This window comes from Escherichia sp. E4742, from assembly GCF_005843885.1.
In the GTDB taxonomy this organism is placed as follows: domain Bacteria; phylum Pseudomonadota; class Gammaproteobacteria; order Enterobacterales; family Enterobacteriaceae; genus Escherichia.
The window spans coordinates 4027019-4488391 of record NZ_CP040443.1; the positions used below are offsets into that span (position 1 = coordinate 4027019).

479 protein-coding genes, 8 tRNA genes, 3 other RNA genes, 18 pseudogenes and 1 other annotated feature (2 of these 509 only partly in view) are annotated in these 461373 nt (G+C 50.2%); of the genes and pseudogenes, 320 read left to right on the top strand and 188 right to left on the bottom strand.

Going from position 1 to position 461373, the window contains the following annotated elements; all coding sequences use genetic code 11:
- From FEM44_RS19275 to zapC, 7 genes are all read left to right on the top strand, one after another.
- Positions 1–2405 carry the 3' portion of a fimbrial biogenesis usher protein gene (locus FEM44_RS19275; protein WP_135522897.1) on the top strand. The gene continues 196 nt to the left of window position 1, outside the view, so the window shows 2405 of its 2601 coding nt (coding positions 197–2601); its start codon lies off the left edge, out of view; it ends in the stop codon at positions 2403–2405.
- A complete protein-coding gene (locus tag FEM44_RS19280) occupies positions 2396–3454 on the top strand; it encodes a fimbrial protein (protein WP_135522896.1) in 1059 nt (352 codons plus the stop codon). Before FEM44_RS19275 ends, FEM44_RS19280 begins: the two co-directional genes overlap by 10 nt.
- 11 nt (positions 3455–3465) lie before the next feature.
- Positions 3466–4008, top strand: a complete 543-nt coding sequence (locus FEM44_RS19285; protein ID WP_135522895.1) for a fimbrial protein — start codon at positions 3466–3468, stop codon at positions 4006–4008.
- A 7-nt stretch (positions 4009–4015) separates the two neighbouring features.
- Positions 4016–4531, top strand: a complete 516-nt coding sequence (locus FEM44_RS19290; RefSeq protein ID WP_135522894.1) for a fimbrial protein — start codon at positions 4016–4018, stop codon at positions 4529–4531.
- Positions 4524–5234, top strand: coding sequence for a fimbrial chaperone (locus FEM44_RS19295; protein ID WP_135522893.1), 711 nt, complete (start codon positions 4524–4526; stop codon positions 5232–5234). Before FEM44_RS19290 ends, FEM44_RS19295 begins: the two co-directional genes overlap by 8 nt.
- 110 nt (positions 5235–5344) lie before the next feature.
- On the top strand, positions 5345–6355 hold the full coding sequence (gene pyrD / locus FEM44_RS19300; RefSeq protein WP_135522892.1) for a quinone-dependent dihydroorotate dehydrogenase: 1011 nt from the start codon (positions 5345–5347) through the stop codon (positions 6353–6355).
- A gap of 173 nt (positions 6356–6528) precedes the next feature.
- Positions 6529–7071, top strand: a complete 543-nt coding sequence (zapC, locus tag FEM44_RS19305; RefSeq protein WP_135522891.1) for a cell division protein ZapC — start codon at positions 6529–6531, stop codon at positions 7069–7071.
- Here the strand turns inward: zapC and ycbX are convergent.
- Positions 7068–8177: a 6-N-hydroxylaminopurine resistance protein YcbX gene (gene ycbX / locus FEM44_RS19310; RefSeq protein ID WP_135522890.1), complete on the bottom strand. Its 1110-nt coding sequence runs from the start codon at positions 8175–8177 to the stop codon at positions 7068–7070. The genes zapC and ycbX overlap by 4 nt on opposite strands.
- A gap of 243 nt (positions 8178–8420) precedes the next feature.
- Between ycbX and rlmKL the strand changes: the two genes are divergently transcribed.
- From rlmKL to rmf, 6 genes are all read left to right on the top strand, one after another.
- Positions 8421–10529 carry a bifunctional 23S rRNA (guanine(2069)-N(7))-methyltransferase RlmK/23S rRNA (guanine(2445)-N(2))-methyltransferase RlmL gene (rlmKL, locus tag FEM44_RS19315; RefSeq protein ID WP_135522889.1) on the top strand — a complete coding sequence of 703 codons (2109 nt, stop codon included), beginning with the start codon at positions 8421–8423 and terminating at the stop codon, positions 10527–10529.
- Positions 10530–10540: 11 nt separating this feature from the next.
- Positions 10541–12448, top strand: a complete 1908-nt coding sequence (locus tag FEM44_RS19320; protein ID WP_135522888.1) for an ABC transporter ATP-binding protein — start codon at positions 10541–10543, stop codon at positions 12446–12448.
- Between the two features lie 192 nt (positions 12449–12640).
- A complete protein-coding gene (gene pqiA / locus FEM44_RS19325) occupies positions 12641–13894 on the top strand; it encodes a membrane integrity-associated transporter subunit PqiA (RefSeq protein ID WP_135522887.1) in 1254 nt (417 codons plus the stop codon).
- A gap of 4 nt (positions 13895–13898) precedes the next feature.
- Entirely contained in the window at positions 13899–15539 is a 1641-nt protein-coding gene (gene pqiB, locus FEM44_RS19330; protein ID WP_130205377.1) for an intermembrane transport protein PqiB, read from the top strand.
- Entirely contained in the window at positions 15536–16099 is a 564-nt protein-coding gene (gene pqiC, locus FEM44_RS19335; protein WP_064528397.1) for a membrane integrity-associated transporter subunit PqiC, read from the top strand. Before pqiB ends, pqiC begins: the two co-directional genes overlap by 4 nt.
- A 255-nt stretch (positions 16100–16354) precedes the next feature.
- A complete protein-coding gene (rmf, locus tag FEM44_RS19340; protein WP_000828648.1) occupies positions 16355–16522 on the top strand; it encodes a ribosome modulation factor in 168 nt (55 codons plus the stop codon).
- A 69-nt stretch (positions 16523–16591) separates the two neighbouring features.
- Here the strand turns inward: rmf and fabA are convergent, their stop codons facing one another.
- Both fabA and FEM44_RS19350 read right to left on the bottom strand, forming a co-directional pair.
- A complete protein-coding gene (fabA, locus tag FEM44_RS19345; RefSeq protein WP_000227927.1) occupies positions 16592–17110 on the bottom strand; it encodes a bifunctional 3-hydroxydecanoyl-ACP dehydratase/trans-2-decenoyl-ACP isomerase in 519 nt (172 codons plus the stop codon).
- 68 nt (positions 17111–17178) lie between these two features.
- Entirely contained in the window at positions 17179–18939 is a 1761-nt protein-coding gene (locus tag FEM44_RS19350; RefSeq protein ID WP_135522886.1) for an AAA family ATPase, read from the bottom strand.
- Positions 18940–19124: 185 nt separating this feature from the next.
- Between FEM44_RS19350 and matP the strand changes: the two genes are divergently transcribed.
- Entirely contained in the window at positions 19125–19577 is a 453-nt protein-coding gene (gene matP, locus FEM44_RS19355; protein ID WP_064528401.1) for a macrodomain Ter protein MatP, read from the top strand.
- 74 nt (positions 19578–19651) lie between these two features.
- Here matP and ompA read toward each other — a convergent pair whose 3' ends face one another.
- Together ompA and sulA are read right to left on the bottom strand one after the other, a co-directional pair.
- Entirely contained in the window at positions 19652–20704 is a 1053-nt protein-coding gene (gene ompA, locus FEM44_RS19360) for a porin OmpA (protein WP_064528817.1), read from the bottom strand.
- A 355-nt stretch (positions 20705–21059) separates the two neighbouring features.
- Positions 21060–21569: an SOS-induced cell division inhibitor SulA gene (gene sulA, locus FEM44_RS19365; RefSeq protein ID WP_064528402.1), complete on the bottom strand. Its 510-nt coding sequence runs from the start codon at positions 21567–21569 to the stop codon at positions 21060–21062.
- Positions 21570–21786: 217 nt separating this feature from the next.
- Here sulA and sxy point away from each other — a divergent pair, with 217 nt between their 5' ends.
- Positions 21787–22416 carry a CRP-S regulon transcriptional coactivator Sxy gene (gene sxy / locus FEM44_RS19370; protein WP_135522885.1) on the top strand — a complete coding sequence of 210 codons (630 nt, stop codon included), beginning with the start codon at positions 21787–21789 and terminating at the stop codon, positions 22414–22416.
- On the opposite strand, the gene yccS is transcribed toward sxy, so the two are convergent.
- Both yccS and FEM44_RS19380 read right to left on the bottom strand, forming a co-directional pair.
- A complete protein-coding gene (yccS, locus tag FEM44_RS19375) occupies positions 22379–24541 on the bottom strand; it encodes a YccS family putative transporter (protein ID WP_135522884.1) in 2163 nt (720 codons plus the stop codon). The genes sxy and yccS overlap by 38 nt on opposite strands.
- Positions 24542–24550: 9 nt before the next feature.
- Positions 24551–24997, bottom strand: coding sequence for a YccF domain-containing protein (locus tag FEM44_RS19380; RefSeq protein WP_064528407.1), 447 nt, complete (start codon positions 24995–24997; stop codon positions 24551–24553).
- Positions 24998–25119: 122 nt separating this feature from the next.
- Here FEM44_RS19380 and helD point away from each other — a divergent pair, with 122 nt between their 5' ends.
- Positions 25120–27174: a DNA helicase IV gene (gene helD, locus FEM44_RS19385; RefSeq protein ID WP_135522925.1), complete on the top strand. Its 2055-nt coding sequence runs from the start codon at positions 25120–25122 to the stop codon at positions 27172–27174.
- 31 nt (positions 27175–27205) lie between these two features.
- Here helD and mgsA read toward each other — a convergent pair whose 3' ends face one another.
- Positions 27206–27664, bottom strand: a complete 459-nt coding sequence (mgsA, locus tag FEM44_RS19390) for a methylglyoxal synthase (RefSeq protein WP_064528411.1) — start codon at positions 27662–27664, stop codon at positions 27206–27208.
- 95 nt (positions 27665–27759) lie between these two features.
- Positions 27760–28422: a DUF2057 family protein gene (locus tag FEM44_RS19395; RefSeq protein ID WP_130205387.1), complete on the bottom strand. Its 663-nt coding sequence runs from the start codon at positions 28420–28422 to the stop codon at positions 27760–27762.
- Positions 28423–28594: 172 nt separating this feature from the next.
- Here FEM44_RS19395 and FEM44_RS19400 point away from each other — a divergent pair, with 172 nt between their 5' ends.
- Positions 28595–29008, top strand: coding sequence for a CoA-binding protein (locus tag FEM44_RS19400; RefSeq protein ID WP_064528416.1), 414 nt, complete (start codon positions 28595–28597; stop codon positions 29006–29008).
- A 44-nt stretch (positions 29009–29052) separates the two neighbouring features.
- On the opposite strand, the gene hspQ is transcribed toward FEM44_RS19400, so the two are convergent.
- A complete protein-coding gene (gene hspQ, locus FEM44_RS19405; RefSeq protein ID WP_001295356.1) occupies positions 29053–29370 on the bottom strand; it encodes a heat shock protein HspQ in 318 nt (105 codons plus the stop codon).
- 57 nt (positions 29371–29427) lie between these two features.
- Positions 29428–30618, bottom strand: coding sequence for a 23S rRNA (cytosine(1962)-C(5))-methyltransferase RlmI (gene rlmI / locus FEM44_RS19410; protein ID WP_064528417.1), 1191 nt, complete (start codon positions 30616–30618; stop codon positions 29428–29430).
- 94 nt (positions 30619–30712) lie between these two features.
- Here rlmI and yccX point away from each other — a divergent pair, with 94 nt between their 5' ends.
- A complete protein-coding gene (yccX, locus tag FEM44_RS19415) occupies positions 30713–30991 on the top strand; it encodes an acylphosphatase (protein WP_135522883.1) in 279 nt (92 codons plus the stop codon).
- Here the strand turns inward: yccX and tusE are convergent.
- The 7 genes from tusE to dicB (FEM44_RS19450) all read right to left on the bottom strand — a co-directional run bounded on the left by tusE (position 30988) and on the right by dicB (FEM44_RS19450) (position 36792).
- Positions 30988–31317: a sulfurtransferase TusE gene (gene tusE / locus FEM44_RS19420; protein ID WP_000904443.1), complete on the bottom strand. Its 330-nt coding sequence runs from the start codon at positions 31315–31317 to the stop codon at positions 30988–30990. The two genes, yccX and tusE, sit on opposite strands and share 4 nt — an antisense overlap.
- A 91-nt stretch (positions 31318–31408) precedes the next feature.
- The gene (gene yccA, locus FEM44_RS19425) at positions 31409–32068 is read right to left on the bottom strand and encodes an FtsH protease modulator YccA (RefSeq protein ID WP_000375136.1); all 660 of its coding nucleotides are present in this window, start codon (positions 32066–32068) and stop codon (positions 31409–31411) included.
- 398 nt (positions 32069–32466) lie between these two features.
- Positions 32467–33486 (bottom strand): tyrosine-type recombinase/integrase, encoded by a 1020-nt coding sequence (locus tag FEM44_RS19430; protein ID WP_001346425.1) that lies wholly within the window; start codon positions 33484–33486, stop codon positions 32467–32469.
- Positions 33455–33706 (bottom strand): DUF4224 domain-containing protein, encoded by a 252-nt coding sequence (locus FEM44_RS19435; protein ID WP_135522268.1) that lies wholly within the window; start codon positions 33704–33706, stop codon positions 33455–33457. The genes FEM44_RS19430 and FEM44_RS19435 overlap by 32 nt, the downstream gene beginning before the upstream one ends.
- A 66-nt stretch (positions 33707–33772) precedes the next feature.
- The gene (locus tag FEM44_RS19440; RefSeq protein WP_135522269.1) at positions 33773–36250 is read right to left on the bottom strand and encodes an exonuclease; all 2478 of its coding nucleotides are present in this window, start codon (positions 36248–36250) and stop codon (positions 33773–33775) included.
- 93 nt (positions 36251–36343) lie between these two features.
- Entirely contained in the window at positions 36344–36535 is a 192-nt protein-coding gene (locus FEM44_RS19445; protein ID WP_129541791.1) for a DUF1482 family protein, read from the bottom strand.
- Positions 36532–36792, bottom strand: coding sequence for a cell division inhibition protein DicB (gene dicB / locus FEM44_RS19450; protein ID WP_240726805.1), 261 nt, complete (start codon positions 36790–36792; stop codon positions 36532–36534). Before dicB (FEM44_RS19450) ends, FEM44_RS19445 begins: the two co-directional genes overlap by 4 nt.
- Before the next feature lie 382 nt (positions 36793–37174).
- On the opposite strand from dicB (FEM44_RS19450), the gene FEM44_RS19455 reads away from it, so the two are divergent.
- A complete protein-coding gene (locus FEM44_RS19455; RefSeq protein WP_033813301.1) occupies positions 37175–37384 on the top strand; it encodes a hypothetical protein in 210 nt (69 codons plus the stop codon).
- On the opposite strand, the pseudogene FEM44_RS19460 reads toward FEM44_RS19455, so the two are convergent.
- From FEM44_RS19460 to FEM44_RS19470, 4 genes and pseudogenes are all read right to left on the bottom strand, one after another.
- Positions 37385–37900: pseudogene (locus tag FEM44_RS19460) on the bottom strand (hypothetical protein); the annotation flags it as partial.
- 134 nt (positions 37901–38034) lie between these two features.
- Positions 38035–38163, bottom strand: a complete 129-nt coding sequence (locus tag FEM44_RS25795) for a hypothetical protein (protein ID WP_276606466.1) — start codon at positions 38161–38163, stop codon at positions 38035–38037.
- 1 nt (position 38164) lies between these two features.
- Complete coding sequence (locus FEM44_RS19465; RefSeq protein WP_000379554.1) at positions 38165–38320, bottom strand: DUF1391 family protein; 156 nt, start codon at positions 38318–38320, stop codon at positions 38165–38167.
- Positions 38321–38593: 273 nt separating this feature from the next.
- Entirely contained in the window at positions 38594–39238 is a 645-nt protein-coding gene (locus FEM44_RS19470) for a helix-turn-helix domain-containing protein (protein ID WP_000444613.1), read from the bottom strand.
- Between the two features lie 99 nt (positions 39239–39337).
- On the opposite strand from FEM44_RS19470, the gene FEM44_RS19475 reads away from it, so the two are divergent.
- The 54 genes and pseudogenes from FEM44_RS19475 to FEM44_RS19730 all read left to right on the top strand — a co-directional run bounded on the left by FEM44_RS19475 (position 39338) and on the right by FEM44_RS19730 (position 78660).
- Positions 39338–39565, top strand: a complete 228-nt coding sequence (locus FEM44_RS19475; RefSeq protein WP_135522272.1) for a Cro/CI family transcriptional regulator — start codon at positions 39338–39340, stop codon at positions 39563–39565.
- The gene (locus FEM44_RS19480; RefSeq protein WP_135522273.1) at positions 39562–39987 is read left to right on the top strand and encodes a toxin YdaT family protein; all 426 of its coding nucleotides are present in this window, start codon (positions 39562–39564) and stop codon (positions 39985–39987) included. Before FEM44_RS19475 ends, FEM44_RS19480 begins: the two co-directional genes overlap by 4 nt.
- Positions 39988–40010: 23 nt before the next feature.
- Positions 40011–40958, top strand: coding sequence for a helix-turn-helix domain-containing protein (locus FEM44_RS19485; RefSeq protein WP_135522274.1), 948 nt, complete (start codon positions 40011–40013; stop codon positions 40956–40958).
- A 40-nt stretch (positions 40959–40998) separates the two neighbouring features.
- Positions 40999–41415 carry a DUF977 family protein gene (locus tag FEM44_RS19490; protein WP_135522275.1) on the top strand — a complete coding sequence of 139 codons (417 nt, stop codon included), beginning with the start codon at positions 40999–41001 and terminating at the stop codon, positions 41413–41415.
- A complete protein-coding gene (locus FEM44_RS19495) occupies positions 41412–41990 on the top strand; it encodes an ead/Ea22-like family protein (protein WP_135522276.1) in 579 nt (192 codons plus the stop codon). Before FEM44_RS19490 ends, FEM44_RS19495 begins: the two co-directional genes overlap by 4 nt.
- A 97-nt stretch (positions 41991–42087) precedes the next feature.
- Positions 42088–42351: pseudogene (locus FEM44_RS25885) on the top strand (hypothetical protein); the annotation flags it as partial.
- A 620-nt stretch (positions 42352–42971) separates the two neighbouring features.
- Complete coding sequence (locus FEM44_RS19510) at positions 42972–43190, top strand: DUF4014 family protein (RefSeq protein WP_135522240.1); 219 nt, start codon at positions 42972–42974, stop codon at positions 43188–43190.
- A 1-nt stretch (position 43191) separates the two neighbouring features.
- Positions 43192–43722 (top strand): DUF551 domain-containing protein, encoded by a 531-nt coding sequence (locus FEM44_RS25630; protein WP_240726801.1) that lies wholly within the window; start codon positions 43192–43194, stop codon positions 43720–43722.
- Between the two features lie 353 nt (positions 43723–44075).
- Positions 44076–44633 carry an ORF6N domain-containing protein gene (locus FEM44_RS26065; protein ID WP_441316606.1) on the top strand — a complete coding sequence of 186 codons (558 nt, stop codon included), beginning with the start codon at positions 44076–44078 and terminating at the stop codon, positions 44631–44633.
- Positions 44634–44897: 264 nt separating this feature from the next.
- Positions 44898–45053: a type I toxin-antitoxin system toxin HokD gene (hokD, locus tag FEM44_RS19525; protein WP_000813254.1), complete on the top strand. Its 156-nt coding sequence runs from the start codon at positions 44898–44900 to the stop codon at positions 45051–45053.
- Positions 45054–45222: 169 nt separating this feature from the next.
- On the top strand, positions 45223–45501 hold the full coding sequence (locus tag FEM44_RS19530; protein WP_135522241.1) for a hypothetical protein: 279 nt from the start codon (positions 45223–45225) through the stop codon (positions 45499–45501).
- A 1-nt stretch (position 45502) separates the two neighbouring features.
- Positions 45503–46492 (top strand): DUF968 domain-containing protein, encoded by a 990-nt coding sequence (locus FEM44_RS19535; RefSeq protein WP_138159152.1) that lies wholly within the window; start codon positions 45503–45505, stop codon positions 46490–46492.
- Positions 46493–46504: 12 nt separating this feature from the next.
- Entirely contained in the window at positions 46505–46864 is a 360-nt protein-coding gene (locus FEM44_RS19540; RefSeq protein ID WP_135522242.1) for a RusA family crossover junction endodeoxyribonuclease, read from the top strand.
- Positions 46861–47550: a bacteriophage antitermination protein Q gene (locus tag FEM44_RS19545; RefSeq protein WP_135522243.1), complete on the top strand. Its 690-nt coding sequence runs from the start codon at positions 46861–46863 to the stop codon at positions 47548–47550. The genes FEM44_RS19540 and FEM44_RS19545 overlap by 4 nt, the downstream gene beginning before the upstream one ends.
- A 324-nt stretch (positions 47551–47874) precedes the next feature.
- Positions 47875–47950, top strand: a tRNA-Thr gene (locus tag FEM44_RS19550).
- A 3-nt stretch (positions 47951–47953) separates the two neighbouring features.
- Positions 47954–48028 (top strand) — tRNA-Gly (locus tag FEM44_RS19555).
- Between the two features lie 624 nt (positions 48029–48652).
- Positions 48653–49078, top strand: a complete 426-nt coding sequence (locus tag FEM44_RS19560) for a tellurite resistance TerB family protein (protein WP_135522244.1) — start codon at positions 48653–48655, stop codon at positions 49076–49078.
- Positions 49075–49227: a DUF3927 family protein gene (locus FEM44_RS19565; protein WP_097292789.1), complete on the top strand. Its 153-nt coding sequence runs from the start codon at positions 49075–49077 to the stop codon at positions 49225–49227. Before FEM44_RS19560 ends, FEM44_RS19565 begins: the two co-directional genes overlap by 4 nt.
- Before the next feature lie 89 nt (positions 49228–49316).
- Positions 49317–49712 carry a putative holin gene (locus tag FEM44_RS19570; protein WP_138159154.1) on the top strand — a complete coding sequence of 132 codons (396 nt, stop codon included), beginning with the start codon at positions 49317–49319 and terminating at the stop codon, positions 49710–49712.
- A complete protein-coding gene (locus FEM44_RS19575) occupies positions 49702–49977 on the top strand; it encodes a phage holin family protein (RefSeq protein ID WP_135522246.1) in 276 nt (91 codons plus the stop codon). Before FEM44_RS19570 ends, FEM44_RS19575 begins: the two co-directional genes overlap by 11 nt.
- 2 nt (positions 49978–49979) lie before the next feature.
- Positions 49980–50357 (top strand): M15 family metallopeptidase, encoded by a 378-nt coding sequence (locus tag FEM44_RS19580; RefSeq protein WP_135522247.1) that lies wholly within the window; start codon positions 49980–49982, stop codon positions 50355–50357.
- A gap of 70 nt (positions 50358–50427) precedes the next feature.
- Positions 50428–50709: a hypothetical protein gene (locus tag FEM44_RS19585; RefSeq protein ID WP_135522248.1), complete on the top strand. Its 282-nt coding sequence runs from the start codon at positions 50428–50430 to the stop codon at positions 50707–50709.
- A gap of 174 nt (positions 50710–50883) precedes the next feature.
- Positions 50884–51579, top strand: coding sequence for a phage antirepressor KilAC domain-containing protein (locus FEM44_RS19590; RefSeq protein WP_135522249.1), 696 nt, complete (start codon positions 50884–50886; stop codon positions 51577–51579).
- A 93-nt stretch (positions 51580–51672) separates the two neighbouring features.
- Complete coding sequence (locus tag FEM44_RS25800; RefSeq protein WP_276606465.1) at positions 51673–51807, top strand: hypothetical protein; 135 nt, start codon at positions 51673–51675, stop codon at positions 51805–51807.
- Positions 51808–52918: 1111 nt separating this feature from the next.
- Positions 52919–53164 carry a hypothetical protein gene (locus FEM44_RS19600; RefSeq protein WP_000122987.1) on the top strand — a complete coding sequence of 82 codons (246 nt, stop codon included), beginning with the start codon at positions 52919–52921 and terminating at the stop codon, positions 53162–53164.
- 265 nt (positions 53165–53429) lie between these two features.
- Positions 53430–53975, top strand: a complete 546-nt coding sequence (locus tag FEM44_RS19605; RefSeq protein WP_135522251.1) for a DNA-packaging protein — start codon at positions 53430–53432, stop codon at positions 53973–53975.
- The gene (locus tag FEM44_RS19610; RefSeq protein WP_135522252.1) at positions 53950–55875 is read left to right on the top strand and encodes a phage terminase large subunit family protein; all 1926 of its coding nucleotides are present in this window, start codon (positions 53950–53952) and stop codon (positions 55873–55875) included. Before FEM44_RS19605 ends, FEM44_RS19610 begins: the two co-directional genes overlap by 26 nt.
- Positions 55872–56078, top strand: a complete 207-nt coding sequence (locus FEM44_RS19615; RefSeq protein ID WP_000198148.1) for a phage head-tail joining protein — start codon at positions 55872–55874, stop codon at positions 56076–56078. The genes FEM44_RS19610 and FEM44_RS19615 overlap by 4 nt, the downstream gene beginning before the upstream one ends.
- Positions 56075–57676: a phage portal protein gene (locus tag FEM44_RS19620; RefSeq protein WP_135522253.1), complete on the top strand. Its 1602-nt coding sequence runs from the start codon at positions 56075–56077 to the stop codon at positions 57674–57676. Before FEM44_RS19615 ends, FEM44_RS19620 begins: the two co-directional genes overlap by 4 nt.
- Entirely contained in the window at positions 57657–58976 is a 1320-nt protein-coding gene (locus FEM44_RS19625) for a S49 family peptidase (protein ID WP_135522254.1), read from the top strand. Before FEM44_RS19620 ends, FEM44_RS19625 begins: the two co-directional genes overlap by 20 nt.
- A 9-nt stretch (positions 58977–58985) precedes the next feature.
- Positions 58986–59318, top strand: a complete 333-nt coding sequence (locus FEM44_RS19630; RefSeq protein WP_001345004.1) for a head decoration protein — start codon at positions 58986–58988, stop codon at positions 59316–59318.
- A 55-nt stretch (positions 59319–59373) separates the two neighbouring features.
- A complete protein-coding gene (locus FEM44_RS19635; RefSeq protein ID WP_135522255.1) occupies positions 59374–60399 on the top strand; it encodes a major capsid protein in 1026 nt (341 codons plus the stop codon).
- Positions 60400–60440: 41 nt separating this feature from the next.
- Positions 60441–60836, top strand: a complete 396-nt coding sequence (locus FEM44_RS19640; RefSeq protein WP_135522256.1) for a DNA-packaging protein FI — start codon at positions 60441–60443, stop codon at positions 60834–60836.
- An 11-nt stretch (positions 60837–60847) separates the two neighbouring features.
- Positions 60848–61201, top strand: a complete 354-nt coding sequence (locus FEM44_RS19645; protein WP_135522257.1) for a head-tail joining protein — start codon at positions 60848–60850, stop codon at positions 61199–61201.
- Positions 61202–61212: 11 nt separating this feature from the next.
- On the top strand, positions 61213–61791 hold the full coding sequence (locus FEM44_RS19650) for a phage tail protein (RefSeq protein ID WP_135522258.1): 579 nt from the start codon (positions 61213–61215) through the stop codon (positions 61789–61791).
- Entirely contained in the window at positions 61788–62183 is a 396-nt protein-coding gene (locus FEM44_RS19655; protein ID WP_000683145.1) for a phage minor tail U family protein, read from the top strand. The genes FEM44_RS19650 and FEM44_RS19655 overlap by 4 nt, the downstream gene beginning before the upstream one ends.
- Before the next feature lie 7 nt (positions 62184–62190).
- Positions 62191–62931: a phage tail protein gene (locus FEM44_RS19660; protein ID WP_001467857.1), complete on the top strand. Its 741-nt coding sequence runs from the start codon at positions 62191–62193 to the stop codon at positions 62929–62931.
- Positions 62932–62946: 15 nt separating this feature from the next.
- Complete coding sequence (gene gpG / locus FEM44_RS19665; RefSeq protein WP_021533779.1) at positions 62947–63369, top strand: phage tail assembly chaperone G; 423 nt, start codon at positions 62947–62949, stop codon at positions 63367–63369.
- On the top strand, positions 63351–63785 hold the full coding sequence (locus FEM44_RS19670) for a phage tail assembly protein T (RefSeq protein ID WP_001605279.1): 435 nt from the start codon (positions 63351–63353) through the stop codon (positions 63783–63785). Before gpG ends, FEM44_RS19670 begins: the two co-directional genes overlap by 19 nt.
- The gene (locus FEM44_RS19675; protein WP_138159156.1) at positions 63778–66339 is read left to right on the top strand and encodes a phage tail tape measure protein; all 2562 of its coding nucleotides are present in this window, start codon (positions 63778–63780) and stop codon (positions 66337–66339) included. Before FEM44_RS19670 ends, FEM44_RS19675 begins: the two co-directional genes overlap by 8 nt.
- Positions 66336–66665, top strand: a complete 330-nt coding sequence (locus FEM44_RS19680; protein ID WP_061091766.1) for a phage tail protein — start codon at positions 66336–66338, stop codon at positions 66663–66665. The genes FEM44_RS19675 and FEM44_RS19680 overlap by 4 nt, the downstream gene beginning before the upstream one ends.
- A complete protein-coding gene (locus FEM44_RS19685) occupies positions 66665–67363 on the top strand; it encodes a phage minor tail protein L (RefSeq protein WP_001152538.1) in 699 nt (232 codons plus the stop codon). The genes FEM44_RS19680 and FEM44_RS19685 overlap by 1 nt, the downstream gene beginning before the upstream one ends.
- Positions 67364–67368: 5 nt before the next feature.
- Positions 67369–68112: a C40 family peptidase gene (locus FEM44_RS19690; RefSeq protein ID WP_135522259.1), complete on the top strand. Its 744-nt coding sequence runs from the start codon at positions 67369–67371 to the stop codon at positions 68110–68112.
- A complete protein-coding gene (locus FEM44_RS19695; RefSeq protein ID WP_240726803.1) occupies positions 68109–68681 on the top strand; it encodes a tail assembly protein in 573 nt (190 codons plus the stop codon). The genes FEM44_RS19690 and FEM44_RS19695 overlap by 4 nt, the downstream gene beginning before the upstream one ends.
- Positions 68682–68741: 60 nt before the next feature.
- Positions 68742–72155, top strand: coding sequence for a phage attachment tail tip protein J (gpJ, locus tag FEM44_RS19700; RefSeq protein WP_135522261.1), 3414 nt, complete (start codon positions 68742–68744; stop codon positions 72153–72155).
- A gap of 69 nt (positions 72156–72224) precedes the next feature.
- On the top strand, positions 72225–72824 hold the full coding sequence (locus FEM44_RS19705) for an Ail/Lom family outer membrane beta-barrel protein (protein WP_135522262.1): 600 nt from the start codon (positions 72225–72227) through the stop codon (positions 72822–72824).
- A gap of 64 nt (positions 72825–72888) precedes the next feature.
- A pseudogene (locus FEM44_RS26070) lies at positions 72889–73255 on the top strand (prophage tail fiber N-terminal domain-containing protein); the annotation flags it as partial.
- Positions 73256–73687: 432 nt separating this feature from the next.
- Positions 73688–74017, top strand: a complete 330-nt coding sequence (locus FEM44_RS26075) for a phage tail protein (RefSeq protein WP_441316621.1) — start codon at positions 73688–73690, stop codon at positions 74015–74017.
- A 233-nt stretch (positions 74018–74250) separates the two neighbouring features.
- Positions 74251–75288, top strand: a pseudogene (locus FEM44_RS26080) (prophage tail fiber N-terminal domain-containing protein); the annotation flags it as partial.
- Positions 75285–75566 carry a hypothetical protein gene (locus FEM44_RS19715; protein WP_135522264.1) on the top strand — a complete coding sequence of 94 codons (282 nt, stop codon included), beginning with the start codon at positions 75285–75287 and terminating at the stop codon, positions 75564–75566. The pseudogene FEM44_RS26080 and the gene FEM44_RS19715, both read left to right, overlap by 4 nt.
- Positions 75567–75575: 9 nt before the next feature.
- Positions 75576–76616 carry a tail fiber domain-containing protein gene (locus FEM44_RS19720; RefSeq protein ID WP_135522265.1) on the top strand — a complete coding sequence of 347 codons (1041 nt, stop codon included), beginning with the start codon at positions 75576–75578 and terminating at the stop codon, positions 76614–76616.
- Between the two features lie 44 nt (positions 76617–76660).
- A pseudogene (locus tag FEM44_RS26085) lies at positions 76661–77044 on the top strand (prophage tail fiber N-terminal domain-containing protein); the annotation flags it as partial.
- Positions 77045–77494: 450 nt separating this feature from the next.
- Positions 77495–78058, top strand: a pseudogene (locus FEM44_RS26090) (phage tail protein); the annotation flags it as partial.
- Positions 78055–78660, top strand: a complete 606-nt coding sequence (locus FEM44_RS19730) for a tail fiber assembly protein (RefSeq protein WP_135522267.1) — start codon at positions 78055–78057, stop codon at positions 78658–78660. The pseudogene FEM44_RS26090 and the gene FEM44_RS19730, both read left to right, overlap by 4 nt.
- 116 nt (positions 78661–78776) lie before the next feature.
- On the opposite strand, the gene FEM44_RS19735 is transcribed toward FEM44_RS19730, so the two are convergent.
- Positions 78777–78864: transfer RNA gene (locus tag FEM44_RS19735), tRNA-Ser, on the bottom strand.
- A gap of 404 nt (positions 78865–79268) precedes the next feature.
- Between FEM44_RS19735 and hyaA the strand changes: the two genes are divergently transcribed.
- From hyaA to FEM44_RS19790, 10 genes are all read left to right on the top strand, one after another.
- A complete protein-coding gene (hyaA, locus tag FEM44_RS19745; RefSeq protein ID WP_135522881.1) occupies positions 79269–80387 on the top strand; it encodes a hydrogenase 1 small subunit in 1119 nt (372 codons plus the stop codon).
- The gene (hyaB, locus tag FEM44_RS19750; protein ID WP_135522880.1) at positions 80384–82177 is read left to right on the top strand and encodes a Ni/Fe-hydrogenase large subunit; all 1794 of its coding nucleotides are present in this window, start codon (positions 80384–80386) and stop codon (positions 82175–82177) included. Before hyaA ends, hyaB begins: the two co-directional genes overlap by 4 nt.
- An 18-nt stretch (positions 82178–82195) precedes the next feature.
- On the top strand, positions 82196–82906 hold the full coding sequence (gene hyaC / locus FEM44_RS19755; RefSeq protein WP_001186409.1) for a Ni/Fe-hydrogenase b-type cytochrome subunit: 711 nt from the start codon (positions 82196–82198) through the stop codon (positions 82904–82906).
- Entirely contained in the window at positions 82903–83490 is a 588-nt protein-coding gene (gene hyaD / locus FEM44_RS19760; protein ID WP_135522879.1) for a hydrogenase 1 maturation protease, read from the top strand. The genes hyaC and hyaD overlap by 4 nt, the downstream gene beginning before the upstream one ends.
- Entirely contained in the window at positions 83487–83885 is a 399-nt protein-coding gene (gene hyaE / locus FEM44_RS19765) for a hydrogenase-1 operon protein HyaE (protein WP_135522878.1), read from the top strand. Before hyaD ends, hyaE begins: the two co-directional genes overlap by 4 nt.
- The gene (locus FEM44_RS19770) at positions 83882–84739 is read left to right on the top strand and encodes a hydrogenase expression/formation protein (RefSeq protein WP_135522877.1); all 858 of its coding nucleotides are present in this window, start codon (positions 83882–83884) and stop codon (positions 84737–84739) included. The genes hyaE and FEM44_RS19770 overlap by 4 nt, the downstream gene beginning before the upstream one ends.
- A 134-nt stretch (positions 84740–84873) precedes the next feature.
- A complete protein-coding gene (gene appC, locus FEM44_RS19775; protein WP_135522876.1) occupies positions 84874–86418 on the top strand; it encodes a cytochrome bd-II oxidase subunit 1 in 1545 nt (514 codons plus the stop codon).
- An 11-nt stretch (positions 86419–86429) separates the two neighbouring features.
- The gene (gene appB, locus FEM44_RS19780) at positions 86430–87566 is read left to right on the top strand and encodes a cytochrome d ubiquinol oxidase subunit II (protein ID WP_135522875.1); all 1137 of its coding nucleotides are present in this window, start codon (positions 86430–86432) and stop codon (positions 87564–87566) included.
- A gap of 12 nt (positions 87567–87578) precedes the next feature.
- Positions 87579–87671, top strand: a complete 93-nt coding sequence (gene cbdX / locus FEM44_RS19785) for a cytochrome bd-II oxidase subunit CbdX (RefSeq protein ID WP_032161491.1) — start codon at positions 87579–87581, stop codon at positions 87669–87671.
- A gap of 80 nt (positions 87672–87751) precedes the next feature.
- The gene (locus tag FEM44_RS19790) at positions 87752–89062 is read left to right on the top strand and encodes an AppA family phytase/histidine-type acid phosphatase (RefSeq protein WP_135522874.1); all 1311 of its coding nucleotides are present in this window, start codon (positions 87752–87754) and stop codon (positions 89060–89062) included.
- Here FEM44_RS19790 and cspH read toward each other — a convergent pair.
- Positions 89050–89262 (bottom strand): cold shock-like protein CspH, encoded by a 213-nt coding sequence (gene cspH, locus FEM44_RS19795; protein WP_130205408.1) that lies wholly within the window; start codon positions 89260–89262, stop codon positions 89050–89052. The two genes, FEM44_RS19790 and cspH, sit on opposite strands and share 13 nt — an antisense overlap.
- Before the next feature lie 285 nt (positions 89263–89547).
- On the opposite strand from cspH, the gene cspG reads away from it, so the two are divergent.
- The 4 genes and pseudogenes from cspG (at position 89548) to FEM44_RS19820 (ending at position 90324) form a co-directional block, all read left to right on the top strand.
- Entirely contained in the window at positions 89548–89760 is a 213-nt protein-coding gene (gene cspG / locus FEM44_RS19800; protein WP_000066493.1) for a cold shock protein CspG, read from the top strand.
- 10 nt (positions 89761–89770) lie between these two features.
- Positions 89771–89959, top strand: a complete 189-nt coding sequence (ymcF, locus tag FEM44_RS19805; protein ID WP_071524879.1) for a cold shock small protein YmcF — start codon at positions 89771–89773, stop codon at positions 89957–89959.
- Positions 89934–90161 (top strand): annotated as a pseudogene (locus tag FEM44_RS25320) (protein YmcE). The gene ymcF and the pseudogene FEM44_RS25320 overlap by 26 nt, the downstream one beginning before the upstream one ends.
- A complete protein-coding gene (locus FEM44_RS19820; protein WP_135522873.1) occupies positions 90151–90324 on the top strand; it encodes a GnsA/GnsB family addiction module toxin in 174 nt (57 codons plus the stop codon). Before FEM44_RS25320 ends, FEM44_RS19820 begins: the two are co-directional and overlap by 11 nt.
- 48 nt (positions 90325–90372) lie before the next feature.
- Here the strand turns inward: FEM44_RS19820 and FEM44_RS19825 are convergent, their stop codons facing one another.
- On the bottom strand, positions 90373–91446 hold the full coding sequence (locus FEM44_RS19825) for a 4Fe-4S binding protein (RefSeq protein ID WP_138159160.1): 1074 nt from the start codon (positions 91444–91446) through the stop codon (positions 90373–90375).
- A gap of 71 nt (positions 91447–91517) precedes the next feature.
- Positions 91518–94262, bottom strand: a complete 2745-nt coding sequence (torS, locus tag FEM44_RS19830; RefSeq protein ID WP_135522871.1) for a TMAO reductase system sensor histidine kinase/response regulator TorS — start codon at positions 94260–94262, stop codon at positions 91518–91520.
- A gap of 82 nt (positions 94263–94344) precedes the next feature.
- On the opposite strand from torS, the gene torT reads away from it, so the two are divergent.
- Positions 94345–95373 (top strand): TMAO reductase system periplasmic protein TorT, encoded by a 1029-nt coding sequence (gene torT, locus FEM44_RS19835; protein ID WP_135522870.1) that lies wholly within the window; start codon positions 94345–94347, stop codon positions 95371–95373.
- Here the strand turns inward: torT and torR are convergent.
- A complete protein-coding gene (gene torR / locus FEM44_RS19840) occupies positions 95346–96038 on the bottom strand; it encodes a two-component system response regulator TorR (RefSeq protein WP_135522869.1) in 693 nt (230 codons plus the stop codon). The genes torT and torR overlap by 28 nt on opposite strands.
- 129 nt (positions 96039–96167) lie before the next feature.
- Between torR and torC the strand changes: the two genes are divergently transcribed.
- From torC to torD, 3 genes are read left to right on the top strand one after another with little or no spacing between them, the layout of a single operon-like run.
- Positions 96168–97340 (top strand): pentaheme c-type cytochrome TorC, encoded by a 1173-nt coding sequence (gene torC / locus FEM44_RS19845; RefSeq protein WP_135522868.1) that lies wholly within the window; start codon positions 96168–96170, stop codon positions 97338–97340.
- Positions 97340–99886 carry a trimethylamine-N-oxide reductase TorA gene (torA, locus tag FEM44_RS19850; protein WP_135522867.1) on the top strand — a complete coding sequence of 849 codons (2547 nt, stop codon included), beginning with the start codon at positions 97340–97342 and terminating at the stop codon, positions 99884–99886. The genes torC and torA overlap by 1 nt, the downstream gene beginning before the upstream one ends.
- Complete coding sequence (torD, locus tag FEM44_RS19855; RefSeq protein ID WP_135522866.1) at positions 99883–100482, top strand: molecular chaperone TorD; 600 nt, start codon at positions 99883–99885, stop codon at positions 100480–100482. The genes torA and torD overlap by 4 nt, the downstream gene beginning before the upstream one ends.
- A gap of 554 nt (positions 100483–101036) precedes the next feature.
- On the opposite strand, the gene cbpM is transcribed toward torD, so the two are convergent.
- From cbpM to FEM44_RS19880, 5 genes are all read right to left on the bottom strand, one after another.
- Positions 101037–101342, bottom strand: a complete 306-nt coding sequence (cbpM, locus tag FEM44_RS19860; RefSeq protein WP_130205424.1) for a chaperone modulator CbpM — start codon at positions 101340–101342, stop codon at positions 101037–101039.
- The gene (gene cbpA / locus FEM44_RS19865) at positions 101342–102262 is read right to left on the bottom strand and encodes a curved DNA-binding protein (RefSeq protein ID WP_130205426.1); all 921 of its coding nucleotides are present in this window, start codon (positions 102260–102262) and stop codon (positions 101342–101344) included. Before cbpA ends, cbpM begins: the two co-directional genes overlap by 1 nt.
- Before the next feature lie 213 nt (positions 102263–102475).
- The gene (locus FEM44_RS19870; RefSeq protein WP_135522865.1) at positions 102476–102832 is read right to left on the bottom strand and encodes a RidA family protein; all 357 of its coding nucleotides are present in this window, start codon (positions 102830–102832) and stop codon (positions 102476–102478) included.
- Positions 102829–104082: a D-amino acid dehydrogenase gene (locus FEM44_RS19875; protein WP_135522864.1), complete on the bottom strand. Its 1254-nt coding sequence runs from the start codon at positions 104080–104082 to the stop codon at positions 102829–102831. The genes FEM44_RS19870 and FEM44_RS19875 overlap by 4 nt, the downstream gene beginning before the upstream one ends.
- Positions 104083–104132: 50 nt before the next feature.
- Positions 104133–105047, bottom strand: a complete 915-nt coding sequence (locus FEM44_RS19880; protein WP_135522863.1) for a LysR family transcriptional regulator — start codon at positions 105045–105047, stop codon at positions 104133–104135.
- A 272-nt stretch (positions 105048–105319) separates the two neighbouring features.
- Here FEM44_RS19880 and FEM44_RS19885 point away from each other — a divergent pair, with 272 nt between their 5' ends.
- Both FEM44_RS19885 and agp read left to right on the top strand, forming a co-directional pair.
- Positions 105320–106753, top strand: coding sequence for a gluconate:proton symporter (locus tag FEM44_RS19885; RefSeq protein WP_135522862.1), 1434 nt, complete (start codon positions 105320–105322; stop codon positions 106751–106753).
- Between the two features lie 149 nt (positions 106754–106902).
- Positions 106903–108144 (top strand): bifunctional glucose-1-phosphatase/inositol phosphatase, encoded by a 1242-nt coding sequence (gene agp, locus FEM44_RS19890; RefSeq protein ID WP_135522861.1) that lies wholly within the window; start codon positions 106903–106905, stop codon positions 108142–108144.
- 583 nt (positions 108145–108727) lie between these two features.
- Here the strand turns inward: agp and FEM44_RS19895 are convergent.
- Together FEM44_RS19895 and wrbA are read right to left on the bottom strand one after the other, a co-directional pair.
- Complete coding sequence (locus FEM44_RS19895) at positions 108728–108955, bottom strand: YccJ family protein (RefSeq protein WP_135522855.1); 228 nt, start codon at positions 108953–108955, stop codon at positions 108728–108730.
- A gap of 20 nt (positions 108956–108975) precedes the next feature.
- Positions 108976–109572, bottom strand: coding sequence for an NAD(P)H:quinone oxidoreductase (gene wrbA / locus FEM44_RS19900; protein ID WP_001151442.1), 597 nt, complete (start codon positions 109570–109572; stop codon positions 108976–108978).
- Between the two features lie 376 nt (positions 109573–109948).
- On the opposite strand from wrbA, the gene FEM44_RS19905 reads away from it, so the two are divergent.
- Positions 109949–110122: a general stress protein gene (locus FEM44_RS19905; RefSeq protein ID WP_001273658.1), complete on the top strand. Its 174-nt coding sequence runs from the start codon at positions 109949–109951 to the stop codon at positions 110120–110122.
- Between the two features lie 89 nt (positions 110123–110211).
- On the opposite strand, the gene rutG is transcribed toward FEM44_RS19905, so the two are convergent.
- The 7 genes and pseudogenes from rutG to rutA all read right to left on the bottom strand — a co-directional run bounded on the left by rutG (position 110212) and on the right by rutA (position 115612).
- The gene (gene rutG, locus FEM44_RS19910; RefSeq protein ID WP_135522854.1) at positions 110212–111540 is read right to left on the bottom strand and encodes a pyrimidine utilization transport protein G; all 1329 of its coding nucleotides are present in this window, start codon (positions 111538–111540) and stop codon (positions 110212–110214) included.
- 20 nt (positions 111541–111560) lie between these two features.
- Complete coding sequence (rutF, locus tag FEM44_RS19915) at positions 111561–112055, bottom strand: NADH-dependent FMN reductase RutF (RefSeq protein WP_021580649.1); 495 nt, start codon at positions 112053–112055, stop codon at positions 111561–111563.
- Between the two features lie 10 nt (positions 112056–112065).
- Positions 112066–112613 (bottom strand): annotated as a pseudogene (locus FEM44_RS19920) (malonic semialdehyde reductase).
- Positions 112614–112622: 9 nt separating this feature from the next.
- Positions 112623–113423 (bottom strand): pyrimidine utilization protein D, encoded by an 801-nt coding sequence (rutD, locus tag FEM44_RS19925; protein ID WP_135522853.1) that lies wholly within the window; start codon positions 113421–113423, stop codon positions 112623–112625.
- Between the two features lie 7 nt (positions 113424–113430).
- Positions 113431–113817 (bottom strand): 3-aminoacrylate deaminase, encoded by a 387-nt coding sequence (gene rutC, locus FEM44_RS19930; protein WP_001126780.1) that lies wholly within the window; start codon positions 113815–113817, stop codon positions 113431–113433.
- An 11-nt stretch (positions 113818–113828) separates the two neighbouring features.
- The gene (gene rutB, locus FEM44_RS19935; protein WP_001307708.1) at positions 113829–114521 is read right to left on the bottom strand and encodes a peroxyureidoacrylate/ureidoacrylate amidohydrolase RutB; all 693 of its coding nucleotides are present in this window, start codon (positions 114519–114521) and stop codon (positions 113829–113831) included.
- On the bottom strand, positions 114521–115612 hold the full coding sequence (gene rutA, locus FEM44_RS19940; protein WP_135522860.1) for a pyrimidine utilization protein A: 1092 nt from the start codon (positions 115610–115612) through the stop codon (positions 114521–114523). The genes rutB and rutA overlap by 1 nt, the downstream gene beginning before the upstream one ends.
- 287 nt (positions 115613–115899) lie before the next feature.
- On the opposite strand from rutA, the gene rutR reads away from it, so the two are divergent.
- A complete protein-coding gene (gene rutR, locus FEM44_RS19945) occupies positions 115900–116538 on the top strand; it encodes an HTH-type transcriptional regulator RutR (RefSeq protein ID WP_000191701.1) in 639 nt (212 codons plus the stop codon).
- Positions 116539–116577: 39 nt separating this feature from the next.
- Here rutR and putA read toward each other — a convergent pair whose 3' ends face one another.
- A complete protein-coding gene (gene putA / locus FEM44_RS19950; RefSeq protein ID WP_138159162.1) occupies positions 116578–120540 on the bottom strand; it encodes a trifunctional transcriptional regulator/proline dehydrogenase/L-glutamate gamma-semialdehyde dehydrogenase in 3963 nt (1320 codons plus the stop codon).
- A gap of 421 nt (positions 120541–120961) precedes the next feature.
- Between putA and putP the strand changes: the two genes are divergently transcribed.
- Positions 120962–122470: a sodium/proline symporter PutP gene (putP, locus tag FEM44_RS19955; protein ID WP_001018479.1), complete on the top strand. Its 1509-nt coding sequence runs from the start codon at positions 120962–120964 to the stop codon at positions 122468–122470.
- Between the two features lie 329 nt (positions 122471–122799).
- On the opposite strand, the gene FEM44_RS19960 is transcribed toward putP, so the two are convergent.
- Positions 122800–123138, bottom strand: a complete 339-nt coding sequence (locus FEM44_RS19960) for a hypothetical protein (protein WP_135522852.1) — start codon at positions 123136–123138, stop codon at positions 122800–122802.
- Between FEM44_RS19960 and efeU the strand changes: the two genes are divergently transcribed.
- The 4 genes from efeU (at position 123137) to phoH (ending at position 127887) form a co-directional block, all read left to right on the top strand.
- Positions 123137–123967, top strand: a complete 831-nt coding sequence (gene efeU / locus FEM44_RS19965; RefSeq protein ID WP_138159164.1) for an iron uptake transporter permease EfeU — start codon at positions 123137–123139, stop codon at positions 123965–123967. The genes FEM44_RS19960 and efeU overlap by 2 nt on opposite strands.
- 57 nt (positions 123968–124024) lie before the next feature.
- On the top strand, positions 124025–125152 hold the full coding sequence (gene efeO / locus FEM44_RS19970) for an iron uptake system protein EfeO (protein ID WP_135522851.1): 1128 nt from the start codon (positions 124025–124027) through the stop codon (positions 125150–125152).
- A 5-nt stretch (positions 125153–125157) separates the two neighbouring features.
- The gene (gene efeB, locus FEM44_RS19975) at positions 125158–126429 is read left to right on the top strand and encodes an iron uptake transporter deferrochelatase/peroxidase subunit (protein ID WP_135522850.1); all 1272 of its coding nucleotides are present in this window, start codon (positions 125158–125160) and stop codon (positions 126427–126429) included.
- A 669-nt stretch (positions 126430–127098) separates the two neighbouring features.
- A complete protein-coding gene (gene phoH, locus FEM44_RS19980; protein WP_167850467.1) occupies positions 127099–127887 on the top strand; it encodes a phosphate starvation-inducible protein PhoH in 789 nt (262 codons plus the stop codon).
- Between the two features lie 113 nt (positions 127888–128000).
- Here the strand turns inward: phoH and FEM44_RS19985 are convergent, their stop codons facing one another.
- The 3 genes from FEM44_RS19985 to FEM44_RS19995 form a co-directional block, all read right to left on the bottom strand.
- Positions 128001–128861, bottom strand: coding sequence for a hypothetical protein (locus FEM44_RS19985; protein WP_138159166.1), 861 nt, complete (start codon positions 128859–128861; stop codon positions 128001–128003).
- 209 nt (positions 128862–129070) lie between these two features.
- A complete protein-coding gene (locus FEM44_RS19990) occupies positions 129071–129448 on the bottom strand; it encodes a DUF1878 family protein (protein WP_130215847.1) in 378 nt (125 codons plus the stop codon).
- Positions 129449–130417: 969 nt separating this feature from the next.
- Positions 130418–130505 (bottom strand) — tRNA-Ser (locus FEM44_RS19995).
- Positions 130506–130738: 233 nt separating this feature from the next.
- Between FEM44_RS19995 and ghrA the strand changes: the two genes are divergently transcribed.
- The 4 genes from ghrA (at position 130739) to FEM44_RS20015 (ending at position 133639) form a co-directional block, all read left to right on the top strand.
- On the top strand, positions 130739–131677 hold the full coding sequence (ghrA, locus tag FEM44_RS20000) for a glyoxylate/hydroxypyruvate reductase GhrA (RefSeq protein ID WP_135522848.1): 939 nt from the start codon (positions 130739–130741) through the stop codon (positions 131675–131677).
- A gap of 54 nt (positions 131678–131731) precedes the next feature.
- Positions 131732–132469 (top strand): zinc-binding phosphatase, encoded by a 738-nt coding sequence (gene ycdX / locus FEM44_RS20005; protein WP_130205456.1) that lies wholly within the window; start codon positions 131732–131734, stop codon positions 132467–132469.
- 22 nt (positions 132470–132491) lie between these two features.
- Positions 132492–133046, top strand: a complete 555-nt coding sequence (gene ycdY, locus FEM44_RS20010; protein WP_130205458.1) for a molecular chaperone YcdY — start codon at positions 132492–132494, stop codon at positions 133044–133046.
- 101 nt (positions 133047–133147) lie between these two features.
- Positions 133148–133639, top strand: a complete 492-nt coding sequence (locus FEM44_RS20015) for a DUF1097 domain-containing protein (protein ID WP_130205460.1) — start codon at positions 133148–133150, stop codon at positions 133637–133639.
- 61 nt (positions 133640–133700) lie between these two features.
- Here the strand turns inward: FEM44_RS20015 and csgG are convergent, their stop codons facing one another.
- Genes csgG through csgD form a run of 4 tightly spaced genes read right to left on the bottom strand, consistent with a single transcriptional unit; the run spans position 133701 to position 136043 of the window.
- A complete protein-coding gene (gene csgG / locus FEM44_RS20020) occupies positions 133701–134534 on the bottom strand; it encodes a curli production assembly/transport protein CsgG (protein WP_064528486.1) in 834 nt (277 codons plus the stop codon).
- A 25-nt stretch (positions 134535–134559) separates the two neighbouring features.
- Positions 134560–134976, bottom strand: coding sequence for a curli production assembly/transport protein CsgF (gene csgF, locus FEM44_RS20025; protein WP_135522847.1), 417 nt, complete (start codon positions 134974–134976; stop codon positions 134560–134562).
- A gap of 22 nt (positions 134977–134998) precedes the next feature.
- The gene (gene csgE, locus FEM44_RS20030; protein WP_130205465.1) at positions 134999–135388 is read right to left on the bottom strand and encodes a curli production assembly/transport protein CsgE; all 390 of its coding nucleotides are present in this window, start codon (positions 135386–135388) and stop codon (positions 134999–135001) included.
- Between the two features lie 4 nt (positions 135389–135392).
- Positions 135393–136043, bottom strand: coding sequence for a biofilm master transcriptional regulator CsgD (gene csgD, locus FEM44_RS20035; RefSeq protein ID WP_064528493.1), 651 nt, complete (start codon positions 136041–136043; stop codon positions 135393–135395).
- A gap of 757 nt (positions 136044–136800) precedes the next feature.
- Here csgD and csgB point away from each other — a divergent pair.
- From csgB to clsC, 6 genes are all read left to right on the top strand, one after another.
- Positions 136801–137256, top strand: coding sequence for a curli minor subunit CsgB (gene csgB / locus FEM44_RS20040; RefSeq protein ID WP_135522846.1), 456 nt, complete (start codon positions 136801–136803; stop codon positions 137254–137256).
- A 40-nt stretch (positions 137257–137296) separates the two neighbouring features.
- Complete coding sequence (csgA, locus tag FEM44_RS20045) at positions 137297–137758, top strand: curli major subunit CsgA (protein WP_135522845.1); 462 nt, start codon at positions 137297–137299, stop codon at positions 137756–137758.
- 58 nt (positions 137759–137816) lie between these two features.
- On the top strand, positions 137817–138149 hold the full coding sequence (gene csgC / locus FEM44_RS20050; RefSeq protein ID WP_000992819.1) for a curli assembly chaperone CsgC: 333 nt from the start codon (positions 137817–137819) through the stop codon (positions 138147–138149).
- A 117-nt stretch (positions 138150–138266) separates the two neighbouring features.
- Positions 138267–138578, top strand: coding sequence for a type 1 fimbrial protein (locus FEM44_RS20055; RefSeq protein ID WP_130205471.1), 312 nt, complete (start codon positions 138267–138269; stop codon positions 138576–138578).
- A gap of 94 nt (positions 138579–138672) precedes the next feature.
- Positions 138673–139206 (top strand): O-acetyl-ADP-ribose deacetylase, encoded by a 534-nt coding sequence (gene ymdB / locus FEM44_RS20060; RefSeq protein ID WP_135522844.1) that lies wholly within the window; start codon positions 138673–138675, stop codon positions 139204–139206.
- Complete coding sequence (gene clsC / locus FEM44_RS20065) at positions 139148–140629, top strand: cardiolipin synthase ClsC (RefSeq protein WP_135522843.1); 1482 nt, start codon at positions 139148–139150, stop codon at positions 140627–140629. The genes ymdB and clsC overlap by 59 nt, the downstream gene beginning before the upstream one ends.
- A 7-nt stretch (positions 140630–140636) precedes the next feature.
- Here clsC and mdoC read toward each other — a convergent pair whose 3' ends face one another.
- Entirely contained in the window at positions 140637–141794 is a 1158-nt protein-coding gene (mdoC, locus tag FEM44_RS20070) for a glucans biosynthesis protein MdoC (protein WP_138159168.1), read from the bottom strand.
- A gap of 392 nt (positions 141795–142186) precedes the next feature.
- On the opposite strand from mdoC, the gene mdoG reads away from it, so the two are divergent.
- The 3 genes from mdoG to FEM44_RS20085 all read left to right on the top strand — a co-directional run bounded on the left by mdoG (position 142187) and on the right by FEM44_RS20085 (position 146658).
- Positions 142187–143722 carry a glucans biosynthesis protein MdoG gene (gene mdoG / locus FEM44_RS20075; RefSeq protein WP_130222255.1) on the top strand — a complete coding sequence of 512 codons (1536 nt, stop codon included), beginning with the start codon at positions 142187–142189 and terminating at the stop codon, positions 143720–143722.
- A complete protein-coding gene (gene mdoH / locus FEM44_RS20080) occupies positions 143715–146258 on the top strand; it encodes a glucans biosynthesis glucosyltransferase MdoH (protein ID WP_130222068.1) in 2544 nt (847 codons plus the stop codon). The genes mdoG and mdoH overlap by 8 nt, the downstream gene beginning before the upstream one ends.
- A gap of 172 nt (positions 146259–146430) precedes the next feature.
- Entirely contained in the window at positions 146431–146658 is a 228-nt protein-coding gene (locus FEM44_RS20085) for a YceK/YidQ family lipoprotein (RefSeq protein WP_130205481.1), read from the top strand.
- Here FEM44_RS20085 and FEM44_RS20090 read toward each other — a convergent pair whose 3' ends face one another.
- From FEM44_RS20090 to lpxL, 3 genes are all read right to left on the bottom strand, one after another.
- Positions 146659–147033, bottom strand: coding sequence for a MysB family protein (locus tag FEM44_RS20090; protein ID WP_135522842.1), 375 nt, complete (start codon positions 147031–147033; stop codon positions 146659–146661).
- An 82-nt stretch (positions 147034–147115) separates the two neighbouring features.
- Positions 147116–148342, bottom strand: coding sequence for a multidrug efflux MFS transporter MdtG (mdtG, locus tag FEM44_RS20095; protein WP_130215860.1), 1227 nt, complete (start codon positions 148340–148342; stop codon positions 147116–147118).
- A gap of 171 nt (positions 148343–148513) precedes the next feature.
- Complete coding sequence (gene lpxL / locus FEM44_RS20100) at positions 148514–149434, bottom strand: kdo(2)-lipid IV(A) lauroyltransferase (RefSeq protein WP_130258286.1); 921 nt, start codon at positions 149432–149434, stop codon at positions 148514–148516.
- 223 nt (positions 149435–149657) lie between these two features.
- On the opposite strand from lpxL, the gene trhO reads away from it, so the two are divergent.
- The gene (trhO, locus tag FEM44_RS20105) at positions 149658–150710 is read left to right on the top strand and encodes an oxygen-dependent tRNA uridine(34) hydroxylase TrhO (protein WP_135522841.1); all 1053 of its coding nucleotides are present in this window, start codon (positions 149658–149660) and stop codon (positions 150708–150710) included.
- Positions 150711–150751: 41 nt separating this feature from the next.
- Here the strand turns inward: trhO and FEM44_RS20110 are convergent, their stop codons facing one another.
- From FEM44_RS20110 to mdtH, 10 genes are all read right to left on the bottom strand, one after another.
- Positions 150752–151327 (bottom strand): YceI family protein, encoded by a 576-nt coding sequence (locus FEM44_RS20110; protein ID WP_135522840.1) that lies wholly within the window; start codon positions 151325–151327, stop codon positions 150752–150754.
- A gap of 3 nt (positions 151328–151330) precedes the next feature.
- On the bottom strand, positions 151331–151897 hold the full coding sequence (locus FEM44_RS20115) for a cytochrome b (RefSeq protein WP_135522839.1): 567 nt from the start codon (positions 151895–151897) through the stop codon (positions 151331–151333).
- Positions 151898–152158: 261 nt separating this feature from the next.
- On the bottom strand, positions 152159–152272 hold the full coding sequence (locus FEM44_RS20120) for a YceO family protein (protein WP_138159170.1): 114 nt from the start codon (positions 152270–152272) through the stop codon (positions 152159–152161).
- A 47-nt stretch (positions 152273–152319) separates the two neighbouring features.
- On the bottom strand, positions 152320–153438 hold the full coding sequence (gene solA / locus FEM44_RS20125) for an N-methyl-L-tryptophan oxidase (RefSeq protein ID WP_135522838.1): 1119 nt from the start codon (positions 153436–153438) through the stop codon (positions 152320–152322).
- A 114-nt stretch (positions 153439–153552) separates the two neighbouring features.
- Positions 153553–153807, bottom strand: coding sequence for a biofilm formation regulator BssS (gene bssS, locus FEM44_RS20130; protein WP_000414435.1), 255 nt, complete (start codon positions 153805–153807; stop codon positions 153553–153555).
- Positions 153808–154091: 284 nt separating this feature from the next.
- A complete protein-coding gene (gene dinI / locus FEM44_RS20135; protein ID WP_001217771.1) occupies positions 154092–154337 on the bottom strand; it encodes a DNA damage-inducible protein I in 246 nt (81 codons plus the stop codon).
- A gap of 73 nt (positions 154338–154410) precedes the next feature.
- Positions 154411–155457 (bottom strand): dihydroorotase, encoded by a 1047-nt coding sequence (gene pyrC, locus FEM44_RS20140; protein WP_135522837.1) that lies wholly within the window; start codon positions 155455–155457, stop codon positions 154411–154413.
- A gap of 105 nt (positions 155458–155562) precedes the next feature.
- Positions 155563–156123 carry a lipoprotein gene (locus FEM44_RS20145; protein ID WP_064528527.1) on the bottom strand — a complete coding sequence of 187 codons (561 nt, stop codon included), beginning with the start codon at positions 156121–156123 and terminating at the stop codon, positions 155563–155565.
- Between the two features lie 133 nt (positions 156124–156256).
- On the bottom strand, positions 156257–156904 hold the full coding sequence (gene grxB, locus FEM44_RS20150; RefSeq protein WP_064670262.1) for a glutaredoxin 2: 648 nt from the start codon (positions 156902–156904) through the stop codon (positions 156257–156259).
- Positions 156905–156967: 63 nt separating this feature from the next.
- Positions 156968–158176, bottom strand: coding sequence for a multidrug efflux MFS transporter MdtH (gene mdtH / locus FEM44_RS20155; RefSeq protein WP_135522836.1), 1209 nt, complete (start codon positions 158174–158176; stop codon positions 156968–156970).
- Between the two features lie 235 nt (positions 158177–158411).
- Between mdtH and rimJ the strand changes: the two genes are divergently transcribed.
- The 4 genes from rimJ (at position 158412) to murJ (ending at position 162224) form a co-directional block, all read left to right on the top strand.
- Entirely contained in the window at positions 158412–158996 is a 585-nt protein-coding gene (gene rimJ, locus FEM44_RS20160) for a ribosomal protein S5-alanine N-acetyltransferase (protein WP_135522835.1), read from the top strand.
- Positions 158997–159006: 10 nt separating this feature from the next.
- Entirely contained in the window at positions 159007–159654 is a 648-nt protein-coding gene (locus tag FEM44_RS20165) for a YceH family protein (protein WP_064528533.1), read from the top strand.
- Between the two features lies 1 nt (position 159655).
- Positions 159656–160579, top strand: coding sequence for a Gfo/Idh/MocA family protein (locus tag FEM44_RS20170; RefSeq protein WP_135522834.1), 924 nt, complete (start codon positions 159656–159658; stop codon positions 160577–160579).
- A gap of 109 nt (positions 160580–160688) precedes the next feature.
- The gene (murJ, locus tag FEM44_RS20175; protein ID WP_064528537.1) at positions 160689–162224 is read left to right on the top strand and encodes a murein biosynthesis integral membrane protein MurJ; all 1536 of its coding nucleotides are present in this window, start codon (positions 160689–160691) and stop codon (positions 162222–162224) included.
- Positions 162225–162263: 39 nt separating this feature from the next.
- On the opposite strand, the gene flgN is transcribed toward murJ, so the two are convergent.
- From flgN to flgA, 3 genes are all read right to left on the bottom strand, one after another.
- On the bottom strand, positions 162264–162680 hold the full coding sequence (flgN, locus tag FEM44_RS20180) for a flagella biosynthesis chaperone FlgN (protein ID WP_135522833.1): 417 nt from the start codon (positions 162678–162680) through the stop codon (positions 162264–162266).
- Positions 162681–162684: 4 nt separating this feature from the next.
- Positions 162685–162978: a flagellar biosynthesis anti-sigma factor FlgM gene (gene flgM / locus FEM44_RS20185; protein ID WP_130205511.1), complete on the bottom strand. Its 294-nt coding sequence runs from the start codon at positions 162976–162978 to the stop codon at positions 162685–162687.
- Between the two features lie 74 nt (positions 162979–163052).
- Positions 163053–163712: a flagellar basal body P-ring formation chaperone FlgA gene (gene flgA, locus FEM44_RS20190; protein WP_135486303.1), complete on the bottom strand. Its 660-nt coding sequence runs from the start codon at positions 163710–163712 to the stop codon at positions 163053–163055.
- A 153-nt stretch (positions 163713–163865) separates the two neighbouring features.
- Here flgA and flgB point away from each other — a divergent pair, with 153 nt between their 5' ends.
- The 11 genes from flgB to flgL all read left to right on the top strand — a co-directional run bounded on the left by flgB (position 163866) and on the right by flgL (position 173818).
- The gene (gene flgB / locus FEM44_RS20195; RefSeq protein ID WP_130216143.1) at positions 163866–164282 is read left to right on the top strand and encodes a flagellar basal body rod protein FlgB; all 417 of its coding nucleotides are present in this window, start codon (positions 163866–163868) and stop codon (positions 164280–164282) included.
- Between the two features lie 3 nt (positions 164283–164285).
- Positions 164286–164690, top strand: a complete 405-nt coding sequence (flgC, locus tag FEM44_RS20200; RefSeq protein ID WP_001196460.1) for a flagellar basal body rod protein FlgC — start codon at positions 164286–164288, stop codon at positions 164688–164690.
- An 11-nt stretch (positions 164691–164701) separates the two neighbouring features.
- Entirely contained in the window at positions 164702–165397 is a 696-nt protein-coding gene (gene flgD / locus FEM44_RS20205) for a flagellar hook assembly protein FlgD (RefSeq protein WP_135522832.1), read from the top strand.
- Between the two features lie 24 nt (positions 165398–165421).
- Positions 165422–166627, top strand: a complete 1206-nt coding sequence (gene flgE / locus FEM44_RS20210; protein ID WP_135522831.1) for a flagellar hook protein FlgE — start codon at positions 165422–165424, stop codon at positions 166625–166627.
- A gap of 19 nt (positions 166628–166646) precedes the next feature.
- The gene (gene flgF, locus FEM44_RS20215; protein WP_135522830.1) at positions 166647–167402 is read left to right on the top strand and encodes a flagellar basal-body rod protein FlgF; all 756 of its coding nucleotides are present in this window, start codon (positions 166647–166649) and stop codon (positions 167400–167402) included.
- 158 nt (positions 167403–167560) lie between these two features.
- The gene (gene flgG / locus FEM44_RS20220) at positions 167561–168343 is read left to right on the top strand and encodes a flagellar basal-body rod protein FlgG (RefSeq protein WP_000625837.1); all 783 of its coding nucleotides are present in this window, start codon (positions 167561–167563) and stop codon (positions 168341–168343) included.
- 52 nt (positions 168344–168395) lie between these two features.
- On the top strand, positions 168396–169094 hold the full coding sequence (gene flgH / locus FEM44_RS20225; RefSeq protein WP_064528551.1) for a flagellar basal body L-ring protein FlgH: 699 nt from the start codon (positions 168396–168398) through the stop codon (positions 169092–169094).
- Positions 169095–169105: 11 nt separating this feature from the next.
- A complete protein-coding gene (flgI, locus tag FEM44_RS20230; RefSeq protein ID WP_130215886.1) occupies positions 169106–170203 on the top strand; it encodes a flagellar basal body P-ring protein FlgI in 1098 nt (365 codons plus the stop codon).
- Positions 170203–171144 (top strand): flagellar assembly peptidoglycan hydrolase FlgJ, encoded by a 942-nt coding sequence (gene flgJ / locus FEM44_RS20235; RefSeq protein WP_135522829.1) that lies wholly within the window; start codon positions 170203–170205, stop codon positions 171142–171144. Before flgI ends, flgJ begins: the two co-directional genes overlap by 1 nt.
- 65 nt (positions 171145–171209) lie before the next feature.
- Complete coding sequence (gene flgK, locus FEM44_RS20240; protein ID WP_135522828.1) at positions 171210–172853, top strand: flagellar hook-associated protein FlgK; 1644 nt, start codon at positions 171210–171212, stop codon at positions 172851–172853.
- An 11-nt stretch (positions 172854–172864) separates the two neighbouring features.
- Positions 172865–173818, top strand: a complete 954-nt coding sequence (flgL, locus tag FEM44_RS20245) for a flagellar hook-associated protein FlgL (protein ID WP_135522827.1) — start codon at positions 172865–172867, stop codon at positions 173816–173818.
- Between the two features lie 195 nt (positions 173819–174013).
- On the opposite strand, the gene rne is transcribed toward flgL, so the two are convergent.
- Positions 174014–177199 (bottom strand): ribonuclease E, encoded by a 3186-nt coding sequence (rne, locus tag FEM44_RS20250; RefSeq protein ID WP_135522826.1) that lies wholly within the window; start codon positions 177197–177199, stop codon positions 174014–174016.
- Between the two features lie 572 nt (positions 177200–177771).
- Here rne and rluC point away from each other — a divergent pair.
- Positions 177772–178731, top strand: a complete 960-nt coding sequence (gene rluC, locus FEM44_RS20255; protein ID WP_130258298.1) for a 23S rRNA pseudouridine(955/2504/2580) synthase RluC — start codon at positions 177772–177774, stop codon at positions 178729–178731.
- Positions 178732–178842: 111 nt separating this feature from the next.
- Here the strand turns inward: rluC and yceF are convergent, their stop codons facing one another.
- Positions 178843–179427, bottom strand: coding sequence for a 7-methyl-GTP pyrophosphatase (gene yceF / locus FEM44_RS20260; RefSeq protein WP_064528833.1), 585 nt, complete (start codon positions 179425–179427; stop codon positions 178843–178845).
- Positions 179428–179625: 198 nt separating this feature from the next.
- Between yceF and yceD the strand changes: the two genes are divergently transcribed.
- The 22 genes from yceD to FEM44_RS20370 all read left to right on the top strand — a co-directional run bounded on the left by yceD (position 179626) and on the right by FEM44_RS20370 (position 198882).
- The gene (gene yceD / locus FEM44_RS20265) at positions 179626–180147 is read left to right on the top strand and encodes a 23S rRNA accumulation protein YceD (protein WP_001174481.1); all 522 of its coding nucleotides are present in this window, start codon (positions 179626–179628) and stop codon (positions 180145–180147) included.
- A 51-nt stretch (positions 180148–180198) separates the two neighbouring features.
- Entirely contained in the window at positions 180199–180372 is a 174-nt protein-coding gene (rpmF, locus tag FEM44_RS20270; RefSeq protein ID WP_000290727.1) for a 50S ribosomal protein L32, read from the top strand.
- An 80-nt stretch (positions 180373–180452) separates the two neighbouring features.
- On the top strand, positions 180453–181523 hold the full coding sequence (gene plsX, locus FEM44_RS20275) for a phosphate acyltransferase PlsX (protein ID WP_135522825.1): 1071 nt from the start codon (positions 180453–180455) through the stop codon (positions 181521–181523).
- Between the two features lie 67 nt (positions 181524–181590).
- Positions 181591–182544 carry a beta-ketoacyl-ACP synthase III gene (gene fabH, locus FEM44_RS20280; protein WP_130205541.1) on the top strand — a complete coding sequence of 318 codons (954 nt, stop codon included), beginning with the start codon at positions 181591–181593 and terminating at the stop codon, positions 182542–182544.
- A 15-nt stretch (positions 182545–182559) separates the two neighbouring features.
- Positions 182560–183489 carry an ACP S-malonyltransferase gene (gene fabD / locus FEM44_RS20285; protein WP_135522824.1) on the top strand — a complete coding sequence of 310 codons (930 nt, stop codon included), beginning with the start codon at positions 182560–182562 and terminating at the stop codon, positions 183487–183489.
- A 12-nt stretch (positions 183490–183501) separates the two neighbouring features.
- Positions 183502–184236, top strand: a complete 735-nt coding sequence (gene fabG, locus FEM44_RS20290; RefSeq protein ID WP_001008542.1) for a 3-oxoacyl-ACP reductase FabG — start codon at positions 183502–183504, stop codon at positions 184234–184236.
- Between the two features lie 210 nt (positions 184237–184446).
- The gene (acpP, locus tag FEM44_RS20295) at positions 184447–184683 is read left to right on the top strand and encodes an acyl carrier protein (protein WP_000103754.1); all 237 of its coding nucleotides are present in this window, start codon (positions 184447–184449) and stop codon (positions 184681–184683) included.
- Positions 184684–184771: 88 nt separating this feature from the next.
- Positions 184772–186013: a beta-ketoacyl-ACP synthase II gene (gene fabF, locus FEM44_RS20300; protein ID WP_130205545.1), complete on the top strand. Its 1242-nt coding sequence runs from the start codon at positions 184772–184774 to the stop codon at positions 186011–186013.
- A 119-nt stretch (positions 186014–186132) separates the two neighbouring features.
- The gene (pabC, locus tag FEM44_RS20305) at positions 186133–186942 is read left to right on the top strand and encodes an aminodeoxychorismate lyase (protein WP_135522823.1); all 810 of its coding nucleotides are present in this window, start codon (positions 186133–186135) and stop codon (positions 186940–186942) included.
- A 2-nt stretch (positions 186943–186944) separates the two neighbouring features.
- Positions 186945–187967 carry a cell division protein YceG gene (yceG, locus tag FEM44_RS20310; RefSeq protein WP_064528577.1) on the top strand — a complete coding sequence of 341 codons (1023 nt, stop codon included), beginning with the start codon at positions 186945–186947 and terminating at the stop codon, positions 187965–187967.
- Positions 187957–188598, top strand: a complete 642-nt coding sequence (gene tmk / locus FEM44_RS20315; RefSeq protein WP_130205551.1) for a dTMP kinase — start codon at positions 187957–187959, stop codon at positions 188596–188598. The genes yceG and tmk overlap by 11 nt, the downstream gene beginning before the upstream one ends.
- A complete protein-coding gene (gene holB, locus FEM44_RS20320; RefSeq protein ID WP_135522822.1) occupies positions 188595–189599 on the top strand; it encodes a DNA polymerase III subunit delta' in 1005 nt (334 codons plus the stop codon). The genes tmk and holB overlap by 4 nt, the downstream gene beginning before the upstream one ends.
- Before the next feature lie 10 nt (positions 189600–189609).
- On the top strand, positions 189610–190407 hold the full coding sequence (locus FEM44_RS20325; protein WP_130205555.1) for a metal-dependent hydrolase: 798 nt from the start codon (positions 189610–189612) through the stop codon (positions 190405–190407).
- 294 nt (positions 190408–190701) lie between these two features.
- A complete protein-coding gene (gene ptsG / locus FEM44_RS20330) occupies positions 190702–192135 on the top strand; it encodes a PTS glucose transporter subunit IIBC (protein ID WP_000475698.1) in 1434 nt (477 codons plus the stop codon).
- A 498-nt stretch (positions 192136–192633) separates the two neighbouring features.
- Complete coding sequence (gene hinT / locus FEM44_RS20335; RefSeq protein WP_054445830.1) at positions 192634–192993, top strand: purine nucleoside phosphoramidase; 360 nt, start codon at positions 192634–192636, stop codon at positions 192991–192993.
- A 2-nt stretch (positions 192994–192995) separates the two neighbouring features.
- A complete protein-coding gene (locus tag FEM44_RS20340) occupies positions 192996–193373 on the top strand; it encodes a YcfL family protein (RefSeq protein ID WP_135522821.1) in 378 nt (125 codons plus the stop codon).
- 13 nt (positions 193374–193386) lie between these two features.
- The gene (gene lpoB / locus FEM44_RS20345) at positions 193387–194028 is read left to right on the top strand and encodes a penicillin-binding protein activator LpoB (RefSeq protein ID WP_130205559.1); all 642 of its coding nucleotides are present in this window, start codon (positions 193387–193389) and stop codon (positions 194026–194028) included.
- On the top strand, positions 194009–194833 hold the full coding sequence (thiK, locus tag FEM44_RS20350; protein ID WP_135522820.1) for a thiamine kinase: 825 nt from the start codon (positions 194009–194011) through the stop codon (positions 194831–194833). Before lpoB ends, thiK begins: the two co-directional genes overlap by 20 nt.
- Positions 194834–194843: 10 nt before the next feature.
- Complete coding sequence (nagZ, locus tag FEM44_RS20355; RefSeq protein ID WP_135522819.1) at positions 194844–195869, top strand: beta-N-acetylhexosaminidase; 1026 nt, start codon at positions 194844–194846, stop codon at positions 195867–195869.
- Between the two features lie 22 nt (positions 195870–195891).
- Positions 195892–196434 (top strand): alpha/beta hydrolase YcfP, encoded by a 543-nt coding sequence (gene ycfP / locus FEM44_RS20360; protein WP_135522818.1) that lies wholly within the window; start codon positions 195892–195894, stop codon positions 196432–196434.
- Between the two features lie 394 nt (positions 196435–196828).
- Complete coding sequence (gene ndh, locus FEM44_RS20365; RefSeq protein WP_064528597.1) at positions 196829–198133, top strand: NADH-quinone dehydrogenase; 1305 nt, start codon at positions 196829–196831, stop codon at positions 198131–198133.
- 209 nt (positions 198134–198342) lie between these two features.
- Positions 198343–198882, top strand: a complete 540-nt coding sequence (locus tag FEM44_RS20370) for a glycine zipper 2TM domain-containing protein (RefSeq protein WP_135522817.1) — start codon at positions 198343–198345, stop codon at positions 198880–198882.
- 62 nt (positions 198883–198944) lie between these two features.
- On the opposite strand, the gene comR is transcribed toward FEM44_RS20370, so the two are convergent.
- Entirely contained in the window at positions 198945–199577 is a 633-nt protein-coding gene (gene comR / locus FEM44_RS20375) for a TetR family copper-responsive transcriptional repressor ComR (RefSeq protein WP_138159172.1), read from the bottom strand.
- 240 nt (positions 199578–199817) lie between these two features.
- Between comR and bhsA the strand changes: the two genes are divergently transcribed.
- Positions 199818–200075, top strand: coding sequence for a multiple stress resistance protein BhsA (gene bhsA, locus FEM44_RS20380; RefSeq protein ID WP_000800147.1), 258 nt, complete (start codon positions 199818–199820; stop codon positions 200073–200075).
- Positions 200076–200155: 80 nt separating this feature from the next.
- Here bhsA and ldtC read toward each other — a convergent pair whose 3' ends face one another.
- The 3 genes from ldtC to FEM44_RS20395 form a co-directional block, all read right to left on the bottom strand.
- The gene (gene ldtC / locus FEM44_RS20385; protein ID WP_167850667.1) at positions 200156–201118 is read right to left on the bottom strand and encodes a L,D-transpeptidase LdtC; all 963 of its coding nucleotides are present in this window, start codon (positions 201116–201118) and stop codon (positions 200156–200158) included.
- 144 nt (positions 201119–201262) lie between these two features.
- A complete protein-coding gene (gene mfd / locus FEM44_RS20390; protein WP_135522816.1) occupies positions 201263–204709 on the bottom strand; it encodes a transcription-repair coupling factor in 3447 nt (1148 codons plus the stop codon).
- A gap of 127 nt (positions 204710–204836) precedes the next feature.
- Positions 204837–205907, bottom strand: coding sequence for an acyltransferase family protein (locus FEM44_RS20395; protein ID WP_135522815.1), 1071 nt, complete (start codon positions 205905–205907; stop codon positions 204837–204839).
- 261 nt (positions 205908–206168) lie between these two features.
- Between FEM44_RS20395 and lolC the strand changes: the two genes are divergently transcribed.
- Genes lolC through cobB form a run of 5 tightly spaced genes read left to right on the top strand, consistent with a single transcriptional unit; the run spans position 206169 to position 211083 of the window.
- Complete coding sequence (gene lolC, locus FEM44_RS20400) at positions 206169–207368, top strand: lipoprotein-releasing ABC transporter permease subunit LolC (protein WP_135522814.1); 1200 nt, start codon at positions 206169–206171, stop codon at positions 207366–207368.
- Positions 207361–208062, top strand: coding sequence for a lipoprotein-releasing ABC transporter ATP-binding protein LolD (gene lolD, locus FEM44_RS20405; protein ID WP_001033695.1), 702 nt, complete (start codon positions 207361–207363; stop codon positions 208060–208062). The genes lolC and lolD overlap by 8 nt, the downstream gene beginning before the upstream one ends.
- The gene (gene lolE / locus FEM44_RS20410) at positions 208062–209306 is read left to right on the top strand and encodes a lipoprotein-releasing ABC transporter permease subunit LolE (protein WP_135522813.1); all 1245 of its coding nucleotides are present in this window, start codon (positions 208062–208064) and stop codon (positions 209304–209306) included. The genes lolD and lolE overlap by 1 nt, the downstream gene beginning before the upstream one ends.
- 28 nt (positions 209307–209334) lie before the next feature.
- On the top strand, positions 209335–210246 hold the full coding sequence (gene nagK, locus FEM44_RS20415) for an N-acetylglucosamine kinase (RefSeq protein ID WP_135522812.1): 912 nt from the start codon (positions 209335–209337) through the stop codon (positions 210244–210246).
- A gap of 15 nt (positions 210247–210261) precedes the next feature.
- Complete coding sequence (gene cobB / locus FEM44_RS20420) at positions 210262–211083, top strand: Sir2 family NAD+-dependent deacetylase (protein WP_135522811.1); 822 nt, start codon at positions 210262–210264, stop codon at positions 211081–211083.
- A 56-nt stretch (positions 211084–211139) separates the two neighbouring features.
- On the opposite strand, the pseudogene FEM44_RS20425 reads toward cobB, so the two are convergent.
- The 3 genes and pseudogenes from FEM44_RS20425 to potC form a co-directional block, all read right to left on the bottom strand.
- Positions 211140–211319, bottom strand: a pseudogene (locus FEM44_RS20425) (DUF3592 domain-containing protein); the annotation flags it as partial.
- A gap of 57 nt (positions 211320–211376) precedes the next feature.
- A complete protein-coding gene (gene potD / locus FEM44_RS20430) occupies positions 211377–212423 on the bottom strand; it encodes a spermidine/putrescine ABC transporter substrate-binding protein PotD (RefSeq protein ID WP_130205579.1) in 1047 nt (348 codons plus the stop codon).
- Complete coding sequence (gene potC / locus FEM44_RS20435) at positions 212420–213214, bottom strand: spermidine/putrescine ABC transporter permease PotC (protein WP_000580316.1); 795 nt, start codon at positions 213212–213214, stop codon at positions 212420–212422. The genes potD and potC overlap by 4 nt, the downstream gene beginning before the upstream one ends.
- A 308-nt stretch (positions 213215–213522) precedes the next feature.
- On the opposite strand from potC, the gene FEM44_RS20440 reads away from it, so the two are divergent.
- The gene (locus tag FEM44_RS20440; RefSeq protein WP_135486286.1) at positions 213523–213726 is read left to right on the top strand and encodes a hypothetical protein; all 204 of its coding nucleotides are present in this window, start codon (positions 213523–213525) and stop codon (positions 213724–213726) included.
- On the top strand, positions 213704–214171 hold the full coding sequence (locus tag FEM44_RS20445) for a DUF2335 domain-containing protein (RefSeq protein WP_135522810.1): 468 nt from the start codon (positions 213704–213706) through the stop codon (positions 214169–214171). Before FEM44_RS20440 ends, FEM44_RS20445 begins: the two co-directional genes overlap by 23 nt.
- A gap of 76 nt (positions 214172–214247) precedes the next feature.
- Here FEM44_RS20445 and FEM44_RS20450 read toward each other — a convergent pair whose 3' ends face one another.
- The 5 genes from FEM44_RS20450 to dicB (FEM44_RS25635) all read right to left on the bottom strand — a co-directional run bounded on the left by FEM44_RS20450 (position 214248) and on the right by dicB (FEM44_RS25635) (position 218712).
- On the bottom strand, positions 214248–215366 hold the full coding sequence (locus FEM44_RS20450; RefSeq protein WP_135522809.1) for a phage integrase Arm DNA-binding domain-containing protein: 1119 nt from the start codon (positions 215364–215366) through the stop codon (positions 214248–214250).
- Positions 215335–215604 carry an excisionase gene (locus FEM44_RS20455; RefSeq protein ID WP_000003742.1) on the bottom strand — a complete coding sequence of 90 codons (270 nt, stop codon included), beginning with the start codon at positions 215602–215604 and terminating at the stop codon, positions 215335–215337. The genes FEM44_RS20450 and FEM44_RS20455 overlap by 32 nt, the downstream gene beginning before the upstream one ends.
- Positions 215605–215665: 61 nt before the next feature.
- Complete coding sequence (locus FEM44_RS20460) at positions 215666–218137, bottom strand: exonuclease (protein WP_135522808.1); 2472 nt, start codon at positions 218135–218137, stop codon at positions 215666–215668.
- Positions 218138–218230: 93 nt separating this feature from the next.
- Positions 218231–218422, bottom strand: a complete 192-nt coding sequence (locus tag FEM44_RS20465; protein WP_129541791.1) for a DUF1482 family protein — start codon at positions 218420–218422, stop codon at positions 218231–218233.
- Complete coding sequence (gene dicB, locus FEM44_RS25635; RefSeq protein ID WP_240726863.1) at positions 218419–218712, bottom strand: cell division inhibition protein DicB; 294 nt, start codon at positions 218710–218712, stop codon at positions 218419–218421. Before dicB (FEM44_RS25635) ends, FEM44_RS20465 begins: the two co-directional genes overlap by 4 nt.
- Positions 218713–219164: 452 nt before the next feature.
- Between dicB (FEM44_RS25635) and FEM44_RS20480 the strand changes: the two genes are divergently transcribed.
- Complete coding sequence (locus FEM44_RS20480; RefSeq protein WP_089616200.1) at positions 219165–219374, top strand: hypothetical protein; 210 nt, start codon at positions 219165–219167, stop codon at positions 219372–219374.
- Here the strand turns inward: FEM44_RS20480 and FEM44_RS20485 are convergent, their stop codons facing one another.
- The 3 genes from FEM44_RS20485 to FEM44_RS20495 all read right to left on the bottom strand — a co-directional run bounded on the left by FEM44_RS20485 (position 219375) and on the right by FEM44_RS20495 (position 220751).
- Positions 219375–220013 (bottom strand): hypothetical protein, encoded by a 639-nt coding sequence (locus FEM44_RS20485; protein ID WP_135522807.1) that lies wholly within the window; start codon positions 220011–220013, stop codon positions 219375–219377.
- Between the two features lie 11 nt (positions 220014–220024).
- Positions 220025–220177 (bottom strand): DUF1391 family protein, encoded by a 153-nt coding sequence (locus FEM44_RS20490; protein WP_040090506.1) that lies wholly within the window; start codon positions 220175–220177, stop codon positions 220025–220027.
- Positions 220178–220343: 166 nt separating this feature from the next.
- Positions 220344–220751 (bottom strand): helix-turn-helix domain-containing protein, encoded by a 408-nt coding sequence (locus FEM44_RS20495; RefSeq protein WP_135522806.1) that lies wholly within the window; start codon positions 220749–220751, stop codon positions 220344–220346.
- An 82-nt stretch (positions 220752–220833) separates the two neighbouring features.
- Between FEM44_RS20495 and dicC the strand changes: the two genes are divergently transcribed.
- The 56 genes and pseudogenes from dicC (at position 220834) to FEM44_RS20770 (ending at position 259043) form a co-directional block, all read left to right on the top strand.
- Complete coding sequence (dicC, locus tag FEM44_RS20500) at positions 220834–221064, top strand: dicB transcriptional regulator DicC (protein WP_135522805.1); 231 nt, start codon at positions 220834–220836, stop codon at positions 221062–221064.
- Entirely contained in the window at positions 221048–221569 is a 522-nt protein-coding gene (locus FEM44_RS20505) for a toxin YdaT family protein (RefSeq protein ID WP_135486281.1), read from the top strand. The genes dicC and FEM44_RS20505 overlap by 17 nt, the downstream gene beginning before the upstream one ends.
- The gene (locus FEM44_RS20510) at positions 221550–222515 is read left to right on the top strand and encodes a hypothetical protein (protein ID WP_135522804.1); all 966 of its coding nucleotides are present in this window, start codon (positions 221550–221552) and stop codon (positions 222513–222515) included. Before FEM44_RS20505 ends, FEM44_RS20510 begins: the two co-directional genes overlap by 20 nt.
- 40 nt (positions 222516–222555) lie before the next feature.
- On the top strand, positions 222556–222978 hold the full coding sequence (locus FEM44_RS20515; RefSeq protein ID WP_135522803.1) for a DUF977 family protein: 423 nt from the start codon (positions 222556–222558) through the stop codon (positions 222976–222978).
- A complete protein-coding gene (locus tag FEM44_RS20520; protein WP_135522669.1) occupies positions 222975–223238 on the top strand; it encodes a hypothetical protein in 264 nt (87 codons plus the stop codon). Before FEM44_RS20515 ends, FEM44_RS20520 begins: the two co-directional genes overlap by 4 nt.
- Complete coding sequence (locus tag FEM44_RS20525; RefSeq protein WP_240726832.1) at positions 223231–223695, top strand: hypothetical protein; 465 nt, start codon at positions 223231–223233, stop codon at positions 223693–223695. The genes FEM44_RS20520 and FEM44_RS20525 overlap by 8 nt, the downstream gene beginning before the upstream one ends.
- Positions 223673–224029 carry a hypothetical protein gene (locus tag FEM44_RS20530; protein ID WP_167850662.1) on the top strand — a complete coding sequence of 119 codons (357 nt, stop codon included), beginning with the start codon at positions 223673–223675 and terminating at the stop codon, positions 224027–224029. The genes FEM44_RS20525 and FEM44_RS20530 overlap by 23 nt, the downstream gene beginning before the upstream one ends.
- A gap of 50 nt (positions 224030–224079) precedes the next feature.
- Complete coding sequence (locus tag FEM44_RS20535; protein ID WP_135522667.1) at positions 224080–224292, top strand: hypothetical protein; 213 nt, start codon at positions 224080–224082, stop codon at positions 224290–224292.
- Between the two features lie 117 nt (positions 224293–224409).
- Entirely contained in the window at positions 224410–224574 is a 165-nt protein-coding gene (locus FEM44_RS25210) for a hypothetical protein (protein WP_167850659.1), read from the top strand.
- Positions 224575–224760: 186 nt separating this feature from the next.
- A complete protein-coding gene (locus FEM44_RS20545; protein WP_135486157.1) occupies positions 224761–224979 on the top strand; it encodes a DUF4014 family protein in 219 nt (72 codons plus the stop codon).
- A 1-nt stretch (position 224980) separates the two neighbouring features.
- Positions 224981–225469, top strand: coding sequence for a hypothetical protein (locus tag FEM44_RS20550; RefSeq protein WP_135522665.1), 489 nt, complete (start codon positions 224981–224983; stop codon positions 225467–225469).
- A gap of 291 nt (positions 225470–225760) precedes the next feature.
- Positions 225761–225916, top strand: a complete 156-nt coding sequence (hokD, locus tag FEM44_RS20555; protein ID WP_000813255.1) for a type I toxin-antitoxin system toxin HokD — start codon at positions 225761–225763, stop codon at positions 225914–225916.
- Positions 225917–226253: 337 nt separating this feature from the next.
- Positions 226254–226514 carry a hypothetical protein gene (locus tag FEM44_RS20560; protein WP_135486275.1) on the top strand — a complete coding sequence of 87 codons (261 nt, stop codon included), beginning with the start codon at positions 226254–226256 and terminating at the stop codon, positions 226512–226514.
- Between the two features lie 66 nt (positions 226515–226580).
- Positions 226581–226859, top strand: coding sequence for a hypothetical protein (locus tag FEM44_RS20565; protein WP_135522664.1), 279 nt, complete (start codon positions 226581–226583; stop codon positions 226857–226859).
- 1 nt (position 226860) lies between these two features.
- The gene (locus tag FEM44_RS20570) at positions 226861–227910 is read left to right on the top strand and encodes a DUF968 domain-containing protein (RefSeq protein ID WP_135522663.1); all 1050 of its coding nucleotides are present in this window, start codon (positions 226861–226863) and stop codon (positions 227908–227910) included.
- A gap of 12 nt (positions 227911–227922) precedes the next feature.
- Positions 227923–228297, top strand: a complete 375-nt coding sequence (locus FEM44_RS20575; RefSeq protein WP_135522662.1) for a RusA family crossover junction endodeoxyribonuclease — start codon at positions 227923–227925, stop codon at positions 228295–228297.
- On the top strand, positions 228294–229115 hold the full coding sequence (locus FEM44_RS20580) for an antitermination protein (RefSeq protein WP_135522661.1): 822 nt from the start codon (positions 228294–228296) through the stop codon (positions 229113–229115). Before FEM44_RS20575 ends, FEM44_RS20580 begins: the two co-directional genes overlap by 4 nt.
- Positions 229116–229507: 392 nt before the next feature.
- On the top strand, positions 229508–230092 hold the full coding sequence (locus FEM44_RS20585; protein ID WP_135522660.1) for a hypothetical protein: 585 nt from the start codon (positions 229508–229510) through the stop codon (positions 230090–230092).
- 121 nt (positions 230093–230213) lie between these two features.
- Positions 230214–230411 carry a TrmB family transcriptional regulator gene (locus FEM44_RS20590; RefSeq protein ID WP_135522659.1) on the top strand — a complete coding sequence of 66 codons (198 nt, stop codon included), beginning with the start codon at positions 230214–230216 and terminating at the stop codon, positions 230409–230411.
- A 150-nt stretch (positions 230412–230561) separates the two neighbouring features.
- Positions 230562–231608 carry a DNA-methyltransferase gene (locus tag FEM44_RS20595; protein WP_135522658.1) on the top strand — a complete coding sequence of 349 codons (1047 nt, stop codon included), beginning with the start codon at positions 230562–230564 and terminating at the stop codon, positions 231606–231608.
- Between the two features lie 168 nt (positions 231609–231776).
- Positions 231777–231852 (top strand) — tRNA-Thr (locus tag FEM44_RS20600).
- A gap of 3 nt (positions 231853–231855) precedes the next feature.
- Positions 231856–231935: transfer RNA gene (locus FEM44_RS20605), tRNA-Leu, on the top strand.
- 567 nt (positions 231936–232502) lie between these two features.
- Positions 232503–232928: a tellurite resistance TerB family protein gene (locus FEM44_RS20610; RefSeq protein WP_135486269.1), complete on the top strand. Its 426-nt coding sequence runs from the start codon at positions 232503–232505 to the stop codon at positions 232926–232928.
- The gene (locus tag FEM44_RS20615; protein ID WP_135522657.1) at positions 232925–233077 is read left to right on the top strand and encodes a DUF3927 family protein; all 153 of its coding nucleotides are present in this window, start codon (positions 232925–232927) and stop codon (positions 233075–233077) included. Before FEM44_RS20610 ends, FEM44_RS20615 begins: the two co-directional genes overlap by 4 nt.
- Positions 233078–233169: 92 nt before the next feature.
- Complete coding sequence (locus FEM44_RS20620) at positions 233170–233559, top strand: putative holin (protein WP_135522656.1); 390 nt, start codon at positions 233170–233172, stop codon at positions 233557–233559.
- On the top strand, positions 233553–233828 hold the full coding sequence (locus FEM44_RS20625) for a phage holin family protein (protein ID WP_135486267.1): 276 nt from the start codon (positions 233553–233555) through the stop codon (positions 233826–233828). The genes FEM44_RS20620 and FEM44_RS20625 overlap by 7 nt, the downstream gene beginning before the upstream one ends.
- Positions 233829–233830: 2 nt before the next feature.
- Positions 233831–234208: a M15 family metallopeptidase gene (locus tag FEM44_RS20630; protein WP_135486266.1), complete on the top strand. Its 378-nt coding sequence runs from the start codon at positions 233831–233833 to the stop codon at positions 234206–234208.
- Positions 234209–234374: 166 nt separating this feature from the next.
- A complete protein-coding gene (locus tag FEM44_RS20635; protein WP_135486342.1) occupies positions 234375–234488 on the top strand; it encodes a hypothetical protein in 114 nt (37 codons plus the stop codon).
- Between the two features lie 28 nt (positions 234489–234516).
- Positions 234517–234672 carry a hypothetical protein gene (locus FEM44_RS25215; RefSeq protein WP_167850661.1) on the top strand — a complete coding sequence of 52 codons (156 nt, stop codon included), beginning with the start codon at positions 234517–234519 and terminating at the stop codon, positions 234670–234672.
- Positions 234673–234846: 174 nt separating this feature from the next.
- A pseudogene (locus FEM44_RS20640) lies at positions 234847–235144 on the top strand (hypothetical protein).
- Between the two features lie 301 nt (positions 235145–235445).
- Positions 235446–235994: a terminase small subunit gene (locus FEM44_RS20645; RefSeq protein WP_135522655.1), complete on the top strand. Its 549-nt coding sequence runs from the start codon at positions 235446–235448 to the stop codon at positions 235992–235994.
- The gene (locus tag FEM44_RS20650) at positions 235966–237882 is read left to right on the top strand and encodes a phage terminase large subunit family protein (protein ID WP_135522654.1); all 1917 of its coding nucleotides are present in this window, start codon (positions 235966–235968) and stop codon (positions 237880–237882) included. Before FEM44_RS20645 ends, FEM44_RS20650 begins: the two co-directional genes overlap by 29 nt.
- A 3-nt stretch (positions 237883–237885) precedes the next feature.
- Positions 237886–238095 (top strand): phage head-tail joining protein, encoded by a 210-nt coding sequence (locus FEM44_RS20655; protein ID WP_135522653.1) that lies wholly within the window; start codon positions 237886–237888, stop codon positions 238093–238095.
- A 44-nt stretch (positions 238096–238139) separates the two neighbouring features.
- Positions 238140–239663, top strand: a complete 1524-nt coding sequence (locus tag FEM44_RS20660) for a phage portal protein (protein ID WP_135522755.1) — start codon at positions 238140–238142, stop codon at positions 239661–239663.
- Entirely contained in the window at positions 239653–241269 is a 1617-nt protein-coding gene (locus FEM44_RS20665; RefSeq protein WP_135522756.1) for a S49 family peptidase, read from the top strand. Before FEM44_RS20660 ends, FEM44_RS20665 begins: the two co-directional genes overlap by 11 nt.
- A gap of 39 nt (positions 241270–241308) precedes the next feature.
- On the top strand, positions 241309–241644 hold the full coding sequence (locus tag FEM44_RS20670) for a head decoration protein (protein WP_064578930.1): 336 nt from the start codon (positions 241309–241311) through the stop codon (positions 241642–241644).
- A gap of 69 nt (positions 241645–241713) precedes the next feature.
- On the top strand, positions 241714–242742 hold the full coding sequence (locus FEM44_RS20675; RefSeq protein WP_135522652.1) for a major capsid protein: 1029 nt from the start codon (positions 241714–241716) through the stop codon (positions 242740–242742).
- A gap of 50 nt (positions 242743–242792) precedes the next feature.
- Positions 242793–243158, top strand: a complete 366-nt coding sequence (gene gpFI / locus FEM44_RS20680) for a DNA-packaging protein FI (protein WP_129541813.1) — start codon at positions 242793–242795, stop codon at positions 243156–243158.
- Positions 243158–243562: a head-tail joining protein gene (locus FEM44_RS20685; protein ID WP_240726830.1), complete on the top strand. Its 405-nt coding sequence runs from the start codon at positions 243158–243160 to the stop codon at positions 243560–243562. The genes gpFI and FEM44_RS20685 overlap by 1 nt, the downstream gene beginning before the upstream one ends.
- Complete coding sequence (locus tag FEM44_RS20690; protein WP_135522651.1) at positions 243543–244265, top strand: hypothetical protein; 723 nt, start codon at positions 243543–243545, stop codon at positions 244263–244265. Before FEM44_RS20685 ends, FEM44_RS20690 begins: the two co-directional genes overlap by 20 nt.
- Positions 244266–244276: 11 nt before the next feature.
- Positions 244277–244828, top strand: coding sequence for a hypothetical protein (locus FEM44_RS20695; protein WP_135522753.1), 552 nt, complete (start codon positions 244277–244279; stop codon positions 244826–244828).
- On the top strand, positions 244812–245435 hold the full coding sequence (locus FEM44_RS20700; protein ID WP_135522650.1) for a phage baseplate assembly protein V: 624 nt from the start codon (positions 244812–244814) through the stop codon (positions 245433–245435). The genes FEM44_RS20695 and FEM44_RS20700 overlap by 17 nt, the downstream gene beginning before the upstream one ends.
- Positions 245436–245468: 33 nt before the next feature.
- Positions 245469–245825: a GPW/gp25 family protein gene (locus tag FEM44_RS20705; protein WP_135522649.1), complete on the top strand. Its 357-nt coding sequence runs from the start codon at positions 245469–245471 to the stop codon at positions 245823–245825.
- Positions 245800–246714: a baseplate assembly protein gene (locus FEM44_RS20710; protein WP_135486259.1), complete on the top strand. Its 915-nt coding sequence runs from the start codon at positions 245800–245802 to the stop codon at positions 246712–246714. Before FEM44_RS20705 ends, FEM44_RS20710 begins: the two co-directional genes overlap by 26 nt.
- A complete protein-coding gene (locus FEM44_RS20715; RefSeq protein WP_138159174.1) occupies positions 246707–249118 on the top strand; it encodes a phage tail protein I in 2412 nt (803 codons plus the stop codon). Before FEM44_RS20710 ends, FEM44_RS20715 begins: the two co-directional genes overlap by 8 nt.
- A gap of 12 nt (positions 249119–249130) precedes the next feature.
- The gene (locus FEM44_RS20720) at positions 249131–250519 is read left to right on the top strand and encodes a phage tail-collar fiber domain-containing protein (protein WP_129541819.1); all 1389 of its coding nucleotides are present in this window, start codon (positions 249131–249133) and stop codon (positions 250517–250519) included.
- A gap of 2 nt (positions 250520–250521) precedes the next feature.
- Positions 250522–251067 (top strand): tail fiber assembly protein, encoded by a 546-nt coding sequence (locus FEM44_RS20725; protein ID WP_135522647.1) that lies wholly within the window; start codon positions 250522–250524, stop codon positions 251065–251067.
- A gap of 55 nt (positions 251068–251122) precedes the next feature.
- Entirely contained in the window at positions 251123–252598 is a 1476-nt protein-coding gene (locus tag FEM44_RS20730; RefSeq protein WP_135522646.1) for a phage tail sheath C-terminal domain-containing protein, read from the top strand.
- On the top strand, positions 252595–253113 hold the full coding sequence (locus FEM44_RS20735; RefSeq protein WP_000627737.1) for a phage major tail tube protein: 519 nt from the start codon (positions 252595–252597) through the stop codon (positions 253111–253113). The genes FEM44_RS20730 and FEM44_RS20735 overlap by 4 nt, the downstream gene beginning before the upstream one ends.
- A gap of 61 nt (positions 253114–253174) precedes the next feature.
- A complete protein-coding gene (locus tag FEM44_RS20740) occupies positions 253175–253477 on the top strand; it encodes a phage tail assembly protein (RefSeq protein WP_135522645.1) in 303 nt (100 codons plus the stop codon).
- Positions 253478–253594: 117 nt separating this feature from the next.
- Positions 253595–255247 carry a hypothetical protein gene (locus FEM44_RS20745; protein ID WP_135522644.1) on the top strand — a complete coding sequence of 551 codons (1653 nt, stop codon included), beginning with the start codon at positions 253595–253597 and terminating at the stop codon, positions 255245–255247.
- 2 nt (positions 255248–255249) lie between these two features.
- On the top strand, positions 255250–255738 hold the full coding sequence (locus tag FEM44_RS20750; RefSeq protein ID WP_000228001.1) for a phage tail protein: 489 nt from the start codon (positions 255250–255252) through the stop codon (positions 255736–255738).
- A complete protein-coding gene (locus tag FEM44_RS20755; protein WP_129541824.1) occupies positions 255713–255931 on the top strand; it encodes a tail protein X in 219 nt (72 codons plus the stop codon). Before FEM44_RS20750 ends, FEM44_RS20755 begins: the two co-directional genes overlap by 26 nt.
- The gene (locus tag FEM44_RS20760) at positions 255922–257022 is read left to right on the top strand and encodes a contractile injection system protein, VgrG/Pvc8 family (RefSeq protein ID WP_135522642.1); all 1101 of its coding nucleotides are present in this window, start codon (positions 255922–255924) and stop codon (positions 257020–257022) included. The genes FEM44_RS20755 and FEM44_RS20760 overlap by 10 nt, the downstream gene beginning before the upstream one ends.
- Before the next feature lie 24 nt (positions 257023–257046).
- Positions 257047–258444: a prophage tail fiber N-terminal domain-containing protein gene (locus FEM44_RS20765; RefSeq protein WP_135522641.1), complete on the top strand. Its 1398-nt coding sequence runs from the start codon at positions 257047–257049 to the stop codon at positions 258442–258444.
- Positions 258441–259043 carry a tail fiber assembly protein gene (locus tag FEM44_RS20770; RefSeq protein WP_135522640.1) on the top strand — a complete coding sequence of 201 codons (603 nt, stop codon included), beginning with the start codon at positions 258441–258443 and terminating at the stop codon, positions 259041–259043. The genes FEM44_RS20765 and FEM44_RS20770 overlap by 4 nt, the downstream gene beginning before the upstream one ends.
- Positions 259044–259238: 195 nt before the next feature.
- Here the strand turns inward: FEM44_RS20770 and potB are convergent, their stop codons facing one another.
- A complete protein-coding gene (potB, locus tag FEM44_RS20775; RefSeq protein WP_135522639.1) occupies positions 259239–260102 on the bottom strand; it encodes a spermidine/putrescine ABC transporter permease PotB in 864 nt (287 codons plus the stop codon).
- The gene (potA, locus tag FEM44_RS20780; protein ID WP_130205581.1) at positions 260086–261222 is read right to left on the bottom strand and encodes a spermidine/putrescine ABC transporter ATP-binding protein PotA; all 1137 of its coding nucleotides are present in this window, start codon (positions 261220–261222) and stop codon (positions 260086–260088) included. Before potA ends, potB begins: the two co-directional genes overlap by 17 nt.
- Positions 261223–261471: 249 nt before the next feature.
- Here potA and pepT point away from each other — a divergent pair, with 249 nt between their 5' ends.
- Entirely contained in the window at positions 261472–262698 is a 1227-nt protein-coding gene (gene pepT, locus FEM44_RS20785) for a peptidase T (RefSeq protein ID WP_130205583.1), read from the top strand.
- A gap of 48 nt (positions 262699–262746) precedes the next feature.
- On the opposite strand, the gene roxA is transcribed toward pepT, so the two are convergent.
- The 8 genes from roxA to rluE all read right to left on the bottom strand — a co-directional run bounded on the left by roxA (position 262747) and on the right by rluE (position 270573).
- Positions 262747–263868: a [50S ribosomal protein L16]-arginine 3-hydroxylase gene (roxA, locus tag FEM44_RS20790; RefSeq protein ID WP_130215935.1), complete on the bottom strand. Its 1122-nt coding sequence runs from the start codon at positions 263866–263868 to the stop codon at positions 262747–262749.
- A gap of 75 nt (positions 263869–263943) precedes the next feature.
- Positions 263944–265404 (bottom strand): two-component system sensor histidine kinase PhoQ, encoded by a 1461-nt coding sequence (gene phoQ, locus FEM44_RS20795; RefSeq protein WP_135522638.1) that lies wholly within the window; start codon positions 265402–265404, stop codon positions 263944–263946.
- Positions 265404–266075, bottom strand: coding sequence for a two-component system response regulator PhoP (gene phoP, locus FEM44_RS20800; RefSeq protein ID WP_130205589.1), 672 nt, complete (start codon positions 266073–266075; stop codon positions 265404–265406). The genes phoQ and phoP overlap by 1 nt, the downstream gene beginning before the upstream one ends.
- A gap of 162 nt (positions 266076–266237) precedes the next feature.
- The gene (purB, locus tag FEM44_RS20805; RefSeq protein ID WP_135522637.1) at positions 266238–267608 is read right to left on the bottom strand and encodes an adenylosuccinate lyase; all 1371 of its coding nucleotides are present in this window, start codon (positions 267606–267608) and stop codon (positions 266238–266240) included.
- Between the two features lie 3 nt (positions 267609–267611).
- On the bottom strand, positions 267612–268253 hold the full coding sequence (hflD, locus tag FEM44_RS20810; RefSeq protein ID WP_001297479.1) for a high frequency lysogenization protein HflD: 642 nt from the start codon (positions 268251–268253) through the stop codon (positions 267612–267614).
- Positions 268254–268288: 35 nt separating this feature from the next.
- Entirely contained in the window at positions 268289–269395 is a 1107-nt protein-coding gene (gene mnmA, locus FEM44_RS20815) for a tRNA 2-thiouridine(34) synthase MnmA (RefSeq protein WP_135522636.1), read from the bottom strand.
- Positions 269396–269448: 53 nt separating this feature from the next.
- A complete protein-coding gene (nudJ, locus tag FEM44_RS20820; protein ID WP_135522635.1) occupies positions 269449–269910 on the bottom strand; it encodes a phosphatase NudJ in 462 nt (153 codons plus the stop codon).
- A 9-nt stretch (positions 269911–269919) separates the two neighbouring features.
- Positions 269920–270573: a 23S rRNA pseudouridine(2457) synthase RluE gene (rluE, locus tag FEM44_RS20825; RefSeq protein WP_135522634.1), complete on the bottom strand. Its 654-nt coding sequence runs from the start codon at positions 270571–270573 to the stop codon at positions 269920–269922.
- A 171-nt stretch (positions 270574–270744) separates the two neighbouring features.
- Between rluE and icd the strand changes: the two genes are divergently transcribed.
- Positions 270745–271995, top strand: a complete 1251-nt coding sequence (gene icd / locus FEM44_RS20830) for an NADP-dependent isocitrate dehydrogenase (RefSeq protein WP_000444487.1) — start codon at positions 270745–270747, stop codon at positions 271993–271995.
- Positions 271996–272194: 199 nt separating this feature from the next.
- On the opposite strand, the gene FEM44_RS20835 is transcribed toward icd, so the two are convergent.
- The gene (locus FEM44_RS20835) at positions 272195–272536 is read right to left on the bottom strand and encodes a DHCW motif cupin fold protein (protein ID WP_135522633.1); all 342 of its coding nucleotides are present in this window, start codon (positions 272534–272536) and stop codon (positions 272195–272197) included.
- Positions 272537–273215: 679 nt separating this feature from the next.
- On the opposite strand from FEM44_RS20835, the gene FEM44_RS20840 reads away from it, so the two are divergent.
- Positions 273216–273932 carry a YebC/PmpR family DNA-binding transcriptional regulator gene (locus FEM44_RS20840; RefSeq protein WP_135522632.1) on the top strand — a complete coding sequence of 239 codons (717 nt, stop codon included), beginning with the start codon at positions 273216–273218 and terminating at the stop codon, positions 273930–273932.
- Positions 273933–274336: 404 nt separating this feature from the next.
- Here the strand turns inward: FEM44_RS20840 and FEM44_RS20845 are convergent, their stop codons facing one another.
- The gene (locus FEM44_RS20845) at positions 274337–274666 is read right to left on the bottom strand and encodes a YkgJ family cysteine cluster protein (RefSeq protein WP_135522631.1); all 330 of its coding nucleotides are present in this window, start codon (positions 274664–274666) and stop codon (positions 274337–274339) included.
- Positions 274667–275119: 453 nt separating this feature from the next.
- Here FEM44_RS20845 and FEM44_RS20850 point away from each other — a divergent pair, with 453 nt between their 5' ends.
- The 4 genes and pseudogenes from FEM44_RS20850 to FEM44_RS20865 form a co-directional block, all read left to right on the top strand.
- The gene (locus FEM44_RS20850) at positions 275120–275521 is read left to right on the top strand and encodes a DUF302 domain-containing protein (protein WP_135522630.1); all 402 of its coding nucleotides are present in this window, start codon (positions 275120–275122) and stop codon (positions 275519–275521) included.
- A 253-nt stretch (positions 275522–275774) separates the two neighbouring features.
- Complete coding sequence (locus FEM44_RS20855) at positions 275775–277298, top strand: cyclic diguanylate phosphodiesterase (RefSeq protein ID WP_135522629.1); 1524 nt, start codon at positions 275775–275777, stop codon at positions 277296–277298.
- A gap of 130 nt (positions 277299–277428) precedes the next feature.
- Entirely contained in the window at positions 277429–277647 is a 219-nt protein-coding gene (gene ymgF, locus FEM44_RS20860) for a cell division-associated protein YmgF (protein WP_135522628.1), read from the top strand.
- 47 nt (positions 277648–277694) lie between these two features.
- Positions 277695–277838 (top strand): annotated as a pseudogene (locus FEM44_RS20865) (autotransporter outer membrane beta-barrel domain-containing protein); the annotation flags it as partial.
- 57 nt (positions 277839–277895) lie between these two features.
- Here FEM44_RS20865 and FEM44_RS20870 read toward each other — a convergent pair.
- From FEM44_RS20870 to minC, 6 genes and pseudogenes are all read right to left on the bottom strand, one after another.
- Positions 277896–278231 carry a YmgD family protein gene (locus FEM44_RS20870; protein ID WP_074399524.1) on the bottom strand — a complete coding sequence of 112 codons (336 nt, stop codon included), beginning with the start codon at positions 278229–278231 and terminating at the stop codon, positions 277896–277898.
- 3 nt (positions 278232–278234) lie between these two features.
- The gene (locus FEM44_RS20875) at positions 278235–278579 is read right to left on the bottom strand and encodes a YMGG-like glycine zipper-containing protein (protein ID WP_064528662.1); all 345 of its coding nucleotides are present in this window, start codon (positions 278577–278579) and stop codon (positions 278235–278237) included.
- 61 nt (positions 278580–278640) lie between these two features.
- Positions 278641–278712: pseudogene (locus tag FEM44_RS26095) on the bottom strand (hypothetical protein); the annotation flags it as partial.
- 321 nt (positions 278713–279033) lie between these two features.
- On the bottom strand, positions 279034–279300 hold the full coding sequence (gene minE / locus FEM44_RS20880) for a cell division topological specificity factor MinE (RefSeq protein ID WP_001185664.1): 267 nt from the start codon (positions 279298–279300) through the stop codon (positions 279034–279036).
- Positions 279301–279303: 3 nt separating this feature from the next.
- On the bottom strand, positions 279304–280116 hold the full coding sequence (minD, locus tag FEM44_RS20885) for a septum site-determining protein MinD (RefSeq protein WP_064528664.1): 813 nt from the start codon (positions 280114–280116) through the stop codon (positions 279304–279306).
- A gap of 23 nt (positions 280117–280139) precedes the next feature.
- Positions 280140–280835: a septum site-determining protein MinC gene (gene minC, locus FEM44_RS20890; RefSeq protein ID WP_130215951.1), complete on the bottom strand. Its 696-nt coding sequence runs from the start codon at positions 280833–280835 to the stop codon at positions 280140–280142.
- A gap of 125 nt (positions 280836–280960) precedes the next feature.
- On the opposite strand from minC, the gene FEM44_RS20895 reads away from it, so the two are divergent.
- From FEM44_RS20895 to FEM44_RS20905, 3 genes are all read left to right on the top strand, one after another.
- A complete protein-coding gene (locus FEM44_RS20895; RefSeq protein ID WP_130205736.1) occupies positions 280961–281254 on the top strand; it encodes a YcgL domain-containing protein in 294 nt (97 codons plus the stop codon).
- Between the two features lie 71 nt (positions 281255–281325).
- A complete protein-coding gene (locus FEM44_RS20900; RefSeq protein WP_130205613.1) occupies positions 281326–281985 on the top strand; it encodes a fumarylacetoacetate hydrolase family protein in 660 nt (219 codons plus the stop codon).
- A 90-nt stretch (positions 281986–282075) separates the two neighbouring features.
- Positions 282076–282522 carry a YcgN family cysteine cluster protein gene (locus FEM44_RS20905; RefSeq protein WP_205712811.1) on the top strand — a complete coding sequence of 149 codons (447 nt, stop codon included), beginning with the start codon at positions 282076–282078 and terminating at the stop codon, positions 282520–282522.
- A gap of 667 nt (positions 282523–283189) precedes the next feature.
- On the opposite strand, the gene FEM44_RS20910 is transcribed toward FEM44_RS20905, so the two are convergent.
- The gene (locus FEM44_RS20910; protein WP_135522752.1) at positions 283190–283429 is read right to left on the bottom strand and encodes a hypothetical protein; all 240 of its coding nucleotides are present in this window, start codon (positions 283427–283429) and stop codon (positions 283190–283192) included.
- A gap of 813 nt (positions 283430–284242) precedes the next feature.
- On the opposite strand from FEM44_RS20910, the gene FEM44_RS20915 reads away from it, so the two are divergent.
- Both FEM44_RS20915 and umuC read left to right on the top strand, forming a co-directional pair.
- Positions 284243–284662, top strand: coding sequence for a translesion error-prone DNA polymerase V autoproteolytic subunit (locus FEM44_RS20915; RefSeq protein ID WP_135522751.1), 420 nt, complete (start codon positions 284243–284245; stop codon positions 284660–284662).
- Positions 284662–285930 (top strand): DNA polymerase V catalytic protein, encoded by a 1269-nt coding sequence (umuC, locus tag FEM44_RS20920; protein WP_135522750.1) that lies wholly within the window; start codon positions 284662–284664, stop codon positions 285928–285930. The genes FEM44_RS20915 and umuC overlap by 1 nt, the downstream gene beginning before the upstream one ends.
- 45 nt (positions 285931–285975) lie before the next feature.
- Here umuC and dsbB read toward each other — a convergent pair whose 3' ends face one another.
- Positions 285976–286506 carry a disulfide bond formation protein DsbB gene (gene dsbB / locus FEM44_RS20925; RefSeq protein WP_135522749.1) on the bottom strand — a complete coding sequence of 177 codons (531 nt, stop codon included), beginning with the start codon at positions 286504–286506 and terminating at the stop codon, positions 285976–285978.
- Positions 286507–286651: 145 nt separating this feature from the next.
- Entirely contained in the window at positions 286652–288193 is a 1542-nt protein-coding gene (gene nhaB / locus FEM44_RS20930) for a Na(+)/H(+) antiporter NhaB (RefSeq protein WP_135522748.1), read from the bottom strand.
- A gap of 220 nt (positions 288194–288413) precedes the next feature.
- Here nhaB and fadR point away from each other — a divergent pair, with 220 nt between their 5' ends.
- Positions 288414–289133, top strand: a complete 720-nt coding sequence (gene fadR, locus FEM44_RS20935; RefSeq protein ID WP_130215962.1) for a fatty acid metabolism transcriptional regulator FadR — start codon at positions 288414–288416, stop codon at positions 289131–289133.
- 162 nt (positions 289134–289295) lie between these two features.
- On the opposite strand, the gene FEM44_RS20940 is transcribed toward fadR, so the two are convergent.
- Complete coding sequence (locus tag FEM44_RS20940; protein ID WP_135522747.1) at positions 289296–290828, bottom strand: SpoVR family protein; 1533 nt, start codon at positions 290826–290828, stop codon at positions 289296–289298.
- A gap of 329 nt (positions 290829–291157) precedes the next feature.
- Between FEM44_RS20940 and dadA the strand changes: the two genes are divergently transcribed.
- From dadA to FEM44_RS26100, 3 genes are read left to right on the top strand one after another with little or no spacing between them, the layout of a single operon-like run.
- Positions 291158–292456, top strand: a complete 1299-nt coding sequence (gene dadA / locus FEM44_RS20945; protein ID WP_130205629.1) for a D-amino acid dehydrogenase — start codon at positions 291158–291160, stop codon at positions 292454–292456.
- A gap of 9 nt (positions 292457–292465) precedes the next feature.
- Positions 292466–293536, top strand: a complete 1071-nt coding sequence (gene dadX, locus FEM44_RS20950) for a catabolic alanine racemase DadX (RefSeq protein ID WP_135522746.1) — start codon at positions 292466–292468, stop codon at positions 293534–293536.
- Positions 293537–293549: 13 nt separating this feature from the next.
- Positions 293550–293720 carry a hypothetical protein gene (locus FEM44_RS26100; RefSeq protein ID WP_441316607.1) on the top strand — a complete coding sequence of 57 codons (171 nt, stop codon included), beginning with the start codon at positions 293550–293552 and terminating at the stop codon, positions 293718–293720.
- Here the strand turns inward: FEM44_RS26100 and FEM44_RS20955 are convergent.
- Together FEM44_RS20955 and ldcA are read right to left on the bottom strand one after the other, a co-directional pair.
- A pseudogene (locus tag FEM44_RS20955) lies at positions 293658–295328 on the bottom strand (potassium/proton antiporter); the annotation flags it as partial. The gene FEM44_RS26100 and the pseudogene FEM44_RS20955 sit on opposite strands and share 63 nt — an antisense overlap.
- Positions 295329–295422: 94 nt before the next feature.
- Positions 295423–296337 (bottom strand): muramoyltetrapeptide carboxypeptidase, encoded by a 915-nt coding sequence (gene ldcA / locus FEM44_RS20960; RefSeq protein WP_135522744.1) that lies wholly within the window; start codon positions 296335–296337, stop codon positions 295423–295425.
- 99 nt (positions 296338–296436) lie between these two features.
- Between ldcA and emtA the strand changes: the two genes are divergently transcribed.
- A complete protein-coding gene (emtA, locus tag FEM44_RS20965) occupies positions 296437–297048 on the top strand; it encodes a membrane-bound lytic murein transglycosylase EmtA (RefSeq protein WP_130205637.1) in 612 nt (203 codons plus the stop codon).
- Position 297049: 1 nt separating this feature from the next.
- On the opposite strand, the gene ycgR is transcribed toward emtA, so the two are convergent.
- The gene (gene ycgR, locus FEM44_RS20970; RefSeq protein WP_135522743.1) at positions 297050–297784 is read right to left on the bottom strand and encodes a flagellar brake protein YcgR; all 735 of its coding nucleotides are present in this window, start codon (positions 297782–297784) and stop codon (positions 297050–297052) included.
- 198 nt (positions 297785–297982) lie between these two features.
- Here ycgR and FEM44_RS20975 point away from each other — a divergent pair, with 198 nt between their 5' ends.
- Complete coding sequence (locus tag FEM44_RS20975) at positions 297983–298237, top strand: GlsB/YeaQ/YmgE family stress response membrane protein (RefSeq protein WP_000511315.1); 255 nt, start codon at positions 297983–297985, stop codon at positions 298235–298237.
- A gap of 111 nt (positions 298238–298348) precedes the next feature.
- Here FEM44_RS20975 and FEM44_RS20980 read toward each other — a convergent pair whose 3' ends face one another.
- The 4 genes from FEM44_RS20980 to dhaK form a co-directional block, all read right to left on the bottom strand.
- Positions 298349–300043 carry an alpha,alpha-trehalase gene (locus FEM44_RS20980; protein ID WP_135522742.1) on the bottom strand — a complete coding sequence of 565 codons (1695 nt, stop codon included), beginning with the start codon at positions 300041–300043 and terminating at the stop codon, positions 298349–298351.
- 121 nt (positions 300044–300164) lie between these two features.
- A complete protein-coding gene (gene dhaM, locus FEM44_RS20985; protein WP_135522741.1) occupies positions 300165–301583 on the bottom strand; it encodes a dihydroxyacetone kinase phosphoryl donor subunit DhaM in 1419 nt (472 codons plus the stop codon).
- Positions 301584–301593: 10 nt separating this feature from the next.
- Positions 301594–302226, bottom strand: coding sequence for a dihydroxyacetone kinase subunit DhaL (gene dhaL, locus FEM44_RS20990; RefSeq protein WP_135522740.1), 633 nt, complete (start codon positions 302224–302226; stop codon positions 301594–301596).
- Between the two features lie 10 nt (positions 302227–302236).
- Positions 302237–303307: a dihydroxyacetone kinase subunit DhaK gene (gene dhaK / locus FEM44_RS20995; RefSeq protein WP_135522739.1), complete on the bottom strand. Its 1071-nt coding sequence runs from the start codon at positions 303305–303307 to the stop codon at positions 302237–302239.
- A 227-nt stretch (positions 303308–303534) separates the two neighbouring features.
- Between dhaK and dhaR the strand changes: the two genes are divergently transcribed.
- Entirely contained in the window at positions 303535–305454 is a 1920-nt protein-coding gene (gene dhaR / locus FEM44_RS21000) for a dihydroxyacetone kinase operon transcriptional regulator DhaR (RefSeq protein WP_135522738.1), read from the top strand.
- 37 nt (positions 305455–305491) lie between these two features.
- On the opposite strand, the gene FEM44_RS21005 is transcribed toward dhaR, so the two are convergent.
- The 3 genes from FEM44_RS21005 to pth form a co-directional block, all read right to left on the bottom strand.
- Positions 305492–305668 carry a hypothetical protein gene (locus tag FEM44_RS21005; RefSeq protein WP_171022609.1) on the bottom strand — a complete coding sequence of 59 codons (177 nt, stop codon included), beginning with the start codon at positions 305666–305668 and terminating at the stop codon, positions 305492–305494.
- A gap of 189 nt (positions 305669–305857) precedes the next feature.
- Positions 305858–306949 (bottom strand): redox-regulated ATPase YchF, encoded by a 1092-nt coding sequence (gene ychF, locus FEM44_RS21010; protein ID WP_064528709.1) that lies wholly within the window; start codon positions 306947–306949, stop codon positions 305858–305860.
- Between the two features lie 116 nt (positions 306950–307065).
- Positions 307066–307650, bottom strand: a complete 585-nt coding sequence (gene pth / locus FEM44_RS21015; protein WP_000152933.1) for an aminoacyl-tRNA hydrolase — start codon at positions 307648–307650, stop codon at positions 307066–307068.
- A gap of 277 nt (positions 307651–307927) precedes the next feature.
- On the opposite strand from pth, the gene ychH reads away from it, so the two are divergent.
- On the top strand, positions 307928–308206 hold the full coding sequence (gene ychH, locus FEM44_RS21020; RefSeq protein ID WP_064528711.1) for a stress-induced protein YchH: 279 nt from the start codon (positions 307928–307930) through the stop codon (positions 308204–308206).
- Between the two features lie 59 nt (positions 308207–308265).
- Here the strand turns inward: ychH and dauA are convergent, their stop codons facing one another.
- The 4 genes from dauA to lolB form a co-directional block, all read right to left on the bottom strand.
- Complete coding sequence (gene dauA / locus FEM44_RS21025) at positions 308266–309945, bottom strand: C4-dicarboxylic acid transporter DauA (RefSeq protein WP_135522736.1); 1680 nt, start codon at positions 309943–309945, stop codon at positions 308266–308268.
- Between the two features lie 124 nt (positions 309946–310069).
- Positions 310070–311017 (bottom strand): ribose-phosphate diphosphokinase, encoded by a 948-nt coding sequence (gene prs, locus FEM44_RS21030; RefSeq protein WP_001298109.1) that lies wholly within the window; start codon positions 311015–311017, stop codon positions 310070–310072.
- Between the two features lie 150 nt (positions 311018–311167).
- A complete protein-coding gene (gene ispE / locus FEM44_RS21035) occupies positions 311168–312019 on the bottom strand; it encodes a 4-(cytidine 5'-diphospho)-2-C-methyl-D-erythritol kinase (RefSeq protein ID WP_135522735.1) in 852 nt (283 codons plus the stop codon).
- Positions 312019–312642, bottom strand: a complete 624-nt coding sequence (gene lolB, locus FEM44_RS21040; RefSeq protein ID WP_130205669.1) for a lipoprotein insertase outer membrane protein LolB — start codon at positions 312640–312642, stop codon at positions 312019–312021. The genes ispE and lolB overlap by 1 nt, the downstream gene beginning before the upstream one ends.
- A 213-nt stretch (positions 312643–312855) precedes the next feature.
- Here lolB and hemA point away from each other — a divergent pair, with 213 nt between their 5' ends.
- Genes hemA through kdsA form a run of 6 tightly spaced genes read left to right on the top strand, consistent with a single transcriptional unit; the run spans position 312856 to position 318160 of the window.
- Positions 312856–314112: a glutamyl-tRNA reductase gene (gene hemA, locus FEM44_RS21045; protein WP_130205671.1), complete on the top strand. Its 1257-nt coding sequence runs from the start codon at positions 312856–312858 to the stop codon at positions 314110–314112.
- A 40-nt stretch (positions 314113–314152) separates the two neighbouring features.
- Entirely contained in the window at positions 314153–315235 is a 1083-nt protein-coding gene (prfA, locus tag FEM44_RS21050; RefSeq protein WP_130205673.1) for a peptide chain release factor 1, read from the top strand.
- A complete protein-coding gene (prmC, locus tag FEM44_RS21055; RefSeq protein ID WP_135522734.1) occupies positions 315235–316068 on the top strand; it encodes a peptide chain release factor N(5)-glutamine methyltransferase in 834 nt (277 codons plus the stop codon). Before prfA ends, prmC begins: the two co-directional genes overlap by 1 nt.
- Positions 316065–316457, top strand: coding sequence for an invasion regulator SirB2 (gene sirB2 / locus FEM44_RS21060; RefSeq protein ID WP_021580704.1), 393 nt, complete (start codon positions 316065–316067; stop codon positions 316455–316457). The genes prmC and sirB2 overlap by 4 nt, the downstream gene beginning before the upstream one ends.
- Before the next feature lie 3 nt (positions 316458–316460).
- On the top strand, positions 316461–317270 hold the full coding sequence (gene sirB1 / locus FEM44_RS21065) for an invasion regulator SirB1 (RefSeq protein WP_001764444.1): 810 nt from the start codon (positions 316461–316463) through the stop codon (positions 317268–317270).
- 35 nt (positions 317271–317305) lie between these two features.
- Positions 317306–318160, top strand: coding sequence for a 3-deoxy-8-phosphooctulonate synthase (kdsA, locus tag FEM44_RS21070; RefSeq protein ID WP_000811058.1), 855 nt, complete (start codon positions 317306–317308; stop codon positions 318158–318160).
- 149 nt (positions 318161–318309) lie between these two features.
- Here the strand turns inward: kdsA and FEM44_RS21075 are convergent, their stop codons facing one another.
- The 3 genes from FEM44_RS21075 to chaA form a co-directional block, all read right to left on the bottom strand.
- Positions 318310–318417 carry a type I toxin-antitoxin system toxin Ldr family protein gene (locus tag FEM44_RS21075; protein WP_130216147.1) on the bottom strand — a complete coding sequence of 36 codons (108 nt, stop codon included), beginning with the start codon at positions 318415–318417 and terminating at the stop codon, positions 318310–318312.
- A gap of 427 nt (positions 318418–318844) precedes the next feature.
- Positions 318845–318952, bottom strand: coding sequence for a type I toxin-antitoxin system toxin Ldr family protein (locus FEM44_RS21085; RefSeq protein WP_016265910.1), 108 nt, complete (start codon positions 318950–318952; stop codon positions 318845–318847).
- Positions 318953–319360: 408 nt separating this feature from the next.
- On the bottom strand, positions 319361–320461 hold the full coding sequence (chaA, locus tag FEM44_RS21095; RefSeq protein WP_064528732.1) for a sodium-potassium/proton antiporter ChaA: 1101 nt from the start codon (positions 320459–320461) through the stop codon (positions 319361–319363).
- Positions 320462–320729: 268 nt separating this feature from the next.
- Here chaA and chaB point away from each other — a divergent pair, with 268 nt between their 5' ends.
- A complete protein-coding gene (gene chaB / locus FEM44_RS21100) occupies positions 320730–320960 on the top strand; it encodes a putative cation transport regulator ChaB (protein WP_130216000.1) in 231 nt (76 codons plus the stop codon).
- A gap of 157 nt (positions 320961–321117) precedes the next feature.
- Positions 321118–321816 (top strand): glutathione-specific gamma-glutamylcyclotransferase, encoded by a 699-nt coding sequence (gene chaC / locus FEM44_RS21105; protein ID WP_130216001.1) that lies wholly within the window; start codon positions 321118–321120, stop codon positions 321814–321816.
- A gap of 51 nt (positions 321817–321867) precedes the next feature.
- Here the strand turns inward: chaC and ychN are convergent, their stop codons facing one another.
- Positions 321868–322221 (bottom strand): DsrE/F sulfur relay family protein YchN, encoded by a 354-nt coding sequence (ychN, locus tag FEM44_RS21110; protein WP_064528737.1) that lies wholly within the window; start codon positions 322219–322221, stop codon positions 321868–321870.
- A 184-nt stretch (positions 322222–322405) separates the two neighbouring features.
- Between ychN and FEM44_RS21115 the strand changes: the two genes are divergently transcribed.
- Complete coding sequence (locus FEM44_RS21115; protein ID WP_135522733.1) at positions 322406–323800, top strand: YchO/YchP family invasin; 1395 nt, start codon at positions 322406–322408, stop codon at positions 323798–323800.
- Here FEM44_RS21115 and narL read toward each other — a convergent pair whose 3' ends face one another.
- Positions 323801–324451, bottom strand: coding sequence for a two-component system response regulator NarL (gene narL / locus FEM44_RS21120; protein ID WP_000070491.1), 651 nt, complete (start codon positions 324449–324451; stop codon positions 323801–323803).
- Positions 324444–326240: a nitrate/nitrite two-component system sensor histidine kinase NarX gene (narX, locus tag FEM44_RS21125; protein WP_135522732.1), complete on the bottom strand. Its 1797-nt coding sequence runs from the start codon at positions 326238–326240 to the stop codon at positions 324444–324446. Before narX ends, narL begins: the two co-directional genes overlap by 8 nt.
- 338 nt (positions 326241–326578) lie before the next feature.
- Between narX and narK the strand changes: the two genes are divergently transcribed.
- The 12 genes from narK (at position 326579) to FEM44_RS21185 (ending at position 342143) form a co-directional block, all read left to right on the top strand.
- A complete protein-coding gene (gene narK, locus FEM44_RS21130) occupies positions 326579–327970 on the top strand; it encodes a nitrate transporter NarK (protein WP_135522731.1) in 1392 nt (463 codons plus the stop codon).
- A gap of 393 nt (positions 327971–328363) precedes the next feature.
- A complete protein-coding gene (locus FEM44_RS21135; RefSeq protein WP_135522730.1) occupies positions 328364–332107 on the top strand; it encodes a nitrate reductase subunit alpha in 3744 nt (1247 codons plus the stop codon).
- The gene (narH, locus tag FEM44_RS21140) at positions 332104–333642 is read left to right on the top strand and encodes a nitrate reductase subunit beta (RefSeq protein WP_046082940.1); all 1539 of its coding nucleotides are present in this window, start codon (positions 332104–332106) and stop codon (positions 333640–333642) included. Before FEM44_RS21135 ends, narH begins: the two co-directional genes overlap by 4 nt.
- Complete coding sequence (narJ, locus tag FEM44_RS21145; protein ID WP_000571676.1) at positions 333639–334349, top strand: nitrate reductase molybdenum cofactor assembly chaperone; 711 nt, start codon at positions 333639–333641, stop codon at positions 334347–334349. Before narH ends, narJ begins: the two co-directional genes overlap by 4 nt.
- On the top strand, positions 334349–335026 hold the full coding sequence (gene narI / locus FEM44_RS21150) for a respiratory nitrate reductase subunit gamma (RefSeq protein ID WP_001160110.1): 678 nt from the start codon (positions 334349–334351) through the stop codon (positions 335024–335026). The genes narJ and narI overlap by 1 nt, the downstream gene beginning before the upstream one ends.
- A 235-nt stretch (positions 335027–335261) precedes the next feature.
- Positions 335262–336269, top strand: coding sequence for a 3-oxoacyl-[acyl-carrier-protein] synthase III C-terminal domain-containing protein (locus tag FEM44_RS21155; RefSeq protein WP_135522729.1), 1008 nt, complete (start codon positions 335262–335264; stop codon positions 336267–336269).
- Entirely contained in the window at positions 336266–337282 is a 1017-nt protein-coding gene (locus tag FEM44_RS21160) for an NAD-dependent epimerase/dehydratase family protein (protein WP_135522728.1), read from the top strand. The genes FEM44_RS21155 and FEM44_RS21160 overlap by 4 nt, the downstream gene beginning before the upstream one ends.
- Complete coding sequence (locus tag FEM44_RS21165; RefSeq protein WP_135522727.1) at positions 337260–338066, top strand: MBL fold metallo-hydrolase; 807 nt, start codon at positions 337260–337262, stop codon at positions 338064–338066. The genes FEM44_RS21160 and FEM44_RS21165 overlap by 23 nt, the downstream gene beginning before the upstream one ends.
- The gene (locus FEM44_RS21170) at positions 338063–339349 is read left to right on the top strand and encodes a F390 synthetase-related protein (RefSeq protein WP_135522726.1); all 1287 of its coding nucleotides are present in this window, start codon (positions 338063–338065) and stop codon (positions 339347–339349) included. Before FEM44_RS21165 ends, FEM44_RS21170 begins: the two co-directional genes overlap by 4 nt.
- Complete coding sequence (locus FEM44_RS21175; protein ID WP_135522725.1) at positions 339346–339948, top strand: phosphatase PAP2 family protein; 603 nt, start codon at positions 339346–339348, stop codon at positions 339946–339948. Before FEM44_RS21170 ends, FEM44_RS21175 begins: the two co-directional genes overlap by 4 nt.
- On the top strand, positions 339941–341065 hold the full coding sequence (locus FEM44_RS21180) for a sterol desaturase family protein (protein ID WP_135522724.1): 1125 nt from the start codon (positions 339941–339943) through the stop codon (positions 341063–341065). The genes FEM44_RS21175 and FEM44_RS21180 overlap by 8 nt, the downstream gene beginning before the upstream one ends.
- Positions 341052–342143 (top strand): fatty acid desaturase family protein, encoded by a 1092-nt coding sequence (locus FEM44_RS21185; RefSeq protein ID WP_135522723.1) that lies wholly within the window; start codon positions 341052–341054, stop codon positions 342141–342143. Before FEM44_RS21180 ends, FEM44_RS21185 begins: the two co-directional genes overlap by 14 nt.
- 16 nt (positions 342144–342159) lie before the next feature.
- Here the strand turns inward: FEM44_RS21185 and FEM44_RS21190 are convergent.
- The 7 genes from FEM44_RS21190 to FEM44_RS21220 form a co-directional block, all read right to left on the bottom strand.
- A non-coding RNA gene (locus tag FEM44_RS21190) (RtT sRNA) lies at positions 342160–342291 on the bottom strand.
- Positions 342292–342337: 46 nt separating this feature from the next.
- A tRNA-Tyr gene (locus FEM44_RS21195) sits at positions 342338–342422 on the bottom strand.
- A 33-nt stretch (positions 342423–342455) separates the two neighbouring features.
- Positions 342456–342587, bottom strand: a non-coding RNA gene (locus FEM44_RS21200) — RtT sRNA.
- Positions 342588–342630: 43 nt separating this feature from the next.
- A non-coding RNA gene (locus FEM44_RS21205) (RtT sRNA) lies at positions 342631–342762 on the bottom strand.
- 43 nt (positions 342763–342805) lie between these two features.
- Positions 342806–342890 (bottom strand) — tRNA-Tyr (locus FEM44_RS21210).
- 160 nt (positions 342891–343050) lie between these two features.
- The gene (gene purU / locus FEM44_RS21215) at positions 343051–343893 is read right to left on the bottom strand and encodes a formyltetrahydrofolate deformylase (protein WP_130208904.1); all 843 of its coding nucleotides are present in this window, start codon (positions 343891–343893) and stop codon (positions 343051–343053) included.
- A 49-nt stretch (positions 343894–343942) separates the two neighbouring features.
- Complete coding sequence (locus tag FEM44_RS21220; protein WP_135522722.1) at positions 343943–344401, bottom strand: YchJ family protein; 459 nt, start codon at positions 344399–344401, stop codon at positions 343943–343945.
- Positions 344402–344513: 112 nt separating this feature from the next.
- On the opposite strand from FEM44_RS21220, the gene rssA reads away from it, so the two are divergent.
- From rssA to galU, 3 genes are all read left to right on the top strand, one after another.
- Positions 344514–345425, top strand: coding sequence for a patatin-like phospholipase RssA (rssA, locus tag FEM44_RS21225; protein WP_135518110.1), 912 nt, complete (start codon positions 344514–344516; stop codon positions 345423–345425).
- Between the two features lie 87 nt (positions 345426–345512).
- Positions 345513–346526: a two-component system response regulator RssB gene (rssB, locus tag FEM44_RS21230; RefSeq protein WP_130216020.1), complete on the top strand. Its 1014-nt coding sequence runs from the start codon at positions 345513–345515 to the stop codon at positions 346524–346526.
- A gap of 201 nt (positions 346527–346727) precedes the next feature.
- Complete coding sequence (gene galU, locus FEM44_RS21235) at positions 346728–347636, top strand: UTP--glucose-1-phosphate uridylyltransferase GalU (protein WP_130208896.1); 909 nt, start codon at positions 346728–346730, stop codon at positions 347634–347636.
- Positions 347637–347779: 143 nt separating this feature from the next.
- Here galU and hns read toward each other — a convergent pair whose 3' ends face one another.
- Positions 347780–348193: a histone-like nucleoid-structuring protein H-NS gene (gene hns / locus FEM44_RS21240; RefSeq protein ID WP_105289150.1), complete on the bottom strand. Its 414-nt coding sequence runs from the start codon at positions 348191–348193 to the stop codon at positions 347780–347782.
- Between the two features lie 600 nt (positions 348194–348793).
- On the opposite strand from hns, the gene tdk reads away from it, so the two are divergent.
- Positions 348794–349411 (top strand): thymidine kinase, encoded by a 618-nt coding sequence (gene tdk, locus FEM44_RS21245; protein ID WP_130208894.1) that lies wholly within the window; start codon positions 348794–348796, stop codon positions 349409–349411.
- A gap of 318 nt (positions 349412–349729) precedes the next feature.
- On the opposite strand, the gene adhE is transcribed toward tdk, so the two are convergent.
- A complete protein-coding gene (gene adhE / locus FEM44_RS21250) occupies positions 349730–352402 on the bottom strand; it encodes a bifunctional acetaldehyde-CoA/alcohol dehydrogenase (RefSeq protein WP_138159176.1) in 2673 nt (890 codons plus the stop codon).
- Between the two features lie 478 nt (positions 352403–352880).
- On the opposite strand from adhE, the gene ychE reads away from it, so the two are divergent.
- From ychE to oppF, 6 genes are all read left to right on the top strand, one after another.
- Entirely contained in the window at positions 352881–353528 is a 648-nt protein-coding gene (gene ychE, locus FEM44_RS21255; RefSeq protein ID WP_000616766.1) for an NAAT family transporter YchE, read from the top strand.
- 727 nt (positions 353529–354255) lie between these two features.
- A complete protein-coding gene (gene oppA / locus FEM44_RS21260; protein ID WP_135522720.1) occupies positions 354256–355887 on the top strand; it encodes an oligopeptide ABC transporter substrate-binding protein OppA in 1632 nt (543 codons plus the stop codon).
- 85 nt (positions 355888–355972) lie between these two features.
- The gene (gene oppB / locus FEM44_RS21265; RefSeq protein WP_021550880.1) at positions 355973–356893 is read left to right on the top strand and encodes an oligopeptide ABC transporter permease OppB; all 921 of its coding nucleotides are present in this window, start codon (positions 355973–355975) and stop codon (positions 356891–356893) included.
- A 14-nt stretch (positions 356894–356907) separates the two neighbouring features.
- Positions 356908–357816, top strand: a complete 909-nt coding sequence (gene oppC, locus FEM44_RS21270; RefSeq protein ID WP_000979659.1) for an oligopeptide ABC transporter permease OppC — start codon at positions 356908–356910, stop codon at positions 357814–357816.
- Positions 357817–357827: 11 nt separating this feature from the next.
- On the top strand, positions 357828–358841 hold the full coding sequence (oppD, locus tag FEM44_RS21275; RefSeq protein ID WP_130208888.1) for a murein tripeptide/oligopeptide ABC transporter ATP-binding protein OppD: 1014 nt from the start codon (positions 357828–357830) through the stop codon (positions 358839–358841).
- Positions 358838–359842 carry a murein tripeptide/oligopeptide ABC transporter ATP-binding protein OppF gene (gene oppF / locus FEM44_RS21280; protein ID WP_130216026.1) on the top strand — a complete coding sequence of 335 codons (1005 nt, stop codon included), beginning with the start codon at positions 358838–358840 and terminating at the stop codon, positions 359840–359842. The genes oppD and oppF overlap by 4 nt, the downstream gene beginning before the upstream one ends.
- 52 nt (positions 359843–359894) lie before the next feature.
- Here oppF and FEM44_RS21285 read toward each other — a convergent pair whose 3' ends face one another.
- Both FEM44_RS21285 and cls read right to left on the bottom strand, forming a co-directional pair.
- Positions 359895–360224 (bottom strand): HI1450 family dsDNA-mimic protein, encoded by a 330-nt coding sequence (locus FEM44_RS21285; RefSeq protein ID WP_000366958.1) that lies wholly within the window; start codon positions 360222–360224, stop codon positions 359895–359897.
- Positions 360225–360258: 34 nt separating this feature from the next.
- Positions 360259–361719, bottom strand: coding sequence for a cardiolipin synthase (gene cls, locus FEM44_RS21290; protein WP_130208884.1), 1461 nt, complete (start codon positions 361717–361719; stop codon positions 360259–360261).
- 142 nt (positions 361720–361861) lie between these two features.
- On the opposite strand from cls, the gene FEM44_RS21295 reads away from it, so the two are divergent.
- Positions 361862–362035, top strand: a complete 174-nt coding sequence (locus FEM44_RS21295; RefSeq protein ID WP_122983112.1) for a YciY family protein — start codon at positions 361862–361864, stop codon at positions 362033–362035.
- 54 nt (positions 362036–362089) lie between these two features.
- Here FEM44_RS21295 and kch read toward each other — a convergent pair whose 3' ends face one another.
- A complete protein-coding gene (gene kch / locus FEM44_RS21300) occupies positions 362090–363343 on the bottom strand; it encodes a voltage-gated potassium channel protein (protein WP_135522719.1) in 1254 nt (417 codons plus the stop codon).
- 302 nt (positions 363344–363645) lie between these two features.
- A complete protein-coding gene (locus tag FEM44_RS21305; RefSeq protein ID WP_000967596.1) occupies positions 363646–363942 on the bottom strand; it encodes a YciI family protein in 297 nt (98 codons plus the stop codon).
- Between the two features lie 223 nt (positions 363943–364165).
- On the opposite strand from FEM44_RS21305, the gene tonB reads away from it, so the two are divergent.
- Positions 364166–364885 (top strand): TonB system transport protein TonB, encoded by a 720-nt coding sequence (tonB, locus tag FEM44_RS21310; RefSeq protein WP_064528843.1) that lies wholly within the window; start codon positions 364166–364168, stop codon positions 364883–364885.
- A 39-nt stretch (positions 364886–364924) separates the two neighbouring features.
- Here the strand turns inward: tonB and yciA are convergent, their stop codons facing one another.
- The 4 genes and pseudogenes from yciA to FEM44_RS25640 all read right to left on the bottom strand — a co-directional run.
- Positions 364925–365323 carry an acyl-CoA thioester hydrolase YciA gene (gene yciA / locus FEM44_RS21315; RefSeq protein ID WP_000108165.1) on the bottom strand — a complete coding sequence of 133 codons (399 nt, stop codon included), beginning with the start codon at positions 365321–365323 and terminating at the stop codon, positions 364925–364927.
- A 104-nt stretch (positions 365324–365427) separates the two neighbouring features.
- A complete protein-coding gene (locus tag FEM44_RS21320; RefSeq protein WP_089536745.1) occupies positions 365428–365967 on the bottom strand; it encodes a septation protein A in 540 nt (179 codons plus the stop codon).
- A gap of 29 nt (positions 365968–365996) precedes the next feature.
- Positions 365997–366740 carry a YciC family protein gene (locus tag FEM44_RS21325; RefSeq protein ID WP_135522718.1) on the bottom strand — a complete coding sequence of 248 codons (744 nt, stop codon included), beginning with the start codon at positions 366738–366740 and terminating at the stop codon, positions 365997–365999.
- A gap of 27 nt (positions 366741–366767) precedes the next feature.
- Positions 366768–366959, bottom strand: a pseudogene (locus FEM44_RS25640) (YkgJ family cysteine cluster protein); the annotation flags it as partial.
- 224 nt (positions 366960–367183) lie between these two features.
- On the opposite strand from FEM44_RS25640, the gene ompW reads away from it, so the two are divergent.
- The gene (ompW, locus tag FEM44_RS21330; protein WP_130259719.1) at positions 367184–367837 is read left to right on the top strand and encodes an outer membrane protein OmpW; all 654 of its coding nucleotides are present in this window, start codon (positions 367184–367186) and stop codon (positions 367835–367837) included.
- 50 nt (positions 367838–367887) lie between these two features.
- Here ompW and trpA read toward each other — a convergent pair whose 3' ends face one another.
- The 6 genes from trpA to trpL all read right to left on the bottom strand — a co-directional run bounded on the left by trpA (position 367888) and on the right by trpL (position 374554).
- Positions 367888–368694, bottom strand: a complete 807-nt coding sequence (gene trpA / locus FEM44_RS21335; RefSeq protein ID WP_135522717.1) for a tryptophan synthase subunit alpha — start codon at positions 368692–368694, stop codon at positions 367888–367890.
- Positions 368694–369887, bottom strand: a complete 1194-nt coding sequence (gene trpB, locus FEM44_RS21340) for a tryptophan synthase subunit beta (protein ID WP_135522716.1) — start codon at positions 369885–369887, stop codon at positions 368694–368696. Before trpB ends, trpA begins: the two co-directional genes overlap by 1 nt.
- A gap of 11 nt (positions 369888–369898) precedes the next feature.
- Positions 369899–371260: a bifunctional indole-3-glycerol-phosphate synthase TrpC/phosphoribosylanthranilate isomerase TrpF gene (trpCF, locus tag FEM44_RS21345; protein WP_171022610.1), complete on the bottom strand. Its 1362-nt coding sequence runs from the start codon at positions 371258–371260 to the stop codon at positions 369899–369901.
- A complete protein-coding gene (gene trpD, locus FEM44_RS21350) occupies positions 371261–372856 on the bottom strand; it encodes a bifunctional anthranilate synthase glutamate amidotransferase component TrpG/anthranilate phosphoribosyltransferase TrpD (protein ID WP_135522715.1) in 1596 nt (531 codons plus the stop codon).
- Positions 372856–374418: an anthranilate synthase component I gene (gene trpE / locus FEM44_RS21355; RefSeq protein WP_135522714.1), complete on the bottom strand. Its 1563-nt coding sequence runs from the start codon at positions 374416–374418 to the stop codon at positions 372856–372858. The genes trpD and trpE overlap by 1 nt, the downstream gene beginning before the upstream one ends.
- 21 nt (positions 374419–374439) lie before the next feature.
- Positions 374440–374533: a sequence feature (Trp leader region), on the bottom strand.
- Positions 374510–374554, bottom strand: coding sequence for a trp operon leader peptide (trpL, locus tag FEM44_RS21360; protein WP_001700591.1), 45 nt, complete (start codon positions 374552–374554; stop codon positions 374510–374512). (Overlaps the previous feature by 24 nt.)
- 137 nt (positions 374555–374691) lie before the next feature.
- Here trpL and rnm point away from each other — a divergent pair, with 137 nt between their 5' ends.
- The 6 genes and pseudogenes from rnm (at position 374692) to FEM44_RS21390 (ending at position 380690) form a co-directional block, all read left to right on the top strand.
- Positions 374692–375573, top strand: a complete 882-nt coding sequence (gene rnm, locus FEM44_RS21365) for an RNase RNM (protein WP_135522713.1) — start codon at positions 374692–374694, stop codon at positions 375571–375573.
- A complete protein-coding gene (locus FEM44_RS21370) occupies positions 375570–376190 on the top strand; it encodes an L-threonylcarbamoyladenylate synthase (RefSeq protein WP_135522712.1) in 621 nt (206 codons plus the stop codon). Before rnm ends, FEM44_RS21370 begins: the two co-directional genes overlap by 4 nt.
- Positions 376191–376217: 27 nt before the next feature.
- Entirely contained in the window at positions 376218–378113 is a 1896-nt protein-coding gene (locus FEM44_RS21375) for a DUF2207 domain-containing protein (RefSeq protein ID WP_135522711.1), read from the top strand.
- A gap of 212 nt (positions 378114–378325) precedes the next feature.
- Positions 378326–379201, top strand: coding sequence for a 23S rRNA pseudouridine(2605) synthase RluB (rluB, locus tag FEM44_RS21380; RefSeq protein WP_001291217.1), 876 nt, complete (start codon positions 378326–378328; stop codon positions 379199–379201).
- A gap of 169 nt (positions 379202–379370) precedes the next feature.
- A pseudogene (locus FEM44_RS21385) lies at positions 379371–380371 on the top strand (hypothetical protein).
- Between the two features lie 10 nt (positions 380372–380381).
- Complete coding sequence (locus FEM44_RS21390; protein WP_135522709.1) at positions 380382–380690, top strand: hypothetical protein; 309 nt, start codon at positions 380382–380384, stop codon at positions 380688–380690.
- Positions 380691–380741: 51 nt separating this feature from the next.
- Here FEM44_RS21390 and cobO read toward each other — a convergent pair whose 3' ends face one another.
- Together cobO and FEM44_RS21400 are read right to left on the bottom strand one after the other, a co-directional pair.
- The gene (gene cobO / locus FEM44_RS21395; RefSeq protein ID WP_135522708.1) at positions 380742–381332 is read right to left on the bottom strand and encodes a cob(I)yrinic acid a,c-diamide adenosyltransferase; all 591 of its coding nucleotides are present in this window, start codon (positions 381330–381332) and stop codon (positions 380742–380744) included.
- Positions 381329–382087, bottom strand: a complete 759-nt coding sequence (locus tag FEM44_RS21400) for a YciK family oxidoreductase (RefSeq protein WP_135522707.1) — start codon at positions 382085–382087, stop codon at positions 381329–381331. The genes cobO and FEM44_RS21400 overlap by 4 nt, the downstream gene beginning before the upstream one ends.
- Positions 382088–382305: 218 nt before the next feature.
- On the opposite strand from FEM44_RS21400, the gene sohB reads away from it, so the two are divergent.
- Positions 382306–383355 (top strand): protease SohB, encoded by a 1050-nt coding sequence (gene sohB / locus FEM44_RS21405; protein ID WP_130259729.1) that lies wholly within the window; start codon positions 382306–382308, stop codon positions 383353–383355.
- Positions 383356–383389: 34 nt separating this feature from the next.
- Here the strand turns inward: sohB and FEM44_RS21410 are convergent, their stop codons facing one another.
- Entirely contained in the window at positions 383390–383641 is a 252-nt protein-coding gene (locus FEM44_RS21410; RefSeq protein WP_130208857.1) for a YciN family protein, read from the bottom strand.
- A 379-nt stretch (positions 383642–384020) separates the two neighbouring features.
- Between FEM44_RS21410 and topA the strand changes: the two genes are divergently transcribed.
- The 6 genes from topA (at position 384021) to acnA (ending at position 391485) form a co-directional block, all read left to right on the top strand.
- The gene (topA, locus tag FEM44_RS21415; RefSeq protein WP_130208855.1) at positions 384021–386618 is read left to right on the top strand and encodes a type I DNA topoisomerase; all 2598 of its coding nucleotides are present in this window, start codon (positions 384021–384023) and stop codon (positions 386616–386618) included.
- A 209-nt stretch (positions 386619–386827) separates the two neighbouring features.
- Positions 386828–387802, top strand: coding sequence for an HTH-type transcriptional regulator CysB (gene cysB / locus FEM44_RS21420; RefSeq protein ID WP_064527218.1), 975 nt, complete (start codon positions 386828–386830; stop codon positions 387800–387802).
- A 319-nt stretch (positions 387803–388121) separates the two neighbouring features.
- The gene (locus tag FEM44_RS21425; RefSeq protein ID WP_214251104.1) at positions 388122–388262 is read left to right on the top strand and encodes a YmiA family putative membrane protein; all 141 of its coding nucleotides are present in this window, start codon (positions 388122–388124) and stop codon (positions 388260–388262) included.
- Between the two features lie 2 nt (positions 388263–388264).
- The gene (locus tag FEM44_RS21430; protein ID WP_130208853.1) at positions 388265–388435 is read left to right on the top strand and encodes a hypothetical protein; all 171 of its coding nucleotides are present in this window, start codon (positions 388265–388267) and stop codon (positions 388433–388435) included.
- Between the two features lie 115 nt (positions 388436–388550).
- Complete coding sequence (ymiC, locus tag FEM44_RS21435; RefSeq protein ID WP_130216048.1) at positions 388551–388646, top strand: small membrane protein YmiC; 96 nt, start codon at positions 388551–388553, stop codon at positions 388644–388646.
- Positions 388647–388809: 163 nt separating this feature from the next.
- Positions 388810–391485, top strand: coding sequence for an aconitate hydratase AcnA (gene acnA / locus FEM44_RS21440; protein ID WP_135522706.1), 2676 nt, complete (start codon positions 388810–388812; stop codon positions 391483–391485).
- A 62-nt stretch (positions 391486–391547) separates the two neighbouring features.
- Here acnA and ribA read toward each other — a convergent pair whose 3' ends face one another.
- A complete protein-coding gene (ribA, locus tag FEM44_RS21445) occupies positions 391548–392138 on the bottom strand; it encodes a GTP cyclohydrolase II (RefSeq protein ID WP_064527224.1) in 591 nt (196 codons plus the stop codon).
- A 168-nt stretch (positions 392139–392306) separates the two neighbouring features.
- Here ribA and pgpB point away from each other — a divergent pair, with 168 nt between their 5' ends.
- The 5 genes from pgpB to yciH all read left to right on the top strand — a co-directional run bounded on the left by pgpB (position 392307) and on the right by yciH (position 395960).
- Positions 392307–393071 carry a phosphatidylglycerophosphatase B gene (pgpB, locus tag FEM44_RS21450; protein WP_130222773.1) on the top strand — a complete coding sequence of 255 codons (765 nt, stop codon included), beginning with the start codon at positions 392307–392309 and terminating at the stop codon, positions 393069–393071.
- Between the two features lie 148 nt (positions 393072–393219).
- Positions 393220–393528 (top strand): lipopolysaccharide assembly protein LapA, encoded by a 309-nt coding sequence (gene lapA / locus FEM44_RS21455; protein WP_130208843.1) that lies wholly within the window; start codon positions 393220–393222, stop codon positions 393526–393528.
- Positions 393529–393534: 6 nt separating this feature from the next.
- Complete coding sequence (gene lapB, locus FEM44_RS21460) at positions 393535–394704, top strand: lipopolysaccharide assembly protein LapB (RefSeq protein ID WP_130236459.1); 1170 nt, start codon at positions 393535–393537, stop codon at positions 394702–394704.
- A gap of 192 nt (positions 394705–394896) precedes the next feature.
- Positions 394897–395634, top strand: a complete 738-nt coding sequence (gene pyrF, locus FEM44_RS21465; protein ID WP_130208839.1) for an orotidine-5'-phosphate decarboxylase — start codon at positions 394897–394899, stop codon at positions 395632–395634.
- Positions 395634–395960, top strand: a complete 327-nt coding sequence (gene yciH, locus FEM44_RS21470) for a stress response translation initiation inhibitor YciH (RefSeq protein WP_064527234.1) — start codon at positions 395634–395636, stop codon at positions 395958–395960. The genes pyrF and yciH overlap by 1 nt, the downstream gene beginning before the upstream one ends.
- Before the next feature lie 126 nt (positions 395961–396086).
- Here yciH and osmB read toward each other — a convergent pair whose 3' ends face one another.
- From osmB to FEM44_RS21485, 3 genes are all read right to left on the bottom strand, one after another.
- On the bottom strand, positions 396087–396305 hold the full coding sequence (osmB, locus tag FEM44_RS21475; RefSeq protein ID WP_000498252.1) for an osmotically-inducible lipoprotein OsmB: 219 nt from the start codon (positions 396303–396305) through the stop codon (positions 396087–396089).
- A 266-nt stretch (positions 396306–396571) separates the two neighbouring features.
- Positions 396572–397321: a DNA-binding transcriptional regulator YciT gene (gene yciT / locus FEM44_RS21480; protein ID WP_135522705.1), complete on the bottom strand. Its 750-nt coding sequence runs from the start codon at positions 397319–397321 to the stop codon at positions 396572–396574.
- Positions 397322–397414: 93 nt separating this feature from the next.
- Entirely contained in the window at positions 397415–397588 is a 174-nt protein-coding gene (locus tag FEM44_RS21485) for a YciZ family protein (protein WP_135522704.1), read from the bottom strand.
- Positions 397589–397626: 38 nt separating this feature from the next.
- Between FEM44_RS21485 and FEM44_RS26105 the strand changes: the two genes are divergently transcribed.
- Positions 397627–397695 (top strand): hypothetical protein, encoded by a 69-nt coding sequence (locus FEM44_RS26105; protein WP_441316622.1) that lies wholly within the window; start codon positions 397627–397629, stop codon positions 397693–397695.
- Positions 397696–397736: 41 nt separating this feature from the next.
- Here FEM44_RS26105 and pdeR read toward each other — a convergent pair whose 3' ends face one another.
- Positions 397737–399722: a cyclic di-GMP phosphodiesterase gene (pdeR, locus tag FEM44_RS21490; RefSeq protein ID WP_130222767.1), complete on the bottom strand. Its 1986-nt coding sequence runs from the start codon at positions 399720–399722 to the stop codon at positions 397737–397739.
- A gap of 53 nt (positions 399723–399775) precedes the next feature.
- Between pdeR and FEM44_RS21495 the strand changes: the two genes are divergently transcribed.
- Entirely contained in the window at positions 399776–399898 is a 123-nt protein-coding gene (locus FEM44_RS21495; protein ID WP_130208829.1) for a hypothetical protein, read from the top strand.
- A 63-nt stretch (positions 399899–399961) separates the two neighbouring features.
- Here the strand turns inward: FEM44_RS21495 and FEM44_RS21500 are convergent, their stop codons facing one another.
- From FEM44_RS21500 to fabI, 3 genes are all read right to left on the bottom strand, one after another.
- A complete protein-coding gene (locus FEM44_RS21500) occupies positions 399962–401896 on the bottom strand; it encodes an exoribonuclease II (RefSeq protein ID WP_135522703.1) in 1935 nt (644 codons plus the stop codon).
- 67 nt (positions 401897–401963) lie between these two features.
- Positions 401964–403091: a carboxymuconolactone decarboxylase family protein gene (locus tag FEM44_RS21505; RefSeq protein WP_135522702.1), complete on the bottom strand. Its 1128-nt coding sequence runs from the start codon at positions 403089–403091 to the stop codon at positions 401964–401966.
- 143 nt (positions 403092–403234) lie between these two features.
- Positions 403235–404023, bottom strand: coding sequence for an enoyl-ACP reductase FabI (fabI, locus tag FEM44_RS21510; protein ID WP_000506490.1), 789 nt, complete (start codon positions 404021–404023; stop codon positions 403235–403237).
- A 513-nt stretch (positions 404024–404536) separates the two neighbouring features.
- Between fabI and FEM44_RS21520 the strand changes: the two genes are divergently transcribed.
- The 5 genes from FEM44_RS21520 (at position 404537) to FEM44_RS21540 (ending at position 412029) form a co-directional block, all read left to right on the top strand.
- Positions 404537–405103, top strand: coding sequence for a TetR/AcrR family transcriptional regulator (locus tag FEM44_RS21520; protein ID WP_135522700.1), 567 nt, complete (start codon positions 404537–404539; stop codon positions 405101–405103).
- Positions 405104–405251: 148 nt separating this feature from the next.
- Positions 405252–406373: an efflux RND transporter periplasmic adaptor subunit gene (locus tag FEM44_RS21525; protein WP_135522699.1), complete on the top strand. Its 1122-nt coding sequence runs from the start codon at positions 405252–405254 to the stop codon at positions 406371–406373.
- A complete protein-coding gene (locus FEM44_RS21530) occupies positions 406373–409480 on the top strand; it encodes an efflux RND transporter permease subunit (protein WP_167850664.1) in 3108 nt (1035 codons plus the stop codon). Before FEM44_RS21525 ends, FEM44_RS21530 begins: the two co-directional genes overlap by 1 nt.
- 3 nt (positions 409481–409483) lie before the next feature.
- A complete protein-coding gene (locus FEM44_RS21535; protein WP_135522698.1) occupies positions 409484–410857 on the top strand; it encodes an efflux transporter outer membrane subunit in 1374 nt (457 codons plus the stop codon).
- 8 nt (positions 410858–410865) lie between these two features.
- Positions 410866–412029: a multidrug effflux MFS transporter gene (locus tag FEM44_RS21540; protein WP_135522697.1), complete on the top strand. Its 1164-nt coding sequence runs from the start codon at positions 410866–410868 to the stop codon at positions 412027–412029.
- A 60-nt stretch (positions 412030–412089) separates the two neighbouring features.
- Here FEM44_RS21540 and sapF read toward each other — a convergent pair whose 3' ends face one another.
- The 9 genes from sapF to puuA all read right to left on the bottom strand — a co-directional run bounded on the left by sapF (position 412090) and on the right by puuA (position 421165).
- On the bottom strand, positions 412090–412896 hold the full coding sequence (gene sapF, locus FEM44_RS21545) for a peptide ABC transporter ATP-binding protein SapF (RefSeq protein ID WP_000573415.1): 807 nt from the start codon (positions 412894–412896) through the stop codon (positions 412090–412092).
- A gap of 1 nt (position 412897) precedes the next feature.
- Complete coding sequence (gene sapD / locus FEM44_RS21550) at positions 412898–413890, bottom strand: peptide ABC transporter ATP-binding protein SapD (RefSeq protein WP_135522696.1); 993 nt, start codon at positions 413888–413890, stop codon at positions 412898–412900.
- Positions 413890–414780: a peptide ABC transporter permease SapC gene (sapC, locus tag FEM44_RS21555; RefSeq protein WP_135522695.1), complete on the bottom strand. Its 891-nt coding sequence runs from the start codon at positions 414778–414780 to the stop codon at positions 413890–413892. The genes sapD and sapC overlap by 1 nt, the downstream gene beginning before the upstream one ends.
- Positions 414767–415732, bottom strand: a complete 966-nt coding sequence (sapB, locus tag FEM44_RS21560) for a putrescine export ABC transporter permease SapB (protein ID WP_064527260.1) — start codon at positions 415730–415732, stop codon at positions 414767–414769. Before sapB ends, sapC begins: the two co-directional genes overlap by 14 nt.
- Positions 415729–417372 (bottom strand): ABC transporter substrate-binding protein SapA, encoded by a 1644-nt coding sequence (sapA, locus tag FEM44_RS21565; RefSeq protein WP_130208811.1) that lies wholly within the window; start codon positions 417370–417372, stop codon positions 415729–415731. Before sapA ends, sapB begins: the two co-directional genes overlap by 4 nt.
- A 307-nt stretch (positions 417373–417679) precedes the next feature.
- Entirely contained in the window at positions 417680–417925 is a 246-nt protein-coding gene (locus FEM44_RS21570; RefSeq protein ID WP_135522694.1) for a YmjA family protein, read from the bottom strand.
- Between the two features lie 133 nt (positions 417926–418058).
- Positions 418059–419444: a putrescine/proton symporter PuuP gene (puuP, locus tag FEM44_RS21575; protein WP_135522693.1), complete on the bottom strand. Its 1386-nt coding sequence runs from the start codon at positions 419442–419444 to the stop codon at positions 418059–418061.
- Positions 419434–419598 (bottom strand): YmjE family protein, encoded by a 165-nt coding sequence (locus FEM44_RS21580; RefSeq protein WP_135522758.1) that lies wholly within the window; start codon positions 419596–419598, stop codon positions 419434–419436. Before FEM44_RS21580 ends, puuP begins: the two co-directional genes overlap by 11 nt.
- Positions 419599–419746: 148 nt before the next feature.
- Positions 419747–421165 (bottom strand): glutamate-putrescine ligase, encoded by a 1419-nt coding sequence (gene puuA, locus FEM44_RS21585; RefSeq protein WP_130216076.1) that lies wholly within the window; start codon positions 421163–421165, stop codon positions 419747–419749.
- A gap of 211 nt (positions 421166–421376) precedes the next feature.
- Between puuA and puuD the strand changes: the two genes are divergently transcribed.
- The 5 genes from puuD to puuE all read left to right on the top strand — a co-directional run bounded on the left by puuD (position 421377) and on the right by puuE (position 426955).
- Positions 421377–422141 (top strand): gamma-glutamyl-gamma-aminobutyrate hydrolase, encoded by a 765-nt coding sequence (gene puuD / locus FEM44_RS21590; RefSeq protein ID WP_064527272.1) that lies wholly within the window; start codon positions 421377–421379, stop codon positions 422139–422141.
- Between the two features lie 25 nt (positions 422142–422166).
- A complete protein-coding gene (gene puuR, locus FEM44_RS21595) occupies positions 422167–422724 on the top strand; it encodes an HTH-type transcriptional regulator PuuR (protein WP_001278727.1) in 558 nt (185 codons plus the stop codon).
- 164 nt (positions 422725–422888) lie between these two features.
- Positions 422889–424370, top strand: a complete 1482-nt coding sequence (gene puuC / locus FEM44_RS21600) for an aldehyde dehydrogenase PuuC (RefSeq protein WP_135522692.1) — start codon at positions 422889–422891, stop codon at positions 424368–424370.
- Position 424371: 1 nt separating this feature from the next.
- The gene (gene puuB, locus FEM44_RS21605) at positions 424372–425652 is read left to right on the top strand and encodes a gamma-glutamylputrescine oxidase (protein WP_135522691.1); all 1281 of its coding nucleotides are present in this window, start codon (positions 424372–424374) and stop codon (positions 425650–425652) included.
- A gap of 37 nt (positions 425653–425689) precedes the next feature.
- Positions 425690–426955, top strand: coding sequence for a 4-aminobutyrate transaminase (puuE, locus tag FEM44_RS21610; protein WP_135522690.1), 1266 nt, complete (start codon positions 425690–425692; stop codon positions 426953–426955).
- Between the two features lie 119 nt (positions 426956–427074).
- Here the strand turns inward: puuE and pspF are convergent, their stop codons facing one another.
- Entirely contained in the window at positions 427075–428052 is a 978-nt protein-coding gene (gene pspF, locus FEM44_RS21615; protein WP_135522689.1) for a phage shock protein operon transcriptional activator, read from the bottom strand.
- 166 nt (positions 428053–428218) lie between these two features.
- On the opposite strand from pspF, the gene pspA reads away from it, so the two are divergent.
- From pspA to tyrR, 8 genes are all read left to right on the top strand, one after another.
- Positions 428219–428887 (top strand): phage shock protein PspA, encoded by a 669-nt coding sequence (pspA, locus tag FEM44_RS21620; protein ID WP_135522688.1) that lies wholly within the window; start codon positions 428219–428221, stop codon positions 428885–428887.
- A 53-nt stretch (positions 428888–428940) separates the two neighbouring features.
- The gene (gene pspB / locus FEM44_RS21625) at positions 428941–429165 is read left to right on the top strand and encodes an envelope stress response membrane protein PspB (protein WP_001274965.1); all 225 of its coding nucleotides are present in this window, start codon (positions 428941–428943) and stop codon (positions 429163–429165) included.
- Positions 429165–429524: an envelope stress response membrane protein PspC gene (gene pspC / locus FEM44_RS21630; protein WP_130208793.1), complete on the top strand. Its 360-nt coding sequence runs from the start codon at positions 429165–429167 to the stop codon at positions 429522–429524. The genes pspB and pspC overlap by 1 nt, the downstream gene beginning before the upstream one ends.
- Before the next feature lie 8 nt (positions 429525–429532).
- Positions 429533–429754 (top strand): phage shock protein PspD, encoded by a 222-nt coding sequence (pspD, locus tag FEM44_RS21635; protein WP_064527286.1) that lies wholly within the window; start codon positions 429533–429535, stop codon positions 429752–429754.
- A gap of 74 nt (positions 429755–429828) precedes the next feature.
- Positions 429829–430143, top strand: a complete 315-nt coding sequence (gene pspE, locus FEM44_RS21640; RefSeq protein ID WP_064527288.1) for a thiosulfate sulfurtransferase PspE — start codon at positions 429829–429831, stop codon at positions 430141–430143.
- Between the two features lie 118 nt (positions 430144–430261).
- Positions 430262–431659 carry a YcjX family protein gene (locus FEM44_RS21645; protein WP_130208791.1) on the top strand — a complete coding sequence of 466 codons (1398 nt, stop codon included), beginning with the start codon at positions 430262–430264 and terminating at the stop codon, positions 431657–431659.
- Positions 431656–432717 carry a YcjF family protein gene (locus FEM44_RS21650; RefSeq protein ID WP_135522687.1) on the top strand — a complete coding sequence of 354 codons (1062 nt, stop codon included), beginning with the start codon at positions 431656–431658 and terminating at the stop codon, positions 432715–432717. The genes FEM44_RS21645 and FEM44_RS21650 overlap by 4 nt, the downstream gene beginning before the upstream one ends.
- A gap of 146 nt (positions 432718–432863) precedes the next feature.
- The gene (tyrR, locus tag FEM44_RS21655; RefSeq protein ID WP_135522686.1) at positions 432864–434405 is read left to right on the top strand and encodes a transcriptional regulator TyrR; all 1542 of its coding nucleotides are present in this window, start codon (positions 432864–432866) and stop codon (positions 434403–434405) included.
- Positions 434406–434449: 44 nt separating this feature from the next.
- Here tyrR and tpx read toward each other — a convergent pair whose 3' ends face one another.
- The gene (gene tpx, locus FEM44_RS21660; RefSeq protein ID WP_135522685.1) at positions 434450–434956 is read right to left on the bottom strand and encodes a thiol peroxidase; all 507 of its coding nucleotides are present in this window, start codon (positions 434954–434956) and stop codon (positions 434450–434452) included.
- Between the two features lie 118 nt (positions 434957–435074).
- On the opposite strand from tpx, the gene ycjG reads away from it, so the two are divergent.
- Entirely contained in the window at positions 435075–436040 is a 966-nt protein-coding gene (gene ycjG / locus FEM44_RS21665) for an L-Ala-D/L-Glu epimerase (protein ID WP_130216096.1), read from the top strand.
- Here the strand turns inward: ycjG and mpaA are convergent.
- The 4 genes and pseudogenes from mpaA to FEM44_RS21685 all read right to left on the bottom strand — a co-directional run bounded on the left by mpaA (position 436015) and on the right by FEM44_RS21685 (position 439558).
- A pseudogene (gene mpaA, locus FEM44_RS21670) lies at positions 436015–436741 on the bottom strand (murein tripeptide amidase MpaA). The gene ycjG and the pseudogene mpaA overlap by 26 nt on opposite strands.
- Positions 436742–437049: 308 nt before the next feature.
- Complete coding sequence (locus tag FEM44_RS21675) at positions 437050–437688, bottom strand: SDR family oxidoreductase (RefSeq protein WP_135522683.1); 639 nt, start codon at positions 437686–437688, stop codon at positions 437050–437052.
- A gap of 17 nt (positions 437689–437705) precedes the next feature.
- Entirely contained in the window at positions 437706–438638 is a 933-nt protein-coding gene (locus FEM44_RS21680) for an alpha/beta hydrolase (RefSeq protein ID WP_135522682.1), read from the bottom strand.
- Positions 438638–439558 (bottom strand): alpha/beta hydrolase, encoded by a 921-nt coding sequence (locus FEM44_RS21685; protein ID WP_000981715.1) that lies wholly within the window; start codon positions 439556–439558, stop codon positions 438638–438640. Before FEM44_RS21685 ends, FEM44_RS21680 begins: the two co-directional genes overlap by 1 nt.
- 137 nt (positions 439559–439695) lie before the next feature.
- On the opposite strand from FEM44_RS21685, the gene pgrR reads away from it, so the two are divergent.
- From pgrR to FEM44_RS21710, 5 genes and pseudogenes are all read left to right on the top strand, one after another.
- Positions 439696–440595, top strand: a complete 900-nt coding sequence (gene pgrR, locus FEM44_RS21690) for a DNA-binding transcriptional regulator PgrR (RefSeq protein ID WP_138159178.1) — start codon at positions 439696–439698, stop codon at positions 440593–440595.
- A gap of 336 nt (positions 440596–440931) precedes the next feature.
- Positions 440932–442544: pseudogene (gene mppA, locus FEM44_RS21700) on the top strand (murein tripeptide ABC transporter substrate-binding protein MppA).
- Between the two features lie 280 nt (positions 442545–442824).
- Positions 442825–443811, top strand: a complete 987-nt coding sequence (locus FEM44_RS21705; RefSeq protein WP_135522680.1) for a glycoside hydrolase family 25 protein — start codon at positions 442825–442827, stop codon at positions 443809–443811.
- Positions 443812–443814: 3 nt separating this feature from the next.
- The gene (locus tag FEM44_RS25645; protein WP_240726844.1) at positions 443815–444444 is read left to right on the top strand and encodes a caspase family protein; all 630 of its coding nucleotides are present in this window, start codon (positions 443815–443817) and stop codon (positions 444442–444444) included.
- Positions 444445–444482: 38 nt separating this feature from the next.
- Positions 444483–445739, top strand: coding sequence for a glycoside hydrolase family 25 protein (locus FEM44_RS21710; protein WP_240726843.1), 1257 nt, complete (start codon positions 444483–444485; stop codon positions 445737–445739).
- 57 nt (positions 445740–445796) lie between these two features.
- Here FEM44_RS21710 and ynaI read toward each other — a convergent pair whose 3' ends face one another.
- Complete coding sequence (gene ynaI, locus FEM44_RS21715) at positions 445797–446828, bottom strand: low conductance mechanosensitive channel YnaI (RefSeq protein WP_135522679.1); 1032 nt, start codon at positions 446826–446828, stop codon at positions 445797–445799.
- 243 nt (positions 446829–447071) lie between these two features.
- Between ynaI and FEM44_RS21720 the strand changes: the two genes are divergently transcribed.
- Positions 447072–447329: a DUF2534 family protein gene (locus tag FEM44_RS21720; RefSeq protein ID WP_130222728.1), complete on the top strand. Its 258-nt coding sequence runs from the start codon at positions 447072–447074 to the stop codon at positions 447327–447329.
- A 50-nt stretch (positions 447330–447379) separates the two neighbouring features.
- On the opposite strand, the gene uspE is transcribed toward FEM44_RS21720, so the two are convergent.
- The 4 genes and pseudogenes from uspE to FEM44_RS25220 form a co-directional block, all read right to left on the bottom strand.
- Positions 447380–448330: a universal stress protein UspE gene (uspE, locus tag FEM44_RS21725; RefSeq protein ID WP_130208771.1), complete on the bottom strand. Its 951-nt coding sequence runs from the start codon at positions 448328–448330 to the stop codon at positions 447380–447382.
- A gap of 150 nt (positions 448331–448480) precedes the next feature.
- A complete protein-coding gene (gene fnr / locus FEM44_RS21730; protein WP_000611911.1) occupies positions 448481–449233 on the bottom strand; it encodes a fumarate/nitrate reduction transcriptional regulator Fnr in 753 nt (250 codons plus the stop codon).
- Between the two features lie 194 nt (positions 449234–449427).
- Positions 449428–449943: a methylated-DNA--[protein]-cysteine S-methyltransferase gene (ogt, locus tag FEM44_RS21735; RefSeq protein WP_135486337.1), complete on the bottom strand. Its 516-nt coding sequence runs from the start codon at positions 449941–449943 to the stop codon at positions 449428–449430.
- 10 nt (positions 449944–449953) lie between these two features.
- Positions 449954–450087: pseudogene (locus FEM44_RS25220) on the bottom strand (AbgT family transporter); the annotation flags it as partial.
- A 662-nt stretch (positions 450088–450749) separates the two neighbouring features.
- On the opposite strand from FEM44_RS25220, the gene smrA reads away from it, so the two are divergent.
- The gene (gene smrA / locus FEM44_RS21740; RefSeq protein ID WP_130208769.1) at positions 450750–451313 is read left to right on the top strand and encodes a DNA endonuclease SmrA; all 564 of its coding nucleotides are present in this window, start codon (positions 450750–450752) and stop codon (positions 451311–451313) included.
- 30 nt (positions 451314–451343) lie between these two features.
- Here the strand turns inward: smrA and FEM44_RS21745 are convergent, their stop codons facing one another.
- On the bottom strand, positions 451344–452576 hold the full coding sequence (locus FEM44_RS21745) for a sensor domain-containing diguanylate cyclase (protein ID WP_130216110.1): 1233 nt from the start codon (positions 452574–452576) through the stop codon (positions 451344–451346).
- A 256-nt stretch (positions 452577–452832) separates the two neighbouring features.
- On the opposite strand from FEM44_RS21745, the gene zntB reads away from it, so the two are divergent.
- The 3 genes from zntB to dbpA all read left to right on the top strand — a co-directional run bounded on the left by zntB (position 452833) and on the right by dbpA (position 455667).
- Entirely contained in the window at positions 452833–453816 is a 984-nt protein-coding gene (zntB, locus tag FEM44_RS21750) for a zinc transporter ZntB (RefSeq protein WP_135522678.1), read from the top strand.
- Positions 453817–454090: 274 nt separating this feature from the next.
- Positions 454091–454264, top strand: coding sequence for a proline-rich small protein YnaL (ynaL, locus tag FEM44_RS25805; RefSeq protein ID WP_276319618.1), 174 nt, complete (start codon positions 454091–454093; stop codon positions 454262–454264).
- A gap of 29 nt (positions 454265–454293) precedes the next feature.
- Positions 454294–455667: an ATP-dependent RNA helicase DbpA gene (dbpA, locus tag FEM44_RS21755; RefSeq protein ID WP_130216112.1), complete on the top strand. Its 1374-nt coding sequence runs from the start codon at positions 454294–454296 to the stop codon at positions 455665–455667.
- Between the two features lie 126 nt (positions 455668–455793).
- On the opposite strand, the gene ttcA is transcribed toward dbpA, so the two are convergent.
- The 7 genes from ttcA to recE form a co-directional block, all read right to left on the bottom strand.
- On the bottom strand, positions 455794–456729 hold the full coding sequence (ttcA, locus tag FEM44_RS21760; protein ID WP_135486172.1) for a tRNA 2-thiocytidine(32) synthetase TtcA: 936 nt from the start codon (positions 456727–456729) through the stop codon (positions 455794–455796).
- A gap of 51 nt (positions 456730–456780) precedes the next feature.
- On the bottom strand, positions 456781–458016 hold the full coding sequence (locus tag FEM44_RS21765) for a tyrosine-type recombinase/integrase (RefSeq protein ID WP_135522677.1): 1236 nt from the start codon (positions 458014–458016) through the stop codon (positions 456781–456783).
- A gap of 1 nt (position 458017) precedes the next feature.
- Positions 458018–458233, bottom strand: a complete 216-nt coding sequence (xisR, locus tag FEM44_RS21770; protein WP_000079604.1) for an excisionase XisR — start codon at positions 458231–458233, stop codon at positions 458018–458020.
- Between the two features lie 99 nt (positions 458234–458332).
- Entirely contained in the window at positions 458333–458521 is a 189-nt protein-coding gene (locus FEM44_RS21775) for a DUF1187 family protein (RefSeq protein ID WP_001302840.1), read from the bottom strand.
- A complete protein-coding gene (gene ralR, locus FEM44_RS21780; RefSeq protein ID WP_001317028.1) occupies positions 458514–458708 on the bottom strand; it encodes a type I toxin-antitoxin system endodeoxyribonuclease toxin RalR in 195 nt (64 codons plus the stop codon). The genes FEM44_RS21775 and ralR overlap by 8 nt, the downstream gene beginning before the upstream one ends.
- A gap of 56 nt (positions 458709–458764) precedes the next feature.
- Positions 458765–459574, bottom strand: coding sequence for a recombination protein RecT (gene recT / locus FEM44_RS21785; protein ID WP_032317649.1), 810 nt, complete (start codon positions 459572–459574; stop codon positions 458765–458767).
- Positions 459567–461373, bottom strand: partial view of an exodeoxyribonuclease VIII gene (recE, locus tag FEM44_RS21790; RefSeq protein WP_135522676.1) — the 3' portion only. It continues 875 nt past the right edge of the window; 1807 of the gene's 2682 nt are visible here — the last part of the coding sequence; its start codon lies beyond the right edge, outside the window; it ends in the stop codon at positions 459567–459569. The genes recT and recE overlap by 8 nt, the downstream gene beginning before the upstream one ends.

Below are 461373 nucleotides of genomic sequence, written 5' to 3' on the forward strand. Positions count from 1 at the left end.
GGGTTTATCGTGTAGATATTGTTCTGAATCAATCGATTGTTGATACGCGAAACGTTGATTTTGTTGAGATAACGCCAGAGAAGGGCGTTGTTGCCTGTTTGACTACCGATAGTCTGGACGCAATGGGCGTTAACATTGCTGCGTTCCCGGCCTTTAAACAACTGGATAAACAAGCGTGCGCGCCGTTGACGGAGGTTATTCCCGATGCCAGCGTGACCTTTGATGTAAATAAACTCCGTCTGGAAATTTCAGTACCACAAATTGCCATCAAAAGTAACGCTCGTGGCTACGTTCCCCCTGAACGCTGGGATGAAGGGATCAACGCGCTATTACTGGGATATTCATTTAGCGGTGCTAACAGTATTCACAGCAGTACAAGCAGTGATTCTGGCGCCAACTATTTTCTGAATTTAAACAGTGGCGTGAATTTAGGCTCGTGGAGATTGCGCAACAATTCAACATGGAGTCGTAGTAGCGGGCAACCCGCAGAATGGAAGAATCTCAGCAGCTACCTGCAGCGGGCAGTTATTCCATTAAAAGGTGAACTGACCGTGGGTGATGATTATACAGCAGGTGATTTTTTCGATAGCGTCAGCTTTCGTGGCGTGCAACTGGCGTCAGATGACAACATGCTGCCAGACAGTTTGAAAGGCTTTGCGCCAGTGGTGCGTGGTATCGCGAAAAGCAATGCTCAGATAACAATTAAACAAAACGGCTATACCATCTACCAAACTTATGTTTCGCCTGGTGCTTTTGAAATTAGTGATCTCTATTCCACGTCATCGAGTGGTGATTTGCTGGTTGAAATAAAAGAAGCTGACGGCAGCGTCAATAGTTACAGCGTACCCTTTTCCAGTGTGCCATTGCTCCAGCGCCGGGGACGAATCAAATACGCGTTGACACTGGCGAAATACCGAACCAATAGCAATGACCAACAAGAAAACAAATTTGCTCAGGCCACACTTCAATGGGGGGGGCCGTGGGGAATGACCTGGTACGGCGGTGGGCAATATGCTGAGTATTACCGTGCTGCGATGTTTGGCATGGGGTTTAACCTGGGCGATTTCGGGGCAATTTCGTTCGATGCGACCCAGGCGAAGAGTACACTGGCAGATCAAAGTGAACATAAAGGTCAGTCGTATCGTTTTCTGTATGCCAAAACGCTTAACCAGCTTGGCACTAACTTTCAGTTGATGGGCTATCGCTATTCTACTTCCGGTTTCTACACACTTTCCGACACCATGTATAAACACATGGATGGTTATGAATTTAATGACGATGATGACGAGGATACGCCGATGTGGTCGCGTTATTACAATTTGTATTACACCAAACGCGGCAAACTTCAGCTCAATATCTCCCAGCAATTAGGCGAGTACGGTTCGTTTTATTTAAGCGGCAGTCAGCAGACATACTGGCATACGAATCAACAGGATCGGTTATTACAGTTTGGTTATAACACGCAAATTAAAGATGTTTCACTGGGACTATCGTGGAACTACAGTAAATCACGTGGCCAACCTGATGCCGACCAGGTATTTGCGCTGAATTTTTCCTTACCGTTCAGTTTATTGCTTCCAAAGACTAATGATAGCTATACCGCGAAAAAGAATTACGCCTGGATGACCTCAAATACCAGTGTCGATAACGAGGGACATATAACGCAAAACCTGGGTTTAACGGAGACATTGCTCGACGACGGGAACCTGAGTTATAGCGTGCAACAGGGGTATAACAGCGAAGGAAAAACCGCCAACGGCAGCGCCAGCATGGATTACAAAGGTGCGTTTGGCGATGCCCGAGTGGGATATAACTACAGCGATAACGCCCGACAGCAACAACTTAATTATGCACTTTCAGGCGGTTTAGTTGCCCATTCGCACGGTATTACGTTGGGTCAATCATTGGGCGAAACAAATGTTCTGATAGCTGCTCCGGGCGCAGAAAATACCCGAGTGGCAAACAGCACTGGCCTGAAAACCGACTGGCGCGGCTATACCGTTGTCCCTTATGCCACTTCTTACCGGGAAAATCGCATTGCGCTCGATGCCGCGTCGTTGAAACGTAATGTGGATATTGAAAATGCAGTGGTAAATGTGGTTCCCACCAAAGGGGCGCTGGTCCTGGCGCAATTCAGCGCCCGTACAGGGGCCAGAGTATTAATGAAAACATCAAAGCAGGGTATACCGCTGCGCTTTGGCGCGATGGCGACGCTGGATGGCGTGCAGACAAATAGCGGCATTATTGATGATGATGGTTCGCTCTATATGTCAGGTTTACCGGCGAAGGGATCGATAACCGTACGCTGGGGCGACGCCTCCGATCAGGCTTGCCGTATAAGTTATCAACTTACCGAACAGCAAGTTAACTCTGCGATTACGCGTATGGAGGCCATATGCAGATAAATTCCATGTCACTATTACGACTGATTTTTGTCACCGTGTTAATGCTTTGGGGAGCTCAAGCCGCTGCTTATACCGGGCAGTGCCATGTTACGCAGGGGAACCCTTATATTGGCGTCAATTTTGGCGTTAAAACGCTGGAGGAAGAAGAAAACTCAGCAGGAGTCGTCAAAGATAAATTTTATCAATGGAACGAATCGAATGATTATTATGTTTCTTGTGATTGCGATAAAAACAATGTGAGTAGTGGACGGTGGGCATTTGCTGCTGATTCACCGTTAGTCTATCTGGGCGACAACTGGTACAAAATCAATGACTACCTTGCCGCAAAGGTTTTATTACAGGTTAAAGGCAATTCTCCAAATGCGGTGCCGTTTGAAAATATTGGTACAGGGTCTGACAACCGATGGCATATTTGCGATCCCGGAGGTCAACGTTTAGGCGGTCAGGGGGCTAGCGGTAATAGTGGGAGTTTTTCCCTGAAAATTTTACAGCCATTCGTTGGTTCGGTAACCATTCCGCCGATGGCGCTGGCGCGATTATTTGAGTGTTACAACATACCGGCAGGTAATTCCTGCACGACCACAGGTACGCCGGTTCTGGTGTATTACCTGTCAGGTACTATTAATTCTTTGGAATCATGCTCTGTCAACGCCGGAGAGAGCATCGAAGTGGATTTGGGAGATGTCTTTGCCGCTAACTTTCGGGTAGTTGGTCATAAACCTCTGGGAGCCAATACCGCAGAGTTATCGATTCCTGTCAGGTGCAATACCGGAAACTCCGGGCTGGTTAATGTTAATTTAAGTCTGACGGCAACCAGCGACCCCGATTATCCTCAGGCGATTAAGACTTCACGCCCCGGCGTCGGTGTTGTAGTCACTGACAGCCAGAACAACATTATTTCGCCTGCTGGTGGCACACTTCCGTTATCCATCCCTGACGACGCGGATAGTATCGCGCGAATGAATGTTTATCCGGTCAGCACGACGGGCGTACCACCGGAAACCGGGCGCTTTGAAGCCACGGCGACGGTGAGAATAAACTTTGACTGACGCGTGAACACATGAAGAAGAATACAATATTTCAGTGTGTTGTCTTGTTGTTGACACTGCTTAATGCACATGTCGGGACGGCTGGACCTGAGCAGGTCAGTATGCATATTTACGGCAATGTTATCGATCAGGGCTGTGATGTCACCACCAAAAGCGCATTACAAAATATCCATATTGGTGATTTTAATATCAGCGATTTTCAGACCGCGAATACCGTAAGCACTGCTGCTGATTTGAATATTGATATTACCGGCTGTGCCGCTGGTATTACTGGCGCGGATGTCCTTTTTAGCGGCGAAGCTGATTCCCTTGCGCCGACATTACTCAAATTAACCGACACAGGCGGAAGCGGTGGGATGGCAACGGGAATTGCTGTGCAAATTCTCGATGCACAAACCCAGCAAGAAATTCCGCTCAACCAGGTACAGCCGCTCACTCCCCTAAAAGCAGGAGATAACACACTCAAGTATCAACTGCGATACAAGTCTACAAAGGTGGGAGCAACGGGCGGTAATGCGACAGCTGTCCTGTATTTTGATCTGGTTTACCAGTGAAGGAGTGATGTTGAAACGAATAATCTGGATTCTGTGCTTGCCGGGATTAACGGGAGGCGGCACGGCGTTTGCTCATGATGGCACGGTAAACATCAGTGGATCGTTTCGCCGTAACACGTGCGTACTGGCACAGGATAGCAGGCAAATTAATGTGCCGTTAGGTGATGTTTCGCTGGCGCGTTTTTCTCATGGGAATTATGGCCCGGAGAAATCTTTCATTATTAATTTGCAGGATTGCGGAACAGATGTCAGCACGGTAGACGTCACATTCTCTGGCACTCCCGACGGTACGCAGAGCGAAATGTTGTCCATCGACAGTGGCACTGACGCTGCCAGTGGTCTGGCTATTGCGATTCTGGATGATGCGAAGATATTGATACCGCTTAATCAGGCGAGCAAAGACTATAGTTTGCGTAGCGGTAATGTGCCATTAACTTTTTATGCCCAGCTGAGACCTGTCGGTGGTGGGGTACAGTCGGGCAATGTAAGTGCCAGCGCCACATTTGTACTTCATTATGACTAATACGTGGAATAGATTTACGTTGGCTATTTTTGCCGTCTTACTCCCGCTGGTAGTGGAAGAGTCAGTGGCGGGGATTGTGGTTGGGGGAACGCGATTTGTCTTTCCTGCTGACAGAGAATCGATTTCGATTTCACTGACCAATACCAGCCAGGAATCCTGGCTTATCAACAGTAAAATTAATCGCCCTGTGCGCTGGGCGGGGGCAGAAGCACCTGACAGACCTGCGCCATTACTGGCAGCTCCGCCGCTTTTTCTGCTGAAGCCGGGGACCACAGGAACGTTGCGCTTGCTGAAAACGGAAAGCAATTTATTACCTGCAGATCGTGAAACGCTATTCGAATTAAGCATTGCCAGCGTGCCTTCTGGCAAAGTGGAAAATCAAAGCGTGAAAGTGGCGATGCGTTCAGTATTTAAACTTTTCTGGCGACCCGAAGGTTTGCAAGGCGATCCGTTAGAGGCTTATCAACAATTACGCTGGTCACGGACTTCGCAGGGAGTGCAATTAACTAATCCTACGCCTTATTACATCAATTTGATGCAGGTTATGGTAAATGGTAAACCGCTAAGCAACGCGGGGGTTGTAGCTCCCAAAAGTCAGCGTCAGACAAGTTGGTGCCAGTCAGTGGCACAGTGCCATGTCTCCTGGCGGACGATAAATGATTATGGCGGTTTGAGTGAAAAGAAGGAGCAAAATCTGCCCTAAAACAGGCTCAGAAAACGTTTGCGCTTTTTTTGCCACAGGTCAATTCCCTTTTGATCCGAACTCGCACATAATACGCACCCGGTTTGCACACCGGGAATCCAGGAGAGTTCATGTACTACCCCTTCGTTCGTAAAGCCCTTTTCCAGCTCGATCCTGAGCGCGCTCATGAGTTTACTTTTCAGCAATTACGTCGCATTACCGGAACGCCGTTTGAAGCACTTGTTCGACAGAACGTTCCAGCGAAACCGGTTAACTGCATGGGACTGACCTTTAAAAATCCACTTGGTTTGGCAGCCGGTCTTGATAAGGACGGGGAGTGTATTGACGCTTTAGGCGCAATGGGTTTTGGATCGATCGAGATCGGCACTGTCACCCCTCGTCCACAGCCAGGAAATGACAAGCCACGTCTCTTCCGTCTGGTGGATGCTGAAGGTTTGATCAACCGTATGGGCTTTAATAACCTCGGCGTTGATAACCTCGTTGAGAACGTTAAAAAAGCACATTATGACGGCGTTCTGGGAATTAATATCGGTAAAAATAAAGATACACCGGTTGAGCAAGGCAAAGATGACTATCTGATTTGTATGGAGAAAATCTACGCCTATGCAGGATATATCGCCATCAATATTTCATCACCGAATACCCCAGGACTACGTACTCTGCAATATGGCGAAGCACTGGATGATTTATTAACGGCAATTAAAAATAAGCAAAATGAGTTGCAGGCAATCCACCATAAATATGTGCCAATTGCCGTGAAGATCGCGCCGGATCTTTCTGAAGATGAGTTGATCCAGGTGGCCGATAGTTTAGTTCGCCATAATATTGATGGCGTCATTGCAACTAATACCACCCTCGATCGTTCTTTAGTTCAGGGAATGAAAAATTGCGATCAAACCGGTGGTTTAAGTGGTCGTCCGTTACAATTAAAAAGCACAGAAATTATTCGCCGCTTGTCACAGGAATTAAACGGTCGTTTACCGATCATCGGTGTTGGTGGTATTGACTCGGTTATTGCTGCCCGTGAGAAGATAGCTGCAGGGGCCTCACTGGTGCAAATTTATTCTGGTTTTATTTTTAAAGGGCCGCCGCTGATTAAAGAAATCGTTACTCATATCTAATTATTTCTTTCACTTTCTCTTTATAAGATAATCAGGGCTTTATTTTCAGCCCTGGTTGTTTTATATTCATTCCTGTTACTTATTTAGACATTTTGTACTTTTCTTGTTGAGGTTATTAAGCGAAGCGACAATGGAATGTGTTGCAGTGAATTTATAGGGTAGAGGAGAGGCATATGCGAATTAAACCAGACGATAACTGGCGTTGGTATTACGATGAAGAGCATGATCGAATGATGCTTGATTTAGCCAATGGTATGCTGTTTCGCTCACGTTTTGCGCGTAAAATGTTGACGCCGGATGCTTTTTCTCCTGCGGGATTTTGCGTTGATGACGCCGCGCTCTATTTCACGTTTGAAGAAAAATGCCGCGACCTTAACTTATCAAAAGAACAAAAAGCTGAACTGGTGCTTAATGCACTGGTAGCGATTCGTTATCTCAAACCGCAAATGCCGAAAAGCTGGCATTTTGTTTCTCATGGTGAAATGTGGGCTCCAGCGTCGGGTGATGCAGCCTGTGTCTGGTTAAGCGACACCAATGAGCAAGTCAATTTGCTGGTTATTGAATCTGGCGAAAATGCCGCACTGTGCCTGCTGGCACAACCTTACGTCGTCATCGCCGGGCGCGCCATGCAGCTGGGTGACGCCATCAAAATTATGAATGACAGGCTGAGACCGCATGTAAGTTATGACAGCGTCAGCCTTGAACAAGCCGTTTAACTTTTCAGTTTCAATGCAGTCTTCGGCACGCAACTACAGCAAAGAATTGTCCCATCGTCGCTCATAGCTGATTTTTTCAGCGGGGTGACTTCGCCTTCCAGAAGCTGAACACGACAACTTCCGCATATGCCGGCACGGCAAGAATAGGGAATACGAATCCCTTGATTTTCTAATTGTTCCAGTAGTACCTGTTGGTTATTACCGCGAAATGCCAGCCCTTGCCAGTTGATATCAACATTCGCGTTCGGTTGTTGTGTCTCAGGAAAAGTATCGTCCGCTGCGGCCGCGCCGTAGACTTTCGCCGGTGCTGTCGCCAGAATTTCCACCTCATCGCCAACACGAATAACACCACTATTACGGGCAATTAAGTTCTGACCGAAATCGACATCGCCGTTATCCTGGGCTGTACGGAAAGATTGCAGCGTTTTTAATGGTTCGCCCGCCGGATGTTTTTGCCCTTTTTCCGGGCTAACGGTGGTGAAAATACAACGGCTACATGGCTTCACCACATCGAACACCACATCGCCAATGCGAATCACTTTCCAGGTGTCTTCTTCCCACGCAGCTACGCCAGAAACAACCAGATTGGGGCGAAATTGTTCCATTTTGACGCTTGCCGGACAGCGTTGTTGTACATCACGTAATGAGGATTCATTCGCGAGCAGATACGGATAGCCATCAGCGAATGACAGGGGTACAGTATTATGGCGTTTTACGCGCCGCGTCATCTGCGGCCCCACCCAACGCAATTGCACGTCGCGGGAGAAAAATCCGCTTAACCATTTGTTGATCTCATCTGGCGCAATGCGCGCAGTAAAATGATTACCCCACACTTCCGTTGGTGCGTCCTGTCCGGCGAAATCGGCAAAGCGTACCCACGCGCTGCTACTATCGGGTGCGGTGAGATGTAAGCCGTCATGCACGGGCGAAGGGGTAAACCGCACCATCTGCGGAAACTGGCGGGCAGTAATAAACGTACCGTCTGGTTCTGTTAGCATAAAAATGCGATCGAAGGCCAACCCGCTGATATCTGCAAGAGCGTGTGTCAGACCGATGCCGCGCATGGATTTAACAGGATGAATAAAAAGCCGGGTTAATGTCGCCACGGTGCGGTCCTCAAATGAAAATAAGCCCTCAACTTTATGACATGACGGACTTATTAGCTATAATGCGCAACAATTTTCTTAGAGCCTATACCATTAGGCTATTTTATTTGTCAGTTTGGCTCAGTGCTGTGCTCGAGATCATACGTACTACGTGTACGCTCCGGTTTCTCCGCGCTGCCCATGTCCAGAGTGACTGCAACAATTACGCCTACTGCGGTAGGCTCTTAGAGTAAAAGTGACGATATGAATTCTCTGTTTGCCAGTACGGCCCGTGGGCTGGAAGAGCTGTTAAAAACTGAACTGGAAAACCTGGGGGCCGTTGAATGCCAGGTGGTTCAGGGTGGGGTCCATTTCAAGGGCGACACGCGGCTTGTATACCAGAGCCTGATGTGGAGCCGCCTGGCCTCGCGTATTATGTTGCCGCTGGGCGAGTGCAAGGTTTACAGCGATTTAGACCTTTATCTCGGCGTTCAGGCGATCAACTGGACAGAGATGTTTAATCCTGGCGCGACATTTGCTGTCCACTTTAGTGGTCTGAATGACACTATCCGCAATAGCCAGTACGGCGCGATGAAAGTTAAAGACGCAATTGTTGATGCTTTCACGCGTAAAAATCTGCCGCGACCAAATGTTGATCGCGATGCGCCAGATATCCGCGTTAATGTCTGGCTGCATAAAGAAACCGCCAGTATCGCCCTTGATCTCAGTGGAGATGGTTTACATCTGCGTGGCTATCGTGACCGTGCAGGTATTGCGCCAATCAAAGAAACACTGGCGGCTGCCATTGTAATGCGTTCCGGCTGGCAGCCAGGAACACCACTGCTTGACCCGATGTGTGGTTCCGGTACGTTGCTGATTGAAGCAGCGATGCTGGCGACCGACCGCGCGCCGGGCTTGCACCGTGGGCGTTGGGGTTTTAGTGGCTGGGCGCAGCACGACGAAGCCATCTGGCAGGAAGTGAAAGCAGAAGCGCAAACTCGTGCTCGTAAAGGTCTGGCGGAATACAGCTCTCATTTCTACGGTTCCGACAGTGATGCGCGGGTGATTCAACGTGCGCGCACCAATGCCCGTCTGGCGGGAATTGGTGAACTGATCACTTTTGACGTGAAAGATGTCGCGCAGCTGACCAATCCGCTGCCAAAAGGACCGTATGGTACGGTACTGAGCAACCCGCCATACGGTGAGCGTCTGGACAGCGAGCCTGCGTTGATTGCACTGCATAGTCTGCTGGGCCGAATCATGAAAAACCAGTTCGGTGGCTGGAACCTCTCTTTATTCAGTGCTTCGCCGGGTCTGCTAAGCTGTCTGCAACTGCGTGCAGACAAACAGTACAAGGCGAAAAATGGCCCACTGGATTGCGTGCAGAAAAATTATCACGTTGCTGAAAGTACTCCGGACAGCAAACCGGCGATGGTGGCGGAAGATTACGCCAATCGCTTGCGTAAGAACCTGAAGAAATTCGAAAAATGGGCGCGTCAGGAAGGGATTGAATGCTACCGTCTGTATGACGCCGATTTGCCGGAATACAACGTTGCCGTTGACCGCTACGCCGACTGGGTAGTCGTGCAGGAGTATGCGCCACCGAAAACCATCGATGCGCATAAAGCGCGTCAACGTCTGTTCGATATTATCGCTGCGACCATTTCGGTACTGGGGATTGCGCCAAACAAACTGGTGTTGAAAACCCGTGAACGCCAGAAGGGCAAAAATCAGTATCAGAAACTGGGCGAGAAGGGCGAGTTTCTCGAAGTCACTGAATATAACGCGCACCTGTGGGTGAACCTGACGGATTACCTCGATACGGGCTTGTTCCTCGATCATCGTATCGCCCGTCGTATGCTCGGTCAGATGAGTAAAGGCAAAGATTTCCTCAACCTGTTCTCCTATACCGGTAGCGCCACCGTGCACGCGGGATTAGGCGGCGCGCGCAGCACCACCACGGTGGATATGTCGCGTACCTATCTGGAGTGGGCAGAACGGAACCTGCGCCTTAACGGCTTAACCGGTCGTGCGCATCGCCTGATTCAAGCCGATTGCCTGGCATGGTTGCGTGAAGCGAATGAACAGTTCGATCTGATCTTTATCGATCCACCAACCTTCTCTAACTCAAAACGAATGGAAGATGCGTTTGATGTTCAGCGCGATCATCTGGCGCTGATGAAAGATCTGAAGCGTCTGCTGCGTGCTGGCGGGACGATCATGTTCTCGAACAACAAACGCGGTTTCCGTATGGATCTCGACGGTCTGGCGAAACTGGGGCTGAAAGCACAAGAAATTACGCAAAAAACGCTTTCCCAGGATTTTGCCCGTAATCGCCAGATCCACAACTGCTGGCTGATTACCGCAGCCTGAAAGGAATAGTAATGTCATTAATCAGTATGCATGGCGCATGGCTGTCGTTCAGCGACGCGCCGCTTCTCGATAACGCAGAATTGCACATCGAAGATAACGAACGTGTTTGTCTGGTGGGCCGTAACGGTGCAGGCAAATCGACGTTAATGAAAATCCTCAACCGTGAACAGGGGCTGGATGACGGCCGGATAATCTATGAGCAAGATTTGATCGTTGCGCGTTTGCAACAAGATCCGCCGCGTAACGTCGAGGGCAGCGTTTATGATTTCGTTGCCGAAGGCATCGAAGAACAGGCGGAATATCTGAAACGCTACCACGATATTTCGCGGCTGGTGATGAATGACCCAAGCGAGAAAAATCTCAATGAACTGGCGAAAGTCCAGGAGCAGCTCGATCATCATAACCTGTGGCAACTGGAAAACCGCATCAACGAAGTGCTGGCGCAACTGGGATTAGATCCCAATGCTGCGCTGTCGTCGCTTTCCGGCGGTTGGTTGCGTAAAGCAGCATTAGGACGCGCACTGGTGAGCAATCCGCGCGTGTTGCTGCTTGACGAACCGACAAACCACCTTGATATCGAAACCATCGACTGGCTGGAAGGCTTCCTGAAAACCTTCAATGGGACGATTATTTTTATCTCCCACGACCGTTCGTTTATTCGCAATATGGCGACGCGTATTGTCGATCTCGATCGCGGTAAGCTGGTGACCTATCCAGGGAATTACGACCAGTATTTACTGGAAAAAGAAGAAGCTTTGCGCGTGGAAGAGCTACAAAACGCCGAGTTTGACCGCAAACTGGCGCAAGAAGAAGTGTGGATACGCCAGGGAATCAAAGCGCGTCGTACCCGTAACGAAGGTCGCGTGCGTGCATTGAAAGCGATGCGTCGTGAACGTAGCCAACGCCGCGAGGTAATGGGTACGGCGAAGATGCAGGTCGAAGAAGCCAGCCGCTCCGGTAAAATCGTCTTTGAAATAGAAGATGTTTGCTATCAGGTTGAGGGCAAACAACTGGTGAAAGATTTTTCCGCTCAGGTACAACGTGGCGACAAAATTGCGCTGATTGGCCCGAATGGCTGCGGTAAAACCACGTTGTTAAAACTGATGCTGGGGCAACTTCAGCCAGACAGCGGACGCATCCATGTCGGGACGAAACTGGAAGTGGCTTATTTCGACCAACACCGTGCGGAACTCGATCCCGATAAAACGGTAATGGATAACCTGGCAGAAGGTAAGCAAGAGGTGATGGTTAACGGTAAACCACGCCACGTGCTGGGCTATTTGCAGGACTTCCTGTTCCATCCGAAACGGGCGATGACGCCGGTGCGTGCGCTTTCTGGCGGGGAACGTAACCGTCTGCTGCTGGCGCGTTTGTTCCTTAAGCCAAGCAACTTACTGATCCTCGACGAACCGACCAACGACCTTGACGTCGAAACGCTAGAGCTGCTTGAAGAGCTAATCGACAGCTACCAGGGGACGGTGTTGTTAGTAAGTCACGATCGTCAGTTTGTCGATAACACCGTTACAGAATGCTGGATCTTCGAAGGCAGCGGCAAAATTGGTCGTTATGTTGGCGGTTACCATGATGCCCGTGGTCAGCAAGAACAGCATGTGGCGCTTAAACAGCCCGTGGTGAAAAAAAACGAAGAAGCGGCAGCGCCAAAAGCAGAAACTGTAAAACGCAACACTAGCAAACTAAGCTATAAATTGCAGCGCGAACTGGAACAGCTTCCGCAATTGCTTGAAGAGCTGGAAGCGAAGCTGGAAGCCCTACAGGCGCAGGTGGCGGATGCCTCCTTCTTCAGCCAGTCTCATGAACATACGCAAAAAGTGCTCGCTGATCTGGCTGCTGCAGAGCAGGAACTGGAGCAGGCTTTTGAGCGTTGGGAGTATCTTGAAGCGTTGAAAAATGGTGGCTGATCGCAAAACAGTTGATTGATATAGAGGCTGATGACAAAGGTAAAATTGCCTGATGCGCTACGCTTATCAGGCATGGGGGAAATCTCAATTTATATTCTCTCAGGCCGGTAAAGGCACCTACGCCGCACCAGGCATATAAAAACGGACGCTTTGTCAGCAATCTGTAGAATAGCGCATCATTAAGGAGTACCAATGTGCGAACATCATCATGCCGCGAAGCATATCTTGTGCTCGCAGTGTGACATGCTGGTGGCATTACCCCACCTTGAGCATGGTCAGAAAGCGGCATGTCCTCGGTGTGGCACAACGTTAACCGTTGCGTGGGACGCGCCCCGACAGCGTCCTACCGCTTATGCGTTGGCCGCACTGTTCATGCTGCTGCTGTCCAACCTGTTCCCTTTTGTCAATATGAACGTTGCGGGGGTAACCAGTGAAATTACGTTGCTGGAAATCCCGGGCGTACTGTTTTCCGAGGACTATGCCAGCCTCGGTACTTTTTTCCTGTTGTTTGTGCAACTGGTCCCCGCGTTTTGCCTGATCACTATTTTACTGTTGGTTAATCGCGCGGAAATACCGGTTCGTTTAAAAGAACAACTGGGGCGGGTACTTTTTCAGCTTAAAACCTGGGGAATGGCGGAGATTTTCCTTGCCGGTGTGTTGGTCAGTTTTGTCAAACTGATGGCTTACGGCAGCATTGGCGTGGGCAGTAGTTTCATTCCCTGGTGTTTATTTTGTGTGCTGCAATTACGCGCCTTTCAGTGCGTTGATCGCCGCTGGTTATGGGATGATATTGCCCCGATGCCAGAGCTTCACCAGACGCTGAAACCGGGCATAACGGGAATACGCCAGGGGCTGCGCTCTTGCTCATGCTGTACGGCAATTCTTCCTGCCGATGATCCAGTGTGTCCGCGCTGTGGCACCAAAGGATATGTTCGACGCAAAAACAGCCTGCAATGGACGTTGGCACTGCTTTTTACGTCGATCATGTTATATCTCCCGGCGAACATCTTACCCATTATGGTGACCGATTTTTTAGGCTCTAAGATGCCGTCGACCATTCTCGCCGGGGTCATCTTATTATGGAGCGAAGGCTCTTATCCGGTTGCCGCCGTCATCTTTTTAGCCAGTATCATGGTGCCAACTTTAAAGATGATCGCAATAGCCTGGCTGTGCTGGGATGCGAAAGGGCACGGCAAGCGTGATAGTGAAAGAATGCATTTGATTTACGAAGTTGTTGAGTTTGTAGGCCGCTGGTCAATGATTGACGTTTTCGTGATAGCGGTGCTCTCGGCGCTGGTGCGTATGGGAGGCTTAATGAGTATTTATCCGGCAATGGGTGCATTAATGTTTGCTTTAGTCGTCATTATGACAATGTTTTCTGCGATGACGTTTGATCCACGTTTGTCGTGGGATCGTCAACCTGAACCAGAGCATGAGGAGTCCTGACAGTATGGAATCTAATAGTGGGGAAGCCAAAATCCAGAAAGTGAAGAACTGGTCCCCTGTGTGGATATTTCCCATCGTTACGGCACTCATCGGGGCCTGGGTACTTTTTTATCATTACAGTCATCAAGGGCCGGAAGTTACTCTGATCACTGCTAATGCGGAAGGAATAGAAGGCGGCAAGACGACCATTAAAAGTCGTAGCGTGGACGTCGGTGTGGTCGAAAGTGCCACGCTGGCTGATGATTTAACGCATGTTGAAATCAAAGCGCGTCTGAACGCCGGTATGGAGAAGCTGCTGCATAAAGATACCGTCTTCTGGGTGGTAAAACCGCAGATCGGTCGAGAAGGCATTAGCGGCCTGGGCACACTGCTTTCTGGTGTGTATATCGAACTGCAACCGGGGGCTGCAGGCAGCAAGCAAACAAAATATGATTTGCTTGATTCTCCACCGTTGGCCCCACCAGATGCCAAAGGAATCCGAGTCATTCTTGACAGCAACAAAGCTGGGCAGCTCACGGCGGGAGATCCCGTCCTGTTTCGTGGCTATCGCGTAGGGTCGGTTGAAACCAGCACCTTCGATACCCAGAAGCGTAATATCAGCTATCAACTGTTCATCAATGCGCCTTATGACCGCCTGGTAACGAGCAACGTTCGCTTCTGGAAAGATAGCGGCATAGCGGTGGATCTGACCTCGGCGGGGATGCGCGTAGAGATGGGGTCATTGACGACGTTGCTAAGTGGTGGTGTCAGCTTTGACGTGCCTGAAGGGCTGGATTTGGGACAGCCGGTTGCGCCAAAAACGTCATTCGTTTTGTATGATGATCAGAAGAGTATCCAGGATTCACTGTACACAGATCACATTGATTATCTGATGTTCTTTAAAGATTCGGTACGTGGTCTGCAACCTGGCGCGCCAGTGGAATTCCGCGGTATTCGTCTCGGTACGGTAAGCAAAGTGCCATTCTTTGCGCCGAATATGCGTCAGGTCTTTAACGATGATTATCGCATTCCAGTCATGGTGCGTATTGAACCAGAACGACTGAAAATGCAGCTAGGTGAAAATGCTGATGTGGTAGAACACCTGGCCGAATTGCTGAAGCGCGGTTTACGCGGTTCACTGAAAACCGGGAATCTGGTCACGGGGGCGCTGTACGTCGATCTGGACTTCTACCCAAATGCGCCGGCAATTACCGGTGTGCGTGAGTTTAATGGCTATCAAATAATCCCGACCGTTAGCGGTGGTCTGGCGCAAATCCAGCAACGTCTGATGGAAGCGTTGGATAAGATTAACAAACTGCCGTTGAACCCGATGATTGAACAGGCGACCAGTACGCTGTCGGAAAGTCAGCGCACGATGAAAAACCTGCAGACTACGCTGGATAGTATGAACAAGATCCTTGCCAGCCAGTCGATGCAACAGTTGCCGACGGATATGCAGTCGACACTGCGCGAATTGAACCGCAGCATGCAGGGCTTCCAGCCGGGTTCCGCAGCTTATAACAAGATGGTGGCGGATATGCAGCGTCTTGATCAGGTATTGCGTGAACTGCAACCGGTTCTGAAAACGCTCAACGAGAAGAGCAACGCGCTGGTATTTGAAGCGAAGGATAAAAAAGATCCAGAGCCGAAGAGGGCGAAACAATGAAAAAGTGGCTAGTGACGATAGCGGCACTGTGGCTGGCCGGATGCAGCTCCGGTGAAATTAACAAAAACTATTACCAATTACCTGTGGTGCAGAGCGGTACGCAAAGTACCGCCAGCCAGGGTAACCGCCTGCTATGGGTCGAGCAGGTTTCCGTACCTGATTATCTGGCAGGGAATGGCGTGGTATACCAGACCAGTGATGTGAAGTATGTGATTGCCAATAACAACCTGTGGGCCAGCCCGCTGGATCAACAGTTGCGCAATACCCTGGTCGCTAACCTGAGTGCGCAACTGCCCGGTTGGGTCGTAGCCTCCCAGCCTTTGGGAAGTACCCAGGACACGCTTAATGTGACTGTGACGGAGTTTAACGGCCGTTACGATGGTAAGGTGATTGTGAGTGGCGAGTGGCTACTAAACCATCAGGGACAACTGATAAAACGTCCGTTCCGTGTGGAAGGGGTGCAGAATCAGGATGGCTACGATGAAATGGTGAAAGTACTGGCCAGTGTCTGGAGTCAGGAAGCCGCTACTATTGCGCAAGAGATAAAGCGTCTACCTTAATTATAAAGATTTGTAAATATAACCGTCTCCGGCATGTAGCCTGAGGCGGTTTTTTTGTTTATAAGCCATGGGAAAACTTGTTCCGCTTCACATTTTTTGTACAACCGACATGCCCGTGTAGCTCACAAATATGGCAGTGGCGTGAATTTTGCGCATTGACGGCAGTTATGATTCGCGGTATTGCTTAACTGTGATTGCACATTTAGTAATCACTGTTTTCTTTTCCACCAGAAACCAGTATGAGGGAAACGAGGCATGAAGAGACAAAAACGAGATCGCCTGGAACGGGCACATCAACGTGGTTATCAGGCCGGCATCGCCGGACGCTCAAAAGAAATGTGTCCCTATCAGACGCTGAATCAAAGGTCACAATGGCTGGGAGGCTGGCGAGAAGCCATGGCGGACAGGGTAGTAATGGCCTGATTCTGTCTCTTTAAAAAGAAACCTCCGCATTGCGGAGGTTTCGCCTTTTTATACTCTTTCTGATTAAAATCAGAATGCAGACGTATCCTGGAACAGACCCACTTTCAGGTCGCTGGCGGTATAGATCAAACGACCATCAACCAGCACTTCGCCATCCGCCAGGCCCATAATCAGACGACGGTTAACAATGCGTTTAAAGTGAATACGATAGGTCACTTTTTTCGCCGTCGGCAGCACCTGGCCCGTGAATTTCACTTCGCCAACGCCCAGGGCGCGGCCTTTACCTTCGCCGCCCAGCCAGCCGAGGTAGAATCCTACCAGCTGCCACATCGCGTCCAGGCCCAGGCAGCCCGGCATTACCGGATCGCCGATGAAGTGGCAACCGAAGAACCACAGGTCCGGATTAATATCCAGCTCTGCTTCTACATACCCTTTGTCGAAGTTACCGCCCGTTTCAGTCATTTTGACCACACGGTCCATCATCAGCATGTTCGGTGCTGGCAATTGTGGGCCTTTAGCACCAAACAGTTCACCGCGACCAGAGGCAAGAAGGTCTTCTTTTGTATAGGATTCGCGTTTATCTACCATGTTCTCTGTAAGCCTTATTTTATTGAAGCACGCAGGATAGCTAACACGTGTACGCTGAACAAGTCCGATCAGTTCGGAATAAACCAGTTCAGCCAACGTAGTGGCCACGGAAAACGGTGACGCCCTTCCTGTTGCGATGCTTGCGCGATACGTTCCTGGATAGTTTGCATCAGCGTCGTCTGGCCTTCGCCATCCCACACCAGATTTAATAATAACGGCAGTGCATCAGTCACATCGTCCACTGCCCAGATGGTGAATTTGCCTTCCTCTACCGCCTTCACCAGTTCACTGTGAAGACTTAAATGGCGAACGTTAGCGCTGGGGATAATCACACCTTGCTTCCCACTTAACTCACGCTGCTGGCAGATAGCAAAGAAGCCTTCGATTTTCTCATTCAGACCGCCCACAGGCTGGGCGCGACCAAACTGATCCACTGAACCTGTAATAGCGATACTCTGATTCACCGGGACATCAGCAAGGGCGCTGATCAGAGCGCAGAGCTCGGCCATTGATGCGCTGTCACCATCCACTTCACTGTAAGATTGCTCAAAGGTCAGTGACGCCGAGAAAGGGATCTGCTGCTCAAGCTGAAGTTCCGACATCAAAAACGCCTGCATGATCATCATCCCTTTAGCGTGAATGTTGCCGCCAAGCTCCGCTTTCCGTTCGATGTCGGTAAATTCACCATCGCCAATATGCACAACGCAGCTAATGCGAGAAGGTTCGCCAAATGCGCGTGGATGGCCTGGAAATTCAATGACCGAAAGGGCGTTAATTTGCCCGATGCGTTCACCTTCGGTTTCAATCAGGATCTGCTCTTGAAGGATTTCATCCTGCATGCGCTCGGCGAGGAAACCTTCGCGCCATTCCCGCTGCTGTAGCATTAAGTTTAGCTGCTCGCCGGAGAAGGTATCACCTTCGCACAATGAAGCGACCTCTTTACACTGGCGGAGGATCCACTGCGGACTAAGTGGTAGCGTTTCTTGCTCACCGGTATAGCGTACTGCTTCGCGGATAAGTACCGGCCAGGCGTCGGCGTCTGGCGCTGGCAAGTGGTTAAATCTGGCGATAAAAGTCACCCAGCGACACCACTGGCGTACGGATTCGGCATCGACTATCTGCAGAGTATCTTCAAATTCGCTATAGATAGCTTGTTCAGACAGTTCTGGCTCCATCTCCTGGAAATCGGCCAATGAATCGCGCTCGCCTACCAGAATGACTTTCAGCTTCAATGGCATCGAAGGTACAGAGACGGGGAGAGGGCGCGACTCATCAAATGCTACCCAATCGAAGCGTTCGCGGTTGACGATGTTCTTCAGACGCATCCACAGCAATGGCTGGGCCAGCAGTGTACGCAAGGAGATAATCAAAATGCCGCCATTGGCCTGATGTACCAGTCCTGGCTGCAAGGTAATGTCGCCATTAAACTGGCGCAAACAGCCAAAAAGCTGTTCGGCTTCAGCCCAGTCAGCAGTAACAACCTGGGTTAAGGTCGCAAAATTATCGTCAGTGCTAACTGCATTCCGTAAGCGTATGGTGTGGCCGGAAATCTCATAGTGAGCGCCCATCAGTTGGCCTGCATCGCTTTGTAGCGTGCGTGCAGCATCGGCTATAAGATTCAGATAATCGGATTCTTCCGGCGCTTTTGCCAGTATAAAAGAGGATGATGCCCGCGCGTGCAGCAACTGCTCAAGCGCAAATTGCAGTCGCGGTTGAGTGTCACTGAATAAAGGATCGTTTTCGTCAATCAAATGTGGCTGTGCGAATACTTCCTGATAGCTTTCGGTATCAGGAATCAGGTCACGCCATGCAAGTTTCGTAATGGTCAAAGTCGATGTTTTTTAGTCTGTTGTCAAAGGCGCGATTATACCGTAACCGGCACTGCAGCACACGTAGAAAGCACCGACAAAAGTCCCGGCATGCGCGTTAAAGCTCACAGGACAGAGATTCTTTTCATCACGCAGGTAAAAAGCTGATATTCTGTAAAGAGTTACACGGTAACATTGAGATCGCTATGAAATATCAACAACTTGAAAATCTTGAAAGTGGTTGGAAATGGAAATATCTGGTGAAGAAGCACCGTGAAGGTGAGTTGATCACCCGTTACATAGAGGCCAGTGCCGCCCAGGAAGCCGTCGATGTGTTGCTATCGCTGGAGAACGAACCTGTACTCGTAAACGGCTGGATTGAAAAACATATGAATCCAGAGCTGCTTAATCGCATGAAACAGACGATTCGGGCCAGACGAAAACGGCACTTTAATGCGGAGCATCAGCATACGCGCAAGAAATCTATCGATCTGGAATTTATTGTCTGGCAAAGGTTAGCAGGGCTTGCGCAACGTCGTGGTAAAACGCTATCCGAAACGATTGTCCAGCTGATTGAAGATGCGGAAAACAAAGAGAAGTATGCGAATAAAATGTCTTCTTTGAAGCAGGATTTGCAGGCATTACTTGGTAAGGAATAACTGGCGAAGGTCATTTACTTTACTACAGATGAAAAAAAACCCCGCAGTAGCGGGGTTTTTTATTAGACGAGAACTTAAGCCTGCGGCTGAGTTACAACGTCTTTGATGCCTTTAACTTCGATCTCTACGCGACGATCCGGAGCCAGGCAGTCGATCAGTGCAGCGCGCTGTTTCACGTTGTCACAGGTGTTGCCAGTAACCGGGTTGGATTCGCCCATACCACGTGCGGAGATCTTGTCAGACGGGATACCTTTGGAGATCAGGTAATCAACGACGGACTGAGCACGACGCTCGGACAGACCCTGGTTGTAAGCGTCAGAACCGATGCGGTCAGTGTAACCCAGAACAACTACGGAACCGTCTTTCGGATCCAGGTTGCTCAGCTGGCTGTACAGCTGATCCAGAGCAGCCTGACCTTCCGGTTTCAGGGTTGCTTTGTTGAAGTTGAACAGAACGTCAGACTTCAGAGTGAAGTGCTTGGTCTGTACTTCCGGTGCCGGAGCTGGAGCCGGAGCAACTACTGGAGCTGCTTCGCCCTGACCGAAACGGTAGGAAACACCCAGGCTCAGCAGACCGTTGTCCGGACGAGTACCGATGGTGTTAGCGTCACCGATGTTGTTGGTCCACTGATATTCCAGACGGGTAGCGATTTCTGGAGTGATCGCGTACTCAACACCACCTGCGAATACCGGAGAAACGCCGGTGTCGTGGTCTTTAAAGGATGGGCCACCAGGTACGTTAGCCTTGGTGTCTGCGCGCCATACCATACCACCCAGACGAGTGTAGATGTCCAGATCGTCAGTGATTGGGTAACCCAGTTTAGCGGTCAGCTGAACGCCCTGAGCTTTGTATGCGCCGTTGATGTTGTCGCCTTTGTACGGCATACGACCTAACCAGTCGTAACCCATTTCAAAGCCAACATACGGGTTAACCTGGTAACCACCAAAAGCACCTGCACCCAGTTGGTTTTCGTGGGTCGGACCATTGTTAGGAATGAAACCAGTGTCATGGTACTGGGACCAGCCCAGTTTAGCACCAGTGTACCAGGTGTTATCTTTCGGAGCGGCCTGCGCTACGGTAGCGAAACCAGCCAGTGCCACTGCAATCGCGATAGCTGTCTTTTTCATTTTTTGCGCCTCGTTATCATCCAAAATACGCCATGAATATCTCCAACGAGATAACACGGTTAAATCCTTCACCGGGGATCTGCTCAATTGTAACTCTGCCGATAAATTCGGCTTATGCCGAGCACCCCTGGCGATGTAAAGTCTACAACGTAGTTGAAAACTTACAAGTGTGAACTCCGTCAGGCATATGAAAAAAAAGACTTGTATAAGGTACGTTTAACCTTTTTTGTTAACGATACTTTACAGGATAAAATCGCGGAAACCGCTTCAGACAAGCCTCCACAAGTAAAATTAGTGACAAGTGAAAGCGTCTACGGGTTAACAAAAAAAGTTCCAGGATTAATCCTAAATTTACTTAATGATACAAATTTGAGTGAATTTTTAGCCCAGAAAGTTGTCTCGTGGCGTGAGAGTGTGTGCTTACTGGACGCATAATAAACCCCATTGCGTTACCTTCATTGGCGGCATCGACAAGATCAGCATGCTCTTCTTCTGTCAGATCGTCTGCCAACCAACCGATCACTACGCTGTAATTTCCCGTACGCAAAGCACGAACCATTGATTCCACGGTGTGACAAGGGGAAAGCTGGCTTATCTGCATCACCTTAGTTAAGGGTAGTCCCGCTGCCTGAACCCATTCACGACTTAGTTTTTGTTGCGGCGTTAACCAAAGTTGCCAACGCGATTGTTGGCCGAGTTGCTGTAATAATGGCAAAAGCAGGAGTTGCGTCATCATGGGCTGATCTTCGCGATAGACAACTTCACTAATTAGCCCGGCTGTAGTGTTTTCCGTAGAGACACGCGCAATTTTGCTTGCTGTGGAGGAGAACATCGAAGAACGATTTGCGTAGCCTGAAGTGTACATAATCAATCCAGCCCTGTGAGTTACTGTATGAATATACAGTACATCCAGTGACAACAAAGATCAACACAAATTTCGGAAAGAGCCTCGCAATTTTTGTCGTTGGTGACCTGAAAACTTAAATTAATCTTGCCCCTTGAGAATAAGTTGCCTATTTTCGTATTTAACGGATCCGTTAATGTGAATCATTCTTTTATATTATGATTTTAAAAGGAATTTTATGAAAAGCCTCTCCTACAAGCGGATCTATAAGTCACAAGAATATCTGTCGACGTTAGGCACTATTGAATATCGATCGTTGTTTGGCAGTTACAGTCTGACCGTTGACGATACAGTGTTTGCGATGGTTTCTGATGGTGAGTTGTACCTTCGGGCTTGTGAGCAAAGCGCACAGTACTGTGTAAAACATCCGCCAGTCTGGCTGACATACAAAAAGTGTGGCCGCCCCGTTACTCTCAATTACTACCGGGTTGATGAAAGCTTATGGCGGAATCAACAGAAGTTGGTGCGGCTGTCGAAGTATTCGCTGGATGCTGCGCTTAAAGAGAAAAGTACGCGCGACACCCAGCAACGGCTGAAAGATTTGCCCAATATGTCTTATCACCTGGAAGCGATTCTCGGGGAAGTGGGGATTAAGGATGTTCGGGCGCTACGTATACTTGGGGCGAAAATGTGCTGGTTGCGACTACGGCAGCATAACAGTCTGGTGACAGAAAAGATTCTGTTCATGCTTGAAGGCGCAATTATCGGTATTCATGAAGCTGCGCTCCCGGTGGCACGCCGCCGGGAGCTTGCAGAATGGGCAGATTCTATTACACCGAAACAGGAGTTTCCTGAGGAGCTTGAGTAATCCGACGTTGCAGACGGCCAATTTCTGGCAGTAATGCAATCAGTAACCCGATTTGCTGTACAACCAGAGGTTCTTTGCTGTCTGCCCGCGGTTCAAGTTGTTGCATCCGCTGTTTCAGGCCAGCTAATGCCTGATTGACGCGTTCTTCATCGGCAGGTTGATGATGTAGCGCGTCATCAACATAGCAAACTGCGTCATCAAGAAACGCCAGAATTTCAGGGTTGGTTAACTGCTCGCGGTGTGCGCCGAGGGCAGAAATATAGCTGGTAAACGTATGATTAAGGCACAGTAAACGGAATGCGTCATCGCGAATTTGCGGTGTGACGTTCGGTTCACTGGACATATTCGACACCACCGACGCCAGTTCAGCATCACGGTTGTGAGCATCGCGACGGGCAATACGATACGCCAGACGGTTGTCACGCCCCTGATGATATTGCTCAAGAATGGCATCGAGATAACGGCAGTTAGCATCCGTCGCGCGTTCAAGCATTCGCGGCAGATTGCGAAACCGCCAGTCGGGCCAGATGTAGCTCACCGCCGCCCATGCTATTGCACAGCCGATCAGTGTATCGATTACGCGAGGCAGCGCGACTTCAAAACCTTCACCCAGCAAGTTGAAGCACAGTAACACCAGAAGCGTAATGAACATCGTTGCATGAGCGTATTGCACGTTACGGAAGGCAAAAAAGAGCACGCCGGTAATCACCAGCAGTACCAGTTGTCCTTCCAGTGACGGAACAAACCACAGTACAGGAATACCAATCGCAATACCCACTAACGTACCAATAATCCTTAACTTCAGACGGTGGCGCGTGGCGTTATAGTTTGGCTGGCAGACAAACAGACTTGTCAGCAGGATCCAATACCCGTGATGCATTCCGGTTATCTGAATGATGGCGTAACCAACACACAATACCAGCGACATTCTCACTGCATGGCGGAAGAGTGCAGACTCCGGCGTTAAGTTACGTTTAAGACGCAGCCAGATATCGCTAAACCCGCGAGGGCTGTCGTCGGCGAGTTCATTTTCGTCTGCATTGTGGGGCAGCGCCTGGGCTTGTTCTGATTCAATAGTCGCCAGTTGGGCATCTATGGCACGTAAATTGTTCAGCAGGAATCCCAGTATTTTTAGCAGATCGGCGGACGCACCGTTTTCGCGCATTCGCTCAAGTGCAGCGTCAATATGCGTAAAAGCGCGTTCAAAATGTGGATCGTGCTGATAAGGCTGGCGCAGTAAAATACAGCGTGACAATTGTTGGCAAGCCTGGCCCTGCATCGACATCAGGCGCTGGAAGCGGAACAGCACGTCGCTGTGGCGAAAATGTTCTCGCAGCGTTTGATACTGAATATGTGAAGAGCTTGCCCGCTCGTGGATATCCTGCGCTACAAAATAGTAATGTAGTGTACGACGCGTTCCCCGCTGACCGCGGTCGCCGCGTAAGCGGGTCAGCAACGAGATTTTCGTCTGGTTCAGCGTCACCATAAGTTGCCCGTTGGCGAGCGCCAAATCATACAGCGGAGCCTGGCTTTCATCCTCAATATCAGGATCAAACATACGTGACTTGAGTTCCAGATACCGCGCCAGTTGTTCATAAGAACGTGCCAGGTTGTCCTGCAACGGGCGGACAGGGAACAGCAAATGACCAATAAGCGTCAGGATGTTGTACCAAACCGCACCAGCAAGCAGATAGATAGGCTGCTGATACCAGTGTTCATACAGGGAGGTTCCCAGCATCGTGTAAATGGCAATCAGCAATGCACCGAAAGCGATGGTCGCATAGCGTTGACCCAGACCGCCGAGCAAAATGAAGCCGCTGGTGGAGAGCGTTAAACCAATGGCGAACAGCCAGGGCCACGGAAATAACAGCTCTACTGAAGCCGAGGCAATAAAAAAACAGAACAGCGTAATAATGAGATTACGCAGACGTCCCGCCAGTCGGTCGTCGAGATCGGTCAGTGCTGCCGCCACCATACCGAGAGTCAGCGGAATCGTAAGTTTTACATCACCCAGCCACCACGGAAACGCAGTAGTGCCGCAAAGTGCGATAAAAATGCGCGCGTAATACAGCCAGGTGCTGTTCCAGGTATAGCGTTTGAGCAAAGGACTTAGCATAAAGGCCATAATGTTGGATTATTGGAAACGGCGACGTGCATTGGCTTCACGCGCAGCTTGAGCTGTTTCTACCGATACCACGCGGCGTCCGACCGGCCACAGTGCAATAGCGGCAATTTTAAAGTTCGCAATACCAACCGGAATACCAATGATGGAAATGCATTGCGCGATACCTGTTGCGATATGCATCAGGCATAGCCACCAGCCGAAGAAAATCAGCCAGAAAATATTCAGTACAGTACCGCCAGTGTTAAGCAGCACATTTTTGCCTGCCGGGTTTAGTTCATCGACATGAATAGCTTCATTGCCATAAGGCAGCAGAGACAGTTTGGTTATCTCCCAGCAGGACCGTGTCAGCGGTAAGGTAAAAATCAGCACAATACTGACCAGGGTCGCTAACAGCCAGCCAAGAGTGGTGGCGAATCCGCCAAGCACAAAGTTCAGAATGTTCAAAACGGTACGCATAAAACCTCGCTTTACTGTGGTTTTCAGTAATGGGCGGCAATTGTAACGTTTTTTTGGGCTGGAGCACGTTTTCTCTGGCGGTTACACTGATAAGAAATGACATCGTGTGGATCTACAGAGACATGGAACTGAAAGCGACAACTCTTGGCAAACGTCTGGCACAGCACCCTTACGATCGGGCGGTGATCCTCAATGCCGGGATAAAAGTTTCCGGCGATCGCCACGAATACCTTATTCCTTTCAATCAATTACTGGCTATTCACTGCAAACGTGGTTTGGTATGGGGTGAGCTGGAATTTGTATTGCCTGATGAAAAAGTCGTGCGTCTGCATGGCACTGAATGGGCAGAGACGCAGCGTTTTCACCATCATCTTGATGCTCACTGGCGGCGCTGGAGCGAGGAAATGAGCGAAATTGCCGCTGGCGTATTGCAGCAACAACTGGATCTTATTGCTGCCCGCACTGGAGAAAATAAATGGCTGACGCGGGAGCAAACCACTGGAGTACAGCAACAAATTCATCAGGCTTTGTCTGCGTTGCCATTACCGGTTAATCGCCTGGAGGAATTTGATAACTGTCGTGAGCCGTGGCGCAAATGTCAGGCCTGGCTGAAAGATATTGAAGGCAGTCGGTTGCAGCATAATCAGGCGTATACCGAAACAATGCTTAACGAATATGCGGATTTTTTCCGTCAGGTTGAGTCTTCACCGCTTAATCCGGCGCAGGCCCGGGCGGTGGTTAATGGTGAGCATTCCCTGTTAGTGCTGGCTGGCGCAGGAAGCGGAAAAACGTCTGTACTGGTGGCGCGCGCTGGCTGGTTATTGGCGCGTGGTGAAGCATCACCCGAGCAAATTTTATTGCTGGCGTTTGGTCGAAAAGCGGCGGAAGAGATGGACGAGCGGATCCGCGAACGGCTGCATACCGAAGAGATTACCGCGCGCACGTTTCATTCTCTGGCCCTGCATATTATTCAGCAAGGCAGCAAAAAAGTACCGACAGTCAGTAACCTGGAAAATGACACCGCAGCCCGCCATGAACTCTTTATTGCTGAGTGGCGCAAGCAGTGTAGTGAAAAGAAAGCACAGGCGAAGGGCTGGCGACAATGGTTGATGGAAGAACTGCAGTGGTCAGTGCCAGAAGGCAACTTCTGGGATGATGAAAAATTGCAGCGTCGTCTCGCATCTCGCCTCGATCGCTGGGTCAGTCTGATGCGGATGCACGGCGGCGCGCAGGCTGAAATGATTGCCAGTGCGCCAGAAGAGATTCGGGATCTGTTCAGTAAACGAATCAAATTGATGGCACCGTTGCTGAAAGCCTGGAAAGGTGCGCTGAAAGCGGAAAACGCCGTCGATTTTTCAGGTCTGATTCATCAGGCGATTGCTATCCTTGAGAAAGGGCGGTTTATCAGCCCGTGGAAACATATTCTGGTTGATGAATTCCAGGATATCTCCCCACAGCGAGCGGCCTTGCTGGCAGCATTGCGTAAACAAAATAGTCAGACAACGTTGTTTGCCGTTGGCGATGACTGGCAGGCTATTTACCGCTTCAGCGGTGCGCAAATGTCGCTCACCACGGCCTTCCATGAAAACTTCGGTGAAGGCGATCGCTGTAATTTAGACACGACTTACCGTTTTAATAGCCGTATCGGAGAGGTGGCAAACCGTTTTATTCAGCAGAACCCTAATCAGTTGAAAAAACCGCTGAATAGCTTAACGAATGGTGACAAAAAAGCCGTCACCTTGTTGGATGAGAGTCAGCTTGACGCTTTACTGGACAAGCTATCTGGTTATGTCAAACCCGAAGAGCGCATTCTGGTTCTGGCTCGTTACCACCATCTGAAGCCCGTTACTCTGGATAAAGCCACGACGCGTTGGCCGAAGCTGCAAATCGACTTTATGACCATTCATGCCAGCAAAGGGCAACAGGCCGACTACGTCATCATCGTTGGTTTGCAGGAGGGGGGTGATGGCTTCCCGGCTGTGGCGCGTGAGTCCATTATGGAAGAGGCGCTACTGCCGCCTGTAGAGGAATATCCGGACGCCGAAGAACGGCGATTGATGTACGTTGCGCTCACTCGCGCACGGCATCGGGTTTGGGTACTGTTCAGCAAAGAGAATCCTTCTCCCTTTGTAGACGACCTGAAAAAACTGGATGTACCGGTAGCAAGGAAACCGTAAGAAACAGGCGGCGAGTGCCGCCTGTGCGAACTTACTTCAGGCGTTCTGCGAGATAACGCTGATAATCCGGGATCAGAATATCTACAGCGTCGTTGAAATGTGGTGACTGGATGATGAAATCAGCCGTTGCTACGTTGGTGGCGACCGGAATGTTCCACACCGTCGCCAGACGCAGCAACGCTTTCACGTCGGGGTCGTGTGGTACAGCATTCAGCGGGTCCCAGAAGAAAATCAGCACATCAATTTTCCCTTCTGAGATCAATGCGCCAACCTGCTGATCGCCGCCCATCGGGCCACTCAGCATCGCGTTGACGTTCATTCCTGTCGCGCGGGAAATTAAGTTACCCGTGGTGCCCGTTGCATAAAGTTCGTGCTGCTCCAGAAGCGGCTGATGCCGTTCCACCCAGCTCATGAGCATTTGCTTGCAGTGATCATGTGCCACCAGCGCAATATGTTTACGCGCCGCCATTGTGCGAGTTGTCAGTTCCATAATTTACATCCGTAGTTAACTTTCCTACAGACTACTGTAAGCACTTATCGCTGCAAGATAAAGACTGAAAAAGCCTGCGCACAGGCACAAAAATCTCAGGAAGAAGGTTGTTTTTCCGCCCATTGCAGAAAGTTATTACGCGTTTGTGGGTCAGCCAGTTTAAACCAATACTTCAGCCGTTGTTCAGTGAGCACTTGTGACTGCGGAGGAATCGCATCCAGTTCCGAAACGCCGGAAAGCAGTGTACTGTCGTCCGCCATCATAGTGGCAAACTGCGGTAGCGAAGCGCGTTTTGCGGATTTGTTATAGCGTTCGACTTCCAGCTCATAATCGATTGTTTTCCCGGCAGAGGTAATGGCGAGAATATCCAGCTTCACCGGAATCGGCGTCGCATCGCCATCTAACAATTCAAGGTTCGGCGCTGCGTCAAAATGGTTCGCTTCTCGTTCATTCTCCAGGCGAGGGAGACGAAAATTTACCTGACTAATGAGCTGGGTATTAAAGCTAACGACCAGCGGCGGGGAGATATAAAGTCGTTCTTCGTTACTGGAAAGATGGATTGTCTTTTCAACGCGAAACACTAACTGATGTGGTCCATTATCCAGTTCGATGCTATCAGCACCGCGAAGCAGAGAACTGGAAACCTTTTTACCGTCGAGTATCAGGAGATCAACATCGCTGGATAGCCGCAGTGTGGTGGCAAAAACGGATACCGGCAAACACAGTGCAATCAAGGTGGTCATAATGCCGGTTTTCATAGGTAGCTCCTGTCCAAAGACCGCCCGACTAATAATGTATCAAAATTTTTCTTTAATCATACTTACTAACATATAGACATGTTTTCTGCTTTTGCTCTCATACATTCGTAGTAGCTACATGGTTGGCATGTCGGGATTGTCGTACACTTTGGTAAATAGTCTGGAGGAAATGATGAAAGAAACCGATATTGCAGGCATTTTAACGTCCACCCGCACCATTGCGCTGGTGGGAGCAAGTGACAAGCCCGATCGTCCAAGTTATCGCGTAATGAAGTATCTGCTCGATCAGGGCTATCACGTTATTCCCGTCTCCCCAAAGGTCGCCGGTAAAACGCTGTTAGGCCAGCAAGGTTACGGCACGCTGGCGGAGGTTCCGGAAAAAGTGGATATGGTCGATGTTTTCCGTAATTCAGAAGCAGCATGGGGCGTGGCGCAGGAGGCGATCGCTATTGGGGCGAAAACCTTATGGATGCAGCTGGGTGTTATAAATGAACAGGCGGCAGTGCTGGCGCGTGATGCTGGGCTAAACGTGGTGATGGATCGCTGCCCGGCGATTGAGATCCCTCGTCTGGGGCTGGCGAAATAAAAAATACCCGGAAGGCGAAAACCTTCCGGGCATGTTTATGAGGATTAGTTACGCAGACGCGGCGCCTGGAGTTGTTTGCGGATAGTCTGCGCTAGCTCATCCATTGACGGTTGCTCTGGATGTTCATCCTGCAATTCGCTACTTAGCTGGGCTTCAGCCAGGTAGGTATGAACCGGTAGGCCGTTGTCATCCTCCATCACCACGTGATACCACGGAGCGGCGCGAAGCTCGTCATTCACCGCCAGCTCATCAGGCGACGGTTCAGAGAGCGAGTAAACCGGGTCGATATCCACGACCACTCCGAGATAACCTAACAGGGAATGGCGGACCTGCTGGCCGATACCGAATTTGCTGGCAATCATAGTCACCTCCCGGGAAATCTTTACCTTTGATATATGGGCAAAATTTCACTTTTCAAGTTACATGACGCGACAGGCAAACCCTTTCAGATATAGCCCTTCCGGGTAGGTAGCGATCACCGGGTGATCGGCGGCCTGACGGAACTGCTCTATAAATTGTACATCACGACCGGCATCAATTGCGGCGTCAGCGATGATTTTCTGAAATAAATCGCTGGTCATCAGGCCAGAACATGAGAAAGTCAGGAGAACTCCGCCTTCATTCAACAGCTGAATGGCCAGCATGTTGATGTCTTTATAGCCACGGCATGCGCCCATCAACTGGCTTTTATTCTCAACAAACTTCGGCGGGTCCATCACGATAACGTCAAATTTTTCACCGCGATCGCGATAGGTACGCAGCAATTTAAAGACGTCATCACGGACAAACTCAGCCTTGCTCAGATCCAGCTTATTCAGCTCAACGTTCTGCCGCGCGATATCCAGGGCTTCCTGCGAAGTATCGACGCTGACAACCTGGCTGCATCCACCCATTAATGCCGAGACGGCGAAACCACCGGTATAGGAGAAACAGTTGAGTACGCGTTTATTTTCAACGTAGCGGCGGGTAGCCAGGCGGCTGTCACGCTGGTCCAGGTAGTAGCCCGTTTTGTGGCCGTGTTGAATGTCCACCAGCAGCTTCATACCGTGTTCTTCAATCGGCAGCAGGGCAGGCGGCAGCTCGCCGGTAACGGGCCCCTGGGTCAGCTCCATACCTTCTTTTTTACGTACAGCGACGTCGCTGCGGTCGTAAATTGCGCACTCCGGATAGAGCGTTTGCAGGGCGCTAATTAATGCCGCGCGCTGATACTCTGCGCCAGCACTCAGCAGTTGCAGCACCAGAAAATTGCCGAAGCGGTCGATAGTAATGCCAGGCAGGCCATCAGATTCGCCAGCGATTAAACGATAGCTGTCGAGGCCATCTTTTTTCGCCAGCCAGTCGCGCCACTTTTGCGCTTGTTGTAAACGGCGAGTAAAAAAGGCAATGTCGATGGATTCTGACGGGTCAAACGTCCAGACGCGCGCACGGATTTGCGATGCTGGCGAATAAGCGCCGCGTGCTAACCATTTTCCCTGATGATCAACAATATCGATGGTTTCTCCGAGGCTGGCTTTACCTTCCATCCGGGCAACGGCGCCGGAAAAGACCCACGGATGGCGACGAAGTAATGATTTTTCGCGCCCTTTGGCTAACACTAAACGTACACTCATAATTAACTATTCTGTCGATGCAAAGAAATGGGCGCCATTGTCCGGAGTTTTCCATGGATTTGCAACGCGTCCATTAAGGATAAGGGGAGCAGTCATGTCGAAAGTCAGCATAATTGCCTGGGTATACGGCCGGGTTCAGGGGGTAGGGTTTCGCTATACCACCCAGTACGAAGCGAAAAAACTGGGATTAACTGGTTACGCCAAAAATCTTGACGATGGCAGCGTGGAAGTCGTTGCCTGCGGTGAAGAAGGGCAGGTGGAAAAATTAATGCAGTGGTTAAAAAGCGGCGGCCCGCGTTCAGCGCGTGTGGAACGGGTGCTTAGCGAGCCGCATCATCCCTCGGGGGAATTAACCGATTTTCGTATTCGTTAAATGCATTTCACCGGTTTAGGCAGGCCAGCAATTTTGGTGGCTTGCTTTGCCGGGCCTTTCGGGAACAGTCGGTACAGATAGCGGCTATTGCCTTTCTCTTCACCAAATTTATTCGCCATCGCTTTAACCAGCATACGAATTGCCGGAGAGGTATTAAATTCCAGGTAGAAGTCACGCACAAAACGCACCACCTCCCAGTGTTCTGGCGACAGTGTAATACCTTCGTTCTCTGCAATGACCACCGCCAGTGGTTCGCTCCACTGGCTACTCTCTTTGAGATAGCCTTCGGTATCGGTTTCTATCTCTTTACCTTCGAAGATCAGCATAATTATTTACTACCTTAGTCAGACTGGCGGCAGTGTAACAAAAAACAAAGCCCCGCATAAAGCGAGGCTCAGAAAGAGATAGCGGGCGAGATTAATCGCGGCTGGCGAAGCCCAGAATGCTCAACAGGCTAACGAAGATGTTATACAGCGACACATACAGGCTCACAGTGGCACGAATGTAGTTCGTTTCACCGCCGTGGATGATGTTGCTGGTTTCAAACAGAATTGCGCCAGAGGAGATCAGAATGAACACCGCGCTGATCGCCAGATGCAGAGCAGGCAGTTGCAGGAAGATATTCGCTACCATCCCGATCAGGACAACAACAATACCCGCCATCAGCATACCGCCGAGGAACGACATATCTTTGCGAGTGGTCAGCACATACGCAGAGCAGCAGAAGAACACTAATGCCGTACCGCCCAACGCCATGGCAATTACGTCACCCATTCCGGCTGACAGATAGGTGTTCAGAATTGGCCCGAGGATATAACCCAGAAAACCGGTAAACGCGAACGCGGAGATAATCCCGGTCGGCTTATTCGCCGTTTTATAGGTCAGGAACATCAAACCATACATACCCACCAGCGTCAGAATCAGCCCCGGAGATGGCAGCATCAGAACCGTACTGGCCGTCGCGGTAATCGCCGAAAAGGCCAGTGTCAGGCTCAGGAGAAAATAGGTATTACGCAGCACCTTATGGGTGCTAAGCAGCGATGTACGGTCATGTGAAGAACTAACAATACGATCCATTGAGTCACTCTCTATGACAGGTGTAATTAATGAAGCAGCATAATGATAATGCCGAAAGCTACCCAGAGGTTTTACCCATCTTTACGCATTTGATCTGGAACAGGTTTAGCAGAGGATGGTTAAGCCACTGAGTGTGGTATAGCATTTTGACAGGCAAAAGAAAAAGGGGTTAGCATTTAGCTAACCCCTTATCTTATTTGGCGGAAGCGCAGAGATTCGAACTCTGGAACCCTTTCGGGTCGCCGGTTTTCAAGACCGAAGAAAAACAAAGGAAAATCAATATAATACGGAAAAGTGATTAAAAGATAATCAACTTTAACCTCTAGAAAAATCAGGCTATTAGGTGGTTTTCTGAGTTTTTATACCAAGTATTTTTGCGAAAAGATTTTCTGAATTGTCTATTTACTAACCACAAGTGGCAAGTCCAGTGTTGGTGTGACTTTTGTTTTTCGATCATAAATCAACACCTGATTTTCTGTTTTATGCCCACTGAAAATTTGTTTGTCGCGACTGCTGCCTTCGTAATCTGAAATCCCTTTGGCTTTTATGTCATGGAAGTTGCACCCAAACGGAACACCGGCTTTTTGCTCCGCTGCGCGTTTAGCCTGATTCCACCAGTTGTTCAGCGTTTTGGCTATAACTTTCCCACCTTTGGTTGTATTGATCACATACTCGCATGTGCCGGAAGTTACATTTCGGGCTAACTGGATCGCGGTACGTAATCGCGGAGACCATTCCTTAATTTGTTTAGCACCAGTCTTGTTTTGCTCAATGTAAATTCCTTTATCCATAATATCCTGCCATTTTAGCTCGAGCACATCACCGAGCCTTGCCGCACAAAGATAGGATATCTCCATTGCAATACGTAACTGCGGAATTGCTTCCGCATATATCGCAGCATATTGTTCATCAGTGATGTAAACAGTACGAGCTTTAAGCGTGAATTTTCTGACTCCTTTGCATGGATTATTTTTCACATACCCACGCTCATACCCCCATCCGTATACGCGACTCAGACTTGCCAGTTCATGGTTTGCCTGGGTTTTGCTCTCTAGTCCTCGTTTATCCATGAAAATTCTTACCTGTTCAATTTTTACATTATCAGCAAGCACTTTACCGAATACCGCCAGCAACGCTCTTTGATGTTGCCGATAATCTTTTTGGGTTCGGGGGGCCAGTTCTGTAAATGCAGGGGAGTCCATAAACATGTGCCATAATTTAGCGACGGTCATTATGTTGTGGAGTTTTGCTTTTTCCAGTTCATAATTTTGCCAGACTTTAGCTACGCTGGTTTCCCGCACTCTTCCGAGCCCTATAGTTCTTGTGCTTCCTTCGGGTTTCCATACATAACTGTAACCATTCGACCTGACACGTGGTGGCAGTGCATTATCTTTTTTGTTTTTTCTTGGTCTTCCCATTGTTCAGCGCCTCAAAATCGGGTTCAGCAGAAACCAGTTCAGATACTTTCGGCATCGCGGTCGTTCCACGTGGAACATCACTGCGAAGAACTATTGGTTCGTTTTTAGGACCGGTTACAAATGGGATGCCGTGCAACCTTAACTGGTGTTGCTGTTTTGTGTATCGTTCGTATCTCGTAAGCTCTCTAATCTCTGCTGGCGATAGAGTTAATTCGTACATGTGGTCACGTGCCTTACAGCATGACCGCCGCCACTATAGCTGGTGGACGGCGATCAGGGTTGAACATTAAAAATCAGTCTGATTAGGGATCAGTTTTTGCCAGATTGCTGAAACGTATTTCGCCTGGTGGCGGGCGTCATCCAGTGCATTGTGGGGTACACCCTCGAACGGAATAGCCGCTCTGGCATCAAATTCCAGGGCTTTTCCCAGCTCAACGATTGTGCGCACATCGCGATCGTTGTAGTAACGCCACGGACAGGGGATCCCCTGTCGTTCATGTGAACGGCGTAAAATCACGTTGTCGAAGTTAGCCCCATTTCCCCAGACCCGAACAAAAAATTCACCGGAGTTTTCGTCTATAAATTCACGCAACTGCAGCAGTGCATCATCCAACGGGATTTCATCGACCAGAATGGCGGATTGCGCTTCGCGTGATTGTTTCAGCCACCATTTTATGGCGTCCCGATCAATGATTCCGCCTGCAGTTTCCAGATCAATAGTCTTAATAAATTCCGGCCCCATATCTCCGGTCTGCGGATCGAAAAATATTGCACCTATTGAGATAATCGGGGCATCAGGATTTTTTCCCATCGTTTCAAGGTCGATCATCAGATGGTGCCACACCCTGCTGGTGGATGTGGTTTCATGATGACCGTTCACCTTAACTAAGGGATCAGTCGCCTCGCCAGTTTCATTATCGCTGACGTGGTCCTGATCGCCGCCAGTGTTCTCCTTGTGCGGATGTTCAGTGCCTTCCATTTCCTCTGGAGCTTCTTCCCGAGATTCATCCTGATTTTCTCCATCGAATGTTTCCTGGTATGTTGCGTCGCCCATCACTGCACCACAATCAGGGCAGTTGCCACTGCCTGTCTGCCCGCAGGCGGTGCAAACTTTTTCCACTTCTTGTTGCACTACTGGTTCAGGCTGTTTCGTTTCTGGCTCGTTTTGTAACGCATTTTGGCTGTTTTGTTCCGCTTTCTGGTCGTTTTGTTCCGTTTCTGTTTCTTGCAGGTTCTGGTTCACAGAATCGCGAGTCTGGATCCCCTTAACCCATTTTGGATCATTCGGGTCGCTAATCCCGTCAACAAATTCACCACGTGATACAGCAAGCAACTTATCGGCGTCAGTCTGCTTGATATTGGCTGCCTGCATAATTTGGTTTACTTCGTCAGCGGTAACTTTTACCAGTTCCGGTTGTGCGATCGTGTCAGATGCACCAGTATTTTGTTGTGAACCTGAGTATGTGCCGTTTTTGCGGGCAAAATATTCTTCTTTCGTGATTTCAGTAGCCCCGGCAGCCAGCGCCTTATCCAGACCTGAAAGTTTGTTTGCACGACCGTATTTTTCGCCATCCTTATCGGTGAATAGGAAGTAGAACGGCCCCTCACGCTCTACAGATGGTTCTGCTTCCACTTCGCATTCGGTTTTTTCGTTGTCCGGCATTGCCGTTTCCACTGCATTAGTTTCTGGTACTGGCGACGGGAGAGTATTAGTTGTGCTCTGATTTGTACCTTCATCTTCAAACACGCCCTTTGTAGTCAGGTATTCAGTGATGTATTTGTTCAGTGCCACGGGATCCTTGTGAATGTCGATCGGACGCTCACGGACAAGGCCAAAAATAGTCTGACGGTCATAGCGAATGGCATCAGGCTGTTTGCGCATTGATGCGGAAATACGCTTCCAGTCTTCGCGATCGTTCTCGATAACTTCATTTTTTGCCCAGCGATGGATGCTGCCGTCAATGTTTCCGGCATCAATGTCACCAGGCCACAGAGCGTAGGCCAGCTCATCATCCAGTGTTTTCCATGTCTGCTTGTATTCGCGACGAATGACAGCAGTGACAGGGGGGATTTTTTCTGCTGAGTTTTCAGTGTGCTGTCGGTTGACTCTGGCGCGGGCGAGATCAACAACAGAAGTATATTTCCCGGTTTCTTTTCGTTCGGCTTCGCGACGTTTTTTCCAGGCGCGTAATTCAGTCTGGATCTCAGGCCATTTTGCCCCCGGCTTACATTTATGTTTAACCCACCCGATGGCGAACAGCTTAAGCTCCGGATACATGATGTTAACTTCAGGCATTTTCATTAATGCTTCAACGATATGCCCGTCGAATGTTGCCATGTCTTCCTGCAGTAACTCCTGTGCGCTAATCACCATATCAACGGTGATGTTTTCACATGTACCGAACTTAACCAGGACCGCGTTCTGTACTTCAAGGGACAGTTTGTCAAAATTGACGTTCATCGGATCGGATTCTGGTTCGACCAGGACAAAAGAAGCTGAGTTTTCATCCCAGCGATTTTCCTGCATATATTCGGTATCCCAGGAATCGAGGGCAGGGCGTGGCATGCCGGGCTTATCCTCACAGACAATAATTTTATAAGCGCAGTCCTGAGCTGCCGGATATTGCTCCAGGAATAACCAGCCAAATTTAGCTCTTGCGCGGCGTTCGTCGCCGGCTTCAATGGCAGTGGCTACAGCAACAGCACCTTCTTCCTTTATTGCCTGTTCGTCCGGCATGGCGGCGCAAATAAAGACTTTACTCATTTTGTTTTAACCTCATTGCAGATTTAAGGATGAACAAATCCCTGCCATTGCTGGCATATAAAAATGGAACCGGATATTTACTGCAGGTCTGTTTTAAAGCCCTGCCGGGATTTCGCTATTATCTGTGTGAATAACTTTATCGACCGGATAACAGTTACCGGGAATTTTCTGTTCGTCTGCGGCGGTCGTGCATTCTTTCATTGAGCCGTATACGCCTGTGACCAGGTCAACAGGCTCTCCGGTATTAAGGAAAACTGTCAGAACAAGTGCAAATGCAGTATTCATTGCAAGCATCCTTTTTTCATCAGGTTTAAGCGAGCCATCTTTGAAGCAATGCATACTTTATTTAATAAATCCGGCATGCGCTTTATCTGATTAATGGCATCCTCAATAAAAGTTTTATCACCAGTTATAACGCCAATTTCAAAACGGGTTTCAGGCGTAGTGGAATTGAGTAATAACGTTTCCATTATCGCGTCCTCAACAATGAATTTTGTGATGCGGTGCCTGGTGCCTCCAGGTGACGTTAACCAGTTAACAATTAACGCCGGAGTATTTCACCCATAAGGTCGCTTGTTTTAACTGTTCCGCGTGCGCTTAGCCGCATTCACCGCATCACAAAATTCACTTTAAAAAGGGCGGGTATCACAAGGGAAAACAAAAAACGGATACCCGCCAAAAGGTAATCAACATGGGTTGTTGTAGCTGATTGCCACAACCGGAAGCGCACGGACGAAGATGCCGGCGGCACGCAACAGAGGGAGAAATAACTTCGCCGTGCGCTTTCGTGTTGTGCCCTGACTTTTCAGGGATATATCCTTTCAGTAAACTGTCAGTGCCGGATTCTTATCCGTGTCCGGCGCACGACAACACGCTGTCACGTGTGGTCTCCATTCTCAACCAGTAACCTCAATGGAGGATAAAATGCCAAACAAACCAATACATCCGCTTATTGAAAAACAGATTGAATGTCTGGTTAATCAACTCAGGCAATCAGGGTTATTAAAAACTCATTCAGAGCTAGGGCTCACAGAATCGGCATTCGACGATAAATTAAACAATGCGCTTTATAATGGCATCATTGATTACAATCGTGGTGCTGGTCGCCGTGGCCCTGCTGGTACAGCTTTGTAATTACCAGTTAATCCAGAGCGGATAGTGTTCAGCATAAATATAGCTATACACATCCAGGTTGTATTTGCGGTCTGTCCTTAGCAGGTCGCAAATACAGGCCGCAGCTTCCAGGGCAGCAGCTTTGTTGCTGAATAACCATGTAGCAACATTCCAGCGATTATCTGTATCCCACTCTTTTGCGAGAGTTGACACCACGAAGGAGCCGTTGGTGTTGCCATCAAATACTTCCGTTTCCAGATTTTTAAGTAATGCCTGGTGAATTCTTGCCAGGTATTCAGTCGGAATTTCGCCACGAATTCTGATAAGGTTGTCATAAACAAACATATTCCCCGTATATGGCGATTTTTCTTTCCTGCATTTTAAGCCAGCATCACGGGTAAACTGGTCAATTTCTTCTTCGGTTTGTTTCGTATTGATGTTTTGCGTTATCGTTTCTGCAATGGGCTTTGCTTTATTTTCTACACAATGATTGTTTGTGAACGAATCTGAATACAGTCCGGTAAAAGAATTGCGGACATGATTTGATAAATTTCTGATGAACACTTTATCTACTAATATCATTGGGTTCCGCGCCAGTTGCGAGCGAATCACATCAGCGGCCATTTCCTGTATTGATATTGGTAAATCTTTAAATTCCATCTTTAACCCCGTTAGTCGATAGATTTTGTCGAACTGGAAAGCGCCTGTTTAAACTCACTGAAGCTGAGAGTTTCTTCGCCTTCGGCAAGGCCTTCGAAGTATTCTTCGTAAGCCTTTTCCATGATTGCGTCGAAATCCATATCACTCACCTGAGTTTCTTTCCAGCCAGCGACGTGCGCCAGCTTCGGTTTTAAACGTTTTGCTTTTGGTATACGTCATCGCGGTGAACGTACCGTCCTGGTTGGGGAACACGCCGCATACCAGAGATTCGTTGTTGCCAAGATCGATAGTATCCATGTTGACCTCATTTCCCCTTAACGCCGGGGTAGCGGAACAAAAACCTGCTGCATAGTTAAAGTTGAACCCTGCCGTCATGTTCTTACGCCTCGGGCTGGCTACTTACCCCCTGACCACTGCCTGGTAACTCGAAGTATTGCCCTGCGTTCTGTGGGGCGGGGTGGGTTGGTATGCAATAAATCTAAAAGTATTTAGTTTTATAGTCAAGGGGAATCTAAATTAATTTAAAAAAAGGTCGGCATAACCGACCTTAAGTTCAAGGACATGGCAGTGTTATAGGTTGAACTGTACACCTTTTGCTACGGCAACAATTTTACACTCTGGCGTAAGCAAGGATGATTGATAGCGCGGATTGAGAGGGCTTAAATACACAAGTTTTCCATCAATAACTAATTTTTTTATAGTCATAGACGGTTCATTTGTAAGTGGATCTGGAACTATTACAGCGACAATACTGCCATTTTTATAACTTTCTCCTGGTCTTAGGATCACAGTGGCACCAACCGGGATACTCGGCGACCCTGAGGGGTTATGCATAGTGTCATCAGGCATTGAAACGGCAAAATCACCTTCCACTACATCAAAGAATGTGGTGATCCTATCGACATTTCCCATTGTTTTCTCTCCTTCTAAGATTAGGAAAGAAATCGCGTCACCCCACGAAAAGTAGGGGATCTTGGTGCCTGGATTGCTCTGCACAAAAGATAGTTCAGGAGACGATACTCCATACAGGAGATAGGACTCAGTAGTTCCTAATGCTTGGGCTAACTTACTTAGAGCTTTGCTGCCGGGTTCGTTTAGATCTTTCTCCCAGTACCCTATAGTAACCCCAGTCACGCCTGAAAGCTTACCCAGTTCTACCTGGGTGAGTCCCTTATCTTTTCTGAGTTTCTTAAGCCTGATGCCAAGGCTTTCCATCATTTTCTCCCGCGAGTTGAATATAAATTATTTTAGATTGCATTGACCTAAAAAAAATTATCCTGTAATCTAAAAATACTTAGATTTTAGGAGAGTGAAATGCGAGTTGATGAACTTGTTCAGTTTTTTGGCTCTGTTCAGAGGGTCGCTGATTTTTATGGGATAACCCGCGAAGCTATTTACATGTGGCGTAAGCGCCCCGGTGAAATAGTTCCGAAAGGGAGAGCTGCGGAAGCTGCTGCATACTCCAAGGGAAAATTATCTTTGAACCCAGAACTTTACAAAAAGAATGATACCACCCGGGACGAAAGGAAGAGTGATTCATGAAAATCAAGCATGAACACATCCGCATGGCGATGAAAGCCTGGGCGCATCCGGATGGCGAGAAAGTACCAACTGCGAAGATTACCAAAGCATATTTTGAACTGGGAATGACGTTTCCGGAGCTGTACGACGATTCACATCCGGAAGGCCTGGCTCGTAATACCCAGAAAATTTTCCGCTGGGTGGAGAAAGACACCCCTGATGCGGTTAAAAAAATTCAGGCGCTTTTACCAGCGATCGAAAAGGCAATGCCACCTCTGCTGGTGGCCCGAATGCGCAGCCACAGTTCAGCCTATTTTCGGGAGCTGGTGGAGACGCGGGAACGACTGGTGAGAGACGCTGATGATTTTGTCGCAGTGGCAATCACTGGTTTCAATCAGATGAATCGTGGTGGTCCGGCGGGAAATGCCGTGGTGATGCACTAAAAGCACGGTGTTCGGAGTTTTATATGAGCAGCAAGCTTCATGGTCTTGTCTGGGAAGGGTGTGCCTTCACCGGCATGATCTTATCCCGGGTAGCAGTAATGGCTCGCCTTGCAGACTACAGCAATGACGAAGGTGTGTCATGGCCTGCAGTGGAGACTATTCGTCGTCAGATTGGGGCAAAGAGTGAATCAACGGTTAAAGCTGCGATAGCGGAACTGGAAAAGAACGGCTGGCTGACGAAGGAGGAACGTAAGGTCGGTGGGCGTAATGTAAGCAATATTTACCGCCTTAATGTGGAAAAACTTGAAGCAGCAGCGGCGGCGGCGCGTGAGGCATATAAACCGAAAAGAAAAATTAACCCGGTAAAAAATGACCCGTCAAATATTGACCCCTCAACGGTTGACCCGTCAAATTTTGATGGATCAACAGTTGATAAAAAACAGCCGGTTAGGGGGGCGATGGTTGGCCCCGATCCGTCAGTATTAAAACCTGATCCGTCAGATAAAAGATCTTCTTGTCCGGACGCTTCGCAACCGGACCCGCAGACGGCTGAACAGGATTTTTTAACCCGACACCCTGACGCTGTTGTGTTCAGTGCGAAAAAACGCCAGTGGGGCAGCCAGGAAGATTTGGCGTGTGCGCAGTGGATCTGGGGGCGAATCGTGAGTCTTTACGAGCAGGCCGCCAGCGATGATGGCGAGCTCATGCGACCGAAAGAACCCAACTGGGCTGCATGGGCCAATGATGTGCGCACAATGCGGATGCTGGATGGCAGAACTCACAGACAAATTTGTGAAATGTTTGGTCGGGTACAGCGGGATCCATTCTGGGTAAAAAACATCATGAGCCCGTCAAAGCTCCGCGAAAAATGGGACGAACTGGTCATTCGCCTGGGGCGTTCGCCTGTACAGCGTTGTGTGAATCACATTTCTGAACCGGATACCGAAATTCCGCAGGGCTTCAGGGGGTGAGTGTTTATTTCAGATCATGAGGTAATTTTCAGGAGGGTTTGTGGCAAAAGTATTTACACAAGAAGAGCGGGAAAAAATTAAGGGGCAGGTTGTTGAACTCGTGCGCCAGAGCGGGCGCGAGACGCTACGACAACTGGAAGCTAAGACGGGTGCGACAAGATATCTGATGAGTGTTCTCGCCAGAGAGCTGGTTGCCAGTGGCGATGTATACAATTCTGGCTACGGATTATTTCCGTCTGAACAGGCTCGTAAGGACTGGATAAAGGCCCGCAAAAAGATGTCGAAAGCAGCAGTGAAAAAAAAGAGCGACCCGGACCTGGTTTATTCATTACCAGACGGAGAAATACGCCGCTACGACAGGCGTCTGAACATAATCTGTCGCGAGTGTCGGAAAAGCGAAGCTATGCAGCGTGTACTGGCGTTCTATCAGGGTAATTTTCAGGAGGTGCTTTTGTGAGCAAAATTAACTATCAGGCACTGCGTGATGCGGCACAGAACGCGAGAGATTTAGGTGGGATTAAGAATTACAAGCGAGGTGAGCAAGCTGTTGCCGAATTTGAGTCCTTGATAACGCCACACCTTGTGCTTGCGTTACTGGATGAGCTGGAAATTAAAAGCAAACGAATTAACGAGTTAATCAAGGGCGGTGAAAACGCCAAATACGTGACGGAAATTTTCCGACTTGAGAAAGAACGCATGGCTCTGGCGGCGGAGAATGCTGGGCTGAAGGCGATATGTGATGACCGTCGCAGGTTCATCATGAATGCGGTGCAACTTGGGCATATCAAAGCGCCAGCAATGAAAACAAAATCGGGGCTTGAAACAATTCGTATTGCTATATCACCACAAAAGCCCACTCCGGCCACCGATGTTTTTCTGGCTGAAGTACGGGCGTGGGCGTTTAACGACCTTTGCGCGGCGTTTGTCAGGCACGCAAAAGTTGCAGGGCTGGATGATGCCGATACCGTAACGCTTAATGAAGCAACGGATGCGCTGCTGCATTGTGTGGAACAGCTTCGCGCTCCAGAATAATTAAATTTAGTACTGTAAATAAAATTTAATCCTTAACCGGAGGGATTCCTGCAACCTCAATACATCAGGAGTCCGTCCGAAAGGGCGGTAATGAAAAATGACAGAATTAACCAAAGAGCAATTAATCGAAGAAGCCAAATTAAAAATAGCGATTGCGAAATGCCACCCCAATTCAGGGATGGCGCGGGTAGAGGGCGAGTTATTCAAAATTGCACTGACATCGCTGGAAGTAGAACCGATAGCGTGGGAATGCGGCGAAAACATAATCCTGTTTAATCCTGACACAGTTGAAGCATATGCAAAACGTGCGGAGATATCACCTAAACCACTATTCGCCGCCCCGCCAGTGCTGCCTGATAGACCGGTAGTATCGCTGGAAGCAGAGCCAGTTGTAGTAAACGACGACATGGCTTACGCATTTCACCATGCGCTTTCTGACTCATCGCTTGGCTCTGATGAAATCGAAGAAATTAAAACCGGGTTGCGTGCTGCCTTTGCCAATGCCACCGTCCAGCCAGCACTGATAGTGCCGGATGAAATCGAGCCAGACGATAGCAATACGTTTGATTATGTTGATGGCTGGAATGCCTGCCGCGAGGCCATGCTTCAGGATAATAGGGGGAAGTAATGCTGATGTCGCCTTATCTGGTCTGGTTTCATGGGGCAGCCTTAACAGTTATGCCGCATGTCATGATGGCTGACAATATTATTCCGGCACCAAAGCGCCATACCGGTATTGCAGCGGCACGCCGTGCAGCAAAGAAACGCAGGAGAGCAAAGCGATGAAAAACCGTAAAGCAAAACTGCTTACAGCAAAGCCCGGGCAGCTTATCCGCATCTCAAATCGACTTGTTGTTCGTTATGCGCCTTCTGGCCTTGCCAGGTGGTTACCAACGCATTTTTACGGTGTCAGGCGACGTAGAAGTGCGGCACAAAACCGCTGGAGAAATCACGGTTCTAGGCAAATTAAATGGGAGTGATATGACTACACTATTCAGGAAAAATTATCCGCGAAAGAGCAGAGCAACAGAATTCCTGTTTCTCATTCTGTTTATCGTGTTGATGATACCGATATCCCCGTTAATTCTGGTATGGGGAATCGGGAAAATAATTGAGCCAGTTATTGAATTGTATAACGACGTGGTATGGGCGTCGTTCAACGCACTACACAATAAAATTAATCCGTATAAGGAAAACTGATATGACCACTATTACGAGAGAAAGCGCGGAGATTAAATCATTCATCACTGGCTTCCTGAGCGACGCGGCGCACGATAACCAATCGTCAAACAGTCTGCTTGCTAATGTGTTTCGTATCGCACTGGCATCGCTGGAAGCAGAGCCGGTGGCGTGGAAGGCAACCTTCACGCAAATTGACAATGAATATAATACGTTCACTGCTCTGTATTCTGACAAAGCAGAAGTCGAACGGTGGGTGCGACTGCATGAAATAGGTGACTTTCGGGCAGAAATAACACCGCTTTATACAGCCCAACCAGCGCCGGTAGCTCCAGATGGTTGGATAAGCTGTAGTGATGCAGTTCCTGCGGAATACTGCGATGTGATTCTTCGCGATGATCTCGGGAATGTATTCCCCGGTTCCTGGGATAAGGTTTTTTGCCCCATTCGTGGCGGGAATAAGATGGCTTTTGTGGACAAAGACGGCATCGAAGTAGAGAGCTCAACTCACTGGATGCCGCTACCGGAACCACCGCAGGAGGTGAATCGATGACCTGGCCTGAAGCATTCACAACGGTAGGAATTGCAATGGCGGTGGCGCTGGTGGTGTATTCGATTTGCCGCTGGGGTTGACGTAATTACTAATCCGGGGCTATATTTCCGACGCGCCAGCAAAATCTGGCGTCGGGATTAGCACCCCGGATGTTTACGGAGCGATATGAGACGCGCCCGCGTCTTTTTTCATATCGTTTGCACAGTCACATTCGCGATTTATGGCGGGCTGTGTGGGGGAGCCGAAAGGCTCGCCGGTTTCCGTACCCGGTAGTGCTAACCCCGCACAGTTCGCCACCACGATGATTAGCACCTGACGGTGGCGATAATGTCCAAATGTACGGAGTAATCGTTATGACCACTCAGATTTCTGTCGAAACTCTTTCCCCAATTACACACAACCAAATTCCCGTTATCACTACCGAGTTACTGGCACAGCTTTACTGTACCGAGATCAACAACATCAAAGTAAATTACACCCGTAATTCCGAGCGTTTTGTTGAGGGTAAACACTTTTTCAAGATTGTTGGTGATGAGTTGAAAAATTTGCGGGTTACTTTAAGTAACTCACAAACGCCTGTTTCCCCCAAAACCCGCTCCCTCATCCTCTGGACAGAACGCGGAGCAGCCCGCCACGCAAAAATGCTGGAAACCGAGCAGGCGTGGGAAGTGTTCGAAAAACTGGAAGACTGTTATTTCAGTCAGAAACGCCCGGAAGAAAAAGCACCGGATTTTATGCCACGCCGCTTTCTTCTCACTCTGGTCAATAACCAGTGGTATGTTGAGCCTGTGTCTGCTGATGCGTTTGTGGCAACGCCGGACTCACTGGTGGCCAGGCTTCAGGCCGAGAGATATCTGTTCGATCAGCAGAGCATAAAGGAGATCATCCAGACCTGCCTGAAGATGATTTAAAAATTCATTCCGATATGGGAATCCCCATATCGGGAGAATATTACCACCGGGGATAAAATGATTTGCGGTGAAAGGGAAGTTAAGTAGAATTGCTGCGGGTGCTTGAGGCTATCTGCCTCGGGCATGAATACCAACGGCAGATAGAGAAAAGCCCCAGTTAACATTACGCGTCCTGCAAGACGCTTAACATTAATCTGAGGCCATATCTATGCGACACATAGAGATTAGCCTCTTACGGACCGAAAGGTCAAGGAGAAGCAGGCTATGAAGCAGCAAAAGGCGATGTTAATCGCCCTGATCGTCATCTGTTTAACCGTCATAGTGACGGCACTGGTAACGAGGAAAGACCTCTGCGAGGTACGAATCCGAACCGGCCAGACGGAGGTCGCTGTCTTCACAGCTTACGAACCTGAGGAGTAAGAGTGACCAGGCGAGGGAGAAATCCCTCGCCGCCTCTGACGTGTCAGGCATTCTCAAAGCACCCGCACTTAACCCGCTTCGGCGGGTTTTGTTTTTTTCTGGCATTCTGGTTTACAATCCACTCGTCAGCCTGAACAACTGACACCTGCTGCGCCAGCAGAGAAAACCGATGGCGCAAAATTCCAGACCACACAATTCTGATAATTCAGCCGTCTTTGCCAGCAGGCACGGGCGGCGTTCCCGCACATTCAAATCTGACTGGTTCCAGCACGACCCATGCACTGAAGAACAAGCCGAATGGCTAATTCAGAACTACCGCAGACGTGGGTATGAGTTTCAGAAAGACCTCAGTCTTGACTTCCGACACTGGATAATCTCAGTCAGGCTGCCGTACTCCGAGCGCCCACCGCGTCCATCCCGCACATTCCAGCAACGGATCTGGAGGTAATGTGAGAGCATTACTGACACCTGAAATTGCCCCGCGTATGGGGATCGTACTGTTCAGGCCAGGTTCAGAGCTGATGCCATTGTTTATGCAGGGGCGTGTCTTGCTGGAGCCTGAGCCGGAACGTTATTCATCTTTTGCCAGTGGTGTCGTTCCGGCGGCATCGCAACCGCTGGCGGATGATCCTGTCGTTCGGGCCGTATTCCGCAATGAGGCAGTGATCCGTCGTGCAGGTGGCGTGGAATGCCTTGAAAGCTGGTTACTTCGTGAAAAAGGCTGTCAGTGGCCTCATTCTGACTGGCACAGCGAGAACATGACCACAATGCGTCACGCGCCGGGAGCAATCCGTTTGTGCTGGCACTGCGATAATCAACTGCGCGATCAGTTCACAGAACGGTTGGAATCAATGGCAACGGATAACTGCGTCCGTTGGGTGTTGTCTGTTGTCCGTCGGGATCTCGGTTTTGATGAAAGTCACGTTGTGACAATGCCGGAACTGTGTTGGTGGCTGGTTCGTAATGACCTGGCGGATGCCTTACCTGAAAGCGCAGCCCGTAGGGCTCTGAGATTACCGAAGCCTGCTGTGCAGTCTGTCACTCGGGAAAGTGACCTCGTACCTTCAGTTCCGGCCACCAGCATCATCCAGGATAAAGCGAAAAAGGTGCTGGCGCTGAAAGTGGATCCGGAATCGCCGGAGTCTTTTATGTTACGCCCCAAACGTCGCCGCTGGGTTAACGAAAAGTACACGCGCTGGGTTAAGACACAGCCGTGTGCATGTTGTGGTAAGCCAGCCGACGATCCCCATCACCTGATTGGTCACGGTCAGGGAGGGATGGGGACAAAAGCCCACGATATTTTCACGCTACCGCTGTGCCGGGAGCATCACAACGAACTTCATGCTGATCCGCTGGCATTTGAAGAAAAGCATGGTTCCCAGATTGATTTAATTTTTCGTTTTCTTGATCACGCCTTTGCAACCGGCGTGCTTGGGTAAAAGAGGTTACTGATGCGTATAGAGTTTGTTTTGCCTTACCCGCCGACGGTGAACACCTACTGGCGACGTCGTGGCAGCATATATTTTGTATCAAAAGCCGGTGAGCGTTATCGCCGTGATGTGGCGCTTATTGTTCGTCAGCAGCGGCTGAAATTAAACCTGTCCGGAAGGCTGGCGATAAAGATTATTGCAGAGCCACCGGATAAGCGCCGTCGTGACCTGGACAATATTCTGAAAGCTCCACTGGATGCGCTGACGCATGCCGGACTACTCATAGACGACGAGCAGTTTGATGAAATCAATATTGTGCGCGGTCAGCTCGTTCCTGGTGGGCGGCTGGGGATAAAAATCACAGAACTGGAGTGCGCATGAATAACCAGTATTTACAGTTTGTTCGTGAGCAACTCATGATTGCCACCGCCGATTTGAGTGGAGCAACAAAAGGACAGCTTGAGGCCTGGCAGGAGAATGCCATGCTTGAAACAGGGCGTTACAGGCGTAAAAAAATCCGGTACCGCGATGAAGTGACCGGAAAAATGATAACGCGGGATAATCCACCAATCCCGGGAAAACAATCGCTTGCGAAAGGTTCGTCAATTCCTCTGGTAAGTCAGGTTGAGTTTTCGACATCATCATGGCGACGGGCAGTTCTGTCTCTTGAAGAACATCATAAAGCCTGGTTGTTGTGGTGTTACAGCGGCAGCATTTGCTGGGAACACCAGATCGCGATAACGCAGTGGGTGTGGAATGAATTTAACGCACAATCCGGTACCAGAAAAATTGCAGGGAAAACGCTGGAGCGCCTGAAAAAATTAATCTGGCTGGCGGCACAGGATGTCAGAGGATGGATTACCGGGCGTGAGGTCTACCAGCGACAGGAACTTGCCAGGCTGTGTGGAATTAAACCTGACAACTGGAGCCATAATTATGCGAACTACTGGCGTGAGATGTGCGACATTTTTAAGAATCTTGATACAGAATCCTTGATTTGCACAGTGAAAATGAGAACGCAACAAAAAGCGACCTTTTCGCGACGAGATGTTGCAAAAATCAATTAAATCGCGTACATTTCGTGTAAATTTGATATTTTGCCGATTTTATACGCGATGGCAAAGCAAGCAAAACCCGCCGCCGAGCGGGTTTTTTTATGTCCGCAAAATGGCGTGGAAGAAAAAATTAATCAGATTGTAACTGAGATAAAAAACAATCGTTAAATATGCATTTAATAATTTCTTTATTTCATAAAAAATAAAAACATATACGTATATTTACAAATCTTGATATGATTTTCCATTGAAAAGAGAGCTGGTATTATTAATATCGGTCCCCGGTTCCGAAGGGGATGTAAGCGCGGTCATTTTTATTTCTCTTGAGGAACCAATGCCGACTTAGCTCAGTAGGTAGAGCAACTGACTTGTAATCAGTCGGTCACCAGTTCGATTCCGGTAGTCGGCACCATATGCGGGTATCGTATAATGGCTATTACCTCAGCCTTCCAAGCTGATGATGCGGGTTCGATTCCCGCTACCCGCTCCATAGTAGTAAGGCGAGATTGTGTTATGCACTGACACATTATATATGTGGGGATGGTTTTTGGCCTCTTTATCCACGTCCCGTTCTGTAATGAGTGATACCAATTGCAGTCCAGTGCTATTTTTTTACACCATCGGAATGGTGCATCATCCCGATGTTGTAAACATCGCTAAACGTGACATTGAGATTAATCATATATTAATCAAAATCTGGTAATACATCCTTAACCGCCGAACCAGGCGGTTTTTTTATTTCTTCTCCGGACAAAAAAAGACACGAGCATCCTGGAATACTCGTGGGACAAGGTACTTGGTTAGCAATTTGCGAGAGGGTGAAAAAAATGGCGCGGCTGTCGGATTAAAGCCGCGGGACAAAGTCCATGAAGAATAATAAGTATCAGTCTCCTACAGGAGACGAGTTGATATTACTAAGCTTTAAAAATGGTTTAAATCCTCAGATTAACCTTAATTTCAGGTAAGTCTTATTTCATTTCTTCGCGCCGCGCCCGGCGCACATCAAAAACCACAGAGCCTTTCAGGGGTGAGCTTACGGGATGGTCAGTGTGACTTTCTCTGTGGGCTGGTCACTCCTGGGGCGCAGGCTCACCCACTAAAAGGAAAAGTCACGATGTTTGGTATTTTCAAAAAGAAAACCCGCAAGGCCATTACCGAAGTGAAGAAGATGGAGAACCGCGACGCAGTGGAGGCGACCGTCTGGGGTGCGTATTCCATTGCATACGCTGACGGCACCTGTGACGCGAAAGAAATCGCGGTACTGGAGAAAACCATTGCAGCACTTCCTGCCTTTGCGCCGTTCTCCGGTGAGATTGCACAAATGAGCGCAAATATCCGCGCCCGTTATGAAGCGTCACCGCGTAGCGCGAATGCTCAGGCATTGCGTGAACTGGCTGATGTGGCAGGAACAGACGACGCGGTGAATGTGCTGTGCCTGTGTCTGGATATCGCTGACCAGGATGGAATTGGTCCGGAGGAAGAAGCACAACTCAAGAAAATTGCTCAGGCGCTTCAGCTACCGCTGGAGCAGTACCTGTGAAAAGTGCGCGCCTTGTGCTGGCTGCCATCCTGCTGTTTCTGGTAGTGGCGGTGGATTTCACCGGACGGCTGATGTCGGTGCTGGCAGATGGTGTGCTGGTGGCGATGGTGCTGGTCGTGCTCCGGCCTTTACTGCGCAAATCTGAATAACACCACACAAAAGGCATCTGCGGGTGCCTTTGACGGGGTGTTGTTTTTTACGGGCCGCTGGTGGCCCTTTTTTATTTGCAGGAGAAGTTATGGCAGCAGAACCCTTGTCTGGTGGCGGGGCGGTGGGGCTGACGATAGGTGGAGCCAGTGTATTCGGGATTCTGACCAACACCGATTTCGGCGTGGTTATTGGCGCGTTTGCAGGGGCGCTTTTTGTTGTCACACAGCAAAAGGAAGTGCCTGTCTGGCGGATGTGTATCCACCTGCTGGTTGCTTTCGTGGTTGGCGTACTTGGTGCGGGTGTGGCTGCGTCTTTCATGCAGTGGTTAACGCACTACGACGACAAGCCACTGGACGCTCTGTGTGCGGTTGGTGTTTCAGCCCTGTCAATTAAGGCGCTGACGTTCCTGTATCAGCAGGAGATTACATCGCTGTTCGGTTTTCTGACGAAGCTGCGCGGCGGAGGAGGAGGAAATGGTAAGTGATGTTGCCGGGCAGGTGAATGTATTCGTCTGTGTGGCTGTTGTGCTGGGATTGCTCGTGTTCCGGTGGAGGGATGCGGCCCACAAACCCGTCATGGCCTGGCTGACTTATCTGCTGATGCTGGGATACGCAATTATTCCGCTGCGCTGGCTTTACGGTACCTACATGCAGTCGAGCTGGCTGGTCGTGGTGCTGAATCTTGTTTTCTGCGCACTGATAGTCTGGTCGCGTGGAAACGTATCAAAAATTATTTCATTACGGAGGTGAGTATGCCGGGGAAATTCAGATTCAGTCGTCGTAGCGAAAAAAATCTGGAGGGCGTCAAACCACAGCTGGTTGCCGTTGTTCGCCGTGCGCTGGAACTGACGGATGTTGATTTCGGTATTACGGAAGGTCTGCGCACGAAAGAACGCCAGAAACAGCTGGTTGCTGAAGGAAAAAGCCAGACCATGAACAGCCGCCACCTGACCGGTGATGCGGTGGATGTTGTGGCCTACATTGGCAGCCAGGTGTCATGGGACTGGCCTCTGTACGAGAAAATCGCGCATGCATTTAAGCAGGCTGCCGCAGAGCTGGGAACTGCCATCGAATGGGGTGGGGACTGGCGGACGCTTAAAGACGGCCCACATTTTCAATTGAAACGATAGCTTGCAAAACATACAGGGCCGCCATGAGCGGCTTTTTTATTGCTCAAAAAACGAAAGAACGGAGGTACGTATGTACGCACTGAAAAAAATTACGGTAACTGAAGATGGTCGCCAGGTTGAGGAAGTGCATGTCCTGGGGGATATGTATCGTCTGGAATTTTACCCGCGTAATACCCATCTTGCAGCGCAGGTTGAGTATTGTCGGGACGGGAATATTCCATGCATTTCTGTAGAAAAAACGGATGAGGCTTATATCACTACGCTGAATGGCGATACGGTGCGTTGCATTTGTCGCGGTGACAGCAAAGCCCGGAATGAAATAGCCAGATGTCGCGCCCATACAGATAAATAAAAAGCAAAATACAAGGCTGCAACGAGTGGCCTTGTTTATCTCAGCACTTCGCACGGTGCGCATAAAACAGAGAATCTTTCAGGATGAGCCTTGAGGAAAACCGGTAGTGGTCTGGTTAACCCTCTCTGGCTGGTTATTCCTGTGCGCAAGGTTCATCACTAAAAGGAATAAACCATGAACGAGATGATTTCTGTCGATCATGAAATATCCATGAGCAGTCTGGACTTCCTGAATAACATTATTAATCCAGCTCGTATAGAGGCTGGAGAAGTCCCTCACGAACCGCGTAAGTTTCTTGCAAAAATTGAAGACGAGCTTGAGCTTGATGGAACCGGAAAAAAATTCCGGTTAAACAATAACCAGACAAGAACAGCATATTACGATCTGGACTTCGACCAAATGATGCTCGTTGGCATGAGAGAGTCTAAGGCTGTTCGGCGTTCTGTGCTGGCAAGACTTAAAGCGATGCACGGTATACAAATTCCTCAGACCTTACCTGATGCATTGCGATTTGCGGCAAAATTGGCAGAGCAAAAAGCAGAGCTGGAAAATAAACTGGCAATAGCGGCACCGAAAGCTGAATTTGTTGATAATTATGTTGAGGCATCCGGCCTGATGGGGTTCAGGGAGGTTGCTAAATTGCTCGGTATTAGAGAAACCGATTTCCGGCTGTTTTTGCTGGAGAACGGCATAATGTATCGTCTTGCCGGAAAAATGACGCCTTACTCACATCACCTGGATGCTGGTCGTTTTAGCGTGAAAACCGGAGAAGCAGGCAATGGTCATGCTTTTACACAGGTTAAGTTCACTCCAAAAGGCATTCAGTGGGTTGCTGGCTTGATCGCTGCTTGGAGAGCCACCGCAGCATGAACACGAAACAAACATACTGGAAGTTTTTACTCATATGGATAATTCCATTCTTGTGGGTGCGGCCCAATTGATTACAGCCATTAAGGGATAAACATGTCGGATAAAATGGTAAAGCTGGCACAGATCCTCTGTGTGATAACTGGTCTTTCATTTTCGGTAATGCTGGTGGCTATTTTCATTTCCACAGCCTGGATGGCGTTGAGTTCATCCGGATTGATTGGTGGATAGCGAGATGAAGCGGAAGCACTGGACACACAGAATGCCTCGAGCGGCGGCAAAATGGGCACTGGTAGCGATACCGGTGCCTTTTTTATTGGCGGGATGCGTCAGCCTAGATAAGGCGCGTCAGCTTTTCGATACGGCTTCTCAGGTTTGCCAGCTTATTGATGGCGTTCGGCGGTGCACACAGAATTGATCGCTTGTAAGAGTAGAATATTTTGCTGAAAAATGAAGGGTGCGCCAGCGTCCGGAAAGCATGAAATTCTGTGTTTGTGGCTACTCAATAAAATAAATTCTTTCTGTCGCCGCGAATACTCAAATGTTGATCAGTGCCCGGTGCGGCGACGGGCTTCGATATCAGGAGACGATGATGGAAGCAACAGAAGATGATCGTCATCCTGGTTGTCCGGTATTTGCCTGCATGAAATTACCGGAAGGCGCAGTCGTTACTAAGTAACAGGCATTACAGCAGCCCTTCTGTGAGGGGCTGCGATAATGCAACACAGGAATAAAAACCGGCCAGGGAGAATCCGTTAAAGGTCTGCCGGTGGCGAAAGATAGCCAAGGCGTCAACTTACGCTATTGCTCATGGTGATGCAATGCATCGCCCTAATGAAGTTAATAGATCTCTGATTTATCTCTGCGCGTCGTATCGTCGCCGTATTCCCGCATTAACAGAGACCGCAGCCCGATGGGAAGCTCTTCTGCGCGAGTGTGCAGGAATAATCAAAAACGATGCACACCGGGTTTTTACCGCGCTATTGATTCGCGGGTTTGTCCCTCATGCTCGCCAGTCCTGTGCGAGGTTGGAAGAAACAGGGCATGTATTCAGGAGCGTGCGACCGTGGTCGCACGGTATCTTTGTCAGGAGGTTGTGATGAAAGAGTCGCAGAAATTTAATTCAAAAATGGAACGATTCAGTTCTCCTGAGCGAGAGGCTTACAACATGCATTCATTGAGTGCCTGTTGTAATATCGCCAAACATTAATCAGGTGCACGAGATGTCGGCTAATACTGACCCTGACGAAATGTGGCGCTGCTTTAATCTGAAAGATGGTGCAGACGACCTGTAGTTCGCATCCATTCCTGATTACCCTATTCAAGTTGATGAGACAGAAACATGACAGCTGCTAAAGAGCAGATTGAATATGAGCTAAATGTATTCTTCGCGTCCGCCCTTGGTGATGTGTTTAAAAGTTGCCGACTGGCTGAAAGCGTATTGGATTACCAGATTTCTACTGTTAGTTTTCCAACGGAAAAAAACGCCTGGCTGGAGCTAGGTGAATTACCCGTGATTATCGAGTTGTCTAACGGACGTCGCTTTGAGATTAGTGCGTCTGAATGGTTGCAAATCACACCGCTTTAAATTAAGCCCGCTGCCCACCTTGGCTACAGGCATACGCTTAGTGGCTGGGTCCTTTCCGGCGATCCGGCAGGCTACGGGGCGTCAGGCGCGCGGGTTTTCGCTATTTATGAAAAATTTCCGGTTTAAGGCGTTTCCGTTCTTCTTCGTCGTAACTTAATGTTTTTATTTAAAACACCCCCTGAAAAGAAAGGAAACGACAGGTGCTGAAAACGGGCTTTTTGGCCTCTGTCGTTTCCTTTCTCTGTTTTTGTCCGTGGAATGAACAATGGAAGTCAACAAAAAGCAGCTGGCTGACATTTTCGGCGCGAGTATCCGTACCATTCAGAACTGGCAGGAGCAGGGAATGCCCGTTCTGCGAGGCGGTGGGAAGGGTAATGAGGTGCTTTATGACTCTGCCGCCGTCATAAAATGGTATGCCGAAAGGGATGCTGAAATTGAGAACGAAAAGCTGCGCCGGGAGGTTGAAGAACTGCGACAGGCCAGCGAGACAGATCTCCAGCCAGGGACTATTGAGTACGAACGCCATCGACTTACGCGTGCGCAGGCCGACGCACAGGAGCTGAAAAATGCCAGAGACTCCGCTGAAGTGGTGGAAACTGCATTCTGTACTTTCGTGCTGTCGCGGATCGCAGGTGAAATTGCCAGTATTCTCGACGGGATCCCCCTGTCGGTGCAGCGGCGTTTTCCGGAACTGGAAAACCGACATGTTGATTTCCTGAAACGAGATATCATCAAAGCCATGAACAAAGCATCCGCGCTGGATGAACTGATACCGGGGTTGCTGAGTGAATATATCGAACAGTCAGGTTAACAGGCTGCGGCATTTTGTCCGCGCCGGGCTGCGAGCCCTGTTCAGGCCGGAGCCACAGACCGCCGTTGAATGGGCGGATGCCAATTACTATCTCCCGAAAGAATCCGCATACCAGGAAGGGCGCTGGGAAACACTGCCCTTTCAGCGGGCCATCATGAATGCGATGGGCAGCGACTACATCCGCGAGGTGAATGTGGTGAAGTCTGCCCGTGTTGGTTATTCCAAAATGCTGTTGGGTGTTTATGCCTACTTCATAGAGCATAAGCAGCGCAACACACTTATCTGGTTGCCGACGGATGGTGATGCCGAGAACTTTATGAAAACCCACGTTGAGCCGACCATCCGTGATATTCCGTCGCTGCTGGCGCTGGCCCCGTGGTATGGCAAAAAGCACCGGGATAACACGCTCACTATGAAGCGTTTCACCAATGGTCGTGGCTTCTGGTGCCTGGGCGGTAAAGCGGCAAAAAACTACCGTGAAAAGTCGGTGGATGTGGCGGGTTATGATGAACTTGCTGCCTTTGATGATGATATTGAACAGGAAGGCTCTCCGACGTTCCTGGGTGACAAGCGTATTGAAGGCTCGGTCTGGCCAAAGTCCATCCGTGGCTCCACGCCCAAAGTGAGAGGCACCTGTCAGATTGAGCGTGCAGCCAGTGAATCCCCGCATTTTATGCGTTTTCATGTTGCCTGCCCGCACTGCGGGGAGGAGCAGTACCTTAAATTTGGCGATAAAGAGACGCCGTTTGGCCTCAAATGGACGCCGGATGATCCCTCCGGCGTGTTTTATCTCTGCGAACATAATGCCTGCGTCATCCGCCAGCAGGAGCTGGACTTCACTGATGCCCGTTATATCTGCGAAAAGACCGGGATCTGGACCCGTGATGGCATTCTCTGGTTTTCGTCATCCGGTGAAGAGATTGAGCCGCCGGACAGCGTGACCTTTCACATCTGGACGGCGTACAGCCCGTTCACCACCTGGGTGCAGATTGTCAAAGACTGGATGAAGACGAAAGGGGATACGGGAAAACGTAAAACCTTCGTGAACACCACGCTCGGTGAGACATGGGAAGCGAAAATCGGTGAACGTCCGGATGCCGAGCTGATGGCAGAGCGGAAAGAGCATTATTCAGCGCCCGTTCCTGACCGTGTGGCTTACCTGACCGCCGGTATCGACTCCCAGCTGGACCGCTACGAAATGCGCGTATGGGGATGGGGGCCGGGTGAGGAAAGCTGGCTGATTGACCGGCAGATTATTATGGGCCGCCACGACGATGAACAGACGCTGCTGCGTGTGGATGAGGCCATCAATAAAACCTATACCCGCCGGAATGGTGCAGAAATGTCGATATCCCGTATCTGCTGGGATATTGGCGGGATTGACCCGACCATTGTGTATGAACGCTCGAAAAAACATGGGCTGTTCCGGGTGATCCCCATTAAAGGGGCATCCGTCTACGGCAAGCCGGTGGCCAGCATGCCACGTAAGCGAAACAAAAACGGGGTTTACCTTACCGAAATCGGTACGGATACCGCGAAAGAGCAGATTTATAACCGCTTCACACTGACGCCGGAAGGGGATGAACCGCTTCCCGGTGCCGTTCACTTCCCGAATAACCCGGATATTTTTGATCTGACCGAAGCGCAGCAGCTGACTGCTGAAGAGCAGGTCGAAAAATGGGTGGATGGCAGGAAAAAAATACTGTGGGACAGCAAAAAGCGACGCAATGAGGCACTCGACTGCTTCGTTTATGCGCTGGCGGCGCTGCGCATCAGTATTTCCCGCTGGCAGCTGGATCTCAGTGCACTGCTGGCTAGCCTGCAGGAAGAAGATGGTGCAGCAACCAACAAGAAAACACTGGCAGATTACGCCCGTGCCTTATCCGGAGAGGATGAATGACGCGACAGGAAGAACTTGCCGCTGCCCGTGCGGCACTGCATGACCTGATGACAGGTAAACGGGTGGCAACAGTACAGAAAGACGGACGGCGAGTGGAGTTTACGGCCACTTCCGTGTCTGACCTGAAAAAATATATTGCAGAGCTGGAAGTGCAGACCGGCATGACACTGCGACGCAGGGGACCTGCAGGATTTTATGTATGAAAACGCCCACCATTCCCACCCTTCTTGGGCCGGACGGCATGACATCGCTGCGCGAATATGCCGGTTATCACGGCGGTGGCAGCGGATTTGGAGGGCAGTTGCGGGTGTGGAACCCACCGAGTGAAAGTGTGGATGCAGCCCTGCTGCCCAACTTTACCCGTGGCAATGCCCGCGCAGACGATCTGGTACGCAATAACGGCTATGCCGCCAACGCCATCCAGCTGCATCAGGATCATATCGTCGGGTCTTTTTTCCGGCTCAGTCATCGCCCAAGCTGGCGCTATCTTGGCATCGGGGAGGAAGAAGCCCGTGCCTTTTCCCGCGAGGTTGAAGCGGCATGGAAAGAGTTTGCCGAGGATGACTGCTGCTGCATTGACGTTGAGCGAAAACGCACGTTTACCATGATGATTCGGGAAGGTGTGGCCATGCACGCCTTTAACGGTGAACTGTTCGTTCAGGCCACCTGGGATACCAGTTCGTCGCGGCTTTTCCGGACACAGTTCCGGATGGTCAGCCCGAAGCGCATCAGCAACCCGAACAATACCGGCGACAGCCGGAACTGCCGTGCCGGTGTGCAGATTAATGATAGCGGTGCTGCGCTGGGATATTACGTCAGCGAGGACGGGTATCCTGGCTGGATGCCGCAAAAATGGACATGGATACCCCGCGAGTTACCCGGCGGGCGCGCCTCGTTCATTCACGTTTTTGAACCCGTGGAGGACGGGCAGACTCGCGGTGCAAATGTGTTTTACAGCGTGATGGAGCAGATGAAGATGCTCGACACGCTGCAGAACACGCAGCTGCAGAGCGCCATTGTGAAGGCGATGTATGCCGCCACCATTGAGAGTGAGCTGGATACGCAGTCAGCGATGGATTTTATTCTGGGCGCGAACAGTCAGGAGCAGCGGGAAAGGCTGACGGGCTGGATTGGTGAAATTGCCGCGTATTACGCCGCTGCGCCGGTCCGGCTGGGAGGCGCAAAAGTGCCACACCTGATGCCAGGTGACTCACTGAACCTGCAGACGGCTCAGGACACGGATAACGGCTACTCCGTGTTTGAGCAGTCACTGCTGCGGTATATCGCTGCCGGGCTGGGTGTCTCGTATGAGCAGCTTTCCCGGAATTACGCCCAGATGAGCTACTCCACGGCACGGGCCAGCGCGAACGAGTCGTGGGCGCACTTTATGGGGCGGCGAAAATTCGTCGCATCCCGTCAGGCGAGCCAGATGTTTCTGTGCTGGCTGGAAGAGGCCATCGCCCGCCGCGTGGTGACGTTACCTTCAAAAGCGCGCTTCAGCTTTCAGGAAGCCCGAAGTGCCTGGGGGAACTGTGACTGGATAGGCTCCGGTCGTATGGCCATCGATGGTCTGAAAGAAGTACAGGAAGCGGTGATGCTGATAGAAGCCGGACTGAGCACCTACGAGAAAGAGTGCGCAAAACGCGGCGACGACTATCAGGAAATTTTTGCCCAGCAGGTCCGTGAAACGATGGAGCGCCGCGCGGCTGGTCTTAAACCGCCCGCCTGGGCGGCTGCGGCATTTGAATCCGGGCTGCGACAATCAACAGAGGAGGAGAAGAGTGACAGCAGAGCTGCGTAATCTCCCGCATATTGCCAGTATGGCCTTTAATGAGCCGCTGATGCTTGAACCCGCCTATGCGCGGGTTTTCTTTTGTGCGCTTGCAGGCCAGCTTGGGATCAGCCGCCTGACGGATGCGGTGTCCGGCGACAGCCTGACTGCCGGAGAGGCACCCGCGACGCTGGCGTTATCCGGTGATGATGGCGGGCCACGACAGGCCCGCAGTTATCAGGTCATGAACGGCATCGCCGTGCTGCCGGTGTCCGGCACGCTGGTCAGCCGGACGCGGGCGCTGCAGCCGTATTCGGGGATGACCGGTTACAACGGCATTATCGCCCGTCTGCAACAGGCTGCCAGTGACCCGATGGTGGACGGCATTCTGCTCGATATGGATACGCCAGGCGGAATGGTGGCGGGGGCATTTGACTGCGCTGACATCATCGCCCGTGTGCGTGACATAAAGCCGGTATGGGCGCTGGCCAACGACATGAACTGCAGTGCAGGTCAGCTGCTTGCCAGTGCCGCCTCCCGGCGTCTGGTCACGCAGACCGCACGGACAGGCTCCATCGGCGTCATGATGGCTCACAGTAATTACGGTGCTGCGCTGGAGAAACAGGGCGTGGAAATCACGCTAATTTACAGCGGCAGCCATAAGGTGGATGGCAACCCCTACAGCCATCTTCCGGATGACGTCCGGGAGACACTGCAGTCCCGGATGGATGCAACCCGCCAGATGTTTGCGCAGAAGGTGTCGGCATATACCGGCCTGTCCGTGCAGGCTGTGCTGGATACCGAGGCTGCAGTGTACAGCGGTCAGGAGGCCATTGATGCCGGACTGGCTGATGAACTTGTTAACAGCACCGATGCGATCACCGTCATGCGTGATGCACTGGATGCACGTAAATCCCGTCTCTCAGGAGGGCGAATGACCAAAGAGACTCAATCAACAACTGTTTCAGCCACTGCTTCGCAGGCTGACATCACCACCGTGGTGCAAGCGACGGAGGGCGAAAACGCCAGCGCGGCGCAGCCGGACGTGAACGCGCAGATCACCGCAGCGGTTGCGGCAGAAAACAGCCGCATTATGGGGATCCTCAACTGTGAGGAGGCCCACGGACGCGAAGAACAGGCACGCGTGCTGGCAGAAACCCCCGGAATGACCGTGGAAACGGCCCGCCGCATTCTGACCGCAGCACCACAGAGTGCACAGGCGCGCAGTGACACTGCGCTGGATCGTCTGATGCAGGGGGCACCGGCACCGCTGGCTGCAGGTAACCCGGCATCTGATGCCGTTAACGATTTGCTGAACACACCAGTGTAAGGGATGTTTATGACGAGCAAAGAAACCTTTACCCATTACCAGCCGCTGGGCAACAGTGACCCGGCTCATACCGCAACCGCGCCCGGCGGATTGAGTGCGAAAGCGCCTGCAATGACCCCGCTGATGCTGGACACCGCCACCCGTAAGCTGGTTGCGTGGGATGGCACCACCGACGGTGCTGCCGTTGGCATTCTGGCGGTCGCTGCTGACCAGACCAGCACCACGCTGACGTTCTACAAGTCCGGCACGTTCCGTTATGAGGATGTGCTCTGGCCGGAGGCTGCCAGCGACGAGACGAAAAAACGGACCGCGTTTGCCGGAACGGCAATCAGCATCGTTTAACTTTACCCTTCATCACTAAAGGCCGCCTGTGCGGCTTTTTTTACGGGATTTTTTTATGTCGATGTACACAACCGCCCAGCTGCTGGCGGCAAATGAGCAGAAATTTAAGTTTGATCCGCTGTTTCTGCGTCTCTTTTTCCGTGAGAGCTATCCCTTCACCACGGAGAAAGTCTATCTCTCACAAATTCCGGGACTGGTAAACATGGCGCTGTACGTTTCGCCGATTGTTTCCGGTGAGGTTATCCGCTCCCGTGGCGGCTCCACCTCTGAATTTACGCCGGGATATGTCAAACCCAAGCATGAAGTGAATCCGCAGATGACCCTGCGTCGCCTGCCGGATGAAGATCCGCAGAATCTGGCGGACCCGGCTTACCGTCGCCGTCGCATCATCATGCAGAACATGCGTGACGAAGAGCTGGCCATTGCCCAGGTCGAAGAGATGCAGGCAGTTTCTGCCGTGCTTAAGGGCAAATACACCATGACCGGTGAAGCCTTCGATCCGGTTGAGGTGGATATGGGCCGCAGTGCGGCGAATAACATCACGCAGTCCGGCGGCACGGAGTGGAGCAAGCGTGACAAGTCCACGTATGACCCGACCGACGATATCGAAACTTACGCGCTGAACGCCAGCGGTGTGGTGAATATCATCGTGTTTGACCCGAAAGGCTGGGCGCTGTTCCGTTCCTTCAAGGCCGTCAGGGAGAAGCTGGATACCCGTCGCGGCTCTCATTCCGAGCTGGAGACAGCGGTGAAAGACCTGGGTAAAGCGGTGTCCTATAAGGGGATGTATGGCGATGTGGCCATCGTCGTGTATTCCGGACAGTACGTGGAAAACGGTGTCAAAAAGAACTTCCTGCCGGACAACACGATGGTGCTTGGGAACACTCAGGCACGCGGTCTGCGCACCTATGGCTGTATTCAGGATGCGGATGCATTGAGTGAGGGTATTAATGCGTCTCCTCGTTATCCGAAAAACTGGAAGACATCCGGCGATCCGGCGCGTGAGTTCACCATGATTCAGTCAGCACCGCTGATGCTGCTGGCTGATCCTGATGAGTTCGTGTCCGTACAACTGGCGTAATCATGGCCCTTCGGGGCCATTTTCTCTCTGTGGAGGAGTCCATGACGAAAGATGAACTGATTGCCCGTCTCCGCTCGCTGGGTGAACAACTGAACCGTGATGTCAGCCTGACGGGGACGAAAGAAGAACTGGCGCTCCGTGTGGCAGAGCTGGAAGAGGAGCTTGATGACACGGATGACACTGCCGGTCAGGACACCCCTCTCAGCCCGGAAAATGTGCTGACCGGGCATGAAAATGAGGTGGTATCAGCGCAGCCGGATACCGTGATTGATACGGCTGAACTGGTCACGGTCGTGGCACTGGTGACGCTGCATACCGATGCACTTCACGCCACGCGGGATGAACCTGTGGCATTTGTGCTGCCGGGAACGGCGTTTCGTGTCTCTGCCGGTGTGGCAGCCGAAATGACAGCGCGTAGCCTGGCCAGAATGCAATAACGGGAGGCGCTGTGGCTGATTTCGATAACCTGTTCGATGCTGCCATTACCCGCGCCGATGAAACGATACGCGGGTACATGGGAATGTCAGCCATCATTACATCCGGTGAGCAGTCAGGTGTTGTGATACGTGGTGTTTTTGATGACCCTGAAAATATCAGCTATGCCGGACAGGGCGTGCGCGTTGAAGGCTCCAGCCCGTCCCTGTTTGTCCGGACTGATGAGGTGCGGCAGCTGCGGCGTGGAGACACGCTGACCATCGGTGAGGAAAACTTCTGGGTAGACCGGGTTTCGCCGGATGATGGCGGAAGCTGTCATCTCTGGCTTGGGCGTGGCGTGCCGCCTGCCGTTAACCGTCGCCGCTGAAGGGAGGATGTATGGCCATAAAAGGTCTTGAGCAGGCCGTTGAAAACCTCAGCCGTATCAGCAGAACGGCGGTGCCCGGTGCCGCCGCAATGGCCATTAACCGCGTTGCTTCATCCGCGATATCGCAGTCGGCGTCACAGGTTGCCCGTGAGACAAAGGTACGCCGGAAACTGGTAAAGGAAAGGGCCAGGCTGAAAAGGGCCACGGTCAAAAATCCGCAGGCCAGAATCAAAGTTAACCGGGGGGATTTGCCCGTAATCAAGCTGGGTAATGCGCGGGTTGTCCTGTCCCGCCGCAGGCGTCGTAAAAAGGGGCAGCGTTCATCCCTGAAAGGTGGCGGTAGCGTGCTTGTGGTGGGAAACCGTCGTATTTCTGGCGCGTTTATTCAGCAACTGAAAAATGGCCGGTGGCATGTTATGCAGCGTGTGGCCGGGAAAAACCGTTACCCCATTGATGTGGTGAAAATCCCGATGGCGGTGCCACTGACCACGGCGTTTAAACAGAATATTGAGCGGATACGGCGTGAGCGTCTTCCGAAAGAGCTGGGCTATGCGCTGCAGCATCAACTGAGAATGGTAATAAAGCGATGAAACATACTGAACTCCGTGCAGCCGTACTGGATGCACTGGAGAAGCATGACACAGGGGCGACGCTTTTTGATGGTCGCCCCGCTGTTTTTGATGAGGAAGATTTTCCGGCAATTGCCGTTTATCTCACCGGCGCTGAATACACGGGCGAAGAGCTGGACAGCGATACCTGGCAGGCGGAGCTGCATATTGAAGTTTTCCTGCCTGCTCAGGTGCCGGATTCAGAGCTGGATTCGTGGATGGAGTCCCGGATTTATCCGGTGATGAGCGATATCCCGGCACTGTCAGATTTGATCACCAGTATGGTGGCCAGTGGCTATGACTACCGACGCGACGATGATGCGGGCCTGTGGAGTTCAGCCGATCTGACGTATGTCATTACCTATGAAATGTGAGGACGCTATGCCTGTACCAAATCCAACAATGCCGGTGAAAGGTGCCGGGACCACACTGTGGGTTTATAAGGGGAACGGTGACCCTTATGCGAACCCGCTTTCAGACGTTGACTGGTCGCGTCTGGCAAAAGTTAAAGACCTGACGCCCGGCGAACTGACCGCTGAGTCCTATGACGACAGCTATCTCGATGATGAAGATGCGGACTGGACTGCGACCGGGCAGGGGCAGAAATCTGCCGGAGATACCAGCTTCACGCTGGCGTGGATGCCCGGAGAGCAGGGGCAGCAGGCGCTGCTGGCGTGGTTTAATGAAGGTGATACCCGTGCCTATAAAATCCGCTTTCCGAACGGCACGGTCGATGTGTTCCGTGGCTGGGTCAGCAGTATCGGTAAGGCGGTGACGGCGAAGGAAGTGATCACCCGCACGGTGAAGGTCACCAATGTGGGACGCCCGTCGATGGCAGAAGATCGCAGCACGGTAACAGCGGCCACCGGCATGACGGTAACGCCAGCCAGTGCTTCCGTAGTGAAAGGGCAGAGCACCACGCTGACCGTGGCATTCCAGCCGGAGGGCGCAACCGACAAGAGCTTCCGTGCGGTGTCAGCGGATAAAACAAAAGCCACCGTGTCGGTCAGTGGTATGACCATCACCGTGAACGGCGTTGCTGCAGGCAAGGTCAACATTCCGGTTGTATCCGGTAATGGTGAGTTTGCTGCGGTTGCAGAAATCACCGTCACCGCCAGTTAATCCGGAGAGTCAGCGATGTTCCTGAAAACCGAATCATTTGAATATAACGGCGTGACCGTCACGCTTTCTGAACTGTCAGCCCTGCAGCGTATTGAGCATCTTGCCTGGTTGAAAGAGCAGGAAAAAAAGGCTGAATCCAGTGGCAACCTGCAGGTGTCTGTAGAGGATCTTATCAGAGGCGGGGCGTTTCTGGTGGCGATGTCTCTGTGGCATAACCATCCGCAGAAGACAAAGCTGCTGTCCATGAATGAAGCCATTACGCAGATTGAGCAGGAAGTGCTTACCACCTGGCCCACGGAGGCAATTGCTCAGGCTGAAAACGTGGTGCTACGTCTGTCCGGAATGTCTGAGTTTGTGGTGAATAATGCCCCTGAACAGGCAGAGGACGCCGGGCCTGCAGAGCCTGTTTCTGCGGGAAAGTGTTCGACGGTGAGCTGAGTTTTGCCCTGAAACTGGCGCGTGAGATGGGGCGACCCGACTGGCGCGCCATGCTTGCCGGGATGTCATCCACGGAGTATGCCGACTGGCACCGTTTTTACAGTACCCATTATTTTCATGATGTTCTGCTGGATATGCACTTTTCCGGGCTGACGTACACCGTGCTCAGCCTGTTTTTCAGCGATCCGGAGATGCATCCGCTGGATTTCAGTCTGCTGAATCGGTGTGAGGCTGACGAAGAGCCTGAAGATGATGTGCTGATGCAGAAAGCGGCAGGGCTTGCCGGAGGCGTCCGCTTTGGTCCGGACGGGAATAAAGTTATCCCCGCTTCCCCGGATGTGGCGGACATGACGGAGGATGACGTAATGCTGATGACAGTATCAGAAGGGATCGCAGGAGGAGTCCGGTATGGCTGAACCGGTAGGCGATCTGGTCGTTGATTTAAGTCTGGATGCGGCCAGATTTGACGAGCAGATGGCCAGAGTCAGGCGTCATTTTTCCGGTACGGAAAGTGATGCGAAAAAAACAGCGGCAGTCGTTGAACAGTCGCTGAGCCGACAGGCGCTGGCTGCACAGAAAGCGGGGATTTCCGTCGGGCAGTATAAAGCCGCCATGCGAATGCTGCCTGCACAGTTCACCGACGTGGCCACGCAGCTTGCAGGCGGGCAAAGCCCGTGGCTGATCCTGCTGCAACAGGGTGGTCAGGTTAAGGACTCCTTCGGCGGGATGATCCCCATGTTCCGGGGGCTTGCCGGTGCGATCACCCTGCCGATGGTCGGGGCCACCTCGCTGGCGGTGGCGACCGGTGCGCTGGCGTATGCCTGGTATCAGGGTAACTCAACCCTGTCCGATTTCAACAAAACGCTGGTCCTTTCCGGTCATCAGTCAGGTCTGACGGCAGATCGTATGCTGGTCCTGTCCAGAGCCGGACAGGCGGCAGGGCTGACGTTTAACCAGACCAGCGAGTCACTCAGCGCACTGGTTAAGGCGGGGGTAAGCGGTGAGGCTCAGATTGCGTCCATCAGCCAGAGTGTGGCGCGTTTCTCCTCTGCATCCGGTGTGGAGGTGAACAAGGTCGCTGAAGCCTTCGGGAAGCTGACCACAGACCCGACGTCGGGGCTGACGGCGATGGCACGCCAGTTCCATAACGTGACGGCGGAACAGATTGCGTATGTTGCTCAGTTGCAGCGTTCCGGCGATGAAGCCGGGGCATTGCAGGCGGCGAACGAGGCCGCAACGAAAGGGTTTGATGACCAGACCCGACGCCTGAAAGAGAACATGGGCACGCTGGAAACCTGGGCAGACAGGACAGCACGGGCATTCAAATCCATGTGGGATGCGGTGCTGGATATTGGTCGTCCTGATACCGCTCAGGAGATGCTGATTAAGGCAGAGGCTGCGTTTAAGAAAGCGGACGACATCTGGAATCTGCGCAAGGATGATTATTTTGTTAACGATGAAGCGCGGGCGCGTTACTGGGATGATCGTGAAAAGGCCCGTCTTGCGCTTGAAGCCGCCCGAAAGAAGGCTGAACAGCAGAGTCAACAGGACAAAAATGCGCAGCAGCAGAGCGATACCGAAGCGTCACGGCTGAAATATACCGAAGAGGCGCAGAAGGCTTACGAACGACTGCAGACGCCGCTGGAGAAATATACCGCCCGTCAGGAAGAACTGAATAAGGCACTGAAAGACGGGAAAATCCTGCAGGCAGATTACAACACGCTGATGGCGGCGGCGAAAAAGGATTATGAAGCGACGCTGAAAAAGCCGAAACAGTCCGGCGTGAAGGTGTCTGCGGGCGATCGTCAGGAAGACAGTGCTCATGTTGCCCTGCTGACGCTTCAGGCAGAACTCCGGACGCTGGAGAAACATGCCGGAGCGAATGAGAAAATCAGCCAGCAGCGCCGGGATTTGTGGAAGGCAGAAAGTCAGTTCGCGGTACTGGAGGAGGCGGCACAACGTCGCCAGCTGTCCGCACAGGAGAAATCCCTGCTGGCGCATAAAGATGAGACGCTGGAGTACAAACGCCAGCTGGCTGCACTTGGTGACAAGGTTACGTATCAGGAGCGCCTGAACGCGCTGGCGCAGCAGGCGGATAAATTCGCACAGCAGCAACGGGCAAAACGGGCAGCCATTGAGGCGAAAAACCGGGGGCTGACTGACCGGCAGGCAGCGCGGGACGCCACGGAACAGCGCCTGAAGGAACAGTATGGCGATAATCCTCTGGCGCTGAATAACGTCATGTCAGAGCAGAAAAAGACCTGGGCGGCTGAAGACCAGCTTCGCGGGAGCTGGATGGCAGGCCTCAAGTCTGGCTGGAGTGAGTGGGAAGAGAGCGCCACGGACAGTATGTCGCAGGTTAAAAGTGCTGCCACGCAGACCTTTGATGGTATTGCACAGAATATGGCGGCGATGCTGACCGGCAGTGAGCAGAACTGGCGCAGCTTCACCCGTTCCGTGCTGTCCATGATGACAGAAATTCTGCTTAAGCAGGCAATGGTGGGGATTGTCGGGAGTATCGGCAGCGCCATTGGCGGTGCTGCCAGTAGTGGCGCATCAGCGTCTGGTGGTACAGCCATTCAGGCAGCTGCGGCGAAATTCCATTTTGCGACCGGGGGATTTACGGGAACCGGCGGCAAATATGAGCCTGCGGGGATTGTTCACCGTGGTGAATTTGTCTTCACGAAGGAGGCAACCAGCCGGATTGGCGTGGGGAATCTCTACCGGCTGATGCGCGGCTATGCCACCGGTGGTTATGTCGGTACACCGGGCAGCCTGGCGGACAGCCGGTCGCAGGCGTCCGGGAAGTTTGAGCAGAATAACCATGTGGTGATTAATAACGACGGCACGAACGGTCAGATAGGTCCGGCTGCTCTGAAGGCGGTGTATGACATGGCCCGCAAGGGTGCCCGTGATGAAATTCAGACACAGATGCGTGATGGTGGCCTGTTCTCCGGAGGTGGACGATGAAAACCTTCCGCTGGAAAGTGAAACCCGGTATGGATGTGGCTTCGGCCCCTTCCGTCAGGAAGGTGCGCTTTGGTGATGGTTACTCCCAGCGCGCGCCTGCCGGGCTGAATGCCAACCTGAAAACGTACAGCGTGACGATTTCTGTCCCCCGTTGGGAGGCCACGGCGCTGGAATCGTTTCTGGCAGAGCACGGAGGCTGGAAAGCCTTTCTGTGGACGCCGCCTTATGACTGGCGGCAGATAAAGGTGATCTGCGCAAAATGGTCGTCGCGGGTCAGTATGCTGCGTGTTGAGTTCAGCGCAGAGTTTGAACAGGTGGTGAACTGATGCAGGATATCCGACAGGAAACACTGAATGAATGCACCCGTGCGGAGCAGTCTGCCAGCGTGGTGCTCTGGGAAATCGATCTGACAGAGGTTGGTGGAGAACGTTATTTTTTCTGTAATGAGCAGAACGAAAAAGGTGAGCCGGTCACCTGGCAGGGGCGACAGTATCAGGCGTATCCCATTCAGGGGAGTGGTTTCGAACTGAATGGCAAAGGCACCAGTACGCGCCCCACGCTGACGGTTTCTAACCTGTACGGTATGGTCACTGGGATGGCGGAAGACCTGCAGAGTCTGGTCGGCGGAACGGTGGTCAGGCGTAAGGTTTATGCCCGTTTTCTGGATGCGGTGAACTTCGTCAACGGAAACAGCGACGCCGATCCGGAGCAGGAGGTGATTAGCCGCTGGCGCATCGAGCAGTGCAGCGAACTGAGCGCGGTCAGTGCCTCTTTTGTACTGTCCACGCCGACGGAAACGGATGGTGCCGTTTTTCCGGGACGTATCATGCTGGCCAACACCTGCACCTGGACCTATCGCGGTGATGAGTGCGGTTATAACGGTCCGGCTGTCGCTGATGAATATGACCAGCCGACGTCCGATATCACGAAGGATAAATGCAGCAAATGCCTGAGTGGCTGTAAGTTTCGCAATAATGTCGGCAACTTTGGCGGCTTCCTTTCCATTAACAAACTTTCGCAGTAAATCCCATGACAGAGACAGAATCAGCGATTCTGGCGCACGCCCGACGATGTGCGCCAGCGGAGTCGTGCGGCTTCGTAGTGAGAACGCCGGAGGGGGAAAGATATTTTCCCTGCGTGAATATCTCCGGTGAGCCGGAGGATTATTTCCGGATGTCGCCGGAGGACTGGCTGCGGGCAGAAATGCAGGGTGAGATTGTGGCGCTGGTCCACAGCCACCCCGGTGGTCTGCCCTGGCTGAGTGAGGCCGACCGGCGGCTGCAGGTGCAGAGTGATTTGCCGTGGTGGCTGGTCTGCCGGGGGGCGATTCACAAGTTCCGCTGTGTGCCACATCTTACCGGGCGGCGCTTTGAGCACGGGGTGACGGACTGTTACACGCTGTTCCGGGACGCTTACCATCTGGCGGGGATTGAGATGCCGGATTTTCATCGCGGGGATGACTGGTGGCGTAACGGTCAGAATCTCTATCTGGATAATCTGGAGGCCACAGGGCTGTATCAGGTGCCGTTGTCATCAGCACAACCGGGCGATGTGCTGCTGTGCTGTTTTGGTTCATCGGTGCCGAATCATGCCGCCATTTACTGTGGTGATGGCGAGCTGCTGCACCATATTCCTGAACAACTGAGCAAACGAGAGAGGTATACCGACAAATGGCAGCGACGCACACACTCCCTCTGGCGTCACCGGGCATGGCACGCATCTGCCTTTACGGGGATTTACAACGATTTGGCCGCCGCATCGACCTTCGTGTGAAAACGGGGGCTGAAGCCATCCGCGCACTGGCCACACAGCTCCCGGCGTTTCGTCAGAAACTGAGCGACGGCTGGTATCAGGTACGGATTGCCGGGCGGGACGTCAGCACGTCCGGGTTAACGGCGCAGTTACATGAGACTCTGCCTGATGGCGCTGTGATTCATATTGTTCCCAGAGTCGCCGGGGCCAAGTCAGGTGGCGTATTCCAGATTGTCCTGGGAGCAGCCGCCATTGCCGGATCATTCTTTACTGCCGGAGCCACCCTTGCAGCGTGGGGGGCAGCCATTGGGGCCGGTGGTATGACCGGCATCCTGTTTTCTCTCGGTGCCAGTATGGTGCTCGGTGGTGTGGCCCAGATGCTGGCACCGAAAGCCAGAACTCCCCGTACACAGACAACGGATAACGGTAAGCAGAACACCTATTTCTCCTCACTGGATAACATGGTTGCCCAGGGCAATGTTATGCCTGTTCTGTATGGTGAAATGCGCGTGGGGTCACGTGTGGCATCTCAGGAGATCAGCACGGCAGACGAAGGGGACGGTGGTCAGGTTGTGGTGATTGGTCGCTGATGCAAAATGTTTTATGTGAAACCGCCTCCGGGCGGTTTTGTCGTTTATGGAGCATGACGAATGGGTAAAGGCAGCAGTAAGGGGCATACCCCGCGCGAAGCAAAGGACAACCTGAAGTCCACGCAGTTGCTGAGTGTGATCGATGCCATCAGCGAAGGGCCGATAGAAGGTCCGGTGGATGGATTAAAAAGCGTGCTGCTGAACAGTACACCGGTGCTGGACAGTGAGGGAAATACCAACATCTCCGGCGTCACGGTGGTGTTCCGGGCAGGTGAGCAGGAACAGACACCGCCGGAGGGTTTTGAATCCTCCGGATCCGAGACGGTGCTGGGTACGGAAGTGAAATACGACACGCCGATCACCCGGACCATCACGTCGGCAAACATCGACCGTCTGCGCTTTACCTTCGGTGTGCAGGCACTGGTGGAAACCACCTCAAAGGGGGACCGGAATCCGTCGGAAGTCCGCCTGCTGATTCAGATACAACGTAACGGTGGCTGGGTGACGGAAAAAGACATCACCATTAAGGGCAAAACCACCTCGCAGTATCTGGCCTCGGTGGTGGTGGGTAACCTGCCGCCGCGCCCGTTCAACATCCGGATGCGCAGGATGACACCGGACAGCACCACAGACCAGCTGCAGAACAAAACGCTCTGGTCGTCATACACCGAAATCATCGATGTGAAACAGTGCTACCCGAACACGGCACTGGTCGGCGTGCAGGTGGATTCGGAGCAGTTCGGCAGCCAGCAGGTGAGCCGTAATTATCATCTTCGCGGGCGCATTCTGCAGGTGCCGTCGAACTATAACCCGCAGACGCGGCAATACAGCGGTATCTGGGACGGAACGTTTAAGCCAGCATACAGCGACAATATGGCCTGGTGTCTGTGGGATATGCTGACCCACCCGCGCTACGGCATGGGGAAACGTCTTGGTGCGGCGGATGTGGATAAATGGGCGCTGTATGTCATCGGCCAGTACTGCGACCAGTCTGTACCGAATGGTTTTGGTGGCACGGAGCCGCGTATCACCTGTAATGCCTACCTGACCACACAGCGTAAGGCGTGGGATGTGCTCAGTGATTTCTGCTCGGCGATGCGCTGTATGCCGGTATGGAACGGGCAGACGCTGACGTTCGTGCAGGACCGACCGTCGGATAAGGTGTGGACCTATAACCGCAGTAATGTGGTGACGCCGGATGATGGCGCGCCGTTCCGCTACAGCTTCAGCGCCCTGAAGGACCGCCATAATGCCGTTGAGGTGAACTGGATTGACCCGAATAACGGCTGGGAGACAGCGACAGAGCTTGTGGAGGACACGCAGGCCATTGCCCGTTACGGTCGTAACGTCACGAAGATGGATGCCTTTGGCTGTACCAGTCGGGGGCAGGCGCACCGCGCCGGGCTGTGGCTGATTAAAACGGAGCTGCTGGAAACGCAGACCGTGGACTTCAGCGTGGGCGCAGAAGGGCTTCGCCATGTACCGGGCGATGTCATTGAAATCTGTGATGATGACTATGCGGGGATCAGCATCGGCGGGCGTGTGCTGGCGGTGAACAGCCAGACCCGGACGCTGACGCTCGACCGTGAAATCACGCTGCCATCCTCCGGCACCACGCTGATAAGCCTGGTTGACGGGCAGGGGAATCCGGTCAGCGTGGAGGTCCAGTCCGTCACCGACGGCGTGAAGGTGAAAGTGAGCCGGGTTCCTGACGGCGTTGCCGAGTACAGCGTGTGGGGGCTGAAGCTGCCGACGCTGCGCCAGCGCCTGTTCCGCTGCGTGAGTATCCGTGAGAATGACGACGGCACGTATGCCATCACCGCTGTGCAGCATGTGCCGGAGAAAGAGGCCATCGTGGATAACGGGGCGCACTTTGACGGCGACCAGAGCGGCACGGTGAATGGTGTCACGCCGCCAGCGGTGCAGCACCTGACCGCAGAAGTCACCGCAGACAGCGGGGAATACCAGGTGCTGGCGCGCTGGGATACGCCGAAGGTGGTGAGGGGGGTGAGCTTTATGCTTCGCCTGACCGTGGCAGCGGATGACGGCAGTGAGCGGCTGGTCAGCACGGCCAGGACGACGGAAACCACATACCGCTTCACGCAACTGGCGCTGGGAAATTACAGGCTGACAGTCCGGGCGGTAAATGCGTGGGGACAGCAGGGCGATCCGGCATCGGTATCGTTCCGGATTGCCGCACCGGCAGCACCGTCGCGGATTGAGCTGACGCCGGGCTATTTTCAGATAACCGCCACGCCGCATCTTGCGGTTTATGACCCGACGGTACAGTTTGAGTTCTGGTTCTCGGAAAAGCGGATTGCGGATATCAGGCAGGTTGAAACCACAGCACGCTATCTTGGTACGGCGCTGTACTGGATAGCCGCCAGTATCAATATTAAGCCGGGCCATGATTATTATTTTTATATCCGCAGTGTGAATACTGTTGGTAAATCGGCATTCGTGGAGGCTGTCGGTCGGGCGAGCGATGATGCGGAAGGTTACCTGGATTTTTTCAAAGGCCAGATAACCGAATCCCATCTCGGCAAGGAGCTGCTGGAAAAAGTCGAGCTGACGGAGGATAACGCCAGCAAACTGGAGGAGTTTTCGAAAGAGTGGAAGGACGCCAACGATAAATGGAATGCCATGTGGGGCGTCAAAATTGAGCAGACCGAAGACGGCAAACATTATGTCGCGGGGCTTGGCCTCAGCATGGAGGATACAGAGGAAGGCAAACTGAGCCAGTTCCTGGTTGCCGCTAACCGTATCGCGTTTATTGATCCGTCCAGTGGCAACACGAAACCGATGTTTGTGGCGCAGGGCAACCAGATATTCATGAACGAAGTGTTTCTGAAATATCTGACGGCTCCCACCATTACCAGCGGCGGTAATCCTCCGTCATTTTCCCTTACACCGGACGGGCGGCTGACGGCGAGAAATGCCGATATCAGCGGTAACGTGAATGCGAACTCCGGGACGCTCAATAATGTCACGGTAAATGAAAACTGTACGATTAAGGGCATGCTGGAGGCGAACCAGGTCAGAGGTGACTTCGTTAAAACTGTATCCAAATCATTCCCGAAACAGGCTGGTACGTGGGGTAACACGGAAACACCAGGCGGGACGGTTACAGTCACCATTTACGATGATCATAACTTTGACCGCCAGATTATTATTCCGCCCATTATTTTTAACGGTGTGGCGTATGACGATCCGGGGAGCGGTAATAAACCGGGAGGTACGCGATACACGGGTTATGGTTTTGAAGTTCGCAAAAACGGCGTATTAATCGCATCCAGAGAAACTAAAGGAGCCATTCCCGGTAGTTACAGTGCGGTTATTGATATGCCGAGTGGTGGTGGTAGCGTCACTCTGGAGTTTAAGATTTTCCAGAAAGGCAATCGGGGCGCAGGTAACATCACAGACTGTACGGTGATTGTGACCAAAAAAGCTGCTTCCGGTATCAGTATCCGTTGAAATATTTATAACCCAAATACGGGCGCCAGAAATGGCGCCTTTTTTATTGCAGAAAAGCGAGAGGTAATTATGCGTAAATTATGTGCTGTTATTCTGTCTGCAGTAGTCTGGCTGGTCGCCGCTGGTACGCCAGCGAGTGCAGCAGAGCATCAGTCCACACTAAGCGGAGGGTATCTTCAGTCCCATACTGATATGCCCGGCAACGATGACCTGAAGGGCATTAACGTGAAATACCGTTATGAATTTACGGACACGCTGGGGCTGGTGACGTCATTCAGCTATGCAGGAGACAAGAATCGCCAGATTACCCGTTACAGCGATACCCGCTGGCATGAAGATTCAGTGCGTAACCGCTGGTTCAGCGTGATGGCGGGGCCGTCTGTACGCGTGAATGAATGGTTCAGTGCTTATGCGATGGCGGGTGTGGCTTACAGCCGTGTTTCGACCTTCTCCGGAGATTATCTCCGCGTAACTGATAACAAGGGGAAAACGCACGATGTGCTGACCGGAAGTGATGACGGTCGCCACAGCAACACGTCTCTGGCGTGGGGGGCTGGCGTGCAGTTTAACCCGACCGAATCCGTGGCCATTGATATTGCTTATGAAGGTTCCGGCAGTGGCGACTGGCGTACTGACGGTTTCATCGTGGGTGTCGGTTATAAATTCTGATTAGCCAGGTAACACAGTGTTATGACAGCCCGCCGGTTCAGGCGGGCTTTTTTGTGGAGTGGATATGGCAGCGGTAAAAATCTCAGGTGTACTGAAAGATGGTGCGGGAAAACCAATACAGAACTGCACTATTCAACTGAAGGCAAAGCGTAACAGCACCACGGTACTGGTGAACACGGTGGCCTCTGAAAATCCGGATGAAGCCGGGCGTTACAGCATGGATGTTGAGCATGGCCAGTACAGCGTCACCCTGCTGGTTGAAGGTTTTCCGCCTTCACATGCCGGGACCATTACCGTCTATGAAGGTTCCAGACCAGGTACGCTGAATGATTTTCTCGGTGCCATGACGGAAGATGATGTCATGCCGGAGGCATTGCGTCGTTTTGAGGAAATGGTGGAAGAAGCGGCACGCAACGCTGAAGCCGCCTCTCAGAGCGCAGCGGCGGCAAAGAAATCCGAAACTGCAGCGGCATCATCGAAGAACGCGGCGAAAACCTCAGAAACGAATGCAGCTAACAGCGCACAGGCGGCAGCGTCCTCGCAGACTGCATCGGCAAACTCCGCGACAGCAGCCAAAAAATCAGAAACCAACGCGAAAAACAGCGAGACAGCCGCAAAAACGAGTGAAACCAACGCAAAGTCCAGCCAGACGGCAGCGAAAACCAGCGAAACGAATGCCAAAGCCAGTGAAACTGCGGCGAAAAGCAGTCAGGATGCAGCAGCTGAAAGCGAGAGTGCGGCGGCCGGTTCTGCGACTTCAGCAGCCGGATCAGCAACTGCTGCGGCTAACAGTCAGAAAGCAGCGAAGACGAGTGAAACTAACGCAAAGTCCAGCCAGACGGCAGCGAAGACCAGCGAAACGAATGCCAAAGCCAGCGAAACTGCGGCGAAAAATAGCCAGAACGCAGCAGCCGAAAGCGAAAGTGCCGCAGCCGGTTCTGCAAGTGCGGCGGCTACTTCTGCCACTGCATCAGCCAACAGCCAAAAAGCAGCAAAAACCTGTGAAACCAACGCAAAGGCGAGCGAAACAGCGGCTGCGAACTCGGCGAAAGCATCGGCAGCAAGCCAGACGGCAGCTAAAGCAAGTGAAGACGCCGCCAGAGAGTATGCAAGCCAGGCAGCAGAGCCGTATAAATATGTCTTACAGCCGCTGCCTGATGTGTGGATACCGTTTAACGATTCGCTGGATATGATTACGGGTTTTTCGCCATCATATAAAAAGATTGTTATTGGTGATGATGAAATAACGATGCCTGGCGATAAGGTTGTAAAGTTTAAACGCGCATCGAAAGCAACCTATATTAATAAATCTGGTGTGCTGACAGAGGCTGCCATTGACGAGCCACGATTTGAACGTGATGGCCTGCTTATTGAGGGGCAAAGAACAAACTACATGCTCAATTCGGAAAACCCTGCCAGTTGGGGGCGATCGTCAAATATGGATGTTCCCGAAACCGGGAAGGACAGTTTTGGTTTTACCTATGGAAAGTTCGTCTGTAACGATTCTCTGATTGGGCAAACCTCAGCCATTAATATGGCATCAATTGCTGCAACAAAGTCAGTTGATGTATCAGGCGATAATAAATACGTGACAACCTCATGTCGTTTTAAAACAGAACTGCAGGTAAGGTTGCGTATCCGGTTTGATAAATATGACGGTAGCGCAACAACTTTTCTTGGTGATGCGTATATTGATACACAAACGCTTGAAATTAATATGACAGGCGGTGCTGCCTCAAGGATTACAGCGAGAGTCAGAAAGGACGAAGCTACCGGATGGATTTTTGCAGAGGCAACAATTCAGGCAATTGATGGGGAGTTAAAAATAGGTTCTCAGATACAGTATTCTCCTAAGCAGGGCGGGGCAACCGTATCTGGTGACTATATTTATCTGGCCACCCCACAAGTAGAAAATGGGCCTTGTGTATCATCTTTTATTATATCAGGAACGACGGCGGCGACTCGTGCGAGTGATATGGTTACGATCCCGACCGAAAACAACATTTATAACAGACCGCTTACTTGTTTGGTCGAGGTTAACAGGAATTGGGGCGATATTCCCCCTAATGTAGCACCGCGTATTTTTGATTTTTCTGGTGTGCCGCCTATTGAGTCAATCACATACGCTTTTAACACAACCGAGAAATATTACGGTCAGCTTTATATGCAAACTTATAAAGCGTCGACAAGTAGTTACGTTTCTAGTTTGTTTACTGGTCGAACTGATGTTCGAAAATTCGTTGGTGGTTTTAATATTTATTCTGATGGTACTAAACGAGTAGTTTCTAACGGTGAGGCTACTAAAACTATGAAAACGGAGTGGACGGGCGTAAAAACACGGACCTTTATTCGAATTGGATGTCAAGCCACATCTGGAACTCGTCATCTATTCGGCCATTTGAGAAATCTTCGTCTCTGGCATAAAGAATTAACTGATGCGCAAATGGGGGAGAGTATTAAATGAAAGATTTAACACTTAAATTTTCTGACAGGGCCGACTTTTCGGCCTTTATGGATAGCACTGGCTATTATGATGACGAGTCGATGCAGGATGATATTCTTATTGACGTGGTAGGTAACGTGTACAAAGAAACCGGAGAACTGACTGAAGATGGCGAACCGGTATGTGTTAAGGAAGACGGATATTTTGTAAACGTGCGCATCATTAATGATGTGAAAACACCGTCAATATTCGATGAATACGTGGTTGCTGTTGAGCATCAACTTCGTGGCTGGATGTGAGGAAGAATAATGGCTACATCGACAGTAATTCCTGATGACATCAAAACGCTAAAATCCGATGTTAGCAAATTAAAAAACGAACAAGGAAGCTACGCAACAAAATCATATGTAGACAGCAAAAATGAAACCGTTGGTGACTGGTCTGCTGCATGGTATCAGCAGGTATTGCCAACTAGCGGGGCTATATTTGGGCGAAAACTTCGCTCAACTCACAGGACGGCAGGTGTTGAGGATGCGTATTGCGAACTATACCTTAAAAAATGGATAGACAGCCCAGGGAACGCAATGGCGCGCCTTAACCTGAACGATAACGGGACAAACATTTGCTGGGACTTTACCAACCTTTATGGCGGTACGATGATTTTTCCCGGTGATAGCGGATACCTCAAAATGGGTAACTGCCTTATGTCATACGGCAGGCGTGGAAGTAACGCGCTTATTAAATTTGATTACACCGACACATTACAGATCAAATATGCCAATCATGGGTCAACCATGACATTAAACACACAGGGGACCGCTCATTCTGGCGCTACTACTAGTTTGTGGGGTAACTCTACCCGTCCGGTTGTATATGAAGTTGGTGCTGATGGTGGCGCGTATATGTTCTATGCGCAGAAAAATACCGATAACACCTATATGTTAAGCGTTAATGGTGCATGTCATGCCACCGCATTTAACCAGCATTCCGACCGGGATCTGAAAGACAACATTCAGGTGATCGATAATGCAACCGACCGCATCCGTAAAATGAACGGCTATACATACACGCTTAAAGAAAACGGCATACCCTATGCTGGTGTCATTGCACAGGAAGCACTGGAAGCAATCCCAGAAGTTGTAGGTTCCGCAATGAAATATCAGGACGGTGCAAGCGGATCGGAAGGTGAAGAAGGTGAACGTTATTACACAGTAGATTATTCTGGTGTTACTGGCTTGCTTGTTCAGGTAGCCAGAGAGTCAGACGACAGAATAACAGCACTGGAAGAAGAAAACATAGAATTAAAACAAAGATTATCTGCAATTGAGGCGGCGCTTGCGTCTAAATAATATTAAGGGGCCGTGTGTCCCGCTATAGTATTCTGGAGTATAAAGTGTCAGTTTTAATATCTGGTGAATTATTGGATGGTTCCGGTAGTCCAATGTCTGATTTTCGGATAATTATAAAGGCGAAAGTAAATACGTATGCGGTGCTACAGAAAACCACATTTGATATCTTAACTAATGAAGCTGGTGAATATTCGTTTAATATTCAAACCGGAAAGTACAGCGTTTATTTAAAGCAGGGCTGGCATGATCAGTATTACGTCGGTGACATTGTTGTATTTGATGATTCAAAGCCTGGCACGCTGAACGACTTCCTGACCGCTCTCGATGAAGGCGACCTGAAACCGGATGTAGTGAAACGTTTTGAGGAAATTGCGGATACGGTCAACCGTCTCTCTGAACAGGTGAGCAGTGACAGGGAGAAAGCAGAAGCGGCCGCTGATGCTGCAAAAAACGCAGCAACCACAGCTCTGGACAATAAAAATAAGGCGGAGGAATTTAAAGAACAATCACGGAAGAATGCCGAAATCGCTGCGGGATGCGCGCAAAGTGCCGGACAGCACGCTTCGGATGCTGCACAAACTGAAAAGCAGGTGGGAATCCTGGCGACAGATATTCGACAGAATGCAGGCGATGTTTATCAGAACGTACAGCATGTTGAGCGTCTGGCATCAGAAGTTGCGCAGAATGCCAGCCAGGTGCATCAGAATACCCTGACAGTAACGGATGCAGCGCAGTCTGTGGAGCGGAATGCACAGCTGACAACGCAGTTAAGAAACGAAGCCGGTCGCTTTGCCGACGATTCCAGGAAAAGTTCAGAGGATGCAAAAGAGTACAGTGACAGTGCCAGAAAATTGGTCGATGAAATGAAATCTGTCAGTACTCATCCGGCAGGGATAGTTTTTGCATGGCCAGCGGATATTCCCCCGGAAGGATTTGCATTAATGCGGGGTCAGCCATTCGATAAATCTGCGTATCCACAACTGGCAACTGCATTTCCGTCAGGTGTAATACCTGATATGCGAGGGTGGATAATAAAAGGCAAACCCGACGGGCGAGCTGTTCTGTCCCTTGAAGAGGACGGTGTTAAGCGGCACGAGCATACAGCAAAGGTGATACCGACGGATTTGGGTTCAAGGGAGACAAGTTCCTTTGATTATGGCTCTAAAAGCACAGAGTCAGGTGGAGAGCATAATCATATTGTTAATGGTGTGTGGGCTGGAACAACAACAAGGAACGGTGGAACAAAATGGGATACGCCAGGATATATAGCGGATATAACAACCAGCAGTGGCGGTACACATGCACATCGTACCAATATAGGCCCACACGCCCATACCGTGGTGCTGGGTGAACATGGTCATGATGTTATGGTTGATGAGACGGGTAATGCAGAAAATACAGTTAAAAATATCGCGTTTAACTTCATTGTGAGGCTGGCATGACAAATTTCAAAATGAGTCCGGAATCCCGGACACTGAAAATTTATAACTTACGGGCTGATACAAAAGAGTATATAGGCGCGGGAGATGTTTATATTCCACCGTATACAGGATTACCGGCGAACTGCACGCTTATCGAACCGCCAGAGGCTGGCCCCGGCCAGGTTGCCGTTTTCAACGATGCACAGCAACAGTGGGAAGTTGTTGAAGATCACCGTGGGAAAACGGTATATGACACAGCCACCGGGAAGACATTGTGCATTTCCCGTCCGGGGGCTTTGCCGGATGATATCACCACTTTACCGCCAGAGGGGGAATTCCATCGATGGGATGGTGCGAAATGGATAAAAGACGACGAGGCCGAAAGGGCGGCGAAAATTCGTGACGCTGAACGGGAGAAGCAAAAATTACTTCAGGAGATAATGGAAAAAACACAGCTGTGGCAAACGTGGCTGTCACTTGGGATTATCAGCGAAGCTGATAAAAAATCACTCAGGGAGTGGATGTTGTATGCCCAAAAAGTTGAAGCGACGGACACATCTGAATTACCTGTGAGATTTCCCGACAAACCGCTTATTGCGGGTGAGCTATCCGGCACGGCGTAAAAAACCAAAAGATAATCGCAGGTTTTAAAGGCTGAAAATATACCAATTGGTATACCAAGTTTATACCAAGAGCCCAAAAGGCAAAGGGGCTACCATTTGGTAACCCCTTGATTATTTGGCGGAAGCGCAGAGATTCGAACTCTGGAACCCTTTCGGGTCGCCGGTTTTCAAGACCGGTGCCTTCAACCGCTCGGCCACACTTCCGGAATGACGCGAACTATAAACATCCCGATGCGTCGTGTAAACCCCCAATTTGTTTGTTTGCTTGAAAAACAGACAAATGCGTGTCGATAGCGTGAAATAACAGCAATTTGGACATTCTATCGCCATAAAAATGGGCTCGTAATTCTTCTGCGCCAAACCTTAAGGAAAATAAGGTCCATTTTTATCGCTAAAAGACAAATCCACACTGTTTGTATTGTTTTGTGCAAAAGTTTCACTACGCTTTATTAACAATACTTTCTGGCGACGTGCGCCAGTGCAGAAGGATGAGCTTTCGTTTTCAGCATCTCACGTAAAACGATGGTTTGCCTTGCTACAGGGACGTCGCTTGCCGACCATAAGCGCCCGGCGTCCTGCTGGTGTCGCAAGGAGAAGAGACGTGCGATATGAATAACGAGGAGACATTTTACCAGGCCATGCGGCGTCAGGGGGTCACCCGGCGCAGCTTTCTCAAATATTGCAGTCTGGCTGCAACCTCGCTGGGGTTAGGTGCGGGGATGGCACCAAAGATTGCCTGGGCGCTGGAAAATAAACCGCGCATTCCGGTGGTGTGGATCCACGGTCTGGAATGCACCTGCTGTACCGAATCTTTTATCCGCTCCGCTCACCCACTGGCGAAGGATGTCATTCTTTCCCTTATTTCTCTCGACTACGACGATACTCTGATGGCTGCCGCAGGCACCCAGGCAGAGGAAGTCTTTGAAGACATCATCACGCAATACAACGGCAAATATATCCTCGCAGTAGAAGGTAACCCGCCGCTGGGCGAGCAGGGGATGTTCTGTATCAGTAGCGGCCGACCGTTTATTGAGAAACTCAAACGTGCAGCTGCCGGAGCCAGTGCAATTATTGCCTGGGGCACCTGTGCGTCCTGGGGCTGTGTGCAGGCCGCGCGGCCCAATCCGACGCAGGCAACGCCTATCGACAAAGTCATCACCGACAAACCCATTATCAAAGTACCTGGTTGCCCGCCGATCCCGGATGTGATGAGCGCCATTATTACTTACATGGTGACGTTCGATCGCCTGCCGGATGTCGACAGAATGGGGCGTCCGCTGATGTTCTATGGTCAGCGAATCCACGATAAATGCTATCGCCGCGCCCACTTCGACGCCGGAGAGTTTGTGCAGAGTTGGGATGATGACGCGGCGCGTAAAGGTTACTGCCTGTACAAAATGGGCTGCAAAGGGCCAACTACGTATAACGCCTGTTCCTCTACCCGCTGGAACGATGGCGTTTCCTTCCCGATCCAGTCTGGTCACGGCTGCCTGGGCTGTTCTGAAAATGGTTTCTGGGATCGCGGTTCGTTCTACAGCCGCGTGGTCGATATTCCGCAGATGGGAACGCACTCTACCGCCGATACCGTGGGCTTAACCGCGCTTGGTGTCGTGGCTGCGGCTGTTAGTGTACATGCAGTCGCCAGCGCCGTTGACCAGCGCAGACGTCATAACCAGCAACTTGCAGAAGCCGAACAACAGCCGGGCAACGAGGATAAACAGGCATGAGCACTCAGTACGAAACTCAGGGATACACCATCAACAATGCCGGACGCCGCCTGGTGGTCGACCCGATCACGCGCATCGAAGGCCATATGCGCTGCGAAGTAAATATCAACGATCAGAATGTGATAACCAATGCCGTCTCCTGCGGCACGATGTTTCGCGGGCTGGAGATCATCCTGCAAGGGCGCGATCCGCGCGATGCGTGGGCGTTCGTTGAACGTATTTGCGGCGTTTGCACCGGCGTACACGCCCTGGCTTCGGTTTACGCCATCGAAGATGCCATCGGTATTAAAGTGCCGGACAACGCCAATATCATCCGCAATATTATGCTGGCAACGCTCTGGTGCCACGATCACCTGGTGCACTTCTATCAGCTCGCCGGGATGGACTGGATAGATGTGTTAGATGCGCTGAAAGCCGATCCACGGAAAACGTCAGAACTGGCGCAAAGCCTCTCCTCGTGGCCAAAATCATCCCCTGGCTATTTCTTCGACGTACAAAACCGACTGAAGAAATTTGTTGAAGGCGGGCAGTTAGGGATTTTCCGCAACGGCTACTGGGGACACCCGCAGTACAAACTGCCGCCAGAGGCCAACCTGATGGGCTTTGCCCACTATCTCGAAGCCCTCGATTTCCAGCGGGAGATCGTCAAAATTCACGCAGTTTTTGGTGGTAAAAACCCACATCCGAACTGGATTGTCGGCGGGATGCCGTGCGCCATTAACATTGACGAAAGCGGCGCGGTCGGGGCGGTTAATATGGAACGCCTGAACCTGGTGCAGTCGATTATCACCCGCACGGCGGACTTCATTAATAACGTGATGATCCCCGACGCCTTAGCCATAGGTCAGTTCAACAAACCGTGGAGCGAAATCGGCACGGGCCTTTCGGATCAATGCGTCCTCAGCTACGGTGCGTTCCCCGATATCGCCAACGACTTTGGTGAGAAAAGTTTGTTGATGCCTGGCGGCGCAGTAATTAACGGCGACTTCAAAAACGTGTTGCCAGTAGATTTAGTGGATCCGCAGCAGGTGCAGGAGTTTGTCGATCACGCCTGGTATCGGTATCCCAACGATCAGGTTGGGCGTCATCCTTTTGATGGTATTACCGACCCGTGGTACAACCCGGGCGATGTTAAAGGTAGCGACACCAACATTCAGCAGCTGAATGAACAGGAACGCTACTCGTGGATCAAAGCGCCACGCTGGCGCGGTCATGCGATGGAAGTGGGGCCACTGGCGCGCACGTTAATCGCCTACCACAAAGGCGATGCGGCAACCGTTGAGTCGGTCGATCGCATGATGTCGGCACTGAACCTGCCGCTTTCTGGCATCCAGTCAACGTTGGGCCGCATTTTGTGCCGCGCGCACGAAGCGCAGTGGGCCGCAGGTAAGTTGCAGTATTTCTTCGACAAGCTGATGACCAACCTGAAAAACGGCAATCTCGCCACTGCCTCTACCGAAAAATGGGAGCCTGCGACCTGGCCGAAAGAGTGCCGTGGCGTTGGCTTTACCGAAGCGCCGCGCGGGGCGTTAGGCCACTGGGCCGCCATTCGCGATGGCAAAATCGATCTCTACCAGTGCGTGGTGCCGACCACCTGGAACGCCAGCCCGCGCGATCCCAAAGGGCAAATTGGTGCGTATGAAGCGGCGCTGATGAACACCCAAATGGCCATTCCTGAACAGCCGCTGGAAATCCTGCGTACTTTGCACAGCTTCGACCCGTGCCTCGCCTGTTCAACTCACGTGCTGGGCAACGACGGTAGCGAGCTGATCTCCGTGCAGGTGCGTTAACAGCGAAGGAGAATCATCATGCAACAGAAAAGCGACAACGTTGTCAGCCACTATGTCTTTGAAGCGCCTGTGCGGATCTGGCACTGGCTGACGGTGCTGTGCATGGCAGTGTTGATGGTTACTGGCTACTTTATTGGCAAACCGCTGCCTTCGGTCAGCGGCGAGGCGACTTATCTGTTCTACATGGGGTACATCCGGTTAATTCACTTCAGTGCCGGGATGATTTTTACCGTGATATTACTGATGCGGATCTACTGGGCGTTCGTGGGTAATCGCTACTCACGGGAGCTGTTCATCGTGCCAGTGTGGCGTAAAAGCTGGTGGCTGGGCGTGTGGTATGAAATCCGCTGGTATCTGTTTCTGGCAAAACGCCCGAGTGCTGATATTGGTCATAATCCCATTGCCCAGGCCGCGATGTTCGGCTATTTCCTGATGTCCGTTTTTATGATCGTCACCGGTTTTGCGCTGTTCAGCGAACACAGTCAGTATGCCATCTTCACACCGTTCCGTTACGTGGTGGAATTTTTCTACTGGACGGGCGGCAACTCAATGGACATTCACAGCTGGCATCGGCTGGGGATGTGGCTGATTGGCGCGTTTGTGATCGGTCATGTGTACATGGCGCTGCGTGAAGACATCATGTCTGATGACACGGTGATCTCCACCATGGTGAACGGCTACCGTAGCCACAAATTTTTTAAAGTCAAAAGCAACAAGGAGCGTTCATGAGCGAGCAACGCGTGGTGGTAATGGGGCTGGGCAACCTCCTGTGGGCCGATGAAGGCTTCGGCGTGCGGGTGGCAGAACGGCTGTATGCCCATTATCACTGGCCCGAGGAAGTGGAGATTGTCGATGGCGGTACTCAGGGGCTGAACTTGCTGGGCTATGTCGAAAGCGCCAGCCACTTGTTGATTCTCGATGCCATTGATTATGGGCTGGAGCCAGGAACGCTACGAACCTATGCCGGAGAACGTATTCCGGCCTATCTCAGCGCGAAGAAAATGAGCCTGCACCAGAACAGTTTCTCCGAAGTGCTGGCGCTGGCGGATATTCGAGGTCATTTGCCTGAACAAATCGCCCTGGTCGGGCTGCAACCGGCAATGCTCGACGACTACGGCGGCAGCCTGAGCGAACTGGCGCGAGAGCAACTGCCCGCTGCGGAACAGGCTGCGCTGGTACAGCTGGCTGAGTGGGGAGTTGTACCGCAACCGACTGAGGAGTCTCGTTGTCTCAATTATGACTGTCTGTCGATGGAAAATTACGAAGGCGTTCGCTTGCGCCAGTACCGGATGACGCTGGAGGAGCAGGGATGAGCAACGACACGCTATTTGATGCGTTGTGGCAACGAATGCTGGCGCGTGGCTGGACGCCGGTCAGTGAATCCCATCTTGATGACTGGCTTACGCAAACGCCAGACAGTGTGGTGTTGTTAAGCTGTGACCCAAAACGGACGCCTGAAGTCAGCGACAATCCGGTAATGATCGGCGAGCTACTGCGCGAGTTTCCAGACTATGCGTGGAAGGTGGCGATTGCCGATCTTGAGCAAAGCGAAGCCATTGGCGATCGCTTTGGTGTTTTTCGCTTTCCCGCCACCCTGGTGTTTACCGGCGGTAGCTATCGCGGCGTGTTGAACGGCATCCACCCGTGGGCGGAGCTGATAAACCTGATGCGTGGGATTGTCGAATCGCAACAGGAGCGAGCCTCATGAGCGACACTTTCTTCCATCTGCTGGGACCGGGAACACAACCTGGCGACGACAGTTTCAGTATGAATCCACTGCCGATTACCTGTCAGGTGAATGATGAACCAAGTATGGCGGCACTGGAGCAATGTGTGCATAGCCCGCAGGTGATTGCGCTGTTAAACGAGTTACAACATCAACTAAGCGAACGCCAGCCGCCGCTGGGTGAGGTGCTGGCAGTCGATCTGTTAAATCTCAACGCCGACGATCGTCATTTCATCAATACGCTGCTTGGGGAAGGGGAAGTGTCAGTGCGTATCCAGCATGCTGACGGCAGTGAAAGTGAAATTCAGGAGGCTACCTTCTGTGGATTATGGCGTGTACGCAGACGTCGCGGCGAACAGTTGCTGGAGGACACACTGGAGGCTGGCTGCGCGCCGCTGGCGTTGTGGCAGGCGGCAACGCAAAACGCGCTGCCGACAGATTCGCTATTACCGCCCCCCATCGGTGGCCTGATGAATGGCTTACCGCTGGCCCATGAGTTGCTGGCGCATGTGCGAAACCCCGACGCGCAGCCGCACAGTATTAACCTGACGCAGTTACCCATCAGCGAAGCTGACCGGCTTTTTCTGTCGCGTCTTTGCGGACCGGGCAATATTCAGATTCGGACCATTGGCTATGGCGAGAGCTATATCAACGCTACGGGATTACGCCATGTCTGGCATTTACGCTGTATGGACACCTTAAAAGGCCCTCTGCTTGAGAGTTATGAAATCTGCCCGATACCCGAAGTTGTGCTGGCTGCGCCGGAAGATCTGGCGGACTCTGCGCAGCGTCTCGGCGAGGTTTGTCAGTGGCTGGCGGAAAGCGCACAACAGTAAAAACGGTGGCAAATATCGCTTTCGGTCCTGTGAATATCGCAATTAGCGAATACAACTACCTACAAACTGTAAGGATAAAAAGAGGGATCTACTATTAAAGGGTTATTACCCTCTCTTCGCCTACAGGAGTTAGCATGTGGGATGTTATTGACTTATCGCGCTGGCAGTTTGCGCTGACCGCGCTGTATCACTTTTTATTTGTGCCCCTTACCCTGGGGCTGATTTTTTTGCTGGCCATCATGGAAACTATTTACGTGGTTACCGGCAAAACAATCTACCGCGATATGACGCGTTTCTGGGGTAAGCTCTTCGGTATCAACTTTGCTCTCGGCGTGGCCACTGGCCTGACGATGGAGTTTCAGTTTGGTACTAACTGGTCATTCTATTCCAACTATGTAGGCGACATTTTCGGCGCACCGTTGGCGATGGAAGCATTAATGGCCTTCTTCCTCGAATCCACTTTTGTCGGTCTGTTCTTCTTCGGCTGGCAACGCCTGAATAAATACCAACACCTGTTGGTCACCTGGCTGGTGGCATTCGGTTCAAATATCTCTGCATTGTGGATCTTGAATGCCAATGGCTGGATGCAGTTCCCGACCGGGGCGCATTTCGATATCGATACCCTGCGTATGGAGATGACCAGCTTCAGCGATCTGGTCTTTAACCCTGTCAGCCAGGTGAAATTTGTGCACACGGTGATGGCAGGTTATGTGACCGGGGCGATGTTCATTATGGCGATCAGCGCGTGGTATTTGCTACGTGGGCGGGAGCGCGACGTTGCACTCCGCTCGTTTGCCATCGGTTCTGTCTTCGGGACCCTGGCGATAATCGGCGCGCTGCAACTCGGAGACAGCTCTGCATATGAAGTCGCACGAGTACAGCCGGTAAAACTGGCGGCGATGGAAGGGGAGTGGCAAACCGAACCGGCACCCGCGCCGTTCCATCTCGTTGCCTGGCCGGAACAAGAGCAAGAACGCAACGCTTTTGCCATTAAAATCCCGGCCCTGTTAGGCATCCTCGCCACTCATTCATTGGATAAACCTGTTCCCGGGCTGAAAAATTTGATGGCCGAAACCTACCCACGACTGCAACGGGGACGCATAGCCTGGCTGTTAATGCAGGAGATATCGCAGGGCAACCGTGAGCCCCATGTATTACAGGCGTTTCGCGAGTTAGAAGGCGATCTCGGTTACGGCATGCTGCTCTCCCGCTATGCACCGGATATGAATCATGTCACTGCTGCGCAGTATCAGGCGGCGATGCGTGGCGCAATCCCGCAAGTTGCGCCGGTATTCTGGAGTTTCCGCATCATGGTTGGCTGCGGTTCGCTGCTGTTACTGGTGATGCTGATTGCGCTCGTCCAGACGCTGCGCGGCAAAATCGAACAACATCGCTGGGTGCTGAAAATGGCGCTCTGGAGTTTGCCGCTGCCGTGGATTGCCATTGAAGCCGGGTGGTTTATGACCGAGTTTGGTCGTCAGCCATGGGCGATTCAGGACATCTTACCGACATACTCCGCGCACTCTGCATTAACCACGGGCCAACTGGCCTTCTCTCTGATCATGATCGTAGGGCTTTACACCCTGTTCTTAATCGCCGAAGTCTACCTGATGCAGAAATATGCCCGTCTGGGGCCGAGTGCGATGCAGAGTGAACAACCAGCGCAGCAACAGGGGTAAAGGAGAGAATCATGTTTGATTATGAAACATTACGGTTCATCTGGTGGCTGCTGATGGGCGTCATTCTGGTGGTCTTTATGGTCACCGACGGATTTGATATGGGGATCGGTTGTCTGCTGCCACTGGTGGCGCGTGACGATGATGAACGCCGGATAGTGATCAACAGCGTTGGCGCTCACTGGGAGGGTAACCAGGTCTGGCTGATCCTCGCAGGGGGGGCATTATTTGCCGCCTGGCCCAGAGTCTATGCAGCGGCGTTTTCTGGCTTTTACGTGGCGATGATTCTGGTGCTGTGCTCGCTGTTCTTTCGCCCGCTGGCTTTTGATTATCGCGGCAAAATAGCGGATGCCCGCTGGCGCAAAATGTGGGATGCCAGTCTGGTCATCGGTAGTCTGGTGCCGCCGGTGGTCTTCGGTATCGCGTTCGGCAATTTGTTACTTGGCGTGCCGTTTGTCTTCACGCCGCAATTACGCGTGGAGTACCTCGGTTCTTTCTGGCAATTGCTGACACCGTTCCCATTACTGTGTGGCTTGCTCAGTCTGGGCATGGTGATTTTGCAAGGGGGCGTCTGGTTGCAGCTGAAAACCGTTGGCGCTATTCATCTGCGTTCACAACTGGCGACCAAACGCGCCGCGCTGCTGGTGATGCTTTGCTTCCTGCTGGCGGGTTACTGGCTGTGGGTCGGTATTGATGGCTTTGTGTTACTCGCTCAGGATGTCAACGGTCCGTCCAATCCACTGATGAAAATGGTGACGGTACTGCCAGGCGCCTGGATGAATAACTTCGTCGAATCGCCAGCCTTGTGGATTTTCCCACTGCTCGGTTTCTTCTGCCCGTTACTGACGGCGATGGCAATTTATCGTGGTCGCCCCGGTTGGGCATTTCTGATGGCGTCATTGATGCAATTTGGTGTGATTTTCACTGCTGGTGTTACGTTATTTCCCTTTGTTATGCCTTCGAGTATCAGTCCGATATCCAGCCTGACCGTGTGGGACAGTACCTCCAGCCAACTGACACTTAGCATTATGTTAGTAATTGTACTGATATTTTTGCCAATAGTGTTGCTCTACACTCTATGGAGCTACTACAAAATGTGGGGTCGTATGACGACTGAAACTCTGCGCCGTCACGATCATGAGCTGTACTAAGGAGCATGAACAATGTGGTATCTATTGTGGTTCGTCGGCATTTTGTTGATGTGTTCGCTTTCTACCGTCGTGTTGGTATGGCTGGATCCGCGTCTGAAGGGATGACTGGCGTACAACGAACTTAGGCCTGATACGACGCGTCGCATCAGGCAGTCATGTCGGATATGAAAAACGGAAACATATCGATGAAAGCGATTTTGATCCCATTTTTATCTCTTCTGATTCCGTTAACCTCGTCACCTGCATTCGCTCAGAGTGAGCCGGAACTGAAGCTGGAGCGGGTGGTGATTGTCAGCCGTCATGGCGTGCGTGCGCCCACCAAAGCCACGTCACTCATGCAGGATGTCACTCCAGACACATGGCCTGAGTGGCCGGTGAAATTGGGCTGGTTGACCCCGCGTGGCGGCGAACTGGTCACTTATCTTGGGCATTATCAACGCCAACGCCTGGTCGCTGACGGTTTACTGGCAAAAAATGGCTGCCCGAAACCTGATCAGGTTGCGATTATTGCGGATGTCGATGAACGTACGCGTAAAACAGGTGAAGCCTTTGCTGCCGGGCTGGCACCCAACTGCATGATTACAGTACATACCCAGCCAGATACTTCCCGGCCCGATCCCCTGTTTAATCCCCTTAAAACTGGCGTTTGCCAACTGGATAAGACGAACGTTACCGCGACTATTCTCAGTAGAGCAGGGGGATCGATAGCGGAGTTTACCGAGCATCGGCAAACCGCATTTCACGAACTGGAGCGGGTACTCAATTTTCCGCAATCAAGTCTGTGCCTCAAACGAGAGAAACAAGACGAAAACTGTTCGTTCACGCAGGCATTACCCTCTGAACTCAAGGTGAGTGCTGATAACGTCTCATTAACGGGTGCAGTAAGCCTCGCATCCATGCTGACGGAAATATTTCTCCTGCAACAGGCACAGGGAATGCCGGAGCCTGGCTGGGGGCGAATTACTGATTCACACCAGTGGAACACCTTGCTAAGTCTGCATAACGCGCAGTTTTATTTGCTGCAACGGACACCAGATGTTGCCCGTAGTCGCGCCACGCCGTTGCTGGATTTAGTGCTGACGGCGCTGACGCCAAACAATCCGCAAAAATCGAACTATGGAATTACGCTGCCGACTTCACTGTTGTTTATTGCCGGGCACGATACCAACCTGGCGAATCTGGGGGGCGCGTTAGAGCTTAACTGGACGCTACCGGGCCAGCCGGATAATACTCCACCGGGGGGCGAACTGGTTTTTGAACGCTGGCGGCGACTTAGTGATAACAGCCAGTGGATTCAGGTATCGCTGGTATTCCAGACCCTACAGCAGATGCGTGACAAAACTCCGTTGTCGCTAAAAACGCCGCCTGGAGAGGTAAAACTGACACTGGCAGAATGTGAGGAGAGAAACGCGCAGGGCATGTGTTCACTGGCGGATTTTACGCAAATAGTGAATGAAGCGCGCATTCCGGCATGCAGTTTACATCAGGACAAATAAACATTTGCCGCTGAGGGGCCACGCAGGCCATTGACGCGGCAAAATTCCACGCGTAACCCTGGGGTGAGCACTTCTGCGTCGCGGGGGGTGAATGCGGAAATATGGACCTGGACTTCTTTACGACCGTCGGAGGGGATGATGAATCCTTTGCCGCTTTTGCGATCAAAGGTTTTGACAATTCCTGTCATTTTACGGGACAAACAAATTCCTTACTGATAAATCTGCGCTGCACTATACGGTCTAAATAAAATAAAGCCAGTTTTATTTAAGACCGCTGGACGGCCAAAATAAAGTTTGCTTAATCTTATTTATCATGCGTTAATAGCTGCGTCGGTTTGAAAGACAGACAGCATACAAAGTAATTTACTAAAGCAGTTCTCATTATCAGGCATTATCCCCTTCTTTTGAGTCTCTCTCCTGAACACTAAGTAGTTTCTGTATTAAAGCCCTGTTTGCCGAAAGGCCCAAAATGAAGGAAGTAAAATATGTCTAATAAAATGACTGGTTTAGTAAAATGGTTTAACGCAGATAAAGGTTTTGGCTTTATCACTCCTGATGATGGCAGCAAGGACGTTTTCGTCCATTTCACCGCTATCCAGAGCAATGAATTCCGCACGCTGAACGAAAATCAGAAAGTCGAATTTTCTATTGAGCAGGGGCAACGTGGTCCTTCGGCAGCGAACGTTGTTACGCTCTAAGGTTGCCGCTATTACTCAGCATCTCCATTTCCGCTGTCCATGTTGCCATGGTTCACAGTACCGCACATCGGCATTCGATGTGACGGAGCGAAACCCTTTGGGCGCTAAGTGTATTTTCTGTAAATCGACGATGATCACCTTTGATAACGTTGCCTTGCAAATACGCACTGACCATGCGCCACTGGATTTCACAAAATAGTATCAGGCTCCCTCGCGGAGCCTTTTTTATATCTTCTGTTTGCACTTATCCCTGTACGCATATTGAGCGATAACCTACTGATTATTGAATCTTTCATGCAGATGGCTTATAACATTTCTAACCTGACCAGGGGATCGGAACCAACACCTTGCTGGCGTGTTGCTGTCTTTTAAGACCAGAAGAGGTTAACAGTGAATATTGAAGAGCTAAAAAAACAAGCCGAAACGGAAATCTCCGACTTTATTGCGCAAAAAATCACCGAGTTGAATAAGAATACAGGGAAAGAAGTCTCTGAAATTCGCTTTACTGCGCGGGAGAAAATGACCGGGCTTGAAGGTTATGACGTCAAAATCAAAATAATGTGATTTTGTGAACATCACCCCGCGCGAGGTGATGTTCCGCTTGTCGCTTTGTTAATGACCAATCATTGCCGCTTGCGGAATTAAGCGCCGATACAATTCTTCTGGCACCGGGCTTTGCCATACGCCCGCATACATCGCATAACCAATCACCGCAAACATAATCCCCAGAACCAGTAGCGTCATTAACCAGCCAGACAATGCAAAGGTTTTTTTATTTGCCGCAGGTTTTTGCAGCGAAAAAGTTAATGTTGAAGCGACCGGACATGACTCCACGCAGGTCATACAACCGGTACATTCCACCGTTCTAACCTGAATTAATTTATCGACCGGGATCCGCGATGGGCAATTTTTCGCACATTTACCGCAGTCGATACAGCTTTCGGCATTGCGACGAATCTTAAACGGCGATAATAGCGAAACCAGTCCCATCAGCGCGCCATATGGGCAGAGATAACGACACCAGACATGGCGAATAAATAGGCTGGCAATCAGCAAAGCCGTCACGCTGATTAATGTCGCTTTCCCCATATGGCGAAAGAAATCGAGCATTTTAACGTCCATTACCACGCTATAAGGCGATAGCATAAAATAGTGAATCGCCTGAGCGGGCATCAATAACGCGATATAGAGAAAAAAACTCAACAGCAAATATTTCACTGCGCGCAGAGGAATATCCAGCCAGCGGGGAAGGGCAAATTGCCGACCAAACAGTTTTTTCCCGAGATCGCCGATTAATTCAGAAAGCGTCCCAACCGGGCATAGCCACGAACAAAAGGCTTTTTTCAGCAGTAAGCTGATAATGATAAAAGCGACCAGCAACAGCATCGCGGCGGCGTGCACGGAAGGTAACTGGCTTGTTTCAAAGCTATATTTCAGATTCATCAGACCAGCAATCGGCAGCCAACCTTCAATGCCACTCGGTCTGGCGACAAATGCCGTATTACCTGCCGTTTCGTAATAGCGCACCCAGTACCAAAAGGTGACGGCAATATAAATATTGATTGCCAACAGTAATAATTGCGTCGCTTTACGCCAGGTCGTGGCATTGCGCCAGTCATTCCACGGTAATTTACCGCCCGTCGTGCCTGGCCGTCGTTGCCAGCGGATTCTTTTTTTCTCTGTCATAATTTTGCCCGCCCGTTAAGTTGCATACCAAATGCCACTATTCTAAGTTTTCTTAACGGGATGATATTGATTCACATCGGGTTCGGGGCTTTCTTATTCAGCCACTGTTCCAGGGCAGCGATGCTACGCGTAATTTCTTCACGCGGCAGGACCGCGGTTAATGGTTCCAGCTCAAGTTGTTCGCACAACTGACTGGCACTGCGCATGCCCAGACTGGCACAGCTGCTTTTCAACTGATGCGCGGCACGTTTGATTTTGTCGCTGTCGTGTCTGGCGCGTGCAGTGTCCATTTCATCGAGAAGGGGCAGGGCATGTTGTTTAAATAATGTCAGCCATTCGTGGATTTTCTCCACCCCCATTAACTGCGCATCTTCATTGAGCTGCGATACATCCAGTGGTTGATGGTTATGTGTTTGCAGGTGCAGATAGTGCGCCAGTAACTGACCAAGCACTTCACGCGACACCGGTTTAGGGATAATTCCGCGAAATAGCGAACTGGTACGCTGGCGCAGCGTTTCGTCGATGACATGGGCGCTAAAGCCAATCAAAACCAGCGACGGATATTGCAGCGAAAGTTGCCGGGCAAGTGTAATGCCGTCGATATCTGGCAGATCAAAATCCACCAGCGCGGCAGCAAACGGTTCACTATTTTGCAGCGTCTCTAAAGCCTGCGCGGCATTTCCTACGGCTGCGACCTGAGCGCCACTGGTGTTAAGTATCTCGATGGTAATACGCTGCGTTAGCGGGTTATCTTCAATCAACAGTAATCGTAAACCGTCCAGACGCACCGCCTGATTGACTATTTTTGGTGCAGGCGCAGTGGCAACACGTAACGGTAACCGTAAGCCAAAACAGCTTCCTGCTCCCGGCCTGCTGGTGGCGGTCAGTTCGCCGCCCATCGCCTGAGCCAGACTGGTACTGATAGTCAGCCCCAGTCCACTGCCGCCGCGCTTGCCGCTCACCTGAACAAATGGCTGAAAGATATCAGCCAGTTTCGCGGGATCAATACCACAGCCGCTGTCTTCCACTTCGACAAGCCATTGCTCGCCATCAATGCGGCTGCGCAGGATAATCTGCCCCTCATCGGTGAAACGCAGGGCATTACTCAACAAATTGGTAATAACCTGGCGAATACGGCGCGGATCGCCCATTAACGCGGTTGGGACATCGTTGGCAATTTCCGTTACCAGTCGAATCGGACGACCTTTAACCCGTCCGCTCATTAATTGCAGGGTACTTTCCAGCAGTGGGCGCGGTTCAAAGGGCTCATCACTGACCGAAACATTCTTGCCACCTGCTTCGATAGCCGAATAATCGAGAATATCATTGAGGATGGTCAGCAATGATTCGCCAGAGTCGGTAATCGCCCGCAAATCATCACGCTGGGCGTTAAACGCAGGGTTATCTGCCAGCAACTGCGCGGTGCCGAGAATTCCGTACAGCGGAGTGCGGATCTCATGGCTCATTGCTGCCAGAAACGCCGATTTTGCCTGACTGGCTTTTTCTGCTTCCGCCCGTGCCAGGCGGTGTTCTACCACCAGTTCCTGCAATTCGGCAGTGCGCGCTTTGACCTGCGCCGCCAGTTGTTCGCGGTGGCGGTTAAGCGCATGAACACTGCTGCGAAAAGCATCCATCAGCCGCCCGATGGTATCCAGTTCCCGCACGCCAGCGGTTTCCGGGAAAGGGGAGTCGATATCACCATCCAGCAAGCGTTGCAGCGCCTGCGTTTGTTCGGCAAGAGGGCGCGTGACTGAGCGATAAACCACGCGCCAGAGGATTAGAATCAATGCACAAAGTGAAACCATCCCCAGCAATAACAGGCTGTATTGCCCGCGTGTACTGGCTTTTTCCAGATGTGCCAGTCCGTGCTGATTGCGCAGCTCGATGGTGTCGACCAGTTGGCTGACTTCGCTACTAAACTGCGCGAACTGGGCGATGTTATTTTGGGCGAGAGTTTGCAGGTGATTGCTGATTTCACTGTCCTGCTGATACAGCGCCAGCAAATCGCTATATTGGCTAACGGTAGTTAACGTTGTTGCGACCTGAGCACGAATTCCTGGATCTTCAATGCGTATTTGCCGACGTTGCAGAATTTTTACCGCATTATTGAGCTGCTTTTCCAGCGTTGGTGCATTTTTCTGGATCTGCTCCAGCCCCAGATTCATCACCATTTGCTGCACCCGCAGGGCGCTAAGGCGCAGTTCATTCATCTGGTTAACATACTCAAGATCGATATCAATCAGCCGATCGAGTGCACTTTCTGCGGCCTGACGCTGATGTTGTTCGATCAAATCGTAAATCCCGGCCTGGGTCGCTCCGGCGGAGGTTGCCGCATTATTCGCCTGACCTTGCGCCAGGCGTGCGATCTCATCGGCGGCGGCGACTATCTGCTGACTGAGTCGCTGTTGTTGCTGGCGCAGTTGCAAACGCTGTCCCACCAGTTCCCCTTGCTGACGTAACGAACGGGAGATCTCCTGCTCCTGTTGTTCAATAGCGGTGGTATCAAAACCTTGTTCCCGTAACGCTTGCAGCAACACATTAATCTTCAGGCTTTGTGCGGTGAGCATTCGCCCCTGCGCCTGCCACATCTTTTCGTTATCGGCACTGGTCAGGTTTTGCGCGGCGAAAAGTTCCCAGGCGCTGGCTTCGCTCAACTGGCGCGCCATATTCATGGTAGGAATCAATGCTTGAGTGTTATCTTTTTCCACCTGGCTGATAAAGCGCAGGTTGTACCATCCCACCAGGGTACTGGTCAGGGTTAACAGCGCCATCAGGGCAAAGCCCATCCAGAGTCTTCGGGTCAGGGTTAAATTCACGGTCAGTGTACTTAAGGTGAAAAAGGTTGAGTCGCAAAGTGGAATGCATCTAGCATAAAGCCTTATTATTGATGAGGCTATCATGCGCGTACTGCTATTGTTACTTCTTTCCCTTTTCATGTTGCCGGCATTTTCGGCTGATAACCTGTTGCGCTGGCATGATGCGCAGCATTTCACGGTGCAAGCCTCTACGCCGCTTAAAGCCAAACGCGCATGGAAACTGTGCGCGCTTTATCCCAGCCTGAAAGATTCATACTGGTTATCGTTGAACTATGGTATGCAGGAGGCTGCTCGCCGCTACGGTGTGGATTTAAAAGTGTTGGAGGCTGGCGGCTACAGCCAGTTGGCTACCCAGCAAGCACAAATCGACCAGTGTAAACAGTGGGGCGCAGAGGCTATTTTGCTCGGTAGTAGCACGACGTCATTTCCCGACCTGCAAAAGCAGGTAGCAAGTCTGCCGGTGATCGAACTGGTAAATGCTATTGATGATCCCCAGGTGAAAAGCCGCGTTGGTGTGCCCTGGTTTCAGATGGGCTATCAACCAGGACGATATCTGGTGCAATGGAGCCACGGCAAACCACTCAACGTGCTGTTGATGCCCGGCCCCGATAACGCCGGGGGCAGTAAGGAGATGGTAGAGGGTTTTCGCGCAGCTATTGCCGGAAGCCCGGTGCGTATTGTCGATATTGCGCTTGGCGATAACGATATTGAAATCCAGCGTAACCTGTTGCAGGAAATGCTGGAGCGCCATCCAGAAATCGACGTCGTTGCTGGAACGGCCATTGCGGCAGAGGCGGCAATGGGTGAAGGGCGTAACCTGAAAACACCGCTGACCGTTGTGTCGTTTTATCTTTCACATCAGGTGTATCGCGGACTAAAGCGGGGAAGAGTGATTATGGCTGCCAGCGATCAAATGGTCTGGCAGGGGGAACTGGCGGTTGAGCAGGCCATCAGGCAATTACAGGGGCAATCGGTGTCTGATAATGTTAGCCCACCGATTTTAGTTCTGACGCCGAAAAATGCCGACCGCGAACATATCCGCCGCTCGTTGTCACCAGGGGGATTTCGTCCGGTCTATTTTTATCAGCACACATCAGCGGCTAAGAAATAACCTTCGCCATGTTGTGTCACCAGTAAATCCGCACTGAGTTTATGGCGTAAACGACGAATTAACACATCGACGGTGCGCAGGTCAGGGTTTTCCACCCGACGCGCAGAAAGCATACGCAGCAGACGCTCGCGGCTGAGAATTTCGCCGGGATTGGTCACAAACGCCACCAGCATTTCATACTCTGCGCGGGTCAGTTTAATCGGCTCGCCATCCCGCTCCAGCGTATGGCGCGACACATTCAGGCAATAACCGGCAAAGCGATAGCAGTTATCCTGAGTGTGCGGTTGAGCTTGTCGCGCGAGGTCGATTCGCCAGAGCAGATTTTTTACCCGTACTACCAGTTCGCGCAGTTCCAGCGGTTTGGTGACGTAATCGTCTGCGCCCATTTCCAGCCCAACAATACGGTCAATCCGATCGCTGCGTCCGGTAACCAGAATAATCCCCACCGTTGAGCGTTCTCGCAGGGCGCGGGTTAACATCAGGCCATTTTCATCGGGCAAGTTGATATCCAGCAGAATTAAATCCACCGGCTGATTCTGCATAATTTCCCGCAGCCCGGCACCGCTCTCCGTAACGGAAACGGTATACCCCTCCTGAGTGAAGTAGGATTGTAATCGCGCCTGGGTAACCGGTTCATCTTCAACAATAACAATGTGATGTGGCATCAGAGGGTTTTACTCATTCTGTTCATATCTGTTCATATTCTGCCGTAAGCCGTTCATCCTGACCAGTGCCGCTGTTCATATTTGCTCATTAAGATCGCTTCACTAAACCATAATTTTACAGGGGCTATTATGCGGAAACTCTGGAGCGCGCTACGCCGACCCAGTGCTCGTTGGTCGGTACTGGCGCTGGTCGCTATTGGGATTGTCATTGGCATTGCGCTGATTGTATTGCCACACGTTGGGATCAAAGTCACCAGCACAACCGAATTTTGTGTCAGTTGCCACAGTATGCAACCGGTGTATGAAGAATATAAACAGTCGGTGCATTTCCAGAACGCCTCCGGCGTGCGAGCTGAATGCCATGACTGTCATATCCCGCCGGATATTCCAGGCATGGTGAAGCGTAAACTGGAAGCGAGCAACGACATCTACCAGACCTTTATTGCCCACTCCATTGATACACCTGAAAAATTCGAAGCCAAACGCGCGGAACTTGCCGAGCGTGAATGGGCGCGAATGAAAGAAAACAACTCGGCAACCTGCCGCTCCTGCCATAACTACGACGCGATGGATCATGCAAAGCAGCATCCGGAAGCGGCGCGTCAGATGAAGGTGGCAGCGAAAGATAATCAATCCTGCATCGACTGTCATAAAGGTATTGCCCACCAGTTACCGGATATGAGTAGCGGCTTCCGTAAGCAGTTCGATGAGCTGCGTGCCAGTGCTAATGACAGTGGCGACACACTGTACTCCATTGATATCAAGCCGATTTATGCGGCGAAAGGCGATAAAGAAGCGTCTGGTTCACTGCTGCCTGCTTCGGAAGTGAAAGTCCTTAAACGTGACGGCGACTGGCTGCAAATTGAAATTACCGGCTGGACGGAAAGCGCCGGACGTCAGCGTGTACTCACCCAGTTCCCAGGCAAACGCATCTTTGTTGCCTCGATTCGTGGTGATGTGCAGCAGCAGGTGAAAACGCTGGAGAAAATCACCGTTGCCGACACTAATACCGAGTGGAGCAAGTTACAGGCCACCGCGTGGATGAAGAAAGGCGACATGGTGAACGATATCAAACCGATCTGGGCTTATGCGGATTCGTTGTACAACGGCACCTGTAACCAGTGCCACGGCGCACCGGAAATCTCTCACTTTGACGCTAACGGCTGGATTGGCACGCTCAACGGCATGATTGGCTTTACCAGCCTCGATAAACGTGAAGAACGCACCTTGCTGAAATATCTGCAAATGAATGCGTCTGATACCGCAGGTAAGGCTCACGGCGATAAGAAGGAAGAAAAATAATGAACAATAACGATCTCTTTCAGGCATCACGTCGACGTTTTCTGGCACAACTCGGCGGCTTAACTGTCGCCGGGATGCTGGGTCCGTCACTGTTAACGCCGCGCCGTGCGACTGCGGCGCAAGCGGCGACTGAGGCTGTCATCTCAAAAGAGGGCATTCTTACCGGGTCGCACTGGGGGGCTATCCGCGCGACGGTGAAGGATGGTCGCTTTGTGGCGGCAAAACCGTTCGAACTGGATAAACATCCGTCGAAAATGATCGCCGGATTGCCGGATCACGTACACAACGCGGCGCGTATTCGTTATCCAATGGTACGCGTGGACTGGCTGCGTAAGCGCCATCTGAGCGACACCTCCCAGCGCGGTGATAACCGTTTTGTGCGCGTGAGCTGGGATGAAGCCCTCGACATGTTCTATGAAGAACTGGAACGCGTACAGAAAACTCACGGGCCGAGTGCCTTGCTGACCGCCAGTGGTTGGCAATCGACGGGGATGTTCCATAACGCTTCGGGGATGCTGGCGAAAGCTATTGCTTTGCATGGTAATAGCGTGGGTACGGGCGGAGATTACTCTACCGGTGCTGCGCAGGTGATCTTGCCGCGCGTAGTTGGCTCAATGGAAGTGTATGAACAGCAAACCTCCTGGCCGCTGGTATTGCAGAACAGCAAAACCATTGTGCTGTGGGGCTCCGATTTGCTGAAAAACCAGCAAGCGAACTGGTGGTGCCCGGATCACGATGTTTATGAATATTATGAGCAGTTGAAAGCGAAAGTCGCCGCTGGTGAAATTGAGGTCATCAGCATCGATCCGGTTGTCACGTCCACCCATGAGTATCTGGGACGCGAGCATGTGAAGCACATTGCGGTTAACCCGCAAACTGATGTGCCGCTGCAACTGGCGCTGGCGCATACGCTGTACAGCGAAAACCTGTACGACAAAAACTTCCTCACTAACTACTGTGTGGGTTTTGAGCAGTTCCTGCCGTATCTGCTGGGCGAGAAAGATGGTCAGCCGAAAGATGCCGCATGGGCTGAAAAACTGACCGGCATTGATGCCGAAACTATTCGTGGGCTGGCGCGGCAGATGGCGGCGAACAGAACGCAGATTATTGCTGGCTGGTGCGTACAGCGTATGCAGCACGGTGAACAGTGGGCGTGGATGATTGTCGTTCTGGCGGCGATGCTGGGGCAAATTGGCCTGCCAGGTGGTGGCTTTGGTTTTGGCTGGCACTATAACGGTGCAGGCACGCCGGGGCGTAAAGGCGTTATTCTGAGTGGTTTCTCCGGCTCTACGTCGATTCCGCCTGTTCACGACAACAGTGACTACAAAGGTTACAGCAGCACCATTCCGATTGCCCGTTTTGTCGATGCGATCCTCGAACCGGGGAAAGTGATCAACTGGAACGGTAAATCGGTAAAACTGCCGCCGCTGAAAATGTGTATTTTTGCCGGAACTAACCCGTTCCATCGCCATCAGCAGATCAACCGCATTATTGAAGGCTGGCGCAAGCTGGAAACGGTTATCGCCATAGATAACCAGTGGACCTCAACCTGCCGCTTTGCTGATATCGTGCTGCCTGCGACTACGCAGTTTGAGCGTAACGATCTCGACCAGTACGGCAACCACTCCAACCGTGGCATTATCGCCATGAAACAGGTCGTGCCGCCGCAGTTCGAGGCGCGCAACGACTTTGATATCTTCCGCGAGCTGTGCCGTCGCTTTAATCGCGAAGAAGCCTTTACCGAAGGGCTGGACGAAATGGGCTGGCTGAAACGCATCTGGCAGGAAGGTGTACAACAGGGCAAAGGACGCGGCGTTCATCTGCCAGCTTTTGATGATTTCTGGAATAACAAAGAGTACGTCGAGTTTGACCATCCGCAGATGTTTGTTCGCCACCAGGCATTCCGCGAAGATCCGGATCTCGAACCGCTGGGCACGCCGAGTGGCCTGATTGAGATCTACTCGAAAACCATCGCCGATATGAACTACGACGATTGTCAGGGGCATCCGATGTGGTTTGAGAAAATCGAACGCTCCCACGGTGGGCCAGGCTCGCAGAAGTATCCGTTGCATCTGCAATCTGTGCATCCCGATTTCCGACTTCACTCGCAGTTATGTGAGTCAGAAACGCTGCGTCAGCAATATACGGTAGCGGGTAAAGAGCCAGTATTTATTAGCCCGCAGGATGCCAGCGCGCGCGGTATTCGTAACGGTGATGTGGTACGCGTCTTTAACGCTCGTGGTCAGGTGTTGGCTGGAGCAGTGGTTTCTGACCGTTATGCACCCGGCGTGGCGCGAATTCACGAAGGGGCATGGTACGATCCAGATAAAGGCGGTGAGCCTGGTGCGCTGTGCAAATACGGTAACCCCAACGTGTTGACCATCGACATCGGTACTTCGCAGCTGGCGCAGGCGACCAGTGCGCACACTACGCTGGTGGAAATTGAGAAGTACAACGGAACAGTGGAGCAGGTGACGGCGTTTAGCGGCCCCATCGAAATGGTGGCGCAGTGCGAATATGTTCCGGCGTCGCAGGTGAAATCATGACCACGCTAACAGCACAACAGATTGCCTGTGTCTACGCCTGGCTGGCGCAGTTGTCCTCCCGTGAACTGGACGATGAACAACTGACGCAGATCGCCAGTGCGCAGATGGCTGAATGGTTTTCGTTGCTGAAAAGCGAACCGCCGCTCACTGCGGCGGTGAATGAGCTGGAAAATCGTATTGCCACTCTGACAGTACGTGACGATGCTCGTCTGGAACTGGCCGCTGACTTTTGCGGCCTGTTTCTGATGACCGACAAACAAGCGGCGCTGCCTTATGCTTCGGCCTACAAACAGGACGAGCAGGAGATTAAACGCTTGTTAGTTGAGGCGGGGATGGAAACCAGCGGCAATTTCAACGAACCGGCAGATCATCTGGCGATCTATCTCGATTTGTTGAGTCACCTGCATTTTTCACTGGGAGAGGGGACTGTTCCTGCGCGAAGAATCGACAGTTTGCGGCAAAAAACACTGACGGCGCTGCGGGAATGGTTACCAGAGTTTGCTGCACGTTGCCATCAGTATGACAGCTTTGGTTTTTACGCGGCACTAAGCCAGTTATTGCTGGTGTTAGTGGAGTGCGACCACCAAAACAGATAACGTCGTTTGTAGGCCTGATAAGACGCGTTAAGCGTCGCATCAGGCATTATGGCAGAGCCGCCGGATGCGGCGTGAACGCCTTATCCGGCCTACGGGAACAGTGATCTTTGTAGGCCTGATAAGACGCGTTAAGCGTCGCATCAGGCATTATGGCAGAGCCGCCGAATGCGGCGTGAACGCCTTATCAGGCCTACGGGAACAGTGCCCTTTGTAGGCCTGATAAGACGCGTTAAGCATCGCATCAGGCAATATGGCAGAGTCGCCGGATGCGGCGTGAACGCCTTATCGGCCTACGGGAACGGTGATCTTTGTAGGCCTGATAAGACGCGTTAAGCGTCGCATCAGGCATTATTGCAGAGTCGCCGGATGCGGCGTGAACGCCTTATCGGCCTACGGGAACAGTGCCCTTTGTAGGCCTGATAAGACGTGTTAAGCGTCGCATCAGGCAATATGGCAGAGTCGCCGGATGCGGCGTGAACGCCTTATCGGCCTACGGGAACAGTGCTTTTTGTAGGCCTGATAAGACGCGTTAAGCGTCGCATCAGGCAACAAACTCACGGGTGAGCCACAAACCGGGAAAGCCGCTGGCGTAACAGACGGTTTTCCTGTTTCAGATGTGCAATATCATCCATTAACGTTAGCGCCACCGCGATTCCCGGCCAGTCCAGCGCCAGTTCCTGACGCAGACGTACCGCGCGTTGCACCACAATGGCGGCATGGTCGTCAAATACCCAGGTTGTTTCCTGGATCTCTCTCGGTTCAACCACCCCCAAACCGACAATTTCATTCAACTCCTCTTCAGAAATGCCGGTATGCAGGCAAAATTCGGTAATGGTAAAAGTCACCGTAACATGAGCCATTATGCTTTCCCCCAATCTTTACGTGGATCAAAAGACGACTGGGCGTCTGCCAGTTGTTGCCACAGTGCGGCAGTATTTTCATCCGGTTTCGGCGGCATGACGATTTTCAGTACCGCATACAAGTCACCAGTCTGTTTTTTGCTTACCAGACCTTTGCCTTTAATGCGTAATCGTTGCCCGGCCTGACTGCCTGGCGGAATGGTCAACAAAATGCTTTCTTTCAGCGTTGGTACAGTGACTTTGCTACCCAGAGCCGCTTCCCACGGGCTAACCGGCACCACAATTTCCAGATCCTGACCGACAATATCAAACAACGGATGCGGGGCTATATGAATCACCAGCCACAGGTCGCCATTTGGACCACCGTTTTCGCCTGGCGTCCCCTGGCCTTTCAGGCGAATACGTTGACCATTGCCGACGCCCGCCGGGATCTTCACATTCAGCGTTTTTGGTATTTCCTGTTCGATCATGCCAAAGGCGTTATAAACCGGCAGGTTATAGCTGATGGTACGTTTGTGCTCAGTAAGCGTTTCTTCCAGGAATACCGCAACTTCAATTTCAATATCGTGGCCACGTGTGGCGGGGCGTTGACGGCTCTGGCGGGCATGTTGACCGAAAATTGACGAGAAGATATCGTCAAAATCTTCGGCATTGAAACTCTGACCGTCGCCATGCTGGAACTGGCGGTTGAATTGCGGATCGTTGCGATGCTGCCACATCTGATCATATTCAGCGCGACGCTGTTCATCACTTAACACTTCCCAGGCTTCAGCGACCTCTTTGAAGCGGGCTTCGGCATCGGGCTCTTTGCTGACATCAGGATGGTATTTGCGGGCCAGTCGACGATAGGCGGTCTTGATTGTCTTGAGATCGTCCGTCGGTTTCACGCCCATGATGGCGTAATAATCCTTTAATTCCATAGCGTTATCTCGCGTAAATCAATACAGACAAAGGGAAACCCCTGACAAGGTATCAGAGTTAAGTGTAGGGGAAATCAGAAAAAATCGTAGGCCAGTGATAAAAACATAACTAAAAATGATATTTTCAGCCTGAATTTTGGCAGGTAAAAGAGGGGACGCTTAACCTTCATAGATGCCCCATGACGACGTTGTCAGGGGGCTGAAAATGGTGAATTATCCTGCTTTTACCGCAGTGACCATCACTTCAACCAGAATCTCCGGGCGGGCCATCTCAGCCTGCACGGCAGCACGTGCCGGGCTATATCCTTCTGGCAGCCAGTTAACCCATACGTCGTTGAAATCGGCAAAATCGCGGCTGATATCTTTCAGCCATACCTGAGCTGATAAGAGATGAAATTTATCACTGCCAGCTTCAGCAAGTAATGCGTCGATTTTCTCCAGCACTTCGCACGTTTGTTGCGCGATGTCAGGAGTATTGCTCTTCGGTGTCTGACCGGAGAGAAATACAAGATTGCCATATTCCACACTGGCGGCAAGACGAGGTTGTGGGTTATTACGTTTGATATTCAAGCTGATTGGCTCCATGTCAGTCCATCAAGGGAAATTGCGGGATCTTCGCCCGATAGCAGCGCGCCTAACACCACGGCACTACCCGCCGCCAGCGTAAAGCCCAGACTGCCCTGACCAAGATTCATCCACAGATTTTGATACTTCGCCCGTCCTAATAGTGGCGGACCCGCAGGGGTGGATGGACGCATACCTGTCCATAATTCGGCATCATCGATGCCTTGCAGTTGCGGAAAACTGTTAGCTACGATCTGTTTTAAGGCATTGATTCGTTCAGGGCGCAGTTCATTACCGTCATAGCCAATATCGACCATGGCGGCGATACGCAACCGCTCACCGAGTCGGGCATAGACAATTTTATGACCATAGTCGGTGACACTGATTTGCGGTGCGATCCCCATTTCTTGTGGGAAGGGGAGCGTCAGACTGTAACCTTTCAGACCGCAGATCGGTACGTGAGTCCCGGTTTCGGCAAGTAAATGCTTACTGCCATTACCCGCGGCAACGACATAATCATCTGCAACCAGTGTTCCTGTGCTGGTGGTAAGGGAATCAATGCGCTCGCCTTTTTTATTCAACTGCAAAACTTCACAATCGGTTTGTAGCGAAAAATTTGCGCTGGCATTAAGTTTGGCAAGTAATGCCTGGCAGAACTTATAGCAGTCCGCCGTTTCATCGCCGGGGGAGTAAATACCGCCACACAATGAATGACCAATATGTTTTAGTGCTGGTTCAAGATGAACGCACTCTTCGCGTGATAAAGCCTGTTGAAATTGCGGATTAATACCTTTTGCTGCTTTGGCTAAATCTTGTGGGCGGCGATGAATAATCAGTTTGCCAGAGCGGCGCCAGTGAAAATCATCAAGATTATCTTCCAGCAGCCACTCTTCCATGACCTGACGGCTTAACAGTGATAAGCGTAAAATATGGTCGCCATTGAGTTTATTTGTCCGGCTATTGCAGGCCAGTAAAAATTCCAGCAACCAGCGCCACTGGCTAAATGACATGCGCAAACGCATATTCAGGGGAGAGTTGCTTTTCCCCATCCATTTAATTCCCTGCATCGGTACGCCTTTATCCGCCAGAGGAGCAACGTAGCGATAACTGAGTTGCCCACCATTAGCAAAACTGGTGGCGACGCCTGCCTGGCTGTTGCGTTCTAACAATTGCACCTGATGGCCCTGTTTTACCAGCACCCATGCTGTTGCCAGACCAATTACCCCGCCGCCAATAACTACAATGCGTTTTTTCATCACCTGAGATATCCACCGCTAATAAATGCGTTGGGGTTATGTCAAAGCATTTAGGCCTGAGGAGCAATTGACTTTTTATTTTCAGGGTATAACTCAAGGTTAATGGCTCGCAGTTGCTGACGTAATTGCTGACAGAGGAAATCGACAAATTTTTGTGTAATGGGGCTAAGTGAAACGTCGGCGCGACGTAGCAAGCAAAGATCAATTTTCATTGGCGGGGCGATGGGGTGAATCGTCTCTGCCGGGAGGTTATGACGGGCAGAGAAAATATCGGTAATACTGCATCCCATTCCGCGTTTTACAAATTCCGTGGCCATGTAATAGGTCTGGACATTCAGGCGCGTCGTCAAAAAATCACGTCGTTTAGCTATTGCATCGGAAAGGGAATGAGGGCCGGGAGAAATCCAGCGTTGTTGGTCAATCTTGTCTATTTCTACTGCGCCCTGGCGATAGTCACGGTCGATATAAACCAGTGGAACTTCGGCTATCAGCGTCGTCATAATCTCCCCCTGTTGAATCGGCTGTAGCGTCAGGGCCAGATCAATCTCACGAAGATCAAGTTTTTTAACCAGCGTCTCAGTGTGCTCTGTCGTCAGTGTCATGACCAGATTCGCATTCTGCTGGTAAAACGCAGTGACTATTTCCGGCACCAGACTTAATCCCAGGCTTGGCAGGCATCCCAGGGCGATTCTGGCTCGCGGATCTCGCGTCAGGTTATCGGCCAGCAGTCGCAGGTTATCGAGTTCGTGATAAATCGACTGCGCTTTTTCAAAAAGTGTGATCGCTTCGCTGGTTGGAAGAAGCTTGCCACGAACTCGCTGAAAGAGCTGAAAACCGAGTTTTTGCTCAGCGTTTTTTAACGCTTTACTGGCGGCCGGCTGGGAAATATTCAGCGATTCCGCTGCCCGTGAAAGTGTCCCGCATGTCATCACAGCATAGAAGATTTCCAGGTGGCGCAGTTTCATTAAGAGTTAACCCAGAGTTATAGACGATAGATAAAAAGTCATTTCATGGTAACACTAAGTTAACATAAATTTAATGCGTAACGCCTGTTCTGGTAACAATGCGTTATTTGCCCACCTAAAGGGGTTAATTACGAACTCAGAATAATACCTGTAGTACCCGGACAAACCCTCAGTGCATTTTGCTAACAATAATAACGAGGGGGGATATTTTCTGAGCTTTCCAAATACATCGGCTGATATTGAAAGTCGATTCGATGGGGTTAAGGAGTTATATGAGTGACTCAATGCTCGCTGGTGGTTTACTAACCAGACAAAATATCACCAAAAAGAATGTCATTATTGGCTTGTTGTTGATTGCATTTTTACTGACAGCGTTCTGGTGCCAGGGGCGTCCAGGTAATGAACTCGGACTGCTTGGTTTTACACCACTGGTGGCGTTAGCGGTGCTCTCGTTGATAGGCGTCGATATTGTTCTGGCGGTTATTTCATCAATTATTATTGCGATGATAATGACTTCCACCGGCTTACCTGAAATGGGCGCCATGCTGGCAAAATCGACGGGATCGTTTATCGCCACTGTTGGTTTGATCATTATGCTTGGCGCAGGCGTAGGTGAAGTGGCAACACGTACCGGAGCCGCCGTTGAACTGGTCAAATTTGTGGTGCATCGTATCGGGCTTTCCAGCCAGACACGGGGCAAATTTGGCATCGTCGTCTCATCCATTCTCATCTGTGGCGCGCTGGGCACAATGGCAGGCGGCAACGCCATTATTGTTGCGGTGATTATTCCCGTGGCGGCGGCAGTACGGCTGACACCGCCTACAGTGGCTGCACTGATGATGACGGCGGGGTCAGTGGGATTGTTTACCGGGCCATTTACTCCCAGCACCGTGACGATTTTACAACTCGGCGGCCTGACTTATCCGCAATACCTGATGTACGTCGGGCTGCCAATGAGCGCCGTAACGTTATTTGCTGGCTGGATAATGGCCGGGCGAATTCAGAAGATGACGGAAGGAAAATTACACTACGAAGTGGATCTCTCAGAGAAAACTCAGGATGAAGAAGATCCTGCCCGCGATCGTCGTCGCAAACTCAGCGCCCTGGCATTTGCTGCAACCATTATTGTGATGGCGGTTATTGGCGTAGTGATAAAAGCAGGTTTTAGTTTTGCCATTATCGTTATGCTGTTGGTGGCGTTGATCACCGGGCTGGTGGGCGGATTAAGCCCAACCGGGATCCTGCAAGCCCTGTATAAAGGCTGTGGCAGACTGGTGTGGATGTTTCTGCTCTACTGGCTGTATAACCCGATTCTGGAACTTATGGATAGCCTGCAGGCGTATCAGGGGTTGCTCGAATACACACAACCACTGTTAACCGGGATATCTCCGGCATGGCTTTGCTTCTGTATTTTTGCCTTTAACATTATCGGTCATGTGCCAGGTGCTGCTGTTGCTCAGATGACCTTCACGCATAAAATATTTGGTCCGATGTTGATGGCTGCGGGAGTGCCGCCACAGGGTACAACGGCAGTATTATTAGCCTCATCGCAAGTGGACTGGTTTGGGCCTTTCCCTTCATCGGATATGTTCGGTCAAATGGGGCTGGCACAATCTACTCACCTGAAATATATGCTTTATAACGGTTGGGCCATTGTCATTGCCAATATCATTCTTTTTGCCGTGCTGTTTCAGATATTAGTTTAACGATACAAACCAGGCGATAGCGCGACGACTGTCCGTTATCGCCTGACGGTTTCCCGCCTCGTCATCTGCTAAATTGCGAACCTGTTCCCGGAAAAATGCCATATTTCTGTCACACTCTTAATTGATTGATAACTAAAGAGGTGATGGGAATGAAAAAAACGCTAATCGCTGCGGCCGTGGCTGGGATGGTTTTACTCTCTTCGAATGCTCAGGCACAGACCGTGCCGGAAGGCTATCAACTACAGCAAGTGCTACTCATGAGCCGTCATAACTTACGTGCGCCTCTGGCAAATAATGGCAGTGTGCTTGAGCAGTCGACGCCGAATAAATGGCCGGAGTGGGATGTTCCCGGTGGACAACTCACGACCAAAGGCGGTGTGCTGGAAGTGTATATGGGCCATTACATGCGTGAGTGGCTGGCAGAGCAGGGAATAGTGAAAACGGGTGAATGCCCGCCAGCAGATACTGTTTACGCTTACGCCAACAGCTTGCAACGTACCGTCGCTACTGCACAATTTTTTATCACAGGCGCATTTCCGGGGTGTGACATTCCTGTTCATCACCAGGAAAAAATGGGCACTATGGACCCAACCTTTAACCCGGTGATCACCGATGATTCCGCCGCATTCAGTGAGCAGGCGGTGGCGGCAATGGAAAAAGAGCTCGGCAAACTTCAGCTTACCGACAGCTACCAGTTACTGGAAAAAATCGTTAACTATAAAGATTCACCAGCCTGCAAAGAGAAACAGCAGTGTTCGCTGGTGGACGGTAAAAATACCTTTAGCGCGAAGTATCAACAAGAACCAGGCGTTTCCGGGCCGCTAAAAGTGGGCAACTCGCTGGTGGACGCGTTCACCCTGCAATACTACGAAGGTTTCCCGATGGATCAGGTGGCCTGGGGGGAAATCAAATCAGATCAACAATGGAAAGTGTTGTCGAAACTGAAAAACGGTTACCAGGATAGCCTGTTTACTTCACCGGAAGTGGCGCGTAATGTCGCGAAACCGCTGGTTAGTTATATCGACAAAGCGCTGGTTACCGATCGTGCCAGTGCGCCGAAAATCACAGTGCTGGTTGGGCACGACTCAAACATTGCCTCTCTGTTAACGGCGCTGGATTTCAAACCGTATCAGTTGCATGACCAGAACGAACGCACGCCGATTGGCGGCAAAATCGTTTTCCAGCGTTGGCATGACAGCAAAGCTAATCGCGATTTGATGAAAATTGAATATGTGTACCAGAGTTCGGAACAGTTGCGTAATGCCGATGCGTTAACGTTGCTGGCACCTGCGCAGCGTGTGACGCTGGAATTAACCGGCTGCCCGATAGATGCCAACGGTTTTTGCCCAATGGATAAGTTTGATAGCGTGTTGAATGAAGCGGTGAAATAACAGAAAGCTCCCCCGCGAGAAGCGGGGGAATATGAGACTGATGACAAACGTGAGATTGCCTGATGCGCTACGCTTATCAGGCCTACCCGAGAATTGCACTATATCGAATTTGCACCATCATGTAGGTCGGATAAGGCGTTCACGCCGCATCCGGCATGAACAAAGCGCACTTTGTCAACAATTTGAAAGCTCCCCCGCGTGAAGCGGGGGAATATGAGACTGATGACAAACGTGAGATTGCCTGATGCGCTACGCTTATCAGGCCTACCCGAGAATTGCACTATATCGAATTTGCACCATCATGTAGGTCGGATAAGGCGTTCACGCCGCATCCGGCATGAGCAAAGCGCACTTTGTCAACAATTTGAAACTTCCCCCGCGAGAAGCGGGGGAATATGAGACTGATGACAAACGTGAGATTGCCTGATGCGCTACACGTATCAGGCCTACCCGAGTATTGCACTATATCGAATTTGCACGATCATGTAGGTCGGATAAGGCGTTCACGCCGCATCCGACATGAACAAAGCGCACTTTGTCAACAATTTGAAAGCTCCCCCGCGAGAAGCGGGGGAATTGCTGATTAAACGTTTTTACGTTCGATGGTCTGTTCGCCCCAAAAAAGCGAATCTTTATCGGTTTTAGCAAAGGCTTTGACTAACACTTCATCGCTACCTTCTTCCCAAATCTTTTCCGCCATTTTTTCGTCGTACCCGGCGACTTCGAAAATGACCTCGGCTATTTCCGGCGACGTATTGCGCAGAGATGCCCATTCACCCACGTGATGAGCTTTCGCTTCTTGAGTTGGCATGCGTATCCTCCTGTTGAAGATTAGCCGTTAAGTTTAACTGCCAGACCAGCGACATATTCCCCCTGATAACGTGCGATAGACAACTCTTCCTGGCTGGGTTGGCGTGAACCGTCACCGCCTGCAATGGTGGTTGCGCCGTACGGCGTTCCGCCGCGAACCTGCGAGACGTCAAAAAGTTCCTGCGCTGCGTAGCCAATAGGGACAATTACCATGCCGTGGTGCGCAAGTGTCGTCCAGGTGGATGTGATGGTTTGTTCCTGACCGCCGCCGGTGCCAGTAGAGCTAAAGACGCTCGCCAGTTTTCCGTACAATGCGCCAGAAGCCCACAGGCCGCCAGTCTGGTCGAGGAAGGTACGCATTTGCCCGGACATATTGCCGAAGCGGGTTGGCGTACCAAAAATAATGGCGTCGTAATCGGCCAGTTCTTGCGGAGTTGCAACGGGTGCAGTTTGCGTTTTACCGCCTGCTTTCTCGAATAATTGCGGCTGCATGGTTTCCGGTACACGCTTAACAACAACTTCTGCGCCATCGACTTTGCTTGCGCCTTCAGCGACTGCGCGCGCCATCGTTTCGATATGTCCGTACATGGAATAATAAAGCACCAGAACTTTAGCCATTTCTAACCACTCCTCGTGTTATCTCTATTCCGTAGCGATTCGCTACCACTCTTTTAAAGATAAGACGTCCTTTTCAGAGTGCAAATTTCACAACCACTTATTTGATTTATAACAACTTTCACAAGCGCGTAAATTTGTCGCAAAATGATACATTTTTATCCCATAGCGTTTTTTTAATCATAAGAGAGGCTTATGGATAATTATTGGAAATGATATCTATTCTCGCTCAGAACCTGTTGCAGGATGTTACCAAACGCGGGTTCACCCGCGTCAGTTCACTAAGCTTAGTCCCACGTAGCGAAAATATGGCACCGCCATACGCCGCGTTAATCCTATGCAATGCAATATGATGTCTACATCAAGACGGAGGTCAGTAATGGCAAACCATCGAGGCGGTTCCGGCAATTTTGCAGAAGACCGCGAAAGAGCATCAGAAGCAGGTAAAAAAGGTGGACAGCACAGCGGGGGAAATTTCAAAAATGACCCGCAGCGCGCATCTGAAGCAGGAAAAAAAGGTGGCAAAAGCAGCCACGGCAAAAGCGACAACTAGCCGGGCTAATCAATGACGAATGGACGAATGCATTTTTGTCTGAAGCTCGTCAAAAAGCCATCACCGCCGGTTACCCGGCGGTTTTCTGTTCATGGCTCCTGATGAACAACTTCTGGCGGAGGAACGTCGACCAACTTTCTGCTTAACAACGCATTGAGTAAAATCGCGCCAAAAGTTGCTGTACCGATCCCTCCCAACGTAAAACCGCCCAGCGTCAGAGCAAAATCACCCGCGCCCAGCACTAACGTTACCGCGACCATTATCAAATTGCCGTTCTGGCTTAAATCCACATGATTTTGTACCCAGATCCGTGCGCCTGCGACGGCAATTAGCCCGAACACAACAATTGATGCACCACCAATCACCGCTGCAGGAATGGTATGAATCAGCGCGCCAAATTTCGGTGAAAAGCCCAACAGCATGGCGATAACGGCAGCAGCAACAAACACCAGCGTCGAGTAGACTTTTGTCACGGCCATCACACCGATATTTTCAGCATAGGTGGTCACGCCGCTACCGCCGACAGAGCCGGAAAGCATCGTCGCCAGCCCATCACCGACGAATGCTCGTCCCATATACGGATCCATATTGCGTCCGGTCATCCCGGCGACCGCCTTGAGATGACCTAAGTTTTCCGCCACCAGAATCACCGCCACGGGCGCAATCAGCATCATCGCCTGACCATTAAAACCAGGAGTGGAAAAATGCGGCAGACCGAACCAGGCAGCATGGCTGACGAGAGTAAAATCGACGGCTTTTCCCAGCCCAAAAACGTTGGTCATCAACCCATACAGCAGACAGGCGACAATTAACCCTACGAGAATCAACAACCGCTGGATCATGCCACGGGTAAACACGGCCACCAGCCCAATACACAGCACCGTCATTACCGCCATCCAGCTATCAAAGCCTGAAGCCGATACACTTTTTACCGCGATAGGCGCTAAATTCAGACCAATCGCCATCACCACCGCGCCCGTCACTACTGGCGGCATCAGACGTTCAATCCAGCGCGTACCGATCTTCATCACCACCAGGCCAATGACGGTATAAACCAGCCCACAGGCGATAATCCCGCCCAGCGCGATGCTGATATTCGGGTTAATCCCCTGACCGTTAAAGCCCGTCGCGGCGATCACCACGCCAACAAAAGCCGCGCTGGAACCGAGATAACTGGGGACGCGCCCGCCGGTAATAAAGAAAAACAGTAACGTGCCGATCCCCGACATCAAAATGGAAAGATTGGGATCCAGCCCCATCAGAATCGGCATTAACACCGTCGCGCCAAACATCGCCACCGCGTGTTGAACGCCCATTACTGCCGTCTGAGCAAACGGCAATCGTTCATCCGGCGCGACCACGCCGCTCTCTGTAGAGGTCGATTTCAACTGCCAGTGAGGAAAATCGAACATTGCCATCAGCTGTCTCCTTAAGGAGGTTAACAAGCAGGGCGCATCAGCGCGTGATAACTGCGATCGAACCACACCAGCCCGTAGGGGGTGGCGTGACGATGAATCGCTTCGATGGCGCAAAACAGAATGTCGTGGGTGCCGACGCTCACCACCTGGCTGATACGGCAGTCAAACGAAACCAGCGCCTCTTCCAGTTGCGGGCATCCGGTCACACCCGTCTGCCAGCGGGCGGCGGCAAAGCGGTGTTCCATGGGCGTTTTGCCGCCAAAAAGGTTTGAAAGCGGCTCCTGCCCGGCGCTAAGTGTATTTACACACAGCGTTCGGTTTTCATTGAATATCGGCCAGACGGACGCCCCGCGATTCAGGCACACCAGTAATGTAGGCGGCGTGTCGGTCACGCTGCAGACCGCGCTGGCGGTGAACCCGGCGCGCCCGGCTGGACCGTCCGTGGTAATGATATTGACCGCCGCGCCCATACAGGACATCGCATCGCGAAAGGTTTGTTGATCGACAATATTCATAGTTTGCTCCTTATAACAGCCCGCAGGCCTCTTCAAAGGACAGACGCGGCAGGCGCGGATAAAGTTTGCTGCTATCGCCATAGCCGATGTTAATCAGCAAGTTGCTTTTCAGCGTGCTACCCGCAAAAAAGGCGTCGTCCACGTGTTGACGGTCGAAACCAGACATCGGGCCGGTATCCAGCCCCAGCGCACGGCAGGCAACGATCAGATAGGCCGCCTGCATGGAACTATTGCGAAACGCTGTTTCTTCGGCAAGTTGTGGGCTGGAGGTAAACCAACTACGGGCATCGCCGTGGGGAAACAGTTGTGGTAACCGTTCATAAAATTCACTGTCCCAGGCGACGATAGCGGTGACGGGCGCAGACGTTCTTTTCCTTCTGCAGTGCGGATAAACACGATCCGTGCCGGAGAACAGTTAGCTGATGTCGGCCCCCATTTCATCAGCGCATAAATCTCCCGTAGCGTCTCATCGCTGACGGGTGTCTCCCGCCAGCCGTTGTGAGTGCGGGCATCGGTGAACAGGGTGCTAAGCGCACCTGGGCTAACGGCTTCGTTCATAGCAATTCCTTACAGGGCGGCTTCACGGTGATGTAACAGGCTGGCAAGCCCGTTGAGTAACAGAGCATTAAACGTTTCGGGATCGGTCACGTTGCAGGCGTGTCCGCCATAGCGCATCACCATTTTCTGGCTATCGGGCAGGGCGGCATGAAGTTCACTGGAACATACTGATGGCACCAGCAGATCATCACTGGCGCAGATGATTTGCACCGGGCAGTGGATGCGAGCCGCATGGTGACTAAAGTCAGCGCGTTTGAGGGCGTTAAGTCGACGAAGTAAATTATTTTTGCCCTGAAAATGCGCCAGTGCCAGCGCGTCTTCTGCTTCCAGGCGAGGTGCGCGGGCCGCCATCCAGTCGGCGGGATAGAGGAACAGCGGCTGCGCTTCCACCCATGCCTGTGCGCCGCCGCTATACAGTAATCGTTCGCGAACCTGAAAACAGCGGCGCGTATGGGCGTTTATTCGTAGCCAGCCGTTAACGCTGATCAGCACAGTTACCGACGCGGGATAATCCAGCGCCAGCTGCATTCCCACCAGCGCACCGAGCGCATGGCCGACCACCGCGTAACGCTCAATCCCTGCGGCTACCAGTGCCTGATGCAATTCTGCTGCCATCTGGGCGATACTGCAATCTTCCGTCAGCGTATCGGGATTATTGCCGGTGCCGCGCTGGTCGTAACAGACTACCTGATACTCCTGCTCCAGCACCGCCAGTTGTGGTAACCAGTAACTGCCGCTACCGCCAAGACCCGAAATCAACACCACTACGGGCGCATCAGCATAAGGGGGAGGTGAGAGTGAAAGTTTCATCGCGGCCTCACTTGGCGATATGCGCAATCGTGGCGATTTCCACCAGCGCGTCAGGTTTTACCAGTCCGCACTGAATGCAGAATCGCGCCGGTTTGTCACCCGGAAAAAACTCGGCGTAGATTTCGTTAATCGCGGCGTAATTTTTCCAGTCGGTAATAAAGATGCTGTTGAAGGTCACATCCGCCATCGTGCCACCCGCCGTTTCGATCACCTTGCGGATGGTTTCCAGAACGTGGCGGGTTTGCGCCTTTGGGTCATCGGCAAACAGCACGTTATTATGTTGATCAAAAGCCAGCGTACCGGAGACGTACACCACGCCATCAGCCAGCGTGCCGGGAACGAAGGGGGCCAGCGGTGCGCTGCTGCCAGCGGGAATAATTACAGATTTCGGCATCGTTAAACTCCTTAAGCGATACGAGCAAAGGACGTGGGAGAAAGCGCGTCGCAGAACGTTTCGACGTCGCTGACCCAGCCAAAAAAGGTTTCGATATTGAACAATGCGGCTTTCTGCGCAAATTCAGGCCCTGCCTGGTGAGTTGCGTCTTCCAGCACCACGCCGAAATACTCCAGAAAAAAGCCGTCGCGTAGCGTCGATTCGACGCAGACGTTGGTAGCGATACCAGTGAAAACCAGATGGCGTATTCCGCGGCTGCGCAAAATGCTGTCCAGCGGTGTATTGAAGAAACCGCTGTAGCGCGGCTTCGGCAGCACAATATCGCCAGGCTGCGGCACCAGTTCATCCACCAGTTGATAATCCCAGGAGCCTTTCGCCAGCAATTTCCCTTGCAGCTGCGGCTGCTTACGCATGGTTTTCAGGGCGTTCGATTTATGAAAATTCGGTGAGCCGGGGCCGCCAGCCTCGACATACTGTTCATCCCAGCCATTTTGAAACCAGATGATCAACATCCCTGCCGCTCGCGCTGCGGTCACGGCGGTTTGAATGTTGGCAATGACCGGGCGAGTGGTTGAGACATCAAACCCGGCGAGATCTAAGTAGCCGCCTGGCGTGGCATAGGCGTTTTGCATATCCACCACGATCAGTGCACTTTGCTGCGGATCGAAGGTAATGGCTTCCGGTCGAGCGGTTAAGGTTGTCATCATGCCACCTCCTGTGTAAGCGCAGGGAGATGGGGGCGGCACAGCATCAGTGGTTGAATGCGCTCGCCGAAGGTTTCGATTCCCGACAGAAAATCATCGAAGGTCAACAGCACGCCTTCGGCACCAGGCACGCTTGCGACTTCATCTAACATGCGCGCGACACTGGCGTAAGAACCGACTAACGTCCCCATATTGATGTTTACCGCCGAAGTGGGATCGCCCATTTGACGGACGTTGGTGTCAGTACCGGAGCGGGTATCTTTCTGACTTTGTTCGGTTAGCCAGCTTAACGCCTCTTCATCCGCGCCTGCTTTGTAGTGTTCCCATTTGGCGCGAGCGGCATCGTCGGTTTCGTCGGCAATCACCATGAACAACACATAAGAGCCAACGTTACGCCCGGTTTGCTCTGCGGCCTGTTTCATCCGCGCAGCGGTTGGGGCGAAAGCCGTGGGCGTATTTACCCCTTTGCCGAAACAGAAGTTGAAATCGGCATACTGGGCGGAGAACGCCATGCCAGCGTCGCTTTGCCCGGCGCAGATCACTTTCATGGGTACACTCGGTTGCGGACTGACGCGACAATCATTCATGGTGAAAAAATCGCCTTTAAAATCGCTTTTCCCCGTGCCCCACAGGTCGCGCAGCACCTGAACATATTCGGTGAGATAGTCGTAACGACGGGAGAAATAGTCATCACCAGGCCAGATACCCATCTGCTCATACTCGGGCTTTTGCCAGCCAGTCACGAGGTTGACGCCAAAACGCCCGCCAGAGATGGAGTCAATGGTTGCGGCCATACGGGCGACTATTGCCGGAGGTAACGTTAAGGTGGCAGCTGTCGCGTAAATCTGAATGCGCGAGGTCACGGCTGCCAGCCCCGCCATCAAGGTGAACGACTCAAGGTTGTGATCCCAGAACTCAGTTTTGCCGCCAAAGCCACGCAGTTTGATCATCGACAGGGCGAAATCGAAATGGTAGTGCTCCGCTTTTTGCACAATGGCTTTATTCAGTTCAAAGGTCGGCATGTACTGCGGCGCGTGGGTCGAAATGAGCCAGCCGTTGTTGCCAATAGGTACGAATACGCCAATTTTCATCATCAACCTCTCTTCGTCTCGTAAAGTGAAAGTCTGACGGGGCGCTGCATCCTGCATATCCTTTTCAGCCGCGTAATGGCTTGTTTGCAAAGCGGATGCCAGTTTTTAAAAATTCAATGTTATTAATGTGTTAACATTGCGTTATCTAAAATGTCTGGAAAAAAGTGGACTAAACGGTCAAAACAGTTGCACATAAAACATGCATCCGTGCGCGATGAGAGTGCAGAAGGTCGAGGCCGGGCGGGGGTTTTGCTATCCTGTTGCTAATCTACAAGAGGGGAGAGCGCATGACGCAAGGCGCAGTGAAAACAACGGGTAAACGTTCGCGCGCAGTGAGCGCGAAGAAAAAAGCGATTCTTAGCGCGGCACTGGACACTTTTTCGCAATTCGGTTTTCACGGCACAAGGCTGGAGCAGATCGCAGAGTTGGCGGGCGTTTCTAAAACCAATCTGCTGTATTACTTCCCGTCGAAAGAGGCACTATATATTGCCGTGCTGCGGCAAATTCTCGATATCTGGTTGGCGCCGTTAAAGGCGTTTCGTGAAGATTTCGCCCCGCTGGCGGCGATAAAAGAGTACATCCGTCTGAAGCTGGAAGTCTCCCGCGATTATCCGCAGGCTTCACGTCTGTTTTGTATGGAGATGCTGGCAGGCGCGCCGTTGTTAATGGATGAACTGACGGGCGATTTGAAGGCGTTAATTGATGAGAAATCAGCGCTGATTGCGGGCTGGGTCAAAAGCGGCAAACTCGCGCCGATTGACCCGCAGCATTTGATTTTTATGATTTGGGCTTCCACTCAACATTACGCCGATTTCGCCCCTCAGGTGGAGGCGGTGACAGGCGCAACGTTGCGCGATGAGGTATTTTTCAATCAAACGGTTGAAAACGTGCAGCGGATTATTATTGAAGGGATTCGACCACGTTAAAGATGCCGGAGGAGGTAGTAACATCCTCCGGCTACCTGTTTAACCGATCGTCATTAAACTGGCGTTACCGCCAGCGGCAGCGGTATTCACACTCAGCGAACGTTCGATATACAGCCGTTCCAGAAGGATATTGCTTTCGCCACGGGCAAAACCCTGCACCGAAACAATTGCGCCATCCCGCGCGGCAACCGCTTCACACAATGCGCGAAGCTGATCCGAATCACCGTGGAAGATCACCGCATCAAACGGTTGAGCGGTTATATTTTCCGCTTTCGCCAGTTGAATACGTTCGCTGACTGCCGATGGCAATGCCTTCACTAACTGACGATGCAGCGCGTCATCTGGCCACAGTACCTGGCTGCCCACCGCCAGCACGGCGGCGAGCTGAGTCAGCGCATCCTGTTCATCATCCGCGATACACAATACGCGCTCACGCGGCAGCAGCGTCCAGGTGTTGCGTTCACCCGTCGGCCCTGGCAGCAATCGTTGTGTTCCTGCCTGCGCCAGCTCGCCAAATTGCGTACATAACGCCAGCAATTCTGGACGATTTGCTGCCCATTGCCGCAGTGCATTTAGCGGCTGAGTCAATGCGGCTTTCAACTGCGCATCGACCGGATACTCCGCATCCTGACGCGCGAGCGTCACCGCCAGCGCACTTTCCGGGCGATTCGCCAGCAGACGGTAGAGATAGAGCGGACCGCCTGCTTTCGGCCCGGTACCGGACAATCCTTCGCCGCCGAATGGTTGCACCCCAACCACTGCGCCCACCATATTACGGTTAACATACAAATTACCGACATGGGCCGAGCCAGTGACCTGGGCAATGGTTTCATCAATACGCGTATGGACGCCAAGCGTCAGGCCATAACCGGAAGCGTTAATCTGCTCGATCAGCTCCGGCAGCTGGTTACGGTTGTAACGCACCACATGCAGCACCGGACCAAAGACCTCTTTTTGCAATTCGGCAAAGTCATCCAGTTCGATCAGCGTCGGCGCGACAAAAGTGCCGCTTTGCCATTCACGGGCATCTTCGCTGTTTTCCCGCACTGCCTGGAACACCGGACGGCCTTTGCTACGCATGGTCTGAATATGACGCTCGATATTGGCTTTCGCTTCGCTATCAATCACCGGACCGATATCGGTGGTCAGGCGACCCGGATTACCCATCCGGCATTCGGCCATTGCGCCGCGCAGCATTTTTAATGTGTGGTCAGCAATCTCATCTTGCAGACACAGCACTCGCAGTGCCGAACAACGCTGACCTGCACTGTCGAACGCCGAGGCCAGTACATCTATGACTACTTGTTCGGTCAGAGCGGAGGAATCGACAATCATCGCGTTCATACCGCCGGTTTCAGCAATAAGCGGAATAGGGCGCCCCTGAGCGTCCAGGCGACTGGCGATATTGCGTTGTAGTAACGTAGCGACTTCGGTTGAACCGGTAAACATCACCCCGCGCACGCGATCATCCCCCGTCAGTTGCGCACCTACGGTTTCACCCTGACCTGGCAGCAATTGCACTACGCCCGGCGGTACACCCGCTTCCAGCAAAATGGCGCTCCCTTGCGCGGCAATCAGCGGCGTTTGTTCTGCCGGTTTTGCCAGTACGCTGTTACCTGCCGCCAGTGCGGCAGCAATCTGCCCGGTGAAAATCGCCAGCGGGAAGTTCCACGGGCTGATACACACCACAGGCCCTAATGGACGATGGGTTTCGTTAGCGAAATCATCCCGCACCTGTCCGGCGTAGTAGTGGAGAAAATCGACCGCTTCGCGCACTTCGGCAATGGCGTTACTGAAGGTTTTTCCGGCTTCACGCACCAGAATACCAATCAGTTGCTGCATCTGGCTTTCCATCAGCACGGCAGCGCGGTGCAAAATCGCTGCGCGTTCAGCCGGAGGAGTGGCAAACCAGATTGGCGCGTTATTAACCGCACTTTCCAGCGCCTGTTCTACTTCACGCGGTGTGGCTTCACGCACATAGCCCACAATATCTTTCGGTTCCGCAGGGTTAATAACGGGCGACATCTCACCAGCCGCTACCGGTTGTTCCAGCATTGGCAAGGCCTGCCATTTTTGCAGTGCACTATTGAGCAGAGCTGAGGAGAGCGAGGCCAGACGGTGTTCGTTAGCGAGATCTAATCCTGCCGAGTTGTCGCGCCCCTGACCGTAAAGATCGCGCGGCAGGGGAATTTTCGGATGCGGTAATCCAGTTTGCCCTTCCTGTTGTGCCAATTTTTCTACAGCAGTGACCGGATCGGCGACCAGTTCATCCAGTGGCAAAGAGGTATCGGCAATACGGTTAACAAACGAGGTGTTAGCACCATTTTCCAGCAGGCGACGCACCAGATACGCCAGCAGCGTTTCATGTGTGCCGACCGGAGCATAAATACGACACGGGCGGTTAAGTTTGCCGTCGGCAACTTTCCCGGTGACCTGCTCATACAGTGGCTCGCCCATACCATGCAGGCACTGGAACTCGTACTGACCCGGGTAGTAGTTCTGCCCCGCCAGTTGATAAATTGCCGCCAGCGTATGGGCGTTGTGCGTTGCGAACTGCGGGTAGATTAGATTTGGCACCGCCAGCAGTTTTTTCGCACAGGCGAGATAAGAAACGTCGGTATACACCTTGCGGGTATAAACCGGATAACCTTCAAGACCGTCCATCTGCGCACGCTTGATTTCACTATCCCAGTAAGCGCCTTTCACCAGGCGAATCATCAGACGGCGGCGGCTGCGGGTGGCGAGATCAATCAGGTAATCGATCACCAACGGGCAGCGTTTTTGATAAGCCTGAATAACAAAACCGATGCCGTTCCAGCCTGCCAGTTCAGGTTCGAAACAGAGTTTTTCCAGCAGATCGAGGGAAATCTCCAGGCGATCGGCCTCTTCAGCGTCAATGTTGATACCAATATCGTACTGACGCGCCAGCAGGGTGAGTGATTTCAGACGTGGGTAAAGCTCTTCCATTACCCGGTCATACTGGGCGCGGCTGTAACGCGGATGCAGCGCCGACAGCTTGATTGAAATGCCCGGACCTTCATAGATGCCACGACCATTGGATGCTTTACCAATGGCGTGAATCGCCTGCTGATAGGAAACCATATACGCTTGTGCATCTGCGGCGGTCAGCGCGGCTTCGCCCAGCATATCGTAAGAGTAACGGAAGCCTTTCTCTTCCAGCTTGCGGGCATTGGCTAACGCTTCCGCGATGGTTTCGCCCGTGACGAACTGCTCGCCCATCAGGCGCATCGCCATATCCACACCTTTGCGGATCAGCGGTTCACCGCTTTTACCGATAATGCGATTCAGCGAGCGGGAGAGGCTGGCTTCATTATGGGTAGAAACCAGTTTGCCGGTAAACAGCAGCCCCCAGGTGGCGGCATTAACAAACAAAGACGGGCTACGACCAATGTGTGACTGCCAGTTACCGTTGCTGATTTTGTCGCGAATTAACGCATCCCGGGTGGCTTTGTCGGGAATACGCAACAACGCTTCTGCCAGACACATCAGCGCCACGCCTTCCTGCGATGACAGCGAAAACTCCTGCAATAATCCCTGAACCATACCTGCGCGACCACTGGCGTTTTTTTGATTACGCAGTTTATCGGCCAGTTGATATGCCAGTTTGTGCGCCTGTTCGGCAACTGGCTGCGGCAGGCGAGCTTGTTCCAGCAGCATAGAAACCGTTTCGGTTTCTGGGCGGCGATAGGCCGCGGTGATCGCGGCGCGGGAAACCGATTGAGGCAAAATTTGCTCGGCAAAGTCGAGGAATGGCTGGTGTGGTTCCTCTGCCGGATTCGGTACTTCATCGCTCTCATTGGCCGCGCCAGAAAGCAGCGCAGGTAGCTCCGGCAAGGTATCGCTATTTTCCAGTTGTTCAAGATAAGAAAAAATCGCCTGCTTAATTAACCAGTGTGGTGTGCGATCGATACGTGTCGCGGCTGACTTAATACGCTCACGCGTCGCGTCGTCCAGCTTAACCCCCATGGTGGTGGTTCCCATGCCATTACTCCTGTTGTTCTGAAAAGTGCAACTTAACGTTATCGTGAAATATCTATTATGTTGCAACTTTGTGCAACCTCGTTAAATGTGACTTACGTAGCAAGCTTAAAAATGAATGAAATGTTAATAAAAGAAATCGATATGACAGGGATTAAAAAAGTAATGCAGACTTTTTCTCTGCGGCAGTTAACATTTTTGAAAGGTGCAACCGTAAAAAATGTGAGGAAGTGCAACCTGATGAAAAATAGTATCGCTGGGCAATAAAATTTGATGTAAATGATGTGTTAAATCGATTGTGAATAACCAGCACTTCCGGCAGGATACGGTCGCCCTGGTAAAACATAAACTCTGCTACCCCGTTCCGGTGGCAGATATAACGGCAAGTTTCGACATTGCCGATAATAATTTTTGGAGACTTTAGATGGCTATTAGCACACCGATGTTGGTGACATTTTGTGTCTATATCTTTGGCATGATATTGATTGGGTTTATCGCCTGGCGATCAACTAAAAACTTTGACGATTATATTCTGGGCGGTCGTAGCCTTGGGCCATTCGTGACGGCATTATCGGCGGGTGCGTCGGATATGAGCGGTTGGCTGTTAATGGGGTTGCCAGGCGCGGTTTTTCTTTCCGGGATTTCCGAAAGCTGGATTGCCATTGGCCTGACATTAGGCGCGTGGATTAACTGGAAACTGGTGGCCGGGCGGTTGCGTGTTCATACCGAATACAATAATAACGCCTTAACTCTGCCGGATTATTTCACCGGGCGCTTTGAAGATAAAAGCCGCATTTTGCGCATTATCTCCGCGCTGGTTATTTTGCTGTTCTTCACCATTTATTGCGCTTCGGGCATTGTGGCAGGCGCGCGTCTGTTTGAAAGTACCTTTGGCATGAGCTACGAAACGGCTCTGTGGGCGGGAGCTGCGGCGACCATCCTTTATACCTTTATTGGCGGTTTCCTCGCGGTGAGCTGGACTGACACTGTACAGGCCAGCCTGATGATTTTTGCCCTGATCCTGACACCGGTTATTGTCATTATCAGTGTCGGTGGGTTTGGCGACTCGCTGGAAGTGATCAAACAAAAGAGCATTGAAAACGTTGATATGCTCAAAGGGCTGAACTTTGTCGCCATTATCTCGCTGATGGGCTGGGGATTGGGTTACTTCGGGCAGCCACATATTCTGGCACGTTTTATGGCGGCGGATTCTCACCATAGTATTGTCCATGCGCGTCGTATCAGTATGACCTGGATGATCCTCTGTCTGGCAGGGGCGGTGGCTGTCGGCTTCTTTGGGATTGCTTACTTTAACGATCATCCGGCGTTGGCTGGTGCGGTAAATCAGAACGCCGAGCGCGTGTTTATCGAACTGGCGCAAATTCTGTTTAACCCGTGGATTGCCGGGATTCTGCTGTCGGCGATTCTGGCGGCGGTGATGTCAACCTTAAGCTGCCAGCTGCTGGTATGTTCCAGTGCGATTACTGAAGATTTGTACAAAGCGTTTCTGCGTAAACATGCCAGCCAGAAAGAACTGGTGTGGGTAGGGCGTGTGATGGTGCTGGTGGTGGCGCTGGTGGCGATTGCGCTGGCGGCAAACCCGGAAAACCGCGTGCTGGGCTTAGTGAGCTACGCGTGGGCAGGCTTTGGCGCGGCGTTTGGTCCGGTGGTGCTGTTCTCGGTGATGTGGTCACGCATGACGCGCAACGGTGCGCTTGCGGGGATGATCATTGGCGCGCTGACGGTTATCGTCTGGAAACAGTTCGGCTGGCTGGGACTGTACGAAATTATTCCGGGCTTTATCTTCGGCAGTATCGGGATTGTGGTGTTCAGTTTGCTGGGTAAAGCGCCATCAGCGGCGATGCAAAAACGCTTTGCCGAAGCAGATGCGCACTATCATTCGGCGCCGCCGTCACGGTTGCAGGAAAGCTAAGGGACTTAGCCTGCGGCGGTTTTGTTTGGCCTCAGCAGCGGGTTGCGCTCCCTTAATGTGCCTCGCCATATAAATTGAATGGTGCAGGGAGCGCGCAGGGGGCGGCCAATCGCCGCCGCCCCCTGCACCCCCGGGCTCTGGCGAACAAAATCGCCGCTGCGCGGTACCTTCAGCTTATCCCCTTCGGCTACCGGGTCGGGCGCGAGGTAACGTCCCTGTAAGACGCGCCCTCAGCCTACATCCATGTGGGCTACCCCGGCCTTCGGGGAACGCTTCAGCGATTTTGACGCCACCAACACCCGAGCTGTTCTTATGTTCCGGGCAAAAAGTTAGATTTGATAATCGCGGATGGACGAAATTGCTTGATACACCCGCTTATCAGTTTTACATGGAAGTTCTGATGCATTGAGTCTGGACAGTTTTGTCGGCTTGATAAGGCGTTTACGCGGCATCTGGCAAGAACACATGGCTCGTTGTAAACAATCCCATCTTTCTACCCTGGAATAATCGTTTATATCCCCTGGTATTACCTCTCTTTGTTTACATTCCAACATCATTTTATAAACATTCCGCTTGTATTTTTCTTCACCGTAATGATAATCGATATCACTGCGATTTACTTTTCTTTGCATAGATTGACTCAGAAAAACGTTTAAGGGTGGTGGCATGTTTGTTCCGTTTCTCATTATGTTGCGCGAAGGACTTGAAGCCGCGCTGATTGTCAGTTTGATTGCCAGCTATCTTAAGCGTACCCAGCGAGGCCGATGGATTGGTGTGATGTGGATTGGCGTGTTGCTTGCCGCTGCGTTGTGCCTGGGCTTGGGTATCTTCATTAACGAAACCACCGGCGAATTTCCGCAAAAAGAACAGGAACTGTTTGAAGGTATCGTGGCAGTGATCGCTGTGGTGATCCTCACCTGGATGGTTTTCTGGATGCGCAAAGTGTCGCGCAACGTCAAAGTGCAACTGGAGCAGGCAGTCGATAGCGCATTGCAGCGTGGAAATCATCATGGCTGGGCGCTGGTGATGATGGTTTTTTTTGCCGTTGCAAGGGAAGGGCTGGAGTCGGTCTTTTTCCTGCTGGCAGCATTTCAACAAGATGTCGGGATCTGGCCTCCGCTCGGTGCAATGCTCGGTCTTGCTACAGCCGTAGTGCTCGGCTTCTTGCTCTACTGGGGCGGTATTCGCCTCAATCTTGGTGCATTTTTTAAATGGACCAGCCTGTTTATTCTCTTCGTCGCCGCAGGGCTGGCGGCTGGTGCCATTCGCGCATTTCATGAAGCTGGCCTGTGGAACCACTTTCAGGAAATCGCCTTCGATATGAGCGCGGTGCTCACAACTCACTCGCTGTTTGGCACGCTGATGGAAGGAATTTTTGGCTATCAGGAAGCGCCAAGTGTCAGCGAAGTCGCCGTCTGGTTTATTTATCTCATCCCGGCGCTGGTGGCATTTGCGCTGCCGCCACGTGCAGGGGCGACAGCGTCTCGCTCTGCGTAACAAATACGACGCAAATTCTTGCTTAGTTACAACATACTTTAAAGGGATAGTCTCGTCATGACCATTAACTTCCGCCGTAACGCATTGCAGTTGAGCGTGGCTGCGCTGTTTTCTTCTGCTTTTATGGCTAACGCCGCTGCTGTGCCGCAGGTCAAAGTCACTGTGACAGATAAACAGTGCGAACCGATGACCATTACGGTTAACGCAGGGAAAACGCAATTTATCATTCAGAACCACAGCCAGAAGGCGCTGGAGTGGGAGATCCTTAAAGGCGTGATGGTAGTGGAAGAGCGGGAAAATATCGCCCCTGGCTTTAGCCAGAAAATGACGGCGAATTTACAGCCTGGCGAATACGATATGACCTGCGGTCTGCTCACTAACCCGAAAGGGAAGTTGATCGTCAAAGGCGAGGCAACGGCGGATGCGGCGCAAAGTGATGCGCTGTTAAGTCTTGGTGGTGCAATTACTGCATATAAAGCGTATGTCATGGCGGAAACCACACAGTTGGTGACTGACACCAAAGCATTTACCGACGCGATTAAAGCAGGCGATATCGAAAAAGCGAAAGCACTGTATGCGCCAACGCGCCAGCACTATGAGCGCATCGAACCGATTGCTGAACTGTTCTCCGATCTGGATGGCAGCATTGACGCCCGTGAAGATGATTACGAGCAAAAAGCCGCCGATCCGAAATTCACCGGTTTCCACCGTCTGGAAAAAGCATTGTTTGGCGACAACACCACCAAAGGAATGGATCAGTACACTGACCAGCTTTATACCGATGTGGTCGATTTGCAAAAACGCATCAGTGAACTGGCTTTCCCACCTTCAAAAGTGGTCGGCGGCGCAGCCGGACTGATTGAGGAAGTGGCAGCCAGCAAAATCAGCGGTGAAGAAGATCGTTACAGCCACACCGATCTGTGGGATTTCCAGGCTAACGTTGAAGGCTCGCAGAAAATTGTCGATCTGCTGCGTCCACAACTACAAAAAGCCAACCCGGAGCTGCTGGCAAAAGTCGATGCTAACTTCAAAAAGGTCGATACCATTCTGGCGAAATACCGTACCAAAGACGGTTTTGAAACCTACGACAAACTGACCGATGCCGACCGGAATGCACTGAAAGGGCCGATTACTGCGCTGGCGGAAGATCTGGCGCAACTTCGCGGTGTGCTGGGGCTGGACTAAGCGTTATGCAGTATGAAGATGAAAACGGCGTGAATGAACCGTCACGCCGACGTTTACTGAAAGGGATTGGTGCACTGGCGCTGGCGGGAAGTTGTCCGGTCGCTCATGCACAAAAAACGCTAAGTGCGCCGGGTACGCTTTCGCCAGAAGCACGCAATGAGAAACAGCCGTTTTATGGTGAGCATCAGGCAGGGATCCTGACGCCGCAGCAGGCCGCAATGATGCTGGTGGCATTTGATGTGCTTGCCAGTGATAAAGCCGATCTTGAGCGATTGTTTCGCTTGTTGACTCAGCGTTTTGCTTTTCTGACTCAGGGCGGAGCGGCACCAGAAACGCCAAATCCGCGCCTGCCACCACTCGATTCCGGCATTCTTGGCGACTACATTGCGCCAGATAATCTCACCATCACGTTATCGGTGGGCCACTCATTGTTTGATGAACGGTTTGGGCTTGCGACGCAGATGCCGAAAAAGTTGCAGAAGATGACGCGTTTCCCCAACGACTCGCTGGATGCAGCGTTATGTCATGGTGATGTGTTGCTACAAATTTGCGCCAACACCCAGGACACGGTGATCCATGCGCTGCGCGATATCATCAAACACACGCCGGATTTGCTCAGCGTGCGCTGGAAGCGGGAAGGGTTTATTTCCGATCACGCGGCGCGTAGTAAAGGCAAAGAGACGCCGATAAATTTGCTGGGCTTTAAAGACGGCACCGCCAATCCCGATAGCCAGGATGATAAGTTGATGCAAAAAGTGGTGTGGGTCACGGCAGATCAGCAGGAACCTGCGTGGACTATCGGCGGCAGCTACCAGGCGGTGCGCTTGATTCAGTTTCGGGTGGAATTTTGGGACAGAACGCCGCTGAAAGAACAGCAGACGATTTTTGGGCGTGATAAGCAAACCGGTGCGCCGCTGGGGATGAAGCATGAGCACGATGTGCCGGATTACGCCAGCGATCCGGAAGGGAAGGTGATTGCGCTGGACAGCCATATTCGTCTGGCGAATCCCCGCACGCCAGAGAGTGAGTCCAGCCTGATGCTGCGTCGTGGCTACAGTTATTCGTTGGGCGTCACCAATTCCGGGCAACTGGATATGGGACTACTGTTTGTCTGCTACCAACACGATCTGGAAAAAGGCTTCCTGACAGTACAAAAAAGGTTGAACGGCGAGGCGCTGGAGGAATATGTCAAACCTATCGGTGGCGGCTATTTCTTTGCGCTGCCGGGTGTGAAGGACGCGAACGATTATCTCGGAAGCGCTTTATTGCGGGTTTAATGTTTTTAGGCGGATAAGGCGTTCGGCGCACCATGCCTGATGCGACGCTTGCGCGTCTTATCATGCCTACAATCGGTGCGGGTTCGGTAGGCTGGATAAGGCGTTTACGCCGCATCCGGCATTCGTGCGCTGGTGCCTGATGCGACGCTTGCGCGTCTTATCAGGCCTACGGTTAGGGTACAGATCCCAGGCAGGAGCAGACAAATGTCGACCCAAATTGCTCGCTTCTGTCATCACACTGTCATCTTTGCGATACAAACTAATGTCATCAAAATGGTGGCTTATGGTTAAATATAAGTAAAAATATTGTTGCAATGAATGCGAAAGCTGTTGTACTTATTATGTAACAGCGGTAGTTCCCGGCAGTGATAGTCAGTCACTATGGAGATCGCGGATGGTAACGTCCTGTGCTGGACATGTTTTTGACAATCAACGCTCGACCAAACGCGGAGATTTCTCCTCCGGTAGCAACTTCGTCACTCTGTATTTTTACTCACTTCCTCCCTTTTCTCGTGTTACCGACGCCGTGAACGGTGCGCGTAGCCGTTTTCGGTGTTATTTCCAAAAGCAAACTATGGCTTACAAGGAAGCCAACCCTCTGATGTTCGTGCGCATAATCGCGCTGCCAACGGCGCGTGTGATGAATACAAACAACTCAAGGTGCTCTCCATGGGAAGACAAAAAGCAGTGATCAAAGCTCGTCGCGAAGCAAAACGTGTGCTGAGACGGGATTCACGCAGCCATAAACAGCGTGAAGAAGAATCGGTCACCTCGCTTGTGCAGATGAGCGGCGTAGAAGCCATTGGTATGGCCCGCGACAGTCGCGATACTTCGCCAATCGTGGCGCGAAATGAAGCGCAATTGCACTATCTGAAGGCTATTGAGAGTAAGCAGCTGATATTCGCCACGGGCGAAGCCGGGTGCGGTAAAACCTGGATCAGTGCGGCAAAAGCGGCAGAGGCCCTGATACATAAGGATGTCGACAGGATCATCGTCACCCGTCCAGTTTTGCAAGCCGATGAAGATCTTGGCTTCTTACCTGGGGATATCGCAGAAAAGTTTGCTCCCTATTTTCGTCCGGTCTATGACGTGCTGGTCCGGCGACTGGGGGCTTCCTTTATGCAGTATTGCCTGCGACCGGAAATAGGGAAGGTGGAAATCGCGCCGTTCGCCTATATGCGTGGACGTACCTTTGAAAATGCAGTTGTCATTCTTGACGAGGCGCAGAATGTGACTGCCGCGCAAATGAAAATGTTTTTAACCCGCCTCGGGGAAAACGTAACGGTTATCGTCAATGGTGATATCACGCAATGCGATCTGCCTCGCGGCGTGCGCTCCGGATTAAGTGACGCGCTGGAACGTTTCGAAGAAGATGAAATGGTCGGGATCGTCCGGTTCGGCAAAAATGATTGCGTACGTTCGGCGCTTTGCCAACGTACGCTACATGCCTATAGTTAAGCGTATTACAAGCGCAGAGCCCGGGCTAACCGGGCTTTGTTTTTGATGTGTATGCCCGGAGTGCAAATTTATCTGAAACTACCTACAGCCGGTTTAGTTGCAATGCAGGATAGCTATTTTAAATAATAAAGTCTGTTCTCAATATATTCATTCATTTTTGTCAGCTCTTCTGCGATTTTTTCCTTGTTCAATTCATTGTTGTCGGTCATGGTTAATAAAATCAATTTCTTTGTTTTTTTTGATAAAATTCCCGGATGGAAATTTCTGCTGCTATACATTTCATGAATAATGCTGAGTAATTCGTTATTGAAAAAATCAATATTATCCATGTTGTCGATTTGAGGGCTGCTGTCTTGAAAATTTTTAATAATTTTATTTATTTTGATAAGAAAATAAAACTCAATATTTCTCTGGGTTTGTTCTTCTGGTGTGAAAATTGGAAAGTCATAATGTTCACATATTGTATCATAATCATCAAACTTTTCGTTTTCAATTGACCATAACTTTCTCTTTTCTATTTTATCCTTCGTTGATTTTATCTCTGAAAACATTCTTTTTATTATCAATAAAATGATGGCCGTGACAAATAAAATAATTACGCCAATATGTGTGGAGTAATAAAAAAGTAACATGATAAATGAAATTACTGGTAGTGCTAATGAAGTAATAATCAATAAGTTACCGACTTTACTATATGAGTGTAGTTCAAAAATGAATTCCCTTTCGGCACTTGCGAATATGTAAAATAATGAGAAGCCTGTGTTCAGTAATGTTGATATTGCGAAACCTAACGTAGCCCACCACAGCGGAAAACTATTGGAGATATTAGCAGGGGGTACACTAAAAAGCCCAATAAAAAAGGTAAAGCAGGCTCCAGTAAGAATTGAGTGAAAATATGAAAACCATTTTATACTCTCCCCTGTATGATACCCTTTTTTATATGCACGCCAGGCGATCCGCTTTGTATTATACATGGTTCTATCCTTAAATTGATTTACTATGAAAAGTATACTAATTGATATTAATACATGCGCAAGATTATTATTAACATTGTATATAATTTACTACATCATCGCCCGAATCAATTCCATATCAGTTTGTGCATTAGATTAGTTGATAAATAAATGATTATGAACAAATGCATTTATCTGGTAATAGATTTAGCCTACTACCAGATAAACAATCAGTTATTGTGGCGAATGATTTGGTAAAACTCGGCAGGTATGTTGGGGCCAAAACTCAGCGCATATTGATAACAAACATCTGTCCACTGATGGTTTTTGTAAAAAGCAAGAATAACTTGTTTTACCATTTGGTATTCAATATCGAGTTCATCTTTTAAGTCGTTTTCAAATTCATACCATTTTAATTTTTCATTGTTGCTTAATTTTTCATCGTATTTTTCAAATATATCGTGTGTACGATTAATGTTTCTTTCATTCCAATCCATTGAAATAGTTAATGACTCCACGGGATGATTATGGTAATCGATTATGTCACCAAGGATACTTATATGGTATTTTAATTTTTCAATTTCTTTTGAGATTTCAGTTAAGTTCATGCTTTATCCTCCATTTTAGAATTTGTAGAATTCATCGCAGATATGACATCTTGAGTCTTTGTTTGTAGATCATGAACATATGCGAGTCTGGAGTGCCTGAATGCCAACCTGTTTCGTAAGAGTTAAGATTTATTTTGCTTCAACAAGAAGCAGGTGAGTATCAGCATCAGGATCTTTTGTATCAAGAGTTCCTAAAGCAATATCGGAAACTCTTTTGTCTTGTGCTCGCTTCAGAAGAGCATAGTCATGCTGTCTGTTATTAAAGGATACTCCCATCCATTTACCCGCAATAGTTAGAATTGAATCACTTTGTACATTTATATTCAGCTTTTGCCTTGGTAAATAATAAATATTATTTCGGTATTATCTAATGCAAAAATGATTTTACAAAACAAGGTATCGCTTACCTCATCCTTTCTGAACGGAACAGGAGACTATGTTGGGAAATTCCTCGTCGCCCTGCGGGCAGTCCGTTCACTGCGTTCGCGGTCTGTCCAACTGGCTGTCGCCAGTTGTCGAACCCGGGTCCGGGCTTCTCATCCCCGCCGGGCTGTGAAACATGCGAAAAAAAAGCCCGTACTTTCGTACGAGCTCTTCTTAAAATATGGCGGTGAGGCGGGGATTGACTCGCTTCGCTCGCCCTGCGGGCAGCCCGTTCACTGCGTTCACGGTCTGTCCAACTGGCTGTCGCCAGTTGTCGAACCCGGGTCCGGGCTTCTCATCCCCGCCGGGCTGTGCAACATGTGAAAAAAAAGCCCGTACTTTCGTACGAGCTCTTCTTTAAATATGGCGGTGAGGCGGGGATTGACTCGCTTCGCTCGCCCTACGGGCAGCCCGTTCACTGCGTTCACGGTCTGTCCAACTGGCTGTCGCCAATTGTCGAACCCGGGTCCGGGCTTCTCATCCCCGCCGGGCTGTGCAACATGTGAAAAAAAAGCCCGTACTTTCGTACGAGCTCTTCTTTAAATATGGCGGTGAGGCGGGGATTCGAACCCCGGATACGTTGCCGTATACACACTTTCCAGGCGTGCTCCTTCAGCCACTCGGACACCTCACCAAATTGTTGTTCCTGTCTTGCTGGAACGGGCGCTAATTTAGGGAAATAGTCGCCTCGGGTCAACAAACTTTTTTAAAAAAAAGTGCGTTTATTCAAACTTCAATCAATTTGCGGCTTAAATAAGCAAGTTTTGCTTTTTTTGCCACCGACAGCAGATTTGCTATTCTGATGTTCCTTGCAGATCATAACAATAAGCGCGAATAAATTCCGCTCAACTCTTTTCGGGAGCCAATATGGATATCATCTTTTATCACCCAACCTTTGACTCAAAATGGTGGATTGAGGCGCTGAGTAAAGCGATACCTCATGCCAGGGTCAGAGCCTGGAAAAACGGAGATAACCAGGGCGCGGATTATGCGTTAGTCTGGCATCCTCCAGTTGAAATGCTGGCAGGACGCGATCTTAAAGCTGTGTTTGCACTAGGCGCCGGTGTGGATTCTATATTGAGTAAACTACAGGCACACCCTGAAATGCTTAAACCCTCCATTCCGCTTTTCCGCCTGGAAGATACCGGTATGGGCGAGCAAATGCAGGAATATGCTGTCAGCCAGGTGCTACATTGGTTCCGACGTTTTGACGATTATCGGATCCAGCAAAATGCTTCGCACTGGCAACCGCTGCCTGAATATCATCGGGAGGATTTCACAATTGGCATCCTGGGCGCTGGCGTGTTGGGCAGTAAAGTCGCACAGAGTCTACAAATATGGCGCTTTCCGCTGCGTTGCTGGAGTCGCAGTCGTAAATCCTGGCCAGATGTACAAAGCTTTGCTGGAAGCGAGGAGCTGAAGGTATTTCTGAGTCAATGCCGGGTACTGATTAATCTGTTACCGAATACGCCCGAAACGGTCGGCATTATTAATCAACAATTATTCAATCAATTACCGGATGGCGCGTATCTTCTCAATCTGGCGCGTGGCGTCCATGTGGTGGAAGATGATCTGCTCGCGGCGCTGGAAAGTGGCAAGATTAAAGGAGCAATGCTGGATGTTTTTAATCGTGAACCTTTACCGCCGGAAAGCCCGCTCTGGCAACATCCACGCGTCACGATAACGCCACATGTGGCAGCTATTACTCGCCCCGTCGAAGCAGTGGAGTATATTTCGCGCACCATTTCCCAGCTAGAAAGAGGTGAGGCCGTCAGCGGGCAAGTCGACCGAGTTCTAGGCTACTAATAAAGCGCCAGGATTCCTGCTATCCTTGGCAAGAATTGAATACAGGAGAGAGTTATGTATCCCGTCGACCTACATATGCATACCGTTGCCAGCACGCATGCATACAGCACATTAAGTGACTACATTGCCCAGGCTAAACAGAAGGGAATCAAGCTTTTTGCAATTACCGATCACGGCCCGGATATGGAAGATGCGCCGCATCACTGGCATTTCATTAATATGCGTATTTGGCCACGAGTGGTTGATGGGGTAGGGATCCTGCGCGGTATTGAAGCCAACATTAAAAATGTTGACGGTGAAATTGACTGTAGCGGCAAAATGTTTGAGTCGCTGGATTTAATCATTGCTGGTTTTCATGAACCGGTTTTTGCGCCACATGATGAAGCGACCAATACGCAAGCGATGATCGCGACTATCGCCAGCGGCAATGTGCACATAATAAGCCATCCGGGCAATCCGAAATATTCCATTGATTTCAAAGCAGTTGCGGAAGCAGCCGCGAAACACCAGGTAGCACTGGAAATCAATAATTCGTCCTTCTTACACTCGCGCAAAGGCAGTGAAGATAACTGCCGTGCAGTTGCCGCTGCGGTGCGCGATGCTGGCGGTTGGGTGGCATTAGGCTCGGATTCTCATACCGCGTTTACTATGGGTGATTTTGAAGAGTGTCGTAAAATTCTTGACGCGGTTGATTTTCCAGAAGAACGCATTTTGAATGTTTCACCGCGCCGTTTACTCAACTTCCTGGAATCCCGCGGTATGGCGCCGATTGCGGAATTTGCTGAACTTTAATTGCTTTTATGGAAATAAATAAATGAACGAGTTTTCTATCCTGTGTCGTGTACTGGGGTCACTTTATTACCGCCAACCGCAGGACCCTTTACTGGTTCCGCTGTTTACCCTGATTCGTGAGGGAAAGTTGGCAGCGAGCTGGCCTCTGGAGCAGGATGAGTTGCTGGCACGCTTGCAGAAAAGTTGTGATATGGCGCAAGTATCTGCCGATTACAATGCGCTGTTTATCGGCGATGAATGTGCAGTACCGCCTTACCGCAGTGCCTGGGTTGAGGGCGCGACGGAAGCAGAAGTGCGTGCTTTTCTTTCAGAACGCGGGATGCCGTTAGCAGATACACCAGCTGATCACATCGGCACGTTACTGCTTGCGGCTTCCTGGCTGGAAGATCAGTCAACGGAAGATGAAAGCGAAGCACTGGAAACGTTGTTCAGCGAGTATCTGTTGCCGTGGTGTGGCGCATTTCTCGGTAAAATTGAGGCCCATGCAACCACGCCGTTCTGGCGCACTATGGCACCACTGACCCGCGATGCTATCGGCGCAATGTGGGATGAACTTGAGGAAGAAAAAGAAGAATAAGTGTGATCATGATCACTAGTGAATGCAACATCAAACTCTACGTTGCATAAAATGTGTGCTCGATCTCATTCATGGCCGCGTTTTCTGCTATCATTCGCGGCATGAACATACTTCTCTCTATTGCAATCACAACGGGCATTCTCTCCGGTATCTGGGGATGGGTGGCCGTTTCCCTTGGTTTACTCAGCTGGGCGGGTTTCCTTGGCTGCACGGCCTACTTTGCCTGTCCGCAAGGCGGCCTGAAAGGGTTGGCGATCTCCGCTGCAACGCTGCTTAGCGGTGTGGTGTGGGCAATGGTCATTATTTACGGTAGTGCGCTGGCACCCCATCTGGAAATAGTTGGCTATGTCATGACTGGCATTGTCGCTTTCCTGATGTGTATTCAGGCCAAACAGCTATTGCTGTCATTTGTTCCGGGTACATTTATCGGTGCGTGTGCGACGTTTGCCGCGCAGGGAAACTGGAAACTGGTATTGCCATCTCTGGCGCTTGGGCTGGTGTTTGGTTACGCGATGAAAAACAGTGGGCTTTGGCTGGCGGCGCGCAGTGCTAAGACCGCTAACCATGAGCAACAAGTAAAAAATAAAGCGTGAGAGAATCACGCTTTATATTGAATACGTAAAAGCCGGATTAATACTCCGGCATTTTTATGGATCAGGATTCCGGCGGTACTGACAGATGGCGGTATTTCACCAGAATGTCATTCTGCCGATCTGCTTTGTTCTGCAAATCCCACAGACCGCGGTCGATACCATCATTAATCAGGAAGATAACACCAGTTTCAATCGCCGACATCAGGCATAGCATAACGGGTTCGTTCGAGGTATATCCTACTTCCCCTTCCAGTAACCGCTGGTAGTCGATAAAGCGGAAGACGCCGGCCTGGACTTCATAGGAAAGAATGGTCTTACTGGTGTTCACTGATGACAGGATTTCACCGGTGCTGACATTAACGACACGCAAGTTCACCGCGATTTGGTCAAGTTGGTACTGCGTATCGGCGCCAATACCGAAGTATCTCGCCCCGGCACCGCCCGATTTCACATTACTTTCATAACCAATAATCGACCCTTCAACCATGATATTGGCTGCCGTCAGCGACTGTAGCGGGATCCGGTTATTGAGCGCGACGGTGCCGTTTTCTTGTGCCGCACGAATAATCTTACGTTCGTTCAGTAAGTTTTGTAGGCCCTGACGCTCCAGTGGTACAAACCAACGCGAATCTTTCAATGCGGTGACCAACATGGCGGTCGCGCTTTGTGGAACTGCGGTGGAGAAGTTACTCGCCGGATAGGGTTTAAATTGTCCAGTTTCATCCTGGATGTTGTATACCGAGACAAAGATTTTGCCCGTTGGCGAAGGCAAATGGGTTAAATCTTTGTAGCTTTGAGCTCGAGGCATTAATGTCGGCTTGGCGGCTTCTTTTGGTGGTGCTGTTAAGCATCCACTCAGCAACATGACTGCAACCAAAACAAATAAGCGCTGCATATTATTTTCCTTACAAAGCTGGGGCTTAAAAATCGGTTGAGTTATTTTGTAATCCCGAAACCTGAATCGTGGACGTTTGACCCGTTTTACGATCGGTTACGTTCAGTTGCAGCTGACCATCCCGGTTGGCAATATCGACGATATATTCGTTAGTCACCATTCGTCCTGGCTGACCCGTATTAATATTTGTCAGCAGCCCACCTAATATTTGTGACTGAATGGCCTGGGTGAAGTTATCTAACGCCGAGGGCGTCTCAATACCAAAGTCATCATCATAGTTTGGATCTTTATACGAGTTCTGTGCCTGGGCGCTGTTTAGTAAAAAAGCGCCATTATTGGGGTTGCCACCAAAATTAGGATTGCGGAACTGGAAGGTCATATTCCCGGCCCAACTTATTGGCGAAATTAGCATGAGTAGAATTACTGCATGTTTGACACGCATTGCAGCCTCCGGACAATTTAATTTAAAATTCATCAGGCGCTAAATCGCCCGTACTCAGTAAAGCCTGACTAATCTGTCGACGGTTCAGTGCTTCTTCAGTTTGTGCCAGTGCAAAGACAACAGTTTTCTCGAAGTCTCTTTTCAATGGGAATAAAAAAGTCTGGAAAATAACGTCCTGATTTACCGTTATGGTGATCCAGCTTCCCCATCGTGCACTTGGCCTTTCATTAATCGTTAAGTTCCCGGTATAGCTACTTTCCCATTTATCACTAAAGGCACGATAAAAATCGTGTCCAATAGATGAAACAGTATGGTCAGTTAACAATCCAGGTACTTCTACCTCTACGGCGTGAACATTCCCCGCAGCGAAGAAAATATTCGCTGCTACAATCCAGCATAAATAACGTTTCATGGCTTTATCGCCTGAGGTTATCGTTTGCCCATGAGACTGCTTGAGTCCGGTTTTTGACTGCTATCTTCTTGAAAAGATTATAAAGATGCGTTTTAACCGTATTTTCGCTGATGAACAGCGAACGAGCAATCTCGTTATTGGAGGCGCCGATACGCAGTTTATTAAGGATCTCTTTTTCCCTATGAGTAAGGAGGGCAGATTCCGTGCTGTTATAACGATAGTTACCTGAATGTGTAATCAGATAGCTGGCAAGTTTTTGCGTAAAGTAGCATTCCCCGCGTAAGACGCCTTGCAACCCATTGATGACGCGTTCTTGATCCTCCAGGGCGTAAAAAACACCGTTGATATGAGGCCAGTTTTCAATGTCGCGGTACGGGTAATCGTCTGGAGTATTTAACAACAGTGTTTTGATGTTGTTGTGTTTTCTGCTTAATGTATCCTGCCAGTAATGGATGAGTTTTTTATCTGCTTCCATCATATCCAACAGAATAATGCAGCCAGAAGATATATCGTCCAGAGAACGTTGAATGTTATGTAGTTTTCCTGTGATTGCCAGCGATTGTTTTAAATGCTGCAATAACGCAGTCGCTTGCAAGGAAGGTTTAGTGATTAACAGTAATGTATGACCATGAATACTATGGACTTCATTAAACATGATGAAACCCCGCTCTTTTTATTAATCGCACACCTGACAGCTGCCTTTATTCAATAAAGGCACCAGAAGTACTGACAGATGTTGCACTGCTGTGTGTAGTAATAAATCAACCCTAAATGGGTAAAAAATAAAACTAATGGATTACATCTGATTTCAATCTAGCCATTACAAATCTTAAATCAAGTGTTAAACATGTAACAAAATGTAATTTGGTAATTAAATTTGTTAACATTAAGAGATTATTAAGTTTGGTAATGATAGAAAAGTTGTACATGTGGCTTTTATTGCACAATTTTGAAAAGTCATACAAATATGCGTAACTACATGATTGTCTTTATAAAATTTATTTATCTCTGGTCCTTTTGTTGCGCTAAAATTGTCTGCATTTTCAGATTCTCTTCATGGACAATTTTTGGCTGCAAAAAGACGATGTTTGTGACGGCTTGTCAGGTAAACATATCGACAGAATCTTCGTGAATCATGAGGAGAGAGAGTTTGTCGAATTTTCGCGGTCAAAAAACGACGGTTTAAAAGTAAACAAAATAATTTTTGCGTAAATAACAGCGTATTTACGCGAGTTTTAATACTTTGGCATGAGTAAAAAAAGAAAAATACAACGCGCGGGTGAGTTATTAAAAATATTTCCGCAGACATACTTTCCATCGTAACGCAGCGTTAACAAAAAACGGTTTGCGTTAACAACCAAGTTGAAATGATTTAAATTTCTTAAATGTACGACCAGGTCCAGGGTGACAACATGAAAAACAGATTGTTATTTATGATGTTTACAGTACTGGGTGCGCCTGGGATTGCAGCCGCGGCAGGTTATGATTTAGCTAATTCAGAGTATAACTTTGCGGTAAATGAATTGAGTAAGTCTTCATTTAATCAGGCAGCCATAATTGGTCAAGCTGGTGCTAATAATAGTGCACAGTTACGGCAGGGAGGCTCTAAACTTTTGTCGGTTGTTTCGCAAGATGGTAATAACAATCGGGCAAAGATTGACCAGACAGGAGATTATAACCTTGCGTATATTGATCAGGCGGGCAATGCCAACGATGCCAGTATTTCGCAGGGCGCATATGGTAATACTGCAATGATTATCCAGAAAGGTTCTGGTAATAAAGCAAATATTACGCAGCATGGTACTCAAAAAACGGCAATTGTAGTGCAGAGACAGTCGCAAATGGCTATTCGCGTAACACAGCGTTAATTTCCATTCGACTTTTAAATCAATCCGATGGGGGTTTTACATGAAACTTTTAAAAGTAGCAGCAATTGCAGCAATCGTATTCTCCGGTAGCGCTCTGGCAGGTTCTATTCCTCAGTACGGCGGTGGCGGCGGCGGCAACCACGGTGGTGGCGGTAATAACAGCGACCCGAATTCAGAACTGAATATTTACCAATACGGTGGCGGTAACTCTGCTGTTGCATTGCAGGCTGATGCCCGCAACTCTGATCTGACGATTACCCAGCACGGCGGCGGTAACGGCGCAGACGTGGGACAAGGTTCTGATGACAGCTCAATTGAACTGACCCAACGTGGCTTTGGTAACAGCGCGACACTGGATCAGTGGAACGGTAAAAACTCTGAAATGACTGTTAAACAGTTCGGTGGCGGCAACGGTGCAGCAGTTGACCAGACTGCATCTAACTCCAGCGTCAACGTAACTCAGGTTGGCTTTGGTAACAACGCGACCGCTCATCAGTACTAATACAGAATTTGTATTACAGAAACAGGGCGCAAGCCCTGTTTTTTTTCGGGAGAATAGTATGAACGCGTTATTACTTCTCGCGGCGCTTTCCAGCCAGATAACCTTTAATACAACCCAGCAAGGTGACATGTACACCATTATTCCTGAGGTTACTCTGACGCAATCATGTTTGTGCCGGGTGCAAATATTATCTCTGCGTGAAGGCAGTTCGGGACAAAGCCAGACGAAGCAAGAAAAGACCCTTTCATTACCCGCTAATCAACCCATTGCCTTGACGAAGTTAAGTTTAAATATTTCCCCGGACGATCGGGTGAAAATAGTTGTTACTGTTTCTGATGGACAGTCACTTCATTTATCACAACAATGGCCGCCCTCTTCAGGAAAGTCTTAATGTATTGATAGTTGAGCATAAAATGAGCCGGAAGAGAATGGTCTGATACGAATCGACCACCTGAAAGCATGGATAACACACCCTCAAGGATGATTAATCATTGAGGAAATAGAAGAGATGTTCAGACCGTTATTAAACTCCCTTATGCTTGGCAGCCTGGTTTTTCCTTTTTTTGCAACAGCGGAAAGCAATGCGCAAGGTGGCGTGATTCATTTTTATGGTCAAATCGTGGAACCGGCGTGTGACGTGAGCTCCCTACAAGCGCCAGTTGAAATGACCTGTATGCAAAATGGTCCTGTACAGAGCAAAACGTATTCCAGCAAAGAGCTAATGAGCGGCAAAGTCAAAAATGCGCAAATTGCCTCAGTAAAAGTGCAGTATCTTGATGAGCAGAAAAAGCTGGCTGTGATGAATATCGAATATAACTAAGTTTCTGAACCACTCACGTCGCCGACAAGAAAAATGCGATTTCTCTAAAAACCCTGCTGTACACTTAAGAAACAAGATGGTGTAAGGAGGCGTTATGAAATCGCGTATTCATGTTGTACAGGGCGATATTACCAAACTGGCCGTTGATGTGATTGTTAATGCAGCAAATCCATCGTTGATGGGGGGAGGCGGCGTCGATGGCGCTATACATCGCGCTGCCGGTCCGGCGCTGCTGGATGCCTGTTTAAAAGTCAGACAACAACAGGGCGATTGCCCTACGGGACACGCAGTTATTACTCTTGCGGGCGATCTCCCCGCCAAAGCTGTTGTTCATACTGTTGGACCAGTGTGGCGCGGCGGAGAACAAAATGAAGATCAGCTATTGCAGGATGCCTATCTCAATAGTCTGCGACTGGTGGCGGCGAACAGTTATACATCGGTAGCTTTCCCTGCCATTAGTACAGGTGTTTATGGATACCCACGCGCTGCAGCGGCTGAAATAGCAGTAAAAACCGTTTCGGAATTTATTACCCGTCACGCTTTACCCGAGCAGGTATACTTTGTCTGTTATGATGAAGAAAACGCCCATATCTACGAAAGACTCCTTACCCAACAAGGAGATGAATGATTTGCCTCGGCTGGCGAGCGCGGTGTTGCCCTTGTGTGCGCAACATCCAGGACTGTGCGGCATTTTCCCCCTTGATAAAGGTCTGGATGCGTTTGCCGCACGTTATCGCCTGGCAGAAATGGCGGAACATACGCTGGATGTTCAGTATTACATCTGGCAGGACGATATGTCGGGGCGGTTACTGTTTTCCGCTCTGTTAGCCGCCGCGAAGCGTGGCGTTCGCGTTCGTTTGTTGCTTGATGACAACAATACACCCGGACTTGATGACATTTTACGCTTGCTCGATAGTCATCCACAGATTGAAGTTCGACTTTTCAATCCTTTCTCATTTCGCTTATTGCGTCCACTTGGCTATATCACCGATTTTTCCCGTCTCAATCGACGTATGCACAATAAGAGTTTTACCGTCGATGGCGTGGTGACGCTGGTGGGGGGGAGAAACATCGGCGATGCATATTTTGGAGCAGGAGAAGAACCGCTTTTTTCAGATTTAGATGTGATGGCAATGGGGCCGGTTGTTGAGGACGTCGCTGATGATTTCGCCCGCTACTGGTATTGCAAATCAGTTTCACCCTTGCAGCATGTTCTGGATGTGCCAGAAGGTGAAATGGCTGATCGTATTGAGCTACCCGCATCCTGGCATAATGACAGCATCACGCATCGCTATTTGCATAAACTGGAATCAAGCCCCTTTATGAATCAACTCGTTGAGGGGTCGTTACCGCTTATTTGGGCAAAAACGCGTTTATTAAGTGATGATCCTGCGAAAGGGGAGGGCAAAGCAAAACGCCATTCCCTTCTGCCGCAGCGTCTGTTCGATATCATGGGGTCACCCGGCGAGCGGATTGATATTATCTCTTCCTATTTTGTGCCGACGCGTGCAGGTGTAGCGCAATTGTTACGGATGGTAAGAAAAGGGGTAAAGATAGCAATCTTAACCAACTCACTTGCCGCCAATGATGTCGCTGTGGTGCATGCTGGCTACGCACGCTGGCGCAAAAAATTGCTCCGTTATGGCGTGGAACTCTATGAACTGAAGCCGACGCAGGAACAACCCGGTACACTGCACGACCGCGGAATAACCGGGAATTCCGGTGCCAGTCTGCATGCCAAGACCTTCAGTGTCGATGGCAAAACCGTATTTATTGGTTCATTCAATTTCGACCCGCGTTCAACATTACTCAACACTGAAATGGGCCTGGTAATAGAGAGCAAAACGCTGGCGCAACTGATCGATAAACGCTTTATTCAGAGTCAGTATGATGCGGCCTGGCAGCTGCGTTTGGATCGGTGGGGGCGGATTAACTGGGTCGATCGCCACGGGAAGGAAGAAATTATTCTCAAAAAAGAACCCGCAACCAGTTTCTGGAAGCGGGTTTTGGTCAGACTGGCGTCAATATTACCCGTTGAATGGTTATTGTAAGCGTGGCTCAGCGGGCTGGTGCTTTATCATTCTCGCGTTTAATGGCCGGTTTTCCGGAGAACAAAAACTTCAACAACGGAATGCGTAAATGAATTTCATACAGAATTATCGCAATCCCTATCACAAATATCAGCCCGCAGAGAAAACCAAGCCAATTTGAGGTGATATGCGGGGTGATGTATGCGCCGAAAAACAGCGTTAACGGGTGGTGAACCAGGTAGATAAACAGTGATGCGTTTACAAAATAGGTCACCCGCGCCGACTGAAAATTGAGCAAACGGTGACCAAAGGAGAAAACCACATTCACCATCCACAAGCCGAGTACCATCGTGATCACCGACTCGGTTTCATACATCCAGGCATCGCCGCTACCGTAACGTTGATTGAGCAAATATGCGACAAATGCCATTGCTGCAGCGAGTGTGCAACCACGAGAAGGTGTGGTAAACAAGGCTTTAAGATTAGGGAAAATAAAAGCTAATGCACCAAGGATAAAAAACGGCATATAAAACAGCGTCTGCATGAAAATAAAATTGAACATGCCATCGCTTAAAATAGGCGGATAAACGATAAAGAGCGTTCTTCTTATTACCGCATAGCCGATGCCGAGGCATAAGAAGATCACCGATAATTTAGCCATTGAGAATTTGTTATTTTTGTTATCGGAATTATCTAAATTATCTTTGATGCGCTTAAATATCCATATGCAAAGTGTCGTCATGACCACCAATACCAGTAAAAACCACAGGTGCGAAATTAATTCCCAGGCCAGTGTATTATATTTGTCATACAATGACAGGCCAGGCCAGCTTTCAGCTTTGCCTTTGACATACTGCAGCATAATGAATTGCGGCAAGGTCAGCAGAGGAATGGCCGTTAACATCGGGATCCCCACGCGTTCGACGCGAACTTTCCACCATTTTTTCAATGGGTAGCGCAAAAAAAGCATGTAGGAAAAATAACCAGAAATAACGAAAAATACCTGCATGCGGAACGAGTGGATGAAATCGTTAAAAAGTGTCAGCCACCAGGACGGTTCTGCGCTATTCACATGCCAGGTGTGGCTTGAATAGATTAAAGAAATATGAAAAGGGATCCCTAACAACATCAACCAGGCGCGGATGGAGTCGAGGAAATATTCACGCTGCGCGGGTACTGGATTCATATATGATTAACTAATCTCGGATTTTTCGTCTTATCCCTGCCGGGTAATGCCTTTAGGCTTTTGCCATAACAACATCGACCTGACCGTATCTGGCACAGGCTTCACGGGGTTTTTGCGCGGCATAGTCACTACCACTAACCAAAATGGAAGCGTCTGTAAGACTGTTGATAAATAATTTTGCTGGCAAACCCTACACGAACTCGCTGCTTCTGTCTTTAGGAGAAGCACGGAAAGTGAAAACGGCCGCAATCAAATGCTTAATCCATGAGCCAGCATGCTGAATAACACCGGGATTCTGTTGTCGGAATGGCTGGTTATCCATTAAAATAGATCGGATCGATATAAGCACACAAAGGGGGAAGTGCTTACTTATTATGAAACATAAACTACAAATGATGAAAATGCGTTGGTTGAGTGCTGCAGTAATGTTAACCCTGTATACCTCTTCAAGCTGGGCGTTCAGCATTGACGATGTTGCAAAGCAAGCTCAATCCTTAGCCGGAAAAGGCTATGAGACGCCTAAAAGCAACTTGCCCTCCGTTTTCCGCGACATGAAATACGCGGATTATCAGCAGATCCAGTTTAATCATGACAAAGCCTACTGGAACAATCTGAAGACCCCATTCAAGCTCGAGTTCTACCATCAGGGTATGTACTTCGACACGCCGGTCAAAATCAATGAAGTTACTGCAACGGCAGTAAAAAGAATCAAATACAGTCCGGATTATTTTACATTCGGCGATGTTCAGCATGACAAAGACACGGTAAAAGACCTTGGTTTTGCCGGTTTTAAAGTGCTTTACCCGATCAACAGCAAAGATAAAAACGATGAAATCGTCAGCATGCTCGGGGCCAGCTATTTCCGCGTGATTGGTGCAGGTCAGGTTTATGGCCTTTCTGCCCGCGGCCTGGCAATTGATACCGCGTTGCCATCCGGTGAAGAATTTCCGCGCTTTAAAGAGTTTTGGATCGAGCGTCCAAAACCGACTGATAAACGTTTAACCATTTATGCATTGCTTGACTCACCGCGAGCGACAGGCGCTTACAAGTTTGTGGTTATGCCAGGACGTGACACGGTTGTTGATGTGCAGTCTAAAATTTATCTGCGCGACAAAGTTGGCAAACTGGGTGTTGCGCCGCTAACCAGTATGTTCCTGTTCGGACCGAACCAGCCGTCTCCGGCGAATAACTATCGTCCGGAATTGCACGACTCAAACGGCTTGTCTATCCATGCCGGTAACGGCGAGTGGATCTGGCGTCCGCTGAATAACCCGAAACATCTGGCGGTTAGCAGCTTCTCTATGGAGAATCCGCAAGGGTTTGGTCTGTTACAGCGTGGCCGCAACTTCTCTCGTTTTGAAGATCTCGACGACCGTTACGATCTGCGTCCAAGCGCCTGGGTAACACCGAAAGGGGAGTGGGGCAAAGGTAGCGTTGAGTTGGTAGAAATCCCGACTAACGATGAAACTAACGATAACATCGTCGCTTACTGGACGCCGGACCAGCTGCCGGAACCGGGTAAAGAGATGAACTTTAAATACACCATCACCTTCAGCCGGGACGAAGACAAATTGCATGCGCCAGATAACGCCTGGGTACAGCAGACGCGTCGTTCAACGGGGGATGTGAAACAATCAAACCTGATTCGTCAACCTGACGGTACTATCGCTTTTGTGGTCGATTTTACTGGTGCAGAAATGAAAAAACTGCCAGCGGATACGCCAGTCACCGCACAAACCAGTATTGGTGATAATGGTGAGATTGTAGAGAGTACAGTGCGTTATAACCCGGTCACCAAAGGCTGGCGTCTGGTAATGCGCGTGAAAGTGAAAGATGCCAAGAAAACCACTGAAATGCGTGCTGCGCTGGTGAATGCCGATCAGACGTTGAGTGAAACCTGGAGCTACCAGTTACCTGCCAATGAATAAAACAACTGAGTACATTGACGCAATGCCCATCTCCGCCAGTGAGAAAGCGGCATTGCCGAAGACCGATATCCGCGCCGTTCATCAGGCGCTGGATGCCGAACACCGCACCTGGGCGCGGGAGGATGACTCCCCGCAAGGGTCGGTGAAGGCGCGTCTTGAACAAGCCTGGCCGGATTCACTGGCTGATGGGCAGTTAATTAAAGACGACGAAGGACGCGATCAGCTGCAGGCCATGCCGAAAGCAAAACGTTCCTCTATGTTTCCCGACCCGTGGCGAACTAACCCGGTAGGGCGATTCTGGGATCGTCTGCGCGGGCGCGATGTGACACCGCGCTATCTGGCTCGGTTGACCAAAGAAGAACAGGAAAGCGAGCAAAAATGGCGTACCGTCGGGACAATCCGTCGTTATATCCTGCTTATCCTGACACTGGCGCAAACCGTTGTCGCCACCTGGTACATGAAGACGATTCTGCCGTACCAGGGGTGGGCGTTTATTAATCCGGTTGATATGGTCGATCAGGATCTGTGGGTTTCCTTTATGCAGCTCCTGCCTTATATGCTGCAAACCGGTATTCTGATCCTCTTTGCTGTTCTTTTCTGCTGGGTGTCTGCCGGTTTCTGGACCGCGTTGATGGGGTTCCTGCAACTGCTCATTGGTCGCGATAAATACAGTATTTCTGCGTCGACCGTTGGCGATGAACCGCTAAACCCGGAGCATCGTACGGCATTGATCATGCCCATCTGTAATGAAGACGTGAATCGCGTCTTTGCAGGCTTGCGCGCAACGTGGGAATCAGTAAAAGCCACCGGCAATGCTAAACACTTTGATGTCTACATTCTGAGTGATAGTTACAACCCGGATATCTGCGTCGCAGAGCAAAAAGCCTGGATGGAGCTTATCGCTGAAGTCGGCGGCGAAGGGCAGATTTTCTATCGCCGCCGCCGCCGTCGTGTAAAGCGTAAAAGCGGTAATATCGATGACTTCTGCCGTCGCTGGGGCAGTCAGTACAGCTACATGGTAGTGCTGGATGCCGATTCAGTGATGACCGGTGATTGCTTGTGCGGACTGGTGCGCCTGATGGAAGCCAACCCGAACGCCGGGATTATCCAGTCTTCGCCGAAAGCATCTGGTATGGATACGCTGTACGCGCGCTGCCAGCAGTTTGCGACCCGTGTTTATGGGCCATTGTTCACTGCCGGTCTGCACTTCTGGCAACTTGGTGAGTCGCACTACTGGGGGCATAACGCGATTATCCGCGTGAAACCCTTTATCGAGCATTGCGCGCTGGCGCCGTTGCCGGGTGAAGGCTCTTTTGCCGGTTCAATCCTGTCGCACGACTTTGTAGAAGCGGCACTGATGCGCCGTGCAGGCTGGGGAGTATGGATTGCGTACGATCTCCCAGGCTCTTATGAAGAGTTGCCACCAAACTTGCTGGACGAGCTAAAGCGTGACCGTCGCTGGTGTCACGGCAACCTGATGAACTTCCGCTTGTTCCTGGTCAAAGGGATGCACCCGGTACACCGTGCGGTGTTCCTGACGGGGGTAATGTCTTATCTCTCTGCGCCGCTGTGGTTTATGTTCCTCGCGCTCTCGACCGCATTGCAGGTAGTGCATGCGTTGACCGAACCGCAATACTTCCTGCAACCTCGGCAGTTGTTCCCGGTGTGGCCGCAATGGCGTCCTGAACTGGCGATTGCACTGTTTGCCTCAACAATGGTGCTGCTGTTCCTGCCAAAATTGTTGAGTATTTTGCTCATCTGGTGCAAAGGGACTAAAGAGTATGGTGGCTTCTGGCGCGTCACCTTGTCGCTGCTGCTGGAAGTGCTGTTCTCCGTACTGCTGGCGCCGGTGCGCATGCTGTTTCATACGGTATTCGTGGTCAGTGCCTTCCTCGGCTGGGAGGTGGTGTGGAATTCACCGCAACGTGATGATGACTCCACTTCCTGGGGAGAAGCGTTTAAACGTCACGGTTCGCAACTGTTACTGGGCCTGGTGTGGGCGGTTGGCATGGCATGGCTGGATCTGAGATTCCTGTTCTGGCTGGCGCCGATTGTCTTCTCGCTGATCCTGTCACCGTTTGTTTCGGTGATCTCCAGTCGTGCGACCGTGGGGCTGCGTGCTAAACGCTGGAAACTGTTCCTGATCCCGGAAGAGTATTCACCGCCGCAGGTGCTGGTAGATACCGATCGTTTCCTTGAGATGAACCGTCAACGTTCTCTCGACGATGGCTTTATGCACGCGGTATTTAACCCGTCGTTTAACGCCCTGGCAACGGCAATGGCGACAGCGCGTCACCGCGCCAGTAAGGTGCTGGAAATCGCCCGTGACCGCCACGTTGAACAGGCGCTGAACGAGACGCCAGAGAAGCTGAACCGCGATCGTCGTCTGGTGCTTTTGAGCGACCCGGTAACGATGGCACGTTTGCATTTCCGCGTATGGAACTCTCCGGAGAAATATTCTTCATGGGTGAGTTACTATGAAGGGATAAAGCTGAATCCACAGGCATTGCGTAACCCGGATGCGGCTTCGCAATAAAAACGTAGTTGCCTGATGCGCTACGCTTATCAGGCCTACATCGTTCCTGCAATATATTGAGTTTGCAAGATTTTGTAGGTCGGATAAGGCGTTCACGCCGCATCCGGCAAAAACAACGAGCCAATAAAAATACCGGCGTAATGCCGGTATTTTTTTAGGAAAGAGGTATCAAATGCGTTTCATTGTGGTAGGCATCATGGTTACCTTACTGAGTGGCTGTGGCAGCATCATTAGCCGCACTTTACCGGGGCAGGGGCATGGCAACCAATATTATCCCGGAGTGCAATGGGATGTTCGTGACTCCGCATGGCGCTATGTTACGATCCTCGATCTGCCGTTCTCCCTCGTTTTTGATACCTTACTGCTGCCCATTGATATTCAACATGGGCCATATGAGTAATTAACGCTCATCCCATTCATCGGCGGCAGCGCGTCCTTCTTCAGTATCCAGAGGCGGCTCAAGCTGAAATTCGCCTTCGTCCCATTCATGCAGCGTATTTTCATCCTGCCATTCCTGGCGGATTTCAATTTCATCATAATCGCCGTCAAAGACGCTTTGTGCAGCTTCACCGCTGAACATTGGCAGACATTCACCTTCTTCGCCTTCATCAGCAAAAAACTCAACCTGCCACATAATGTCGCCATCTTGCAGAATGTATTTCTGGACATTGAACTGTTGCACATTTGCATCATCGGCATCGATTCCGGGGTTGTCAGCAAGAAATTCTTCCCGTGCGGCATCAATGGCTTCTTCAAGCGTTGCGTACATAGTCATCACGATTCTCCCTTTGATTTGATGATGTATTCAGGGAAAGAATAGCTGATTATGCGCTTTTGCAAGTATGAAAGGCGAAAAATCAGCCTGTCACTTGGGGCAATCGGCGGCGACGCAAACTGTTCCAGGAATAAACCGCGTTAAACAACACAACTCCTGCGGTGACCAGAAACACTGCGCGGAAACCATAGTTTGCCGAGATAGCCGCGCCCATCAATGGTCCCGTAACGTTGCCAATATCACGAAATGACTGGTTGTAGCTGAAAATTCGTCCGGCGATTTGGTTTGTTGAGTTATAGACCAGTAGCGTTTGTACCGCGGGGAGTAACGCGCCATCGGCGGCCCCGAGTAAAAAGCGTAAAACCCCCAGTTGGAATGGTGTCTGGACGTAAGACATAGGGATTAACAGCAGCACAGAAAAGAGCAGCGCCGTTATCAGGATCTTCTCTGGCCCGATACGATCCCCCAGTTTGCCAAGCCGTGGCGCGCTAAGTAGCGCAGCCACGCCGGGGACCGAGGCAATCATGCCACTGATAAAAGCAACATTACTGACATTCCCCGCCAGTTCGCGGACATAGAGTGTCAGGATTGGTGCAATTGAACCGGTGGCGACCTGGATGATTAATGTTGTGACAAACAGGCTAAGTACCAGCTTCGGGTTTTTAAGCGATGTCACGACATCCCGCATGTGCAGCATCTCTTTTTTGCTGACTGGCTGGAATTTCTCTTTGATACAAAACAGGGTGACGAAAAAGCAGAGTATTAGCACACTAGCGGTAATAAAAAATACCGGACGTAAGCCGTAGTTATCGGCGAGCAAACCGCCAGCCATCGGGCCGAGCAGCGCGCCGCTAACCCCACCGGTAGAGAGCGTACCCAGCGCCCAGCCGCTTTTATTGCGTGGGACCTGAGTGGCGATTAGTGCGTTGGCATTAGGGACAAATCCACCGAGCAGACCCAGCAATGCTCGCAGGATCAGAAATTGCCAGATATTTTGCACTACCCCCATTAGCACCATCACGATGCCCATCCCGAGGGCAGAGCGCAGGAGCATAATTTTTCGACCTTTGCGGTCAGCTAATCCTCCCCAGAACGGAGAAGCAATGGCGGAAAATAGAAAGGTAATACTGAATACAATCCCTGACCACATATTTAGTGCCGAGTGGCCCGTAACGCCAAGTTGCTCAACGTAGAGGGGTAAGAACGGCATTACCAGACTGAAGGCGGCGCCGGTAAGAAAACAGCCAAGCCAGGCAACGAGCAGGTTTCGTTTCCAGTTTATGGGAGTGTCATTTTCACAGGGTGACATAGCAATCCGCTGTTGGTGCGCCAGGGCGCGGTGAACAAGAGAATAAAAGATAAGCACACTAATTATGCGCCTGACTTATAAGTGACGCAATGCAGAGAGCTTTTATCGCTAAATCAGGGGATTTGATGCTGATGTGCCGGATGCGATGCTGCGCATCCGGCATAAAGAAGGTTAGTAACGTGAAGGAACGCCTTCCGGGCGCGTTTTGAAGCGGCGATGCAACCACATGTATTGTTCTGGCGCCATCATGATGCATTTTTCGACCACTTTGTTCATCCACGCGGCGGTGGTTTCAGCGTTATCCAGAGGCGGTGAACACTCTGGCGGTAGCATGATCAACTGATAACCTTTGCCGTCCGGCTTACGACGAGGGACAAATGGCACCAGACATGCGCCGGACATTCGTGCCAACATCCAGGTGCCGCTAGTGGTTGCCGCCTGCTCAACGGCGAACAATGGCACAAAAACGCTCGAGCGCGGACCGTAATCGTGATCCGGCGCATACCAGACGACTTCACCTTTTTTAAGTGCTTTAATCATCCCTTTTAAATCTTTGCGATCGAGCATTGATTTATTCGAACGCAGGCGGCCCCAGGTTTGCAGCCAGTCGATCAATGGATTGTCATTTGGGCGATAAACCCCGATCCCCGGTTCCTGCATTCCAAATTGTCGTGCACCGAGTTCCAGCGTCAGAAAATGGATGCCAACTAACAGGATGCCACGCTTTTGCGCCTGCACGTCACGGACATGCTCCATGCCGATAACTTCCGTCCAGCGGGCAACCCGACTTTCTGGCCAGAACCATGCCATGCCGGTTTCCATCAGTCCCATGCCAACGGATTCAAAATTCTTAATCACCATCTGCTGGCGCTCTTGTTCGCTCATTTCCGGGAAGCACAGTTCCAGGTTGCGATGCACAATTTTGGCGCGTCGTTTCATAAAACGTAACGCCAGTCGTCCTGTCACACAGCCGAGGCGATAGATAATCGGGTAGGGCAATTGCACGACCAACCAAAGTACGCCAATACCCAACCAGGTTAACCAATAACGCGGATGAAGCAGTGCGGTGGAGAACTTGGGTAGATTCGTCATATCAATCCTGTCTTTCAACCTATACGGGCAATTGTATGTATTGTCGCATTTTTTCGCCCTCAACCAAAATTTGAGGCTGAAGACTGGGCGAAAATGCCGCGCATGTAAACTATTAATAATTTTTAATGCGCAAATGTAGCGTAAAATGTGTGGATGTTAATTTGCGATTATTGCTATATCATGCGCCGGATTTTACTTTCCCACCTCGCAGGAACCGTACACCATGCCAGTGTTACACAACCGCATTTCCAACGACGCACTGAAAGCCAAAATGCTGGCCGAGAGTGAACCGCGCACCACCATTTCGTTTTATAAATATTTCCATATTGCCGATCCTAAAGTGACCCGCGATGCTTTATATCAGCTATTTTCCTCGTTGAATGTTTTTGGCCGGGTCTATCTGGCACATGAGGGGATCAACGCGCAAATTAGTGTACCAGCGAGCAACGTCGAGACATTTCGCGCACAGCTTTATGCTTTTGATCCTGCGTTAGAGGGTTTACGCCTGAATATTGCGTTGGATGATGACGGGAAATCCTTCTGGGTGCTGCGCATGAAGGTCCGCGAGCGGATTGTCGCTGACGGTATTGAAGATCCTCAATTTGATGCCACTAATGTCGGGGAATACCTGCAAGCGGCGGAAGTGAATGCCATGCTTGATGATCCCGATACGCTGTTTATCGACATGCGCAACCACTATGAATATGAAGTCGGTCATTTCGAAAATGCATTAGAAATTCCGGCTGATACCTTTCGTGAACAACTGCCGAAAGCGGTTGAGATGATGCAGACGCATAAAGATAAAAAAATCGTCATGTACTGCACTGGTGGCATTCGTTGCGAAAAGGCCAGTGCCTGGATGAAGCATAACGGCTTTAATAAAGTCTGGCACATTGAAGGCGGCATTATTGAATACGCCCGTAAGGCGCGTGAACAAGGCTTACCAGTGCGTTTTGTTGGCAAAAATTTTGTTTTTGACGAACGGATGGGCGAGCGCATCTCTGATGAAATTATTGCGCATTGCCATCAGTGCGGCACGCCATGTGACAGCCATACCAACTGTAAAAATGATGGCTGTCACTTGCTGTTTATCCAGTGTCCGACATGTGCTGAGAAATTCAAGGGGTGTTGTAGTGAGATTTGCTGTGAAGAGAGCGCGTTACCGCCAGAAGAACAGCGACGCCGTCGAGCCGGGCGAGAAAATGGCAATAAAATCTTCAATAAGTCGCGGGGGCGCCTGAATACGGCACTGGGCATACCTGATCCTGCGGAATAAACATCATTGCCGGATGCGCGTCATCCGGCAACATTTCAGCATTATTTCTGCTGTACACCTTCCACCGAAATAATCAGATCCACTTCCTGAGAGGCCGGACCTAAATCTGACTTGATATTGAAGTCTTTCAGCTTAATTTTACCTTCAGCTTCGAAGCCTGCACGTTTACCGCCCCATGGGTCGTCGCCCTGACCAATCAACTTCGCTTCCAGCGTTACTGGTTTAGTTACGCCATTCAGTGTCAGATCACCAGTGATATCCAGTTCGTCACCGTCTTTCTTTACGCTAGTGGACATAAAGGTTGCCTGCGGATATTTTGCTGTGTTGAGGAAATCCGCACTGCGCAGATGTTTATCGCGCTCGGCATGGTTGGTATCTACGCTGGTGGTGTTAATGGTGACATTGACTTTATCGGCAGCCGGATTCTTTTCATCAAACGTAAAAGTACCGTCGAAATCTTTAAAAGTGCCGTAAACCCAGCTGTAGCCCAGATGTTGAATGCGGAAATTGACAAAGGCGTGCTGGCCTTCTTTGTCAATTTTGTAATCGGCAGCGATAGCTGAACCGGCAGAGAACAACAGGGAAGCGAAGGTTAAACCTAGCAGGCTTTTTTTCATTTTTTATACTCCATAGTCAGATGACGACTTTCCCAGCATGCGCTTCAGGGTGTCGTCTTTATCGATGAAATGATGTTTCAGCGCCATAAATCCGTGCATAACTGACAGGACGACGACACTCCAGGCAAACCAGAAATGTAGAGCTCCTGCTAAGTCAGCTTGCGTGCCTGCGTCGGCAAGCGTTGCGGGGATTTCAAACCAACCAAAAACGCTGATGGGTTTGCCATCGGCGGTGGAAATAAGGTAGCCGCTCAAGCCAATAGCAAAGAGCAAAAGATAAAGTACCAGATGGCCTGCTTTCGCTCCGTAACGTATACCGGGGGAATAGCTTTTCAATGGGCCAGGCGGAGGAGAAATTAAACGCCAGAGAACGCGAATAACCAGCCCCATCATTAACAGAATACCGATACTTTTATGCAACTCTGGCGCCTTGTGATACCAACCGTCGTAATAACTTAACGTTACCATCCACAAACCTAAAGCAAACATGCCATAGACAATAATTGCCGTCAGCCAATGTAAAGCGGCAGAAATAACACCATAGCGTTGAGGGGAATTTATGAATTGCATAACTGCATCCAGAACATATTCACGAGGTAATGAAAATGGCCTGTCATGGGATGAATTGCAACTTAAAAACAACAATCCGACTGATATTTATTTTTATTTCAATATTTTTGATTTAATAATGAAAGAATCTTCATAAGTTTAGTGGTTCCAGGCTGAGGGATGTCTGGTGAATGCTGTTGTAACTGGAATAAGCTTATTCAAATTTTCACGCCAAATGAAAGGGAAATTAAATTTTTGTCAGTTTGTGTCAGCGCATGGTGATTAAAAATAAAACACATAGATCAGATCCATAATCGCCAATACCCCCCAGAGAAAAAGATAAAGCATGAGATGTTCGCGAATATTATTGATGAGAAAGTTCACCAGGCGACGCATTAAAAGCTCCTGTAAAAACGGCCTCAATTTGGAGGCCGTGATGATGATTATTGGAAGCGGGAAAGCCGGAATGGCGTTAAATCAAAATCGATTTTTTTGTCTTGCGCAAAGTCAGCGGCTATTTCCCCTAATACCGAAGCAAATTTAAAGCCATGCCCACTCAGGCCGGTAATCAGTAGCGTATTAGCGTGTCCTGGTAGGGTATCGATAATAAAATCTTCGTCAGGCGAATTATCATAGGTGCAAGCAGCGCCATACAGGCAGCAGCCGATACCTGGCAACACACTACGTAAGAATGGGAAAGCTTCGGAACCGTCACTGTCGATTTCCGCAAACGGAACACGTTCATCCGCTGAATGAATGACCTGACCACCGTTATGTTTCCCAATCTTCAGAGCATCGTTTTCCGCCGGAAAACCGTAGTATTGATCGCCATTGGGTAATTCACCGGTAAAGGCCGGGAATTTATTCTTCACGCTATAGCGGCCATCGGCCTGATACCAGGCGAATACTTTACGTACGGGCTGGATGGGCAGTTCTGGTAGCAGCTCTTTTACCCAGGTACCTGCACAGACGATCGCTTTCTTCGCCTGGTACTCGCCGTCCGCCGTTTCAATAGTTACGCCGTTATCATCATGACGAATTGCGGTGACCGGACAGTTAAACAGTTGCGCGCAGCCAGCTTCATTCGCCAGTTTGATCCAGGTTTTAATCGCCAGTTCGCTGCGTAAAAAACCGGAATCGGCCTCAAACAAGCCGATGTAATTGTCAGGGACGCGTATTTCCGGCCAGCGGGCCATAATTGTCTGTGCATCCAGTTTTTCGATATTGAGTTGCCATTGTTCCGCGCTGTGGGCGACATTGGCGAGAAACTCGGAGTCGGCAGGGCCGAGGTAGATAACCCCTGAGCGCACAAAAATAGGATCCTCTTCGTTGTGACGGGAGAGTTCATCCCACAGGGTTTGCGCACGGAGTACTAGCGGGACATACTTTTCGCCTTCACCATAAGCATGGCGAATTAATCGGGTATCTCCGTGGTGACTGCCGTGTTGATGTGGCGGCATATGGCTGTCAGTCATCAGCACTTTCAAACCGGCCTGGGTGGCATAATACCCGGCTGCAGCGCCTACGGAACCGCTGCCAATAATGATGAGATCGTATTTCATTTTTTTCTCTCTGCTCTCATGGTTTAAGCAGAGTAAATAAGTAACAAACGATATACAACCCAGAAATGGTAAAGGCACCGTTAAGGTGCCTTTTGGGTGGATGGTCATGTCATGTTAATGACGACGATACTCATTGACATGGAAATCACCAGATTCAATTTTGGCGATTCCTGCTTCTAATATCGAAATAAATTGTCTGGCAACATCAGTAGTTAACCAGAGTGTCTGACCAACTTCAGTCCCTTCCTGCTCGGACTTATTTGGGGTCTGGTAGTGCAAACGCAACATCAGCGCATCATAGCTATCAACGGTGCTGATGTCCCACCCTACGAGCGGATGAGTCTGAATGACTTCATTGTTTTTTTCCATCATGGCCCCCTAATTCGTGTTACTAGACAACGTTATTCGAGGTTCAATGCGTTTTTATCTGAAGCAACTTCAGTATATCAATAAATATGGGTATTCACCGAAATTTTAAAGGGGTAGTGAGATATTTTTTTGCTTTTAAGATTTATATGAACAATAAAACAGCATGTCATTCATATTTTTTTAGCATATTGTGCAATTATTTTGAGGGAGTGTAAAATTTGTACTAACAATCTTAAAATATAAAAAAAGCCGGGGCGACCCGGCAAAACAAACATCACTGCATATTATTCGCTAACAAACCAGTCATCGGCGCTTTCCCACGTTTCTTGTAGAATTTCGCTAATGCGCTGTTTATCTTCTTTTGTTGCGCCAATAACTGATAAATTATTTGCCGCAGCATATCGTACCGATACGTGACCTTCATTGTCCGGAAACGCATACTGAATGCGACGAGAAAGTTCACCCGCCAGAGCGTCAATGGCCCCAGTGGGTAGTGGAGAAGTTTTCGCTATGGTGACTTCAATTCGCATAATAGCCCCCTGTTGAATATACTGGTTATTTATACAGGCAAAATAAGTTAAAGACAACAGGTGGCTACGTTTTTTATTGCTTAACGGACCAACGTACAGTTTCCCCAGCCAGGAAAGGAACAAGCGTGTCGTCTGTCAGAGTGATGCTTTCAGCAATTGGCTGTTCTTCGCGTATCAGCTCGACAAACGATTCATTGACCGGTAATCCATAGAATTTCGGCCCGTTTAAAGAACAGAATGCTTCAAAATGTTGTAGTGCATTCATCTCTTCAAATACGGTTGCATAGCTACCCAGCGCCGATGGCGCATTAAAGCAACCTGCACAGCCGCAGCTACTCTCTTTACGATGACGGGCATGTGGCGCGGAATCGGTACCCAGAAAAACGCGATCAAAACCACTGGCGACCAGCTCACGCAGCGCCTGTTGGTGAATATTGCGTTTGAGGATCGGCAGACAGTAGAGATGCGGACGCACGCCACCAACCAGCATATGGTTACGGTTAAACATCAGATGCTGGGGAGTAATGGTGGCGGCCAATAGTTCATTTCCGTCACGAACATAGTCGGCAGCGTCTTTGGTGGTGATGTGCTCAAAAACGACTTTCAGCGCGGTCAGGCGCTGGCGTAACGGCTCCATGACCGTCTCAATAAAGCGCGCTTCACGGTCAAAAATGTCGATGTCAGCATGGGTCACTTCACCATGCACCAGCAGCGGCATACCGATTTTTTCCATGCGCTCAAGTACTGGCATGATTGTGTCAACCGACGTCACACCATGGCTGGAGTTGGTGGTGGCGTTCGCGGGGTAAAGTTTTGCGGCGGTGAACACGCCTTCGTTAAATCCACGCTCCAGCTCATTGGGGTCGAGCGAATCTGTTAAATAACAGGTCATCAGCGGGGTGAAATCGTGTCCGTCCGGTACGGCGTCAAGAATACGTTGGCGATAAGCCACAGCAGCCTCAACTGTTGTTACAGGCGGTGCCAGATTGGGCATAACGATGGCCCGACCATAGGTTTCGCTGGTATACGGCACGACAGTTTTTAACATGTCGCCATCGCGGAGGTGAAGGTGCCAGTCGTCTGGGCGGCGGATCTTTAATACCTGGGATGGTGCAGTCATTAATTTCTATGCTCCGGCTGAAGGGATGTTTTTGCCGGACACAAAGGATAAGCGGAAACGTTTTCCTTTGCACGAAAAATAAAGGGCGCAAATACGCCCTCGTAATTAATCAGTGAACGGAATGACTATTTCACCTGGTTTCACTTCAATGCCTTTTGCCAGTTTTTTAGCCATTGCTTCGCCTTTGCTACCATCTTCGCGCAGGATGTAAGCCGGCTGCTGGTTAAAGTAATTGCGTAATGCCTGATTCAAATAGGGAAGTAACGTTTGCATAACGGTTTGCATTTTTTCCGGCTGCACGGTCGCGTCGACCACTTCCATCTCTTTCAGGAAGATAGCGCCTTTTTCTTTATCAAACACAGGCAGCGCTTTCAGCTTCAGTTTCATGGTTGCTTTTTGGCTACCGAACAGGGAGTTCATATCCAGATTGGCGTCCCCGGTTAGGGTAACCTTATTAGGTTCTTCACGACCAATTTGGCTGGTCAGGTTTGTCAGCACTATATGGGCGTCAGCCACGCCGGGCAAACCGATATCTTTTGAGAAATTATTATGTTTCGCAAGCGACTGGTTAATCTCTTGTTCGGTGATGGTGTATTGGGTGAGTTGATTACAGCCAACGAGCAGGCCACTGACGATTAATGCAGCGGCAAATAAAAACTTGTTCATGGTAGTCCTCGACATGAAATCTGCGTCAATATCCTGACACAACGCAGCATGTGTCACCAGCGATAAACTCGCCAGCAGAAAAAACTGAAAACAGCGGCAACCCGCGAATACAGGCTGCCGCGGCAGGTCAGGATTAAATCGCCATTGATGATAGTAAATTGATTTGCGTCTGTTTAGCCATGTTATCGCGGTAATCAGCGACGCGGCTTGGCCAGTTTATTCCTGCAACCAGTGTCAGATTACGCAGTAGCGGAAAAAGTTGAATGTCATCTTCCGAAAGCTCACCATTCACGGCGTTTGGCTTGACGATGAGTTTATCCAGTGCACGTAAATCATCGCTGATATTTTTAATTAACCCATCAGAATGAGAGAGAAGCTCGGCAAAATTACCCGCGCTGGCCTCTTTCTTGTCGATGAAGTATTTGCGTGCGGCGGGAGTAGAAAACTCATCAAAAGCCGATTTGGCAAAACGCGGCAACAGCAGTTTATTGGCATAGCCGTTGACCTTGCGCAGCCACTCTTCAATGGCAGGGGAGCGTTTACCAGTCAGTAACGGTTTGCCGTCGAGCTTATCAACGTAGTGAACAATGTCCATGCTTTCTGGCATATAACGGCTGTCATCTTTTTGCAGAATGGGAACCTGTTTTTGACCGACCATCCGGGTGGGTGTTTCTGCATCGTCGTTGAGCAGAACGTGTAATTCGACGGGGATATTTTTCAGGCCGAAAATCATGCGGGCTTTGAGGCAGTAAGGGCAGTGATCGTAAATATATAGCTTCACGTGACTCCTCCATTTGGCTGTCAGTTCACTTTCAGTATGGAGGAGTCAGGGGGGAGTATCAAATCAGGCATCGCGTTCCAGCAACCGACGCGCGGCACGTTTATGGCTAAATTGCCAGCCCAACGCAAGGAAGGTGATGACGCCAATAACGCCCAACATCATCCACGGCAACTCCGGTTGTTGCGTGGATTTACCCAGGTCAAACAGCCAGCCGCCGCCGATATAGCCAATAGCGCCGCCTATCGCCAGGCCCAGCCGACTAAATCCCATATAACTGCCGCGCGCTCGTGCATCTGCTAACGAGGCGCTAAGAGTTTCACGCGCAGGTTCGGCAATGATCGAGCCAATATAAAACAGACAAATCAGGGTGAATAGTTGTTGCAGGCCACTGACCATGCCCACGGGTATCATGCTTAATGACATCACCAGTAGCCCCGCCATCAACCGGTGTTCCAGACGAAAACGCTTTTCGCTCCAGCGGGCGATAGGGTAGAGCAACGTTAACGACAGACACGCTTCGATGGCATACATCCATTTAACGGCAGAGGGCGCTCCGGCAACGTCGTTGACCATAATCGGCAGCATCAACATCACCTGCACAGCCAGCATGTAGTAGCCCGCGAGTGTCAGGACATAGGTGACAAAACGTTTATCGCGCATCACGCGGGTCATGCCTTCGCGGACTGGCGTGCGCACGGTAGAGAGTTTCCATGCGGGCAACAGCCAGGCGTTAAACGCTGCACACAATACAAACAGAATTGCCCCCGTGGCGCAGACCAGGCGAAAATCGTATTGCAATAACCAACTCCCCAACAGCGCGCCAATGACGGCACCGGCACTGTCCTGCATCATCAACAGGGAGAAAAAACGGCCCCGTTGTTCCGGACGAATTAATTTCACCACCAGCGCCGAACGCGGCGGATCAAATAACGTACCGCCGAGGCCCGAGAGCAAACAAGAAAACCACAGCATCCAGGGCTCATGGGCGATGCCCATGGTGGCGAATCCGGCGGCGCGCATCAGCATACCGGTAACGATCATCGGTTTAGCGCCAAAACGGTCGGCAATAGCACCGCCGAAAATGCCTAATCCTTGCTGAATGAACTGACGCAGACCGAGGGCAATACCGACCATTACGGCGGCCCAGCCCATTTGATCAACGAAGCGGATAGAGATCAGCGGGAAGACAACAAAGAACCCCAGCACGACCAGCATATTATCGACGAGAAGGAAATATTTACCCAGGTTCCTCGCCTGCGATACGCGCGACATTTCCCCTCCCGGGAAATAAAAGATGAGCACTTTCTATTCTGCATTGCTGCTAAGATTTTTCCCATCATATCGGGGACAATATTTTTTTATCAAAACGTCGCTTTGATAGAGAGTTTTTATCAAATATGTGAATAATGCAGAAAATGACATTTTGGACTTTTCACAGGCTCTGGTTGCGCAGGTATAGTAATACTTACAGCGTATTAAAGACGTTACGGGAAGGAGTAGGTATAGAATGTTTGGCTATCGCAGTAACGTGCCAAAAGTGCGCTTAACCACCGACCGACTGGTCGTGCGTCTGGTGCATGAACGTGATGCCTGGCGACTGGCGGATTATTACGCAGAGAATCGCCATTTCCTGAAGCCCTGGGAGCCGGTGCGCGATGAAAGCCACTGCTATCCTTCAGGCTGGCAGGCCAGGTTAAGCATGATTAACGAATTTCATAAACAGGGCTCAGCCTTTTACTTTGGATTATTTGATCCAGATGAGAAAGAGATTATTGGCGTAGCCAATTTTTCCAATGTGGTACGCGGCTCTTTTCACGCCTGTTATCTCGGTTATTCGATCGGACAAAAATGGCAGGGTAAAGGACTGATGTTTGAAGCTCTGACCGCCGCCATTCGCTATATGCAACGTACCCAACATATTCATCGCATTATGGCCAACTATATGCCGCACAATAAACGCAGCGGTGATTTGCTGGCGCGGTTGGGGTTTGAAAAAGAAGGCTATGCGAAAGATTATTTGTTGATTGATGGAAAATGGCGCGATCACGTACTGACGGCATTAACCACCCCGGACTGGACGGCCGGCCGCTAAGGAGAATTTCATGAAGTATCAACTTACCGCACTGGAAGCCCGTGTGATTGGCTGTTTGCTGGAAAAACAGGTGACGACGCCGGAGCAATACCCGCTTTCCGTGAATGGCGTGGTAACGGCCTGTAACCAGAAAACAAACCGTGAACCGGTAATGAACCTGAGCGAATCCGAGGTACAGGAGCAACTGGATAATCTGGTAAAACGCCATTATCTGCGCACGGTGAGTGGTTTTGGTAATCGAGTCACCAAATATGAACAGCGTTTCTGCAACTCTGAGTTTGGTGACCTGAAACTTAGCGCCGCGGAAGTCGCATTAATTACCACCTTGTTGTTGCGCGGTGCTCAGACGCCAGGTGAACTGCGCAGTCGCGCGGCGCGGATGTATGAATTCAGCGATATGACGGAAGTAGAAACGACGCTGGAACAACTGGCTAATCGCGAAGATGGGCCTTTTGTCGTTCGTCTGGCTCGCGAACCGGGTAAACGCGAAAGCCGCTATATGCATCTTTTCAGTGGCGAGGTGGATGATCAGCCTGTGCTTACGGAAACGTCGGACGCGGTTGGCGGTGATTTACAATCCCGCGTCGAAGCCCTGGAAATCGAGGTGGCAGAACTGAAACAGCGTCTTGATTCGTTGCTGGCCCATCTGGGAGATTAACGTGAAAAAATTACGTATCGGCGTAGTGGGTTTAGGCGGCATCGCGCAAAAAGCGTGGCTGCCAGTGCTGGCAGCGGCGTCTGACTGGACGCTACAGGGAGCGTGGTCGCCAACGCGTGAGAAAGCCATCTCAATTTGTGAAAACTGGCGCGTTCCTTACGCCGATTCGTTATCTAATCTTGCCGCCAGTTGCGATGCGGTATTTGTCCACTCCAGCACCGCCAGTCATTTTGAGGTGGTCAGTGCGTTATTAAATGCAGGTGTACATGTCTGTGTCGATAAACCGCTGGCGGAAAATCTGCGCGATGCCGAGCGACTGGTGGAACTCGCAGCGCGCAAAAAACTGACATTGATGGTCGGCTTTAACCGCCGTTTCGCGCCGCTGTACTGTGAGTTAAAAACACAGCTTGCCAGCGCGTCCTCGCTAAGAATGGATAAACATCGTACCAATAGCGTCGGGCCACACGATCTTTATTTCACCTTGCTGGATGATTATCTGCATGTGGTTGATACCGCGCTGTGGTTGTCTGGCGGCAATGCAACTCTCGAAAGCGGTACGTTGCTGACCAATGAATCTGGCGAAATGCTGTTTGCCGAGCACCATTTTTCGGCAGGTCAGTTACAAATCACCACCTGTATGCATCGCCGTGCCGGAAGTCAGCGTGAAGCGGTGTTGGCAGTGACTGAAGGGGCATTAATCGACATCACCGATATGCGTGAATGGCGTGAGGAGCGAGGGCAGGGCGGGGTGCATAAACCGATTCCTGGCTGGCAAAGTACCCTCGAGCAGCGTGGATTTGTCGGTTGTGCGCGTCATTTCATTGAATGCGTGCAAAATCAGACAGTTCCGCAAACCGCGGGTGAACAGGCGGTGCTGGCGCAGCGCATCGTTGACAAGATCTGGCGCGATGCGATGAGTGAATAAACCCTGTAACATCTGGCGGTAGCAATTCACCATAATCCAGGTAGACTATTCGCCTCTTTCAGCGCCTGCCTTGCAGGCGTTTTGCCCGTGGGTCTGGATTAGAACACCGATGAATTTATTAAAATCGCTGGCCGCCGTCAGCTCGATGACCATGTTTTCGCGTGTGCTTGGCTTCGCACGCGACGCTATTGTCGCCAGAATCTTTGGCGCAGGGATGGCAACCGACGCCTTTTTTGTCGCGTTCAAACTTCCTAACTTGTTACGCCGTATCTTCGCTGAAGGCGCATTCTCCCAGGCTTTCGTGCCGATTCTGGCGGAATATAAAAGCAAGCAGGGCGAAGACGCCACGCGGGTCTTTGTCTCCTATGTCTCTGGCCTGCTGACACTGGCGCTGGCGGTTGTGACGGTTGCCGGCATGCTCGCCGCGCCGTGGGTGATCATGGTAACCGCGCCGGGCTTCGCTGACACAGCTGACAAATTTGCACTGACCACCCAGCTATTACAAATTACCTTTCCCTATATTTTGTTGATTTCACTGGCATCGCTGGTGGGGGCGATTCTGAATACCTGGAACCGTTTCTCGATTCCGGCATTTGCCCCGACGTTACTCAATATCAGCATGATTGGCTTTGCGCTGTTTGCTGCGCCGTATTTTAATCCGCCGGTGCTGGCGCTGGCGTGGGCAGTTACGGTGGGCGGCATCCTGCAACTGGTTTATCAGCTACCGCATCTGAAGAAGATTGGCATGTTGGTATTGCCGCGCATTAACTTCCACGATGCCGGGGCGATGCGCGTAGTGAAACAGATGGGACCGGCGATTCTTGGCGTCTCTGTTAGCCAGATTTCCTTAATCATCAACACTATTTTTGCCTCATTTCTTGCCTCCGGCTCGGTGTCATGGATGTATTACGCCGACCGTTTGATGGAGTTTCCGTCCGGTGTACTGGGCGTGGCGCTGGGGACCATTTTGCTGCCGTCGCTGTCGAAAAGTTTTGCCAGCGGTAATCACGATGAATACAACCGTCTGATGGACTGGGGGCTGCGTCTTTGTTTCCTGTTGGCGCTGCCAAGTGCGGTGGCGCTGGGCATCCTCTCCGGTCCGCTAACTGTTTCGCTGTTCCAGTACGGTAAATTTACCGCCTTTGATGCGTTGATGACCCAGCGGGCGTTAATTGCCTACTCGGTAGGTTTGATTGGCCTGATTGTGGTGAAAGTGCTGGCTCCGGGCTTTTATTCACGGCAGGACATTAAAACGCCGGTGAAAATTGCCATCGTCACGCTGATTTTGACGCAATTGATGAACCTTGCATTTATCGGCCCGTTGAAACATGCCGGACTGTCGCTTTCCATTGGTCTGGCGGCGTGTCTGAATGCTTCGCTGCTTTACTGGCAGTTGCGTAAGCAGAAAATCTTTACCCCACAACCCGGCTGGATGGCGTTTCTGCTGCGTTTACTCGTGGCGGTTCTGGTGATGTCTGGTGTGCTTTTAGGCATGTTGCATATTATGCCGGACTGGTCGTTGGGCACTATGCCCTGGCGTTTGCTGCGTTTGATGGCGGTCGTTGTCGCGGGAATTGCAGCATACTTTGCCGCACTGGCGGTGTTGGGCTTCAAAGTAAAAGAATTTGCTCGTCGTACTGCTTAACGTAGAATTCCGGCCTGCATCGCAGGCCGGAGAAAATCTTCAAATAGAAATCTTTTTACCACCGCGCCAGGGTGTTGAGGTCTGACCGTTCGCCCCGTACAGTGTCGGCTCCTGATGCGGTTTCAGCATTTCCAGTGCCTGTTGATTGCGCTCAATCTGCCCTTCCAGTAGCCAGCCGTTATGCTGATTTAACTGGCGCAATTGCTGCGTTTTCTCGGTGATTTCCTGCCAGCATTGCGCAATATCTTCACTTATTTCTGTATCCGGTGCCTGTCGACGCAGCTGTTCCAGGTAATCCAGAGTCGCCAGCATTGAGCTTTTTTGTTCTGTAATATGTTGCAACTGGCTACCGGTGAACTGCCCCATAGAGAGATGTTGCTGCTCCTGGACCATCACTATATTAAGCTCGTTAAGCACCACAGACATCTGGTTGATAATCTCAGCAAGACGCGGCATCTGATTATTTACTCATTAAATCTTGTTGCACTTCGTTGATCAGCGCATCGGCAATTTTGCCGACATCCATTTTTAGTTCACCATTACGAATCGCCAATTTTAATGCTTCAACGCGTTCAAGATTGATATCACTGCTGCCCGGTTGCATCAGTGTTGCCTGCGCATCGCTTAACTTGACGTTAGTACTGGCGGTAGCCGTCGTTTTTGCTGCGCGGGTATTGGCTACCGGAGCGTCACTGGTTTCACGTGGCTGAACGGTGCTTACAGGCTTCAGGGGGGAAGTGCGGTCAATACTCATGGTTTATTCCTCATTGAGGGCGCTTTATCATTTGTTGCTTATTTATCGGCAATGGACGGGCAATCTTTAATAGCTTACAGGTTTATAAGAATATTCCCATCGGCATCCACTACGCCACTGACTACCTGACCCGATATCATTCTCACGCGGGCCTTTTGCGCGACGGAAGCGTTATTCAGCGCCAGACCTTCAGCATTTGCACTGAACCCATCGCCACTGGCAATCACGTTAACGCGTTGTCCTGCTTTTACCCGCCAGGCCTGACGCAGCATAGTCAGCTGTATAGGTTGTTCGGGGACCAAATCGCGCAGGCTAACCGCATCAACCAGTTGATTAGCATCCAGAACGGTACGCGGCGGTAGTGTATCCAGTCTGCCGCGTTTAAGTTTTACACTGCCAGCGTCAAGCTTTCCCCCACGCACAACCGGCATTGCTGCAACAACATAATTCCCTGTCGCCTGTACATTCACTTGCACGTAATGCTTATCGTTGCCACAACGAGCCAGCACATTCACATTGCCCCACAGGCGGGCGTTATTAGTCATGGAAAGCAGCGGCTGTTCGCATGGCGGCAATAAATTGGGTGCAGTACGAATCGAGACGTGGACCTCATCACTTAGCCCTGCCAGTTGTGCAACGAAAAAGGTTTGCAATTGTGAGGGGAAATCGCCAGCCGCACTAAGTGGACTGAACAACATCGTGATGATCGCCACACAGCGCATTATTGTCAGCATTTTTGCCCCCGGCCATTTTCACAGCCTGAATTGTACCCGTACGCAATGACCATCAACGGCATAAATAGCAACCCATTTTGCTTTTATTCCGCCGATAACGCGCGCGTAAAGCCTTTAAGCTGACGGCAGAATTTTGATATCTGCGGAGGAGATATGCTCGATAAGCTCGACGCCGCCTTACGTTTTCAACAAGAGGCACTCAATCTGCGCGCCCAGCGTCAGGAAGTGCTGGCGGCAAATATCGCCAATGCCGATACCCCTGGTTATCAGGCGCGCGATATGGATTTTGCCAGTGAACTTAAAAAAGTGATGCAGCGCGGGAGAGATGAAACCAGCGTGGTCGCGCTGACGTTGACCTCGTCGCAGCATATTCCAGCACAGGCGTTGTCACCTCCTGCCACAGAATTGCAATACCGTATTCCGGACCAGCCTTCACTGGACGGCAATACCGTGGATATGGATCGCGAACGCACCCAGTTTGCCGATAACAGCCTGCAATACCAGATGAGCCTTAGCGCGTTGAGCGGGCAAATCAAAGGCATGATGAACGTATTACAAAGCGGAAATTAACGGATGGCACTGCTGAATATTTTTGATATCGCCGGATCGGCGTTAACCGCTCAGTCTCAGCGTCTGAACGTGGCTGCCAGCAACCTTGCCAACGCCGACAGCGTGACGGGGCCAGATGGTCAGCCGTATCGGGCAAAACAGGTGGTGTTCCAGGTGAACGCTGCGCCAGGGGCTGCGACGGGTGGAGTCAAAGTGGCTGACGTGATTGAAAGCCAGGCCCCGGACAAACTGGTCTATGAACCGGGTAATCCGCTGGCGGACGCGAAGGGCTACGTGAAAATGCCAAACGTCGATGTGGTAGGCGAGATGGTTAACACCATGTCGGCGTCGCGCAGCTATCAGGCCAACGTTGAAGTACTCAATACGGTGAAAAGCATGATGCTGAAAACCCTCACGCTCGGTCAATAAAGGAGAAAGCCATGTCCATTGCGGTAACCACCACCGATCCGACAAATACCGGCGTCAGCACTACCAGCAGTAGTTCGATTACGGGTAGTAACGCCGCCGATTTACAGAGCAGCTTTCTGACTTTGCTGGTGGCGCAACTGAAAAACCAGGATCCGACCAATCCAATGGAAAACAACGAGCTGACATCACAACTGGCGCAAATCAGCACGGTCAGTGGGATTGAAAAGCTCAACACCACACTCGGTTCGATCTCCGGGCAGATTGATAACAGCCAGTCGCTACAGGCCAGCAACCTGATTGGTCACGGCGTGATGATCCCCGGCACCACCATTCTTGCCGGTACTGGCAGTGAAGAAGGGGCGGTGACCACGACCACGCCGTTTGGTGTTGAGCTGCAACAGGCTGCAGATAAAGTAACCGCAACCATAACCGATAAAAATGGCGCAGTTGTGCGCACCATTGATATTGGTGAGCTCAGCGCCGGAGTCCACAGTTTCACCTGGGATGGCACGTTGACTGATGGTACGGCCGCGCCGAACGGTTCTTATAACGTGGCAATTAGCGCCAGCAACGGCGGTACGCAGTTGGTTGCCCAGCCATTGCAGTTTGCGCTGGTACAGGGCGTGATTCGCGGCAATAACGGTAACACGCTGGATCTCGGCACTTACGGCACCACCACCCTCGACGAAGTACGGCAGATAATTTAAGCCTTCACATTTCAGGAGTCAGTCATGGCCTTTTCTCAAGCGGTTAGCGGATTAAACGCTGCCGCCACCAATCTCGATGTCATTGGCAACAATATCGCCAACTCCGCCACCTATGGCTTTAAATCCGGCACGGCCTCTTTTGCTGATATGTTTGCTGGTTCGAAAGTGGGACTGGGGGTAAAAGTTGCAGGCATCACTCAGGATTTTACCGATGGCACTACCACAAATACTGGCCGTGGGCTGGACGTCGCTATCAGCCAGAACGGTTTTTTCCGTCTGGTAGACAGTAACGGCTCGGTGTTTTATAGCCGTAACGGGCAATTCAAACTGGATGAAAACCGCAACCTTGTGAATATGCAAGGTTTACAGTTGACCGGGTATCCGGCAACCGGTACGCCTCCGACCATCCAGCAAGGGGCGAATCCGGGCAATATTTCGATTCCAAATACCTTGATGGCGGCGAAGACCACGACCACGGCTTCCATGCAGATTAACCTTAACTCCAGTGATACACTTCCTACCGTTACGCCATTCAGCGCCAGTGATGCCGATAGCTATAACAAAAAAGGTTCGGTAACGGTGTATGACAGTCAGGGTAATGCCCATGACATGAGCGTCTACTTTGTGAAGACGCAAGATAATACCTGGGATGTCTACACCCAGGATAGTAGTGCTCCAAACAGCATTGCAACGATAGCGACAAAACTGGAATTTGATGCCAATGGTGTTCTGACGTCGGATCCAACAAAGGATATTACCACTGGCGCGATTAACGGCGCGGATCCTGCGACATTTTCCCTCAGCTTCCTCAACTCTATGCAGCAAAACACCGGCGCTAACAATATTGTGGCAACCAGCCAGAACGGTTACAAACCGGGCGATCTGGTGAGTTATCAAATCAACGATGACGGCACGGTAGTCGGGAACTATTCGAACGAACAAACTCAATTGCTGGGGCAGATTGTGCTGGCCAACTTTGCCAACAACGAAGGGCTGGCATCAGAGGGGGACAACGTCTGGTCTGCAACGCAATCTTCTGGTGTCGCGCTGCTGGGAACCGCCGGGACCGGCAATTTTGGCGCACTGACCAACGGCGCCCTGGAAGCGTCCAACGTCGATCTCAGCAAAGAACTGGTCAATATGATTGTCGCCCAGCGTAACTATCAGTCTAACGCCCAGACCATCAAAACTCAGGACCAGATCCTCAACACGCTGGTTAACTTACGCTAATTGCTGACGGGATAGCTCGATGGATCACGCAATCTATACCGCGATGGGCGCCGCCAGCCAGACGCTGAATCAACAGGCGGTGACCGCCAGTAATCTGGCGAATGCCTCCACGCCCGGTTTTCGCGCGCAGTTAAACGCCTTGCGCGCAGTGCCGGTTGAAGGGCTTTCTCTGCCCACGCGCACTCTGGTGACGGCATCTACGCCGGGCGCAGATATGACGTCCGGCAAGATGGATTACACCTCGCGTCCCCTGGATGTTGCGTTGCAGCAGGATGGCTGGTTGGCCGTGCAAACCGCTGACGGCAGCGAAGGGTATACGCGTAACGGCAGCATTCAGGTTGATCCCGGTGGACAACTGACGATTCAGGGGTATCCGGTGATTGGCGAGGCGGGGCCGATTGCCGTGCCGGAAGGGGCGGAAATTACTATCGCCGCCGATGGCACCATTTCGGCGCTCAATCCGGGCGATCCGGCAAATACCGTTGCACCAGTAGGGCGGTTGAAACTGGTGAAAGCCATGGGCAGTGAAGTGCAGCGTGGTGATGACGGGATCTTTCGTTTGAGTGCGGAAAGTCAGGCCACGCGTGGTCCGATGTTACAGGCTGACCCGACGTTACGGGTGATGTCGGGCGTGCTGGAAGGTAGTAACGTCAATGCCGTTTCGGCAATGAGCGACATGATTGCCAGTGCGCGGCGTTTTGAAATGCAGATGAAGGTAATAAGCAGCGTTGATGATAACGCTGGTCGCGCCAACCAACTGCTGTCGATGAGTTAATTGAAAGGATACATGACAAACATAAGTTGCCCGACGGGCCTGCGGGATGATTCGCAATTTATTGATTTTGCGAGCTCTTGTAGGTCGGATAAGGCGTTTACGCCGCATCCGGCAAGAAGACATATGCGATTTGTCAGCAATCCACTACAGGACATTTTATGATCAGTTCATTATGGATCGCCAAAACGGGCCTTGACGCCCAGCAAACCAATATGGACGTCATTGCCAACAACCTGGCAAACGTCAGTACCAATGGTTTCAAGCGCCAGCGGGCGGTGTTTGAAGATTTACTTTATCAAACTATTCGCCAGCCTGGCGCACAGTCTTCCGAACAAACTACCTTGCCATCCGGGTTACAAATCGGTACGGGAGTACGTCCGGTCGCCACTGAACGCTTACACAGCCAGGGCAACCTGTCGCAAACCAATAACAGCAAAGATGTGGCGATTAAAGGGCAGGGCTTTTTCCAGGTCATGCTGCCGGATGGCTCATCAGCCTATACCCGCGACGGTTCATTTCAGGTGGATCAGAACGGACAACTGGTGACGGCGGGCGGTTTTCAGGTGCAGCCAGCAATCACCATTCCGGCGAATGCGTTAAGTATTACCATTGGTCGTGATGGCGTGGTCAGCGTTACCCAGCAAGGCCAGGCTGCTCCGGTTCAGGTTGGACAACTCAATCTCACCACTTTTATGAACGACACTGGCCTGGAGAGCATTGGCGAAAACCTCTACACCGAAACACAATCCTCCGGCGCACCGAACGAAAGCACGCCAGGTCTGAACGGCGCTGGGCTGTTGTATCAAGGATATGTTGAAACGTCTAACGTCAACGTGGCGGAGGAACTGGTCAACATGATTCAGGTACAGCGCGCCTACGAAATCAACAGTAAAGCGGTATCCACCACCGACCAGATGCTGCAAAAACTGACGCAACTCTAAAGCATACCGGTAGGGCAACTTACCGGTTTATTGATTTTTGAAGATGATAGCCATGCAAAAAAACGCTGCGCATACTTACGGTATTTCCACCTTGTTGGTGCTTTCACTGACCGGATGCGCCTGGATCCCGTCTACCCCGCTGGTGCAGGGGGTGACCACGGCACAACCTGTACCCGGCCCGACGCCCGTCGCCAATGGTTCCATTTTTCAGTCTGCCCAGCCGATTAATTATGGCTATCAGCCGTTATTTGAAGATCGCCGACCACGCAATATCGGCGATACGCTGACTATTGTGTTGCAGGAAAATGTCAGCGCCAGCAAGAGTTCATCCGCTAATGCCAGCCGCGACGGAAAAACCAACTTCGGGTTTGATACTGTGCCGCGCTATTTGCAAGGGCTGTTTGGTAATGCCCGTGCCGATGTCGATGCCTCTGGCGGTAATAGCTTCAATGGTAAAGGCGGGGCGAATGCCAGCAATACCTTTAGCGGCACCTTGACCGTGACGGTTGATCAGGTGCTGGTCAACGGCAACCTGCATGTGGTGGGCGAAAAACAGATAGCCATTAATCAGGGTACTGAATTTATTCGTTTCTCCGGCGTGGTCAATCCACGCACTATCAGTGGCAGCAACACTGTACCGTCAACCCAGGTGGCAGACGCGCGCATTGAGTACGTTGGCAATGGCTACATTAACGAAGCACAAAACATGGGCTGGTTACAGCGTTTCTTCCTTAACCTGTCTCCAATGTAAGTGAGGCTGTGGTGATTAAATTTCTCTCTGTATTCATTCTTCTGCTGGTAGCGACCGTTGCACAGGCTGACCGCATCCGCGATCTCACCAGCGTACAGGGCGTACGGCAAAACTCGCTGATTGGTTATGGTCTTGTTGTTGGCCTTGACGGTACGGGCGATCAGACGACCCAGACACCGTTTACCACTCAAACGCTTAATAACATGCTCTCACAGTTGGGAATTACCGTTCCGACTGGCACCAATATGCAGCTAAAAAACGTCGCTGCGGTAATGGTGACGGCGTCACTTCCGCCGTTTGGACGCCAGGGGCAAACCATCGATGTGGTGGTTTCTTCCATGGGTAATGCCAAAAGCTTACGTGGCGGTACGTTGTTGATGACACCGCTTAAGGGCGTCGACAGCCAGGTTTATGCGCTGGCGCAGGGCAATATTCTGGTCGGTGGCGCGGGGGCATCAGCGGGAGGCAGCAGTGTTCAGGTTAACCAACTGAATGGCGGGCGGATCACCAACGGTGCGATTATTGAGCGCGAATTGCCCAGCCAATTCGGCGCTGGCAATACTCTCAATTTGCAGCTAAATGACGAAGACTTCGCGATGGCGCAGCAGATCGCCGATACCATCAACCGCACCCGAGGATTCGGCAGTGCCACGGCGTTAGATGCGCGGACTATTCAGGTACGTGTGCCGAGCGGTAATAGTTCCCAGGTGCGTTTCCTTGCCGATATCCAGAATATGCAGGTCAATGTCACCCCGCAGGACGCCAAAGTAGTGATTAACTCGCGCACCGGTTCGGTGGTGATGAATCGTGAAGTGACCCTCGACAGTTGCGCGGTGGCGCAGGGCAATCTCTCGGTTACGGTAAATCGTCAGGCCAATGTCAGCCAACCAGATACGCCGTTTGGTGGCGGGCAGACCGTGGTAACGCCACAAACACAGATCGACTTACGCCAGAGCGGCGGTTCGCTGCAAAGCGTGCGTTCCAGCGCCAGCCTCAATAACGTGGTGCGCGCGCTCAACGCCTTGGGAGCCACCCCGATGGATTTAATGTCCATACTGCAATCTATGCAAAGCGCGGGATGTCTGCGGGCAAAACTGGAAATCATCTGATGATTAGCGACAGCAAACTGCTGGCGAGCGCCGCCTGGGATGCACAATCACTTAACGATCTGAAAGCGAAAGCGGGCGAAGATCCAGCAGCAAATATTCGCCCGGTAGCTCGCCAGGTGGAAGGGATGTTTGTGCAGATGATGCTAAAAAGCATGCGTGAAGCCTTACCGAAAGATGGTCTGTTCAGTAGCGAGAATACCCAGCTCTACACCAGCATGTATGACCAGCAGATAGCCCAACAGATGACAGCAGGCAAAGGTCTGGGACTTGCGGAGATGATGGTAAAACAGATGACGCCAGAGCAGCCATTGCCAGCAGAAGAAATGCCTGCCGGACCGATGAAATTCCCACTTGAAACAGTGATGAGTTTTCAAAATAAAGCGCTCAAGCAGATGGTGCAAAAAGCTTTACCGCACAATTTTGATGCTTTGTTGCCTGGTGACAGCAAAGCGTTCCTTGCACAGCTCTCGCAGCCAGCTCAATTGGCAAGTCAGCAAAGCGGTGTGCCACATCACCTGATCCTCGCCCAGGCTGCACTGGAATCAGGCTGGGGACAACGACAAATTCGTCGCGAAAATGGCGAGCCGAGCTACAACGTGTTTGGCGTAAAAGCGTCAGGTAACTGGAAAGGGCCAGTTACTGAAATCACTACCACCGAATATGAAAACGGCGAAGCGAAGAAAGTAAAGGCGAAGTTTCGTGTTTACAGTTCTTATTTCGAAGCATTGTCAGATTACGTTGGGCTGTTAACCCGTAATCCACGCTACGCCGCCGTGACTCGCGCTGCCAGCGCCGAGTTGGGGGCGCAGGCATTACAGGACGCGGGCTATGCTACCGATCCTGAGTATGCCCGCAAACTCACCAATATGATTCAGCAATTGAAATCGGTAAGCGACAAGGTGAGCAAAACCTACAGTATGAGTATCGATAATCTGTTCTGAATAATTCAAGTCCGGCGGGTGTCTGCCGATAATGCACTGTAATTGAAGGCTTACAAGGAACCTCCATGTCCAGCTTGATTAATAACGCCATGAGCGGACTTAACGCTGCCCAGGCGGCGTTAAATACGGCGAGTAATAATATTTCCAGCTATAACGTTGCTGGATATACCCGACAAACCACCATTATGGCGCAGGCTAACAGTACGTTAGGTGCGGGCGGTTGGGGAGGCAATGGCGTCTATGTTTCTGGCGTGCAACGTGAATACGATGCGTTTATTACCAATCAGTTACGTGCGGCTCAGACCCAGAGTAGCGGCCTGACTTCCCGTTATGAGCAAATGTCGAAAATCGACAATATGCTCTCTGGCAGCACCACGTCGCTGGCAACGCAAATGCAGGACTTCTTTACCAGTTTGCAAACGCTGGTCAGTAACGCAGAAGATCCGGCTGCGCGGCAGGCGCTGATTGGCAAGGCGGAAGGTCTGGTAAATCAGTTTAAAACCACCGACCAGTATCTGCGCGACCAGGACAAACAGGTCAATATCGCGATAGGTGCCAGCGTCGACCAGATCAATAATTATGCCAAACAAATCGCCAGCCTGAACGATCAGATTTCCCGTTTAACAGGCGTGGGAGCAGGGGCTTCACCCAACGATCTCCTTGATCAACGCGATCAACTGGTGAGTGAATTAAACCAGATCGTTGGTGTTGAGGTCAGCGTTCAGGATGGCGGTACTTACAATATCACCATGGCCAATGGTTACTCGCTGGTTCAGGGCAGTTCGGCACGTCAGCTTGCAGCAGTCCCGTCCAGCGCCGATCCTTCTCGTACGACAGTCGCTTATGTTGATGGGACGACGGAAGATATTGAGATCCCAGAGAAATTGCTGAATACGGGGTCACTGGGCGGTATTCTGACATTTCGTTCTCAGGACCTGGACCAGACGCGTAATACGCTCGGGCAACTGGCGCTGGCATTTGCTGAGGCTTTCAATGCCCAACATAACAAGGGGTATGATGCCAATGGTAAAGAAGGGGAGGATTTCTTTGCTATTGGTAAGCCCGCTGTTCTGGAAAATAGCAAAAACAAAGGAAGCTCCGCGATCGGTGCTACGGTAACCGATAGTTCCGCTGTGCTGGCGACAGATTACAAAATCTCGTTCAAAGATAATCAGTGGCAGGTCACCCGTCTGGCCAGCAATACCACTTTTACGGTGGTGCCGGATGCCGACGGTAAAGTCTCATTTGATGGTCTGGAACTGACCTTCACCGGAACGCCAAAACCAAACGACAACTTCACGTTGAAACCGGTAAGCGATGCCATCGTCAATATGGATGTACTAATCACTGACGAAGCGAAAATCGCCATGGCCAGTGACGAAACTGCCGGTGAAAGCGACAACCGCAATGGTCAGGCGCTGCTGGATTTGCAAACTAATGGCAAAACGGTCGGCGGGGGGAAATCCTTTAACGATGCCTATGCCTCCTTGGTTAGCGATATCGGGAATAAAACCGCCACGTTGAAAACCAGCAGCACTACTCAAAGTAATGTGGTGACGCAACTTTCTAATCAGCAGCAGTCTATCTCTGGCGTCAATCTCGACGAAGAGTACGGCAACCTGCAACGTTTTCAGCAGTATTATCTGGCCAATGCCCAGGTTCTGCAGACGGCGAATGCCATTTTTGATGCGCTGATTAACATTCGCTAAGGGGAGATAAGATGCGTTTCAGTACCCAGATGATGTACCAGCAAAATATGCGTGGTATCACCAATTCTCAGGCGGAATGGATGAAGTACGGCGAACAGATGTCGACGGGTAAGCGAGTCGTTAACCCTTCTGACGATCCCATTGCAGCATCCCAGGCCGTGGTTCTCTCCCAGGCGCAGGCGCAAAACAGCCAGTACACACTGGCGCGGACTTTTGCAACCCAAAAGGTGTCGCTGGAAGAAAGCGTGCTTGGCCAGGTGACGACAGCAATCCAGAATGCCCAGGAAAAAATTGTTTATGCCAGCAACGGCACGTTAAGTGATGATGACCGGGCATCGTTGGCAACGGATATTCAGGGGATTCGCGACCAGTTGTTAAACCTGGCGAATACCACGGATGGGAACGGGCGCTACATTTTTGCCGGTTATAAAACAGAATCCGCGCCGTTTAGTGAGGCTGACGGTGATTATGTCGGCGGAACAGAAAGTATTAAGCAGCAGGTCGATGCCTCTCGCTCAATGGTGATAGGGCATACCGGTGACAAAATATTCAACAGTATCACCAGCAACGCGGTAGCGGAACCTGACGGTAGCGATTCTGAAACTAACCTGTTTGCTATGCTGGATAGCGCCATCGCGGCGCTAAAAACGCCAGTCGCAGATAGCGAAGCGGATAAAGAAACCTCTGCTGCTGCATTGGATAAAACCAACCGTGGCCTGAAAAACTCACTGAATAATGTCCTGACCGTACGCGCGGAACTCGGCACGCAACTGAATGAACTGGAGTCGCTGGATTCATTAGGTAGCGATCGCGCTTTAGGGCAAACGCAGCAGATGAGTGATCTGGTTGATGTAGACTGGAATGCGACTATTTCATCTTACATCATGCAGCAAACGGCGTTGCAGGCGTCGTACAAAGCGTTTACAGATATGCAAGGATTGTCGCTTTTCCAGCTCAACAAATAAGCTCGTTTTTAAGCATATCTTGAAACTGGGTATGTTTTGTCTGCCTGCTCTGGGATCGCCGGGGCGGGCATTTTTTTTGCCTGGTTTGAGTAGTTGGCTAGCAAGAATGCCATTAGATGAATTTGAATATGTTGATTCAAAAATGAAATAAAAAGCCCCGGCGGTTGCCAGGGCTTGATCACTTTGAGTTAAGTTTTACTCAACAGGTTGCGGACGCGCAGGGCCAGCAGATGCATGATGTGTTGCCGCATGACCACCTGCGGCACCTTTACCTTCAAAGGCAAAGCTTGGGCGCTGCCAGTCACTGTGACGCGGTGCTTCCGGAACATATTCCGGTGCCGGAGCGCGTGTCATCGGCGCAGTGGCGTGGTTATGTTCAACGGTTACCTCGGATACAACAGGAGCTACCGTTTCAACCTCTGCTGCGACTTCAGCGGCGACCGGAGCGGCAGGTTGAGCGACAACTTCCGGCTCGGCAACCACAACCTCGGCAGTTTCGGCAACTTCTTCAATGTCTGCCGTCTCTTCCTGCGGTTCAACTACCGGTTCTGCGTGCTCTGCAACGTCCTGCGCTACGGCAACATCGGCCTCGGCAATCACCTGAGGCTGTTCTGTTACCGCTGCGGCAATCACTTCAGGATGCGTTGTTTCAACCACTTCCGGTTGCGCTTGTGCAACCTGAACCGGTGTTTCTACAACTTCAGCCACCTCTTCAACAACCGGAGCAGCAACAACCGGTTCGACAGCGGCAGCAACAGGGACTTCTGTTACCATCGGCTGCACCTGCACTTCTTCCTGTTCGCGTTGCTCCTCAACCTGTACATCCTGCGGACGTACAACCGGATAACGGATCCAGACTTTGCCAGAGGCCAGTTCCGGAGATGCGCACGCTACGGTTAACGGCATGGGTGACTGGGCCGGATAACGCTCATCACGATAGCGGCGACGACGCTGACCACTCACGCGCAGGTGACGAGGCGAGCGGCGAGAACGACGCGGCATGCCACCGTTGTCACGGTTATCGGCATTGTTCTCTTCTTGCTGTTCCGGCGCAATTTGCGCTACGACTGGCAGCGGTACTTTCACCAGTTCAGTGCTCGGGGCTTGCGCTTCCTGAGTAACAGGCTCGGCAGCGACTGTTTCTTCAACCACCGGTGCGGTAACCACTTCTTCCGCAACGCTTTGTTCATAGCGCACTTTCTGATTCAGCTGACGTTGTTTACGACGCGGCTGAACCGGACGTACACGTTCTTCCTGTTCGGTTTCCTGAACAGATTGCTCTTCAACATTCAGCGCCTTCACTTCTTGTTGCGCCTGACGTTTATCATCGTTACGGCGGCGGCTTCGTTCACGACGCGGCGCTTGCTGTTCGTCATTGGTACGCGCTTTTTCCGTTACATCAGCCTGCTGACGGCTATCGCGCGTCTCAGCCGTTTGCTGCTGCGCCTGGCGACGATTACGACGGTTTTCTTCGCGATTATCGCTACCCTCCGTACGTTCGCTACGCGTGTCGCGGCGTTCATTACGGTCACGGCGGTTGTTCTGACGAGGCTTACGGCGATCCTGTTGGCGTTCCGGTTTCGCGTCCTCTTTGGGTGCAGGTTGCTCGACCGATTTGGTTTCTTCACCGCCACTGAACAGCGATTTCAGTACACTGAAAAGGCGGCTCAACAGACCCGGTTGTGCAGGAGCTGCTGGCGTTGCTGGTGCCGCTTTAGGTGCCGGGGCTGCTGCAGGCGCTACAGGTTCAGCCGGAGCTGGCGCTGGTGGCACATCCGGCATAGCAAAGGTTGCCAGTGCAGGTTGTTCAGGACGCTTACGTTCAGCGAACTCTTCTTCAGACGGCAACGCCATCGCTTCTTCATGCAGTTTCGGCAGCATGTAGCTTAAGGTCGGCGTTTCTTCCCCTTTACGCACGCGCAGCACGTGGTAGTGCGGAGTTTCCATCTGATCGTTTGGTACAATCACACAGCGTACGCCGTCCTGACGAGTTTCAATGGCATTTACCGCAGAACGTTTTTCGTTCAGCAGGTAAGAGGCGATTGGCACAGGAACAATGGCGTGGACTTCCTGAGTGTTCTCTTTCAGCGCTTCTTCTTCAATCAGACGCAGAATAGAGAGCGACAGGGATTCATTGTCACGCACGGTGCCAGTACCGGAACAACGCGGACAAACGTGATGACTGGATTCACCCAGCGACGGGCTCAGGCGCTGACGGGACATCTCCAGAAGGCCGAAGCGAGAAATATGGCTGATTTGAATACGAGCACGGTCCTGACGCACCGCTTCGCGCAGACGGTTTTCTACCGCACGCTGGTGGCGTACTGGCGTCATGTCGATGAAGTCGATAACAATCAGACCACCGAGGTCACGCAGACGCAGCTGACGAGCAATTTCATCAGCAGCTTCCAAGTTGGTGTTAAACGCAGTTTCTTCGATATCGCCGCCGCGAGTTGCACGTGCGGAGTTGATGTCGATGGCGGTTAACGCTTCGGTGCTGTCGATAACAATAGAGCCACCAGACGGCAGACGGACTTCACGCTGGAAGGCGGACTCAATCTGCGATTCTATCTGGTAGTGGCTGAACAGCGGAATTTCACCGGTGTACAGTTTGATTTTGCTGCTGAAATCCGGGCGACCTAATGCAGCGATATGCTGACGTGCCAGTTCGAGCACTTTCGGATTATCGATAAGAATTTCGCCGATGTCCTGGCGTAAGTAATCGCGGAATGCGCGAACGATTACGTTGCTCTCCTGGTGAATCAGGAACGGAGCAGGGCGACTTTCAGCGGCTTTTTTGATCGCTTCCCAGTGTTTCAGACGGAAGCTTAAATCCCATTGCAGCGCCTCGGCAGATTTGCCGACGCCAGCGGTACGCACGATAAGCCCCATGCCTTCCGGCAGTTCCAGGCTTGCCAGTGCTTCTTTTAATTCGGTACGGTCGTCGCCTTCAATACGGCGAGAAATGCCACCCGCGCGCGGGTTGTTTGGCATCAGAACCAGATAGCTACCCGCCAGGCTGATAAAGGTCGTCAGCGCAGCCCCTTTGTTGCCACGCTCTTCTTTATCAATCTGAACAATAACTTCCTGGCCTTCACGCAACACATCTTTAATGTTGGGGCGACCATGAGCACTGTAGTTAGCTGGGAAATATTCGCGGGCAATTTCTTTTAGAGGGAGGAAACCGTGACGTTCAGCGCCGTAATCAACAAAAGCAGCTTCCAGACTCGGTTCAATGCGGGTGATTTTACCTTTGTAGATGTTAGCCTTTTTCTGCTCATGCCCCGGGCTTTCGATATCCAGGTCATACAGACGCTGCCCATCTACAAGGGCAACGCGCAACTCTTCCTGCTGAGTTGCGTTAATTAACATTCTTTTCATCGTAACTTACTCATTATTCTTACATTGACGACTAAGCTGCGGGCAAAGTAACGCCTTGCCGGGTGTGAACCGATGGCCTCGTGTCTAGTCGCGTCGCCAACCTCACGGTTATCGTCAGCTCAAAGAGGCGCAGAGTGTCGGTTGCCCGTTTTTCATGCGGAAAAACAGCGCAATTATCAGAGAAACAGACTGGGTATTACTCTCCAGAAATATTTCCATCTACCGGTAAGGACTGCAACCCGCAGCCCGCTAACTGCCTGAAAGATCAATACGTCTTACGCCATTGCTGCGTTGATGATCGGTCGGGCAAAATGGGTTATTCCGTAAAATTTCTTGTTTTAACAAGGTTGGACACGGAAACGTTCTCATTATTCCATTGCAAGCCTTGTTATAGCAAGATGACTTTTACCATTTATCACCCACTTACTCACAGTTTTTTCACTTCTTGCTGGCGATTGGTTTAATAACCACCAATTAGGTGATCACCCTGCGAAGTAATAAGGTGCAAAACTAAATATAAGCATAGAAAAATGAGTGGCGCGAATCCTGCTGGCTATTTAGAATCGCCCACCATGAAAACAGAGACTCCATCCGTAAAAATCGTTGCTATCACTGCTGACGAAGCAGGGCAACGTATCGATAATTTTTTGCGTACCCAACTGAAAGGCGTACCAAAAAGTATGATCTACCGTATTTTGCGTAAAGGTGAAGTACGGGTGAACAAAAAACGTATTAAACCTGAATATAAACTCGAAGCTGGCGATGAAGTGCGTATTCCGCCAGTTCGCGTTGCCGAACGGGAAGAAGATGCGGTGTCGCCACATCTGCAAAAAGTGGCGGCGCTGGCGGATGTCATCTTATATGAAGATGATCATATTCTGGTGCTGAATAAACCGTCCGGCACGGCGGTACATGGCGGCAGTGGTTTAAGTTTCGGCGTTATTGAAGGTTTGCGGGCGTTGCGCCCTGAAGCACGGTTCCTCGAACTGGTGCATCGACTCGACAGGGACACTTCAGGCGTGCTGCTGGTGGCGAAAAAACGCTCGGCGTTACGTTCGCTGCATGAGCAGTTACGTGAAAAAGGCATGCAGAAAGATTACCTGGCGCTGGTGCGCGGCCAGTGGCAGTCACACGTGAAGAGTGTACAAGCGCCGTTATTGAAGAATATTTTGCAAAGCGGTGAGCGTATTGTGCGTGTGAGTCAGGAAGGTAAACCATCCGAAACGCGTTTTAAAGTGGAGGAACGCTATGCGTTTGCCACTCTGGTGCGTTGTAGCCCGGTTACCGGACGTACTCATCAGATCCGTGTGCATACACAGTATGCCGGTCATCCGATAGCGTTTGACGATCGTTACGGCGACCGTGAATTCGATAAACAACTAACTGAATCGGGAACGGGGTTAAATCGTTTGTTCCTGCATGCGGCGGCGTTGAAGTTTACGCATCCGGGGACCGGTGAGGTGATGCGTATCGAAGCGCCAATGGATGATGGTTTGAAGCGTTGTTTGCAGAAACTGCGTAACACGCGTTAATGCGAGCATATAAACCAGGTAGTAGGCGGTAGGCCTGATAAGGCGTTTACGCCGCATCAGGCAGTCAGCACCAATTGCCGGATGCGGCGTAAACGCGTCCGGCCCATAAAATTATCCCATCAGCGGGTTTTGCCCTTCCCGGCGCAACATCTGACAGAGCGCGATAAGCGGCAAACCAACCAGCGTGTTAGGGTCACGCCCCTCTAAGCGCTCAAACAGCGTGATACCAAACCCTTCACTCTTAAAGCTGCCTGCGCAGTGCAGGGGATGTTCTTTACGCACGTAATTATCAATCTCCGCCTCGCTCAGATGACGGAAATGGACGTCAAAAGGTTCAACTTCTGTTTGCAGATGCCCATTCGCCGAATTAAACAGCGCCAGCCCGGTATAGAAGGTGACAATATTGCCACTGGCTTTACGTAATTGCAGACGGGCATTTTCTTCCGTTAACGGTTTGCCAGTGATTTCACCGTCCAGTACACACACCTGATCAGAACCAATAATTAAATGATCCGGATAACGTGACGCCAGGGATTGCGCTTTTTCCTGCGCCAGTCGAAGCACCAACTGGCGCGGTGATTCATCGCTGCGCGGGGTTTCGTCGACCTCCGGCGCGGCACATTCGAAAGAGATTTGCAGTTTTTCCAGTAGGACGCGGCGCCAGGGCGATGTGGAGGCTAAAATAAGTTTAGGCATATTTTTTTCCATCAGATATAGCGTATTGATGATAGCCATTTTAAACTATGCGCTTCGTTTTGCAGGTTGATGTTCGTTATCAGCACTGAACGAAAATAAAGCAGTAACCCGCAATGTGTGCGAATTATTGGCAAAAGGCAACCACAGGCTGCCTTTTTCTTTGACTCTATGACGTTACAAAGTTAATATGCGCGCCCTATGCAAAAGGTAAAATTACCCCTGACTCTCGATCCGGTTCGTACGGCTCAAAAACGCCTTGATTACCAGGGTATTTATACTCCTGATCAGGTTGAGCGCGTCGCCGAATCTGTGGTCAGTGTGGACAGTGATGTGGAATGCTCCATGTCGTTCGCTATCGATAACCAACGTCTCGCGGTGTTAAACGGCGATGCGAAGGTGACGGTAACGCTCGAGTGTCAGCGTTGCGGGAAGCCGTTTACTCATCAGGTCTACACAACGTATTGTTTTAGTCCTGTGCGTTCAGACGAACAGGCTGAAGCACTGCCGGAAGCGTATGAACCGATTGAGGTTAACGAATTCGGTGAAATCGATCTGCTTGCAATGGTTGAAGATGAAATCATCCTCGCCTTGCCGGTAGTTCCGGTGCATGATTCTGAACACTGTGAAGTGTCCGAAGCGGACATGGTCTTTGGTGAACTGCCTGAAGAAGCGCAAAAGCCAAACCCATTTGCCGTATTAGCCAGCTTAAAGCGTAAGTAATTGGTGCTCCCCGTTGGATCGGGGATAAACCGTAATTGAGGAGTAAGGTCCATGGCCGTACAACAGAATAAACCAACCCGTTCCAAACGTGGCATGCGTCGTTCCCATGACGCGCTGACCGCAGTCACCAGCCTGTCTGTAGACAAAACTTCTGGTGAAAAACACCTGCGTCACCACATCACTGCCGACGGTTACTACCGCGGCCGCAAGGTCATCGCTAAGTAATCACGCGGCTGCGTGATGAAGCTTAGTGAGGATTTTCCCCAGGCAACTGGGGAAAGACCAAACCGGGCGGCGACGATACCTTGACACGTCTAACCCTGGCGTTAGATGTCATGGGAGGGGATTTCGGTCCTTCCGTGACAGTGCCTGCAGCTTTGCAGGCACTGAATTCTAATTCGCAACTCACTCTTCTTTTAGTCGGTAATCCCGACGCCATCACGCCATTACTTGCTAAAGCTGACTTTGAACAACGTTCGCGTCTGCAGATTATCCCTGCGCAGTCAGTTATCGCCAGTGATGCCCGGCCTTCGCAAGCTATTCGCGCCAGTCGCGGTAGCTCAATGCGCGTGGCGCTGGAGCTGGTTAAAGAAGGTAGAGCACAAGCCTGCGTCAGCGCCGGTAATACCGGAGCGTTGATGGGACTGGCAAAATTATTACTCAAGCCCCTTGAGGGGATTGAGCGACCTGCGTTGGTGACGGTGCTGCCGCATCAGCAAAAGGGCAAAACGGTGGTCCTTGATTTAGGGGCCAACGTCGATTGTGATAGCACAATGTTGGTGCAATTCGCCATTATGGGCTCAGTTTTGGCTGAAGAGGTGGTGGAAATTCCCAACCCTCGCGTGGCGTTGCTCAATATTGGTGAAGAAGAAGTGAAGGGTCTTGACAGCATTCAGGATGCCTCAGCTGTGCTGAAAACAATCCCTTCTATCAATTACATCGGCTATCTTGAAGCCAATGAGTTATTAACTGGCAAGACAGATGTGCTGGTCTGTGACGGCTTTACAGGAAATGTCACATTAAAGACGATGGAAGGTGTTGTCAGGATGTTCCTTTCTCTGCTGAAATCTCAGGGTGAAGGAAAAAAACGGTCGTGGTGGCTACTGTTATTAAAGCGTTGGCTACAAAAGAGCCTGACGAGGCGATTCAGTCACCTCAACCCCGACCAGTATAACGGCGCCTGTCTGTTAGGATTGCGCGGCACGGTGATAAAAAGTCATGGTGCGGCCAATCAGCGAGCTTTTGCGGTCGCGATTGAACAGGCAGTGCAGGCGGTGCAGCGACAAGTTCCTCAGCGAATTGCCGCTCGCCTGAAATCTGTATACCCAGCTGGTTTTGAGCTGCTGGACGATGGCAAAAGCGGAACTCTGCAGTAGCAGGACGCTGCCAGCGAACTCGCAGTTTGCAAGTGACGGTATATAACCGAAAAGTGACTGAGCGTACATGTATACGAAGATTATTGGTACTGGCAGCTATCTGCCCGAACAAGTGCGGACAAACGCCGATCTGGAAAAAATGGTGGATACTTCTGACGAGTGGATTGTTACTCGTACCGGTATTCGCGAACGCCATATTGCTGCGCCAAACGAAACCGTTTCAACCATGGGTTTTGAAGCGGCAACGCGTGCAATTGAAATGGCAGGCATCGATAAAGACCAGATTGGCCTGATTGTTGTGGCAACGACTTCTGCCACCCACGCCTTCCCGAGCGCAGCATGTCAGATCCAAAGCATGCTGGGCATCAAAGGCTGCCCAGCGTTTGACGTTGCCGCAGCCTGCGCAGGTTTCACCTATGCATTGAGCGTGGCCGATCAATACGTGAAATCTGGCGCGGTGAAGTATGCTCTGGTCGTCGGTTCCGATGTACTGGCGCGCACCTGCGATCCAACAGATCGTGGGACCATTATCATTTTTGGCGATGGCGCGGGCGCTGCGGTGTTGGCTGCCTCTGAAGAGCCGGGAATCATATCTACCCATTTGCATGCCGACGGTAGTTATGGTGAATTGCTGACGCTGCCAAACGCCGACCGCGTGAATCCAGAGAATTCAATTCATCTGACCATGGCGGGCAACGAAGTCTTCAAGGTTGCGGTAACGGAGTTGGCGCACATCGTTGATGAGACGCTGGAAGCAAATAATCTTGACCGTTCCCAACTGGACTGGCTGGTTCCACATCAGGCGAACCTGCGTATTATCAGCGCAACGGCGAAAAAACTCGGCATGTCAATGGACAATGTCGTCGTGACGCTGGACCGCCATGGTAATACCTCTGCCGCTTCTGTACCGTGCGCGCTGGATGAAGCCGTACGCGACGGGCGTATTAAGCCGGGGCAGTTGGTTCTGCTTGAAGCCTTTGGCGGTGGATTCACCTGGGGCTCCGCGCTGGTTCGTTTCTAGGATAAGGATTTAAACATGACGCAATTTGCATTTGTGTTCCCTGGTCAGGGTTCTCAAACCGTTGGCATGCTGGCTGATATGGCGGCGAGCTATCCAATTGTCGAAGAAACCTTTGCTGAAGCTTCTGCGGCGCTGGGCTATGACCTGTGGGCGCTGACCCAGCAGGGGCCAGCCGAAGAACTGAATAAAACCTGGCAAACTCAGCCAGCACTGTTAACAGCCTCTGTTGCACTGTACCGTGTATGGCAGCAGCAGGGCGGTAAAGCACCGGCAATGATGGCCGGTCACAGTCTGGGTGAATACTCCGCGCTGGTTTGCGCTGGTGTGATTGATTTTGCTGATGCGGTGCGTCTCGTTGAGATGCGCGGCAAGTTTATGCAGGAAGCTGTACCGGAAGGGACTGGCGCAATGGCGGCAATCATCGGTCTGGATGATGCGTCTATTGCGAAAGCGTGTGAAGAAGCAGCAGAAGGTCAGGTCGTTTCTCCGGTAAACTTCAACTCTCCGGGCCAGGTGGTTATTGCTGGTCACAAAGAAGCGGTTGAACGTGCTGGCGCTGCCTGTAAAGCTGCGGGCGCGAAACGTGCGCTGCCGTTGCCGGTGAGCGTACCTTCTCACTGTGCGCTGATGAAACCCGCTGCCGACAAACTGGCGGTTGAATTAGCGAAAATCACCTTTAACGCGCCGACCGTTCCGGTTGTGAATAACGTTGATGTCAAATGCGAAACCAATGGTGATGCCATTCGTGATGCCTTGGTACGTCAGTTGTATAACCCTGTTCAATGGACGAAATCCGTTGAATACATGGCAGCGCAAGGCGTTGAGCATCTTTATGAAGTGGGGCCGGGCAAAGTGCTTGCTGGCCTGACGAAACGTATTGTCGACACCCTGACCGCCTCGGCGCTGAACGAACCTTCAGCGATGGCAGCGGCGCTCGAGCTTTAAAAGAGGAACAACATGAATTTTGAAGGAAAAATCGCACTGGTAACCGGTGCTAGCCGCGGGATTGGCCGTGCAATCGCTGAAACGCTCGCGGCTCGTGGCGCGAAAGTTATCGGTACTGCGACCAGTGAAAGCGGTGCTCAGGCGATCAGTGATTATTTAGGCGCCAACGGTAAAGGTCTGATGTTGAATGTGACCGACCCGGCATCTATCGAATCTGTTCTGGAAAAAATTCGCGCAGAATTTGGTGAAGTCGATATCCTGGTCAATAATGCCGGTATCACTCGTGATAACCTGTTAATGCGAATGAAAGATGATGAGTGGAACGATATTATCGAAACCAACCTTTCATCTGTTTTCCGTCTGTCAAAAGCGGTAATGCGCGCTATGATGAAAAAGCGTCATGGTCGTATTATCACTATCGGTTCTGTGGTTGGTACCATGGGAAATGGCGGTCAGGCCAACTACGCTGCGGCGAAAGCGGGCTTGATCGGCTTCAGTAAATCACTGGCGCGCGAAGTTGCGTCACGCGGTATTACTGTAAACGTTGTTGCTCCGGGCTTTATTGAAACGGACATGACACGTGCGCTGAGCGATGACCAGCGTGCGGGTATCCTGGCGCAGGTTCCTGCGGGTCGCCTCGGCGGCGCACAGGAAATCGCCAACGCGGTTGCATTCCTGGCATCCGACGAAGCAGCTTACATCACGGGTGAAACTTTGCATGTGAACGGCGGGATGTACATGGTCTGACCGCGATTTGCACAAAATGCTCATGTTGCGCGCAGTCTGCGTGGTTATGAGTAATAATAAGTGCAAAATGATTTGCGTTGTTGGGGGGTATGGCCTCAAAATAACGTAAAATCGTGGTAAGACCTGCCGGGATTTAGTTGCAAATTTTTCAACATTTTATACACTACGAAAACCATCGCGAAAGCGAGTTTTGATAGGAAATTTAAGAGTATGAGCACTATCGAAGAACGCGTTAAGAAAATTATCGGCGAACAGCTGGGCGTTAAGCAGGAAGAAGTTACCAACAATGCTTCTTTCGTTGAAGACCTGGGCGCGGATTCTCTTGACACCGTTGAGCTGGTAATGGCTCTGGAAGAAGAGTTTGATACTGAGATTCCGGACGAAGAAGCTGAGAAAATCACCACCGTTCAGGCTGCCATTGATTACATCAACGGCCACCAGGCGTAAGTGAACATCTCCAGGCGGTCGTTCGACCGCCTGAGTTTTTTCTTTTTGTCCCACTAGAATCATTTTTTTCCCTCCCTGGAGGACAAACGTGTCTAAGCGTCGTGTAGTTGTGACCGGACTGGGCATGTTGTCTCCTGTCGGCAATACCGTAGAGTCTACCTGGAAAGCTCTGCTTGCCGGTCAGAGTGGCATCAGCCTAATCGACCATTTCGATACTAGCGCCTATGCAACGAAATTTGCTGGCTTAGTAAAGGATTTTAACTGTGAGGACATTATCTCGCGCAAAGAACAGCGCAAGATGGATGCCTTCATTCAATATGGAATTGTCGCTGGCGTTCAGGCCATGCAGGATTCTGGCCTTGAAATAACGGAAGAGAACGCAACCCGCATTGGTGCCGCAATTGGCTCCGGGATTGGCGGCCTCGGACTGATCGAAGAAAACCACACATCTCTGATGAACGGTGGTCCGCGTAAGATCAGCCCATTCTTCGTTCCGTCAACGATTGTGAACATGGTGGCAGGTCACCTGACTATCATGTATGGCCTGCGTGGCCCAAGCATCTCTATCGCGACCGCCTGTACTTCTGGCGTACACAACATCGGTCAAGCTGCGCGTATTATCGCGTATGGCGATGCTGACGTGATGGTTGCAGGTGGCGCAGAGAAAGCCAGTACGCCGCTGGGCGTTGGTGGTTTTGGCGCGGCACGTGCATTATCTACCCGCAATGATAACCCGCAAGCGGCTAGCCGTCCGTGGGATAAAGAGCGTGATGGTTTCGTACTGGGCGATGGCGCCGGTATGCTGGTACTTGAAGAGTACGAACACGCGAAAAAACGCGGTGCGAAAATTTACGCTGAACTCGTCGGCTTTGGTATGAGCAGCGATGCTTACCATATGACATCGCCGCCGGAAAACGGCGCAGGCGCAGCACTGGCAATGGCAAATGCTCTGCGTGATGCAGGAATTGAGCCTGGCCAGATTGGCTACGTGAACGCGCACGGTACTTCTACGCCAGCTGGCGATAAAGCTGAAGCGCAGGCCGTGAAAACTATCTTCGGTGAAGCTGCAAGCCGTGTGCTGGTAAGCTCCACGAAATCCATGACCGGTCACCTGTTAGGTGCAGCAGGTGCAGTAGAGTCCATCTACTCCATCCTGGCGCTGCGCGATCAGGCTGTTCCGCCGACCATCAACCTGGATAACCCGGATGAAGGTTGCGATCTGGATTTTGTGCCGCATGAAGCGCGTCAAGTCAGCGGAATGGAATACACCCTGTGTAACTCCTTCGGCTTCGGTGGCACTAATGGTTCTTTGATCTTCAAAAAGATCTAAGTCGCCATTTCCCACCTACATAAAAGGTCCGCTTGCGGGCCTTTTTTCTTAGATTTTATTCAGACTTGTTCCGCAGTGAACATGCTGCCACACTTACAATCCTATTATAAGGAGCCGGTATGTTCTTAATTAACGGTCATAAACAGGATTCGCTGGCAGCAAGCGATCGGGCCATACAATTTGGCGATGGCTGTTTCACGACAGCCAGAATTATCGACGGTAAAGTCAGCTTATTATCCGCGCACATTACGCGACTACAGGAAGCCTGTCAGCGGTTAATGATCGTTTGTGACTTCTGGGTGCAGCTTGAGCACGAGATGGCAACTCTGGCGGCAGAGCAGCAGAATGGAGTGCTGAAAGTGGTGATCAGTCGTGGCAGTGGTGGGCGAGGTTACAGTACGTTAAACAGCGGACCTGCAACGCGCATGCTCTCAGTTACGGCTTACCCAACGCATTACGACCGCTTACGCAAAGAGGGAATGCTGCTGGCACTAAGCCCGGTACGCCTGGGACGCAATCCTCATCTTGCGGGAATTAAACATCTTAATCGTCTTGAACAAGTGTTGATTCGCTCTCATCTTGAGCAGACAAACGCCGACGAGGCGCTGGTTCTTGACAGTGAAGGGTGGGTTACGGAATGCTGTGCAGCTAATTTGTTCTGGCGTAAAGGCAACGTGGTCTACACGCCGCGTCTGGATCAGGCTGGAGTTAACGGTATTATGCGACAATTCTGTATCCGTTTACTGGCACAATCCTCCTATCAGATTGCCGAAGTGCAAGCCTCGTTGGAAGACGTGATGCAGGCAGATGAAGTGATGGTTTGTAATGCGCTGATGCCAGTTATGCCTGTGCGTGCCTGTGATAATGTCTTCTTTTCGTCAACAACGCTATATCAATATTTAGCCCCACTTTGTGAGCACCCGAATTAGTCATGAAAAAAGTGTTATTGATTATCCTGTTATTGCTGATGGTACTGGGTATCGCCGCTGGTGTGGGCGTCTGGAAGGTTCGCCATCTTGCCGACAGCAAATTACTTATTAAAGAAGAGACGATATTCACCCTGAAACCTGGAACCGGAAGAATGGCTCTCGGTGAACAATTGTATGCCGATAAAATCATCAATCGCCCCCGAGTCTTTCAGTGGTTGCTGCGTATTGAGCCGGACCTTTCCCATTTCAAAGCCGGGACTTATCGCTTTACGCCGCAGATGACCGTGCGCGAAATGCTGCAATTGCTGAAAAGCGGGAAAGAAGCGCAGTTTCCGCTACGCCTGGTAGAAGGGATGCGTCTGAGCGACTACCTCAAACAATTGCGTGAGGCACCCTATATCACGCACACGTTAAGCGACGATAAATACGCTACCGTGGCGCAGGCCCTGGAACTTGAAAATCCAGAGTGGATTGAAGGCTGGTTTTGGCCAGACACCTGGATGTATACCGCTAATACCACTGATGTCGCGTTACTCAAACGAGCGCACAAGAAAATGGTGAAAGCGGTCGATAGCGCCTGGGATGGGCGAGCGGATGGTCTGCCGTATAAAGATAAAAACCAGTTGGTAACGATGGCGTCGATAATCGAAAAAGAAACCGCCGTTGCCAGCGAGCGCGATCAGGTTGCCTCAGTATTTATCAACCGTTTACGTATCGGCATGCGCCTGCAAACCGACCCGACGGTGATTTACGGGATGGGAGAGCGTTATAATGGCAAACTTTCTCGTGCAGATCTGGAAACGCCGACAGCGTATAACACCTACACCATTACTGGTCTGCCGCCAGGCGCGATTGCTACGCCGGGGGCGGATTCGCTGAAGGCTGCTGCGCATCCGGCGAAAACGCCGTATCTCTATTTTGTGGCCGATGGTAAAGGCGGTCACACGTTTAATACCAATCTTGCCAGTCATAACAAGTCTGTGCAGGATTACCTGAAAGTGCTTAAGGAAAAAAATGCGCAGTAAGTATATCGTCATTGAAGGGCTGGAAGGCGCAGGCAAAACCACCGCGCGAAATGTGGTGGTTGAGACGCTTGAGCAACTGGGGATCCGCGACATGGTTTTCACTCGAGAACCCGGCGGTACGCAGCTGGCGGAAAAATTAAGAAGCCTGGTGCTGGATATCAAATCGGTAGGCGATGAAGTCATTACCGATAAAGCCGAAGTACTGATGTTTTATGCCGCGCGCGTTCAGCTGGTGGAAACTGTCATCAAACCGGCGCTGGCGAAAGGCACCTGGGTGATTGGCGATCGGCACGATCTCTCCACTCAGGCGTATCAGGGCGGCGGTCGTGGCATTGACCAGCATATGCTGGCAACGCTGCGTGATGCTGTTCTGGGGGATTTTCGTCCTGACTTGACGCTTTATCTTGATGTGACCCCAGAAGTGGGGCTAAAACGCGCCCGTGCGCGTGGCGAACTGGATCGCATTGAGCAAGAGTCATTCGATTTCTTTAATCGTACTCGCGCCCGCTATCTTGAACTGGCGGCACAGGATAAAAGCATTTACACCATTGATGCCACTCAGCCACTGGAATCAGTGATGGAGGCGATTCGCACCACCGTGACTCACTGGGTTAAGGAACATAACGCATGAGATGGTATCCGTGGTTAAGACCCGATTTCGAGAAACTGGTAGCCAGCTATCAGGCCGGAAGGGGTCACCATGCGCTACTCATTCAGGCGTTACCTGGCATGGGCGATGACGCCTTAATCTACGCTTTAAGCCGTTACCTCCTGTGCCAACAACCAGAGGGGCATAAAAGCTGCGGCCACTGTCGTGGATGTCAGTTGATGCAGGCGGGAACGCATCCCGACTATTACACACTTGCTCCCGAAAAAGGGAAGAACGCGCTGGGCATTGATGCGGTGCGTGAAGTCACTGAAAAACTGAATGAACACGCGCGTTTAGGCGGTGCTAAAGTTGTCTGGATAACCGATGCCGCCTTGCTGACCGACGCTGCGGCGAACGCTTTGCTAAAAACACTGGAAGAGCCGCCGGCAGAAACTTGGTTTTTCCTTGCTACCCGGGAGCCTGAACGTTTACTGGCGACATTACGTAGTCGTTGTCGGCTACATTACCTCGCACCACCGCCAGAACAGTACGCCGTGACCTGGCTTTCACGTGAAGTGACAATGTCACAGGATGCGTTCCTTGCCGCACTGCGCTTAAGCGCCGGTTCGCCTGGCGCGGCGTTGGCGTTGTTTCAGGGAGATACCTGGCAGGCCCGCGAAACACTTTGCCAGACGTTGGCTCACAGTGTGCAATCTGGCGACTGGTATTCCCTGTTGCCGACACTTAATCATGAACAAGCTCCGGCGCGTCTGCACTGGCTGGCAACCCTGATGATGGACGCGCTCAAGCGCAAGTATGGCGCTTCGCAGGTTACCAATGTTGATGTGCCGGGCGTTGTTGCTGCGCTGGCAAACCAGCTTTCTCCCGCGTGCCTGCAGGCTATACTGGGGGATGTTTGTCACACCCGTGAGCAGTTAATTTCTGTCACTGGCGTAAACCGCGAGCTTCTCATCACCGATCTTTTACTGCGTATTGAGCATTACCTGCAACCGGGCGTTGTGCTACCGGTTCCTCATCTTTAAGAGAGACATCATGTTTTTAGTCGACTCACACTGCCATCTCGATGGTCTGGATTATGAATCTTTGCATAAGGACGTGGATGACGTTCTGGCGAAAGCCGCTGCGCGCGATGTGAAATTTTGTCTGGCGGTCGCCACGACATTACCGGGTTATCTGCATATGCGGGATCTGGTAGGCGAACGTGACAATGTCGTATTTTCTTGCGGTGTGCATCCGCTCAACCAGAACGATCCCTATGATGTGGAAGATTTACGCCGCCTGGCGGCGGAAGAGGGCGTTGTTGCCCTTGGGGAAACCGGGCTGGATTATTATTACACGCCGGAAACTAAAGTGCGTCAGCAAGAGTCTTTCATCCACCATATCCAGATTGGTCGTGAACTGAACAAGCCGGTTATTGTCCATACGCGTGACGCCCGCGCCGATACGCTGGCAATTCTGCGCGAAGAAAAGGTGACGGATTGCGGTGGCGTACTACACTGTTTTACAGAGGACAGAGAAACGGCGGGCAAATTACTGGATCTTGGATTTTACATCTCCTTCTCCGGCATTGTGACCTTCCGTAATGCAGAACAACTACGTGATGCCGCGCGTTATGTGCCGCTCGACCGGTTACTGGTCGAAACTGACGCGCCTTATCTGGCACCTGTGCCGCATCGAGGAAAAGAGAATCAACCTGCAATGGTTCGTGATGTTGCTGAATACATGGCTGTGTTGAAAGGTGTTGCCGTTGAAGAGCTGGCGCAGGTAACCACCGATAACTTCGCCCGCCTGTTTCACATCGACGCTTCCCGCCTTCAATCCATCCGTTAAATGAATTTATTTTAAGGCTCGTAATTAATTACTAAAACGAGTAAAGTTCACCGCCGCAAATTGGGCGGTGAATAACCATGTTTGATGCTTTATGGCATTTATTTTGTCAATACGTGCAACTTCGCTAAAGGTCCGAAGTTGAAACGTGATAGCCGTCAAACAAATCGATAATGAATTATTTTACTCTGTGTAATAAATAAAGGGCGCTTAGACGCCCTGTACACGGCAAGGTTCTCCCCCCCTTGCCACGCGTGAGAACGTTAAAAGCACCCATACTCAGGAGCACTCTCAATTATGTTTAAGAATGCATTTGCTAACCTGCAAAAGGTCGGTAAATCGCTGATGCTGCCGGTATCCGTACTGCCTATCGCAGGTATTCTGCTTGGCGTCGGTTCCGCGAATTTCAGCTGGCTGCCCGCCGTTGTATCGCATGTTATGGCAGAAGCGGGCGGTTCCGTTTTTGCAAACATGCCACTGATTTTTGCAATTGGTGTCGCCCTCGGCTTTACCAATAACGATGGCGTATCCGCTCTGGCCGCAGTTGTTGCCTATGGCATCATGGTAAAAACCATGGCCGTGGTTGCGCCGCTGGTACTGCATTTACCTGCTGAAGAAATCGCCGCTAAACACCTGGCGGATACGGGCGTACTCGGGGGGATCATCTCCGGTGCGATCGCAGCGTACATGTTTAACCGTTTCTACCGTATTAAGCTGCCTGAGTATCTTGGCTTCTTTGCCGGTAAACGCTTTGTGCCGATCATTTCTGGCCTGGCTGCCATCTTTACTGGCGTTGTGCTGTCCTTTATTTGGCCGCCAATTGGTTCCGCCATTCAGACCTTCTCCCAGTGGGCTGCTTACCAGAACCCGGTAGTTGCGTTTGGCATTTACGGATTCATCGAACGCTGCCTGGTACCGTTTGGTCTGCACCACATCTGGAACGTACCTTTCCAGATGCAGATTGGTGAATACACCAACGCCGCAGGTCAGGTATTCCACGGTGACATTCCGCGTTATATGGCGGGTGACCCGACTGCGGGTAAACTGTCTGGCGGCTTCCTGTTCAAAATGTACGGTCTGCCGGCTGCCGCGATTGCTATCTGGCACTCTGCTAAACCAGAAAACCGCGCTAAAGTGGGCGGTATCATGATCTCCGCGGCGTTGACCTCGTTCCTGACCGGTATTACCGAGCCAATCGAGTTCTCCTTCATGTTCGTTGCGCCGATCCTGTACATCATCCACGCGATTCTGGCAGGTCTGGCATTCCCGATCTGTATCCTGCTGGGTATGCGCGATGGTACATCGTTCTCGCACGGTCTGATCGACTTCATCGTCCTGTCTGGTAACAGCAGCAAGCTGTGGCTGTTCCCGATTGTCGGTATCGGTTATGCGATTGTTTACTACACCATCTTCCGCGTGCTGATTAAAGCTCTGGATCTGAAAACCCCGGGCCGTGAAGACGCAACTGAAGATGCGAAAGCTACTGGCACCAGCGAAATGGCACCGGCTCTGGTTGCTGCATTTGGTGGTAAAGAAAACATCACTAACCTTGACGCATGTATTACCCGTCTGCGTGTTAGCGTCGCTGATGTGTCCAAAGTGGATCAGGCTGGCCTGAAGAAACTGGGCGCAGCGGGCGTAGTGGTTGCTGGTTCCGGTGTTCAGGCGATTTTCGGTACGAAATCCGATAACCTGAAAACCGAAATGGATGAGTACATCCGCAACAACTAATCCGTAAGACGTTGGGGAGACTAAGGCAGCCGAATGGCTGCCTTTTTTACAGCCGCAAATCAGACAGGTCATCATTAAATTGCGTGTTGCGCCCGGGACGATAGTTCCTTTCACGTTGATATCGTAGGTTTTGTCGAGCAGATTATTTCCAGCAATGAGACGTTTTGGGTTATCTGATAACAGGCGAACAGCTCCACCTGCGAATAGTAATTTTGCCCGTCAGTGGAAGGAAACTGCTAAAGCAATGCTGGTGGTAGCAGGAAGGGCCTGGTAGCCGATATCCCTGTTATTATCTAAACCAAAGAGAAAAGGTGTTTTCGGCCCATTCACAGGCAAAAATGGGAATAATGGCGATGTATACGGCAGTAAAACGATTTTTTGCTTATAAATCGTGGCTTAAGGTTGAAAGAGCAGGTTTAACTCGACCATACTCTATACTCGCAGTGTAGCGCGGCGTAGCATGGCGCAACGCATGGCAATTTGAAAAAGGAAAATGTCGTGGCAGAAGAAACTATTTTCAGCAAAATTATTCGTCGTGAGATCCCCTCCGATATCGTCTACCAGGATGAGCTGGTAACGGCGTTTCGCGATATTTCGCCGCAAGCGCCAACGCATATTCTGATCATTCCAAATATCCTTATCCCTACCGTGAACGACGTGTCTGCCGAGCATGAGCAGGCACTGGGGCGTATGATCACCGTAGCGGCAAAAATCGCCGAGCAAGAAGGCATTGCCGAAGATGGCTATCGTTTGATCATGAATACCAACCGTCATGGCGGGCAAGAGGTCTATCACATTCATATGCACCTGCTGGGTGGCCGTCCGTTGGGACCAATGCTGGCGCATAAAGGCCTGTAACGATGAGAAAAGGGTGCTTTGGACTGGCGTCTCTGGCGTTGCTATTGCTGGTCGGTTGTCGTTCACATCCGGAAATCCCGGTGAATGATGAACAGTCACTGGTGATGGAGTCATCTTTGCTGGCAGCGGGCATTAGCGCAGAAAAGCCCGTTCTTTCAACGTCTGATATTCAGCCTTCAGCATCCTCGACGCTTTATAACGAAAGGCAAGAACCCGTTACCGTTCATTATCGTTTTTACTGGTATGACGCCAGGGGGCTTGAGATGCACCCTCTGGAAACGCCGCGCAGCGTCACCATTCCCGCACGTTCAGCGGTGACTCTGTTCGGCAGCGCCAATTTTCTTGGAGCGCACAAAGTCAGACTTTATCTTTATTTGTAAGGGGTGAATCTTGATGACAAAAATGAGTCGCTACGCTTTAATCACCGCGCTGGCGATGTTTCTTGCCGGGTGTGTGGGGCCACGTGAACCCGCACCGGTAGAAGAAGTAAAACCTGCGCCGGAGCAACCGGCTGAGCCGCAACAGCCAGTACCCACAGTGCCATCAGTGCCGACGATCCCGGAGCAGCCAGGGCCAATTGAGCACGAAGATCAAACCGCACCGCCTGCGCCGCATATTCGTCATTATGACTGGAATGGCGCAATGCAGCCGATGGTCGGTAAGATGCTTGGGGCCGATGGCGTGACCGCAGGCAGCGTCTTGCTGGTTGATAGCGTCAATAACCGCACCAATGGTTCTTTGAATACCGGGGAAGCGACAGAAACTCTGCGCAATGCACTGGCTAATAACGGTAAATTTACCCTCGTTTCCGCCCAGCAGCTTTCGATGGCCAAGCAGCAGTTAGGCTTGTCGCCGCAGGATAGCTTAGGCACCCGTAGTAAAGCCATTGGTATTGCTCGCAACGTGGGGGCTCATTACGTGCTGTACTCCAGCGCCTCTGGCAACGTTAACGCTCCGACCCTGCAAATGCAGTTGATGCTGGTGCAGACGGGCGAAATTATCTGGTCAGGTAAAGGTGCCGTTCAGCAACAATAATCCCATCACGCGCGACGAGTTATTGTCGCGCTATTTCCCGCAGTATCATCCCGTCGCGACGTTTAACAGTGGACTTAGCGGCGGGAGTTTTCTCATTGAACATCAGGATCAGCGTTATGTTGTGCGTCAGACTCACGATCCTGATGCGCCGCAGTCCGTGTTTCTGCGCCAGTACCGGGCGTTATCACGATTACCGGCATACCTTGCACCAAAGCCACATCTCTATCTCCGTGGCTGGATGGTGGTCGACTATTTGCCCGGCGAGGTAAAAACGCAATTGCCGGATACCGACGAACTGGCAGGCTTGCTGTATTATCTGCATCAACAACCGCGTTTTGGCTGGCGAATAATCCTGCTGCCGTTACTGGAACGGTACTGGCAGCGAAGCGATCCGGCGCGGCGGACAGCGGGTTGGCTGCGACTATTAAAACGTCTGCGCAAAATACGGGAACCACAGCCATTACGTTTAAGCCCGTTGCATATGGATGTTCATGCAGGGAACTTAGTCTATACCTCGTTAGGGCTAAAGCTCATTGACTGGGAGTATGCCGGTGATGGCGATATCGCGCTCGAACTGGCGGCGGTGTGGGTGGAAAATAGTGAGCAGCACCGGCAATTAGTTAATGACTATGCCGTGCTGGCGAATATTAATCCGGCGCATTTGTGGCATCAGGTCAGGCGTTGGATTCCCTGGTTACTGATGCTGAAAGCAGGGTGGTTTGAGTACCGCTGGCAACAAACCAGCGATCAACAATTTATCAGGCTGGCCAATGACACCTGGCGGCAGCTATCAATAAAACAATAAGGAGAGCAGTGTGGGTCCAGTAATGTTGGATGTCGAAGGTTATGAACTGGACGCGGAAGAGCGCGAAATACTTGCGCATCCGCTGGTGGGAGGGCTGATTCTCTTTACACGTAACTATCATGATCCAGTACAGTTGCGCGAACTGGTACGCCAGATCCGCGCTGCTTCACGCAATCACCTGGTGGTGGCGGTGGATCAGGAAGGTGGACGCGTGCAGCGTTTTCGTGACGGTTTTACCCGCTTACCGGCGGCACAATCTTTTGCCGCGCTGTTGGGAATGGAAGAGGGGGGCAAACTGGCGCAAGAGGCGGGTTGGCTGATGGCCAGCGAAATGATCGCTATGGATATTGATATCAGCTTTGCGCCAGTGCTGGACGTAGGACATATCAGCGCGGCGATTGGTGAACGTTCTTATCATGCCGATCCAGAAAAAGCCCTGGCAATCGCCAGTCGGTTTATTGATGGGATGCATGAAGCCGGAATGAAAACCACCGGTAAACATTTTCCTGGTCACGGTGCCGTAACTGCAGATTCACACAAAGAGACGCCGTGCGACCCACGCCCGCAAGCGGAAATTCGTGCCAAAGATATGTCGGTTTTCAGTACGTTAATTCGCGAAAATAAACTCGATGCCATTATGCCCGCGCATGTGATCTACAGCGATGTTGATCCGCGTCCTGCGAGCGGTTCTACCCACTGGCTGAAAACTGTTTTACGTCAGGAGCTGGGGTTTGACGGCGTGATTTTCTCTGACGATTTATCGATGGAAGGCGCAGCGATTATGGGCAGTTATGCCGAGCGTGGACAGGCATCACTGGATGCAGGTTGCGATATGATCCTGGTCTGCAATAATCGTAAAGGGGCCGTCAGCGTGTTAGATAATCTGTCACCGATCAAGGCAGAACGTGTTACACGTTTGTATCATAAAGGTTCATTTTCGCGACAGGAACTGATGGACTCGGCCCGCTGGAAAGAGATCAGCGCCCGTCTGAATCAGTTACATGAACGCTGGCAGGAAGAGAAGGCAGGTCACTAACCCTGGCTTATGTGAGGAAGCGATGATTATCTATTTGCACGGTTTTGACTCTAACAGTCCGGGTAACCACGAGAAAGTCTTACAATTGCAGTTTATTGACCCGGATGTACGGCTAATAAGCTACAGTACGCGGCATCCGAAACATGATATGCAGCATTTGCTCAAAGAAGTGGACAAAATGCTGCAACTGAACGTCGACGAGCGCCCGCTCATTTGTGGTGTTGGTCTGGGCGGTTATTGGGCAGAGCGGATTGGTTTTCTCTGTGATATTCGCCAGGTGATCTTCAATCCCAATTTGTTCCCTTATGAGAACATGGAAGGGAAGATTGATCGCCCGGAAGAGTACACCGACATCGCGACTAAATGTGTGACTAACTTCCGCGAGAAGAATCGCGATCGCTGTCTGGTGATTTTGTCGCGTCACGATGAAGCGCTTAACAGTCAGCGGACATCTGAAGAGCTGCATCATTATTACGAGATTGTCTGGGACGAAGAGCAGACGCACAAATTCAAAAATATCTCTCCGCATTTGCAGCGCATTAAAGCATTCAAAACCCTAGGTTAATTGGCATCGTCGCATCAGGTAACCTTGTCGGTACCTGATGCGACCCGGATTAAGGCGTTCACGCCGCATCCGACAGCCGAGCACCAATGCCTGATGCGATGCTGCGCATCTTATCAGGCCTACCAAACGCCCTCTATACACGCCTCACGCTATATAACCCTTCCGAATCAGCTCAAATAATAAACAATAAACTCTGTTTTTTGATCTCAACAGGTAAAGTCGCCTATCTTTTCAGCAACAAAACTTGATTAACATCAATTTTGGTATGACCAATGCACCATTCATGTTATTCTCAATAGCGAAGAACATTTTCATTGCTGTAACCTGTTGTTAATTAAGAGCTATATTAATAACCATTAGTTAACAATTGGTTAATAAATTTAAGGGGGTCACGTTGACTACGCCATTGAAAAAAATTGTGATTGTCGGCGGCGGTGCTGGTGGGCTGGAAATGGCAACACAGCTTGGAGATAAGCTGGGGCGCAAGAAAAAAGCCAAAATTACATTGGTCGATCGTAACCACAGTCACCTGTGGAAACCGTTGCTGCACGAAGTGGCAACCGGATCGCTCGATGAAGGCGTTGATGCGCTGAGCTATCTGGCCCATGCGCGTAATCATGGTTTCCAGTTTCAGCTGGGGTCTGTGGTTGATATCGATCGTGAAGCGAAAACAATCACCATTGCTGAACTGCGCGACGAAAAAGGCGAATTGTTAGTTCCAGAGCGGAAAATTGCTTACGACACGCTGGTGATGGCGCTGGGTAGCACCTCTAACGATTTCAACACGCCGGGCGTAAAAGAGAACTGCATTTTCCTTGATAACCCGCATCAGGCCCGTCGTTTCCATCAGGAGATGCTGAATCTGTTCCTGAAGTTTTCTGCTAACCTGGGCGCCAATGGCAAAGTGAATATTGCGATTGTTGGCGGCGGCGCGACCGGCGTAGAGCTCTCTGCCGAATTGCACAATGCCGTGAAACAACTGCACAGTTACGGTTACAAAGGGCTGACCAACGAAGCCCTGAACGTTACTCTGGTGGAAGCGGGAGAGCGAATTTTGCCAGCGTTACCGCCGCGTATCTCTGCTGCGGCTCACAATGAGTTAACGAAACTGGGCGTTCGCGTGCTGACGCAAACTATGGTTACCAGTGCCGATGAAGGCGGTTTGCACACTAAAGATGGTGAATATATTCAGGCCGATCTGATGGTGTGGGCTGCCGGGATAAAAGCACCAGATTTCCTGAAAGATATTGGTGGTCTTGAAACCAACCGTATCAACCAACTGGTGGTGGAACCGACGCTGCAAACCACGCGCGATCCAGACATTTACGCTATTGGCGACTGTGCGTCATGCCCGCGTCCGGAAGGGGGCTTTGTACCGCCGCGCGCTCAGGCCGCACATCAGATGGCGACCTGCGCAATGAACAACATTCTGGCGCAGATGAACGGTAAACCGCTGAAAAATTATCAGTATAAGGATCACGGTTCGCTGGTATCGCTGTCCAACTTCTCCACCGTCGGTAGCCTGATGGGTAACCTGACGCGCGGTTCAATGATGATTGAAGGACGAATTGCGCGCTTTGTGTACATCTCGCTATACCGAATGCATCAGATTGCGCTGCATGGCTACTTTAAAACCGGATTAATGATGCTGGTGGGCAGTATCAACCGCGTTATCCGTCCGCGTTTGAAGTTGCATTAATCGGCGTACACTGGCGGATGTGGCGTAAACGCCTCATCCGCCCTTGAGGAACAGTGCGATCTGTAGCCGCGTCGTATCAGGTATCCTTTCAGACTTCTCTGAATCCTTCAGCTTTTCCTGCTATTCCCACGCTTTTCATCTTCTGTCTGATAGCTGCTTTTCCCCTTCGCTTGCATGATTGTCATAACTGCAAAGAAGGAGGTGTTCCCGTGAATAAATCAATGTTGGCGGGTATCGGGATTGGTGTAGCGTCTGCGCTTGGCGTAGCGGCAGTGGCCAGTCTGAACGTGTTTGAACGTGGCCCGCAATACGCTCAGGTTGTCTCTGCAACCCCAATCAAGGAAACGGTTAAAACACCGCGTCAGGAGTGTCGCAATGTCACGGTGACCCATCGCCGACCGGTGCAGGATGAAAACCGTATTGCTGGTTCGGTCCTCGGGGCCGTCGCTGGCGGGGTGATAGGACATCAGTTTGGCGGTGGTCGCGGTAAAGATGTCGCCACTGTTGTGGGGGCGCTGGGCGGTGGATATGCCGGTAACCAGATCCAGGGCTCTCTCCAGGAAAGCGATACTTACACTACCACGCAGCAGCGTTGTAAAACGGTGTATGACAAGTCAGAAAAAATGCTCGGTTATGATGTGACCTATAAGATTGGCGATCAGCAGGGCAAAATTCGGATGAACAGCGATCCTGGTACGCAAATCCCATTAGATAACAATGGGCAACTGGTTCTGAATAACAAAGTATAACAAGGCTGTACTCTGCAATTTAGCCCCTCATTCGCTCAGGCTGAGGGGCTTTTTTTTGCGTCTTACTTCACCAGTTCAGGCCATAAATGCAGCGTTGTCCGGGCAATCAGCATCAGTTTTTCCAGCGATGCGCCTTCACGGGCGCTTATCGACATCCCCTGAATAATACAATTAAGAAATTCCGCAAGATGCGTTACGTCACAGTGGGCGGGAATTTCCCCGCGTGCCTGGCGTTGACTTAAAAACTGCTGCAAGGTGCGTTCTTGCATTGCGTGACGTGATTTCACCGTATGAGCAATATCGCCCGAATCCGCTGAAAGCGTGGTGCAGTTGTTAATCATAAAGCAACCCGCGGGGGTGTCTTTGCTGGTAAAGCAGCTGGCGACGGCAGCGAAATAGTCCGCCAGTGCAGACTCCACGCTTTTTTCTTCACAAAACAACTGCGCTTCATGCTTAGCGGCAAAGCGATCGATATAACGGTCGAGTACGGCGCGAAATAACCCCTCTTTGTTGGTAAATTCCGCGTAGAGCGTTGGCGCTTTGGCTCCGGTCGCTTCGACGAGGTCCGCAAGGGAAGTCGCTTCATAACCGTGCTGCCAGAACAATTTCATGGCCTTATCAAGCGCGGCGTCCCTGTCGAACACTTTTGGGCGGCCACGGCTTTTTTTTACACAATGTGTTGAGTCTGTTGCCATGATGCCATTGTACCTGGTGGCTGTGAATGAATGGTCATTATAAAAATAATCACCTCCCTTCACCAGTCCAGAAAATAGAAAAATAAAAACTCTCTATTTAACTGAAATTTAAAGTTTTTTAATTTAATTAATGATTGTTATAAAAAACTTCTTGTATGTGATCCAGATCACATCTATCATTTAGTTATCGATCGTTAAGTAATTGCTTGCGACGCCATTCATCTGCATAAGGCCACTATTATGAAAAACGTAAAAACCCTCATCGCTGCGGCGATTTTAAGTTCCATGTCATTTGCCAGCTTTGCTGCTGTCGAAGTTCAGGCAACACCAGAAGGCCAACAAAAAGTGGGTACTATTAGTGCTAACGCGGGGACAAATCTGGGATCGCTGGAAGAACAGCTGGCACAAAAAGCGGATGAGATGGGCGCAAAATCTTTCCGTATTACTTCAGTAACCGGTCCGAATACCCTCCACGGAACGGCAGTCATTTATAAATAAGCATTAACCCTCATTAATGCCCGCTATTGCTGCTTTTTTCCCCGCGACATGCTGTGCCGCGGGGATTTTTTTATCCGGAGTTACAGCGATTGTGGACTCAGTTGATGGCGGCGCACATCTACCGGCATCCCGGAACGGACATCCATCACATGCTGCATCACTTCAGCGTCAGTTTGTGCTGCATCTTTAAATGATTGCATTGCACTATTCAGCGTAATCGGCAATAGCTGCGGATCGTCATCAATCTTTTCTGACAGCGGCTGATGCACTTCAACCAGACGCGCACCGTTTGGTTCTGCAGAGACTTTAATCGGCGTGTTGATGATATTCACTTTGGTGCCTGGGGAGACCTGGCTAAAGAGTGTTTTGATATCGTCATCACGCAGACGAATGCAGCCAGAACTTACCCGCATGCCAATGCCGAAATCGGCGTTCGTACCGTGAAGCAAATAAACGCCGCCATAGGCCGCCAGACGAATCGCATGATGGCCCATTGGGTTATCTGGTCCAGCCGGAACTACCGCAGGCAACTCAATTCCCTGTGCTTTATAACGGGCGCGGATATTTGCAGTCGGCGTCCAGGTTGGGTTTGCACGTTTGTCAGAAACGGTGGTCACCATTGTCGGTGTCAGCGTGTCACCACCCAACTGACCAATGCCGATGGGATACACGGTCACCGAATTTTTACCCGGCGGGTAGTAATAGAGACGCAGCTCCGCAATGTTGATCACAATGCCTTCGCGCGGTGCGTCTGGAAGTAGGGTTTGCAATGGGATCGTTAACACGCTACCCGCGCGTGGCACGTAAGGATCAACGCCGGGGTTAGCCTGTAACAGAGCGAGAAAGCCGACGTTATATTTTTTGGCGATCGCTTCCAGCGAACCACCGTCATTTTCCACTACATGAAATTTGTTTTCGCCAACCAGGCGACTGCCCGCTGGCGGCAGCGGCCAGGTGTTGGCTTTTGCCGGTAGCGCCAGCGCCACGGCTGCGGCGAACGTAAAAAACGTTAGCCAGCGAGAAAAACGCGTTTTGATCATCACCAAAAATCCATAATAAATATAAGGTTATTGTAATAAAAAGATAAGCCTGAATTATGGATGGTGACAGTGTCGGATAGTGCAGGGAAGTGCAAAGAATTTGTAAATGTTGCAGATGGGGGCGCAGAAACGCCCCCGATCTCACCATTAAGCGATCGCGTTCTCTTCCAGTTCACGCATAAACTGGCGAACCCATTCGATACGCGTTTTCCGCTCGCTCAAATCCTGAATAAACTTCAGGCGCGTTGGGCCATCAAGGCGATAATGCTGCGGCTGTTTTTGCAGTAAACCAATCAGCCAGGCTGGATTTACGTGATTCTTCTCGGCAAATTCGATCACGCCGCCTTTCTCATTACCTTCCAGCTTCCTGATCCCCAGTTTCTGCGCTTGCTGGCGCAGACGGGCAATATCCAGCAGGGTACGCGCCGGATCCGGCAGCAGGCCGAAGCGATCGATAAGCTCGACTTTGATCTCTTCCAGTTCGTTTTCCGTTTTGGCGCTGGCAATACGTTTATAGAACGACAAACGCGTATTCACGTCAGGGATGAAATCATCTGGCAATAGCGACGGCATCCGCAGCTCGACTTCTGTTTGCTGGCTGGTGAGATCTTCCAGCGACGGCTCGCGTCCGGCTTTCAGTGCATCGACGGCGTTTTCCAGCAACTCCATATACAGCGAGAAACCGATGGTTTCCATCGAGCCGCTTTGTTCTTCGCCAAGCAATTCACCCGCGCCGCGAATCTCCAGATCGTGTGTTGCCAGCGCAAAACCCGCACCGAGATCTTCCAGCGAGGCAATTGCTTCTAGACGTTTTTGCGCATCGGTAGTCATCGCTTTTGGATGCGGTGTCAGCAACCATGCATATGCCTGATGATGCGAACGTCCGACGCGACCGCGCAACTGGTGCAGCTGCGCCAGACCGAAGTGATCCGCGCGTTCAATGATAATGGTGTTGGCAGTCGGGATGTCGATCCCGGTTTCGATAATGGTGGTACAGACCAGCACGTTGAAACGTTGATGATGGAAATCATTCATCACCCGTTCCAGTTCGCGCTCACGCATCTGCCCGTGACCGATGGCAATCCGCGCTTCAGGCACCAGTTCCGCCAGCCGTTCGGCGGCTTTCTGGATGTTTTCCACATCATTGTAGAGATAATAAACCTGCCCCCCGCGCAAAATTTCACGCAGAATCGCCTCCCGGACCACCAGACTGTCGTACTCACGGACAAACGTTTTAACTGCCAGGCGTCGCGCGGGCGGCGTGGCGATAATCGACAGGTCACGCATTCCGCTCATTGCCATATTCAGCGTACGCGGGATTGGCGTTGCGGTAAGTGTCAGAATATCCACGTTCGCCCGCATCGCTTTAATGCGCTCTTTATGACGCACCCCGAAGCGGTGTTCTTCATCGACAATCAGCAAGCCTAAATCTTTAAACTTGACGTCATTTTGCAGCAGTTTGTGCGTACCGATCAGAATATCGATTTTCCCTTCCGCTACTTCCGCAAGGATTTGCGTCTGCTCTTTGGCGCTGCGGAAACGGGAGATCATTTCGATACGTACCGGCCAGTTGGCGAAACGGTCGCGGAAGTTGTCGTAATGCTGTTGCGCGAGAAGAGTGGTAGGCACCAGCACCGCCACCTGCTTGTGATTCTCTACCGCCAGGAAAGCGGCGCGCATCGCGACTTCTGTTTTACCAAAGCCAACATCGCCGCACACCAGACGATCCATTGCCAGCGGCTGACACATGTCGCTAAGCACAGCATTAATGGCTTGCGCCTGATCCGGCGTGGTTTCAAACGGGAAGCTGTCGCAGAACAACTGATACTGCTCGCGATCGTGTTTAAACGCGAAGCCCTCTTTGGCGGCGCGTTGCGCGTAGATATCCAGCAATTCCGCCGCCACATCACGCACTTTTTCCGCCGCTTTCTGCCGCGCGCGTGACCACGCATCGCCGCCAAGTTTATGCAGCGGGGCGTTTTCTTCCGCGCCACCTGCGTAACGGCTAATCAGATGCAGTGACGACACCGGAACATACAGTTTGGCGTCGTTGGCATAGGTGAGCATCAGGTACTCACCAGTAATGCCGCCAGCTTCCAGCGTGGTCATTCCGGCATAGCGCCCGACGCCGTGCTCCAGATGGACCACCGGCTGACCAATATGCAGCTCCGCGAGGTTACGGATCAGTGTATCGGGGTTGATGGCGCGGCGAGAATCCTGACGACGGCGGGCAACACGTTCACCGAGCAGATCGCTTTCGCAGATCAGCGCCAGATTACGCACCGTATCGACAAAACCATGTTCGGCAGCGCCAATCATCAAATAACGCCCACGGTCGCTGGCTTCATCAAGACGCATAATGCGTTGCGGAGCAATTTTAATTCGCGCGAGCAGTTCACCCAGCGCTTCACGGCGACCTTCACTTTCTACCGAGAACACCACCGGACCGTCGAAAGACTCGAGAAACTTACGCAGCGCATCCAGCGGCGCTTTTTGTTGCGCCTGAACGGCCAGGTCTGGCAGCTTCTCGAAGCCTAAATTGGCATTCGCTGCTTTTGTCGGTAAATGTTCAGCTTTTAGCTGCATGCGGGGCCAGTTTTTCAGCTCTGAGAAGAGCTCGTCCACCCGCAGCCAGAGCGATTGTGGTGGCAACAGTGGGCGCATTGGGTCGACGCCACGGCTTTCAAAACGCGCCAGCGTGTCAGCCTGGAAACGTTCGGCACTGTTTTCCAGATCACCAGTATTCACCAGCAGCGTATTGGCAGGGAAATAACTGAACAGTGGCGGCAGCGGTTCGCTGAAGAATAGCGGCTGCCAGTACTCGATCCCGGCAGGCAATGTGCCTTTACTCACTTGCTGGTAAATATGTTCCGGATCGCGCTTCACTTCGAAGGTATCGCGCCACTGGCTGCGGAACAGTTCAATTGCCGCTTTATCGGTCGGGAATTCGTGTGCGGGCAGCAGGTTGATCGCTTCTACTTCCTCCAGCGTGCGTTGGCTATCGACGTCAAATACACGCAGGCTGTCGATTTCATCATCAAAGAAATCAAGACGATAAGGCAGTTCGCTGCCCATCGGGAAGAGATCCAGCAACGCGCCGCGCGTGGCGTATTCGCCGTGCTCCATCACCTGATCAACATGGCGATAACCTGCGCTGTCCAGTTGGGTTCGCAATGCATCTCGTGACAGGCGCTGACCTTTTTTCATTACCAGTGCATGACCGTGGAGAAAACTGTGCGGGCAAACGCGCTGCATAAGCGTATTCACCGGAACAATCAGTACACCACGCTGCATCGTCGGTAGCTGGTAAAGGGTGGAAAGGCGCGAGGAGATAATGTCCTGATGAGGCGAAAAACTGTCGTAAGGGAGGGTTTCCCAGTCCGCCAGATTCATCACCATCTGATCGGTGAACTGGCTGATTTCATCATGCAAACGCAGAGCATTTTGCATATCTGGTGCAATGAGTACCACCGGACCGGCGTGACGTTCGGCAATTTCCGCCACCAGCGTCGCGCAGGCAGCGCCAGTTAACTCGCCCAGCAGACGCTGCTCACCCGCTTTGACGGGCAGCGTATAACGATATTGTTCAGGCATAACGGTTGTCAGAGTCTCGTTAGGATATGCCCCAACATATGGGGGCATATCTCTGATAAGCAATGCTGTTCATTATCCGTAATCGACATGGTTTAGCAAATTGAATCGCCCCGGCTGGGGCGATGGCTTAACGAGAGTAACTGGTGGCAGGCAGAGAAGGCGGGGAGAACAACAAGTCGCTGAATGCGTGTTGTGAAAATTGTCGCACCAGTAATCCAGCAACAGTACAAATCAACAAACTGACAAAGGGATAAACCAGAAGGAGCGTCAGTTCGAGTTGCGGCGACCAGCGCGCCGCGTTCATTTGCGGAATCAGACTTAAGCTGAATATCTCTACCAGAATGCGATGGGTGGTGTAGATGGCAATGGTGTTAGAACCAATCACATTCAGCAGGCTGGTTGAACGCATACCGAAACGTTGCTCGTACTGATAAAACAGCTTCATGATCACCACAATCGACACCAGCGACAACAGCAGCGAGATATTAAACAACCAGGCAGCAACCGCCAGAACAGCCAGCAAAGAAGCCATCAGCAGATGGCTGCGCAATGGCACCTCTTTAACACAGGTCATTAATGTTGCGCCAAACCATGCGCCAAGGCTGTAATAAGGCAAATTGCGGATCACACTGTTCATTCCCCACCATGGCGTGGGAACGAAATTAACCGCCACACTCATCAGCACAAACAGAACGAATAACGGCAGTGCCAGGCGGTTAAAAATTTTACATATCACGAAATAGACAATTAAAGCGTACAGATACCACAAGCTGGTGCTGGCGGTGATCATTCCGTGCAGGAACTCACCGGTGGAATCGGCATAAGCGGCGTTGGAAGCATTGCTTAAATCGCGCTCAGGCGCCAGCCACTGGTTCAGTGCACTTAACGCCAGCCACTGCACCACGCTCCAAAGCGCCAACACCCAGAAGATGTTCCAGATGCGTTTATCGAGACAATTTCCCCAGGGTACGCTGTCGATATAGCGGCGAATCAAATAGCCGGAAATAAAGAAAAAAACCGGCATACGAAAGGGCGCAAGGTAAAGATTGAAATAGATCCAGCATTTGCTCAGGACTTCCGATAACGGATGCTGAAAAGTGGTCAGATGCGGATAAAAGGTAATGACCGAGTGATAAACCACCACCAGACAAATACATAACCCTTTGATCTGGTTAATCCATAGCTCTTTTTGTTTCATCAGGACAACACGCTCTTTTTATTTAACATGCTGTTGATCCTGCGGGGCGAGTCGCGTGGTGTAATGCGTATCTGTCTGTATTTGGTTATTTTTCAGATAAAGATCAGGCCATGAGGCTGATGATAAAATGAGGCCCTTTAGCCGATTGATTTGCTGGTACTTTTCAGATTAGCCCTGACGATCACTTACAGTTCAGACGTTTACCCATCCCGCTTTCGCTTATATACTCGTGTCTTTGCTAACAGCAACCAGACGGATTTCATGTACCAACCTGTCGCTCTATTTATTGGCCTGCGTTACATGCGTGGGCGTGCAGCGGATCGCTTCGGTCGTTTCGTCTCCTGGCTTTCTACCATCGGCATTACCCTCGGGGTGATGGCGCTGGTCACAGTATTGTCAGTGATGAACGGCTTTGAGCGCGAGCTGCAAAACAACATCCTTGGCCTGATGCCACAGGCAATTCTCTCTTCTGAGCATAGCTCTCTTAACCCGCAGCAACTCCCGGAAACGGCAGTCAAACTGGACGGCGTTAATCGCGTCGCACCTATCACTACCGGTGATGTGGTACTGCAAAGCGCGCGCAGCGTGGCGGTCGGGGTGATGCTGGGTATCGACCCGGCGCAAAAAGATCCACTAACGCCGTATCTGGTCAATGTGAAACAAACTGACCTCGAGCCGGGGAAATATAATGTCATCCTCGGTGAACAGCTGGCCTCACAGTTGGGCGTCAATCGCGGTGATCAAATCCGCGTGATGGTGCCATCTGCCAGCCAGTTCACGCCGATGGGGCGTATTCCAAGCCAGCGCCTGTTCAATGTGATTGGCACTTTCGCCGCCAACAGTGAAGTCGATGGCTATGAAATGCTGGTGAATATTGAGGATGCCTCGCGTCTGATGCGTTATCCGGCAGGCAATATTACCGGCTGGCGTTTGTGGCTGGATGAGCCGCTGAAAGTCGACTCATTAAGTCAGCAAAAACTGCCTGAAGGCAGCAAATGGCAGGACTGGCGTGACCGTAAAGGCGAGCTGTTCCAGGCCGTACGCATGGAAAAAAATATGATGGGCTTGCTGCTGAGCCTGATTGTCGCCGTTGCGGCGTTTAACATTATTACCTCTCTAGGGCTGATGGTGATGGAGAAGCAGGGCGAAGTAGCGATCCTGCAAACGCAAGGCTTAACTCCGCGACAAATCATGATGGTCTTTATGGTGCAAGGGGCCAGCGCCGGGATTATCGGTGCAATCCTCGGAGCGGCGCTTGGCGCACTGCTTGCCAGCCAGTTGAATAATCTGATGCCGATAATCGGCGTCCTGCTTGATGGCGCGGCGCTGCCGGTGGCTATCGAACCTTTACAGGTCATTGTTATTGCGCTGGTGGCGATGGCTATCGCGCTGTTGTCTACGCTTTACCCTTCCTGGCGCGCTGCCGCCACTCAACCCGCTGAGGCTTTACGTTATGAATAAAATCCTGTTGCAATGCGACAACCTGTGCAAACGCTATCAGGAAGGCAGTGTGCAAACCGATGTGCTGCACAATGTCAGTTTCAGCGTGGGCGAAGGTGAAATGATGGCAATCGTCGGTAGCTCTGGTTCCGGTAAAAGCACCTTGCTGCACCTGTTAGGCGGGCTGGATACGCCAACCTCCGGCGATGTGATTTTTAACGGTCAGCCGATGAGCAAACTGTCTTCGGCGGCGAAAGCAGAACTGCGCAACCAGAAGCTGGGCTTTATTTATCAGTTTCACCACCTGCTGCCGGATTTTACTGCCCTGGAAAACGTGGCTATGCCGCTGCTGATTGGCAAGAAAAAGCCCGCTGAAATCAACAGTCGAGCGTTGGAAATGTTAAAAGCGGTGGGGCTGGAGCATCGTGCGAATCACCGCCCATCTGAACTTTCTGGCGGCGAACGCCAGCGTGTGGCGATTGCCCGTGCGCTGGTCAATAACCCGCGCCTGGTACTGGCGGATGAACCTACCGGTAACCTTGACGCGCGTAACGCAGACAGCATCTTCCAGTTGCTTGGGGAGTTGAATCGCTTGCAGGGCACCGCCTTCCTGGTGGTCACTCACGACCTGCAACTGGCGAAACGTATGAGCCGCCAACTGGAGATGCGTGATGGACGTCTGACGGCGGAACTGAGCCTGATGGGGGCGGAGTAATGGCGATGCCTTTATCGTTATTAATTGGCCTGCGTTTTAGTCGCGGACGGCGGCGTGGCGGCATGGTGTCGCTGATCTCCGTCATTTCTACCATTGGCATTGCCCTCGGCGTGGCGGTATTGATCGTCGGCTTAAGCTCGATGAACGGCTTTGAACGCGAACTGAACAACCGTATTCTGGCGGTGGTGCCGCATGGTGAAATCGAAGCGGTAAATCAGCCGTGGACTAACTGGCAGGAAGCACTGGATAAAGTGCAGAAAGTGCCGGGTATTGCCGCCGCTGCGCCGTATATCAATTTCACCGGGCTGGTGGAGAGCGGCGCGAATCTGCGCGCTCTGCAGGTTAAAGGCGTTGATCCGCAACAGGAACAGCGTCTGAGCGCGCTGCCATCATTTGTCCAGGGCGATGCCTGGAACAATTTCAAAGCGGGCGAACAGCAGATTATCATCGGCAAAGGGGTGGCGGATGCGCTGAAAGTGAAGCAGGGTGATTGGGTGTCGATCATGATCCCAAACTCGAATCCCGAGCATAAGCTGATGCAGCCGAAACGTGTGCGTTTGCACGTTGCGGGTATTTTGCAGTTGAGTGGCCAACTCGATCACAGTTTTGCCATGATCCCGCTGGCGGATGCCCAACAATATCTTGATATGGGTTCCAGTGTGTCAGGCATTGCCCTTAAAATGACGGATGTTTTTAACGCTAACAAACTGGTACGTGACGCAGGCGAAGTCACCAACAGCTACGTTTATATCAAGAGTTGGATCGGTACTTACGGCTATATGTATCGCGATATCCAGATGATCCGCGCCATTATGTATCTGGCGATGGTACTGGTGATTGGCGTGGCCTGTTTCAACATCGTCTCCACCTTAGTGATGGCGGTGAAAGACAAGAGTGGCGATATCGCAGTGTTAAGAACGCTGGGGGCGAAAGATGGTTTAATTCGCGCCATTTTTGTCTGGTATGGATTACTGGCAGGGCTGTTCGGCAGCCTGTGTGGTGTGATTATCGGCGTGGTGGTTTCACTGCAACTCACCCCGATTATCGAGTGGATTGAAGATCTGATCGGTCATCAGTTCCTCTCCAGCGACATTTATTTTATTGACTTCTTGCCATCGGAATTGCACTGGCTGGACGTCTTCTACGTACTGGTCACAGCATTGTTGCTGAGTCTTTTGGCAAGTTGGTATCCGGCGCGGCGCGCCAGTAATATTGACCCTGCGCGAGTCCTTAGCGGCCAGTAAAGGCAGTACATTAAAACAAGGAGCGGCAATGTATTACGGGTTTGATATTGGTGGAACGAAAATTGCGCTAGGCGTGTTTGATAGCGGTCGGCAGTTGCAGTGGGAAAAGCGGGTGCCGACACCGCGTGACAGCTATGACGCATTTTTAGATGCAGTGTGCGAGCTGGTGGCCGAAGCCGATCAACGTTTTGGCTGTAAAGGTTCTGTCGGCATCGGTATTCCGGGAATGCCGGAAACAGAAGATGGCACGCTGTATGCCGCCAATGTCCCCGCCGCCAGCGGTAAACCGCTGCGTACCGACCTGAGCGCACGTCTTGAGCGCGATGTGCGACTGAATAATGACGCTAACTGTTTTGCCCTTTCTGAAGCCTGGGATGATGAATTTACCCAATATCCGCTGGTGATGGGGTTAATTCTCGGTACTGGCGTTGGCGGTGGACTGGTATTCAACGGTAAACCGGTAACGGGTAAAAGCTATATTACTGGTGAATTTGGGCATATGCGCCTTCCCGTCGATGCATTAACCATGATGGGGCTGGATTTCCCGTTACGTCGCTGCGGCTGTGGTCAGCACGGTTGCATTGAAAATTATCTGTCTGGTCGCGGCTTTGCGTGGCTGTATCAACACTATTACCATCAACCGTTGCAGGCTCCCGAAATTATTGCGCTTTATGAGCAAGGTGATGAGCAGGCAAGGGCGCACGTTGAGCGTTATCTGGATTTATTAGCGGTTTGTCTGGGAAATATCCTGACCATTGTTGACCCTGATTTGCTGGTCATTGGCGGTGGCTTATCGAATTTCCCGGCAATCACAACGCAACTGGCGGACAGGCTGCCTCGTCATCTCTTACCTGTAGCTCGTGTTCCGCGCATTGAACGTGCGCGTCATGGGGATGCAGGAGGAATGCGTGGTGCGGCCTTCCTACATCTAACCGATTAATCAACAGAGGTTGCTATGTTGTCGCGTCGGGGTCATCGGTTAAGTCGTTTTCGTAAAAATAAACGCCGCCTGCACGAGCGTTTGCGTCAGCGTATTTTTTTCAGAGATAAAGTGGTGTCGGAAGCAATGGAAAAACCAAGAGTACTCGTACTGACAGGGGCTGGTATTTCTGCGGAATCAGGTATTCGTACCTTTCGCGCCGCAGATGGCCTGTGGGAAGAACATCGGGTTGAAGATGTGGCTACACCGGAAGGTTTTGATCGCGATCCTGAACTGGTGCAAGCGTTTTATAACGCCCGTCGCCGTCAACTACAGCAGCCAGAAATTCAGCCGAACGCTGCGCATCTTGCTCTGGCTAAACTGCAAGATGCCCTCGGCGATCGCTTTTTGCTGGTGACGCAGAATATCGATAATCTGCATGAACGCGCAGGTAATACCAATGTGATTCATATGCATGGGGAATTGCTGAAAGTACGTTGTTCGCAAAGTGGTCAGGTTCTCGACTGGACCGGAGACGTCACGCCAGAAGACAAATGTCATTGCTGCCAGTTCCCGGCTCCGCTGCGCCCACACGTAGTATGGTTTGGCGAAATGCCACTCGGCATGGATGAAATTTATATGGCGTTGTCGATGGCCGACATTTTCATTGCTATTGGCACATCCGGGCATGTTTATCCTGCGGCTGGGTTTGTTCACGAAGCGAAGCTGCATGGCGCGCATACGGTTGAACTCAATCTCGAACCGAGTCAGGTCGGTAATGAATTTGCCGAGAAATATTACGGCCCGGCAAGCCAGGTGGTACCAGAGTTTGTTGAGAAGTTGCTGAAGGGATTATAAAGCAGGAGTAATTGCCTGATGCGCTACGCTTATCAGGCCTACGAAATCCGCGCAATATTTTTACCCGTGCGATGAGAATGACTGGAGTGCCATACGGTATCAACAATGACGCCTTCGGTATGAATCGCGTCTTTGCTATAGGTGAACTGCTTATAAAATATAACGACAGAAATGAGGATCAGTACCAGACCGACACCGAGAAAAGAGCGAGATAAAAATTTACTATCCTGACTCATTAGCCACATCCTTGCTAAATAAAAAACGGGCGGTAATACCACCGCCCGCTTGCTGAATTAACGTCCTGCTTTCAGCTTCTGATAATACTCTTCATAAATGCTGCTGGCTGGGCCAACGTCACTCTGCCATTCGCCATTTTTAATGGTTTCAGCATCCGGGTAGAGCGTCTTGTCGTTCGCTATTTCCGGGCTTAACAGTTTGCGCGCGGCGAGGTTTGGTGTTGGATAACCGATAGTTTCGGCAACCTGTTTTGCCACATCCGGGCGCAGCAGGAAGTTGATCAGTTTCAGCGCGCCTTCTTTGTTTTTGGCATTTGCCGGAATCGCCAGACTGTCCATCCAGAAAATGCCGCCTTCTTTTGGCCATACCACGTCAATTGGCGTACCCGCCTGGCGAGCAACGAAAGCAGAACCGTTCCAGATCATGCCGAGGTTAACTTCGCCTTCCATGTACGGGTTTGCCGGGTTATCGGAGTTAAACGCCGCGACGTTTGGCATCAGTTTTTTCAGCTCGTTATATGCTGCTTCAATCTCTTTCGGATCGGTGGTGTTACCGGAGTAACCCAGCTTACGCAGCGCCATCTGGAACACTTCACGGGCATCGTCGGTCAGTAGCAGGCTGCCTTTGTACTCTGGCTTCCACAGATCGGCCCAGCTAGTGACAGATTTCGGATCCACCGCATCACCGTTAACGCCAATCGCCGTCGCACCCCAGATATACGGAATGGAGTAGTCGTTATTCGGATCAAACGGCTTGTTGAGCATTTCTGGATCGAGGTTGCCAAAGTTTGTTAACTTCGACTTGTCTATCTTCTGGATCATCCCTTCTTTACGCATTTTATCAACGTAATAGGTTGAAGGAACCACCAGGTCATAGGCACCGTCTTTGTACGTTTTCAGCTTGGCGTACATGGTTTCGTTCGACTCGTAAGTCGAATAGATAACCTTAATACCGGTTTCTTTGGTGAACTGTTCAAGCAGTCCAGGCGGCACGTACTCGGTCCAGTTGTAGAAATACAGTGTGTTGTTGTCATCAGCGTGAGCGGCGCTCATGCCCAGTGCCAGAGCACCCGCCGCGAGCAGGTGGCGTGACCATTTTTTCATTTAACGTCCCCTGTGTTACCTTTCGTTTTATCACGAGCAATAAGCTGGCTGGCAATAACCATCACCAGCGACAGCACCAGTAATATGGTTGCCAGCGCGTTAACTTCCGGCGATACGCCGACTTTGACCATCGAATAAATTTTTAACGGCAGAATTTCATAGCTTGGTCCGGTGACAAACGACGAAACTACCACATCGTCCATCGACAGGGTAAAGCTTAGCACCCAGCCCGCCGCCACCGCTGGCATTGCCAGTGGCAGAATGATTTTCCGTAGAATGGTAAATTCGCTGGCGCCGAGATCTTTCGCCGCTTCCAGCATTCGCACATCAAAACCTTTCAGGCGCGAATACACCGTTACCACCACAAACGGCAGGCAGAAGGTGATATGCGAGAACAATAGCGACCAGAAGCCAAGCTGAATACCCAGCAGCATAAACAGCACCAGCAGAGAAATCGCCATCACGATATCTGGCGACATCATCACCACAAACAGCATTCCGCTAACGAACGGCTTACCACGAAAGCGATAACGGTACAGCGCAACTGCCGTCAGAGAACCGATAAGCGTGGCAAACGTCGCCGAAAACACCGCCATCGTCAGTGAATGCTGCGCTGCCTGTAACAGACTGTCGTTGTTCATCAGCAGGCTATACCATTTGGTGGTAAAACCCTGCCAGTTGATGCCAAAGCGCGAGCTATTGAAGGAGTTCACAATCAAAATAATGATTGGGATATACAGGTACGCGTAGATAGCGGTCATAAAACCGCCGCGAAGCAGTCGACCGATCATTCGAGTTCCACCTTCTTATTCATAAGGCGGGACACTTTCAGGATTTTGAATTTATTCAATTTTTTCCTTTCTCCAAAATCTCTCCAAAACTTTTCCCCAAAACAGGACCACGCATTTTACAGCATTTTTATACATGGGTGAGCTTACCAGGACAGAAAAGTATTCCAGTTTGTTTACCCATATCGCTTTCCGAATGAGATTTTTGATGTGATTTCTTCGTGTTGAAAAACCACATAATGTGGTATTAGAATTAGCTAACAGGATTAACTTTGAATCCGTTTTGAATCTCATTGAACTCAGGAGTGACTATGAATCGTAAAAGGGTTGCTTTGCTGCAAGCCATTGGCTCGGTTATAGCCCTGAGCCCGGCGGTCGTTTCAGCAAGTGGCATGCCAGCAAATTCAGTTGCCGCTTTGCGTCAGGATGCGGCAGCTATCAGAGGTGATTTCCAAAGAGCAGCGGTATCCGTTAACTTCGAAAAACTGAACAATGCCAGACCAAAAAGAAAGTGAGAATGCTGAACTCACCAGTGAAGAACAAAAAGATAACGAACTGGTTTCTCGAGTAATCGAAAATCCAGAGGTTTTAAATCGGGTTTTGGATAGCCCGCAAGGGCGAGCTATCGTTTGCCAGCATTTTCAGGGACCGGTTCCTCCGCCATCAATGCTGAAAGAGTATGAGCAATTGATTCCCGGGCTTGCAAATCGACTCGTTGAATTGACGGAAAAAGAGCAAGCTCATCGCCATAAAACAGTCGCTGATAGTATAAAGATCACAAAAAATGGTCAGAAAATGGCTTTCTGTATCGCGCTGATTATCATACTGGCAGCCGTCTTTTTTGGCGCGAGGGGACAAACAGGTCTTGCTGTAACACTCGTTTCAGTAGATCTTTTGGCATTAGTTTCCGTATTTATTGCTGGTAAACATTACTCTAACCAGGCATCAGATCAAGATTAGTCTCCGAACCCCGGTTGATGCCGGGGTTTTTACACTAGCAAAGCAATATCAACATTTTTCAGCTGTATTTATTTCGTCAAACAACCAATTTAACCCATTCCTGACCACGAGTATCGTTATAGCGATCGGTGGTTGCTTGGACTTTATGTCCCAGTAATGTTTTTGTATCGATACCCTGTGCGCGGTACAGCCGTTCTGACAGGGAGCGTTGTTCATGAAATGTTGGCGGTGTTTTTCCTGCTGGTGGAATTATTCCAGCCAGCTCCCGCGCTTTGGCAAAGTAATCGCTCAGGTTGTCTTTACTCATTGGTTTTGGTTGTTTCTGGTGCCGACTATGAATCAGGTATGGACTCAATATTCTGTCCCTGCATCCATTAATCACTTCTTTTAGCGATATCCCAATGGCATCACAGCGTAGCGTAAGCGGTAACGCCAGACGCATTCCAGTTTTTCCCTGGGTAATATGCAGGTGATCGTTCCACACATCTGAAAAACGCATGTGGCATATGTCATCACGGCGCTGGCCAGTAACAATCGCAAGAAGCATTGCGTTACGGATAAAGTGTTTTTCAGGTGTTGCGTTGTAAATTTTTTGCCAGTCTTCCAGAGTGAGCCTGGCTCTGGTTACTTTAGGGATCGGTTTACGGGTAGCCTCCGGAGGATTCCATCCGGGAGGGACTTCCCCTGCATGCTGTGCTTCTTTATAAATATCAACCCATAATCCGCGATTTACTCTCGCTGTGCTCACCATGTCTTTATCCAGCCACTCGTCCAGTATCAATGCAAAGTCTCTTACTTCCAGTTCTTTCAATGGGTGGTTTCCCAGGCGGGAAACCAGGTATGCAGCCATTCGCGCTTTTTCTTTGTGGGTTGTAGCTGCAATATCCCCATTTTTCAGTCGTGTATCCTGTATTTTCAGATACCGATCAACCCATGCTTTTAATCTGATACCCCGACGTTTTGTTGCTGACGGACTTTCGTCAATTTTGCGCATGAAATATTCTGCTTCTGCTGCAGCTATTCGCTGATTGGCTGTGGAAGCGATTTTTTCCGCCTTGCCTTTGTCTGTTCCGAGCCCGTGAAATTTTCCAGTCACAGGGTTTTTATACTGGTAGTAAACCCTGCCAGTTCTGCGATCAAACTTTTCGTAAAGACCGGCAACGTCAGTGCTGTTTTTTCGTGGCCTCGGTGACATGAGTTAAAATCTCCTTCAGTGCATCATCATCGCCAGTATGAATTTCCGGCGCAATTCCCGTTTCACCAGGTCCAACAAATACTGCCCGGCGATCTATCAGCCAACGTCCACGAATTTTTTGTGGTCTTGGTACGATGTATCCAAGTTTTCCGTATTTCACCAGGGTAGTGTTTGTTATTGGGAGGCTGAACCGTTTAGGTTTCCACTCGTCGAGCGTTATCAGGTACTGTTCGCTCATGGCTATCACTCCGGAACGCGCCAGTTGCAGAATACCAACTACAACTGGCGACGGTTGAACATTAAAAATCAGCCTGATTAGGGATCAGTTTTTGCCAGATTGCTGAAACTTGTTTTGCTTGGTGACGTGCATCATCAAGTGCATTGTGGGGTACTCCTTCGAACGGAATAGCCGTTCTGACATCGAAGTCCATGGCTTTTCCCAGCTCAACGATTGTGCGTACATCGCGATCGTTGTAGTAACGCCACGGACAGGGGATACCCTGTCGTTCGTATGAACGGCGTAAAATCACGTTGTCGAAGTTGGCTCCATTTCCCCAGACCTGAACAAAAAATTCACCGGAGTTTTCATCTATAAATTCCCGCAATTGCAACAGTGCATCATCTAACGGGATTTCATCGGTCATAATGGCAGACTGCGCTTCGCGTGATTGCTTCAGCCACCATTTAATGGTGCCCAGATCAATGACTCCGCCAGCAGTATCCAGATCGATGGTCTTGCTAAATTCCGGTCCCATATCTCCGGTTTGCGGATCGAAAAATATTGCACCTATTGAGATAATCGGGGCATCGGGATTTGTGCCCATTGTTTCAAGGTCGATCATCAGGTGGTGGCACCCTCCGCTGGTGGATGTGGTTTTATGATGACCGTTAACCTTAACTAAGGGATCTGTCGCCTCGCCAGTTTCATTATCGCTGACGTGGTCCTGATCGCCGCCAGTGTTCTCCTTGTGCGGATGTTCAGTGCCTTCCATTTCCTCCGGATCGTCTTCCTGAACTTCAACCTGATTCTCGTCATCGAATGTTTCCTGGTATGTTGCGTCGCCCATCACCGCGCCACAATCAGGGCAGTTGCCGCCGCCGGTCTGACCGCAGGCGGTGCAGGCTTTTTCCGGCTCCTGTTGCGCTACTGGTTCAGGTTGTTTCGTTTCTGGCTCGTTTTGTAACGCATTTGGGCTGTTTTGTTCCGCTTTCTGGTCGTTCTGTTCCGATTCTTGCTGGTTCTGGTTCACAGAATCGCGGGTTTCAATCCCCTTCACCCATTTCGGATCATTCGGGTCGCTAATCCCTGCAACAAATTCACCACGTGATACTGCAAGCAGTTCATCGGCGTCAGGCTGGCTGATATTGGCTGCCTGCATAATTTTGTTTACTTCGTCAGCGGTAACTTTTACCAGTTCCGGTTGTGCGGTCGTGTCAGATGCATCAGTATTTTGTTGTGAACCTGAGTATGTGCCGTTTTTGCGGGCAAAATATTCTTCTTTCGTGATTTCAGTAGCCCCGGCAGCCAGCGCCTTATTCAGACCAGAAAGTTTGTTTGCACGACCATATTTTTCGCCATCCTTATCGGTGAAGAGGAAGTAGAACGGCCCCTCACGCTCTACAGATGGTTCAGTTTCCAGCGCGCTTTCATTTTTTTTGGTATCAGATACTTCAGTTTCCACTGCATCAGTTTGTGCTGCTGACGGCTGGAGAATATCAGCAGTGTTCTGGTCTGTTTCTTCATCCTCAAACACGCCCTTTGTCGCCAGGTATTCAGTGATGTATTTGTTCAGTGCCACGGGATCCTTGTGAATGTCGATCGGACGCTCACGGACAAGGCCAAAAATAGTCTGACGGTCATAGTGAATGGCATCAGGCTGTTTGCGCATTGATGCGGAAATACGCTTCCAGTCTTCGCGATCGTTCTCGATAACTTCATTTTTTGCCCAGCGATGGATGCTGCCGTCAATGTTTCCGGCATCAATGTCACCAGGCCACAGAGCGTAGGCCAGTTCATCATCCAGTGTTTTCCATGTCTGCTTGTATTCGCGACGAATGACAGCAGTGACTGGGGGGATTTTTTCTGCTGAGTTTTCAGTGTGCTGTCGGTTGACTCTGGCGCGGGCGAGATCAACAACAGAAGTATATTTCCCGGTTTCTTTTCGTTCGGCTTCGCGACGTTTTTTCCAGGCGCGTAATTCAGTCTGGATCTCAGGCCATTTTGCCCCCGGCTTACATTTATGTTTAACCCACCCGATGGCGAACAACTTAATCTCCGGATACATGATGTTAACTTCAGGCATTTTCATTAATGCTTCAACGATATGCCCGTCGAATGTTGCCATGTCTTCCTGCAGTAACTCCTGTGCGCTAATCACCATATCAACGGTGATGTTTTCACATGTACCGAACTTAACCAGGACCGCGTTCTGCACTTCAAGGGACAGCTTGTCAAAAGTGATGTTCATAGGATCGGATTCAGGTTCGACCGGGACAAAAGAGGCTGACTCTTCATCCCAGCGGTTTTCCTGCATATATTCGGTATCCCAGGAATCAATGGCAGGGCGGGGCATGCCGGGTTTATCCTCGCAGACAAGAAATTTATAAGCGCAGTCCTGAGCAGCCGGATATTGCTCCAGGAATTGCCATGCAAATTTAGCACGGGCGCGGCGTTCGTCGCCGGCTTCAATGGCAGTGGCTACAGCAACTGCACCGTCTTCCTTTATTGCCTGTTCGTCCGGAATGGCGGCGCAAATAAAGACTTTACTCATTTTGTTTTAACCTCATTACAGATTTAAGGGTGAACAAATCCCTGCCATTGCTGGCATATAAAAATGGAACCGGATATTTACTGCAGGTCTGTTTTAAAGCCCTGCCGGGATTTCGCTATTATCTGTGTGAATAACTTTATCGACCGGATAACAGTTACCGGGAATTTTTTGTTCGTCTGCAGCGGTCGTGCATTCTTTCATTGAGCCGTATACGCCTGTAACTAGGTCAACAGGCTCTCCGGTATTAAGGAAAACTGTCAGAACAAGTGCAAATGCAGTATTCATTGCAAGCATCCTTTTTTCATCAGGTTTAAGCGAGCCATCTTTGAAGCAATGCATACTTTATTTAATAAATCCGGCATGCGCTTTATCTGATTAATGGCATCCTCAATAAAAGTTTTATCACCAGTTATAACGCCAATTTCAAAACGGGTTTCAGGCGTAGTGGAATTGATTAATAACGTTTCCATTATCGCGTCCTCAACAATGAATTTTGTGATGCGGTGCCTGGTGCCTCCAGGTGACGTTAACCAGTTAACAATTAACGCCGGATACAGAGAATCCACCCATAACACTGTTTTTGGTTTTAACTGTTCCACGTGCGCTTAGCCGCATTCACCGCATCACAAAATTCACTTTAAAAAGGGCGGGTATCACAAGGGAAAACAAAAAACGGATACCCGCCAAAAGGTAATTAACATGGGTTGTTGCAGCGGGGTTGTCACTCAGGCGTATGGTCAACCTGACAACCCGGTGTCATCAACGGGGAAGGAATAACCCCGCCATACTTACCGCCGCGCCATTTCGCGGATTGCCACAACCGGAAGCGCACGGACGAAGATGCCGGCGGCACGCAACAGAGGGAGAAGTGACTTCGCCGTGCGCTTTCGTGTTGTGCCCTGACTTTTCAGGGATATATCCTTTCAGTAAACTGTCAGTGCCGGATTCTTATCCGTGTCCGGCGCACGACTACACGTGGCAGCGTGTTGGTCTCCATTTTTAACCCAGAACCTCAATGGAGGATAAAATGCCAAACAGACCAATACATCCGCTTATTGAAAAACAGATTGAATGTCTGGTTAATCAACTCAGGCAATCAGGGTTATTAAAAACTCATTCAGAGCTAGGGCTCACAGAATCGGCATTCGACGATAAATTAAACAATGCACTTTATAATGGCATCATTGATTACAATCGTGGTGCTGGTCGCCGTGGCCCTGCTGGCACCGCTTTGTAATTACCAGTTAATCCATAGCGGGTAGTGTTCAGCATAAATATAGCTATACACATCCAGGTTGTATTTGCGGTCTGTCCTTAGCAGGTCGCAAATACAGGCCGCAGCTTCCAGGGCAGCAGCTTTGTTGCTGAATAACCATGTAGCAACATTCCAGCGATTATCTGTATCCCACTCTTTTGCGAGAGTTGACACCACGAAGGAGCCGTTGGTGTTGCCATCAAATACTTCCGTTTCCAGATTTTTAAGTAATGCCTGGTGAATTTTTGCCAGGTATTCAGTCGGAATTTCGCCACGAATTCTGATAAGGTTGTCATAAACAAACATGTTCCCCGCATATGGCGATTTTTCTTTCCTGCATTTTAAGCCAGCATCACGGGTAAATTGGTCAATATCTTCTTCGGTTTGTTTCGTATTGATGTTTTGCGTTATCGTTTCTGCAATGGGCTTTGCTTTATTTTCTACACAATGATTGTTTGTGAACGAATCTGAATACAGTTCGGTAAAAGAATTGCGGACATGATTTGACAAATTTCTGATGAACACTTTATCTACTAATATCATTGGGTTCCGCGCCAGTTGCGAGCGAATCACATCAGCGGCCATTTCCTGTATTGATATTGGTAAATCTTTAAATTCCATCGTCAACCTCATCAGTCAGTGTTTCTGGCTAACCAGCGACGCGCGCCAGTTTCGGTTTTAAACGTTTTGCTTTTGGTATACGTCATCGCGGTGAACGTACCGTCTTGGTTGGGGAATACGCCGCATACCAGAGATTCACTGTTGCCAAGATCGATAGTATCCATGTTGACCTCATTTCCCCTTAACGCCAGGGTAGCGGAACTGTTTGCTGAGAACACCGTGCGGTGTCTTGATGCAAACAAGATTAGCTATGGCTAACAGTTAGGTCAAGTGTTTTTGTTTGTCATGACTAACATTTATGGCAACAAAAAAGATAACACATTGATTGTGTTATCTTTTGTTTGTTCGTTGACGGGCTTTTAATAATTCTTCAAAGAGTTTGTTGAAATTTTTTACTCGGGCGCGCAGCTCGGTGAGCTGAGCATCCTGTTCTGATTCAGGCAATGCATTAAAAAGCTCAAGGAGCTCGTGTTCTTTGGGGGATAAAGCAACTGGCTCCTCAATAGGTGGTGATGGCTGCTTGTCTTCATCGCCAAATAGAATCCATGTTGGCGAGCACTGCAGTACATTGCTGAGGGCAAAAAGATTCTTCCCTGTAGGTTCGCTGTCATCCCGTTCCCATTGTGAAACCGATACATGAGAAATTTTCAGGGCTTTAGCAAGAGACCTTTGGGTGTATTTGAGGTTTTTTCGGCGATACCTAATGCGTTCGCCAATGGTTAAATTTTTTGTATCCATAGTTAGCTAATGCTAAATCTTATTGACTATGTTTTTATTAACATCTATTTTGTTAGCCATGGCTAACATGTGGGTGCTTTAAATGCTTAAAACTGACGCACTTTTGTATTTCGGTTCAAAAACAAAACTTGCACAAGCTGCTGGTATTCGTTTGGCTTCGCTTTATAGCTGGAAAGGGGAGCTAGTACCTGAAGGTCGCGCGATGCGCCTGCAAGAGGCATCTGGCGGGGAACTTCAGTACAACCCCAAGGTTTATGACGAATATCGTAAGGCAAAGCGGGCGGAGCGGTTGAACAATGAAAATCACCCCTGAACAGGTTTGTGAAGCCCTGGATGCCTGGGTATGCCGACCAGGAATGACACAGGAGCAGGCGACGATACTAATCACAGAAGCCTTCTGGGCTCTGAAAGAACGCCCGAGCATCGATGTTCAACGTGTCACGTTTGATGATGGCGCGGTTGATCAACGGGCGCTAGGCGTTAACCGGGTGAAGATATTCGAACGCTGGAAAGCTATCGATACCAGGGATAAGCGTGAAAAATTCACGGCGCTGATTCCGGCAATTATGGAGGCTATCCGGATAAGTGATTTCAGGTTGTATCGTGAAATTACTGACGGAAAAAGCATTACGTACATGATCGCCGGGTTAAACAAAGAATATGGCGATGTGGTGGAGTCAGGGCTGCTTTTTGCCGATCCAGCCGTTGTGGAACGTGAGACTGACGAGCTTATAGAAAAAGCCATTGCTTTCAAGCTTGCGTATCGACAGCAATATCAACAAAAAGCCGGATGGAATTATGAGCCTTCTTTTTGCTGAACGCCCACTGGTTATAAACACGCAGCTGGCGATGAAAATTGGCCTAAACGAAGCCATTGTATTGCAGCAGCTACATTACTGGTTGAGAGATACCAATTCTGGCATGGAATGTGATGGTGTTCGCTGGATTTATAACACAACGGAACAATGGCTGGAACAGTTCCCGTTTTGGTCAGAGTCAACGTTAAAGCGCGCGTTTGCAAGTCTGAAAACGCTGGGGCTTTTGCGTTGTGAAAAGCTCAATAAATCAAAGCGCGACATGACAAATTTCTACACGATCAACTACGGGAGCGAGCTTTTAGATGGTGGCAAATTGAGCGAATCCATCAGTTCAAAATGCGCCGCTCCATCAGGTCAAAATGACATGATGGAAGAGGTCAAAATGAAACGCTCCATTGGTTCAAAACGACCCAATGTCATCAGGTCAAAATGGCCCGATGATCCTACAGAGAATACAACAGAGATTACTACAGAGAATAAAAACACTTTTCGTCCGGAAGCTTCGCAACCGGACCTGCAGGCGGCTGAACAGGATTTTTTAACACGACACCCTGACGCGGTTGTGTTCAGTGCGAAAAAACGCCAGTGGGGTAGCCAGGAGGATCTGGCGTGTGCGCAGTGGATCTGGGGGCGGATTGTGGGTCTCTACGAACAGGCAGCTAGTGATGATGGCGAGATCATGCGGCCAAAAGAGCCTAACTGGACTGCCTGGGCCAATGACGTGCGCACAATGCGGATGCTGGATGGCAGAAGCCACAGACAAATTTGCGAAATGTTTGGTCTGGTTCAGCGAGATTCATTCTGGGTAAAAAACATCATGAGCCCGTCAAAGCTCCGCGAAAAATGGGACGAACTGGTCATCCGCCTGGGGCGTTCACCTGTACAGCGTTGTGTGAATCACATTTCTGAACCGGACACCGAAATTCCGCCGGGGTTCAGGGGGTGAGTGTTGAGTTCAGGTTATGAGGTAATTTTCAGGAGGGTTTGTGGCAAAAGTATTTACACAAGAAGAGCGGGAAAAAATTAAGGGGCAGGTTGTTGAACTCGTGCGCCAGAGTGGGCGCGAGACGCTACGACAACTGGAAGCTAAGACGGGTGCAACAAGATATTTAATGAGCGTTCTTGCCAGAGAGCTGGTTGCCAGTGGTGATGTATACAATTCTGGCTACGGGTTATTTCCCTCTGAACAGGCTCGCAAGGACTGGCAAAACGCCCGCAAAAAACTCTCGAGGGCCAAGGCGAAGAAACCAGCTGTGGTTGATCCGGGTCTTATCCGGTCGTTACAAGATGGTGAAATACGCCGCTACGACAGGCGTTTGAACATAATCTGTCGCGAGTGCCGGAAAAGCGAAGCTATGCAGCGTGTGCTGGCGTTTTATCAGGGGAAATTTCAGGAGGTGGTGCGGTGAGTGAATCAAAATGCAGGGTTAATGGCAATCAGATAGAACCGTGTGCGGCATTGGCAAAAGCACTCGAATATGGAAATCCAACATTTAAGAGCAAAGGTATATTTATCCCGGGGCGTGTGAACATAAACACTGGCGAGCCAGGCTTAGACATTGCTCAAATTCACTCTGGTCAATATGTCGGTCGTGGCGTTGCAATGTGTTTTTGCCCGTTCTGTGGTGAAAGCTTGAAAACGTGGGAAGCGGAGGTAACCAGTGAGTGACCAATGGCGACCAGATATTTGCCCAATAACCGGACGTGCATTTTTCATGTGGATTGAGCACCCGAAGTTGGGAAATGTGCCGACGTATGGTGGCCCATTAGACAGTTACACCATTCCAACAAAGGACAGCGACGGTGAGTTTTCATGTGAGCGTTACGATCATGATTTCGGTGGCTGGGTAGATAGCGAATGCCCTGGGTTATATCTGATTGATCATAGAGAACAATACAGAATTTACCAACTCGAGGAACGCGTTAAAGAGCTGGAAGCGCGGGAAGTTCATTTGCCGACTCGCTATGGCCTTCGATATGGACACCCGATAAATGATGATGAGCGCCACGTCATGATACCTAAAGAAAATGGCTGCTGGCTTTATCTGGCTGACTTAGAACATGCACTACGTGTTGCTGGCATTCATATCAAAGGAGAGGAGTATGGAAATAAAACCAGAAGATGAGTTAAGTAATATTGTTTTATTTCCGGTAAAAGAGGATGACCCGCGTAATCAGGTTAATTTTCTTTATGAGCCATCGCGAAGACCATATTGTCATCACGCTTCTGTCCAGGTTGACGAAAAAGAGCGTCAGGTCCGCTGTAAAATCTGCGGTGCAGTTGTGGAGCCGTTTGACTGGATGCTCTCTGTGGCGAAAAGAGAAACCAGACTGGCAGATGATGTAAAACTATTGCGCCAGGAGGAACAGGAAAGGCGAAAAAATATAGAAAAGCTAATTCAGATTGAGCGTAACGCGAAAGCGCGGATACGCAGGGCGACAAAATCCAGAACTGAATAATTAAATTTAGCACTGTAAATAAAATCAAATCCTTAACTGGAGGTATATCTATGTTAAATACACAGAAAACCATTAATGCGGAAAAATATAACGAGTGGGTGAAAAAATTCTCTGAACAGATTTTTAAAATTACTGGCGACGAGAATGTGGCAAAAAATGAATTAGAGCCGTGGACGCCTGAAGGAATCGACCAAAATTATTGCTGGTGGGAGGTTGATCCGGTTGATGCTGCAAATGAAGCCATGAGTTACCACAACGCTTAATGTCGGGAGGCCGCCCGAAAGGGCGGTAATAAAAATGGCTGAATTAACTAAATTAACTAAAGAATGGTCGCAACAAACAATTACTGATATTCAGGTTAATTGAGGTGAGAAATGCGGATGGAAAATTGTTTAGTGCCGTATCTGGTGCGGTTCGGGGCGTCGTCGTTAACAGTTATTCCACATGTCATGATGGCTGACAATATTATCCCGGCACCGAAACGTCGTACCGGTATTGCAGCGGCACGCCGTGCAGCAAAGAAACGCAGGAGAGCAAAACGATGAAAAACCGTAAAGCAAAAATTCTGTTAGCTCGCAGAAACGGTGTTGGGGGCTGGCGATGGTTGAGGATTAGTAACAGACGAGTGAGATTGACGGGGTGTTGCGGGGTGATGGGTCACAGCTGTTGCAAAAAGCCCAGCGCAGAGCAAAACCGCCGGAAAAATCACTTCCGCACTAAAGGAGCGTGATATGCCTACACTATTCAGGAAAAATTATCCGCGAAGAAGTCGAACAACAGAATTCCTGTTTCTCATTCTGTTTATCGTGTTGATGATACCGATATCCCCGTTAATTCTGGTATGGGGAATCGGGAAAATAATTGAGCCAGTTATTGAATTGTATAACGACGTGGTATGGGCCTCGTTCAACACACTGCACAATAAAATTAATCCGTATAAGGAAAACTGATATGGCAACTATTACCAGAGAAAGCGCAGAGATTAAATCATTCATCACCGGCTTTCTGAGCGATGCGGCGCACGATAACCAATCTTCAAACAGCCTGCTTGCCAATGTGTTTCGTATTGCGCTGGCATCGTTGGAAGCAGAGCCAGTGGCATATCAGTATCGCCAGTGGGATGCAGAATATGATGAATGGGGAGAATGGGAAGATTGCGGAGAATGCGTTTACGAAGGATTTGTTGAGGAAGAGAAATGTCAGGGGGCAGGTGTTCAGACCCGTAAGCTATATGCCGCGCCGCCAATTTCGGTAACTACGGATGGTTGGATAAGCTGTAGTGAGCGAACATCTGGCAAACAGGTTATCGAATTGACAATGCTGGTGAAGCAATTAGTCAGCCAACTGAAGAAATCGAAACCGGACTGCAAATTGCCAGATAAGGCGATGGGCTATCTGGAGCGGAACGGGTTGAAAGGCGTGGAGGATGTTTTGCGATGACCTGGCCTGAGGCATTCACAACAGTAGGAATTGCACTGGCGGTGGCGCTGGTGGTGTATTCGATTTGCCGCTGGGGATAAAAACGATTTGCGGGAGAAAGATAGTTAAGTAGAATTGCTGCGGGTGCTTGAGGCTGTCTGCCTCGGGCATGCCACTGTAAGGCAGACAGAGAAAAGCCCCAGTTAACATTACGCGTCCTGCAAGACGCTTAACATTAATCTGAGGCCAATTTCATGCTAGACACATGTAGGTTAGCCTCTTACGGACCGAAAGGTCAAGGAGAAGCAGGCTATGAAGCAGCAAAAGGCGATGTTAATCGCCCTGATCGTCATCTGTTTAACCGTCATAGTGACGGCACTGGTAACGAGGAAAGACCTTTGCGAGGTACGAATCCGAACCGGCCAGACGGAGGTCGCTGTCTTCACAGCTTACGAATCTGAGGAGTAAGAGACTCGGCGGGGAGAAATCCCCCGCCATCTCTGATGTGTCAGGCATCCTCAACGCACCCGCACTTAACCCGCTTCGGCGGGTTTTGTTTTTCATGAATAAGGGAGATTAATGATTTTAACTGAAGTTATATTGCTCTGCTGTCCGAATAGTTAATTAATTTTCGATATGGTTGTATTTGTTGTTTTTGGTGTGTTTGTTTTTATTTTCTATTTTGTTTTTTGCGATTGCTTCGAAATAAAGATTAATTAGAATTCACCCGTTTTGAGTAGCGCGCAGGGAGAAGATGGATGGACCCCGAACAGGGGAGTGCTATTTATCTGGAAGGATTCTGAAGATGAAAATCGAAGAATTACGTGAATTTTTTAGTGAAAATGGCCTCTATGCTGTGCGCGTTGAGAATAGAACTATTGTCAGTCACTGCCGTATTAAATGTTTACAATCCCAACCAAGGAAGAGTGGGGCTGCGTTAATTTATTTTGTGGATGAGCTTCTGACGGACGGTTTTATTTTGCGCGAAAATGAATTTGTCACATCATTGCAGTCTCTGAAAGAAACCGTGCTTAAGGCTGGTTTTTCTACTTTTGAAGATGAGTGAATTCAACTACAATTCAGCGCAGGGCTGAACCCCTGTTGAGTAACACTGTGCCACCGGAGAAAGCCGATGGCGCAAAATTCCAGACCACACAATTCTGATAATCTCGCCGTCTTTGCCAGCAGGCACGGGCGGCGTTCTCACGCATTCAAATCTGACTGGTTCCAGCATGACCCCTGCACTGAAGAACAGGCCGAATGGCTGATTCAGAACTACCGCAGACGTGGGTACGAGGTTCAGAAAGATCTCAGCCTCGATTATCGTCACTGGATAATCTCAGTCAGACTGCCTTACTCTGAACGCCCACCGCGTCCGTCCCGCACATTCCAGCAACGGATCTGGAGGTAACGTGAGGGCATTACATCGACCTGTTCTGGTGCCGGAACTCGGGCTGGCTGTTATTAAGCTGGACCATGAAACCATGCCGATATTCCGTCATGCCCGCGTACTGGTGGAGCCTGAACCGAAAAGCATGCGCAGTCTGCCGTCCGGAGTCGTTCCTGCCGTTCGCCAGCCGCTGGCAGAAGATAAATCATTACTGCCATTTTTCAGCGATGAGCGGGTGATTCGTGCTGCCGGCGGTGCTGGTGCACTGTCTGACTGGTTACTGCGCCATGTTAAATCCTGCCAGTGGCCACACGGCGATTATCATCACAGTGAAACCGTCATTCACCGTTACGGTGCCGGCGCGATGGTGTTGTGCTGGCACTGCGACAACCAGTTGCGCGACCAGACCTCCGAATCACTCGGGCAACTTGCTCAACAAAACCTGGCAGCATGGATGATCGACGCCATACGTCACGCAATGAACGGCCCGCGGGCGCGGGAATTATCGCTGGCTGAATTATCCTGGTGGGCGGTCTGCAATCAGGTAGCGGACGCATTACCGGAGGCAGTATTACGTCGTTCGCTGGGATTGCGTGCGGATAAAATCCTCTCAGTGTACCGCGACAGCGACATCGTACCTGGAGAGCAGACAGCCACCAGCATACTGAAGCAGCGCACAAAAAATATTGCGTTACCGCCTCACGTCCACCAGCAACAGAGCCTGCCACAGGAAAAGACGGTGGTAAGCATCGCTGTTGATCCGGAGTCTCCGGAATCTTTCATGAAGCGACCAAAACGTCGCCGCTGGGTTAATGAAAAGTACACGCGCTGGGTTAAGGCGCAGCCGTGTGCGTGCTGTGGTAAGCCAGCCGACGATCCCCACCACCTGATAGGCCACGGTCAGGGCGGAATAGGGACAAAAGCCCACGATATTTTCACGCTACCGCTGTGCCGGGAGCATCACAACGAACTTCATGCTGATCCGCTGGCATTTGAAGAAAAGCATGGTTCCCAGATTGATTTAATTTTTCGTTTTCTTGATCGCGCCTTTGCAACCGGCGTGCTCGGGTAAAAGAGGTTACTGATGCGTATAGAGTTTGTTTTGCCTTACCCGCCGACGGTGAACACCTACTGGCGACGTCGTGGCAGCATATATTTTGTATCAAAAGCCGGTGAGCGTTATCGCCGTGATGTGGCGCTTATTGTTCGTCAGCAGCGGCTGAAGTTAAACCTGTCCGGAAGGCTGGCAATAAAGATTGTTGCAGAGCCACCGGATAAGCGCCGCCGCGACCTGGACAATATCCTGAAAGCACCACTGGATGCACTGATGCATGCGGGACTGCTTATCGATGACGAGCAGTTTGATGAAATCAATATTGTGCGCGGTCAGCCCATTCCTGGTGGGCGGCTGGGTGTGAAGATTTGCAAAATAATGCATGACGGGCAGGTCAAAAAATGAAACTGGAAGATTTACCGAAATACTATTCCCCAAAATCGCCAGGCCTGACTGATGCGTCTGCCTCGACGTCAAAAGATGCGCTGAGTATCACTGATGTGATGGCTGCGCAGGGTATGACACAGAACCGGGCTGAGATGGGATTTTCTGCGTTCCTGGGGAAAATGGGTATTAGTATGAATGACAGGATGCGGGCAACAGAATTACTGGCAGATTATGCATTAAGTCGGTGCGATCGCGTCGCGGCGTTAAGGAAACTCCCGGCAGAAATAAAACCGGCAGTGATGCACATTATGGCTTCGTATGCTTTTGAGGATTATGCCCGCAGTGCAGCGAGTAAAAAGCAATGCCCTTGTTGCCGAGGGGAAAAATTTATTGAAAGCGAAGTCTTTACAAACAAGGTTCAGTATCCGGATGGCAAGCCGCCAGTATGGGCAAAGTGTACTAAAGGTGTGTATCCGTCTTACTGGGAAGAATGGAAAAAAATCCGGGAGGTGGTGAAAGTCTCCTGTCCTGAATGTAAAGGGAAGGGGGAGATTTCCACTGCCTGTAAAGATTGCCGTGGACGCGGTGTTGCCATTCATCGTGAAGAGTCGGAAAAGCAGGGCGTACCAGTTTTCAGAAACTGTCAGCGTTGTGGTGGTCGTGGCTATGAAAGGCTGCCATCAACGGAGGCATTTAATGCCATATGCAAAGTGACGAGTGCTATCACGCTTGATACGTGGAAAAAATCAGTGAAACGCTTTTACGATACATTGGTGGTTCTGTTTGACATTGAAGAGGCATGGGCAGAGCAGCAGTTAAAGAGGGTAACGCGATAGTGTTGTTGATTTTTCCCGAATCTGTGGTAAATTTGCCCTAACGATGGGCGTTTTATGCCTGACGTTAGAAGGATTTCTACAACCCGCCGCCGAGCGGGTTTTTTTGTTGTGATAGATTTCAGGTGGCATTCATCAGTGAATCTTGGTTAATGTGTGCTGCTATGCGTTAAAAGATGTCAATTCGTTATTGACTGATATCAAATTATGGAATGATGAATATCATTACTATTGAAAATCCGTTGTTTCAATAGGTGATATTTATGCATAAACTAATTAAGCTGTTTTCATTTTTTATTGCACTATCGATATCTCAGTGTTATGCCACTAGTAATGAATACATAAGCGCCAGTAACAGTAGGGCATTTTCATTTTTTTTGCCTACAGGGCAAGCAATGGCTATCCAGTATCTTGATGGACTTAAAAGATATTCAGCGAGTGAGATTATAGACGACTTCAATAATAATGAATTGAGAGCGAAGAAAAAGTATAAAGATATATTCATCATAAACTCAACAGCCCGGGCAATTAAGCAAAGTCTTGGTGATAGATTTTTTGTTCTGCTAAGGGATAGTGATAGGGGATTTGAATCGTTTTATGCTTACTATGATAAGAAATCAGAAGGTGAGCTAGAGTTCCTTAACGAAGGCGATAATGTGGAGTTTATTTGCTCCAATATTGAAAATATTATTATGCCAAGAGCAGAGTGTTTTTCTATCGCTTTAAACCTTGAGTCTCAAAATATTCATGGAAACCATATAAAATTTTTTGATAATGCTTATAAGTCGCAAAACGCCTATAAGACTACAAAAATAACATTTATACTTTATTCTCTTCTGAAGGATAAAATTGAAAAGGACTGCGAAGAATCTATTGAAGCATGCAACCTGGCCGCCAGGAGGTTTACGGATAATGGCGCATTACTTGACTCCATGCTTGAACCTTATGCGGATATGTTAAGTAAAATCGGTAACAATTAACAAGGTTACATTCCAGCCATCCTGCCAGGGCTGATTTTTTACCTCATTTACATCTATTGCTTGCTGGCTTTTTAGACAAGAGTTATTGGTATGTCACGTTAACCAGAAAAGGGAAAAAGACATGCTAAAACAGCAGGATATGACCGAAACCGCCAGAGTGGTGTTTAATGAATTAAGCGTCACCGAACCGGCGACCGTCGGGGAAATTTCGCAGAATACTTACCTTTCACGCGAACGCTGCCAGTTAATACTGACCCAGCTTGTTATGGCGGGTCTGGCAGATTATCAGTTCGGTTGTTACAGACGCCTTCCGCAGTGAAGGTTTTTTAATTTGTGGTAATGGGCGGCTGGTGGGTGTTAGCGGCACCTGCCAGCCATCTGCTCATGCGTTGGGGTCACAAGCAAACCTCAGGCCCATCTGCTTTGCGCAAAAGCGGTATGAGCCTATCAGAGAAGTGCTTATTGATCTATGGTTGATACTGTAAAAATATCCAGTTGTGAATTAATCAACGCTGATTGCCTGGAATTTATCCAGACTTTACCGGAAAACTCTGTCGATCTGATAGTCACAGACCCGCCATACTTTAAAGTGAAGCCCGAAGGCTGGGATAACCAGTGGAAGGGCGACGATGATTACCTGAAATGGCTGGACCAGTGTCTGGCGCAGTTCTGGCGGGTACTGAAACCTGCCGGAAGTCTTTACCTGTTCTGTGGGCATCGCCTGGCATCTGATATCGAAATCATGATGCGTGAACGTTTTAATGTGTTGAACCACATTATCTGGGCGAAACCGTCCGGACGCTGGAACGGGTGCAATAAGGAAAGCCTGCGGGCGTATTTCCCGGCAACAGAGCGCATTCTGTTTGCTGAACATTATCAGGGACCATATCAACCCAAAAATGACGGCTACGCGACAAAGGGTCGCGAGCTTAAACAGCACGTCATGGCCCCGCTGATTTCTTACTTTCGTGATGCACGTGATTCACTGGGGATAACGTCGAAACAGATAGCGGAAGTTACCGGAAAGAAAAATATGGCTTCGCACTGGTTTGGTGCCAGTCAGTGGCAGTTACCGAACGAGGATGATTACAGAAAACTGCAGGCGTTGTTTGCGCGTGTTGCAGCAGAAAAACATCAACGCGGTGAACTGGAAAAGCCACACCACCAGCTGGTCAGCACATACAGTGAACTGAACCGGCAATATGTCAGTCTGCTGGAGGAGTACAAATCCCTGAGGCGTTATTTTTCCGTATCGGCTGCCGTTCCTTATACGGATGTCTGGACGCACAAGCCAGTGCAGTATTACTCCGGCAAACATCCCTGTGAAAAACCGGCGGATATGTTGCGTCAGATAATTACTGCCAGCAGTCGCCCCGGTGATTTGGTTGCGGATTTTTTCATGGGTTCAGGCTCAACAATAAAAGCGGCATTGTCGTTGGGGAGGAAAGCGGTTGGGGTGGAGCTTGAGGAAAACAGATTTAAACAGACTGTTAATGAAATTGATTTGAGTGTTTAATTTTTTATTTCTGAAATTTAAACAGAGCAAAAATAAAAGATATAATTACTAATCCTGAGAATATTTTCGGATTATTTCAGTTGAGGTGTTTTTTTTATTCGTTATTATACGCTGCGGTTCTGAGGGGAACTCCTCTTCAAGGTGGTATCGCTCCCCCGAGGAACCAATGCCGGCTTAGCTCAGCAGGCAGAGCAACTGACTTGTAATCAGTAGGTCACCAGTTCGATTCCGGTAGCCGGCACCATATGCGGGTATCGTATAATGGCTATTACCTCAGCTCAACCTTCTAGGCTGATGATGCGGGTTCGATTCCCGCGACCCGCTCCAGAGAAACAAGCCTTATTGTATCGTGGCACTGGCGTATTTTTTGTTACGTGGGGGCAGGTTGTTTTTAAAAGACATTCTGTTCTCTGGCTATGATTTGAGTTCGGTTGTAGTCACAGTGCTGTTTTTTTACAACAACGGAATGGTGCATTATTGGTGGAGATTTTTTATTTCCTGGCAGGGCCGATGATGCACTATCCCGGTGTTGTAAATAACACTAAAGAGGTGTTCCTCAGTGCGAGGGTGGTTTATATAGTGGTTTAGCGGGGAATCACAATATCTGTTGTAGGGATGGATATTTCGGGAGGCACCCGACACCTCGATTCTTATTACAATAAAATGATTTATTTCATGCATTGACCAACCGCCATATCTGGCGGTTTTTTTTATTCTGAATTCAGTTTCTTCATGGCTTGCTACGGCGGGCCTTTTTTATTTCCGCGCCACGCCCGGCGCACATCAAAAACCACAGAGCCTTTCAGGGGTGAGCTTACGGGATGGTCAGTGTGACTTTCTCTGTGGGCTGGTCACCCCCGGGCGCAGGCTCACCCACTAAAAGGAAAAGTCACGATGTTTGGTATTTTCAAAAAGAAAACCCGCAAAGCCATTACTGAAGTAAAGAAAATGGAGAACCGCGATGCAGTGGAGGCGACTGTCTGGGGTGCGTATTCCATTGCATTCGCCGACGGTACTTGTGATGCGAAAGAAATCGCGGTACTGGAGAAAACCATTGCAGCACTTCCTGCCTTTGCGCCGTTCTCCGGTGAGATTGCCCAGATGAGTGCCAATATCCGCGCCCGTTATGAGGCGTCACCTCGTTCTGCCAATGCCGAAGCCCTTCGTCAACTGGCTGATGTTGCCGGTACTGATGACGCAGTTAATGTGCTGTGCCTGTGTCTGGATATTGCTGACCAGGATGGCATTGGTCCGGAGGAGGAGACACAGCTCAAGAAAATTGCTCAGGCGCTGCAGTTGCCGCTGGAGCAGTACCTGTGAAATGTGCGCGCCTTGTGCTGGCTACCATCCTGCTGTTTCTGGTAGTGGTGGTGGATTTCACCGGACGGCTGATGTCGGTACTGGCAGATGGTGTGCTGGTGGCAATGGCGCTGGTCGTGCTCCGGCCTTTACTGCGTAAATCTGAATAACACCACACAAAAGGCGTCTGCGGGCGCCTTTGATTGGGTGCTGTTTTTTTACGGGCCGCTGGTGGCCCTTTTTTATTTACAGGAGAAAAAGTATGTCTGAACCCTTGTCCGGTTCCGGTACGGCTGCGGCGCTCGGTGGGGCGACGGTATTCGGGCTGTTTACCGGAACGGATTTCGGGATTGTGTTTGGTGCGTTCGCCGGGGCGTTATTTGTGGCAACGATGCCGCAGGCGCTTTCAGCCTGGCGTGTGGCGGCGCATTTTCTGGTGTCGTTTATCGTCGGCGTGCTGGGAGCACGTGTGCTGTCAGCCTGGATTGCATCAAAAACAGGTTATGACGGTACATCTGCGGATGCACTGTGTGCAGTGCTGGTGTCAGTGGTGTCGGTGAAGATTCTGTCGTTCATCCACCAGCAGGATATTGCATCACTGGTGTCCGGTCTGTTCTCCCGCCTGCGGGGCGGAGGAGGCGGCAAATGTTAAGTAACCTTCCCGGATTGCTGAACGTGGCGTTATGCATGGTTATCGTGCTGACGCTCTTTTTTTATCGACGTAAAGATTCCACGCATAAACCGCTGATGTCATGGCTGGCCTGGCTGCTGATGCTGCTTTACGCCATTGCGCCACTCAGCTATCTGTGTGGTCGCCCGTTAGCAACGGGCTGGTTGGACGTATTTTTTAATCTGTTGTTCTGCGTACTGGTAATACGTGCACGCGGGAACGTCACAAGAATCTTTCCATTGTTGAGGTGAGTATGTCGGGTAAATTCAGATTCAGCCGTCGCAGTGAAAAAAATCTGGAGGGCATCAAACCACAGCTGGTTGCTGTCGTTCGCCGTGCGCTGGAGCTGACGGAGGTTGATTTTGGTATTACGGAAGGCCTGCGCAGTAAGTATCGCCAGAAACAGCTTGTCGCGGAAGGAAAAAGTCAGACCATGAACAGCCGCCACCTGACCGGTGATGCGGTGGATGTTGTGGCCTACGTTGGTAGCCAGGTGTCATGGGACTGGCCTCTGTACGAGAAAATCGCGCAGGCATTTAAGCAGGCTGCCGCAGAGCTGGGAACTGCCATCGAATGGGGCGGGGACTGGAAAACACTGAAAGACGGACCTCACTTTCAGTTGAAACGATAAGCAAAACAAAACCCCGGCTGCTGGAACAGTCCGGGGTTTTTAGTTTTCACGCCATGAAAAGGAACAACAAGTTGCAAAACAGCATGAGGTGAGGAAATTGTGAACAGTGAGTACGGAGAAAATCCTCGTGGGAAAGTATAAAAGATTCTTTTTGAGGTTGTCCATTATGAGAGGCATAGAAGTTGAAACTCCCGCGAGCCTTGATCTGACAAGGGCTGCAGCCTTTGCAATTCGCCTTGTGGCGATCGCTGTTCTGATTTGGGCTGTGCGTTGGTGGTGACATGAGTCGAAGACACTGGACACACAGAATGCCGCGAACGGCGGCGAAATGGGCACTGGTAGCGATACTGGTGCCTTTTTTATTGGTGGGATGCGTCAGCCTGGATAAGGCGCGCCAGCTTTTCGATACAACTTCTCAGGTCTGTGAAATTGTCGACGGTGTCCGGCAGTGTATGCAGAACTGATCACCTGTAAGAGCAGAATATTTTGCTAAAAAATGAAGAGTGTGCCCGTGCCCGTAAAGCATGAAATTTTGTGTTTGTGGCTACTCAATAAAATAAATTCTTTCTGTCGCCACGAATATTCAAATGTTGATCAGCGCCCGGTGCGGCGACGGGCTTCGATATCAGGAGACGATGATGGAAACAACAGAAAACAAACCGATTGTAATTGGTGCTGATGCTGCTCCGTTTAAGTTTGAACTGTCACAACTGGTGGAAGTACGCATCAGTGATGAATGGGGGGGAGGTTAAAGCTCGCGCTCAGTATGCGGATGGTGAAAACCAGTACTTACTCCACTACAAAGCTGCTGATGGTCGCGCCACGACGGAGTGGTTTGGCGAGTCAATGCTGGAAGCAACAGAAGATGATCGCCATCCAGGTTGTCCGGTATTTGCCTGCATGAAATTGCCGGAAGGCGCAGTCGTTACTGAGTAACAGGCATTACAGCAGCCCTTCAGCGAGGGGCTGCGATAATGCAGGTGTTGGAGTGTGTGTAAATGATAATTACTCCCATTTCCCCGGGTCCTTTCCAGAATCTGAAACACCGGGGGTCATGGGACGCGCAAAAACGCGCTATTTATGAAAATTTTCAGGGAAAAAGCAGATCCGTTCTTCTTCTGGCTAATCTGTTGTTTAATATAGTTTTCTTGAAAAAAAGAAAGGATCTGGCAGCGGTGATTTTTCGCTGGAAAAAGCGTTTTGAGATCCTTTCTTCTTTTTGTGAGGAATATGTGCCGTGAAGGTTAACAAAAAGAAACTGGCAGAGATTTTTGAGTGCGATGTCAGAACAATCACTGGCTGGCAAAGTCAGGGGCTGAGAATTTTGTCGGGGGGAGGCAAAGGTATCGAGGCCATGTTCAATACTGCAGAAGCCATTGAGTGGTATGCGCAGCGGGAAAAAGATATCGAAAACGAAAAGCTCCGCAAAGAACTGGAAGATTTGCGTGCGGCTGCAGAATCAGATTTACAACCCGGCACCATTGACTATGAACGCTATCGGCTCACCAAAGCACAGGCTGACGCACAGGAGCTGAAAAATGCCCGCGAAGAAGGACTGGTGCTGGAAACGGAATTGTTTACCTTCATTCTGCAACGTGTGGCACAGGAGATTTCGGGGATACTTGTACGTGTGCCGCTGACATTACAGCGTAAATATCCGGATATTTCACCTTCACACCTTGATGTGGTGAAAACTGAAATCGCAAAAGCCTCCAACGTTGCAGCTAAAGCCGGTGAGAACACAGGCAGGTGGATTGATGATTTCAAACGCACAGAAGGCAGCTAATGCAGCCGGTGCGATAGCTACAGGGCTTTTATCTCTCAATATTCCGGTTCCACTGACGACAGTTCAGTGGGCTGATCAACATTATTATCTGCCGAAAGAATCTTCATATACCCCCGGGCAATGGGAAACACTGCCGTTTCAGGTTGCCATTATGAACAGCATGGGAAATGACCGGATCCGCACCGTTAATCTGATTAAATCGGCGCGCGTTGGTTACACCAAAATGCTGTTGGGGGTGGAGGCCTATTTTATTGAGCATAAATCCCGTAACAGTCTGCTTTTTCAGCCAACAGATTCTGCGGCAGAAGATTTCATGAAATCTCATGTTGAGCCAACAATCAGGGATGTCCCTGCATTGCTGGAGCTGGCTCCATGGTTCGGAAGAAAGCATCGCGATAATACACTCACCCTGAAGCGTTTTTCCTCCGGCGTGGGTTTCTGGTGCCTGGGTGGTGCCGCAGCTAAAAACTACCGTGAAAAATCTGTGGATGTGGTCTGCTATGACGAACTCTCCTCGTTTGAACCGGATGTGGAAAAAGAAGGTTCGCCAACACTGCTTGGCGATAAACGTATCGAAGGTTCGGTATGGCCTAAATCCATACGCGGCTCAACGCCAAAAATTAAAGGTTCCTGTCAGATTGAAAAAGCCGCGAATGAATCTGCGCATTTCATGCGGTTTTATGTCCATTGCCCACATTGCGGGGAGGCCCAGTATCTGAAGTTTGGCGATGATGCGACGCCGTTTGGCCTGAAATGGGAGAAGGGTAAACCAGAAACGGTGTATTACCTGTGTGAACATAATGGTTGTGTGGTCCGTCAGTCTGATCTTGACCAGACCGACGGGCGGTGGATTTGTGACAACACAGGGATGTGGACGCGTGACGGTTTGGCATTTTTCAGCGTCGGTGGTGAGGAGATGCCGCCACCGCGCTCCGTCACTTTCCACATCTGGACGGCCTATAGTCCGTTCACCACCTGGGTACAGATTGTTTATGACTGGCTGGATGCGCTGAAGGATCCGAACGGCGTCAAGACGTTTATTAACACCACGCTCGGAGAACCCTATGAAGAGGCTGTGGCAGAAAAGCTGAGTTTCGAGTTATTGCTGGAAAAAGTCTGTCACTATGGCGCGCAGGTTCCCCTGCGGGTGGTTTACCTGACCGCCGGGATCGACTCCCAGAAAGATCGCTATGAAATTTATGTCTGGGGCTGGGCTCCCGGCGAAGAAGCCTTTCTGATTGATAAACAAATTATTATGGGGCGACCGGAAGACGAGGACACCCTTAAACGTGTTGATGCAGTGATCCGAAAAAAATATCGCCATGCTGACGGCACTGAAATTTCCATTTCCCGTGTCTGCTGGGATACCGGTGGTATCGACCAGGATATTGTGTATCAACGTTCCAGAAAACATGGCACTTTTTTTGTGCTTCCTATTAAAGGGGCGTCGGTGTACGGCAAGCCGGTGATCACCATGCCCAAACAGCGCAACCAGCGTGGTGTGTTTTTGTGTGAGGTGGGCTCCGATACTGTCAAGGAAATGTTGTATGCCCGTTTTGCCCTGCCGGTGGTATCTGCCAGTGAAGCCGCTCCGTATGTCTTCCGTTTTCCGGATAATCCGGACATCTTTTCGGAAGAAGAGGCGCGCCAGATTGTGGCAGAAGAGCTGGTGGAGAAGGTGGTTAACGGCAGGGTGAAACTGCTGTGGGATAAAAAAGGGCGACGCAATGAAGCCCTCGACTGCCTGGTATATGCCTATGCTGCCCTGCGTATTTCAGTTCAGCGGTGGCAACTGGATCTTGAAGCACTGGCCCGTGCCAGAAGAGATGAGCAGGACGATGATGAGATGAGCTTGGAAGAAATCGCGGCTGCGCTGAGTGGAGGATAAAAGATGGTTTATACACATGAAATGCTCTGTGATGCCCGCCGGGCATTACATGAACTGATGATTGGACGTGCAGTGGTTTCTGTCAGCAAGAACGGGCGTCAGGTTCAGTATTCACGGGCGACGCTTGGTGAATTACGCCAGTATATTGAAGAGCTGGAGAGTGCGCTGGGCGTATCCGGACGGCGTCGCGGCCCGGCAGGAGTGGGGCTGTGAACGGGGAACTGGTGGATCTTCACGGGCAGCCTCTGCGGCAGAGTATGGGGTATTCCGGAGGTGGTACCGGATTTGGCGGGCAGCTTGCGGAATGGCTGCCTGCACCGGAAAGTGCGGATGTGGCGCTGCTGCCTTCCATTCAGCTGGGTAACGCCCGTGCGGATGATCTGGTCCGCAATAACGGTATTGCCGCAAACGCCGTTGAAATTCATAAAGACCATATCGTCGGGCACATGTTTCGCCTGAGTTACCGGCCCAACTGGCGCTGGCTGGGGATGTCGGAAGCAGATTCGCATGCCTTTATTGAAGATGTGGAGGCGGCGTGGATGGAATATTGCGATCCTGTGTTTGGTTCGATGGATGTGGAGGGGCGTCGCTCGTTTACCGAATTTATTCGTGAAGGGGTGGGCGTTCATACGTTTAACGGTGAAATTTTTGTCCAGCCCGTATGGGATACGGAATCCACGTCATTATTCCGGACGAAATTCAAGACCATCAGCCCGAAACGTGTCAGTACACCCGGTTATGGTACCGGCGATCGTTTTATGCGTGCCGGGGTGGAAATCAACCGGTACGGAAAAGCACTGGCCTACCATGTTCAGGAAGATGACTGGCCCGGTTACGGTGTCAGCAACTGGACGCGGATTGCGGCGACGCTGCCCTCCGGGCGACCAGGAATGATCCATGTGTTTCAGCCGCAGGAGGACGGGCAGACGCGCGGGGCCAACCAGTTTTATTCTGTCATGGAGCGTCTCAAGATGCTCGACACACTGCAGGCTACGCAACTGCAGTCGGCGGTGGTGCGGGCGATGTATGCCGCGACGATTGAATCCACACTGGATTCGGAAAAAGCATTTGAATATATCGCCGGGGTGGGAGATGGCGGTAAAAACCCCCTGAACACCATCATGAAAGGCTATGCACGTTATTACGCTACCAATACGGTAAAACTGGGCGGGGTACGTATTCCGCACCTTTATCCGGGGGATTCACTGAATCTGCAGACAGCGCAAAATGCAGATAATGGTTTCTCTGAACTGGAAAAGGCGCTGTTACGTTACATCGCTGCCGGACTTGGCGTGTCCTATGAACAGCTTTCCCGTGATTATTCACAGGTCAGTTATTCCAGCGCCAGGGCATCCGCCAATGAATCATGGCGGTATTTTATGGGGAAACGAAAATTTGTGGCCAGCCGACTGGCATCACAGATGTTTGCCTGCTGGCTGGAGGAAGCCCTTATTCGCGGTGTGATCCGCCCGCCGAAATCCCGTTTTTCATTCTGGGAGGCCCGTTCCGGATGGTGTCGTGCCGAGTGGATTGGTGCCGGTCGCATGGCGATTGATGGCCTTAAGGAAGTGCAGGAAGCGGTGATGCGTATTGAAGGTGGTTTAAGCACATACGAGAAGGAGCTGGCCCTGATGGGCGATGACTATCAGGAAATATTCCGCCAGCAACTGCGTGAAAGCCAGGAGCGACAGTCGGCTGGTCTTCCCCGCCCCATCTGGATAAAGGATACGTTTCAGCAGCAGATCCGACAGACAACGGGAGAAAAAGGTGATGCGTCGTAATTTATCGCATATTGCTGCCATGGCATTTAATGAACCGCTTTTACTGGAACCCGCCTATGCGCGGGTTTTCTTTTGCGCGCTGGGTAAGGAGATGGGGGCAGGCAGCCTTGTTGTTCCGCAACTGGACGTTCAGCTTGATGCGGACGGCATGCAACTGGCGGTGACTGACTATATGGCGGGCGGTCAGCGTCCGGCAAAGAGCTACCAGGTGAAGAATGGTATCGCCATTCTGCCGGTGAGCGGCACACTGGTGCATAAACTGGGCACTCTGCGGCCTTATTCCGGCATGACCGGCTATGACGGCCTGACGGCCCGCCTTCAGATGGCGGTGAATGATCCGGATGTGCGCGGCATTTTGCTGGATATCGACAGTCCGGGCGGCCAGGCTGCCGGGGCGTTTGACTGCGCTGACATGATTTACCGTCTGCGGGAACAGAAACCTGTGTGGGCGCTGTGTAATGACATGGCCTGTTCAGCCGCCATGTTGCTGGCAGCAGCCTGTACTCGTCGGCTGGTCACGCAGACGGCAAAAATTGGTTCGATTGGCGTGATGATGGCGCACACCAGTTACGAGAAACAACTGGCACAGGAAGGGGTGGATATCACGCTGATTTACTCCGGGCAGCACAAGGTTGACGGCAATAGTATTCAGGCGTTGCCGGCAGGTGTGCGTGCGGATTTTCAGCGCCGTATTGATGAGGCCCGCCGGATGTTTGTCGACAAGGTGGCAATTTACACGGGGCTGAGTTCAGAGACGGTGATGAATACCGAGGCTGCCGTTTATGACGGTCAGGCAGGCATTGATGCAGGCCTGGCTGATCAACTGATTAATGCTGCAGATGCCGTTGAAGTGATGGTTTCTGCACTGAATGACTCTGTTACGAAGGAGAATGCAATGACTGTTAAAAATCTCACCGTTGCTGAAGCGGTGGCCCAGGAAAATCAGCGTGTGATGGGGATCCTGAATTGTCAGGAGGCGAAAGGGCGCGAGCAACTGGCACAGATGCTGGCAGGCCAGCCAGGTATGACGGTGGAGCAGGCGAAAACGTTGCTTGCAGCAGCGCCGGTTGCCGGTACTGGCAGCACGGGTGATCAGATTATGGCGCTGCCGGAAGCAGAAGGGCGTGAACAGCTGGCACAGATGCTGGCAGGCCAACCGGGGATGACGGTGAAGCAGGCGAAAGCGTTTCTGGCGGCAGCCCCTGCTGCCAGTGCTGCAGGTACAGGCGATCAGATTATGGCGTTGCCGGAAGCAAAAGGGCGCGAACAACTCGCACAGGCGCTGGTTGAACAGCCGGGAATGACTGTTGACCAGGCGAAAACGTTACTGGCGGCGGCACCGGTTGCTGGTTCAGCAAGTATTGGCAATCAAATTATGGCACTGCCCGAGGCGAAAGGGCGCGAGCAACTCGCACAGGCGCTGGCAGAACAACCGGGAATGACGGTGGAGCAGGCGAAAACGTTGCTGGCAGCCGCACCGGCGGCATCGCAACCGTCACAGGAAACACTTTTTGATCGCTTTATGGCACAGCATGCCGCCAGCGCGGTTTCCGGTGGCGGAACTGCCGGGCGTGGGGAAGAAGATCTGCTGATGAGTATGCCGTAAGCGGTATCCGGAATTCAGATAAATCAGGAGACTGAGAAAATGATTAAAACCACCACGGAAAAGCGTGCAGATGTGCGCATTTTTGCCGGAAGCGATCCGGCGCATACCGCAACAGCCACCAGTGGTATCAGTGCTGCCACGCCTGCACTGACGCCATTGATGGTGGATGACGCCACCGGAAAACTGGTGGTCTGGGATGGTCAGAAAGCCGGAACGGCTGTGGGGGTGCTGGCTCTGGCGCTTGCCGGGACCGAGCCCACGCTGACGTATTACAAAAGCGGTACGTTTGCCACTGAATCGCTGGTCTGGCCTGGTTCGGTGGATGCGGTGAAAAAAGCCAACGCTTTTGTGGGAAGTGCCATCAGCCACGCCTGATGGTGAAGTGATTAACTGAAAAAACGGGTCGCGATGCGGCCCGTTTGTATTTATGAAGGAAAATAAATTATGGGGTTATTTACCACGCGTCAGTTACTCGGGTACACCGAGCAGAAAGTGAAATTTCGTGCGCTGTTTCTGGAGCTGTTCTTTCGCCGCACGATCACTTTTCATACTCAGGAAGTCATGCTGGATAAAATTACCGGCAAAACGCCGGTTGCGGCGTATGTGTCTCCGGTGGTGTCAGGCAAAGTGCTGCGCAGCCGTGGTGGTGAAACCCGCGTGTTACGTCCCGGCTACGTAAAACCAAAACACCGCTTTGATTATCAGCAGGCGGTAGAACGTCTTCCGGGGGAAGATCCGGCCCGCCTTAATGACCCGGCCTACCGCCGTCTGCGTATTCTGACGGACAACCTGAAACAGGAGGAGCAGGCAATTGTGCAGGTGGAAGAAATGCAGGCAGTCAGCGCCGTTCTGCAGGGTAAATACACCATGAGCGGCGAGCAGTTTGAGACGGTGGAAGTGGATTTTGGGCGCTCTGCCGCCAATAACATTACACAGGCTGGCGGACGCGAATGGTCACAGCAGAATAATGACACCTTCGATCCGACGCATGATCTGGATGCGTACTGCGATTTTGCTTCCGGCACCATCAATATCGCGATTATGGACGGCACGGTCTGGCGTATGCTGAACGGTTTTAAACTGTTCCGTGAAAAACTGGATACACGCCGTGGCTCCAAATCTGAGCTGGAAACGGCACTGAAAGATCTGGGTTCCGTGGTTTCCTTTAAGGGCTGGTACGGCGATCTGGCTGTCGTGGTGGCGAAGACAACGTATGTTGACGAAAACGGGGATGAACAGCGTTATCTGCCTGAAGGTACACTGATTCTGGGAAATACCCAGGCGGAAGGCGTCCGTTGCTATGGTGCTATTCAGGATAATCAGGCGCTGAGTGAAGGGATCACCTCTGCAATTCGTTATCCGAAACACTGGGAGGAAGTGGGTGATCCTGGTTGTGAATATACCATGACGCAGTCTGCACCTTTGATGGTGCTGCCGGATCCGGATGCGTTTGTGGTGGTTCAGGTGAAATAAGACTGGGCGGGATATTCCCGCCTTTTTCTTTAGCGCACGGGAGAGATGTGATGACAAAAGAGCAGATGACGGAACGCCTTCAGGAGCTGGCAGTGATTCTGGGGCGTGAAGCAGATATTTCAGGTTCAAAAGCCGATCTTGAACAGCGCCTGGCGGAATGGGAAGAGGAGGCCGCTGGATTTGATGTGGGGGATACAGGGGCGGAAGAGGTGGACAACAACGTATCCGGCGACGGGATGCATTCTGAGCGGGGACTCGTTCGGGTGCGCATGCTGAAAACGGCACATATGCCAGCCTGTGATGCAGCGACAGGAAAGATGTTGATGTTCGCCCGGGCCTCCAGTGTTGTGCTGGTTAATGAAGCTGCCGTTCCTGCATTACTGGCGGACGGTCTGGCAGAAAAAATCCGGGAGTGATGATGTTCGATAATCTGTTCGATCAGGCCATGAGTGATGCGGATGACATCATCCTGGATACGATGGGGACGGAAATCAGCATATATCCTGGCGGCACGGAAAGAAAAATCCGTGCCGTTTTCGATGCCCCGGCAGATAACACCGGGATGAACACTGGCAGCGGCGAAATTCGTGATACTGCGCCCGTGTTATTTACCCGGAGTGCATGGGCCGCCGGTCTGAAAAAATATGACAGGGTCATGATCCACGGCGAACCCTACCAGGTACTCGATCCCGGCTGGGATGAGTCAGGCACTGCGGGTCAGGGTGTGATTACCATCACCCTCGCGCGGGGAGAGCCGGGGAGAAATACACCTTCCGCGCCGGAACGACCGAGTAAACGTTATGGCAGTCAGAGAGCATGAACGAAGCAGTGCCCGGCAGCGACGGCTGGCACGAAACCTCGTCGTCGATATTGATGAAGATGAGGTGCTGAAAATTATCGTTAAACTGGGCGGTTCAAAAAGCCAGATCCGTAAAGCCTGGGGCGTGGCACTGAAAAGAGCTTCGTCTGCACTGCGGATGAAGGCTATGGCAGAGTTTAAAAAACAGGTTGCCCCACGCAGTCAGAAAATGATCAAAAAGCGTGTTCTGCATAATTTTGTCATTCGTCGTAACGGTGATGAGTTTGATGAGGCGAAGGTGTGGTTTGGTCTGAATGCCATCAAAGTACGTGATCTGCGCGGACGCATCAGTGGGGGACGACGCGGCGAACGTCATCAGTTGCGCGATGAGCGGGGACGTTTTGCACCAGCTTCCCACCGCAGGAAGGCGCGGGAGATCCGTTTTAAACCTTCCGGGGAATCCCTGCCTGTCACCACCTGGTCAACGGATGATGCCTTCATCAACCAGTTCGAAACGGAAAATCGTAACGGACGTATATCAAAAAGGAAAACGATACTGGTCCGACAGGCATCCGGACGACGGAGGGTGCGTGAAGCGGAAATTGATATTTATGAAGCCATGCTGAACCGTATAGAGGATTTTGTTTTTCCGGATGCGGAAGCACTGATCCTGAAAAATTTTGAGCATGAACTGAAATTCCGGGTATTTAAGGGGCTGGAGTGATGGAGCCATTGATGATGGGAGCCTGGCATCAGGCGGTGATTGACAGTCTGAAACAAATTCCCTGGGTGGAAGATGCTGATGAATACCCGGAAAAAGTGACGCAACTGGTGACGCCTGTCGTGTTTGTGGATGTACCTGGCTGGGACAAGACTCAGTTTGCCGACGGGCAGACGCGGGTCACGCTGAAATGTGATCTGTTTGTGGTGACAGACCGGGCCGGAAAGACGGAAAACGTGCCAAAACCGCAGATTTTTGCCCGTTGCCTGGCGATGGATTTGTCTGACTGGATTGAGGGGGCCACGTTCGGGCTGGATAACGTTGATCCGGCTGTTTTTATTGATGCAGAGGTGGATACCTTCGACCGGCTTCTGGATGACTACATCGTTTTCCGTGTTTCTTTCGAACAGGATATTCCTGTCGGGGAAGATCCGTTCGCGGTTACGGCAGGTGCGCCATTACAGGAAGTCTGGCTGGGGAAAGTACCGGAAACTGGCAAGAGACATGAGCGGGATTATCGTCTTATCTGGAAAACCGAGGGCACCGGCAATGAGTCTGGCAGATGAAGTGGCAGAGTTACGCCGCAGGGTGGCGGATATGGTGCGGCGTGGGGTGGTGGAGGAAGTGATACCGGGTAGTCCGGTGATGGTTCGGGTGGATATCGGGGATGTGCTTTCGCCGCCGTTACCCTGGATTCAGGTGCAGTCCGGGCGCTACATGCAGGTCAGTAATTATCCGGCCCCCGGCGATGCCGTTACGGTGATATCGGAGGCGGGCGATCTGCGTAACGGTCGGGTGTATCCGGGGGCCAATATTGACGCTATCCCTGTCCCTGAGGGCAGTAAATACGAACATGTTATTTTGTTTGATACCGGAACGGAAATCCGTTACGACCGTAAGGCTAATGCCCTGTCCATCACGCTGGCTGAAGGCGGTAGCTATAAAATTACCGGCAAGGGAACCCTGGACGGTCCGGTAGAAATCACAGACACCCTGACCGTACATGGTAAAGCAACCATGAATACTGAAGCGGTAGTTAAGGCGGATCTGACGGTCGGTGGTGAGGTTTCTGATTATTACGGAACGATGAGTCAAATCCGGCTTGTCTATAACGGTCACAATCACCGGGGCGACAGTGGTGGCAGCACCGGACAGCCTGGTCAGCAAATGTAATCTCCTTTTCAGTTTTTTTCCGGAATAAACAACATGATTGGTATTGATTCAGCCACCGGCAGATATCTGCACGGTAACGAACATCTGCGCCAGTCCGTCACCGATATTTTGTCAACGCCGGTCGGCAGCCGGGTACTGCTCAGGGAATACGGCAGCAGACTGTTCAGTCTGCTTGATAACCCACAGGATGATTTCACGCGGGTGAGAATTGTCCGTGAAACGGCAACCGCCCTTGAACGCTGGGAACCCCGCCTGACCCTCCGGCGGGTGGAGGTGACGTGGACAGGAGAAGGGAGCGCCTGGCTGACGCTTGTCGGGGTGAACAACGAAACTCAGGACACGATTCGACTCGAGGAGATAAAAATTGGCAATGTCTCAGGCAATCATTGATCTGTCCGCGATACCGGTACCGGATGCTGTGGAAGTGCCGGATACCGCAATGCTCGTCTCTCAGATAGTGGCGAAGTATCAGGAGCTGGATACGTTGTTTTCAGCACTGGTGGAATCTGATCCTGCTTATAAATGGGCGGAGGCACTGGCTTTTCGGGTGGCGCTGATGCGCCAGCAAATAAATGATGCAGTTCGTGCAGTACTGCTTGCCAGTGCCGGAGGGAACGATCTGGATCAGGTTGGCGCGAATTATCAGGTACAGCGGCTGGTAATTACCCCTGCAGACGACAGCACCATTCCGCCCACGCCGGCGGTGTATGAAGATGATGACGCCTTTCGCGAACGCATTCAGTTGTCATGGGCACGGCTCAGCACCGCTGGCGCGAAAAATGCGTACCACTATTTTGCACAAAGTGCTGATCCTGATGTGCTGGATGTGAAAGCCTACGGGCCGGAAACGCATTCGCAGGAAGGGCGGGTTTTTCTTTATGTGTTATCCCGGTCAGGAAATGGCACCGCATCACAACCCCTGCTGGATAAGGTGGCAGCATCAGTCAGTGATGATGAAACCCGTCCCCTGACGGATTTTGTCAGTGTCCGGGCGGCAGAAATTATTCCCTACGACGTGGTGGCGAATATTCATATTCCCTACGGACTGGATGGTGAACTGGTAATGGCAAATGCCCGTAAGGCGCTGCAGTCTTACACTGACAGTGTCCACAGGATTGGTTCAGTGGCATCCCGTTCCGGCATGGATGGTGCACTGCACCAGACCGGGGTGATTACGGTGAATCTGACCTCTCCTGCCAGCGATATCGTTCCTGCGATGGGGCAGGCACCGTGGTGCCGTAAGGTAACACTGAACAAGGTGGAGACAACCGATGAATGACGATATCAGGAGCATACTGCCGGTCAATGCCAGCCGGGCAGAGCGGGTGGTGGACTGTGTCGCCGGAGATATGTTGGCAGACATAGCGGTCTGTCTGATCCGCTATGTGAAAAATCCCGATTTATGTCCTGCTGAATTGCTGCCATGGCTGGCCTGGGAAATGGCAGTAGATACCTGGAATGAACACTGGACGGAGGTGGAAAAACGTTCTGCTATAAAGCGTGCCGCCTATATCCATCGCCACAGAGGGACTAAAGCGGCGCTGATGGCGTCGCTGGCTGACAGTCCGTTCCGGTCGCAGATTGTGGAATGGTATGAGCAGACGCCGCCTGGTGATCCCTATACCTTCCGGTTGAATGTGGAGCAGAAGGACTTGCCTGTCCTGATGAGTGACCACCAGGATCTGAAACATGCCGTATTACGTGCCAAAAATCTGCGCAGCTGGTTCAGTATTCATGTTTATGGGGGCTGCCAGGGGAACGGATACAGCTATGGGTATGTGACAGCGACGGAAAAGATGAAAAACAGGATACTGCCGTCAGAAATACAGTTGTCATCAGACAACTTACGACTGGCCCCTGGAGACGTTGTTTCTGTGCAGGTGACGGTGCTACCACTGATTGCTGATTCCCGCGTATTTTCTGTACAAATCGAAAATGACAGTGTGGCCGCGATAAGTGTTTCTGGTGATGTGGTTACTCTGACAGGGAAACAGTCTGGTCGAACTACAGTCGTCGTATCAACGGTAAATGGAGTGGTTGCCAGACTGCCGGTAAGTGTTGTGTCGGTTGTTCAGGTTATTATCCGGGCAGATAACGCCAGCATGCCACTGTTTTTTATCGATCCCCAGGATAACGACTTCACTATTGATTATGGTGATGGACTGGACAGCAGAGATTATGTGATTAAGGAGGATGTGGTCAAAGCTACCCGCACATTGCCGGTCGGAGAAGAAATTACACTGACGATTAAGGGCGCGGAAAGTCTGACATTCTACACCCCGAAGGCAGTAAACAACACCAATCCACTCCTGGAGATCATCCGCGTCAGTGGTTCCAGAAAAGACATGTCGTGGTTTGCGAATCTGCAGTGGGCATTGCGAAAAATTCACGCAGGTTCTTTTGATAATCTGCCTCACGTACTTTCATTTGAGAATGCCTTTAGGGGGTGTTCGTCTCTTCATGAATTACCTGAAAATCTTTTTGCCAGGTGCGAAGCTGTGGTGAATTGGTCTGGTGTATTCTATGGGTGCTCTGCCCTGACAGACATCCCACTTTTATTTGCGACAAAATCAAGCGCGAACATACTTTCAAAACTGTTTTGTGGCTGTTCGGAGATCGTCCGGGTTCCGGAGACATTATTCGCTGGTATGGAGAATGCATTGACTTTTGAAAATGCTTTTTCCGGGTGTGAGAAGATGGTTAATGCCCCCGCTATTCCAGCTCACAGACTTCAGAATTTTTACAGGGCGTTTTCTGGGTGTTGTAATCTTGCGGAACTCCCGGCGATATTTGGGGAGCAGAACGAAAACGACGCATCATCAATTGATTTGTCCTGTGCGTTTTATGGTTGCCGAACACTGACAACCATTCCCGGTGGCTGGGCGGATGTTATCAGAAGCAGAATTGCGCATATTGATGGCATATTTAATGAGTGTGACAGTATACGCAGTATACCTGCGCGATTGTTTTCTGGGGCAGATAATCTTCGTTCTGCTAATAATGCGTTTTACAACTGCCACAGTATTACCCATGTTGGCGATGGCTTATTCGAGGGATGTCAGAAGCTGACAGGAATAAACGGGGTGTTTTATAACTGCAAATCACTGGAAAGCATTGGTGACAGACTTTTTTCGGGGTGTGTGTCAGTTAAATCGGCATCAGAAACGTTTGCTAACTGTAATATTTCGACTGAGATCGGTGAAGGGATTTTTTCTGGTTGTACATCTCTGATATCAATGAATTCCGTTTTTGCAAATTGCAGAAAACTTATTATGTTACCGGCTGACACATTCAGAGGATGTATTTCGCTGAAAGATGTGTCTTATATTTTTTCGAATTGCAATGCATTAACGAAGATTCAGAGTGAACTATTTGCAGACTGCCCACTTACCGTGAGCAGAGGCATGTTCAGATGGTGTTCGTCATTGATTAAGGTTCCTTGTGGGGTGATTAATCATCGGGAAAGTAGTGTCGACATGACCGAAATGTTTCGTGAGTGCACATTATTGGCAATGGACATTAATGATATATTCCCGGATGTGTTTGCTGAAAAATGCAATCTGTCATATTTGTTTTTCCAGTGCAGCAATGTAACAGGCAGTAAGTCAGAATTTATGGCAAAGTTTCCGGATCCGGTATCTGTTGCTAATGCGTTTAATTATTGTTCGTTACTTACAGACTGATAAGGAGAATGTATGCCATCAGGACTGACGTTAACAATACAAGGAGCAGCCGAAATTGAATCGGCTTATCAGACTGGTCAGGTGGTTACGATCACTCATGTACTGACGGGGGATGGCGGCGGTAAAACGTTACCATCAACACCGGATGAGATGGCTTCAATGTCGGCATTGTTGGGGCAATTTGGTCAGGAAGTGTTTTCTGAAGGTAAGGTTGAGCAGGGATTTATCAGTGGTGACATTGTCATTGACTGTAAAAAATATCCCGGAAGAACCTTGCGTGAGCTGGGAATGGTTAGCAGCAGCGGTACGCTGATTGCTTATGGTCGTTATCCCGACACGTATTTACCGGCGCAGACTGATTCTGTTATCAAAGAAGTTATACTGACAATGGTTCTGGCGCTTACCCACACCCAGAATGTGACGCTGGAGATTGATCCTGAAAGGGCCATTATTACCCAGGAAACAGGTGACAGGCGTTATCTGCAACGAAAAAACAATCTTTCAGATGTGGAAGACAATGACGAAGCAATTGATAACCTCGGATTAAAACCCACGGTAGACAAGGCAAAAAATGCCGTTCAGCGTGATGGTGACACCATGAGCGGGGAACTGAAAATCCATGGTGTGAATGCGCTGAGGATTTTCAACGAAGCTTTTGGCCTGATTTTTCGTCGTTCGGAAGAGTGCCTGCACCTTATCCCTACCAGTGAAGGTCAGGGTGAAAATGGCGATATTGGCCCCCTGCGTCCGTTCACCATAAATTTGCGGACGGGTGAGATATCCATGTCCCACAAAGTGTCTGTTGGCGGTGGTTCTCAGGTGAATGGTGCATTGGGTATCGGCGTTCAGAACGCACTGGGCGGTAACTCAATTGCTCTCGGAGATAACGATACAGGTATAAAACAAAACGGCGACGGCATTCTGGATGTTTATGCGAATGGACAGCATGTATTTCGTTTTCAGAATGGGGTGGCAATAGCGTTAAAAAATATTCAGGCCGGAAATGCCAGGAAATTTACGCTATCCAGCACTAACGAATCTGCGAAAAATGCAACGTTTAATTTATGGGGGCATTCATCCAGACCCGTAGTTGTTGAACTTGGTGATGATTCAGGCTGGCATTTTTACAGCCAGAGGAATACAGATAACAGCATCACGTTCGCTGTAAACGGACAGGTAGTGCCATCAAATTATGGAAACTTTGATGCCCGTTACCAGATGAAAACAGGGATCGTACAGGATGTGCGACTGGGGAGTGCGGTTGGGATTGGGCGTGGAGGGAATGCACCATCAGGCCATTTGCTGAGCGGTGTTGATGGTGGCGAAAGCGTGGACTGGGCGAATGCCCGCCCGGTGCAGGTTCTGATTAATGGCGTCTGGCGGAATGTAGCGAGTTTGTAATTATGATGCATTTAAAAAATATTTCTGTTCAGAACCCTAAAACGATTGAGCAATACCAACTGGCACGACAGCATAAATTTTTATTGTGGCTGTTCTCAGAGGATGGTCAGGAATGGCATGAAGCTCAGGAAAAATTTCAGCCAGACACTCTCAAAGTGATTTATGTCAAAACGGGAGAAGTCGTCTGGGTCGGGAAAAATATCACATCGGTTTGCCCGGAAAATAAAAGCGTAATTGAACTGCCGGACATTACCGCGAATCGTCGTATTGCAGCGTCAGGCTACTGGTTTTACCGGAATGATGAATTTGTTTTCGACTACAAATTAAAAGCAGAAGACGAACGCGATGCTCTGTTAAAGCAGGTCAGTATCGTGACCAGCGAGTGGGAAAAAGACCTGCAACTTGGGTTAATCAGCGACGAAGATAAAGAAAAGCTGAAGGCGTACCGTATTTACGCAAAGAAATTGCAGATGATGGATTTCAGCAATATTTCGGATAAGGCCACTTACAACAATATCGTCTGGCCTGAGCCACCACAAAATATCTGAAAAAGAAATGAATTATCTGACCGCCTTAAGGGCGGTTTTTTTATGGGAGAAATGTATGTCCGGACTACATGGTGTTGAAACCATTGAACTGACGACAGGCACGGTTGCCGTGCAGACCATCTCCACAGCTGTAATTGGCCTGGTGGGGACCGCGCCGGACGCCTCCGGTGGTGTGTGTGCTTCCGGTACAGCCGGTTCGTGGCTGCTGGGAACGGCGCTGGATTTTACGGCGAAACAGGAAGGTAGGGCTGGCAATAATATTTCGGTTGTTGCTGTCGCTGCCACAAAGCAAAGCGCGCAGACAGCGGCTTCGCTGGAAGGTTCGACCCTGATGATAACGCTGGGTACGGATGAACGCAGCCAGGTTAACACCACGGTGGCTCGTGTGATTGAGGTGGTGAATGCACTGGGTGATTCGCCAGTGACAGTGGCGGTCAGTCCACTGAATGCAGAGGGTGCAGAAAATAATGTGGTGTCGCCGTTCAGTCTGACCTTATCCGGCGGAGAGGATGAGGCGTTTCCGGTTAATACACCGGTGGTGGTGGCGGGGGCGTTAACTCAGGCCGGGAAACTGGGCGCAGCCGGGACATTATATCCGGCCCTGCGTGATATTTTTGACCAGACAGGTGCGCTGGTGATTGTGGTGCGTGCGGAAAGCAAAACGAAGGCAAAGGAAGCAGAACAGCGCGCGGCAGTCATTCGGGCAATGGAAGCCCTGATGGAAAGCAAAGGAAAAACGGGCTACCAGCCGCGCATTCTTATCGCTACTGGTTACAGTGAGGATGATGGCGTGGCAAAGGCGCTGGAAACGTACGCAGCGAAGTTACGGGCCGTGGCCTATATAGACTCTCCCTCAATGGCAACGCCGCAGGATGTGGTTCAGCGACGTGCGTCCTTTGGCGGGCGTGTGGAGCTGCTGCGTCCGCGCGTGTCAGTGATGGATGACAGCGGGCAGACGGTATTTCGTCCGTATTCAGCACGAGCTGCAGGGCTACGTGCCCGTATTGATTACGAAAAAGGATGGTGGTGGTCCAAGTCAAACCAGGACGTGATGAATATCACCGGACTGGAGCAGGTTGACACATTTATTCTCGGAGAGCAGAACTGCACAGCAAACCTGCTGAACATGGAAAATATCTCCACCATTATTCGCCACGACGGTTTTAAACACTGGGGGAACCGTCTGTGCTCATCCCACAGCCAGTGGCGTTTTGAGCCGGTACGCCGTACAGCAGATGTGATTGAAGACAGCATTCAGGAGGCCATGCTGCCTTATGTCGACCGACCGCTTGATCGGGATGTGGCAGAAGACATTCTTGGCAGTATTAATGCCTATATGCGCCAGCTTAAAAATCTGGGCGCGATCCACGGGGGCAGTGCCTGGCTGAATGATGAACTGAATACAGCAGAAACCCTGGCGGCAGGGCGGTTGTATATTGATTATGACTTTGGGCCGAAGTCACCACTGGAGCGCCTGACACTGCGGGCGATGATTAACAATAAACTGGCGCTGGAGGAGCTGACAGTATGATTACGGGTGAAAAAAAACTGTTGCGCGCGTGGGCGTTATTTCTTCCTGGCGGGATCCGTCTTCAGGGGGCACATGAATACACGCCGCCTGCCATTAATATCACGACAGTGGATATCAAAACCGGCGCAATGGATGCACCGGTAGCAGTGGATGATGGCATGGAAGCACTGACCTGCTCATTTAAAATTTATGGCTACGATGTTGCCATGCTGACTCTGCTGGGGTTGCAGGCCGGACTTTATTCACCGGAGATCGTTGTTCGTCAGGCTTACCGGGTGGGGAATGCGACCAGCGGACAGGTGGAAACCCTGCAGGGGATGATCACCAGTATCACCCCGGATGCGCGCCCGGCAACATCACAGGCTGAGGCTTCGGTGACGGTGGAAATGTCACTGAGTTATTACCGTCAGGCTGTCGACGGTCTGGAAACCATCTGCATTATTCCGGAGGAATTTGTGCGTCGTATTAACGGCGTTAATGTTCTGTCGGATCTGAAAAAAATTATCCGGGTTTAATCCCGGCATCCTGTCATTCAGGCGGCTCAGGCCGCCTTTTCTTTTTTAAAAGGAGACGATTATGTTGGAAAAAAACAGTGTTCCCGCCAGCAGTGTGGAAATTGTGTTATCCGTGCCGTATGTCACCGCATCAGGACAGACGATCACGCATGTCACCATGCGTGCGCCTACCGTCCGCGATCGTCTGTTGCATCGCCGGAGTACCAAACCGGAAGCAGAGGCTGATCTGGATATGATTGCCGGTCTGTGCGGGATGGACGCGGCGGACATGATGAACATGGAAGCGTGTGATTACCTGACCCTGGAGCGGCAGTTCAATGTTTTTTTGCTGCCGCCGGTCCGGCGGAAGAAGAAAGCATCCTGACGGCGATACGGCGCGCCGGTGCCTGGTTCGGGTGGTCTCCGGGAGATGTGATGGCGCTGCCGTATACGGATTTTGTGGCAATGATGCTGGCGGAGTCGGAAGAGAGGAAGCGATGTTATGGCAACGGTGGGCGATAACCTTAAAGCGAATATCCGGATCGGAGGTTCGATAGATCCGTCGTGGAAAAAATCGGTTGATGGACTGAAGCACGGATTATCAGGGGCAACACAGGAAGTGGCTCGCCTGACACGCCAGCAGGACGTACTGAAACGAAAAATTCAGGCTGGTGTACTGGCAGGACAGGATATTACCGAACTGCGAAAGCAGTATGAAAAGCTGGGCAGAAAAATTCATGATGCCACCGGGGAACAGGATAAATTTAACCGTAAGCTGGCGCGGGCAGAACGTCTGGAACGCTGGAAAGGACGGGCCGGGACTGTTCTTAAAACCGGGCTGGGGCTTTCGGTTGGTTCCGGGCTTACGCTGGCAGCCGGTGCCGGCGCGGTACTGAACCGGAATGCGGAAACGGCAGAGCGGTCAGGGATAGCCCGGAGTTACGGGGTGGATTATGAAACCTATGCGGCGTGGGATTCACTGGGCCGGCAGATGGGGTTAAACGGCGAAAACATCGGTGATCTGTTTGAGGAATACCGGAACAAGGTTTTTGACGATGATAATGGTGCCAAGGACAAAGGAGCCATTCAGGACGTATTCGGTAAACTTGGGCTGAAAGCGGGCGTAATGGCCGGAAAAAACAACCAGGAGCAGGTCGAGTTTTTGTTTGAACGCTTACTGCAGGTGGCGAATGAGCAGCAGGCTGCGGGGATGGCAGATGCGTTATTTGGTGGTGAAGCCAATAAAATCCTGACCTGGATGCGTCTGTCAGGAAAGACCTTCCAGGAACTTATCAGTGAGCAGAAACGCTATAACCTGGTGACAAAGGAAGGGGCTGATGGCGCAGTTCAGGGGCATGTGGCGTTGTCAAATTTCCGTTATGTTCTGAGTTCTTCAATTGATGAAATCAGCGGACAGCTGGGTAATGAACTTGCTCCACATATTCAACAGGTGACGGATGACCTTGCGGCCTGGTTTAAGAATGGTGGGCTGGAAAAAATCCGGGCATTTATCCGTGATGATGCCCTGCCGGCGCTGATCGACATGGCTGCGTGGATGTGGAAATTTGGAAAAGTTCTTGCCGGAATAACGCAGAAAGCCATTGAGTGGGGGCTGGCGGATGATCCGCGAGAGGACCGACGAGAAGTGCTGGAATATCTGGCAAAAATGGGGTCGCCGGAGCTGGCGAGAGCGGTAGCGCAGAAAAACGGTCAGGGGGAGTGGTTTGATGAACTGCTCAGGCAAAATCCGGAGCTGACGAAACAGGTTGTACAGGCCTATAAAGACACTCGCGGTTATCTCCCCTGGAATCATGATGATAAAAAGTTTGATGCTTTTCTCGACCCTTTGTTGGGGCCGAAAGAAGAACCTGATTTTAAGGCGATAAAAGAGAAATCCCGCACCTACATTGACGGACTTCCTGCAGCAGACCATGGGCAGGGTAATTCGGACCCTCTCTCGGCTCTTCAGTATACCCCCGGCAATATCAGCCAGGTGGAAGTAAAACCCACGTATCAGATACGAGCGGAATTTAACATCACCCAGAAGCCCGGCGAGGATGCCGGACAACTGGCAGACAGGGTAATGAGAAATCTGGGAGATATTAATTTTGGTCAGCGTTCCCGCATGACCGATGGTGATGCATTCTGGGGGTGAACATGGTGGATTTACTGGGCTGGGGCGTAAACCGGCTTGAGCGTGAAGCATGGGACGCGGTGGGCTCATTAACGGATGTCGCCTCCCGCGTCATGCTGTCGTTTGGTGAGTTTGAATTCAGTATTGATACGGCAGCCTATAACGCCATGAAGCGCACTATGGAATGGCGATGGGATGAACAGCAACTTATCGGAAAAAACGACCTGCTGCAGTATACCGGTAAGGGGGCCAGAACAATAACCCTTGAAGGTATGGTGCATGCGGGATTTCGTGACGGTGTGGGAATGGATGCCCTTGATACACTGGTTCAGATGGTGGATGACAATCCGGCTCCGCATCTTCTGGTTTCGAGCACAGGTGATGTGATGGGGTATTTTGTGGCAACTGCCTATTCAGATAACACCACGTCCTTTCTTCCCGGCGGTGCGCCGAAGAACAAAACGTTCACACTGGAGCTGAAATACTATGGCGAAAAACTGGCGGACCACTGACGGCGATATGCTGGATGATATCTGTCAGAGACACTATGGCAGTGCCGGACTTAACCAGTCACTGGCAGCGGTACTGGAGGCTAATCCGGGGATTGCTGACTTTGGTCCGGTGTATCCCGCAGGGGTGGAAATCGTGTTGCCGGACTGGACATATGAGCCGGAAGAGGAGGAGGCGTTTCAGTTATGGGACTGAATGAATATCAGCCTGATTTCAGTCTGACAGCGGAAGGTAATGATATCACAAAGGCCATAAAGCGGGGGCTGGCAGAACTGCGTTATACCGATAATGGTGCGGCCACAAAGCGATCCGATGAACTGATGGTAACGCTGTTCAGCGAGACGATGGCGCTGCCTCCGAAAGGTGCGGTATTAACGCTGGGGCTGGGATTTAATGGAAATCTGGTAAATAAAGGCAGCTTTACCGTCTGTCAGGTGGCAAGCGGTGGCCCTCCCCGCCGGATCACCATTTATGCCACCGCAGCCCCCATGAATGCGTCCAGACATGGCGCGGATGTGACCGCACTGAAAACCCGCGCCTTCAGCGATATCACGCTGGGCGACCTGGTAAAAACCATCGCCACTGAAAATAATCTGGTGGCGCGGGTTTCACCATCGCTTGCTGATATTCGTATCTCCTGGGTGATGCAGTCATCAGAATCAGACGCAGCCCTCCTGTCCCGGCTTGCAGGCGTGTATGGTGCCACCAGTAAACCGACGAACGGTTACTGGTTATTTCTGGAGTATGGTGCATCGCAGAGTACAGGCGGAAGAGATACCCCAGTGATGACCATCACACCGGATATGGTGTCAGACTGGGATTACCGGGAGGGCGAACGACAGGGTGCTGCGGGTAGTGGGAAGGGAGACAAAAAGAATGGGAAAGTGGGTGTCCGATATTTTGATACCCGTGACGGACGCACACGAGAAGTTAAAGTGGATGTGGAGTCTACAGACAAGCGGCATCCGTTTACCCAGCCTGACCAGGGCACCGCAAAACACTGTGCAGACTCGAAAGTTAAACGCGTGCAGAAAGCCGGACGCCAGATGACGATAACGCTACCGTGCAGACCGGCACTGCTGAAAGCGGGAGCAGAGATGCGTTTTATCACGCAGGGGTTTGGAGTACGGGAAGATCATAACTGGCAGGCAGAGTCAGTGGAGTTTTCACTGGCACCAGGGCATGGGTTTGCGCTGAATCTGTCGCTGGCGACCGATATTTCCGCGAAAGGGAAGGCCTCAGGGAAGAAGAAAGCGGATAAAAAGGGCGTGAATTATTTTGGTTAGTGTTTTCTGTATCAGGTAATAAAAATGGCTGTATTAATTTCAGGTGTGCTGACTGATGGCGCGGGACTCCCCATGTCCGGATACCATATTATTCTGAAAGCCAGGCAGAATACATCTGTAGTGGTCATGAGAACGGTGGCTGCAGTGGTGACAGGGGCGGCAGGAGAATATGCCTTTGAGGCTCAGACCGGAAAATATGATGTATATCTTCGGTCGTGCATTGAAAGAGAATATTGTGTCGGTGACATTTCAGTTTATGAAGACTCCAGACCCGGCACGCTGAACGACTTCCTTACCGCCCTTGATGAAGACGACCTGAAGCCGGATGTGGTGAAGCGTTTTGAGGAAATTGCAGATGCAGTCAACCGTCTCTCTGAACAGGTGAGTATTGACAAGGAGAAAGCAGAAGCAGCTGCTGATGCTGCAAAAAATGCAGCATCAGCGGCTCTGGACAATACAAATAAGGCGGAGGAATTTAAAGAACAATCACGGAAGAATGCCGAAATCGCTGCGGGATGCGCGCAAAGTGCCGGACAGCACGCTTCGGATGCTGCACAAACTGAAAAGCAGGTGGAAATCCTGGCGACAGATATTCGGCAGAATGCAGGCGATGTTTATCAGAACGTACAGCATGTTGAGCGTCTGGCATCAGAAGTTGCGCAGAATGCCAGCCAGGTGCATCAGAATACCCTGACAGTAACGGATGCAGCGCAGTCTGTGGAGCAGAATGCACAGCTGACAACGCAGTTAAGAAACGAAGCCGGCCGCTTTGCCGACGAATCCAGGAAAAGTTCAGAGGATGCAAAAGAGTACAGTGACAGCGCCAGAAAAGCGGTCGATGAACTGAAATCTGTCGGTACTTATCCGGCAGGGATAGCTTTTGCATGGCCAGCGGATATTCCCCCGGAGGGGTTTGCAATAATGCAGGGGCAGCCATTCGATAAATCTGCGTATCCACAACTGGCAGCTGTATTTCCGTCAGGTGTAATACCTGATATGCGGGGGTGGACAATAAAAGGCAAACCAGACGGGCGCGCAGTACTGTCTCATGAAGAGGATGGTGTTAAGCGGCACGGGCATACGGCAAAGGTATTACCGACGGATTTGGGGGCCAGGGAGACAAGTTCCTTTGATTATGGCTCTAAAAGTACAGAGCATGGAGGATTGCATAATCACATTACCAACGGAGTCTGGACAGGTTCTACAACGAGGAACGGAGGAACAAAGTGGGACACGCCAGGATATATAGCGGATATAGCAACCAGCAGCGGAGGCGAGCATGTGCATGTGGTTTATATCGGCCCGCATATTCATACCGTGGCACTGGGCGCGCATGGTCATGATGTCACAGTTGATGAGACGGGTAATGCAGAAAATACAGTTAAAAATATCGCGTTTAACTTCATTGTGAGGCTGGCATGACACATTTCAAAATGAGTCCAGAATCCCGGACACTGAAAATTTATAACTTACGGGCTGATACAAAAGAGTATATAGGCGCAGGAGATGTTTATATTCCGCCGAATACAGGATTACCGGCGAACTGCACGCTTATCGAACCGCCAGAGGCTGGCCCCGGCCAGGTTGCCGTTTTCAACGATGCACAGCAACAGTGGGAAGTTGTTGAAGATCACCGTGGGAAAACGGTATATGACACAGCCACCGGGAAGACATTGTGCATTTCCCGTCCGGGGGCTTTGCCGGATGATGTCACCACTTTACCGCCAGAGGGGGAATTCCATCAATGGGATGGTGCGAAATGGATAAAAGACGACGAGGCCGAAAGGGCGGCGAAAATTCGTGACGCTGAACGGGAGAAGCAAAAATTACTTCAGGAGATAATGGAAAAAACACAGCTGTGGCAAACGTGGCTGTCACTTGGGATTATCAGCGAAGCTGATAAAAAATCACTCAGGGAGTGGATGTTGTATGCCCAAAAAGTTGAAGCGACGGACACGTCTGAATTACCTGTGAAATTTCCCGACAAACCCGCTTGTAAATTAGCCGCAACAGGTGCTTGAAGTCCTCCCCGACTATTGGAATGGTCGGGGAGGGGTTATTGATTAAGGCTAGGCGTAACAAACTTTAGCAAAAAGCCTTAAAAAGCATTCTCCAAAACCAGAACGCAACTGACTGATTTTGATGAAATACATAGTGCTGTTGCTTTAAACAATAAAGCAGCTTAAAAATGCACTTATTTCATTGAATTTAGAGGATTAATTGTCTATTTCGCTCACCTTCTTATTCAGCAAACGAGAGGCGCGCCAGTAAACCAGCAACATCAGGCCCATTACGATAGTCAGCGTAATGCTGGTGGCTGCACCAAACGGCCAGTCACGAATATTAAGGAACTGGACCTTGATGACGTTACCGATCAGCAGGTTTTTCGCTCCGCCCATCAGGTCGGACACATAGAACAGGCCCATCGCTGGCAGCATCACCAGCAGACATCCGGCAATAATTCCCGGCATCGTCAGTGGAATAATGATGCGGATAAAAGTCTGCAATTTGCTGGCACCGAGATCGCGCGCCGCTTCCAGTAAAGGTTTATCCAGTTTTTCGATACTGGAGTACAGCGGCATCACCATAAACGGCAGCAGAATGTAAACCAGACCGATAATCACCGCACTGGGCGTGAACATGATACGAATTGGTGTGTCGATAACGCCCAGCCAGAGCAAAAACTCGTTGAGATAGCCTTTGGTACTGAGGAAAATTTTCAGCCCATAGATGCGAATCAGTGAGTTGGTCCAGAAGGGAACAATCAGCAGAAACAGCAGCAGCGGACGCACCTTGTGCGGCAGCTTCGCCAGAAACCAGGCAAACGGATAGCCCAGAACCAGGCAGGCGAGGGTGGCGATCAGCGCCATATTCAGCGAGTGCAATAGCACTTCAAAATAGAGCGGATCGAGCAGACGTGCGTAGTTTTCCAGCGTAAAGACCATTTTGACGAAACTGGCGTCGTCGCGGGTCAAAAAGCTGGTGCCAATGATCATCAGGTTGGGCAGAAAGACAAACAACACAAGCCAACCGACAATAGTGACAATCACTACATTCTGGAACTTACTTGTGTTCTTCATCAGCCAGTACGACCTCCCAGCTTTCTACCCAATTAATGGCCATTTTTTGGTCGAGAGAGTGGTCAAAGTCAGGATCGTCTTCATTGAAGAATTCGCTGACCATCACCATCTTGCCATTTTCCAGTTCAACAACCGACTCCAGCGTCATGCCTTTGTAGTTACGCTCGCGAACGTAACCAATCAGCCCTTCAGCATGGTTGTCGTCGTTAATCTCTTCAACACGTAAGTCTTCCGGGCGCAGCAGAACATGCAGTTTTTGCCCCGGTTCAACGGCGAAGTTAACGTAGATATTACACTCGCGACCTTCAACGTTGGCGCGTACGCGCTGCTCGTCGAGTCGCTCGATCACCGTGGCGTTGAACATATTGATTTCGCCAATGAATCCGGCAACAAATAAATTCTTCGGCTCTTCGTAAATTTCGCGCGGTGTACCATCCTGCTCAATACGACCCTCGCGCATCACCACAATCCTGTCTGACATGGTGAGTGCTTCTTCCTGATCGTGAGTGACAAAGACGAAGGTAATACCAAGCTTACGCTGTAACGCTTTCAGCTCGTTCTGCATTTGCTTGCGCAGTTTGTAATCCAGCGCCGAGAGCGACTCATCAAGCAGCAGCAGGCGAGGCTTGTTAACCACCGCGCGGGCAATGGCAACGCGTTGCTGTTGACCGCCTGAAAGTTGATGCGGTTTGCGTTGAGCGAAGCTTTCCAGTTGCACCATCCGCAAAGCTTCCATAACGCGAGGCGTAATTTCAGCCGCAGGGGTTTTTTGCATACGCAAACCAAAGGCCACATTTTCGAATACGGTCATGTGGGGGAATAGCGCGTAGCTTTGGAAAACGGTGTTCACATAGCGGTTTTCCGCCGGAACGTGGGTGATGTCCTCGTTATCCAGCATGATGCGTCCAGAATCAACAGTTTCCAGACCCGCAATCAGGCGAAGAACGGTTGTTTTACCGCAGCCAGAAGGGCCAAGCAGCGTGAGGAACTCGCCATTGTTGATAGTCAGATCCAGCTGGGGAATGACCTCTTTACCATCAAAGCATTTGCGAATTCCCGCCAATTGCACCAGCGGTGAAAGCGAACTCGGTTGTTTATTCAATTTTTTACTCTGTCCCATGTAAACGCAACGGATGGCTTACCGAAGCGGGGTTTGTGGTTAACCACCTTGGTGACTCTTAAAGAGGGCCGTAATTCTACGGCAAACTACTTGGATCGCCAATCCTTGTTGTGAATTACTGGCTTAGCTTTATATTCATTAAGGTAATGTTGATAAATATTCCCGATTGCAGGGGTAAAAGTGACCTGACGCAATATTTGTCTTTTCCTGCTTCTTAATAATGTTGTCACGAAAAGTGAGGGTGACTACATGGATAAACTACTTGAGCGTTTTTTGAACTACGTGTCTCTTGATACCCAATCAAAAGCGGGGGTGAGACAAGTTCCCAGCACGGAAGGCCAGTGGAAATTATTGCATCTGCTGAAAGATCAGCTGGAAGAAATGGGTCTTATCAATGTGACCTTAAGTGAGAAAGGAACGTTGATGGCGACGCTACCGGCTAACGTTCCTGGCGATATTCCTGCGATTGGCTTTATTTCTCATGTGGATACCTCACCGGATTGCAGCGGTAAAAATGTGAACCCGCAGATTGTTGAAAACTATCGCGGCGGCGACATTGCGTTGGGCGTCGGCGACGAAGTCCTGTCACCGGTCATGTTCCCGGTACTGCATCAACTGCTGGGACAGACGCTGATCACCACTGACGGTAAAACATTGTTGGGTGCTGACGACAAAGCAGGTATTGCAGAAATCATGACCGCGCTGGCGGTATTGCAGCAGAAAAATATTCCGCATGGCGATATTCGTGTTGCCTTTACGCCAGATGAAGAAGTGGGTAAAGGGGCGAAACATTTTGATGTTGAAGCCTTTGATGCCCGCTGGGCTTACACCGTAGATGGTGGTGGCGTAGGTGAACTGGAGTTTGAAAACTTCAACGCTGCTTCAGTGAATATCAAAATCGTCGGCAACAATGTTCACCCAGGTACGGCAAAAGGTGTGATGGTGAATGCGCTGTCGCTGGCGGCACGCATTCATGCGGAAGTACCGGCAGATGAAAGCCCGGAAGCTACGGAAGGTTATGAAGGCTTCTATCACCTGACAAGCATGAAAGGCACTGTTGAGCGCGCCGATATGCACTACATCATCCGTGATTTCGACCGTAAACAGTTTGAAGCGCGTAAACGTAAAATGATGGAAATTGCCAAGAAAGTGGGCAAAGGGTTACACCCGGATTGCTACATTGAACTGGTGATTGAAGACAGTTACTACAACATGCGCGAGAAAGTCGTTGAGCATCCGCATATTCTTGATATTGCCCAGCAGGCGATGCGCGATTGCGATATTGAACCAGACCTGAAACCGATCCGTGGTGGTACTGACGGTGCGCAGTTGTCGTTTATGGGATTACCGTGCCCGAATCTGTTTACCGGCGGTTATAACTATCATGGCAAACATGAGTTTGTCACTCTGGAAGGAATGGAAAAAGCGGTGCAAGTGATTGTGCGTATTGCCGAGTTAACGGCGAAACGGAAGTAAGCGAAATCGGATGCGGCATATGATGCCGCATCCGGCTTCAATTCAAATTTACCCTTCGAAGAACCAATACCCGCTATTGACCAGCGCCGCGAGCATCGCGAGGAATGACGGATCTTCCAGTGCGTCGCCAAAATTCTCTGCGGTCAGTGCAATATTGCTGGCGAGTGCATCCAGCGCCGGACGGTGCGGGGAATCAATTTTCTCACCATTGGCATAAACATCGTCGCCAATGCGCAAGACGCGCAGACCACCCAGACGCACCAGTACATCACCTTGTTTCAGCGCGTCGTAGATTTCATCCGGTTGATACGGTGGCTCTGGCGGAGCGATATCCAGTTCATGACGTGACTGCGAAATAAACTCGCCAAACCACTGTTTAAAGTGTTCTGGCTGGTTGATCAACTCAAGCATCATCTCACGCAGTTTATCCATCTCCTGCGGCAGAACGTCTGCCGGATGATCGCGAGGCGGGACATCCGGATCGCTGTAGTAATTACCGCCCAGCTCACGTTGCAGCACGTAATCGGCAAATCCGCTGATCAGTTCCCGCGTATTCGGCGCACGAAAACCAACGGAATAGTTCATCGCATTTTCCAGCGCGTAGCCTTCGTGCGGGAACCCTGGCGGAATATAAAGAATATCGCCTGGCTCCAGCTCTTCATCAATAATCGCTTCAAACGGATCAACCTGTAACAGATCCGGGTGAGGGCAGTGCTGCCTCATGTGCAGTTTTTCACCAACCCGCCAGCGACGGCGACCTGTACCCTGAATAATAAACACATCGTACTGATCGAGATGCGGACCGACGCCGCCGCCAGGCACGGAAAACGAGATCATCAGGTCGTCAATGCGCCAGTCCGGTAATTCACGGAACGGACGCATCAGCGCGGCGGCCGGTTCATGCCAGTGATCAACCGCCTGGACCAGCAATGACCAGTTGGTTTCGCCCAGATGGTCGTAGCTTTCGAATGGCCCGTGACTGACCTGCCATTTGCCATCCTGATGACTGACCAGCCGACTGTCGACTTCACTTTCCATCGCCAGGCCCGCCAGCTCGTCGGGAGAAATAGGGTCAATAAAATTATTAAAGCCGCGTTTTAACACCACGGGACGTTTCTGCCAGTGGCGTTCGAGAAAATCGGGCCAATTAAGGGTGAGTTGGTATTCCATGTTAAGCGTCCATAGGCGGGTATCTGCAACCGATTATAACGGATGCATACTGTAATGCGTGAACAAAGGACATATTTATTCATCTTTCGGCAAGGAATGCTGGCGACCAAAAATCACCTCCATTCGCGCACCGCCGAGCATGCTCTCTCCGGCGATGATTCTTCCGTCGTACTGTTCAGTAATTTCACGAGCGACCGCCAGTCCCACGCCTTGCCCGGGACGTAAGGTATCAACACGCTGACCACGGTCGAAAATCACCTCACGCTTGCTTTGCGGGATCCCCGGTCCATCATCTTCGACCACGATGTAGAGATGCTTGTCAGTTTGCCTTGCGGAGATTTCGACAAACTCGAGACAATACTTACAGGCGTTATCCAGTACATTGCCCATTACCTCAACAAAATCGTTCTGCTCACCGACAAAGCTAATTTCTGGCGAGATATCGAGGGAAATATTGACGCCTTTACGCTGATAAACTTTATTCAGTGCCGATGTGAGATTGTCCAACAACGGGGCCACTGGATGTAGTTCGCGGCTAAGTAATGTCCCGCCACGCATACTGGCTCGGTGTAGGTAGTAACCAATTTGTTGCGAGATACGGCTAATTTGTTCCAGCATCACCGGTTCCGCCTCACTGACGTTCATCTTTTCACTTCGCAAAGAACGCAGCGTACTTTGTAGCACCGCCAGAGGCGTTTTCAGGCTGTGAGTCAGGTCAGTGAGCGTAGTGCGGTATTTGTCATAACGCTCACGCTCGCTTTTTAAAAGACGGTTCAGGTTACCTACCAGGCTGGTCAGTTCTCTCGTCGTTGTAGGGTTGAGCAATTCGCGGTGGTGTTCTTCCAGTTCGCGGACTTCTCGCGCCAGGGCTTCAATAGGGCGTAAGCTCCACCAGGCGGCGACCCACAGTAACGGGATCACTAACAACAGGTTGGCCAGGAGTACATAGAGAAACCAACTCCATACCGTATAGGAACTTTTAAGCTCTACGGGAATGGTATCGACCACCACAATCGTGAGTTTTGGCATTTGCGCCGTCGCCGGATAGACATTAACGGCTACCGAGTGGGTCATTTCTGCATCGTCGTCGTCTTCCCGAACTTCCTGCAACTGCTGCTGAATAGAGAGATCGTTACTAAGTAGCAGGCTGGTATCGTTCACGTCAGCCTCTATTTCGTGAAAACCATTGGATTTCAGCCAGTCAGGTTGGATCATTTTCATCAGCCAGGGAACGTCACGCTGCGCCCACAATAGTTTGCCGTTCTCGTCATAAATCAGAGACATCGTGGGGCTTTGCTTGTCGATATTTTCCGGCAGTTCGACATGTAGCTTATTGTTTTCCCATTTCGCCAGTGTATAGAATAAATTGCTCTCGCCGCGTAACAGACGAAACGTCGTTTTATCGAAACTAACGCTATAACCGATCAGGGCAACCATACCGTAGGAAAGTGAAAGCACTAGTACTACCGCGGCCGTCGCCAACAGAAAACGTACCCGCAGCGAGAGCGGGAAAAAAACACGCAGTAATTTTTTCATCAGCGCAATTCGAAAAGATAACCCTGGCCGCGAACGGTGGTAATCACCTCGTGCGGGTATTGTGCCTGAATTTTTTTGCGCAGCCTGCCCATCAGAACATCAATGGTATGACTTTCCCGCAGTTCGGCATCCGGGTAGAGCTGTAACATCAACGAATCTTTACTGACCACTTTGCCGTTGTTACGGATCAAGGTTTCCATAATGGTGTATTCAAAAGCGGTCAGTTTGATTACTTCGTCACTGATGGATAATTCGCGACGGGAGAGATCAACCTGAAACGGTGGCAGCGAAATAACCTGTGAAGCCAGGCCGCTATTACGCCGCATTAATGCCTGCATTCGTGCCATCACTTCTTCAATATGAAAGGGTTTAGTCACGTAATCGTCAGCACCGGCGCTTAATACTTCGACTTTGTCCTGCCAGCTTTCACGGGCGGTTAAAACCAGAATTGGCAGTGAAACATCATTACTACGCCAGCGACGGATCAGCGACAAACCATCTTCGTCAGGCAAACCGAGATCGACAATCGCAATATCCGGTAAATGTTCGTTGAGATAATAATCGGCTTCTTTGGCATCTTCTGCGTCATCGACCTGATGACCAGCGTCCTGAATCTGAACTTTAAGATGGTGACGTAACAACGCATTGTCTTCGACAACCAGTACGCGCATTTTTATTTCTCCCTGTCTTAATTATAAAAATAGTGTAACGCGATTATGTGGTTGTGGGGGTAAACATTAAATAAACCAGTGGGGAAGGGAGGTGTAAATAGAAAAGCGGATTATGTTAATAAACAGGCCGGACGGCATCACCATCCGGCACTGATACGAGGCTTATTTCAGCTCATCAACCATAGTGATGGCACGACCAATATAGTTAGCCGGCGTCATCGCTTTCAGGCGTGCTTTTTCTTCTTCTGGCAGCGCCAGACCGTCGATAAATTGCTTCATGCCTTCGGCGTTAACGCGTTTACCGCGAGTCAGCTCTTTCAGCTTCTCGTATGGCTTCTCAATCCCGTAACGGCGCATTACCGTCTGGATCGGTTCTGCCAACACTTCCCAGTTATGATCCAGTTCATCCAGCAGATGATCACGGTTCACTTCCAATTTGCTCACACCTTTCAGGGTGGACTGGTAAGCAATCAGCGCATAACCGATACCCACGCCGAGGTTACGCAGCACGGTGGAGTCGGTCAGGTCACGCTGCCAGCGGGAAACCGGGAGTTTACTAGCCAGGTGCTGCAACACCGCGTTGGAAAGCCCCAGATTACCTTCGGAGTTTTCGAAGTCGATTGGGTTAACCTTGTGCGGCATGGTGGAGGAACCAATCTCACCAGCAATGGTTTTCTGTTTGAAGTGGTTAAGGGCGATATAACCCCAGACGTCACGGTCAAAGTCGATCAGAATGGTGTTGAAGCGCGCAATGCAATCAAACAGCTCGGCGATGTAGTCGTGCGGTTCGATTTGGGTAGTGTACGGGTTCCACTGAATACCCAGCGAGGTGACGAACTCTTCGCTGAACTGATGCCAGTCAACTTCCGGGTAAGCGGCGATGTGGGCGTTATAGTTACCGACCGCGCCGTTGATTTTGCCGAGGATCTCCACCTGGTTAAGCTGGCGGTACTGGCGCTCCATACGGTAGGCGACGTTAGCCATCTCTTTACCGATGGTTGATGGCGTGGCTGGCTGACCGTGGGTACGAGACAGCAGCGGGATATCGCGATACTGAACGGCGAGATCTTTAATGCCATCAATCAGTTGACGCCAGTACGGCAGGATCACTTCATCACGCGCGGTTTTCAGCATCAACGCGTGGGAGAGGTTATTGATATCTTCCGAAGTGCAGGCAAAGTGGATGAATTCAGAAACCGCGTGCAGTTCCGGGATATCCGCCACTTTTTCTTTCAGGAAATACTCAACCGCTTTAACGTCGTGGTTAGTGGTACGCTCGATGGTTTTGATGCGCGCCGCATCTTCTTCGCTGAAACTGGCGACAATTGCATCAAGGTAACCGATTGCGTCGGCAGCAAAAGCAGGAACTTCCTTGATCGCTGCGTGCGCGGCCAGTTTTTGCAGCCAACGTACTTCAACTTGTACACGGAATTTCAGCAAACCATATTCGCTGAAAATCCCGCGCAGCGCGCTGACTTTATCGCCGTAGCGTCCATCGACAGGGGAAACGGCGGTCAGTGAGGATAATTCCATAGATCACAACTCCGGGGTTAAATGAGCAAGAATTTGTTTTGCCTGAGTGGTCAGGCGATTACGAGAAAACATCAGTTGCAGACGTCCGCCGCCGACCTGGTGCCAGAGCACGGCGGCGCGAATGCCTGCCAGCAGGGTTGCGCGAACTTTCGCCTGCACTTGTGGGCTTTGCAGTACGGCAGGGGAGCCGGTGACCTGAATACGCGGGCCAAGCGGGCTGATAACATCAACATAGATGGCGGCCATCGCGCTCATCAGCGTTTCGGACTGTAAATCGAAGTGTTCGAGTTGGCGTTGCAGGCCGTTGATCCGGTTGCCCAGAGTGTCGAGCGCACCTTTCGCTGAGGAAAGTTTGCGCTCAAGCACCATCAGGCTTAGCGTGTAGCGGGTTAGCTCAGCGTTTAAGCCCTGACGACTGCTGGCATTGAGCACGCCGAGCAGGGTTTCCAGTCCGACGCGCAGGTTGGCTTCGCTACCGCCAAAAACCGCCAGCGTCGAGCTGGGGTTCATATCAATAATACTGTTGAGTGAGACGTGTAGCGCATCGGCATCACAATGCCCCTGGTGAGCGAGTTGTTGCACCAGGCGTGCCGACTGACAAATACCGGCCAGGGCGAGGGTGATGTCATAGTAATTCTTTGCCACGTTCACTGCTTCCTTGTTGTAATTAAAGACAATAATCAGACCGGCAGCGGCAGACGCTGCTCAATGATACCGCCACCGAGGCACACTTCACCGTTATAGAAGACGGCAGACTGGCCCGGCGTCACGGCGGCAACTGGCTCATCGAAAATCACTTCAATGCGATCGTCGTCCAGCGCCTTGACGGTGCACGGAATGTCGGTCTGGCGATAGCGGGTTTTTACCGTGCAACGCATAGTGCCGATGAACGGTTCGCGATCGACCCAGTGTAGCTGCTGGGCAATCAGACCGACAGACATCAGACGCGGGTGTTCATGGCCCTGCGCAACAATCAGAATGTTGTTTTCGACGTCTTTATCGACCACATACCACGGTTCTTCGGTGCCTTCTTTGGTGCCACCGATACCCAGACCTTTACGCTGACCGAGGGTGTGATACATCAGCCCCTGGTGCTCACCAATTTCATCGCCATCGACGGTAATGATTTTGCCCGGTTGTGCCGGGAGATAACGGCCCAGGAACTCGCGGAATTTACGTTCGCCAATGAAGCAAATGCCGGTAGAGTCTTTTTTCTTCGCGGTGACCAGACCAAGATCTTCAGCAATCTTACGCACCTGCGGTTTTTCCAGTTCGCCAACCGGGAACAGGCTTTGTGCGATCTGCTCATGGCTGAGCGTATAAAGGAAGTAGCTCTGGTCTTTATTGCTGTCCAGACCACGCAGCAGGCGGCTCTTGCCATCGACATCTGCACGACGAACGTAATGACCGGTAGCGATATAATCGGCACCTAAATCTTCGGCGGCAAATTCGAGGAAGGCTTTAAATTTGATCTCTTTGTTGCACAGAATATCCGGATTCGGCGTGCGACCGGCTTTATATTCAGCAAGGAACAGTTCGAAGACGTTATCCCAGTATTCGGCAGCAAAGTTGACGGTGTGCAGTTCAATGCCGAGCTTATCGCAGACCGCCTGGGCATCAGCCAGATCCGCTGCCGCTGTGCAATATTCCTCACCGTCGTCTTCTTCCCAGTTCTTCATAAACAGGCCTTCGACCTGATATCCCTGTTGTTGCAACAGCCAGGCAGAAACGGAGGAATCGACACCGCCGGACATGCCGACGATCACTTTTTTTGCGGTTTCAGACATTGGATTACTCACGACATTGAACTTCAAGGCGGCGTATTCTATCACGCAGCCTTTTAGATGACACCCTTTGTAAAAGGCCAGTTAAAATCGCCAATCATCTCCAGCGGATAGCGTTGCCCACTTTGATAACAACGAATACTTTCCGCCACCAACGGCGAACGCAGATTTGGCGCCTGTAAAATTTCTTCGGCGCTGACCCAACGGCAGCAGTCGATATCGCTGTCATGAGGCTGGGTCTGACATATTTGCTCAAGCTCAATGGCAAACAGGAAACGCAAAAACGGCGTTTTATCTGGCGCAATCCACTGATGCATGCGGATGAAGTGTTGCGGTCGCGCGCTGATGCCGGTTTCTTCCCACAGCTCACGCGCAGCCGCTTCCACTAGCGTCTCATCCGCTTCCAGATGTCCCGCCGGTTGGTTCCATAACGCTTTACCGTTAATCGTCTCTTCAACAACTAAAAATTTGTCCTCTGCGTGTACCACGCAGGCTACGGTAACGTGCGGTTTAAACATTGTGCATCCTTATTCTGTTGCTTCTCGCCATTCGCCGTTAGCGAGATTATCCAGTGTGTAATTGCCCATGGCATAGCGAATTAGTCGCAGCGTAGGGAAACCGACATGGGCGGTCATGCGGCGCACCTGGCGATTACGTCCTTCATATAAGGTGATCTTAAGCCAACTGGTGGGAATACTTTTGCGTTCACGAATTGGTGGGTTCCGCGGCCATAACCACTCTGGTTCTTCAACCAGCTCCACGCCTGCGGGCAGGGTAGGACCATCATTTAAGGTTACGCCATTGCGCAAGGCTTCAAGAGCGTCTTGTGTGGGAATGCCTTCCACCTGCACATAATAGATTTTCCCGGTGCGTTTGCCCGGCTGAGTTAAACGTGCCTGTAGTGCACCGTTATTGGTCAGCACCAGTAACCCTTCGCTATCGCGGTCAAGACGACCTGCCGCATAAACGCCCTGAACCGGGATGAATTCTTTTAATGTTTTGCGCCCGGCTTCATCGGTGAACTGTGGCAGGACATCGTAAGGTTTATTGAACAGGATCACACGCGTGGGCTGGTTTTCAGGTTTGCGCCTGGTGGAACGTTGCGAGCTGAATCGCTTAACCTGGTGATTTCTAAAAGAAGTTTTTTGCATGGTATTTTCAGGGATTATGAATTGCCGCATTATAGCCTAATAACGCGCATCTTTCATGACGGCAAACAATAGGGTAGTATTGACAAGCCAATTACAAATCATTAACAAAAAATTGCTCTAAAGCATCCGTATCGCAGGACGCAAACGCATATGCAACGTGGTGGCAGACGAGCAAACCAGTAGCGCTCGAAGGAGAGGTGAATGGAAAGTAAAGTAGTTGTTCCGGCACAAGGCAAGAAGATCACCCTGCAAAACGGCAAACTCAACGTTCCTGAAAATCCGATTATCCCTTACATTGAAGGTGATGGAATCGGTGTAGATGTAACCCCAGCCATGCTGAAAGTGGTCGACGCTGCAGTCGAGAAAGCCTATAAAGGCGAGCGTAAAATCTCCTGGATGGAAATTTACACCGGTGAAAAATCCACACAGGTTTATGGTCAGGATGTCTGGCTGCCTGCTGAAACCCTTGATCTGATTCGTGAATATCGCGTTGCCATTAAAGGTCCGCTGACCACTCCGGTTGGTGGCGGTATTCGCTCTCTCAACGTTGCCCTGCGCCAGGAACTGGATCTCTACATCTGCCTGCGTCCGGTACGTTACTATCAGGGCACTCCAAGCCCGGTTAAACACCCTGAACTGACCGATATGGTTATCTTCCGTGAAAACTCGGAAGACATTTATGCAGGTATCGAATGGAAAGCCGACTCTGCCGACGCTGAGAAAGTGATCAAGTTCCTGCGTGAAGAGATGGGCGTGAAGAAAATTCGCTTCCCGGAACATTGCGGTATCGGTATCAAGCCATGTTCGGAAGAAGGCACCAAACGTCTGGTTCGTGCCGCGATCGAATACGCAATTGCTAACGATCGTGACTCTGTGACCCTGGTGCACAAAGGCAACATCATGAAGTTCACCGAAGGCGCGTTTAAAGACTGGGGCTACCAGCTGGCGCGTGAAGAGTTTGGCGGTGAACTCATCGACGGCGGCCCGTGGCTGAAAGTTAAAAACCCGAACACCGGCAAAGAGATCGTCATTAAAGACGTGATTGCTGATGCATTCCTGCAACAGATCCTGCTGCGTCCGGCTGAATATGATGTTATCGCCTGTATGAACCTGAACGGTGACTACATTTCTGACGCCCTGGCAGCGCAGGTTGGCGGTATCGGTATCGCCCCTGGCGCAAACATCGGTGACGAATGCGCCCTGTTTGAAGCCACCCACGGTACTGCGCCGAAATATGCCGGTCAGGACAAAGTAAACCCAGGCTCTATCATCCTTTCCGCTGAGATGATGCTGCGCCATATGGGCTGGACTGAAGCCGCAGACCTGATTGTTAAAGGTATGGAAGGCGCGATCAACGCGAAGACTGTAACCTATGACTTCGAACGTCTGATGGAAGGCGCTAAGCTGCTGAAATGTTCAGAATTTGGTGATGCGATCATCAAGAACATGTAATTCGGTAATTTATTAAATCCATTAACGGGAGCGTAACGCTCCCGTTATTTTTGTCAGGATGCTAACGGTTATCAAAATTTTATCAAAATAAGTTATCAAAACCCCCAGGTAGTTGGGGGATGGTCAGATGGTTGTTCTACTGCCAGGTTTCAATTCTGTGCCAGAATCGGACGTCGCAATCGCAACAACGACGAATCCGTTAGTCCACAATAAAGAGTTTTGCTCCTGTCTCCGTTCTGGACTGATGTGGCTCTGCGTTATCACCAACCTGATAACTCATCCCCGCAGTTAAAGTGAATTTGCGGCCATCTGCGAGCTGTGTTTCGAGTTCTCCCTCCATGCATAAAAGGATATGACCTTTACTGCACCAATGATCCGCCAGGTAACCTGGGGTATATTCAACCATTCGCACACGGATTTGGTTCGGCTTGTGACCAAAAAATTGTGTGCGCCAGTAGGCCATGCCTGTTTCCCCGGGATGTTCTGTTTTTTCGACTTCACCCCAGTTAGTGGTGCCAAAAGCAAATGCTTCGATATTCATTTTATGGCCTTTCGTTGTTAAGAAAGAGTGCTTGAACTCAGGTTGGAATGAATCAACATAAGAAAAAATACTATATATATCAACGTATTATTTTTCATATGTAGTAACTAAGTTGAACCTGATTTAAGGTATATACTCATTTGGAGTGCTACATTAGTGAAGATCGGCGGGTGTCGGTAACGTCCGCTTTTCGCTCATAGCTCAACCGTAATCATTAAAAGTTCCTCTTAATCGTTGGTGAAAAGAAACGTTATTTTGATATAAGTGATAGTAAAAATACTTCCTAAAATGAAGGATGATATCAATTATATCAAATGGTTGGGAAAGGGCTGATTTCAACTAATAAAAGAATAATTAAATGAAATTTATCATTAAATATCAGTTGATTAAGAATGGATTTGTTTTAAAAACGGTTTCCAGATGATTAGTCGGGATTATCACATTATTTTTGCCTTAGGTATTGTTATAGCGTTTCAATTATTAAGAACAAAAAACTAAAACTAAATCCGAAAAATAATCTGGTAACATTTTAAAATAATGAAAAATTAAAGTGCCGCTATACATTTATCTTATTTCTAATTCTCATAGACGAAATTTTCCATGTTATGATATAATATGACGAAAATCGCAGGTTATCAATCTGTTATTGATGTAAATAAATTTCGAGGAGATTATTCCAGTGGGACGTAAATGGGCCAATATCGTAGCTAAAAAAACGGCTAAAGACGGGGCAACGTCTAAAATATATGCAAAATTCGGTGTGGAAATCTATGCTGCGGCTAAACAAGGTGAACCAGACCCAGAATTAAACACTTCTTTAAAGTTTGTTATTGAACGCGCGAAGCAGGCGCAAGTTCCAAAACACGTTATTGATAAAGCTATTGATAAAGCCAAAGGTGGCGGAGACGAAACGTTCGTACAAGGACGTTATGAAGGCTTTGGACCCAATGGTTCAATGATTATCGCTGAAACGTTGACTTCAAACGTTAACCGTACGATTGCTAACGTTCGTACAATTTTCAATAAAAAAGGCGGGAATATCGGAGCAGCTGGTTCTGTCAGCTATATGTTTGACAATACTGGCGTGATTGTATTTGAAGGAACTGACCCAGACCGTATTTTTGAAATTTTGCTTGAAGCTGAAGTGGATGTCCGTGATGTGACCGAAGAAGAAGGAAACATCGTTATTTATACTGAGCCTACAGACCTTCACAAAGGAATTGCAGCTCTAAAAGCAGCTGGAATTACTGAGTTCTCAACAACAGAATTAGAAATGATTGCTCAATCAGAAGTTGAGCTTTCACCAGAAGATTTAGAAATCTTTGAAGGACTTATTGATGCCCTCGAAGATGACGACGATGTTCAAAAAGTATATCATAACGTTGCAAATCTCTAATTATAAATTAAAGAAATCTGTCTTTATGGCAGATTTCTTATTCTTAAAGAATGTAAAAAACATATAAAAAGACTCTCATCTAAAAAATAAGACTAATCGAAATTACTGATTGTAACTATCTCATGATTAACGGCAAAGGATCATCCGATGGGGGGTAATTGCGCGAAAAACATAATGGTTTACAGTTGAAATATCAGAGTGTAATGCCTGTTAATTGTTACGTAAAATATCAAGAATGATCATCAAGAACTGAATTTTTAAAATGGCAGTTTTCACCAAAATGTTGCCCGGTACCAGGAACATATGGCATTGTATTCTTGATACTCGGGCAATGGGCATGTTACATCAGAATATAATCATGGATACGCAGTTTTATAGCGCCCATTAAAAATGAAAAGTGCTTTTTAAATTGGAGGCAGCCCATATTTTGCTCGGGCGCGATTACATGCCTCATTAATCTTCCCATCCTCGCCAGACATGGCGAATTCTCGACATGTCGATGAGCGATTCTTGTATATGGTGCAACATGCGTTTTTTCCAGGCGTTCCTGCAAGGGCGACACAACGTGGATCCTTCTGGTTAGTACCGCTCATACATCGGTGGTAAGGGGATATTTGCTCAGTAAGATGAGCCGGGACAGTGCCGCCTGCATCATCTGCTTCGGCCCAGTAAAAAGAGACGCGGAAAAATGCACAACAGGCACCACACGCCAGGCATGGATTCAGATTGCTCATAATTCACCAGTACTACTATATACATCACAATACATCATAACAAAAAATGCAGAAACGCCCTGTAAAGATGCGCGTCTGTGACCGGCTGGCGAATTTTCTATAGTCAACTACTGAATGATCACCAGCTGTTATTAATTTTACATATCCACTGAAATATAACCAGACAGTCAAAATATAAACAGAGTAAATTAATCTTTACAATTTGTAACTACAGGGTTAGGAGGGGAGTGCTTTATGGAATCAGAATCTACATTATCTTGTTAGCATAGGATGATTTTATAAACATAGTGGATATTGCGATTGTTTTAATTCTGGTTGATTAATGGAACTCATCAGAAAATGTTATTTCTCTGATGTTCAAAAATATGAGCAAGCTCAGGTTTTAATATTTTGTATTTATATTACGGTTGTCTTATCGTTCACATTGATTATTGTGTTAATGGCAAAAACGTTATGATTCAATTCCATAGTACATTTGACTTCGAGCATACCAGAACACGTCTTCTTAAGGCGGTATCAGATAATGGTCTGGTTTTATTTGGCGAGTTTGACCACGCAAAAGCTGCCCATAATGCAGGGCTTGTAATGCCGCCAACTACTGTTCTGGTATTTGGTAATCCTGAAAAGGGAACGCCTTTGATGTTGGAACATCCAGACCTCGCTCTGGATTTACCTTTCAGGGTACTCCTTCGCCAGTTGCCCGGAGGTCAGGTCAACGTTAGATTTCACTCGGCAGAAGAATTGAAATGTTATGGGCTTGACTCAACGGCGATACAAACGTTGAAAAAGCTGGAATTGCTGGTACAGAAATACATTCAACCTATTGATTCACATATGCATAAAGACGAAGGTTAAAGCTAAACAGAAACGTGCTCAACCTATATTTTTGTTCCCGAATTATTACCCCATGCCTCTTGTCTGCTTAAAGACCAATTGATCAGCGCTAACATTAGTTTTTCATCAGTTATTGAAAGACTTGCGGCATGTTGGGCAAAATTTCATCTGATGCGTGGATATTTCTGATTCTCTCGACCATGCTCTCTGTAGACGCCAGATTGAGCGAATGAATGTCAACCCCCTCTATTAACCTGTTGTCAGGGACACGCAGATGCGCAATACACTTATCCCTATCCTCGCTGCGGTTTGCCTGTTTATTACCGGCGTCTCTATTTTGAACATCCAGCTCTGGTATTCCGCAAAAGCGGAGAACCTTGCAGGGGCGAGATATGCCGCAAACAATATCAATTATATACTTGAGGAAGCGTCACAGGCGATTCAAACGGTACGGGAAATAGCCAGAAAAGGGTGTGATCTGGATGAACAATATCAACTAGGTACAGAAGCAGCGCTCAAGCCACATCTGCGTACGATCATCATTCTCAAACAAGATGTGGTCTGGTGTACTTCACTGCCGGGGAACCGCGTACTGCTATCACGTATACCCGTGATTCCTGAAAGCAATTTACTGCTAGCTCCGGCAATCGATACTGTTAATAAAATGCCCATTTTGCTTTATCAGAATCAGTTCGCAGATACCCGAGTTTTGGTGACTATTAGCGATCAACATATTCGTGGCGCGCTCAATGTGCCGTTGAAGGGGGCGAAATATACTTTACTCGTTGGTGGTAGCATTATTGGCCCGTCGGGAGATGTGACAGCTCTCAATGGTAAAAATCATTTTTCTGGGCAAGTCAGTTCCACAAAATATCATTTCAGTATTATTTATAACCAACCGCCTCTATTTAGCTTTAGCAGACTTATCGATAAAGGTCTGGGGATTTTGATATTCATTTTGTTAATTTCCTGCGCCGTTGCCTTCCTGCTTGATAAATATTTCAACAAAAGCGCGACACCGGAAGAGATCCTGCGGCGGGCAATACATAACGGTGAAATTGTGCCTTTTTATCAACCAGTGGTAAATGGGCGGGAAGGGACGTTACGCGGCGTGGAAGTCCTTGCCCGCTGGAAACACCCTCGGGGAGGATATATCTCTCCTGCGGCTTTCATTCCTCTTGCTGAAAAATCAGGGTTGATAGTTCCGCTCACCCAAAGTTTGATGAGCCAGGTCGCCAAACAAATGAATGCGATCGAAAGTAAACTGCCAGAAGGTTTTCACGTTGGGATAAATTTCAGCGCCTCGCATATTATTTCGCCGACATTTGTTGAAGAATGCCTGAAATACAAGGACAGCTTCACGCGCCGTGATTTGAATCTCGTGCTTGAAGTCACTGAGCGTGAGCCTTTGCATGTTGATGAAAGTCTGGTCCAGCGACTAAACATTTTGCATGAAAATGGTTTTGTCATCGCACTGGATGATTTTGGTACTGGATACTCGGGGCTTTCTTATCTCCATGATTTACATATTGATTATATCAAGATTGATCACAGCTTCGTCGGGCGGGTCAACGCAGATCCAGATTCCACCCGGATCCTGGACTGCGTGCTGGATCTGGCGCGCAAACTTTCTATCAGTATTGTCGCTGAAGGTGTTGAAACGAAGGAGCAGCTCGATTACCTGAACCAAAACAACATCACGTTCCAACAGGGATACTATTTCTATAAACCGGTGACATATATTGAGCTGGTCAAAATTATTCTCTCAAAACCGAAGGTGAAAGTGGTGGTTGAGTGAAAAATGATCGCCTGAGCGTGAGGTGACGTAATTATAGACAGCTAATTAGCTCGTTTCGTCTTGTTACTATTGTTCATTATTTTGTTTGCTATAATTGTCTGAAATTTTTGACAGGATTACCATCAGTAGCATGAACAAGAGTAATAATCTGGATTATTTTACTTTGTATATCATTTTCTCCATTGCATTTATGCTAATCACTTTCCTGGTTATCCTTTTTGCCAAACCCAGCACCTGGTTGGGAGAAGTGCTTGTTACTATAAATTTGCTAAATGCGTTGGTTTGGTTGGCGATCAATGTGGTTAATCGGTTAAGAGGAAAACTCGTTAGCCATAGGGATCAGCATTAATCCTTCTGTTATCACTGTCAGAAAACGGCTAAATAGTTGCTGGCAGTGCGCGTAATCTGGGGGAAATTAAACTTGGCGTAAATGGCAATCTGAATCCAGCGGCCAGCGTCTGGGGAAATGTTGGCGTTCAACTCGGTGATAATGGCTACAATGACACCACAGTTATGGTGGGATTTAAATATAAGTTCTGATTCCTTCGCCTGCTAAAAAAACGCGCCGAATCAATCGGCGCGGTACTGCATTAATGATTATTTTTTGCCAATGGCACGCATGGTGTCATCAATGGCGGTAATTAACAGCATTTGCGGATCTTTAGCACAAACCTGGTTCAGTTTTTCTACCACTTTGGCACTGAGTTCCGGAGATTGCTCGATTTTTAAATCACGGCTCGTAACGCTAGCGTTACCCATTACAGCCACAATTTCTGCAACCTGTGCGCTGTCAGTTTTTGCCATTTCGTTGGCTTCAGCACAAGTAATATAGGTTTCTGCTGGCAAACCGTTCTTAATATTGTAGTCCTGCGCCCAGCTCATTGGTGCGAAAACAAACAGACCAGCCAGTAATGCAAATTTTTTCATCATCATTCCTTATTTCATTTTACCCAGAATGGCACCACCTGTGCCGCCAATTACAGCACCTTTAATCGCGCCTTCCAGACCATTGCCGGTCAACACGCCAGTGACTGCACCAACGGCAGCACCCACTTTCGCACCTTTGCGGGCATTTTTACCGTCACGACCTTTTTCAGTGACTGCACCAACACCAGCGCCCACAGCAGCGCCTTTCAGCACACCATTAACGCCATTGCCAGTCAGTAAACCTACGCCTGCACCTAACAGCGCACCTTTCGTGGTGCGATTCATATCCGCCATTGCTGGTGCGGAGCAGAACAATGCTGAGATAAGCCCGAAGGCGAGTATTTTTTTCTTCAACTTAGATGTCCGGTATTAAGTAAGTTGCACACACAATAATTTCGTCTTTAATTAATATTCACTTAACTAAAGAACGCTCGCTATTATTCAGATAATTCAAAATGAGCGCGAATGGTATAATAGTAATTGTGTTTTATGCTTGAATGGGAATAATCTTAAATAAGGATTAACTCATTGATTTGAAATATTTTCTTCAAGAAATGTCATCAAGTGTTAACATAGTATTTTAAAGGTTAGGTGATCTGAAATATCAATATTGTTGTGTGATTTAAATGTAAAAAATATTTATCAAAAAAGGCAAGGTAAGTAATTTCGCTCTGATGGCAATAGTGTGAATTACCGGCGATTTGAGCTGACAATAGAAGGGGGAGAACAAAATTTAGACCAAATGCAACCTGACAGATACCAGTATAAACAACCGGTAACTGTCAGATCAGGTTTGAGCTAATACAGCTTATTTCAGCTCTTCTGCTTCTGGTAAGGTCACGTTAAGCTCAAGAATGGAAATATCGCCATCCTTTTGCTCGAGCTGTACGGTTACCATCTCGGGATCAATTTGTACGTATTTACAAATGACATCAAGAATATCTTTACGCAACTGCGGCAGATAGTGTGGTTCTGCATCGCTGCGACGACGTTCAGCAACAATAATCTGCAGCCGTTCTTTTGCAATGTTGGCCGTGTTTTTCTTCCGTGAGAGAAAGAAATCGAGTAATGCCATAACTTATCCTCCGAACAAGCGTTTGAGGAAGCCTTTCTTCTCTTCTTCAATGAAGCGGAAAGGGCGTTCTTCACCCAACAGGCGTTCTACGGTATCTGCGTAGGCTTTACCCGCATCGGCATTGATGTCGAGAATGACCGGTTCACCCTGGTTAGAGGCGCGCAATACGGATTGATCCTCTGGGATCACACCGACGAGTTTGATGCGTAGGATTTCCAGCACGTCTTCCATACTCAGCATGTCTCCTCTGTGCACGCGACCAGGGTTATAGCGCGTTAACAACAGGTGCTCTTTAATGGGTTCTTCGCCGTTTTCTGCGCGGCGTGATTTCGACGCCAGAATACCTAAAATACGGTCAGAGTCACGAACTGATGAGACTTCCGGGTTCGTGGTAATAATGGCTTCATCAGCGAAATAAAGAGCCATTAATGCACCGGTTTCAATACCCGCCGGTGAGTCACAAACGATAAACTCAAAGTCCATCGCTTTTAGGTCATCAAGAACTTTGGCCACCCCTTCGCGGGTGAGGGCATCTTTATCGCGAGTTTGCGATGCCGGGAGAATGTAGAGGTTATCAGTACGCTTATCCTTAATTAGCGCCTGATTTAGCGTTGCATCGCCCTGAATGACGTTGACGAAATCGTACACGACCCGACGCTCACAACCCATAATCAGGTCGAGGTTACGCAAGCCGATATCAAAATCGATCACGACAGTTTTCTTTCCCTTCTGGGCCAAACCAGTGGCGATGGCCGCGCTGGAGGTGGTCTTTCCAACGCCCCCTTTCCCCGAAGTAACAACAATAATGCGTGCCATAAAAATTCCTTGTTAAAAAGGGATCAATTTAACGATTGAACGGTCAAAGCGTTTTCGACTAATTGCAGCCGTGCCGCTTTGCCATAAAATTCTACTGGGATTTTATCACTCAGCCAGTATTCACCAGCAATAGATACTAGTTCGGCCATCAGGTTAGTACAAAATATTTGCGCTTCCCGGTCACCACTTGCCCCCGCCAGCGCACGACCGCGCATCATGCCATAGACATGAATGTTACCATCCGCGATCAATTCTGCTCCTGCACTTACATTACTTGTAACAATCAAATCACATTGTGGAGCATAAATGCGCTGACCGGAACGCACAGGAGTATCTATTAAGCGTGTTTTTGTGTCCGGGATCGTATTTTGCGCTGGTGCCTGGGGAACGGGAGCTGAACGTGGCGCTTTTTCCTTTCCTTCAGTCAGGATTGGTAGCCCCATCTTTTCTATTTCAGCTTTCAGTTTCGCATTTTTGCAACCGCTGACGCCAATTATCCGCAAGCCAGTTGCTGAGATAGCTTTGTGCATTGCTGACCAGTTGACCCGTTCTTCGAGGCCACTGACATTGAGTACGACGGGGGCATGCTTTAAAAATGCGGGGGCCTGAGCGATTTTGTCTTCCAGCGCTTGATGAATAATCTTAGGCTCTGCTTCATGCAGATGAACCACTGATAAGGTGAAGTTGCTACCTTTAAGCTCGATTGGCGTGTTTGACATCCTGGCCTTACTCAATTAGCTAATTATCATCATCAGCGAGCGATGATATTACGAAGACTATCAGGCATGTTATAGTCTGGATTATATTGAGGCAAGTCACCCCCACATTTATTCAGAGTAAAATTATGTTTTGTGTGATCTATCGAAGTAGCAAACGTGACCAGACCTATTTATATGTCGAAAAAAAAGACGATTTTTCGCGTGTTCCAGAGGAGCTGATGAAAGGGTTTGGCCAACCTCAACTCGCGATGATTCTGCCATTGGATGGGCGGAAAAAACTGGTAAATGCCGATATTGAGAAAGTTAAACAGGCATTAGCCGAGCAAGGTTATTATCTCCAGTTACCTCCACCACCTGAAGATTTGCTTAAACAACATCTTTCTGTGATGGCGAAAAATACAGACAGTACTGACAAATAACCGATATCCGGCGGTGGCATCATATTCGTTGGAGCGGGTTTTAAGAACCACGATGAAGTGAGAGGAACGTTATGTATCAACATCACAACTGGCAAGGTGCGCTGCTGGATTATCCGGTGAGTAAGGTCGTCTGTGTTGGCAGTAACTATGCCAAACATATTAAAGAGATGGGAAGTGAAGTGCCCGAAGAGCCCGTGTTATTTATTAAACCTGAAACGGCACTGTGTGATCTGCGCCAGCCCCTGGCTATCCCCTCTAATTTCGGCTCGGTTCATCATGAAGTTGAACTGGCGGTGTTGATTGGCGCGACGCTACGTCAGGCCACGGAAGAGCATGTGCGCAAAGCTATTGCAGGTTACGGTGTGGCGCTCGATCTGACATTACGTGATGTTCAGGGAAAAATGAAGAAAGCCGGACAGCCGTGGGAAAAGGCCAAAGGGTTTGATAACTCGTGTCCACTTTCCGGGTTTATTCCTGCAGCAGAGTTCAGCGGTGATCCACAAAATACGTCGCTGGGTCTAAGTGTAAACGGCGAACAACGCCAACAAGGTACGACTGCGGACATGATCCACAAAATCGTTCCACTGATTGCTTATATGAGCAAGTTTTTTACCCTTAAGGCCGGTGACGTTGTGCTGACAGGCACGCCTGATGGTGTTGGTCCGCTGCACAGTGGCGATGAATTGACGGTTACTTTCGGCGGTCATTCTTTGACAACTCGTGTTTTGTAATACTTTTGCCGCCTGAAAGGGGCGGCAAAGCTTGCATCGCCGTGCCAGACTGGTTATAAGGTGCGTTTTAACGTAATGGTGGAACACCTGATGAGCGATATACCTTTCTGGCAAAGTAAAACCCTGGATGAAATGAGCGATGCAGAATGGGAGTCGTTGTGTGATGGTTGTGGTCAGTGCTGCCTGCATAAACTGATGGATGAAGACACCGACGAAATCTACTTCACTAACGTTGCCTGCCGTCAGCTCAATATTAAAACCTGTCAATGTCGGAACTACGAACGCCGCTTCGAGTTTGAACCCGACTGCATTAAATTAACTCGTGAAAATCTGCCCACGTTCGAATGGCTACCGATGACTTGTGCTTATCGCTTGTTGGCGGAGGGTAAAGATTTACCTGCGTGGCATCCGTTACTTACCGGTTCAAAAGCAGCCATGCATGGCGAACGCATTTCAGTGCGCCATATCGCGGTGAAAGAGTCGGAAGTGATTGACTGGCAGGACCATATCTTAAATAAACCTGACTGGGCGCAATAATCCGCATCAGTCAAGCCGCAGCGAAAATGGTCCTTGCGGTATTCTGGTCATCAATAACAAGGTCTGGCGCACAGTGTATTAGCGATTTGCTACCCGGGAAGAAATGAACCGATTTCCCAGACGTGTCGCCAGAGTGCCGCGATGAAGTTTGGGCTGGCGGTATATTGGAAGTATGAAATATTTTGTACTGGTGGGCTGAAGTATTAATCCTGAATCCTGCAAAAAATTTCCGAGCTAAAAAGTGAGAGCGTCATCGCTGTTTCTAAGTAAATCGTAGCACGCGAAAAAAGATAATCTACGGTATGACAATAATTCAAATGCCGTAACTAATGGACACATTCATTAGACCGCCTGAACAGGCATGCTTATTCTACTCAGGTGTTCTGGTGGGTATAAAGCGAAAGACGGTAAATTCGGATATCAAACGACGTCGTTATATATCCGATCTACAGGTAGTTGATATAAAAATACTCGTGAATATGCTTGTGGAATATGTGAAAAAATTTATAAAGTCCTTTTATATTGTTAGCTTTATTTAGCGCTATGCACTGGCGGTTGAAACTGAGAATCATCCGCTATACGGGGGATTCTGATTACGTGAGACTGTTCAATTCCAGTCTATGTTTACTCTACAATAATGCAAATGACAGTGGATAAAGACGCGCCATCAGGCGATTGATTCGCCGTAGAATGCTACTGCCTGAGCAGAATAGGCCACAGCAATATCCTGATCTTCCCCATGATTTTCAACATAATAAATACCCCCATCTTCCTGAGCGTAAATACCTAACGTTACGCAACGTCCCCCACTCCAGGAAAAGTCCAACATTAACTTCTCGTCTGTCATATTGCTTTTCATTATCCAACTCGAAATGATTAATAGCATGCCGTGCTGAAAAAACTCCATTCATACTGTTAATCCATGGTAACGTGTCTTTAGCTGAACGATAAACTTTAGCGCTATATTAAAAACGCTTCACGATAAAAATATAAATATCGGAAGGTATTATTGACTTGACCATTTTCAATGACCATCTTGAAGGACGCCACCAGGAACAATGTGTCAGGAAAACAATAACTCCTCTTTATATCATTTTAATATCGAAGATATCCCATTAAATAAAATATCTGTAATTCTATTGTTCATTAAATCTTCGTTGTTAATAAAATAAATGGCTTCTGCTATTATTTTTTTGAGGCTTATTTATGGTCAGTGTTATTGATCTCGTTGTCCATCTTCTCAGATTTATTGTGGTGGGCAGAGTCTAAAGTGATGAAACCAAAGACCTGGTTGATGTCGTAACCGGATAACTCACTGCTATCCATTCATTACGTGGCCAGGATCACATGGGTACAGGATGAGCCGTAGAGCAAGGTCCGTAGGTTTACGATGGGGTAAATAGTAAAAAGAAGCGCGGCTGTCGGATTGGAGCCGCGGGACAAGGTCCAAAAATTTCCAAGAGTCGTTGAATTTCCCAGCTTTTTTGGAAGCACAGGTATCTTACTAATAACTAAAAAAGGTTTAAACTATAAAATTAACCGTATTTTTAGATAATGCTTACCGACATATCCATACCGCGTTCAGACGGTTAACAGTGGGGCGGCAATCCTTAAGGATCAGCCTACGCAGCGACAGATATTGATAGCCTGAATCAGTATTGATCTGCTGGTAAGAACAGACTACTGTATATAAAAACAGTACAACTTCAGGCAGATTATTATGTTGTTTATCAAGCCTGCGGATCTCCGCGAAATTGTGACTTTTCCGCTATTTAGCGATCTTGTTCAGTGTGGCTTTCCTTCACCGGCGGCGGATTACGTTGAACAGCGTATCGATCTGAATCAATTGCTTATTCAGCATCCCAGCGCGACTTACTTCGTCAAAGCGAGCGGAGACTCCATGATTGACGGTGGGATTAGTGACGGTGATTTATTGATTGTCGATAGCGCTATTACCGCCAGCCACGGTGATATCGTCATCGCTGCTGTTGATGGCGAGTTTACGGTGAAAAAATTGCAGTTGCGCCCGACGGTACAGCTTATTCCCATGAATAACGCGTACTCGCCGATTACCCTCGGCAGCGAGGATACGCTGGATGTCTTTGGCGTAGTTGTCCATGTAATAAAGGCGATGCGCTGATGTTTGCCCTTTGCGATGTGAACTCGTTTTATGCCAGTTGTGAAGCGGTGTTTCGCCCTGACTTATGGGGTAAACCGGTGGTTGTGCTATCGAATAACGACGGTTGCGTTATTGCCCGAAACGCTGAGGCAAAGGCGCTGGGCGTTAAAATGGGCGATCCCTGGTTCAAACAAAAAGATCTGTTTCGTCGCTGTGGCGTTGTCTGCTTTAGCAGCAATTATGAGCTTTACGCAGACATGAGCAATCGGGTGATGTCGACGCTGGAAGAACTGTCTCCTCGCGTGGAGATTTACAGTATTGATGAAGCGTTCTGCGATTTGACGGGGGTACGTAACTGCCGCGATCTTACTGACTTTGGCAGAGAAATTCGCGCAACGGTACTGCAACGCACGCATCTCACCGTGGGGGTGGGTATCGCTCAGACCAAAACGCTGGCAAAACTTGCCAATCATGCGGCAAAAAAATGGCAGCGGCAGACCGGTGGGGTGGTGGATTTATCCAATCTGGAACGCCAGCGTAAATTAATGGCCGCTTTACCCGTAGATGAAGTCTGGGGAATTGGACGGCGCATCAGCAAAAAATTGAACGCGATGGGTATCAAAACCGTTCTGGATTTGGCGGATACAGATATCCGGTTTATCCGTAAACATTTTAATGTCGTGCTCGAAAGAACGGTGCGTGAACTGCGCGGCGAACCCTGTTTGCAGCTGGAAGAGTTTGCACCGACGAAGCAGGAAATTATCTGTTCCCGCTCGTTTGGCGAACGTATCACGGATTATGAATCGATGCGGCAGGCCATTTGTAGTTACGCCGCCCGGGCGGCAGAAAAACTCCGCAGTGAGCATCAATATTGTCGGTTTATCTCCACGTTTATTAAAACGTCGCCATTTGCGATCAATGAATCCTATTACGGCAATAGTGCGTCGGTAAAACTGCTGACGCCTACCCAGGACAGCAGAGACATTATTAACGCGGCTACGCGATCTCTGGACGCCATCTGGCAAGCGGGCCATCGCTACCAAAAAGCGGGCGTGATGCTGGGTGATTTCTTTAGTCAGGGAGTGGCGCAACTAAATTTGTTCGATAACAACGCACCGCGTCCCGGTAGTGAACAATTGATGGCGGTAATGGATATGCTGAATGCTAAGGATGGCAGGGGAACACTCTATTTTGCCGGGCAGGGGATCCAGCAACAATGGCAGATGAAGCGAGCCATGCTTTCACCACGTTATACAACACGAAGTTCTGATTTACTGCGGGTCAAATAAACATAGCGACAGGAAAAAGACGCTCCCGCAGGAGCGCCGAATAGATTAGCGACCAAACAGATCACGTTTTTTCGCTTTAAACGGCTGGGAAATCATCACCAGCACCGCGACAATCAGGTAAGCGATAAAAATACCGAGCAACCACTGTGGCATTTCCAGACCTAAAAAATCCCACTGACGCTCGGCACAATCGCCAGAGGCGACAAACACTTGTGGCACCCATTTATCCAGCGGCAGCCAGTCCGGGAAGCGAACCATAAAATCACAGGTCGCAAACGGTGAAGGATAGAGTTGAAGCATAGTGTGTTCGTAAGTTAACTGCACACCGCGGAACGCACTGTATAACCAGATAATCATCGCCACATAACGCAGCGGAGTTTTCGGAGCAATAGCGCCAATCAGCGCGGCACCCAGAACGCCGAATAACGCACAGCGTTCATAAATACAGAGCACGCAAGGTTTAAGTAACATCACATGCTGGAACCACAGCGCCGTCAGTTCCAGTGCCAGAGCGGTAAACGCCATCAACAGCCACGCTCCCCGACCCTGTGAACATTGGTTCAAAAATCGCAACATAATAATATTCCTGCAATATGCATAGAATGCGCAGTTTAAACCAATTCATTCGCTGCGCCACCTGGGGGAATCAAAAATCGATCGTAATCGAACAATTATCGGGCGAAAAGGCAAACCGGGCATCAATATGCCCGGTCAGTTGTTATCAAAGCGCTGCTAACCACCCCATTTGCATAAACCATTCGGTTACAGGGGCAAGAGTAAACTCGACGCAGAGCAGTCCGACGAGAGTCAGTACGAGGGTATAAGGCAGGGCCATCCACACCATGCGGCCATAAGAGAGGCGAATCAATGGCGCGAGTGCGGAAGTCAGCAGGAACAAGAATGCAGCCTGGCCGTTCGGCGTGGCGACGGAGGGCAGGTTGGTCCCGGTATTAATGGCAACTGCCAGAAGCTCGTATTGCTTCAACGTAATCGCGCCACTCTCCATTGCCGCTTTCGCTTCGTTGATATAAATCGTCCCCACGAAGACGTTATCCGAAATGGATGACAGCAGACCGTTGAAAATATAGAACAGCGAAAGCTGTGCATGTTCCGATGCCTGCAGCACAAACTGGATAATCGGGGAGAACAGCTGCTGGTCGATAATTACTGCGACTACCGAGAAAAAGACGGTCAACAGTGCGGTGAATGGCAGAGATTCGGTGAAGGCTTTGCCGATAGCATGTTCATCGGTGACACCGGTCAATGATGTCGCCAGAATAATGACCGACAAACCAATCAAGCCAACTTCCGCCAGATGCAACGCCAGCGCAGTCACCAGCCAGATGCCGATAATCGCCTGGACAATCAGACGAATTTTATCCTGACGGGTACGCTGGTGGCGGCTTTGATCGTCAAACTGTTGCAGCACTTCGCGGACTTTCTCCGGCAGTGTTTCACCGTAGCCAAACCAACGCAGTTTCTCCACCAACAGGCAAGTTAACAGACCGCAAACCAGAACCGGAACGGTCACTGGCGACATGCGCAGGAAGAAATCGCCAAAATGCCAGCCAGCGGCTTTGGCGATAATCAGGTTTTGCGGCTCACCCACCATGGTCATCACGCCACCTAATGCGGTACCGACGCCGGCGTGCATCATCAGACTACGCAGGAAACCACGGAACTGCTCCAGAACAACTTTGTAATGCTGGTCGATATGACTATCGTCTTGCAGGTCGGGATCTTCGGTGCGGGAAGAGGCTACGCGGTGATAAATGCCATAAAAGCCGACTGCAACGCTGATCACCACCGCCACGACGGTTAAAGCATCGAGGAACGCGGAGAGAAACGCCGCCGCCACGCAAAAAGAGAGCGATAGCAGCATTTTGGAGCGAATGCTTAATAGCAAGCGAGTAAAAATGAACAGCAACAGCTGTTTCATAAAATAGATGCCCGCCACCATAAACATCAGTAACAGCAAGACTTCAAGGTTTGCCGCCACCTCTTCACGGACGTGTTCCGCGCTGGTCATGCCAATAAATACGGCTTCGATAGCCAACAGGCCGCCGGGGAGCAGCGGGTAGCATTTCAGGGCCATCGCCAGAGTGAAAATAAATTCCGCTACCAGCAACCAGCCAGCGACGAAAGGGCTGATGAGGAAAATTAACGGATTTACGATTAAGAAAATGATGAGGGCGAGTTTGTACCAGTCGGGGGACTGGCCCAAAAAATTGCGCCATAGCGCGCGGCCCCAGGAGATCTCCATGATGGTTTCCCTTACCTTACAAATAATCAATGATGTTTTTATGTTTAAACGCAAAGCTTAACGGTCAGGCAGGAGTGAGGCAAGTCTTGATAGTCAAGGGGAAAGAGATGCGGAAAATGAAGCCTTGATCCTTTTTTCTTCTTTTTGTCTGCTATCAGCGTGATTAGCCCTCTGGTATGATGAGTCCAACTTTGTTTTGCTGTGTTATGGAAATCTCACTATGGTCATTAAGGCGCAAAGCCCGGCGGGTTTCGCGGAAGAGTACATTATTGAAAGTATCTGGAATAACCGCTTCCCGCCCGGGACTATTTTGCCCGCAGAACGTGAACTTTCAGAATTAATTGGCGTAACGCGTACTACGTTACGTGAAGTGTTGCAGCGCCTGGCGCGAGACGGCTGGCTGACTATTCAACACGGCAAACCGACGAAGGTGAATAATTTCTGGGAAACCTCCGGGTTGAATATTCTTGAGACGCTGGCGCGACTGGATCACGAAAGTGTGCCGCAGCTTATTGATAATTTGCTGTCAGTGCGTACCAATATTTCGACAATTTTTATTCGCACCGCGTTTCGTCAGCATCCTGATAAAGCGCAAGAAGTGCTGGCAACCGCCAATGAAGTGGCCGATCACGCCGACGCCTTTGCTGACCTGGATTACAACATTTTCCGCGGTCTGGCGTTTGCTTCCGGTAACCCAATTTACGGTCTGATCCTCAACGGGATGAAAGGGCTGTATACGCGAATTGGTCGTCACTATTTCGCTAATCCGGAGGCGCGCAGTCTGGCACTGGGCTTCTATCACAAGCTATCGGCATTGTGCACTGAAGGCGCGCATGATCAGGTTTACGAAACAGTGCGCCGCTATGGGCATGAGAGTGGCGAGATATGGCACCGAATGCAGAAAAATCTGCCGGGTGATTTAGCCATTCAGGGGCGATAGTCCTTCCATCCTGATGACAAACGTATAATTGTCTGATGCGCTACGCTTATCAGGCCTACGTGTTTTTTTGCAATATATTGAATTTGCGATACTTTGTAGGCCGGATAAGGCATTTACGCCGCATCCGGCAAAAATGAGTCCTCCTCAAACGAGGAGGACTATTTACAGATTTCCCATTCTCGGCGGGCAACGTTCCAGCAACTCGACGCTGCCGTCTTCGTTTTGCTGTTCGAGCATCACATCAAATCCCCACAGGCGATGCACATGCTTCAGTACCTCTTTACGCCCCCGGTCCAGCGGAGCGCGATTATGCGGAATGTAGCGCAGCGTCAGTGAACGGTCGCCGCGTAAATCCACGTTCCAGATCTGAATATTCGGCTCCAGATTACTTAAGTTATATTGTGACGATAACCGGTTACGGATCTCCCGATAACCTTCTTCATTATGAATAGCGGAAATCTCCAGATAATTATGCCGATCGTCATCCAGCACGGTGAAGAAGCGGAAATCACGCATTACCTTCGGTGACAGGAACTGACTGATAAAGCTCTCATCTTTAAAATCACGCATCGCGAAATGCAGCGTTTCCAGCCAGTCGGAACCGGCGATATCCGGGAACCAGTATTTGTCTTCTTCCGTCGGCGACTGACAAATCCGTTTAATATCCTGGAACATGGCGAAACCAAGCGCATACGGATTTATTCCGCTGTACCACGGGCTGTTATAGGGCGGCTGGAAAACCACATTGGTGTGGCTGTGCAAAAACTCCAGCATAAAGCGTTCGGTCACTTTTCCTTCATCGTACAGATGGTTAAGGATGGTGTAGTGCCAGAAGGTCGCCCAGCCTTCATTCATCACCTGGGTCTGTTTTTGCGGATAAAAATACTGGCTCACCTTTCGCACGATGCGCAGAATTTCACGCTGCCATGATTCCAGCAGCGGCGCATTTTTCTCCATAAAATAGAGCAGGTTTTCTTGTGGTTCGGATGGATAGCGACGCGCTTCGGAAACGGTTTTCTCTTCCTCGCGTTTAGGCAGCGTTCTCCAGAGCATATTGACCTGGCTTTGCAGATACTCTTCGCGACCTTTCTGCCGGGCTTTCTCCTCTTGCAGCGAGATTTTTTGCGGGCGTTTATAACGATCCACACCGTAGTTCATCAGGGCATGACAGGAGTCCAACAGCTTTTCTACTTCATCAACGCCATAACGCTCTTCGCACTCGGTAATATATTTACGGGCAAAAATCAGGTAATCGACAATGGAACTGGCGTCGGTCCAGCTGCGAAACAGGTAATTGTTTTTGAAGAAAGAGTTGTGACCATAGCAGGCATGTGCCATCACCAGCGCCTGCATGGTGATGGTGTTCTCTTCCATCAGGTAAGCGATACACGGGTTAGAGTTAATGACAATTTCATAGGCCAGCCCTTGCTGACCGTGCTTATACAGACGTTCGGTTTCGATAAACTTTTTACCGAATGACCAGTGCGGATAGTTAATCGGCATGCCGACGCTGGAGTAGGCATCCATCATCTGTTCTGAGGTTATCACTTCAATCTGGTGCGGGTAGGTATCCAGCCGGTAGAGTTTCGCCACCCGGTCTATCTCTGCCAGATAAATATCCAGCAGGTCGAACGTCCAGTCGGGTCCATCGCTCAAACGTGTGGAGTCCTTATTCATAGAATCGATCGTCGCCATACGCGCACCTCATTGTTGTCGGCGCTCTCTGTGTGGAACACCTCATTTCAAGCATAGAACACCAGTTAAAAACCGCGTCGCCGGAGAATTTTTTTCTTTGCGATTTCTTATTATCGGAGTGCCAATAATTAGCTTCTCAACGGAATTTTCTGCTGGATATAAAGCTCGGCCAGCAGGAGATACCAAAGACGCCATATTCCCGCAGACTCAGGGAGATGTGAGCCAGCTCACCATAAAAAAGCCATATGTTGAATAATATTTTCATCTGGGTTATCAAGATGTAATTAGATTATTGTTCTTTTACTGTATCTACCGTTATCGGAGTGGCTATGCGAGTTGTCATACTGGGAAGTGGTGTGGTAGGCGTTGCCAGCGCCTGGTATCTGAATCAGGCAGGACATGAGGTCACCGTCATTGATCGGGAACCGGGGGCGGCTCTTGAAACCAGCGCAGCGAATGCCGGGCAAATCTCCCCCGGCTATGCCGCGCCGTGGGCAGCACCAGGCGTGCCTTTAAAAGCGATTAAATGGATGTTTCAGCGCCATGCGCCGCTGGCCGTTCGTCTCGATGGTACGCAGTTCCAGTTGAAATGGATGTGGCAAATGTTACGTAACTGCGACACCAGCCACTATATGGAAAATAAAGGGCGGATGGTGCGCCTGGCGGAATACAGCCGTGATTGCCTGAAAGCATTACGCGCAGAGACAAATATCCAGTATGAAGGTCGGCAGGGCGGGACGCTGCAACTGTTTCGTACCGAACAACAGTATGAAAATGCCACTCGCGATATCGCCGTGCTGGAAGATGCTGGTGTGCCGTACAAATTACTGGAATCCAGCCGCCTGGCAGAAGTGGAGCCCGCACTGGCAGAAGTGGCGCACAAACTGACGGGCGGTCTTCAACTGCCCAATGATGAAACCGGAGACTGCCAGCTCTTTACCCAGAATCTGGCGCGGATGGCGGAGCAGGCGGGGGTTAAATTCCGCTTTAATACGCCCGTTGACCAACTACTTTGCGACGGCGAGCAAATCTACGGCGTGAAGTGTGGTGATGAAGTGATTAAGGCCGATGCGTATGTGATGGCGTTTGGTTCTTACTCGACGGCGATGCTTAAAGGCATTGTTGATATTCCTGTATATCCGCTGAAGGGGTATTCCCTGACCATTCCGATTGCGCAGGAAGATGGCGCGCCGGTGTCCACCATTCTTGATGAAACCTACAAAATCGCCATTACCCGTTTCGATAACCGTATCCGCGTTGGCGGAATGGCGGAAATTGTTGGTTTTAACACTGAACTGTTACAGCCGCGTCGTGAAACGCTGGAAATGGTCGTTCGCGATCTCTATCCGCGCGGCGGTCATGTCGAGCAGGCTACTTTCTGGACCGGTCTGCGCCCGATGACGCCAGACGGCACGCCGATTGTTGGTCGTTCACGCTTTAAAAATCTGTGGCTGAATACCGGTCACGGTACGCTCGGCTGGACGATGGCTTGCGGTTCCGGTCAGTTGTTAAGCGATCTGCTCTCGGGGCGCACGCCCGCTATCCCGTATGAGGATTTAAGCGTAGCGCGCTACAGCCGTGGATTTACGCCATCACGCCCGGGCCATTTACATGGCGCGCACAGCTAAGGAATCGCGATGACCAGACCGATACAGGCCAGCCTCGATCTACAGGCATTAAAACAGAATCTGAACATTGTCCGCCAGGCCGCGCCGCACGCGCGCGTCTGGTCGGTGGTAAAAGCGAACGCGTATGGGCACGGTATTGAGCGTATCTGGAGTGCGCTCGGGGCGACTGATGGCTTTGCCTTACTTAATCTGGAAGAGGCCATTACCCTACGTGAGCGCGGCTGGAAAGGGCCGATCCTCATGTTGGAAGGTTTTTTCCACGCCCAGGATCTGGAGATTTATGACCAGTATCGCCTGACTACCTGCGTTCACAGTAACTGGCAGCTCAAAGCGTTGCAAAACGCGCGACTAAAAGCACCACTGGATATTTATCTTAAAGTGAACAGTGGAATGAATCGGCTGGGCTTCCTGCCCGATCGCGTGTCCACCGTCTGGCAGCAACTGCGGGCGATGGCGAATGTTGGCGAAATGACCCTGATGTCGCATTTTGCCGAGGCCGAGCATCCTGATGGGATTACCGGGGCGATGGCGCGTGTTGACCAGGCGGCGGAAGGGCTGGAGTGTCGACGCTCGTTGTCTAACTCGGCGGCGACGCTGTGGCATCCGGAAGCGCATTTTGACTGGGTGCGTCCGGGGATTGTTTTGTATGGTGCATCGCCGTCCGGTCAGTGGCGCGATATCGCCAATACCGGATTACGTCCGGTAATGACGTTAAGTAGCGAGATTATTGGTGTCCAGACACTGAAAGCGGGAGATCGTGTGGGCTATGGTGGTCGCTATACCGTGCGTGATGAACAGCGAATCGGCATTGTTGCCGCCGGATACGCCGACGGTTATCCGCGTCATGCGCCAACCGGTACACCGGTTTTAGTGGACGGCGTGTGCACCATAACGGTGGGGACTGTCTCGATGGATATGCTGGCGGTAGATTTAACACCTTGCCCGCAGGCGGGAATTGGTACACCGGTTGAGTTGTGGGGCAAAGAGATCAAAATTGATGATGTCGCCGCCGCTGCCGGAACTGTTGGCTATGAATTGATGTGCGCGCTGGCGTTACGTGTGCCTGTTGTGACGGTGTAACTTGTATCGCCGGATGCGACCAGCGTCGCATCCGGCGATACAAGACGGATCAAACTTAAGATTCGGCTTCTTCCTCCGCTACCCGAACGCCAATCTTCAGCACTTCATTATCTTCTTTCTCGGCCACCGTCCAGATCATCCCGGCAAACTCCACCTGATCACCGACAACCGGAGCCGCGCCTAACAATTGCTGGACAATTTCCCCCAGTGTTTGCTGTTTATCGCGATACTCCCGACCGTCTTCCAGACCATATATCAGCGCCACATCGGCATATTTGGCACTGGCTTCAAGAATGAAGTCACCAAAGAAGCGTTGATCCAGCGCGACTGGCGGTGACTGGCTGAACAGTTTACCGAGCGCCGGGAGATCGCGTTCCCGACCAATCACGCACAAGACGTCGCCTTCACGCAGTCGGGTGCTGCCAGTGGGATGAAGCAACTGGTTATCACGAAATAGTGCCGCAATACGCGTCTCTTTTGGCATATGCAGATCGCGCAGCGCCGCGCCCACGCACCATTTATCGGCACTCAACTGATAAACAAACTGTTCCCACGGGTTTTCCGGATGAATATCAAGGCCAACGCGTGATACCGGGCGTCCGACGGGCGGAACCACCACTTTGGCTTTTTTCGCCGCCCACGAGAGCGATGTTCCCTGCAATAGCAGTGAAACCAGAACCACAAAGAAGGCGACATTAAAGAACAGACGCGCATTCTCCAGGCCCGCCATCATCGGGAACACCGCCAGGATAATCGGTACCGCGCCGCGCAGTCCGACCCAACTGATAAATACGCGCTCGCGCAAATTGAAACCACGGAACGGCAGCAATCCGGCAAATACCGAAAGGGGACGAGCGATGAAAATCATCCATGCGGACAAAATGAGCGCCGGAATGGCAATAGGCAGTAAGTCGCTTGGGTTAACCAACAGCCCAAGCACCAGGAACATGGCGATTTGCGCCAGCCAGGCGAGGCCGTCGAAATTTTGCAGAATGCCGTAGCGGTTGCGAATAGGGCGATTACCCAGCAGAAAACCGCACAGATACACCGCCAGAATACCGCTACCTTCCAGCGCAGTTGTTAATGAGAAAATCAGAATACCGCCACTTAATGCCAGCAATGGATATAATCCGGCGGGCAGGGCGATGCGGTTGATCATTTGCTGCAGTAAATAACCGCCGCCAAGACCTATTACAATGCCCAGACCAAATTGTTGCAGAATATCGACAATGAACATCCAGCTAATATTGCTCTCATGATGCTGGATCATCGCAATCAGGGTAATGGTCAGAAACACGGCCATCGGATCATTACTGCCGGATTCTATTTCCAGCGTCGAGCCAACACGTTCGTTAAGCCCCTTGCCGCCAAGCAGAGAAAATACCGCCGCGGCATCCGTGGAACCGACAATGGCGCCGATTAATAAGCCTTCAATCAAATTGAGATTAAACAGCCACGCCGCCATCATGCCGGTTAAACCAGAAGTAATCAGCACGCCCACCGTCGCCAGTGACAGCGCCGGACCTAACGCCACGCGAAATGAACTGGCCTGGGTACGCATCCCGCCGTCGAGCAAAATAATCGCCAGCGCGAGGTTACTTACCATGTAAGCAAAAGGATAATTATCAAACGGGATGCCGCCGACGCCATCAACCCCCGCCAGCATGCCGATCGCCAGAAAAATAACCAGAATGGGAATGCCAAGACGGGAAGAAAATGAACTAAGTAAAATACTGCTGGTGACAAGGATGGATCCTAAGATGAAAAGGCTAATTATTGTTGTGGCATCCAACGGTCGGTTACTCCTGATTACGCTGTCTCTTATATAAACCCTACCATATTAGCGGCAGAAACAGCGTTTTACTTAGCCCTGAAACGTGATTTTTTTACACTTTAAGAACAGGATGACCACTAATCGTCAACTGTGTGCTTTCCTGGGTGTGATTAAGCGTGGCATGTGCGCCCAACGGCAGCGTAACTGTGCGTTGTTCATGACCAAAATCGAGGCCAGTTATGAGTGGAATAGACAGGCGGGAACGCAAGAACGCGTACACCGACTCCAGATTGTAACCCGCGTCATAATTATTGGGCGTGCTACCACTGAAGCTACCGAGGATAATCGCCTTCTGACGCGGTAAAATTCCGGCATGATAGAGCTGTAACAGCATACGTTCGACGCGGAAAGGGTGCTCGTTAATATCTTCCAGCACCAGAATACCGTTCTCAATTTGCGGCATCCACGGCGTACCAATCAGCGAAATCAGCATCGCGAGATTGCCTCCCCACAACGTGCCTTCGGTCCGACACGTCGGGCCTTCCCCTTGCCATTCAATGGTGAATGTTTCATTGCGTAATGCCAGCCAGAAATGGTGCTCGGTAAAGGCGTTCAGCTCCTCCGCGCCAAAATTCGCCACCAACATCGGGCCGCTAAAGGTGATCACATTACCCTGGGTCAGCAGTCCACACTGGATGGCTGTGAAATCACTATGCCCGCAGATCAGCAACGGATCATGTTGTTGGCGAGCAACCAGCGCCTGCCAGTCAATATCCGCCAGTAAGCGGCTGGCGCCGTAACCGCCGCGAACCGCCAGTACGATAGTGTTGGGTGATGTCAGCCTTGCAAGAGAATTAATATCCGCCAGACGCTCCGTTTCCGTACCTGCAAACCGCTCACAGCGACGGGCAATGACCTCTACGTTATTGACCTGATGACCCGCATCCATCAGGCGTTGAATACCGCGCTGCGCGGCGTGCTGATTAATGCAGTAACCCGACGGGGCGATTAAGTGAAACTGAGACATGGCAATTCCTTGCTGACAACAGAAACGAATTGTATATCATGCCGCTTAGGTGTGCCGTTGTCACCTCAACGGCGATTCCAGGCTATAAGGATAGATGAAGTGAAATTGAGATGGTTTGCCTTTTTGATTGTGTTATTAGCGGGTTGTTCATCAAAACATGACTATACGAACCCTCCGTGGAACGCGAAAGTTCCGGTACAACGTGCAATGAAGTGGATGCCAATAAGTCAGAAAGCCGGTGCTGCCTGGGGTGTCGATCCACAATTGATCACGGCGATTATCGCTATCGAGTCGGGCGGTAACCCGAATGCGGTGAGTAAGTCGAATGCGATTGGTCTGATGCAGTTAAAAGCCTCCACGTCCGGACGTGATGTTTACCGTCGCATGGGCTGGAGCGGCGAACCAACGACCAGTGAGCTGAAAAATCCAGAGCGTAATATCTCAATGGGGGCAGCTTACCTGAATATTCTGGAAACCGGCCCGCTGGCAGGTATTGAAGATCCGAAAGTACTGCAATATGCGCTGGTAGTGTCATACGCTAACGGGGCAGGCGCACTGCTACGGACTTTCTCCTCAGATCGGAAAAAGGCGATCAGCAAAATCAACGATCTGGACGCTGACGAGTTCCTCGATCACGTCGCGAGAAATCACCCCGCGCCGCAGGCTCCACGCTATATCTACAAACTCGAGCAGGCTCTGGACGCAATGTAACTCAGTCGCGTACTTTGTCCGATTTCTCACGGGCTTCCCGCTCTAGTGAGAAAATAATTCGCTGTAATTGCCGCTCCACCGTCGGGCTGACGTTAAGAAAACGAAAGCTCAGACGGGGAGTGGAGACGGTTTCATTTTTACCATCAATCAATTTACGCTCGCTGATCGTCAGTAACTGGGCATCAAAGTGAAAAATGCCCCATCGTCCCATGTTGACTTCAATCTGTGCGAAGCGCATGCCTTCTTGCAATCCGGCAGGCTTTGCCGTTTCCAGTAATGCGCCCATGCCGCCTAACGACAAATCATACAGGCGAAAACGTAACGTGCTGTTATCCGCCAGTTTGGTCTGGCAAAAATAAGGCGGATGGAGCGGGGCGGAGATGCGGAAATATCGGCGTCGTTGTACAAACCATAAGGTGGGAGGCGGTGCGGTAATAAAGGCCGGAAGCTGCAGGTATTCACTTTGCTGTAATAGTTCAACAGTAAACTCGACTTTCGCACCCTGAGTTTCGGCGGTTATGGTAATGTGCTGCGCCTTAAGCACTGCATTGTTGTCTTCTGCTTGACTGCCGTAATCCAGCACCAGTTTATCCGGGGTTATTGCCAGTATTTTGCTGATCAATTGACCGTCAGTCCAACTGATACGCAAGGGAATTGCAGCTTTATGCAAATCGCGTAAAACGCCCAGTACTGCTAAAGGATTTTGTTTCAGGAACTGCTCATGGTAGTGACTCACGCGGAAAAACTCCTGACCGACAAACTGTCTTTGGTTTATCGGTGGCGATTAACAAAACTTTATACAAATGCGAATTTTTTTTACATGTTGACTGCAAATCAACCACCAGACGCCCGACATCAAACTTACCCTTGCCTATACTTAGAGCGTTGACGTAAGCATTTCTTGCGTCCTGTTCATAGAAACGAGGGCCTGAACATGGGAATTATTGCCTGGATTATTTTTGGCCTGATAGCCGGCATTATCGCCAAGCTAATCATGCCGGGGCGTGATGGTGGTGGATTTTTCCTGACCTGTATTCTCGGGATAGTCGGTGCGGTTGTCGGCGGCTGGCTGGCGACCATGTTTGGCATTGGCGGCTCCATCAGCGGTTTTAATTTGCACAGCTTCCTGGTGGCGGTGGTGGGAGCTATTCTCGTTCTGGGGGTATTTCGCCTCCTGCGAAGAGAATAAGATTTTCATAAGGCGGATAGCGGAACTGACGCCGCTATCCGCTTTAAATCTAAGCCAGAAAAAAGCAACGTCATCCAGATAAGCAGAATGACGTTGTTGGCTAAAAGAACGTTAATGCGAAGGTTCTGCGACTTTGCTGGTTGGCTGTGATGTTGATTTACTGGTCGGACGCGTTGCCGGAACATTGTCACACGGTTGCTCTTTCGGGCAGATCAAATCGAGCATTTTCAGCGTGACGCCATTGGTCCAGCCAAAGCCATCCTGCAACGGGTATTCGCCACCGCCGCCACCTGTTCCGGTGGTACTGACATCATATTTCTCGACCAGCTTCTTCTCCCGGTCATAAGTGTGCTGAACATTGGTCAGGAAGTGCCAGCTAATGTCCATCGCCACCTCGTTCTGCCCGTAGTTTTGCAACCCTTCTGTCGCCACCCATTGCAGGGGAGCCCAGCCATTTGGCGCATCCCATTGCTGTCCACTTTTCACCGATGTGGTGTTAAGTCCGCCTGGTTGCAACAGATGTGTTTTAGTGGCGGTAGCCATTTTGGTAGCGCGATCTTTTGCCGCTGCATTGACATAAAGCGGGAACAGGGCGGCGGCAGTTAACTGATTGCGCACTTTATCGCTCTTCAGGTCGTAGTCGGCATACCAGCCATGTTGATCGTTCCACAGATATTTTTCGATCCCTTTCTGACGGGTATTGGCGAGCGTTTCATATTGGCTGGCCATCGCGTTATCCCCGGCTGCTTTACTGGCGCGGGAGAGGATTTTCTCCATTTTATACATCAGACTATTGAGATCGACCGGTACGATGCTGGTGGTGCGTAATGTATTTAACTGCTGCGGGTTGTCCATCCAGCGTGAGCTGAAATCCCAGCCAGACGCGGCGGCAGAACGCAGATCGCGGTAAATTTCAGTGGCAGGGCGGTTCGGATTGCTTTTGGCGGTGGCAATATCTTCTACCCACGACTCCGGACGTGGCGTATCGTGGTCATCCCAGTAGCGGTTAAGAATAGTGCCATCCTTGAGTTTTACAACGCGCTTTTCCTGTTGTCCGGCCTGCAGGTTTTCAATACCGTCCATCCAGTACGCGTACTCTTTTTGCAGTTGCGGCAAATATTGTTTCAACGCGTCGTCACCTTCGTGCTGCGCGAGTAACTCCACCATCAAGGCAAAAAAGGGCGGCTGCGATCGGCTCAAATAATAGCTGCGGTTACCGTTTGGAATATGCCCATAAGTATCTATTTCATGACCAAAGTTGGCCACCATGTCCGCCACTTTATCCCAGTGACCGCTTTCGGCAAGCCCCAGCATGGTGAAGTAACTGTCCCAGTAATACACTTCGCGAAAACGTCCTCCTGGCACGACATAGGGTTCCGGTAACGGCAACAGAGAATCCCATTGTTCGGTACTTTCGGTAGAACGGGTTAACACTGGCCAAAGTCCGTCTATATGTTCGCGCAGTGACTGCCCCTTTGGAGGCACATATTTCTCTCCCTCTTTCGGCAGGGTGAAATTGACGTTAACGAAATGGCGCAGATCGAACCCGCTCTGATTCTGCTGCATCCGGTAGTCTGCGAGGATCATTAATGGATCGCTGTTAGGAATGGCATCGGCAAAAGTTTTTTGATCAGGAAAAAGTTTGGCGTTTTGCACATCGTTAAACAGAGGGCCTAACAAAATATCAGGCGATTGTGGCGTCACCGGTGTTTCTTCTGCCTGTGCAGATAGCGCGGCGGCACACAATAATACGGCAGCAGGTATTAACGCCACTTTCTGCGAGCGACGAGGGACAAGTGGTTTCATCAATCATTCTCCTTTGGCGATACCGAACAAAACGGTATTCAAGTATCAGAAAACCTTAGTTCAGGATCGCCGTAAGAGCATGATTGAAATCTTTTTCTGCGAACTGACAGACAAATCAGATTTAACTCTGATGCCTGAAGCGTTGTGCTTTTACGTCCAGCGTTAGCGTCTCTTCAGGTTGAATCGCATACAGCTTCTCTCCCTGCTGGCAAATCCAGCCAATGCCCAGTTCACGGGCAATTTGAGCGCTGTGGGATACCGGACTTCCGGCACTAAGGCAGATGCCCTTCACGACTGTCGGATCCAGTTGAAGTACCGTGGAGGGATAAATGTTCTCCGCCAGTAAAATGGTCGGCGCGCTAAATTGAGGGAGTTCTTCTTTTGTCTGTGTCAGGTGGAGCAGGGTGCGATGCAGAAGATCGTCCACATCAATATAGCGAGCCTGCAAATATTCATCATCAATCTGCTGGTATTGCTGGCTAAGTTCTTTAAGAACCTGCTGCCAGGCATACTCCGCCGTGCAATGTTCATGCTGAAGGAGTTCGCTTGCCGCTACCAGCAGTTCAGGATCGTCTAATAGTGTATGGTGACCGGAAAAAATTGCTGCGATATCGTCGAGCCCGCTTGCTTCTGCCTTTGCCGTTAACGTCATCAGATCTAACAACGTGAAGTCAATTGCCTGGCGTAACCGTTCCTGTTCTTCTTCCACGCTCAGTGATGATTTCGCCTGTACTGTGCATAAAACCGGTTGATAATAAAAGGCTTTGCCTGTGACAGGCGGAACTGGACGCAGAGTTGGCGGTGCTATCTCTTCCATTTCACCAAAGTTATCTTCAGCCAACTGGCGAAAAGCGACCAACGCCTCTTCAGCCTCTGGCCCTTTTGCAATCAGGCGCAGCGTATCGTTACAGCGGACTTGTAACAGCGCAATCTGGTTAATACTCTCCGGTGTTACGCACTTACCGTTTTTCTCCAACAACATGTCTGCATTAAATGTCGATAAGGTATAGACCAGCCGGGAGGCTGGACGGACGTGAAGTCCGTTACGGTTTTTAATCACCACTGCCAGAGAACGGGCTTCTTCATCGTGCGAGGGGCATATGTCGGAGATTTCAGTAGCGGATGATGGTAAACCCAGTTGTTCTCGTTTGGCTTCCAGCGCATGCATGGCGTCATGGATGACTTTGTCGATATCCGCCCCCGAGGCTGCGCTGACGGCGGCTGCTAACGTTCCTTCTACCAACGGTGCTGCGCACAAACGTACTCTCGCGGCGATCTCTGGCGCAAGCAATTCCAGTGCGGTTTCTGCACTCAATAACGCACTCCCCATATCCATCATGACCAACACATGGTCGGCATCGGCAACGGATTCGATGGCTTCCATCACTTTGACGGCATCTGTACCGATGGGATTCTGTGGATCGTCAATTCCTGCGGCAATGGCGATTTTACAACTATCGCCCATTAACATCTGGCGAGCTAATTCACCGACACCTTCTCCCAGTCGGGCGCTATGTGAAACTATGACCAGGTTTACCATCACCAATTCCTTACTCTTTTGCGGCTAATGCCAACATTTGCATCATAAACATCACGGAGGTTGCACCAGGATCCTGGTGACCAATACTGCGTTCACCGAGATAACTGGCGCGGCCTTTGCGGGCTTGCATCGTAATCGTGCTTTGTGCGGCGGATTCCGCGACGCTACTGGCGGCTTCGAGCGCCGCCGGAACAGAAAGGTTTTGCTCACTGGACTGGCGTAACGACTCAACCACCGGCCCCCAGACATCGCACATGGTTTTATCGCCCGGTTCTGCTTTCCCCCGACTGATTACGCCGTCTGCGCCATCACGGAACATCTGATAAAGCTCTATCAACGTCAGGCTTTGACGAGCATGAGTTGCCTGTGCCGCGCGGATAAAGAACGTACCGAACAGTGGGCCGCTGGCACCGCCGACGCTGGAAAGCAACGTCATGCCGGTATTCTTGAGAATAAAACCGATGTCTTTATCCGCGATGGCAGGGAGTTTTTCCACCACTTTGCTAAAGCCACGATTCATATTCAGCCCGTGGTCAGCGTCGCCAATTTCACGATCCAGCCCGGTAAGATAATCGCTCTCTTTGCTGAAAATTTCTCCACAGCGAGTGAGCCAGGTAACAATTTGAGTTCTGCTCAGTGACATGGTTATCTCCTTATTTACCCCAGTTAAGCGCCGGGGTGTGGACCGGGGCGTCCCATAACGCCAGCGTTTCGTCATCAACTTTCAGTAAGGTGATGGAAAAACCGGTCATGTCCAGTGAGGTGCAATATGCGCCGATTAAATTGCGCTCGATAGTCAAGCCAGCTTGCTGGCAACGCGTGGTCAGGCGGTTATAGACGCCATACAGTTCAGAAAGCGGTGTCGCGCCAAGATTGTTGACCAGCGCAATCACTCGATCGCCAGACTGAAGCGGTTGTTTAGTTTGCGTCTCTTCCTGCCAGCTACCTTGTCGATAATCCCAGAAGCGCAGCGTGCGGTGGTATGTGCCATTTTCCAGCAGCGTGTCGAACATTTCATCGACAGTTTGATCAAGAGAGGAGAAGGGGCGGCGGTCAATACCCGGCTCACCATGAATGCCGACACCAAATTCCATTTCATTATCTGCCAGCGTAAAAGAAGGTTTGCCTGCAGCAGGAACGGTACAGGCACCGAGGGCGATACCAATAGAGTGGCCCTGATTGTTCAACTTACGCCCCAGTTGTGCACAAGCCTCCAGCGAGTCGCCGCGTTCTGCCGCTGCGCCAACAATTTTTTCAATTAATACTGTATTGGCAACGCCGCGCCGCCCGGCGGTATAAAGACTGTCTTTTACTGCAACGTCGTCATCAATGACCACGGTGGTCACTTTTACGCCGCTATCGTGCAGTAATTCGGTCGCTGTTTCGAAGTTAAGAATATCGCCGGTATAATTTTTGATAATCAGCAGTACACCTTCGCCACCATCGATTTGCATGGCACATTCAAAAATTTTATCGGGCGTCGGTGAGGTGAAAATTTCGCCCGGACACGCCCCAGAGAGCATACCCTGGCCAATATAACCACAGTGCATTGGTTCGTGTCCGCTGCCGCCGCCCGACAATAACGCCACTTTTCCTGCAATTGGCGCATCGGCTCGGGTGATATACACCGGGTCCTGATGCAGTGCCAGCGAAGGATACGCTTTCGCCAGTCCCGCCAGTTGTTCGTTCAGTACGTCTTGCACATCATTGATCAATTTTTTCATTATTTTGCTCCAGCAATTAGGGTAGGGCATGGATGATGTTCAACGACACGGCGACCACTGACTGCCGGTAAATCCATTGTGCATCAGGCAGGGGAAAAGAAAATTAACCCAAATTATGTTTCACAATGAAACATATGCTTTAATAAATGTTCCATAACGGAACCATGCCGAATCTGGATAAGTAAATTTGCGATGCGGAACACCTTTTTGTCATAAGGGCAGCAAATATGAATGACGGTTTTAACAACCAGCAACAGAGCGTATCTCCCTTGATAGCAGCATCCTGGGAGCGATGCCGCAAGCTGATGAAACGGGAGTCATGGAGCGTCCCGCATCAGGCTCGGGGCGTGACATTTGCTTCTATCTATCGGCGTAAGGAAGCGATGCTGGCACTCGGGCAAGCGGCACTGGAAGATGCCTGGGAATATATGGAATCGCGGGCGTGTGGACTGTTCATCCTTGATGAAACCGCCTGCATCCTTAGTCGTTATGGTGATCCGCAAACGCTGCACCAGCTTAGTGTCCTGGGATTCAATGACGGCACGTATTGCGCAGAGGGAATTATTGGTACTTGTGCGCTATCGTTAGCGGCTATCTCCGGTCAGGCAGTGAAAACGATGGCCGATCAACATTTCAAGCAGGCGCTATGGGATTGGGCATTTTGTGCAACGCCACTGTTTGACAGCAAGGGCCGATTAACAGGAACGATAGCGCTGGCGTGTCCGGTTGAGCAAACCACCGCAGCCGATTTGCCGTTGACGCTGGCAATTGCGCGCGAGGTAGGAAATTTACTGCTGACAGACAGTTTACTGGCTGAAACAAATCGGCATTTAAATCAGCTTAACGCCTTGCTAGAAAGCATGGACGATGGCGTGATTAGCTGGGACGAGCAGGGTAATTTGCAATTTATCAATGCCCAGGCGGCGCGTGTTTTGTGTCTGGACGCGACGGCAAGTCAGGGAAGGGCGATCACTGAGCTATTAACGCTACCAACCGTATTGCAACAGGCAATAAAGCAAGCTCATCCCCTCAAACATGTGGAAGCGACTTTTGAAAGTCAGCACCAGTTTATTGATGCGGTCATTACCCTTAAACCGATAATTGAAACGCAAGGGACCAGCTTTATTCTGTTGCTCCATCCGGTAGAACAGATGCGGCAGTTGATGACCAGTCAATTAGGAAAAGTCAGCCATACCTTCGCTCATATGCCACAGGACGATCCGCAAACCCGACGGTTGATCCATTTTGGCCGCCAGGCGGCGCGCAGCAGTTTCCCGGTGCTACTCTGTGGAGAAGAAGGCGTTGGCAAAGCACTGTTAAGCCAGGCCATTCACAATGAAAGCGAGCGTGCGGCGGGTCCCTATATCGCGGTTAATTGCGAGTTATATGGCGATGCGGCGCTGGCGGAAGAATTTATTGGTGGCGATCGCACGGAGAATGAAAATGGTCGTCTGAGTCGGCTGGAACTGGCACATGGCGGCACGTTGTTCCTTGAAAAGATTGAATATCTGGCGGCAGAGTTACAGTCTGCGTTGCTCCAGGTCATCAAACAAGGCGTCATCACAAGACTGGATGCGCGGCGTTTAATACCCATTGATGTCAAAGTGATTGCCACTACAACAGCGAATCTGGCGATGCTGGTGGAGCAAAATCGCTTTAGTCGTCAGCTTTATTACGCGCTTCATGCATTTGAAATTACCATTCCGCCTTTGCGGATGCGGCGCGACAGTATTCCGGCGCTGGTGAATAACAAATTGCGCAGTCTTGAAAAACGCTTCTCTACGCGTCTGAAAATTGATGACGATGCGCTTACTCGCCTGGTTTCTTGCGCATGGCCCGGCAATGATTTTGAACTTTACAGCGTCATCGAGAATCTTGCGCTGAGTAGCGACAACGGACGCATTCGTGTCAGTGATTTGCCGGAACACCTGTTTACTGAACAGGCGACAGATGATGCCAGCGCTACACGCCTTTCTACCAGTCTGTCATTCGCGGAGGTTGAAAAAGAGGCGATTATTAACGCGGCCCAGGTTACTGGCGGACGTATTCAGGAAATGTCGGTTTTACTCGGGATTGGCCGCACTACGCTGTGGCGAAAAATGAAGCAATATGGCATTGATGTGAGTCAGTTTAAGCGCCGTGGATAGCGGGAGAGTATGCACTCTCCCGCGTATGACTTGCTAATTAATAGCGACCATGACTGCCATGATTTGGCCCACCATTTGAAGGTGGCATTGGCTTACCGGAAACCGCAGGACCACGCGGGCCATCGTTGTGGCGGTGATGATGGTGAGGAACACAAGCACTTAACAGGCTCGCGAAGACAATTGCTAACAGGCTGAAGGTAAATGTTTTTTTCATGACAAACTCTTGAACGGTTAATGCACTGTGATTGTTATCACATAAAGGCCGCATTGTTAATATTGCCAGGAGTCTGATTATGAGTTTCGGTAACTCAGAATTGAAAGAAGCCGCGTAGCAGGCGTAAAAAAGCCATTATGTGCGACTCACATAATGGCTCGTTATTAACCGCCAGGATATTACGCGGAATTAGACGTTGAACAGGAAGTTCATCACATCGCCATCTTTAACGATGTAGTCTTTACCTTCTGCACGCATTTTGCCCGCTTCTTTCGCACCTTGTTCACCTTTGTAAGTGATGAAATCTTCAAACGAGATGGTTTGTGCGCGGATAAAGCCTTTTTCAAAATCGGTGTGGATTTTGCCAGCAGCCTGTGGCGCAGTTGCACCAACTGGAATGGTCCATGCGCGCACTTCTTTCACCCCAGCGGTGAAGTAAGTTTGCAGATTCAGCAGTTTATAACCAGCACGGATCACACGGTTCAGGCCCGGTTCTTCCAGCCCCAGTTCCTGCATAAACTCGTCACGTTCTTCGTCGTCCAGTTCGGCAATGTCTGCTTCAACAGCAGCACAAACCGGAACCACGATAGAACCTTCTTTCGCCGCAATTTCACGCACCTGGTCAAGATACGGGTTGTTTTCAAAACCGTCTTCGTTGACGTTGGCGATGTACATCGTTGGTTTCAGCGTCAGGAAGCTCAGGTAACGAATCGCCGCTTTCTCTTCTGCACTTAAATCCAGCGCGCGCAGCATGCCTGCGTTTTCCAGCTGTGGCAGGCATTTTTCCAGTACCGCCAGCTCGGCTTTCGCGTCTTTATCGCCACCTTTGGCTTTCTTCTGTACGCGGTGAATCGCACGTTCGCAGGTGTCGAGATCCGCCAGCGCCAGTTCGGTGTTGATAACTTCAATATCGTCCGCCGGGTTAACTTTGCCGGAAACGTGAATGATATTGTCATTCTCAAAGCAGCGAACAACGTGGCCGATCGCTTCGGTTTCACGAATGTTGGTCAGGAACTGGTTACCCAGACCTTCACCTTTCGACGCGCCTTTTACCAGACCTGCGATATCGACAAACTCCATGGTCGTGGGAAGCGTACGCTGCGGTTTTACGATTTCAGCCAGTTGATCCAGGCGAGGGTCAGGCATTGGTACGACGCCTGTGTTCGGCTCGATGGTACAGAATGGAAAGTTGGCCGCTTCAATACCGGCTTTGGTCAGCGCGTTGAACAGGGTAGATTTCCCGACGTTGGGCAAACCGACGATACCGCATTTGAATCCCATGATTTAAATCACCTTAATATCTTAATAATCAACCTGTTATCACAAACAGATTGCAGAAATGGAAATAACTTTGCCTATTATACACGGCACTCGGCAAAAATGCCGCAGACAACGACTTATTGCGCTTTAAAGGCGTGCAATCGGTTCGTTGCTTTGGTCAAACCATCTGTAAACCACATTTCAGTACAACGCGCCGCTTCGTCGATGGCTTCATCAATTAACTTCTGTTCACTAACAGGTGGTTTGCCTAACACAAACCCGACAACTTTGTTTTTATCGCCCGGATGGCCGATTCCGATGCGTAAACGGTGAAAGTTAGGGTTATTACCCAATTTACTGATGATGTCTTTCAGTCCATTGTGACCTCCGTGGCCACCGCCTAATTTAAATTTGGCGACGCCCGGAGGCAGATCCAGTTCGTCGTGTGCGACCAGAATTTCGTCCGGATTAATGCGGAAAAAACTGGCCATTGCTGCGACGGCTTTGCCGCTGAGATTCATAAATGTAGTCGGAACTAACAGGCGGACATCTTCGCCTCCGAGGGTAACTCGCGAGGTATAACCAAAGAATTTAGCCTCTTCGCGCAGGGGAGCGCGTAAACGCTCCGCCAGTAAGTCAACGAACCAGGCGCCAGCATTATGTCGCGTTGCGGCGTATTCAGCGCCGGGGTTCGCCAGGCCGACAATCAATTTAATCGTCACGTTTTTTTGTCCTGAGTGAGTACATAACTGGCGCGTAGTTTACTGGTTGCGGCCCCGCTTGACAAAAAACAGCGTGTTAAACGCAGATAACATAATAATTGCTAGTGTCGACTATTAGAAAGTCAAGGTGTTCAGACGGTTATTTGTAAAGTTTTGTTGAAATAAGGGTTGTAATTGTGATCACGCCCGCACATAAGCCACAGGGTGTTGTCTATACTTTACACATAAGGAAGAGGGGTATTCCCTATTACAACCCAGAAAGTTCCGGAGGTGACACATGAAACGCAAAAACGCTTCGTTACTCGGTAACGTGCTTATGGGGTTGGGTCTGGTGGTGATGGTGGTCGGCGTGGGGTATTCAATCCTCAACCAATTACCACAGTTTGATATGCCCCAGTATTTCGCACACGGTGCAGTGCTGAGTATTTTCGTCGGTGCTATTCTCTGGCTGGCGGGAGCCCGTGTTGGCGGGCATGAACAGGTGTGCGACCGTTACTGGTGGGTTCGCCACTATGACAAACGTTGCCGCCGTAGCGATAATCGCCGTCATAGCTAACAACTAAAGTAGTTTGCTGACCAGTCAGTTTGCGCTGACTGGTCAATTTAATGCCTTTCTTACAGATCAGCCATCGCTGCGCTGCGATTTGGGAAGAACGCCAGACGTCCCGGAATCGGTTGAATACCGGATCGGGCCATTGTACGCAGAGGCTGGAATTCCACGTTACACACGCGCAGTTCACACCCTTCAGGCAGGCGCTTCACAAAACGCTGGAATGCATCAAGACCACCGGCATCAAGCACTGGAACGGCATCCCACTTCAGAATAACAATCCGTTTTCCTTCCAGACGTGATTCCAGGTCGGTGAACAAACCTTCAGCCGCCGCGAAAAACAGCGGGCCAATAACACGCAAGACCAGCACATCATCAGGAACGTCTACTGCCACCGGCGCCAGACGAGTCATACGGGCGATACGGCGCATAAACAGCAACGATGCCAGAACAATCCCCACGCTGATGGCAATAACCATATCAAACAGCACGGTCAGTGACATACACAGCAGCATGACGATGATGTCATCTTTCGGCGCATGACGCAGCAAGTCGACCACTTTGTGCGCTTCACTCATGTTCCACGCCACCATCAACAGCAGGGACGCCATGGCGGAAAGCGGCAGCCAGGAGAGCAGTGGTGCCAGTACCAGCAGGGCGAGAATAACCAGAATAGAGTGGATCACCGCCGAGATAGGGGAAGTTGCCCCGGCACGGACGTTAGCGGCAGAACGCGCGATGGCAGCAGTAGCGGTAATACCACCAAAGAATGGGGCGATGATATTCCCCAGCCCCTGACCGACCAGTTCACTATTCGCCTTGTGCTTAGTCCCGGTCATACCATCCAGTACCACGGCGCAGAGCAGAGATTCGATCGCCCCGAGCATTGCCATTGAGAATGCCGCAGGCAGCAGGGTGCGAATAGAATCCCAGGTTAGTGTGAATTCTGAATTAGGCAGGTCCCACGGCAGCACCAGTTGCGGCAGCAGTTGAGGAATACCGTTACCCTGAGAACCATCGGCCAGAACGTAGTGGAATTGCGATCCGATGGTAGCAACATGTCCGCCAAGCAGGTTAACAATCCCCATCACCGCGCAACCAGCCAGCAAGGCCGGAAGGTGGCCGGGTAAACGAATACCCAGACGTGGCCAGAAAATCAGAATGCCCAGCGTCACGATACCAATCGCAGCATCACCCACATTAATGGTCGGCAGCGCCATAAATAATGCGCCGACTTTTTGTAGATAATGTTCCGGAACATGAGCCATTTGCAGACCGAGAAAATCTTTAATCTGCATGGTACCGATAGTGATCCCGATACCCGAGGTGAAGCCTAAGGTAACGGAAACCGGAATATACTCAATCAGGCGACCGAAGCGCGCCAGTCCCATCAGGATCAAAAAGATCCCCGACAACAACGTCGCAACCAGCAGGCCTGCCAGTCCAAACTGTTGCGAAACGGGATAGAGAATTACTACAAATGCAGCAGTCGGACCGGAAACGCTAAAGCGTGATCCCCCCGTCAGAGCAATGACAATCCCCGCAACGGCAGCGGTATATAAACCGTATTGAGGAGCCACACCACTGCCAATTGCCAACGCCATCGCCAGCGGAATAGCAATAATCCCAACGGTTATCCCGGCAATAAGGTCACGGGTAAACCGTGCGGCAGTGTATTTTTCTTTCCAGCAAGCGTCGATCAGAGCGCGGAAAGGCATCACATGTGAGGAAAATATTTTGTTCACAATAATGTTTCATCCGTGAGCGCATCATCTGTCAACTAAATGGCAGGTGAAGGAGGCATAGGTCATACAAATGGATATTACAGACAAAAAAACCCGCCGCAGCGGGTCTTTGAGCCGGGTTCGATTAATGTTCGAACATGGCAGAGATCGATTCTTCGTTGCTGATACGACGAATCGCTTCGGCCAGCATACCTGACAGGGTCAGAGTACGCACGTTCGGCAGTGATTTGATTTCATCGCTCAGCGGAATGGTATCGCAGACAACGACTTCATCAATTACAGAGTTACGCAGGTTGTTCGCCGCGTTGCCAGAGAAGATCGGGTGAGTCGCGTACGCAAATACACGCTTAGCACCACGTTCTTTCAGAGCTTCAGCAGCTTTACACAGCGTACCGCCAGTGTCGATCATATCATCGACCAGTACGCAGTCACGACCTGCAACGTCACCGATGATATGCATCACCTGGGAAACGTTCGCACGCGGACGACGTTTGTCGATGATTGCCATATCGGTATCGTTCAGCAGCTTAGCGATAGCGCGGGCACGCACAACGCCGCCGATGTCCGGAGAAACCACAATCGGGTTATCCAGATTCAGCTGCAGCATGTCTTCCAGCAGGATCGGGCTACCAAATACGTTATCAACCGGAACGTCGAAGAAACCCTGAATCTGTTCAGCGTGCAGATCCACTGTCAGCACACGGTCAACACCGACGCTGGAGAGGAAGTCTGCAACCACTTTCGCAGTGATTGGTACACGAGCGGAACGGACGCGACGGTCCTGGCGCGCATAGCCAAAGTAGGGGATAACAGCGGTGATACGACCTGCGGAAGCACGACGCAGGGCATCAACCATCACGACTAATTCCATCAGGTTGTCGTTAGTAGGGGCACAAGTGGACTGGATGATGAAAATATCACCACCGCGTACATTTTCGTTAATTTGTACGCTGACTTCGCCGTCGCTAAAGCGACCTACAGCGGCGTCGCCGAGTGAAGTGTACAGGCGGTTGGCAATACGTTGTGCTAGTTCCGGGGTGGCGTTACCAGCAAAAAGCTTCATATCAGGCACGAGAAGAACCTCAGGCATGCGTCCATTGGTGGAAAGAATCTGCCGAAAACTGTGCGGGCCAGGCAATATTCTTTCCAGGCGGTGTATTAAAGAGCGCGATGCAACGTCTGGAACAAGGTGACGTTGTCACCGAAACTCAGCTTGCCCGGCTTAAAGCATGGCTCTGTGCAATGGGGAAAGATTGACACCTTTCGCCACAAAGCCATTGAGCCATTCCGGGGCTTGCTCTAGCACCTGGCGGGCTTCAGACTCTGTATCAAATTCAGCAAAGACACAGGCCCCTGTCCCAGTCAGGCGCGACGGGGCGTATTCTAACAGCCAGGAAAGCACCGCATCAACCTCGCGAAAACGTTTTCTTGCGATAACCTCGCAATCATTGCTGAATTCACATTTTAGCAACGTTTCTATTGACCTTTTCGCCGTGTTGCGCGGGAGTTCGGGATCTTTAAAAATCACCGGTGTCGGAATACTCACGCCAGGGTGTGCCACCAGATACCATTTCTCTGGTGGATTCACCGGCGTTAATATTTCGCCGACCCCTTCGGCAAAAGCAGCATGACCACGGACAAAAACCGGAACATCTGCGCCCAGCGTCAGACCGATTTCTGCCAACTCATCAACACTCAGTCCGCATTGCCACAGATGATTTAAAGCTACCAGAACTGTTGCGGCATTGGATGAACCACCGCCCAGACCACCACCCATAGGCAAACGCTTGTCAATGCTGATATCTGCACCACTTCCTTTCGGAAGACGCCCACTGGCGGCGGCTGCTTTCATCAACAACCGTGCTGCGCGAACAATCAGGTTATCTTCGTGTTCCACACCTTCAACAGGCGTTAACAGGCGGATTTCCCCATCGTTGCGAAGTTCAATGCTGATAGTGTCGCCGTAATCCAGAAACTGAAACAGCGTTTGCAGCGTGTGGTAGCCGTCCGCACGCTGACCGGTAATGTATAAAAACAGATTAAGCTTTGCCGGAGAGGGCCACTGAGTCCGCATTATTTCACTATCCAGTTATCCATTTTTAACTTGATGCGCTGACCGCCTTCGGTGAGTTCCATGTTGGCAGGCATCGCAGGTTGCGTTTTGGTGTCATAACCGCCGTATACCACTTTCCATTTTTTACCGTTCTGACTATAGGTAATTTCGCTCAGGCGGTACTGGTCGTCCAGTTTGTAGTCGGTTGCATCACCTGGCAAACCTAAAATCCACTGGCGCAAACTGTTGAGCGGAATCGGCATTCCGGTCAATTTGCCAATCATCTCTTCGGCGTCATCGGCGGTGTAACGCTGGCCTTTATTGTCCACTAACTGCACATTACCCGGCTGGGCATTCAACTCCAGTTCCGTGCTGCCCAATGGGTTAGTCAGCAGCAGACGGTAGCGATCCTGGCCAGTTTGCTGCCAGAAGAAACGGGCATACACTTTTTGTTGGTCAGAAATATAGGCAAACGCACCGCGTGTTTGATACTGATTAAGATTACGCACGTCTTGCTGATGCTGACGCCACTGTGGCGAGTCCGGGCTTTTGCCTGGACCTTTAGGCGTCGTAACGGAACAGGCCGTGAGCACCAGAGCAGCCAGCGGTAGCAGGCGGATAAAGCGAAAATCGGGCAGGGGCATAATAATGACAAGTCCTTGAGATACGTTGCAGTTATAACCCTTAATGCTAGCGTTACCGTCAGCCATCGTCTATGTTCAAGTTGTCTTAATTGCCAGAATCTAACGGGTTTAGGCAATTACTCCAAAAGGGGGCGCTCTCTTTTATTGATCCCGCGCATCCTGTATGATGCGAGCAGACTAACCATATCAACGTTGGTATTATTTCCCGCAGACATGACCCTTTTAGCACTCGGTATCAACCATAAAACGGCACCTGTATCGCTGCGAGAACGTGTATCGTTTTCGCCGGACAAGCTCGATCAGGCGCTGGACAGCCTGCTTGCGCAGCCGATGGTGCAGGGCGGCGTGGTGCTGTCGACGTGTAACCGCACAGAACTTTATCTTAGCGTTGAAGAGCAGGATAACCTGCAAGAGGCGCTCATTCGCTGGTTGTGCGATTACCATAATCTCAACGAAGAAGATCTGCGTAATAGCCTCTACTGGCATCAGGATAACGATGCGGTCAGCCATTTAATGCGTGTTGCCAGTGGTCTGGATTCACTGGTATTGGGCGAGCCGCAAATCCTCGGTCAGGTAAAAAAAGCCTTTGCCGATTCGCAAAAAGGCCATATGAAGGCCAGCGAACTGGAGCGTATGTTCCAGAAATCTTTCTCTGTGGCGAAACGCGTTCGCACTGAAACGGATATTGGCGCCAGTGCGGTATCTGTTGCATTTGCGGCTTGTACGCTGGCGCGGCAGATCTTTGAATCGCTTTCTACGGTAACGGTTTTGCTGGTTGGTGCGGGTGAAACCATCGAGCTGGTGGCGCGTCATCTGCGTGAACACAAAGTACAGAAGATGATTATCGCCAACCGTACTCGCGAACGTGCCCAAATTCTGGCAGATGAAGTCGGCGCGGAAGTGATTGCCCTGAGCGATATCGACGAGCGTCTGTGCGAAGCCGATATCATCATCAGTTCCACCGCTAGCCCGCTGCCGATTATCGGTAAAGGCATGGTGGAGCGCGCATTAAAAAGTCGTCGCAACCAACCGATGCTGCTGGTCGATATTGCCGTTCCACGCGATGTTGAGCCAGAGGTTGGCAAACTGGCGAATGCCTACCTTTACAGCGTTGATGATCTGCAAAGCATTATTTCGCACAACCTGGCGCAACGTAAAGCCGCCGCAGTTGAGGCGGAAACTATCGTTGCTCAGGAAACTAGCGAATTTATGGCGTGGCTACGCGCACAAAGCGCCAGCGAAACCATTCGCGATTATCGCAGCCAGGCTGAACAAGTTCGCGATGAGTTAACCGCCAAAGCATTAGCTGCTCTTGAGCAGGGCGGCGACGCGCAAGCCATAATGCAGGATCTGGCATGGAAACTGACTAACCGCCTGATCCATGCGCCAACGAAATCACTTCAACAGGCCGCCCGTGACGGGGATAACGAACGCCTGAATATTCTGCGCGACAGCCTCGGGCTGGAGTAGCAGTACATCATTTTCTTTTTTACAGGGTGCATTTACGCCTATGAAGCCTTCTATCGTTGCCAAACTGGAAGCCCTGCATGAACGCCATGAAGAAGTTCAGGCACTGCTGGGTGATGCGCAAACCATCGCCGACCAGGAACGTTTTCGCGCATTATCTCGTGAATATGCGCAGTTAAGTGATGTTTCGCGCTGTTTCACCGACTGGCAACAGGTTCAGGAAGATATCGAAACCGCGCAGATGATGCTCGACGATCCGGAAATGCGCGAGATGGCGCAGGATGAGCTGCGTGAAGCTAAAGAAAAAAGCGAGCAACTGGAGCAACAGTTACAGGTTCTTTTGCTGCCAAAAGATCCCGATGATGAACGCAATGCATTCCTCGAAGTGCGTGCCGGAACCGGCGGCGACGAAGCGGCGCTGTTCGCTGGCGATCTGTTCCGTATGTACAGTCGCTACGCAGAGGCCCGCCGCTGGCGTGTAGAAATCATGAGCGCCAGCGAGGGTGAACATGGCGGTTATAAAGAGATCATCGCCAAAATTAGCGGTGATGGTGTGTATGGACGTTTGAAATTCGAATCTGGCGGCCATCGCGTGCAGCGTGTTCCTGCGACGGAATCGCAAGGGCGTATTCATACTTCTGCTTGTACCGTAGCGGTAATGCCGGAGCTGCCGGAAGCGGAACTACCGGATATCAACCCGGCAGATTTGCGTATCGATACTTTCCGTTCCTCAGGCGCAGGTGGTCAGCACGTCAACACCACCGATTCGGCAATTCGTATTACCCACTTGCCGACCGGTATTGTTGTTGAATGTCAGGACGAACGTTCGCAGCATAAAAACAAAGCGAAGGCACTTTCAGTGCTCGGTGCTCGTATCCATGCGGCGGAAATGGCAAAACGCCAGCAGGCAGAGGCTTCCACCCGTCGCAACTTGCTGGGTAGCGGCGATCGCAGCGATCGTAACCGTACCTATAACTTCCCGCAGGGGCGTGTTACCGATCACCGCATCAACCTGACGCTCTACCGTCTGGATGAAGTAATGGAAGGTAAACTGGATATGCTGATAGAACCGATCGTCCAGGAACATCAGGCCGACCAACTGGCGGCGTTGTCCGAGCAGGAATAATGGAATATCAACACTGGTTACGTGAAGCAATAAGCCAACTTCAGGCGAGCGAAAGCCCGCGGCGCGATGCTGAAATCCTGCTGGAGCATGTTACCGGCAAGGGGCGCACTTATATTCTCGCCTTTGGTGAAACGCAGTTGACTGAAGAGCAATGTGAGCAACTCGACGCGTTTTTAGCCCGTCGCCGTGCCGGTGAACCTATTGCTCATTTAACCGGTGTGCGTGAATTCTGGTCGTTGCCGTTATTTGTTTCGCCAGCGACCTTAATTCCGCGCCCGGATACGGAGTGTCTGGTGGAGCAGGCACTGGCGCGGTTGCCTGAACAGCCTTGCCGTATTCTCGATCTCGGGACGGGGACCGGGGCGATTGCGCTTGCGCTGGCTAGCGAGCGCCCGGATTGCGATGTTACGGCGGTTGACCGAATGCCTGACGCTGTCGCCCTTGCGAAGCGCAATGCGCAAAATCTGGCAATCAAAAATATCCACATCCTGCAAAGCGACTGGTTTAGTGCGCTTGTCGGACAGCAGTTTACGATGATTGTCAGCAATCCACCGTATATCGACGAGCAGGATCCACATCTTCAACAAGGCGATGTCCGCTTTGAGCCACTCACTGCGCTGGTTGCGGCAGACAGCGGAATGGCAGACATCGTGCATATCATCGAACAGTCGCGTAACGCGCTGGTATCCGGCGGCTTTCTGCTTCTGGAACATGGCTGGCAGCAGGGCGAAGCTGTGCGACAGGCATTTATCCACGCGGGATATCATGAAGTCGAAACCTGTCGGGACTATGGTGATAACGAGCGCGTAACGCTCGGTCGCTATTATCGATGATAAGTTTTACTACGCTGCTAAGCGTTCATCTCATTAGCATCGCGCTTTCTGTTGGGCTCTTAACCCTACGATTCTGGCTACGTTACCAGGAGCATCCACTGGCATTCGCTCGTTGGACGCGCATTGTGCCGCCAGTTGTCGACACGGTGTTATTGCTTAGCGGCATCGCGCTGATGGCTAAAGCGCACATCCTGCCATTTTCCGGGCAGGCTGAATGGCTGACTGAAAAGCTGTTTGGAGTTATCATTTATATCGTTTTGGGTTTTATTGCACTCGATTATCGTCGGATGCACAGTCAGCAGGCGCGCATTATTGCCTTCCCGCTGGCGCTGGTGGTGCTGTACATCATCATTAAACTCGCCACCACAAAAGTACCGTTACTGGGGTAAGTCATGAGATCGTTAGCTGATTTCGAATTTAATAAAGCGCCTCTGTGCGAAGGCATGATCCTGGCTTGCGAAGCAATCCGCCGCGATTTTCCCTCGCAAGATGTTTACGACGAACTGGAGCGTCTCGTGAGTCTGGCGAAGGAAGAAATTAGCCAGCTTCTGCCATTAGAAGAGCAGCTGGAAAAATTAATCGCGCTGTTTTACGGCGAATGGGGGTTTAAAGCCTCACGTGGTGTTTATCGTCTTTCCGATGCATTATGGCTTGATCAAGTGCTAAAAAATCGGCAGGGCAGTGCGGTATCGTTAGGCGCCGTTTTATTGTGGGTTGCTAATCGTCTCGATTTGCCGCTATTGCCGGTGATATTCCCGACGCAGCTTATATTGCGCATAGAATGCCCGGACGGAGAAATCTGGCTGATTAACCCTTTTAACGGTGAATCATTAAGCGAACATATGCTGGATGTGTGGTTAAAGGGAAATATCAGCCCGTCTGCGGAACTGTTTTATGAAGACCTGGATGAAGCCGATAACATTGAGGTTATCCGTAAACTGTTGGATACGCTGAAAGCGTCGCTGATGGAAGAAAATCAGATGGAACTGGCGTTACGCACCAGCGAGGCCTTATTACAATTTAACCCGGAAGATCCGTATGAAATTCGCGATCGTGGGTTAATTTACGCGCAACTGGATTGCGAACACGTTGCGTTGAATGATTTAAATTATTTCGTTGAACAGTGTCCGGAAGACCCGATCAGCGAAATGATACGTGCGCAAATTAATAACATCGCGCATAAGCATATTGTGCTGCATTAATTAATCGACACTTTACTTAAGATTAAGGCGATCCTATGAAACAAAAAGTGGTTAGCATTGGCGACATCAACGTAGCAAATGACCTGCCGTTCGTGCTGTTTGGTGGTATGAACGTGCTGGAATCTCGCGATCTGGCGATGCGCATTTGCGAACACTACGTAACCGTAACCCAGAAACTGGGTATCCCTTACGTGTTCAAAGCCTCTTTTGACAAAGCCAACCGTTCCTCCATCCACTCTTATCGTGGACCAGGACTGGAAGAAGGGATGAAAATCTTCCAGGAACTGAAACAGACATTTGGCGTAAAAATTATCACTGACGTTCACGAGCCAAGCCAGGCACAGCCTGTTGCTGATGTGGTAGATGTTATTCAGTTGCCAGCGTTTCTTGCTCGCCAGACTGACCTGGTGGAGGCGATGGCGAAGACGGGCGCGGTAATTAACGTCAAGAAACCACAGTTCGTGAGCCCAGGCCAGATGGGTAATATCGTTGATAAATTCAAAGAAGGCGGCAACGATAAAGTCATTCTTTGTGACCGTGGCGCTAACTTCGGTTACGACAACCTGGTCGTTGATATGCTGGGCTTCAGCATAATGAAGAAAGTCTCTGGCAACTCCCCGGTAATTTTCGACGTTACCCACGCACTGCAATGCCGCGATCCGTTTGGTGCAGCTTCTGGTGGTCGCCGCGCCCAGGTTGCCGAACTGGCACGTGCCGGTATGGCTGTAGGTTTGGCTGGTCTGTTTATTGAAGCGCATCCGGATCCGGAACATGCGAAATGTGACGGTCCATCCGCGCTGCCGTTGGCTAAACTGGAGCCGTTCCTCAAGCAGATGAAAGCGATTGATGATCTGGTTAAAGGTTTCGAAGAGCTGGATACCAGCAAGTAATCTTTTCTGCTTTGAAAACAAAAACCTTATCGTTCTACGGTAGGGTTTTTTTCATGGTCAAAGAAGACAAAAAAGGCCGCAGGCTGTTACCCCTGCGACCGGTTTCGGGCGCATATTGCCATCACGGCAGCCTGACGCCCGTTTTCACCTTACTTCCGGCTACGCCACCAGCCAACAATCGCTGCGGTAATAATTCCCGCCAGGATCGGTGCTGCCAGGTCGTGCCAGAAAATCATGGCAAACTGCGCGAGCGTCATATAGCCGCCTTGTTGTAATGACAACATTTTGCGGCTATTCTTGAATTGTTGATGGTTCAAGATTAGCCCCCGTTCTGTTGTCAGGTTTGACCTCTCAACGTGCGGGGGTTTTCTCTTTCCAGCAACCAATGCCGCCAGGGATAAAGCCCCCACAACATTGCGCCTCACCGGATAACTCCGGCTTGGTGTGGATACTACGTCTCAATTTATATTCACTTCATCCCTGAAATGTGCGCAATGCTGTACGCGTTCCGGCTTTTCATCAGCTGTTGCAGTCGTTTCATGAGTGCACTGGATGAGCCTCCAGATCTGGTTGCCAGTGTCTACTTGTGGAAGAGATAAATACAAAAAAGGCCGCAGGCTGTTACCCCTGCGGCCGGTTTCGGGCGCATATTGCCATCACGGCAGCCTGACGCCCGTTTTCACTTTACTTCCGGCTACGCCACCAGCCAACAATCGCTGCGGTAATGATTCCCGCAAGGATCGGTGCTGCCAGGTCGTGCCAGAAAATCACGGCAAACTGCGCGAGCGTCATATAGCCGCCTTTTTGTTGTAATGACAACATTTCGCGGCTATTCTTGAATTGTTCTGGTTCAAGATTAGCCCCCGTTCTGTTGTCAGGTTTGACCTCTCAACGTGCGGGGGTTTTCTCTTTCCAGCAACCAATGCCGCCAGGGATAAAGCCCCCACAACATTGCGCCTCACCGGATAACTCCGGCTTGGTGTGAATACTACGTCTCAATTTATATTCACTTCATCCCTGAAATGTGCGCAATGCTGTACGCGTTCCGGCTTTTCATCAGCTGTTGCAGTGGTTTCGTGCAGGTTGTGGTACAGGCTCGCAAATCTGATTAACGATCTGTTCAGGTAGTATGAAGAAATACTATAAGCAGATAATTTTTATTATCTCCTCCGATTTCCGCCATCGGAGGAGATATAAATGTCAGGCAAATATTGTCATTAAATAAGCTGCAAACAGTGCCAGATGCGCCGCGCCGTTGAGTACGTTAGTACGGCCAGTCGAAAATGAAATATGGCACAGTACTAAAGAGGCTACCATTACCACCATCTCTGGTGCGCCCAGAGCAAACTGCAATTCATTACCTGTCATAAAGGCGATAAGCGTTACGACAGGTACGGTAAGCGAAATAGTCGCTAATACCGAGCCAAAGAACAGATTCATCGCGCGCTGGACCTGGTTGCTTAAAACTGCTTTTAACGCACCCAGACCTTCCGGCGACAGAATCAATAGCGCTACCAGGAAACCGGTAAAGGCCACCGGCGCATTCATGCTGGTGAGCAATGTTTCCAGCGGGCTGGCATTCATTTTTGTGACCGCAATAACGGCAATTAGATGGATAATTAACCAGATGGCATGCCACAGGCTGCTATGAGCAGACGGTTTGCCATGATGCGGATCGTCATCATCGCTGTCATCTTCATGCTCATAGACAAACAGGCTTTGATGCGTTTTGGTCTGAATCAGCAAAAATACGCCGTACATCGCTGCGGAAATTAATGCCACAAGTAACGCCTGACCGGTCGAAAAATTCGCCGCAGGCAGCGCCATCGGAAATACCAGCACGATTATGGCTAATGGGAACAGGGCAATTAAATACTGTTTAATACCAAACAGATTCATATATTGGGTCGCAAATTTACGTCCACCCAACAGTAATGAAAAACCAACCAGTCCGCCGGTAACAATCATAATGATTGAATAGAGCGTATCTCGCATTAACGTCGGCGCTGCATCGCCGGTCGCCATTAAGGCTGAAATCAAACTGACTTCAAGAATAACGACGGAAAGGCTAAGAATAAGCGAACCGTAAGGTTCACCCAGACGATGGGCTAGTACGTCCGCATGACGGACAACACTAAAAGCACTGCTTAAAATACCAATAAGAGCAAGAAGGTTGATGCCAATAACCACTGGTAGTGTTTGGCTGCTTCCCCACAGGGACAGCACTACCAGCGCCAGAACCGGGAAAATAAGCGAAGTCTCCTTGTGGCGGGTTTTTACCGCCTCGTGAGCATTTGTCATTATGGTTATCCTTTGCAGATGAATTTGTCGGAAATGTAATAAATAGGCAGGAAAAATAACAGAAAGTGTCAGGATATCGGTAACATTTTACGAAATTTTACCCCGTAGTCGTTTTTTTACTCTTCGGAGAATAAAAATAAGCTACGTGTTTAGACAATGTTTGTATTAGCGTCTCTTGAGAATAGTCTGATGTGAGAATTCTTATGTTCTGGCAAGAGGGGATATTGTTGACCACACTTAATGTTCAATTTTAATAAAGGAGTCAACAATGCCGTATAAAACGAAAAGCGATCTGCCGGAAAGCGTAAAACACGTTTTACCCACTCATGCCCAGGATATCTATAAAGAAGCATTCAACAGCGCCTGGGAGCAATATAAAGATAAAGAAGACCGGCGTGATGATGCCAGTCGCGAAGAGACAGCGCATAAAGTGGCCTGGGCTGCGGTGAAACATGAATATGCCAAAGGCGATGATGATAAATGGCATAAAAAATCGTAAAACTCAGCGGCGAGTTAAAGCTATTCGTGCGGTGTTGCCTTGCAAGTGGTCTGTGGATTGCATATTGTCCCAATAGTGGTTTCAAAATGAGCAGTAAAAATGTCCGGAAGACACCAAAAAGTTGTCGCAGGGAAGTATGCAGTGGCGGAGGTGTAAGGTGATAACGCGTGATTTCTTGATGAATGCCGATTGTAAAACGGCATTTGGTGCCATTGAAGAATCACTCTTATGGTCGGCAGAACAACGGGCGGCCTCGCTGGCAGCGACGCTGTCTTGTCGACCTGATGAGGGACCGGTGTGGATCTTCGGCTATGGATCATTAATGTGGAATCCGGCGCTGGAGTTTACCGAGTCGTGCACCGGTACGCTGGTTGGGTGGCATCGCGCTTTCTGTTTGCGGCTTACTGCCGGGCGGGGGACTGCGCACCAGCCGGGGAGAATGCTTGCACTGAAAGAGGGCGGGCGTACCACGGGCGTTGCGTATCGTCTGCCGGAAGAGTCTCTGGAGCAGGAGCTGACCTTACTGTGGAAGCGTGAGATGATTACTGGCTGCTATCTGCCGTCCTGGTGTCAGCTTCATCTTGACGATGGCCGCACCGTCAATGCGCTGGTGTTCATTATGGACCCGCGCCATCCTGAGTATGAATCCGATACCCGCGCTCAGGTGATTGCCCCGTTGATTGCTGCGGCGAGTGGGCCATTAGGAACCAACGCACAGTACTTGTTTTCCCTGGAACAAGCGCTTAACAAACTGGGGATGCAGGATGACGGGCTGAGTGATTTACTGGTGTCGGTGAAAAAACTTTTGACGGAAAATTACCCGGATGGTGTGTTACGGCCCGGGTTTGCCCGATAAAACATTTTAGCAGTGGGGCATCTCTATTATCTTGAGCGCCCCATACTTACGTTAAAATGTGAGCACTTTATCGGCAAGCAGCGTCCATTGCGCCAGTTCTACCAGAGTACCAATTTCCACTCCATCAATCAGTGGAAGTGTGCTGATGCCACGACCATCGGTGCAGGTTTTGCACAATTTCACTGGCACATTTTGCGCCGTGAGGATCTCCAGCATTTGCTGAATGTTATAGCCTTCCCCTGGTTTTTGTCCGCGCAATCCGGCAGTGACCGCATCCGACATCAGGAATAGACGCAGATCCAGGTAGCTTTCCTGCTCTCGTAGCGCAATGGCCAGCCGCAGGCTGTTAAATAAGGATTCGCTCCCGTAGGGTGCGCCATTGGCAACGATCACGATTCTTTGCATTATTTACTCCTGTATTCAGGGAATTAGATGTTCAGTTTCTATCTTACAGCTTGTGTGCTGTCTGACCAATCCGTCACATTTTTTAGGATTTGTCATAAAGCATGCAAAAGTACAAGAAAAATTACCAGTAATCGTTATTCTATAAAGCTGTAGCTGTTCATTTTTATTGGAAATTACTGACGTTTTGAGCCGTTTCGTCCCCCGCATTATCGCAATTTGTTTACTCTTGCTGCTGGCAGGCGGTATAGCTAGCGCACAGTCCTCTTTTAAGCAGCAAGCGGCAAATCCTTTTGATAACGACAGTGACGCTCTTCCTGACTTAGGAATGGCAGCGGAAAATCATGACGGTGAAAAACATTTTGCTGAAATTGTGAAAGATTTTGGTGAAACCAGTATGACTGATAACGGTCAGGACACTGGCGAGCAGGCGAGAGCTTTTGCGTTGGGAAAAGTCCGCGATGCGCTTAGCCAGCAGGTCAATCAGCACGTGGAATCCTGGCTATCGCCGTGGGGGAACGCCAGTGTCGACGTCAAAGTGGATAACGAAGGGCATTTTACAGGTAGCCGGGGGAGCTGGTTTGTACCGCTACAGGATAACGAACGTTATCTTACATGGAGCCAGATTGGGCTCACTCAGCAGGATGATGGTCTGGTCAGTAACCTTGGCGCAGGCCAACGCTGGGCGCGTGGCAACTGGCTGGTGGGATATAACACTTTTTATGACAACTTGCTGGACGAAAATCTCCAGCGTGCTGGATTTGGCGCTGAAGCCTGGGGCGAATATCTGCGCCTGTCTGCAAATTATTATCAGCCTTTTGCCTCCTGGCGTGAACAGACCGCCACGCTCGAGCAACGAATGGCGCGTGGTTACGACTTGACGGCCCGGATGCGGATGCCGTTTTACCAGCATATCAACACCAGCGTTAGCCTCGAACAATATTTTGGTCAGAGTGTTGATTTGTTTAACACCGGCACGGGTTATCACAATCCCGTCGCCTTGAGTCTTGGACTAAATTACACACCAGTCCCACTCGTTACAGTAACCGCCCTGCATAAACAGGGGGAAAGTGGAGAAAGGCAAAATAACCTCGGACTGAATATTAACTACCGTTTTGGCGTGCCGCTCAACAAACAACTTTCTGCTGGCGAAGTTGCTGAAAGCCAGTCGCTACGCGGCAGTCGCTATGACAATCCGCAGCGAAATAATCTGCCGACTATTGAGTATCGGCAGCGTAAAACCTTAACGGTGTTTCTGGCGACGCCGCCCTGGGATCTTAAACCTGGTGAAACCGTGCCACTGAAATTACAAATTCGCAGTCATTACGGTATTCGGCAATTGATCTGGCAGGGAGATACGCAGATGTTAAGTCTGACATCGGGAGCGACCGCCAATAGTGCGGATGGCTGGACGTTGATCATGCCGGACTGGCAAAGTGGGGAAGGGTCGAGCAATCAATGGCGATTGTCGGTAGTGGTGGAGGATAATCAGGGGCAGCGTGTCTCCTCCAATGAGATCACGCTAACGCTTGCCGAACCTTTCGACGCAATGTCGAACGACGAACCGCTCTGGGAACCGTAATCAGAAAATACGTTCCTGATGCACCCATACCGCAGCTTCTACACGAGATTTGAGCTTCATTTTTTTCAGCATGTGTTTCACATGCACTTTAACCGTGCTTTCAGTGATGTCCAGGCGACGGGCAATCATCTTATTCGGTAAGCCCTGGGCTATTAGTTTTAGAATGTCGCGTTCACGTGGCGTTAACTGGTTAACATCACGCTCAGTCGTAGCGCGGTTAGCGCGCAGGCTGGCGGCCAGAACAGGGGTTAACGCTTCGCTTAAGACCATTTCGCCAGCGGCAGCCTGATGCAATGCTTTCAGTAAATCTTCTGGCTCCATATCTTTTAACAGATAGCCATCTGCACCACGTTTCAATGCGGTTACCACGTCCTCTTCATGGTTAGAGACGCTGAACACCACAATACGGCCGGAGAGGGACTTTTCGCGCAGTTTATCCAGCGTTTCCAGACCGTTCATGCCGGGCATATTGAGATCTAACAGGATCAGATCGGGATCAAGAGATTCCGCCAGTTCAATACCCTGTTCGCCATTACTCGCTTCGCCAACCACCGTGATATCCGGTGCCATACTGATAAGCTGTTTCACGCCAGTTCGCAGCATCGGATGATCGTCGATCAGCAGGATAGTAGCCGGTTCCTGATTACTCATGGGTATCTCCTTGGACGTCTGTGAAAGTTTTTTCGGGAATAAAGGTGACTACCACTTCAGTGCCACCTGATTCACGACGGCGGACGCGGCAGTCGCCACGTAAACTTTGCGCACGGTCGCGCATAATTATCATGCCGTAGTGATTGCTGCGGATGGCATTTTCAGGCACGCCGCAGCCATTATCCTGAACGGTCAGTTTTACCTGATTATCATTTTGCGCCACCGTAACCACCACCTCACTTGCTTGCGAATGTTTGAGGGCGTTACTTAATGCCTCACGGGCAATTTGCAACAGATGGATTGCCTGATGTGAAGGCACCAGACGTGGCGGCAATTGGTAATTCAGCTTCACCGGGAAACCAAATTTGGCGCTGTACTCTTCGCAGCTCGCCTCCAGTGCGGGACGTAATCCTGGTTCGGTGAGCTGTAAACGAAATGTGGTGAGTAACTCACGCAACTGCGCCCAGGACGCATTCAGTTCGTTACGGATCTGGCTTAACAGTTCGCGGCTGCTTTCTGGCAGCGCGTCGCCTTGCATCTGTAAACAACTTACCTGCATTTTCATGCAAGAGAGCGATTGAGCAATAGAATCATGCAGTTCGCGCGCAATGGTGGCACGCTCTTCCATCACGATCAACTGCTGCTGGCGCTCCTGATGGCGATCCAACGCCAGCGTGGCGGTGAGCTGTTCAACCAGGGTATCCACCAGTTGTTGTTGATCATGGCTAAGATGACGCCCCTGCGGCAGGGTAGCCAGCAAAATACCATACTGCATATGAGAATCCGCTAACCGCCATTTCAACGTAGTGCCGCGATCGCCAACGGGTAAAACGCCGCGTGGGCAGAGATGGCAGCCTTTATCATCGCAACTCATATCTGGCTGACAGGTGAACTCCTGATGGTTCTCTTCATCTTCCGTGTCATATACCCGTAGTTCGATATCACGCAACAGAGTTAAATTTTGTAGACCGTTAAGCACAGGCGACAGGCGTTCACACAGCGGAGCGCGGGAATGCAAACGGCGGTTGGCCTGCCACAAAAAAGAGAGAATCTGATTTTTATGCTCCAGTCCGGCAGTTTTCTCCTGTACCCGCTGCTCAAGCACGGCATAACTTTCCGCCAGTTCAGCAGACATATTGTTCAGTGCAGTCCCCAACATCGCCATCTCGTTGCGTCCGCTGATATTCGCTCTCTTACTAAAATCGCGATGACTGACGGCGCTGGCCATTGCCAGTAATTGTCGCCACGGTTGAAGCAAACGTGCTCGCAGCCAGATAATGGTAAACACCAGTAAAAGCGCCATAAAGAGCGCCATTACCCGGTGGACCAGCACAACTGTCTCAATACGCGTTTCGGTGGTGCGGTCAAAACCAGAAACCAGTTGATCAAGCCCGGCAACAAACTGGCTGACGTCTGCCGACACCGTTTCGCGGTTTTGTGCACGCAACAGCGCAGGAATCAATTCATTGCGCCAGTAATCCTGTAGCCCCTGTAATTGCGCCAGTTGCCCGTCTCGTTCCGCCGCACGAGTTAACTCGGTGCTAAATGCCGTTTGTTCCATCTCTTTGATTAAGGGCTTGTCATTCTCGCTTAATGGCACAGCCGCCAGCAGACGGTAACTTTGCATGCGCAGCGATCCCGCTTTGTTGATCGCATGGGCGCTGCCCTGAACGCCTTGCACCAGCCAGCCAGAAACTGCCATCCCCGCTAGTCCAATGGCGGTAGAAAGCAAAACAATCAGCGCAACCTGATTAACCAGGGTGAGCGGAGAGAGACAACGTTTAAGCATATAAACCTCTTCCTTCAGGCTTTGAATGAGCAATAACCTTAATGAATGTGACGATACATTCTGGAATGGCATTATTCTCGGCTATTGGCTGAAGTATACCCATACCCGGAAAGAGTTACTCCTTATTTGCCGTGTGGTTAGTCGCTTTACGTCAGTAAGGGTAGGGATTTTACAGTGTCGTGAAAAATCTCAAAATTTTTATGAAATCTCTGTACTCACTATGGGTAATGATAAATATCAATGATAGATAAAGTTATATTGTCGTTTGATTTACATCAAATTGCCTTTGGCTACAGACACTAAGGTGGCAGACATCGAAACGAGTATCAGAGGTGTCTATGAGTCACTCATCCGCCCCCGAAAGGGCTACTGGAGCAGTCATTACAGATTGGCGACCGGAAGATCCTGCGTTCTGGCAACAACGCGGTCAACGCATCGCCAGCCGTAACCTGTGGATTTCCGTTCCATGCCTGCTTCTGGCGTTTTGCGTATGGATGTTATTCAGTGCCGTTGCGGTGAACCTACCGAAAGTCGGCTTTAATTTTACGACCGATCAGCTATTTATGCTGACTGCGCTACCTTCAGTTTCTGGCGCATTATTACGTGTTCCATACTCCTTTATGGTTCCAATCTTCGGTGGTCGTCGCTGGACGGCATTCAGCACCGGTATTCTGATTATTCCTTGCGTCTGGCTGGGTTTTGCCGTTCAGGATACCACTACGCCATATAGCGTCTTCATCATCATCTCTCTGCTGTGCGGCTTTGCTGGCGCGAACTTCGCCTCCAGTATGGCAAACATCAGCTTCTTCTTTCCGAAGCAGAAGCAGGGTGGTGCGCTGGGCCTGAATGGTGGTCTGGGCAATATGGGCGTCAGTGTTATGCAGCTGGTTGCTCCGCTGGTGGTATCACTGTCAATTTTTGCTGCATTTGGTAGCCAGGGTGTAACACAGCCTGATGGCACCGAGCTGTATCTGGCGAACGCGTCCTGGGTATGGGTGCCGTTCCTCGCCATCTTCACCATCGCTGCGTGGTTTGGCATGAACGACCTTGCTACCTCGAAAGCCTCCATCAAGGAGCAGTTACCGGTACTCAAACGTGGGCATCTGTGGATTATGAGCCTGCTGTATCTGGCAACCTTCGGTTCGTTTATTGGCTTCTCAGCAGGTTTTGCCATGCTGTCCAAAACGCAGTTCCCGGATGTGCAGATTTTGCAGTACGCCTTCTTCGGGCCATTTATTGGTGCGCTGGCGCGTTCCGCAGGTGGTGCATTATCTGACCGTCTGGGCGGCACGCGTGTCACACTGGTGAACTTTATCCTGATGGCGATTTTCAGCGGCCTGCTGTTCCTCACCTTACCGACTGACGGGCAGGGCGGAAGCTTTATGGCGTTCTTTGCGGTCTTCCTGGCACTGTTCCTGACCGCTGGGCTGGGTAGCGGCTCCACCTTCCAGATGATTTCCGTGATCTTCCGTAAACTGACGATGGATCGCGTGAAAGCAGAAGGCGGTTCTGACGAACGTGCCATGCGTGAAGCGGCAACCGACACTGCTGCGGCGCTGGGTTTCATCTCTGCGATTGGCGCTATCGGTGGCTTCTTTATCCCGAAAGCGTTTGGTAGCTCACTGGCGTTAACGGGTTCGCCAGTCGGTGCAATGAAAGTATTTTTGATTTTCTATATCGCCTGCGTGGTGATTACCTGGGCGGTATACGGTCGGCATTCTAAAAAATAAATCGTAATATTTGATTATCCTTTGCGCGGCGTAATGTCGCGCTTTTTTTATTTCTCATTTAGTTACAACATACTTTAAGAGCGATAATTATTTTCAATTGCGTCAATTAAGCACCATTAATATGTCATCCATGGGGGATACTCCTTAATACCCACCTGTATAAAAATCCGAAGTGTATAAATGTGAGATAGTATAAAAACCATTAATTTACAGTCTGTTAGATATAAACCATTAATTACCCTTAAGGAGTATCTTAGGAATTTACTTTATTTTTCATCCCCACCACTCTTGATCGTTATCAATTCCCACGACGTTTCAGAGCGTTACCTTCGTTTTAAACATTAGCAATGTCGATTTATCAGAGAGCCGACAGGCTCCCACAGGAGAAAACCGATGAGTAAATTCCTGGACCGGTTTCGCTACTTCAAGCAGAAGGGCGAAACCTTTGCCGATGGGCATGGCCAGCTTCTCAATACCAACCGTGACTGGGAGGATGGATATCGCCAGCGTTGGCAGCATGACAAAATCGTCCGCTCTACCCACGGGGTAAACTGCACCGGCTCCTGTAGCTGGAAAATCTACGTTAAAAACGGTCTGGTGACCTGGGAAACCCAGCAGACTGACTATCCGCGTACCCGTCCGGACCTGCCAAACCATGAACCTCGCGGCTGCCCGCGCGGTGCCAGCTACTCCTGGTATCTCTATAGCGCCAACCGCCTGAAATACCCAATGATGCGCAAACGCCTGATGAAAATGTGGCGTGAAGCGAAGGCGCTGCATAGCGATCCGGTTGAGGCATGGGCTTCTATCATTGAAGACGCCGATAAAGCGAAAAGCTTTAAGCAGGCGCGTGGACGCGGTGGTTTTGTTCGTTCTTCCTGGCAGGAAGTGAATGAACTGATCGCCGCATCTAACGTTTACACCATCAAACACTACGGCCCGGACCGTGTCGCTGGCTTCTCGCCAATTCCGGCAATGTCGATGGTTTCTTACGCATCGGGTGCGCGCTATCTCTCGCTGATTGGCGGTACTTGTTTGAGCTTCTACGACTGGTACTGCGACCTGCCTCCTGCGTCTCCGCAAACCTGGGGCGAGCAAACTGACGTTCCGGAATCCGCTGACTGGTACAACTCCAGCTACATCATCGCCTGGGGTTCAAACGTGCCGCAGACGCGTACCCCGGATGCTCACTTCTTTACTGAAGTGCGTTACAAAGGCACCAAAACTGTTGCTGTCACGCCTGACTACGCTGAAATCGCCAAACTGTGCGATCTGTGGCTGGCACCGAAACAGGGCACCGATGCGGCAATGGCGCTGGCGATGGGCCACGTAATGCTGCGTGAATTCCACCTCGACAACCCAAGCCAGTATTTCACCGACTATGTGCGTCGCTACACCGACATGCCGATGCTGGTGATGCTGGAAGAGCGCGACGGTTACTACGCCGCGGGTCGTATGCTGCGCGCTGCCGATCTGGTGGATGCGCTGGGCCAGGAAAACAATCCGGAATGGAAAACAGTCGCCTTTAATACCAATGGCGAAATGGTTGCGCCGAACGGTTCTATTGGCTTCCGCTGGGGCGAGAAGGGCAAATGGAATCTTGAACAGCGCGACGGCAAAACTGGCGAAGAAACCGAGCTGCAACTGAGCCTGCTGGGTAGCCAGGATGAGATCGCTGAAGTGGGCTTCCCGTACTTTGGTGGCGACGGCACTGAACACTTCAACAAAGTAGAACTGGAAAACATTCTGCTACACAAACTGCCGGTGAAACGCCTGCAACTGGCTGACGGCAGCACCGCCCTGGTGACCACCGTTTATGATCTGACGCTGGCAAACTACGGTCTGGAACGTGGCCTGAACGACGTTAACTGTGCAACCAGCTATGACGATGTGAAAGCTTACACTCCGGCCTGGGCTGAGCAGATTACCGGTGTTTCTCGCAGCCAGATTATTCGCATCGCCCGTGAATTTGCCGACAACGCTGACAAGACGCACGGTCGTTCGATGATTATCGTCGGTGCGGGTCTGAACCACTGGTATCACCTGGATATGAACTACCGTGGTCTGATCAACATGCTGATTTTCTGCGGTTGTGTCGGTCAGAGCGGGGGCGGCTGGGCGCACTATGTTGGTCAGGAAAAACTGCGTCCGCAAACCGGCTGGCAGCCGCTGGCGTTTGCCCTTGACTGGCAGCGTCCGGCGCGTCACATGAACAGCACCTCTTATTTCTATAACCACTCCAGCCAGTGGCGTTATGAAACCGTGACTGCGGAAGAACTGCTGTCGCCGATGGCGGATAAATCCCGCTATACCGGACATCTGATCGACTTCAACGTCCGTGCAGAACGCATGGGCTGGCTGCCGTCTGCGCCGCAGTTAGGCACTAACCCGTTGACTATCGCTCGCGAAGCAGAAAAAGCCGGGATGAATCCGGTGGATTACACCGTGAAATCCCTGAAAGACGGTTCCATCCGTTTTGCAGCAGAACAACCAGAAAACGGTAAAAACCACCCGCGTAACCTGTTCATCTGGCGTTCTAACCTGCTCGGTTCTTCCGGTAAAGGTCATGAGTTTATGCTCAAGTACCTGCTGGGGACGGAGCACGGTATCCAGGGCAAAGACCTGGGGCAGCAGGGCGGCGTGAAGCCGGAAGAAGTGGACTGGCAGGACAATGGTCTGGAAGGCAAGCTGGATCTGGTGGTGACGCTGGACTTCCGTCTGTCGAGCACCTGTCTCTACTCCGACATCATTTTGCCGACGGCGACCTGGTACGAAAAAGACGACATGAATACTTCGGATATGCATCCGTTTATTCACCCGCTGTCTGCGGCGGTCGATCCGGCCTGGGAAGCGAAAAGCGACTGGGAAATCTACAAAGCCATCGCCAAGAAATTCTCCGAAGTGTGCGTTGGTCATCTGGGTAAAGAAACTGACATCGTCACGCTGCCGATCCAGCACGACTCTGCCGCTGAACTGGCGCAGCCGCTGGATGTGAAAGACTGGAAAAAAGGCGAGTGCGACCTGATCCCAGGTAAAACCGCACCGCACATTATGGTCGTAGAGCGCGATTATCCGGCAACTTACGAACGCTTTACCTCTATCGGCCCGCTGATGGAGAAAATCGGTAACGGCGGTAAAGGGATTGCCTGGAACACCCAGAGCGAGATGGATCTGCTGCGTAAGCTCAACTACACCAAAGCGGAAGGTCCGGCGAAAGGCCAGCCGATGCTGAACACCGCAATTGATGCGGCAGAGATGATCCTGACACTGGCACCGGAAACCAACGGTCAGGTAGCTGTAAAAGCCTGGGCTGCCCTGAGCGAGTTTACCGGTCGTGACCATACGCATCTGGCGCTGAATAAAGAAGACGAGAAGATCCGCTTCCGCGATATTCAGGCACAGCCGCGCAAAATTATCTCCAGCCCGACCTGGTCTGGTCTGGAAGATGAACACGTTTCTTACAACGCCGGTTACACCAACGTTCACGAGCTGATCCCGTGGCGTACGCTCTCTGGTCGTCAGCAGCTGTATCAGGATCACCAGTGGATGCGTGATTTCGGTGAAAGCCTGCTGGTTTATCGTCCGCCGATCGACACCCGTTCGGTGAAAGAAGTGATGGGCCAGAAATCCAACGGCAACCCGGAAAAAGCGCTCAACTTCCTGACGCCGCACCAGAAGTGGGGTATCCACTCCACCTACAGCGACAACCTGCTGATGCTGACTTTAGGTCGCGGTGGTCCGGTGGTCTGGCTGAGTGAAGCCGATGCCAAAGATCTGGGTATTGCCGATAACGACTGGATTGAAGTCTTCAACAGCAACGGTGCACTGACTGCCCGTGCGGTTGTCAGCCAGCGTGTTCCGGCAGGGATGACCATGATGTACCACGCGCAGGAACGTATTGTTAACCTGCCTGGTTCGGAAATTACCCAACAGCGTGGGGGTATCCATAACTCGGTCACCCGTATCACGCCGAAACCGACGCATATGATCGGCGGCTATGCCCATCTGGCATACGGCTTTAACTACTACGGCACTGTAGGTTCTAACCGCGATGAGTTTGTTGTAGTGCGTAAGATGAAGAACATTGACTGGTTAGATGGCGAAGGCAATGACCAGGTACAGGAGAGCGTAAAATGAAAATTCGTTCACAAGTCGGCATGGTGCTGAATCTCGATAAGTGCATCGGCTGCCACACCTGTTCAGTTACCTGTAAAAACGTCTGGACCAGCCGCGAAGGCGTGGAATACGCGTGGTTCAACAACGTTGAAACCAAGCCGGGTCAGGGCTTCCCGACCGACTGGGAAAACCAGGAAAAATATAAAGGTGGCTGGATCCGTAAAATCAACGGCAAACTGCAACCGCGCATGGGTAACCGCGCCATGCTGCTGGGTAAAATCTTCGCTAACCCGCATCTGCCGGGTATCGACGATTATTACGAGCCGTTCGATTTTGATTATCAGAACCTGCATACCGCGCCGGAAGGCAGCAAATCACAGCCGATTGCCCGTCCGCGTTCGCTGATTACCGGCGAACGGATGGCGAAAATCGAAAAAGGACCGAACTGGGAAGATGACCTGGGCGGTGAGTTTGACAAGCTGGCGAAAGACAAGAACTTCGACAACATCCAGAAGGCGATGTATAGCCAGTTCGAAAACACCTTCATGATGTATTTGCCGCGCCTGTGCGAACACTGCCTGAACCCGGCATGTGTGGCGACCTGCCCGAGCGGTGCGATTTACAAGCGTGAAGAAGATGGCATCGTCCTGATCGATCAGGACAAATGCCGTGGCTGGCGTATGTGCATCACCGGATGCCCGTACAAAAAAATCTACTTCAACTGGAAGAGCGGTAAGTCTGAGAAGTGCATTTTCTGCTATCCGCGTATTGAAGCCGGTCAGCCGACGGTGTGTTCAGAAACCTGTGTTGGTCGTATCCGTTATCTCGGCGTGCTGCTGTACGATGCGGACGCCATTGAACGTGCGGCCAGCACCGAGAACGAAAAAGATCTCTACCAGCGTCAGCTGGACGTGTTCCTCGATCCGAACGATCCGAAGGTCATCGAGCAGGCGATTAAAGATGGTATCCCGCTGAGCGTTATTGAAGCCGCACAGCAGTCGCCGGTTTATAAAATGGCGATGGAATGGAAACTGGCGCTGCCGCTGCATCCGGAATATCGCACACTGCCGATGGTCTGGTACGTGCCGCCTCTGTCTCCGATTCAGTCCGCAGCAGACGCTGGCGAGTTGGGCAGCAACGGCATTTTGCCAGACGTCGAAAGCCTGCGTATTCCGGTACAGTATCTGGCGAACCTGCTGACCGCAGGCGACACCCAACCGGTACTGCGTGCGCTGAAACGCATGCTGGCGATGCGTCATTACAAACGTGCTGAAACCGTTGACGGTAAAGTTGATACCCGTGCGCTGGAAGAGGTTGGCCTGACCGAAGCCCAGGCACAGGAAATGTATCGTTATCTGGCGATTGCTAACTACGAAGATCGCTTTGTGGTACCAAGCAGCCATCGTGAACTGGCGCGGGAAGCATTCCCGGAGAAAAATGGCTGCGGCTTTACCTTTGGTGACGGCTGCCACGGTTCAGATACCAAATTCAATCTGTTCAATAGCCGTCGTATCGATGCCATCGATGTGACCAGCAAAACGGAGCCGCATCCATGATCGAACTCGTGATTGTATCGCGTCTCCTTGAATATCCGGATGCTGCCTTATGGCAGCATCAACAGGAGATGTTCGAGGCGATTGCCGCGTCGGAAAATTTGTCGAAAGAAGATGCCCATGCGCTGGGCATTTTCCTGCGCGATTTAACGGCGCTGGATCCGCTGGATGCCCAGGCGCAGTACAGCGAACTGTTCGACCGTGGTCGCGCCACGTCACTGTTGCTATTCGAACATGTTCACGGTGAATCCCGCGATCGTGGTCAGGCGATGGTGGATTTACTGGCGCAGTACGAGCAGCACGGCTTGCAGTTAAACAGCCGCGAATTGCCGGACCATCTGCCGCTGTATCTGGAATATCTGGCGCAGCTGCCGCAAAGCGAAGCCGTGGAAGGTTTGAAGGATATCGCGCCGATTCTGGCATTGCTGAGCGCGCGTCTGCAACAGCGTGAAAGCCGTTATGCCGTGCTGTTTGATCTGCTGCTGAAACTGGCGAATACCGCTATCGACAGTGACAAAGTGGCGGAAAAAATTGCCGATGAAGCGCGCGATGATACGCCGCAGGCGCTGGATGCCGTCTGGGAAGAAGAGCAGGTTAAGTTCTTTGCAGACAAAGGCTGCGGTGATTCAGCAATCACTGCTCATCAGCGTCGCTTTGCCGGTGCCGTCGCGCCGCAATATCTGAATATCACCACCGGAGGACAGCACTAATGCAATTCCTTAATATGTTCTTCTTTGATATCTACCCGTACATTGCCGGGGCGGTCTTCCTGATTGGTAGTTGGCTGCGCTATGACTACGGGCAGTACACCTGGCGCGCGGCATCCAGCCAGATGCTGGACCGTAAAGGAATGAACCTGGCGTCGAACCTGTTCCATATCGGGATTCTGGGGATTTTCGTCGGCCACTTCTTCGGTATGCTGACGCCGCACTGGATGTATGAAGCGTGGTTGCCGATTGAAGTGAAACAAAAAATGGCGATGTTTGCTGGTGGTGCCAGCGGCGTGCTGTGTCTGATTGGTGGCGTGCTGTTGCTGAAGCGTCGTCTGTTCAGCCCACGCGTGCGTGCAACCACTACCGGAGCGGATATCCTGATCCTGTCGCTGCTCGTTATCCAGTGCGCGCTGGGCCTGTTGACCATTCCGTTCTCCGCCCAGCATATGGACGGTAGCGAGATGATGAAACTGGTTGGCTGGGCGCAGTCGGTAGTGACCTTCCACGGTGGTGCTTCTCAACACCTTGATGGTGTGGCGTTTATCTTCCGTCTGCACCTGGTGCTGGGGATGACGTTATTCCTGCTGTTCCCGTTCTCGCGTCTGGTGCACATCTGGAGCGTACCGGTGGAGTATCTGACACGTAAGTATCAGCTGGTGCGCGCTCGCCACTAAACACGACATAGTGCCTGATGCGCTGCGCTTATCAGGCCTACAGAGTCATACAATTCATTGATATTACGTGATATGTATGCCGGATAAGGCGTTCACGCCGCATCCGGCATAACGTAATGCACGTTGTCAGCCTGCTGAAATCATCAGTTACACATTGTCGATATTTCAGATTGTAGAGAAACGAACCTCATCTATATGATTGGCCCACCTATGGAGCAGTGAAGGAGCACTGACCGTGGATCAACCTGATCAATCGACGATCTCTGCGGCATTAAAAATAATCGCCACGGGGATCGCCTTACCACCTGATAAAATTACCTCTCAACAACTGGATGTTCAGTTAAATAAACCTGCGGGCTACGTTGAGCTACGTTCCGGCATTTGCTGGCGCTATTTTGCCAGCAACGATGCCAGCCAGGCCGAACTGGCGGCAGAAGCTTTGCATAATGCGTTAGCATCGGCTGCCTTAAAACCTTCTGATATTGATCTGTTAATTTGTGCGTCAGCCATTGCCGTACAGGCATTACCCTGTAGCGCAATTCATATTCTTAAAGCCGCTGCTATGCCCGCAGGCATTGCCGGATTTGATATCAATAGCAGCTGTGTCAGCTTTATCTCCGCTCTGGAAGTTGCTGCAGGATTACTTAACTGTGGAGCATACCGGCGCATTGCCATCGTCTCGGCAGATATCGCTTCACGCGGTATCGACTGGAATCATGAAGAGTCTTCATTAATTTTTGGTGATGGCGCGGCATGCGCGATTGTCGAGCGGGGCGATGGTAGCAGCGGGATTGTTGCCAGCCTGATCGAAATGTATCCCGAAGGCAGCGAACTGTGTGAAATTCGTGCTGGCGGCACGCGGTGTAATCCTCGTTCAGGCGTCAGTGATAGCGACTTTCTTTTTCATATGCAGGGGAAACCGCTGTTTCGTTTTGCCTCTTCGCTTATTGAAAATTATTTTTCACGCTTACTGCAAAAAAGCGGCCTGAAACTGACTGATATTGGTACTGTTATTCCGCATCAGGCCAGTCATCTTTCCCTTGAACATATGCGTAAACGACTGCGAGTACCGGAATCTGCGCTTATTGATGTCTACCGTTTCTACGGCAATCAGGTCGCGGCCTCTATCCCCACGGCGCTGCATGAAGCGATGATTAGCGGTCGTTTTACTGCGAATAAACCTGCGATGTTGATTGGCACGGCGGCGGGATTAACGCTGGCAGGCATGGTGCTTTTACCGTGAAGATCCTCGTGACGGGGGCGACTAGCGGTCTGGGGCGAAATGCTGTGCAATATTTATTGCAATCAGGTGTGTCGGTTGTGGCAACAGGGCGAAATCGTGAGGTCGGTAAAAGTCTGACAAGCGAAGGCGCGCAGTTTGTGGCTCTCGATTTAACCGAGGCAAACGAGGATGACTGCGCCCGGTTGATGGCGGGCTGCGATGCCGTCTGGCACTGTGCGGCAAAGTCTTCGCCATGGGGCGACAAAACGGCATTCTGGCTTGCTAATGTTAAAGCGACCCACACCCTGGCACATGCGGCAGGCAGGCTGAATATTCCCCGGTTCATCCATATCTCCACGCCTGCGGTTTACTTTGATTTTCAACATCACTATGACCTGCAAGAAACTTATCTTGCGCGATCATTATCCAGTCATTACGCCAGCAGTAAATATGCCGCTGAGCAAGCTATTGCTGGCGCTGTTTCTCGATATCCTGCCACGAGGTTTATTCTTTTGCGTCCCCGTGGTTTGTTTGGTCCTCATGACCAGGTGATTGTTCCTCGTCTGATGAAGCAACTGCAACAGGGCGGCGGTTGCTTACGTTTGCCGCGCGGGGGGGAAGCATTATTGGATCTCACTTTCGTGCAAAACGTGGTGTATGCCATGCAGCTGGCAACGCAAGTTGAAGGATTACGCTCTGGCGGTATTTACAACATCAGCAATCATCAGCCGCAGAAATTATCTGTAATGCTTGACGCCTTGCTGCGCCAGCAACTGGGCTTGAATTACCGCATTGCTACCGTTCCCTGGCCTTTGCTTTCTCTGGTCGCGCGCGGCCTGGAGCTGTACGGGAAATGCGTTAATCAGGAACCTGTTATCACACGTTACAGCGCCGGAACACTCTGTTTTGATATGACGCTGAGTGCGCAAAAGGCCATTACAGAGCTGGGATATCACCCGCGCTTTTCGATGGAACAAGGTATTGTAATCACGGGACAATGGCTGAGGGAACATGGCAAAAATAACCGTATTTGAAACGGGCTGGTGTACCCATATTGGCTGTATTGCGCTGAAAGGGGCTGGGCTGAAAGTGTGTAAGTTCCCCGCCCGCGCCTGGCTGCTGGAAGTGGGCGAGAAACGCTGGCTGTGGGACACCGGCTATTCATCGTGGTTCGAACACTACACGCAATCCGGCGTATTTCGTCTTTATCGCCAGGTCACGCCGGTGTATTACGATCCACAACAGGCGCTGGTGCGGCAACTTTCCGCACACGGACTGGCGGCTAAAGATGTTGATGCGATTATTCTGTCGCATTTTCATGCCGATCATATTGCTGGTCTGCGCGATTTCCCTGATGTCGCTTGCATCTGTTCTGGTGAAGGCTGGCGGCAGGTAAGAACGCTGCGTGGCATAGCCGCACTGCGTCAGGCCTTTGTGCCCGGATTGATCCCGGAAAATTTTGAGTCTTCACTGCGCTTTATTGAAAGTTTTTCATCGGTGAATTTACCCCCAGAACTGGCGCCGTTTGAGTGCGGCTATTTGCTGCCAGAAAGCAATGGCGAAATTATCCTCGTGCCGCTTCCTGGTCATGCTGCCGGACATATTGGTGCGTTTGTGTTAACCGACAATGGCTGGACTTTACTGGCTGCCGATGCCGCTTGGGCACCCGCAAACTACTGCGAACTGCGAGGGCCTTCACCACTGGCGCATCTGGTTATGTCGGACAGCCACGCTTACTACCGCACGCTTGGGCAATTACATCAGCTTTGGCAAAATGGCGCAGTGGACATTCGTTTGTGCCACGAGGGGGATTTATGATCCCGTTGACCTTGCTCTGGCGCTACTTTCGTACCCGCAGGCTGCGTTTCACCGATCGCCAGGCGCTGGAAAACTGGCAGGCAAAAAGGCTGCATCTGTTCCGGCAAAACGTCTTATCTAAAAGCCCGTGGTTTCAGCGTTATCTGGCATTACCGTTTAACCAGTGGCCATTGATGGACAAAGCGTTAATGATGACGCACTTCGATGAGATGAATACCGCAGGTTTAAAGCGCGATGAGCTTCTCGCCTGTGCGATGCGCAGTGAGCAGAGCCGTGATTTCAAACCCAGCGTTGGCAAGTTCAGCGTCGGGCTTTCATCTGGCACATCGGGGCGTCGTGGGCTTTTCGTGGTTAGCCCACACGAGCAACAGATTTGGGCTGCCGGTGTGCTGGCAAAAGTGTTGCCCGACGGTTTATTTGCCAGAGAGCGGGTGGCGTTGTTTCTGCGCGCGGACAACAACCTCTATCAAAGCGTGAATAACCGCTGGTTAAGTCTCGACTTTTACGATCTGCTGGCGCCATTTCAGACGCAACTCAAACTTTTGCAACGGCGAGCGCCCACAATTATTGTCGCGCCTGCCCAGGTATTACGCGCACTGGCGCTGGCGGTGATTGCCGGGGAGTTAACGCTAAAGGTCAAAAAAGTGATTTCGGTGGCGGAAGTTCTGGAGTCGCAGGATCGGGAATTACTGCGAAGCGTGTTCAACAATGTGGGCGAGATTTATCAGGCGACAGAAGGCTTTCTCGCCTCTACCTGCCGGTGTGGCACGTTACATCTCAATGAAGAATTTGTTCACATTGAACCGCACTGGCTGGATGAACGCCGTTTCGTGCCGATCGTCACAGACTTTACCCGCACCACGCAGCCGGTGGTGCGTTATCGACTTGATGATGTGCTGGTGGCAAGCGAACAGCCATGCCCTTGTGGCAGTGCGACAATGGCGATTGCGCGTATCGAAGGGCGGCAGGATGACCAACTGCAGCTGCCGACAAGATCTGGCGATATTCAGACCGTTTTTGCCGATGCCTGTAGCCGTGTGCTGGCGATTACGCTGCCGTTAACCGCTGATTATCGCCTGCTACAAACCGGGGCAGCACAGCTAACGCTAATAGCAGATTGCGAACCGAGGATGCTGGAGCATTGCCGGGAGGCATTGAATTCGTTGTTTTTGCGCCAGAATATCGCAGTGGAGAACTTGATATGGTTCCTTGAGTCGCAACCAGTGCCAGTTGCTTTTACAGCCAAGCGGCGGCGAATTGTGCGTCAGTGGGGGCGAGAATGAGTAATCTACTGCTACGCCTGAAACAGATACTGCTTGGCTGGGGAACCGTTGGGGTTATCTACAACTTTAGCGACTACCTGCAAGGTGAGGGATATCAATTAACACCGTCAGTAATTGATAATTTAATTGCGTTTTCTCCTTCTGCAGTGTGGCTGTACCTCTCGTTTTTTCTCCTTGTACCGTTAGGCTATTTATCAACGCCGCTTTGCCATCTACGCTGGCTGGCACGGTCAATGCAACTTTCGGCACTGGTAGCTGGCCTGTTTTATCTTCTCTGGCCCACAACAATGCAATATCCCTCGTTTGGTCAGTCGGGGATATCTGCGGGTGCGCTCAACGGGTTGATCGCCATTGACTCAAGCCAGAACTGTTTTCCCTCTTTACACGCGGCGCTCACGCTGTTGGCGGTATGGGCGATTGCCAAAAAGGGGAACCGTTGGCTGACATTATTGAGCGTGGTCTGGGCGATAGCGATCGCCTTTTCGATTTTGCAATTACGCAGACATTTATTTATCGATTTAGTAGGCGGCGCGTTGCTGGCGACGATTTGCGGTTGGATATGCGCAACATGCGAGAAAAGGAAGACACATTATGAGTGATTTACTGTTTCCCATCATATTGATGATGCTGTTGGTGTTAGTCGAAGCGGGCGTGTTGCAGATTTCCAGGCGGCAAAAAGTGGACTGGCTGGACGTGATTTTTAATATTAACTCCGGTCATATGATGCTGTGGTTATTTCGCTGCCTGGAAGTGCTCTGCTATAGCCTGGTGGTCAATCACTTAAGCATTGGCCTGTTTGATAATGCACCGGTTGTCCTGTTATGGCTATTTACTTTGCTGGTGTGGGATTTGGGCTTTTACTGGCTACATCGATGGCATCACGAAATTCGCCCGCTGTGGGCGGTACATGTGGTGCATCATCAGGGGGAACACTACAACCTGTCATTAGGCGTGCGGAACTCGTGGTACTCCTCGTTAACGTCAATCCCGTTTTTTCTGCTGTTGGCGATGCTGGGTGTGCCGTTGCAGGTCTTTTTGGCGGTTTCTATTATTCACTACAGTTGGCAGTTTTTTAACCACAGTGCGCTAACGCCGAAACTGGGCTGGCTGGAAAAAGTGCTTATCACGCCCTCGCACCATCGTGTCCATCATCTTAATGAAAAGCAATATGCCGATACTAATTACGGTGGCACCTTTCTGTTGTGGGATAAACTTTTCGGTTCGTATAGTGCAGGGCCGGACCATGCCGTAGGCTATGGCGTGAAAAATAGTCGCTTGTCCTGTAACCCGATGCGTGAAAGTAATCTGCCGTTTTTACGCTTAATGGGCTTTCGCTCATTCGGCAAAGCGATTGAGCGTCGCTACCAAAGTTCCGCGTGGGCAGTGGGGGCAGGGGTGATTCTGCTGTTTATGCTTGTGCTTGGCTACATCCAGCAATACGGCTATGGCATTGAGTTTATTACCAGTGAGCAGGTTGTATTATTTGTGTTGCTGGTGGCTGGTTCAGTAGCCTTAGGGGGGATGAGTGATGGACAGCGTTGGGGAATGATTCTTTGGTGTTCTGTGACGGTGTCACTACTCTATTTTATTCTTTATATGTGTTCATGGAGCACTTTGCTCTGGAAGGGATTAGCGGGCATTTTGCTGGCTCATTGTGCGTTATTCGTAATCGGGGTGGGACGTAAATCGCTCAGGAAACACTATGAACCTGTTTAAGCCAGACAGGTTAATCACTTTTCCTGCCGATGATCCGCATCTGGTGAAAGAGTTGCAGAATGGTACGAAATCGTACCTCGCAAAAGCAGGCGATCATCGTTATGCCGACGGCTGGGCATTCACCAAAATGGCGGCACTGATTATTGCCTGTTTATCCTGCTATTCACTGGCGTTGTCTCAAAGTCAGTGGGGACTGTATCTGTTGTGGTATCTGGCGATGATGTTTTGCGCCATGCTATTAGCCGTCAATGTAGTGCATGACGCGTCGCACGATGCGTTTTTACGTGGTAAAAAGGCCAATACCTGGCTTAACCGGTGGGTTGCAATTCCTATGGGGCTTGATCCGGACTGCTGGCGAGTACGCCACGTACGCTTTCATCACGGCTTTACCAATATTGAATTTTACGATCCTGACACCGCAGAAAATGGCATTCTTCGCCAGACACCGTGGCAACGCTGGCGACCTTTTATGTGCCAGCAACATTGCTACTGGCCACTGGTCGCGGCGCTCACCTTTCCCTGGTATATCTGGGTAGTGGACTGGCTCGATCGCGCAGGGTTTACGCCGGTAACACGGCATCTGGCCCTGCGGGGTTTTGCTGGCTGGGGGTATTTCTTAGCCGGGAAACTGGCGCATTGTGCGCTGTGTCTGATACTTCCCTGGCTTTTGTCTGATTTTAGTTTCATGACCATCCTGCTGACTTATCTGCTTAGCCAGCTGCTGGCGTCATTGATTTTTGTGATGTTGATTATCGGAACGCACTGGGCGAAGGGGCATACGCAGTTACCGCCAGAAGAGGGAAAAATGGCCGTGGGCCGGCTGGCGCATACCTTCGCCACTACCTTTGACTGGACGCCGCAACCTGCATGGCTTGGCTACTGGCTGGGCGGAATTAATTTGCATCTTACCCATCATCTTTTTCCTCACTGGCATCACCGCCATTATCCAGCGTTAAGCCGCATTATCGCGCAAATTGCCAGCCAGCAAGGTCTGGATTATCAGTTATTGACGTTAGCGGATTTGCTGAGGCTACAGCAGCAGTTTTTACGGCGAATGGGGGAGAAGCAGATAGATTGAGAAACGAATTAAGAGAGGGTGGTGGGGGAAGGATTACTCAGCGCTGCGGGTCGTTGCCTGCGGGTCGTTGCCTGCGGCAACGCTCTCTCGCTGGCGCTTGAGTCGAACCTTGGTCGAAGCTTCTCATCCTTCCCCGTATGGGCAGAATATGAAACGATATCGATAAGTTTGAAATGAGTTTTATCAGGAAGTGATGGTGGTGGGGGAAGGATTCGAACCTTCGAAGTCGATGACGGCAGATTTACAGTCTGCTCCCTTTGGCCGCTCGGGAACCCCACCAGGAGTAATTCATATTGTAGGTAATGCTTGAGATGGTGGTGGGGGAAGGATTATTCGTCGCTTCGCTCCTCACCCTTCGGGCCGTTGCCTGCGGCAACGTTCTCTCGCTTTTGCTCGAGTCGAACCTTAGTCGAAGGTTCTCACCCTTCCCCGATGAGTGCAAACATTAACAATCTCACCGAAGTTACCACATTGCTGTGGTGAATAATGGTGGTGGGGGAAGGATTATTCGTCGCTTCGCTCCTCACCCTTCGGGCCGTTGCCTGCGGCAACGTTCTCTCGCTTTTGCTCGAGTCGAACCTTAGTCGAAGGTTCTCACCCTTCCCCGATGAGTGCAAACATTAACAATCTCACCGAAGTTACCACATTGCTGTGGTGAATAATGGTGGTGGGGGAAGGATTCGAACCTTCGAAGTCGATGACGGCAGATTTACAGTCTGCTCCCTTTGGCCGCTCGGGAACCCCACCACGGGGTAATGCTTTTTACTGGCCTGCTCCCTCACTGGGAAGCGGGGCGCATCATATCAAATGACACGCCGCTGTAAAGGGTTACGTTGAGAAAAATGAACTGGTTGCGTAATTTTCATCCGTAACGGATTAAAGCCAACCAGTTCTATTTTGCCAGCGATTAAAGAATAATCGTCCGGTTACCGTAAACAAATACACGCTGTGCCAAAACCTGGTAAAGCGCGCGGCTTAATACGTTTTTCTCAACATCACGACCTGCACGCATCATGTCTTCGGCTGTGTAAGTGTGATCCACATGAATGACATCCTGCATGATGATTGGACCTTCATCCAGATTGTCATTTACATAGTGTGCTGTTGCACCAATAATCTTCACGCCGCGTTCATAAGCCTGATGATAGGGACGTGCGCCGATAAATGCTGGCAGGAATGAATGGTGAATGTTGATAATTTTGTTCGGGAAGCGAGCGACAAACTCCGGCGTCAATACCCGCATATATTTCGCCAACACCACATAATCAGGTTGATGCGCTTCAATGGCATCCGCCATCTTCTGATCGTGCTCGTTGCGGCTTAACCCTTCATGGCTCACCAATTCAAACGGAATATCAAAACGTTCCACCAGAGAACGTAAGGTCTCGTGGTTACCAATAACCGCAGCGATTTCAACATCCAGTCCACCGTAGTTGGCTTTCATCAGCAGATCGCCCAGGCAATGCGCTTCTTTGGTCACCAGAATAACTATGCGGCGGCGACCTGCGGGATTCAGTTCACGCACCGAACCTTCTGGCAAAGCGCTATCGAGATCCGCCAACAGGGTGGAATCATTAAAAATACCCTCCAGTTCCGTGCGCATAAAAAAGCGCCCGGTACGGTGGTCAACAAATTCATTGTTCTGCACGATATTTAACTCGTGCTTGTAGCAAATATTAGTAATACGCGCGATCAGACCTTTTTGATCCGGGCAAATAGTACGCAGAACTTTACGTTGGAGTGAATGCATTGCTGGAAAAACCTTGTTGAGAGTGTTTGCTAAACCGTACCGTCAACCTTTATTGGCCGCAGCACTTTTTAAATTTTTTACCTGAACCACAAGGGCAGGGATCGTTGCGACCAAACTGCGGACGTGTACCATCAATATAGTACCATTGACCGTTTTCTTTCAAAAATCGCGAACGCTCAATAATCGCCCCGGATTTACCCTTCTCAGTAAAACGAGCGACAAAACTGATATAACCTACGTCGTCACCTTCGTGATATGAACGTTCAAATACGGTCAAACCTAACCATTCGGTATGTGCAAATCCGGCAATTAATTCAGCGCGTAACACTGAGGCGCCACAGGATGGATGCCAGGTTTTAATTAAATAATCTGCGTCGTGCATCACAAAAGCGCAGTAACGCGAACGCATGAGACGTTCGGGATCTGGTGCAACCTTTTCACCAGACACATAAGGGTGGCAACATAGGCTATACTCGACAGCACTACCACAGGGACAAAGCTTAGACACAAATAATCTCCCTGGAAACAATAACGGCGTTTTAACCGCCGGAGTAGCACTATGTTAACCGAGCGGTAGCGATGTGGCTACGGCTGCATTCCAGGGGACGCTTTCAGGAACAATGAGAAAAGTAAAAATAGGGCTGGCGCTGGGATCCGGTGCTGCACGAGGATGGTCGCATATTGGCGTCATTAACGCGCTTAAAAAAATGGGCATTGAAATTGATATCGTCGCAGGATGTTCAATTGGTTCGCTGGTAGGCGCAGCCTATGCCTGTGGTCGATTATCTGCGCTGGAAGAGTGGGTTACCTCTTTTAGCTATTGGGATGTTTTACGACTTATGGACCTTTCCTGGCAGCGCGGTGGACTGCTGCGCGGTGAGCGTGTGTTCAATCGATATCGTGAAATAATGCCAGAAACAGAAATCGAGAATTGTTCACGCCGCTTCGCTGCAGTCGCCACCAATCTAAGCACAGGGCGTGAATTATGGTTTACCGAAGGTGATCTCCATCTCGCTATTCGTGCATCCTGCAGTATTCCGGGCTTGATGGCACCGGTCGCGCATAACGGCTACTGGCTTGTTGATGGCGCAGTCGTTAATCCCATTCCTATCTCTCTTACACGTGCGTTGGGCGCAGATATCGTAATTGCGGTTGATCTCCAGCACGACGCTCACTTAATGCAGCAAGATCTTCTTTCATTTAATGTCAGTGCTGAAAATGGCGAGAGTGAAGATGATCTACCCTGGCATGCGCGGCTGAAAGAGCGGCTAAGTAGTATTACTGCGCGTCGAGGCGTCACGGCACCGACAGCAACAGAGATTATGACTACCTCTATTCAGGTATTGGAAAACCGCCTTAAAAGAAACCGCATGGCAGGGGACCCGCCTGATATTCTGATTCAGCCCGTTTGCCCACAGATTTCCACGCTCGATTTTCATCGTGCGCAGGCTGCCATTTCGGCAGGACAATTGGCGGTTGAGAAGAAAATGGATGAGCTTTTACCGCTAGTTCGAACTAACGTTTTGACCTGATTTTTTTATCTACACTTAAGTTAATTCTGACAGGCACTGATGGCAATAGCATGCCACTATTGAATAAAGCCAGTCAGGGGAGAGAACATGACGCAGCCATTGGTCGGAAAACAGATTCTCATAGTTGAAGATGAGGCGGTATTTCGCTCGCTTCTGGATTCGTGGTTTTCCTCTTTGGGAGCGACAACGGTACTGGCGGCTGATGGGGTGGATGCCCTTGAGCTACTGGGAGGTTTCACACCCGATCTAATGATATGTGATATTGCAATGCCGAGAATGAACGGCCTGAAACTATTGGAACATATTCGCAACCGGGGTGACCAAACACCTGTCCTGGTGATTTCCGCTACGGAAAACATGGCTGATATTGCGAAAGCGTTACGTCTGGGCGTGGAAGATGTTTTGCTAAAACCCGTTAAAGATCTCAACCGTCTGCGCGAGATGGTTTTTGCGTGTCTCTATCCCAGCATGTTTAATTCGCGTGTAGAGGAAGAAGAAAGGCTTTTTCGCGACTGGGATGCGATGGTGGATAATCCCACCGCGGCTGCTAAATTATTGCAAGAATTACAACCTCCGGTTCAGCAGGTGATTTCCCATTGCCGGGTTAATTATCGCCAACTGGTGGCCGTTGATAAACCGGGGCTGGTGCTTGATATTGCAGCTCTTTCGGAAAACGATCTGGCTTTTTATTGTCTCGATGTAACTCGCGCCGGACATAATGGTGTCCTTGCTGCCTTGTTATTACGCGCGCTGTTTAATGGGTTATTACAGGAACAGATTGCCCACCAAAATCAGCGTTTGCCAGAGTTGGGTGCGTTATTGAAGCAGGTAAATCATTTACTGCGGCAGGCCAATCTGCCTGGTCAGTTCCCGCTATTAGTCGGCTATTATCATCGTGAATTAAAAAATCTCATTTTGGTTTCCGCTGGCCTGAATGCAACGTTAAATGCTGGTGAACACCAGATTCAAATCAGTAATGGCGTTCCGTTAGGAACATTAGGCAACGCCTATTTGAATCAATTGAGCCAGCGATGTGATGCCTGGCAATGCCAAATTTGGGGAACAGGTGGAAGACTGCGCTTGATGTTGTCTGCGGAATGAGCAAACGATTATATGGGATAAAATTGCATTACGCGCTGGTGTCGGCTGGTGGTACTATCGTCGCCATTCGTTTAAGTAATTGTCTTAATTATGTTAACTCGCCTCCTTTTCAGAACCAGGCCTCGTCAGGGTACTGATATACTGGGATGCGATACAGAAATATGAACACGTTCAATACACGAACAGTCCAGGAGAATTTAAATGGCTGCCATTAATACGAAAGTCAAAAAAGCCGTTATCCCCGTTGCGGGATTAGGAACCAGGATGTTGCCGGCGACGAAAGCTATCCCGAAAGAGATGCTGCCGCTTGTCGATAAGCCATTAATTCAATACGTCGTGAATGAATGTATTGCGGCTGGCATTACTGAAATTGTGCTGGTCACTCACTCATCTAAAAACTCTATTGAAAACCATTTCGATACCAGTTTTGAACTGGAAGCAATGCTGGAAAAACGTGTAAAACGCCAGTTGCTTGATGAAGTGCAGTCCATTTGTCCACCACACGTGACTATTATGCAAGTTCGTCAGGGGCTGGCGAAAGGTTTGGGACACGCAGTATTGTGTGCCCATCCGGTAGTTGGTGATGAACCTGTGGCTGTTATTTTGCCTGACGTTATTCTGGATGAATATGAATCCGATTTATCGCAGGATAACCTTGCAGAGATGATTCGTCGCTTTGATGAAACTGGCCACAGCCAGATAATGGTGGAGCCTGTTGCTGATGTGACGGCATATGGTGTTGTGGATTGCAAAGGTGTGGATTTAGCGCCTGGCGAAAGTGTACCGATGGTCGGTGTGGTAGAAAAACCGAAAGCAGATGTAGCGCCTTCTAATCTTGCTATTGTCGGCCGTTATGTTCTCAGTGCTGATATTTGGCCGCTGCTGGCAAAAACCCCTCCGGGAGCAGGTGATGAAATTCAGCTCACCGACGCGATTGATATGCTGATCGAAAAAGAAACGGTTGAAGCCTATCATATGAAAGGGAAGAGCCATGACTGCGGTAATAAATTAGGTTACATGCAGGCCTTCGTTGAATACGGTATTCGCCACAATACTCTGGGTACTGAATTTAAAGCCTGGCTTGAAGAAGAGATAGGCATTAAGAAGTAACATCTATCACGATGTTTTCTACGAAACGGCATTGAGTGATCAATGCCGTTTTTTTATAGCGTATTCTTATCAGAGAGTCTTAAAACGGACAATAAAAAATCCCGCCAATGGCGGGATTTTAAGCAAACAGAATCAAGAAAAGATTATTGCTTGATCAGGAAATCGTCGAGGGATTTACCTTGCTCATCCATTGCTTTTTTGATTACAGCTGGAGTACGGCCCTGGCCAGTCCAGGTTTTGGTTTCGCCGTTTTCGTCAACATAGCTATATTTAGCCGGACGCTGTGCGCGTTTAGCTTTGGTGCCAGATTTAACAGCAGCAATGCTATTCAGCAGTTCGTTCGGGTCAATACCGTCAGCGATCAGCATTTCACGATATTGCTGCAGTTTACGAGTACGCTCTTCAACTTCAGCAGCAGCTGCGCTTTCTTCTTCGCGACGTTCGTTAACGACAACTTCTAATTTTTCCAGCATTTCTTCCAGCGTTTCAAGTGTACATTCTCTTGCCTGCGCACGAAGAGTACGGATGTTGTTCAGAATTTTAAGTGCTTCGCTCATTGTAGTAATCTCAAACTTATATTGGGGTGGTTTGTTGAGGTAATAATAGAGCCTTAAATTCAGTTGTGCAATAGCCAGGAATGTAAGGAATTCAAAAATGTTCTTTATTTCGTACCGACAATAAATATCTTTTCATAAAATTAGCCAGAAATGACGTGGCATATAGCCCTATTTACATCGATGCTTTCGCATCACTTAAGGTTAAAACTTCCTGATTCATGTCACATTTTATGTGGAGATTAACATGCGCTGGAGCCTTTTCACTCTTGGGTATTAGTCCTGTTTATGAAAATCCCTATTAAGCGAATGATGAAAAGTAGAACAGTTGCAATAAGTGTAAGGACTTCGTATTGCTCTATCCAGGAGGCCGGAAGGGGTTATTACGTGCACAACAGGTTAAAGATTGTGAATAGTTACCATCAGTCATTTACGCGTTTATAACAAGCAAGGCCGTGGTAAAGATAGCTCTGAAGGATTATGCCAGCCATTCGTAATGGATGACGAATATACTACTTCTGTGCGCACTGTTACGCTGTAAAACTGACGAATTATGATAAACTCCTGCCAACTTTATTTCATATCATTGAGGGCCTGTGGCTGATGGCGCAGCTATATTTCTACTATTCCGCAATGAATGCGGGTAAGTCTACGGCATTGTTGCAATCTTCATACAATTACCAGGAACGCGGTATGCGCACAGTCGTATATACGGCGGAAATTGATGATCGTTTCGGGGCAGGGAAAGTCAGCTCGCGTATAGGTTTGTCATCACCTGCAAAATTATTTAACCAAAATTCATCATTATTTGATGAGATTCGTGCGGAACACGAACAGCAGACAATTCATTGCGTACTTGTTGATGAATGCCAGTTTTTAACCAGACAACAAGTATATGAATTATCGGAGGTTGTCGATCAACTCGATATACCCGTACTTTGTTATGGTTTGCGTACCGATTTTCGCGGAGAATTGTTTGTTGGTAGCCAATACTTACTGGCATGGTCAGACAAACTGGTCGAATTAAAAACTATTTGTTTTTGTGGCCGCAAAGCAAGCATGGTGCTACGTCTTGATCTGGCGGGTAGGCCTTATAACGAAGGTGAGCAGGTGGTTATTGGTGGTAATGAGCGTTACGTTTCGGTTTGCCGTAAACACTATAAAGAAGCGTTAGAGATCGGCTCTTTGACGGCGATTCAGGACAATCATCGGCACGACTAATAAATTTTTCTTTACTGACAGGGTGAATAGGGCGCTTTTATCCTGTCAGTCCGTTTTACTAACTTCTTCCGAGTCATCATCCTTTCTCTATTCTTAATCATCACTCAACGTACCACAGAACGATTTTAGTGCGTCGATGCCTTATTACCTACGAGGTAGAGTTATTTGTCGACAATCTCGCTTTGTGCTCGTTTTCCGACAATGCAAACATGATGAATTAATACAGCTGGATTATTTGAGTTTACATAGCCGTTCTTTGTCTGAAACAAAAAAACGGCCCCGAATGGGACCGTTTATGATGTTATACAGAGCTACCGATTAAGCGGATTTTTTCGCTTTTTTCTCTGCTTTAGCCGGAGCTGCTTCTTTAGCAACGGTTGCGCCTTCTACGTAATCACGACCGTAGTAGGTGTCCAGCAGAATCTGTTTCAGCTCGGAGATCAGCGGATAACGCGGGTTAGCGCCGGTGCACTGGTCATCGAATGCATCTTCAGACAGTTTATCAACGTTTGCCAGGAAGTCTGCTTCCTGAACGCCAGCTTCACGGATAGATTTAGGAATACCCAGTTCAGCTTTCAGCGTTTCCAGCCATGCCAGCAGTTTCTCGATCTTAGCAGCAGTACGGTCGCCCGGAGCGCTCAGACCCAGATGGTCTGCAATTTCAGCATAACGACGACGTGCTTGCGGACGGTCGTACTGGCTGAATGCAGTCTGCTTGGTCGGGTTGTCATTCGCGTTGTAGCGGATAACGTTACAAATCAGCAGGGCGTTTGCCAGACCATGCGGAATGTGGAACTGAGAGCCCAGTTTATGTGCCATTGAGTGACATACACCCAGGAAGGCGTTAGCAAACGCGATACCTGCGATAGTTGCCGCACTGTGAACACGTTCACGCGCTACCGGGTTTTTAGACCCTTCGTGGTAGGACGCTGGCAGATATTCTTTCAGCAGTTTCAGCGCCTGCAGAGCCTGACCATCAGAGAACTCAGAAGCCAGTACAGAAACATATGCTTCCATGGCGTGAGTTACTGCGTCCAGACCACCAAAAGCACACAGGGACTTCGGCATATCCATAACCAGGTTGGCGTCAACAATCGCCATATCCGGGGTCAGAGCATAGTCTGCCAGCGGATATTTTTGGCCTGTTGCGTCATCGGTTACAACCGCGAACGGTGTAACTTCAGAACCGGTACCGGAAGTTGTGGTGACTGCGATCATTTTCGCTTTCACGCCCATTTTCGGGAACTTGTAGATACGTTTACGGATGTCCATAAAGCGCAGCGCCAGTTCTTCGAAATGAGTTTCTGGGTGTTCGTACATAACCCACATGATCTTCGCGGCATCCATCGGGGAACCACCACCCAGCGCGATAATCACGTCTGGTTTGAAGGCGTTCGCCAGTTCTGCACCTTTACGAACAATGCTCAGAGTCGGGTCAGCTTCAACTTCGAAGAACACTTCAGTTTCTACGCCAGCTGCTTTCAGTACAGAAGTGATCTGGTCGGCATAGCCGTTGTTGAACAGGAAGCGGTCAGTCACGATGAGCGCACGTTTGTGGCCATCAGTAATCACTTCATCCAGCGCGATTGGCAGAGAGCCACGGCGGAAGTAGATAGATTTCGGAAGTTTGTGCCACAACATGTTTTCAGCTCGCTTAGCAACGGTTTTCTTGTTGATCAGGTGTTTCGGACCAACGTTTTCAGAGATGGAGTTACCACCCCAGGAACCACAACCCAGAGTCAGGGAAGGCGCGAGTTTGAAGTTGTACAGGTCACCGATACCGCCCTGAGAAGCCGGGGTATTGATCAGGATACGGGCAGTTTTCATTTTCTGACCGAAGTAAGAAACGCGTGCCGGCTGGTTATCCTGGTCGGTGTACAGGCAAGACGTGTGACCGATACCGCCCATAGCAACCAGTTTCTCTGCTTTCTCTACCGCGTCTTCAAAATCTTTCGCACGGTACATTGCCAGAGTCGGGGACAGTTTTTCATGAGCGAATGGTTCGCTTTCATCAACAACAGTCACTTCACCGATCAGAATCTTAGTGTTTTCTGGTACAGAGAAGCCTGCCAGTTCAGCAATTTTATAAGCTGGCTGACCAACGATAGCTGCGTTCAGCGCGCCATTTTTCAGGATAACGTCCTGAACAGCTTTCAGCTCTTTGCCCTGCAGCATGTAGCCGCCGTGGGTGGCAAAACGCTCACGTACAGCATCATAAACAGAATCAACAACAACAACAGACTGTTCAGAAGCACAGATTACGCCGTTGTCGAAGGTTTTGGACATCAGTACGGATGCAACTGCACGTTTGATATCAGCAGTTTCATCAATAACAACTGGGGTGTTGCCTGCACCTACGCCGATCGCCGGTTTACCGGAGCTGTATGCTGCTTTAACCATGCCTGGACCACCGGTCGCAAGGATCAGGTTAATGTCAGGGTGGTGCATCAGTGCGTTGGAGAGTTCAACAGACGGTTGATCGATCCAGCCAATCAGATCTTTTGGTGCACCAGCAGCAATGGCAGCCTGCAGAACGATATCAGCAGCTTTGTTGGTTGCATCTTTAGCACGCGGGTGTGGTGAGAAAATGATGGCGTTACGGGTCTTCAGGCTAATCAGAGATTTGAAGATAGCAGTTGAAGTCGGGTTAGTTGTTGGAACGATACCGCAGATAATACCGATTGGTTCAGCGATAGTGATGGTGCCGAAAGTGTCGTCTTCAGACAGAACACCGCAGGTCTTTTCATCTTTGTAGGCGTTATAGATATATTCAGAAGCAAAGTGGTTTTTGATCACTTTATCTTCAACGATACCCATGCCGGATTCGGCAACGGCCATTTTTGCGAGTGGGATTCGAGCATCTGCGGCAGCCAGAGCGGCGGCGCGGAAGATTTTGTCTACTTGCTCTTGAGTGAAACTGGCATATTCACGCTGGGCTTTTTTTACACGCTCTACGAGTGCGTTAAGTTCAGCGACATTAGTAACAGCCATAATGCTCTCCTGATAATGTTAAACTTTTTTAGTAAATCATCTGCTCGAATACGAGAGTATAGTCAGTGCGATGATGATTTGCTTAACCTTTGAAAATCAAAATCTTACTCGTGCTCACACTCACTGTGATTTACTAAAAGAGTTTAAACATTAGAGATCATTAATCTCTAATGCGTCACTTCCAGGTGGCGTAAGCAAGATTACTCACTTCTGGGTACTGATTAAGTGATCTAGATCAAAATTTCGCGAAGCTGACACCTTTCAGCTCCGCTTTTAGCCACTATAGCTAATAGTTAATAAATTGTAGTATTAATTGTTGGCTACCTTAGCATGTTTTGTACGACTAGATAACAATAATGAATGATAGTAATTTTAGATAGTTAGGAGGTGAAAAATGCTGACAAAAGGCGTATTGTCAGCACGTATTTTTACCCTTGTTTAAAGATAACATTATCCGGCTTTTGCTTCGGAGCTAACCGTGATTCAGACACTTTTTGATTTTCCCGTTTATTTTAAGTTTTTCATCGGGTTATTTGCGCTGGTTAACCCGGTAGGGATCATCCCCGTGTTCATCAGTATGACCAGCTATCAGACTGCGGCAGCGAGAAACAAAACAAATCTGACCGCCAACTTGTCTGTAGCCATTATTTTGTGGATCGCACTGTTTCTCGGCGACACGATTCTGCAACTTTTTGGAATATCTATTGATTCGTTCCGCATCGCGGGCGGCATACTGGTTGTGACAATTGCAATGTCGATGATCAGCGGTAAGCTTGGCGAGGATAAACAGAACAAACAAGAAAAATCAGAAACCGCAATTCGTGAAAGCATTGGCGTTGTACCGCTCGCATTACCTCTGATGGCAGGACCAGGGGCAATCAGTTCTACCATCGTATGGGGAACGCGTTATCACAGCATTGGTTATCTGTTCGGTTTTTTTGTAGCAATCGCGTTGTTCGCTTTATGTTGCTGGGGGTTATTCCGCATGGCACCCTGGCTGGTGAGGGTTCTGCGTCAGACAGGCATCAACGTCATTACCCGGATTATGGGGTTATTGCTAATGGCATTAGGGATTGAATTTATCGTCAATGGTATCAAAGGGATTTTCCCTGGTCTGCTCAATTAATTCCTTTCATATGAAACGGAGTCATGATGCTCCGTTTCTTTCATCATTATTTTTACTGCAACCCAACGCAGTTAACAAAAGAAATAGATAATTTTTTCCCATTTTACAGATGGTTATAAGACTATCCTTATCTGGCGATCCGCATCATCATGTTATTTTCATCACATCATAATCCTGGGCCTTGCTGAAGAATAATTGAAATGATATTAGTAATTCTACTGCCTTTGGCAGAGAAAAGTGCTAAATAGCATTCAATTGTTAAATTATTGTGCGTATTTTCTGTCTGGACTATAACCGGAAAAGTCAGTATTGCTTTCTGTAGTTCTATCCCTTTGTTTTTAAACCATTTTATTGATTGGATAACGAGGGGTATACATACTGGTATGGTTAGTAAAAGAGAATTGCGTAACAATTTTGCAAAATGTATTGGCGGGCAAGAAGGGCATTTGATACTTTTCGGCCAACCGTTTGGCGATTTTTATTGGCAATGAGAATGATTTGCGATTAAAAGACGCTGCAAAAAATAATGTGTCTCGACAGGGGAGACACAGTAAGAATCGACATAAGGTGGTCATCTGAATCACCAGAATAAATAAAGTCGGTGATAGCAATTAGTAACGATAAAGCAACCTGGCAGCAAAAAGTCTCCGAGCTGTACAGGTATCCTAATCCGGGATTACACATGCTGGTAAAAACCAGTAATTATAATGAGGGAGTCCAAAACACAATGACCAACATCACCAAGAGAAGTTTAGTGGCAGCAGGCATTCTGGCTGCGCTTATGGCAGGGAATATCGCACTGGCAGCTGATGTACCCGCAGGAGTCACACTAGCGGAAAAACAAACGCTGGTTCGCAACAATGGTTCTGAAGTTCAGTCATTAGATCCGCACAAAATTGAAGGGGTTCCTGAGTCTAATATCAGCCGTGACCTGTTTGAAGGTTTGCTGGTTAGCGATCTTGATGGTCATCCGGCCCCTGGCGTGGCTGAATCCTGGGATAACAAAGACGCTAAAGTCTGGACGTTCCACCTGCGTAAAGATGCGAAATGGTCTGACGGTACGCCAGTCACGGCACAAGACTTTGTGTATAGCTGGCAACGTTCTGTTGATCCGAACACCGCTTCTCCCTACGCAAGCTACTTACAATACGGGCATATTGCGGGTATTGATGAAATACTGGAAGGGAAGAAACCAATTACCGATCTCGGTGTTAAAGCCCTCGATGACCACACATTAGAAGTCACTTTAAGTGAGCCTGTTCCGTACTTCTATAAGTTACTGGTTCACCCATCTACTTCTCCGGTGCCAAAAGCCGCTATTGAGAAATTTGGCGAAAAATGGACCCAGCCAGGCAATATCGTTACTAATGGCGCCTATACATTAAAAGATTGGGTTGTTAACGAACGTATCGTTCTTGAGCGCAGCCCGACCTACTGGAATAACGCTAAAACGGTAATTAACCAGGTGACCTATTTACCGATCGCTTCTGAAGTCACCGATGTTAACCGCTATCGTAGCGGCGAAATCGATATGACTTATAACAACATGCCGATCGAACTGTTCCAGAAACTGAAAAAAGAAATCCCGAACGAAGTTCACGTTGACCCATACCTGTGCACTTACTATTACGAGATTAACAACCAGAAACCGCCATTCAATGATGTGCGTGTGCGTACCGCACTGAAACTGGGCATGGATCGCGATATCATTGTTAATAAAGTCAAAGCGCAGGGCGATATGCCGGCCTATGGTTACACACCGCCATATACCGATGGCGCAAAACTGACGCAACCAGAATGGTTTGGCTGGAGCCAGGAAAAACGTAACGAAGAAGCGAAAAAACTGCTGGCAGAAGCGGGCTATACCGCAGACAAACCGCTAACGATTAATCTGTTATATAACACGTCCGATCTGCATAAAAAGCTGGCGATTGCCGCCTCTTCACTGTGGAAGAAAAATATCGGCGTGAACGTTAAACTGGTTAACCAGGAATGGAAAACATTCCTCGATACCCGCCACCAGGGTACTTTTGATGTGGCCCGTGCAGGCTGGTGTGCAGACTATAATGAACCAACTTCCTTCCTGAACACCATGTTGTCGAACAGTTCGATGAACACCGCGCATTATAAGAGTCCGGCCTTTGACAGCATTATGGCGGAAACCCTGAAAGCTACAGACGAGGCACAGCGCACGGCGCTGTACACGAAAGCAGAGCAACAGTTGGATAAAGATTCGGCCATTGTTCCGGTTTATTACTACGTGAACGCGCGTCTGGTAAAACCGTGGGTTGGGGGTTATACCGGTAAAGATCCGTTGGATAATACCTACACCCGAAATATGTACATTGTGAAGCACTAATGGCAATGCGTGGGGCAGGTGTATCCTGCTCCACGGTGTCTGCTTTTTATCGCATTACAGAAGGCACAGGCCAGAAGGTACGGCAATGTTAAAATTTATTCTACGTCGCTGTCTGGAAGCGATTCCGACGCTATTTATTCTTATTACTATTTCGTTCTTTATGATGCGCCTCGCGCCGGGAAGTCCCTTTACCGGCGAACGTACGTTACCGCCAGAAGTAATGGCCAATATTGAAGCGAAATATCATCTTAATGATCCCATCATGACGCAGTATTTCAGTTATCTGAAACAACTGGCTCATGGCGATTTCGGCCCTTCATTTAAATATAAAGATTATTCGGTCAATGATTTGGTGGCGTCTAGCTTCCCGGTTTCGGCAAAATTAGGGGCTGCTGCGTTTATACTTGCGGTGGTGTTGGGCGTTAGCGCGGGCGTTATTGCCGCATTAAAACAAAACACCAAATGGGACTATACCGTCATGGGGTTGGCTATGACGGGAGTGGTTATCCCAAGCTTTGTCGTTGCGCCATTATTAGTCATGATATTCGCGATCATTTTGCATTGGCTACCGGGCGGTGGCTGGAATGGTGGGGCGCTGAAATTTATGATCCTGCCGATGGTTGCCTTATCACTGGCTTATATCGCCAGTATTGCGCGTATCACCCGTGGATCGATGATTGAAGTTTTACACTCCAACTTCATTCGTACCGCACGCGCAAAAGGGCTGCCCATGCGGCGCATTATTTTTCGCCACGCATTAAAACCCGCGTTGCTACCGGTGCTTTCTTATATGGGACCCGCATTTGTTGGCATTATCACCGGTTCTATGGTTATCGAAACCATTTACGGTTTGCCGGGCATCGGACAATTGTTTGTTAATGGTGCTTTGAACCGTGACTATTCATTGGTGTTAAGCCTGACCATTCTTGTTGGTGCTTTAACCATTTTGTTCAATGCCATTGTCGATGTGCTATATGCGGTTATCGACCCGAAAATCCGTTACTGATACTGGAGCTCGCGATGATGTTAAGTAAGAAAAACAGCGAGACGCTGGAGAATTTCAGTGAAAAGCTGGAGGTCGAAGGCCGCAGTTTATGGCAGGACGCACGTCGACGTTTTATGCATAACCGTGCAGCAGTGGCCAGTCTGATTGTACTGGTGCTTATTGCACTGTTTGTTATCCTGGCGCCGATGCTCTCGCAATTTGCCTATGACGACACCGACTGGGCGATGATGTCCAGCGCCCCGGATATGGAATCTGGTCACTACTTTGGTACCGACTCTTCCGGTCGCGATCTGCTGGTGCGCGTTGCAATTGGTGGGCGCATCTCATTAATGGTTGGTGTTGCTGCAGCGTTGGTGGCAGTAGTCGTAGGAACGCTTTACGGTTCACTTTCCGGTTATCTTGGCGGCAAGGTGGATTCTGTAATGATGCGCCTGCTGGAAATCCTCAACTCCTTTCCGTTCATGTTCTTCGTCATTTTGCTGGTGACCTTTTTCGGTCAAAACATTCTGCTGATTTTCGTAGCGATTGGGATGGTTTCCTGGCTGGACATGGCACGTATCGTGCGTGGTCAAACCCTTAGTCTGAAGCGCAAAGAGTTTATTGAAGCGGCACAAGTTGGCGGTGTATCTACGCCTGGCATTGTGATTCGCCACATTGTGCCGAACGTGCTTGGTGTGGTGGTGGTCTATGCCTCTCTGTTGGTACCCAGCATGATCCTCTTTGAGTCTTTTCTTAGCTTCCTGGGACTGGGTACGCAAGAGCCATTAAGTAGTTGGGGCGCATTGCTCAGTGATGGCGCGAACTCGATGGAAGTCTCTCCGTGGTTGCTGCTATTTCCGGCAGGTTTCCTTGTGGTGACACTGTTTTGTTTCAACTTTATCGGCGATGGCTTGCGTGATGCCCTCGACCCGAAAGATCGTTAAGGAGTGCAGCCATGAGCGTAATTGAAACTGCAACCGTGCCGCTCGCACAGCAACAGGCTGACGCACTGCTGAACGTGAAAGATTTGCGAGTGACATTTAGTACCCCGGACGGTGACGTCACGGCGGTCAATGATTTAAATTTTTCCCTGCGTGCCGGGGAAACGCTGGGTATCGTTGGCGAGTCTGGCTCCGGTAAGTCGCAAACCGCGTTTGCTTTAATGGGGCTGCTGGCGGCTAACGGACGCATTGGTGGATCGGCAACCTTTAATGGGCGCGAAATCCTCAATCTGCCAGAACGTGAACTTAATAAACTGCGCGCTGAACAAATCTCGATGATTTTTCAGGACCCGATGACCTCGTTAAATCCATACATGCGCGTCGGCGAGCAGTTGATGGAAGTGCTGATGCTGCATAAAGGTATGGGCAAGGCCGAAGCGTTTGAAGAATCGGTACGAATGCTCGATGCGGTGAAAATGCCAGAAGCGCGTAAGCGCATGAAGATGTTCCCTCATGAGTTTTCTGGCGGCATGCGTCAGCGTGTGATGATTGCGATGGCGTTGCTGTGTCGACCTAAATTGCTGATTGCCGATGAACCGACTACTGCGCTGGACGTGACCGTACAGGCGCAGATCATGACGCTATTGAATGAACTGAAGCGGGAATTTAATACTGCCATTATCATGATCACCCACGATCTCGGTGTGGTCGCGGGGATCTGTGACAAAGTTCTGGTGATGTACGCTGGGCGCACGATGGAATATGGCAACGCGCGCGATGTCTTTTATGAACCTGTTCATCCTTATTCTATCGGTTTACTCAATGCGGTGCCGCGTCTTGATGCGGAAGGTGAAACTATGTTGACCATCCCGGGTAACCCGCCAAACCTGCTACGTTTGCCGAAAGGTTGCCCGTTCCAGCCGCGTTGTCCGTATGCGATGGAGATTTGCAGTAGCGCGCCGCCGCTGGAAGAGTTCACGCCAGGCCGACTGCGTGCATGCTTTAAACCGGTGGAGGAGCTGTTATGAATGCTGTAACCGAAGGAAGAAAAGTCCTCCTCGAAATTGCCGATTTGAAAGTGCACTTTGAGATCAAAGATGGCAAACAGTGGTTCTGGCAACCGCCGAAAACCCTTAAGGCCGTTGATGGTGTGACGCTCAGGTTATATGAAGGGGAAACGTTGGGCGTCGTAGGGGAATCAGGTTGCGGAAAGTCCACCTTTGCCCGTGCCATCATCGGTTTGGTCAAAGCTACCGACGGTCATGTTGCCTGGTTAGGTAAAGAGTTGCTGGGCATGAAGCCCGATGAATGGCGTGCCGTTCGCAGTGATATTCAGATGATTTTCCAGGACCCGTTGGCATCGCTAAACCCGCGTATGACCATCGGCGAGATCATCGCTGAACCGCTGCGTACCTATCATCCGAAAATGTCACGCCAGGAAGTTCGCGAGCGCGTGAAGGTGATGATGATGAAAGTCGGCTTGCTACCTAACCTGATTAACCGCTATCCGCATGAGTTCTCAGGCGGTCAGTGTCAGCGTATCGGGATTGCGCGTGCGCTTATCCTCGAACCGAAGCTGATTATCTGCGACGAACCGGTGTCGGCACTGGATGTGTCAATCCAGGCGCAGGTGGTGAATTTACTCCAGCAGTTGCAACGTGAGATGGGATTGTCATTAATCTTTATCGCTCACGATCTGGCCGTGGTAAAACACATTTCCGATCGCGTGTTGGTGATGTATCTCGGCCATGCGGTAGAGTTGGGGACGTATGATGAGGTCTACCACAATCCGTTGCATCCCTATACCAAAGCATTGATGTCGGCAGTCCCCATTCCAGACCCTGATCTGGAGAGGAATAAATCTATCCAGTTACTGGAAGGGGAATTACCGTCGCCCATCAACCCGCCTTCTGGTTGTGTGTTCCGCACTCGTTGTCCGATTGCTGGTCCGGAGTGTGCCAAAACGCGCCCGGTGCTGGAGGGAAGTTTCAGACACGCCGTTTCTTGCCTGAAAGTCGATCCGCTTTAAAAACAAAAAGGGCTGACAACTGTCAGCCCTTTTTCACGCCAAAAGCGATTATTTATTCCCGCCAGATAATATGGCAAAGTTTGTGATCTTTTTCGCGGCATAACAAAATACGGGCGAAAATATCGTTGATTTCGCCATCTTCACTGTCTGCCAGACCAATCACCACTTCGGCAAAAAAGTCCGGGTTCAAGTCGAAATCAACATGTTCCTGCCAGTCTTCCGCCGGATCAAATAACTCTGCACCACCGCGCTCTTCAAACTGCAGATTGAACAACAGAACATCAGCCGGATCGAGATTATCAGCGGCCAGTTCGAGAAAAATATCGTAGGCCTGCTCAAGCGTTTCATCTTCAGTCAGGCGATTGTTTAAATCCATATCCATAGTCACTACCTGTTTAATCTCTGTTGGCGACGTTTTACAGCAACGGGCTGAAGAAGTAAAACAGTCGCTCGGCGACACGTTGCCAGAGTGGACGTTTTAACCACAGCCGCGCATCGAGCAGACGCGAACGAGAAATATAGTCGTCCTGAACGGCAGCCAGATCGGCACCAAAACCTTTATCGTCGATAGCCAGAGTGATTTCAAAATTCAGCCACAGGCTACGCATGTCGAGGTTAACGGTGCCAACCAGACTTAATTCGCCATCGACCAGCACGCTCTTGGTATGCAGTAACCCACCTTCAAACTGATAAATCTTAACCCCAGCAGCAAGTAGTTCTGTAAAGAATGCGCGACTGGCCCAGCCTACCAGCATTGAGTCATTTTTCCTCGGCAAAATAATACTGACATCAACCCCGCGTTGCGCCGCCGTGCAGATTGCGTGAAGTAAGTCATCGCTGGGGACGAAGTAGGGCGTCGTCATGATTAAATATTCACGAGCTGAATAAGCTGCAGTTAGCAAAGCCTGGTGGATCAGGTCTTCCGGGAATCCCGGGCCGGAAGCGATGGTATGAATCGTATGACCGCTGGCCTGCTCGAACGGCATAATATTGACATCAGGCGGTGGTGGTAAAATACGTTTTCCCGTCTCAATCTCCCAGTCGCAAGAGTAGATAATTCCCATCGCGGTGGCGATAGGGCCTTCCATGCGAGCCATTAGATCAATCCATTGTCCTACGCCCGCATCCTGTTTGAAGAAGCGCGGATCGACCATATTCATGCTACCGGTGTAGGCGATGTAGTTGTCGATCATGATCATCTTGCGGTGCTGGCGCAGGTCCATGCGGCGTAAGAATACGCGCATCAGGTTAACCTTTAAGGACTCGACCACTTCGATACCGGCATTTCGCATTAACTCTGGCCACGGGCTACGGAAAAAAGCAACACTCCCCGCAGAGTCGAGCATTAATCGGCAATGAATACCGCGTCGTGCTGCGGCCATCAAAGATTCTGCCACCTGGTCTGCCATCCCACCTGGTTGCCAGATATAAAACACCATCTCAATGTTATGGCGAGCGAGTTGAATGTCGCGGATTAACGCCTGCATCACATCATCAGACTCGGTCATCAGTTGCAGTTGATTACCCTTGACCCCGGCGATCCCCTGACGACGCTCACAGAGCTTGAATAACGGTCCAGCGACGCTGCTATTTTCTTCAGCAAAAATATGCTTACAGGCTTTAAGATCGTTAAGCCATTTCGCCGTGGAAGGCCACATCGCTCTGGCGCGTTCGGCACGGCGTTTGCCTAAATGGAGTTCGCCAACGGCCAGATAAGCAATAATTCCGACCAATGGCAGAATGTAAATGATCAACAGCCAGGCCATGGCGGAGGGAACTGCGCGTCGTTTCATTAGAATGCGTAAAGTTACGCCTGCAATGAGCAACCAGTATCCCAGAATGGCCAACCAACTCACCAACGTATAAACGGTTGTCATAGATTAGAAATCCTTTTGAAAGCGCATTGTTATGAGTTTACGCATATGGATTCATCTGGCAAATAAAAACGCGGTAAAAGCACTGGTCAGCGTCGGGACCGGGGGTATAATGACCGCTCTGTTATTGCATAGAGTAGTTAACATGAAGCGGAGTAGAACGGAAGTGGGGCGCTGGCGCATGCAGCGTCAGGCTAGCCGACGGAAATCGCGTTGGCTTGAGGGGCAGTCACGCCGAAATATGCGTATCCACAGCATCAGGAAGTGCCTTCTAAACAAACAGCGAAACTCGTTATTGTTTGCGATCTACAATATCTAAATGTTCTGGGCACCAACGCGGTGCCCATTAAGATTATCTTTCCGCCTTTAAAATCTATTTTTGCGCAGATTCATTGTTGTCAGTTTTGGTTTCGTCGTCATTGTTATCGCTGAAAATACCATGCCCGGAGTTCAGCAACATCGAGACGAGCATATCATTATTAATTTCTTCACCATTTAAAACCCGCGCCAGTATCTCGCTACCAAATAGCTGCGGTGAAAGAATAATATCCGGATGCACCATCTTAATCTTATTCAGGTTTTTGCTATCACTGACGGCAAGCACGGTTTTAACATCTTTGCTCATATCTTTCGCCGACAGGACGACAAAAGCATTATCGGCGTCATTATCACTTAACGCCAGAATAGCCCGACAGTGATCGATACCCGCTTTTTTTAGTACTGAACTGTCATTGCTGTCACCGGGGATAACATCGGCATTGTCACCGAGTCTTTGTTCAAGCTGTTTTATGTCATCCTCTGGCAGGTTGCTGATAACCGTGACGTTTTGTCCGCGTTGATTCAGTTGCAGAATCGTGTTGATTGCCAGAATGGAATGCCCGCAAACAATAAAGTGATCTTTACGATGCATTGTATGATTGTTTCCTTTCACAAGTTTATTGAATCCTCCGCGGATAAGCGGGCCGAAAATCGAGGTCATGGAAGTGGCAAAAACGGTAATACCGGAAATAATGACCGAAATAGTAAACAGGCGCGCTGATTCAGAAACCGGGACGATATCGCCGTAGCCCACGGTTGACATAGTTTCTATCGAAAAATAGAACGCGGTCATTAGACTCTCTATTCGCGGATTAAAACCTTCGCTTAAATAAAGTGCGCCGTAGGTAGAGTAAAACAGTAACGTCGTAAAACTAATAAAAGCAAAAATTGTCCCGGCCGCAGCACTACTGTGAGAGAAGTCTTTACGCAGCACCAACAAAATTATCAAGGTAAAGATGCAAAAACCAATGCTGAATTTCAGCCAGGGATAAAAGTGCAGGGTGTAAATCAGCGTTATCAGCAATAAAATGATACTGATAGCCCATGCCAGCTTTGCCCGAAATAGCAAGCCGATCGAGTTCAAAACAAGAAAGACGCCGAGCATAAACAGTGGCGCATTGGCCAGCAAGGAGAGGTCAAGTTCTGAAAACGCCTGGATATGGAAAATATCGAGCAGATTGACCGACATGCCATAAATTGTTTTAAAAATAAGCAATCCATTTGAAAGGACCGCCAGCGCGATAACATCGTGCCGCAGGGTCACCCATAAATTTACTGCTGTTTGCTTGAATGTAGCCCAGTGACTCACTGATACCTCTGTAACCACAATTTTGTTTAATTATCTCTACGCGTACATAATGTGAAAAACATGCAGCACGTGAATGTGTTAAACCATAGTAGATGACTTTATCCGCAGCAATCAAAGGTTTTGATTGATCAATACCGTGTCAGGCAGAGAAATTTTGTCATTTTTAGACGGAGATGCCGAGGGTATATAGGGAGATACAGATAAAGTTATTATCTGTCTGTGGTGGTGGATTGGGGGCATCGGTAAATATAAAGAAATAACAAGAGCACGGTTTCTGTCACCGCGCCCCTGGATGTTGATATTCAGAACACTTTCTTAAAGGGTTTCACGGAAACTTGCTCATAGACTCCCGCTGCCACGTACGGATCGGCATCTGCCCAGGCCTGGGCTGCTTCCAGCGATTCAAATTCAGCAATAACGGTTGAGCCAGTAAATCCTGCGGCGCCTGGATCGTTACTGTCTACCGCTGGCATTGGACCTGCGGTCAGCAGACGCCCTTCATCATGCAGTAACTGCAAACGCGCTAAATGTGCCGGACGAACGGAAAGGCGCTTTTCGAGGCTATCGGCTTTGTCTTGAGCGTAAATAACATACAACACGGGCACAACTCCTTGTTCGGAAAAGTTATAAAGTACGTTATTTGAAAGGGCGAAGATCTGCAACGGAAAGATGATGTCTTTGTTAAGGAGTCACTAAAAGTAAGGTTAATAGCGCCAAAAATTGCGTTTTCACTGATCCTGATCGCCTTGCCTTATTGAATATGATTGCTATTTGCATTTAAAATCGAGGCCTGGTTTTTTTACTGAAACGATTATGACTTCAATGACCCTTGATTTACCTCGCCGCTTCCCCTGGCCGACGTTACTTTCGGTCTGCATTCATGGTGCTGTTGTGGCGGGTCTACTCTATACCTCGGTACATCAGGTTATTGAACTACCTGCGCCCGCGCAGCCGATTTCTGTCACCATGGTTGCCCCGGCCGAGCTTGAACCGCCACAAGCCGTTCAACCGCCGCCGGAACCAGTGGTGGAACCAGAACCGGAGCCTGAGCCGATACCAGAACCGCCAAAAGAAGCTCCGGTAGTCATTGAAAAGCCGAAGCCGAAACCTAAGCCAAAACCGAAGCCGGTGAAAAAGGTACAGGAGCAGCCGAAACGCGATGTCAAACCGGTAGAGTCACGTCCGGCGTCACCGTTTGAAAATACGGCACCAGCTCGCCCGACATCAAGTACGGCAACGGCTGCAACCAGCAAACCGGTCACAAGTGTCGCGTCTGGTCCACGGGCATTAAGCCGTAATCAACCGCAGTATCCGGCGCGCGCGCAGGCATTACGCATTGAAGGGCAGGTTAAAGTTAAATTTGACGTTACACCGGATGGTCGCGTGGATAACGTACAAATTCTTTCTGCCAAACCTGCGAACATGTTTGAGCGCGAAGTGAAAAACGCGATGCGCAGATGGCGTTACGAGCCGGGTAAGCCAGGAAGTGGGATTGTGGTAAATATTCTGTTTAAAATTAACGGCACCACCGAAATTCAGTAAGCAAAAAGTCAAAAGCCTCCGACCGGAGGCTTTTGACTTTTACTCGACAGGTAAGGCGCGAGGCTTTCCTTCAGGATCAACGGCGACATACTTAAATAATGCTTCCGTCGCTTTATAGCGTTGCCCAAGTGGTTCAGACGCCACCTTTTTCACCCACACTTCAATATTAATGCTGACAGATGTTGTCCCTTTTTGGACACATCGTGCATAGCAGCACACCACATCACCGACTGCTACAGGTCGCAGAAAAGTCATGCCTTCCACGCGAACGGTCACGACGCGACCGTGTGCAATTTCTTTTGCCAGAATGGCACCACCAATATCCATCTGCGACATCAACCAACCACCAAAAATATCGCCATTGGCATTGGTATCGGCAGGCATGGCTAAAGTTCGTAAAACCAGATCGCCCTGGGGGACGTTATGTGTTGTTGACATGGTAAAACCGACATAAAAGGAAAATCACAGGCGCGATGCTACTATGATTTTCCAAATGAGAACAGAGGATATGCAGCGCCGGCCCCGAAGGACCGGCAGACAGATTATGATTTATCTTCCTGCGGCATATGGCGGTAGATATAAATACCGCTTAACAGCGTGAAGATTAAGGTGAGGGCGGTCAGACCGAACACTTTGAAGTTGACCCAAATATTTTGTGGCAGCCAGAAAGCGATATAGATGTTTGCCAGCCCGCAAAGGATAAAAAAGACTGCCCAGGCCAGATTCAGCTTCGACCATACTGGCTGCGGCAGGGTGAGCTCTTTACCCAACATTCGTTGAATCAGCGGCTTTTTCATTACCCATTGGCTAACCAACAGGGCACCGGCAAACAGTGTGTAAATAACGGTGACCTTCCATTTAATAAACTCATCATTGTGGAAGAACAGCGTCAGACCACCGAAAACGACCACCAGAACAAAGGTGATCAGGGCCATCTTCTCAACTTTCCGGAAGCGAACCCAGCTATAAATAAGCACAATCGCCGTGGCGACGATGAGCGCCGCAGTTGCCGCATAGATGTCATAAATTTTGTAGAACGCGAAGAAGACAACCAGCGGTAAAAAATCAAGAAACTGCTTCATTTTACGATTCCGTAATCAAATACTTCAGGTTATTGGCGAATCAACATGTACAGGCGGAACAGATAGATAAGCAATACGGCTGAAATCAGGTTGCTTAAAGTATTAGCCAGTACGGCACCAATTTCCGGGGTTAATGCGGCAAACGAAGAGGCAAACAGCAGCAACAGTGTTTTTGCCAGTAACCAGCTTAGTACTGCAGGTGCCACCAGACGCATATTCGCCCATGTCAGCCGCATACTGCTGTGCATAGAGGCGAAAACGCCCATTTTATCCTGCACCAACATCACCGGCGCCAGTGCCAGTAAAATGGCCATTAAAATTCCCGGAACGACCACCAGCATGATGCCAATCTGTACTAAAAGGGTAGTCAGAAAAATCAGAATAAATAACTTTGGCAATATCGGCGCACTGGCACCAATAGCGCGTAGCGCACTGACTCTCTGACCCGCAGACACCAGTTGGATGATTAATATTACGCCTCCGGCGAGTATGGCGTTACCGATTAATCCTGAAAAAGTGGACGCAGCGGAAGCACGCAGCAAAATTTGTTGCTGTTCCGGGGACATATTTTGCACCAGATCGAACAACCCACCGCCGCCACTAACGGGCGCGCCGTCATTGAGCTGCGCAAGCTGTGCGTCACTGGGTGAGAAAACATGTCCTAACACCACTGTGATAAATGCACAAAGCAACGATACCAACAGAATGGTCATAAATTGATTACGGAAAAAATTTCCGGTGTCACGGTATACGGACTGCGCCGTGATAGACATGCACTCTCCTTGAGTTTTATGCAGGTGTTAATTAGCGGGCAATTGTACCCTGGTTATCCCTTCAGTGGCAGCATCACGACTTGTATGGAAAAGCATATCTTTGTAAAGCGCTGGTAATCCACAGAGGGCGTGGGCGCGATCACTGGATTTATTGCTTTCTCCGGACACGACAAATTCCTGACAAGCAGAAGGGCTGTTTGCATAAATACCGCAACTTACCGCTTGCTTAAAAGGCCAATAAGGTAGCAAAAGAATACTTTCGGAGATGAAAAGCCTTCAAATTGATTTGAATCACGTTAACCAGGATTTGCGATACAACTTCTAAATTAATCCAGATCAATAAATGCTCATTTAGCGAATGTAATGTGATCTGAGTAGGATCATTTGTTACCCCAATGTAGGTATATTCGTCACGTTTTTATAACCATAACGACGGAGCGAACATGAAAAAATTAACAGTGGCGGCATTGGCAGTCAGTACACTTCTCTCTGGTAGTGTCTATGCTCACGAAGCAGGCGAGTTTTTCATTCGTGCAGGTTCGGCAACGGTGCGTCCAACGGAAGGCGCGGATGGAACTCTGGGAAGTCTGGGGGGCTTTAGCGTGACCAATAACACCCAACTGGGCCTGACCTTCACTTATATGGCGACCGATAACATCGGTGTGGAATTGCTGGCGGCATCTCCATTTCGTCATAAGGTTGGCACAGCCACAACCGGAGATATTGCGACAGTCCACCATTTACCGCCAACACTGATGGCACAATGGTATTTTGGTGATTCCGGCAGTAAATTCCGTCCTTACATTGGTGCGGGTATTAACTACACCACCTTTTTTAATAATGACTTCAATGACACCGGTGAAGGTCTTGGCTTATCCGACCTTAGTCTGAAGGATTCATGGGGCGTGGCGGGACAAGTAGGTGTGGATTATCTCATCAACCGTGACTGGTTGCTTAATATGTCGGTCTGGTACATGGATATCGACACTGAGGTGAAATATAAATCCAATGGCGCAGTGCTGCCTGCAGGGCGTTATTCAGACAACGTACGCCTCGACCCGTGGGTATTTATGTTCTCTGCGGGTTACCGCTTCTAATTTTTTACTATCAATAAACCGCCAGATGTTTTCTGGCGGTTTGTCTCAAATTAACTTCGTGTAGCTGCTTTCATCGGACGGACAAAATCTTTCAGTGCTTCCAGCATTTTCTCTGGCTGACTAATGTGTTGCTCGATGATTTTCACAATTGCTGACCCAGAAATGGCTCCCGCAGCTCCTGCATCAATCGCTGCTTTTACCTGTTCCGGGGCAGAGATACCAAACCCTTGTAACGGAGGCGCAGCGTTGTACTCTTTCAGCTTCGTGACCAGATGATTGAGCGGTAATGCCGCGCGGTTTTCCGCACCGGTCACGCCTGCACGTGACAGCAAGTAGGTGTAACCACGACCGTAAGAGGCAATCTGGCGCAGCAAATCATCGTCGGCATTCGGCGGGCAGATAAAGATAGGTGCGACATTATGGCGCAACGCTGCCTGACGGAAGGGCGCAGACTCTTCCACTGGCACGTCGGCAACCAGCACCGAATCGACGCCGACTTTTTCACATTGAGCGTAAAACTCATCAATGCCTTTGTTAAACACCAGATTGGCGTACATCAGAAGGCCGACAGGAATCGTTGGGTGCTTCTGGCGAATCAGCGCCAGCATTTCAAAGCACTGTGCGGGAGTAACACCTGCCGCGAAGGCGCGCAGAGTCGCGTTTTGAATCGTCGGGCCATCCGCGAGTGGGTCGGAGAAGGGGATGCCTAACTCCAATGCATCAGCACCAGCTTCGATCAACGTATCGATAATTTTCAGCGACTGCTCAATGCCCGGATCACCGAGTGTGACGAAAGGAACAAATGCGCCTTCTTTGCGCTCCTTCAACTGGGCAAACAGAGATTCGTAGCGTTCCATCAGATTTCCCCTCGTGCTTTCAAAATATCGTGAACGGTGAAGATGTCTTTATCGCCGCGACCGGAAAGGTTAACCACCAGCAACTGCTCTTTTTCCGGGTTTTCGCGCATCATTTTCAGGGCATGGGCCAGCGCGTGGGAGGATTCCAGCGCCGGGATAATCCCTTCATGCAGGCACAGCGTTTTAAATGTTTCAAGTGCTTCATCATCGGTAATTGACACATAATCAGCGCGTCCAATGCTGTTGAGATACGCGTGTTGTGGGCCGACGGACGGGAAATCCAGCCCGGCAGAAATCGAATAAGATTCCTCAATTTGCCCGTCTTCAGTTTGCATCATCGGTGCTTTCATACCGAAATAGATCCCCACGCGACCGTGTTTTAACGGAGCGCCGTGCTCGCCGGTTTCGATGCCGTGACCGCCAGGCTCCACGCCAATCAGGCCGACGTTGGTTTCGTTGATGAAATCAGCAAACATACCGATGGCATTTGAACCGCCGCCAACGCAGGCGATAACGGCATCCGGCAGGCGACCTTCTCTTTCCAGAATCTGAGCTTTAGTTTCTTCGCCAATCATCCGCTGAAACTCACGCACAATGGTCGGGTAAGGATGCGGGCCAGCTGCGGTACCCAGCATATAGTGCGCGGTTTCGTAACTACCGGACCAGTCGCGCAGCGCCTCGTTACAGGCATCTTTCAGCGTCGCGGAACCGCTATGCACCGGGATCACTTCCGCACCCATTAAGCGCATACGAAAAACGTTAGGCGACTGGCGTTCAACGTCTTTGGCACCCATGTAAATACGGCATTTCAGGCCGAGCAGGGCGCTGGCAAGTGCCGAGGCCACGCCATGCTGACCGGCACCGGTTTCGGCGATGATTTCGGTTTTACCCATCCGCTTCGCCAGTAAAGCCTGGCCCAGCACCTGGTTGGTTTTATGCGCGCCGCCGTGCAGCAAATCTTCGCGCTTCAGATACAGCGTGGTGTTCGTCCCGGCTGTAATGTTCTGGCATTTGGTCAGCGCGGTTGGGCGCCCGGCATAGTTTTTCAGCAGGTCGTTGAACTGGGCCTGAAATTCAGGATCTTTTTGCGCGCTGACAAAAGCTTCTTCCAGCTGGCGCAGAGCAGGCATCAGGATTTGTGGCACGTACATGCCGCCAAACTCACCAAAATACGGGTTAAGTAATGTTGTCATTGTTCCTTTCCTTAATATGCGCGCAGCGTCTGGAAAACCGAGGCCAAAAGGCGTGCGTCTTTAATGCCCGGTTGCGACTCTACAGCAGAATTAAAATCAAGTCCGGCGCAGCCGGTTTGTGCCGCTTCCACGCAGTTATCTGCGCCTAAGCCCCCCGCCAGCAGAACGTTGCCAAGCGATTGACCATTTAATAGTGACCAGTCGAAACGTTGCCCGCTTCCACCCTGGCCGTTGTCGAAAACATATTTATCGACGTACTGAAAATCGCGCGCGGGAAGAGTTTCACCGACGCTCAATGCTTTCCAGATGGCAACGTGTGCTGGCAGAGCTTCACGCAGCGTATCGATATATTGCTGATCTTCATTACCATGCAGTTGTACTGCCGCCAGCGATAACGCGTTAGCTTTGTCCACCACATCGGCAATATCGTGATTGCGGAACACACCAACGTATTGCAACGGTGCCGCAGCCATCACTTCCTGCGCCTGTTCAACGCTGACGCAACGCGGTGACGTTGTAACAAATATCAATCCACCGTAAATCGCGCCTACGTCATAAGCGGCTCTGGCATCTTGTGGGCGAGTCAGGCCACACACTTTATTCTCACCCAGCAACACCCGGCGCACGGCGGCGTTCAAATCGTCATGGGCCATCAACGCCGAACCAATTAAAAAGCCGTTAGCGAAGTGGCTTAACTCACGTACCTGAGCGTAAGTATTGATGCCGGATTCGCTGATTACCGTCACGTTGTGCCCCAGTTTCGGCGCAAGCTCGCGGGTACGGTTGAGATCAATCGACAAATCACGCAGATCGCGGTTGTTGATGCCAACGACCTTTGCCCCCAATGCAATGGCGCGCTCCAGCTCCTCTTCATTACTGACTTCGGTCAGCACACCTATCTTCAAACTATGGGCGACAGCAGCAAGCTGGCGATATTGTTCATCGTCCAGAACCGACAGCATTAATAAGCAGGCATCGGCCTGGTAATAGCGCGCCAGATAGATCTGGTAAGGGTCGATAATGAAGTCTTTACATAAAATCGGCTGGGGGGAGATTTGGCTGACGATGGGGAGGAAATCAAAGCTCCCCTGGAAATATTTCTCATCGGTCAGCACCGAAATTGCCGAAGCATAATTTCTGTAAACGGTTGCAATGCGTGCCGGATCGAAATCATCACGGATCACGCCTTTTGACGGCGACGCTTTCTTGCACTCGAGAATAAACACGGTACGTGCACCCTGTAGCGCATCATAAAAATGTCGCGTGCTCGGCTGAACCTCATTCTGAAAACTGGCCAGCGGTTGCTGCTGTTTGCGGGCTTCTACCCAAATCGCCTTGTCTGCGACGATTTTCGCTAAAACGGTTTGCATCATTTACCCTCGTGCCGCCAGTGCGGTGACTCTGTCGTAAGCGGAACCACTGCGCAGTACCTCAAGAACGGTTTGCGCATTGGCTTGCAGATCTTCCTGGCCATGCAGGCGCATTAACATGGCGACATTCGCCGCGACGGCTGCTTCATGGGCGGCGTCGCCTTTACCTTGTAACAAGCGTGTTAAAATGTCACGGTTTTCTTCCGGTGTTCCGCCTGCCAGTTGCTCCTGGTAGTAGGGCGTCAGGCCAAAATCTTCTGCAGTTAGCTGATAGCTCTTAATTTCGCCGTCATGTAGTTCGGCAACGATTGTCGGCGCGTGTAAAGAAACTTCATCCATCCCGCCGCTGTGCACCACCGCCGCACGTTGATACCCCAGTACGCGCAGCGTTTCGGCAATCGGCAGCACCAGTTCCGGACTATAAACACCAATTAACGCCAGCGGTGGATGAGCCGGGTTAATCAATGGCCCCAGCACGTTGAACAGGGTGCGAGTTTTCAGTTGCTGGCGAACCGGCATCGCGTGGCGGAATCCGGTGTGATATTTCGGCGCAAAGAGGAAACAGACGCCTAACTCATCCAGCGCCTGGCGCGATTTATCGGCATTCATATCAAGATTAATACCGAACGCCGCCAGCAGATCCGACGAGCCAGATTTACTGGAGACGCTGCGGTTACCGTGTTTCGCCACTTTCAGTCCACATGCCGCAGCGACAAACGCACTGGCGGTAGAAATGTTGATACTGTTGCTGCCGTCACCGCCTGTACCGACAATATCGGCAAACAGATAATCAGGGCGCGGGAACGGCGCGGCGTTTTCCAGTAGCGCCGTTGCTGCTCCAGCGATTTCGTTTGGGTGCTCGCCGCGAATTTTCATGCTCACCAGCGCCGCCGCCAGTTGTTCCGGCTTCAGCTCGCCACGCACCACCGCTGAAAAAAGCTGGTGGCTTTCTTGTTGGCTAAGCGTCTGCGCCTGATACAGTTTTTCCAGAATCGGTTGCAACGTGTTGGTTGGTTCTAGTTTCTGCTGCGCCCAGGCCAGCGTTTGTTCCAGCAGGCGAGCGCCCTGAGTGGTAAGAATGGATTCCGGATGGAACTGGAATCCGCAAACGCGATCTGCATCGTGACGTACCGCCATCACCATGCCATTAAAATGGGCATTGATGGTTAAACCTGCCGGAATGTTACTGCCTACCAACGAGTGATAACGCGCCACCGGCAATGGGTTTGTTAATCCGGCAAACATCGCCTGACCGTCATGTTCAATGCTCGACGCTTTACCGTGAAGAATTTCGCCCGCCTGACCGACATAGCCCCCGTAAGCTTCGACAATCGCCTGATGTCCGAGGCAAATGCCAATGATTGGCAGTTTACCGCGCAGGCGGGTGAGGAGTTCCGGCATACAACCGGCTTCGCTTGGCACACCGGGGCCAGGAGAAAGCATCAGCACCGGATTGCTCATCGTCGCCAGGCGTTCAATTAAGGTCTGCGCCGGAATATGGTTGCGGTAAATCACCACGTTATGACCATTGCTGCGCAACTGATCTGCCAGGTTGTAAGTAAAAGAGTCGATATTATCGAGCAGCAGAATGTCAGCCATCAGAATGTCTCCTGTGCATGATGCGCGGTGGCAATAGCGCGCAGTACAGCGCGGGCTTTATTACGGGTTTCGTCGGCTTCCGACTGCGGAACAGAATCAAGGACTACGCCAGCACCCGCTTGCACGGTAGCGATGCCGTTTTCCACCAGCGCCGAGCGGATCACAATGCAGGTGTCGAGATCGCCATGCGCGGTGAAATAACCTACTGCGCCGCCGTAGCTGCCGCGTCGACGACCTTCCGCTTCGGCAATTAACTGCATAGCGCGTACTTTCGGCGCACCGCTTAACGTCCCCATATTCATACAGGCGCGGTAAGCGTGCAGGGCGTCGAGATCGTGGCGCAGCTCACCGACAACGCGGGAGACCAGGTGCATCACGTAAGAGTAACGGTCAACTTTGGTGAGATCGGCGACGTAGCGGCTGCCAGGGGTGCAAATGCGTGCCAGATCATTACGGGCGAGATCCACCAGCATCAGATGTTCAGAAAGCTCTTTATGATCGGTACGCATTTCCAGTTCGATGCGGCTGTCGAGGTCTCTGTCCAGTGAACCATCGGCACGACGACCGCGTGGGCGTGTTCCGGCAATCGGGTAGATCTCAATCTGGCGGTTGGTGGCGTCATACTTGAGCGAACTCTCCGGCGACGCGCCAAACAGGGTAAAATCATTATCCTGCATAAAAAACATGTACGGGCTGGGATTACTCTTTTTCAGCACGTAATAGGCCGCCAGCGGTGACGGGCAGGGCAGAGAGAAACGGCGAGATGGCACCACCTGGAAAATTTCTCCGGCGCGAATCGCTTTTTGCAACGAACGCACTACGCCACCGAACTCTTCATCGCTCTGATTACATTCACAACGCATATGCGGCACGGAAACCACCGGCAGCGGCGGCGCGGCTTCGGTCAGTTGCTGACGTAGTTCGTTCAGGCGAGCAGTGAGACGTTGTTTTTCTTCTTCATTGGGAGCAAACAGGCTGGCCTGAATACGGGTGCTTTTTTTCTGATGATCGATAATCATCAGCGTTTCGGCGAGATAAAAACAGAAATCAGGGCAGTTATTTTCCGCTGACAATTGCGGTAAATCTTCAAACCCCGCCACAAGGTCATAAGAGAACAGGCCGCCGAAGAACATTGCTTCTCGTTCTTCCTTCGGTACATTCAACAGATTCTGCAATAAGCGGAAAGTGTCAAAAACCGAAAGGGAGCATATGCGGGCGTCTTCATCCAGCAGTGGACTGACAGGGGGGAAGCGCAGCACTCGACAGTTTGGTGATTGTTCATTTTCCACACCCGCAGGCAGGGCGTTATCCAGTAGTGTCAGCAGGGCTTCGCCATTGCGTGAGAGTGCTTTAATTGTGACAGTGTCACCTAAAGCTGTAATACGCAGCGCACTGTCCACCAGCAGCAGGCTTTTTAAATCATCTTTGCTGTCGATATCTGCGGATTCCAGCAGCAGCGTTGCCGGACGATCCCCACACAACTGGTGAAAAAGCGCGGTGGGATTGTCGCGATAAGCGCCTTCGCAGGTTAACAATTCGAGAGTCGGTTTTTGTGTTTGCATTGTTATTCTCTAATTTTGTTCAAAAAAAAGCCCGCTTATAAGGCGGGCTGGGTATCTGATTGCTTTACGCATGGTGAATACACTGCCCGTTTCAGGAAGTGCGCCACCAACCTTTCAGTACGAAAATCGCTTTCATTGTCGATACCCTTTTTACGTGAACTTGCGTACTAGTTAACTAGTTCGGTGGTTAATTGTCAACAGCTCATTTCAGAATATTTGCCAGAACCGTTATGATGTCGGCGCCAAAAACATTATCCAAAACGGGAGTGCGCCTTGAGCGACACGAATTACGCAGTGATTTACGACCTGCACAGCCATACCACAGCTTCCGATGGCTGCCTGACGCCAGAAGCATTGGTGCACCGTGCAGTCGAGATGCGCGTTGGCACCCTGGCGATCACCGACCATGACACCACAGCTGCAATCGCGGCAGCAAGAGAGGAAATTTCACGTTCGGGACTGGCGCTGAATCTTATTCCCGGCGTGGAAATTTCCACAGTCTGGGAAAATCATGAAATTCATATTGTCGGGCTGAATATTGATATTACTCATCCGCTAATGTGTGAGTTCCTCGCGCAGCAGACAGAACGGCGCAATCAGCGGGCGCAGCTAATTGCCGAAAGACTTGAAAAAGCGCAAATACCAGGGGCGCTGGAAGGCGCGCAACGACTGGCGCAGGGCGGCGCGGTGACGCGCGGTCATTTTGCTCGTTTCCTGGTGGAGTGCGGCAAAGCCAGTTCAATGGCGGATGTCTTTAAAAAGTATCTGGCGCGCGGGAAAACCGGATACGTTCCGCCACAGTGGTGTACAATAGAACAAGCTATTGATGTCATTCATCATTCTGGCGGTAAGGCGGTGCTTGCTCATCCTGGGCGGTACAATCTTAGTGCTAAATGGCTGAAAAGATTGGTTGCGCATTTTGCCGAACATCACGGCGACGCGATGGAAGTCGCGCAGTGCCAGCAATCGCCCAATGAACGCACCCAACTGGCGACACTTGCCCGCCAGCATCATTTATGGGCATCACAAGGATCTGATTTTCATCAGCCATGCCCGTGGATCGAACTGGGTCGTAAACTCTGGCTGCCTGCAGGCGTTGAAGGCGTCTGGCAGCTATGGGAACAGCCGCAGAACACCACAGAGAGGGAATTATGAGCCAGTTTTTTTATATTCATCCTGATAACCCGCAGCAACGTCTGATCAACCAGGCGGTGGAGATCGTGCGTAAAGGCGGGGTGATTGTTTATCCAACCGATTCCGGCTATGCGCTCGGCTGTAAAATCGAAGATAAAAACGCCATGGAGCGTATTTGTCGTATTCGCCAGCTGCCGGACGGTCACAACTTTACCTTGATGTGTCGCGATCTTTCCGAACTCTCGACCTATTCCTTTGTGGATAACGTCGCGTTTCGCCTGATGAAAAACAACACGCCAGGTAACTACACTTTCATCCTGAAGGGAACGAAAGAGGTGCCACGCCGTCTGTTGCAGGAAAAACGTAAAACCATCGGGATGCGCGTGCCTTCTAACCCGATTGCGCAGGCGTTACTTGAAGTATTGGGCGAACCGATGCTTTCCACATCGCTGATGCTACCGGGCAGCGAATTTACCGAATCCGATCCGGAAGAAATTAAAGACCGTCTGGAAAAACAGGTGGATTTGATTATCCACGGCGGCTATCTCGGGCAGAAACCGACAACGGTCATTGATCTTACCAATGATACGCCGGTCGTGGTGCGTGAAGGCGTGGGTGATGTGAAGCCTTTCTTATAAAAAATTGCGTTCCACGGATGGAAGATTATGGCAGGGATATATCGCTGCATTTTGCTGTTGATAGTTGGGCTTTTTTTCTCTTCGTTGAGTTATGCGAAAAACACGGAGATCCCTTCATATGAAGAAGGGATCTCGCTCTTTGATGTTGAAGCCACTCTGCAACCGGATGGGGTGCTCGACATCAAAGAGAACATTTATTTTCAGGCGCGAAATCAGCAGATTAAGCACGGATTTTATCGTGATTTACCACGACTATGGATGCAGTCTAATGGGGACGCTGCACTGCTGAACTATCGTATTGTTGGCGTTACCCGTGACGGCGTTCCTGAACCCTGGCATCTTGACTGGCATATTGGGTTGATGAGTATTGTCGTGGGTGATAAGCAGCGTTTCTTGCCGCAAGGCGATTATCACTATCAAATTCATTACCAGGTTGAAAATGCTGTATTGCGTGAGGGTGATTCTGACCTGCTTATCTGGAACGTGACCGGTAACAACTGGCCGTTTGAAATCTATAAGACCCAATTTTCGCTCCAGCTCCCCACTATTGCGGGTAATCCATTTAGTGAAATCGATCTCTTTACCGGAGATGAGGGCGAAACTTATCAAAATGGCCGTATTCTTGCGGATGGGCGAATTGAATCCCGCGAACCGTTTTACCGTGAAGACTTCACGGTACTCTACCGCTGGCCTCACGCTTTACTTAGCAATGCCCCGGCCCCACAAACGACAAATATTTTCAGCCATCTTTTTTTGCCCTCAACATCGTCTCTTATCATTTGGTTACCTTGTCTGTTACTGGCGTGTGTATGGTTATATCTCTGGAAGCGCAGGCCGCAATTTACGCCGGTAGATGTGAGTGAAATTGAAACCATTCCTCCCGATTACACGCCTGGTATGTTGCGCCTTGATGCAAAACTGGTTTATGACGACAAAGGTTTTTGTGCCGATATTGTAAATCTGATCGTGAAAGGAAAAATTTATCTGGAAGATCAGTATGACAAGAACCAGCAAACCCTGATTCGTGTTAATGAAGGCGCTACCAGAAATAATGCGGTATTACTGCCCGCAGAGCAGTTATTACTGGAGGCGTTATTTCGCAAAGGCGACAAGATAATTCTCGCTGGTGGACGAAACAGAGTATTACGCAGAGCATTTTTACGGATGCAGAAATTTTATCTGCCACGTAAAAGGTCTTCGTTTTACCGACCTGATGCGTTTTTGCAATGGGGCGGACTGGCGATATTGGCGGTCATTCTCTATGGAAACCTGAGTCCCGTAGGCTGGGCAGGTATGAGTCTGGTGGCTGATATGTTCATCATGACCTGCTGGCTTCTTCCTTTTTTGTTTTCTTCCCTTGAGCTTTTGTTTGCACGCGATGATGACAAGCCTTGCGTTAATCGTGTAATGATCACTTTGTTTTTACCACTGATTTGTTCAGGCGTGGCTTTCTATTCTCTCTACATCAATGTCGGAGATGTGTTCTTTTACTGGTATATGCCAGCCGGTTATTTTAGTGCCGTTTTCCTGACGGGGTATCTCACCGCCCTGGGGTATATTTTTCTGCCACAGTTTACACAAACAGGGCAGCAACGTTATGCCCACGGTGAAGCTATCGTTAACTATCTTGCGCGTAAAGAGGCGGCAACGCACAGTGGGCGGCGGCGGAAAGGGGAAACACGGAAACTGGATTACGCTTTGTTAGGTTGGGCGGTCTCGGCAAACCTTGGCAGAGAATGGGCAGCACGTATCACCCCATCACTCACAACGGCTGTTCGCGCCCCGGAAATTGCCCGTAGTGGCGTTTTATTCTCATTGCAGATGCACCTGAGTCTGGGGGCCAATACCAGTTTGTTGGGGCGAAGTTATTCCGGTGGTGGTGCTGGCGGCGTTGCGGGTGGCGGAGGCGGTGGTGGCTGGTAATCAAGCTGATGTTAATCGAAACAAGCTTTAACCATAAAGATAGTGTAGTATGTTGCGCCTCAAAGCCAGGCCAGTTAAAACGTCGAGTCGTTTAGTTAGGGCCTGAAGAGTTCAAACAGACTTTACTATCAGTGAGTCAGATGTAAGTTCTGACTCACTGTTGCACAAAAGCATATCAGACGCCTGGGAAGGCGACACCAAAAGGAAGCTCTATGAGCGAAAAGCTACAGAAAGTGCTGGCGCGTGCCGGCCACGGTTCTCGCCGTGAAATCGAATCTATTATTGAAGCCGGTCGCGTGAGTGTTGATGGCAAAATTGCTAAACTCGGCGATCGCGTTGAAGTTACCCCTGGACTGAAAATTCGTATCGATGGTCATCTGATTTCGGTACGTGAGTCCGCTGAACAAATTTGTCGCGTTCTGGCCTATTACAAACCGGAAGGTGAGTTGTGTACCCGTAACGATCCGGAAGGGCGCCCGACGGTGTTTGATCGCCTGCCAAAACTGCGTGGCGCACGCTGGATTGCCGTAGGTCGTCTGGATGTTAACACCTGTGGTCTGTTGCTGTTCACCACCGATGGTGAACTGGCAAACCGTTTAATGCACCCCAGCCGTGAAGTTGAACGTGAATATGCCGTGCGTGTATTTGGTCAGGTTGACGACGCGAAACTGCGTGATTTGAGTCGCGGCGTGCAACTGGAAGATGGTCCGGCAGCCTTTAAAACCATCAAGTTCAGCGGCGGCGAAGGGATCAACCAGTGGTACAACGTTACTCTGACCGAAGGTCGTAACCGTGAAGTTCGTCGTCTGTGGGAAGCGGTTGGTGTACAGGTAAGTCGCCTGATCCGTGTGCGTTACGGTGATATTCCACTGCCAAAAGGTCTGCCACGCGGCGGCTGGACTGAGCTGGATCTCGCCCAGACAAACTATCTGCGTGAACTGGTGGAGCTGCCGCCAGAAACCAGCTCTAAAGTCGCTGTAGAAAAAGATCGTCGCCGTATGAAGGCGAATCAAATTCGACGTGCGGTGAAACGTCACAGTCAGGTGAGTGGCGGTCGTCGTTCTGGTGGACGTAATAATAACGGTTAATTTAAGTTAAGTATAAAATAAAGGCCCTGCGGGGCCTTTTCTTCATTTGAAGCATGATAAATAGTCGCAGTATTTTAATTTAATTTCATACTTGCTTATGAATAATGCCCGGAAATAGCCACATTACTATTTAATTATCTGAGATAAACTCAACGTCAAGAGGTGGGTTATGATTAGATATAGTGGAATATTTCTATCGCTGTTAATGCTTTCAGGTTGTGCAACTGAAGCATTGAAAAACGAACAAGCTGAAACTGTTATTACTGCGGGTAACAAAGCGGTGGCGGCGAATGCAAGTTTCTTTAAACAATACTATGCTTCTCGTGAAAACTTCCTTGTTAATTTCTACGCGACTAATCCGGATTGTGCCCTGCGACCTGATTATACCATTGATATAGGCGGTGATGGGAATGGTGGAAAATTATGCCAGCGTTCAGGGCCAAATACAAAACAAGTACAATTAGTCCCTTTCGAGAAAGAAAAATTACTGGCTTCAATGGAAGTCATTAATAGCATGAGCGCTTATGTGGAACTTCTGACAGAGGATATGGCAACTACGGAAAGTCAGCAAGTGGCATTACTTAAACAGGCTCTGGATCACGCAAACAACGCACAAACACTACTTGGTGTTTCACATAGCAAAGATTTAGCTCAATCTGCAGCAGCGGTTAAAGATTTAGTAAATTATTTCAATGAGTTATATATAATAAAAGTTAATTCTGGAAAATAGGCAAAACGGTAGATGAAAGCTGGGTAAGACTTATAAGGAACATGGCAGTTTTGCGCAATGATATTTATACAAAAAGCAATAAGATTGAAAATTATACCTTTGCGAATGTGCATGATAATATGTTTTATTATAATACGGCATCTAAAAACTCTAAGAATACAGAGTTTAACACTCTGAAAAACAGGAAGGAGTTTCTAAGTTCAGTAATCAATGTGAATGAAACCAGACTACAGGTATCGGCACCTGCCATGCCTGCGATTGAGGCTTTAAATGCCTTTATAGATAAGGGTGATTATCTGAAAAGCTTATACGTTAATAAAACACGCACGGCAGCTGAACAAAAAAGATTAAATGAAATATTACGCGCACAGGTCATTAGTGGGTTAAAGGCGTCTGAGGGGCTGGCAAAATTACTTATAGCCAGCGGAATAATGTTATAGGAGGCTTTTTATGAACGATGTGCAAAATCGTAGAATACTGGCATTACTTGACATGCTGTATAATACTTTGGGTAATAAAACCACATGCAATGTTTGTCATAAATATTTTATCCATATCCTCACAGTTATGAACAACCTGACGATTAACTATGGTACTGAAACTTCGCCAGAGTTAGCCGGGATAAATTATGACGATGCTAATGCGTTAATTACTGAACTGATATTATTTATTGAAGATGTTGACGCTGAGAATCATGAAGCATACCAGAGACATTTGAATGAGATTATACGCATTCTGAATTTCGCTATTGCCGCTTGAATATAATCATGATTAAAGCACCTCAAGAGGCTTCTTTTGAGGTGCTTTCACTTAGTAGTCAATCCCTATCTGCGCTTTTACGCCAGCATCAAACGCATGTTTCACCGGGCGTAATTCACTGACGGTATCTGCCAGTTCAAGTATATCCCGATGACAGCCACGACCCGTAATAATCACCGTTTGTTGATGCGGACGATCATTTAAGGCTTGCATCACTTCTTCCAGTGGCAAATAGTCATACGCCACCATATACGTGAGCTCATCGAGCAAAACCATATCCAGCGAGGAATCAGCCAGCATCCGTTTGGCATGTTGCCAGACTTCACGGCAGGCGGCGGTATCAGACTCGCGATTTTGCGTATCCCAGGTAAAGCCCGTTGCCATTACCTGAAACTCAACGCCGTGTGGTTCCAGCAGTTTTCGTTCGCCATTAGGCCAGGTGCCTTTAATAAACTGAACGACGCCCACTTTTTTTCCGTGACCAACTGCGCGTGTTGCCGTACCAAATGCCGCAGTAGTTTTGCCTTTTCCATTGCCAGTAAAAACAATAATAATACCGCGTTCATCCTGGGCCTGGGCCACACGAGCATCTACTTTTTCTTTCACTCGCTGCTGACGCTGTTGGTAGCGTTCATCACTCATTGGGAAATTCCTGGTTTACGGCCCGGTTGGGCGTCAAAGGTCATGCCGGTTTTACGGCGGCTGTCATCGCCCATCAGCCAGAGGTAAAGTGGCATGATATCGGCGGGGGTTTTGAGTTTCTGCGGATCTTCGGTAGGAAAAGCACTGGCACGCATTGCAGTTCGTGTACCGCCCGGGTTAATGCAGTTGACACGCAGGCGCTGTTGATATTCATCGGCCAGTACCTGCATCATTCCTTCGGTAGCAAATTTTGAGGCAGCGTACGCGCCCCAATTAGCCCGACCCTGACGACCGACGCTTGATGAGGTAAAGACCAGCGAACCAGCGTCCGATTTGAGTAATAAAGGAAGCAGTGCCTGGGTGAGCATAAAGGTGGCATTAACGTTGACCTGCATGACATCCTGCCAGACCTGCGGATTTTGTTCGCTCATCGGGCATACTTCGCCAAGCAATCCGGCATTATGCAGAACTCCGTCCAGGCGCGGATAATTAACGGCAATGCGCTGTGCCAGTTGATGGCAATCTTCGGATGTGCAGGTCAGTAAATCGAGAATAAACCACTGTGGATGATGCCCGGTCTCTTCGAACATACGCTGGGCGACCTGACGTAATTTTTCTTCGTTCCGGCCCAGCAGAATGACCGTTGCGCCATAGCGCGCATAAGTTAAAGCGGCTTCACGACCAATGCCGTCGCTGGCGCCTGTCACCAGGATAATACGATCATTGAGTAAATCTTGTTTTGGTTGGTAATGCATGGCTACTCCCCGACGACATCAACAGTCGCGCTGCCAGTGTACTTTATGACTTTGGGGTTTTATGCCTGAAACAGGAGGGCATTTCAATCAGCCTGGGGCGATAACGCCGCAAAATGAACACTTTGTCATACTTTCGCTGCAATAACATCTCTGCGAGACGGCTTAACATGCCTGTTGTAAACTGTGAGCCAAAGCGTTGTTTAACCAAGGTGGGACTCGTGGAATTGTTGTCTGAATATGGTTTGTTTTTGGCGAAAATCGTCACCGTTGTGGTGGCGATTGCGGCTATTGCCGCCATTATTGTCAATGTTGCTCAACGTAATAAACGCCAACGTGGCGAGTTACGGGTCAACAATCTCAGCGAACAGTATAAGGAGATGAAAGAAGAACTGGCTGCGGCGCTGATGGATCCACATCAGCAAAAACAGTGGCACAAAGCGCAGAAGAAAAAGCACAAGCAAGAAGCGAAGGCAGCGAAAGCAAAAGCCAAACTGGGCGAGGTGGCAGCCGAAAGCAAGCCACGAGTCTGGGTGCTGGATTTCAAAGGCAGCATGGACGCCCATGAAGTGAACGCGCTACGTGAAGAGGTCACTGCGGTACTCGCGGCATTTAAACCGCAGGATCAGGTCGTTCTGCGTCTGGAAAGCCCCGGTGGCATGGTACATGGTTACGGTCTGGCGGCTTCACAGTTGCAGCGCCTACGCGATAAAAATATTCCTTTAACCGTTACGGTAGACAAAGTGGCTGCCAGCGGCGGGTATATGATGGCCTGTGTGGCGGATAAAATTGTTTCAGCGCCGTTTGCAATTGTTGGCTCTATTGGTGTTGTGGCGCAAATGCCCAACTTTAACCGCTTCCTGAAAAGCAAAGATATTGATATCGAACTGCACACTGCCGGGCAGTATAAGCGCACGCTGACAGTGCTGGGTGAAAACACCGAAGAAGGGCGCGAGAAATTCCGCGAAGAACTGAACGAAACACATCAGTTATTTAAAGATTTTGTGAAGCGTATGCGTCCGTCTCTGGACATTGAAATGGTGGCAACCGGTGAACACTGGTACGGACAACAGGCGGTGGAGAAAGGCCTGGTTGACGAAATCAACACCAGTGATGAAGTGATCCTTAGCCTGATGGAAGGTCGTGAAGTGGTCAATGTACGCTATATGCAGCGTAAACGGTTGATCGATCGATTCACTGGCAGCGCGGCAGAGAGCGCCGACCGATTGTTGCTACGCTGGTGGCAACGCGGGCAAAAGCCGTTGATGTAAAAGATAAACGCGAGGGTAAACCTCGCGTTTTGCTTTAATCGACCAGATGGTATTTTTCCGAGAGCACATGGGCCAGGTGTTTGAACATATTAAACACCGCGGTGCTTTTCGCTGTCGGCAATCCTTGTTCATCTAAAAAATAATCGCCGCTAAACACCAGCACGCCATTACGCTGCGTGACGCCGGTGGCTTCAATCCCTGCGAGCGTATCCTCATGCTCACGTATGATTTTGTTAGCCTCTTTCAACAGCGTTTCGCGGTCGATGGGTTGTGTCTCTTTGTTCATTATTTACTCCTTAAACAAGGACATTAGTCTACGCCAGGCATGGCTTGCAGACAAATATACCACGCTGACGGCAAGAGCGCCTTACTGGCAACTTTGGATTTTGCATGCTAATAAAGTTGCGTAACGGATTTTATCAGGTACAGTGTGACGCTTTCGTCAATCTGGCAATAGATTTGCTTGACATTCGACCAAAATTACGTCGTGCTATAGCGCCTGTAGGCCAAGACCTGTTAACTCAGTCACCTGAATTATCGTGAACAGAGTCACGACAAGGGGTTGATATCCGCAGAGAGCGAGTCCATATCGGTAACTCGTTGCCAGTGGAAGGTTTATCAATGTGCGACGCATTCCTGGAAGAATCAAATTAGGTAAGGTGAATATGGGTAAAGCTCTTGTCATCGTTGAGTCCCCGGCAAAAGCCAAAACGATCAACAAGTATCTGGGTAGTGACTACGTGGTGAAATCCAGCGTCGGTCACATCCGCGATTTGCCGACCAGTGGCTCAGCTGCCAAAAAGAGTGCCGACTCTACCTCCACCAAGACGGCTAAAAAGCCTAAAAAGGATGAACGTGGCGCTCTCGTCAACCGTATGGGGGTTGACCCGTGGCACAATTGGGAGGCGCACTATGAAGTGTTGCCAGGTAAAGAGAAGGTCGTCTCTGAACTGAAACAACTGGCTGAAAAAGCCGACCACATCTATCTCGCAACCGACCTTGACCGCGAAGGGGAAGCCATTGCATGGCACCTGCGGGAAGTGATTGGTGGTGATGATGCGCGCTATAGCCGAGTGGTATTTAACGAAATTACGAAAAACGCGATTCGTCAGGCATTTAACAAGCCAGGTGAGCTGAATATCGATCGTGTTAATGCCCAGCAGGCGCGTCGCTTTATGGACCGCGTGGTGGGGTATATGGTTTCTCCGCTGCTGTGGAAAAAGATCGCTCGTGGTCTGTCTGCCGGGCGTGTGCAGTCGGTGGCGGTCCGCCTGGTGGTTGAACGTGAGCGTGAAATTAAAGCGTTCGTACCGGAAGAGTTCTGGGAAGTGGATGCCAGCACGACCACGCCATCCGGCGAGGCATTGGCTTTGCAGGTGACTCATCAGAATGACAAACCGTTCCGTCCGGTCAATAAAGAACAAACTCAGGCTGCGGTAAGTCTGCTGGAAAAAGCGCGCTATAGCGTGCTGGAACGTGAAGACAAACCGACCACCAGTAAACCTGGCGCTCCTTTTATTACCTCCACGCTGCAACAGGCTGCCAGCACCCGTCTTGGTTTTGGCGTGAAAAAGACCATGATGATGGCGCAGCGTCTGTATGAAGCAGGCTATATCACTTATATGCGTACTGACTCTACTAACCTGAGTCAGGACGCGGTAAATATGGTTCGCGGTTATATCAGCGATAATTTTGGTAATAAATATCTGCCGGAAAGTCCGAATCAGTACGCCAGCAAAGAAAACTCACAGGAAGCGCACGAAGCGATTCGTCCTTCTGACGTCAATGTGATGGCGGAATCGCTGAAGGATATGGAAGCGGACGCACAGAAACTTTACCAGTTGATCTGGCGTCAGTTTGTTGCCTGTCAGATGACCCCGGCGAAATATGATTCCACCACGCTGACCGTTGGTGCAGGTGATTTCCGCCTGAAAGCACGCGGACGTATTCTGCGCTTTGATGGCTGGACGAAAGTAATGCCTGCGCTGCGTAAAGGCGATGAAGATCGTATTTTACCGGCAGTCGATAAAGGCGACTCCCTGTCGCTTGTTGAACTGACTCCGGCGCAGCACTTTACCAAGCCGCCAGCCCGTTTCAGCGAAGCCTCGCTGGTTAAAGAACTGGAAAAACGCGGTATTGGTCGTCCGTCTACCTATGCGTCGATTATTTCGACCATCCAGGATCGCGGCTATGTGCGTGTGGAAAACCGTCGATTCTATGCGGAAAAAATGGGTGAAATCGTGACCGATCGCCTGGAAGAAAATTTCCGCGAATTAATGAATTACGACTTCACCGCGCAGATGGAAAACAGTCTCGACCAGGTGGCAAATCACGAAGCTGAATGGAAAGCCGTACTGGATCACTTCTTCTCGGATTTCACCCAGCAGCTTGATAAAGCGGAAAAAGATCCGGAAGAGGGCGGTATGCGTCCAAACCAGATGGTTTTGACCAGCATTGACTGCCCTACCTGTGGCCGCAAAATGGGTATTCGTACAGCAAGCACCGGGGTATTCCTTGGCTGTTCTGGCTATGCGCTGCCGCCGAAAGAGCGTTGCAAAACCACCATTAACCTGGTGCCGGAAAACGAAGTACTGAATGTACTGGAAGGCGAAGACGCTGAAACTAACGCCCTGCGCGCCAAACGTCGTTGCCCGAAATGCGGCACGGCGATGGACAGCTATCTCATAGATCCAAAACGTAAGTTGCATGTTTGTGGTAATAACCCAACCTGCGATGGTTACGAGATCGAAGAGGGCGAATTCCGCATTAAAGGTTATGACGGCCCGATCGTTGAGTGTGAAAAATGTGGCTCTGAAATGCACCTGAAAATGGGGCGTTTCGGTAAATACATGGCCTGCACCAATGAAGAGTGTAAAAACACGCGTAAGATTTTACGTAACGGCGAAGTGGCACCACCGAAAGAAGATCCGGTTCCGCTGCCAGAATTAGCGTGCGAAAAATCGGATGCTTATTTCGTGCTCCGTGACGGCGCTGCTGGAGTGTTCCTGGCTGCCAACACCTTCCCGAAATCTCGTGAAACGCGTGCGCCGCTGGTTGAAGAGCTTTATCGCTTCCGCGACCGTCTGCCGGAAAAACTGCGTTATCTGGCGGAGGCTCCGCAGCAAGATCCAGACGGTAATAAGACAATGGTTCGCTTTAGCCGTAAAACCAAACAGCAATATGTGTCTTCGGAAAAAGACGGAAAGGCAACTGGCTGGTCAGCATTTTATGTTGATGGCAAATGGGTTGAAGGGAAAAAATAACCTTTAAGTCTGTCAGGTTTTTATAAACAAAGGGTCGCAAAAGCGGCCCTTTTTTATTGCATATTATTTTTTCTACACACCTATACACTAAAGCTATAAATGATATAGTGGTTATAGTTATCACTTTTTTTATTATTAAATCGTATTAGTCACCCGCCAGGTGTGGCGAAAAAACGATGTTCTGATGGCGTCTAATTGGATGGTTTAACATGAAATTACAACAACTTCGCTATATTGTTGAGGTAGTCAATCATAACCTGAATGTCTCCTCAACGGCTGAAGGACTTTACACATCACAACCCGGGATCAGTAAGCAAGTCAGAATGTTGGAAGATGAACTGGGCATTCAAATTTTTTCCCGTAGCGGTAAGCACCTGACGCAGGTAACCCCCGCAGGGCAGGAAATTATCCGTATTGCTCGTGAAGTGTTGTCAAAGGTCGACGCTATTAAATCGGTAGCCGGTGAACACACCTGGCCTGATAAAGGTTCGCTGTATATTGCCACTACTCATACTCAGGCACGTTATGCGCTGCCAAATGTCATTAAAGGCTTTATCGAGCGTTATCCTCGAGTTTCTTTGCATATGCATCAGGGCTCGCCGACACAAATTGCTGATGCAGTCTCTAAAGGTAATGCTGATTTCGCAATTGCCACGGAAGCCCTGCATTTATATGAAGATTTAGTGATGTTGCCGTGCTACCACTGGAACCGGGCCATTGTGGTAACCCCGGATCATCCTCTGGCGGGCAAAAAGGAAATCACGATTGAAGAACTGGCGCAGTATCCGCTAGTAACCTATACCTTCGGCTTTACCGGCCGTTCCGAACTGGACACAGCGTTTAACCGCGCAGGGCTGACGCCGCGTATTGTCTTCACAGCAACTGATGCTGACGTCATTAAAACCTACGTTCGTCTTGGGCTGGGAGTAGGGGTCATTGCCAGCATGGCGGTCGATCCGGTTTCAGACCCCGATCTGGTGCGTGTCGATGCACATGATATCTTCAGCCACAGCACAACTAAAATTGGTTTTCGCCGTAGTACGTTTTTACGCAGCTATATGTATGATTTCATTCAGCGTTTTGCGCCGCATTTAACGCGAGACGTCGTTGATGCCGCCGTAGCACTGCGTTCCAATGAAGAAATTGAAGTCATGTTCAAAGATATCAAATTGCCAGAAAAATAATTACCCACGTTATTTCCGGCATCTTTTTATGTGACAAAGGTGCCGGAATATATTTTCTATTCCTTTTTATTTGTTAGTCGCTCACAATATAAATATCCACAAAATTTTTATGGCAAATCGAGCATAAAGTAGTGTCTATTTATCCGCGTTGCAAACTCCACTCTTCAAATATCTATTTCAGGTCAAAAGATTGAATTATTCACTGGAAACGATTCGTAAATTCGCTGGATTTTTGACTAAAGTTTCATTAGGATTTGTCCTATCATTTGATTAATTATACCAATCGTTTAGCGTCTTGCTGATAAGTGATGGCGATTATATGAGGTTAGCAATGCCTTCTGGAAATCAGGCCCCCCGCCGGGACCCTGAATTAAAACGCAAAGCCTGGCTTGCGGTATTTCTTGGTTCTGCGCTCTTTTGGGTGGTTGTCGCACTGCTGATTTGGAAAGTGTGGGGATAACTATGGTCGTTCAGGAGCAACATCAGGAACCGTCACCATTATGTCAGCAGAATGACAATGCAACGGAAACGAAACGGGATTGTTCCGTCGTTATACCCCATAGCTGGAAACTAACACCGCAACAGCAAGCCTTTATAGAGATGTTTGCTGAAGATGATCAGCAGAAACAATAATTATCATCATTCTTGTTACCCAATATATTAATGAATATAACGGCTTTTAATACACCACAGCAATAACAGGTTGAGTTATCTCAACATAAAGTAATAACAGTTAAGGGTGTAGCCTATGATCACTACAAATACGAAATACTGGTCCTGGATGGGCGCATTTTCTCTGTCGATGCTCTTCTGGGCCGAACTCATCTGGATCGTTACTCACTGATCCCTGACCCCGCTGCGGCGGGGTTTTCATTTGCGTTGCCAAAAGGTTTCTCCTCTTTTATCAATTTGGGTTGTTATCAAATCGTTACGCGATGTTTGTGTTATCTTTAATATTCACCCTGAAGAGAATCAGGGCATCGCAACCCTGTTATTAAGGAGGAGCTATGTCGTCAACCCTACGAGAAGCCAGTAAGGACACGTTGCAGGCCAAAGATAAAACTTACCACTACTACAGCCTGCCGCTTGCTGCCAAATCACTGGGCGATCTCACCCGTCTGCCTAAGTCACTCAAAGTTCTGCTCGAAAACCTGCTGCGCTGGCAGGATGGCAATTCGGTCACCGAAGAAGATATTCATGCGCTGGCGGGATGGCTGAAAAATACCCATGCCGATCGCGAAATCGCCTACCGTCCAGCCAGAGTGCTGATGCAGGATTTTACCGGCGTACCTGCTGTTGTTGATCTTGCGGCGATGCGGGAAGCAGTAAAACGTCTCGGTGGCGATACCGCGAAGGTGAATCCGCTCTCACCGGTCGATCTGGTGATTGACCACTCGGTTACCGTCGATCGCTTTGGCGATGATGAGGCATTTGAGGAAAACGTACGCCTGGAAATGGAGCGCAACCACGAGCGTTATGTGTTTCTGAAATGGGGGCAACAGGCGTTCAGTCGTTTTAGCGTTGTGCCACCAGGCACTGGGATTTGCCACCAGGTGAACCTTGAATATCTCGGCAAAGCGGTGTGGAGTGAATTGCAGGAGGGGGAATGGATTGCTTATCCGGATACGCTCGTCGGCACTGACTCGCACACGACCATGATTAACGGTCTTGGTGTGTTGGGCTGGGGCGTTGGTGGAATCGAAGCGGAAGCGGCGATGTTAGGTCAGCCAGTTTCTATGCTGATTCCGGATGTGGTGGGCTTTAAACTCACCGGTAAATTGCGTGAAGGTATTACCGCCACCGACCTGGTGCTGACCGTTACTCAGATGCTACGTAAACATGGCGTAGTAGGTAAATTCGTCGAATTTTACGGTGATGGTCTGGATTCACTGCCACTGGCGGATCGTGCAACCATTGCCAATATGTCGCCGGAATATGGTGCGACCTGCGGCTTCTTCCCAATCGATGCTGTTACTCTCGATTACATGCGGTTAAGCGGCCGTAGTGAAGACCAGGTTGAACTGGTTGAGAAATATGCTAAAGCGCAGGGGATGTGGCGGAACGCAGGTGATGAACCGGTGTTTACCAGTACGCTTGAATTGGATATGAACGACGTAGTCGCTAGTCTTGCCGGTCCAAAGCGTCCACAAGATCGTGTTGCGCTGCCTGATGTGCCAAAAGCTTTTGCCGCCAGTAACGAACTGGAAGTCAACGCCACGCATAAAGATCGCCAGCCGGTCGATTATGTTATGAACGGGCATCAGTATCAGTTGCCTGATGGTGCAGTGGTTATTGCTGCGATAACGTCGTGCACCAATACCTCTAACCCCAGCGTGCTGATGGCGGCCGGATTACTGGCGAAAAAAGCCGTAACCCTGGGGCTGAAACGACAACCGTGGGTCAAAGCGTCTCTCGCGCCTGGCTCGAAAGTGGTTTCTGACTATCTGGCAAAAGCCAAACTGACGCCGTATCTTGATGAACTGGGCTTTAACCTTGTGGGCTATGGTTGTACCACCTGTATTGGTAACTCTGGTCCGTTGCCCGATCCTATCGAAACCGCGATCAAAAAGGGCGATTTAACCGTTGGCGCGGTACTGTCTGGCAACCGTAACTTTGAAGGACGTATTCATCCGCTGGTTAAAACCAACTGGTTGGCTTCGCCGCCGCTGGTGGTTGCCTATGCACTGGCGGGCAATATGAATATCAACCTGGCTTCCGAACCTCTGGGGCACGATCGTAAAGGCGATCCGGTATATCTGAAAGATATCTGGCCATCGACTCAAGAGATTGCTCGCGCTGTTGCGCAAGTCTCCACTGAAATGTTCCGTAAGGAGTACGCGGAAGTTTTCGAAGGGACTGCGGAGTGGAAGGAGATTAAGGTTGTACGATCAGATACCTACGGATGGCAGGATGATTCGACCTACATTCGCTTATCGCCTTTCTTTGATGAAATGCAGGCAACCCCTGCGCCAGTGGAAGATATTCACGGCGCGCGAATTCTGGCAATGCTGGGTGATTCGGTTACCACTGACCATATCTCTCCGGCAGGCAGCATTAAGCCTGATAGCCCCGCGGGTCGATATCTACAAGGTCGTGGTGTTGAGCGTAAAGATTTTAACTCCTACGGTTCGCGTCGTGGTAACCATGAAGTGATGATGCGTGGCACGTTCGCCAATATTCGCTTTCGTAACGAAATGGTGCCTGGTGTTGAAGGGGGGATGACGCGCCATCTACCAGGCAATGATGTTATCTCTATTTATGATGCGGCGATGCGCTATCAGCAAGAGAAAACACCGCTGGCGGTAATTGCCGGGAAAGAATATGGGTCAGGTTCGAGTCGAGACTGGGCGGCAAAAGGCCCGCGTTTGCTCGGTATTCGCGTGGTGATTGCAGAATCGTTTGAACGTATTCACCGTTCGAATTTAATCGGCATGGGTATTTTGCCGCTGGAGTTCCCGCAAGGTGTGACGCGTAAATCGTTAGGGCTGACGGGGGAAGAGAAGATTGATATTGCCGATCTGCAAAATCTGCAACCTGGCGCTACGGTTCCTGTGACACTAACGCGAGCTGATGGTGCGCAGGACGTTGTACCGTGCCGTTGTCGCATCGACACTGCAACAGAATTAACCTATTACCAGAACGACGGTATTTTGCATTATGTCATTCGTAATATGTTGAAGTAATTCAGCTTTGTTTGCCGGATGTGGATCATCCGGCAAATATATTAAGTCTGTAGCGAACAGGGTTATTTGTTGAGCAAATGGCCCATTTTCTCGGCTTTAGTATCGAGATAGTGTTCATTATTTGGGTTACGGCCAACAATCAACGGCACGCGCTCAACAATGTTGATACCCGCTTCGGTTAGAATTTCGACTTTTTTCGGGTTGTTGGTTAACAGACGGACTTCATTGACGCCCAGTAACTTGAACATATCGGCGCAGAGGGTGAAATCACGTTCATCAGCGGCGAAACCTAACTGATGATTGGCCTCTACAGTATCGTAACCTTGATCCTGTAACGCATAAGCACGGATTTTATTCAACAAACCGATGTTACGTCCTTCCTGACGGTGGTACAGCAAAATACCACGGCCTTCTTCGGCAATATGCGTCAGTGCCGCTTCAAGCTGGAAGCCACAATCGCAGCGCAAGCTGAACAGGGCATCACCGGTCAGACACTCAGAATGGACGCGTGCCAGGACAGGAGTATGTCCTGAAATGTCGCCATAAACTAACGCGACATGATCGTGTCCGGTTGCCAGTTCTTCAAATCCCACCATCAGGAAATCGCCCCATGGGGTTGGCAGTTTGGCTTCTGCCACACGTTTAAGCTGCATGAAATTCTCCAGATAATGCTGGTTCTGTATTGGCTTATTTTGCCATAACGCGAAGGGGTTCTCCTAATCACGACGCGCCAATCGTTCACCGAATGGCACAAATCTGTCAATTTTTACTGGAGCAGGCATTTTCAGTTATGATTGTCAGAATTATAAAAAGGAGAGGCCATGCGTTCGATTGCCAGACGTACCGCAGTGGGAGCTGCACTATTACTTGTAATGCCGGTAGCTGTATGGATTTCCGGCTGGCGTTGGCAACCAGGAGATCAAAGTTGGCTGTTAAAAGCGGCCTTTTGGGTCACTGAAACCGTTACTCAGCCTTGGGGCGTCATTACACATCTGATTTTATTCGCTTGGTTTCTCTGGTGTCTGCGTTTTCGCCTCAAAGCCGCAATTATGCTGTTTACCATTCTGGCTGCGGCGATCCTCATTGGACAAGGCGTGAAATCCTGGATAAAAGATAAAGTTCAGGAGCCGCGCCCCTTTGTGATATGGCTGGAAAAAACACATCATATTCCGGTTGAGGAGTTCTACACTTTAAAACGTGCGGAACGCGGAAGTTTAGTGAAAGAACAGTTGGCTGCAGAAAATAATATACCGGGCTATTTACGCTCTCACTGGCAGAAAGAGACGGGATTTGCCTTTCCTTCCGGTCACACGATGTTTGCTGCCAGTTGGGCGCTGCTGGCCGTTGGGTTACTGTGGCCGCGTCGGCGAACGTTCACCATTGCACTCTTGCTGGTTTGGGCCACGGGAGTCATGGGAAGCCGCCTACTGCTCGGGATGCATTGGCCGCGTGATTTGGTGGTGGCTACATTGATTTCGTGGGCGCTGGTGGCGGTGGCAACCTGGCTTGCACAACGAATTTGTGGGCCATTAACACCACCTCCGGAAGAAAATCGTGAGATAGCGCAACGAGAAGAAGAAAGTTAACGCTGGTTGATTTTCTGATTTTCGCCCTTAAATCACCAACAATGCACGTAGTTGCCATTTCGCAGTCGGCGTGAAAATGGTACTTTAAAGGGCTATTGCGGTAAGTTGACCATAATTTATGCGCTCTAACCACATAACGGGAAGTAATGTGAAATATTTACTCATTTTCTTATTGGTGTTGGCGATTTTCGTGATTTCGGTCACGTTAGGTGCGCAGAACGATCAACAGGTGACGTTTAACTATCTGTTAGCGCAAGGGGAGTATCGTATCTCTACTTTGCTGGCGGTATTGTTTGCTGCGGGTTTTGCTATCGGTTGGTTAATTTGCGGACTGTTCTGGCTGCGAGTTCGTGTTTCTCTGGCGCGTGCTGAACGTAAAATAAAGCGACTGGAAAACCAGCTTTCACCCGCGACTGATGTGGCGGTAGCGCCGCATGCGTCAGTGGCGAAGGAATAACCTTCTATGCTGGAGTTGTTGTTTCTGCTTTTGCCTGTAGCCGCTGCCTATGGCTGGTATATGGGCCGCAGAAGTGCGCAACAAAACAAGCAAGATGAAGCCAACCGTCTGTCACGTGATTACGTGGCGGGGGTTAACTTTCTGCTTAGCAATCAACAAGATAAAGCGGTGGACCTGTTCCTCGATATGCTCAAAGAGGACACTGGCACCGTTGAAGCCCACCTTACGCTCGGAAACTTGTTCCGATCCCGTGGCGAAGTCGATCGCGCAATTCGCATCCACCAAACCTTAATGGAAAGCGCCTCGCTGACCTATGAACAGCGCCTGTTGGCAATTCAGCAACTGGGTCGTGATTACATGGCTGCAGGGTTGTACGATCGTGCGGAAGATATGTTTAATCAATTGACTGATGAAACTGACTTCCGTGTTGGCGCTTTGCAACAACTCCTGCAAATCTACCAGGCCACCAGTGAATGGCAAAAGGCGATCGATGTCGCCGAACGTTTGGTTAAACTGGGTAAAGATAAACAGCGGGTCGAAATAGCTCATTTCTATTGTGAATTAGCTCTTCAATACATTGCCAGCGACGATCTCGATCGTGCCATGACCTTGCTGAAAAAAGGTGCGGCGGCCGACAAAAACAGCGCGCGCGTATCCATCATGATGGGGCGTGTGTTTATGGCTAAAGGCGAGTACGGCAAAGCAGTCGAAAGCCTGCAACGCGTTATTTCTCAGGACAGAGAACTGGTCAGCGAAACGCTGGAAATGCTGCAAACCTGCTATCAGCAACTGGGTAAAACTGCCGAATGGGCAGAGTTTCTCCAGCGAGCGGTGGAAGAAAATACGGGTGCTGATGCTGAACTGATGCTTGCAGACATCATTGAATCGCGTGACGGGAGCGATGCTGCTCAGGTTTATATTACGCGCCAGTTGCAACGTCATCCAACCATGCGCGTGTTCCACAAATTGATGGATTACCACCTCAATGAAGCGGAAGAAGGGCGTGCAAAAGAGAGCCTGATGGTGTTGCGCGATATGGTTGGTGAGAAGGTACGCAGTAAGCCGCGTTATCGCTGCCAGAAGTGTGGTTTTACCGCTTATACCCTCTACTGGCATTGTCCGTCCTGTCGGGCCTGGTCGACCATTAAACCAATTCGTGGTCTGGATGGCCTGTAGTTTTAAAAAAAATCAACTTTAGTTACAACATACTAATGGTTGTTATCAACAAATGAGCTTCGGCAACGCCTGCGTGGAAAAGCCTGACAGGGGAGAAATCGCAACTGTTAATTTTTTATTTCCACGGGTAGAATGCACGCCGTTTACCTTTTTTGCGCCACTTCCGGTGCCCATCATCAAGAAGGTCTGGTCATGACGTTAACTGCTTCATCTTCTTCCCGCGCTGTTACGCGTTCTCCCGTCGTTGTTGCCCTCGATTATAATAATCGTGATGCTGCGCTGGCATTTGTCGACAAAATCGACCCACGCGATTGTCGTCTGAAAGTTGGCAAAGAGATGTTTACGCTGTTTGGGCCACAGTTTGTCCGTGAACTGCAAGAGCGTGGTTTTGATATCTTCCTTGACCTGAAATTTCACGACATTCCCAACACAGCAGCGCACGCCGTGGCCGCAGCGGCTGACTTAGGTGTGTGGATGGTGAATGTTCATGCCTCTGGCGGGGCGCGTATGATGACCGCAGCTCGTGAGGCGCTGGTTCCGTTTGGCAAAGACGCGCCGTTGTTAATAGCGGTAACGGTGCTGACTAGCATGGAATCAAGCGATCTGGCGGATCTCGGCGTGACACTGTCACCAGCGGATTATGCAGAGCGTCTGGCGGCGTTGACACAAAAATGTGGTCTTGATGGCGTGGTGTGTTCTGCCCAGGAAGCCGTTCGTTTTAAACAAGCGTTTGGTCAGGACTTCAAACTGGTTACGCCGGGTATTCGTCCGCAGGGGAGTGATGCTGGAGACCAGCGCCGCATTATGACGCCAGAACAGGCGCTGGCAGCTGGGGTTGATTATATGGTGATTGGTCGCCCGGTGACGCAATCTGCGGATCCAGCGCAAACGCTGAAAGCGATCAACGCCTCGTTACAGCGGAGTGCATAATGAGTGATTCCAACAGCCGTCTGGTCTATTCAACGGAGACTGGACGTATCGATGAACCGAAAGTAGCCCCTGTACGCCCTAAAGGTGATGGCGTTGTGCGTATTCAACGTCAAACCAGTGGCCGTAAAGGTAAGGGTGTTTGCCTGATTACAGGTGTTGATCTCGATGAAGCTGAACTGATCAAGCTAGCGGCAGAACTGAAGAAAAAATGCGGCTGCGGAGGTTCAGTAAAAGAAGGAATTATCGAAATTCAGGGTGATAAGCGTGATTTATTAAAATCAATGCTTGAAGCGAAAGGCATGAAGGTAAAACTCGCAGGCGGTTAACAAAAAAAGCCACGAAAATATTCCGTGGCTTTCATTTATTTTACTGTGTGTATTATTCGGTTAGTTCGTACTAAACAGAGTTAAGCGTATTATAATTGCGAGTCGCTAATCGACATTTATTTACGATTATTTACCGACCTGGTGACCGATAATACCACCGACTGCTGCACCGCCTAACGTACCCAGCGTGCTGCCATCAGTCAGTACTGCGCCACCTAAAGCACCTGCACCCGCACCGATTGCGGTATTACGATCTCGTTTAGACCAGTTAGAACAGGCACTCAGAGACATAGCCAGCGTAATTGCCAGAACAGCCGCGGTCATTTTTTTGCTCGTTACAAACATAATACTCTCTCCTGAATTTATGATTCACGGAAGTAAGCTCTCTTTAACTATAATAGTTAAGACGCTTTCTGAAAAAGTTATTTTCCGTGAAATCCTCTCGCGCAGGGTTATATCACGCAGGTGACAGTCACTTCCTGTTATATCGCTAATGTTAAGTTTACAACTTTAAAGTTTTAAGGACAGGTAAATAGTCTTAATTAACAGCCAGGAATCATCTTAGAGCGGATGATTTGCGAAAGTGCAAATCATCCGTAGAGGAGGGGAAATTAATTGTCGATGACGTGAACTGTCAGTCTATTATGCTCAAGATGCAACAGGTGGCTGGCAGGTATCTTCGAGTCGGTAATGACCCGTTTGATTTTCTCAACAGGGCCGATGGAGTAAGAATGTACGGCACCAAATTTTGAGCTGTCCGTCAGAACTATTGCTTCGCACTCTTTTTCCAACACGGCATTGACTACGTCGGTACGCATCATGTCGCGTCCAGTAAATCCAGTTTCAGGTTGCCAGCCATCAATACCAATAAATGCCTTACTGAAATGAACCTGCTGGATACACTGACGTGTCAGAGGGCCAACCATGCTTTCGCTTTTTTTCTGGTACACGCCACCAAGTAGAATGACTTCACAGGGAGCGTCTTTCAACAAATGCGCAATGTAGCTGCTAACCGTAATGATGGTAACATCTTTCTTCTGTTCGCCTAACGTGCGAGCCAGAAGGGCATTGCTGCTGCCATTTTCAATAAAGATAGTTTCACCTGGCTGAACCAGAGAAGCCGCAAACTCGGCAAGTTCACGCTTCAGCGTATAATTACTCATCATCCGGGTTTCAACATCATCGCTATCAAGCGAAACTGCAAAACCATGCGCGCGGCGCAGATAACTCAGTTTTTCGAGGGTGTTGAGATCCTGGCGAATAGTAACTTCAGAAACACCAGTGGCTTTTGCCAGTTCGGTTACGCTAACCTGACCCTGGTCAATGACCATCTGTAGAATTGTTTGTTGTCGGGAATTCATCGCTGTAATTCTTATAACGTTATAATATTTAATAAAAAAGCTGACGCGCCTGGCATCCTTTTCTGCTAAATGGAAAGCCTGAAAGCACGACTGTTAAATCTCCCACGGTGCCTTCGGGATGTCTGGCGTAGATGCAGCAACCTGGCGCAAGAGATCTGCTTTAAGTATCTCGAGATTATGGATCGCAGAGTGGTGATCGCCCGCCACAAGGATATCTAACACAATATCAATACGTTCGGCAACGCGCTGGGCATCAAATTCAGACATGAGGGCATCCTTATGGCAAATAAAGGCAAAAATGAATAATGCAAAAATTGCCACTAAAAGAGAAGCGTATAGTGGCAAAGGCTAATTATCATTCGGAAATGTGTTAAATAATGAGATTATGTATCGTTAAATGTTTATATTCGTCTCTTTATGACCGCTTTAGATAACGTTTAAACCAGCGCTCGAAGGCCACGGCAGGCATTGGTTTGGCAAACAAAAATCCTTGCCTCTCATTGATGCCGTTTTTGGTTAAAAAGGCATCTTCTTTTGTGCTTTCCACGCCTTCGGCGATCACTTGCAGATTCAATGCCTGGGCGACGGCGACAATCGCGCGCACTAATGACTGCGAGACAGGTTGTTTGTGAATATTACGGACAAAAGCCTGGTCAAGTTTAATCGCATCAATGGGAAAACGGGCCAGTTGCGAAAGCGAAGAGTAGCCAGTGCCAAAATCATCCAAATGCACTTGTGCGCCTAACTGACTAAATTGCTGGATAACGGAGAGGGCGAGTTCATCATTTTCTATCAGACAGCTTTCAGTTAACTCGATATCAATAGGGCAGTATTCAAAATTCAGTTTTTGAAGAACCTGCTTCAGATCGGTAAAAAGAGTTTGATCGGCAAACTGGCGCGCAGAGATGTTAACCGCTACCCGCAGATTAATGCCTTTATCACGCCATTTCGCCACCTGACGCACCACATCGAGAATCACCCAACGTCCTAATGGAACAATTAGCCCAGACTCTTCTGCATAGGAAATAAAGTCTAACGGGGGAATGAGTCCGCGTTCAGGCGACTGCCAGCGCACCAACGCTTCCAGGCTTCGAACTTCACCGCGCCAGGTGATTTTCGGTTGATAATGAATCACTAACTGATCGTTTTCCAGCGCCTTACGCAGGTTGGTATCAAGCCAAAGATATTCGAATACCCGTTGGTTCATTTCTGGCGAAAAAACACAGAACTGTCCGCGCCCACCTTCTTTTGCGGTGTACATTGCGGTATCGGCATGGCGAATAATGGCAGCGCTGTCCATACCATGTTGTGGCGAAAGTGAAATACCGACTGAACAGCCGGTATAGACTTCAATTAAACCAATGCGGAAGGGTTGGCGAAGCCGGGTTAAAATACGTGATGCCATCGCTTCCAGTGCGCTTTGTGATGTATTGGGTGCCAGTACCAGAAACTCATCCCCGCCAGGACGCGCCAGCACCTGATCCTGTTCAAGGCAGCTTAAAATGGCCAGTGACACCTCACGTAACAACTGGTCGCCAAATAAATGCCCGTAAGCGTCGTTTACCTTTTTAAAATTGTCTAAATCAAGATATACAACACCAACCTTACAGTCGTTAGCTTGATCAATGGCATGATCGATTAACGCCTGCATGGCGTTACGATTCGGTAGTCCAGTGATGCTGTCGGTATTTGCCAGTATGCGAAGTCGTTCCTGGGCGCGACGCTCTTCGGTAATATCGGTGCCGGAACAGATTAAATAGATCTCATTTTTGCCGCTACCGCTGTGCACAAATTTGTTGCGAAACAGAAATAGCCGTTGACCTTTGCGCGTTGGTATCCAGAGCTCAATTTCATAAGCATTACCACTGCGAAAAAAACCACGGTTATTGCGGCTGGATGCTGCAGCTTCACGACGACTCATAAACAGCTTAAATACGCTTTGCCCAATGACATCGTGCTCTTTGAAACCTGTGTATTCTTCACATAATCGGTTAAACCGTTGGATATTTCCCCGGCTGTCAAGGATGACTATCGCGGAATGAGCTTCAGACACTACCTGTTCAGCAAAAGACAGCCCATGCGATAAATCGCGGGCTACTGCAAGTGTGTCATGCCATGCAGACGCGTTGCCGCCCCATTCGCGCTTATTGATTTTTCGTCCAACCAGATGCACAGAAAGATCGCTCTCATTGACGGTCAGACTCATCATCAAGCTGGAAGTGATGACCGTCATTTCCCTGATGCGAGCAGCCTGTTCGGCAGATAACTGCAAAGTACGTTCAGGTTCTGTGGTTTCGGTGGTGGAAAAGCGCAAAACATCGCTGCTTTCCGATAAACGCCAGTATGGATTGTGCGATCCGAGAAAGTTGTACAACGTTGTGGACTCCCTAACTGTTTTCATGAAGCGTGTCTTCCTGTTAACAGCGGAGTTCGCGATTAAAAGAAAGGTCCAACATGAATTACATAAAATTAGCGACAGCTAAACGTATTGTTTTATTTATATATTTATTTGTAATCCAGTTTTGGAAAAACGCCAGTTTACAAACGAAAGTCTGTGAAAAAAATCTGGGGGGATAAAAACGAATGCGGATACGAGTAAAGTAAACGGCCCATCCGTAATGAATGGGCCGCAAAAGAATATTACGCTACCGGACGAGCAATAATGCTGCGAGTTTCCATACGAACTTCGGCAATAGTAACGTCGATAACATCGGTTACCTTGTAAACCGTTTCACCTTTAATTTGCACGGTGCCATTTTCCTGACTGCAAACCAGTTCATCACGCACAGCGTGTAAGAAAGGCGCAGGAATAAAAGCGATAGCGCCGTTATCAACCAGACGCACACGCATGCCGCCACGGCTGATATCGACAATTTCCGCCGCAAAACGGGTGTCGGTCCCGGCTTTGTCTTTCAGGAAACGGGCGTATAACCAATCACCGACATCACGTTCCGCCATCCGGTTGAGACGACGACGCTCTGCCATTTGGACGGTGATTTCATCCTGCGGACGCGTCGCCGTTTCGCCTTTAATGATCGCTTTCAGCAGACGATGGTTGATCATGTCGCCATATTTACGGATCGGTGAGGTCCAGGTGGCATACGCTTCCAGGCCGAGGCCAAAGTGAGGGCCTGGTTCAGTGCTGATTTCGGCAAAGGACTGGAAACGACGAATACGGCTGTCGAGGAAACCGGTCGGTTGCGCATCCAGTTCGCGACGCAGCTTGCAGAAACCATCCAGCGTGAGCACTTCTTCAGCATCGACATGCAGACCGTGCGTTTTTAGCAATGCTGCCAGCGCTTCAGCATTTGCCGGATCAAAGCCCATATGCACGTTATAGATGCCAAAACCGAGCTTATCGCGCAGTACGCGGGCCGCACAAATGTTAGCGGCGATCATCGCTTCTTCGACAATACGGTTGGCAATGCGACGAGGCTCGGCGACGATATCCAGTACTTCACCTTTTTCACCGAGAATAAAACGGTAATCCGGGCGATCTTTAAACACCAGTGCATGATTATGGCGCCACTCACCGCGACGCTGACAAATTTGCGCCAGGAGGCGAATTTGTTCGGCAATGGCCTCATTTTCTGGCTGCCAGTCGCCGGTGTTTTCCAGCCAGTCGGAAACCTGGTCATAAACCAGTTTCGCTTTGGACTCGATAGTAGCGGCAAAGAACTCGATATTGTCTTCAATGGTGCCATCTGCGGAGAGCGTCATCCGACACGCCAGTACCGGGCGAACTTCATTGGCGCGGAGTGAGCAGAGATCGTCGGAAAGCTCACGCGGCAGCATTGGGATGTTGAAACCTGGCAGATAGTTGGTGAATGCACGAACTTTTGCCGCTTTGTCCAGTTTGCTTCCTTCTGCAATCCACGCGGTTGGATCGGCAATCGCCACGATCAGTTGCAGTTTGTCATCCGGGAGCGCCTTCGCGAAGAGGGCGTCATCCATATCTTCCGTGCTGGCGCTATCGATGGTGACAAAATCCAGTGCAGTCAGATCTTCGCGCACCAGACCTTCGTCGAGCATTTCAGTAGCAACGCCGTTCGGCGCTTCTTTTTCCAGGTTATGACGCGCCAGAGTTACCCACCACGGCACGAAGTGATCGTCGCCAAAAGTGATGTACTGCGTGAGTTCTGCATAGAAAGAACGATCGCCTTTCAATGGATGACGGCGCATTTCGGCAACTGCCCAGTCGCCTTCTTTGAATTCATGTGTCAGGCCACGGGCTGCGCGGCAAGGAATGGCATCTTTCAATAATGGATGATCAGGGACAATGGCCAGACGGTCATTCTTGCCCTGAACTTTACCCACGAAGCGGGTTAGAAAAGGTTCAACCAGTTCTTCTGGTTCGGCAGATTCACGATCTTTTTCGCTGTGGATGACTGCGATAATTCTGTCGCCATGCATAACTTTTTTCATTTGCGGCGGCGGAATGAAATAACTTTTCTGTGCATCGACTTCCAGGAAGCCAAAGCCTTTTTCAGTGGCTTTTACCACCCCTTCAGCGCGGGGCGTCTGGGAATGCAGTTGCTGTTTAAGCTGCGCTAGCAGCGGGTTGTCCTGAAACATAATTGTCTATTTTGGTGGCCATTAGAGCGGCTGACAGTTTTACGCGATTCTGTCTGACGCAGCAAGGTTAATATGTTTCACCCAACGCGATTTTTAAGCGATTGATCCAGCCACAAAGCCCGCTCCATACCAACAAATTAATAACCTGCGTTGATGATATTTCGTGTTCGAGTAATGGGCTGAACTGGGCGGCGCTAAAGCGATCGGGTGCTCGGGTCAGCCATTGTATCGCCTGAACGGTAGCGCGCTCAACACAATGGCTATCAGCCCACCGATTAATTTCATTTTCGCCCTGACGTAGAATGAGGATTGCCTCTTTATATTCTGCTGTTGAATATGTTTGGCTAGCGAAGCAAGCGGCGCTGCCATTAATTCGCGCGGTTAACAACGTCGCAAGTTGATGGTTGGTTTTGGCGCTAACCAATGTGCTGGCGAATAGCTCCTCAAGGCGTGAAAGTAGAGCTGGGTGAAGATTGAGTATTTCGGTCAGTTGGCTGAGTTCAACCGACGAACTATTCACCGCATCTTCAGGTAATTTTTCTACGGCGTAGCAGGTACGCCAGCGAGTTGATTCATTCGCAAACAGTGATGCATCGGCGTAGTTTTGCATCTCCAGACCGGGTAGCCAACGAACTGGTTGCTCGAGATAAGCCTGCAATGTGGTAATCACTCGTGCCTGAAAACCGACAAAGCCAATAATTTGGTTAATGAACACACAGTCCCAGGCGGTAAGGCCGACATCTTTAAGATGCTCACGGGACTGACCGTCGATAATAGATGGAGAGAAGGCCAGTTGGCGGGCATATTGTGTGATTTGCGCCAGCCGATGATTACTTTCCCTGGAGGAATCCGGTCCGGGAAGTGGTGTCAGGCGCGCGGAATAGTAGTTGCACAAACGCTGAACGCCGCAGACCTGGGCAACAGTCAGGGCTGTAGACAGGCGTTCATAAGCGGTGAATGTCTGCAAGCGGGTCACGGCCAGCTGATCCGGGAACAACGCTCCAGCGAGTGCACGTGCGGGTGCCAGCCATGACTGAAAGGGGGCCAGCGTTTGTTCCTCAAGAATCACGTCGAGCAAAAAAGGGTCGTTGACCTTTGCGGCTTCGGGTACAAGTGGCAGAACGTTATGCTCTGAAGTGCTGGATTGGATTTCATGATACCAGTGGCTTTTGCCTGAACTATGGCGTTGTTCCATGGGCGCTCCTTGGTCATAACGGAAATCGTTATCCTGACGCAAGGCGGGAAGGGGAGAAAGACGGATCGGCGATAACAAATATCAGAAAGGTATAACAGAGAAAATGGGCGGCAGAACGCCGCCCATCTTGACCAACAGAACGATTATTTCAGTTCCAGTTCGTTCATTGCAGCGATGCTGAAACCGCCGTCAACGTGGACCACTTCACCGGAGATACCGGCAGAGAGATCGGAGCACAGGAACGCTGCGGAGTTACCCACATCTTCGATGGTAACGGTACGACGAATCGGCGTAACGGCTTCGCAGTGTGCCAGCATTTTACGGAAGTCTTTGATGCCGGAAGCGGCCAGCGTACGGATCGGACCTGCGGAAATGGCGTTAACACGCACCCCTTCTGGACCCATCGCGTTAGCCATATAGCGTACGTTCGCTTCCAGAGATGCTTTTGCCAGACCCATAACGTTGTAGTTCGGGATAGCGCGCTCAGCACCCAGGTAGGAAAGGGTCAGCAGAGCAGAGCCCGGATTCAGCATGGAGCGGCAAGCTTTTGCCATTGCAACGAAGCTGTAGGAGCTAATGTCGTGGGCAATTTTGAAGCCTTCACGAGTTACGGCGTTAACATAGTCACCATCCAGCTGATCGCCAGGTGCAAAACCAATAGAGTGTACGAAGCCGTCAAATTTCGGCCAGACTTTACCCAGTTCAGCGAACATGGTGTCGATGCTGGCATCTTCGGCAACATCGCACTGCAGAACGATGTCAGAACCTAATTGAGCGGCAAATTCTTCTACGCGGCCTTTCAGTTTGTCGTTCTGGTAGGTGAATGCCAGTTCAGCTCCTTCGCGGTGCATCGCCTGAGCGATGCCGTAGGCGATGGACAGTTTGCTGGCAACACCGGTTACCAGAATGCGCTTACCGGAAAGAAAACCCATAGCTTTAATCCTTATTGTTGATGCTTGTTGTGCCTGAAAATCAGGCGATTCGTCGTTTTAGTAAACAGTACGAACAGATAAACGGTTATTATAATCAACCAGGCTGTGGGTGGCTATAGTTGCGCTTTCTGTACGGGGGAGAATCAGCGGTAGAGAGCATTTTGCGACGCCCGCAAGGGGCAGGTTGTGGAAATATCTTATAGCGTCTGGCTTTAAAACTATTCGTATTACTTCCGGTAAGTTTGATGATGAAAACAGATGCGGATTTATCAGCCCTGGCTCTGTTGTGTCATCGGCGATTAATAATCTGGCGACAACAAGTTGTGGTCTTTCTCTGATGAACTGACGCCAACTTAATATTGTCAACCATCTTCACAGAATCTCCACAATCTCTTCATTATCAGAATATACACCATGAATAAGATAAAAATACTTTCCCTCACTTTGGAGGAATGTATAATTAGCCAAAATGAGAATGACCGTTCTCACTAAGTGAAAGGCCAGGAGACAGAGATGACTAGCAAGCTGGAGATACGTCACAAACAGCGTCAGGATGAAATCATCAACGCCGCCCGTCGGTGTTTTCATCGCTGCGGTTTTCATGCCGCCAGTATGTCGCAAATTGCCAGCGAAGCTCAGCTTAGCGTCGGACAAATCTACCGTTACTTCGCCAATAAAGATGCCATTATTGAAGAGATGGTTCGCCGTATCATCGACTTTCGTATTGCCCAGATGGACATTGACGCGCGGACCGATCGCTTCCCGGAAGTCCTTGCCTTGCGGAAATCCTTAAATGAGGACGACGACGCGTTGATGCTGGAAGTGGCTGCAGAAGCCACACGCAACCCACGAGTGATGGCTATGCTTGAGGAAGCTGACGCCAGAATGTTTGCTAACGGTTGTGCGCATATGAAAAGAATGCATCCCCATCTTAGCGACGAGCACATTCGTTGCTGCGTTGAAGTGCTTGCCACCATGATGGAAGGTACGGTTTATCGTCGCTTAACACCGCAAAAAAGCGATCCCCAACGTCTGCAGAAAATATATCAGGATATTATTAGTATGTTGATAAATAAATAAGAACAGAATTAACCGATAGCGGGGGATATTAATCCCCCTTATTTCATTGCGAAATTTATTTCGCGATGCGGGCTCGTTATATCTGAATATCCCTGACATATCCTCATTAATTTTAATGAGGAGGGTATTGTTCACCCTGGAGAAAATAATGAAGTATATAGCAACGTCTGTAGTGGCAATGCTGCTCTTATCTGGTTGTGATAATACGCAAAATAACAATTCATCCCCGTCGGAAACAGAAGTGGGCGTTGTTACGCTCAAATCTCAACCGGTTTCGGTAGTCAGTGAATTAACCGGGCGCACCAGTGCGGCACTCAGTGCTGAAGTACGTCCGCAGGTTGGGGGAATTATCCAGAAACGCCTATTTACTGAAGGCGATTTAGTTAAGGCCGGACAACCATTGTACCAAATTGATGCGGCCAGTTATCGGGCGGCATGGAATGAAGCCCGGGCCGCATTACAACAGGCACAGGCACTGGTAAAAGCCGATTGCCAGAAAGCGCAGCGTTATGCCCGACTGGTGAAAGATAACGGTGTATCACAACAGGATGCTGATGATGCTCAGTCTACCTGCGCACAAGATAAAGCCAGTGTTGAGGCGAAAAAAGCCGCACTGGAAACCGCGCGCATTAATCTTGACTGGACCACGGTAACCGCGCCGATATCGGGGCGTATTGGCATTTCGTCGGTGACGCCTGGCGCACTGGTGACCGCGTCGCAGGATACGGCGTTAACGACTATTCGTGGTCTGGATACAATGTATGTCGACCTCACTCGTTCCAGTGTCGATTTATTACGTCTGCGCAAACAGTCACTGGCGACCAACAGTGACACCATGAGCGTCTCACTTATTCTGGAAGATGGCACAACCTACAGCGAAAAAGGGCGTCTGGAACTCACCGAAGTCGCTGTGGATGAGTCTACCGACTCGGTGACATTACGGGCGATTTTCCCCAATCCACAACAACAGTTATTACCAGGCATGTTTGTTCGCGCTCGTGTCGATGAAGGCGTGATGGAAGACGCTATTCTCGCGCCTCAACAGGGCGTCACGCGCGATGCTAAAGGCAATGCAACTGCGCTGGTGGTGAATAAAGACAATAAAGTAGAGCAGCGAACGCTCGAAACGGGAGAAACGTATGGTGATAAATGGTTGGTGTTGAACGGCCTGCATAACGGCGACCGACTGATTGTTGAAGGTTCCGCCAAAGTAACTTCAGGGCAGACCGTCAAGGCTGTTGAAGTTCAGGCTAATGGAGGCAACGCCTGATGTTTTCGCGCTTTTTTGTTCGCAGACCCGTCTTTGCCTGGGTTATCGCAATCTTGATTATGTTGGCGGGTATTCTGGCCATTCGCACATTACCCGTCGCGCAATATCCTGACGTTGCACCGCCGACCATTAGAATTTCAGCCACTTATACCGGAGCTTCAGCCGAAACGCTGGAAAACAGCGTAACTCAGGTTATTGAGCAACAACTTACCGGGCTGGATAATTTGCTCTACTTCAGCTCCACCAGTAGTTCGGATGGCTCAGTCAGTATTAACGTGACGTTTGAACAAGGCACGGACCCTGATACCGCGCAGGTGCAGGTACAAAATAAAATACAGCAGGCGGAGTCACGTTTACCGAGCGAAGTGCAGCAAACCGGCGTCACAGTGGAGAAATCACAAAGCAACTTTTTGCTGATTGCTGCCGTGTATGACACTACCGATAAAGCGACCAGTTCCGATATTGCTGACTGGCTGGTGAGTAATCTTCAGGACCCGCTGGCGCGTGTTGAAGGCGTAGGTAGTCTGCAAGTTTTTGGGGCTGAATATGCTATGCGCATCTGGCTTGACCCCGCCAAACTGGCCTCATACTCGCTGATGCCTTCAGACGTGCAAAGTGCTATCGAAGCGCAAAACGTGCAGGTTACTGCCGGGAAAATCGGCGCTTTACCGTCATCGAACACGCAACAATTGACGGCAACAGTTCGTGCTCAGTCACGCCTGCAAACCGTTGAGCAATTTAAAAATATCATTGTTAAAAGCCAGTCCGACGGCGCAGTTGTTCGCATAAAAGATGTGGCTCGCGTCGAGATGGGTAGCGAAGATTATAACGCCATCAGTAAGTTGAACGGTCATCCGGCCGCAGGGGTAGCCGTGATGCTCTCTCCGGGGGCGAATGCGCTGAATACGGCGACGCTGGTCAAGGATAAAATCGCAGAGTTTCAGCGGAACATGCCGCAGGGATACGACATCGCATACCCGAAAGACAGTACTGAATTTATTAAAATCTCCGTAGAGGACGTAATTCAGACACTGTTTGAAGCCATCGTACTGGTGGTTTGCGTGATGTATTTATTCCTGCAAAACCTGCGCGCCACGCTGATTCCGGCATTAGCCGTGCCGGTCGTTTTGCTGGGGACGTTTGGCGTCCTTGCGTTGTTTGGCTATTCGATTAATACCCTTACCTTGTTTGCAATGGTGCTGGCGATCGGCTTGCTGGTGGACGATGCCATTGTGGTGGTGGAGAACGTCGAACGCATTATGCGTGACGAAGGGTTGCCCGCGCGTGAAGCCACGGAAAAATCAATGGGCGAGATTTCTGGCGCACTGGTTGCTATTGCGCTGGTGTTGTCAGCCGTATTCCTGCCGATGGCCTTCTTTGGAGGATCTACGGGAGTAATTTATCGTCAGTTTTCGATAACCATTATCTCCGCAATGCTGCTTTCCGTGGTGGTGGCATTGACCTTGACTCCCGCGCTGTGCGGTTCCGTCCTCCAGCATGTTCCGCCGCATAAAAAAGGCTTTTTCGGCGCATTTAACCGCTTTTACCGCCGTACTGAAGATAAATATCAGCGAGGCGTAATTTATGTCCTGCGCCGTGCTGCCCGAACAATGGGTGTTTATGTCGTGCTGGGTGGCGGAATGGCCCTGATGATGTGGAAACTGCCGGGCAGTTTCTTACCCACTGAAGACCAGGGCGAAATCATGGTGCAGTACACGCTGCCAGCTGGGGCGACCGCCGCTCGTACAGCAGAAGTAAACCGCCAGATTGTTGACTGGTTCCTGGTAAACGAAAAAGCAAACACCGATGTCATTTTTACCGTTGATGGTTTTAGTTTCAGTGGTAGCGGACAGAACACCGGGATGGCGTTTGTCTCGTTGAAAAACTGGTCACAACGTAAAGGCGCTGAAAATACCGCCCAGGCCATTGCCTTACGGGCAACCAAAGAGTTGGGGGCAATTCGTGATGCTACGGTGTTTGCCATGACGCCGCCTGCGGTTGATGGTCTGGGGCATAGCAATGGCTTTACGTTTGAATTAATGGCAAGTGGTGCGACTGACCGCGAAACCTTACTTCAAATGCGTAATCAGTTGATTGAACAGGCTAATCAAAGCCCTGATCTGATTTCTGTACGTGCCAATGACCTGCCGCAAATGCCGCAATTGCAGGTAGATATTGATAACAATAAAGCCGTATCGCTGGGTTTGAGCTTAAGCGATGTCACCGACACGCTGGCCAGCGCGTGGGGCGGTACTTATGTGAATGACTTTATTGACCGTGGTCGTGTGAAAAAAGTCTACATTCAGGGCGACAGTGAGTTTCGTTCTGCGCCGTCAGACTTAGGGAAATGGTTTGTGCGCGGGAGCGATAACGCCATGACGCCGTTCTCTGCTTTTGCCACTACGCGTTGGATCTACGGCCCGGAAAAACTGGTGCGCTACAACGGTTCTGCGGCTTATGAAATTCAGGGGGAAAATGCGAGCGGTTTTAGTTCTGGCGACGCGATGGCAAAAATGGAAGCTCTGGCAAACAACCTTCCGGCAGGAACAACCTGGGCCTGGAGTGGCTTGTCATTGCAGGAAAAACTGGCCAGCGGTCAGGCACTGAGTCTGTATGCGGTCTCTATTCTGGTGGTTTTCCTCTGCCTTGCAGCACTGTACGAAAGCTGGTCAGTCCCGTTCTCGGTCATTCTGGTGATCCCGTTGGGGCTACTTGGTGCGGCGCTGGCGGCCTGGATGCGTAATTTAAACAACGATGTTTACTTCCAGGTGGCGCTATTAACCACCATCGGTTTGTCGTCGAAAAACGCCATTCTGATTGTGGAATTTGCTGAAGCGGCGGTGGCTGAGGGCTATTCCCTGAGTCGGGCGGCATTACGCGCGGCGCAGACTCGTCTACGCCCAATCATCATGACCTCGCTGGCGTTTATTGCGGGGGTAATGCCGCTGGCGATGGCAACCGGCGCAGGTGCGAACAGCCGTATCGCCATTGGTACGGGCATTATTGGCGGTACGCTGACCGCTACGTTGCTGGCTATTTTCTTTGTTCCTCTGTTTTTTGTCCTGGTTAAACGTTTGTTTGCCGGTAAACCGCGCCGTCAGGAGTAAGTTATGTTGCGTCGTTCTCTTATTTTTCTGGTGCTGTTGAGTGCGGGATGTGTCTCGCTCGATCCTCACTACAGCACGCCTGATTCCCCAATCCCGGCGACCTTGCCGGGAGCACAGGGCCAGGGAAAGGCAATCAGCCATGACTGGCAGCAGGTGATCCACGATCCCCGATTGCAGCAGGTGGTGACCATTGCTCTGAACAGTAACCGCGATATGCAAAAAGCGATAGCTGATATTGACTCAGCACGGGCGCTATATGGGCAAACTAATGCGTCGTTATTCCCGACGGTGAATGCGGCCTTAAGTTCGACCCGCAGTCGTTCGCTGGCGAATGGTACGGGAACCACTGCCGAGGCGGATGGCACGGTGTCCAGTTTTACGTTAGATCTGTTTGGTCGTAATCAGAGTTTGTCACGGGCGGCGCGAGAAACCTGGCTTGCCAGTGAATTTACAGCCCAGAACACCCGTTTAACGCTGATTGCTGAAATCAGCACCGCCTGGCTGACCCTGGCGGCTGATAACAGTAATCTGGCCCTGGCAAAAGAAACGATGGCCAGTGCAGAAAACTCATTGAAAATTATCCAGCGCCAGCAACAGGTTGGCACGGCGGCAGCGACAGATGTCAGTGAGGCGATGAGTGTTTATCAGCAAGCGCGCGCCAGCGTTGCCAGCTATCAGACACAAGTGATGCAGGATAAAAATGCGCTGAACTTACTGGCAGGTACAACGCTTGCGGAAAATCTGCTACCGGGAACACTGGAAAGCCTGCCGGAACAGCTGATAAGCCTGGTTCCTGCGGGAATGTCATCTGACGTTCTGCTGCGTCGCCCGGATATCCAGGAAGCGGAACATAATCTGAAAAGCGCCAATGGCGATATTGGCGCCGCGCGGGCTAACTTTTTCCCGACGATTTCGCTGACTGCAAGTGCTGGCGTCGGCAGTGACGCATTGTCATCGCTGTTCAGCCACGGAATGCAGGTCTGGTCATTTGCGCCATCGGTAACATTACCGCTGTTCACCGGCGGTAGTAATCTGGCGCAGCTTCGTTACGCAGAAGCACAAAAGCGCGGGCTCATTGCCACCTATGAGAAAACCGTTCAGAGCGCGTTTAAAGATGTTGCTAACGCACTGGCGCGGCGGACCACGCTTGAAGAGCAACTGGATGCACAGCGCCAGTATGTTAAAGCTGAACAACAAACGGTCGATGTTGGCCTGCGTCGTTACCAGGCGGGTGTTGGTGATTACCTGACCGTGTTGACGGCACAGCGCAGCTTGTGGAGCGCACAGCAGGAGCTGCTGGCATTGCAACTGACTGATTTTACGAACCGGATCACGATCTGGCAGTCGCTGGGCGGCGGCATGTCATCACTCAAGTAAGGAATAGTATGGCTAGAGTCTCTCTTTCATGGGCGTTGATTCTTGGTCTTTTAGCCGGTATCGGCCCGATGTGTACCGATCTTTATTTGCCTGCTTTGCCGGAGATGTCTGAGCAACTGGCGGCAACCACGACCATAACGCAATTAACGCTGACCGCATCACTGATCGGTCTTGGCGTCGGACAACTGTTATTTGGCCTTCTGAGCGACAAAATAGGGCGTAAACGTCCGTTAATCTTGTCGTTGTTATTGTTTATTGTTTCCTCCATTTTGTGCGCGACAACTAACAATATTTACTGGTTAGTAGTATGGCGTTTTATTCAGGGGATCGCCGGGGCTGGTGGTTCGGTGCTTTCCCGCTCTATTGCTCGTGACAAATATCAGGGAGTCACGCTGACCCAGTTCTTTGCGCTGTTAATGACGGTGAATGGCCTGGCACCGGTGTTGTCGCCAGTGTTGGGCGGTTACATTGTCAGCGCCTTTGACTGGCGTATTTTATTCTGGGTGATGGCAGGAATTAGCACTGTACTGTTGTTGGGGTGCCTGTTGTTTATCAATGAGACGTTGCCAGAAAATAAAAGGGGCTCATCATTGCTATTAACCGGACGAAGCGTGGTGCAGAACCGCCGTTTTATGCGCTTTTGCCTGATACAAAGTTTTATGCTGGCAGGCTTGTTTGCGTACATCGGCTCTTCGTCGTTCGTGTTGCAGAAAGAATTTGGCTTTAGTCCAATGCAATTTAGCCTGGTGTTTGGCCTTAACGGCATCGGACTTATCATCGCTTCATGGATCTTCTCACGGCTGGCTCAACGGATTAACGCGATGAATTTGTTGAGAGGCGGCCTGGTAGCGGCGATTCTGTGTGCATCGCTCACTGTCTTGTGTGCATGGTTGCAGTTACCCATTCCGGCACTGGTGGCATTATTTTTCACTATCGCATTTTGTAGCGGCATAGGCACTGTTGGTGGGGCAGAGGCTATGAGTGCAGTAGGGACACAAGAATCAGGAACGGCATCTGCGTTGATGGGGATGAGCATGTTTGTCTTCGGCGGTATAGCCGCGCCATTGTCGGGGCTTGGTGGGGAAACGCTGTTAAAAATGAGCCTGGCAATTACGGTGTGTTATACGCTGGCATTGCTGGTTGCTCTCACCAGAATCGGCAATCAGAAGTAATGGCTTAATGAATGCCTCATTCTGACGGGGATTTCCCCTGTCAGAATGAGGCGCCGAACATTAACGATCTTTACGCCACGCATCCGCCGTCAACGCTTCGCCAAAGTGGCCGGAAATAAGCCGTTTGGTGAGTTCGTGCAGCGGCGATGCCAACACATCCGCAGTGCTACCGCGTTCGACAACTTCTCCCTGATGCATGACCAGCACCTGGTCGCTGATGTGCTTCATCATTCCGATATGTTGGGTAACATAAATATAAGAAATACCCTGTTTCTCTTGTAGCTCCAGCATCAGGTTAATTAGCTGCGAACGCATCGACATATCCAGCGAGGCGAGGGCTTCATCGGCAATAATCACTTTTGGGCGCAATATCAGCGCTCGCGCCAGCCCCAGACGCTGTTTTTGCCCGGGTGCCAACATATGCGGGTAGTAACTGACGTGATCCGGCAGCAGACCGACCATACGCATTGTTTCAATTATCTGTTTCCGGCGCTGTTCCGGTTCCAGGTCTGTGTTCAAACGCAGTGGAAAATCAAGGATCTGCGAAATACGTTGACGCGGATTCAACGAGGTGGACGGATCCTGAAATATCATGCGAATACGCTGGCTTCGGAAGGAATAATCGCCAAAATGCAGCGGATGATCGTCAATCAATAACTCGCCGCTGGTTGGCTCAATCATTCCTGCCAGCATCTTTGCCAGCGTCGATTTACCGGAACCGTTCTCACCAATAATCGCCAGTGTCTGGCGTTCACGCAGCGTAAAGCTCAATGGTTTTACCGCTTCTACTGTCTGGCGGCGAAACCAACCGGTCCTGTAGCGGAACGTTTTGCTTAAATTACGCACTTCGAGCAGAGTTTCTATCATCTCACTCTTTCTCCATGTTCAGCGGGAAATGACAGGCATAGAGATGATTTTTCGCCCCCATCAAACGTGGCGTCACAATGCATTCTCGTTGTGCATAAGGGCAACGCGGCCCCAGACGACAACCAATCGGTAATTGTTCCAGCAGCGGGATTGCGCCCGGCAGGGTATTGAGGCGGCTTTTATGCGGCATCGCACTGCCAAAGTCCGGTATTGCACGGATTAGTGCCTGGGTATAAGGATGATGTGGCATTGTCACCAGTTCCTTACTTGGCGCGGTTTCCACTGTCTGGCCACAATAAAGCACGTTGATTTTATCCGCCCATTGGCTAAGCATTTGTAAGTCATGGCTGATAAGCAAAATAGTGGTGTTGCTGTTTTGGTTGAGACGCGTCAACAGGCGGAAAATTTGCGCCTGCGTTGTTGGCTCCATCGAGTTGGTCGGTTCGTCGGCAATCAGCAGACGCGGTTGATTCGCCAGTGCAATGGCTATCATCACTTTCTGACATTCACCTTCGGTCAACTCATAGGGAAAACTGCGCATCGCATCTTTGTGATCTTTAATCCCCACGCGGTGTAGCAACTCAATGGCACGACGTTTTCGCCAGCCAAAACGCTGCCACCAACGGCCTTTATAGGTCCAGGCCGGGATGTTCTGCATCAACTGGCGACCCACACGTTCCGATGGATCAAGACACGATTGCGGTTCCTGAAAGATCATCGACACGTTGTGTCCAACCAGTTTGCGCCGTTCGCGTGCGGAAAGACGCAGCAAATCGATATCATCAAAACGCATTCGGTCAGCGGTAACACGCCAGTTATCTTTATTAACCCCACAAATCGCTTTCGCAATCAAACTTTTGCCGGAGCCGGATTCGCCAACAAGTCCACGGATTTCGCCCTCGTTTAAGGTCATACTCACGCGGTCGACGGCTTTAACCCACTCATCACCGGTTTTAAATTCAATGGTCAGGTTACGAATATCCAGTAATGGCATTATTCCACCCCCGCAATAATCGCACGACGAACGCCATCGCCAAGGAGGTTAACCAACAACACGCTAATCATAATTGCCGCACCAGGCAGCATGACGGTCCACGGGGCGACATAAATAAGTTCCAGCGCATCACCAAGCATCGCCCCCCATTCAGGCGAGGGCAGTTGCGCGCCGAGGTCAAGAAAGCCCAGCGCGGCAATGTCAAGAATTGCCATTGACAGTGCACGGGTGATCTCGGTGACCAGTCCGGCAGTGATGTTAGGTAAAACAGCAAACCAGAGAATATTCAGCGTCGTTGCGCCATCCAGACGGGCGGCGATAACGTACTCTTTTTCCAGTTCGTCATGCACCATGCTGTAAATCGAACGCACCATACGCGGCAGTAGCGCCAGCCAGACGGCAAACATGGCATGTGACAAACTCGGTCCGGCAAATGCCACTACGATAATTGCCAACAGCAGGGACGGAATCGCCAGCAAAGTATCCAGAATATGGTTTAGCACCGCTGACCGCAGACCGTGCGTTGCACCGGCGAAGGTGCCAAGTACCAGACCACAGATCGTCGCGGCGAGCGTCACCACAAATGCGCCCCCCACGGTAGGTGCTGCGCCACTCAATAAACGGCTTAAAACGTCGCGTCCCAGGTCGTCGGTCCCAAGGAAAAACGAGACTTCGCCATAGCGTGACCATGACGGCGGCAACAATTGATAACCAAGAAATTGCTGGTCGATGCCGTAAGGCGCAAACCAGCTACCAAAAATACACAGCACCGCCAGCCCCGCGCAGCCGTACAGGCCGACCATCGCAGCGGCGTCTCCATAGAATTTGCGCCAGGCAGTACGCAGCGTGCCCGGCGGGCGCTTCTCGCTGTATACGCTATCGTAAGGCATACCATTCCTTATGTTTCAGAGGGTTAGCCATGGCACCCAAAATATCAGATATCACGTTAATAATAATGACCAATGAACCGCACACCATCACTCCGGCGGAAATGGCTGCGTAATCCTGCTGGCGGATGGCGTTAATTAACCAGCGCCCTAAACCCGGCCAGCTAAAAACCATTTCGGTGATCATCGCCAGCGTCAGCATGGTGGAAAACTGCAAGCCCAGGCGAGGAATAACCGGAGGTAACGCGTTATGCAGCACGTGGCGACGCAAAATAGTAAAGCGCGACAAACCGCGAGTTGCCGCCGCTTTCACATAGTTTTGGTCATAGACTTCGATGGTGCTGATACGCATCAATCGGATCACTTCAGTTGTTGGCGCAACCGACAGGGTAATCACCGGTAGCACCATATGGCGAAGTGCGCTCATGATCATTTCGTCCCGCCACGGTGAGTCCGAAAGCCAGGCATCAATTAACGCAAAGCCGGTAATCGGTTTCACTTCATAGAGCAGATCGAAACGCCCTGAAACGGGCAGCCAACCTAGCGTGAGTGAACAAAACAGCGTCAACAGAAGCGCCAGCCAGAACACCGGGATGGAAAAGCCCAGCAAGGCGATGGCGTTGATCAAGTTATCCTGCCACTTATGGCGTGTAATCCCGGCAATCATGCCCACCGGGATCCCGACAATCAGCGCAAAACCGAAGGCGAGGATGCACAACTCCATCGTTGCCGGAAAGACTTCTTTTAACTGTTCGGCAATAGGCTGGCCGTTAATGCTGGAAACTCCAAAATCCCAGTGGATCAGTCCATTAAACCAGAACACCCAGGCATTCCATAGTGACGCGCCTTGTAACGGCGCGTGTGGCGTGAAATAGCTCAAACTGAAGCCAACAAAGGTCAGCAGGAATAAGGTGACGATTAATAACAAAATACGACGTAAGGTGAAGATAATCATGGTTTTTTCACCTCTTCTTGCTTCTCGCGATACACCCCCGCAAAGGAGGCGTTACCGAACGGGCTCAGTACCAGACCTTTAATATCGTAACGGTAGGCCTGCAAGCGCAGTGATGAGGCCAGCGGCAGAATGGGCAGTTCCTGCGCCAGAATGCTTTGCGCTTCATCATAAGCTTCAATACGCGCCGCCAATTGCTGCGAGGAGAGGGCATTACGCAACACGCTGTCGAATTTCGGATCGCACCAGTGGGCAAGGTTGGTTTGCGAGTGAATAGCCGCGCAGCTCAGTAACGGACGGAAGAAACTGTCCGGGTCGTTACTGTCCGTCGCCCAACCAGATAACGTCAGATCATGGCTCATATCCATCAACCGCGCCTCCTGAAAACGACCTTCTACCGGCACAATCACCACTTTCACGCCAACCTGCGCCATATCCGCCTGAATCAGTTCGGCGGTTTTCAGCGGACTGGGGTTCCATGCCTGCGATCGTGTCGGTACCCACAGTTTTAGCGTTAAGTTTTCCAGCCCCAACGCTTTCAGTTGTTCGCGCGATTTCGCTGGGTTGTATTCAGTAATTTTAGCCTCGTTGTCATAAGCCCACGAGGCGCGCGGTAAAATAGAGGCCGCAGTTTCAGCCGTACCATAATAGATGGATTGCATCAGGCGCTGGTTATTGATCGCCAGTGCCAGCGCATGCCGGACAGCCGGATTATTTAGCGGTGGTTTAGCGGTATTAAACGCCAGATAGGCGACGTTCATCCCCGGGCGCAGCGTTAAACGCAAACGCGGGTCGTCGCGCAAAATGGATAACTGGCTGGCGGCAGGCCAGGCCAGAACGTCACATTCACCGGTCAGGAGTTTCGACAGACGTCCGGTACCGCCGGAGCCTAAATCCACCACCACCTGCGGCATCAACGGTTTGCCACGCCAGAACTCATCATGACGTTGTAAGCGAATATATTGTCCGGCGCGGTATTCCGACAATTGATACGGCCCGGTACCGACCGGTTGACGGTCGAGTTGTTCCTGGCGATCTTCTTTCTCTAATTTCTGGGCGTATTCGGCAGACATTACCGACGCATAGTGGGTCGCCAGGTGCCATAAGAAGGATGCATCCGGCTGGGCGAGACGGAACTCAACGGTGTGATTATCCAGCTTGCGGACACTTTTAACGTTATCGGCAAATTGCAGACTGTCGAAATAGGGGAAGTTACTGCCGTTGACGTTATGCCACGGGTTATTGCGGTCAAAAATCCGTTGGAAGGTAAACACCACATCATCGGCATTCATTTTGCGAGTGGGAGTAAACCAGGCGGTTTTTTGAAACGGGACATCGCGACGCAGGTGGAAGCGATAGGTCGCGCCGTTGTCGAGCACTTCCCAGCTTTCGGCAAGTTCCGGCATCAGGCGATAGGTATACGGATCGACATCCAGCAGTCGATCATAAAACTGGGCGGCAAGGGTATCGACAATTAACCCACTGCTCGCTTTGGATGGGTTAAAGGTGTTGACTTGCCCGCTAACGCAATAGACAAAACCGCTGTCGCGGATATCAGCATGCGGGGGGGATTCAGGCGCGGCTATTGCCTGACCACTCACAAGTCCAGCAATCACCAAAAGAGACGATAATACCTGGCGCATAATATTAAGGGATTTTATGTAAAGAGGCTATCTTACTAATATTTAATGACATTTGCCATTACCGTTTGTGTTCAGGGGTCGCAATGAGGGCAGTATGGTTGGTTGTTGCACATGTGGCGTTGCCATCTGTTCAACATTCGTACCCGTGATTTCTCTATAACTATAACTCACAGAACTACTTAGCGAGGAACAGCGTGGCGCGATCGTGAGAAACCCAATAAAGCTGGGTTCATGTCATTTTTAGCCGGATGCGGCGTGAACGCTTTATCCGGGTAACGATACTGACCGGGCGTCTGCAATTAAATAATTATTCATTACCCCATTGATTCAAAAACTCTGCGATTTCATCAATGCGCGCGGGATTAATCCCCGCTTCAGCGGCCATGTCGTGCTGGGATTCTTCGCTGATCTCTTCATTGTTCATCAAACGGGTGAGTAGTAACTGGAAGTAGTGGGCCAGCGGTGTGCGTTCTGCGTCTACGACAGGTTCTGCGCATTCAGTCGCGTATTCATCGGCAATATCAAAATATTTTAATGGGATATCGTGGTTCATTGTTTGCCCCTGGAGTTAATGCGCTAAGCATAAGGGCGGATGATAGCACTCGTGATCCGGGTCATACATCTTTTTATAGTTAATGGCGCGGCGCATTGCCCTCAGGCAGGATAATGCGCCGTGCATCCGACTATTACGTTTCGCTCACCGGCGTTCTGTCACCATCATACAACGGCACTTTGCGATAGCGGCGGATCAGATACCACAAATATGCGCCGCCTAACGAAGCCCAGACCAGACCCAGCGTCAGCGAGGTGGCTTCGAGGTTAATCCACAGCACGCCCACCGTCAGCGCGCCAACCAGCGGCATTAATAAATAGTGGAAGTGTTCCTTCCAGCTTTTATTCATTCCTTTGCGCCGCCAGAAGTGGTTGAACACCGACAGGTTAACGAAGGTAAACGCTACCAACGCGCCGAAGTTAATTAACGCTGTAGCGGTAACTAAATCGAAGAACAGCGCCGACATCGCGACAATCCCGACCATGATGACGTTCAGTGCCGGGGTGCGCCATTTCGGGTGTACATAGCCAAACACGCGCTCCGGGAACACATTATCGCGCCCCATCACATACAGCAGACGCGACACGCTGGCATGTGAAGCCAGGCCAGACGCTAACGTGTTCACAAACGTGGTGCAAAGGAAAATCGACTGGAACAGCTTGCCGCCGACGTACAGCGCAATTTCCGGCAGCGCGGCATCCGGATCTTTAAAGCGGCTGATATCGGGGAAGAACAGCTGCATAAAGAACGACGCCGCAATAAAGATAACGCCACCGTAGACCGCCGTCAGGAAGATGGCCTTCGGGATCACGCGTGCGGCGTCTGGCGTCTCTTCCGAAAGCGTGGTCACCGCATCGAAACCGAGGAAGGAAAAGCAAACAATCGTCGCCCCGGTAATAATCGGGATCAGGTGCGCGTTCTCGCTGATAAATGGCTGTAGCGACCAGACGGTGCCAACGCCTTCTCCTTTATGCAGCCCCTGAACCACCAGGAAGATAAACACCACCATGATGGAGATTTGCACCAGCACAAACAGGGTATTGAAGTTAGCCACCAGGTTGACGCTCTTCAGGTTCGCGGCAGTTAAGATGGCGACGAACGTCACCACCCACACCCACGGTGACACTTCCGGGAAGAGGGCGGAGAGATAGATCTTCGCCAACAAGACGTTGATCATCGGCAAAAAGAGGTAATCCAGCAGCGATGACCAGCCGACCATAAAACCGACGTGCGGGTTAATCGACTTTTGCGCGTAGGTATAGGCCGAACCAGCCTCCGGGAACTGGCGAACCAGTTTGCCGTAGCTGATAGCGGTAAACAGCACGCCCGCCAGCGCCAGCAAATAAGATGCCGGAACGTGACCGTCGCTAATACCGGAAACGATGCCAAACGTATCGAACACGGTCATTGGCGTGAGATAGGCCAGACCCATCATCACCACCTGCCACAGCTTCAGCGACTTGCGCAGTTTAGTTTTGCCGGGTTGCGCAGCAATATTCAGTGGTGAATTAATAGCCATAATTGTTGCCTCCCCTGCGTAATAAGGTTTGCGGTCGTGTCGACCTGAAATCAAACCTGTTTAGCAAGGGAAGCGAAGGGGGCGGAGTCCAGTCAGTCGCAGGGAGGGCGCACACGCAGCCTCCCTCGCCATGCGGGGATTTAATCATCGGCATCATCTCATTTCCTCGTCACAGTCTTAATCGTTAACGGAAGCCCGTTGCCGCCTGCGCTCCATAACGCGACATCCGGGAAATGTCTGGATTACCAGCAAATGTCAGGCCTGGCTCCGCTCAGGCCGATGAAACAACCCCGCAAGGGGTACTATGCGTTTTTCAACATCCACTCAATTTCTGTTTCTGTGATGAGGCGCTCAAACTGCAACAACTCATCATTTTTACAGGCGTGATACACATGGCAAAAACGCTCGCCTAAATAGCGGCGCAAATGATCGTTCTCGATAAACTCCCACAGGGCATCGCTCTGGCGAATCGGGAAGGGTAAGCCTTCCTGCTCCAGCCCGTTGCCTTCTACTTCTTCCTGCAACGGCAGTTCGTTATCAAGGCCATGCAAAATACCGGCAAAAATCGCCGCCATCACCAGGTACGGGTTGGCATCGGCACCCGCCACGCGGTATTCCACGCGGTGGTTATGACGATCGCCGCACGGAATACGCAGGGCGACGGTGCGGTTGTTATGGCCCCACGACGCCTGCGTTGGCACATACATGCCTGGCTGGAAGCGGCGATAGGAATTCACGTTCGGCGCCAGCAACGCCATTGATGACGGCATCAGGTCGATCATCCCGGCGAGCATCTTTTTCAGCAGCGGCGAATCTTCGCCTTCTGCGTCAGAAAGCACGTTCTCGCCACGATTATTTTGCATACTGATATGGATATGCATCCCGCTGCCCGCGTGCTCTTCATACGGCTTCGCCATAAAAGTGGCGTGCATCTTATGCTTTTCTGCCATCAGACGCACCAGGCGTTTTAGCGCCAGCGCATCATCGCAGGCTTCCAGCACGTTATCGGTATGGTAAAGGTTGATTTCAAACTGACCCGGCGAGGCTTCGGCGACCGCACCGTCGGCGGGAATTAACTGTAACTGCGCCAGTTCATCAATATCATTGAGCACATCGGCGAAGTGGTTGAGGTTATCAACCGAGTAAACCTGGCTTTGTGTATTGCGGTCATCGGTGCCGGGCGCGCAGGGCGGTTGCAGATACCCTTCAGCGTCGCGCTGGCGATCCAGTAAATAGAACTCCAGCTCTACCGCTACAACCGGGAACAATCCGCGCTGGCGTAGCTGCTGCCACAGGCGGTTAAGTACGTTCCGCGGCTCAACGTCAAAGGGAGCGCCATCTTCATCGACCATGGTCAGGAGTATCTGACCGATAAACTCTGGATCGGCGGCAGAAGGGGTTAAGGTACCGAGTATTGGCACACAAGTACGATCTGGTTCACCCATTTCCTGACCCAGGCCCGCTTCTTCTACTACATTGCCCAGAATATCCATTGCAAACACCGAGGCCGGGAAATAACACCCTTTCTCCAGCTTCTTCAGACTTGAAACAGGAATGCGTTTCCCACGGAAACAACCATTCAAATCGGTAAGTAAAACATCAACATATTGCGTATTCGGGTAGCGCTCCAGGTAGCGTTTCACTTCCTGCGTAAAGGCGCTACCCCGCCTCTCTTCTGACTGCTGAACAAAGTTCTCTACTTCAACGATATTGGTTTCCATGATTCTTCGCCTTTGGTTTGTTTTCCGCTCGTTAGCAAAGCGTAAAATATAATGACCACCATTCGAATCTGTATGCAAACTAAATGTTTGTCAAATGTTAAATTGAGTTTGCAAAAATGAAAACCCACTGCTAGATTGAAAAAATATTGAACATAAAGGTCATTTAAACCGCAGTAATGGCGATAATTTAGTCCACTTTGTGAGATTGAGCATGGAAAATATAATGAACAATCCGGTTATCGGTGTCGTAATGTGCAGGAACAGGCTTAAGGGTCATACGACCCAGACTCTGCAAGAAAAGTACCTGAATGCCATCATCCACGCGGGCGGTTTGCCGATTGCGCTGCCACATGCGCTGGCGGAACCGTCATTACTTGAAGAACTGCTGCCTAAACTCGATGGCATTTATCTTCCAGGTAGCCCCAGCAATGTGCAGCCGCACCTATATGGTGAAAACGGCGATGAGCCTGACGCCGATCCCGGGCGTGATCTTCTGAGCATGGCGTTAATTAATGCCGCACTCGAAAGGCGCATCCCCATTTTCGCCATCTGCCGGGGGTTACAGGAACTGGTGGTAGCAACCGGTGGGTCGTTGCATCGCAAACTGTGCGAACAGCCTGAATTGCTGGAACATCGTGAAGATCCCGAACTGCCTGTGGAGCAGCAATATGCGCCGTCGCACGAAGTTCAGGTTGAAGAGGGGGGATTACTGTCTGCATTGTTACCTGAATGTAGCAACTTTTGGGTAAACTCTCTGCATGGACAAGGGGCGAAGGTCGTTAGCCCGCAGTTGCGTGTTGAAGCTCGCTCGCCGGATGGTCTGGTTGAGGCGGTGAGCGTCATCAATCATCCTTTCGCGCTGGGCGTACAGTGGCACCCGGAATGGAACAGTAGCGAGTACGCGCTTTCGCGTATATTGTTCGAGGGCTTTATCACCGCTTGTCAGAACCATATCGCTGAAAAACAGCGACTCTGACCACTACAGTTAAGGAAATGCAAATATGAGTGATGAGGGACTGGCGCCAGGAAAACGCTTGTCAGAAATCCGCCAGCAGCAGGGGCTTTCACAACGTCGTGCCGCCGAACTCTCCGGGCTGACTCACAGTGCTATCAGTACGATAGAACAAGATAAAGTCAGCCCTGCCATCAGTACGCTGCAAAAGCTGCTGAAGGTGTATGGTCTGTCACTCTCGGAATTCTTTTCCGAGCCGGAAAAACCTGATGAACCGCAGGTCGTCATTAATCAGGACGACTTAATTGAAATGGGCAGTCAGGGTGTGTCGATGAAGCTGGTGCATAACGGTAACCCGAATCGCACGCTGGCGATGATCTTTGAAACGTACCAGCCGGGCACAACCACTGGGGAAAGAATTAAGCATCAGGGTGAGGAAATAGGCACTGTACTGGAAGGTGAAATTGTTCTGACGATTAATGGTCAGGATTATCATCTCGTCGCGGGGCAAAGTTATGCCATTAATACCGGCATCCCGCACAGTTTCAGTAATACGTCGGCAGGCATTTGCCGAATTATCAGCGCCCATACGCCCACCACGTTTTAATCTTTTGGTTTTTGTAGGCCGGGTAAGCGAAGCGCCACCCGGCTTGCTATAAAGGCAATCTATAAAGAATGTCACCGGAAATAAACGGGCTTATCGCCCGGGGATCTCTGCGCCCTGACGTTCACAAACTGCATATATCTGATAGACGTGAAACAGGAGTCATAATGAATTTTCATCATCTGGCTTACTGGCAGGATAAAGCGTTAAGTCTCGCCATTGAAACCCGCTTATTTATTAACGGTGAATATACCGCTGCGGCGGAAAATGAAACCTTTGAAACCGTTGATCCGGTCACCCAGGCACCGCTGGCGAATATTGCGCGTGGTAAAAGCGCCGATATCGACCGCGCAGTGAGTGCGGCACGCAGCGTTTTTGAACGCGGCGACTGGGCGCAGGCCGCCCCGGCAAAACGTAAAGCAGTGTTGAATAAACTCGCCGATTTAATGGAAGCCAACGCCGAAGAACTGGCGTTGCTGGAAACACTCGATACCGGCAAACCGATTCGTCACAGCCTGCGTGATGATATTCCCGGCGCGGCGCGCGCCATTCGCTGGTACGCCGAAGCGATCGACAAAGTGTATGGCGAAGTGGCGACCACCAGTAGCCATGAGCTGGCGATGATCGTGCGTGAACCGGTCGGCGTAATTGCCGCCATTGTGCCGTGGAACTTCCCGCTGTTGCTGACTTGCTGGAAGCTTGGCCCGGCGCTGGCGGCAGGGAACAGCGTGATTCTAAAACCATCTGAAAAATCACCGCTCAGTGCGATTCGTCTCGCGGGCCTGGCGAAAGAAGCAGGTCTGCCGGATGGTGCGTTGAACGTGGTGACTGGTTTTGGTCATGAGGCGGGCCAGGCGCTGTCGCGTCATAACGATATCGATGTTATCGCCTTTACCGGCTCGACCCGTACCGGGAAACAACTGCTGAAAGATGCGGGCGACAGCAACATGAAACGCGTCTGGCTGGAAGCGGGCGGCAAAAGCGCCAACATCGTTTTCGCCGACTGCCCGGATCTGCAAAAAGCGGCGAGCGCGACAGCCGCAGGTATCTTCTACAACCAGGGCCAAGTGTGCATCGCCGGAACGCGTTTGTTGCTGGAAGAGAGCATCGCCGATGAGTTTTTAGCCCTGTTAAAACAGCAGGCGCAAAACTGGCAGCCGGGCCATCCGCTTGATCCCGCAACCACCATGGGCACCTTAATTGACAGCGCTCACGCTGACTCGGTACACACCTTTATCCGTGAAGGCAAAGGGCAACTGCTGCTGGATGGTCGCAACGCCGGGCTGGCTGCGGCCATCGGCCCGACCATCTTTGTGGACGTAGACCCCAATGCGTCCTTAAGCCGCGAAGAGATTTTCGGCCCGGTGCTGGTGGTCACGCGTTTCACATCAGAAGACCAGGCGCTACAGCTTGCCAACGACAGCCAGTACGGCCTCGGTGCGGCGGTATGGACGCGCGATCTCTCACGCGCGCACCGCATGAGCCGTCGCCTGAAAGCCGGTTCCGTCTTCGTCAATAACTACAACGACGGCGATATGACCGTACCGTTTGGCGGCTATAAGCAGAGCGGCAACGGTCGCGACAAATCCCTGCATGCTCTTGAAAAATTCACCGAACTGAAAACCATCTGGATAAGCCTGGAGGCCTGAAATGACCGAACATACCAGCAGTTACTACGCCGCCAGTGCGAATAAATATGCCCCTTTCGAGACGCTGAATGAGTCAATCACCTGTGATGTTTGCGTGGTTGGCGGCGGCTATACCGGGCTTTCCTCCGCGCTGCATCTGGCAGAAGCGGGCTTTGACGTGGTGGTTCTTGAAGCCTCACGCATCGGCTTCGGCGCCAGCGGGCGCAACGGTGGCCAGCTTGTGAACTCCTACAGCCGCGACATCGACGTTATTGAAAAAAGCTACGGCATGGACACCGCCCGTATGCTTGGCAGCATGATGTTTGAGGGCGGCGAGATCATCCGCGAGCGCATCAAACGTTATCAGATTGACTGCGACTACCGCCCCGGCGGCCTGTTTGTGGCGATGAATGAGAAACAGCTCGCGACTCTGGAAGAGCAGAAAGAGAACTGGGAACGCTACGGCAATAAACAGCTGGAGATGCTGGACGCCAACGCTATTCGCCGCGAAGTGGCAAGCGATCGCTATACCGGCGCGCTGCTGGATCACAGCGGTGGGCATATTCACCCCCTGAACCTCGCCATTGGCGAAGCCGACGCTATTCGTCTGAACGGCGGACGTGTGTATGAGCTTTCTGCGGTGACGCAGATCCAGCACACCACGCCAGCGGTGGTGCGCACTGCCAAAGGTCAGGTGACGGCGAAGTATGTGATTGTCGCCGGGAATGCGTACCTGGGCGATAAAGTGGAGCCGGAACTGGCGAAACGCAGCATGCCGTGCGGCACGCAGGTGATCACCACTGAGCGGCTTTCCGATGATTTAGCCCGTTCACTGATCCCGAAAAACTACTGTGTCGAAGACTGTAACTATCTGCTTGATTATTACCGCCTGACCGCCGATAACCGCCTGCTGTACGGCGGCGGCGTGGTCTACGGCGCGCGCGACCCGGATGACGTTGAGCGTCTTGTGGTGCCGAAACTGCTGAAAACCTTCCCACAGCTGAAGGGCGTGAAAATTGATTACCGCTGGACGGGCAACTTCCTGCTGACCCTGTCGCGTATGCCACAGTTTGGACGCCTCGATAAAAACATCTATTACATGCAGGGCTACAGCGGCCACGGCGTTACCTGTACCCATCTTGCCGGGCGTTTGATTGCTGAACTGCTGCGCGGCGACGCCGAACGCTTCGACGCCTTCGCCAATCTGCCGCATTACCCGTTCCCCGGCGGGCGCACGCTGCGCGTGCCGTTTACCGCGATGGGCGCGGCTTATTACAGCCTGCGCGATCGTCTGGGCGTTTAATTTCCGATTAACAGTGAAGAGTCAAAAGGTGTGAAACATGAGCAACAATGAATTCCATCAGCGTCGTCTTTCTGCCACCCCGCGCGGGGTTGGCGTGATGTGTAACTTCTTCGCCCAGTCGGCAGAAAACGCCACGCTGAAGGATGTTGAAGGCAACGAGTACATCGATTTCGCCGCAGGCATTGCGGTGCTGAATACGGGCCATCGTCATCCTGAACTGGTCGCGGCGGTGGAGCAGCAACTGCAACAGTTTACCCACACCGCGTACCAGATTGTGCCATACGAAAGCTACGTCACGCTGGCGGAGAAAATCAACGCCCTTGCGCCGGTCAGTGGTCAGGCTAAAACCGCGTTCTTCACCACCGGTGCGGAAGCGGTGGAAAACGCAGTGAAAATCGCCCGCGCCCATACCGGACGCCCTGGCGTGATTGCGTTTAGCGGCGGCTTCCACGGTCGCACGTATATGACTATGGCGTTAACTGGAAAGGTAGCGCCGTACAAAATCGGCTTCGGCCCGTTCCCCGGTTCGGTGTATCACGTGCCGTATCCGTCAGATTTACAGGGCATTTCGACGCAAGATTCTCTCGCCGCCATCGAGCGACTGTTTAAATCAGACATCGAAGCGAAGCAGGTCGCGGCCATTATTTTCGAACCGGTGCAGGGTGAGGGCGGTTTCAACGTGGCGCCAAAAGAGTTGGTTGCTGCGATTCGCCGCCTGTGCGACGAGCACGGCATCGTGATGATTGCCGATGAAGTGCAAAGCGGTTTTGCGCGTACCGGTAAACTGTTCGCCATGGATCACTACGCTGACAAGCCCGATTTAATGACGATGGCGAAAAGCCTCGCGGGCGGGATGCCGCTTTCGGGCGTGGTCGGTAATGCCAACATTATGGATGCGCCTGCACCGGGTGGGCTTGGCGGCACCTACGCCGGGAACCCGCTAGCGGTGGCTGCCGCGCACGCGGTGCTCAACATTATCGATAAAGAATCACTCTGCAACCGCGCGAATCAACTGGGCCAGCGCCTGATGCAAACGCTGATTGATGCTAAAGAAAGCGTTCCGGCCATCGCGGCAGTACGCGGTCTGGGGTCGATGATTGCGGCTGAGTTTAACGACCCACAAACGGGCGAGCCGTCAGCCGCCATTGCACAGAAAATTCAGCAACGCGCGCTGGCGCAGGGGCTGCTACTGCTGACCTGCGGCGCGTACGGCAACGTGATTCGTTTCCTGTATCCGCTGACCATCCCGGATGCGCAGTTCGATGTGGCAATGAAAATTTTGCAGGATGCACTGAGAGATTAATAGCCCAACGCAATAATGCCTGATGCGCTGCGCTTATCAGGCCTACAAACGACGTATTGATTATGTAGGCCGAATGAGGCGTTCATGCCGCATCCGGCAAGTTGTATTGCCCAACTTCGCTAAATCTGGTGCTTTTTCAACAACGCGCGGAACTGATGATAGGTTAACCCCAGCAATTCAGCCGCGCGTTTCTGGTTATATTTCCCCTGTTGCAAACTGAGTTGCAGCAACTCTTTTTCCTGCTGCATCTGAAACTCACGTAAATCCAGCGGTAGCGTCGGAAGCGAGGTGGTTTCTGAAACGGCGATGGCTTCTTCAGGCGGGCGCCGTTTAAAGGGATCAATAATGATGTCATCAAGCGGATAATCGCTGGTGCCGTGGCGATACACCGAACGTTCCACCACGTTTTTCAATTCACGAATATTTCCTGGCCAGCGATAATTCAGCAACGTTTCTCTGGCGCGCTCGGTAAAACCCGGGAACAGAGGCAGCTTGATTTCCCGACACATCTGGATGGCAAAGTGTTCTGCCATCAACATAATGTCGCTTTCGCGCTCGCGCAGTGGTGGCAGTTGCACAACATCAAAAGCCAGGCGGTCCAGCAGGTCCGCGCGAAATGTACCTTCATTGACCATCGCCGGAAGATTGGCATTTGTCGCACATACCAGCCGCACATTGACCTGCAATGGCTGGCTGCCTCCGACGCGCTCCAGTTCACCATACTCAATCACGCGCAATAATTTTTCCTGCACCATCATCGGTGCTGTAGCGAGCTCATCAAGAAATAGCGTACCGCCGTCGGCACGTTCAAATCGTCCCGGATGTCGTTTTTGCGCGCCGGTAAATGCGCCAGCTTCGTGGCCAAACAGTTCGGAATCCAGCAGATTTTCATTTAACGCCGCGCAGTTAAGGGAAATAAACGGCCCTTGCCAACGAGAGGAGAGATAATGCAGACGGCTGGCAATCAGTTCTTTACCTGTTCCGCGCTCGCCGATGATGAGCACCGGTTTGTCCAGCGGCGCGAGATGCGAAACCTGTTCCAGCACTTCGAGAAAGCTGTTCGCCTCACCGAGTAAGTTATCTTTGTATTCTGCCATGATGAAATTCGCCACTTGTTAGTGTAATTCGCTAATTCATCCTGGCATGTTGCTGTTGAATCTTCAATCAGATCTTTATAAATCAAAAAGATAAAAAATTGGCACGCAAATTGTATTAACAGTTCAGCAGGACAATCCTGAACGAAGATATCAAGAGGACAACATTATGGGTATTTTTTCTCGCTTTGCCGACATCGTGAATGCCAACATCAACGCTCTGTTAGAGAAAGCGGAAGATCCACAGAAACTGGTGCGTCTGATGATCCAGGAAATGGAAGACACGCTGGTTGAAGTGCGTTCTACTTCGGCACGTGCGCTGGCGGAAAAGAAACAGCTGACTCGCCGTATTGAACAAGCGTCGGCGCGTGAAGTTGAGTGGCAGGAAAAAGCCGAACTGGCACTGCTGAAAGATAGAGAAGACCTGGCGCGTGCGGCGTTAATTGAAAAACAGAAACTGACCGATCTGATTAAGTCCCTGGAACATGAAGTGACGCTGGTGGACGATACGCTGGTGCGTATGAAGAAAGAGATTAGCGAGCTGGAAAACAAATTGAGCGAAACTCGTGCTCGCCAGCAGGCATTGATGTTGCGTCATCAGGCCGCAAACTCGTCGCGCGATGTGCGTCGTCAGTTGGACAGTGGCAAACTGGATGAAGCGATGGCCCGTTTCGAATCTTTCGAGCGCCGTATCGACCAGATGGAAGCAGAAGCGGAAAGCCACAGTTTCGGCAAACAAAAATCGCTGGATGATCAGTTTGCCGAGCTGAAAGCTGATGATGCAATCAGCGAGCAACTGGCACAATTAAAAGCCAAAATGAAGCAAGACAATCAATAATAACATCCAGGCGGCGTCCGAACACGCCGCCGCTCATCCCTTAAGGAGTACTTATGAGCGCGCTATTTCTGGCTATTCCGTTAACCATCTTTGTGCTGTTTGTTTTACCGATTTGGTTATGGCTGCATTACAGCAACCGCTCCAGTCGTGGAGAGCTTTCGCAAAGCGAGCAACAGCGATTAGCGCAACTGGCTGATGAAGCAAAACGGATGCGCGAACGTATTCAGGCGCTGGAATCCATTCTTGATGCAGAACATCCGAACTGGAGGGATCGCTAATGGCGGGTATTAATCTCAATAAAAAATTATGGCGTATTCCACAACAGGGTATGGTTCGCGGCGTTTGCGCGGGGATTGCTAACTATTTTGATGTACCGGTAAAACTGGTACGTATTCTGGTGGTGCTGTCGATTTTCTTCGGCCTGGCGCTGTTTACCCTGGTTGCTTACATCATTTTGTCATTTGCGCTTGATCCAATGCCGGACAACATGGCGTTTGGTGAACAACAACCTTCCAGCAGCGAATTGCTGGATGAAGTCGACCGTGAACTGGCGGCCAGTGAAACGCGTTTACGCGAGATGGAACGTTATGTCACTTCCGACACCTTCACGCTACGTAGTCGTTTCCGTCAACTGTGAGGAAAGTTATGAATACTCGCTGGCAACATGCCGGGCAAAAGATGAAGCCTGGTTTTAAATTAGCAGGCAAGCTGGTACTTCTTACCGCACTGCGCTACGGCCCGGCGGGCGTGGCTGGCTGGGCGATAAAATCAGTTGCTCGTCGACCGCTGAAAATGTTGCTGGCTGTGGCGCTGGAACCGCTATTAAGTCGGGCTGCCAATAAACTGGCGCAGCGTTATAAAAGGTGAGGGGAGTTCCGCAAAAATTGTTAGATCTCAGGCGTATAATGGATGGCAATTTTCATCCATAAAAGGACACTTATATGTTTAAAAAAGGCTTACTTGCTCTGACTCTGGTGTTTTCACTGCCTGTTTTCGCCGCTGAACACTGGATAGATGTTCGTGTTCCAGAGCAGTACCAGCAGGAACACGTTCAGGGGGCCATCAATATTCCCCTGAAGGAAGTGAAAGAGCGCATAGCCACCGCCGTTCCGGATAAAAACGACACCGTGAAAGTGTATTGCAACGCCGGGCGCCAGTCCGGGCAGGCAAAAGAGATCCTCAACGAGATGGGATATACCCACGTTGAGAACGTCGGTGGCCTGAAAGATATCGAAATGCCGAAGGTCAAAGGTTAACAAATTATTGCTTGAGCGGTGTAAATAACGCCGCTTATTCATTTGATAAATCAAAATTAACCCACATTATTATCTCCAGTATCTAATCCTTTCTACGGCTTTCTGGCACAGGACAGCAATGAAGCGACTTAAAAATGAACTTAATGCGCTGGTGAATCGTGGCGTCGACAGGCACCTGCGACTGGCGGTAACCGGACTTAGCCGTAGCGGCAAAACGGCGTTTATTACCGCGATGGTCAATCAGTTGCTCAATATTCATGCAGGAGCACGCTTGCCGCTGTTAAGTGCGGTGCGTGAAGAGCGCCTGCTGGGCGTAAAACGCATTCCCCAGCGTGACTTTGGCATTCCGCGCTTCACCTATGATGAAGGGCTGGCGCAGTTATATGGCGATCCTCCCGCCTGGCCGACGCCAACGCGCGGCGTCAGTGAAATCCGCCTGGCGCTACGTTTTAAATCGAATGATTCACTGCTGCGTCACTTCAAAGACACCTCTACGCTGTATCTGGAGATTGTGGATTATCCCGGCGAATGGCTGCTCGACCTGCCGATGCTGGCGCAGGATTACTTAAGTTGGTCGCGGCAGATGACGGGCTTACTCAATGGTCAGCGCGGCGAATGGTCGGCGAAATGGCGAATGATGTGCGAAGGGCTGGACCCGCTAGCGCCTGCCGACGAAAACCGACTGGCAGACATTGCCGCCGCGTGGACCGATTATCTCCACCAGTGTAAACAGCAGGGGCTGCACTTTATTCAGCCAGGGCGCTTTGTTTTGCCTGGCGATATGGCAGGAGCGCCCGCGCTGCAATTCTTCCCATGGCCAGATGTCGATGCCTGGGGCGAGTCCAAACTGGCGCAGGCCGATAAACACACCAACGCCGGAATGCTGCGCGAGCGGTTTAATTATTACTGTGAGAAGGTGGTGAAAGGGTTCTATAAGAATCATTTTCTGCGCTTTGACCGCCAGATTGTGCTGGTGGATTGCCTGCAACCTCTCAACAGTGGGCCACAGGCATTTAATGATATGCGTCTGGCGCTGACGCAGCTGATGCAAAGTTTCCACTACGGGCAGCGTACCCTGTTCCGGCGTTTGTTTTCGCCGGTTATTGATAAGCTATTGTTTGCTGCCACTAAAGCGGACCATGTGACCATCGATCAGCACGCCAATATGGTTTCATTACTGCAACAACTGATTCAGGATGCCTGGCAAAATGCGGCGTTCGAAGGGATCAGCATGGACTGCCTGGGGCTGGCGTCAGTTCAGGCGACCACCAGCGGCATTATTGATGTTAACGGTGAGAAAATCCCGGCGCTGCGCGGTAATCGACTCAGCGATGGGGCACCGCTCACTGTTTATCCTGGCGAAGTTCCTGCACGTTTGCCCGGTCAGGCGTTCTGGGATAAGCAAGGTTTCCAGTTTGAAGCGTTTCGTCCGCAGGTAATGGATGTCGACAAACCGCTGCCGCATATTCGTCTTGATGCTGCGCTGGAATTTTTAATAGGAGATAAATTGCGATGACCGAACCGTTAAAACCACGTATTGATTTCGACGGTCCGCTGGAGGTCGATCAGAATCCAAAATTCAGGGCGCAGCAGACCTTTGACGAAAGTCAGGCGCAAAATTTTGCCCCGGCCACGCTCGAAGAAGCGCAGGAAGAAGAGGGGCAAGTTGAAGCGGTAATGGACGCAGCGTTACGTCCGAAACGCAGTCTGTGGCGCAAAATGGTGATGGGCGGGCTGGCGCTGTTTGGCGCAAGCGTTGTCGGTCAGGGCGTGCAGTGGACAATGAACGCCTGGCAAACTCAGGACTGGGTGGCGCTGGGTGGTTGTGCCGCTGGGGCATTGATTATCGGCGCTGGCGTGGGTTCTGTGGTAACAGAATGGCGGCGTTTATGGCGCTTGCGCCAGCGTGCGCACGAACGCGACGAAGCACGCGATTTGTTGCACAGCCACGGCACGGGTAAAGGCCGCGCATTTTGCGAAAAACTGGCGCAGCAGGCGGGAATCGATCAGTCACATCCGGCGCTGCAACGCTGGTATGCCTCAATCCATGAAACGCAGAACGATCGTGAAGTGGTTAGTTTGTATGCTCACCTGGTCCAGCCGGTTTTAGATGCCCAGGCGCGGCGCGAAATCAGCCGATCAGCGGCGGAATCGACGTTGATGATTGCGGTCAGCCCGCTGGCGCTGGTGGACATGGCGTTTATCGCCTGGCGTAATCTGCGTTTGATTAATCGCATCGCCACGCTGTATGGCATTGAACTGGGGTATTACAGCCGTCTGCGCCTGTTTAAACTGGTCTTGCTGAATATCGCTTTCGCGGGTGCCAGCGAACTGGTGCGTGAAGTGGGGATGGACTGGATGTCGCAGGATCTCGCCGCGCGCTTGTCTACTCGCGCCGCTCAGGGAATAGGTGCCGGGTTACTGACCGCACGACTGGGGATCAAAGCTATGGAACTTTGCCGCCCGCTGCCGTGGATTGACAATGACAAACCACGTTTGGGTGATTTCCGTCGTCAGCTCATCGGTCAGGTAAAAGAGACGTTACAAAAGAGCAAAACGTCCGGCGAAAAATAGTGCACATTCGGGCGCTGATCGGATAGCTTTACGCCGAAGTGCCCGTTTATCCATCGTTGTGTCAATGTTTGTTGACAGAAACCTTCCTGCTACTCGAATAGTGTCATATCATCATATTTATTGTTCTTTTTCATGTGAAGGTTCCCATGCGTCTGGAAGTCTTTTGTGAAGACCGACTCGGTCTGACCCGCGAATTGCTCGACCTACTGGTGTTAAGAGGCATCGATTTACGCGGTATTGAGATTGACCCAATCGGGCGGATTTACCTGAATTTTGCCGAACTGGATTTTGACAGTTTCAGCAGTTTGATGGCGGAAATACGCCGTATTGCGGGCGTTACCGATGTGCGCACTGTGCCGTGGATGCCTTCCGAGCGAGAACATCAGGCGTTGAGCGCATTACTTGAAGCATTGCCTGAACCCGTGCTTTCTGTCGATATGAAAAGCAAGGTGGACATGGCAAATCCGGCGAGCTGTCAGCTATTCGGGCAAAAACTGGATCGTTTACGCAATCATACCGCTGCGCAATTGATTAACGGATTTAATTTTTTACGTTGGCTTGAGAGCGACCCGCAGGAATCACATAACGAACATGTAGTGATTAATGGACAAAATTTCCTGATGGAAATAACGCCTGTCTATCTTCAGGATGAAAACGACCAGCATGTCCTGACCGGTGCGGTAGTGATGCTGCGCTCAACAATCCGTATGGGCCGTCAGTTGCAAAATGTGGCTGCCCAGGATGTCAGCGCCTTCAGTCAGATCGTCGCTATCAGTCCTAAAATGAAGCACGCGGTAGAGCAGGCGCAAAAGTTGGCAATGTTAAGCGCACCGCTGCTGATCACGGGTGATACCGGCACGGGTAAAGATCTCTTTGCTTACGCTTGTCATCAGGCAAGCCCGCGTGCGGGTAAACCTTATCTGGCTCTGAACTGTGCTTCTATTCCAGAAGATGCTGTAGAGAGCGAACTGTTCGGGCATGCGCCGGAGGGGAAAAAAGGATTCTTTGAACAGGCTAACGGCGGCTCGGTTTTGCTGGATGAGATTGGCGAGATGTCGCCACGAATGCAGGCAAAATTATTGCGTTTTCTCAACGATGGCACTTTCCGTCGCGTTGGGGAAGACCACGAAGTGCATGTGGATGTGCGGGTAATTTGCGCGACTCAGAAGAATCTGGTCGAGCTGGTGCAAAAAGGCATGTTCCGCGAAGATCTCTATTATCGTCTGAACGTGCTGACGTTAAATCTGCCGCCGCTTCGCGACTGTCCACAGGACATCATGCCGTTAACCGAGCTGTTTGTTGCCCGATTTGCTGACGAGCAGGGAGTGCCGCGTCCGAAATTAGCTGCAGATCTGAATACCGTGCTTACGCGTTATGCATGGCCGGGGAACGTGCGGCAGTTGAAAAACGCTATTTACCGCGCACTGACGCAACTGGAAGGCTATGAACTGCGTCCGCAGGATATTTTGCTGCCGGATTATGACGCTGCAACTGTGGCCGTTGGTGAAGATGCAATGGAAGGTTCGCTGGACGAAATCACCAGCCGTTTTGAACGTTCGGTATTAACCCAGCTTTATCGCAATTACCCCAGTACGCGCAAACTGGCAAAACGTTTGGGCGTTTCACATACCGCGATTGCCAATAAATTGCGGGAATATGGGTTGAGTCAGAAGAAGAACGAAGAATAAGTGGGATAAATGCCTGATGGCGCAATACCATCAGGCATAATAATTTACGCTTTCAGTACCGAGAGAGCTGCTTCGTAATCCGGCTCGGTGGTGATTTCATTTACCAGCTGACTGAAAATCACATTATCATTTTCATCAATTACGACAACCGCACGTGCCGCCAGACCTTTCAGTGGGCCTTCAGCGATCTCAACACCGTAAGCTTGCAAGAATTCAGCGTTACGGAAAGTGGAGAGAGTGATAACGTTGTTCAGACCTTCCGCGCCGCAGAAACGAGACTGGGCAAACGGCAGATCGGCGGAGATGCACAGCACAACCGTGTTGTCGATTTCGGTTGCCAGTTGGTTAAACTTACGTACTGATGCGGCGCAAACACCGGTATCAATGCTCGGGAAAATGTTCAGCACTTTGCGTTTATCTGCAAACTGACCGAGGGTGACGTCAGACAGATCTTTTGCCACGAGAGTAAAAGTCTGCGCTTTGCTACCCGCTTGCGGGATGGAATTGGCGACTGTAACCGGGTTGCCCTGGAAATGAACGATTTGTGACATGATTATCTTTCCTGTTTACATATAGTTAACGTCACGCCTAGTTTATGCTAACTGTCAATAACACAGCAATCGCTATTTGCGCTTAATCCGCAGACCACCGCGGCAACAAGGAGTAAAGATGAGAACCGTTAAGGTATTTGAGGAAGCCTGGCCGTTACATACCCCGTTTGTTATTGCGCGGGGAAGCCGCAGTGAAGCGCGCGTGGTGGTGGTTGAACTGGAAGAAGATGGCGTCAAAGGTACGGGCGAATGTACACCTTATCCGCGCTATGGCGAAAGTGATGCCTCAGTTATGGCGCAAATAATGAGTGTGGTCCCACAACTGGAAAAAGGGCTGACGCGCGCAGAGTTGCAAAAAGTTCTACCTGCCGGTGCGGCGCGTAATGCGCTGGATTGTGCGCTGTGGGATCTGGCCGCAAGACAACAGCAGCAGACGCTGGCTGTATTTACCGGTATCTCTCTTCCTGAAACGATCACCACTGCGCAGACCGTAGTGATCGGTACGCCGGATCAGATGGCAGGCAGTGCCGCAGCATTATGGCAGGCTGGGGCTAAGCTGCTAAAAGTGAAGTTGGATAATCATCTTATCAGCGAGCGGATGGTGGCGATTCGCGCGGCAGTGCCGGATGCGACGTTAATTGTTGATGCTAATGAATCCTGGCGTGCGGAAGGACTGGCGGCGCGATGCCAGCTGCTCGCCGATCTAGGCGTCGCAATGCTGGAGCAACCGCTGCCGGCTCAGGACGATGCGGCGCTGGAGAATTTTATTCATCCATTGCCCATTTGCGCAGATGAAAGTTGTCATACCCGTAGCAACCTGAAGGCGCTGAAAGGGCGCTATGAGATGGTTAATATCAAGCTTGATAAAACCGGCGGCTTGACGGAAGCGTTGGCGCTGGCAACAGAAGCGCGTGCACAAGGTTTCAGCCTGATGTTGGGCTGCATGTTATGCACCTCACGCGCCATTAGCGCAGCATTACCGCTGGCGCCGCAGGTCAGCTTCGCCGATCTCGACGGGCCGACCTGGCTGGCGGTGGATGTGGAACCGGCTCTTCAGTTTACGACCGGCGAATTGCATCTTTAGGATGCCAGCGTAGTAAATTCGCCATCGCAAAAAGATATTTTTCGCTGGCCTCATCGGCGGAGATGGGGGGAAACTCAGCAGTGATACAGTGTAAGTTCAGGTCTGCACACCAACTGCCAAAGGAACCGGGGGTGTCGTAGCCGACGCTGGTTACTAGCGGCAATTCAAACGCCTGAACCAGCCATTCACCTAATTCACTGTGTCTGGGATCTTCAATACATGCCAGAGGATCGTGGAACGAGACGACCCAGGCGGGTTGAATGCGATGAATGAGCTGGCATAACGCTTGGGTTTCAGGTTCGGAGCCTGGTTTATCTCCGGTCAGTAAGACAACGTCACGCTCTTCGGCGGCGCTGTTCCAGCGATATACCGTTTCTCTCCTTCCAGTTGGCGGCAGGAAAGTTTCTGTTTAAATCCACACCATTGGCATTGGCACGTAGACCCAACTGACAACCGTCGGGATTCACACAGAGCACAACATGATGGCGGCGCAGAGACGGTGTTAATGTGCGTAATGCGCAGGAGAGGGCGACGACGGAAGAATTCTCATCGCCGTGGGTACCCGCAAGAATCAAACCACTTTCGCTACTGGCGGCATGGGCGGGAAACCAGAGCAGCGGCGCACCCAATAATGAACGTCCGTAATGTTCAGTTCCGGGCGGAAATGCGCCGCGTTCGGCGCGTGGGCGAGTTACGGTCATGATCGTCTCTGGTTCAGGAAGTATTACAGGCAGTGTTGTGCAAATTTTGCGGATTATCAAATCCTTTTCTTCAACGCTATGTTATCGATCTTTTATCACTTTTTTGCCGGAAGTTGTTTGCATTTTTATTGATGTGCAGATATCAGAAATATGCTGACTTAGATGTAAGTCGTAATGTTATATACATGGCGTATTTTATTCTTACTGGTTCTACCCATGTTAATCGCATCTGATTGATAAGTTCACCTTAATAAGTTTAATAAATCGTACTGCACATAGTACAGTACGATGGTACTTATATAATTGATTTACATGAAGAATGGCTTGTCACCATCAGTCCCAGGTTGATTGATGCCTATATTCTCACCAATGTGTTTCTCAGGTTTATCGATGATATCTGTGATTAATGCTGCGACACTCTTACGTGATACGATCGTACCTTTGAATGGTTCATTGCGTGAGGTAATCTCATAATCAATAATATCTTCATCAGTCAGCCAGGCAGGGCGAAGAATTGTATATTCCAGTCCAGAAGCCTCAATTGCGTCCGCAGCCCTGCGGAATGGTTTTAGGGGCTCACCAATAACTGCATTATTCCATTCGCCAAATTTTCCTGGAACTTCATTATAAATACCGAGGGAAAGAACAAAGATCAGACGTTTAACATCACAGGCTTTCATCGCAGCGATCACTGAATTTGCCTGAATATCTAAATCTTCCCCCGTAAGGTTGGCATACACAACATCCTGTCCCTGCATGGCCTGTTTCAGTGCTCCATGATTCAGTACATCCCCCATAATAATCTGGCTATTAGTTGGATAGGGGGTGTGGATTTTTGCTGGCTGACGGGCAAATAAAGTTTGTTTAATGGTTTTTTTATCTGCCAGTTGATTAATCACATGGCGGGCTATCTGACCGCCAGCACCAAGAATCAGTACATTTTTCATAATATTTCTCATGAAACTTATCCCAGATGGGTGTTGAAAAAAGGAATAACTTTTGCTAGCGCCTCCTGAACTGCTTCCGGTTTGTCATACAGTTCATAATGTGAGAAATCGGGTAACGAAACTAACTGACGATCCTGCGAAACCATCGCCCGGCCATAGACTTCCAGTCCATCACGATAAGCACCGAAGGCACCGACTTTTTCACCAACTACTACCATCACCGGCTGAGTCAGTAACACTTCAGTAAATGCGAAGGCATCCCAGGCCAGCGTTTTCTGTGCATGTGAGAACAACATTTTTGTCGCACCTCCCGGTTGTTGCCCGCGTGGTGTTTTATAGTAGTCAGTTGCTTCATAAACATCGCGTTCGGTCAGTCCATGGGCTTTTGCTGCATCCAGGCTGGCGGGAAGTAATTCGTTGATCTGTAATTCTCCACAACGAGCCTCTTTGGTTCGTTGTGACGCCATTGCATTCAATGCGCCAATCGGATCGTAATTGCTGAAACCTTCCCGAAAAAGACGCCCGATATTAACACCCGTAATACTCACTACAGCTTTAATTCGTTTTTCTGTCAGCGCGGCATTAATGGCATAGCCACCACCCCCACACACTCCCAGCACGCCAATGCGTTCAGCATCAACATATGGCAGAGTTACTGCATAATCGATAACACGGCTAATATCCTCTACGCGCTGTGTCGGATCTTCTATCCAGCGAGGCTCCCCACCAGATTCTCCCTGGAAACTGGCGTCATAAGCGAGAACGACATAGCCTTTTTCAGCCAATGCCTTGCCATAGATAATGCCAGACGTCTGCTCCTTACAACTGCCAAAAGGATGGACGCTGATAATCGCCGGATACTGTTTTGACTCATCAAAATTTGGTGGAAACTGAATATTGGCAGCAATATGCCAGGCCATATCACTATTGCGGATTTGAATATGTTTCATTACAGAGTTTCCTCAAAGAACGGAGCTAATACTGAAATTGCTTCAGCCACATAGGCTTTGCCGTCATAAAGATCCATATGGTTTGCGCCTTCAACAATGTGATAGCGTTTATCCTGGCTTGATGCCCGATCGTACAGGTCGTCACTCATCCATTTGCTCCCTGCCTGGCTGCCCGCCACAATCTGCATCGGCTGAGTCAGGTACACTTCCGCCATATGGTAAGCATCATAGGTAATAATCTGGTTAAGGCTGCGCAAAGTAGCGTAACCCGGTGCTGTTGGATACTGCGCACGAGGGGTGTGGTAATACTCCCAGGCCTGACGCAGTTCTTCGTTCGGCGCATCGGCCTCCTTCATTGGAGCCAGTGGCATAATGGCGTATTCTTCGCTGCTAATATCGCTGGTTCGGGCGTTTGAGCCAGCTTCAATGTGTGGCAGAGCATCAATAGATTTCACATTGTTTTCCCAACCATTGCGGAACATCGAACCAATATTGACCGCACTAACGGTACCGATGGCCTTGATACGGCGATCCTGAATTGCAGCATTGGCTGTATATCCTGCACCGGCACAAATTCCCATCGCACCAATTCGGGTATTGTCGACATAAGAAAGAGTTGTCAGGTAATCAATCACAGCACTGACGTCTTCAGTACGAATGTATGGGTTTTCTAACTGACGCGGCTCGCCGCCACTTTCACCTTGATAAGATGCGTCATAAGCAATGGTGACAAATCCCTTTTCCGCCAGTTTTTCGGCATAAGTTCCGGCCGTTTGTTCTTTAACGCCCCCACCTGGGTGAGATACCACAATTGCCGGATACTGACGGGTTTCATCAAATTTTGGAGGGAAATAGATCACTGCAGACAAAGAGATGGTTGGATTATTGCTGTTAGTGAAGCTGACTTTATTATTCATCATTCCGTTCCTCATGGAGTTGTCGGTTCGTTTTAACGGTTGGTGATATCACTATAGATATTGATCATTAAGTTGATTAGACCCAAAATCATGATTAGACCTATCATTTAAATGATTAATAAATTGTATGGAGATACTGAATGAAGCGTGAAGAAATCGCTGATCTTATGGCGTTTGTCGTCGTTGCAGAGGAGCGTAGCTTCACTCGCGCAGCAGCCCGCCTGAGCATGGCGCAGTCAGCTTTAAGCCAGATAGTGCGCCGTATAGAAGAACGATTGGGATTGCGGCTTCTGACGCGAACCACGCGCAGCGTTGTACCAACTGAAGCGGGCGAGCATCTTTTGTCTGTTCTTGGCCCTATGCTGCATGACATAGATTCTGCCCTGACATCCTTGAGCGATCTGCAGAACCGCCCATCCGGGACAATACGTATTACTACTGTAGAACATGCAGCAAAAACGATATTGTTACCAGCCATGCGTACATTCCTGAAATCGCATCCTGAAATTGATATTCAGCTTACTATTGATTATGGTTTGACCGATGTCGTTTCTGAACGTTTTGATGCAGGCGTCCGTCTGGGTGGGGAGATGGATAAAGATATGATCGCCATTCGAATCGGACCTGATATACCAATGGCTATTGTTGGTTCAACGGATTATTTTTCTCGCCGAAGTGTTCCAACGTCAGTGTCACAATTAATAGATCATCAGGCAATTAATTTGTATCTTCCCACATCGGGTACAGCAAATCGCTGGAGATTAATACGCGGTGGACGTGAAGTTCGTGTTCGCATGGAAGGTCAGCTTTTACTAAATACGATAGACCTGATCATTGATGCTGCAATTGATGGGCATGGATTGGCGTATCTACCTTATGATCAGGTTGAGCGGGCTATTAAAGAAAAAAAACTGATACGTGTTCTGGATAAATTCACACCAGATTTACCCGGTTATCACCTGTACTATCCACACCGTCGACATGCTGGCTCGGCATTCTCATTATTTATAGATAGGCTGAAGTATAAAGGTGCTGTTTAGCACTACTTGCTGATACATTAATTTAATTCTTCTCTTAACGTATTCTCAGTTCCTTTCAACGCTTTGGTCATTTTTTATTCTTCGTACAATGGCGACAGATGCTGATTATGATACCGAAAACGGGTTTGAACGTGCGAAGCCCGAACGTAGTGTTCGGTGTTCTAAGTGCTTTGCCGCATTTTGGAGTCTATTATTTACACTAAATCTGATTTAATATATTGATACTTAAAACATTTGATGCTTCCTGTGTCACTTTTTTGATGGAAGTTGTTTGCATTTCTTTAAGGCGAAACAAATAATTACGCATCAATTTTAATGTCGGTCTGAGGGTAACTTATGAAGCACTCTGTTTCAGTAACTTGTTGTGCGCTGTTAGTCAGCAGCATTTCTCTTTCGTATGCTGCTGATGTTCCGAGCGGCACAGTACTGGCAGACAAGCAGGAGCTGGTGCGTCATATTAAGGATGAGCCTGCATCATTGGATCCCGCGAAAGCGGTTGGTTTGCCGGAGATTCAGGTGATTCGCGATTTGTTTGAAGGACTCGTGAATCAGAATGAAAAAGGGGAGATTGTCCCCGGCGTCGCCACCCGGTGGAAAAGTAATGACAACCGTATCTGGACCTTTACCCTGCGCGATGATGCTAAATGGGCAGATGGCACACCGGTTACAGCGCAGGATTTTGTCTATAGCTGGCAACGTCTGGTAGACCCGAAAACGTTGTCCCCATTTGCCTGGTTTGCCGCGCTGGCGGGGGTAAACAATGCTCAGGCGATTATTGATGGTAAAGCGACGCCTGACCAACTTGGCGTCACTGCCGTTGATGCCCATACCCTGAAAATCCAGCTTGATAAGCCATTGCCGTGGTTTGTTAATTTGACGGCCAACTTTGCCTTCTTCCCGGTGCAAAAGCCAACGTTGAAAGCGGTAAAGATTGGACAAAACCAGGGAAACTTATCGGCAACGGCGCATATGTGCTTAAAGAACGCGTGGTGAATGAAAAGCTGGTGGTTGTACCGAATACCCATTATTGGGATAACGCAAAAACGGTACTGCAAAAAGTGACTTTCCTGCCGATTAACCAGGAGTCCGCTGCCACGAAACGTTATCTTGCAGGTGATATTGATATCACTGAATCCTTCCCGAAAAATATGTATCAAAAGCTGTTGAAGGATATTCCAGGGCAGGTTTATACACCGCCGCAGTTGGGGACTTATTATTATGCCTTCAATACGCAAAAAGGGCCGACGGCAGATCAACGCGTTCGTCTGGCATTAAGTATGACGATTGACCGCCGCCTGATGACAGAAAAAGTATTAGGCACCGGTGAAAAACCAGCATGGCATTTTACGCCAGATGTTACTGCCGGATTTACGCCGGAGCCTTCGCCGTTTGAACAAATGAGTCAGGAAGAACTGAATGCGCAGGCAAAAACTTTGTTGAGCGCAGCCGGTTATGGTCCGCAAAAACCGCTGAAGCTGACGCTGTTGTATAACACTTCAGAAAACCATCAGAAAATTGCGATTGCCGTAGCATCGATGTGGAAAAAGAATCTTGGTGTGGACGTCAAATTGCAAAATCAGGAATGGAAAACCTATATCGATAGCCGTAACACCGGTAATTTTGACGTTATCCGCGCATCATGGGTTGGGGACTATAATGAACCGTCTACCTTCCTGACGCTGTTAACGTCAACGCACTCGGGAAATATTTCACGTTTTAATAATCCGGCATACGATAAAGTGCTGGCCCAGGCATCGACTGAAAATACCGTTAAAGCGCGCAATGCTGATTACAACGCGGCAGAGAAAGTTCTCATAGAACAAGCGCCTATTGCACCGATTTACCAGTATACCAATGGGCGATTAATCAAACCGTGGTTGAAAGGTTATCCCATTAATAACCCGGAAGATGTGGCCTATAGCCGCACAATGTATATTGTGAAGCATTAATATGATGTCATCTGGCGCGTTTATGCGCGCCAGATTTAACAACCCCGATAAAATACCTTCTTTTTTAAAATCCCCCCTATAAAAATCACACCCAAGATAATTATTTGAATTTTTCTACCAATGTCCAGCATAAATAATAATCAAATATTTTATTTAAAAGGTGTATTACATACTCCCAATATAAGCTGTGCTTTACTTTTCTTTACAACGCAAGACGTATTGCGTTCCTTGTGAAAATTTTCATTCGCAAACAGACACACAGCTAAAATGGGGTGGTAAAATGAAAAAATCCTTAGCTATTCCTTTAGTTATCTCGTTATTACTCCTTCATTATCCTTCTTTAAGTCTGGCCGCAGAATCACTGCCCGATGCCACGTCGTTGGGGCTGGAAAACTTAACGAATGATCTCTCACGACAAGAATTGTTTGTAAAAATACTGGAATCGGATCCATCTCGTGATAAAGAGTTTGATTCCTTTGCGGTAAAAAAATACTTTAAATTTCCGGCTGATGTTGCTTACGATTCGGTATTGAATCAACCACGACCCAGTTCTTTATTTGGTGTGGATATCAGCCATCATAACGGTAAAAACTTCCCGATCGAACTGTTGGCAAAAAATAAGTCTGTGTTCTTGTATATGAAGTCCAGTCAAGGAACGCGTTATGTTGATCCTGAATTCGCCGGTTTTTGGCAACGGGCCGGGGCTACGGAACGGGGAGTAAAATTACACCGTGGAGCATATCATTTTCTTTCCAGCGGCACTCCTGCAGACGACGCTGAAACATGGGGACGCAAGCAGGCGATGACGTTTGTTAAAATTATTAAAGCTAACGGGGGATTACGTGCAACGGATATGCCACCGGCGGTGGATGTGGAGTGGGATGTGGACTCATCAACGGGTAAGGATCGTTGGCAAAAGCGTAAACCTGCTGAAATTATAACGATGATCAAGGCTTTTACCGCACAGGTTGAAGCCGATTTAGGGCGTAAACCGGTTATCTACACTGCGCGGGCGTGGTGGAAAGATGCCGTCGGCGGAGAAAAAAGTTTTGCCCAGGTTGCAGAACATCATCTGTGGCTGGCTGATTATTCTAATCAGGCACAGGCCAGCGAAACGCCGCGTTCAATTAACCAGACAAAATGGGCAATCTGGCAGTTTACCGATGCTGCGCAGCTTAATTTGGGATCAAGTAAGAAATTCGATGCCAGTATATTCAAGGGCCCGACCGCTGAGTTTTATTCCACTCTGGGTGTGCAGGAGTTTTAAATCATGAACAGGCGATGGCCAAATTTATGTAAAACGGTCCTGGGGCTGTTAATTGCCGGAATATCACAGGGAATATCAGATGCACGTGCAGATGATATTTGTAAAAATGGTGCAATGGTTCCTGATGAGTATTGTCGTTTTTTTATCCATTATGGACCTGAGGCTCCTGGTCAACTGGATATCCGAATCAGTGATGCGTTAAAAATACCCGATCAGGATGCAGCGAAAACTCGCGCGATTGGACTGATTATTTCAATTTCAAAATATCCACTGTTACATGCAGATATTCCGGCAGCCGCGGTGGATGGACAAAGAATGGCTGAATTTCTGATCAATGGACAGAAGTTTGATGAGGTTATTTTACTTAGAGATCAGGAAGCTTCATTAGATAATATTAATTATTTTTTAAAGGAATATCTCCCTGCCAGAGGGATGATGTTTGATAAGAAAGCTCGTTTGTTAATTGCTTATTCAGGTCATGGGCGTTTTGGCACTCAAAATGGTAACTCTGATAAGGCACCGGCATTTGTTTTGAGTAATGCTACGGATATCGATGGTTCAAAAGGTATGTATGAAATGCCAGCTTTCAATGCTCAACTCAACATTCTGGCAAGCGTTATTTCCATATTTTGACTTTAGTCAATGCTTGTTTTGGTTCAGGTCTTTTTGGCATGACAGATGGCGCAGGGAATTCAAACGCGTATAGTAAACCAGGTGCGTATGCGATAGCCGCTGGTGATGATAAAACAGAAGTTTATTCCCTGGAAAAAGATAAAGGCAGTGTATTTTTTGATACCCTTATAAAAGGAGTTGCTGATGGCGTTGCCGATGAACGCTTCGGGAAATCGTATATGGTAAAAATTGATGGTAAAAAGGAATACTACGCGGGCATTACCCGAACATTAAGTTTGTTTATCTATGTGAACGACCAATATATAAAAATCAATGAAAAACTGGACGAGGAAGGGAAAGGAATACATCTCAGTGATGCCTGGATAGGAGCAACAGAAAAACCAGCCGGACCGGGTGGATTCTTCTTTATTAACGATCCTGCGGCCAGTCGTCTGGATAAAAAAACACAATTATCAGCTGGGAATGCAGATGAATTTACGAATGTTGATAAGACCGCATATTCTATTAAAGAACCGCCTACTGCGCCAGATGAACCAAAGAACAAAGATATAACACCTATTGAAATTCCTTATGGCCCCGTGAGTGCAATTCCCAACCGACCTGATATCCGTATCTTCAAAACACCGGATATTTACCCGATCAGTGGCCATGATATCTCGTCTAACGATGGCGAAATCGACTGGAAATTGTTTCAGGAGAAATCACCTGCGCGTTTTGTCTACGTGAGAGTGGTTGGCTGGAGAGGGCCAGACTCGTCGTTTAAGGCTCACTGGAAGCAATTAGCAGATTCAAAATTTGATCGCGGAGGCTATTTTAAATTTGATTTTTGCCGCACTCCTGAGGCGCAACTGGAAACAGCAAAAAGCCTGCTGCCTGAAGACCCGAAAATGTTGCCTCCCGGTATTTTACTGGTGAATCCAGAAGGTGAAGATTCAACCCAACTGGCTTGTTTTAAAAAATCTGGAATGGTGAATGCACGGAATGATATTTTACGTTTTGCTGCCCTGATGTATAAAAATTACCATAAAATACCAATATTTTATGGCAATCATAATAATTTGTCCCATTTCATGGATAGTCGGTTCGACCAGTATATGGTGTGGATGGGGTATTGGGGACAAGCTGGTGTGAAACTCGAGGGGCGTAATCCCTGGACACTTTGGCAATATTCAGGAAACGAAAAGGTGCCGGGCATTGGTCACAGCACAGAGTCAGAAGTTTTCTTTGGTACTGAAGAACAGTATGCCCAGTTTAAAGCGGGTGAGAATAATGTCGCTCTGGCTGCGGTAAATTGAGGTAATAAATAAAACCGGATGTCGAATATTATTATCGTCATCCGGTTTTGTTGAGTGTTATTTAAGCTGTTCGGGAGGTGTAATATTTTCCATATACAACGTCTGGCTGGGGAAGGCAAAATCCGCGCCATGCGACTGTACAATATCGATAATTTTCAAATATACGTCCTGCTGGGCGGCAAGCCATTCGGCCCAAACCGTGGTTTTAGTAAAACAATAAACCATAATATTTAGCGACGAATCGGCAAACTGGTTGAAATAAACCAATAGGGTTTGCTGCTGGTCGATGGCGGGATGATTTTTAAGCATTTCGCGTACCGCTTCGACAATAGCGCCCACTTTAGCCGCATCTTCATAACGTAAACCAATGGTCGTAGTAATACGACGGTTGGTCATTCGACCGGGGTTTTCTACGCTGATAGACGAAAACAGTGAGTTCGGCACGTACAGCGGACGATTATCAAATGTGGTGATTTTAGTCATTCGCCAGCCAATTTCTGCCACCGTTCCTTCGATATTTCTGTCAGGAGAACGGATCCAGTCGCCAATACTAAAGGGGCGATCAAAATAGAGCATAATGCCGGAAAAGAAGTTGCTCAGAATATCCTTACCGGCCATACCCACTGCAAGACCACCAATTCCACCAAAAGTCAGCAAGCCAGAAAGGCTCATGCCGAAATGTTCGCCATAGAGCAGAACAATAACGACGATGATGCTGATTTTGATGATCCGCGACATAATTCGTGCACTGGTAATATCGCGGCCTTTTTTAATCTGCTGTTTTTCAAACTGATTGATTAGAAGGAATAACTTAACCGTCAGGATAAGCGCTATCAGGGACGTACAGATAAAATCAATAGCGTCCGGTGTGATAAATTTGAGTTTGTAGTTTTCAATGACATAATTAATGATGCTACCGACAGCACTGATAATTATGGTGTAGATTAAAAATTGCACTGCGTGGAATAAGAATCCTTTTCTTTTATGATTTCCACGGCGAAACCAAAAGCTCATAAGAATCAATGCTGCGCAGCTACCGAAAATAATGACCAGATTAAGCGCATTATTTGTAAACAGTTCAGCGATCATTGTTTTATCAGGCTCCTCCAGATTGTTGACGTCATGCCGGAAACCCCTGGCGGGGTTATTTTATCGCGATAATTCATGCATATCATCAATAGACAGGGAAGGAAGTAGCAACATTAGCTAATTTATCAACGAGTTGATGATATGTTACGCGACAATCTATTGCTTTCAGAGCAGACAACACCAAAATGTCATGGTATTGTTACACACAAGTAACAAAGGGTTTATCTGCAAAAGGATTACATTATGATCATGGCGAAACTGAAGTCAGCGAAGGGGAGAAAGTTTCTCATAGGTTTGTTGGCGGTTTTCATTATTGCGGCGTCGGTAGTGACTCGCGCGACTATCGGTGGTGTTATTGAACAATACAATATCCCGCTGTCCGAATGGACGACATCAATGTATGTGATTCAGTCATCGATGATTTTTGTCTATAGTCTGGTCTTTACCGTGTTACTGGCAATCCCGCTGGGTATTTATTTCCTCGGCGGAGATGAGAAGTAAGTAAAAGAAAAGGCCCGTAACTTCGGGCCTTGAAAGCAAGTGACGAACGATTAATCGTCGTCTTCGTCATCCAGTTCGACAGGTGTCTGGTATTGGTCTGGTTTAATCACCAGCAGGTCGCAGCGAAGATGATCAATCACTTGTTCCGCCGTATTGCCAAGGAATGCCGCAGAAATACCAGTGCGTCCTACGGTTCCCAGAACCACAATGCCTGCTTGTAAATGCTCCGCTAAATCGGGAATCACTTCTTCCGGCAGACCTTTTTCGACATGCGTCATTTTCTCGTCAATACTGAATTTCTGCCGCAGGGCTTTCATCGCCAGTAAATGTTGCCCGCGAATAGCATCGTTATAAACGCTTGGATCAAATTCCGGCAGTTCAATCGCAATATTGATGGGGGTTACTGGATAAGCACCAACCAGATGTACCTCGGTGTGGTTGACCTGGTCCGCCAGTTCGATCGTCTCTTTCACCAGTTTTTCATTGAGCGCATTATGATACGGCTCTTCGCTGGCGAGATTCACCGCCACCAGTGCCTTACCCCCTTCCGGCCACGGTTGGTCTTTCACCATCCACACCGGGCTCGGGCATTTGCGTAACAGGTGCCAGTCTGTTGGAGTAAAAATCACCGCTTCCAGGCGGTCATGTTGGTGCGCCATTTTTAGCACCAGATCGTGCCCACCGCTAAGTACTTCCTGAATGATGGCTTCGAAAGGACGGTTATGCCAGACAACTTTAATTTCAATGGGAACGCCAGCGTTAAGATAATATTTCGCCTGCTCGTGGATCCACGCAGTACGCTGACTAATGACGCCCTGACGCATGGCGGTCCGCTCGTCCGGGGAGAGTAGGGTAGTCATCTCGTATGAGAAGTCATAAATAGGCAAAAAGGCTTTAATTTTGCCACCAATCCGTTGATGCAAATAAACAGCTCGCCGTAATGCGGGTTGATCGTCCTGATTAGGATCGATAACAACAAGCATGTTCTGATACATAGCCATACAGAGTCTCCTTACAACAACTGTCAATGCAGTTTGTATTAAAAGAGTAACCTAGATCTGGTGAATGAAACAGTGATGAACCTTCTGCCAGATCAATAAATGAGAAAAATTTAATGATATGACAGAAGGATAGTGAGTTATGCGGAAAAATCAGGCGACGTTGCGTGTATGACCGGCTAGTTGGGCCAGCGCATCGTTATTTTCGATGGTGATATATTTACCTTTAACTGCCAGCATGCCGCTTTTCTGGAAGCGCCCCAGCAGACGGCTGATGGTTTCAACTGTCAGGCCCAGATAGTTACCGATATCGCCACGAGTCATCGTCAGGCGGAATTCACGAGGGGAGAAGCCGCGTTGGGCAAAACGACGGGACAGATTATAGATAAATGCAGCCAGGCGTTCTTCGGCATTTTTCTTCGACAACAGCAGGATCATGTCCTGATCGCCTTTAATTTCGCCGCTCATCAAACGCATCATTTGTTGGCGCAAATTTGGCATTTTACCGGACAGATCGTCCAGCGTTTCGAACGGAATTTCACACACCATCGAGGTTTCCAGAGCCTGGGCGAAGCTTGGATGATGACCGCTGCCTATGGCATCGAAACCCACCAGATCGCCTGCTAAATGAAAGCCAGTGATTTGCTCGTCGCCTTGCTCTGTAATGGTATAACTTTTAATCGTACCGGAGCGGATGGCATAAAGCGATTTAAGTTCATCACCAGCCTTAAACAGCGTCTGGCCTTTCTGAATAGGCTTCTTTCGCTCAATGATATTATCAAGCTGATCAAGCTCATGTTCGTTGAGTGTGAACGGGATGCAAAGCTGACTGATGCTGCAATCCTGGCAATGGATAGCACAACCGCCAGACTGAATGCGCCGTATAATTCGCTTTTCCGGGATCATAGGTCTGCTCAAGCCGTAATTGATATTTGTCAATTTTAACATCTTTTTAGGGAGCAAGTAAGTCTAAGCAAACCTTAACAGCGGAGAATTCCGATAATAGATGTAAATTTATGTCTATCTAATTGAAAAACCTTAGATTGTTAAGGGTAACTTTACGTAAAACTGTGAACACGCAGGCACAAATTGCTTAATGTTTACAGTAAAAGATAACCTTCATGGCGCAATAGCCACTCTTTTCGCTGCACTCCGCCTGCATATCCTGTCATCGTGCCGTTTCGGCCAATAACCCGGTGACAAGGCACCACAATACTGATCGGGTTTGCACCGTTGGCTGCGCCGACGGCACGCGCGGCCCCTGGGCGGCCTAGTTGTTCTGCCAGTTGACCGTAATGCATTACCTGTCCACACGGGATAGTGCGTAGCGTTTTCCATACTTCCCGTTGAAATGGCGTACCGCCGGTGGCAGTGGGTAGGGAATCAATAATGCTTAGATTACCGGCAAAATAATCACGAAGTTTATCGCTTAACCCGCCGGGATTGCTGGCGGAAATACGCTCATAACCTTCTTTGCGATAATGGATGTCCAGCAATTGCACCATGCGATCGCTATACTCTTCCCACTCAACCGCCCGCAGACGAAATTGTTCATCGCAAATAACCCACAGAGGACCCAGTGGCGTGGCAATTTTTTCTTCAAGTAATCTCAGCATCCGTTCTCTCTTAAGATAAATGTGGGTAAACCCCCGGACTAATCAGCAGACCGACAAGATACCACGCAAGCAACATTAGCAGCCATACCACAAGAAGATAAGAGGGTACGGTACGACTAATGAATAGTAGGTACCTGGATTAGTTTCCGGTTTGAACGATAGCGCTGAAGTGGATTTCCGGGCTAAATGCGTCTGCCGCTTAGTTACTTCTCCCGACACCAGCGAGAATGTGGTTTTCTGCAATGCAGACAAGTGAATAAAAAATAGAGTCTGTCGACATCCGCCAGACTCTACAGTACACACAGCAGTGCATCCGCGTCTTGAATCCGGCCTGCTTCCTGTCAGCCGGTGACAGTGTTATAACGGTTTTGCCCATCAGTTGCCAATTTTCTTCAGTGACAGATTTCACGAAAATATAAGTTAAAACGTTCATCTCGTGATTGAATAATCATGCATCGTTAATCGACTGGTGAATTTAGCGGGTGATTAAACTGTGCGTCGTTTAAACATATTGCAGAATGATTTGCTTAAGTATATTTCAGGCGAAGTGCAACAAATTACCGTCATCATATATTGGTTGCTGTGATGGACAAATCGCCTTAATTAGGGCCTGTGCGGGCTCATTCCCGGCCTAAACTGTTCGATACTGCAACCAGGCTGGTATAAAATGCCCCGCCTGCGGAGACACTAGCCTGTATGGAGCAAGATGTTGCTTCAACTTGCGAAGTGAACAATGCAGCAAGCATCAGATATATGAACAATTAACTCGTCTGGATCACGACGTGCGAAGGTACATAGGAGGTTACATGAACCTTGACGACAAATCGCTGTTTCTTGACGCCATGGAAGATGTCCAACCACTGAAACGCGCTACTGATGTCCACTGGCATCCTGTGCGTAACCAACGCGCGCCACAGCGTATAGACACGCTGCAACTTGATAATTTCCTCACCACAGGATTTCTCGACATCATCCCGCTAAATCAGCCCCTGGAATTTCGTCGGGAAGGTTTGCAACATGGGGTGATCGATAAGCTACGCAGCGGCAAATATCCGCAACAGGCTAGCCTGAATTTACTTCGCCAGTCGGTGGAAGAGTGCCGCAAAATGGTGTTTAGTTTTATTCATCAGGCGCGGGCGGATGGTTTGCGTAATGTACTTATTATTCACGGCAAAGGCAGAGAAGATAAGTCTCACGCCAACATTGTCCGTAGTTATGTCGCACGTTGGCTGACAGAGTTTGATGATGTACAGGCTTATTGCACCGCGCTACCGCATCATGGCGGCAGCGGGGCGTGTTACGTTGCACTGCGTAAAACAGCGCAGGCGAAACAAGAAAACTGGGAGCGTCACGCTAAACGCAGTCGATAATTCATTGACGCTTCCGCGCTATTGAAAATATCAAGCCGCCAGTACGCGGTTGCGTCCGTCATTTTTCGCCCGATACAACGCATCATCTACGCGTTTAAACAGTTCATCGATGCCTTCATTGCCTTCGTGATGTGCCACGCCAATGCTGACCGTAAAACGCGGTAAGCCAGAAATACTCACTTTTGCCACACTCAATCGGATAGTTTCAGCGAGAGAAATTGCGGTATCCAGCGGAGTTCTGGGTAATAACAAGACGAACTCTTCACCTCCCCATCGAAACACCATATCGCCTTTGCGAGCGCAGCTTTCAAGCGTACGTGCCAGGGTGCATAAAACTTCATCACCTTTCTGGTGACCGTACAGGTCATTAATATGCTTGAAACGATCGGTGTCGATAAGCAGCAAACTGTAATCCTGAGCGATTGCGAGATGCTGCATCTGGCCTTGCTCGGTGATGTGATAAAATTGTCGGCGGTTAAGTAACCCCGTCAACGCGTCATGGTGAGCCGCGTGTTCCAGTTGTTGTTCCAGCCTTTTTTGCTCGGTAATGTCATGCACGATGCATAACATTAACTTGTCGCCATAAATCTCAATTGGCCCGGCATAAGTTTGCACATGGCGAGTGGAACCATCTGCCAGCTTATGGACAAAGTTAAGCGGTTTATGTCCGCCGGGTAAACGCGAAATTTCATGCATGACAGGCATCACGCGACGCCCAAGAATATTAATTTCCCAGGTGTGTTTCTGACAGATTGTTTCATGGTTATAGCCATAGAAATTGAGTGCGGCCACATTGGCGTCGACAATTTGGCCATCACGCGAGGGATCTATCAACAGCATTGGCGCGGAATTAGTCAGAAAAAAACGCGCATAAAACCCTTGTTTTTTACGCTGATAATTTGCAGATCGGCTGGCTTTTAAGCCCAGACTTGCGGGTGTCTCCATCCCTTCAAATATGATCACTTCCCCAGTATCACTAATCTCTTTGAGGGTTAACCGACAGCTTAGTGCTGTCTCTTCACCATTACGCTTGACCGTGAGAATTTCTACAATATCGAGTTGGTTATGCAGGTCTACGAGATATTTTGGTAGTTCGTTTTGGGAGGAGACGGAATAGAGGCCGGTTCGTAGCTGACTAAAAGTGAGTTCTTGCATCAACAGTTGCGCAGCGCTATTGGCATAAATTAACCGTTCCTCGAAGGGGGAAACGATCCAGACAGGACTGGTTAATAAGTCCAGGGTATTGAAGTTGTGCGTAGTCATTGAAATCCCGTTATTTTTATCAATTTTCTATTGTTATCTGATCGCAAAAATGCCACCACAAATGATCAGATAATTCTGATAATGATAGACGCTATTTAACACTTTACCCCTTTTCTAATCATGAAAAGTATTTTGCTTTCTGTATTTAGTTTTGACAGGATTTTATTAATCATTTCAGGGTAATGGGGTGAGGAGATGTTGCGTAAGATGACCAGAAGACTAGACTACAAAATAAAGCATTGATAATGGAGGCACTGTGGAAACGATTAAGGGAGCGGACATAAATGTACCGGATGCAGTATTTGCCTGGATGTTGGATGGTAAAGGCGGTGTTAAACCGCTGGAAAATACAGATGAGATAGATGAAGAGCATCCCTGCTGGCTCCACCTTAATTATGTGCACCATGACAGCGCGCAGTGGCTGGCAACGACACCATTGCTCCCAAATAACGTGCGTGACGCGCTGGCAGGGGAAAGCACGCGACCCAGAGTCAGCCGTCTTGGTGAAGGGACGTTGATTACGTTGCGCTGCATTAATGGCAGTACTGATGAACGTCCCGACCAGCTGGTCGCCATGCGTGTTTATATGGACGGTCGGTTAATTGTGTCGACCCGACAACGTAAAGTACTGGCGTTAGACGATGTAGTTAGCGATCTGGAAGAGGGTACCGGCCCGACTGATTGCGGAGGCTGGCTGGTGGATGTGTGTGATGCATTAACCGATCACTCCAATGAGTTTATAGAGCAACTGCACGATAAAATTATCGACCTGGAAGATAATTTACTTGATCAACAAATTCCGCCGCGCGGTTTCCTGGCACTACTACGAAAACAACTCATTGTTATGCGTCGCTATATGGCGCCGCAGCGAGATGTTTATGCTCGCCTTGCCAGTGAGCGCCTGCCCTGGATGAATGACGATCAACGGCGCCGAATGCAGGATATTGCTGACCGTCTTGGGCGCGGTTTGGATGAGATTGACGCGTGCATTGCGAGAACTGGCGTGATGGCGGACGAAATCGCCCAAGTGATGCAGGAAAATTTAGCCCGCCGAACTTACACAATGTCATTGATGGCAATGGTCTTTTTACCCAGTACATTTTTAACCGGGTTATTTGGCGTTAACCTCGGCGGTATTCCAGGTGGAGGATGGCAATTTGGTTTTTCGCTTTTTTGTATTCTGTTAGTTGTTCTTATTGGTGGTGTTGCTTTATGGTTGCATCGTAGTAAATGGTTGTAACAAAAGAAAATTTGTCTACTTCCTGTATACAAAAACGCCGTAAAGTTTGAGCGAAGTCAATAAACTCTCTACCCATTCAGGGCAATATCTTTCACGCAGGTGAATGCAACGTCAAGCGATGGGCGTTGCGCTCCATATTGTCTTACTTCCTTTTTTGAATTACTGCATAGCACAATTGATTCGTACGACGCCGACTTAGATAAGTCGGCTTTTTTTTGTCTGTTATCTGTCAACGTCTACCCTTTAAGAGTCTACCCAATGACCAAAGGGAAATATGATGACACTCATTTATTTGCAAATTCCTGTCCCTGAACCGATTCCTGGCGATCCCGTCCCAGTCCCCGATCCAATCCCTCGTCCACAACCTATGCCCGACCCGCCGCCCGATGAAGAGCCGATTAAATTGTCGCAACGTGAGCGTAGATCTGCGAGGATACGCGCCTGCTAACTTTGCGCTGATGACCACGAGAATAGATTGTGACCGCTTTTTCTACCCTGAACGTTTTGCCTCCCGCCCAGCTCACTAACCTTAATGAGTTGGGTTACTTAACCATGACACCGGTGCAGGCCGCCGCACTTCCGGCGATCCTTGCCGGAAGAGATGTTCGCGTGCAGGCGAAAACCGGCAGCGGAAAAACCGCGGCATTTGGCCTCGGGTTGTTACAGCAAATTGATGCGTCGCTGTTTCAGACTCAGGCTTTAGTGCTGTGTCCGACTCGTGAACTGGCGGATCAAGTCGCAGGGGAGTTACGTCGGCTGGCGCGTTTTCTACCAAATACCAAGATCTTGACCTTATGCGGCGGTCAGCCGTTTGGCATTCAGCGTGATTCACTGCAACACGCGCCGCATATCATCGTGGCAACGCCGGGGCGTTTGCTGGATCACCTGCAAAAAGGCACTGTTTCGTTAGATGCGTTGAATACGTTGGTCATGGATGAAGCCGACCGTATGCTGGATATGGGGTTTAGCGACGCAATTGATGAAGTCATCGGTTTTGCGCCAGCTTCTCGCCAGACGCTTCTCTTCTCTGCCACCTGGCCGGAAGCGATCGCCGCGATTAGCGGTCGTGTACAACGAGATCCCCTGGCGATTGAAATAGACACAACAGATGCTCTGCCGCCTGTTGAACAACAATTTTATGAGACATCCAGCAAGGGCAAAATTCCGTTGTTGCAACGGTTATTAAGTTTGCATCAGCCAGCGTCTTGTGTGGTGTTTTGTAACACCAAAAAAGATTGCCAGGCTGTGTGTGACGCACTGAATGAAGTAGGGCAAAGTGCATTGTCGTTACATGGCGATTTGGAACAGCGCGATCGCGACCAGACGTTGGTTCGTTTTGCCAACGGTAGCGCTCGTGTGCTGGTAGCGACCGATGTCGCTGCGCGTGGTCTGGATATTAAATCGCTTGAGCTGGTGGTGAACTTTGAGCTGGCGTGGGATCCTGAAGTTCATGTGCATCGTATCGGGCGTACGGCACGTGCTGGGAATAGCGGTCTGGCGATCAGTTTCTGTGCGCCAGAAGAAGCACAGCGCGCCAATATCATTGCCGACATGTTGCAGATGAAACTTAACTGGCAAACGCTACCAGCCAGCAGGGACATTGTGTCGCTGGAGGCAGAAATGGCAACGTTGTGCATTGATGGCGGGAAAAAAGCCAAAATGCGTCCGGGTGATGTATTAGGTGCGCTGACAGGAGATATCGGGCTTGATGGTGCGGATATTGGCAAAATCACCGTGCACCCAGCGCATGTCTATGTCGCAGTGCGACAGGCTGTTGCTCATAAGACATGGAAGCAGTTACAGGGCGGCAAGATTAAAGGAAAAACGTGCCGGGTACGGCTGTTAAAATAACGAAATGTTGAATTGCCTGATGCAAGGATAAACATCTTCTTCGGCATTGCCGGATGCGACGCTGGCCGCGTCTTGTCCGGCCTGCATGAGTAGCCCGATAAGCTTGCGTATCGGGCACTATCCTGGTTATTTCACTTCAACCACATTCAGGCGCAGTTCATCCAGCTGATTTTCGTCTTCTTCAGGCTGCCAGCCCGCCGGTTGTAGTGGGAGCTCTTCGCGATCAAACGCCAGATCACCGCCGTTAACTACTTCTGAACCGTGGGTAATGCCTTTGAAATCGAACAGACTGGTATCGCACAAATGAGACGGCACTACATTTTGCATCGCGCTGAACATTGTCTCGATACGTCCCGGATAACGCTTATCCCAGTCGCGGAGCATATCGGCAATCACCTGACGTTGCAGGTTAGGCTGTGAACCGCACAGGTTACATGGAATAATCGGGAACGCTTTCGCATCGGCAAAACGCTGAATATCTTTTTCGCGGCAGTAGGCCAGCGGACGAATCACGATATGTTTGCCATCATCGCTCATCAGTTTCGGTGGCATCCCCTTCATCTTGCCACCGTAGAACATATTTAAGAACAGCGTTTGCAGGATATCGTCGCGGTGGTGACCCAGTGCGATTTTCGTGGCTCCCAGTTCTGTTGCGGTGCGATAAAGAATACCGCGACGCAGACGAGAGCAGAGCGAGCAGGTGGTTTTTCCTTCAGGGATTTTCTCTTTTACGATCCCGTAAGTATTCTCTTCAACAATCTTATATTCAACGCCCAGCTTATCGAGATACTCCGGCAGGACGTGTTCCGGGAAACCTGGCTGTTTCTGGTCGAGGTTAACGGCAACCAGCGAGAAATTGATTGGCGCGCTTTGCTGCAAATTACGCAGGATCTCCAGCATGGTATAGCTGTCTTTGCCCCCGGAGAGGCAAACCATAATGCGGTCGCCATCTTCAATCATATTGAAGTCAGCAATGGCTTCGCCCACGTTACGACGCAGACGTTTTTGCAATTTGTTCAGGTTGTATATCTCTTTCTTCGTATTCTTTTGATTTTCTTGCATTATTTCAGTTCTCTGGTACTAAATGGGGCAAATTGGGGGCAAACTTTGCAACTACGATAACCGCGCATTCAACATGGCTACCTGTTCGTCGTTCATGTCCTCAATCCACATGCCGTAAATTTCATACACCATCTGCGCAGTTTCATGCCCCATCTGGCTGGCTATAAATGCCGGGTTCGCTCCTGCCGTCAACAGCCAGCAGGCAAAAGTATGTCGCGTATGGTACGGATTACGGCGGCGAATACCAGCACGTTTTACTGCTGCATTCCATCTCGCACCCAAACTGCTTACCGAGTAATAAGGTTTCTGTTTTCCGTTACACACTCTGGGCATGAAAACAAAATGCAGTTTTTGCTTTTCGGTTCTGCCGTACTCCCGATGATAAAAGGTGATTTCGCTTTTGCGATGATGCCCGGTCAGTTTGTATTGCTTCTTCAGTGCTTCAAGAGCAGGCTGTAGTAGTGTTACCGTCCGGATCCCCGCATTTGTTTTTGGGGGACCGAACATATCAAGTATCGTCAGGTTTCTTCTGACATTCACAATTCCCTTCTCGAAATCCACATCCTCCCACGCCAGAGCAGCCAGTTCCCCGTGACGAAGCCCGGAGTAAACGGCAAATTTCCACAAGTTCTGGCTCTGTCCTTTTTCACTTTCCATTAATGCATTGAATTCTGTTTTAGATAACGGATCAGGCTTTATTCTGTTTCGCTGTAATTTTTTTACTCCTTCAAATGGTTTGGTTGATATAAATCCCGACTGATACGCAAAACGTAACAACGAACAGAGCAGGGCAATATAGTTATCAACTGTGCGCACGGTTCTTCCTTTTTTGTTGGATCTTGGATTATCCAGGTAAAGCGTTTCTCCATGCAGCAGTTCATTCCGGTAGTTTAAGATATCGCTATAACGAATATGTGATATCGGGGTACTCTCACAAATTATTATCCTGAGTGTTTTTAATTGTGATTTCGTTTTCTTCATTGTGTTTGTTGTTAACTCTGTTTCTTTAATTTTTGTCCAGATATCACAAAGCTCGCCGAACGTTTTTATGAACCTCGTTGTCACCATTTTTGCCCCAGTACTGGACTGGGGAAAACGTCTTAAATACTCAAATTCACCGGAGTTGATTTCATGAACTATCAACGCTCTTAAATTTCCGGCCTTTTTAATGTTACTGTTAGTAACCTCCCAGCCTTTCAATGTTTCCCGACATCGTTTTCCTCGAAACATGAACCAGATGCGAATGTATTTACCTCGAATCTCGACACCTGTTGGTAATTTAGACATATCATGAGTCTTTGATAAACTGATTTATCTTTGGATAGTTGTACCAGATAATCCCTCGCTTACTGTCTGGCTTCCCTAAAGGAGATACTCGTTTGAAGTGGAAGCCTTCCACCCAACAGTTCTGGCGGTATGCTTCAATTTGTCTGGCCCCCAGACCAGTGCGAAGCATCAGGCCGTATTCAACCATCCACTCTTCATTAAAGATTACTTGTGCCATCGCATCACCTCTGGCAGGCGCCAATGTTAGACTGAAATTGACGCCCGATGTTGATTATTAATAATCAGCTATGAAGTTTTAATTTGAATACAATGCAATTCACGAGGACTGAAGTTTCTCGCAATTAAAATTTATCAGTTTTACTTTCTGCTCTCTGGAAACGCCTGCTTCTTTTTTACCTGAGAGCATTTTTTCGCATTCTGATTTCGTTAGTTTAGATTTTGAATATCTTGTCCAGTTAGTAGGAGTGCCTCCTTCCTTTTCAATAGTGGCGGTAATTTTATACATGAACACCTCCATTATTATTCCCAGTGGTTCGTTTATTCCATCTTTCGAGTGCTTCTTTTTCACTTCCACCATAACCGGTTCGGGATTCGCATCCGTTACACTTCGCTCGGTAATATCCTGAAATGGCTTTCACCGTTACTGATGGACAACCACAAAATGGACATGGTTTAACATTGTCATATCTCATAATTTTTCTCATAAAAAATATTTCAAGTTGGCGGTGCATTACACCGCCAGGCTGAATTATTCCTCTGAATTATCGATTACACTGTATTCCCCGGTTAATACAGAGGAATCTGCAGGATCGATTGTCAGTGGTTCCTTTTCATCCATTGATACTGCACGCTGGATCTCAATTGATACGGGCAGGTATTTGAACAGGCGACGAATAGCCGTTTTCTTTGCCATTTCTTCCCAGTGAGTTACCCACGGCCCGTTATTACCAGCTTTACTCTGGCTGCGCACCAGCTCAATCTGTTTGCGCGTCATAACTTCAAACTGAGTACCTCCGTCTTTCAGTCTTGCGACAGCATAGACGTGGGTAACCGGGGCATCTTCGTTTTCTCCTGGGCGGTGTATTAACTTTTCATCAAGGCCAAATTCGAAATTAAACTCGTCACCTTCACGGACAACACGGGCTGACAGGCTGGCGATTTGACCTGAACGGCGAGCCAGATCAATCATGCCGCGATAGCCAATGATTAGCTGAACGTTTTTTTTACCGCTCTTTTCGTTTTTATTACCAAAAGGCAGTAAATATGCATGACCGAGGGCGCTACCGGGCTCAAGTCCGAGCTGTGAACACTGTACGATTGCACTGACAAAACTCATAGTGTCACAGTTTCCTAACGCCGGAACTTTACGAATTTCTGTGGTGGCGATACGGATCATACGTTCAGCCGTCATATGGCGTGGAAGAGCTGCTGCCAGTTGCTCTTTCATTGATGGCTGGTTAATAAAACTAATCACGTCGTTATTTTTAACTGCTGCTGGTGCACGGTTTCCCTGAGTTTTTTGCAGATCGGCTTTTGCGATTGGTGGTTGCTTAGTCATTTGCATATTCCTTAGCCCAGCGGGGCAGTGATAACGTCTTAATAGCTGGCCATTCATCGGTATTGAGGCAGTCAGCCAGGGTTCGCAGATTGCGGTGATATTCCAGCTGACCTGCCAGTTTTGCTTCTTCGCCCATCATGAAAATTTCAACCGGATAACGTCCGCATTCAATAGTTGTGCTGGCAACCAGAAAAACGAAAGTTGGCTGCACTCCAAACTGTACTTCATAACCGTCACTGTAGAATGCATCCTGAACGTGATAGCGGTAGTCGTAATAAGCGGTTTTGAATCGTTGAATATCCGCCGTAGTTTTCACGTCCATGATCCAGTGAAATTCAGGGATAATTTTGTCCGGACGGCACCGACACAAAATTCCTGTTTCAGGATCTTCCCAGTAAATTGATGATTCAGCGTGTCCGGCGCTTTCAACAAGCCATTGCCCCAGCGGCAAAGCCATAACGCTTTGATACATGAGTTCAATTTTCCGGCCTTCTTCCGCATTGATAACCGTTTTTCCTGTGCTTGCGCATTCCATCAGAAACGCTTTCTCTTCTTCTTTTCCGGCGTTTGTACGGCGGTTAAATTCAGGTGCTACGATAAAGCGGTTACTGAATTCTTCCGGTTCAAGTACCCGGCAGTGGAAAGCGGTTCCTAAATCGAGCGTTTTTGTCTTTGTGGTGTCCACGGGGGCATTTTTACGCCACAAATACAGTGCCGGAGTATCAGCAATGTCGTCGAGCTGAGACTTACTGACACCGGGACCCGCGTGGTAATTCTCATTCGAAATTCCGTAATAAATACCAGGCTCTATGTCTCCTGCGATTACGGGATCTGCGACTTCGCCAGTTTCATCACTGCAATCGCGATGCGGATCGCTGCCAGCATTCTCATTGTGCGTATGTTCTGCGCCTTCCATTTCCTCCGGATCATTTTCCTTAGCTTCAACCTGATTCGCTTCATCGAATGTTTCCTGGTATGTTGCGTCGCCCATTACCACACCACAGTCAGGGCAGTTATCCCCGCCAGTCTTGCCACAGGCATTGCAGACTTTCTCCGGTTCCTGTTGCACTACTGGCTCAGGTTGTTTCACATCCGGGCTGGTTTTTTCAGTTTCTGGCGTGTTTTGTTTCGTTTCTGGCTGGTTCTGGTACACAGAATCGCGAGTCTGGATCCCCTTAACCCATTTCGGATCGTTCGGGTCGCTAATTCCGTCAACAAATTCACCACGTGATGCAGCAAGCAATTTGTCGGCATCGACAGGATTTTTTGATGGAATGTTTTTCCGGGCTTCATGGAGTTCTGCCCGCAGTTCCTGATATTTCGCATCAACAGAATTTACCTGTGACTGAGCATCCAGCGGCTGCGTGTCCTGATGATGTTCAGTTGCGTCCGGTTCCATTGTTTCAGCCTCTCCCTGTTCATCTGCCGTTGTTCCAGATGGTTGCGGTTTTTCATCATCATCCTGTTTTCCTTCTTCTGTTACACGCTGTGGCATCGGGGCAGAGGAGCGACCGCAGGCAATATCCACGATTTCCGGATCAGGGTTGGCATGATCTGTTTCAGTCAGTACCCTGTTCAGATATTCGGTGACATGGTGCGAGATAGCCTCTATACCGATTGGTGCTTCTTTTACGGACGCAACCACGATGGCGCGGGAATAATCCAGCCCGCCAGGCATGGTGATGAATTTGTCGCGGAAAACAGAAAAGGGCGGTTTATTTTCAGCGATAATTTCCTCAATGCGTTTAGCGTGTGCCGGATGAAGGTTATAGATGTCCACGTCCATTGAACGGGCCAGT

Coding starts and splice junctions, on each gene's coding strand:
- FEM44_RS19280 (WP_135522896.1), top strand. CDS start 2,396: ATGCAGATAAATTCCATGTCACTATTACGACTGATTTTTGTCACCGTG.
- FEM44_RS19285 (WP_135522895.1), top strand. CDS start 3,466: ATGAAGAAGAATACAATATTTCAGTGTGTTGTCTTGTTGTTGACACTG.
- FEM44_RS19290 (WP_135522894.1), top strand. CDS start 4,016: ATGTTGAAACGAATAATCTGGATTCTGTGCTTGCCGGGATTAACGGGA.
- FEM44_RS19295 (WP_135522893.1), top strand. CDS start 4,524: ATGACTAATACGTGGAATAGATTTACGTTGGCTATTTTTGCCGTCTTA.
- pyrD (WP_135522892.1), top strand. CDS start 5,345: ATGTACTACCCCTTCGTTCGTAAAGCCCTTTTCCAGCTCGATCCTGAG.
- zapC (WP_135522891.1), top strand. CDS start 6,529: ATGCGAATTAAACCAGACGATAACTGGCGTTGGTATTACGATGAAGAG.
- rlmKL (WP_135522889.1), top strand. CDS start 8,421: ATGAATTCTCTGTTTGCCAGTACGGCCCGTGGGCTGGAAGAGCTGTTA.
- FEM44_RS19320 (WP_135522888.1), top strand. CDS start 10,541: ATGTCATTAATCAGTATGCATGGCGCATGGCTGTCGTTCAGCGACGCG.
- pqiA (WP_135522887.1), top strand. CDS start 12,641: ATGTGCGAACATCATCATGCCGCGAAGCATATCTTGTGCTCGCAGTGT.
- pqiB (WP_130205377.1), top strand. CDS start 13,899: ATGGAATCTAATAGTGGGGAAGCCAAAATCCAGAAAGTGAAGAACTGG.
- pqiC (WP_064528397.1), top strand. CDS start 15,536: ATGAAAAAGTGGCTAGTGACGATAGCGGCACTGTGGCTGGCCGGATGC.
- rmf (WP_000828648.1), top strand. CDS start 16,355: ATGAAGAGACAAAAACGAGATCGCCTGGAACGGGCACATCAACGTGGT.
- fabA (WP_000227927.1), bottom strand. CDS start 17,110: ATGGTAGATAAACGCGAATCCTATACAAAAGAAGACCTTCTTGCCTCT.
- matP (WP_064528401.1), top strand. CDS start 19,125: ATGAAATATCAACAACTTGAAAATCTTGAAAGTGGTTGGAAATGGAAA.
- ompA (WP_064528817.1), bottom strand. CDS start 20,704: ATGAAAAAGACAGCTATCGCGATTGCAGTGGCACTGGCTGGTTTCGCT.
- sulA (WP_064528402.1), bottom strand. CDS start 21,569: ATGTACACTTCAGGCTACGCAAATCGTTCTTCGATGTTCTCCTCCACA.
- sxy (WP_135522885.1), top strand. CDS start 21,787: ATGAAAAGCCTCTCCTACAAGCGGATCTATAAGTCACAAGAATATCTG.
- yccS (WP_135522884.1), bottom strand. CDS start 24,541: ATGGCCTTTATGCTAAGTCCTTTGCTCAAACGCTATACCTGGAACAGC.
- FEM44_RS19380 (WP_064528407.1), bottom strand. CDS start 24,997: ATGCGTACCGTTTTGAACATTCTGAACTTTGTGCTTGGCGGATTCGCC.
- helD (WP_135522925.1), top strand. CDS start 25,120: ATGGAACTGAAAGCGACAACTCTTGGCAAACGTCTGGCACAGCACCCT.
- mgsA (WP_064528411.1), bottom strand. CDS start 27,664: ATGGAACTGACAACTCGCACAATGGCGGCGCGTAAACATATTGCGCTG.
- FEM44_RS19395 (WP_130205387.1), bottom strand. CDS start 28,422: ATGAAAACCGGCATTATGACCACCTTGATTGCACTGTGTTTGCCGGTA.
- FEM44_RS19400 (WP_064528416.1), top strand. CDS start 28,595: ATGAAAGAAACCGATATTGCAGGCATTTTAACGTCCACCCGCACCATT.
- hspQ (WP_001295356.1), bottom strand. CDS start 29,370: ATGATTGCCAGCAAATTCGGTATCGGCCAGCAGGTCCGCCATTCCCTG.
- rlmI (WP_064528417.1), bottom strand. CDS start 30,618: ATGAGTGTACGTTTAGTGTTAGCCAAAGGGCGCGAAAAATCATTACTT.
- yccX (WP_135522883.1), top strand. CDS start 30,713: ATGTCGAAAGTCAGCATAATTGCCTGGGTATACGGCCGGGTTCAGGGG.
- tusE (WP_000904443.1), bottom strand. CDS start 31,317: ATGCTGATCTTCGAAGGTAAAGAGATAGAAACCGATACCGAAGGCTAT.
- yccA (WP_000375136.1), bottom strand. CDS start 32,068: ATGGATCGTATTGTTAGTTCTTCACATGACCGTACATCGCTGCTTAGC.
- FEM44_RS19430 (WP_001346425.1), bottom strand. CDS start 33,486: ATGGGAAGACCAAGAAAAAACAAAAAAGATAATGCACTGCCACCACGT.
- FEM44_RS19435 (WP_135522268.1), bottom strand. CDS start 33,706: ATGTACGAATTAACTCTATCGCCAGCAGAGATTAGAGAGCTTACGAGA.
- FEM44_RS19440 (WP_135522269.1), bottom strand. CDS start 36,250: ATGAGTAAAGTCTTTATTTGCGCCGCCATGCCGGACGAACAGGCAATA.
- FEM44_RS19445 (WP_129541791.1), bottom strand. CDS start 36,535: ATGAATACTGCATTTGCACTTGTTCTGACAGTTTTCCTTAATACCGGA.
- FEM44_RS19455 (WP_033813301.1), top strand. CDS start 37,175: ATGCCAAACAAACCAATACATCCGCTTATTGAAAAACAGATTGAATGT.
- FEM44_RS25795 (WP_276606466.1), bottom strand. CDS start 38,163: ATGGATTTCGACGCAATCATGGAAAAGGCTTACGAAGAATACTTCGAA.
- FEM44_RS19465 (WP_000379554.1), bottom strand. CDS start 38,320: ATGGATACTATCGATCTTGGCAACAACGAATCTCTGGTATGCGGCGTG.
- FEM44_RS19470 (WP_000444613.1), bottom strand. CDS start 39,238: ATGGAAAGCCTTGGCATCAGGCTTAAGAAACTCAGAAAAGATAAGGGA.
- FEM44_RS19475 (WP_135522272.1), top strand. CDS start 39,338: ATGCGAGTTGATGAACTTGTTCAGTTTTTTGGCTCTGTTCAGAGGGTC.
- FEM44_RS19480 (WP_135522273.1), top strand. CDS start 39,562: ATGAAAATCAAGCATGAACACATCCGCATGGCGATGAAAGCCTGGGCG.
- FEM44_RS19485 (WP_135522274.1), top strand. CDS start 40,011: ATGAGCAGCAAGCTTCATGGTCTTGTCTGGGAAGGGTGTGCCTTCACC.
- FEM44_RS19510 (WP_135522240.1), top strand. CDS start 42,972: ATGACTACACTATTCAGGAAAAATTATCCGCGAAAGAGCAGAGCAACA.
- FEM44_RS25630 (WP_240726801.1), top strand. CDS start 43,192: ATGACCACTATTACGAGAGAAAGCGCGGAGATTAAATCATTCATCACT.
- FEM44_RS26065 (WP_441316606.1), top strand. CDS start 44,076: ATGACCACTCAGATTTCTGTCGAAACTCTTTCCCCAATTACACACAAC.
- hokD (WP_000813254.1), top strand. CDS start 44,898: ATGAAGCAGCAAAAGGCGATGTTAATCGCCCTGATCGTCATCTGTTTA.
- FEM44_RS19530 (WP_135522241.1), top strand. CDS start 45,223: ATGGCGCAAAATTCCAGACCACACAATTCTGATAATTCAGCCGTCTTT.
- FEM44_RS19540 (WP_135522242.1), top strand. CDS start 46,505: ATGCGTATAGAGTTTGTTTTGCCTTACCCGCCGACGGTGAACACCTAC.
- FEM44_RS19545 (WP_135522243.1), top strand. CDS start 46,861: ATGAATAACCAGTATTTACAGTTTGTTCGTGAGCAACTCATGATTGCC.
- FEM44_RS19560 (WP_135522244.1), top strand. CDS start 48,653: ATGTTTGGTATTTTCAAAAAGAAAACCCGCAAGGCCATTACCGAAGTG.
- FEM44_RS19570 (WP_138159154.1), top strand. CDS start 49,317: ATGGCAGCAGAACCCTTGTCTGGTGGCGGGGCGGTGGGGCTGACGATA.
- FEM44_RS19575 (WP_135522246.1), top strand. CDS start 49,702: ATGGTAAGTGATGTTGCCGGGCAGGTGAATGTATTCGTCTGTGTGGCT.
- FEM44_RS19580 (WP_135522247.1), top strand. CDS start 49,980: ATGCCGGGGAAATTCAGATTCAGTCGTCGTAGCGAAAAAAATCTGGAG.
- FEM44_RS19585 (WP_135522248.1), top strand. CDS start 50,428: ATGTACGCACTGAAAAAAATTACGGTAACTGAAGATGGTCGCCAGGTT.
- FEM44_RS19590 (WP_135522249.1), top strand. CDS start 50,884: ATGAACGAGATGATTTCTGTCGATCATGAAATATCCATGAGCAGTCTG.
- FEM44_RS25800 (WP_276606465.1), top strand. CDS start 51,673: ATGTCGGATAAAATGGTAAAGCTGGCACAGATCCTCTGTGTGATAACT.
- FEM44_RS19600 (WP_000122987.1), top strand. CDS start 52,919: ATGACAGCTGCTAAAGAGCAGATTGAATATGAGCTAAATGTATTCTTC.
- FEM44_RS19605 (WP_135522251.1), top strand. CDS start 53,430: ATGGAAGTCAACAAAAAGCAGCTGGCTGACATTTTCGGCGCGAGTATC.
- FEM44_RS19615 (WP_000198148.1), top strand. CDS start 55,872: ATGACGCGACAGGAAGAACTTGCCGCTGCCCGTGCGGCACTGCATGAC.
- FEM44_RS19620 (WP_135522253.1), top strand. CDS start 56,075: ATGAAAACGCCCACCATTCCCACCCTTCTTGGGCCGGACGGCATGACA.
- FEM44_RS19630 (WP_001345004.1), top strand. CDS start 58,986: ATGACGAGCAAAGAAACCTTTACCCATTACCAGCCGCTGGGCAACAGT.
- FEM44_RS19635 (WP_135522255.1), top strand. CDS start 59,374: ATGTCGATGTACACAACCGCCCAGCTGCTGGCGGCAAATGAGCAGAAA.
- FEM44_RS19640 (WP_135522256.1), top strand. CDS start 60,441: ATGACGAAAGATGAACTGATTGCCCGTCTCCGCTCGCTGGGTGAACAA.
- FEM44_RS19650 (WP_135522258.1), top strand. CDS start 61,213: ATGGCCATAAAAGGTCTTGAGCAGGCCGTTGAAAACCTCAGCCGTATC.
- FEM44_RS19655 (WP_000683145.1), top strand. CDS start 61,788: ATGAAACATACTGAACTCCGTGCAGCCGTACTGGATGCACTGGAGAAG.
- FEM44_RS19660 (WP_001467857.1), top strand. CDS start 62,191: ATGCCTGTACCAAATCCAACAATGCCGGTGAAAGGTGCCGGGACCACA.
- gpG (WP_021533779.1), top strand. CDS start 62,947: ATGTTCCTGAAAACCGAATCATTTGAATATAACGGCGTGACCGTCACG.
- FEM44_RS19675 (WP_138159156.1), top strand. CDS start 63,778: ATGGCTGAACCGGTAGGCGATCTGGTCGTTGATTTAAGTCTGGATGCG.
- FEM44_RS19680 (WP_061091766.1), top strand. CDS start 66,336: ATGAAAACCTTCCGCTGGAAAGTGAAACCCGGTATGGATGTGGCTTCG.
- FEM44_RS19685 (WP_001152538.1), top strand. CDS start 66,665: ATGCAGGATATCCGACAGGAAACACTGAATGAATGCACCCGTGCGGAG.
- FEM44_RS19690 (WP_135522259.1), top strand. CDS start 67,369: ATGACAGAGACAGAATCAGCGATTCTGGCGCACGCCCGACGATGTGCG.
- gpJ (WP_135522261.1), top strand. CDS start 68,742: ATGGGTAAAGGCAGCAGTAAGGGGCATACCCCGCGCGAAGCAAAGGAC.
- FEM44_RS19705 (WP_135522262.1), top strand. CDS start 72,225: ATGCGTAAATTATGTGCTGTTATTCTGTCTGCAGTAGTCTGGCTGGTC.
- FEM44_RS26075 (WP_441316621.1), top strand. CDS start 73,688: ATGCCAAAGCCAGCGAAACTGCGGCGAAAAATAGCCAGAACGCAGCAG.
- FEM44_RS19715 (WP_135522264.1), top strand. CDS start 75,285: ATGAAAGATTTAACACTTAAATTTTCTGACAGGGCCGACTTTTCGGCC.
- FEM44_RS19720 (WP_135522265.1), top strand. CDS start 75,576: ATGGCTACATCGACAGTAATTCCTGATGACATCAAAACGCTAAAATCC.
- FEM44_RS19730 (WP_135522267.1), top strand. CDS start 78,055: ATGACAAATTTCAAAATGAGTCCGGAATCCCGGACACTGAAAATTTAT.
- hyaA (WP_135522881.1), top strand. CDS start 79,269: ATGAATAACGAGGAGACATTTTACCAGGCCATGCGGCGTCAGGGGGTC.
- hyaB (WP_135522880.1), top strand. CDS start 80,384: ATGAGCACTCAGTACGAAACTCAGGGATACACCATCAACAATGCCGGA.
- hyaC (WP_001186409.1), top strand. CDS start 82,196: ATGCAACAGAAAAGCGACAACGTTGTCAGCCACTATGTCTTTGAAGCG.
- hyaD (WP_135522879.1), top strand. CDS start 82,903: ATGAGCGAGCAACGCGTGGTGGTAATGGGGCTGGGCAACCTCCTGTGG.
- hyaE (WP_135522878.1), top strand. CDS start 83,487: ATGAGCAACGACACGCTATTTGATGCGTTGTGGCAACGAATGCTGGCG.
- FEM44_RS19770 (WP_135522877.1), top strand. CDS start 83,882: ATGAGCGACACTTTCTTCCATCTGCTGGGACCGGGAACACAACCTGGC.
- appC (WP_135522876.1), top strand. CDS start 84,874: ATGTGGGATGTTATTGACTTATCGCGCTGGCAGTTTGCGCTGACCGCG.
- appB (WP_135522875.1), top strand. CDS start 86,430: ATGTTTGATTATGAAACATTACGGTTCATCTGGTGGCTGCTGATGGGC.
- cbdX (WP_032161491.1), top strand. CDS start 87,579: ATGTGGTATCTATTGTGGTTCGTCGGCATTTTGTTGATGTGTTCGCTT.
- FEM44_RS19790 (WP_135522874.1), top strand. CDS start 87,752: ATGAAAGCGATTTTGATCCCATTTTTATCTCTTCTGATTCCGTTAACC.
- cspG (WP_000066493.1), top strand. CDS start 89,548: ATGTCTAATAAAATGACTGGTTTAGTAAAATGGTTTAACGCAGATAAA.
- FEM44_RS19825 (WP_138159160.1), bottom strand. CDS start 91,446: ATGACAGAGAAAAAAAGAATCCGCTGGCAACGACGGCCAGGCACGACG.
- torT (WP_135522870.1), top strand. CDS start 94,345: ATGCGCGTACTGCTATTGTTACTTCTTTCCCTTTTCATGTTGCCGGCA.
- torR (WP_135522869.1), bottom strand. CDS start 96,038: ATGCCACATCACATTGTTATTGTTGAAGATGAACCGGTTACCCAGGCG.
- torC (WP_135522868.1), top strand. CDS start 96,168: ATGCGGAAACTCTGGAGCGCGCTACGCCGACCCAGTGCTCGTTGGTCG.
- torA (WP_135522867.1), top strand. CDS start 97,340: ATGAACAATAACGATCTCTTTCAGGCATCACGTCGACGTTTTCTGGCA.
- torD (WP_135522866.1), top strand. CDS start 99,883: ATGACCACGCTAACAGCACAACAGATTGCCTGTGTCTACGCCTGGCTG.
- cbpM (WP_130205424.1), bottom strand. CDS start 101,342: ATGGCTCATGTTACGGTGACTTTTACCATTACCGAATTTTGCCTGCAT.
- cbpA (WP_130205426.1), bottom strand. CDS start 102,262: ATGGAATTAAAGGATTATTACGCCATCATGGGCGTGAAACCGACGGAC.
- FEM44_RS19875 (WP_135522864.1), bottom strand. CDS start 104,082: ATGAAAAAACGCATTGTAGTTATTGGCGGCGGGGTAATTGGTCTGGCA.
- FEM44_RS19880 (WP_135522863.1), bottom strand. CDS start 105,047: ATGAAACTGCGCCACCTGGAAATCTTCTATGCTGTGATGACATGCGGG.
- FEM44_RS19885 (WP_135522862.1), top strand. CDS start 105,320: ATGAGTGACTCAATGCTCGCTGGTGGTTTACTAACCAGACAAAATATC.
- agp (WP_135522861.1), top strand. CDS start 106,903: ATGAAAAAAACGCTAATCGCTGCGGCCGTGGCTGGGATGGTTTTACTC.
- FEM44_RS19895 (WP_135522855.1), bottom strand. CDS start 108,955: ATGCCAACTCAAGAAGCGAAAGCTCATCACGTGGGTGAATGGGCATCT.
- wrbA (WP_001151442.1), bottom strand. CDS start 109,572: ATGGCTAAAGTTCTGGTGCTTTATTATTCCATGTACGGACATATCGAA.
- FEM44_RS19905 (WP_001273658.1), top strand. CDS start 109,949: ATGGCAAACCATCGAGGCGGTTCCGGCAATTTTGCAGAAGACCGCGAA.
- rutG (WP_135522854.1), bottom strand. CDS start 111,540: ATGGCAATGTTCGATTTTCCTCACTGGCAGTTGAAATCGACCTCTACA.
- rutF (WP_021580649.1), bottom strand. CDS start 112,055: ATGAATATTGTCGATCAACAAACCTTTCGCGATGCGATGTCCTGTATG.
- rutD (WP_135522853.1), bottom strand. CDS start 113,423: ATGAAACTTTCACTCTCACCTCCCCCTTATGCTGATGCGCCCGTAGTG.
- rutC (WP_001126780.1), bottom strand. CDS start 113,817: ATGCCGAAATCTGTAATTATTCCCGCTGGCAGCAGCGCACCGCTGGCC.
- rutB (WP_001307708.1), bottom strand. CDS start 114,521: ATGACAACCTTAACCGCTCGACCGGAAGCCATTACCTTCGATCCGCAG.
- rutA (WP_135522860.1), bottom strand. CDS start 115,612: ATGAAAATTGGCGTATTCGTACCTATTGGCAACAACGGCTGGCTCATT.
- rutR (WP_000191701.1), top strand. CDS start 115,900: ATGACGCAAGGCGCAGTGAAAACAACGGGTAAACGTTCGCGCGCAGTG.
- putA (WP_138159162.1), bottom strand. CDS start 120,540: ATGGGAACCACCACCATGGGGGTTAAGCTGGACGACGCGACGCGTGAG.
- putP (WP_001018479.1), top strand. CDS start 120,962: ATGGCTATTAGCACACCGATGTTGGTGACATTTTGTGTCTATATCTTT.
- efeU (WP_138159164.1), top strand. CDS start 123,137: ATGTTTGTTCCGTTTCTCATTATGTTGCGCGAAGGACTTGAAGCCGCG.
- FEM44_RS19960 (WP_135522852.1), bottom strand. CDS start 123,138: ATGCCACCACCCTTAAACGTTTTTCTGAGTCAATCTATGCAAAGAAAA.
- efeO (WP_135522851.1), top strand. CDS start 124,025: ATGACCATTAACTTCCGCCGTAACGCATTGCAGTTGAGCGTGGCTGCG.
- efeB (WP_135522850.1), top strand. CDS start 125,158: ATGCAGTATGAAGATGAAAACGGCGTGAATGAACCGTCACGCCGACGT.
- phoH (WP_167850467.1), top strand. CDS start 127,099: ATGGGAAGACAAAAAGCAGTGATCAAAGCTCGTCGCGAAGCAAAACGT.
- FEM44_RS19985 (WP_138159166.1), bottom strand. CDS start 128,861: ATGTATAATACAAAGCGGATCGCCTGGCGTGCATATAAAAAAGGGTAT.
- FEM44_RS19990 (WP_130215847.1), bottom strand. CDS start 129,448: ATGAACTTAACTGAAATCTCAAAAGAAATTGAAAAATTAAAATACCAT.
- ghrA (WP_135522848.1), top strand. CDS start 130,739: ATGGATATCATCTTTTATCACCCAACCTTTGACTCAAAATGGTGGATT.
- ycdX (WP_130205456.1), top strand. CDS start 131,732: ATGTATCCCGTCGACCTACATATGCATACCGTTGCCAGCACGCATGCA.
- ycdY (WP_130205458.1), top strand. CDS start 132,492: ATGAACGAGTTTTCTATCCTGTGTCGTGTACTGGGGTCACTTTATTAC.
- FEM44_RS20015 (WP_130205460.1), top strand. CDS start 133,148: ATGAACATACTTCTCTCTATTGCAATCACAACGGGCATTCTCTCCGGT.
- csgG (WP_064528486.1), bottom strand. CDS start 134,534: ATGCAGCGCTTATTTGTTTTGGTTGCAGTCATGTTGCTGAGTGGATGC.
- csgF (WP_135522847.1), bottom strand. CDS start 134,976: ATGCGTGTCAAACATGCAGTAATTCTACTCATGCTAATTTCGCCAATA.
- csgE (WP_130205465.1), bottom strand. CDS start 135,388: ATGAAACGTTATTTATGCTGGATTGTAGCAGCGAATATTTTCTTCGCT.
- csgD (WP_064528493.1), bottom strand. CDS start 136,043: ATGTTTAATGAAGTCCATAGTATTCATGGTCATACATTACTGTTAATC.
- csgB (WP_135522846.1), top strand. CDS start 136,801: ATGAAAAACAGATTGTTATTTATGATGTTTACAGTACTGGGTGCGCCT.
- csgA (WP_135522845.1), top strand. CDS start 137,297: ATGAAACTTTTAAAAGTAGCAGCAATTGCAGCAATCGTATTCTCCGGT.
- csgC (WP_000992819.1), top strand. CDS start 137,817: ATGAACGCGTTATTACTTCTCGCGGCGCTTTCCAGCCAGATAACCTTT.
- FEM44_RS20055 (WP_130205471.1), top strand. CDS start 138,267: ATGTTCAGACCGTTATTAAACTCCCTTATGCTTGGCAGCCTGGTTTTT.
- ymdB (WP_135522844.1), top strand. CDS start 138,673: ATGAAATCGCGTATTCATGTTGTACAGGGCGATATTACCAAACTGGCC.
- clsC (WP_135522843.1), top strand. CDS start 139,148: ATGATGAAGAAAACGCCCATATCTACGAAAGACTCCTTACCCAACAAG.
- mdoC (WP_138159168.1), bottom strand. CDS start 141,794: ATGAATCCAGTACCCGCGCAGCGTGAATATTTCCTCGACTCCATCCGC.
- mdoG (WP_130222255.1), top strand. CDS start 142,187: ATGATGAAAATGCGTTGGTTGAGTGCTGCAGTAATGTTAACCCTGTAT.
- mdoH (WP_130222068.1), top strand. CDS start 143,715: ATGAATAAAACAACTGAGTACATTGACGCAATGCCCATCTCCGCCAGT.
- FEM44_RS20085 (WP_130205481.1), top strand. CDS start 146,431: ATGCGTTTCATTGTGGTAGGCATCATGGTTACCTTACTGAGTGGCTGT.
- FEM44_RS20090 (WP_135522842.1), bottom strand. CDS start 147,033: ATGACTATGTACGCAACGCTTGAAGAAGCCATTGATGCCGCACGGGAA.
- mdtG (WP_130215860.1), bottom strand. CDS start 148,342: ATGTCACCCTGTGAAAATGACACTCCCATAAACTGGAAACGAAACCTG.
- lpxL (WP_130258286.1), bottom strand. CDS start 149,434: ATGACGAATCTACCCAAGTTCTCCACCGCACTGCTTCATCCGCGTTAT.
- trhO (WP_135522841.1), top strand. CDS start 149,658: ATGCCAGTGTTACACAACCGCATTTCCAACGACGCACTGAAAGCCAAA.
- FEM44_RS20110 (WP_135522840.1), bottom strand. CDS start 151,327: ATGAAAAAAAGCCTGCTAGGTTTAACCTTCGCTTCCCTGTTGTTCTCT.
- FEM44_RS20115 (WP_135522839.1), bottom strand. CDS start 151,897: ATGCAATTCATAAATTCCCCTCAACGCTATGGTGTTATTTCTGCCGCT.
- FEM44_RS20120 (WP_138159170.1), bottom strand. CDS start 152,272: ATGCGTCGCCTGGTGAACTTTCTCATCAATAATATTCGCGAACATCTC.
- solA (WP_135522838.1), bottom strand. CDS start 153,438: ATGAAATACGATCTCATCATTATTGGCAGCGGTTCCGTAGGCGCTGCA.
- bssS (WP_000414435.1), bottom strand. CDS start 153,807: ATGGAAAAAAACAATGAAGTCATTCAGACTCATCCGCTCGTAGGGTGG.
- dinI (WP_001217771.1), bottom strand. CDS start 154,337: ATGCGAATTGAAGTCACCATAGCGAAAACTTCTCCACTACCCACTGGG.
- pyrC (WP_135522837.1), bottom strand. CDS start 155,457: ATGACTGCACCATCCCAGGTATTAAAGATCCGCCGCCCAGACGACTGG.
- FEM44_RS20145 (WP_064528527.1), bottom strand. CDS start 156,123: ATGAACAAGTTTTTATTTGCCGCTGCATTAATCGTCAGTGGCCTGCTC.
- mdtH (WP_135522836.1), bottom strand. CDS start 158,176: ATGTCGCGCGTATCGCAGGCGAGGAACCTGGGTAAATATTTCCTTCTC.
- rimJ (WP_135522835.1), top strand. CDS start 158,412: ATGTTTGGCTATCGCAGTAACGTGCCAAAAGTGCGCTTAACCACCGAC.
- FEM44_RS20165 (WP_064528533.1), top strand. CDS start 159,007: ATGAAGTATCAACTTACCGCACTGGAAGCCCGTGTGATTGGCTGTTTG.
- murJ (WP_064528537.1), top strand. CDS start 160,689: ATGAATTTATTAAAATCGCTGGCCGCCGTCAGCTCGATGACCATGTTT.
- flgN (WP_135522833.1), bottom strand. CDS start 162,680: ATGCCGCGTCTTGCTGAGATTATCAACCAGATGTCTGTGGTGCTTAAC.
- flgM (WP_130205511.1), bottom strand. CDS start 162,978: ATGAGTATTGACCGCACTTCCCCCCTGAAGCCTGTAAGCACCGTTCAG.
- flgA (WP_135486303.1), bottom strand. CDS start 163,712: ATGCTGACAATAATGCGCTGTGTGGCGATCATCACGATGTTGTTCAGT.
- flgB (WP_130216143.1), top strand. CDS start 163,866: ATGCTCGATAAGCTCGACGCCGCCTTACGTTTTCAACAAGAGGCACTC.
- flgC (WP_001196460.1), top strand. CDS start 164,286: ATGGCACTGCTGAATATTTTTGATATCGCCGGATCGGCGTTAACCGCT.
- flgD (WP_135522832.1), top strand. CDS start 164,702: ATGTCCATTGCGGTAACCACCACCGATCCGACAAATACCGGCGTCAGC.
- flgE (WP_135522831.1), top strand. CDS start 165,422: ATGGCCTTTTCTCAAGCGGTTAGCGGATTAAACGCTGCCGCCACCAAT.
- flgF (WP_135522830.1), top strand. CDS start 166,647: ATGGATCACGCAATCTATACCGCGATGGGCGCCGCCAGCCAGACGCTG.
- flgG (WP_000625837.1), top strand. CDS start 167,561: ATGATCAGTTCATTATGGATCGCCAAAACGGGCCTTGACGCCCAGCAA.
- flgH (WP_064528551.1), top strand. CDS start 168,396: ATGCAAAAAAACGCTGCGCATACTTACGGTATTTCCACCTTGTTGGTG.
- flgJ (WP_135522829.1), top strand. CDS start 170,203: ATGATTAGCGACAGCAAACTGCTGGCGAGCGCCGCCTGGGATGCACAA.
- flgK (WP_135522828.1), top strand. CDS start 171,210: ATGTCCAGCTTGATTAATAACGCCATGAGCGGACTTAACGCTGCCCAG.
- flgL (WP_135522827.1), top strand. CDS start 172,865: ATGCGTTTCAGTACCCAGATGATGTACCAGCAAAATATGCGTGGTATC.
- rne (WP_135522826.1), bottom strand. CDS start 177,199: ATGAAAAGAATGTTAATTAACGCAACTCAGCAGGAAGAGTTGCGCGTT.
- rluC (WP_130258298.1), top strand. CDS start 177,772: ATGAAAACAGAGACTCCATCCGTAAAAATCGTTGCTATCACTGCTGAC.
- yceF (WP_064528833.1), bottom strand. CDS start 179,427: ATGCCTAAACTTATTTTAGCCTCCACATCGCCCTGGCGCCGCGTCCTA.
- yceD (WP_001174481.1), top strand. CDS start 179,626: ATGCAAAAGGTAAAATTACCCCTGACTCTCGATCCGGTTCGTACGGCT.
- rpmF (WP_000290727.1), top strand. CDS start 180,199: ATGGCCGTACAACAGAATAAACCAACCCGTTCCAAACGTGGCATGCGT.
- fabH (WP_130205541.1), top strand. CDS start 181,591: ATGTATACGAAGATTATTGGTACTGGCAGCTATCTGCCCGAACAAGTG.
- fabD (WP_135522824.1), top strand. CDS start 182,560: ATGACGCAATTTGCATTTGTGTTCCCTGGTCAGGGTTCTCAAACCGTT.
- fabG (WP_001008542.1), top strand. CDS start 183,502: ATGAATTTTGAAGGAAAAATCGCACTGGTAACCGGTGCTAGCCGCGGG.
- acpP (WP_000103754.1), top strand. CDS start 184,447: ATGAGCACTATCGAAGAACGCGTTAAGAAAATTATCGGCGAACAGCTG.
- pabC (WP_135522823.1), top strand. CDS start 186,133: ATGTTCTTAATTAACGGTCATAAACAGGATTCGCTGGCAGCAAGCGAT.
- yceG (WP_064528577.1), top strand. CDS start 186,945: ATGAAAAAAGTGTTATTGATTATCCTGTTATTGCTGATGGTACTGGGT.
- tmk (WP_130205551.1), top strand. CDS start 187,957: ATGCGCAGTAAGTATATCGTCATTGAAGGGCTGGAAGGCGCAGGCAAA.
- holB (WP_135522822.1), top strand. CDS start 188,595: ATGAGATGGTATCCGTGGTTAAGACCCGATTTCGAGAAACTGGTAGCC.
- FEM44_RS20325 (WP_130205555.1), top strand. CDS start 189,610: ATGTTTTTAGTCGACTCACACTGCCATCTCGATGGTCTGGATTATGAA.
- ptsG (WP_000475698.1), top strand. CDS start 190,702: ATGTTTAAGAATGCATTTGCTAACCTGCAAAAGGTCGGTAAATCGCTG.
- FEM44_RS20340 (WP_135522821.1), top strand. CDS start 192,996: ATGAGAAAAGGGTGCTTTGGACTGGCGTCTCTGGCGTTGCTATTGCTG.
- lpoB (WP_130205559.1), top strand. CDS start 193,387: ATGACAAAAATGAGTCGCTACGCTTTAATCACCGCGCTGGCGATGTTT.
- ycfP (WP_135522818.1), top strand. CDS start 195,892: ATGATTATCTATTTGCACGGTTTTGACTCTAACAGTCCGGGTAACCAC.
- comR (WP_138159172.1), bottom strand. CDS start 199,577: ATGGCAACAGACTCAACACATTGTGTAAAAAAAAGCCGTGGCCGCCCA.
- bhsA (WP_000800147.1), top strand. CDS start 199,818: ATGAAAAACGTAAAAACCCTCATCGCTGCGGCGATTTTAAGTTCCATG.
- mfd (WP_135522816.1), bottom strand. CDS start 204,709: ATGCCTGAACAATATCGTTATACGCTGCCCGTCAAAGCGGGTGAGCAG.
- FEM44_RS20395 (WP_135522815.1), bottom strand. CDS start 205,907: ATGAAACAAAAAGAGCTATGGATTAACCAGATCAAAGGGTTATGTATT.
- lolC (WP_135522814.1), top strand. CDS start 206,169: ATGTACCAACCTGTCGCTCTATTTATTGGCCTGCGTTACATGCGTGGG.
- lolD (WP_001033695.1), top strand. CDS start 207,361: ATGAATAAAATCCTGTTGCAATGCGACAACCTGTGCAAACGCTATCAG.
- lolE (WP_135522813.1), top strand. CDS start 208,062: ATGGCGATGCCTTTATCGTTATTAATTGGCCTGCGTTTTAGTCGCGGA.
- nagK (WP_135522812.1), top strand. CDS start 209,335: ATGTATTACGGGTTTGATATTGGTGGAACGAAAATTGCGCTAGGCGTG.
- cobB (WP_135522811.1), top strand. CDS start 210,262: ATGTTGTCGCGTCGGGGTCATCGGTTAAGTCGTTTTCGTAAAAATAAA.
- potD (WP_130205579.1), bottom strand. CDS start 212,423: ATGAAAAAATGGTCACGCCACCTGCTCGCGGCGGGTGCTCTGGCACTG.
- potC (WP_000580316.1), bottom strand. CDS start 213,214: ATGATCGGTCGACTGCTTCGCGGCGGTTTTATGACCGCTATCTACGCG.
- FEM44_RS20440 (WP_135486286.1), top strand. CDS start 213,523: ATGAATCGTAAAAGGGTTGCTTTGCTGCAAGCCATTGGCTCGGTTATA.
- FEM44_RS20445 (WP_135522810.1), top strand. CDS start 213,704: ATGCCAGACCAAAAAGAAAGTGAGAATGCTGAACTCACCAGTGAAGAA.
- FEM44_RS20450 (WP_135522809.1), bottom strand. CDS start 215,366: ATGTCACCGAGGCCACGAAAAAACAGCACTGACGTTGCCGGTCTTTAC.
- FEM44_RS20455 (WP_000003742.1), bottom strand. CDS start 215,604: ATGAGCGAACAGTACCTGATAACGCTCGACGAGTGGAAACCTAAACGG.
- FEM44_RS20460 (WP_135522808.1), bottom strand. CDS start 218,137: ATGAGTAAAGTCTTTATTTGCGCCGCCATTCCGGACGAACAGGCAATA.
- FEM44_RS20465 (WP_129541791.1), bottom strand. CDS start 218,422: ATGAATACTGCATTTGCACTTGTTCTGACAGTTTTCCTTAATACCGGA.
- FEM44_RS20480 (WP_089616200.1), top strand. CDS start 219,165: ATGCCAAACAGACCAATACATCCGCTTATTGAAAAACAGATTGAATGT.
- FEM44_RS20485 (WP_135522807.1), bottom strand. CDS start 220,013: ATGGAATTTAAAGATTTACCAATATCAATACAGGAAATGGCCGCTGAT.
- FEM44_RS20490 (WP_040090506.1), bottom strand. CDS start 220,177: ATGGATACTATCGATCTTGGCAACAGTGAATCTCTGGTATGCGGCGTA.
- FEM44_RS20495 (WP_135522806.1), bottom strand. CDS start 220,751: ATGGATACAAAAAATTTAACCATTGGCGAACGCATTAGGTATCGCCGA.
- dicC (WP_135522805.1), top strand. CDS start 220,834: ATGCTTAAAACTGACGCACTTTTGTATTTCGGTTCAAAAACAAAACTT.
- FEM44_RS20505 (WP_135486281.1), top strand. CDS start 221,048: ATGAAAATCACCCCTGAACAGGTTTGTGAAGCCCTGGATGCCTGGGTA.
- FEM44_RS20510 (WP_135522804.1), top strand. CDS start 221,550: ATGAGCCTTCTTTTTGCTGAACGCCCACTGGTTATAAACACGCAGCTG.
- FEM44_RS20530 (WP_167850662.1), top strand. CDS start 223,673: ATGGAAATAAAACCAGAAGATGAGTTAAGTAATATTGTTTTATTTCCG.
- FEM44_RS20535 (WP_135522667.1), top strand. CDS start 224,080: ATGTTAAATACACAGAAAACCATTAATGCGGAAAAATATAACGAGTGG.
- FEM44_RS25210 (WP_167850659.1), top strand. CDS start 224,410: ATGGAAAATTGTTTAGTGCCGTATCTGGTGCGGTTCGGGGCGTCGTCG.
- FEM44_RS20545 (WP_135486157.1), top strand. CDS start 224,761: ATGCCTACACTATTCAGGAAAAATTATCCGCGAAGAAGTCGAACAACA.
- FEM44_RS20550 (WP_135522665.1), top strand. CDS start 224,981: ATGGCAACTATTACCAGAGAAAGCGCAGAGATTAAATCATTCATCACC.
- hokD (WP_000813255.1), top strand. CDS start 225,761: ATGAAGCAGCAAAAGGCGATGTTAATCGCCCTGATCGTCATCTGTTTA.
- FEM44_RS20560 (WP_135486275.1), top strand. CDS start 226,254: ATGAAAATCGAAGAATTACGTGAATTTTTTAGTGAAAATGGCCTCTAT.
- FEM44_RS20565 (WP_135522664.1), top strand. CDS start 226,581: ATGGCGCAAAATTCCAGACCACACAATTCTGATAATCTCGCCGTCTTT.
- FEM44_RS20575 (WP_135522662.1), top strand. CDS start 227,923: ATGCGTATAGAGTTTGTTTTGCCTTACCCGCCGACGGTGAACACCTAC.
- FEM44_RS20580 (WP_135522661.1), top strand. CDS start 228,294: ATGAAACTGGAAGATTTACCGAAATACTATTCCCCAAAATCGCCAGGC.
- FEM44_RS20585 (WP_135522660.1), top strand. CDS start 229,508: ATGGCTATCCAGTATCTTGATGGACTTAAAAGATATTCAGCGAGTGAG.
- FEM44_RS20590 (WP_135522659.1), top strand. CDS start 230,214: ATGCTAAAACAGCAGGATATGACCGAAACCGCCAGAGTGGTGTTTAAT.
- FEM44_RS20595 (WP_135522658.1), top strand. CDS start 230,562: ATGGTTGATACTGTAAAAATATCCAGTTGTGAATTAATCAACGCTGAT.
- FEM44_RS20610 (WP_135486269.1), top strand. CDS start 232,503: ATGTTTGGTATTTTCAAAAAGAAAACCCGCAAAGCCATTACTGAAGTA.
- FEM44_RS20620 (WP_135522656.1), top strand. CDS start 233,170: ATGTCTGAACCCTTGTCCGGTTCCGGTACGGCTGCGGCGCTCGGTGGG.
- FEM44_RS20625 (WP_135486267.1), top strand. CDS start 233,553: ATGTTAAGTAACCTTCCCGGATTGCTGAACGTGGCGTTATGCATGGTT.
- FEM44_RS20630 (WP_135486266.1), top strand. CDS start 233,831: ATGTCGGGTAAATTCAGATTCAGCCGTCGCAGTGAAAAAAATCTGGAG.
- FEM44_RS20635 (WP_135486342.1), top strand. CDS start 234,375: ATGAGAGGCATAGAAGTTGAAACTCCCGCGAGCCTTGATCTGACAAGG.
- FEM44_RS25215 (WP_167850661.1), top strand. CDS start 234,517: ATGCCGCGAACGGCGGCGAAATGGGCACTGGTAGCGATACTGGTGCCT.
- FEM44_RS20650 (WP_135522654.1), top strand. CDS start 235,966: ATGATTTCAAACGCACAGAAGGCAGCTAATGCAGCCGGTGCGATAGCT.
- FEM44_RS20655 (WP_135522653.1), top strand. CDS start 237,886: ATGGTTTATACACATGAAATGCTCTGTGATGCCCGCCGGGCATTACAT.
- FEM44_RS20660 (WP_135522755.1), top strand. CDS start 238,140: ATGGGGTATTCCGGAGGTGGTACCGGATTTGGCGGGCAGCTTGCGGAA.
- FEM44_RS20665 (WP_135522756.1), top strand. CDS start 239,653: ATGCGTCGTAATTTATCGCATATTGCTGCCATGGCATTTAATGAACCG.
- FEM44_RS20670 (WP_064578930.1), top strand. CDS start 241,309: ATGATTAAAACCACCACGGAAAAGCGTGCAGATGTGCGCATTTTTGCC.
- FEM44_RS20675 (WP_135522652.1), top strand. CDS start 241,714: ATGGGGTTATTTACCACGCGTCAGTTACTCGGGTACACCGAGCAGAAA.
- gpFI (WP_129541813.1), top strand. CDS start 242,793: ATGACAAAAGAGCAGATGACGGAACGCCTTCAGGAGCTGGCAGTGATT.
- FEM44_RS20685 (WP_240726830.1), top strand. CDS start 243,158: ATGATGTTCGATAATCTGTTCGATCAGGCCATGAGTGATGCGGATGAC.
- FEM44_RS20690 (WP_135522651.1), top strand. CDS start 243,543: ATGGCAGTCAGAGAGCATGAACGAAGCAGTGCCCGGCAGCGACGGCTG.
- FEM44_RS20695 (WP_135522753.1), top strand. CDS start 244,277: ATGATGGGAGCCTGGCATCAGGCGGTGATTGACAGTCTGAAACAAATT.
- FEM44_RS20700 (WP_135522650.1), top strand. CDS start 244,812: ATGAGTCTGGCAGATGAAGTGGCAGAGTTACGCCGCAGGGTGGCGGAT.
- FEM44_RS20705 (WP_135522649.1), top strand. CDS start 245,469: ATGATTGGTATTGATTCAGCCACCGGCAGATATCTGCACGGTAACGAA.
- FEM44_RS20715 (WP_138159174.1), top strand. CDS start 246,707: ATGAATGACGATATCAGGAGCATACTGCCGGTCAATGCCAGCCGGGCA.
- FEM44_RS20720 (WP_129541819.1), top strand. CDS start 249,131: ATGCCATCAGGACTGACGTTAACAATACAAGGAGCAGCCGAAATTGAA.
- FEM44_RS20725 (WP_135522647.1), top strand. CDS start 250,522: ATGATGCATTTAAAAAATATTTCTGTTCAGAACCCTAAAACGATTGAG.
- FEM44_RS20730 (WP_135522646.1), top strand. CDS start 251,123: ATGTCCGGACTACATGGTGTTGAAACCATTGAACTGACGACAGGCACG.
- FEM44_RS20735 (WP_000627737.1), top strand. CDS start 252,595: ATGATTACGGGTGAAAAAAAACTGTTGCGCGCGTGGGCGTTATTTCTT.
- FEM44_RS20740 (WP_135522645.1), top strand. CDS start 253,175: ATGTTGGAAAAAAACAGTGTTCCCGCCAGCAGTGTGGAAATTGTGTTA.
- FEM44_RS20745 (WP_135522644.1), top strand. CDS start 253,595: ATGGCAACGGTGGGCGATAACCTTAAAGCGAATATCCGGATCGGAGGT.
- FEM44_RS20750 (WP_000228001.1), top strand. CDS start 255,250: ATGGTGGATTTACTGGGCTGGGGCGTAAACCGGCTTGAGCGTGAAGCA.
- FEM44_RS20755 (WP_129541824.1), top strand. CDS start 255,713: ATGGCGAAAAACTGGCGGACCACTGACGGCGATATGCTGGATGATATC.
- FEM44_RS20760 (WP_135522642.1), top strand. CDS start 255,922: ATGGGACTGAATGAATATCAGCCTGATTTCAGTCTGACAGCGGAAGGT.
- FEM44_RS20765 (WP_135522641.1), top strand. CDS start 257,047: ATGGCTGTATTAATTTCAGGTGTGCTGACTGATGGCGCGGGACTCCCC.
- FEM44_RS20770 (WP_135522640.1), top strand. CDS start 258,441: ATGACACATTTCAAAATGAGTCCAGAATCCCGGACACTGAAAATTTAT.
- potB (WP_135522639.1), bottom strand. CDS start 260,102: ATGAAGAACACAAGTAAGTTCCAGAATGTAGTGATTGTCACTATTGTC.
- potA (WP_130205581.1), bottom strand. CDS start 261,222: ATGGGACAGAGTAAAAAATTGAATAAACAACCGAGTTCGCTTTCACCG.
- pepT (WP_130205583.1), top strand. CDS start 261,472: ATGGATAAACTACTTGAGCGTTTTTTGAACTACGTGTCTCTTGATACC.
- roxA (WP_130215935.1), bottom strand. CDS start 263,868: ATGGAATACCAACTCACCCTTAATTGGCCCGATTTTCTCGAACGCCAC.
- phoQ (WP_135522638.1), bottom strand. CDS start 265,404: ATGAAAAAATTACTGCGTGTTTTTTTCCCGCTCTCGCTGCGGGTACGT.
- phoP (WP_130205589.1), bottom strand. CDS start 266,075: ATGCGCGTACTGGTTGTCGAAGACAATGCGTTGTTACGTCACCATCTT.
- purB (WP_135522637.1), bottom strand. CDS start 267,608: ATGGAATTATCCTCACTGACCGCCGTTTCCCCTGTCGATGGACGCTAC.
- mnmA (WP_135522636.1), bottom strand. CDS start 269,395: ATGTCTGAAACCGCAAAAAAAGTGATCGTCGGCATGTCCGGCGGTGTC.
- nudJ (WP_135522635.1), bottom strand. CDS start 269,910: ATGTTTAAACCGCACGTTACCGTAGCCTGCGTGGTACACGCAGAGGAC.
- rluE (WP_135522634.1), bottom strand. CDS start 270,573: ATGCGGCAATTCATAATCCCTGAAAATACCATGCAAAAAACTTCTTTT.
- icd (WP_000444487.1), top strand. CDS start 270,745: ATGGAAAGTAAAGTAGTTGTTCCGGCACAAGGCAAGAAGATCACCCTG.
- FEM44_RS20835 (WP_135522633.1), bottom strand. CDS start 272,536: ATGAATATCGAAGCATTTGCTTTTGGCACCACTAACTGGGGTGAAGTC.
- FEM44_RS20845 (WP_135522631.1), bottom strand. CDS start 274,666: ATGAGCAATCTGAATCCATGCCTGGCGTGTGGTGCCTGTTGTGCATTT.
- FEM44_RS20850 (WP_135522630.1), top strand. CDS start 275,120: ATGATTCAATTCCATAGTACATTTGACTTCGAGCATACCAGAACACGT.
- FEM44_RS20855 (WP_135522629.1), top strand. CDS start 275,775: ATGCGCAATACACTTATCCCTATCCTCGCTGCGGTTTGCCTGTTTATT.
- ymgF (WP_135522628.1), top strand. CDS start 277,429: ATGAACAAGAGTAATAATCTGGATTATTTTACTTTGTATATCATTTTC.
- FEM44_RS20870 (WP_074399524.1), bottom strand. CDS start 278,231: ATGATGATGAAAAAATTTGCATTACTGGCTGGTCTGTTTGTTTTCGCA.
- minE (WP_001185664.1), bottom strand. CDS start 279,300: ATGGCATTACTCGATTTCTTTCTCTCACGGAAGAAAAACACGGCCAAC.
- minD (WP_064528664.1), bottom strand. CDS start 280,116: ATGGCACGCATTATTGTTGTTACTTCGGGGAAAGGGGGCGTTGGAAAG.
- minC (WP_130215951.1), bottom strand. CDS start 280,835: ATGTCAAACACGCCAATCGAGCTTAAAGGTAGCAACTTCACCTTATCA.
- FEM44_RS20895 (WP_130205736.1), top strand. CDS start 280,961: ATGTTTTGTGTGATCTATCGAAGTAGCAAACGTGACCAGACCTATTTA.
- FEM44_RS20900 (WP_130205613.1), top strand. CDS start 281,326: ATGTATCAACATCACAACTGGCAAGGTGCGCTGCTGGATTATCCGGTG.
- FEM44_RS20905 (WP_205712811.1), top strand. CDS start 282,076: ATGAGCGATATACCTTTCTGGCAAAGTAAAACCCTGGATGAAATGAGC.
- FEM44_RS20910 (WP_135522752.1), bottom strand. CDS start 283,429: ATGGAGTTTTTTCAGCACGGCATGCTATTAATCATTTCGAGTTGGATA.
- FEM44_RS20915 (WP_135522751.1), top strand. CDS start 284,243: ATGTTGTTTATCAAGCCTGCGGATCTCCGCGAAATTGTGACTTTTCCG.
- umuC (WP_135522750.1), top strand. CDS start 284,662: ATGTTTGCCCTTTGCGATGTGAACTCGTTTTATGCCAGTTGTGAAGCG.
- dsbB (WP_135522749.1), bottom strand. CDS start 286,506: ATGTTGCGATTTTTGAACCAATGTTCACAGGGTCGGGGAGCGTGGCTG.
- nhaB (WP_135522748.1), bottom strand. CDS start 288,193: ATGGAGATCTCCTGGGGCCGCGCGCTATGGCGCAATTTTTTGGGCCAG.
- fadR (WP_130215962.1), top strand. CDS start 288,414: ATGGTCATTAAGGCGCAAAGCCCGGCGGGTTTCGCGGAAGAGTACATT.
- FEM44_RS20940 (WP_135522747.1), bottom strand. CDS start 290,828: ATGGCGACGATCGATTCTATGAATAAGGACTCCACACGTTTGAGCGAT.
- dadA (WP_130205629.1), top strand. CDS start 291,158: ATGCGAGTTGTCATACTGGGAAGTGGTGTGGTAGGCGTTGCCAGCGCC.
- dadX (WP_135522746.1), top strand. CDS start 292,466: ATGACCAGACCGATACAGGCCAGCCTCGATCTACAGGCATTAAAACAG.
- FEM44_RS26100 (WP_441316607.1), top strand. CDS start 293,550: ATGCGACCAGCGTCGCATCCGGCGATACAAGACGGATCAAACTTAAGA.
- ldcA (WP_135522744.1), bottom strand. CDS start 296,337: ATGTCTCAGTTTCACTTAATCGCCCCGTCGGGTTACTGCATTAATCAG.
- FEM44_RS20975 (WP_000511315.1), top strand. CDS start 297,983: ATGGGAATTATTGCCTGGATTATTTTTGGCCTGATAGCCGGCATTATC.
- FEM44_RS20980 (WP_135522742.1), bottom strand. CDS start 300,043: ATGAAACCACTTGTCCCTCGTCGCTCGCAGAAAGTGGCGTTAATACCT.
- dhaM (WP_135522741.1), bottom strand. CDS start 301,583: ATGGTAAACCTGGTCATAGTTTCACATAGCGCCCGACTGGGAGAAGGT.
- dhaL (WP_135522740.1), bottom strand. CDS start 302,226: ATGTCACTGAGCAGAACTCAAATTGTTACCTGGCTCACTCGCTGTGGA.
- dhaK (WP_135522739.1), bottom strand. CDS start 303,307: ATGAAAAAATTGATCAATGATGTGCAAGACGTACTGAACGAACAACTG.
- dhaR (WP_135522738.1), top strand. CDS start 303,535: ATGAATGACGGTTTTAACAACCAGCAACAGAGCGTATCTCCCTTGATA.
- FEM44_RS21005 (WP_171022609.1), bottom strand. CDS start 305,668: ATGAAAAAAACATTTACCTTCAGCCTGTTAGCAATTGTCTTCGCGAGC.
- ychF (WP_064528709.1), bottom strand. CDS start 306,949: ATGGGATTCAAATGCGGTATCGTCGGTTTGCCCAACGTCGGGAAATCT.
- ychH (WP_064528711.1), top strand. CDS start 307,928: ATGAAACGCAAAAACGCTTCGTTACTCGGTAACGTGCTTATGGGGTTG.
- ispE (WP_135522735.1), bottom strand. CDS start 312,019: ATGCGGACTCAGTGGCCCTCTCCGGCAAAGCTTAATCTGTTTTTATAC.
- lolB (WP_130205669.1), bottom strand. CDS start 312,642: ATGCCCCTGCCCGATTTTCGCTTTATCCGCCTGCTACCGCTGGCTGCT.
- hemA (WP_130205671.1), top strand. CDS start 312,856: ATGACCCTTTTAGCACTCGGTATCAACCATAAAACGGCACCTGTATCG.
- prfA (WP_130205673.1), top strand. CDS start 314,153: ATGAAGCCTTCTATCGTTGCCAAACTGGAAGCCCTGCATGAACGCCAT.
- prmC (WP_135522734.1), top strand. CDS start 315,235: ATGGAATATCAACACTGGTTACGTGAAGCAATAAGCCAACTTCAGGCG.
- sirB2 (WP_021580704.1), top strand. CDS start 316,065: ATGATAAGTTTTACTACGCTGCTAAGCGTTCATCTCATTAGCATCGCG.
- sirB1 (WP_001764444.1), top strand. CDS start 316,461: ATGAGATCGTTAGCTGATTTCGAATTTAATAAAGCGCCTCTGTGCGAA.
- kdsA (WP_000811058.1), top strand. CDS start 317,306: ATGAAACAAAAAGTGGTTAGCATTGGCGACATCAACGTAGCAAATGAC.
- FEM44_RS21075 (WP_130216147.1), bottom strand. CDS start 318,417: ATGACGCTCGCGCAGTTTGCCATGATTTTCTGGCACGACCTGGCAGCA.
- FEM44_RS21085 (WP_016265910.1), bottom strand. CDS start 318,952: ATGACGCTCGCGCAGTTTGCCGTGATTTTCTGGCACGACCTGGCAGCA.
- chaA (WP_064528732.1), bottom strand. CDS start 320,461: ATGACAAATGCTCACGAGGCGGTAAAAACCCGCCACAAGGAGACTTCG.
- chaB (WP_130216000.1), top strand. CDS start 320,730: ATGCCGTATAAAACGAAAAGCGATCTGCCGGAAAGCGTAAAACACGTT.
- ychN (WP_064528737.1), bottom strand. CDS start 322,221: ATGCAAAGAATCGTGATCGTTGCCAATGGCGCACCCTACGGGAGCGAA.
- narL (WP_000070491.1), bottom strand. CDS start 324,451: ATGAGTAATCAGGAACCGGCTACTATCCTGCTGATCGACGATCATCCG.
- narX (WP_135522732.1), bottom strand. CDS start 326,240: ATGCTTAAACGTTGTCTCTCTCCGCTCACCCTGGTTAATCAGGTTGCG.
- narK (WP_135522731.1), top strand. CDS start 326,579: ATGAGTCACTCATCCGCCCCCGAAAGGGCTACTGGAGCAGTCATTACA.
- FEM44_RS21135 (WP_135522730.1), top strand. CDS start 328,364: ATGAGTAAATTCCTGGACCGGTTTCGCTACTTCAAGCAGAAGGGCGAA.
- narH (WP_046082940.1), top strand. CDS start 332,104: ATGAAAATTCGTTCACAAGTCGGCATGGTGCTGAATCTCGATAAGTGC.
- narJ (WP_000571676.1), top strand. CDS start 333,639: ATGATCGAACTCGTGATTGTATCGCGTCTCCTTGAATATCCGGATGCT.
- narI (WP_001160110.1), top strand. CDS start 334,349: ATGCAATTCCTTAATATGTTCTTCTTTGATATCTACCCGTACATTGCC.
- FEM44_RS21165 (WP_135522727.1), top strand. CDS start 337,260: ATGGCAAAAATAACCGTATTTGAAACGGGCTGGTGTACCCATATTGGC.
- FEM44_RS21170 (WP_135522726.1), top strand. CDS start 338,063: ATGATCCCGTTGACCTTGCTCTGGCGCTACTTTCGTACCCGCAGGCTG.
- FEM44_RS21175 (WP_135522725.1), top strand. CDS start 339,346: ATGAGTAATCTACTGCTACGCCTGAAACAGATACTGCTTGGCTGGGGA.
- FEM44_RS21180 (WP_135522724.1), top strand. CDS start 339,941: ATGAGTGATTTACTGTTTCCCATCATATTGATGATGCTGTTGGTGTTA.
- FEM44_RS21185 (WP_135522723.1), top strand. CDS start 341,052: ATGAACCTGTTTAAGCCAGACAGGTTAATCACTTTTCCTGCCGATGAT.
- purU (WP_130208904.1), bottom strand. CDS start 343,893: ATGCATTCACTCCAACGTAAAGTTCTGCGTACTATTTGCCCGGATCAA.
- rssA (WP_135518110.1), top strand. CDS start 344,514: ATGAGAAAAGTAAAAATAGGGCTGGCGCTGGGATCCGGTGCTGCACGA.
- rssB (WP_130216020.1), top strand. CDS start 345,513: ATGACGCAGCCATTGGTCGGAAAACAGATTCTCATAGTTGAAGATGAG.
- galU (WP_130208896.1), top strand. CDS start 346,728: ATGGCTGCCATTAATACGAAAGTCAAAAAAGCCGTTATCCCCGTTGCG.
- hns (WP_105289150.1), bottom strand. CDS start 348,193: ATGAGCGAAGCACTTAAAATTCTGAACAACATCCGTACTCTTCGTGCG.
- tdk (WP_130208894.1), top strand. CDS start 348,794: ATGGCGCAGCTATATTTCTACTATTCCGCAATGAATGCGGGTAAGTCT.
- adhE (WP_138159176.1), bottom strand. CDS start 352,402: ATGGCTGTTACTAATGTCGCTGAACTTAACGCACTCGTAGAGCGTGTA.
- oppA (WP_135522720.1), top strand. CDS start 354,256: ATGACCAACATCACCAAGAGAAGTTTAGTGGCAGCAGGCATTCTGGCT.
- oppB (WP_021550880.1), top strand. CDS start 355,973: ATGTTAAAATTTATTCTACGTCGCTGTCTGGAAGCGATTCCGACGCTA.
- oppC (WP_000979659.1), top strand. CDS start 356,908: ATGATGTTAAGTAAGAAAAACAGCGAGACGCTGGAGAATTTCAGTGAA.
- oppD (WP_130208888.1), top strand. CDS start 357,828: ATGAGCGTAATTGAAACTGCAACCGTGCCGCTCGCACAGCAACAGGCT.
- oppF (WP_130216026.1), top strand. CDS start 358,838: ATGAATGCTGTAACCGAAGGAAGAAAAGTCCTCCTCGAAATTGCCGAT.
- FEM44_RS21285 (WP_000366958.1), bottom strand. CDS start 360,224: ATGGATATGGATTTAAACAATCGCCTGACTGAAGATGAAACGCTTGAG.
- cls (WP_130208884.1), bottom strand. CDS start 361,719: ATGACAACCGTTTATACGTTGGTGAGTTGGTTGGCCATTCTGGGATAC.
- FEM44_RS21295 (WP_122983112.1), top strand. CDS start 361,862: ATGAAGCGGAGTAGAACGGAAGTGGGGCGCTGGCGCATGCAGCGTCAG.
- tonB (WP_064528843.1), top strand. CDS start 364,166: ATGACCCTTGATTTACCTCGCCGCTTCCCCTGGCCGACGTTACTTTCG.
- yciA (WP_000108165.1), bottom strand. CDS start 365,323: ATGTCAACAACACATAACGTCCCCCAGGGCGATCTGGTTTTACGAACT.
- FEM44_RS21320 (WP_089536745.1), bottom strand. CDS start 365,967: ATGAAGCAGTTTCTTGATTTTTTACCGCTGGTTGTCTTCTTCGCGTTC.
- FEM44_RS21325 (WP_135522718.1), bottom strand. CDS start 366,740: ATGTCTATCACGGCGCAGTCCGTATACCGTGACACCGGAAATTTTTTC.
- ompW (WP_130259719.1), top strand. CDS start 367,184: ATGAAAAAATTAACAGTGGCGGCATTGGCAGTCAGTACACTTCTCTCT.
- trpA (WP_135522717.1), bottom strand. CDS start 368,694: ATGGAACGCTACGAATCTCTGTTTGCCCAGTTGAAGGAGCGCAAAGAA.
- trpB (WP_135522716.1), bottom strand. CDS start 369,887: ATGACAACATTACTTAACCCGTATTTTGGTGAGTTTGGCGGCATGTAC.
- trpCF (WP_171022610.1), bottom strand. CDS start 371,260: ATGATGCAAACCGTTTTAGCGAAAATCGTCGCAGACAAGGCGATTTGG.
- trpD (WP_135522715.1), bottom strand. CDS start 372,856: ATGGCTGACATTCTGCTGCTCGATAATATCGACTCTTTTACTTACAAC.
- trpE (WP_135522714.1), bottom strand. CDS start 374,418: ATGCAAACACAAAAACCGACTCTCGAATTGTTAACCTGCGAAGGCGCT.
- FEM44_RS21370 (WP_135522712.1), top strand. CDS start 375,570: ATGAGCCAGTTTTTTTATATTCATCCTGATAACCCGCAGCAACGTCTG.
- FEM44_RS21375 (WP_135522711.1), top strand. CDS start 376,218: ATGGCAGGGATATATCGCTGCATTTTGCTGTTGATAGTTGGGCTTTTT.
- rluB (WP_001291217.1), top strand. CDS start 378,326: ATGAGCGAAAAGCTACAGAAAGTGCTGGCGCGTGCCGGCCACGGTTCT.
- FEM44_RS21390 (WP_135522709.1), top strand. CDS start 380,382: ATGAACGATGTGCAAAATCGTAGAATACTGGCATTACTTGACATGCTG.
- cobO (WP_135522708.1), bottom strand. CDS start 381,332: ATGAGTGATGAACGCTACCAACAGCGTCAGCAGCGAGTGAAAGAAAAA.
- FEM44_RS21400 (WP_135522707.1), bottom strand. CDS start 382,087: ATGCATTACCAACCAAAACAAGATTTACTCAATGATCGTATTATCCTG.
- FEM44_RS21410 (WP_130208857.1), bottom strand. CDS start 383,641: ATGAACAAAGAGACACAACCCATCGACCGCGAAACGCTGTTGAAAGAG.
- topA (WP_130208855.1), top strand. CDS start 384,021: ATGGGTAAAGCTCTTGTCATCGTTGAGTCCCCGGCAAAAGCCAAAACG.
- cysB (WP_064527218.1), top strand. CDS start 386,828: ATGAAATTACAACAACTTCGCTATATTGTTGAGGTAGTCAATCATAAC.
- FEM44_RS21425 (WP_214251104.1), top strand. CDS start 388,122: ATGAGGTTAGCAATGCCTTCTGGAAATCAGGCCCCCCGCCGGGACCCT.
- FEM44_RS21430 (WP_130208853.1), top strand. CDS start 388,265: ATGGTCGTTCAGGAGCAACATCAGGAACCGTCACCATTATGTCAGCAG.
- ymiC (WP_130216048.1), top strand. CDS start 388,551: ATGATCACTACAAATACGAAATACTGGTCCTGGATGGGCGCATTTTCT.
- acnA (WP_135522706.1), top strand. CDS start 388,810: ATGTCGTCAACCCTACGAGAAGCCAGTAAGGACACGTTGCAGGCCAAA.
- ribA (WP_064527224.1), bottom strand. CDS start 392,138: ATGCAGCTTAAACGTGTGGCAGAAGCCAAACTGCCAACCCCATGGGGC.
- pgpB (WP_130222773.1), top strand. CDS start 392,307: ATGCGTTCGATTGCCAGACGTACCGCAGTGGGAGCTGCACTATTACTT.
- lapB (WP_130236459.1), top strand. CDS start 393,535: ATGCTGGAGTTGTTGTTTCTGCTTTTGCCTGTAGCCGCTGCCTATGGC.
- pyrF (WP_130208839.1), top strand. CDS start 394,897: ATGACGTTAACTGCTTCATCTTCTTCCCGCGCTGTTACGCGTTCTCCC.
- yciH (WP_064527234.1), top strand. CDS start 395,634: ATGAGTGATTCCAACAGCCGTCTGGTCTATTCAACGGAGACTGGACGT.
- osmB (WP_000498252.1), bottom strand. CDS start 396,305: ATGTTTGTAACGAGCAAAAAAATGACCGCGGCTGTTCTGGCAATTACG.
- yciT (WP_135522705.1), bottom strand. CDS start 397,321: ATGAATTCCCGACAACAAACAATTCTACAGATGGTCATTGACCAGGGT.
- FEM44_RS21485 (WP_135522704.1), bottom strand. CDS start 397,588: ATGTCTGAATTTGATGCCCAGCGCGTTGCCGAACGTATTGATATTGTG.
- pdeR (WP_130222767.1), bottom strand. CDS start 399,722: ATGAAAACAGTTAGGGAGTCCACAACGTTGTACAACTTTCTCGGATCG.
- FEM44_RS21495 (WP_130208829.1), top strand. CDS start 399,776: ATGAATTACATAAAATTAGCGACAGCTAAACGTATTGTTTTATTTATA.
- FEM44_RS21500 (WP_135522703.1), bottom strand. CDS start 401,896: ATGTTTCAGGACAACCCGCTGCTAGCGCAGCTTAAACAGCAACTGCAT.
- FEM44_RS21505 (WP_135522702.1), bottom strand. CDS start 403,091: ATGGAACAACGCCATAGTTCAGGCAAAAGCCACTGGTATCATGAAATC.
- fabI (WP_000506490.1), bottom strand. CDS start 404,023: ATGGGTTTTCTTTCCGGTAAGCGCATTCTGGTAACCGGTGTTGCCAGC.
- FEM44_RS21520 (WP_135522700.1), top strand. CDS start 404,537: ATGACTAGCAAGCTGGAGATACGTCACAAACAGCGTCAGGATGAAATC.
- FEM44_RS21525 (WP_135522699.1), top strand. CDS start 405,252: ATGAAGTATATAGCAACGTCTGTAGTGGCAATGCTGCTCTTATCTGGT.
- FEM44_RS21530 (WP_167850664.1), top strand. CDS start 406,373: ATGTTTTCGCGCTTTTTTGTTCGCAGACCCGTCTTTGCCTGGGTTATC.
- FEM44_RS21535 (WP_135522698.1), top strand. CDS start 409,484: ATGTTGCGTCGTTCTCTTATTTTTCTGGTGCTGTTGAGTGCGGGATGT.
- FEM44_RS21540 (WP_135522697.1), top strand. CDS start 410,866: ATGGCTAGAGTCTCTCTTTCATGGGCGTTGATTCTTGGTCTTTTAGCC.
- sapF (WP_000573415.1), bottom strand. CDS start 412,896: ATGATAGAAACTCTGCTCGAAGTGCGTAATTTAAGCAAAACGTTCCGC.
- sapD (WP_135522696.1), bottom strand. CDS start 413,890: ATGCCATTACTGGATATTCGTAACCTGACCATTGAATTTAAAACCGGT.
- sapC (WP_135522695.1), bottom strand. CDS start 414,780: ATGCCTTACGATAGCGTATACAGCGAGAAGCGCCCGCCGGGCACGCTG.
- sapB (WP_064527260.1), bottom strand. CDS start 415,732: ATGATTATCTTCACCTTACGTCGTATTTTGTTATTAATCGTCACCTTA.
- sapA (WP_130208811.1), bottom strand. CDS start 417,372: ATGCGCCAGGTATTATCGTCTCTTTTGGTGATTGCTGGACTTGTGAGT.
- FEM44_RS21570 (WP_135522694.1), bottom strand. CDS start 417,925: ATGAACCACGATATCCCATTAAAATATTTTGATATTGCCGATGAATAC.
- puuP (WP_135522693.1), bottom strand. CDS start 419,444: ATGGCTATTAATTCACCACTGAATATTGCTGCGCAACCCGGCAAAACT.
- FEM44_RS21580 (WP_135522758.1), bottom strand. CDS start 419,598: ATGCCGATGATTAAATCCCCGCATGGCGAGGGAGGCTGCGTGTGCGCC.
- puuA (WP_130216076.1), bottom strand. CDS start 421,165: ATGGAAACCAATATCGTTGAAGTAGAGAACTTTGTTCAGCAGTCAGAA.
- puuD (WP_064527272.1), top strand. CDS start 421,377: ATGGAAAATATAATGAACAATCCGGTTATCGGTGTCGTAATGTGCAGG.
- puuR (WP_001278727.1), top strand. CDS start 422,167: ATGAGTGATGAGGGACTGGCGCCAGGAAAACGCTTGTCAGAAATCCGC.
- puuC (WP_135522692.1), top strand. CDS start 422,889: ATGAATTTTCATCATCTGGCTTACTGGCAGGATAAAGCGTTAAGTCTC.
- puuB (WP_135522691.1), top strand. CDS start 424,372: ATGACCGAACATACCAGCAGTTACTACGCCGCCAGTGCGAATAAATAT.
- puuE (WP_135522690.1), top strand. CDS start 425,690: ATGAGCAACAATGAATTCCATCAGCGTCGTCTTTCTGCCACCCCGCGC.
- pspF (WP_135522689.1), bottom strand. CDS start 428,052: ATGGCAGAATACAAAGATAACTTACTCGGTGAGGCGAACAGCTTTCTC.
- pspA (WP_135522688.1), top strand. CDS start 428,219: ATGGGTATTTTTTCTCGCTTTGCCGACATCGTGAATGCCAACATCAAC.
- pspB (WP_001274965.1), top strand. CDS start 428,941: ATGAGCGCGCTATTTCTGGCTATTCCGTTAACCATCTTTGTGCTGTTT.
- pspC (WP_130208793.1), top strand. CDS start 429,165: ATGGCGGGTATTAATCTCAATAAAAAATTATGGCGTATTCCACAACAG.
- pspD (WP_064527286.1), top strand. CDS start 429,533: ATGAATACTCGCTGGCAACATGCCGGGCAAAAGATGAAGCCTGGTTTT.
- pspE (WP_064527288.1), top strand. CDS start 429,829: ATGTTTAAAAAAGGCTTACTTGCTCTGACTCTGGTGTTTTCACTGCCT.
- FEM44_RS21645 (WP_130208791.1), top strand. CDS start 430,262: ATGAAGCGACTTAAAAATGAACTTAATGCGCTGGTGAATCGTGGCGTC.
- FEM44_RS21650 (WP_135522687.1), top strand. CDS start 431,656: ATGACCGAACCGTTAAAACCACGTATTGATTTCGACGGTCCGCTGGAG.
- tyrR (WP_135522686.1), top strand. CDS start 432,864: ATGCGTCTGGAAGTCTTTTGTGAAGACCGACTCGGTCTGACCCGCGAA.
- tpx (WP_135522685.1), bottom strand. CDS start 434,956: ATGTCACAAATCGTTCATTTCCAGGGCAACCCGGTTACAGTCGCCAAT.
- ycjG (WP_130216096.1), top strand. CDS start 435,075: ATGAGAACCGTTAAGGTATTTGAGGAAGCCTGGCCGTTACATACCCCG.
- FEM44_RS21675 (WP_135522683.1), bottom strand. CDS start 437,688: ATGAAAAATGTACTGATTCTTGGTGCTGGCGGTCAGATAGCCCGCCAT.
- FEM44_RS21680 (WP_135522682.1), bottom strand. CDS start 438,638: ATGAAACATATTCAAATCCGCAATAGTGATATGGCCTGGCATATTGCT.
- FEM44_RS21685 (WP_000981715.1), bottom strand. CDS start 439,558: ATGATGAATAATAAAGTCAGCTTCACTAACAGCAATAATCCAACCATC.
- pgrR (WP_138159178.1), top strand. CDS start 439,696: ATGAAGCGTGAAGAAATCGCTGATCTTATGGCGTTTGTCGTCGTTGCA.
- FEM44_RS21705 (WP_135522680.1), top strand. CDS start 442,825: ATGAAAAAATCCTTAGCTATTCCTTTAGTTATCTCGTTATTACTCCTT.
- FEM44_RS25645 (WP_240726844.1), top strand. CDS start 443,815: ATGAACAGGCGATGGCCAAATTTATGTAAAACGGTCCTGGGGCTGTTA.
- FEM44_RS21710 (WP_240726843.1), top strand. CDS start 444,483: ATGACAGATGGCGCAGGGAATTCAAACGCGTATAGTAAACCAGGTGCG.
- ynaI (WP_135522679.1), bottom strand. CDS start 446,828: ATGATCGCTGAACTGTTTACAAATAATGCGCTTAATCTGGTCATTATT.
- FEM44_RS21720 (WP_130222728.1), top strand. CDS start 447,072: ATGATCATGGCGAAACTGAAGTCAGCGAAGGGGAGAAAGTTTCTCATA.
- uspE (WP_130208771.1), bottom strand. CDS start 448,330: ATGGCTATGTATCAGAACATGCTTGTTGTTATCGATCCTAATCAGGAC.
- fnr (WP_000611911.1), bottom strand. CDS start 449,233: ATGATCCCGGAAAAGCGAATTATACGGCGCATTCAGTCTGGCGGTTGT.
- ogt (WP_135486337.1), bottom strand. CDS start 449,943: ATGCTGAGATTACTTGAAGAAAAAATTGCCACGCCACTGGGTCCTCTG.
- smrA (WP_130208769.1), top strand. CDS start 450,750: ATGAACCTTGACGACAAATCGCTGTTTCTTGACGCCATGGAAGATGTC.
- FEM44_RS21745 (WP_130216110.1), bottom strand. CDS start 452,576: ATGACTACGCACAACTTCAATACCCTGGACTTATTAACCAGTCCTGTC.
- ynaL (WP_276319618.1), top strand. CDS start 454,091: ATGATGACACTCATTTATTTGCAAATTCCTGTCCCTGAACCGATTCCT.
- ttcA (WP_135486172.1), bottom strand. CDS start 456,729: ATGCAAGAAAATCAAAAGAATACGAAGAAAGAGATATACAACCTGAAC.
- FEM44_RS21765 (WP_135522677.1), bottom strand. CDS start 458,016: ATGTCTAAATTACCAACAGGTGTCGAGATTCGAGGTAAATACATTCGC.
- xisR (WP_000079604.1), bottom strand. CDS start 458,233: ATGGCACAAGTAATCTTTAATGAAGAGTGGATGGTTGAATACGGCCTG.
- FEM44_RS21775 (WP_001302840.1), bottom strand. CDS start 458,521: ATGTATAAAATTACCGCCACTATTGAAAAGGAAGGAGGCACTCCTACT.
- ralR (WP_001317028.1), bottom strand. CDS start 458,708: ATGAGATATGACAATGTTAAACCATGTCCATTTTGTGGTTGTCCATCA.
- recT (WP_032317649.1), bottom strand. CDS start 459,574: ATGACTAAGCAACCACCAATCGCAAAAGCCGATCTGCAAAAAACTCAG.